This window comes from Aestuariirhabdus sp. LZHN29 (genome assembly GCF_049985285.1).
Classification (GTDB): Bacteria; Pseudomonadota; Gammaproteobacteria; order Pseudomonadales; family Aestuariirhabdaceae; genus Aestuariirhabdus.
The window spans coordinates 167,642-626,034 of the sequence record NZ_JBNIEU010000001.1 but is presented as its reverse complement, the minus strand read 5'-3'; the positions used below and the strand labels follow the sequence as shown (position 1 = coordinate 626,034).

Here is a 458,393-nt window from a genome sequence, read left to right as displayed (position 1 = left end):
GGCATGGTTTCTCTCCTGATGATAGTTGGGTGTGTGGTTAAACAACCACCCGGGGTAGAGGGCAAGGGTCGTGCCACCGTAACTTATTGATTCTTGGTTGCTGGGAGGGGCAGGATTGTCGAGCAGTAAACAATCGAGGGGATTGTGTCGCACAGTTGACAGCCATCAGTGCCGCAGTTGGATAGCTTCTTGCAGTGCCTCCTGTACCTTACACAGGAGAATACCCGATGATCGACTACGAACGCTTACGCGAAGGGGTCGCTTCCGGCGCCCTGGTTCCCCTGCTCGGGCCGGGCGCCCTTGATGGCGCGGTTGACCCCGAAACGGGCGCTGCGATACCTGCCGATAACCGCAGCCTGATCCTGGCGATGAATCAGGGTAGGGAGATGATGCCGCGGCTGATGGTGGAGTTTTCACGGGCCGCCCAGCATATTGAACAGCGCCGTGGGCAGGCAGCGGTGGCCCGTTTCCTCACTCGCCTTTATGATCGCCCCTGGACTCGTTCGCAGTTGCACGATGCGGTGGCGGCATTGGCACCGCCCTGGGTCGTGGACCTGAATCGGGATTCACAGTTGTTGGATAGTTACTCGGCACAGGAGCATCTGCTGGTGAAGGGGGTCTGCCGCACCATGGGCAGTGGACTTCGCTACAAGCTATACCGGGGCTATCAGGGTGACTATCGGGAGATAACGGATGAGCAGATAAAGCCGGAGTGGCCGGTGCTATTCAAGCCCCTGGGTTGCCCTCATCCAGAGCCCTCCTATATCGCCTCTGATGCCGATTTCGTGGATTACCTGACCGAGCTGATGGGTGGATTCGCGATTCCTCCCGCGCTCAAACAGTATCGTGACAACAAACAGTATCTATTGTTGGGCCTACCCTTGAACCGCGATACAGAGCGGATGCTGGTTACTGAAATCAGTTACGGAGCGGCTACTCCAAGAGGCTGGGTGTTCCTCGAACAACCCACGGCCAAAGAGCGGCGTTACTGTGCCCGCATGTCGCTGGAGATCATTGAAGAGCCGCTGAACAGCTTTACCCGGTATCTGCAGCAGGCCACCGAGAAAACGACGGCCAGGTTGTAGGTAATACGACATTGCTCCCCCGTAGGCGTCGTGCTGTCTGTCGTAAAGCCGACAAGACGACGCCCTCACTTCATGCATATTGTTAAAAAAACCCATAAAAACAGCACTATGCAGTGACGTTGGACCTCTGGCATAGCCCTTGCTCTTCCACTGGTGAAGCCTATAAAACCAGAGAGGGCCTTATGTTGAATTTCACTGATCAAGCCCTGAGCACGATACGCAGCGCGCTCGCTGCCCGGGATAGTCGCACCGCCGGGCTGCGGATTGGAGTCGTCGGGAGCCCATGCTCTGGTCTGCGTTATCTGATTCGGGTGGAGGATAACCCAACCAGCGACGATCAGGTGTTTGAGAGTCAGGGTTTGGTGCTTTTTATAGATAACGAAAGTACGTCACATTTGCAGGGAGTGCAGGTGGACTTTGTTGAGCAGGATGGACGCAAAGGTTTCACCTTCGATAATCCAAATCAAAATTCTGGCTGTTCCGGATGCAGTAAATCAACGGCGGCCTGAGAGATTAGCCAAGAAAAACGACACCACACAACTATTACCAGAGAGCCTCGCTGCGGCGAGCTAACAGAAAAATGGGAGAACCGGTATGTGGGAATACTCCGATAAAGTAAAAGAGCTTTTTTTTGAACCCAAAAATGCCAAAGCAGTACCCGATGCCAATGCTATTGGTGACGTGGGCTCCATCAGTTGCGGCGACGCCCTGAGTTTGACGCTGCGGGTCAATCCCGACTCTGAAATTATCGAGGATGCGGGATTCCAGACCTTTGGGTGCGGCTCCGCTATCGCTTCCTCTTCCGCGCTGACCGAATTGATTAAGGGTAAAACACTGGATCAGGCACTTAAGGTGAGTAATCAGGATATTGCTGACTATCTGGATGGCCTCCCGCCGGAAAAGATGCACTGTTCGGTGATGGGCCAGGAGGCCCTGCAGGCCGCAGTTGCCAATTATCGTGGAGAGGTGTGGAAGGATGATCACGAGGAGGGGGCGCTGGTGTGTAAGTGCTTCGCCGTCGATGCGGTATTGATCGAAAATGTAGTGCGTCAACACGACCTGAAAACCGTGGAGCAGGTCACCCACTACACCAAGGCGGGGGGAAGCTGCTCCTCATGCCATGAAGGGATTGAAGAGATTATAAGCAGTGTACTTGCCGAGGCTGGAACTCCTGTGGCAGTTGAGGTCGCCGCACCAGAACAGCAAGCAGGTTCAGTATCCCTGGTGCAGCGAGTGCAGGCGATTCTAAAAGTATTCGAAGAGGTGCGCCCCCAGTTGAAATCCGACGGTGGTGACATCGAACTGGTTGAGGTGCAGGACGAAAAAATATTTGTGCGCATGCAGGGAGCCTGTGGCGGGTGCCAGATGGCGGGCGCAACCCTAGGCTGGGTGCAGCAAAGACTGGTAGAGAGTCTGGGCGAGTTTGTACGCCTGATACCGGTTAACAATCCTGGCCAAACCGTTAATAGGGAGGTGTGATTATGACTTCCAAGCCAACCTCCGTTTACCTGGACAACAACGCCACCACGCGCGTTGATCCGCGAGTACTGGAAACCATGTTGCCGTTTTTTAGCGAGCAGTTTGGTAACCCATCGTCAATGCACAGCTTCGCTGATGGGGTAGGTAAAGCGGTCCAGCAGGCTCGCGAACAGATTCAGTCCCTGTTGGGCGCGGCCTATGACACTGAAATTATTTTTACCTCTTGCGGTACCGAGTCCGATAGCACCGCGATCATGTCCGCCCTGCGAGCGCAGCCCGATCGTAATGAGATCATCACAACCCTGGTTGAACATCCGGCCATTTTGGCGTTGTGTGACCAATTGGAGAAGGAGGGCTATATCGTTCACCGCCTGTCCGTAGACAGGTTAGGACGCCTTGATCTTTCCGAGTATGAGGCGCTTCTATCCTCGCGGGTCGCTATCGTCTCTGTGATGTGGGCCAACAATGAAACCGGGAACCTGTTTCCAGTAGAGCAGATGGCACGCATGGCGCGAGAGGCGGGGGTGATGTTTCACACCGATGCAGTGCAGGCGGTGGGAAAAATACCGATTGATCTTAAGCATACGGCGATCGATATGCTGTCGCTGTCGGGGCATAAGTTACACGGCCCCAAAGGCATTGGTGTGCTATACCTGCGCCGGGGCACCCGCTACCGACCTTTGTTGCGTGGGGGACATCAGGAGCGCGGCCGTCGTGCCGGTACCGAAAACAGTGCGGCGATCGTCGCGCTGGGCACAGCGTGCGAGTTGGCTGAGCAGTATATGGCGGAAGAGAATACGCGGGTGCGGGCCCTGCGCGATCGGCTGGAGAGATCGGTATTGGCAACAGTACCCCATGCTTTTGTTACCGGGAATGGGGATGAGCGCCTTCCGAATACCGCCAACATCGCCTTTGAGTACGTTGAGGGAGAAGCGATTCTGATGTTGCTTAACCGCGAAGGGATCGCGGCGTCGAGTGGCTCGGCCTGTACCTCCGGTTCGCTCGAGCCCTCTCATGTAATGCGGGCGATGGATATTCCCTACACCGCGGCCCACGGCAGCATCCGTTTTTCGCTGTCGAGGGAGACCTCCGACGCCGAGATTGATCATGTGATCGCGGTGATGCCGGGCATTATCGAGCGTTTACGGGAGCTATCCCCTTATTGGAACAAAGGCGCGCCGATCACCGATCCGGAGATGGCATTCGCACCGGTATACGCATGAAACTAACCACCCGGGCATCGGTAGGTGCAGGGTGAAGGAGCCGCATATGTCTGCTTTCGATAGCATAGTGATTGACGACACAACGCTCAGGGATGGGGAGCAATCGGCCGGAGTGGCCTTTACTGTCGAGGAAAAGCTGGAGATCGCCTGTCGCCTTGATTCCCTGGGCGTGCATGAACTAGAAGTGGGTATTCCCGCTATGGGGGATGCGGAGCGGGCTGCCATTCGCGCCCTTAGCGCGCTGCGCCTCGATGCACGGCTGTTGGTGTGGAGCCGAATGCGCGAGGATGATCTGGCGCTGTGTGCCAATCTTGGTGTTGCTATGGTTGATTTGTCGATCCCCGTGTCGGAACAGCAAATTGCCAATAAGCTACGGGTCGAACCCGAGCGGGTATTGGAAAAAATAGCTCATCATGTCGCCTGCGCTCGGGATATGGGGCTCGAGGTGTGTATCGGTGCGGAAGATGCTTCCCGTGCTGACCCCGACTTTTTGATGCGGGTGGCCGATGCCGCTCAACGTGCCGGTGCATTGAGATTACGTTTTGCCGATACCCTGGGGGTGATGGAGCCGTTTGGGGTACGCAAAATATTTCGTCGCTTGCGCAAAGGTTTCGACCTTGAATTGGAAATGCACGCCCATGATGATCTGGGGCTGGCAACAGCCAACTCCCTCGCGGCGGTTGTGGGCGGCGCTACTCACCTCAACACCACCGTAAACGGTCTCGGTGAACGTGCCGGCAATGCACCGCTGGAAGAGGTAGTGATGGGGTTGGAAAAACTCTATGGGCGCCACCTTGGAATTAATTTGAAAGGTTTTTCTGACTTGAGCGCCCTGGTCGAGGTCGCCTCGGGGCGTCCGGTGGGATGGCAGAAAAGTGTTGTGGGTGAAGGCGTGTTTACCCATGAGTCCGGTATTCATGTCGATGGTTTGTTGAAAGATCCTCATAATTATCAATCCATTGATCCCGCAGAGGTGGGTCGTGAACACCGTCTGGTACTTGGAAAGCATTCCGGTATGAGTGGCTTGATGCTCGCCTATCAGGAGCTTGGCTTGCCCCTGAAACGGGAGGATGCTGCGCGCATTTTGCCCTGGGTGCGCCGCTTTAGCGAACGCCGCAAGCGCGCGCCTGGCAGTCACCAGCTGCGTAGCTATTACCGCCAACTTAGCGCTTAGGAGCCTGCTATGAATTACTCGAATGGAGCGCCCCGAGAGGAGGAGCTGGCGTTGCAAGATGAGCTGTCGGAGCTGGGCAGCGCCGAGGAGTTTCTCGACTTCTTCGGTATCGACTACGATCGCCGTTGCGTTCAGGTCAATCGATTGCATATTCTGCAGCGCTATCATGATTATCTGAAGGCGAATCCACTGGATGCCAGCCACAGTGCCCGTGGCCACTATGGCTTGTGGTTGACGCGAGCCTATGAGGATTTTGTAGGTTCAAGTGCGAGTGAGCAGAAGGCATTGAAGGTGTATCGACGCGATGAGCCCGGGTTCGTGAGTCTGGATGAGTTCCAGTCAGCCGAGGAGGGATAATGGACGCTCAATACGATTACGGGGAAAAGGTACGGGTTATTCGCACCATCCGTGACGATGGCACCTATCCCGGAAAAAGCCGAGGGGATCTTCTGGTCACCCGTGGCAGTACAGGGCATATCGTCGACGTTGGCACCTTTTTACAGGATCAGGTGATCTATCGAGTCCACTTTCTGGATCACAATATTCAGGTAGGTTGTCGTCAAGAAGAGATCATTGCTGCGTCCGAGCCGTGGATCGACAGTCGCTTCGAATTCAGGCAGCAGGTACAGGCAACGGTCGATCTTTCGACCCATGGTGAGGTGGTTGTGCGCCGTGGTGATCAGGGACAGGTATTAAAGGTGATTCGTAATCGCGGGGAAGAGGGCCTGGACAGTGCATCTGTCTGTTATCAGGTGCGATTCCCTGGCAGGACCTTACAGGTGCCTGAACGGGTGTTGGGGGAGTGGGATGATGAGTGAAGCGGCTGACATGAACTACTACCGGTTGCGTGCCGCACAGCACCGCTTTGGCGTGGCGCCGGATCAGCTCGACAGCGAACAGCAGCAATGGTTGGAGGGCGCGGTGGCCCGCCAGCACCTACTGGAAACCAAGCTGTTAGCCTTGCCCGAAGCGGCGCAGGTGGTGGTCGGTGAAGAGGCTGTGCAGCGAGCGTTGGAGAGTCTGCGAGAGCAATACGAGGATGAAGAGGATCTGCTCGATGATCTCTGTGCCCTGGGTCTTAATGCCACCAGAGTAGAGGCCTTGCTGGAGCGTCAATTGCGAGTAGAGCTGGTGATTGAGCGCTGTACGCCGGCGAGTGAGCAAGCCTCCGAAGAGGAAGCTTACACTTTGTATGAAAACTTTCCGGAGAAGTTCCATCGTCCTGAACGCCGCCGCGTGCAGCACCTTTTGATTACGCTAAACGATGACTACGAAGAGAATCAACGTGGGTTGGTGGTCGCGCGGATGAGCAAAATCCGGCAGCGGGTGATGGCGCAACCTGCCGAGTTTGAAGAGCAGATTTCGCGTTATTCGGAGTGCCCTTCGGTGTTACAAGGAGGGGATCTGGGCTGGATACCCGCCGGACACCTTTACCCGCAAATTGATGCGGTTTTGTTTGGGACAGGCGGAGGCCTGGGAGAGGGTAACCTGAGCGACGTCATTGAAACCGAAGTGGGTATGCACCTGATTCGGTGCAATGGCATTGAACCGGCGGGAGTCGTTCCTTTTGCGAAAGTGGAGGCGCGAATCCGCCAGCGCCTCGACGAGCAGTCTAGTGAGCGTGCTCGGCGTCGGTGGTTGGCATCGCTGATGGCCTGAACTACTGACGGGTTGGCTGCGTCCCTGACGGAATTTGTTGTCCCGGCCCCATCTCTGAGGCCGGAAAAATCAAGCGTCCTTTTTATCGTCCTTGTTAGCGTCGCTGTTAGCGTCGCTCAGCACTTCTGCCAGATTGGATCGGGAGAGCTCACCCATAAGTTCTCCCTCTTCATCGACAACCGGTAAGGGGTATTCGTTATCGAGCGTATCGGGTATTACCTCTTCGATGAATGACTCTGGAGAGATTTGTGGAACCTCTTCGTAGTGTTCCTCATCGATCTTGTGGCCGCTACCATCAACGGCCGCCTGCTCAAGGGTATCCTGGGTTAAGACGCCTTGATAACCATCTTCGCTAATATAGTACCCGTAATCTTCGGGTAGCTTTTTCATCTGCACAAGCGCTTCACCGATGGTGCCGGCGGTGATGCGGTAGGCGGGGGGCTGCATGACGGTTTCTACGGTTAGGGCGCGGGCACGGTTGACGTCCTTGACGAAGGCTTCAACATAGTCGGTCGCGGGGTGTAGAAGAATATCGACGGGCGTCCCCTCCTGTACCAGCTCGCCATCTTTAAGAATGGCGATACGGTCACCAAGGCGCAGCGCTTCATCGAGATCGTGGGTGATAAAGATAATGGTTTTGTGCAGTTTCTCCTGTAGCTCGATCAGTTGGTCCTGCATCTCGCTACGAATAAGCGGGTCGAGGGCGGAAAAGGCCTCGTCCATCAACAAAATTTCGGCGTCAGTACAGAGTGCTCGAGCGAGGCCGACACGTTGTTGCTGGCCTCCGGATAGCTGTGACGGGTACTGCTCACCATAGCCTTCGAGACCGACGGCGTCGAGCCACTGGCTCGCCTTGGAAAGACGCTCCTCTTTGCCGATCCCTTGCACTTTAAGGCCGTATGCAATGTTTTCTATAACGCTGTAATGGGGCATCAATCCGAAGCGTTGGAATACCATCGACATTTTATGACGGCGAAACTGCTCCAGCTCGTTGATGGACAGCTGCATGACGTCGGTCCCTTCGACAAGGATCTGGCCTTCGGTGGGATCGATTAAGCGGTTAAAGTGGCGTATCAGAGTCGATTTTCCAGAGCCGGAAAGCCCCATTATGACAAAGATTTCGCCTCTTTTTATCGACAGGTTAATGTCGCGTAAACCAACGGTATGTCCAGTTTGAGAGAGTATCTCGTCTTTACCGAGCCCCTGTCGAACCTTACCCATGACATCCCCAGCGTGCTCTCCAAAAACTTTGTAGAGCCCTTTAATTTCGATCAGGGTTTGAGGTGTGTTATCAGGCATTGTGGGACCCTCCCAAATGTCTCTGGGCGCGTTTGGCGTAGGCTTGGGAGACGCGGTCAAAAATAATCGCCAGGGCGACGATGGCAAGACCGTTAAATAGGCCAAGGGTAAAGTATTGGTTGGTGATTGACTTGAGTACCGGTTGGCCGAGGCCTTTCACACCGATCATGGAGGCGATCACTACCATGGCCAGTGCCATCATGATGGTCTGGTTGATACCCGCCATGATAGTGGGCATCGCCAGTGGTAACTGGACCCCAAATAAGCGTTGCCGAGGACTGGCACCATAGGCGGTGGCGGCTTCCAGCACCTCCGGGTCGACCAGTCTAATGCCCAGGTTGGTGAGGCGTATCACGGGCGGGATCGCGTAGATCACCACCGCGATAACCCCCGGTATTTTGCCGATTCCCAGTAGCATTACCACCGGAATCAGGTAAACAAAAGCGGGCATGGTTTGCATGATATCTAGCGCCGGTGTCACGGTGGACTGAACGCGATCGGAGCGAGCCATGCCGATGCCTATGGGTATCCCCAGCGCGATCGCCAGCAGGGTGCAGACGGTGATGATGCTGAGGGTGCGCATGGTATCTTCCCACATGCCGAAATAACCGATCAGCAGCAGCGAGGCAATAACCCCCACGCAGAGCTTCCACGAGCGGCTGGCGGCGTAAGCGAGCAGCGCGATCGCGGCCAATACCACTAACCAGGGCGCGCCCAGTAGCAGTTTTTCGAACCAGACGAGGAAAGTCAGCAAGGGTTCGAAGAAGGCTTCGATCATGTCGCCATATTCACGAGAAAAATCGCGATAGGTGGCGTCGAGGGACTTGCGGATTGCAACCAGATCGCTGCGCTCCATTTGGGGGAACTCGGAGAGCCAGGATTTTTCAGCCATAGGATTCACTGCTTGATAGAGGGAAAGGGGGTAGCCCCCGCCGGAGATGCGGGGGCGAAATTACTACATATTGTTGAGCGCGGCCTTGACCTTGCTGGCAACATCAGCAGAAACCCAGCTGGCCCAGGTGGCTTCGTATTCTTTAAGGAAGTGAGCACCTGCTATTTCGCCGTCAGCCTGATTGTCTTCCATCCAGGCCAGTAGCTCGTTCATCTGGGCGTTGCGGAACGCGCGCTTGCCGAGGTACGCATACGCCTGCGGGGCTGTGGCGGCAAAGCTCTCGGTAGTCACCGTATGCACCGGAGAGGGTGGATACATGGTGGGTTTGGGGTTTGCGCAATCGGCTTGGGTGGTGCAACCAACGAACTGCTCTTCGTCTACACCGGAACCGAAGTCGACTTTTACCATTTTGTACTTGCCGAGCACTGCTGTCGGCGCCCAGTAGTAACCGAACCAGGCTTTTTCGCGCTCATAAGCACGGGCGATGGCACCGGACAGGCCGGCACCGGAGCCTGGATCGATCAGGTCAAATCCAGCGTCATCGAGCTTGAGAGCATTAAACAGGTTGCCGGAGCTGATCTGGCAGTTCCAGCCTGCAGGACAGCCATAGAACGCAGACTTGTCGGGGTCCTCAGGGTGCTTGAACAGTTTAGCGTTAGCGATCACCCCTTTAATGGTAGCCATGGATGGGTCCGCCTTGACCATATATTCGGGAACCCAGAACCCCTCTTCTCCGCCATCGGACAGGGACTTACCCGCGACGCGCAGGCGTTTTTCTGCCACGCCCCGGTCGATCGCGTCTTTCATGGAGTTGCTCCATAGCTCTGGAGCGATGTCGGGCTCTCCCTTTTCGATCATGGAGGTACCGGTAGGCATGGTATCCCCCGGGACTAGCTCGGCCTCACAGCCGTAGCCGTGTTGTAATATGAAGCGGTCGACATTGGCGATCAGGGTTGCTGAACTCCAGTTCATGTCTGCGATGGTTACCTTGCCGCAGTCGGCGGCGAGGGCGGGGCTACTGGCGAGGACTGCACTAAGCAGGCCGGTCGCGAAGACTGTTTTTCCCATGTTATTGGTCCTTCCTTTTTGGGCGGAGGTTGCGGATAAAACGCGAGTGGATGCGCTGTTAGTCTAACGATGGAATGATTAGAGATCAAATCATTATAGGGGCTGGAGTCAGGTAGGTGGTGAGGCTGGCGCAATATCGAGAAGTGGGGCTGCGTCGATCCTCTCGGCGTCCATCATGGTGGCCACGCGCTGTATGGAGGAGAGGATTTGGGTCTTTTCCCAGTTCTCCAGGGTCTCAAAGCGCTCGATAAATTTCTCATGCAGCAGGGGGGGTGCACCCGCCAGTACCTCGCGCCCAGATTCTGTGAGGCGAGCATTTACGATGCGCCGGTCCTTCTGTGCCCGCACCCGGTCTAACAGTTGTCGCTCCTCAAGCCGATTGAGGATGGTGGTCACGGTTGCCTGGCTCAGGGAAACGTCATCCGATATGCGTTTGACGGTAACGTCTCCGAGTTGGTCTATGGCACGTAGCACCATAACCTGGGGTATCGTGAGGCCGCACACTTTTGTCATGCGCTTGGATTGAAGGTCGGTGGCGCGGATGATGCGCCGTAGCGAAATGAGTACGTCGTGCCAATAGGGCGTTTGGGTCATAAGAGGGGTGCTCAAAAAAGTTAGAGATCAAACTAATAAATAGGGATTGCAATAGGCGACAGGGTAATGGAATGGAGAGCGTGGAAGCAAGCCCCGCTTCATTTCGGGTGCCGGGTGGAGATAGCGGTGGCTATGGATTGAGTAGGCAGCCTGATGTTGTAATGATTACGCTTTTAAAACTATTGAGCGAGAGGTCCAAGCCCGTGTGGTTACAACGAGAAATAAGTTTGCGCCCAAGAGCCCGGGGCTTTCACCTGATCACCTCCGAGTTCGTGGCGCAGATTCCTGAGCTGGAATCGATCGAAGTGGGTTTGATGCATCTGCTGCTGCAACATACCTCCGCCTCGATTACCTTGAATGAAAATGCGGACCCCAGCGTGCGTGCGGATTTTGAAAGCCACTTCAATCGGGCGATACCCGAGGACGAGCCCTGGTACCAGCACCGTGACGAAGGCCCGGATGATCTGCCGGCCCATATCAAGAGCAGTGTGCTCGGTGCGAGCCTGACCTTGCCTGTCGGCCAGGGTCGGCTGCGGCTTGGGACCTGGCAAGGAATCTACCTGTGTGAACATCGTGACTATGGTGGTGCGCGGCGCCTGGTGGTGACCCTCCATGGGGAGCGTGGCGACTCGTAGCTGTTCAGGAGAGGGGTGCGATTTTGTAATTACATTGCACCGATATTCATATGATTTTTAGAATAAAAAAATATTAAAAAACAGGTTCTCACTCTCTGGACTGCGGCAAAAAAACCGCTATAAATTGTCTTTGTAGGTTCTTCCGTCAACAGAGGTGCTGGGGTGCATTATGGCCCGCGATTTTAGTGAGAGCAGTCATATGGAATCGGACAACGTAGATGATCAGGGTTTGGGCGAAGAGTTTGACGACGATGCTGGCATCGAATCCCTGGGTCGAAATCAGCTCAGTGCAGAAAGCCGTACCCTTGAGTCCCAGCGCAAACTGCATGAGACCCTCGAGCAGCAAGTGGCTCAATTTCTAGCAAATGGCGGCACCATCACCGAAGTGGAATCGAGCATCGCTTCAGATCCTCCCAGGAAGCCGGTCAGCCGCTATGGCAGCCGGCCGATTTAATCTGCGGCTTTAGTGGGTATCCCTGCGTGCAAGCCACTGTTTAATGGTGGCAGGGATCTCCTCCAAGCGCTCAACCTGAAGCTCAATCGGCTCGCGTGATAGATTGCGGTCGACCTCCTGTTTGCGGGGGTTAAACCAGAGCGTGAACAGTCCCGCATCGCGGGCGCTGATTACATCATTTTGCAGGTCATCGCCGATATGCAGGGTGCGCTGCGGGGCCACACCTACCCGTTGCAGTGCCGCGCGGTAGAAATCGGGATCGGGCTTGGCCAGGCTGATCTGTTCGGCCCGTACGCTATGATCGAAATGGCGTCCCAGAGGCAGGCGGGCGACGTCGGCGTTGCCGTTGGTGAGTGCGATCAGGGTGAAGCGGGAACCGAGAGTTTGTAACAGCGCTTCGGCTTCAGGGTAGGGGGTCACTTGATGGCGGGCTTCCAGAAACAGATTGAATCCTTCGCTGGCCAGTGCCTGGCTCTCTTTTTCCGGATAGCCGCTGTGGACCAGTGCGCGGAACAGAACCTGTTCGCGCAGTTCGCTGATTCTGTGGCGTAAATGAGGGTTTGTCGCTATGAGTTCGCGTCGAAAAATCAGCAGTGTCTCCAGCTGGTAGTAAGGCACCAGCTTGGGGACCTGCTTTCGCACCCAGTTCTCAAGAGCTGCCTCGGCAGCGCGAATAACGGGTGGGTTGTCCCAGAGCGTGTCATCAAGGTCAAAACTGATAGCGTCAATCATTACCGCTTGCGCCTTTGCGCCCTCGGGTGTGCCTTGTCGTAGGTGTCGGCCAGGTGCTGAAAGTCCAGATGGGTGTAGATCTGGGTAGTGGAGATATCGCTGTGGCCCAGCAACTCCTGTACGGCCCGAAGATCGCCGCTGGATTCGAGTAGGTGGCTGGCGAAGGAGTGACGCAGCTTATGGGGGTGCAGGTTATCAGGTAGCTGCTGCTTTATGCCCCACTCCTTGAGCCGGGTCTGTACCTGGCGCTGGCTGATGCGGTTACCGCGGCTGGAAACGAAGAGCGCATGGCAGTTTTCGCTTGCGATCTGCGCTCGACAGCTTAACCAGCGCCCCAGAGCCTCCAGTGCGAGGCGACCGATCGGCAGTTGGCGGCTTTTGTTGCCCTTACCGATAGCGATCAATTGCGCCGCTTTAAGGTCGATGGAGTCGAGGTCAAGCCCCACCAGTTCGCTCAAGCGCAGCCCCGAGGAGTAGAACAGTTCCATGATGCACTGGTCGCGCACCGCCAGTGGATCATCGTCGCTAATGGACAGTAGTTGACCCATCTGGTCCGCATCCAGGGTGTGGGGCAGGCGGCGTTTGCTCTTGGGGGCGCGGATGCCGGTGGCGGGGTTGGTATCCAGGCGCTGTTCCCGATTCAGGAAACGATAAAAGCTGCGCACCGCAGAGAGTCGTCGTTGAAGGCTTTTGCCGCCTAGTCCCTGACGGTGACTGCTGGCGATGAACTGGCGCAGATGATGGCTGTCGAGCTGTTGCCAGTGCTCTATTTTCTGCTGCTCGCGAAATTGATCGAGCTTGCCGAGGTCGCGACGATAATTGCTCCAAGTGTGGGGGGAAAGCTGTCGCTCGGCACGCAGATAGTGCAGGAAATCTTCGATCCAGGGGTCGAGGGCTTGGCTCATCCCGGTGCGTCAATATGGTGGGGCAGGGTGCGGCTGAGTACATCCCCGACATAGCTCAGGAACAGGGTGCCTACACTGCTGCGGTACTGTTGCGCGTCCTGGCTGGCAATGGCCAGAACGCCGAATGAGCGACCGGAGAACTGCAGCGGGGTGACCGCAGCGGAGGCGATCTCCTGACGCTGTCCCGGAAACAGGAAGTTGAGTTCGTTGTCGCGCAGAATGCCGCTGACGGCGCGATTATTGCGCAATAGCTCCGCCAGTTGCTGGTTGGCATCGGCTATTGGGGCGACCCGGCCGTGGGTGCTGAGAGGTTTGTCACTGAACAGCACCAGTTCGCAGTAGGGAACCTGAAAATCGTTGCGTAGGCTCTCTTCGGTCGCGCTGACGACATCGTCAACAGTGCGCGCTTCCAGTAGGGCGAGCACCAGGCGTCGGGTTTTGTCGAACAGGCGATCGTTATCGCGGGCAACGTCCAGCAGGTGATTGAGCCGCTGGCGCATCTCCAGATTGCGCTCGCGCAGAACATTTACCTGTCGCTCTACCAGTGATATCGCCTCGCCCCGTTGATGGGGTATCTGCATCTTCAGCAGCAGGTCGTCACGCTGGTGGAAAAAGTCGGGGTGTTGGCGCAGGTATTCACCGACCTGATCTTCACTGATCTCGGTGGTGGTCTCGCTATCGTACTCGCTCATGGGTGTTGTCTCATATCCTGATCTGTCCTTCGTAGACCCGGGTCGCGGGGCCGGTCATGATGACCGGGTGGTTATCCCCCTTCCACTGTAGCTTTAGGGTGCCACCTCGCAGCTGCGCTGTCACCTCTTCGTCGAGTAGTCCGCGCAGGCGGCCGGCGACCAACGCTGCACAGGCACCGGTGCCGCAGGCGAGGGTTTCCCCAACGCCGCGCTCGAATACCCGCAGTCGAATCTCCTTGCGACTCACCACCTGCAGGAAGCCGACGTTACAGCGCTGAGGGAACTGGGGGTGATGCTCTACCCGTGGCCCCAGTTCCAGGACCTGCGCGCTATCGACATCCTCGACCAGCATCACCGCGTGGGGATTGCCCATGGAGACGGCGCCGATGGTCAGAGGCTGGCCATCTACATCGAGTGCATAGGTGGGGGCGGGAGATGGTGCCTCGAAGGGGATCCGGGCCGGTTCCAGTACCGGCACTCCCATATTGACGCTGACATCCTTGTTGCTGGTGATCTGGAGTTCGATGTCACCGCTGCTGGTTTCAACTCGAATCCGGTTTTTTGGGGTCAGTTTTTTGTCGTACACAAAGCGGGCAAAACAGCGCGCGCCGTTGCCGCACTGTTCTACCTCGCTGCCATCGGCATTGAAGATGCGGTAGCGGAAGTCAACGTCGGGATTCTGTGGGGGCTCGACGATCAGCATCTGGTCGAACCCAATGCCAAAATTGCGGTCCGCTAACCTGCGCACCTGATCTGCGCTGATGTGGGCGTGCTGGGTCACCAGGTCGATAACAGCGAAATCATTGCCCAGGCCGTGCATCTTGGTAAATCGCAGTAGCATGAGGCGTCAGTCCGGTAGCAGGGATTCGTTAGCGATCTGTTGGGCAAAGGTTTCCCGCTTGCGAACCAGATGCAGCTGATCGCCATCAACCATGATTTCGGCAGCGCGGTTGCGGCTGTTGTAGTTGGAACTCATGGTGAAACCATAGGCGCCGGCGCTGCGAACGGCCAGTAGATCGCCGGCCTCAACTACCAGCTCGCGATCCTTGCCGATAAAATCTCCGGTCTCACAGATGGGTCCGACGAGGTCGTAGTTGTGGGGTTCACCATGGGCGCGTGGCTTGACCGGAATAATCTCTTGCCAGGCCTGATAAAGAGCGGGGCGGATGAGGTCGTTCATGGCGGCATCGACAATGGCGAAGTGCTTGCCGCTGTTCTCCTTCAGGTACTCTACGCGAGTCAGCATGATGCCGGCATTGGCAGCGATTGAGCGTCCGGGCTCCAGCACCAGAGTCAGTTCGCGGTTGCCGAGGCGCGCCAATACGGCGCTGGCATAGTCGGCCGGTTGCGGAGGCTGTTCCCCTTGATAGCTAACGCCGAGGCCGCCACCAAGGTCGAGGTGCTTGATCTCGATGCCATCGCTCTTGAGTTCGTCAATCAGGGCCAGCAAGCGATCGAGGGCGTCGAGAAAAGGCGCCAGCTCCGTTAATTGGGAGCCGATATGGCAGTCGACGCCAACGACCTCAATGTTGGGCAGGGTGGCCGCGTGGCGATAAACCCGTGGCGCCACTTTGAAATCGATCCCGAACTTGTTCTCCTTGAGTCCGGTGGAGATGTAGGGGTGGGTGCCGGCATCCACATCCGGATTCACCCGCAGGGAGATGCGTGCGCTAACCCCCATCTCGGAGGCAACCTGTTGCAAGCGCTCTAGCTCGGCTTCCGATTCGATATTAAAGCAGTGGATGCCAACATCCAGAGCGCGGCGCATCTCGGCGGCCTGTTTGCCGACACCGGAGAAGATGATGCGTGAGGGGTCACCCCCGGCCGCCAGGACCCGCTCCAGCTCGCCGATGGAGACAATATCAAAACCTGCGCCCAGACGTGCGAGTACATTGAGCACCCCCAGGTTGCTATTGGCCTTGATCGCATAACAGATCAGGTGGGGGTGGGCGGCCAGGGCTTGGTCGTAAGCGTTGTAATGGCGTTCGAGGGTTGCCCGCGAGTAGACGTAGCAGGGGGTGCCGAACTGCGCAGCAATGTCGTTGGCGGAGACCTGTTCAGCAAACAGTTCGCCGTCTTGATAGATAAAGTGATCCATTGAGGGGGCTGGCCTTGGCGGTTACTGGTCGGGTGAGGATGCGGGCTGATACGAAACCTGTGCGTCGGGCAGGTATAACGGACCCTTCTGGCCGCAGCCAGCCAGTAACCCGATTGCCAGTAACAGGGGCAAAAGTATGCGTATCATCGTTGTTCTCGTCGCTAGTGAATAAAGGGTTTGGTGCCACAGTATACCTGCTGTCTGTTACCTTGCCTACGCTGCTACGGGGCGTGTTAAACTCGCCTTCAGTGAGGGTCAACGCGTAATCCGGAGTGCAGGGCGATGAGTGAAAATAACGTAAACCAGCTGCTTGATGAGTTGATGATGTCGATCGAGGATGCCATCGAGGAGGCGGGGGTTGATATCGATTATGAAACGGCCGCCGGTATTCTTACCCTGACCTGCGAGGATGGCAGCCAGGTGATCCTCAGTCGTCAGGCGGCAACGGGGCAGCTGTGGATGGCGGCTCGCAGTGGCGGCTTTCATTTTGCACTCGACGATGAGGGGGGGTGGCACTGTACTCGCAGTGGCGAGGCGTTCATGCCTATGCTCAACCGCTGTCTGAGCGAGCAGTCTGGCGAACCGGTAGCACTGTCGTTGTAGCCTGAGGACTAATTCAGGGTGCGGTCCAATAATGCCTCGATATCGCGCTTGCGCTGCAGGTACTGGATTGACTGCAGGGTATCGCCCCCCTGGGGCAGGGGCAGGTCAACGTCGGTGATGTAGCAGGGATAGCGTTCTCTGCCATGGCGTTGCTGGAGAATGTAGTCGGCAGCGGCCTCTAGCTGGCGACTGCCGTACTCGAAAGAGTTGAACTCGCGCTCGCCGCAGAAGATAGTGAGCCGCTCGGCATCGTCGGCGTCGAGTTCGATGATTACCTGAACCTCCATGTAGGGCGCATCACTCTGTTGCGGTGGAGTTACCGGGCGCAGCTGGCGCGGAGCGTAGTCGCTACGTGCGTCGATCTCGTAAAGCTCTATCGAATCGCTGGTGAAGGGGCCCTGGGGTTGTTCCGGGTGCGCGTTGAGGCGGAATACCACCCGCTGCAAGAAGCGATATATCTGTGCCAGCACCTGTTGCAGGTCGCCGTGGGGCAAGGTCTGGCGCAGTAGTGAACCGCGCTCATCCAGCAGGTAGAGGTGAATTTTTTGCCCGTGAAACTGTTGGTAAAACAGTTGAATGCGGCCCGCCTCGTTGTGGGGTAATAGTAGCGATAATATGCTGTCGGTGAGCGCGTGCCGATCCACTACGATCGGACTAAACCCATGCTGCGCCTGGCCCAGAAAGCCGATCAGTGAGCGTTCATCCTCAAAGCTGCGGACCCGGGCCTGGGGGTATTGCTGCAACACATGGAAGTGGTGCTCTACCTGCAAAATATAGCGGCAATGGTCGTGCCTTCCGTGCTGCAGGTGGTGGCGAATATCGGTAAACAGCTCGCTCACCCGGTCCTGTATCTGCTGCGACCGGTTGCGGCAGTAACAGCGGATGGTCGGCTGCGGGGGGTGGGCATTAGCGCTTAGGCTCAGGTGTTCACGCAGGCAGTGCACCAGTGCATCGGGGCCCTCGAAGCGAGTCACACTCCACTCGTTCCAGCTATTGACCGTTAACTGGTCGATCGTGATGACATGGTTGGCGCGCAGTGCGCTGAAACCAAGAGAGTCGGTGCGACTGCTGAGCAGGTGAACATTGCGCCGGCTGCTGGTGGCCATTGGGTCCACCCCGGCGTTGATCAGGAGAAGGACGTTTTGGGGGCGGCTTGGTTGCAGGTAGGTGTCATCGTCCACCGGGGCGGACGCCAATGGCAGGTGGTGCTTCAGCGCCTGCAGCAGGAGTTGCAGCTCGTGCTCGGTGAGCGCGCTGTTGCCGGGAAACAGCGACAGGTAAGTGCTGTTGTCGATTACCCGATTGAAGTGGCACCAGCCAAGCAAGCTGATCATTGATGGTGCCTGTTTGAGCGGGGAGTGGTGAGACAGCTCATCGTGCTTGAGCGCCCCGCGAAACAGCTGCCACTCAGGGCTAGGGCTATCATGGTAAACGAGAGACAGGTTGGCTTCGGCCATATCCTGGGAGATGCCGGGATTAAGGCGCGGAATCTTGTTGGCGCGGCGCTCGAAGGCAGCGTACAGGCGTCGCCCGAGTAGTTGCATGTCCCGTTGGGAGATCAGGGTATCGCTATCTGCGCCGCGACTGAATTCGCTGAGAAAGCGGTAGCTGTGCATCAACTGGGATACCAGTACCGAGCGCTCCTCGGTTACCCGGTCCACCTTCCACTGGTTGTGGTTGTCGAGGTCTGCCAGAGTGTCGCTGTCCCACTCCCACGCCGTGGCCAACTGTTCCAGTACGCCGCGTTGCCAGGAGCGTGCACGGCGCGGGCGTATACTCAGTCGCTTGCCCACCTTGAAGTAGAGGGCCTTGCGCACCAGTTCCAGGCGCTGCCATTGCTCCTTAACCCGCAGGTAGTGTTCCAGCTTGTGGTAGAGCAGGATGTAGGGGTCGAGAGCGTCGAGAGAGTCTTCACCCTGATAAACGCGACGCTTAAAGGTCATGCTGATCAGTTCATCGCTGCGGCTGGCGTAGAGTTCGGTGAGCATCAGTTTGAGTACCGATTTATAGGGCGACTCCAGGCCCTTAAACATCTGCCATAGGCCGGCACCGACAAACTCGCCGGCGGGAATCTCGGTGAGACCTCCGAAATCGACGGTTTCGTCGTCATGAATGTAGCGTTTGTCTCGCAGCCGCTGGGCGTAATGGTCGTAGTGAGTTTCATCGCCGGGAGGGATCAACCACCAGATTGGGTAGCGTCCCGCCAGCAGTAAGGCTGTGCGATAAAACTCGTCCAATAGCAGGCTGTGTTGAGAGCTTCCGCAATCTTCACCGGATAGTTCGGCCTGGTGTTGGCGGTGGCGAAACTTTTCGTCGTCCATGAGGAAAAAGTGCACTTCGAGGTTAAAGGGTTGGGCCCACTTCTCGATCAGGGTGCACTTGTGTTGCAGCTCTTTGCGTTCCTGCTCACTAAGGTCGGGCGCATGGCAGACCCAGATGTCGAGGTCGCTGCGGCCCGAGTGGGCGAGGCTGCCGCAACTGCCCATTAGGAAGAGACTGTAGATACGGCATTGGCGGTTGGGCTTGCGTCGATAACGAAAGCTGCGGGTCAGGCGGCTGGCTTCGTTCAGAATCCTTTTGTCGGGCTCATAGCGGGAGATACCGGCGGGGGTCTGGTAGGAGACGAACCCCGGCAGTAGCGGGTGATTCTCCATAAACAATAGGGGCAGCAGATCGAGGAACAGTTGTTGGCGTGTGGCGAGTCCATCCCTCGCCCGCTGCAGGCGCCCTTGGTTGATCTCCATAAATCGCTGCTGGATGCGTTTGAGCGTCTTGCGATCGACGCCGCCCTCCAGGCTATGGATCAGGGCATGATGGTGTTGGCTCATTTTCACAGTATAGGTGGTGCCCGTCGACACCCCTGTCCAGGGTGTCGACGCAACGGGCTAGCGCCGTGCGGCGAGCGTTGCGCGGGCCGCGGTGACCGCCAATTTTACCTGGGCCGGAGCCGTGCCACCGGTGTGGTTGCGGGCGTTGACGGAACCCTCCAGGGTCAGTACGTCGAATACGTCGTCGCAGATGGTATCGGAAAACTGGCTCAGTTGGTCGAGGCTCATTTCGGAAAGGTCCAGACCGTTCTCGATGCCAAAGGCAACGGCTTTACCCACCACTTCGTGAGCGTCACGAAAGGGCATCCCCTTGCGCACCAGGTAATCGGCCAGATCGGTCGCGGTGGAGAAGCCTCGGCGTGCGGCATCGCGCATGCTATCGGCTTTGGCGCGGATCGCGGGCACCATATCGGCGTAGGCTCGCAGGCAACCCTTGAGGGTGTCGACCGTATCGAACAGGGGTTCCTTGTCCTCCTGGTTGTCTTTGTTATAGGCCAGTGGCTGGGACTTCATCAGGGTCAGCAGGGAGATCAGGTGGCCATTGACGCGGCCACTCTTGCCCCGCACCAGCTCCGGCACGTCGGGATTTTTTTTCTGCGGCATGATGCTGGAACCGGTGCAGAAACGGTCGGGCAGCTCGATAAAGTTGAACTGGGCCGAGGTCCATAGCACCAGCTCTTCTGACATGCGCGACAGGTGGGTCATTACCAGGCTGGCGGCGGCGCAGAACTCAATGGCGAAGTCGCGGTCGCTAACCGAGTCCAGTGAGTTGGCGGTAGGGCCGTCGAAATCGAGCAACTCGGCGCTGTAGAAACGGTCGATGGGGTAGGTGGTGCCAGCCAGGGCCGCAGCCCCCAGTGGGGACTGGTTCAGTCGGGCGCGGCAATCGTGCAGGCGCCCGTAGTCGCGCGATAACATCTCAAACCAGGCCATCAGGTGGTGGCCAAAGGTAACCGGTTGCGCGGTTTGCAGGTGGGTGAAACCGGGCATTATGGTGCCGGCTTCGCGTTCGGCAACCTCCAGCAGTCCCTCCTGCAAGCGGGTCACTTCGGTGAGCAGGAAGTCGATTTCATCTCGCAGGTAGAGGCGGATGTCGGTGGCGATCTGGTCGTTGCGGGAACGGCCGGTGTGCAGCTTCTTGCCGGTGATACCGATGCGGTCGGTAAGACGCGCCTCGATGTTCATGTGAATATCTTCCAGTTCGACCGACCATTCGATCTCTCCGCGTTCGATCTCGCTCTTGATCTGGTCGAGCCCCTCGGTGATAGCCGTTAGCTCTTCGTCGGTTAGTACGCCAATTTTGTTGAGCATGCGAGCGTGAGCTTGGGAGCCGCGGATGTCCTGGTCGTAGAGGCGCTTGTCGAAGTCGATCGAGGCGGTAAATCGGGCCACGAAGGCGTCGGTGGGCTCATTGAAACGGCCGCCCCATTGCTGATTGGTCTTCTGCTCGTCACTGCTCATGCTGCTTCCTTGATATCGAGGGTGCCAATGGCCCCGTACGGTGAAAAAAATTCGGACGATTATAACAGTTTTGAGCATCGGGTGATGCGTCTTGGGAGAGGATGCTTTGCATTGCTGGCGCTGGCCTGTACCCTGCCGTTTATGAACAGGGATTCCGTTACCAATAGAAGTGTCGATAGTCAGGACTTTTTCCTGCCCGACCTCTGCCGCACACCGGCGGTGCTGGCGCTGATTCTGATCACCCAACTGCTGGTGCTGGTGGAGGTGCTGGCGGCATCGGGTCCCCACGGCATTGACTGGGATTATCTGGCGATTTCATCGCTGTTCGTACAGTGGATTATGCTCAGCAGTACTGCGTTGCTGTGCCTGCTGCGGGACTGGCTCAGCAGTCGTCCCATGCCCCAGGTGGTGCTGGTTTGTATGTTGCTGGTGAGCGGTGTAACCCTCAGCTTCTCGCTCATTTCCCGCTGGATGATGTTTCCGTTGCCCCTCAACGCGTTCTGGTTCACGCTTGAGGTGTGGCCGCTGCTGCGCAACCTGCTGATCGGCATCATTATCACCGGCATGGTATTGCGTTACCTTTATGTGCAGCATGAGTTGCATCGCCAGCAAAAGGCAGAATTACAGGCGCGTTTGCAGTCGTTGCAGTCGCGTATTCGGCCCCATTTTTTGTTCAACAGCATGAACAGTATTGCCAGCCTGATTGCGGTCGAGCCGGAAAAAGCCGAGCAGGCGGTCATCGACTTGTCGGAGCTGTTTCGCGCCAGCTTGCAGCAGGGCAGCAGTGAGGTGACGCTGCATCGCGAACTGGAGCTGTGTCGGCAATATTTAAGAATCGAAAAGTTACGCTTGGGAGGGCGGTTGCAGGTTGACTGGCAGCTGTCGGAGTTACCTGGCGAACTGCCGATCCCGCTGTTGACGCTGCAGCCGTTATTGGAGAATGCGATTCACCACGGCGTGCAGCCACTCACCGAAGGTGGCACGGTTACCGTATCCGGTGAGTATCGAGATGGTCTCCTCAGCCTCCGGGTTAGCAACCCGATGCCGGCTGGCGGTGGCGGAGCGAGTGGGGGCAACCGTATAGCGCTGGCCAACATTGAAGACCGGCTGCGAGCACTTTATGGTGGAGCGGCCAAGATGATACGGGTGAAGGAGCATCAGCTATATATGGTGGTAATAAGTTATCCCTGCCATCCGCTCACGGAGGCGACGGCATGAAGGTATTGTTGGCCGACGACGAACCCCTGGCGCGGGACCGATTGCGCCGCATGGTAGAGTTGTGCGAGGGCTATGAGGTGCTGGATGAGGAAGCCAGTAACGGCGAGCAGGCGATCGCCCTGAGCCAGCGCTTCAATCCGGATGTCGTGCTGATGGATATCCGCATGCCGGGCATGGACGGCATGGCCGCTGCCCGTCACCTCTGCACGTTACGGACGCCACCGGCGGTGATCTTCTGCACGGCCTATGGAGAGTACGCGATCGAGGCGTTTGAGGTGCAAGCCGTCGGTTACCTGCTTAAACCCGTGCGCCAGGAGGCGTTGCAGAAAGCGCTCGATAGCGGCAGTCGTGCCAATCGTATTCAGTTAGCCGCCCTTTCCCAGCAGCAGGAGGGGACGGGGCAGCGTTGCCATATTAGCGCCCGTACCCACAAAGGGATCGAGTTGATACCCTTGGCCGATGTAATCTGCTTTGTGGCGGACAACAAGTATGTGACGGTGCGGCATAAGGGGGGCGAACTGCTGATCGACGACACCCTTAAAGAGCTGGAGGCGGAATTTGGCGAGCGCTTTGTGCGCATCCACCGCAACGCGCTGGTCTCCTGTGCCGCCATCGACCGCCTTGAGCGAACAGGCGAGGGTCATTACCAATTATTTTTGGCGGGACAGGAGGAGGCGTTGCAGGTAAGTCGCCGTCATGTCGCTGCGACTCGACGCTTGATGCAGCGCCTATAGCCTGCAGGCGGCTGTGAAACGGAACCTGAGTCAACGATTTGTCCTTTGAGCCTCGGCCAAGGGTGCGAAATCGCGGGCCCTGCCGTATTATAGAGCCCTTCTTTAAGAGTGATTAACTGTTGGAATTAAACGTGAAAAAAATCCGTATTGCGACCCGTAAGAGTGCCCTGGCGTTGTGGCAGGCAGAACATGTCAAAAGCCGTTTGATGGCCGCTCATCCGGGACTGGAAGTGGAACTGGTGGCGATGACCAGCCGCGGAGATCGAATCCTGGATGCGCCACTGGCCAAAATCGGCGGTAAGGGATTGTTTGTTAAAGAGCTGGAAACGGCGATGCTGGAAGGGCGCGCGGATATCGCAGTGCATTCGATGAAGGATGTGCCGATGGATTTCCCTGAAGGCCTGGGGCTCGCGGTTATCTGCGAGCGTGAAGATCCCCGTGATGCTTTTGTATCCAACACCTATGCTTCTCTCGATGAGTTGCCCCAGGGCGCTATCGTGGGAACCTCCAGCCTGCGCCGTCAGTGCCAGCTATTGAAGTTGCGCCCCGACCTGACCATCAATTTTCTGCGCGGCAACGTTAACACTCGTTTGGCCAAGCTCGATGCCGGAGAGTATGACGCCATTATTCTTGCAGCGGCGGGTTTGATCCGCCTGGAGTTTGAGGATCGTATTACGGCCTTTATCGACATTGAGCGGAGTCTGCCCGCTGGAGGCCAGGGTGCCGTTGGCATCGAGTGCCGCATGGACGACGTTGCGACCCGCGAGCTGATCAAGACCCTGCACCATGAGGTGACCGCCAACTGCGTGCTGGCGGAGCGAGCGATGAATAAGCAGTTGCAAGGCGGCTGTCAGGTGCCGATCGCCAGCTTTGCCGTTCAGCAAGGCGATGAGATCTACCTGCGTGGATTGGTCGCCCGTCCTGATGCAACCACCGTGTTGACCAGCGAACTACGGGGTGTGGTGGCCGACTGCGAGCGCATCGGTGTCGATGTCGCCGAGGATTTGCTGAGCCAGGGAGCGGGAGAGATTCTTGCCGAGCTCTATCACGACTGATTGTTCCGGCCTGCAGGTACTGGTGACCCGGCCCACCGAGCAGGCTGAGCGGTTGGCCCAAAAGCTGCGCGCGGCCGGCGCCGGCGCCCTGGTTATGCCGCTCATTGAGGCCAGGGCCCTGGTGGAGAGCGAACAGGTCAAGGCGCAGGTGCTGGATCTGGATCGCTTTCAGAAGCTGATCTTTATCAGCCGCTCCGCGGCTCGCTTTGGCGGCGACCTGATTGACCGATATTGGCCACAGATGCCGGTTGCGGTGGAATGGTTTGCGATTGGCGGGGGAACCGCCGAAGAGGTGGAGCGCCTGGGTGTGGAGGTGGAGTTTGCCAAAGAGGGTACCGACAGCGAGGCGTTGTTGCAGTTGCCGGCGTTTGCCAATATAGCGGGCCAGCGGATCCTGCTGGTCAAGGGCGTCGGAGGGCGTGAGCACCTGGCGACTGAGCTGAGTGCGCGGGGCGCTGAGGTGATAGAATTACCGGTCTATGAGCGTCATTCGCTAGCCTATGAGCCGGCTGAGTTTCTGTCACGGGTGGCGCAACACCGGATTAACCTTGCGGTGGTCACCAGTGGTGGCATCGCCGAACGATTAACGCAGTTGCTGGCCGATGACCAGCGTGCGTCGATTCATTTGCTGGTTCCCAGTGAGCGGGTCGCGCAATTGATGGCGAATAAGGGCTTTGCATCCGTTTGGATAAGTGACGGAGCGGGAGATTCAGCCATAATGGAATCATTGCAGCATCTGGCCGCTCAGGTGGAGGCCAGCCACAGCTAACAGGGGATGCCATGAGCAAGAAGCGTGGAAAGCACGATAGCGAGAAACCGTCGGAGCAGGAGAGCCCCGAGCTATCGACCGATGAATCGACGGAACTCTCTCCTCCCAACAACCCAGCAGACGTTGAACGCGATGGTGCCGAGCCTCCGTCAACGCCCGTTGAGCCCAAGGTGGCCGATGCGTTGGCTGAGGAGTCGGAGCAGAGCGCAGCGACCACCGAGGCGGTCTCCCGGGTGAGTGATGAACAGATACAGGCTGCCGCCCTGGCTGCAGCTACCCGCCCCTCCCCCCACGCTAAAAAGGGCGAAGACAGTGTTTCTCGCGCGGATGCGTTGAAATCTACTGGCGAGGCCGTACCCCCTAAGGTCGCGACGGGAGGGCGCTCGTGGCTGGCCCTGCTGGCGCTGGTGTTGGCGTTTGTCGCCTGTGCAGGCGTGGCGGCTCTGGTTTATATGGATCGGGATATCCAGTATTACCTTGAGCATCGCAGTTATCCTGACGCCGAGCAGCAGCTGGCTTCAGATCTGCAAAGCCTTGCCGGTCGCCTGGAGAGTAGCAATAGCGCCCTGCGCGAGGAGTTGTCCGCGCTTTCCCCCTTGGCCGAGAGTCAGGTGCAGTTTGAAGAGCGGTTACGGGCAACGGGGGAGAAACTCGACCAAAACAGCCAGAGTTTGCAGAGTCAACTCAACGAACTGCAGCGCACCAGCCGCGATGACTGGCAACTAGCCGAGGTCGAGTACCTGTTGCGGCTTGCTAACCAGCGACTGTTGACCGAGGGCAGTATCTCCGGGGTGGAGGCGTTGCTCACCAGTGCCGACCGCATCGTGCGCGACCTCGATAATGTATCACTGTTCCCGGTGCGCGAAGCCTTGGCGGCTGATCTGGTTGCGATCCGCGCGGTCCCAAGAGTTGACAGTGAAGGGGTCTATCTGCAGCTGGCGGCGCTGGCTGAGCAGGCGATGGCGCTGCCCCTGTTACCGGTTGATGGGTATCAGATAGCGGGCACGGCACCGGCCGAGGTGGTGGTTGCCGAGGAGCAGCCCCTGCTGCAACGCTTGTGGGTGCGGGGGCAAGCCAGCCTGGAGCGGTTTACGCAGTATTTTCGTCTTAATACCCACCGTAGCGAGCCTCTGCAGGAGTTGTTGACCCCCGATGAGGAGGTTTACCTGCGACAAAACCTGCGACTGATGATGGAGCAGGCTCAGTTGGCGCTGCTCAAGGGGCAGCAGCGGGTGTATGACGCCAGCCTGAGAGCTAGCCTTGATTGGCTGGAACGTTATTTTTCCTATAACAGTCAGGCATCGGTCTCAATGGTGAAGCAGCTGCAACAGTTGCAGTCGTTGCAGTTGAGCCCCGACCTCCCTGATATCAGCGGATCACTCAAGGCGATCAAAGCCTTCAATGAGCAGCTTCATCGCCGCGAGGAGGCTGCCCAATGAAATGGTTTCTGATGCTATTGCTGGCGTTGCTCGCGATGGCGCTGGTGGCCAACGGAATGGTGCTGGATAACGGCTACATCCTGATCGCTTACGGTGATACCACATTTGAAACCACCCTGTGGATGGGATTGTTGCTGATTCTGGTACTGCTCTGCATCGTCTGGTGCGCCAAGGCTCTGCTCTGGTTGTTGCTGGCATCCCTTAATCTGGTGGTTCCCGTCACCGCGGGCAGCCGTCTCCGGCGAGCCCGGGTCAACGCCTCCCGTGGATTGCTTAACCTGATAAAGGGAAACTGGAAATCTGCCCACCGCCAGTTAGGCAGGGCGGCGGCTGAAGGTGAGTCACCGTTGGTGAACTACCTGGCCGCTGCGCGGGCAGCGCACCTGATGGGCGACGAGCAGCTGACCGGAGAGTACCTGCGCCGAGCCGATGCTGACGTGCCGGGGGCCACGGTGGCCGTGGGTATCACCCAGGCCCAGCTGTATCTCTCCAGCGGGCAGTTGGAGCAGGCGTTGGCGGTGCTTAAGGAGTTGCGCCGGAAAGTGCCCAGACACCCCTATATGTTGAAGTTGCTGGTGCGGGTTTATTACCGCTTGCACGACTGGGAGGGGCTGCAGGGTCTGTTACCTGTTCTGGAGCGCTATCAGGTTTTGCCCGCTGATGAGATCCTCAAATTGCAGGGCGAAGCTTACGCGAAACTGTTTGCGCTGGCCTGTGAAAAGGGAGCCCGTGCCGCTGAGGCGGAATCGCTGCAACAGGCCGATCTCATCTGGGACGGGTTGAGTCGTAAGCAGAAGCAGGATGAGGTGTTGGTAGCGCATTATGCGAACTGCCTGATCCGTTTGCAGGCGTGGGAAAGAGCTGAGCAGCTACTTTCAAAGTCCCTGCGCCGCCATTACAGCGATCGCTTGATGGAGCTCTATGGTCGTGTACGTAGTGCGGATATTTCCAGCCAGCTGATCAAAGCCGAAGCCTTGCTGAAGGAGCATCCGGATAACCCGGTGTTGCTGATTGCCCTTGGGCGGATCTGCTTGGCCAATGAGCTGTGGGGCAAAGCACGGGAAAGCTTTGAAAAGAGTCTTAAGCTCACCCGTAGCACCGTAGCCTGCAACGAGTTAGGCCAGCTACTGGCCCAGCTCGGCGAGCACGAGGAGAGCACGCGTTATTTCCGTGAGGGCCTGGAGCTGGCAACTCGCTCAGCTTGATGCCCGGTGGAGGCGTGCGTTCGCTGACTAGCCTGCGCTCCCTAGCCTTCGCGGGGAGCGTAATCGAACACGTCGGAATGGATGCGCGACCGCTCGACGCCGGCGGCGATGAGGTCGTCGAGGCTGGCGTAGACCATCTGCGGTGACCCGCAGATGTAAAAATGGGCATCCCCCAGATCTGCAATATCTTCGACCACCGCGTGGTGCAGCGCCCCGCAGCGCCCATCCCAGTCGGCATCCTGCTCGTCGCTGATGACGGGGTGAAAGGTGACTCGATGCTGCTGTGACCAGCTATGGGGCAGTGTCGGCAGGTAGAAGTGCTCCACCTTGCGCACACCCCAATAGAGGTGCAGTGGCATCAGGTGCTGCTGCTCCAGGCAGTGCTCGATCATTCCCTTCATCTGTGCGAACCCGGTACCGGCGGCCAGAAACACCAGCGGGGTCTGGGGAATGCTTTGCAGGTGGCAATTACCCTGGGGAAGTATCACCTTGACCACCTTGCTGTGCTGTACGCTATGCAGAATTCGGTCGGAGATCTCGCTGGCTGCTGCGTGTTGAATGTGCAGTTCGATCTCTCGGTGCCGGGACAGGCGCCCGGGTGCACTGGCGATAGAAAAGGGACACTGTTGCCCATCTTCCAGCTCCAGCATCAGGTACTGACCGGCATAAAATTCTGGCAGTTGGCCTGCGGGGGCCAATAGCTGCACACGATAGACATCGTGATTCAGTCGCTCGATGGATTGGACCTGACAGGCCAGTGGGGTCATTCTTAACTCTCCTGATCGTCGCAGGGTTGCGGCGGTTATCTCCAGATCGCTACGGGGGTAGCTGATACAGCTGTAGATGGTGTGTGGTTGTTGGCTGGCGAGGGTTCGCTGACCCCGGCGGGATTCGACCTCACCCTTAACCAGTGTTGTTTCACAAATATAGCAGTTGCCGTTACGACAGCTCGACGGGAGTTGGTAGCCCTGCTTGCGCAAGTTTTCGAGCAGGCTGAGGGAGGTGTCGAGGGGGATGCTCTCCTGTAACGGGGCGATGCTCAGGCGAAAGTTCACGAATCGATGCCGAGCTGGTCCCAAATTTCGTCAACGCGCTGCTTGACCTCGCCGCTCATGGTGATCGGTTCGCCCCACTCGCGATCGGTTTCTCCTGGCCATTTGTTGGTGGCGTCGAAGCCTACTTTGGAACCCAGCCCCGATACGGGAGAGGCGAAGTCGAGGTAGTCGATGGGCGTGTTGTCGACGAAGACGCTATCCCGTCGGGGGTCCATTCGGGTGGTCATCGCCCAGATAACATCGTTCCAGTCGCGGGCGTTAACGTCCTCGTCGCAGACAATAATAAATTTGGTGTACATAAACTGGCGCAGGAAGGACCAAACCCCCAGCATGACCCGTTTGGCATGTCCCGGGTACTGCTTGCGCAGGGTGACCACCGCCATGCGGTAGGAGCAGCCCTCGGGTGGCAGGTAAAAATCGATAATCTCTGGAAACTGCTTCTGCAGAATGGGTACGAACACTTCGTTAAGCGCGACACCCAGTACCGCGGGTTCATCGGGGGGGCGACCGGTATAGGTACTGTGGTAGATCGGCTCGTGGCGGTGGGTAATGCGCTCCACGGTAAAGACCGGGAAACGATCTACTTCGTTGTAATAGCCGGTGTGGTCGCCAAAGGGGCCCTCGTCCGCCATCTCGTCGGGGTAGATATATCCCTCCAGCACATATTCGGCGCTGGCGGGCACCTGCAGGTTGTTGCCGATGCTCTTTACCAGCTCGGTCTTGCTGCCGCGCAGCAGGCCGGCGAAGGCGTATTCCGACAGGCTGTCCGGCACGGGCGTTACGGCCCCCAGTATGGTGGCGGGGTCGGCCCCCAGCGCTACGCTAACCGGAAAGGGTTCGCCTGGGTGCTGCTGTTGCCAGTCGCGGAAATCGAGGGCTCCGCCGCGGTGGGAGAGCCAGCGCATGATCAGCTTGTTGCGCCCGATCAGTTGCTGACGATAGATCCCCAGATTCTGTCGCTCCTTGAGCGGTCCGCGGGTGATGACCAGTGGCCAGGTAACCAGCGGTCCTGCGTCACCGGGCCAACAGGTCTGGATGGGCAACGAGTGTAAATCCACCGCCTCACCCTCGATCACAACCTCCTGGCAAGGAGCCTTGCGTACCACCTTGGGGCTCATAGAGAGCACCTTTTTAAGCAGTGGCATCTTTTCCAGCGCGTCGCGCATCCCTTTGGGGGGCTCGGGCTCCTTGAGGTAAGCGAGCAGCTTACCAATCTCGCGCAGGGCGTCGATCGAATCGGCACCCATGCCCAGCGCTACCCGCTCGGGGGTACCAAACAGGTTGGCCAACACCGGTGTGTCGAACCCTTTAGGGTTTTCAAACAGCAGTGCCGGACCCTTTTGGCGCAGGGTACGGTCAGCGATCTCTGTCATCTCAAGGTACGGATCGACCTCGGTGTCGATCCGTTTGAGTTCGCCTCGCTCTTCGAGCTGGCGCAGGAAATCACGCAGGTCGCGATATTTCATCGGTCAGGGCCGTGCTGGGAGGTTTCCGGTCCGCACTACTTGCGCTTCATGGACAGGAAGAACTCCTCGTTGGTTTTGCTGTCTTTCATGCGGTCGAGTAGGAACTCAATCGCGGCGATCTCATCCATTGGATGGAGAATCTTGCGCAGGATCCAGAAGCGTTGCAGCTCCTCCTCGGGAACCAGCAAGTCTTCGCGGCGGGTGCCGGATTTGTTGATGTTGATCGCCGGGAAAACCCGCTTTTCAGCGATACGGCGGTCGAGGTTGAGCTCCATGTTACCGGTACCCTTGAACTCCTCGAAGATGACGTCATCCATCTTGGAGCCGGTTTCGACCAGGGCGGTGGCTATGATGGTGAGGCTGCCACCCTCTTCGATGTTACGCGCCGCCCCGAAGAAGCGCTTGGGACGCTCCAGGGCATGGGCGTCGACACCACCGGTGAGAACCTTGCCGGAGGAGGGGATGACGGTGTTGTAGGCGCGCGCCAGGCGGGTAATGGAGTCGAGCAGGATAACCACATCCTTTTTGTGCTCGACCAGGCGCTTGGCCTTTTCGATCACCATGTCAGCGACCTGTACGTGACGGGCTGGCGGCTCGTCGAAGGTACTGGCGACCACCTCTCCGCGCACCGAGCGGGACATTTCGGTCACCTCCTCGGGGCGCTCATCGATCAGCAGTACGATCAGGTGTACATCGGGGTGGTTGCGTGCGAGATTGGCAGCGATGTTTTGCAGCATCAGGGTCTTACCCGCTTTAGGCGGGGAGACGATAAGTCCGCGCTGACCCTTTCCGAACGGTGCCACCATGTCGATGGTTCGTGCGGTCAGGTCTTCGGTAGAGCCGTTGCCGGCTTCCATCACAAAGCGTTCGTTGGGGAACAGCGGCGTGAGGTTCTCGAACAGAATTTTGCTCTTGGCGTTTTCCGGTTTGTCGAAGTTGATCTCGCTGACCTTAAGCAGGGCGAAATAGCGTTCGCCATCCTTGGGTGGGCGGATCTTGCCGGAAATGGTGTCCCCGGTGCGCAGGTTAAAGCGGCGAATCTGACTGGGTGAAACGTAGATGTCATCCGGGCCCGCCAGATAGGAGCTGTCGGCGGAGCGAAGGAAGCCGAAGCCGTCCTGCAGGATCTCCAGCACGCCATCGCCGTAAATATCTTCACCACCGCGCGCATGACGCTTGAGGATGGTAAAAATAACGTCTTGTTTGCGAGAGCGAGCGAGGTTGTCGAGGCCCATCTCAATGGCGATATCGAGTAGCGCCTGGACAGGTTTTTTCTTAAGTTCAGTTAGATTCATAGTGGGCACAAAGGGGGTTATGAGGCTGTGCTGAGGATTCGGCAGCAGCGGAACGATCCTGAGGTCAGGTGGTGTCTGCAGGAGTTATTTTGGTGTTTTTATGGGTTTCTTATTCAAGTGTCGCAGGAGCGACGAAAGGTGTAGCAGAAATCTAACACCGAATAGGGATGGAGTCCAGTAATGGCCCTAATTACGTGATCTGTAGTGAGTACTGAGCCCCGGTCTGGAAGATCCGGGGCTCAGAGTATCAGATGTTGCTGTCAATAAAGGCGGTCAGCTGGGACTTGGACAGTGCGCCAACCTTGGTGGCTTCCACGTTACCGGCCTTGAACAGCATCAGGGTAGGGATACCACGCACGCCGTACTTGGGGGCGGTGGCTTCGTTCTCATCGATGTTAATCTTGCAAACCTTGAGCTTGCCCTCGTATTCCTTCGCGATCTCGTCGAGCACCGGCGCGATCATCTTGCAGGGGCCGCACCACTCCGCCCAATAATCAACCAGTACGGGCCCGTCGGCCTTTAGTACGTCATCATCAAAAGACGTGTCGCTCACGTTGACGATATGTTCACTCATCTATACATCTCCGGTTTGCAGGTTCAAATTTTGCTCATAATAGCACCCGTCCTGCGGCTGGCATAGGGCAGGCAGGTTTCTGATGCAATGGCGTACCACTCTGTTAAGCTAATATGGCTCCATTGGAGACGATTTCAAGTGTTGGCGGGAGTCCGTTGTCGATGATCGGTGAAGTGTTGAGGGGAAAGGAGTATTGATGGGAGATCAACAGTCGATGGATGCGAAAGCGGTATCCACGAATGAACGCGCCCATGAGCTGATCGCTGCCATTGATCTGGGTTCTAATAGTTTTCACCTGATCGTAGCCCGCTACGAGCATGGTGAGATTCGACCCATCGAGCGCATCGGTGAAAAAGTACAGCTGGCGGCGGGTATCGACGCCGAAGGCAATCTTGACCAGCGTTCGATGCGTCGTGGTTGGGCCTGCCTGCGTCGCTTTGCTCAGTACATAGAGGGTATGAAGCCTGACCTGGTAAGGGTGGTGGGTACCAAGGCGCTGCGTATGGCCCGCAATCGCCGGGAGTTTACCCGTACCGCCGAATCGATTCTTAAATGCCCTGTCGAGGTGATCAGCGGTCGGGAAGAGGCTCGCCTTATCTACCTGGGTGCCTCCCATACCCAGGCCGATGACCATGGCCAGCGACTGGTGGTGGACATCGGTGGCGGCAGCACCGAGTTGATTATCGGCAAGCGCTTCGAGCCCAAGCTGCTGGAGAGCCTGCACATGGGGTGCGTGGTGTTTAGCACCCGTTTTTTCCCCGATGGAGAGGTGACCGCTGATCGCTTTGATCAGGCCTACTATGCCGCGCGGCTGGAAGTGCTCAACGTGCTCAAGAGTTATCGGCGCCTGGGTTGGGATGAGGTGCTGGGGTCCTCCGGCACCATCAAGTCGGTGGAGCAGGTGCTGGTTGCCTCGGGCGTTACCGAGCAGGGAATTACCCGCGCAGGAATGGAAAGCCTGCGCCAGCAGGTTATTGAGATGGGGCATGTAGATCGTATTCAGCTTGATGGCCTCAGGCCTGACAGGAGTACCATTTTTCCTGCCGGGCTCGCGATTCTTTCCGCCGTGTTCGATGCCCTTCGTCTCAAGCGGATGCGATATTCCGATGGAGCCCTGCGCGAAGGGTTGCTCTATGACATGGTGGGGAGCCAGCAGCATGAGTATGTGCGAGAGCGCACCCTGAACGCACTCATAGACCGGTATCGCATCGACAGGAAGCATGCTCGCCGGGTGCGCAAGCAGGCGCTCGGCTGCTTTCGACAGGTTGCCGAAAGTTGGCGCCTGGGCAGCTACGAGCGGGAGATTCTCAGCACCGCAGCCTGGTTGCACGAGCTGGGCATGGCCGTCTCCCATACCCGCTACCACAAGCATGGCGACTATCTGGTGCGTCACTCCGATATGCTCGGCTTCACCAGTTACGAGCAGCGGGCCGTTGCGCTGTTGATTCGCAGTCATCGTCGTTCGTTGCCGGTGCACCTGTACGAGAATATGTCGAGCTACTATCGCGACCGTATCCTGCGTTTGTCGATTCTGCTGCGGCTTTCCATTGTGCTCAACCATATCCGTAGCGAAGACAGCCTGCCCGAGTATCGGCTCGGCGTAGAGGGCACAACCCTGACCCTCAATCTCGGCAGTGGTTGGTTGCATCAGCACCCGCTGATTCGCGCCGACTTTGAGCGTGAGGTCACCTTGCTGGAAAAGGTGGGGTATACGCTGGAGGTGCAGTAGTCGGGCTGGTCGTTGTTTGTGGGGGGGCGGGCTTTAGTCCGACCTACGGGTGGGGCATAAAAAAGGCGCACCGGGGTGCGCCTTGAGAGGTTGGGTTTGGCCGCGAGCGCGACCTTAACCGCTACTGATAGCTATACCGGTAAGAAGCCCCGATAAAGTGGACGATTTCGTTGTCGTCCTGGTCTACCGTATTGCCTTTATCGTAAGTCCAGCCGTCATAGGTCCAGTCATCGGTTTTGAGCTTGTTGTAGCTATAGCTCAGGCCAACACTGGATTGCTGATCGATGGTGTAGTCACCAAATAACTTGACCCGCTGCTGCTTGTACTCGATAGAGTCCAGATCGGTCGCTGTCGTATTGGCAACATTTTTCTGATCGTAGTCGTTTTTATCCTTCTGGTAGTTGTATTCAGCACCGACCTTTAAGTCTTCGGTGATGGCGCCCTTGACACCAATGCCGTAGGCAACGCCGCGCTGTTCCAGTTCGGCTTTAAAGTCTTCACGGATAGGAGGCCCAGAGCGAGGCAGCCCTCCATTGTACTGGTCCTGTTTCTGTCGGTCGGTAGAGACCCAGCCGTTCAGTTCCCAGTCGTCATTGAGGGCATAGTTGGCGTCCAGTGAAACCAGGTAGCCCTTGATCTCATCAACGCCCAACTGGTTACGCAGGTCGTAGTCATCCTCGTAGGCCTTCAGCAAAAACTGAGTAGACAGCTGCCCCGTGGGTGACCAGTCGACCAGCAGCTTACCTTCATTACGGGTGCGCTCGGCGGTATAGATAGGATCAAAGTCGTCAAGCTGTGCTGCAGATTTTTCAAGGCCAGAATTATCCCGGTCCTTGTATTCGTACTGCAAGCTCGCGCTCAGGTTATCCATGAATCGCTTTTTGACCCGCAGGCCGTAGGTGTTTTCCTCGGTTTCCTTATATTTATCGATATTGCCGGTGACATCATCGGGACGTTTGATCTTTTCGTAGCCTGCCGTACCGGTGAGCTTCCAGTTCATCGGCAGTCGATAACTGGCTTCGGTGTCTACGGTATGGGTAGTCAGATCACGCTGCACGTAGAAATCATCTGGCTCAGCAGGACCCGCTGCGTTCTTGTACTGGCGCTCAGGGGTCTCGTCATCTTTATCCCGATAACGATAAGTGGCGCGCAGAGTCAGCTTGTTGATGGGGCGGGAGACAATACCGAGCCTGACGTTGGTTTCGGCGACCTCCCCGTCCAGGTCCTTATAACCACCGACCTGTGTTGGCTCGTAGAAAGAGTCATCCTGGGTGGTTTTTGCGTAGGCGAAACGGAAATCACCCCGAGTCGAGTCGGTGAAACTGTAGCCGCCGTTCACATAACCCTGCCAGGAGGTGCTATCCAGTGGCAGTGCTGATACATAGTTATCGACGTTGGGGGAGCCAAATCCTGGGAGGTCGTAGGGAACTCCGCCGTCCATCAGATAAACAGCTTCCTTTTTGTTATCGTAGTGAAGCACATAGGTGCCAGCCTGAATTTGCAGTGCCTCCCCAGTAAACATCACTGAGGCGTCAAACTCCTGGGTATTGGCGTCTACCGGTTCCGTGAAAAAGACGGGATCAGCCGCAAAGTAGCCAGCTCCCATTGGGCGAGCGCCCTCTTTCTTTTCGCTGCGGAAGTTAGCGTCAACTGACCACTCTTTGTTGATCCACTTGGTGCCGCCGAGGCGGATGTTATCGCGGGTGACCTTATAGTCCTTGTCGCGCAGTGCGCTCCCGGATACGTCCTGGATCTCCTTGGTGGATCCTTTCAATGTTGTATTGTAGTTGTAGGGATAGTTACGTCGCATTGTGTCGACGCCGATGGAGTATTTCCAGTCCCCTTGGCGATTATGCTCGAAACTGAGGCTTCCGCCGTCGGCCCTCAGCCTCATCCAGGTGCCGGTTTCATCATCTCGATGATTAATGTCGGCGCCAAACAGAGGGTAGAACCCCTTGTCGTCGGCTCTGCTGTATTGGCTGAAGTAGTAGTTATCATCGCTAACCCAGCCGGCTCCCAGCGAGAAGCTGCTATCGGGTTCGGTATAGGGTTTGAGTTCTTCCTCTTCCGCCCAAGCGGCACCGCTCAAGGCTACACTAATGGCAACGCAGAGAGGCAGTGGTTGGAATTGCTTGTAAATCTTCATGGTCACTTCTCCCTGTTATTGCCTGAAGGTTCGAGATTTGCTGCTGTCGATAGGACTGTTGCCACCGTGGATATTGGTGTGACAGTTCACGCAACCCCGCGCCGCGGTGTAGACATCATCCTGCTCTGGGGCATGGCCGCGGTGAGTGCTTTCACCACCGTGACATTCCTGGCAGAGGTAGGGTGTACGTACCGTTAGCATGTTAGGTATGTTAGATCCGTGAGGGTTGTGGCACAGCGCACAATCTTCCTGCACCGGCTCGTGGTTCCAGATGAAGGGTCCTCGCTTCTCGGCGTGGCACTGGTAGCAGGTATCGGTCACGGTATCTTTAACCAGCTGTTTAGGTCCGGTACCGCCGTGGGCGTTGTGGCAGCTGGAGCAGGTTACCAGTCCCTCCTCGATGGGGTGACGTGAAAACTTGGTGTACTGCATGCGCTGTTCTTTGTGGCAGCTGAAGCAGACCTGGGCCTGGGTTTTCTTCTCGCGCACCTTGTCCTGCTGGGCGTGCACCTGGTGGCAGGAACTACAGGCTACGTCTTCTGCCTTGTGGGTGCTGCTGGCCCAGTAGATGCGATCCCCACCGGAGTGGCAGCCTTCGCAGGATGCGCTCTGTTCAGCCGCGGTGTTTTTCGAGTTTTTGCCGAACAGAATGTCCGGTAGTGGGCGGTTGGGCTGATCGTCAGCGCCACCCAGGTGCTCCTTGCTCTCGCCGTGGCAGCTGGCACAGCTGGGTGTGCGGCCATCGGCCATGGTGCCGTGCTTGGTCTTGCCGATCGACAGCACCGGGTAGAGCTCGTATTCGTCGTGACAGCGGGTACACTCGGCGTCGCCTTTGAGTACCAGGTCACCCCTTTCATCTTCCGCGGCGACTGCGGGCTGAACCGCTGCCATTGCTGACACCAGAATTGCCCCCAAGCCAAGCCCCTTCAGAACGCGAAGTGGTATGTACCTATCCATAGTTTTCTCCCTCTATTTATCAAGCAAAACATCTGAAGCCTCTATGGTGAGCTTCTAAATGTTCGAATCACGGTCCGTCAGGTTCCGTTCCTTTTGCGAACCCGCGGCTCCCGACCGCAGGGTTCAAGTCCTGTGTTTTAGTCTTGCTTTAGTGGGTCGGGCTAAAGCCCCGGCCCACTATAAATCCTGTATGTTGTCGTTCTGCTTTTGGGTATACCCGACTATAAGTGTCGGTTTTTAGGTTCCCAATAACGCAAAAGGCGCGGGGTGAGCCGCGCCGTTGTTGTTAAAGATCCTCCGGGCTGAGTTCGCCGTCGGGTTCGAAGTGGGCTATGGCAAAGTGGCAGTCGATGCAGCTTTTGCCCTCCGCGAAACCGCGCTTGTGTCGATCCTGTGCCTCTTCCGTTTGTCTGCTGGGGTCCATCGCGTCCACGTTGTGGCAGGCGCGGCACTCGGCTGAATCGTTGGCTTTCATGCGGCGCCACTCATTCAGCGCCATTTCGTAGCGGTGCTCTTCAAACTTTTCCGGGGTATCGATCTTGCCGGTAAGCATGTACCAGAGCTCTTTGGATGCCTTGATCTTGCGGATCATCTTGGGGAAGAACTCACGAGGTACGTGGCAGTCGGCGCAGGTGGTACGGTTGCCCGTGCGATTCATGTCGTGAATCGTCTCCTGGTATTCCATGTAGACGTTGTCGCGCATCTCATGGCAGGAGATGCAGAACGCTTCACTGTTGCTGTAGCTGATAAAGGCGTTTGTGCTGATCGTCAGGCCGATACCGATGACGAACGCTGCAATAATCGGCAGGGTGCACCATTTTTTAATGAATGCAAACAGTGATTGCCACATAGCCAGTTACCCTCTCTTCCATGATGAATCCCGCCTGATACGGGATTCGGTATTGCTGAATTTTTAGCGAGTCAGGATCCAGTTCAAGACGGTATCCATATCTTCGCCTTCGAGCTTGAGCTCCTTGTGGGTCTCCTCCTTACCGTTCACCTCGATGGTGGGGGTGGAGGTGGCATGCTCCTTAAGCTTGGCTACGGCTTCCGGGTCACCGTCGTACTTGGCGGCGATCTCTTTCAGTGAGGGGCCATCCTTCTTGCGGGACACGGCATGGCACTTGAGGCACCCCTGTTTTTGCAGTTCGCGCTGGGCGTTAATTGCATGGGCCTCAATCGAGGTGACGGCCAGCAGCGCGGCGATTGAGGTGGCAGCTAGGGTAGAAAGTTTCATCTTGACTCCTTGAATGTTTCGGTAAAAGTGTTACCGCAAACAGTATCAGGCTAATGTCCATGTCGAAAATAGGTAATTGCCGTCTATTTTAGGCCGCAATCCGTATCCAAGGTAGACGTCTGGGTACGGTTTTTCAAGGTGTTTTAAATAATGTGACGGCGTCGCGTATTTCAATACGAGAGGGTATCGCGTTGCTGGTTTTAAGACGTTTTTTCCCGCTGTAGTGGTGCCAGACATAGCGAATGGTTAGCAAAAGCAGGAGTTTTTTAGCCGTAAGGAAATAAAAGTGCTGTGCAGCGATCACCGCTCGTGACCCTAAAGGCTACGGGCGGTGATATATGTCAAATGCGCGGGGTAGGCAGGAGGCGGGTGACACCATCGATTTCTTCCGCGGTCAGCTCTTCTGGCCGGCATCCTCCCACCAGGGTTTGCGTAGTGCCGTTTTAAGAATTTTTCCGGCACCGGACAGGGGAAGGGTGTCTATCCACTCCACGGAGCGGGGGATCTTGTAGCCGGCGATCTGCTCCCGGCAGTGCTGCCGCACCTCCTGTACGTCGAGCTCGTTACCGTCGGCGCTGACCAGTACGGCGTGAACGGCCTCGCCCCACTCGCTACTGGGAATGCCTATGACGGCGCAGGCGGCGATCGAGGGATGCTGCATCAGCACATTTTCGACTTCAACGGAGTAGATGTTTTCGCCGCCGGAAATAATCATATCCTTGAGGCGATCGGAGATGTAGATATAACCGCCATCATCCATCCAGGCGGCATCACCGGTGTGCATCCAGCCGTTTTGAATCGCTTCTGCGGTCGCCTCCGGTTTGTTCCAGTACCCCAGCATGACGTTGGGGCCCTTCACGATCACCTCTCCGATCTCACCCCGTGGTAACTCCTGTCCGGCGGGGTCGACAATCTTGACCTGCTGCAGCGCGCCGGCGCGTCCGGCCGAGCGAATGCGGCCACTCTCCAGACCGGCTGTGGTGTGATTATCCTTACCGGAAACCGTGGCCAGCGGGGCCAGCTCGGTCATCCCGTAGGCCTGGATAAAGCCAACGTGGGGGATCTTCTCCATAGCGGCGTTTACGGTATCCAGAGGCATCGGCGAGGCGCCGTAGATAATGGTATCGAGGCTGGACAGATCGAAACGATCGAATTCCGGATGGGCCAGGGTCATCTGTACCATCGTCGGCACCAGCAGTACGTGGGAGACCTGCTCACTGGAAATGGTGTCGAGTACCCGGGAGGGGTCGAAGGCCGGGTTGACTATGTGAACGCCGCCGCGCATATAAACGGCCATCATCATGGCAAAATCTGCCATATGGAACATCGGCGCTGCGTGCAGGTAGCGCGCGCCGTCGGTAATGATGTTGTCCGCGACCACTGAAATACTGGAGCCTACCAGATTGGTATGGCTGAGCATCACTCCCTTGGGAAAGCCAGTGGTGCCGCCGGTGTAGAAAACCCCGCCCAGTTGGTCGCCGCTGCGCTCACAGTCATCCATGGGGGGGCTATCGCGTACGAGGGCCTGATAATCGAGCATGCCCTCAGGCGCGGTTTTATTGCCGCAGTAAATCAGGGTTTGCAGCGAACTGGATAGCGCCTGAACCTTTTCCATCAGCGGCACGAAAGTGTCATCGACGAGCAGGATGCGGGTGTCCGAATCGTCCAGCGAGTAGGCGATCTCGTTGGCGGTCCAGCGGATATTGACCGGGTTGATGGCTCCCCCAGCCCAGGGAACCGCCATCACGTACTCGAGGTAGGTGGTGGAGTTTAGCGACAAGATGGCTACTCGTTCACCGTCATTGATCCCGAGTTGGCGAAAGGCCGAGGCGGCGCTGGCGACGCGCAGACCCAACTCGTGGTAGGTATAACGGGTGCCGCCATCAATCACTGCGATCTGGTCGGGGCGTTGGGATATATTGCGGTGCAGGCTTTGGGTCAGTTGCATGGGGTCTCCGATCGTTATTGTTGTTTGAGTGTCCGGGTTCGGTGTTCGTCGGCTCCTTAGTCAATAAAGGTAGTGCACTGCGCCAGGGGTGCTCGTCCTACACGGGTTTTGTTGGCTGGATTGTGAGTGTTTTCGTAGCCGAAGGAGATGCCCAGCAGGATGCCGGTCTGCTGGTCGATGCCCAGCTCCTGACGCACTCGATCCGGGTAATAGGCGAGGGCACCCTGGGGGCAGCTGGCGATGCCCTGCTCGGTCATTAGCAGCATCAGGGTCTGGGCGTAGATGCCAATATCGACGGCATTGACGGTACTGTAGCTGCGGGGCATACCAATAAAGGCGACATGGGGAGCGTCGAAGAAGTGGTAGTTTTCAAGTAGCGCCTGCATGCGCCCGGCTTTGTCGGTTCGTTCTATCCCCATGTTTTTATAGAGCTCCTGCGCACAAGCGACCTGGCGCTCTCGAAAGATCCCTTCGTAGGAGGCCATAAAACCAAAGTCGGGTTGGGGAGGGTTTCCCGCGCTTACGTGCTGGTACAGGTTGTCGGCGAGCGCTCGACACCGCTCTCCGCTAACCACAAAGGTATGCCAGGGCTGGGTGTTGCAGTTGGAGGGCGCATATTGGGCGTTACTGAAGATCTGCTTCAGCAGTGAGGGGGTAACCTGCTGTTCGGTAAAGCCGCGCACGGTGCGCCGGGATTGGATAGCATCATTGAGTTGCATGGGAGTAGGCTGATCTTGTTGTTATATTGACCCCATTACAACGAGTTTTTGGGGTATATGGATATCGTTCGAAGGGGCTATTTTTATTCGAGGCTCTGATCGCGGCGGTTAGATGATTGCGGCATTCGCTGGAATAGCGAGACGATCGATCAGAATAATTGACCCTGTGTAATTGGCCTATTGCTGTTTAATAATAGGCATCAACGTATTGAGATAGGAGTAGATTGGAAAATGAGCGTGGCACTTTACTGTTTGGTGGCAGCGGCGCTGCTGATTATGGTGAGCAAGATGCCGGTTGCGGTTGCGATGATGCGGCAGCACGGGTACGACAATCGGGAGCCTAGGCGGCAGCAAGCACAGCTGGAGGGGTGGGGCTTTCGAGCCCTGTCGGCGCACCAGAATAGTATCGAGGCATTCCCTGTGTTTGCTGCCGGTGTGCTGGTGGCGGTGCAGGCGGGTGCGAGCCCCGAGGTGGTGGATGCTCTTGCGGTGACCTTTGTTGTGGCGAGGCTGGGTTATATCGCCCTCTATTTGTTGGATAAAGGGACCTTGCGCTCGTTGAGCTGGGGAGTCGGGTTTGGCTGCAGTCTGGCGCTGATGCTCAGCCCGGTGTGGGGCGCTTAGCGCGGGCCCCAACGGGGGCGATGCCTCCCCCGTTTTTGCGTGCTGGCTTTAGAGGCTGGAGAAATAGGCCGCCAGGTTGGCGATATCCTCATCCGATAGTGTTGCGGCCTGCCCCTGCATGATGGCAGCCTGCCCGCCAGCCCGCGCCCCACTTTTGTACGCGTTGAGGGCGTAGACAATGTAGTTGAAGTTCTGTCCGGCCAGATTCGGATAGGTGGGGATGGTGGCTTTACCGTTCGCGCCATGGCAGGCAGCGCACATCGCTGATTTCGCCTTGCCCGTCTCGGCATCACCTGCTGCCACCGCCAAGCCGGGAGTGAGTAGTGCGAGAGTGGCGATTAATAAGCGCTTTTTCATTTATAGCTCCTTTAGAACACTGAGAGGGCGTGCCGTTATATGCCCCCTAAAAGGCCGGATGGGGGCTACATTTATCGCGTGTAATTGTAGGGCATCAAGCGTCAGCTACAAAGGGGGTTGATGTAGCGCATTGAAGCGCCCGGTTAATGGGTTATGATGCCTGAATACCGTATTGAACAATTCACCGTTAGGGAGTGATGTCGTGTCTTTTTCCGATTCTCAGCGCCAGTATCCATTAACCCGTCCGCGCCGTATGCGCTTTAATGATTTCTCCCGCCGCCTGATGCGCGAAAATCGTCTTACCTGCGACGACCTGATCTACCCGGTCTTTGTGCTAGAAGGTAACAATCAGCGAGAGACGGTGCCCTCCATGCCCGGGGTGGAGCGATTGAGTATCGACCTGCTGCTCAAACAGTCCGATGAGATGGTAGCGCTGGGTATCCCTGCGGTAGCGTTGTTTCCAGTGACGCCACTGGAGGCCAAAAGCCTGGATGCGAAAGAGGCCTTTAACCCAGATGGTCTCGCCCAAAGGGCGGTCAAGGCGTTAAAGGATCGTCATCCTGACCTGGGGGTGATGACCGATGTTGCTCTCGATCCGTTTACCACCCATGGGCAGGATGGCATCATTGATGCCAGCGGCTATGTGCTCAATCAGGAAACCATTGATGTCTTGATCTATCAGGCACTCTCCCATGCCGAGGCCGGTGCCGATATAGTCGCACCGTCGGATATGATGGATGGTCGTGTTGGCGCCATTCGCCAGCTTTTGGAGAGCGAGGGACACAGCAACACCCGCATCATGGCCTATTCCGCCAAGTACGCCTCGGCCTACTACGGACCTTTCCGGGACGCGGTCGGCTCTGCCGGCAATCTGGGTAAGGGCAACAAGTACAGCTATCAGATGGATCCGGCCAATAGCGATGAAGCCTTGCATGAGGTCGCGCTGGATCTTGCCGAAGGGGCCGATATGGTGATGGTCAAGCCCGGTATGCCCTATCTTGATATTGTACGGCGGGTAAAGGATGAGCTTAAAGTGCCCACCTTTGTGTATCAGGTCAGCGGTGAGTACGCCATGCACAAAGCCGCGTTCGCCAACGGCTGGCTCGACGAAAATAGCGTAATGCTAGAATCGTTGCTGGCGTTCAAGCGAGCGGGAGCCGATGGCATTTTGACCTATTTCGCGATGGATGCTGCGCGCTTGTTGCAGGACGGTTAGATAAGGTTTCAGCGTGAAGGCAGGGTGTCTTTTGCGTAAAGCTATAGTGTCACGAAGACGGAATTAAACGAGGAGGGAACCATGAGCCAGGATGAGACCATTAGCGGCGCCAGTGTTGAAAGTGAGGCGGCTGAGCAGCCAAAGAGTGCGCCGGAGGTTGAGACTACCCCGGTGGTGGAAAAACTGACCGATTACGGCAATACCGATTACTACATCAATCGGGAGCTGAGTAACCTGCAGTTTAATCTGCGGGTACTGGAGCAGGCGGCCAATGAAGACCATCCGCTGCTGGAGCGATTGCGCTACCTGCTGATTTTTAGTAGTAATATGGATGAGTTTTTCGAGATACGGGTCGCGGGCTTGAGACAGCAGATCGATTTCTCCCGGGAGCAGGTGGGCCTCGACGGCATGCAGCCGCAACAGGTACTGAAGGAGATCAGCCGCATCACCCACGAAAGCGTGGCGCGCCAATATGTCATGTTACAAGAGCAGTTGTTGCCGGCGCTGCAAGAGCACAACGTCCATATTCTGCGCCGCAGCGAATGGAGCGAAGCGCAGATCCAATGGGTAAGCGACTATTTCTATTCGGAAGTGATGCCCGTGATCAGCCCGATCGGATTGGATCCTGCACACCCTTTCCCTCGTTTGGCCAACAAGAACCTTAACTTTATTGTGTCACTGGAGGGGCAGGATGCCTTCGGGCGGGAAACCGGTATGGCGATTATTCCTGCGCCGCGCTCGCTGCCCAGGGTAATTCCGGTTCCAGCAGAGCTCTGTGACGGGGGCACTCATTTCACCCTGTTATCGGCCATGATTCACCAGCACGCCGGGGACCTGTTTCCGGGTATGACCATCAAGGGGTGTTATCAATTCCGCCTGACCCGAAATAGTGACCTGATTCTCGATGATGAAGTTGAGGATCTCGCAACGGCCCTGCAGGGTGAGTTGCAAACTCGTCGCTGGGGTAGTGCGGTGCGATTGGAAGTGGCTGACAACTGTACGCCGGAGCTGGCCCACTTTCTGCTCAAGGAGTTTAACCTCACCGAAGATGAACTCTACGAGGTCAATGGCCCTGTCAATCTGTCGCGTCTGATGGATCTGTGCAATCTGCCCAACCATCCCGAGCTGCAGTACCAGCCGTTTACTCCCAGTTTCCCCAAGGGGCTTATGCCCAAGGAGAATTTGTTCGACGCCATCACCGTTAGTGATATTTTGTTGCTGCACCCCTTCCAGTCCTTTACACCGGTGGTTGACCTGTTGCGCCAGGCGGCCAAGGATCCTCATGTGTTGGCGATCAAGCAAACACTGTATCGCACCGGTGCCAAATCGGAGATCGTTGATGCGCTGGTGGATGCGGCCCGTAACGGTAAAGAGGTCATTGTCGTGATCGAGCTCAGGGCTCGTTTCGATGAGGAGGAAAATCTCACCCTCGCACGGCGCTTGCAGGAGGCTGGTGCGATCGTGGTGTATGGCGTGGTCGGGTACAAGACCCACGCCAAGTTGATGATGATCGTGCGCCGCGAGGAGGGCAAAATCGTACGTTACGCCCATCTGGGCACCGGTAACTACCACGCCGGCAATGCACGCCTCTACACCGACTACAGTCTTCTGACCCGGGAAAAGGATTTGACCAATGATGTGGCCAAGATCTTCCAGCAGCTGACCGGAATGGGCAAAGCGGTACGGGTGAAGAAGCTGCTGCACGCCCCCTTCACCCTGAAAAAGGGTTTGTTGGACCATATTCAACAGGAGATCAACCATGTCGAAGCGGGGGCCAAGGGGCAGATTATCGTCAAGTGCAACTCCCTGACGGAGGCGAAGGTGATCAAGGCGCTGTACAAAGCGTCCCAGGCCGGGGTTAAGGTGGATCTCATTGTTCGCGGCATCTGTTGCCTGCGCCCCGGTGTGCCGGGATTGTCGGAAAATATCCGGGTGCGCTCGATTGTAGGACGTTTTCTTGAGCATACGCGCACCTTCTATTTTGCCAACAACGGAGCGCCCCGTGTATATGGTTCCAGTGCTGACTGGATGGTGCGTAATCTGGATCACCGCATTGAAACCTGCTTTCCTATTGAAAGCCCGAAGCTGTCAGCCCGGGTAAAGAAGGAGCTGGATACCTATTTGCAGGACAATTGCATGAGTTGGCAGTTGCAGGCCGATGGCAGCTATCGCCAGAATCACCCACGGTCTAACCAGACGCGTCGCGACTCTCAGATCCAGTTACTGGAAAAACTGGTTTAAGGCTCTCGGGCCGCCGGCAACGGCGGCCACCTTCTTGCAATGCGCACCACTTGGGTGCACATTGAAGCTCTTTTTCCCCTGCCCGGCATTCATCAGCACTGTCCATAGTGTCCCGTTGGCACAACGTGGTGAGCACTATGGGCTCACGAGTGGATGGGCCCGTTACTCGAGGAGCCTGTTGTGGATTTTTCCCTGACCGAAGAGCAAACCCTTATTCGTGATACCGCCCGTCAGTTTGCCGACAGCGAGCTGGCGCCAATGGCGGCGCAGCTGGACCGAACCAGCGATACTGATCTCCTTAAGCAGCAGCTAAAAAAGCTCGCCGAACTGGGGTTTATGGGCATCAATATTGATGCAGAGTTCGGCGGCACCGAAGCGGGTAGCGTAGCCTTTAGTCTGGCGATTACTGAAATTGCGCGCGGCTGTGCATCCACCGCAGTGACGACCTCGGTGACCAATATGGTGGCGGAGGTGATTCAGGCGGTAGGCACGGAGGGGCAGAAGCAGCGTTACTTGCCGCGACTGTGCAGTGGAGAATATGCGGCGGGAGCGTTCTGTCTCACCGAGCCCGCCGCAGGATCTGACCCTGCAGCGATGAAAACCCGTGCTCGGCGCGATGGCAGTGACTATGTGCTCGACGGTGGCAAGATTTTTATCACCAGCGCCGAGTACGCCGGGGTTTTTGTGGTGTGGGCGGTTACTGACCCCGAGGCCCCCAAAGGTAAGGGTATCTCCTGTTTTTTGGTGGAGGCAGGCACCCCCGGACTGGTGATCGGCAAGCGTGAAGAGAAGATGGGGCAGAAGGCCTCGGCCACCAACGAGGTACGCTTTGAAAGCTGTCGTGTGCCGGCGGAGGCGATGATGGGGGCTGAAAACCAGGGCTTTCGTATTGCCGCAGGAGAACTCGCCGGGGGGCGTATCGGTATAGGTTCACTGGCGCTGGGGGTGGGTCTGGCGGCGATCGATTATGCTCGTACTTATGTCGCGGAGCGCCAGCAGTTTGGCCAGCCATTGATCAACTTTCAGGGGCTGCAGTGGATGCTGGCCGATACCTATACCGAGTTGGAAGCGGCGCGATTATTGTTGATGAGCGCCGCCTGCGCAAAGCAGCGAGGCGAGTCCTTTGGTCCGCAGGCTTCAATGGCGAAGCTGTTCGCCTCGGAAGCCGCGAACAAAGCCTGTTATACCGCTCTGCAGCTGCTGGGTGGGTACGGCTACATCAAAGAGTATCCGCTGGAGCGCCATGCCCGCGATGTGCGCATCACCAGCATTTATGAAGGTACGAGCGAGGTTCAACGTATCATCATTGCGCGCGAGGTGATGCGGGGTTTTTAATGCATCCAGACCTATAGCCAGCCACCCAGTTGGTCGGCCGCAAGCGCTGCCAGCATCTCAATGTGAGCCTCTGTAGCGTTGAGTGCAGGGATATAGTGGTAGTCACTGCCCCCGGCCTCTTCAAATATCTCCCGATTGGTGATGGCGACCTCCTCCAGGGTTTCGAGGCAGTCGGCACTAAATCCCGGGCAGATAACATCGACACCACTGCGCCCCTGCTTTGCCCACTCAATCAGGGTCTCTTCGGTATAGGGTTGCAGCCATGGGGCGACCCCCACGCGGGACTGGTAACTCAGGGTCCAGTCGCTGTCGTTGAGTTGCAGCCGCTCGACGACGGCGTGCACGGTGGCCTCGCACTGAATAGCGTAAGGGTCCCCATTTTTCACATAGCTTAGCGGCAGGCCATGGAAGGAGAACATCAGGTGACCCTGTCGACCGCGCTGCTGCCAATGGTCGCGTACCGATGCGGCCAGTGCCTCGATGTAGGCGGGTTGCTGGTAGTACTGGCGAATAAATCGTAGCTCCGGAATGTCACGGCGGGTACTTAAGGCTCGCGCGATCCCGTCGAAGCATGCGGCGGTCGTGGTTGCACTGTATTGCGGAAAGAGGGGTAGTGCCAGCACGCGCTCGATCCCCTCCTGCTGCAAGCGTTCGAATGCATCGGTGATCGAAGGGTTGCCGTAGGTCATCGCCAGCTCAACTTTCACCTGATGCTCCCCCAGGCGAAGATCGAGTGCTTTCTGCACGGCTGTCTGTTGTTGCAGGCTGATGGCCCGAATCGGTGAGCCCTCCTCGCTCCAGATATTGCCGTAGACGTGCATTAGCTTGCGGGGCCGAAAGGGCAGAATGACACCGTTGAGGACGAACCACCAGATCAGTCGTGGCGCTTCGATAACCCTGCGATCCGAAAGGAACTCGCGTAGGTAGCGCCGCAGTGCGGCAGGCGATAACTCGTCCGGTGAGCCGAGGTTTAGCAGTAGCAGGGCGATTTTAGGCGCAGAATTGCTCATCGGAGTCCTTTTATAATCTGGTCGGGCTGCCCTCGGCTGGCTGCGACTGGGCTACAGTTACCGGGCGGCGTTCACTAGAGCGTATAGTGTATCGCGCTGCTGGCTGCTGCGCATCTACCCGGGCAGGGAATTGCCGGGGCGGAATGAAACAATTGTAGTGATCAGCGTTTCTCATCTTTGTAGTGACACACTATGATGGTGGCAAGCCGGATTTTAGGAATAAGTGAGCGTTCAATGAATCGATCGAAGTGGGTGTTGCTGGGGCTGGTTGTCCTGGCGGTAGTGTTGTTCTTTGCATTGGATCTGCGTCAGTACCTGACTCTGGACCTGTTTGCGGAGCTCTATCGGGATAATCCGGCAGAAACGCGTATTATCTATTTTGTTGTATACGTTGCGGTCACCGCATTTTCCCTGCCCGGCGCGGCGCTGATGACCATTGTCGGCGGTGCGGTTTTTGGCCTGTGGATGGGGGTGTTGCTGGTCTCCTTCGCTAGCACTATCGGTGCCACCCTGGCCTTTTTAATATCCCGTACGCTATTGCGTGACTGGGTGCAAAAGCGCTTCGGTTCCCAGCTGGAAAGTATCAATCAGGGTATCGAGCGCGAGGGCGCCTTCTATCTCTTTACCTTGCGGCTCATACCAGCGATCCCTTTTTTTGTTATCAACCTGGTTATGGGGCTGACGCCTATGGGGTGGTGGCGTTTTTTCTGGGTCAGCCAGCTGGGCATGCTTGCCGGTACCCTGGTTTACGTCAATGCGGGCGCCCAACTGGGGTTGGTGCAGGAGCTGAGTGTTCAGGGCATTATGACCCCGGGCCTGGTGATCTCCTTCGTTTTGTTGGCGCTGTTTCCCTGGTGCGCCCGCTTTGCCCTCGGTAAGGCTCGCCAGCGTACACTTTACCGAAATCACCCCGTTCCCAAGTGTTTTGACACCAATATGGTTGTGATCGGTGCGGGATCAGCGGGACTGGTTTCTTCCTATATTGCTGCCGCCGTAAAGGCACGGGTTTCGCTGGTAGAGAAGCACCAGATGGGCGGAGACTGCCTGAATACGGGCTGTGTGCCCAGTAAGGCGTTGATTCGTAGTGCACGGATGAAGCACTATGCGGATCAAGCGCAACATTATGGGCTCAAGATTCCCTCTGCCGAGGTGGACTTTCCTGCGGTCATGGAGAGGGTGCAACGGGTTATCGGCACGATTGAACCCCATGACTCAATCGAGCGCTTTACCGGGCTCGGGGTCGATTGCATTACCGGTAGCGCGACGATAAAAAATCCGTGGCAGGTAGAGGTTAATGGCGAAACGATCACGACCCGCAGTATCGTCATCGCCACCGGGGCGCGCCCTTTTGTGCCGCCGATTCCGGGTCTGGACGAAGTGGGCTACCTGACGTCAGATACGGTTTGGGAGTTACGTGAGCAACCATCACGCCTGCTGGTCGTTGGTGGTGGCCCCATTGGTTGCGAGCTGGCACAGGCGTTTTCCCGTCTTGGTAGCAAAGTGATTCAGCTCGATATGGCTGCGCGTATCATGCCTCGGGAAGATGAGGATGTTTCGCAGGTGGTGGCGGAGCGCTTCGCAGCGGAGGGTATCGAAGTCCGGGTAGATCATAAACCTCTGCAGTTTGAAACCGATGGACACAGCAAGTGGCTGCTGGCCGAGCACAAAGGCGAAACGGTACGTATCGAGTTTGACCAGCTACTGATGGCGGTAGGTCGTAAAGCGAATACAGAGGGTTTTGGGCTCGAAAACCTGGATGTCACCATCAGGCCGCAGGGCACCCTCGAGGTGAACGATTACCTGCAAACCAGTTACCCCAATATCTTTGCCTGTGGTGATGTCGCGGGTCCCTATCAGTTTACCCATACGGCCAGTCATCAGGCATGGTATGCGACGGTGAATGCGCTCTTTGGGCGTTGGTGGAAATTCAAGGTCGACTATAGCGTGATTCCCTGGGCGACCTTCACCGACCCCGAGGTGGCGCGGGTAGGGCTAAATGAGATGGAGGCGCGTGAAAAGGGGCTCGACTACGAGGTCACCCGCTACGATATTTCGGACCTTGATCGAGCCATCGCTGACGAGGAGGCCCACGGTTTTATTAAAGTCCTGACCGTGCCGGGGAGAGATCGCATTTTGGGGGTGACGATTGTTGGCTATCACGCCGCTGAGCTAATCACCGAATATGTGAGCGCGATGAAGCATAAGCTGGGTCTGAACAAAATTTTGGGTACGATTCACATCTACCCCACCCTGTCGGAGAGTAATAAATTTGTGGCCGGGGAGTGGAAACGAGCCCATGCACCCCAGCGGTTACTGGGGTGGGTGGAGCGCTATCATCGCAGTCTGCGCGGTGATTGAGGAGGGGCTATTGAGCCTCGATAAGGGTAGTCAGCTGCTCAATCAGGCGCTGCATCTCACTATCGGTGCCGATGGTAATGCGCAGGTGGTCGCTGATGCGGGGCTTGTTAAAGTAGCGCACTAAAATTCCCGCCTGTTTGAGCGCCTGATACAGTCGCCCGGCATCGTGTTGCGGGTGGCAGGCAAAAACAAAGTTCGCTTTTGAGGGGATCACCTTAAAGCCGAGTCGGGTCAGGGCCTCGGTGCACCATTCCCGGGTGGCGATCACTTTTCGACGGTTTGTTTCGAAGTGCTCGCGATCCTCGATCGACGCCGTCGCGCCCGCCAGGGCCGGACGGTCGAGGGGGTAAGAGTTAAAGGAGTTCTTGATCCGCTCCAGCCCCTCGATCAGCGCCTTGTCACCCAGGGCGAAGCCGACCCGAATTCCTGCCAGTGCGCGGGATTTTGAAAGGGTTTGGATGACCAATAGATTATCGTATTTGGGTATCAATACTGCAGCGCTGTCACCGCCAAAATCGATATAGGCTTCATCCACCACCACTACCGAGCCGGGGTTGCGCTGCACCAGCCGCTCAATGGCTTCCAGCTCAACTCCCTGGCCGGTAGGGGCGTTGGGGTTGGGGAAGATAATGCCACCATTATCGTTTGGATACTGATCCAGATCGATCTCTAGCCGCTCATTGAGGGGCTGGGTGCGGGTTTCGATGTCATAAAGTTCGCAGTAAACGGGATAAAAGCTATAGCTGATATCCGGGTACAGCAGTGGTTTGTCCTGCTTGAAGAAGCCTTGAAAGGTAAAGGCCAGCACCTCATCGGAACCGTTACCGACGAAGACCTGATCGCTCGACAGATTATGAAAATGGGCGATACTTTGCTTGAGTTTCAAGCACTGGGGGTCGGGGTAGAGGCGCAGGTTGTCATCGCAGGCTGCCCGCATCGCCGCAATGGCCCGAGGGGAAGGTCCGTAGGGGCTTTCGTTGGTGTTGAGCTTTATATACACCTGATCCTGGGGCTGTTCGCCCGGCACATAAGGGGTAAGGTCGTGGACCTTGGTGCTCCAGAATCGGCTCATGGTGGTGGCTCTTGTGGTAAGGGTAAAATGAAGGCCGTCATTATAGCCGCCCGCTCGCTATGGAAACAGTGTGATTAAGGGGAAAGGCGAGCCGTCCTGTATTGCGAAGGCGCTTGAGGGTGCACAAGAGAGCGGTTTGATCGAGCGTCTGGTGTCGCAATGCTGGGGGGAGAGTTTGCAAGCGCTGGATTATGGTCAGCGCCTACGACTGGAGCTGGAAACCCCGCCTTAGGGCGCCAGCCGCTCGATGGCCCACTGATTATCCTCCTTCCGGGTGTACAGGAAGCGATCGTGGAGCCGGTGAGCTCCACCCTGCCAGAACTCGATGCTGCGTGGGTCGACTCGAAACCCGCCCCAGAAGGAGGGCAGGGGGACCTCTCCGTGGGAAAATTTGTGTTTGATTTCGGCGAACTTCTGCTCCAGCAGCATCCGCGATGAGATCGGATGGCTTTGGCGTGATGCCCATGCGGCGAGCTGACTCTCCTTGGGTCGGCTGAGGAAGTAGCCCAGGACCTCCCGGTTGCTGAGGCGAGTGGCGTGGCCGCTGACAATAACCTGCCGGTCCAGCTCCAGCCAGGGGAAATGCAGGCTCACCCTGGGGTTGCCTTCGATCTGGGCGGCTTTGGTGCTGCCCAGATTGGTAAAAAAGACAAAGCCGCGATGATCCACCTGCTTGAGTAGCACAATGCGCTGGGAGGGGTAGCCATCAGCGGACACGGTAGCGACGCTCATCGCTGTCGGGTCGGGCAGGTGGGCGTCGATCGCCTGTTGCAACCACTGCTCGAACTGGGGGATGGGCTCCGGGAGGAGGTCTTTTCGGTGCAACCCGCCGTGCAAGTACTCTCGTCTGAGCTGTTCGATATCCACAGCATGATCTCCGGTCACTGTATGTGTGGCGCCATTATCCTGCGCCGGTGGCGAGTTGGCCAGTGTCTATTTTGCGTGGCTAATTGTGATCTGGTTCATCCGTTATGGCAGGGCTGATCTATACTCTTTGGAGGTTTGGGCAAAGGTGCATCAAATGGCTAACAAGGAGAGGCAGTCGGTACTGATCATCGAAGATGAGGAGATGAATATCCGCATCCTGGGTCAGATACTGAGCCGCGAATTCAGCATTGATGTCGCAACCTGCGGCAAGGATGCATTGGTGCGGGCCGAGCAGGATGTGCTGCCGGACCTTATCCTGCTCGACGTCACCATGCCGGATATCGATGGCTATGAGCTATGTCGGCAGTTATCGGATAATGAAAAAACCCGCCATATACCCATTATTTTGATTACTACAGAGGATCAGGAGCGGCAGGAAGCATACGGATTGTCGCTGGGGGCGGTGGACTATATCGTCAAACCCTTTTCTATCCCGGTGCTGGTGGCGCGGGTTCGTACCCACCTGCAGCTCAAACACCAACGGGATGTGTTAACCGACCTTACGGTGCATGATGCCCTTACTGGGGTCTACAATCGGCGCAAATTTGATGACTGCATCGCCAGCGAGTGTCGCCGGGCCTGCCGCAACCAGACATCGCTGGCCTTGATAATGATCGATGTGGACCACTTCAAGGCGTACAACGATCACTACGGCCATTTGGCGGGGGATCGTTGTCTACAGCGAGTTGCCGATTGCCTGCTGGAGCATATCCAGCGGTCCGGGGATCTGCTGGCCCGCTATGGGGGGGAGGAGTTTGTGGCGGTGTTGCCGGAAACCGACCATCACGACGCGACGGTGCTGGCGCAGAAGCTTTGCGATGCGGTGGCGGCGTTAAATATTCCCCACGCCGGCTCTTCACTGGGCCGAATCACCATCAGTGAAGGGGTCGCGGCCATGGTTCCGGATATTGATATGCCCGTCAGCGAACTGGTGGGGGCTGCGGATTCGGCCCTCTATAGTGCGAAAGAGGCGGGACGCAACTGTGTGCAGGTTTATGTGGGTTAGGGGCTCCGTGGGTAAGCCTGTTACGGCACGGGGTGGAGGGAAGGCCGGAGGGTTTACATTCGCCAGCCAATAACCCAGAATCGCCGGGTATAAGCTTCAGGGGTGCCAATCGGTAACCCCTTTTTCATGCCTGTTGCTTGTACGCAAAAGCAGAAGACAACCTACCCAATTTGTGGAGTGATTATGCGCATAGAAACCGATATAAAGCTGGGTTTCAAAGACGTCCTGATCAGGCCCAAGCGATCGACCCTCAAGAGTCGATCCCAAGTTGCACTGGATAGAACCTATACTTTTTTGCACAGCGGCAGTAGCTGGACCGGCGTCCCTGTTGTGGCCGCCAATATGGACACCGTCGGCACCTTCGCCATGGCCGCCGAGCTGGCTTCCCATGGCATGCTTACGGCTATTCACAAACACTACAGCCTGGCGCGGTGGCAGGAGTTTGTTGATACCCAGGAGGAGTCGATTTTTCAGCATATTATGGTCAGTACCGGCACCTCGGGTGATGACTTTACGCGCCTGCAGGCGATTCTCAAGCAGCATCCCCAGCTGCGCTTTATCTGTATCGATGTGGCTAACGGTTATTCGGAAGCGTTTGTCGACTATCTGCGCAGGGTGCGCAAAGCCTGTCCCGACAAGGTGATTGTTGCCGGCAACGTGGTAACCGGAGAGATGGTCGAGGAGTTGATTCTGTCGGGTGCAGACGTCGTTAAGGTGGGAATTGGGCCGGGTTCGGTCTGTACCACCCGGGTTAAAACCGGAGTGGGTTACCCGCAGCTGTCAGCGGTAATGGAGTGTGCGGATGCGGCGCATGGCCTTGGGGGTATGATCATCTCCGACGGTGGTTGTGCCTGCGCAGGAGATGTTGCCAAGGCGTTTGGCGGTGGTGCCGATATGGTGATGATTGGCGGCATGTTTGCCGGTCACGATGAGAGCGGCGGCGAGCTGGTTGAGCGCGATGGCAAGCACTACAAGCTGTTCTACGGTATGAGTTCAGAAACCGCTATGGATAAGCATTCAGGAGGGGTGGCAGAGTATCGCGCGTCTGAGGGTAAAACCGTTGAGGTCCCCTATCGGGGGCCGGTGGTCGAGATGGTGCGGGATATCCAGGGCGGGGTGCGTTCGGCTTGCACCTACGTAGGGGCGGCCTCTCTTAAGGAACTCTCCAAGCGGACCACTTTCATTCGCGTTATGGAGCAGGAGAACCAGACCTTTTCGCGCTAGCGGGCGGGGTGCGAATGTGGTGCCATTGACCCGGCCTGTGGCCCGGGTGAATGGCACCAACTTAACTGGTAGCTCAGGGCAGGTAGAGCTTGAATACGCCGCCCCCAAGAGAACCTCCGTTGGAAAGCTCTATATACCCGAAGTGCTCTCCTTGTTGGTGCAAGCGTGCGATTTCACGAGAAAAGTAGAGCCCCAGTTGGGTGCTGCCACTGCTGAAATCTACGGGGCCCGGCTCTTTGCCTCCCTGGCGGCACATCTCCTCGGGGTATCCGGCCCCATTGTCCTCCACCTCGATGACCAGGAAATTGTCCTGGGGGTAAGCGCTGATCTGTAGCTTGTCCTCGGTGTAGCGAATGCTGTTGAGAATGACGTTGTTGAGGGTGCCAGCAATTAGCTGTTGATCAAAATAGCCCACCAACTCCTGCTCGCACTCCAGTTTTGGGGTGATGCGTCGGGCTTGCAATAGGGGCTCGTTGAGCGCGAGCTGCTCCTCCAGCAGATCGCTAACGTAGATCTCTTCGATGGAGAGCGGCAGCTGATCCTGTTGCAGGCGATAGATGCTCAGTAGCTGGATCAGGTTGTTATTCACCCGCGAGGCTTCGTAGTTGAGCTGTGAGTAACGTGCGTACTCCTCGGGAGTGGTTGGCGGGTGCGTGGCGCAGAGACTGTCGACCGAATTCAGCAGGAGTCCCAGTGAATTTTTCATGTCGTGTACAGAGGATGCCAGTACGGTCGAGAAATTGATGTGGGGGTGTTTTTTTTGAGTCATGTGGGCGCCTGGCTAGGTTTCGGAAGCGGGGGCCAGACGGCTGGCGACTTGCTGCTTGAGGTGTTGGTAGCGTTCCCATTGGTGGTGGGTTGGTTTGAGGTGAGCGATTTGCTCTAGCGCTGCCTGGCATCTCTGGTAGTGCTCGGCGCGTTTGCCGTCGATGGGGCTCTGCTTAAGAGACGCCTGAATCAGGTTAAGGTTGACCCCCGGGTGGCGGCTGGATAAGCCTTGCGCCTCGATAAAGAGCGCCATGGCCTGCTCAAAGTTTTCATTCTTAAAGGCGTCTATCCCCTGCTGGTTAAACTCGGCCGCCTGCTTTCGGCGAGCGCTGCTGACCGGCTCGTCCAGCACCGATGCGATACGTGCGTGTATGTCGCTTTGTTCGGGGCTGGCGGATGCTAGCTCATTAAGGATCTGTTCGCCCTGCTCCTGTTGGCCGGCCTGCAGCAGGGTTTTACCCAGCTCCAACTGCAGCTGTTGCCTCTGATCGGTATCCAGTTCGGAAAAATAGTTTTTGGCTTGCAGCAGGGATTTTTCTGCGGCATCACTATGGTTCTGGCTGATATGGATTTGGGCCTCGACGACGGAGCTTTCCAGCCGTAGCGCGGGGCTATCAGCGAAACGATCGCGGGCACGATCCAGCATCTGCAAGGCTTCGCGCGCCAGCTTGCTCCCCTGATCGTCGTTGTCGCTGGCGTTCTCTCCCAGGCAGCGCGCCAGGTTGAGGTACTGTTCGGGGGCTTCCATGCAAGAGTGCTGGCTGAGCTCCACAGTGGAGCGCCAGGCTCGCGTGGCGGAATCCATATCTTCGTTTTGCTGGCACTGAGCGGCGAGCGCCTGCTGGCGATTGAGGTAGTGGGGGGAGATGGCGGTGGCGCGCTCCAGCGCCTGTTGGGCCTGTTGAGGTTGTCCCATGTGACGATGGCACTGGGCGATCAGGTCACAGGCGCGGGCGAAGTTTGGGTTGTGTTCCAGTACCTCCTCCAGCAGTGAGATCGCGCGCTCAAACTGCTTCTCCTCTATTGCGATACGAGCCAACAGCAAGCGTGGAAGATCTTGCTGCCGACCTGCGAGTAGTTGTTCGCAGGTCTCCTTCGCACCGCTGAAGTCGGTCGTGCGAATTTGCAACTCGGCCAATTGTTGCAAGCACCAGCTGCGGTAGCGTCCGGGTTGCGCGGCCTTTTGCTGGCATAGCCTGAGAGCTTCCTCGTCGTTGTTTTGGTCGAGCGCACTGAGGATGGGGGCGAGCTCTTCCTGGCGCGCGAAGAAGCTATCCAGCCTCTTGTGCAACGATGCCTGGGTGAAGGGTTTGGATATGTAGCCGTCCGGGCTGTATTCGAGGGCACCGAGCACCATTTCGCGCCCCGTCTCGGCGCTAATCATGATGAACAGGGTGCTGTGCTTAAGGATTTTACGGTGTTGCAGCTCCTCTAGCACCTGCTGGCCGTTCTTGCCCTGCCCGAGGTTGTAATCGCACAGAATCCCGTCGTAGCGATTTTCCCGGCATTGGCGCACCGCATCGCGGCCGTTACCGACAATGTCGACGTCGTCGATGCCGATGCTGTTGAGCATGCGCTTGAGTGACAGGCGAAAGCTCTCGAAGTCATCGACGATCAGCAGGCGCTTGGTAGCGTAGTTGACCATGCTCTCGGGCGGTACTCCTAGTTTCGGTATTCCTTGACGCCCTGTTGGGTTCCCAGCAGCAGCAGGTTGGCTGGCCGCACGGCAAACAGTCCGTTGGTGACCACGCCGGTAATATTGTTGATCTGCTCTTCCAGGGTGGTTGCTACGCTGATCTGTAGGTTATGCAGATCCAGAATGACATTGCCGTTGTCGGTCACGAACCCGCTTCGATAGACCGGGTCGCCCCCCAGTTTTACCAGTTCACGGGCAACGTAGCTACGGGCCATGGGGATGACCTCGACGGGCAGCGGAAAACCTCCGAGCACGGGTACCAATTTGCTTTCGTCGGCGATGCAGATGAACTGATCGGAAACCGCCGCCACAATTTTCTCCCGTGTGAGGGCGCCGCCGCCACCCTTGATTAACTCCAGGCGATCATTACTCTCGTCGGCGCCATCGATATAAAACTGAATCGAGTTCACTGCATTCAGGTCGTAGACAGGAATGCCGTGGGACTTGAGCCGCTCTGCACTGGCTTCGGAGCTCGCGACGGCACCATCAAACAACTGCTTTACATTCGCCAGTGCATCGATAAAGCAGTTGGCGGTGGAGCCGGTGCCGATACCGATAATTGATTCCCGCTCCAGCTTCGGGCGAATTGCCTCGAGGGCGGCATTGGCAACGGCTTGTTTGAGTTCATCCTGATTCATGGGTATACCTGTGGTGGGGGCGCTTTGAAGCATAGAGTATACCCTTGCCCGAGGTAGGGAAAAACCGTGGGGTCGCATTCTTGGCGCCATGAAGAGCCCCGGTCGACGTGAAACAGCGTGGCTCCGTCTCGGCCAATAGTCTAGAATGGGGCGTTTTTTCGCCACGTGAAGCCGACGCAATGCCGCAAAAATATATCAAGAAAATCCTCGAAGCCCGTGTCTACGATGTGGCGGTGGAAACCCCCATCCATGAGGCTCCCTTCCTTTCCGAGCGTTTGCAGAATCGGGTTCTGCTCAAGCGTGAAGACCTGCAGCCGGTGTTCTCGTTCAAAATTCGCGGGGCGTACAACAAGGTTTCCCAGCTCTCTGCGGCCGAGCGCGAGTGCGGAGTGATCGCCGCCTCGGCCGGTAATCATGCCCAGGGCCTTGCCCTGGCTGCCAAGCGCCTTGGCATCAAAGCGGTAATTGTGATGCCCAAGACCACACCCGAGATCAAGGTGAAGGCGGTGCGGGCACGGGGCGCGCGGGTGGTACTGCACGGTGACGCTTTTGATGAAGCCCTGGCTTATTCGCAGAAACTGGTGGAGGAGAAGGGGTACGTTTATATCCACCCTTACGACGATGTCGACACCATTGCCGGGCAAGGCACCATCGCGATGGAGATTTTGCGCCAGTACAGTGATCCGATCGACGCAATTTTCATCCCTGTTGGCGGTGGTGGCTTGATCGCGGGCATTGGTGCTTATATTAAATATCTGCGTCCGGAGATCCGTATTATCGGGGTCGAGTACGAGGAGTCGGCGTGCTTGAAAGCCGCGCTGGAAAAAAATCGGCGGGTGGTCCTGTCGCAGGTAGGGATCTTTGCCGATGGCGTCGCCGTCGCTCAGATTGGTAAGGAGACATTCCGGGTGTGTAAGCAGGTCGTCGACGAGGTGATCACCGTGACTGCCGATGAGATCTGTGCCGCGGTCAAGGATATCTACGATGATACTCGCTCCATCGCCGAACCTGCGGGCGCACTTGCCGTCGCGGGTATTAAGCGCTATGTCGAGCGCGGCGGGATTGAGAATCAAACCCTGGTGGCGATAGACAGCGGAGCCAATGTCAATTTTGATCGCTTGCGTTATATATCGGAGCGGGCCGAGCTGGGTGAAAAGCGCGAGGCGATCATCGCGGTGACCCTCTCGGAGCAGCCAGGCAGCTTTCGCAAGTTTTGCCATACACTCGGCAAGCGCGCCATCACCGAGTTTAACTACCGTTTTCACGATCCCGAGCAGGCGCGAATTTTTGTGGGCGTACAGACCAAGCCCGATACCGACACTCGTGAAGATCTGGTAGCCCTGTTGGAGCAGAAGGGTTATCCGGTAGAGGATCTTACCGACAACGAAATTGCCAAGTTGCATATTCGGCATATGGGGGGAGGTCACGCACCGAGCGGTGAGAACGAGTTTGTTTATCGGTTCGAATTTCCCGAGCGTCCGGGAGCGCTGCTCAATTTCCTGAATAAGCTGGGGCAGCGTTGGAACATATCCATGTTTCACTACCGTAATCATGGGGCGGCTTATGGGCGGGTGTTGATTGGTATGCAGGTGCCTGCGACAGAGAAAGTAGAGCTGGAGCGCTTTCTCGATGAGATCGGCTACCATTACTGGGAGGAAACCGATAATACCGCCTACCGACTGTTTCTTGGTTGATCTCGGAACGGGAGGCTGATTGCCGAGGTGGCGGTGCCTTCGAGGTACCGTCAGTCACCCCTGTTGGTTAGGGGCTGCTGGCTGGCAGGCCCTGTTCTAGAGGCGTTCAAGCGGGTCCAGGGCTAGTTTTCTGCGCTCTTAGACCTTGGTCTATGGTTGATTCGCGAGGGGTTGTGAGATAGATTTTTAACGGATAATCAATAATAAAAACAACGAGAATAGATCACCGATCATGAATCGAGTCCCTTCAAGCTATTTGTCTGCACTGGTCGAACTCGCCCAGCAGCAGGGTATCGATCAAAAAGAGCTGTTCCATCCCGATGACCTTGAGCGAGGCCAGTTGGCGGTTGAGGGCGCGGCTATCGATGAGATTAGCTTTAATCAGGCCCTGAATACCCTCAAGAGTTCCTGTGGTCGATTTCCGCTGATGCTGGAATACGGCAAGTTGTTGGCGCATCAACTCAGCGAGCCCTATCTACGGGGCGAGGTCGAAGGTGCTTACAGTCTGCGTGACGCGGTGGTGCATGAATTTTGCGGCGATAACCCGTTGTTGGATTTTACCCTGCAGGAGCGGGGGGATCGATGCCGTTTGGTGCTATTAGCGCCGCGCATGGTGGATGCGGAAGTTGTCGAATTCAAGCTTCGAACGCTTTACCGTTTTATCCTCTGTCTTTGCGAGTTGGAGAGAGGCGAAATATCGGTCGAGTTCAGCCATACGGTCCCCGTTTATGGTGCGGACACCCAGGCGGCCTTTGCCTCCGAGTTGCGTTTTTCGAGAACTTACAACGAGCTGGTGGTGGCCAGTGATCAGCTTTCGCGCCCGCTCCCCGGGCAGGTGGCGCGGCATAATCATAACGGTGACCCGGTCATCGACCGTCTGCGCTTCGACCACCCGTTGATACGGGAGACGCTGGATTTTATTGAGCTTAATATCGCCAAGGTTCCCCTCAAGATTGAGGATGCTGCCGGGGAGCTGAATATGAGTGCTCGCACTCTGCAGAGACACTTGAAAAGCTATCAGGTCACCTTTGTTCAGTTACGCGACTGCGTTAAGAAGCACCACTCCTTGCGTATGCTTAAAGACCACCGCCTGAATCTGGCCTCGATCTCTGATCAGCTTGGTTTCGCCGACGTCAGTGGATTTCACCATGCGTTCAAGCGTTGGACCGGCCACTCCCCCAAAGAGTATCGGCAGCGCTACTGCAGTTAGGTTTCAAGTTGTTTTCCTGCATTATGCGTACCTGTTCGCAGAACTTGTCGCGATATTAATTGAACTCCTGAGATTCTTTCGCTTTACTGTGGGGCGCTTGAGTGTGGAGTGCGTGCAGTGTCACAGCCTGCCTGAGGGGATCCGGGTAGAATCGAACCTCTATTTTTAAAGGGTTTGTGCTGTGATTGCCATTCGACTCAATACGTTGTGCCTCGGGAGGGGGCGCAATCCGATGCCAGTGACGGCTCAATCCCAGGGTATCGAATAATGAAAAATAAAAAACCCGATTTTTTGATGGTAGTGTTGCTGATATTTGGTTTGGGTGTATTGAGTACGGGCTTTGCCAGTGTAGCGCGCTCTTTTTCTGATACCGCAGCATCCAGCCAGGTGGCTCCGGTAGTTGCTGGTGATCAAACGCCGCAGTAACGGTTTTCGTCGGTAATGATTTCGCTAAGTGGAATGTCCCAGCTGTCGCAAGGCAGTTGGTCGACCCGCTGGCATTCGTGTGCCAGGCCGATCAGGGTCGGGCGCCGCAGAGGCGGCTGCTGCTGTAAGAAAGCGAAGCTGCGGTCGTAGTAGCCGCCCCCCATCCCCAATCGATTTCCCGTGGGATCAAACCCCACCAGAGGCATTAGCACAAGGTCCAGGCTCCATGCTGGCCGATGTTGGCCGTGGTGAAGGCTGGGCTCGTTAATGCCGTAGCGGTTTGGGGTCAGGCGGGTGTCGGAGTGAAAGGCAGTGAACCAAAGCTCGTTGCTGGAGCCAGGTTTGAGGACGGGTAAGTAGCACTGCTTTCCCATTGACCAGGCGCGCTGAATGAGGGCGTCGGGGTCGATCTCGCCATCATTGGCCAGGTAAAACGCTATATGCTGACTGCGAATGAACGCCGGATGGCACGCCAGGTTGGCGGTTAATCGAGCGCTGGCGTTACGTTGATCCTGTGCCGACAGGCGGTTTCTGCAAAAGCGCAGATGCTGGCGTAGTTGTGAGCGGGATAGATGGTTCATAAATTGATAAAAAACTCCCCGGCTTGCCGCGGCCAAGAAAGCCCTTGAACCCTTGGCTCAAGGTGGAGGCTGCTGCAATACATCGGGCTTTCCACTACAAGGTGGACCTGCACGCCAGTATTAACGAGGAGCCGCCGGTGCATCGATTATCGGCTCAGGGACGTAATGGCTCGCAAACAGACCAGGGAGCATGGGGTCATTATAACGGTTGCCGCCCGGGCTAAGCCACCGTTTTCAAACTAAATCGCAATTGATTGGGCGGTTATCCATAGCGGTTTGCTTTGTTGCCAGGGGTCGTGGGGTGTAGTTAGAGTTCGAGCTGGCGGCTGGTGTCCAGCGCGGAGTCGAGTTTGTTGATCAGCTGCTCGATACGCTCCTGATTCTGGTGGCTATCACCCGACGGGTCGTCGCTATCGTGGAGTAACTCATAGGTAATGTTGAGGGCGGCCATAACGGCAATACGTTCGAGGCCTACGGTCTTGCCGTTGCGGCGAATCTCGCGCATCTTGCTGTCGAGGTAGCGTGCGGCGCTGAGCAGCGCGTTGCGCTCTTCATCCTGACAGGCGACCTTATACTCTTTATCGAGAATCTGTACGCTTGCCGTATTGGGTGGGTCCTGGGTCATGTCTCTGTATCCAGTGCTTTGAGGCGGGTGATCATCGCCTCGACTTTGCTGCGCGCGAGTTCATTTTTCTCTATCAGTACCGCGCGCTCTTCGCGCAGGCCGTGCTCGCTGGAGCGCAGCAGGCGGTTCTCCTGCTTGAGTTCGTCGCAGAGTGCGATCAGCTCTTCCACCTTAGTGGAAAGGTTGTCGATTTGGCTGTAGTCCATTAGGGGTCATTCACCACTTTATTTGAAGGAATACTATAGGGCGCGGCCCGCTGGGGGTCAATCATCGGTACAGTGTCGGACGCTGAAATGGTAGCATTGAGAGCTTGTGCACATTAGTAATGGAAAGCCTTGAAGCGATGACCACCCGTACCCTGAGCGGCCAAAATAGCGCCGATGATTTTGACGACCTCTGTAACCTCTTTGTCGAGCTGGAAAGTTGCAATGCGCCAGCCGAGTTACACGGCATCATTTGCGGTCAGTTAGCGGCCGGCAAGCGCCTGAGTGCCAACGACTGGATCGCCCTCGCGGTGGAGCAGATGCAGCTCAGTGAACTGCCCGATGAGGCCCGTGGGATGCTGCAGGAGCTCTACGACCAGACGCTCAAGCAGTTGTTGGGAGGGGAGTTCGGTTTACGTCTGTTGTTACCCGATGAGGAGGATGAGATGCCCATCCGTGCCGAGGCTTTGGGGCAATGGTGTAGTGGTTTTCTGGGTGGCTTTGGGCTCGCCAACCCCAAAGCGGGAGTTCTCGGCGAAGAGGTGGTGAGTGTGCTGGAGGACCTGGCCGAGATCGCCCAGATTCAGTTGGACCTGGAAGAGTCCGAGGAGAACGAAGTTAGCTTGATGGAGGTGTCAGAGTATGTGCGGATGGGGGTAATGGTGGTGTACACCGAATGCAACCCCGATGCGCCGATTATCAAGCCGTCGACGCCGTCCCTGCACTAAGCGTTTTTTCGTCCAACACTACCAACGTTAGGCCCCATGAAAATCAGCAAAAAAGAGTTTGCTCGTCGCCGCCAGCACTTAATGGCACAGATGGAAGAGAACAGTATCGCCATCCTGCCCTCGGCTCCGGTATACATCAGGAATCGCGATGTGGAGCACCGCTTTCGCCAGGACAGTGATTTCTATTATTTGAGCGGGTTTCCTGAGCCGGAGTCGGTGCTGGCGCTGATCCCCGGGCGTGAGCATGGCGAGACCGTGCTGTTCTGCCGGGAGCGCGATCCGGCGATGGAGCTGTGGCACGGCTATCGCTATGGGCAGGACGGCGCCGTGGAAGAGTTTGGGATCGATGATGCGTTCCCGATCAGCGATATTGATGAGATTCTGCCGGGCCTGATCGAGGGGCGTGATCGGGTTTACTACGCCATGGGGTGCAATCGCGATTTCGATAACCAGATAATGAGCTGGGTAAATACCATCAAGTCAAAGGCCAATCAGGGGGCGCACCCGCCGGGAGAGTTCCTGGCCCTCGACCATCTGTTGCATGATCTTCGGCTTTACAAAAGTGCCGGTGAGACCAAGCTGATGCGTGAGGCTGGTGCCATATCATCCCGGGCACATATCCGCGCCATGGAGATTTGCGAGCCCGGGCTTTATGAATATCAACTGGAGGCGGAACTGAACCACGAGTTCCAGCGCAGTGGCTCGCGCCGAGCGGCCTACCCCTCTATCGTGGGAGGCGGGAAGAACGGCTGTATTTTGCACTACACCGAAAATGACGCCGTGGTGCGCAACAAGGATCTGGTACTGATCGATGCGGGCTGCGAACTTGACTACTACGCCTCCGATATCACCCGCACGTTTCCCGCAAACGGTGTTTTCACTCGCGAGCAGCGGGCGCTGTATGAGTTGGTGCTGAAATCCCAGATAGCGGCAATCGAGCAGGTGCAACCGGGTAATCACTGGAATGATCCCCATGAGGTTGTGGTGCAGATTTTGACCGAGGGCTTGCTCGAGCTTGGCCTGCTCAAGGGGGAGCTGCAGGCCCTGATCGACGACGGCGCCTATAAACCCTTTTTTATGCACCGTACCGGCCACTGGCTAGGTATGGATGTGCACGACGTTGGCGATTACAAAGTGGGTGGGCAGTGGCGAGTGTTGGAGCCGGGTATGGTGCTGACCATCGAGCCGGGGCTCTACATCGCGCCAGATGACACCTCGGTAGCAAAGCGGTGGCGTGGCATCGGTATTCGTATTGAAGACGACGTGCTGGTGACCCGCAGCGGACACGAAGTGTTGTCCTCCGGTGCGCCCAAAACGGTCGCCGAGATTGAGGCCCTGATGGCCGCCGCGCGGGAACGCCGCGAGGCGCGTGCATGAGCCACTTCGATGTGCTGATTATCGGTGGTGGCATGGTGGGGGCGAGCCTCGCCTGCGCGCTGCGGCCGCTGATGGCCCAGCGCGGATTGCGTTTGGGTATCATTGAGTCGCAACCCCTGTCCGCTGACCCGCTGGCTCCTCAGCAGCCCAGTTACGACGCCCGCTCGACCGCCCTGGCCTGGGGCGCGCGCGATATCTATCAACAGCTTGGCCTGTGGCAGACCCTGCGCGAGAAGGTGACACCGATTTTGTCGGTGCAGGTTTCTGATCGCGGCCATTTTGGCGCCAGTCGCCTGCACCACTCCGAAATGGGCACCGAGGCGCTGGGGTATGTGGTGGAGAACCGGTGGTTGGGCGCCGTTCTGCACGAGCAGTTGCAGCGGGATGAAACCATTGAGTGGATCTGCCCGGCACGGGTAGAGAGCATTCGCGCGAGCGACGGTGGGATGGCATTGGAGGTGCAGGAAAACGGTGCCTCCCGCTCCCTAAGTGCCGGTTTGACGGTTTTGGCCGATGGAGGCCGCTCTGGCCTGGCTCGCCAACTGGGCATTAGCGGACACAGTAATGACTACCAGCAGCGGGCGCTGATCGCCAATGTCTCTACCAGTAAACCGCATCAGGGCGTCGCCTATGAGCGTTTTACGGAGGAGGGGCCAATGGCGTTACTGCCGCTGTCCGGTGGTCGTAGTGCGCTGGTCTGGACCCTGCCCGAGGGTGAGGCTGATGGTGTAATGGCGCTGGATGAGGGGGCGTTTTTGCAGCGTTTACAATCCCGTTTCGGCTATCGGCTCGGACGCCTGCAGCGGGTCGGCGAGCGTTTCTGCTATCCCTTGAGCCTGAAGTGGGCGTCGGAGCAAGTGCGCCCCGGACTGGTGGTATTGGGCAATGCCGCCCACAGTCTGCATCCCGTCGCGGGGCAGGGGTACAATCTCGCGTTACGAGACCTGATGACCCTGTCCCGGGTGCTGGAGCAGGGGCTGGCCGAGGGGCGATCGGTGGGGGAGCTGGGTTTGCTGCAACGCTATCTGGATCTACAGCAGCAAGACCAGCAGCGCACGGTTGGTTTCAGTGATCGGGTAGTGCGGTTGTTCTCGAATCGACACCTTGGGCTGAGTCAGGCGCGGGGGCTGGGCCTGTTAGCCCTGGAGCTGTCGCCGCCGCTCAAGCATTGGTTTACCCGTCAGGCGATGGGGCTGGTTGGTGAACCCGGCCACCCTTGCCGCGACTAATCGAAACAGAATGGATTACGACGGCTATGCAAACGACATTTGATGTGATCATCGTAGGCGGCGGTATGGTGGGCAGCGCGCTCGCCTGCGCTTTGCGCGAGTCGTCGCTGGATATCGCCCTGATCGATGGCGGCGACCTGCGGCCCGATAGTACGAAGATCGATCCCCAATATTTTGACCCCCGGGTCAGCGCATTAACGGTCTCTTCGGAGCGGTTTCTGAGGCATCTTGGGGTGTGGTCGACGATGGAGGCCAGCCGGGTCAGTCCCTACCGTCATATGCAGGTATGGGACGCCGAGGGGACGGGGAAAATCGAGTTTCATGCCGATGATATCCAGCACCCCGTGCTGGGTCATATCGTAGAAAATCGCATCACCCAGAGTGCACTACTCGAACCCCTGCAAAAGAGTCAGCGGGTGAGGCTGTTTCCCGGGGAGCGGTTGCAAACGCTGCTGGATGATGGCGAGGTGGGCCCAAGGGTTCGTCTCGAATCGGGCCTTGAGTTACAGGCCCGGTTACTCGTCGCCGCCGACGGGGCGAACTCCCAGCTGCGGGCCTGCGCAGGGTTCGCATTGCGCGAGTGGGATTATCTTCATCATGGCATCGTGACCACCGTCGAGACCTCGGAGTCACACCATAAAACCGCGTGGCAGAGTTTTCGCGAAAATGGCCCTCTGGCGTTTTTGCCACTGCCTGATCGTGGGGATGGGCGCCACCACTGCTCTATTGTCTGGTCCAATGTGCCGGACGAAGCAGAGCGCCTGATGGCGTTGGGCGATAGCGGGTTTTGCAGTGAGCTTGAACGCGCAATCGAAGCGCGTCTAGGGCGGGTGTTGAGTTGCGATCGCCGCTACTGCATTCCGTTTCGCCAGCGCCATGCCGTCGACTATGTGATGCCGGGCATTGCCCTGGTCGGCGATGCAGCCCATACGATTCACCCCCTGGCAGGGCAGGGGGTCAACCTGGGGTTGATGGACGCTGCCGCACTGGCGGAGGTAATCTTAACGGCCTGCGAGCGCGACGATGACTTTGCTCGCCTGGCGCTGCTGCAGCGCTACCAGCGCCAGCGCAAGGGAGCCAATCTGGCGATGATGGGGGTCATGGAGTTTTTTGAGCGCCTGTTTCACGCCCGCTCCATGCCGCTGCGAATATTGCGCAATAGCGGTATGCGCTGGGTCGATGACGCTCCCGGATTGAAACAGCAGCTGGTTCGGCGCGCCATGGGGCTGGAGGGCGATCTGCCCCGCTTTGCCCGTTAATTGTCCTTTTTTATCTCTCTTTTCCGACCTGGCAGGTTGCCCCCGGTATGAATCAGACCCTGTTTTTCGATGACCAGCATCGGCATTTTTTTAAACCCCTGAGCGGGAAGTATCGGGAGGGAGTAGCGCAGTGTTTGCGGGCGCTCTATAGCCATGTTTACGGCAGTATGGCCGACTACGGGCACCATTTGGTGCGATCCCAGATCATCGATCTTTTTACTGAGGCGCTGGCGTTGGCACCTGCGCTGGGCGATGAGGAGGCCGACGACAAGCTCGAGGACGAAGCTGATTTCGAAGCCGCGGGATTGCGCGGCGAGCGCGAACGAGCCGGTTGGGTGCTCAACCGCCTGCTTGAGCAGGGCTGGATAGAGCAGCTGTTTGATGAAGTTAATCTGCAGGGAAGCTACCGCTTTACCCGCAATGGTCGCCTGTTTGCCCAGCCCCTGGTGGACAGTGAGCAGCAGCGCTTTCGAACCCGGCACCGTAACACGCGCAACACCCGTAATGGGTTGCGAGCGTTTTCTGATCGTGGTGAGATTCACGACCTGCTGGATGCCTGGGAGTTTTCGGAGCGAATTATTAGTGATTTTTCGGATCTGGTGACCGAGCTGGAAGATCGTAAGCGCCAACTGGTGATGGCCGTAGAGCAGCAGTTGTTGGTGCAGCAGGCGAGTGAAGATTTCTTCGAATACATGGACACCCGGTTTGAGCCTGATATTGCGGTGCGCCTCTCCGCCGACAGCGTTGAAAAGTACCGCGACGAGATCAACCGCCTGATTCGGGGTATCAAGCGTAAAGATAACCGCTTCAAGGCCGAGGCCGAAAAACAGCTGCGGCAATCCCTGCCCAACCATGTTGGGGATCGTCGTCAGTCACTGCTGATAACGGTGCTCGAAGGGATTGAGGTGCGGGTGAAGGGAGCTTGTGAAGTGATGCTTCCTCAGGTTCGTCAGGCGCTGCAAAGCTATACCCAGCGAGCAGACATTATTATTCGCCAGATAACCTATCTGGCAAGTCAGCAGCGCGCCGATATCCAACAGGTATGCGAACAGTTGCAGCAGCTACCGCATCCTGTGCAGGAGCATCGGCTGCAACGCGCCGCTCAGCAACTGGCGGGAGTCTCCCTTGGTTTTCTTGATCCGGCCTCGGTACGCCTGCGGGAGCGGCGCAGTCTGCGCAGGGTAGAGACGCACTTAAAGAACGAAGGGCAGCTGGATCCCGGGGCGCGCAAGCAAGCGTTTATCAAAGAGGCGCTGGATAAGGCGTTTGTTGTTACCTCTCAGGATTCGCGCCGTTACCTGGCCGGCGCGCTCGCGGCTGGCGAACGTATTCGCAGCGACCAGCTCCCGGTTACTGATGCGCGACAACTGCTTTCACGAGCTCATCTGATCGAACTGGTGTCGATCAATGACCGCTCCAGTGAACAGCGCATCCGCGTACGTTTTCTCGAGGACGAGGCGGGCGAAGATCAACTTCCGGGCCGGGTTGATGACAATGATTTTTTTACACGTGCCGATCGCTTTGAGATCTGGTGCGAGGAGATTAGTAGTTCGTGATTACCTCTTTATTGCAGCAACAGCTGGCCAAGCAGCAACTTGAACTTGGTGCTTTTCAGCAGGTGGTTCAACGCCTGTTGGACTATGGCGTGATCTGCCGGGACGAAAGCCAGACCGAGCAGGAACTGTACGATCGTTACCTGCGAATCAAGTCGCTGGTAGATGACTATCTAGGTGTGATCGGGGTTCGCATTGAGCACGATGAGCTTTTCAATTATCTGAGGCTCTATCCGCCCGGAGCGCAGGTGCCTGGCATGGATGACCAGTCCAGCAGTTTTTCCGGATTCCGCACCCGGCCTGCCCAAGCCGAAGTGGCACTACTGCTGGTGCTACGCAGTCAGTATGAGCAGCGGCTTCGTGAGGGCCAGATCGATGATGGTGGTTGCGCTATGGTCTCCCTGGAAGCGGTCAGTATTGCGATGAAGAGCCTGCTTAATCGCTCCTTGCCCGCTCAAAGCACCGACCGCCGGGCGCTGTTTCGGGCCCTCAAGCGGATGCGGGTGATTCAGTTTGGACAAGAGGAAACCCTTGATAGCGGTGAGGCCTGGTTGCGAATTCGCCCCATGATTACCTCGTTGGTGAGCCATGAAGTGCTGCAGGGTTTGATGGAGCCCCATGGTGAGGATGACGCGACCGTCGAGCCCGGGTTGGTGGCGGAGTCTGAAACCCCGCCAAGCCCGCCATCGGCGGATGCGGCTGAGGAGACCCCGAGCGGTCATGCAACGGATGAGGCTGCGGCGGCTATTGATGTCGTTGTTGCTGAAGAAAAAATAATTCACTCATCTTTATTTGGTGAGGAGATCTAGTCGATGTATCTCAAACGCTTTGTTTTTATTAACTGGGGTAATGTGCCGGCGACCGAGTTTGATATGGGGCCGGTCAATCTGCTGTCCGGCGCGTCGGGCAGCGGAAAGACCACTGCAGCCGATGCCATTCAGACCATCATGACCGCCGCCAAGAATAATCTGTTTAACTATAATCCCGGGCAGGATGAAACAACCCAGAAGGGGCGTGGGGGCAAGCAGGTCAGAACCCTTGCCTCCTACGTGCTCGGTTGTGATGACGGTAGCTTTGCACGCCCCTGGCGTTGTGACGGTTTTCTTGCGGCTGTGTTTTATCCCACCCAGGGGGAGGATGCAGCGCCCTTTACCGCGATGATCGGTGTTCGCGCCGATTACGATACGGCGGGTAAACAGGCCGTTGCCCGCGAGCTGGACTCGCGCTTTTTTATTATTCCCAACGAGCAGCTCTGTAAGCAGGACTTTTTTAAGAGTCCCGAGCAACTGTATACCCTCGACGAACTACCGGCACAGTTGCAGCAACGCTTTGGCAAGCGCGGGGTTGAGGAGTACAGCACCAAAAAATCCTATCTCGGGCGCCTGTACGGGGCGTTGCGAGGGCGTGAGGGTTCGGTGAGTGAACGTGAATCCCATACCGCAGCGCGGGCATTTTCGCGGTTTATGGCTTACAAACCGGTGGGTTCTATTACCGATTTTGTCGCTCAGGAAATTCTCGAACCCCGGGATCTTGGCGAAGCGATTCGATCCGTCTCCACGATGATGAAAACCATCAATGGTATGGAAGCTGACGCGCGTCGCATCCAGCAGGAGATCGATCGTCTGGAGGGGGCTGCACTGCTGAGTTCTACCTATTTGCAAGAGTGGGTGCGCAGCAACACCCTGCGCTACACCGAAGCGCGGGTGGAGTACCTGCAGGTGCAGACGCAATACCTCAAGGAGAAGCAGCGCCAGCAATCCCTGCGAGATGCCCTGGGTGACAACGAGCAGCAGGCGCGCACCGTCGAGCAGCAACAACAGCGGTTGCAGCAGCAGTTGATTCAGCTTGAAGCGCGCCGCATGGGTACCGCGGTGCTGCAACAGAAGGATGATCTTCAGCAGGCGTTGGATCAGCAGCAAAAGCAGCTGGTTGAACAGGCACTGCTGCTGATGGGCGAAGACTCCCTCCTCAACGACAACCTGGATGCGGCGGTGATGCAGCAGCAAGTGCTGTCCGACAAAGTGTTGCGCGATCAGCTTGAACTGGGCGGCTTGTATGAGCAGGCGCAGCAGGTATTGGAACTCGGTGGTAACGGTCTTGATTACACTCGCCTGCAACATCAGGACTGGGTCGATATGGCGCCACTGGAGGCGCAGCTGCAACAGGCGCGCAGGTTGCAAAAAGTACACGGTCAGTTGGCCGCGATGCTGGTCGGCGAAGATTCGCCGTTGCCGCGTTTGCAGCGTTACAGTGGCCAGCGTGAAGAGCAGTGGCAGCGGTTGAACAACCAGCGCAAGCAGCTCGAACGGGATATTGGAAACCTTCAAAATACACAGCAGGTGCGCTATCCCCGTGCGGTCGCCGATGCCCTGCAGGCGATCCGCGAGCAATGCCCCGAGGCCGATCCCAAGGTACTGTGCGAGTTTGTTGAGGTGGTGGATGGCGACTGGCAAGCGGTGATAGAGGGGTATCTGGGGGGCAGCCGTTTTGGTCTGATTGTAGAGCCGGAATATGAGGCGCGGGCGATCGAGATCGTGCGCAGCATGAAAGGCCGTAGCAGTGCCAAGGTGGTTCAGGGCAGCAAGGCCCGGCAGGACGCGGCGCGCCAGCAGCTGGCGCCCGACTCCATCATCCAGCTGATGGAGTTTGGAAATGCCGTGGTGAAGGATTACCTGATCGCCAGCTACGGTAGCGTGCAGCAGGTACGCAGTGCCGAACAGCTGCGCCATACCCGCCGTGGGGTTACTGCCGCCGGCATGGGGTCGGGCAGTTACAGTATGTGGCGTTGTGACCTGGAAGATAGCGAGCTGGTGTTTGGTAAAGCGGCACGCCAGCGAGCCCTGACCGCCAAACAGCAGGCATTGATAGAGCTGCAGCAACAGGTGGAGGTGGCACGCCAGGCCAATGAACGCATGGACCAGTTACTGGCGTCGTTGGCCCGTATCCGTCCATTGCAGGTGGCGGACCGCATCGGTGCGATGATCGAGTACCAGCGAGGAATTTCGGAGTTGGAACACCAGCTCGCCGGACTCGATCTTGATGATCACTCCGAACTCGAGCAGGAGCTCACCGAGCTACGGGAGCGAGTACGCGAGTGCGAACAGCAGCTCCTTGCCCAGCGTGAACTGAGGGGGCGAGACCAGCAGCAGTTGGAACAGGTGGAGCAATCACTGAAACGCTTCGCCGACCGTCAGGAGCGCTATCTGGAGGCGGTGGACCAGCGCGAGTCGGACCTGATGGAGGTGGCTCGCCACCTGCCCGAGTGCAACCCGGAGGCGCTGTTGGCCGCTGCCGATCGTGAGGCAGAGGGGGCAAGTGTTGAGCGTTTGCGGCTTGAGAGTGAGGGTGCTTTGCGTGAGCTGCGCCATGGGTGCAACCAGTTGGTGCAGCAGGTGCGTGAGCACAATCAGCATTGCCTGGCCGGTGATGCGATCTATCTAATGATCGATGCAGCGGATGAGCCGGACGCGCAGCTTTTTGCCAGTATCAGCAAGATTCACCGAGACCTGGAACGGGTCAGCGATAAGCTCAAAGGCAACGTGCTGGTTGAAAAGCGCGATCGCATTAGCTCTCTTAAACGTAAGTTTGATGATACCTTTATCGATCACCTGTGTGGCGCTATTCACCAGTCCATTAGCGATGGCAAGCAGGTACTTGAAGATCTCAACGACGAGTTGCGGCACCACAGCTTCGGGCACGAGCAAGAGGTGTATGAGTTCCGCTGGCAGTGGATTCCCGAATATAGAGAGTACTGGCGCTTCTTCGAAGAGATTCGCCAGATTCCGGTAGGTGACGGCGGCAGTTTATTTGCCAGCGAGCTGCCCGCTCCATTGCAGCGAGTGCGGGACAGCCTGGTCGGTATGTTGCTCGACGACGATGACCAGAAAGCGTTGCGAGAGCTGGAGCGAATTGCGGACTATCGAAACTACCGCAGCTACGAAATTGTTAAAAAGATCGAGGGCAAGGCGGATATCGCCCTGAGTCAATACGGTACCGGCAGCGGAGGTCAGCTGGAAACGCCGGCCTATGTTATCCGCGCGGCGGCGATCACCTCGGCCCTGCAGTTTAATCAGGGCAATAGCCATCTGCGGATGGTGTTGGTAGACGAAGCATTTTCCAAGATGGATGAGGCGCGCTCGCGGGCAGTGTTGGAATACCTGACGAAAAGCCTGGGCTTGCAGGTGATCTTTATTATGCCCTCCAAGGCCTCGGGTCCCTTTATGGATATGGTAAGTAACCAGTTTGTCTTTGCCAAGGCGCCGACCGACCAGCCGGCGAGCGGCAGCCAGCTCAACACCCGGGTATTCGTCGATCGCAAGGAGTTGAATCGGGAGAAGATCAAGGTGCTATGGGAAAACCACCGCCGCACCATTCGTCATCAGGCCGCGCTCGATTTTATGCAGACGGTGTTGGCGGACGAATCCGCTGGGGATGAGGAGCGCGCGGCGGGTGATCGCCCCCTCCCGGTACTTGCCTCTGGCGATGAGGTAGCGGTCGGGTATAATAGTTGACTAAATTGGTGGGTAAGACCCACCCCGCAGGGCATCAGCCCGTTCAACGATGGAGTCGTAGTATGAAGTTTTCCCCCTGTATCAGCGAGTGCGTCAAGGGTGAAGCCGTGTGTAGCGGTTGTGGGCGGTCGCGAGAGGAGATTAACGGGAGTAAGGATCTGGTACAGGGTCTGGTCGACTTTATGGCGCAGATGGAGTACGACAATCCGGAAGCGTTTCTTGATGTGATCAAGGCCAAGGCACTGAAGAAGTACAGTGCCCTGCAGGCGATCAAGCAAGCCCAGCGAGCCTGAATTTCCCATGCCACTGCAGATATCCAATGCGGTAGTGCTGGCCGACAGTGAGTGGGAGATTAGTGCCGTGCGTGCCCAGGGGGCGGGCGGCCAAAATGTTAATAAGGTGTCGAGCGCGGTGCACCTGCGCTTCGACATCAACGCGTCGTCGCTGCCGGAGTTCTATAAGCAGCGCCTACTGGCCTTGAGCGACAGCCGCATCTCCAAGGAGGGGGTGGTGGTGATCAAGGCGCAACAGCATCGCACCCAGGAGCGCAACCGTGAAGATGCCCTGTTGCGGCTGCAGCAGCTAATACAGGGAGCTGCCGTGGTTCAGCGTCGGCGCATCGCTACCAAGCCGACGCGGGGTTCCCAAAAGCGTCGACTCGATCAGAAATCCCAACGCAGCGCCATCAAATCAGGGCGTAGTAAGAAAGACTGGCAACAGTAGCCGAATACGTCCGCAGAGCACGCCATGGATCGACGGGCGCGCGACCCTCGTAACGATCTTTGGTCTCGTAATGATCTTTGGTATTGGCATGGAGGCCTAAAGCGGTCTCACCTTGAATTTGCGTCCCTTGATTTTGCCGTTAATCAGGCGACCCAGGGCGTTTTTCGCGCTCTTGTGGCGAATGGCTACAAAGGCGACGCGGTCGAGGATATTGATCTTGCCAACATCACCGCCGTCGATGCCCGCCTCCCCCGTGAGGGCGCCGAGAATGTCGCCAGGTCGCATCTTGTCCTTGCGTCCACCGGAGATGCACAGGGTCACCATCTCGGGTGTCAGGGGGGCGTAGGACTGTTCCAGCTGGTGTAGCTCGCCGACCGGCAGGTGCTGCTTAAAGTAATCTTCTATCGCTTTTACCTTATGCCCCTCGCGTTCGCCATAGAGGCTCAGGGCCAATCCCTCTTTCCCCGCGCGACCGGTGCGGCCGATACGGTGCACGTAGGTTTCGGCGCTGTGGGGCAGGTCATAGTTGATGACGGCGGCCAGGTCGCTGATGTCGAGTCCGCGGGCAGCAACATCGGTGGCGATCAGGGTGGCGCAGCTGCCGTTTGAAAACTGAATAAGGGCCTGATCGCGATCCTTCTGGTCCATGTCGCCGTGCAGGGGGGCGGCACTGAAACCATGTTGTGTCAGGTATTCGCTGACATCCTTGCACTGCTGTTTTGTGTTGCAGAACACTACGCAGGAAGCGGGGCGGTGATGGCCCAGCAGCTTCATCAATAATGGACTCTTCTCTTTGTTCTCTGCCGGGTAACGCAGCTGCTGGATCTGGCTGTTGCTGTGCACCGACTCCACGCTAATCTCCACCGGGTCCTGCTGGAAGCGTGCGCTGAGCTCGCGAATCTGTTCGGGATAGGTGGCTGAAAACAGCAGGGTCTGGCGTTGGCCCGGTATCTGTTCGACGATGCTTTCGATGGCATCGATAAAGCCCATATCGAGCATGCGGTCGGCTTCGTCCAGCACCAGCGTTTTAACCGCGTCGAGGCGAAGTGTGCCCTTGCGCAGGTGATCCTCGATGCGCCCCGGGGTTCCTACAACTACGTGGGCACCGTGCTCCAACGAGCCGATCTGGGGGCCGATGGGCTGGCCGCCGCAGAGGGTGACGATCTTCAGGTTTTGCTGGAAACGCGCCAGTCGGCGCAGTTCGGTTGCGACCTGGGTGCTGAGTTCCCGGGTCGGGCACAGCACCAGAGCCTGCACGCGAAACATGGCGGGTTTCAGGCGCAGCAGCAGGCCAATACCGAAGGCCGCTGTTTTACCGCTACCGGTCTTGGCCTGGGCGATCAGGTCTTCACCCTTGATGGCACGGGGGATGGCCTGAGCCTGGATGGGGGTCATCTGCTCGTAACCGAGTTGTTGCAGGGTATCGAGCAGGGTTGCCGGTAAAGGCTGGGAGGAGAAGGCGGTATCGGACACGGCGGGCTCACAGCAGAAATGGGGGAGGGCGCATTGTAGCAGAGTCGGACACAAAGCCTTATTGCGGATTACCGAAGCTGCTAGACTGGGGGGAGGAGGACTTTTCCGATGCTAGTAACGATCGCCAGCTACTCCTTCCCCTACGAAGCGCAGATCGCCCGGTCGCGCTTGCAGGCGCAGGGAGTCGATGCCTACGTGGCCGATGAGCACACCATCAATATGCAGTGGTTCTATTCTGACGCACTCGGTGGGGTGAAGGTGCAGGTGACTCCCGCCGATGTGGAGCGTGCGCGCTCGATTCTGGCCGAGGATCTCTCTCAGGAAGCGGATCTTGTGGCCTGGGCGAGTTCGCCGTCGGCGGTAACCTGTCGCCACTGCGGTGGTACCCACCTCGAACCCTATACTTCGGGCAAACGGATGGCATTCATGATGTTTCTCGCGCTGCAGTTTCCTCTCTGGCCCGGCCATCATGCGCTGCGCTGCCGGGATTGCGGTGAGGTGGATCGCTATCCTCCCCAGATCTGACCGTTAAAGCGACTCCGTGCTCAGGGGTCGGTAAATCAGAACCTTAACATCGAGAGTGTACGTCGAGTCGATGGCGGATTTATTCTCAGCCTCTCAAATAGTGTTAGAGTGATGTTTTCCCGCGCGACGACGAGTGATTCCCCCATGAGCTTTCTCTTTGAAGAGCTGGATTTCCAGCAGACCCCGTTGGGGGAGATCAGCCTGCGCAAGCGCGCCGAACCCCGCCTGGATGGTGAACTCCTCTATGAGGTGATGTTGAACAACGAGTGGCTGATGTCGAGCCTGTTTACCGAAGCGGAGATTCAGCTGTCGCGGCTTGGGCTGGCGGCGCTTAAGGGCGATGCGCTGGATGTGGTGGTCGGCGGGCTGGGGTTGGGATACACCGCCGCGGCCGCGCTAGAGGATTCGCGGCTGCGCTCGCTCTGCGTGGTGGATGTGATGGCGCCGGTGATCGACTGGCACCAGCGCCATCTGGTACCGTTGGGCGAGACCCTGACCGGCGATGATCGCTGCCAGCTGGTACTGGCCGATTTCTTCGATGTAGCCACCAACCCAAAGCGGGGCTTCGACGGCAGCGACCGCTGCACGCCGGTGGACGCAATTTTGCTGGATATCGACCACTCCCCCAGCCACTGGCTCAACCCCGGCAACAGCACTTTCTACTCCGTCGCTGGGCTCAAGGCGATGGCCGACAAGCTGCACGATGGTGGCGTCTTCGGGCTCTGGTCCAACGACCCGCCCGAAGCAGAATTCGTAGCACTGTTGGAGTCGGTGTTCGGCAACAGCCAATCCCATGTCGTGCGTTTCCCCAACCCCTACCGGGTCGAGGAGTCCACCAATACGGTGTATGTGGCCGTCAAGGGCTGAGGCTCGGGCGGCAGTCGTCCTGCAGGGCTGTGGCGTTTAAATGGTGTTTCCCGTGAATCTGGATGCCCGCCTGCGCGAGCATGACAGAGAGGTTGGGTTTGCGCAGATCGGGAGTTAGCCGGGGTCGAGCTACAATAAAGGCGCCGCCATCTCCCCCCTAAACCCTCTCAGCCGGCAAGCAATGGGGTAATGGTCCGAAAGCGGCCCGAAGGGGCGAGACAGGGAGGTCGAGCTGGCTCGTGAGGGCAGGATGCCCTCTCGAGACGCCCGGATCGTTAGCCTGTGACCTTTCCCCCAAATTTACCGCCAATCAAAACAATTGTATTAGCAGGTCAGCCCAAGGGCTGACCAACTTCTTTTATCGAATAACAATAAATAATGAATCACCACCTCTATTGACCTGTAAAAGCACAGAGAATTTATTTCTAGACAAAGCATTCTCCAAAGACTCTAGGTCATATACTCGCCGCTTATTGGCAGCGACAATAACATCACCCGGCCTTAACCCACTGTAAGCCGCACTGCTATTTGGTGCGATACTGGCAACTCTCACACCTTCCTGATTTGGCTCACTTTCAAACTGAACCCCTTCTAGCAACTCATGAAGCTTTCCAGTTAAACGTGCGAGAGAGCTAGCCTTACCCACTTTAACCTTGATTCGCTCTTCATCACCATCTCGCAATATCGCTAGTGTTACTTTATCACCTATTGCTCTCATACCGATTTGGCTTCTAAGCTGTCCTGTCGATGCTGTTTTTTTGCCATCCACGGCAATAATTACATCACCTGATTTCAACCCAGCATCTTCTGCTGGAGAGTCTTCCATTACATTCGTTACAAGAACACCTCCCTGTCCATTCTTGATATCGAAAGCTTTACGCAAGTCGGGCGTAATATCTTGAATGCCAATTCCGATTTGCCCACGTTTCACTTCACCATGCTCGATAATTTGCTCCATACTGGCTTTGGCCATATTGGATGGAATAGCAAAGCCAATACCTACATTTCCTCCAGATGGTGCAATGATGGCCGTATTAATGCCGACCAACTCTCCCGCAAGATTGACTAACGCACCACCGGAATTACCGGGATTTATAGAAGCGTCGGTTTGAATAAAATTTTCATACCCTTCAATACCTAAGCCAGTTCGCCCCAATGCACTGACCACACCGGTCGTAACAGTTTGTCCTAGACCAAAGGGGTTGCCGATTGCAACAACAAAGTCTCCCACTTCCAGAACATCAGAGTTAGCGATCTGCACCTCAACCAAGTCATCGGCCTTTATTTTAAGAATGGCAATGTCTAGCTCTGCATCCTCACCTAATACCTTTGCTTCAAAGCTCCGCCCATCGGCCAATGAAACCTGAACTTCATCAGCCCCTTTAATCACATGATAATTGGTCATGACAACACCATCATTGGCATTAACAACCACTCCCGAGCCAGCACTTTGCTGCCTCTTTTTTGGTGTTTGCTGAAACTGTCGTTGCTCCGGAATATTAAAAAAATGTCTAAAAAAGGGATCGTTCAACAATGGGTTGTAGCTATACTGCTGTGTAGAAAATGTAGATATATTTACTACAGCAGGATGAACTTCTTTAATCATTGGCGATAATGATGGAAAAGGTTTCCCGTCACTGTTCACATTTGGCAACGCAGCTTGCGCTTGCCCAAACACAAGCATAAGAATAAAAATGAAAGGAATAGCTAGTTTTTGCTTCATTATGTCTTTCCTCCGTAATCGTTTTAACCTGAAATTGGGAGGAGGGTTTTCCCTCCTCCCTTAAATTTAGCCCTTATAGCTACGATGAAATTGAAATACGTTTTACATCGTCTTTGGGCAATCCTTTACGTGGAATTTGAATAGCCAACAAACCATTTTTCATATTGGCTGAAATCTCATTCCTATCAGCATCTTCAGGTAATGACAAAGTACGTTGAAAAGACCCAACACTGCGTTCTACGCGATAGTACTGTTTATCTTTACTTTCGTTTTTTTCCTCCTTCTGTCCTTTAATAACCAATGTGTTGCCATTCAGTTCAATCTGAATATCGTCTTCTGACAGTCCAGGCAGATCGATCGATACCTCATACTCTTTTTCACTGCCTGATACATCCAGATTCGCTCTATAATCACCCAAGATGGAATGATCAAACAGGCTGTTATTAAATATCGATGTTGGTCGCGCAAGTCTTGAGCCCGAGGACATGCCAAATGAGCGCCACACGTCATCAAACAGGCGGTCCATTTCATTATGCAATTGCATTAAAGAACCCACTGCCTGATTCTGCGGGGTGGCAAGTTGCTTGCCCTGTGATGAACTTTCACCAAGAGCATCTTTTTTCGATACTGGAATTTGGTGAGCAGAATCATCTTCATGCTTAAACCAATTCCAAGGTTTTAATTTTTCAATGTCCATGGGGCACCTCCAACAAGTCAGGTTGAAAAACGCTTATAAGGTTAAGAGGAGGGCGCACATACGTGCACCCTCAACATCGCTAAGCAGCCTTATCGCCTTTAGTGCTTTTCTCTTCACCTTTATGCTCTAATACATTGCCATCTTGATTAATAGCAATGGATTTTGGCTTCATCGCTTCGGGAATTTCTTTCTTCAAGCTTATGGTCAACAAGCCATTAGAAAGATCAGCACCGGTTACTTCAACATAATCAGCAAGGTTGAACTTTCGCTCAAACGTGCGATTAGCAATGCCTTGATAAAGGTATTGACGCCCATCTTTAGTAGCTTTATTACCTGCTACAGACAACACGCCTTTTTCAACCTGAATATCCAGTTCCTCTTGAGAAAACCCTGCAACGGCCAACGTAATGGCATAGCGATTCTCATCAAGTACTTCGATATTATAGGGAGGGTATCCACTGGTAGTGGATTCGGCAGTCAATGCATGATTGATCAATGATCCTAAGCGATCAAAGCCGACACTGCTGCGATAGAGTGGAGTTAGGTCAATTGCGTTCATGGTATATCCTCCGTTAGAAGCAATATAAGATAAAAACAATCAAAGGTGATTCGGTTTCCAAATGGACAACCTCTCACACGACTCTATCTAGGGTCTACCAAACAATTTTCAATAGTCTTTCTTATAAAATTTATTTATTTTTTAACTCGCGATTAAAACTAGTTTTAATATTAAAAAGGGAGGGGGAGTAATACTCCCCCTCATTACGGTCATAAAGTCAGCTTTAGATCAGGCCCAGCCACCCGCATCTGGCATGGCAGGAACCTCACTCTCCTCCTTAGGCGCATCCGTCACCATGACTTCAGTAGTCAACATTAATCCTGCAATAGAACAGGCATTTTGCAAGTCTGAGCGCGTCACTTTTGCTGGGTCAATGATGCCCATTTCTATCATGTCACCATATGTTCCAGTTTGGGCGTTATAGCCATAGGTACCATTTTCATTTCGAACCTTTTCGAGAACAACACTGGCTTCAACGCCCGCATTATTGACGATTTGTCGAAACGGCTCTTCCATGGCGCGTAGCGCAATTCGCGCTCCAACCTGTTGATCTTCATTCGCGAGCTTCAGATCTTTGGCTTTAACGGCTTCTGCAACACGGATAAGGCTCACGCCACCACCCGCTACGATACCTTCTTCAACAGCAGCACGCGTTGCATGGAAGGCATCATCTACGAGGTCTTTTTTCTCCTTCATTTCAACTTCGGTGGCCGCACCGACTTTAATAACCGCAACACCGCCAGCCAGCTTAGCGACTCGCTCCTGGAGTTTTTCCCGATCATAGTCTGAACTGGTGTTTTCTATTTCAGATTTGATCTGCAACATCGAAATGCCTGTTTTTTCCTTATCTCGATCTTTTTTTGTCGCGGGGCACCGAGATTTAAGATGCTTTTTATGGAGCTCTTCATTACTAATTGGTGCTTTACATTCAGGGAAAGGTCAGCAGGAGGAGCAAATTTCGTGAATCTGGATGCCCGCCTGCGCGAGCATGACAGAGAGGTCGGGTCTGCGTGAGCATGACAGAACGTTGGGTTTGCGCATATCGGGAATCAACCGGGGTCGAGCTACAATAAAGGCGCCGCCATCTCCCCCCTAAACCCTCTCAGCCGGCAAGCAATGGGGTAATGGTCCGAAAGCGGCCCGAAGGGGCGAGACAGGGAGGTCGAGCTGGCTCGTGAGGGCAGGATGCCCTCTCGAGACGCCCGGATCGTTAGCCTGTTGCGCAGCGAAGCCGAAGGCCGGCTGGGTGGAGCGCGCTTTCCTTTGCTTACTTTCGTTTTCGCGTAAAACGAAAGTAAGTCGTCCGGCGGGGCGAAACCCGCCAATCTCTTTGAAATGCAAAAATATCGCGGCGAAGTCGCTCATGCAGGAGGAGCCAATTCCGTGAATCTGGATGCCCGCCTGCGCGAGCATGACGAGGAGGTCGGGTCTGCGCGAGCATGGCAGAGAGGTTGGGTCTGCGCAGATCGGGAATCAGCCGGGGTCGGGTTAAAGCCCGACCGGCAGCTCACCTGCACTCGACCTACAGTGCGTAGTCGCGCCTATAGGTGATGCGCCTAGCTCGCAGTAACCCAGAGCACCTCGGCGTCCTCGTCGCTGATGGAGATCAGCGCGTGGCCCATGCTGGCGTCGTAGTAGCTGCTGTCACCGACACCCAGCTCCACCGGTTCGTAGAACTCGCTGTAAAACCGTACCCGCCCGCTCAGCACCAGCAGAAACTCCTCCCCCTCGTGGCGCACCCAGCTGGGGTAGTCGTCGAAGGTGCGTGAGCGCACGGTGGATTTGTAGGGCAGCATGCGTTTGTTGGTCAGCGCGCTGGCCAGCATTTCGTGCTCGTAGGTGGGGGTCGGGTGCGTGCGGCCCTCGCCGGCGCGGGTTATGTCGCGGCGACCGGCGCTGCGCGACTCGGTGGCGGTGGCGAACAGCTGGGGGATGTCGATATCCAATCCCTTGGCTAGTTTCTGTACCGCCTGGAAGGTGGGGGAGAGCTGTTCGTTTTCGATCTTGGAGAGGGTTGAGCGCGCCAGCCCGGTGCGCTGGCTGGCCTCCTCCAGGGTCAGGTTGTGGCTCAGGCGAATCTCTCGCACCCGCTTACCCAGCTGCAGGTCGGTCACCTGATTCTCGGTGTCGCGAGCGTTTTCGCGCTGAAGTTCGCGCTCCCTGTCCAGCATGGATGAGGGGTTGTCGCTGTCCGGCATGCCCTGTGCTCCCAAGTTTCCTAAAGTAAACAGTGTTAACGGCGGTTCCCTGGCCGGATGATTTTGGCGGCGCGGGCCCAGCGCAAAGGATACACCAATCCATGAAAGGCACCAATCAGGGGGTGTATTTGGCACTCTAGTCCGAGAAATATTCGTTATAAAGAGAGAAGTTTCGTATACGAAATTAAAGTTGACTGAGTTTATTTGTGGGTATAGCCTACGAGCCCTGGATAAGAACACCGCGCTTCAGTTGCTGGCTATCTCTCATCAAGCGACTCTGGCGCATCACAACAATAATGATTGCGAGCTTCTGCTTTATCCCTATGGGGGCTCAATGCCTGGTGCACGGAGCATTGCGATGTCTCTCAGTCTTTTCGATCTGTTCAAGGTGGGCATCGGCCCCTCCAGCTCCCACACCGTAGGTCCTATGTGGGCGGCGCAGCGTTTTCTCACCCTGATAGAGGCGCAAGGGTTGTTGGCGCAAGCTGCAAGGGTGCGTGTGTCCTTATACGGCTCGTTGGCGATGACGGGTAAGGGGCACGCAACGGATACAGCGGTGTTGTTGGGCCTCAGTGGTGAGCGTCCGGACCAGGTCGATCCCGATGGGATTGCCTCTGCCCTGGAGGCGATTCGCAGTCGCAAAATATTGCGCCTCGGCGGACAGCTTGAGATCGCCTTTGACGAAACACGTGACCTCTGTTTCCTGTTCGGTGAGAGTCTTCCCCAGCATCCTAATGGAATGCGTTTCGAGCTGTTCGACCAGGCCGGAATCAGATTGTTTGTCCGTATGTATTTTTCCGTCGGTGGCGGTTTTGTGCTTTGTGAGGATGAGATCGCGCAGCCCGTTTCAACAGCAGGCAACCATCCCATTCCCTACCCCTTTGAAACCGGACTGGAACTTCTTGATCGCTGCGATGAGAGCGGCCTGAGTATTGCCGGTGTGGTACTGGCGAACGAGCGTGCCATGCGCAGTGATAGAGAGGTCGAGAGTAACCTGCGCAAGATTTGGCAGGTGATGGAGGCGAGTATCGAGCGTGGTTGCCGCGAGCAGGGTGTACTGCCCGGAGGGCTCGGCTTGCAGCGACGTGCGTACTTATTGCGTAGGGAGTTGACCAGTCACCCCGAAGCGACCATGCGCGACCCGCTCAATGTGATGGACTGGATAAACCTCTACGCCATGGCGGTTAATGAAGAGAATGCCGCCGGTGGCCGTGTCGTAACCGCGCCCACCAACGGGGCAGCCGGTGTGATACCCGCGGTGCTCGCTTACTACAAACGCTTCGTACCGGGCGCCGATGAGCAGGGAGTGTTTACGTTTCTCGCTACCTCGGCGGCGATCGGCATGCTGTACAAGAAAAACGCCTCCATCTCGGCGGCCGAGGTTGGCTGTCAGGGTGAAGTGGGGGTGGCTTGCTCCATGGCCGCGGCAGGGCTTGCGGCGGTGATGGGCGGCAGTAACGAGCAGATCGAAAACGCCGCCGAGATCGGCATGGAACACAACCTGGGGCTCACCTGCGACCCGATCGGTGGGCTGGTGCAGGTGCCCTGCATCGAGCGCAACACCATGGGTGCGGTGAAGGCCATTAACGCTGCGCGACTTGCGCTACGCGGCGACGGAACTCATCAGGTCCCGCTCGATAGCGTGATTGAAACCATGCGCCAGACCGGGGCCGATATGCAGCAGAAGTATAAGGAGACCGCCGAGGGCGGGCTGGCCGTGAATGTGGTGGCCTGCTGACGGCGTCTGGCAATTAAAGCGAGGCCTACTCATAAGTCGGCTAGCAACTTAAAAACCGGAATAACAACGAGACAAACCGAAGAGGAAGAGCAATGAGCATCAGTGACCTGTACGACAACAATCCCCAACGCGAGAGCTTCTTCGCCGCCGGCCTGTCCGATATTGATCCGGCCATCAAGGCGTCGGTCAATCGCGAATTTGACCGCCAGGAGCGCCAGATCGAGCTGATTGCGTCCGAGAACATCACCTCCAAGGCCGTGATGGAGGCCCAGGGCACCGTGCTGACCAACAAGTACGCCGAAGGCTACGCGGGCCGTCGTTACTATGGCGGTTGTGAATATGTCGACGAGGTGGAGTCACTGGCTATCGAGCGTGCGAAGGCGCTGTTCGGATGCGAGTTTGTTAACGTGCAGCCCCACTCCGGCGCCCAGGCCAATGGAGCGGTGATGCTGGCCCTGTTGCAGCCGGGGGATACCATCCTCGGCATGTCCCTCGATGCCGGTGGTCACCTTACCCACGGTGCACGCCCCGCGTTGTCGGGCAAGTGGTTCAACGCGGTGCAGTATGGGGTCAGCGAGAGTGACTGCCGTATCGATTACGACGCGGTGGAAGCGTTGGCGCTGGAGCACCAGCCGAAAATGATCATTGCCGGTGGCTCAGCCATCCCCCGCGAGTTGGATTTTGCCCGTTTTCGCAAGATCGCCGACAAGGTGGGCGCCTACCTGATGGTTGATATGGCCCACATCGCCGGACTCATCGCCGCGGGCAAGCACCCGAGCCCGATTCCCCACGCCGATGTGGTCACTACCACTACCCACAAGACCCTGCGCGGTCCACGGGGCGGCATGATTCTGTCTAACAATCTGGAGCTGGGCAAGAAGATCAATTCTGCAGTATTTCCGGGTCTGCAGGGCGGACCATTGATGCACGTCATCGCTGCTAAGGCCGTTGCTTTCGGTGAAGCGCTGCGGCCTGAGTTCAGCGATTACATCCAGCAGGTGATGGACAATGCCCGCGCCCTGGCCGAGGTGATGGTTGAGCGCGGTTGCGACATCGTCACGGGGGGCACCGACACCCACCTGATGCTGGTAGACCTGCGCCCCAAAGGGTTGAAGGGCAACGCTGTCGAGGAGGGTCTCGAGCGCGCGGGCATCACCTGCAATAAAAATGGCATCCCCTTTGACCCGGAAAAACCGATGGTTACCTCGGGTATTCGCCTCGGCACGCCTGCCGGCACCAGCCGTGGCTTCGGTGTTGAGGAGTTTCGTCAGGTCGGCCACCTGATCAGCGATGTGCTCGACGGGCTGGCTGCCAATGCCGAGGATAACGCGGCGGTGGAGCAAGCGGTGCTGGCCAAGGTGGAAGCACTCTGCAAGCGTTTTCCATTGTATCGCTGAACTAAATACCGGTATCGACAAATTAAACATCGGTGCCGATCGATAACAATTCTGTCGGGCTTCAGTCCGACAAAAAATTAATCACATATTCAGGAACACAAACATGAGCAATATTCCCGAAAATCTGCGTTTTGCCAAGAGTCACGAATGGGTGCTGGATAATGGTGATGGTACCGTCACCGTCGGTATCTCTGATCATGCCCAGGATTTGTTGGGAGACGTAGTGTTTGTTGAACTGCCTGATCTCGAGCGTGTCGTTGAGGCTGGTGAGGAGTTCTCATTAGTCGAGTCTGTAAAAGCGGCGTCGGATATTTATAGTCCGGTATCTGGCGAAGTGATTGCCGTGAACGACCGTCTCGAAGATGCCCCGGAAACGGTCAACGAGGATCCATTCGGCGAAGGTTGGATCGCCAGGATTCGTCTCGCCGATGACGTGGCGGTTGATGATCTGCTGGACCCTTCGGCGTACGCAAACCTGGTCGCCGAAAGCGAATAGTACCTTCAGGGATAGTGACCACCAACTGCAGTCTCTAGCCGTCTATTGTTGTTTGTTTATCTGTTTAGTTCGGCCGTTAGGCCCACCCGTTTACAGGATCGCTTATGAACGCCCCTACGCTTCCACGCCTTGCTTCGCTGATTAACTCCCAGGAGTTTACCGAGCGTCATCTTGGGCCCGATGCCCATCAAATCCAGCAGATGCTGGCCACGCTCGGCTTCGACTCGGTTGAGGCTCTGATCGACGGCACGGTGCCTGAGTCGATTCGCTTACCTGCGCCACTGGCGATAGAGGCAGGACGCAGCGAACGCGATGTGCTGGCGTACCTGAAGGCGGTGGCTGCGAAAAATCGGGTCAACAAATCCTACATTGGTATGGGTTACTACAACACCCTGGTGCCCAACGTGATTCTGCGCAACGTGCTGGAAAATCCCGCTTGGTATACGGCGTACACCCCGTACCAGCCTGAGATCGCCCAGGGTCGACTGGAAGCGCTGCTTAATTTTCAGCAGATGACCATGGATCTGACCGGCATGGATCTGGCCAATGCGTCATTGCTCGATGAAGCGACCGCTGCCGCCGAGGCGATGACCCTGTGCAAGCGTGCTAATCGCAAGAAAAGCAACCTGTTTCTGGTCGCAGACGACCTTCATCCCCAGACCATCGATGTGGTGCAGACTCGCGCCGAATTCTTCGGTTATGAGGTGATGGTGGGAAAGACTGAGCAGTTGTTGTTAGAGCAGGATGCCTTTGGGGTGCTGCTGCAGTATCCGGCCAGCACCGGTGAGGTGACCAACATTGAGCCGCTGATTGCGTTGGCTCGGGAAAGCAAAACACTGGTCGCCGTGGCTGCGGACCTGCTCAGTCTGGTGCTGCTTAAATCTCCCGGTGAGATGGGAGCCGACGTGGTGTTTGGATCGGCCCAGCGCTTCGGGGTACCGATGGGTTTTGGTGGCCCCCACGCCGCATTCTTTGCTACCCGCGACAGCTACAAGCGCTCCACTCCCGGGCGCATCATCGGTCAGTCGGTAGATGCCAATGGCGCGCCGGCGCTGCGCATGGCGATGCAAACCCGGGAGCAGCACATTCGCCGCGAGAAGGCGACATCCAACATCTGTACTGCGCAGGCGTTGCTGGCCAACATGGCCTCATTCTACGCGGTGTATCACGGCCCGGACGGACTCAAGCGAATCGCCGAGCGGGTGTTGCGCCTGACGACGATTTTCGCCGCCGGTATCAAGTCCAGCGACCAGTACTCTCTGGTTGGAGATAGCTGGTTCGACACGCTATGCGTGCAGGTTGGCGAAGAGCAAGCTGCGATCGTCGCACGGGGTTACGAGCAAGGAATCAACCTTCGCCTTGTGGGCGAGAGCCAGGTAGGGATCAGTATCGACGAAACGACCACGCTGGCGGATATTGAACAGCTCTGGAAGCTGTTGCTCAGTGCCGATCATGGGTTGGATGCAGAAGGTATCGATGCTGCGATTAGCGCGGGGTTGGATGACGGGATTCCTGCAGGGTTGCGTCGCACCGATGGAATTCTGAGCCACCCGGTCTTCAATAGCTATCACTCTGAAACTGAGATGCTGCGTTATCTCAAGCGCCTCGAAAACAGAGACTTTAGCCTCGTTCACGGCATGATCCCGCTGGGATCGTGCACCATGAAGCTAAACGCCAGTGCGCAGATGATACCGCTCAGCTGGCCCGAGTTTGCCAATATCCACCCCTTTGCTCCTCGTGATCAGGTACCCGGTTATTTGCAGATGATCGACGAACTGGAGGCGATGCTGGTAGAGATTACCGGTTACGAAAAAGTGTCGATGCAGCCGAACTCGGGTGCCCAGGGAGAATACGCGGGACTGTTGGCTATTCGCAATTTCCAGCAAAGTATCGGTGAGGGGCATCGCGATATCTGCCTGATCCCAAGCTCCGCCCACGGCACCAATCCCGCATCGGCTGCTATGGCAGCAATGAAGGTGATTGTGGTGGAGTGCGATGAGCAGGGTAATGTCGATGTTGACGACCTGCGCACCAAGGCCGAAACTCATAGTGATGATTTGTCGTGTTTGATGATCACCTACCCGTCCACTCATGGTGTGTTCGAACAGGAGATTATCGCGATCTGTGACATCATCCACGCCAACGGCGGTCAGGTGTATATGGACGGTGCCAATATGAACGCCCAGGTGGGGATCTCCAAGCCCGGATTGATCGGATCCGATGTGTCGCATCTGAACCTGCACAAAACCTTCGCCATCCCCCACGGCGGTGGCGGTCCGGGCATGGGGCCGATTGGTGTCAAGAGCCACCTCGCCCCCTTCCTGCCCAATCACAGGGTGAGTCCCATCGAGGGTCCGAAGGCGGGCATGGGCGCGATCTCCGCCAGCCCCTTCGGCAGTGCGTCGATCCTCACCATCTCCTGGGCCTACTGTGCCCTGTTGGGAGCCGATGGCTTAAAGCTGTCCACCGAGCTAGCGATCCTCAACGCCAACTACCTGACCGAAAAGCTGGCAACTCATTATCCGATTCTGTTCCGGGGCAGAAACAACCGCGTTGCACACGAGTGCATCATCGACATCCGTCCGCTCAAGGAGCGCTCCGGTATTAGCGAAGAGGATATCGCCAAGCGCCTGATGGATTACGGTTTCCATGCACCCACCATGTCGTTTCCGGTGCCGGGCACATTGATGATCGAGCCCACCGAGTCGGAATCCAAGGCCGAACTGGATCGCTTTATCGAGGCGATGGTAGCGATTCGCAAAGAGATTGCACGGGTAGAAAGTGGCGAGTGGACTCTTGAGGACAATCCGTTGGTGCGGGCACCCCACACCCAGGCGGACCTGGTTAGCGAATGGGGACGAGCCTACTCACGGGAGTTGGCAGTTTTCCCGGTGACGGGGTTACGCGATGGCAAATTCTGGCCCGCCAGTAACCGTATCGACAATGTCTACGGGGACCGCCACTTTATCTGTAGTTGCCCGTCGATAAACAGCTATCGCGACGAGTAACGCGAATGCGAGGAGGCGGCACTAGGCGCCTTCTCGCGCCGTGCAGAGAGGCAGAAATCTATAAATAGTTAATGAGTAAATTTCATAAACTGTAATCTGGTGCTGTTTGCACTCATTCGCTATGGGCTGCATGCGATAGGTACCGGGGCGAGTTAGCTTCCGGTTTCCATCGAGATCATGATAAAAAACAGGTTGATACGGCGGAAGTGATCACGAAGTTTTGTGGTGTCGTAAACGGCGTGGCCAAGGGATGCTGACGCTGGCGCTTAAAAAGTGACCAGTAGTTACTGTAAACGGGGGGTGCAACAACCGCTGGGGTAGGAGTGCTTTTACGGTGTGGGTACGGGACCGTTTTATTCCACAAAGTAGTGTTTGATCCACTGGTAGAACTGCTCGGCGGTGAGCGCCGACAGCGGTAAGTGGCGGTACTCATTACCCGGGTCCTGGTCGCGACGGCAAAACTGATAGGAGACCTCGTTGGGTTTGTCATCGTGCAGAATAACTAGAATGCGCTTGTCACTTTTGAAGCAATCAATGGTCATGGCATCGGCAGGGAAACCGGCTTCGCGCAGGCTGCGCAGAACCCCGATCACCGGGTCGATCTGTTTGAACTCCTGTTGAATTTGCGCCTGCGCTACGGCTGCGATATCCCCCAGTTCCAAAATCTTGTCATTGCTCATAAGGTGCCTGCGTTTGTGCGTAAGGATCGATAGGGTGGAGAAGATCTGGATATTAAAGGAACGGGTGTGGAATGTCTCTAACCCAAAAAAACGCAGCCACGACGGGCTGCGTTTTTTTGGGGGCTCTCATCGTTCCGCTATCAGCCGATCCAGTCGCTCCAGGTCGTTCATCACTTGCCAGTAACCGCCCCCTTCGACCACTCTCCGCTCCCAGTTCTGCAGGCGATGAACGTAATCCCGGGGATCGACGTTATCGGTGCGTAGTTTGGTGACGTTGAGGGCCACCACCCGGATGCCGGTCAGCTCTATGGGGAAGTCGCGCACATGGCCCTTGGCGAGATCCTCTTCAAGGTCGGAAAAGATCAGTACATAGCGCTCCCCGGCGTGGGTTTCATTGAGAAACTCGGTGGCCTGCATTAAGCCTCCGGTGATGTCGGTATGGCGGCTGCCTTTGGTGACACCATTAACGTAGCTATCGAGCTGTTGTTTGAACATCCGTTTCTGCTGGTTCGCGGTGCTGGGGCGCTCATCCAGGGTCGTTTTGGCGATGATATCTTTTTCGCTAAAGCTGCCGCTATCGATGCGCGCCACGGCGATGGAATCGCCGCTGTCTAACGTGGCGAGGAGATAGTTCATGATGCTCTGGGCTTTTTCCAGCTCCTCGGTGTAGGTGCCAGAGGTATCCATCAACAGGTAGACGGCCCGGTTTTGGGGGGCGGGTTCTCCGCAACCGCTTAACAGCGCCATAACAAGACTAATGCTCATAAGTTGGATTTTCATGATTCTGCTCCCTTGTGGTCGGTGGCGGTAAGTGCCATAGGGGGGTGGGATGTGTCGTCAGCGGATTTGGTGGTCTGGCGAAGGATGACGCGCTCGATACTGAGGGGCACCATAATCACCAGGTCGTAAAGGTGGATCAGTACCTTGCACAGGTAGCTGGCGCCGTTACCCAGCAAGCGTGCAATAACCGCAAGGGTGCGTAGAAAACCTTGTCCCACCAGACCCAGCACGGTGCGCAGTGAGTGGATGAACGACTCCAGCGGAATGGCGACGAAGGCCAGCGCGAAGGGCAGGATAAAACCCATCACCATCTGCCCTATGGAGGGAATCCAGCGGAAGTTGGCCTCTACCACGCCCGCTCCTGCGAGGGATTGCTTGAGGGTTTCCCGGTCGAGGGCCAGCAGATCGCGCATATAGGCCAGTGATGCTTCTACCGAGGCGAGAATAGTGAGGATCACCAGGGTGATGATGATCATGCGGCGTCGGAGGGTATCATCCAGCGAGCCGATGATCGGGAACAGGTGGGTGATACGCAGGGATTCGAGCAGGAACAGCCCCATGGCGATCTCCACCATGATGATCACTAATGCGGCGATATCGGAGGTTTTCATCGAGCCTATATAGCTGGTTCCCCCCACCATTTCGGACATCGGCATCGCGATCAACTGGAAGTTGATCAGGCCGCCCATAACGGCGATCACCAGCACCAGCGCAGAGATAAAGAGCTGGGTCAGGGAGGAGGTGGTCAAGCGTTGTACCGCGACCTCATCCCCGCCGCGGATGCTTTCGTATTGCTGCATCTGCTGGTCGATCACCTCGGCGCGCTCTTCAAGTCCATCGATGTTGCGTTTTACGCTATCGAGATCGGTGATCGCGCGGCGCCACAAGGGTTGCATCTTGCTAAGCACTTTGTGGGACTGTTGGCTGTTATTTTTGTAGGCGTCCATGGTCTCGCGGTGGGCGTCGCTAACGGTGTCGTGGATCTTGTCGAGGATTTTTGCGACAGCCGGGTCTCCATTACGGGGTATCGCCGCCACGGTCGCGACAACTTCCAGCCAGGCGGGAGGCGAGGGTGGTGCTTCAATGGTGCTGTTGTAGTCTTGCTCAATTTTGCTGACTGTATCGCTGATTTGACGATGCAGGGTGGGATAATGACTCAGGTCGCGGGCCACAATTCCGTTAACGCGAACGAACTCGCGCTCAATGGATCGACGGCAGTGCGCCTCCCCATCGGCGAGGATTATTGCGCGGTTGCGCGCGGCAAGGTTGGATTGCCACAGGTTCAGAGCTCGGGCGCACAGGCGCATGGTACGGTGAATGCTGCGACCGCTGGTGTGAAGTAGCTGATGGGACTGATGGCGGCCCAGGTACATTACCAGAATCACTATGGCCATCCACAGCGCCAGCGAAAGCGCGGGCTGTTGGGGCCAGATCATGAGGGCGTCGGTTAACATGGTGTCTCTCCACAATGGTTGATGCTTTAGGCTCGCGGTAGGGTGGGTTGTTGTCGTAGCGAGCCGCCTGATGTCAGGTATACGAGGCGCCGGTGAAAAATCGGTGAGAAAAACGAAAATAAAAACCGAATAGCGAGCGAGTTCACACTATGGCAACGATTTTCTGGGTCGAAGACCAGAGCCACTGGATCGACAAGTTCACCCCCCTATTGCAGGCAACCGATTTTGACGGCGCCGAGAACCGGCTGCTGGTGTTTCGCTTTGCCGATGCCGCCAAGCAGCGAATAGCCGAGCTCGCGGTCGACCAAAAGCCCGATATTGCTATTCTGGATGCGCGCATGAAGGGCAATGACCAGGCGGGCTTCTCGGTGTCCAAAGCGCTGCACCGTAAGTGGCCTGAACTACCGATCATCTACCTGTCCGAACACAGCGGAACCGGTATTGAGGGGGAAGCTTTTGAACTGGCTAATACCCAGGATTTTATTGCCAAGCATCAGCGTAATGTTGAAGCGGTACTGTGCTGGCGCATTAAGGCGATCTTGCGCCAACAGTCCATGGCGGGACAGCGTCCAGCGGACACGATCATTAGCGGTGAGCTGACTATCGACTTAATCACCTGGGAGGTCTACTGGCACGGCTCCAAGCTGATGAACCCTGCCAATCCCAAGCGACCCCTGCCGCCGATGCCGAGGAAAATTCTGCGTCACCTGGTGAGTGCCGCTCCGCGAGGCATCAGTACCGAACAGATGGCGCAATTTCTGGATGCCGATCCGGAGCGTTTCTCCTATGCTAATTACCGGCAGCACATTAAGACCCTGCGCCATGCGTTTGATAGGGCCGAAGAGGTACCGGGACGATTTATAGAACGCTGTAAACAGGGGCGTGGCATTGTGACTTTTGGCGATCTCGGAGCCTACAGTTGGATACCCTGATAGTGTCGATCATGCCGCGACACATCCACTCATTTGCGCCCAGTCTTGAGGAGTTTTACCCGTGAAACCCCAGCGCCTCTCTTTTCCCTGGATCAGTGCCCTGCTGCTGGTCGCCCTGTCACTGTATCTCTACCTGCATGGAAATCGGGATATTGCACGCTTTTACCAGTTGCCGGATCTTATTTTTGCATGGCACTTTCAGATCGGGGCAATGGCCCTGGCCTTCTGCGCTCTCTGGCTGGATGTGCGTCGATTCTATCGTCGCCAGCAGTGGTTCCTGCGCGAGGCGAGGGTGATGCGCGAACAGGTTGAGGCGCTAAAAAGTAGCAAGAAACAGTTGCAGAACAAGGCGCATAGTTATTCAACCCAGACCGATAAGCTAAAACTATTTATCAGTGATCGGTTGCTGGAGTACATTGAGTACGATGAAAAATTTTTGCATTTCAAGGGGATTGCTGCGGAGGTCAGGCACAACGGCATTATTTGCTACGACAAGCTCCTTACCGCGCTGACCGAAGCCCGAGAAGAGGCACCCGAAAACCCTCTTTACGAGGAGGCCCTTACCAGCCTTAATTACCTATGGGATCTACTCGACCTATCCACGGCAGATAACATCGCCCTGCATATTAATAATCAACTCTGTGATTGCGAGGAGTACTTTTACCAATCGCAGTTGCAACGAGAGCAGGGCAGGAGTGCTAACGACGAGCCGCTCCCTACGGCAGAGGTGATGCCCTATACGCCGACGTTCATGGCTCATGAGGCGGTATTGCGAGCGCTTCGCCCACTGATGACAGATTTCGAGTTACACTCATTTGTTGAGCAGGAAGACCGTTTTTGCCATGGGCAAGATAACACCTCATTTCGTTACGATTTGGCCACGGGGTGTGAGCTGCTGGGTAACGAGAACCACCTGGTGCTGGTAACCGAAAATCTGGTGAAAAACGCTCATTTCTATAGTGCCAAGGCTACCGCGAGTTGTGCGCAAGCCAGGCGTTATCAGCGGGTTTCCCTGGTGCTGGCGAGTAACGGGCAGCGCGCGGAGTTGTCGGTTTACAATCCCGGGCCGCCTATTCCCGCGGAGATCGCTGAGCAGATCTATCAGCTTGGCTATACCACCCGCAAGGCGAAGGAGCAACACGGCCGCGGGCTGGGTCTGTATTTCGTCAAGGAGATTGTCAGTGGGTACGAAGGCAAGATAGAACACTGCAATATCGACAACCAGCCGGACAGTTATTCGATTCGTATCGAATTCGATGGGAGCGGCTTTAGCGGTTCCGAAGTGGTCACCGAAATAGTAGACGTGAGGCTGGGAGAGGATGGGCATCTGGGCTGCCAGCTTCAGTCTGGCAGCGGGCAGGATGAGCCGGCCCAGCGAGTCGTGGAGTGGAAACGAAGCCGGGCCATTACGAGCGTAGAGATAACGGCACGCTCAAATGGACTGACTCACGCCTTTGGTGAACTCCCGGTTAACGAAACGGTCCGCCTGCTGGACCCGGATCATCAGCAGATTCCTCGCTGGGCGATAGAGGTTCAGGCGCGAAAAAGATCAAGTAAAATCAGCTTTATTCCCCTCGATATAACCGGAGTGCGCTTTAGCGTATCCCTGCCGCTGGCGGAAAGTCAGTTTGATTACGACGAAGAGGCAGTGAACGTCAGCGATACCTATATCAGCAGTATTGAAGAGAAGTACCGCTCGATAGAAAAATAGGTAACAGGCCCTGGAAAAACGTAGCGGGGCGGCCTGTTTTTTTTACCGGCTACGGCGGTATTGGGAGATCGTGCCCGAAAACTCGTCGTTTAAATTGTGGGAATCCTGAACCGGGTTTCGCTCGCAGGAGAATCCACTCAGCGCCATCTGCTTTTTGAATTTATTGTGATTACCCCTGCCGGGATCGACCAGTATCACGGCACACTCCTGGTTGGCATGTAGCTCGATAAAGTTTGCCAGTAGCTTGGCGTGGCCGTCCTCATAAAGCAGGTCGCTGCCGATAATGAGGTCGAATTTGCCCAGGGTTGTGCGGGTATCTTTCCAGTCCATGCGCACAAAGGGAATGCGCTGGTCTCGGTTCAGGTCGGTATTTCGATTGAGGAAAGCTTCTGCTTCGGGATGGTAGTCGGTTGCCGTAATGTCGGCGCGCAAGTGATTCAGCAGTATGCTCGAAAGGCCAATTCCACAGCCTACTTCCAGGATCCGCTTGTTACGGGTGTCGTAGTCGAGTATGAAGTGAGACATCACCCGGCCAGCGGGCCAGACAACCCCGAACAGGGACCACTGGGCGGAGGAGATCCCCAGGCGCTCGGCAACCCCATCCGGGTCGGAATATTCCTGATTATCCCTAAGGGTGCGAAGGTGGATATCGATCTTACCAAACTCGACGGTTTGGTAGCTTACTCGGGGGTTGGGCATGAGGTACCTGCGGCGTTCAAAAGAAGCAGCAGCCATCTTGCGGTCGCAAGGCAAATGCCATGAGCGGCCATGGTAAACCTTTGAGGGTGATGCTGGCTACGTTTTAATCAATTGCCGCCGCAGCGATCAGGGGGTTGGAGCGGTGGGGGCGGGTGGAATCCCATAGGTTCCAACCACGTGGGCCACCGCGTCGGGTTCCCCTTCGCTAAACACCGATACCTCGCCAACGGCCAGGCTTCGGCCTACTTTCATCAGCCGGCATTCGGCGATCAAATCCCTGTCAGCGCGGGGTTTGCGCATAAAATTGATGCTGAGGTTGGTGGTCACCGCCAGCGGTACGATGCCGATCTCAGCGAGGATCGCCACGTAGAGTGCGACATCCGCCAGTGCCATCAGGGTTGGGCCGGAGACGGTGCCACCGGGGCGCAGTTCCGCCTCGGTGACCCGATGCTTCAGGGTTGCGCATTTCGGTCCTATGGCTACCAGCGTGCTTTTGCACTGGGGGAATTCGGCTTCCATAAACTCGATCAGTTGCTGCTTGCTGGGCATGATCTCTCTCGGTCAGTGACGGGAGGTCTATGTGTATCACAAATGGGTGATGCACCGAAATTTGGATATACTGAATGTCGTTTGCAACCAAGAACCGAGCGAGGCTTTTCATGACCGACCTGACCCTGGTGATCGGCAACAAAAATTACTCCTCCTGGTCGTTGCGCCCCTGGCTGCTGCTGCGCCAGTATGGAATCCCCTTTAACGAGGTTCGTATCCCCCTGTTCACTTCGGAGTTTTCGGCCGAGATCCGACAGTGGTCAGCGGCGGGGAAGGTGCCCGTGTTGGCGATAGGGGAGTTGCGGATTTGGGACTCGCTGGCGATCTGCGAGTACATCAATGAGCATTACCTTGCCGGCGCTGGCTGGCCGCAGGATTCGGCGGTACGGGCATTGGCGCGTTCGGTCAGCGCCGAGATGCACTCGGGCTTTATGAGTCTACGTAACGCCGTCCCCATGAACTGCCGTCGCCAGGTGAAGGGTTTTGTGGTCGAGCCCTCTGTGCAGCAAGATATCGATCGCATTACCGAGATTTGGAACCAGTGCCGCGAGCGGTTCGCCGACGGTGGCCCCTGGTTGTTCGGGGAGTTCTCTATCGCCGATGCCATGTTTGCGCCGGTTGCGGTGCGCTGTGAGGGCTATGGCATAACGCTCACTGAGGCAGCGCAAACCTACCAGCAGCAGCTGTACAGTCATCCTGGGCTGCAGGACTGGGTGGCGGCAGCGAAGCAGGAAAATGAAGTGATCGACGAGGAGGAGGTGCCCGACAGCTAGTGTCGGAACCCTGCTCGAATGACGCTCCCCTGGCGCTCCCCTGGCGCTCCCGTGTCGGGGTGGTTCCCTGTTTTAATCCCTGATCGGGCCCTTTTATGACGATTCCCCTGATTCCAGTTACCGATCCCGGCATCACCTGCGACAGATGTCAGGCGTGCTGCTGCCAGCTGGAGGTGATGCTGATTACTGATACGGGTGTGCCCGAGCGGTTTATCGTCACCGACCGTTGGGGCGGGCAGACCATGGCGCGGCTCGACGATGGCTGGTGTGCTGCCCTCGACCGCGACACCATGTCCTGCAGCATCTATACAGTGCGCCCGCAGATCTGTCGCGACTTCGAGATGGGCTCCGTCGACTGCCAGCAGGAGCGGAGCGCCTACTATCGCCCCTAACCGTAAAACAGGAGCGGTTCCATCCCTTGCAAAACCGGCACGGGACGGCGCGGCGCGGCGCGGTGAGTTGACCCCGTGCGCGCCCGCCGACTGCTCATCTATTTATTGGCTATACTGTCCTATGCTCATGAATTGAATGCGCGACCCTCGATCTCCTGCAGTGATCCCCAACCTGGCGAAGGGGTAGCTTCCCATGGCTGACCATATTCACGACCTGCCGGTGTGCGGCTTTGGTGCCCACAACCCCCACGACCCCAGTTGTGCCGGGCTTGGCGATGAGATCGCCTGCGGCGAAATCGTCGATCCGGCCCATCCTGACTTTGGCAAGGCGTTGTGCCGCCATCGTGCCGGGCCCGCGACTCCGCCGGGTCAACACGACCATGTTCATGACCTTCCGGTGTGTGGGTTCGGTGCCCATAGCCCCCATGCGCAGAGTTGTAGCGGCCGTGGCAATGAGATCGCCTGCGGAGAGATCGTCGATCCGACCCACCCTGAATACGGTCGCGCGCTGTGTCGTCATGCCGGCCCTCCCCCTGCTGCTTCCAGTTCGTCGTCGAGTTCCAGTAGCTCATCGAGTTCCAGCAGCTCGTCGGGTTCCAGCAGTTCATCGGGTTCCAGCAGCTCGTCGGGTTCCAGCAGCTCATCGGGGTCCAGCAGCTCGTCGGGTTCCAGCAGCTCATCGGGTTCCAGCAGTTCATCGGGTTCCAGCAGCTCGTCGGGTTCCAGTAGCTCGTCGGGTTCCAGTAGCTCGTCGGGAGGAGGAACCAGCGTTGATTGGTGGGGGTGGTTGCAAACGATCGCGCGCTGGATACTCAGTTTCGGAGCGATCGCCGCTTTTTGGATACTGGTCTGGATGACCTGGTTTGGCCTGCAGTTTCCATGGCTTTTTGAGCTGCCCTGGTTCCTTGGTTTGTGGCAATGGTTGTGGCGCTGGGTACACGGTACAACCCCTCCGATACCGCCAATATGGCCTCCGGTTCCACCCCAACCTCCAGGCGTGCCGGTCCCTCCGGTTCCGTCGTCAGGCCCCTCCAGCTCCTCCCTGCCTGGATCCTCTTCGTCGAGCCTGCCAGGCTCCAGTTCCAGCTCCCCGGGTTCATCGAGCAGTAGCTCGCCGACTCCCTTGCCGAGCTCCTCTTCCAGTAGCTCGTCGGAGGTGATCATTATTCCACCGCCCATGGTGGGTGGTCATTGTGAGGTGGAGTACCACTGGTGGTTTGGATGGTGGGTACGGTGCAAGGGCAGTGAGCACTGCCCTCCGGGTAAGCGCTGTATTTTGTTGTGGCGTCGAAAAGGCACGTCGGAGCATTGGGCCGACGCCGGCATCATCCATGGTGGTAGCTTGAAATACAGCGAAGAGATGGAGTATCGCTGCAGCTGTCGAGCGCGCTGATGCAGGCGACTAACGAGGGCTTGTCAGCGCTTGAACCCGTGCCGCTTGCGCCGCACAGAGCAGACCGCAAGCGGTGCCAGACAGGTAGCGTTCGATGCTCAGGATGACATCCTCCGCCCTGATCATATCCATGCAGTGGGGCAGCTCATTGACTACATCCAGGCACAGGTGCTGCGGTAGGTCTTTTTCATCGCCATCCCCCAAAGGGCGGGTGCGCGAGCGCCAGCAACCACCATCATCGCAACAGGGTAGGGCGCCGAGGGTGTGCAGGTATTGGTGGTGGGGGTATGCCTCCCAGTGAGGCGGCTCGCGCCCGCCGGCGACCACGACACAGGGACGATTCTTCAGGCGCCCGGCTGGCACCTCTACCGCCGCCGCCAGATGCATCGCCAACGTGACGGGGCAGAGCACCCCCGCGGCGTGATACATAAGGCGAACGAGCTGGCGTAACTGGGTCTGCCCGCATAGATTGAGGGTGCCGGTGAGGCGGGGGTGATGGTGGCTTTGCTCCCCTATTTGTACGAACAGCAGTCGTCCCCGAAAGTGATCGACCACCTGTTGGAACCGCGTCGCGTCCCACCATTTGATCGTGTAATCGTATTTTCCGCCTGCGACCAGGATCCAGAACGGGATCGGTTCGACCGTGATCTCCTGTACCTGAGAGATCCATCGCGTTTCGTTTTCGCTGAGGTGGATATCCCCTTTAAACAGGGTGGGTTTGATCGACAGGTGCAGGTGCTGGTTAAGAAAGTCGATGAAGCCATGGATAAAATGGTAGGGGCGCTGGTTGCTATGGCTGATCAAGGGGTAGTGGCAGTCGATAACGTCGACCTCCGGATCGTCTTCGGACAGCGGTGTGAGATAGGGGTTGTGCTGCCACAGCTCGGGGCAGGGGGTGCGAACATCCGTCAGGAACTGGTCCGGATAGTGGGCGTGCAGATCGCGCAGGGCGGCGGTCAGCATGACAATGTCTCCCGGCGACTGGAAGTTCCTCAGAATCAGTTGCCGCATAGCGTGCCTCCGCCATTGAGGAGCGCCGCCGGCAGGGGGGCGCTGTCTGTTGCTTATTTTAGAAGAAAGCGGGGATTCTGCTCCCAGTGGATCCCCCCGCACCCGCTAGCGCTGGAGGAGATTGATGATTTTGCTACATAAACTGGTGCTTTACGGGCTGCTCGGATCCCTCGCGCTTAGCCTGGTGTTGCCTGGATTGGTCGAGCTGTTAAGGGTGCCGCCCGGGACGCCAGGGTTGGCGCTGGAAACAGCGGATGGAAAGAACCAGTTTCGGGCGCTTCACGGGATGATGGTGGGAGTCGGGCTGCTGGCGCTGTGGGCCTGCGTGGATCTCGACAATGCACGGCTTCTGGTGATGGCGATCGGGGCAGTGCTGGCGGTGTCAGCGCTGGGGCGAGGATATTCGCTATGGGCAGATGGAGTGCCGGGCGCGATGAGCCAGCTGTATCTGGTTGTGGAGTTGGTTATCGCGGCGGTATTTTTGTTGTGGCCGCCACCCGTTTGAGAGCCGGTGGATGACTCAGGCGTTCCCCGTTCCATGGTGGTCATCGTGAGGCGGCGTGGTTTTTTGGTGGTCATGGTCTGCCGCCACGCCGCTGGCGTGGATATGCAGGTGCGAATGGGTATGCACATGGGGGTGGTCGTGCATCACGGCCTCGCACAGGGTGCGATCCTGCAGCATCACCGCACGAGTGGCCAGGCGTTCTACCACCCGCCGGTCGTGGGAGACGAACAGCATCGCCAGCGGCAGCTGTTCGAGGTGCTCCAGCAGTCGCTGTTCCGCTTTGGCATCGAGTCCGTTGGTGGGTTCATCCATAAGTAATAGCTGGGGCTCCATTGCCAGCACGCCGGCCAGCGCCACCATGCGCTTTTCACCACCGGAAAGTTTGTGGGTGATGCGGTCGGACAGCTTTTCCAATCCCAGCTGTGCCAGCGTGCGTTCGGCCATCATGGCGGCCTCTGCCTCGCTGCGTCCCAGATTCAGCGGGCCAAAGGCGACATCTTCCAATACAGTAGGACAAAATAGCTGGTCGTCGCTGTCCTGAAATAGCAGCCCGGCGTTGGCTCGCACCTCGCGAAAATCGGACTCGCTGCGGCGGCTGCGGCCGAAAGCGGTGATCTCGCCACCGCTGGGTTGGTGCAGCCCCACTATGAGTTGCAGCAGGCTGGTCTTGCCAGCGCCATTATCGCCGACCAGTGCGACTCGCTCTGTGGCCCGAACCTCAAGGTTGACGCGCTCCAATACGGCGCGATTGCCGTAGCCGAAGCTAACGTCGTGTAATCGAACCAAGGCATCGCTCATAGCGACCACTCCAGTAGTAACAGCCCCGCCATGGGCAGGATTGAGAGTATCAAAAAGCCGGTGTCGGCAGGGTGCCAGCGGCTGGGATCGACAAGAAACAGGCGGTTGTTAAAACCGCGACATTTCATGGCTGCGAGTATTCGCTGTGAGCGTTCAAGGCTTCTTACCAGCAGCATGCCGATGAGGGAACCGTAACTGCGCCAGGTATGGCGGTTGCTGCCGGGAACAAAGGCGCGGGCGCGCATGGCCAGGCGCAGGCGTCGATATTCGTCGAACAGCAGGTCGATGTAGCGCACCGTAAAAAGCAACAGATGCACCAGCTTATCGGGAACCCTCAGGCGCGCCAAGGCGTGACCCAACACCACCGGCTCCAGGGTTCCGGCCAGGGTTAATAGTCCAATTACGACCGCGTTGGCTTTGAGCAAAATGACGAGTGCGCGTTCGGCTCCGGCTTCGCTGGCGGTGAGGGGACCGAGGTGCAGAACGGGGTCTCCCGGTACGCTAAAGGGAAGCATGATGACCAGCACCAGCATAAACCCCTCCAGTGCCAGCAATCGCCGTAACAGGAGCGGGGTTGGCAGGCCACTGGCCAGTGCCAGCGAGAGCGCGAACAGCAAGCTGGCCAGCAGGGGGAGCGGGTGGCTGAGGGAAACGACAGTTGAAGCCAGTAACAGGGCCGCCAACAATCGTGCCCGGGGATCGCGGAGTGCTAGCCACGGGCGGAGGTCGGCATCGGCGCGCAGCTGCAGTCTGTTCATTACCGAGGCTGCCGGCTACGCCACCAGAGCAGGGCTCCGGCGATACCGAGCAGGGTGCCAAGGCCGCCGAGGAGGTCGCTGAGGCGTGCCCGGGATGCTTGCTGCTGCAGCTCCAGTCGCAGGGGGCCGATCTGCCTGGCGACCGCCCGTTCTACCCGTCTTTCCAGTTCATTTGGCGCGCTCTCTCCGGCTCTCCCTGCGGGCTGGGACACCGTCCTGTCCGGGGCGGGGGAGGCGCTGGCCAGTTGCCATTGGGCGACGTGGCCATCACCGGTGCTCGCTTGCACGCGATGAGCGCTGGTGCTGGGTCGGATGAGGCTGAAGTTGCCCTCGGTGTCACTGAGGGTGTCGGCGGCCAGCGAGGTTCCCGCTGCATCAAACAGCGAGATAGCTGCGCCGGATACCGGCTCTCCGCCGGCAAAGTAAACGCTGCCTTCGATCCGCTCGCCAGCGCCGTAGGCGAACACCTTCAGCAGGTGGGCGTGGGTCGGAAAACTCAGCAGCGACAGGCTGAATAATGCAAGTAAATGCTTACTCATGGTGAGGTCTCGGGGTTAAGATGAGCTCCGGGGAAACCCTCAGGATAAAGGCGACGGCGAAGCCGGTGATAGCAGCTTCAACCGCCATCAAGGGGAGGTAGGTGATCAGGATTACTCGGGCGGCGGGCACGAAATCGGGCCCGCTGAGGGCGAGTGAGGTACACAAAAACGCGCCGGTCATCACTACGCCGCCGGCGCCCGCCAACGCGCCAATCAGAAACCCCTGCTTGCCTTTGGCGTGACGTAGCCAGGGTCCTAGAAGCAAAGCGCAGGCCAGTGCGGGCAGGCCGACATTGAGGATGTTGTTGCCCAATACCAACAGGCCGCCATAGCCAAAGAAGATCGCCTGCATCAATAGCGCGACGGCGATGGTGGGGAGGGCGCTCCAGCCCAGCACCAGTCCCATCAGCCCATTGAGTAGCAGATGGACGCTACTGGGGCCGATGGGTACGCTCAGTAGAGAGCTGACAAAAAACGCCGCCGCCAGCACTGCTGCCTGGGGGATTCGGTCGTAGTCGAGCTTGCGCACGCCCCAGGCCACGGCAGCGGTACTCAGCAGGGCGCCGGTGATAAGCACCGGTGCGCTCAGGACTCCGTCGGGGATATGGGCGATGGGGTTCTCCTTGCTGCGAAGCGAGCGCTCAGGGCTGCTCGATGGTGGGCAGTGGGCGGGCATGAACCCAGATCAGGCCACCCTCTTCGACGGGTACTGGCTGGGCGTTTGGGCCGGGTAGTTGCTCGTCGGCTTCGATCAGTGCAGCGAACCCCCACCAGCCAGCGAAAGGCATACTGTAGCTGAAGGTACCGTTGGCATCCGCCTTGAGTTGTTGGGTCACGAAGGCATCGGTAGAGGCCTGCACACTGCCATTGTTAAGCCACTCTACCTCGACGGTGGCGAAAGGCACGGGTTGCCCGTTCTTGCGGACCACGCCAGTAAACAGGTTGCCTTGCCACAGGCCGTAGGGGCGAGTCAGGGGCTCGATCTCCACCGGAAAGCCGACCTGTTGCTCCCACCCGGATTCGCCTGCATAGGCGTCAACAACCACCTTGGTGTAGTGAATGATCATCACCCCTTCGGACGCTTCCCAGTAGGGCGCAGGTTGGAGATAAAACAGGTGATCGCCTGGGCGGCGAATTGGCAATGTGCTGTTGTAAGCGGTGTGACCGTCGACGCGGTAGGTGTTGAGGTTGGAAAGCAGGTCCTGCTGCTCGCCGTTCGCCAGCTGGACGCCAAAACGCGTGGGTGGGGCCATCTCCATGGCGGGGCCCTGACTCATGGGGTGGGTGAAGCGCAGATCGAGGGTCAGTTGCTGTTGGTCGGGCCGTTCCACGATATCCGTTGAGGGGATCAGGGTCTGGAAGTGGGCCAGGGCCGAACCGTTACCAAGCAGGGCGCAAGCAATCAGGAGGGTGGTGATCCGGAGCGGCATGAGGGTTCCATTGGCAGCGTCGAAAGGACAGGATATTACTAAATATTAATTCGTAATAACATCCTGGGGCCAGTGAATCGGTCTATCTCTTGCTCTCGGTCAGGTCTGGGGTCGGCTGTGGGTGTGCTGGTGTGCGCCGCTGCCGTGTTGATGGCGTTGGGTTTCAACGTCCACCGGGATCAGGTTGAGCTTGCCGTGGCGCACCCCGGGTTCGGAGATGATGCTGTTGGCAAAGGCTTCCACCTGATCGGTGGGGCCGTTGAGGACTACCGTTTCCATGCAGTTATCGTGGTCGAGATGGACATGAAGTGTCGATACCGCCACGTCGTGGTGATGGTGCTGCACATGAGTAAGGCGGCGTGCCAGCTCCCGTTCCTCATGATTGAAGACGTAGGTGAGCGTGCCTACGCAGTGGGTGGATCTCTTCTGAGTTACCCTTTCCGTCTCCAGGCGGTCGCGAATCAGGTCTCGAATGGCTTCGGAGCGATTACGATAGCCCCGTTGGCGTAAATAATGTTCGAACTGGTCGACCAGTCCCTCTTCCAGCGATATTGATATTCTTTCCACGGCTCGACCCTTATGTGGTTCCGGCGCAGCAGAGCCTAGCATACTCTGTTGTGTTGATCGTAGGTCCTGAGGTCGGCAACGTGCAGAGGGTATCGGTAGGCCATCTGTTTGAAAGGGTGGGGTATCTGCTATAGGCTGAGTTATTGTTGTGTTTTGCGCGATAGAGGATGGTCCCATGGGAAGTAACCCGGCGGCATACAGTTTGGGAGAGGAGGTCGCCAATGCGATTTCCCATGGGATGGGCGCTGCCGCGGCGATTGTCGGCCTGACTCTTCTTATGGTCGAGGCGGCGGGAGTGCTTGATGCGCTCTCCATTACGGGGCTCGCGCTCTATGGTGGTAGTTTGGTGCTGCTGTTTCTTTGTTCAACCCTTTACCATGCGTTTACCCACCATAAAGCCAAAGCGATATTCAAGGTCCTCGACCATTGCGCTATCTATCTGCTGATCGCCGGAACCTACACCCCTTTTATGCTGATCACCCTCGACGGTCCGCTGGCTACCGGGCTATTGATTGCTATCTGGAGCCTGGCGTTTGTGGGAATTGTCTTCAAGACCTTCTTTATCCACCGGTTTGAGGTGGTGTCGGTGCTGACCTATCTGGCTATGGGCTGGCTGTCGTTGCTGGTGGTTTACCAGTTGTCGGAGCAGCTGGAGTGGGTGGGCTTTGTGTTGCTGGTGGTGGGCGGTGTGGTGTATAGCCTCGGCGTAATTTTCTATGTTTGGCATCGTATCCCCTATAACCATGCGATCTGGCATCTGTTTGTACTGGGTGGCGCGCTATGTCATTTTTTGGCGATCTTTATCTATGTGATCCCCGCCGCCCCCATGGCATGATTGACCCGGTTAGATCAGCTGGCGTGATGAGAACAGTGTGACCGAGTCGGGGTGCTAGTGGACGAAGGTGCTGGAAAGGCACTTTTCTTTGCCGGATAAATGTGCGAATCTAGCTGAAATTTGTGTTTTAAGGTGTGGGTTCTGCAAAAAGAGAGCCTGTGCTTCATGATCGGACCTTTCTGGAAGGCGATCATTGTTAGTCGATAGGCGTACGGTTGGCTGACGGTGTAGATTCATAATAACGACGCCCGTTGTGAGACAAGACTGAATGAAAATATATGTCGGCAATCTGTCCTACTCAGTGACAGATGAAGACCTTATTGATGCCTTTTCCGATTTCGGAGATGTGACAAGCGCCAAGATAACCATGGATCCCGAAACCGGCGAATCCAAAGGCTTCGGCTTTGTCGAAATGCCCGTTGTGTCCGAAGGGCGCGATGCTGTCCAGGTACTCAATGAATCCCCGTTGTGCGGACGCCTTATCAGGGTTAACGAGGCGCGCGGCAGTGGTAGCGGTGCTGGTGCCGGTAAGGGGGCCCGAGGGCTGACTGGCATGAGTGGTGAAAACACCAATGGTGGCGGCAAAGGTCGCGGAGCCGGAGCCCGCAATAGTCGCGGACCGGGTGGTGGCAATAATGGCCGTAGCCGTCGGCCTCGTCGTGGTAACAAGCAGGGTGGTCAGCGAGCCAATAAGCCTGCGGGAAGCGGCAGTGCTGCAAGCGCGCAGGCACCGGCGGGAGCTGCGGGAAAGGAATAAGTGATTCGGTTGGCTTGCGGTGGTTGCGCCATCGCGGTCCGAAAAAGGCTAAGCGCTGCCTTTCTCAGTTTCCGCACATATTTTGCTGCAGTGCCTCAGGTGGAGTGACATCAGCTCCATACGTATACCCGATAGCGTTTTAAGGGTGTAGTTGGCGAGCTCGTTGCGACCATCCCGGAAGCCCCGGTTGTAGGTGTCGACGGTGTCGATCTGCTGTCGTTGCAAGCGCTCGACAGAGCCGACCAGCTGGTCAATTTCCAATATGGCGCTCATTACTGATTGGGTCATGGCGATACCTCTTGCATGAACCGCTAGCTTGCGCGCTTGAAGCGAGCGTTTGAATTAGTAATACTCCCTCTGTTGTTGCGGCTTGTGCGTATAAGCATCGCCGCTATTTCTGCACCCTAATTAATAATAAGAACCGCGCGGAGTTTGCCAGTGATTCCCCCTTACCGTTCTGCTACCTGGATAGCGTTCGCTATCCTTGCGCTGTCGTATCTTGTGACTCTGGGGTGGCAGCCGTTCCCGTTCGATTTCCTGCTCAAAGCCCTGCCCATCTGGATCTTGGCCTGGTTAGTGCTGGGCGCTCGGAGCGATGCGCGACAGCTCTGGGTCGGGATCGGACTGTTGTTCTCGTCGGTGGGCGACCTGTTGTTGGCCTGGAACCAGTTTGTGCCCGGTTTGGGTAGCTTCCTGGTGGCACACCTCTTCTATATTGCGGCGCTTGCTCGTCGGCCCCGGCTGTCCGCGCCCCGAATCGTGCTAGCGCTTGCGATGGTGGTGGCCACAGGAACCCTGGTGGCGCAGTTGCTGCCGCTCCTCGGTGAGATGAGGGTGCCGGTGGTGGTTTATATAGGTGTGATCGTTACGATGGCGCTTTGCGCCCTGCTCGGTGAAGGCAATCATCCCCTGGTGGCGATGGGAGCGCTGTTGTTCCTGTTGTCGGATTCGATGATCGCGATCGACCGGTTTATGTCACCCCTGCCCCTGGCCAGTTTGTGGATTATGTTGACCTACTACAGCGCGCAATATTTTATCGCCAGAGGAGCCCTCTCGCAGCAAAAAACTGCCAGCTAGTGCGGCAGTAGCGCTGCGTGATTGAATTCCCTTGCCGGTGTGTCCCCGCGATTGGGCTGCTGGTAGGGCGCCTGGTGTGATCTCTCTCCTTTTTTGCTTCCCCCTATGGATACGATTCTTGCCGTTTTCAGCTGCGTGCCGGCGTCTTTGATTTGCCTTGATGACCCTGTTTGTTGATCTGGAGCAAGGTGGGGCCCAAAAAGTTATGGATAATCATTCTCAGTTAGCTTGCATATTAAATGGGAATCATTATCATTGCGGCAGGTTAAACACTATTCATAGGGGACTTCAATAATGTTATTCAATGCACGTAAGGCGCTGCTAACGATCACCACCGCCGCGGTAATGTCGGTCAATAGCGGCCTGGTTCAGGCGGCCGATGATGAGCTGGTTGTGTACTCAGCTCGTAATGAACACCTGATCAAGCCTCTGTTCGATGCCTACACCGCCAAGACTGGCGTCGAAATCAAGTACGTGACCGATAAAGCAGGCCCCCTGCTGGCGCGTCTGCAGGCCGAGGGTGCGAATACGCCGGCCGACCTGCTGATTACTGTGGATGCCGGTAACCTCTGGCAGGCGGCCGAGAAGGGTGTGTTGCAGTCCGTTGAGTCCGACGTGCTTGAGAAGAACATCCCGGCGCATTTGCGAGCCAGTGACAACCAGTGGGTTGGCCTGTCTGTGCGAGCCCGTACCCTGGTGTACTCGACAGAGCGCGTGAAACCTTCAGATCTCTCCACTTACGAAGCCCTGGCGGAGCCTGAGTGGAAGGGCCGCCTCTGTTTGCGAACTTCCAAGAAGGTCTACAACCAGTCTCTGGTAGCTACGTTGATCGAGCGTCACGGTGAAGAAAAAGCCGAGCAGATTGTCAAGGGTTGGGTGGCCAACCTGGCAACTCCGGTCTTCTCCAACGATACCAAGGCGATGCAAGCCGTGGCCGCAGGTCAGTGCGATGTAACCATCGTTAACACCTATTACTTCGGTCGCCTTGAGAAGAAGGACCCGTCTATTAAGTTGAAGCTTTTCTTTGCCAACCAGCAGACCAGTGGCGTGCACGTCAATGTGTCCGGTGCCGGCGTTACCAAACATGCCCAAAATGTGAAAGGTGCGGTTAAGTTCCTCGAGTGGATGAGCAGCTCCGAAGCGCAGAATCTCATTGCTGATGGCAACATGGAGTACCCTGCTAACCCGAATGTTAAGCCCGCGGCGCTGGTTGCTGCCTGGGGAGCCTTCAAGCAGGACCAGTTGAATGTTGAGTCCGCAGGCAGCCGTCAGGCCGATGCGATCAAACTGATGGATCGTGCCGATTATCGCTAGGCCAGCCATCTGTTAGTGTATGCAGGCGCCCTGTGCAAGCAGGGCGTCTTTTGTTGTTGTAAGGAGCCCGTTTGATTCAGCGACTGTTGTCCTACCAGAAACACTGGCGTTTAGTGGCGCTGGGCATTGCCGCCATAGTGCTGATGCCATTGCTGGTACTTTTTATAAGCTGGGGTACGGTGCAAACCGAGGTTTGGTTGCACCTGATTGAAACTCAGTTGGGTCGCTTGCTGGGCAATACGTTGGTGTTGTTGCTAGGGGTCGGGGTTGGCGTTACTGTGCTGGGTGTTAGCCTGGCCTGGCTCACTTCCATGTGCGAATTTCCCGGTCGGAAATGGTTTGACTGGGCGCTGATGTTGCCCTTCGCTGTGCCAGCCTATGTGCTGGCATTTGTGTTTATTGGTTTGTTCGATTTCAGTGGACCGGTGCAAAGCCTGTTGCGTGAATGGTTTGGCGCTGCTGCCTGGTTCCCCCAGGTGCGTTCAACCGGCGGTGTTGTGCTGGTGCTGGTGCTGGTGTTTTACCCCTATGTATATATGCTGGCTCGTAGCGCGTTTGTGGCCCAGGGGCGGGGTTTGATGGATTCGGCGCGGATTCTTGGTATGGGGCCCTGGAGCTCTTTCTGGAAAGTCGCACTTCCCATGGCTCGACCGGCGATCGCCGCGGGCCTCGCGCTGGCCCTGATGGAAACCCTGGCCGATTTTGGCGCGGTCGCTACTTTTAATTACGACACCTTCACCACGGCGATCTATAAATCCTGGTATGGCTTTTTTAATCTGCAGGCGGCCGCTCAGTTGGCCTCGTTACTGCTGCTATTTGTCGCGGTTGCGCTGATTGTCGAACGACGGGCGCGGGGCAAGGCGCGCTTTGCCGAAGGGGAGCGGAGACACGTTCGTCAGGTCTATCGGCTGCATGGGGTGCTGGCCTGGCTGGCCAGTGGCTACGCGGGTCTGATCGTGCTCGTCGCCTTTGTGATTCCGATTGTCCAGCTGCTGGTGTGGATTTTCACCGACGCGCTGGAAGATCTCGATAGCCGATACCTGGGGCTGGTGACCAAGACCCTGACCCTGGGGGCCATAGCCGCAGTGATGACGGTGACTACGGCCGTACTGCTGGCCTATGCCCAGCGCCTGCATCGGGATCGGTGGGTCGCCAGCTCGGTCACGATTGCTAACCTTGGCTATGCGTTGCCGGGATCGGTATTGGCTGTGGGTATCATGGTGGCGTTCACCTGGTTGGATGCCACCGTCACCATCCCGTTGCAACAGTGGCTGGGCTTTGAAGGGCGGCAACTGTTGATGGGAAGCCTGCTGGCGCTGATCATGGCTTATGGTATTCGTTTTTTGGCGGTCGCCTTTGGCCCGGTGGAGTCCGGGTTGCAGCGTATTCGGCCCTCCATTCTCGAATCTGCCCAGAGTCTGGGTGAACCGCCGATGGGTATTGTGCGACGTATATACTTACCGATGCTCAGTCCTTCGTTGATAACCGCGACCCTGCTGGTGTTTGTTGATGTGCTCAAGGAGATGCCCGCTACCTTGCTGATGCGGCCTTTCGGCTGGGATACGCTGGCGGTACGCATCTTTGAGATGACGTCGGAGGGCGAGTGGGAGAGAGCGGCGCTACCGGCTTTTACCCTTGTGCTTGTGGGCCTGATTCCGGTGGTGTTACTGATGCGTCGCTCTGCGAGTCACTAGTGGGTGGTTACCGATAGCAGGTTACGTAAAATTCCTTAGGGGCAGAGCCCCTATGTGGCTTGCCCCGTCCCCGGCTTAGCCGCTAAAATTGCCTCTTTGTATGCTCGTCCGGGTGCCCGATGCGAACCGAATTGCAGTGTTCGCGCCGGGGTCGCATTCACCCCGGGAAGATCTTTTGCTGCGGGTGGACTATAACTGTTAGTTCTTCGCCCATTTATTGACGTCGAAACCGAGAGGAAACCAGAGAATGAGCAACATACCGAGTGAGTTGCGTTACGTGTCATCCCACGAGTGGATCCGGATCGAGGCCGATGGCACCGCCGTGATCGGTATAACGGAGCATGCCCAAGAGTTGCTGGGAGATGTCGTGTTCGTCGAGTTGCCCGAGGTGGGTGCTGAGCTCAGCCGGGAGGAAGACGCGGGGGTGGTAGAGTCTGTTAAAGCCGCATCCGACCTCTATGCTCCCATCTCTGGCACTGTGATCGAAGTTAACGATGCCCTGGAAGATGCACCGGAGACAGTCAACAGCGATCCCTATGGTGATGGATGGTTCTTCAAGGTAAAGCTGAGCGATGAGTCCGAACTAAAGGAGTTGCTCGACGCCGAGGCGTACGCCGAGGTCTGCGAAGCCGAAGAGTAAGGCGCAAGCCTCTCGGATCACCAACGGACAGAGCCCTGAAACCCGGTTTTAGGGCTTTGTCGTATCTGGCAAATCGATCGGTTTGCCAATTATCTCCATGCAGGATTCCGTAATGAGTCAACTTAGCCCCCTCTCCCTCGCGCAACTGGAAAACAGCGGCGAGTTTATTGAACGTCATGTTGGACCCGGTGCGAACGAGCGTCAGCAGATGCTCGAAACGCTTGGTGTGCAGTCGCTGGAGCAGCTGATTGATGAGACGGTTCCCAAGAGCATCCGCTTGCAACAGCCATTGGCGATGGGCGGGCCGCGTACCGAAGCCGAGACCCTGAGCTACCTGAAGCAGGTGGCCAGCAAGAATCAGGTCAAGCGTTCCCTGATCGGTTTGGGCTATCACGAAACGATCGTGCCCACGGTGATTTTGCGGAATGTGATGGAAAATCCGGGTTGGTATACCGCCTACACACCTTACCAGCCGGAGGTCGCCCAGGGGCGGCTGGAAGCCTTGATTACCTTCCAGCAAATGACGATGGATCTGACCGGAATGGATCTGGCCAGTGCTTCCCTATTGGATGAGGCAACGGCGGCCGCCGAGGCGATGGCTCTGGCCAAGCGCGTTTCCAAGAACAAGAAGAGCAATCTTTTCTTTGTGGATGAGCAGTGCTTTCCGCAGACCATCGATGTAGTGAAAACCCGAGCCGAGGCCTTTGGTTTTGATGTGCTCGTGGGCACCGCTGAGCAAGCGCTGGAAAATGACCTGTTTGGTATTTTATTGCAGTACCCCTGCCGCGATGGTTCGCTTCGCGACGAGCGGGAGTTGATTGCGAAACTGCATGAGCGCAAGAGTATTGTCTGCGTTGCGACTGACATTCTCGCGCTGGTGGTACTGACGTCACCGGGCGAGCTCGGTGCTGATGTGGTGCTGGGAAGCTCGCAGCGTTTCGGTGTCCCGATGGGTTTCGGTGGTCCCCACGCGGCCTTTTTTGGTACCCGTGACCAGTACAAACGCTCTATGCCGGGCCGTATTATCGGGGTGTCCGTAGACAGTCGAGGCAACTCGGCGCTGCGCATGGCGATGCAGACTCGCGAGCAGCATATTCGCCGTGAAAAGGCCAACAGTAACATCTGTACCGCGCAGGTTTTGCTGGCTAATATGGCCGCCTTTTACGCGGTGTATCACGGGCCGGAAGGGCTCAAACGAATCGCTAATCGCGTTCACCGTTTAACCGATATCCTGGCCCGTGGATTGAAAAAAACGGGGCTGCCAATACTTAATGAAAGCTATTTCGATACTTTGAGTATCGATCTTGGGGCGCGTCAGGCTGAGATAGTCAGCGCTGCTGAAAAGGCCGGATATAATCTTTTTGCTGGTGTAGATGGCGTCGTTTCGATTTCATTAAATGAGTGTTGTTCGCGTAATGATGTAGAGAACTTGTGGGCTGTTCTTATCGGGCCCGATCATGGTCTTACCATAGATGGTCTGGATGGAGTCAGCAGTGCGATACCGGCCAGCTTGCAGCGCGAGGGTTCTATTCTTACCCATGAGGTGTTTAACCGTTATCATTCCGAAACCGAAATGCTGCGCTATCTCAAGCGCCTGGAAAATAAAGATCTGTCGCTGACCCATTCGATGATCGCATTAGGTTCGTGCACCATGAAGCTGAACGCGACTAGCGAGATGATTCCGGTAACCTGGACCGAGTTCGGTAATATTCACCCCTTCGCACCCGCCGCACAAACCGGTGGCTATCGTCAGATGATTACTGAATTGGAGACGATGCTGCGGGAAATTACCGGCTTTGATGCTGTTTGTATGCAACCCAACTCGGGCGCTCAAGGCGAGTATGCCGGCTTGTTGGCGATTCGTAAGTATCATGAAAGTCGTGGTGAGGGCCATCGTAATGTCTGCCTGATTCCCAGCTCTGCCCACGGCACAAACCCTGCCAGTGCCATGATGACATCCATGCGAGTAGTGGTGGTGGAATGCGATAGCAAGGGCAACGTGGATGTTGACGATCTACGTGCCAAGGCTCAGGATTTATCCGACAGTCTCTCATGTTTGATGATTACCTATCCCTCGACTCATGGTGTGTACGAAGAGGAGATCATCGAAATTTGCAACATCATTCACCAGCATGGCGGTCAGGTGTATATGGATGGCGCTAACCTCAATGCCCAGGTGGGACTCTCCAAGCCGGGTGTTATCGGTGCCGATGTGTCCCATATGAACCTGCACAAAACATTTGCTATTCCCCATGGTGGTGGTGGTCCGGGTATGGGCCCAATCGGTATTAAGGCGCATCTGGCCCCCTTCGTATCTAATCACTCGGTGGTCAAACTGGATGGGCCTAATGCCGACAGTGGAGCCGTGTCAGCGGCTCCCTGGGGCAGCGCATCCATTCTGCCGATCAGCTGGGCCTATATTCGCATGCTGGGAGAGCAGGGGCTTCGCGCTTCGACGGAAACGGCGATCCTTAATGCGAACTACATGGCCAAGCGCCTGGGTGAGCACTTTCCGGTGCTTTACAGTGGTCGTAACGGCCGGGTCGCTCACGAGTGCATCATAGACCTGCGTCCGCTAAAAGCAGCTTCCGGCATCAGTGAGGAGGATGTTGCCAAGCGCCTGATTGATTTCGGCTTTCATGCGCCCACCATGAGCTTTCCGGTTGCGGGTACGCTTATGATCGAACCCACCGAGAGTGAATCCAAGGCGGAGCTGGACCGGTTTATCGGTGCAATGATCGCGATTCGCGGTGAGATAGCCCAGGTCGAGGCCGGTACCCTGGATGCGGAAAACAACATGCTCAAAAATGCACCCCATACTCTCGCTGATATTACGAGTGAGAGCTGGGACCGACCCTACAGCAAGCAGCAGGCGGCCTATCCCCTGAGCTGGGTTGCCGAAGGCAAGTTCTGGCCCAGCGTTAATCGCATCGACAACGTGTACGGTGACCGTAATCTTCACTGCAGCTGCCCTACCACGGACAGCTATCGCTAGGGTTCGGTGGCAGAGGGAAGTTCAACCCTCATCGGAGCAGGATATGCGGGCGGGCCATAGGGCCCGCTTTCTTGCGGGTATTCACAATCCTTATAGAATTCACAGTTCCCGCTAAATCGCTCACAATCCACTGCAGGCAATCATCGGGCTGTTGGCAAGCCGGCAATCCCCAGTCGAGGGGCGCTGGACCGCTCGTTGAACTCAATGGATAGGAGCGACGCAATGAACACACCCGCAACAACCGTCCCATCGAAGGTTTCCTTCGTGGTCAATCGTACCCGTTTTGCTCAGTCCCGGCTGCTCACCGAGCCCCGGTTGCAGGGGGGGGAGCTCCAACCCGGTCAGGTGTTGCTGGCGGTAGACCGTTTCGCCTTTACCGCCAATAACATCACCTATGCCGCCATGGGCAAGGCGCTGCGTTATTGGGAGTTCTTCCCGGTGGAGGGCGAGGAGGGCGTGATTCCGGTGTGGGGGTTTGCCGATGTCGTCGCCTCGCGCTGTGAGGAGATCAAGGTGGGGGAGCGCCTCTATGGTTACTACCCCATGGCGTCTCACCTGCTGGTGGAGCCGGTCAAGATCAATGCCGGCAGCTTTGTGGATGGCTGCGCCCACCGACAATCGTTGCCGGCAATCTACAATCAATATATTCGCAGCGCCGCAGACCCGATCTACAGTGTCGACACCGAGGCGTTACAGATGCTGCTACGCCCCCTGTTTACCACCTCGTTTTTGCTCGATGATCTCTTTAGCGATAACCAGTTCTTTGGCGCGGATTCTCTGGTACTGACCAGTGCGTCGAGTAAAACAGCGATTGGCATGGCGTTCCTGTTGCAGCAACGTCAAGGGGAGCCGGGTCGAAACACCGAAATCCTGGGGCTAACCTCACCCGGCAATCGCGACTTTGTGGCCGGCCTGGGTTGCTACGATCGTGTCCTTACCTATGATCAGGTGGAGGCGCTGGATGCGGCGGTGCCTACCGCGACGGTGGATTTTGCCGGCAACGGGGAGCTGCTGGGCAGGCTGCACCAGCATTTTGACCAGCAGCTGAAATACAGTTGTCTGGTGGGGGCGTCCCACTGGGATGCGCGCGGCGGTGCTCCGGCGAAGCTGGCGGGGCCGAGTCCGCAGATGTTCTTTGCCCCCACCCAGGCGCAGAAGCGCCTCCAGCAGTGGGGCGGTGCTCGTTTTCAGCAGGCTGTGGCGAGTGCCTGGCTCCAGTTCCTGGGGTTTGTGGGCGACTGGATGCGGATCGAAGAAGTGCAGGGCAGTGAGGCCGCAGAGCGTATCTACCAGCAGACCCTGGGCGGTGCTATCGATCCGCAAACGGGGTATATCCTGTCGTTACGGCAGGACTAGGAGTGCCACCGGGAGAGCGGGTGTCAACAGGGTTTTCCATGGGAGGAGACAGCAATGCATCAACATGAAACCATCAACTACGTTGAGTTTCCCGCGCGGGATATCGCCGCGGCGAAACAGTTTTTCGGGGCGGTGTTTGGCTGGTCGTTTACCGATTATGGCGAGGAGTATTGTGCGTTCGACGGGGCCGGAATCAATGGCGGCTTCTACCGTGCCGACCTTGCCGCCAGTACCGCTAATGGCAGCGTATTGATCGTGTTCTACAGCAACGATCTGCAGCAGACACAAAGCAAGATCGAGCAAGCCGGGGGTGCCATTGTGAAGCCGGTGTTTGCCTTCCCCGGAGGGCGTCGTTTTCATTTCAGCGATTCCTGCGGCAATGAGTTTGCGGTCTGGTCGGACCGGTAGTGACAGCCGGGTCCTTCTGGCAATCCAAAATAGTGCCGCTGGCTGGCGGCCTGATTTTTTGTGGGTTATCGCTGGTCATAGCCATTATTGCCGGAGCCCCGCTGCCTTTGGCCGTGGCCGGTGTCGCCTACTGGGGTGCGGTTGTACTGTTATGGCCGCGGTTGGCGCGGCGCAACCGAGTACAGTCCATGACACTGCTGGTGGCGGGGTTTGCGGCACTGGGTTGGGGCCTGCAACGGGGTGCAACATTGGATGTGCAAGCACTGCTGGCGGGCAACAGTGCCCTTATCTCCATGCTGGTGGCGGTCAGTTTCCTGGCGCTGATCAGCCGGCCAGAGCAGGAGGCGGGTGAGAAGCTGCCCCAGGGAAAGCATGCGGTTGCCTCCTCCTTGCTGGCGGTACATCTGTTTGGCGCGGTGATTAACCTGTCGTCGGTGTTTATTATTGGTGACCGCATCTCCCGGAGGTTGAAGCTTGAGCGTGCCCAGGTGGTGGTGTTGGTGCGAGGATTTTCTGCAGCGGCTTTCTGGTCGCCTTTTTTCGCCGCTATGGCGGTGGCGCTGAGCTACGCCCCCGAGGCGAGCTTGCCGCGTTTATGGTTGGTCGGGATGCCCCTGGCGGCAGCGGCTTTGTTGTTGACCGGGTGGCAGGTGGGGAGGGGCCAGCAGGGGCCGGTGCATGAGTTTACCGGGTATCCGATGCACTTTGGCGGCTTGTGGTTGCCCATGTTGCTGGCGGCGGCTGTATTCGTCGCCCACGCGCTATACCCGTCCCTTTCGGTGCTGGCATTGATCACCCTGTTGGCACCTCTGCTGGCCGCAGTGGTGCTATCGGTGCGTCGTAATCCGCTGGTTCGATTGGTAGCCGGTCACTGTGGGCAGCGCCTTCCCCAGATGGGTAACGAATTGACGCTGTTTCAGGCGGCCGGCATTTTGGGGTATGGATTGGAGCGCTTGTCGGTCACCTTTGCCAGTGAATTTCCCCTGCAGCAGTTTGGTGCGCCCGAAGCCACCGTAGCCTACGTGGGGATCGTGATCATGGCGGTGGTTGGGGTGCACCCGATTATCAGCATCGCGTTGGTAGGGTCGTTGTTGGCCCCGCTGGAGCCAGACCATACGCTGCTGGCGCTGGTGTTTCTCTCCTCCTGGGCGCTGGGGTCGGCGGTGGGTCCGCTATCGGGGATGAACCTGGGTATGCAGGGGCGCTATGGTGTCGATTCATTCCACATTATGCGATGGAACCTGGGGTACACGGCGCTGATGTCGGTACTGGTGGTGGGGGGGGTCTGGTTCATCGCCCCCTAGGTGGTTTCAGTTATTCCACTTGGTGGAAGTTTTATCCCATTGTGCGGAGATGACCGGGCAGAAGCGGGGTATACTGGTGGGGGAGCGCTCCTGCGGATACGCCTGTTTTGAGCGCTTCCCCCTATTGCGGTTGTTCAACCGCCAGAGAGGTGACCTATCGCGTTTCTTAATGGCATTACCCTGTTATTACTGTGCCAGTTGTTGGGAGAGGTCTCGGTGCGGTTGTTGTCTGTACCGATTCCGGGGCCAGTGGTCGGTCTGTGTTTGCTGCTGCTAGGGTTGCTTGTGCGTCGCCGTGTTGACCCGCCCCTGCAAACGGCTTCCGCTGCGTTGTTGGCCCATCTGTCGCTACTGTTTGTTCCCGCCGGCGTCGGTTTGATGGTGCATATCGATCGCATGGGTGCCGAGTGGCTGCCTATTGCGGTGGCGCTGGTTGTCAGCACGCTGATCGGTATGGTGGTTACCGCTCTGGTGATGCAGGGGCTGCTGCGGTGGGCTGCCCGGGGAGAGAGTAACGATGGTTAACACCGATCTGGCGGCGATTTGGGTTTACCTGAGCGCGACGCCCCTGCTAGGGCTGACCCTGACTCTGGTGGCATACAGCCTCGGCCACCGCATCTATCATGCCACTGGTACCCACCCCCTGTTGAATCCGGTGGTGACCAGTGTGGTGTTGGTGATCGCCGTACTGTTACTGTCCGGCACCCACTATGAAACCTATTTTGAGGGCGGCCAGTTTGTCCATTTCCTGTTGGGGCCGGCGACGGTGGCGCTGGCGGTTCCGCTCTACCAGCAGCGGGAGCGGTTGCGAAAGGTCTGGTTTCCCCTGCTTGGCGGGCTGTTGGCGGGGAGCATCTCGGGGGCGATCAGTGCCCTGCTGATCGCACGGGGGCTGGGGGCCAGCCTGGAAACGCAACTCTCCCTTGCGCCCAAGTCGGTTACGGCGCCGGTTGCGATGGGTATCTCCGAGCAGATCGGCGGTCTGCCCTCCCTGACCGCGGTGTTGGTAGTGAGTACGGGGATACTCGGTGCAGTAGTGGGAACCCGCTTGATGGCGTTGCTGGGGGTTCAGGATGACAGCGTCAAGGGGGTTGCTATGGGAGTTTCAGCCCATGGCATAGGCACCGCGCGGGCGTTTCAGGTGAGCCAACAGATGGGGGCGTTTTCCGGTCTGGCGATGGCGTTGTCGGCCTGTATTACCGCGCTGATATTGCCATCACTGTTGAGTTTTTTTTAGCGTCGGAATCATATGAGTGTTTGTCGTATTGGTGGAAGGTCTGCGCTGTGGCGTAGTGGCGGGCCATGGTTAAAGACCATAGTTACAGGCCATGATTGCAAGCTATGGCTGCTACCTTGACGGGAAGTTGCAGCGGGGCTGGGTGTGGCTGGAAGCGTGATCTTCGCTTGACTCCCCTTGGCATCCACATAGACTGGGTAATCGGTATTTTATTTATAAGGTGTGGCGTATGAGCGTACAGGTAGGCGATAGAATCCCCTCTCTAACCCTGCAGGTTATGGGAGTCAGCGGCCCCGAAGCGGTCACCACCGAGTCGTTGTTTGGCGGTAAACGCGTGGTGATGTTTGCGGTTCCGGGTGCCTTTACTCCCGGATGCTCCAAAACTCACCTGCCGGGCTTTGTGGTGCAGGCCGATGCCATTAAGGCCAAAGGTGTCGATAGTATTATCTGTACCTCTGTGAATGATGCCTTTGTGATGGCCGCCTGGGGGCGGGACCAAAATGCACAAGGGATTATTATGCTGGCAGATGGCAATGGCGAGTTGGCGACCTCATTGGGATTGAGTAAGGACGCCTCGGCGTTTTTTATGGGAACGCGCAGCAAGCGTTACGCCATGATCGTGAATGATGGCGTGATTGAGCGGTTGAATGTGGACGAAAAAGGCATCGATCTGAGCAGCGCGGAAACCACCTTGAGTGCGCTCTAGTCAGGTCTTTGCACACCATCAAAAAATCAAAGGAGTGAGCATGACTACGATTGGACGATCCCTGGCAATGGCCGCCAGCCTGTTACTGTTGAGCGGCTGCCAAAGCACCTATTACAGTGCGATGGAGCAGGTAGGCGTTCACAAGCGCGACATCATGACCGATCGCGTGGAGGAGGCCCGTGATGTGCAGGCTGAGGCGAAAGATCAGTTCAAGTCGGCGTTGGAACGTTATCGTTCGGTGGTCACGGTGGAGGATCAGGCGCTGGCGGATAAATATGATCTGCTTAACGATGAGTATGAAGCCAGCCGCGATGCGGCGGAGGCGGTAAGCGATCGCATTGCCGCCGTAGAAGATGTATCGGAAGCCCTGTTTGATGAGTGGCGCGACGAACTCAAACTCTACTCCAACGCCAGCTTGCGCAAGCAGAGTGAGAGTAAATTGGTGAGCACCGAGCGCAAGTACAAGAGCCTGCTCAAGGCGATGCGCCGCTCGGAGGCCAGCATGAAACCGGTACTGTCGGCGTTGCAGGATCAGGTGCTGTTTCTCAAGCACAACCTCAATGCTCGCGCGATCGATTCCCTCAAGGGAGAGCTGAAATCCATCCAGGGCAATGTGGGACGTCTGGTCGCCGAGATGGAGCGCTCCATCGCCGAGTCGGAAGCTTTTCTTAAAACCTTGCAGGAGGGGTGATCATGGAACTGTCCGTCGAGCTGAGTTTTTATCCGCTGCAGGATGACTACAAGGGGCCGATTTTGGCGCTGATCGATGAGCTGGGCCAAGAGGGCGAGCTGGCGGTGGTACCCAACCGCATGAGTACTCAATTATTCGGGGAGTACGATCGGGTGATGGCAGCCCTGTCCCGTTTGATGAAACGCTCTTTTGAAGCCTATGGCACGGCGGTGTTCGTTGCCAAATTTATCAATAGCGATCGGCGTCCCAGAGATTGATCCGGATAATTGGGTGCCCGGGCTCTGTTGGTTGATTACCCATGAAACGCTGGAGGCAAAATGGCCTGGATCTATCTGTTCGTGGCAGGGTTACTCGAGTGCGGCTGGGCTATTGGGCTCAAATATACGGAGGGCTTTTCCCGGCCGCTACCTTCACTGCTGACGATTGTGGCGATGGGGGCCAGTTTCTGGCTGTTGTCGCTGGCCATGAAATCGATCCCCGTGGGCACCGCGTATGCGGTATGGACCGGCATCGGCGCGGTGGGTGTTGCGGTGCTGGGAATGCTCCTGTTTGACGAGTCTCGCGAATGGTTGCGAATCTTTTGCTTGCTGTTGATCGTCTGCGGTATTGCCGGGTTGAAGCTGGCATCAATGCAGTCGTCAGTATAACTGCAGGGGGCGAGGGCGGTAGATGTCGGAGCAGGATAAGGGGGTCGAGGAGGTTCGTGTATTCAAGGAGTTCGTGCGCGTCGCGGGCTTGCCGATAGAGATCGATACTGTCCGTAAATGCTATCCCCCCAAACCGGATATACGCTGTCGTTACCATGGCGGGGAGTGGGTGTATTTCGAACTGACCGAGTTGTGCGATGAGAACCTGGCCCAGCTGGATGGGAGGACGCTGTTGCAGCGCAGCGATCGCCTTTGGGTAGCAGATCCCGCCGAGCGTATTGTGCGCAAGAAACTCAGGAAGCACTATCCTGTCTCCAGGCCTGTGGAGTTGCTGTGTTACAAACGGGGCCGCCTGGCTGCACCCGATAGCGAGATGTTGGCCCTGATTCGCCCTTTGGTAGTGCAGTATCCCGGCCCCTTCACGCGAGTCTGGTTCTTTGGTGAACGCCTGGCACAGATGGTGTGGTCGGTTTGATGAACCCTGGATAAGCCGTCTTCAGTCGCCGGTGTGCATCGAGCGCCTCCAGCCCCTGATTATGGGACTAACAGGGATCTATCGAGTGGTTGGCCGTGAACACAGCGCAACGCGCAAGATTGGGGTAAACTGGTTTTTTTGCGGAGCGCTCATGGCGGCCCGCCCAACCACTGATGGATCTCTTCATGCTACGGATGCCGGTGCGCTTTTTCTCTCTCTGGATTGCTCTTCTTCTAAGTACCTCAGCGGCTGCCGCAACGGTGTTGGTGGATGAGGGACACGGCCAGCGGTTCTCGGTGAACCGCCAGGGTGAGCTGCAGTTGAGCGGTCTTGCTGCACTTATTGAAGGCGCAGGACACAGGGTGCAGACCCACTATCGACAACTCAATGATGCTGACCTGGCCGGTGTCGATGGTCTGATTATCTCCGGTGCCTTCTCCTCCTATACCCAGCAGGAGATCAAGGCGATCCGCCAGTTTGCCCACGGCGGTGGTCGAGTCGCGATCCTAATTCACGTGGGTCCCCTGAACGGCCCGTTACTGGCGGGGTTGGGGGTAATGGTTTCCAATAGTGTGCTATTTGACATGGAAAACAGCGTGGGCCAGAACGGACTCGATTTTTCGGCACGCAAGCTCGACCCCCACCCTCTGTTCGAGGGGCTCGACAGTTTTAATCTCTACGGTGCCTGGGCGCTGAATGCCTCGGCGGTAACCGCCACCAATATCGCCTTCACCGGCGAACAGGCGTGGATCGACCTGGAGGGGCGCCGGTTGCCTGAAAACAATCCAGTCGGAAGCTGGGCGGTGGCCGTATCGGTGGGGATGGGGTTGGGTGAGGTGGTGGTGTTTGGTGACGATGCGATTTTTCAGAACCGTTTCCTGAAGGAGAACAATCGTCGTCTCGCCAGCAATCTGGTCACCTGGCTGGTGGGCGGGAAGCTGCCGCCGGCACAGACCGCCGCGCTTTAGTTATCCTCCCTCAGTCGGTGTAATCGGCGCCGGCTAGCGGCGTTAAGGAACCATGGTGTTATGTACGTTCCCAAACATTTTGCAGTAACTGATCGCGACGAACTGCACCGATTTATCGATGCCAACGGGTTTGGCCAGCTTATTTCCAATGCGGGCGGTAGGCTGTTTTCCACCCATATTCCCTTTCTGTTATCGGCTGACAACAGCAAGCTGCTCGGTCATCTGGCGAAACAGAATCCACAGCTTGAGGAGGTTGACGGGCAGGAGGTGTTGGTCACCTTGCAAGGAGCGCACGATTACATTTCGCCTGCCTGGTACGCCAGCCCGGGGGTGCCGACCTGGAACTATCAGGCGGTACATGTCTATGGTACCTGCAAGATAATCGATGACGCGGATGCGGTGCAGACTATCGTCAATGCGCTTACCCATAGGTACGAATCGGAGTACGAGAACCCGTGGCAGCCGCAGTATAAGGCCTCTATGCTCGGAGCCATTGCGGGTATTGAAATTACCATTGGCGAGCTTCAGGGCAAGTATAAGTTGAGCCAAAACCGCTCCGCGAAAGACAGGCAACAGGTGGTGGAGCAGTTAACGCTGAACGGCTCGACTCAGCTGGCAGCGGCGATGGGGCGTAGCGAAAAATAGGCATCCGCCGAATCACTGCCAGGTGTTGTTACCTATCCCGTGATGGTCTCCTCTTTGCGCTCGACTCAAAGCTTCCTGATGGCCGCAGCGATCGCCTCGCCCACCTCGGTGGTTGAGGCCTTGCCCCCGAGATCCGGCGTGTGCGGGCCTTTCAGTAGCACCTTTTCCATAGCGCTAATAATTGCGTCATGGGCCTGCTGGTAGCGCCGGTCTCCGTTGCCAAGGAAGTCGATCATCATGGCTCCAGACCAGATGGTGGCGATGGGGTTGGCAATGTTCTGTCCATAGATATCGGGTGCGGAGCCGTGTACCGGTTCAAATAAAGACGGCGTGGAGCGCTCCGGATTGAGGTTGGCCGAAGGCGCAATCCCGATGGTGCCGGCGCAGGCGGGGCCGAGATCCGAGAGTATGTCACCAAACAGGTTAGATGCGACCACCACGTCGAAGCGTTCGGGGCTAAGCACAAAACGCGCGGCCAGGATGTCGATGTGGTATTGGTCGACGCTAATGTCGGGGTAGTCTTTGGCGTTATGTGCCATGCGTTGATCCCAGTACGGCATGCTGATCGCCATGCCGTTGGATTTGGTGGCCGATGTCAGGTGCTTTTTTTCTCGCTGCTGGGCCAGCTCAAGGGCGTAGCGCTGAACCCTGTCGACGCCTTTCCTGGAGAAGGTTGACTGTTGAATAGCCACCTCGCGCTCTGTGCCGGGGTAGAGGATGCCGCCGATATCGGAGTATTCCCCTTCGGTGTTTTCCCGTACCACCAAAAAATCGATATCTTCCGGCTTTTTCCCCGCCAGCGGGCAGGGAACGCCGGGCATCAGTTTGACCGGACGCAGGTTAATGTACTGATCGAACTCGCGCCGAAACCGCAACAGTGATCCCCATAAGGAGATATGGTCGGGTACCACCTGCGGCCAACCCACGGAGCCAAAAAAGATCGCTTCAAATTCGCTCAGGGTAGAAAACCAATCCGGGGGCAGCATCTCGCCGTGGCGTTGATAGTAGTCTGCACAGGCCCAATCGAAATAGCTCCATTCGATATCGATGTTGAAGGCGGCCGCGGCGGCCTCAAGCGCTCGAATTCCCTCGGGCATCACCTCCTGGCCTATTCCATCACCGGCGATTACTGCGATCTTGTGAGAGGGCATACGCTATCTCCTGTGTGTAAGGGAGCTCACATCATAGCGAATCCTTACCGGATTGCTATTCGCCTTCGGATAGGGACAATGTTACTGCTCTATCGGTGATATGGGGGAGGGGAGATGCGCGGATGGTTACTGGTTTTTGCCGTGTTGGGGCTCGCGGGCTGCTCGGCGCTGGCGTATACGCCTGTTGTTGGAACGACTGTTGTGGGTGCGGATCGCGAGTCGCTTAATGATCAGCCGGAGTACCGGGAGTTTATCGAGGCCCCTCTCGCGTTGGTCCCTACCCCCGATCGGGAGTGGTCGCTTAGGCGTTTTAATGGTGGCCGCTATTTTGTCGAGCTTTCCGGGTACTCTAACCAAAGCACGGAACGGATTTGTATGCTGGGCGATGGCGATTTGGTCATTGAGGAGATATTTCAGGATCGCATTAATGGGGGAGTTCATTACCAGGGGCGGGCGCGCTGCGGCGCAACTGGTGGGTGGATTAAGGTGCCGAGAAATCACTGGTATCCCGAGGGGTTTGCGCCCGTAGTGGAGTGAGTTGGGTGGCGGGGGTACAATGTTTGCCGTCGATTTCTCACTATCACCTTTCTCTCCATCGATCTGGCCGCCAAGGAGCTCCGGGATGCCAACTCTGAAGGACTACTTTCATGTCGAAATTATTGGTGGCAAGGAGAAGAAATTCTCCTGGTGGAAGGTGTTTCGCCGTGCTCGGCGCAGCAAACGATGCAATTACCTTTTTTGGTTTCGCATAGCCAACCAGTTACATGGCAGTAATAATCGTACCCTGAAGTCGCTTTCCAATAGCCTTGGCAACTGGCTGGTACGGCGTTACAGCATTGAGATCATGTTGGGAGCTGATATCGGTGAAGGGTTGGTCATCGGCCATAATGTGGGCATCGTGATTACCAATGCAGTAAAAATAGGGAAAAACTTCAGCGTGCTGCAAAACACAACGATCGGTAGCGATGGAAAATCGGAAGCGCCGGTAGTGATCGGTGACAACGTGAGCGTGGGAGCCAATAGCTGCATTATTGGTTCAGGTATGCGAATTGGTGATAATGTGACGGTAGGAGCGATGAGCTTCGTAAATAGAGATATTCCCGATAACCATACCTACATTACCGAAAAGATTTCCAGGTGTTGGGTTAAACCCAACCAATAGTTTCAGTTCAATCATGGGTCTTCGGGAGAACCCGGTATCTGTACAGAGAGCCTCCTCGCCTCCAGGTGAAGGCCATTCAACACAACAGGACAATATGCAGGTGAAACGCGTGGTTAATATTTTGATTGGTGTCGCCATTGTGGCGGCGGCATTTTTTTTGATTCAGTCGGTGACCTCCAAGGGCCAGAAGGCCGCAGAGGAGAATGTTCGCCTCGGGCAGGAGTTTCTGACTGAAAACGCCAAGGCCGAAGGCGTGCAAACGACCCCTTCCGGTTTGCAGTACAAGGTCCTGGAGGCCGGGTCTGGCAGCGAGCACCCTGACGCCAGCGACACGGTCAGGGTCCACTATCATGGCACCCTGATCGACGGTAGCGTATTCGATAGTTCGGTGGAGCGTGGAGAGCCCATTAGCTTCGGACTGGGGCAGGTCATTCGAGGCTGGACCGAGGGTTTGCAATTGATGGTGGTAGGGGAAAAGACGCGGCTCTATATTCCCAGCGAGCTGGGTTATGGCAACCGCTCGGCGGGTTCAATTCCTGCTGGATCGGTGTTGATCTTCGATGTTGAGCTGTTGGGCATCAACGAGTAGCGTCCCAGGCCACTGCAGGCAGCCGGTCGGCCGCCTGCCTGGGTGCGGCGAGTCGCGCTGAGTATGGCGCGCGCAGCAGGGTAACGCTGGGCTGAGGATTGCCAATTTGCTCAAACTGATAAAGAATGCTTATCAGTGGTGCCAGCAACTATCCATTGGACAGCAACCGTTGGCCGGAGAGACACTGAGCCCTGTTTTTGACCCTCGGCGCTGACGCCGACCCGTAGGAGTTCTTTATGACCCAGCACGTGACCGCGCAAGAGCTGCGCCAACGTATTCGACGTGGTGAACATACCGGCAATACCTCCGGTTTTGCCCCCGGCTTTGTGCAGGGAAATCTGTGCATCTTGCCAAAGGATTGGGCCAACGACTTTCTCCAGTTTTGCCAACTCAATCCCAAGCCTTGCCCGCTGGTTGGGATGGCGGCCAATCCCGGTGAGTACCGTATACCGGCCCTGGGCGAGGATCTGGATATTCGCAGCGATATACCGAGCTACCGTATCTTTCGCGATGGTGAGCTGGTCGAGGAGGTTGCTGATATTAGCGACCATTGGCGTGACGATCTGGTGACCTTTGTGCTGGGCTGCTCCTTCTCGTTCGAGGAGGCCTTGCTGGCGGATGGGCTTGAGGTGCGCAATGTCACCGAAGGGGTCAACGTGCCGATGTATCGTACCAATATTGCGTGCAATAGCGCTGGGCGGTTTAGCGGTACGATGGTGGTCAGCATGCGCCCCATGAAGGCGGCAGATGCGATACGTGCGGTGCAGATCTGCACCCGATTTCCTTCGGTACATGGTGCTCCGGTGCACCTCGGAGACCCAGCGTTGATTGGGGTGAAGGATATCGCTGCGCCAGACTTTGGTGACGCGGTGACCATTAAGCCCGGTGAGCTGCCAGTATTCTGGGCCTGCGGTGTGACGCCTCAGGTAGCGCTGGAACAGGCGCGGCCGCCCTTTTGTATTACCCATAGCCCAGGTGCCATGCTGGTGACCGATCTGCCCAATAGTCGCCTTGCGGTGATGTAAAAAAATATTTATAAGAGCGGCGCGGTCGGCGCTAGCGGGAGTTGGCGATGTTACGTTTGAATTGTGATCTGGGTGAGAGCTTCGGTGCCTGGACCATGGGCATGGACGCGATGGTCATGCCCCATATTGACCAGGCCAATATCGCCTGCGGGTTTCATGCCGGCGATCCGGTGATCATGCAGCAAACCCTGGCCCTGGCCAAGCAACATGGTGTGATGGTGGGTGCCCACCCCGGCTATCACGACCTGGTTGGTTTCGGACGTCGTTCAATGAACTGCCAGCCCCACGAAATTGAAGCGCTGCTGATGTATCAGGTGGCAGCTCTGGATGGTATGGCGCGGGTGCAGGGCATGGAGCTGGAATATGTAAAACCCCACGGCGCGCTCTACAACGATATGATGGCAAACGAAACTGTGCGCGGTGCCATTATGAATGCCATCGCCAGTTATCACCGGCCGGTCGTGTTGATGCTGCAAGCAACACCGCAAGCCGAACAGCACCAAAAAGAGGCCCGCCAGCATGGGATCGAGCTCTGGTTCGAAGCCTTTGCTGACCGCTGTTATGACGATGATGGACGCCTGTTGGCGCGTACTCGAACGGGGGCGGTGCACTCCCGCCAGCGGATGCTGGAACAGGTGCAACAGTTGGCTACCGAGCAGGCGGTCACCACCGTCAGCGGTCATCGCTTGCAGTTGGTGGTGGACACCCTGTGTGTGCACGGCGATAACGCCGAGGGTATCGCTGCGATTCAAGAGATTCGCGAGGCGATCTCCTGATGCGTATCGAGGTGGCAGGCGAGAGTGCCTTGATCGTCTATTTTGGCTCCCTGGCAACACCCGAAGTGTCAGCGCAGGTGCAGCAGGCGGCCCAGGCTTTGCGTTTAAGCCTGGGCCGCCTGTTGGTGGACCTGGTGCCCTCCTATGCTTCCCTGTTGGTGATCTACGATCCGTTACAAACCGATCATTTTGCGGTTAAGGCGGCGATCCATGCCTTGCCCGTTCTAAGTGGGTCTGGGGCCGAGGGGGAGGGGCGGCTGGTGTCCCTGCCGGTTTACTATGCCGAGGAGTCGGGCCCTGACCTGGCTTCCCTTGCCCGGCGCGCTGACCTCAGCATAGAAGAGGTGGTGCAGCTGCATCAGCAGGCGGAATACAGGGTCTATGCCATCGGCTTCGCTCCAGGTTTCGCGTACCTCGGCGAGGTCGACCCGCGCATTGCCGCCCCAAGGCTGGCAACACCCCGCCAGCGAGTGCCCCGTGGCGCCGTTGCCATTGCCGACCGCCAAACGGCGGTCTATCCGGCTGTATCCCCCGGGGGGTGGAATCTTATCGGACTCTGCCCTCAACGTATGTTTGACCCGTCAGCCGAGCCCAGTATGCCGGTTGCCGTGGGTGACCGGGTGCGTTTCGAGGCGATCGATCGTGAGCAGTTTTTTGCCCTGGGTGGCCAGTTGGGAGAGGTGGCATGAGCGGAGCCATGGGTGCACTGTTGGTTAAACAGCCGGGATTGCTGAGTTTGCTACAAGATGGTGGCCGTTTGGGGTGTCATGGTATTGGCCTGACCTGCGGCGGCCCCCTGGATCCCTGGGCGTTTCGAGTCGCCAATCGCTTGTGTGGTAATGCAGATACTGTAACCGCGCTGGAGGTCAGCTTTGGCGGGCTGGTGCTGGAGGCCGAAGGCGATTCGGTAGTGGCCGTTACGGGCGCCGAGCTGGACCTTAAGGTCAATGGTGAGATGCGGTCCCTATGGTGCAGTCATCGTATTCGCCAGGGGGATCGCATTGAGCTGGGTTATGGGCGCAAGGGGACCCGCGCCTATCTTGCGATTGCTGGTGGGTTTATCGTTGCGCCCCAGTTTGGCAGTACTGCAACCGTAGTGCGCGAAGGGGTGGGGGGGCTTGATGGCGGCGCGGTCAAGCCGGGTGACAGGCTCGCCTTCGTCCCCTGTTCCGCTCCTCAGGGTTGGCGGCTGCCAGCAGAGCTGCGCCCCGGCTACGGTGATTCGGTGACGCTGCGGATGGTGTTGGGCTATCAGCAGGAGGCGTTTAGCCGTGAACAGCAGCTGCGTTTCTTTCAGGGTGAATACCGGGTGACCGATCGCTCTGATCGTATGGGGTTTCGTCTCGACGGCCCGCCGATCACCTCCACACTGGATGGCATTCTCTCCGAGGGGATCTGTCACGGCGCCATTCAGGTACCCGCAGACGGGCAGCCTATTGTGCTGCTGAACGATCGGCAGACGATCGGAGGTTATCCGAAATTGGGGTCGGTGATCGCCGAGGATACGGCGCGCCTGGCCCAGCTCGCTCCGGGTGCTTGCATCCGTTTTGAATCCATCAGTCAGGAGCAGGCCCATAACTTGTCCGCGTTAGCGGCTGCTCGTTGGCAGCGTCTTACGCTCGAACCCGTTCCCCTGGAGCCATAAAATGACTAATGCTCGTACTGAAGAGATGAAGCTGACGGCGGAAGCTGAGCTGGCGTTGAGCTACCGGGTTGAGGATCTGTTGGTAGCTCGCAATTTGCGCGGAATGAAAACGGTTCAGCCTGCGCTGGAGCCTGGGTACTGTCTGCGAGCGGCCCACCTATTGCGCAATTGTCGGGGGGTAGTGTTGATCGGCACCGGCTTTCCGGTTGTCGATACTTTTGAGACCGACGGCCCTGTCGGTGCGTTGGCGCTCTACCACAGTTTGGAGGCTCTAGGGGCCGAGCCCATTATCGTGTGCGGAGCGCCCATATCCCGAGCTTTGGCGACCAAGTATCGAGTGCACGAGATTCGCGTAGGAGATCACAGCGAACGCGAGCAGGAGGCTAAAAAGGCCCTGTCGTACTTCCAGCCCGAGGCGATTATCTCTATTGAGCGCCCTGGCATGGCGAGTGACGGTGAGTATTACAATATGCGCGGCGAGAGTATCAGCGCGCGAACCGCCTGCTTCGATACGTTTATGATCCATAGTGACTGCCCGACCATCGCCATCGGTGATGGAGGTAACGAGATCGGCATGGGGAATGTGAGCCAGGCGTTAAAGATGCTCGATATCACGCCAGCAGCGACCGGCTGCGATGAGCTTATCGTGGCCGACGTTTCCAACTGGGGGGCCTATGGCATTATTACTTTTCTGTCCCGCTGGAGTGGAGTGGACCTGCTCGCCATGATAAAGCCGCTGCAAATATTGCAGTACCTCTCCGCGCTTGGCAGCGTCGACGGCGTTACCCGGGTCAACGAGCTGACCGAAGATGGGCTGGTGGTGGAGGAGGGGGAATCGCTGCTGTTGCAGTTGCGCCGGGTGAGTGGTTTCGAGCCAGCTGACGATGCGGATTCGTAATCTAAACAGCTTTATCAAGGTGGCCAGTCTCGGCAGTTTTCATGCCGCGGCGCAGCAGCTTCACGCTTCACAACCCGCCATATCGGCGCGAATTGCGACCCTCGAAGAGGAGTTGGGTGTGCAGCTTTTTCAGCGCGACAAGAGTGGCACCCGACTGACAGCGCGAGGTAAGCAGTTGCTGCCTTATGCCCGCAAGCTGGTGGCGGTCCAAGAGGAGATGAAAGCCCAGTTGGGCGATGCAGCACCCCAGCGGGGTGTGGTTCGAGTCGGGGTGGCCGACACCCTTGCCCAGCTATGGATAGCGCCACTATTGGAGCGTTGGCGGCAGCAGTTTCCTTTGCTGCAGTTCGAGATCACTACCGATCTGTCCCACGAGTTGTGGCGTGCGCTGCACGAGCACGAGCTGGATCTGGCGCTGATGGTTACCGAGCAATACAGTAGTGAATTGGTGGTTGAGCCCCTGAGTGCTTGCCTGCAATGCTGGGTCGCGTCACCTGCGCTGGGGTTGGATGGCAGCGACGGGCTGGAGTTGTTACTACGCCAGCCGATTCTCAGCTTTCCACGCAATACGCGCCCCTGGAGGTACCTGCAAGGGTTGATCTCGTCCTTGGGTCATGGTGACGCAGCCGCCGGCTCGCTGGAAGAGCCGGTCCTCTATACTTGCAGCTCGGTGGCGAATTTACAGGCTTTGGCAGAGCAGGGTTGTGGCGTGGCCCTGTTGCCGCAACCCTTGGTAGAATCCGCTTTGGCGCGGGGAGCCCTGGAGCGAATAGCGTTAAAACCCGAGCCGCCCGAACTGGAGTTTTGTTGCGCCTGGCGCCTGGATGATGAGCGCTTGTTGCCTGGGCTGCTGGCCGAAGAGGGGCGCCAGCTGATGAGTCTCCCGGGAGCCGATCTGTAGGCGTACCGGTCACCCACCGGGGTAATCATGCCCCGTAAATATTGGAGGTTAAGGGGTAAAGGTAGTGAATAATTCAGGCTATTCTTGTTTTTCCAGGGTATCTGTCGGTAGGGTGGCTAATAATAGGTAATAACTCTTTTGAAATCGAAGTATCCTGTTCGGCCCTGTTGGCGCCGGACGGATAAGCGCCGCTGGCGTGCATCGTTGTGAAATAATAGGGGTGACAGGAGTTGCCCGCGTAAGAACGTTCCCGGGACGGAATTGTATCGGCGTCGGTGATGCTGAAATGACTAACCATCGAATGTGAGTGTTTTCCTATGAGTATCGTTTACCTGAATGGATCCTATCTGCCCATCGAAGAGGCGCGTATTTCTCCGCTGGATCGGGGTTTTTTGTTTGGTGATGGCATCTATGAGGTGATCCCTTCCTATGAGGGGCGGATGGTTGGTTTTGGCCCTCACATCGATCGCATGCAAAACGGCTTGTCGGCCCTGGGGATTCAATTGGGGTGGGATCATGGGCGGTGGAGAGAGGTCTGTGAGTCCCTGTCTAAGCGCAATGGTGGCGGTAATCTGGGGATCTATCTACACGTGAGTCGAGGTGCAGACACCAAGCGGTTCCATGCATTTCCTGAAGGCGTCGAGCCCACCGTATTTTGCATGGCGTTCGAGATACCATTGCCGCAGAAGGCGGACCGTGCGAGCGCCCATGGTTATAAGGTGTCGGTCGGCGAAGACCTGCGTTGGAAGCGTTGCAATATCAAATCTACGGCGCTGCTGGGGAACGTGCTCCATTTTCAGGAGGGGCACGCTGCGGGTAACAATGAGATCATCCTGTTTAATTCGGCTGGCATGCTGACGGAAGCGGGGGCTTGCAACGTCTTTATTGTTAAGAATGGGGTTGTCATTACCCCCAAACTGGATAATCAGATTTTGCCGGGAATCACCCGTTTGATGATTCTTGATATTCTGCGTAAGGAGGGGTCCATTGCGGTTGAAGAGCGGGACGTCAGCCGCGACGAGGTGATGGCCGCAGATGAGGTGTGGATCACCAGTTCCTCCAAGGAGATGGCTCCGGTTATCGAAGTGGATGGCAAGCCCGTTGGTGATGGACGGGTCGGTCTTGTCTGGGAGCAGGCCTCCAAGCTCTATGGCGCGGCCAAGTTCGATTATTGAGTGTGCGAGTTAGGCACCCGAAAGCCGCTGGGCTTTCGTTTTACCGGCGCAGCAAACTGGGTCGGTTTTTTACTCGTTGTTTTCCCGTAGCCTGATCAGGAGGTTGCCGATGGGACGCCCCGCCAAAGCCTCAATTGACCTCAACGCCCTGCGGGCCAACTACCGCCTGGCGCAGCAGGTCGCTCCGCAATCGAAGAGCATTGCCATTGTTAAAGCCAACGCCTATGGACATGGCTGTGAGGCCTGTGCGCGAGCGCTGGAGCCACTGGTGCCCGCGTTTGGTGTCGCCTGTATTGAGGAGGCGCTGAAACTAAGGGCGGCGGGAATTACTAAGCCGATCCTCCTGCTTGAGGGCAGCTTTACCGCCGATGAGGTGGCGATTGCGGCGCGGGAAGATTTTTGGGTGATGGTGGAAAACGATCAGCATGTTGAGCAGGTCCGCGCCAGTCACCCGGCGCACCCGGTGCAGGTGTGGATAAAGGTCGACACGGGTATGCACCGCCTGGGTATGGCGCCGGCGTCGCTGCCAGCGATCTATGCTCAACTCAAGGCGCTGCCACAGGTGGCGGGAGAGATCGTTGTAGCGACCCATTTTTCCAGTGCTGATATGTTGGACGATCACTCGACCATCAGCCAGATGGAGGTTTTTTCCCGAGCCTGCGAGGGGATCAATGCTCCCCGCAGCATGGCGAACTCCGCTGCGCTGATGGGCTGGCCCGATGCCCGCGCCGACTGGAACCGGCCGGGATTTATGCTCTATGGTGCGACACCCTTCGGTCGCCCCCATGAGGTGGCCGACCAACTCCGCCCGGTGATGACCCTCAGTAGTGGCGTTATCGGCCTGCGCAAGGTAGCGGCCGGATCTGCAGTTGGCTATGCCCGCAGCTGGGTGGCGAGTCGCCCCTCCATAATTGCCACGGTAGCGATCGGTTATGGTGATGGCTACCCGCGACACGCCCCCAGTGGCACCCCGGTTCTGGTCAATGGGCAGCGAGCGCCGCTGGTGGGCCGGGTATCGATGGATATGATTACCGTCGATGTCACCGATCTGCCGCCGGTATCGCTGAATGATCCGGTGGTGTTGTGGGGAGGAGAGCTCCCGGTCAACGAGGTCGCGAGTTACGCCGGAACCATCGGTTATGAACTGCTGACACGAATGACCGGCCGGGTGCCGCTCAGCTACCGGGGTGGTGACGAGTAAGGCGGGTTTAAGCGTTGCGGAAACTGATGTCGCTCGGCTAGCATGGACAGGAGTACTTTTCTGTTCCAAAAGGAGTTACCCATGACGACTTACTATGGCAGCTGCCATTGTGGTGCAGTACGCTTTAGTTTTGAGCACCCCCCCATCGAACGAGGTTTACGCTGTAACTGTTCGTACTGCTCTCGAAAAGGGGCGCTAATGACTCCGGAGGCGTTTCCCGAAGAGTTGCTCAGGATCGAAGCGGGCGAGCAGGATCTGGGGCTTTATCAGTTTGGACGTTTGGTCGCCAAGCACTATTTTTGTAAGCAGTGCGGTATATATACCTTTAACGAGACAGTACGCAAACCGGGGTTTTATCGCGCAAACCTGGGCTGCGTAGCGGAGCTTGATAGCGGACTCCTGGACGTGGACCTGTTTGATGGCCAAAACCTGCTCTGATAGCGCAATCAGGATTCAACCCTATCAGTTGGAGGATGCCCCGGCGTTGATGGAGGTGTTCCATCGGGCGGTGCACGCAATTGACGGTAGCCTGTACTCCGCTGCCGAACGAGAGGCCTGGGCGCCGACACCGCCAGACGGGATTTGGTGGAGGGAGCGACTGCGGACGATGGAGCCCGAGGTCGCCTGGTCGGGTGCGCAGATCGCAGGGTTTGCGTCGCTGCTGGTAACGGTCGCCGGCGCGTCTGGCCAGTTAGTTCGCCAGGGGCATATTGACTGTCTCTATACGAGGCCGGATTTTCAGCGACAGGGTGTGGCTGCAGCGCTCTATTCGCGCTGCACGGAGCGGGCTATCGAGCGTGCATGCACTGTGCTGACGGTGGATGCCAGCCGAGCGGCGCAGCCGTTTTTTCACGCCAGGGGGTTTCGCGTAGTGAATCATAATCGGATCGCGCTGCGTGGGCAGCGGCTTGCCAATTGCACGATGAGTCGAGCCGTACCGACCGAGGTGGTGAGCAGGTGATCCAGTGTGGTGTGGAGAGAGACAGAGGGCGAGAATATGTTGAAAGGAAGTTGTTTATGCAAAGGGGTTGGCTACGAGGTGGACCAGCTCGATTCCGCCATACAGCACTGCTCCTGTTTGAGTTGTCAAAAGGCCCACAGCGCGGCGTACAATACTGCGGCGGCGGTTGCGCCAGAGCACTTCCGCTGGGTACGGGGTGAAGCCCTGCTGCGGCAGTACGAGTCGTCGCCAGGCAAGCTGCGATATTTCTGTGGCCAGTGTGGCTCCCAGTTGGTTGCCCGGCGCGATGACAAACCCTGGGTGCTGCGAGTTGCGTCTTTGGATGATGATCCGGGTGCGCGCCCGTTGCGGCGCATTTGGGACAGTCATCGGCGACCCTGGTTGGCCGATCAGGACTCATTAACTGCCTATGCGGAGTGGGAGCCGGGCCACTAATTTATCCAGCGGTGTGGTGGTTAACCCATTTTATAGAATCCGGTGGTGGCGCTTGGAAACCAGCGTCAGCGCACTTGATGGTATGAGGAAGTCGTTGTGGTTGAGTTGTCTGTCTTGCTGATTTTTATCCCTACCTTTCTGCTGGTGTCGGTGACCCCGGGTATGTGCATGACCCTGGCGATGACCATGGGCATGACCATCGGGGTGCGGCGGACGTTGTGGATGATGTGGGGTGAGCTGGTCGGGGTAGGGGTGGTGTCGGTAGCCGCGGTACTCGGGGTGGCGGCGATCATGCTCAACTATCCAAGTCTGTTTTTGCTGTTGAAATATATCGGAGGAGGCTACCTGGTTTGGCTCGGCATACAGATGTGGCGCTCGAGGGGAAAGATGGCGATCAGTGATAGCATTGACGACCAGCCCCATGTCGCAGGGCGCGTGTTGTTTACGCAGGGGCTGGTAACGGCTATTGCCAACCCCAAGGGCTGGGCGTTTATGATCTCCTTATTGCCGCCGTTTATTAATACCCAGCTGCCGTTGTTGCCGCAGTTGAGTGTGTTGGTTGGAATTATCCTGTGCAGCGAATTTATCTGCATGCTTGCCTATGCAAGTGGTGGTCGTTCGCTGCGTCATTTTTTGCAAAAAAGCGGAAACGTTCGTATGTTGAATCGAATCGCTGGCAGTTTGATGGTTGGGGTTGGTATTTGGCTGGCCACGGGTTAAAACCACTGCTCGGGATTGGGGAGGTATGTTGATGTTGGATCGTGAAAATACCGCGCTGCTGTTTATTGATCTGCAGGGAAAGCTGGCGACTCAGATGCCCCACAGCGAACAGTTGTTTCATCGCTTGCAGCAGCTTCTGCGAGGGGCGCTGATACTGCGCCTGCCCATCATCTGGATGGAGCAAAATCCCCAGGGGTTGGGTGGCACCTTGCCTTGTTTCGTCGGTTTGCTGGAGGGCCGAACTCCGTTGGTAAAGCAGAGTTTTAGTGGTTGGGCGGAAGCGGATATTCGCGCGGCAATTGAAGCCTGCGGCGCGCGCCAATTGCTGCTGTGCGGGGTTGAGGCTCATGTTTGCGTGTATCAGTCGGCGCGGGATCTGCTGTCTGCCGGGTATGGCGTTCATCTGGTGGCAGATGGGGTTGCCTCAAGAGATCCCCTTAACCGTCAAGTGGCGCTGGACCGACTGGTGGAGGAGGGGGCTCGACTCACCTGCGTGGAGATGGCCCTGTTTGAATTGATCGGGCGTGCCGATGATCCCCTGTTTCGACAGCTTTTGTCGGTCATCAAATAACGGCCTGCGGGCCAAAGGAGTGGGTGTGGAAGAGGTTATTGACGAATTGAGGGCGCGGGCGGAAACGGTTCCGGTGCCGATGGAGCTGCCGACTGAGGAGGAACTGGTGGATGTTGAGGAGCAGATCCTGATACCGATTCCTTATGAGTTGCGCCGTTTTCTGCTGACAGCGAGTGATATTGTCTACGGTACGTTAGAGCCGGTGACCGCCAGTGACCCGCAAATGCACACCTATCTGCCTGAAGTCGCCGCGCTTGCCTGGTCGCTTGGCTTGCCGCGGGAGTACGTGCCCCTGTGCGAGGATCGGGGGTGTTATTATGCGGTTGATGCCCTGGGCGAGGTTGTCGTCTGGGAGGATCAGGAGATCGGCGAGCAGCGGTGGGATAGCGTATGGCATTGGGTGCATCAGGTTTGGATGGAAAGTTAAGCCTGGGATCGTGGTTGGGGCGACGGGGGGTGGCGCTGTTAGGTGGAGTGCTGCTGGCAGGGTGCGCCCTGGTCAAGCCGGTCGATCCGGGTTGGGCCGAATCGGCGAGTCCCGCCAATACCTGGGTCTATCGCTGTGATAAGGGATTTGATTTCGTCGCTCGTGGAGACGGCGAGCGCGTATGGCTGTTTTTACCCCAAAGTACGGTAGCGCTGAACCGGATGCTTGGCGGGTCCGGCGAGCGTTATTTGGGAGACGGTCTCAGCTTCTGGCGTAAGGGCGAGGAGGCAACGCTGGCGTCGGCCGGGCAGACCTACCTTTGCCAGAATGACCGTCGCGCGGCAATCTGGGAGGCGTCCAAGCTGAATGGGTTTGATTACCGGGCGGCAGGTAACGAACCGGGTTGGTATTTGGAGATTGGGCAGGGAGTGATGTCGCATCTGGTGACAGGGTACGGCGAGACGCGAATCGAGTTCAGGCTGCCGGCGCCACAAACCGATCAGGCGGCCAGGGTTACGGTTTATCGTCTGCCGAAAGAGCGTTTACAGATCCGCATTGAGGCCAAGCCCTGCAGTGACACCATGAGTGGTGAGTCGTTTGCGTCTTCGGTTAGGGTGATGTGGGATGGGCAAAGTTTTAGCGGGTGCGGGCGCGCACTTCACTAAGGGTAAAAGGTGGGTAGCTATCGCCGGCCTAGCGGGCAATATAGTAGCGGTGGAGCAGAAATTAAAGCAGCGGGGCGAACGCCCCGCTGCAACAGAACCGAGCGTTAACCTTAGATAGGTGTAACGTCCTCAGCCTGCAGGCCCTTCTGGCCTTGAGTAACGGTGAACTGTACTTTCTGGCCTTCAGCCAGAGTACGGAAGCCGTCAGACTGGATAGCGCTGAAGTGAACAAACACGTCAGGACCAGACTCTTGCTCGATGAAGCCGAAGCCTTTAGTTTCGTTGAAAAACTTTACTGTACCAGTGGTAGTAGACATTTCTTAAAATCCTGTAAACCAAACACGATATACCCAGAAGGGCGTTGTTGCTGAAAAGATGGGGTATTTCTTATGTCTACAGGACGAACTTCTTGGAATGCGTCTTACGGTAACCATACAATACAGCCATACCTTCAGGCTGTTATCGAGTTTACACGCTATGTGATTGACGTCAATCATTGTAGCGCGATAGTTGTATGAATTTTTTACGCTTATCTCTTATGCGTGGATTCAAGGGCTTCGGGGTTGGGGGAGGGGCTAAGAGGTCGCGCTGTTAGCCGTGGACTCGAAAAGTCAGTGTTACTAGGGCTAGCCCGCTGGATTCCCGGCGTCAGCTTATGTCGTGGGCGAGCCCTATCTTTTTGTTATTCATAATAAAATGCCACCTGATTGAATGTTATGACGCTATTGGTGGCGGGCAGTGTACAACCCACAGGGAGAGAGCAATGATCACAATTCGTCCGGCCGCGGAAAAAGATGTGGCCACTATTGAGCGTTTTATTCGTGAGCTGGCGCGTTATGAAAAAGCGGAACAGGAGGTTAAAACGGACGCAGAGGGGATTCGGGATTCGTTATTTGGAGATGACTCGCCGGCCCGTGCGCTGCTGTGTGAACGTGACGGTAAGGCGATAGGCTACGCGGTTTTTTTCTACAACTACTCCACCTGGCTGGGGCGAAAAGGGCTCTACCTTGAGGATCTCTATATTACCCCGGAGGAGAGGGGAGGGGGTGCGGGAAAGGGGTTGTTGCGGCATTTGGCGCAGCTGGCTGTTGCCCAGGGTTGTGGACGTTTTGAATGGAGCGTGCTGGACTGGAATGAGCCTGCCATCGGCTTCTATAAAAGCCTTGGAGCGACACCCCAGGATGAGTGGATCATCTATCGTTTGAGCGGCGACGCGCTGCATCGGTTTGCAGCCGGCTAGGGATATAGGCCCTCCGGTGCCAAGGAGAGCGTTGCTAGCGCTCGACGAACGCTCTCTCGATAACGTAATGGGCAGCCTCTCCGTGCCGGGATTCCTGAAAACCCATGCCATCGAGGATGGCGCTAAACTCTTTCAGCATACTGGGACTGCCACACAGCATGAAGCGGTCATTCTCCAGGCTGAGGGGCGGTAGTCCCAAATCGGACGAGAGCTTTCCCGTGACCAGAAGATCGGTAAGGCGGCCATTGTTGCGGTATTTTTCCCGGGTCACCGTGGGGTAGTAGAGCAACTTTTCCTGTACCTCGACACCGAAGTATTCGTTATTGGGTAACTCCTCAGTGATCATCTGCTGGTAGGCGAGCTCCGAGGTGTATCGTACGCCGTGGGTGAGTATCACCCGATCGAAATTCTCGTAAATCTCCGGATCCTTGATAATGCTGAGAAAGGGGGCGAGACCGGTTCCGGTGCTCAGCAGGTACAGGTTGCGTCCCGGCAGCAGGTGATCCTGCACCAATGTGCCGGTTGGCTTGCGGCTCATTACGATCTCATCGCCGATGCTAAGGTTTTGCAGGCGAGAGGTCAGCGGACCATCGGGGACCTTGATGCTAAAGAACTCCAGCTCCTCTTCATGGTTTGCACTGGCGATGCTATAAGCGCGTAGCAGCGGTTTGCCTTCCAGTTCAAGACCGATCATGATGAAGTGACCGTTCTTGAAGCGGAGGCCTGGGCTGCGGGTCGTCTTAAAACTGAACAGTGTGTCGTTCCAGTGCTGGACGTCGGTCACCTGCTCGCGAAGCAATGCGCTCATCGAAAATCTCTCGGGGTAGTGATTATTGGGTCACTATAGCTTTAGGTCTTTATATCGGTAAAATGGGTATTATCGATACTGCTTATCGGAAAACCAGATAATGAAGTACAGCTTTCGACAGCTAGAGGTGTTTTTGGCCGCGGCTCACACTGAAAATATCACCCGTGCGGCGCAGCGGTTATCGATGTCCCAGTCGGCAGCGAGTGGAGCGCTCAGGGATCTGGAGCGACAGTTCGATATTCAGCTGTTTGATCGGGTGGGCAGGCGCCTGCAACTTAATGAGTTGGGACGCTTACTGCGCCCGGCTGCGGAATCATTGTTGGAGCAAGCGGCAGAGTTTGAACAGGCGCTGGAGCAGCATCGTACACCGGGAGCCTTGCATGTGGGAGCAACACTGACCATTGGCAACTACCTTGCTGTTGGGATCATGTCGCGTTACATGGGCGAGCAAGACGGGGCGCGGGTATCCCTGGAGGTGGCAAATACGTCGCAGGTGGTTCAGCGGGTGTTGAACTATGATCTCGATATCGGCCTGATCGAGGGGGAGTTGCACCACCCGGATCTGGAGATTATTCCCTGGCGGGAAGACCGTCTGGTGGCTTTTTGTGCCCCTGAACACCGGTTGGCCCAGGCGGGGGTTCTGGACGATCGCGCGCTGCGTCAAACCCCGTGGATTTTACGCGAATCGGGCTCCGGTACCCGGCAGACGTTCGAACGAGCTTTGCACGGGCTGGTGCCGGAGCTCACTATTCGTCTGGAGTTGCAGCACACTGAGGCGATCAAGCGCGCGGTGGAGGCCGGCTTGGGTATCGGTTGTCTGTCGATGGTGGCGCTGAGGGATGCCTTCAAGCGCGGCACCCTGGTGCCGCTGGCCGTTCCAGGGCGCGATTTTTCCCGTCATTTTTACTTTATCCTGCATCGAAGCAAGTATCGCAGCGCGGGCATACGGCGTTGGATTGAGTTGTGCCAGCAGTACCCCCGGATGGCCTGAGCGGGGTTGCACTTTGCCGGCGCTGCACTGGCGCTGCTAAAACGACCCTAGTGGTAATGTACCCAGCGCTCCTTGAGGGAGGTGTCGATACTCTGTTTGAGCGCTAGCAGTGAGGCGAGTTCAGGGAGTGCCTGCCCTTGCTGTTGCAGCAGCTCTATACACCAACCCAGGCGTTTGAAGAGCCATAGCAGCTCGTATTGCATAGCGTCGGCCTCTTCAAGTTCCTGCAATAGCTCCGGGTCTGGGTCCGGGGAACTGGAGCTTTCTTGCAGCCAAAGGGCGAGTACCTCCTCCCCCAGACCTGAGCGCCTGAGGGCGTCTAGAATGGCCCGCGATACTTTTTTGATTCCGGTGCCGCCGGGTTGGTCGATAAAGTCAGCTTCCTGGGCGAGCAGTTCCGGTAACGCCGCTGCCAGCGATTGCAGCACCTGCTGGGTGCCCTGAATACGCTGTAATAGCTGAGCGCTGGTTTCGCCTCCCGCTTGCGGGTGGCGCTTGGTGCGGCTGAGAATATGAAACACCGCACTGCAGACTTCCGGTTTGAACGCTTCGTAGTGAATTTTAAAGTGAGGCAGGCAGCTTTTTAGGGCAGCTTCCTTACCCTCCAGCGCCGTGGTGCTGAGATGGTGGATCAAATCTGCTCCCGCCACGATCTGCCCCATAATGCCCATTTTATCGGCGGGTTTTCGCGTCGGGTAACCACTCTGGTCCAGGCGTTCGTGGTGTTCAAGAATACCCTGGGCGATCTCGGGCTCCCATAAACCAAGCTCTTCGACGATCAGTTTGCCAATCACCACATGACTTTGCATGGTGCGTAGTTTTTCAGGAGTAACGCCGGTGCTGAAATCGAGCAATTCGGGTTGCAGGTGGAGTATGCCAAGGTCATGACAAAGGCCGCACAAGAAGGCGTTGTATTGTTTTGCCTGAGAGAGTTTCATCTCTTTTGCGATGAGTCCGCAGCCCCAGGCGCTAAACAGCAAGTGAATAAATTCCGACGGTAAGCGCTCCCGCATTACGGTGAGTTTTTGTCGAATGACGGGAGGCAGGGGCGTGTGTAGAAAAAACTGGGCAAAGGCGCTGCCGTAGTCATTTTCATTATGGATTTCAAGATAGTCCGTGCGCTCTTCCAGGTACGCGATGGCCAGGTCGTAGAGTTCACGGTCGCTGAGTGTGCGACTGATCTCTACCTGCTGTTCTATAGTTTTTTCAAGCCGGTGTTGGTTCAGGACCTTCACTTTTCCGGGGCTAAGGGGAGTACCTTTGGTAATGAGCAAGACGCCAAACTGGTTGTAGATATCCTCGCTCGCCAACACGGGGTTCGATTCATTGAGAGCCGCCAGATGGTCGGTATAGGCATCTGCCTGATGGCGGTCAAAGGCGATGGTCGGTTCAGGGCTCAATGGTGTTCACTCCTGTGGCGTATAGGTTAAAACTGCAAGGGAGGGTGTTAGTAGGCATTGCCCTGTAGCTGCTGTTGTAGCATTTCCCGCAGCGGAAAGGGTTGCCCGTTCAGGGTCATTTGACCGCCGCGTAGTTGACCCTTGAGCTGCAGCTGGTCGCCTTCACGGGTTAATAGCCCCTGGTCCAGGTAGAGGTCAACCATCCCCGCCAGCGGGCTCGCGTTAACCGCCTGCTCATCGGCGCTCATCAGCAGGTCCGCTTCCAGTGCGTCGAGTAGCAACAATGGGTCCTGCACATCCATCGGGTGTTGGCTGCCGGCGAGGCCAATGTATCGAATATCCAGATTAGTGGCGACCGTGCCGCCGAATGCATCCAGACGCAGCCCCTGGTTGAGTGTTAGCCCGGGTTGGAATATGCGGCTGGTCAGGGTACGAACCTCCTGCTCAATAAGCTCAGGGTTCTCTGATAACTGTTGATCAAACTGGTTGGCCAGCTGGGTCCACATATCAACTGCAGCGGGATCCAGTTGGGATAGTTCAAGGTCGTAACTCGCGGCCGTTAACGGCACCGGGGCTTGAATTGAACCGATGGAGATACTCTCCTCAATGCTCAGCTTTTCGTCGATCAGGCGTTGAGAGGTGCGCATGGAAAGCGCGTTCAGGGTAGCGTTCAGTTGGGGGGTGTTGATCTGCAGGGTATCGAACAGGATCGAAAAATCACCGACCGCGAGGGAGGGGTTGACCATCTCAACATTGAATTCACCCACCCCCTGGCTCAGCTCTACCGAACCCTCATCATCTTTTATGCTGAGGGGAAGGAGGGTGAGCGTGCCACTGGATGTATCTGTTTGCAGATTTGATGCGAGATTAAGTTCTGCACCGCCAAAATCAAACTGTACCCCTTGGTTGCGGTAGCTGAAGGCGGCAATCTGGGCCAGTGACCTCAGCTGCTGGTCGAATGTCACCAGGGTCGATGCGGTGGCAATCTGGTCGCCGAGTGTCTCTTGCAGAAAATCAGCCAGCTCCTGCGGTACATCCTCCAAAAACAGGCTGTCGCGAGAAGCGTAGAGGCCTGTGGCCAGTCCGCTGTCGGTACTGAGTAAGGGGCCGTGTGAGATATCGGACTCAATCACAACGACGATGCGATCCAGCTCACTCTGCTCGCTGCGCACCTCAAACTGCAATCGGGAGTGGCTGCTATAGAGGCCGCGCTGGTATTCGTGTTGGACGTTCTCGAGGCCAGATTGAGCAGCTTGCTGGTTGAGGCGAGCGACTTCCCGTTTGTATATTTGCTCGGCCTCGGTGCCTACAAAATAGGGCATGGCCGCTGCGCCCGTTACCAAAATCAGCGCCAGCAGCAGTGAAAACTTTTTCATGTAGAGTCCTTTCTTGTATAGGGTAGTAAAGCAATTGGTGATAAAAACAGGTGTATCATAACTGGCTGGGGTATGGGCACCAAATTCTGTGGCGCTTGGGTGTTGGAAGTGTGACCGACTTAGGGAGCCAGAAGCCCCGCCCGCTTCGCTTTGGGTAGCCCTCTTACGACCAGTTCGAAAGAGAGATCGAATAAGCGCAACAGTTCCCCCTCCGGGACAGTCCCATCGAGGGTGATGGTGTTCCAGTGCTTTTTGTTCATGTGGTATCCCGGCTCGATCGCGCAAAACATATCACGGAGCGCCAGCGCCTGCATGGGTTCGCATTTAAGGTTAATGCGCACGGGCTGTCGTGACGGATCGAACAGGGCGAACACCTTACCGGCCACTTTGAACACCCGTACATCGGGTCCGAACGGGTAATCGGCGTAGGCGCCCGGTTTGGCCAGCAGGTAGCGAGTCACGTCAGATTCCTGTTGCATGGTGCTCCCTGGTAACGGGTCGTTGCAATTATTACCCCATTGCAGGGAGTTTAGCCTCCGTGCTGCCGGTGGCGCTATACTGGGAGCCTTTAATCAAGGCCGGATTCCCCGTGATAATTGATCGGCGTACAAAAACAACCTCGATTCAATCCGTAAAGGGCTTGGCCGTAGCGCTTGCCCTTACCTGCACTGTATTGCTGGGTGGCTGCGGAGGAGGCGAGGTGGCGGTGGATTGGGAGCGGTTCGACATAGTCGAGTGGCCAGCCCTGATCCCTGAGGGTTTCACCGCGAGAGAGATAACCCGGCGCTACGATGTCAGTGGTTTGAAAGATGCCCGGCGTGAGCATCAGGTTGAAAGGATGCGGTCGGAGTGGGTCAGCGCACCGGTAGTGGAAGCGTTTGATGGAAAAAATGTGTCCGTAACGGGCTTCGTTGTTCCTCTCGATGACGGAGCGCTAAAGTTCGCAGAGTTTTTGCTGGTGCCCTTTGCCGGGGCCTGCGTCCATGTACCACCACCGCCCTCAAATCAGGTTATTTACGTAAAATCGGCGCGCCGTATCTATATCGAAGATCTGGATCAACCCTATCGGGTTGCAGGGGTGCTGCGTACGCAGTCCCTAACGCGTGATCTTGCCAGTTCGGGCTACACTATAGAGGCGGAGATTGTGGCGCTCGACACGCGCTACTGAAACACCCCTATCAGGGGCCTCGATCTCAATTCTTCCTTTTATCCTGAAAAACCTGTCATGAGTCACCGTTTTAGTCCCGCAATGGGCGCATGATTCAGCTTTCTCGGGCATGGAGGGCTGGAGCGATATGAATCACGTAGATGCGGATGTATTGGTTATCGGCGCCGGTGGCGGCGGCCTGAGAGCGGCTATAGCGATTGCCGAGAGCGACCCGGGGTTGAGTGTTGCGCTGATCTCCAAAGTGTATCCAATGCGCAGCCATACCGTGGCTGCGGAGGGGGGCGCCGCGGGTGTGGTGCAGGACCACGACAGTTTTGAATACCATTTTAACGATACCGTTTCCGGAGCCGACTGGTTGGCCGACCAGGACGTGGTGGAGTTTTTCGTTGAGCAGTGTCCCCAGGAGATGCTGCGGCTGGAACACTGGGGGTGCCCCTGGAGTCGGCGTGACGATGGCCGTGTCAATGTGCGCGCCTTTGGCGGCATGAAGATCGAGCGAACCTGGTTTGCGGCCGACAAAACGGGTTTCCATATCCTCCATACACTGTTCCAGACGTCGATGAAGTACCCCTCTATACGGCGTTTTGATGAGTTCTTCTGTACCGACTTGCTGGTGGACAGTGGCCGCGTGCAGGGGGTGCTGGCCGTCGATATCGCTGCTGGTACCTTCACTCGATTTACCGGGCGTGCGGTGATCATGGCAACCGGAGGGGCGGGAAGGGTCTATCGTTTCAATACCAACGGGGGCATCGTGACCGGAGACGGCATGGCGTTGGCCTATCGCGCCGGGGCGCCCTTACGGGATATGGAGTTTGTCCAGTATCACCCCACCGGATTACCGGGTACCGGTATCCTGATGACCGAGGGCTGTCGCGGCGAAGGGGGCATTCTTACCAACCGCGACGGTTATCGCTATCTGCAAGATTATGAGCTGGGGCCGGAAACGCCTATCGGGCAGCCACGTAACAAGACGATGGAGTTGGGCCCGAGAGATCGCCTCAGCCAGGCATTCTGGCATGAGGAGCAAAAGGGGCGTGTGATTGAAACCTCGCGGGGCACTGCGGTGAACCTCGATCTACGTCATCTCGGTGCACAAAAGATCAACGAACGATTGCCTTTTATACGGGAGTTGGCCGGTGCGTATATGGGCATCGACCCCGTACGAGATCCGATTCCGGTGCGGCCTACGGTACATTACACCATGGGGGGGATCGGCACCGATATTCACGCGCAAACCGAGCTGCCGGGCCTCTACGCCGTGGGGGAGTGTGCCAGTTCGGGGTTGCACGGGGCAAACCGGCTTGGCTCCAATTCGCTGGCTGAACTGTGCGTTATGGGCCGGGTCGCAGGGGAGCAGGCCGCGAAGTATGCGCGCGGCTGCGAGGCTGTTGATACAACGGGGATCAACGCCATGGCCGAAACGTATGCTCAAAAGTGGATCGCCCTGAGAACCCAAAGAGGTGATGAGAATCCGGCCCATATTCGTCGTGATCTGGCAGAAGCGATGGAGGAGGGGGTTGGCATCTATCGAAGCCATACCGGGATGCAAAAAACCTGTGCCACCATCGCCGGGCTCAGGCAACGCTACGGGTCGATTGGTCTCAGTGACGGTAGTTCGGTATTCAATACCGAGTGGTTGTATGCGATAGAGCTCGGATTCTTGTTGGATGTTGCTGAGGCTATGTCACATTCCGCGCTGGCTCGCAAGGAGTCGAGGGGCTCCCATCAGCGCCTGGATGAGTTTGGTGAGCGCGACGACGAGCGTTACCTCAAACATTCTCTCGCTTACCGGCGCGAGGGCGACGATCCGGTTGTAAAATACCAGGACGTGGTCATTACAAAATCAGCACCGGCGGCCCGTTTATATGGCGCTGCCGCCGAGCACAGTGAATCAGCACCGGAGAGCAGCCATGACAAATAATAGGTCGATGGTCGTGAGTGTGCAGCGTTATCGGCCCGAACAGGATAAGGACCCATGGTGGCAAGATTTTAGTGTTCCCTATAATGATGATACATCTGTGCTTGAGGCGCTGCAGTTTATAAAAGATGAGATCGATTCCAGCCTGAGCTTTCGCTGGTCGTGCCGCATGGCGATCTGCGGAAGCTGTGGGTTTATGATTAATGGTGTGCCCAGACTGGGTTGCAAAACCTTTCTGCGAGAGCATCGCTCGTTGCGGATAGCGGCGCTTGATAATTTTCCAATCGAGCGCGATCTGGTGGCAGATATCAGCAGTTTTGTGGGTAAGCTTGAAGAGGTAAAACCCTATCTGTTACGGCACAATCCTGCGGAGATGGACACCTCGGTGGCCATCGAGCAGGAGTACTTGCAAACACCGCAACAGGTCTCGCTCTTCCAGCAGTTTTCCCAGTGCATCAATTGCGGTCTCTGCTACGCGGCCTGCCCACAGTTCGGGCGTAATCCCGAATTTATAGGTCCCGCTGCTTTGACGTTGGCGTATCGCTACCTGCGCGATTCACGGGATCAGGGGCGGGAGGAGAGAATGCCCTTGCTCAATTCTGAACAGGGGGTCTGGAGCTGCACATTCGTGGGGTATTGTTCGGAGGTTTGCCCCAAGCATGTGGATCCTGCTGCTGCAATCAATCAGGGAAAGGCGGCTAGCGCACTGGACTATGCCAAGCAGGTTCTACCCAAAGGAGGTAGTGATGATCTCTAAGCAGGATACGACACCTACCAACAGGCGCCCGTATCGGCGCAAACAGTTGTCAGGGTGGTGGCTCGACAATCCCTACTATTTTTACTACATGCTGCGCGAAGGTACTGCGCTGGTGGTCGCAGGGTACGCCATTATGCTTGCAGTCGGTGTGCTTCGGTTAAGTCAGGGGCCCCTCGCCTGGCACGACTGGGTGGCATCTGTTACGAGTCCGCTAACGATGCCGTTGCATCTGCTGATGTTGGCAGCCCTGTTCTATCACGCCCTCACCTGGTTTCGTCTCGCTCCACGCATTGTTGTGATACGACTTGGAGGAAAACCGTTGCCACCGGCGTGGGTAGAGGTTATGCATTGGGGAGGCTGCGTTGCGATCACGGCAGTGTTGTTTGGTTTGTGGGGGGGTGGGCTATGAAATCTAAATATTCGCGTTCCCACGAGCCGATTGTGTGGAGCTTGTTTGGCGCTGGTGGAATGGCCGCCGCGTTTTTGCTGCCGGTTGTTGTGTTGATGCTTGGCGTTGCCATTCCAGCTGGCTGGGTAGGGCAAGAGGCCCTCAGTTATTCGGGTGCGACCATCTTCGCCTCCTCCTGGATGGGGAAAATCATATTGATGGCGGGGATCTGTTTGCCGCTCTATCACGCTGCACATCGAATACATCATGGGCTGGCCGATTTACACATTCGGTTGCCAGCTGTCCTGTCGCTATTGTTATTCTATGGGGGTGCCACGGCGCTGACGTTGGCGGTGGGGGTGTGGTTATTGCGCTTGTAGGTCATCGGCAGGGGTTGGCTCCCATCGTTTCAGGAGTGGGGATGTGACGCTTGATATTGACGAGCTGGTTCGATTGAGTCAAAGCGGTGAGGCTCTTATTGCCAGTGAACAAGAGGGGTGTACGCTGTTTGAAGTGCATCAGGATCGGGGGTTGCGGTGGCTGTACGTCGGGGACAATTCACTGCTGTCGTTGATGCGTCTGGATGCTCCCGATCAGCTGTTGCTCGATTACCAGCTTGCAATGGTCAGTGTTTTGATTTTTCGCCTCGCGCCTGCTCGCGTTCTCGACCTGGGATTGGGAGGGGGGGCGTTAGCCCGCTTTTTTCATCGCAGGCTACCCGATACCGAACTGTTATCTGTTGAGCGTAGTGCCGCAATGGTTGCATTGGCGAGCCGTTATTTTTCGCTGCCGGAGGAGTGTGCCGTCGAAACCTGCAGCGTCGAAAACTATTTGAGCGGTAGCCCCCAACCCTGCGAGCTGGTTTTATGCGATCTGTTCGAAGGGGAGAATCATAGCCAGCTGGTGGAGCAGGAGGGGTTTTATCGTGCCCTTGGAGACCGCCTGACAGAGGGGGGTACCCTGGCGATAAATTTGTTGCCGCTCGATGTAGCGCACCTGCTTAGGGTGCTAATGCCGTTACGGGCCAGTTTCCCCTATGTTGCGTTGATTGACGTTCCCCGGTGTGGAAATATCGTGCTTCTGGCGGCCCGTGAACCCCTGCTCGTTGATGTAGATGCAGAGCAACGAATTGCCCGACTCAGCACAGAGCTAGCGATGGATATCGCCAGGCCGCTCGAATGGTTGCAGCACTTGCCCGTCCCGGGCGCCGTTTAGCGCGAGCCTAAAAATATGATTAGTGCTCGCAATACTCGTAGGCTTCGAAGCGCTTGGCCACGCGATTTTCCTGTGCCAGCGTAATGTTGCTTTGGTGAACCAGCACTTTGTTGTGTGCATTAACGGCGGGGCTGACCAGGTCGTTGTCGAAGCTACCGACATAGCGAGGGATGCCGCTGTTGGGCTCATAGATGATGCCGGTAACTCCGGGGACATCGGGTATCGCAATCAGGCAGTAGCACCCGTGTTCGGCCTCAAATACGCCGGTAAAGGATTCGTTATCAAACGCCGACATATACGCAGTTTGGTAAAGGGACAGGTAGCGGCCATCTTCCATACACATGAGCGGAAGGGTCGCTACCACACTGTTCTCCGGGTCGCGTCGAAAGCGGCGTATGTGGCGTTCGGCCTGTTTGATATCCCGAAAGTGGCCGAGGTGGTAGTAGGTGCGTTCCTGGGCTGCATCGTAATCCTGGGCGACCACCGCGATATAGCGCCATTTCGGGTTGAACCCTACTTCAGCTAACACGGTATGGAACTGATCGTCCTTATCGTCCCGCAAGAACCGGTGTTCGACATAAAGCGGCTGGCTGTTGCCATCCTTGTCGATCTGCTCAACATTAATCTGGTCAATTCCCCAGACTTCGACAGGTGATAGTGACATATCATGACTCCCCTGTTGCGGTTGGCCCTTCTACCAGCATACATAAAAAATCGGGGAGGGAAAGCGTAGAGGGCAAAAAAATCAGGAAAAATATTTTATAACCCGTTGTTTTGTAAGGGGAATGGGCGTTTCTTTGAGAGGGGTGATCTCCCAGTATATGCCTCTGGGATTACAGGTCAAGCGGCGTGGCCGGGTGCGAGCTCGGAGCTGTCGGAAGCGGGCTGCACACCCGGAGGTATGGTCAGGGTTGGGAGACTTCGACCATCAGGTCGTCGGCGAGGGATTCCAGAGTGCTGATCAGGGTATCGATGTCTACCTGTTGAGGTACCTGCAGGCGCGCCTGAGCTCGGAACAGCATCTCGCCAGTATGGGGGGCGGGCTCGCATTCGGTGGAGAGGTCTTCGACGTTAACCTGTTGTGCGCTCAGCACCTGCGACACTTCGCGCACAATACCGGGGCGGTCATTACCCACAAGGTTCAGTAGCAGTGCGTGGCTGGTCACCCCCTGCTCTGCAGAGGCGTTCTCGATGATGACTTTAATACCATCGGTTTGTAGCGCCTCCAGCGCGTCTTTCAGTGTGGTTGCATGAGCGTCGCTGACATTCACGCGCAGAATGCCTGCGAACTTTCCGGCCATCTGAGCCATACGGCTTTCGAGCCAGTTGCCTTGGTGGTCAACGACGGTTTGGGCGAGGGAGTCAACCAGGCCGGGCTTATCGTCGGCGATGATGGAAACTACGAAATCAGTGGACAATGTTTTTCCTCCTCGGGGGAATCAGGATGATTGAGATGACTGCTGCTCCCAAGTAAAGCAGGGATTAATGGTAAGCGCGATGGTGGAGCGTATAATGGCCGCTCTTTATTATCTATGCCCTGCCCGGGACCGATCTCATGGGGCAGACGGAGCCTCGTACTATGAGTTTTAATCTGTTGCGTCTTAAGCCCAAGGCGGACCGCCGCTTGGGTGCCGGTCACCTATGGATTTACAGTAACGAGGTCGATACCAAGGCGACCCCGCTGACCCGTTTCGAGGCCGGCGAGCAGGTGGTGGTTGAAACCGCGTCGGGAAAACCCTTGGGAGTTGCCTATGTCAATCCCAATACCCTGATTTGCGCACGGATGGTGAGTCGCGACTTGAAGCATGGGCTGGGCCAGCCTTTGCTGGTGCACCGCATACAGCGGGCTTTATCGCTTCGTGAGCTGGCGTTTCCCGATCCCTGTTATCGCCTTATCTATGGTGATAGTGATGGCTTGCCCGGGTTGGTAGTCGACCGCTTTAATGATGTGTTAGTGGTGCAGATCGCCACCGCGGGGATGGAAAGGTTGCGCGACGCGGTGGTCGAGGCCCTGCAGGAGGTATTAAATCCTGCGGCGATTGTATTGAAAAACAGCGGCCAGTTGCGTCGTCCGGAAGCGTTGACAGAGTACACCGAGGTGGTGGTTGGTGAGGTCAGCGGCCCTGTTCCCTTGCGGGAGAACGGGGTCGATTTTGTGGCCCCGGTTCTGGATGGTCAGAAAACGGGGTGGTTTTATGATCACCGGATGGGGCGGGCGCGCCTGCAGCACTATGCAAAGGGCAAGCGGGTGCTTGACCTGTTCAGCTATATCGGCGGCTGGGGGGTGCAGGCTGCTGCGGCCGGAGCCTCCGGTGTGGTTTGTATCGATGCGTCGGCACCGGCGCTGGAGTCTGTGCATGAGAACGCACGCCTGAACGGAGTAGGTGATCGGGTAGAAACCCTGCAAGGGGATGCTTTTGCAGCGCTCAGGCAGCTACGGGAAGCGCAGGAGCGTTTTGACCTGATCGTGGTTGATCCGCCGGCGTTTATAAAGCGACGCAAGGATATTACGGCTGGTGAGCAGGCCTATCGGCGAGTTAACGAACAGGCGATGCGGTTATTAACGGACAACGGAGTAGTAGTGTCTGCCTCCTGCTCCATGCACTTGCAGCGCGACAACCTGGTTAATATTTTACGTCTATCAAGCCGCAATCTGGATCGACAGCTTCAAATTATCGAGCAGGGGCATCAGGGAGCGGATCACCCGATACATCCTGCGATCCCGGAGACCGAATATTTGAAAGCGATCTTTTGTCGGGTGTCCATGCCGTAGAGGCTGAGCACTGCGTTAGGAGCACCTGTTTGGATCCGGTGACGGTGCGGGCATGCCCTGAGATGTAAATGATCGTCGCCAGCTGGTGCGAGGTATTGGGATTTGTGCGCCAAAAGGGTGCGTTGCGACGATTTGTTTGAAGAGCTGGAGCGCCCTGCCGGTGGGATGGTTGCATTATCACGCTGGATCTTGTTTGATAATCGCAACAGCCCTGCGGGCTTTTTTTCGTTCTGCAGGCTCAGTAACACTAATGTGCGGGCTCATCCGCGGCAAAGGATTCAATGTCAGACGCAAGCGATAGGTACGTCAGCTTCCAGAACGTACAGAAGACCTATGATGGCGAAAATCTGGTCGTTAAGGGATTTAACCTTGATATCAAAAAAGGCGAGTTTGTCACCATGCTCGGTCCCTCCGGCTCTGGTAAAACAACCTGTTTGATGATGTTGGCGGGCTTTGAAACCCCCACTCACGGCGAAATTTTTATCAACGGAGCCGCCGTGAATCGTATCGCCCCCCATAAGCGCAATATCGGCATGATGTTTCAGAACTACGCGCTTTTCCCCCATATGACCATTGCAGAAAACCTCGCATATCCCCTGCAGGTTCGCAAAATGGGTCGTGCCGATATTGAAGCGAAAGTTAAGCGCGCGCTGGATATGGTGGAGCTGGGAGGTTTCGAGAATCGACGCCCCAAGCAACTTTCCGGTGGTCAGCAGCAGCGGGTCGCGCTGGCGCGGGCGCTGGTGTTTGAGCCGACCCTGGTGTTAATGGATGAGCCCCTGGGCGCGCTGGACAAGCAGCTGCGTGAGCAGATGCAATACGAAATCAAGCATATTCACGAGCGTCTTGGAGTTACAGTGGTATACGTTACTCACGACCAGGGTGAGGCGCTCACTATGTCGGACCGTATTGCGGTCTTTAATAGTGGTGTCGTGCAGCAGCTCGATACTCCACAGGGGCTCTATGAGCGCCCCAATAACAGTTTTGTAGCCGATTTTATCGGCGAGAATAATGTCCTTTATGGCGAGGTGGAGCGCTATGAAAACGGACGTTGCTTGCTACGGGTAAATGGCGAGCAGGTGAGCGCTACCGCCGTTACCGAGCAGGCTCCCGGCACCAGGGTTATCGTTTCGATTCGTCCGGAACGGGTGGTGCTCGATAACGCCAGTAACGGTAGCGACAACCATTTTGTTGGCCAAGTAAGCGAACGCATTTACCACGGTGATCATATTCGGGTGCGAATTAATTTACTTGGGCAGGAGCAGTTTATCCTCAAGCTGCCCAATAGTGCGGCCAGTAGTGGCCTCAAAGAGGGAGATTCTGTGCAGGTGGCCTGGTCATCCAGCGATGCCCGTGCACTGGATATTGTGCAGTAAAAGAAAGGTAAAAAATGGATTGGCCGAGGTGGCCGTATATGCCATTTGCTAACGATAAAACGACAACAATGGAGTGGGTTATGACAATAAAAGCATTGATTACCAAGCTACCTCTGGCTGTAGCCGTAGCTGCCGCATCGAGTGTGGTATCCGCAGCAGATCTTACCGTAGTCTCCTGGGGGGGCGCGTACACCGAGAGTCAGGTCGAGGCGTACCATAAACCCTTTACCGCAGAGACCGGCACTAAGATCATCTCCGAGAACTACAGCGGGGGCATCGCCGAGATCAAGGCGCAGGTGGAAGCTGGTAACGTTACCTGGGACGTGATTGATCTTGAGAAAGCCGATGTCATCCGTGCCTGCGATGAGGGCTTGCTGGTAGAGATCGATCCCGCCGACCTGCCCAAGGGTGACAATGGCGCAATGGCGACCGATGACTTCGTCGATGGCGGCCTTGAAGACTGTGGCGTGGCCAATATCGTGTGGGGCAAGATCGTAGCCTATGATGAGAGCCAGTTTGCGGGCAAGAAGCCTGGCAAACTTGTCGATTTCTTTAATCTCAAGGAGTTTCCGGGCAAGCGCGGCTTGAAGAAAACCCCTAAAGTGAACCTTGAGCGTGCCTTGCTGGCTGACGGGGTTGCCGGTGCTGATGTTTATAAGGTACTGGGCACTCCTGCCGGCGTCGACCGTGCATTTGCCAAGCTTGATGAGATCAAAACCTCCGTCGTGTGGTGGGAAGCGGGTTCGCAGCCCGTACAGCTGCTTGCCGATGGTGAAGTCAGCATGACCACTGCCTACAACGGTCGTATCTACAACGCGGCTGAAGTTGAGGGCAAACCTTTTAAGATTATCTGGGATGCCCAGTTCGCAGAGCTGGATTTCTTCGGCATTGTTAAGGGCACTAAAAACCTCGACAAGGCGATGGAGTTCCTCAAGTTCTCTACCGATACCAAGCGTCTGGCGGACCAGACCAACTACATCTCCTACGCTCCTGCGCGAAAATCATCCATCGCGTTGGTTAGCGACAAGATGATGCCGCACATGGCGACGGCTCCGGCGAACTACGGTACGGCTGTGCCGGTTGACCACGCATGGTGGGCGGACAACCAGGACGAGTTGAACGAGCGCTTCAATGCCTGGTTGAACAAGTAAACATCGTTGTCTACGGGGGCGGCCTGTCCGCCCCCGTTTTTTGTTGTATCGATTTATCGCACTACCGAGATCTCTATGAGCACAAGTGCCCCCCCGGCCGATAACATGCAGGTCAATGACCCTGCGCTAAAACGAAAGCTAAAAAAAGCGGAGCGATTCCTGAAAATTCGGGCGCTGCTACTGGTCGCGCCGTTAGTTCTGTTTGTGCTCTTTACGTTTGTCTTCCCGTTGGCCGAGATGCTCTATCGCAGCATCCATAACCCCGTTCTGGTTGACAATATGCCAGAGGTTGCCGAGTTGATGCAGCGCTGGGACCAGCAGCAAATACCTGGTGAGGAGGTCTTCGCCTCGGTGGGTAAAGCGCTGGTGTTGGCCCGGGAACAAAAAACCATTGGCCGTATCGCCAATCGGCTCAATTCAGAGCAGAGCGGTATGCGTAGCCTGATGACCAAAACGGCGCGCAAGCTCAAGAGGTATGAAGGCAGCGACTACAAAGTATTTATGCTGCAGCAGGATAAACGCTGGGGTGAAATGGAAACCTGGGGCGCGTTTAAGGTGTTGAGCAGTGAATTTACGGCCACCCATTACCTGGCGGCACTGGATCTGCAGTATAACGTGAACGGGGAGATCGTCCCCCAGCCTGAATCTCGACAGATCTATGTCGATATGCTGCTCAAGACCCTGAAGCTCTCCCTGATGGTAACTCTGTTTTGTATTATTTTGGGTTATCCATTGGCTTACCTATTGTCGGTATTGCCGCCCAGCAAGAGTAACTTGCTGATGATACTGGTGCTACTGCCGTTCTGGACATCGTTATTGGTGCGTACCAGCGCATGGATCGTTATGTTGCAAGGCAAGGGAGTGGTAAACAGCTTCTTGCTCTGGACGGGAATTATCAGCGAACCGCTGGATATGATGTACAACCAGATTGGTACTGTGGTGGCGATGACTCATATTTTGCTGCCTTTTCTGGTTCTGCCCACCTACAGCGTGATGAAAAGTATCTCTCCGGTGTATATGCGTGCGGCGCGTTCGCTTGGAGCGACACCCGGGCATGCCTTTTTCAAAGTTTACTTTCCCCAGAGTTTGCCGGGTCTCAGTGCCGGTGCAATTTTGGTATTTATTCTATCGATTGGTTACTACATTACGCCGGCACTGGTCGGTGGCCGTACCGGACAGATGATCAGTAATCTGATTGCCTATCATATGCAGACCTCGTTGAACTGGGGGTTGGGTGCTGCGCTGGCAGGCAGTCTGCTGGCCGTGGTGCTGGTGCTGTATGGAGTCTATAACCGCCTGGTAGGCGCCAGTCAGATGAAGTTGGGGTAATAAAAATGAGTTTGCCGGTACACGCCACCGCGTTGGAAACAGTAACCTATTATGGCTTGCGGTTCTTCAGCGCGCTGGTATTGCTGTTTCTGATCGTTCCGATCCTGATTATTATTCCACTCTCGTTTAACGCGGAGCCGTTCTTTACGTTCACCGAAGGGATGCTGAGGCTGGATGCAGAGGCCTATTCGCTGCGTTGGTACCAAAATATATGGGACAGTGCAGAGTGGCGATTATCGATAAAGAACAGCGTGATTGTTGGTGTCTGTGCCACGATTTTGGCAATGACACTGGGGACGGTGGCGGCTTTGGGGTTAAGCCAGCGTCACATGCCCTTCAAAGGTGCGATCATGGGGTTGTTGATCTCGCCAATGATCGTGCCGCTGATCATCTCTGCAGCCAGCATGTACTTCTTTTTTACCAAGGTGAATCTGGCCCAGACCTACCTCGGCGTTATTATGGCCCACGCCGTACTGGGCATACCGTTTGTGATTATCACCGTGACCGCCACTCTGGTGGGTTTTGATGACAACCTGACGAAAGCGTCGGCGAGTTTGGGGGCCAATCCGCGTCACACCTTTTTTAAAGTAACCTTTCCGCTGATTCGCCCGGGTGTCATCTCCGGGGCTCTTTTCGCCTTCGCCACCTCTTTTGATGAAGTGGTCGTGGTGCTTTTTATCGCCGGTACCGAACAGCGCACCATACCGCGAGAGATGTGGGCAGGGATGCGCGAGCAGCTCAGCCCTACGATTTTGGCCGTTGCAACCCTGTTGATTATTATGTCGACGCTACTGCTGCTGACCGTCGAGTTGCTGCGCCGACGCAGTGACCGTATTCGAGGGGTTACCGAGTAGCTCGTTTAGCTCTCGCGCCAGTGACTCAATCTGCTCCGCCAGTGTGGAGCCGGTGGATGGGGCTGCCTCAGGCTGTGTGTCTTTGTCGCTTTGGGCCGGACTAGCGCTCTCTTCCAGTAGCGCTTTAACGCGTTGCGTCAGTGCCGCGCTGGTGTCGCTGTTTTCGGCCAGCACGAGCAGGGCTTGCAGTGGCACACTCAGACGCTGCTCGTGATGCGAGGAGCGCTCCTCTCCCTCCTCTTCAAGTGCGTTCAGCTCCTCCGCTATATCCAGCAAGCGGAGCCTTAGCCCATTGATCAGCAGACGCTGTTGTTGTGGAGGGCTGAGTTCGGCCAGCTGCTTAGGGTAGCTCGCCAGTTCCGGGTCCCAGCGCGCAACCAGCGTTTTGAGATCGCTGGCGTAGAGTTGCCCGAGCAGGGCCAGGTAATCCCGGCGTCGTTGTGGGGTATCCAGTTGTTCGGGCTGGACCGGCTGCGGAGTCAGCTCCTCAAGAGTGCGTGACGCGTTAGCGCCGAACAGCAGTACTTCCAATGCATAGAGTCCTACGCTGGTCTCGTTAGGGGCGGTCAACAGGTGCTGTTGCAGGAGGCTGCTTCGGGTCAGGCTAACGTCAGGGCTGTTAACCAGGCCGCTATGGGGGTATTCGGGTGTCGAATCAACGTAGCCAGCGCTGGCGGGCCAGTTGCCGATGCGGGTGGCGAAGGCGAAAGGGTCTCCCGCCTCGGGAGTGTCCAGAGGCCCGTCGCTGTGGCTAAACAGGGAGCACTGTAGCCAGCGCGCCTGTGCTTTTTCCCATTGTTGTTGGGTGGATTTCAGGTTGTCGCCAGTCGTTGCTGCCAACAAGCTATGGATCGCCAGCTCCAACTGTTGGGCTTCGAACAGGGCACTGGCGCAGTGGCGGCGAGCTTGCTGCAGGTAGCGCTGGCTAAAAGGTGTCAACGGGAAACTCGAAGGGGGGCTGGCCTCGACGGTAGTGCTGTCGTGGGTGCTGGCAGTGGGCTCCGAAGTGGCGGTTTGATCGCAGCCCGCTGCCAGGGCTAGCCCGGCGATCACCAAAAAACGCTTCATGCCGTGTCCCGCAAGCTGATAAGTGGCCAGTTTCGCTCGATGGCAATGGCGCTGAGGCGCGCATCGGCATCCACGGCAACCGGGTTATCGACCAGCTCGAGCAGGGGCAGGTCGTTGCAGGAGTCGCTGTAGAAGTAGCTACCCTCAAGGTCGTGGTTGTTATCGGCCAGCCACTGTTGCAACCGTTCCACTTTGCCCTCTTGAAAGCAGGGAGTACCGCTGACCTCGCCGGTGTAGCGGCCATTAATAACCTCGGGATCGGTGGCGAGGAGCTCATCAACCCCCAGTCGTTCACCAATCGGTGCGGTGACAAAGCGGTTGGTTGCGGTAATGATCAACAGGAAATCGCCTGCCTCCCGGTGTTGCTGCAGCAGTAGCATCGCCTTTGGTAGCATCATGGGCTCGATTCGGCTGCGCATAAACTCATCATGAAGCTGGTTAAGCCGCTCCATGCTGTGCTGGCTGAGCGGGCGTAGTGCAAAGCCAAGAAACTCGTGGATATCCAGGGTTCCCTCTAAGTAGTGCTGGTAGAAACGGTCGTTGGCCTGTTTATACTCCTTCGCGTCGACGATCTGTTGCTCAACAAGGAATTCGCCCCAGGAGTGATCGCTATCGCCCCCTAGCAGGGTATTATCCAGATCAAAAATTGCCAGTGCCACAGTTTACCTCTTTCCTATGGGTGCTTGATGGCGAGCTATGATAGTGGCTTTTGAGCCAATATGCAGGAGGGGAGCGGCTGAGATTGCCGATAATGCGCCAGTTGTGGAACAATGGGTGGGTTAAGAGTTCGTTTCTCTCCCATTTTTAAGGAATTATCGCTTTGATCGATGCAGATGGCTTTAGGCCCAACGTCGGCATAATTCTCGCTAACCCCGAGGGCCAGGTGTTGTGGGCTAAGCGTATTGGGCAGGAAGCCTGGCAGTTCCCCCAGGGGGGGATCAATGATAGTGAGAGTTCCGAGCAGGCGCTTTACCGGGAGTTGACCGAAGAGGTCGGGTTGGGCGAAAAGGATGTTAATATCATCGCATGTACTCGCGGGTGGTTGCGCTATCGGCTGCCCAAGCGCCTTATTCGGCGCCATTCACATCCAATCTGTGTGGGTCAAAAGCAGAAATGGTTTCTGTTGCAGCTAACCGGCGATGAGGGTTCGGTGGACGTTGCCAGTGGTCAATCTCCCGAATTCGATCATTGGCGCTGGGTGAGTTACTGGTACCCGCTGGGGCAGGTGGTTTCCTTTAAACGGGATGTTTACCGGCGGGCACTAAAAGAGCTGGCCCCCAAACTGGGTCGCTTGCAGTCCGGTTCGCGTTGACCCTACCGCTTTACTAAACCAAGGAGGTTTGCCCCCGTAGATGCTCAATATACTGCGTGTGATAGTCCAGAAAGTGAACGCTGCCAAGACCTTACAGGCGGCGCTGGAAATTATTGTGCACGAGGTACGGGTGGCAATGAAAACCGAGGTCTGCTCGGTGTTTCTTTTCGATAGTGATGAAAATTGCTATACCTTGATGGCCTCTGAAGGGCTGAATCAGTCCGCTATCGGTACGAAATTACTACGGTCTGAGGGCCTGGTCGGTCAGGTCGGCTTGCGTGAAGAGCCGATCAATTTGCAAGATGCCGGGTCTCACCCTAAATATCGCTACTTGAAAGAATCGGGCGAAGAGCGCTTCCATGCTTTTCTCGGGGTCCCGATTATCCACCACCGGGCGATCCTCGGAGTGCTGGTGGTGCAGCAGCAAGAGGTCCGTTTCTTCGATGAAACCGAAGAGTCGTTCCTTGTCACTATGTCTGCGCAGTTGGCTGCGGTTATCGCACACGCAGAGGCGTCCGGTTCGTTGGCGCGACAGGAGGCCGGGCGTGCCACCAAGGATACCCGGTTTGTCGGTGTGGCCGGGGCCCCGGGTGTTGCTATTGGGGAAGCCGTGGTGCTCTCCCCCCCCGCCTACCTGAGTGCGGTGCCTGACCGTCCAGCGGACGATATCAAACGAGAGCTCAAACAGTTGGGCCGCGCCCTCAAAGCGGTAAGAAAGGAGATGAAGGCGACGGCGAAAAAACTCGCCCCTAGCTTGCCGCCGGAGGAGATTGCACTCTTTGATGTCTACCGCGGCATGTTGGATGACAATGCCATTGGTGCCGAGGTTCGAGCCATTATTGAGCAGGGGCAGTGGGCCCAGGGCGCGCTACGGCAAGTTATTGAGGAGCACGTCAAAAACTTTGAGGTGATGGAAGACTCCTACCTGCGTGAGCGTGCCAGCGACATTCGGGACCTGGGGCGGCGAGTACTTTCTCACCTGCAGCAACAGAACCAAACGAAAGAGGTTGTCTATCCCGATAGCTGTGTACTGATCAGTGAGGAGCTGACGCCTGCGATGCTGGGTGAGGTTCCGCGGGACAAGTTGGTAGGCCTGGTGTCGGTCAAAGGTTCGGGTAACTCCCATGTGGCGATCCTTGCTCGCGCCATGGGCGTACCAACGGTGATGGGAGCGGTTGATCTGCCCTTTACCCGCATCAACGGGATGGAGCTCATCATCGATGGCAACCTGGGGCGAGTTTACCCTTCGCCTTCGGTTGAACTACGCAAGTACTATCAGGAGGTCGTGGATCAGGAGCGTGAGTTTGTTGCCGGGCTGGACGTGTTACGGGACAAACCCTGCATTACCACGGATGAAACCCGGGTTGCACTGTGGGTAAACACCGGGCTGATGACCGATGTTGCGCGCTCCCTGGATCGTGGGGCGGAAGGGGTAGGTCTATACCGGACCGAAGTACCCTTTATGATTCGTGAGCGGTTTCCGAGTGAAAAAGAGCAGCAGGAGATCTATCGCGAGCAGCTGAAGGCGTTTGCCCCCTTTCCGGTGACCATGCGTACACTGGATATCGGCGGCGACAAGGAGCTCAGCTATTTTCCGATAAAAGAGGATAATCCCTTCCTTGGCTGGAGGGGCATCAGGGTGACGCTCGATCACCCCGAGATTTTTCTGGTGCAGGTGCGAGCGATGATCAAGGCTAGTGTGGGACTCAACAACCTGCGCATTATGTTGCCAATGGTCTGTAGCGTGGCCGAGGTCGAAGAGGCCCTGCACCTGATTCACCGGGCGCACGGTGAAGTCGTTAGCGAAGGCATGGATGTAAAGTTGCCCCCGGTCGGGGTGATGATCGAGGTTCCCGCAGCGGTTTATCTGGTGCGGGAGTTTTCTCGCCGGGTGGACTTTCTCTCGGTGGGAACCAACGACCTGACCCAGTATTTGCTGGCGGTTGATCGCAACAATCCGAGAGTTGCGGAGCTTTACCACTCGATGCATCCTGCGGTGCTGGCAGCACTGCGATCCATTGTGCGCGATGCGCGTGCAGAGGGCGCTGCGGTCAGTGTCTGTGGCGAGATGGCGGGAGATCCTGCTGCTGCGGTATTGTTGGTAGCGATGGGGTATGAGGTGCTGTCTATGAACGCAACCAATCTTCCTCGCATCAAGTGGGTGCTACGCAATATTAGTGCGCAGTGGGCGAAGGGGTTGTTGGAGGCGGTGGTTACGATGGATAACGCCTCCGTGATTCAGAGCACGATGGAGTTGGCGATGCGCAAGGCGGGGTTGGGTAAGGTGATGGCGAATCCTCGCACGAGCGAGGATTAACAGGCTTCTAAACGCGTTGCGGCTGGGCCGCAAGCCAGGTAGACAGGCATGGAACCACTGTGGGTGGATGAAGGGAACTCGCACACTAGGCGCAGTCTTTGGCTGGTGTGGGGAGCAGGCTGCCTGATGTTGGGGCTGGTCTTGTCTCTGGGCTGGAGTCGCTATCAGGTGCAGGGTGAGAAGTTGCTGGATGATCAGCTTCGCTCAATGGAGCCCATTGCTGACTTTTTGGCGGCAGATACCGAACGAGTTTTGTACGGTACGCGCCAACTGTTTCACGCCACCCGGATTATTCTTGAGCAACACGGCGATCTATCTCCCCAGTCACCGGAGCTGCAACACAATCTGCAGCAGTTGCTGCAGGGACAAAACTATCTGGATGAGTTGTTGGTGTTGGACCCCCTGGGTAGGGTAAAGCACTGGAATCGGCCAGACCCCCCACCCTCTCTTCACCAGCAACCCTGGGCCCAACCCCATCTGCAGTCATTGCCCCCAAATGCCGCCATTAGTGTTGGGCTCCCCCAGCGCTCTCCCTTCGGTGGCGAAGGTTGGGGTTTCGTCATCTGCCAACAAATGCTGGACGAGAAAGGGGAGTCTCTTGGAACCCTGGTCGCGTGGGTGAGTCTTCCCCGTTTTGCTGCACGCTATGATCGTGTCGTTCTGCCTGTCGGATCCAGACTTGCGTTGGCGGGAGATGACGGTGAGATCTATTTTCAGCTACCCGGTGCCGATCGCCGCTACGGGCAACGTGAAGTATTGCCCAATGCCGCCCGTGAGCAGTCTACCTTCCCGCGCAGCTTCCACCTCGATGGGGCAAGCGTTGGTGAGCCGCTTTTGGTCGCTACCAGTCAGGTCGCGGAGCAACCCCTTTGGGCGGCGATGGCTCTATCGAAGGACATGGCCATCCGCAGCTGGCGAGAAGAGCTCCCCTGGGTGCTAATGATGCTGGCACTGCTGTGCGCGCTGTTTATTGGTGGCATGATCCAGATCAGTTTACAGTTGTTGGCCGGCGACCGTCGCCGTGCGTTGCTGGCAGTGCAGGCGTCGACGGATGCGCTTACTGGGGCTTTTAACCGCCGTTACCTAAGTGTGATTGCCCGTCAGTTGCGGCGTGGGCGGGAGCAGGACCAGCACTGCTGCGTGTGTGTAATCGACATCGATCGTTTTAAGGAGCTTAATGATCGTTATGGTCACGCACTGGGGGATGAAGCCCTCAAACGGGTGGCGTTGACGCTGCAGGATGTTTGTCGTGACTCCGACCAGTTGGTGCGTTTTGGGGGGGATGAGTTTGTGTTGATCCTACCCCAAACCTCGCTCGAGGGAGCGCACACGATTGCGCAGAAATGCTGTTTGGCCGTTCAGCGAATTGCGCTGATGGGCGGGGGCGCTCGTATCGATCTGACCGGTAGCTTCGGGGTCACTCAGTGGCTACCCCATGAGCCCCTCGATGGAGCCTTGGCCCGTGCCGATGGGGCTCTGTACGAAGCCAAGGACAAGGGTCGCAACCGGGTTGAGTTGGCGGATGGCTATCTCACCGGTAGCGGGCAGGTTCCCTATCGAGATGAATAAGACGCAATCGGGGTAAGCCCCCGGACCGGTATCCCGGACCTTTTGGGTGCCGGTGATGTTCTCACCAGCGGCGGACCCGTCCCGTATCAAGATGAATAAAACCCTGCCGGGGGTAAAACCCCACGCCTCCGCTGGCAAGTTCGATCGCCACCCGACGCACATCGCGCAAGCTGCTGCCAGGGAGCACAATATCCACGGCGCGAGCCTTGCTGTGCAGGCTGTGGTCGGACACCTTGAATCCCTGCTCCCGCAATAAACGGTTGGTGTCTTTGGTGCGATAAGCCGAGATTACCTGTATCTCATTGAAGTTTTCGAGTCGGCTTTGGACTCGATAGAGTAGGTTCAGCAGATGCGGATCGACGGCCATGGTGGCGTCACTGTGAAAATCACGTAGCAGGTGGCTGAACTGCATCAGGCTGTCATCGAGGTACGCTCCCTGATCCCAAAACGGCTGGCTGAGCCGCTCTCCGGTATAGGGGTTGTGCAGTTTCAGGTGGCGCGGGAGTTCGCTGGATGTGGTGGCCAGGGCGGGTTTGGCTAAAGCCGGGGCGGCAAGCCAGGCGGCGCCGGCGCTGGCGGCTTGGAGAAAATTACGGCGATTCACTTCGAAACTCATTTACTACAGATAGCGGAAGGGGACAGAAAAGTGGCGCATTATGCCTAGCTCGGAAGGTGGGGTACAGGAATTATGCGCCGTGTTGCCAGGGGCGCTGGAAGCGCAGATTGTGGTGAGTCTGGTCGAGCTCGATGCCGTGTGAGCCGAAGTGTTGCTCGTGTAGGCTGGCCTGTCCGTCGGCCTCGATGATCAGACTGCTACAGGTGCGGGTGCCGTAGTGTTCGCTGTGAATAAAGCAGCTACTGAGCAGGCGCTCCCAGCCCTGCCCAATGCCTGTATCCGGCAGGGAAGTATCGTCCGCGGTGGTGTCGTCGAGTAGCAGCTGCTGTAACAGGGTATGGTTAAAGGCATTGTCGAGCCTCGCCTTGGCGGCGACCAACTTCGGCCAGGGGGTATCCAGCAGATGATTGCTGAGACCGTAGCGACCGGGGTGCAGGCAGCGGATGCGATTTTCCCGGTTGGAAAAGAAGTAGAGCCCTTGTCGATCACCCAGCAACAGGTTGAAGCCGGGATACTGGTCCGCATCCCTCGCCAGCTGATGCAGGTAATCCTCGGCACTGAGAGCACTCTTGAGGTAGTCGGCAGTGAGCTGTCCCCGGGATCGTGAGGCGTCGCTGGCGGGAACTTCGCGAAAGTTGGTGACGGCCGCAAAGTCGCCGCTTTCGCTAAGCCCTAGCCAGGTACCGCCTTTTTCCATGTCGCGGCCAGCCAGCAGATAGGGGGCTTCCTCCCAGCGGTGAGCCATCTGGCTGGGGCGCCGGTAAAACTCGTCCCGATTAGCCGCCAGCCGCAGGGGCTGCGCGCTATCAGGATGGTAGTCAAATACAATCAGGCACAAAGTGAGTGATCCGGTTTCAATTGTCGCGGTGATCTGCGCCGCGCCTCTGGGCAGCGGGCAGGTATTACGGGATAATGGCCGCTTTGTGCGCACTGGACAAGTTTATCGTCACTGCGCTGGGCTATCCCGACACCTCGTTAAGGAACTCTGTGTGATTGCATATCCCAATATTGACCCGGTCGCTCTGGCCGTCGGGCCGCTTAAGATTCATTGGTATGGTCTGATGTATCTGGTGGGGTTTGTGGGCGGTTGGTGGCTGGGTCAATATCGGGCTCGGCGCTCAGGCGGGTTGTGGCATCCGGAGCAGGTGGGTGATCTGGTGTTTTATATCGCCATGGGGGTGATCCTCGGGGGGCGTTGTGGCTATGTGCTGTTTTATAACCTGGATTACTTTCTGCAAAATCCATTGTGGCTGTTTTACATTTGGGAGGGCGGGATGTCCTTCCATGGAGGGTTGCTGGGCGTGTTGGCGGCTATGGCACTGTACGGACGCAAAACCGGCAAAACCTTTTTCCAGTTGACCGATTTTATCGCACCGCTTATTCCGCTCGGGCTCGGAGCCGGCCGTATCGGTAACTTTATTGGTGGGGAGCTTTGGGGGCGCGCGGGTGATGTGCCTTGGGCGATGGTGTTTCCCCGGGATCCGTTGCAGCTTGCTCGGCACCCTTCGCAGCTGTACCAGTTTGCCCTCGAGGGTGTGGTTCTGTTTGCGGTACTGTGGTGGTTCTCGTCCAAGCCTCGTCCGCGGATGGCGGTTTCAGGCCTGTTTTTACTCTGTTATGGCAGCGTCCGCATTCTGGTGGAGTTTTTCCGCGAACCCGACGCCCAGCTCGGTTTTGTTGCTTTCGACTGGCTCACCATGGGGCAGCTACTTTCGTTGCCCATGGTGATGCTCGGAGGCGGGTTGATGCTGTGGGGGTATCGTCGTTATCCGCTGCAGGATGGATTCAATCGGGATGACCTCGCCTGGCTCGAGCAGCAGGGAACGAAGCGCTCCTCCAACGCCTCAGCCTCCTCTAACAAACGAAAGAAAAAAGGTAAACGATGAAACAGTATCTCGACCTGATGCGTACCGTGAAAGAGGGGGGGGTCTTTAAGGGCGACCGCACCGGCACTGGTACCTACAGTATTTTTGGCCACCAGATGCGCTTCGACCTGGCCAAGGGTTTTCCTATGGTGACCACCAAGAGGTGCCACCTGAAATCGATTGTGCACGAACTGCTCTGGTTCCTCGCGGGCGACACCAATATCGATTATCTGCAGCGCAACGGCGTTAGTATATGGAATGAGTGGGCGACCGAGGAGGGAGAGCTGGGGCCAGTGTACGGCAAGCAGTGGCGCTCATGGGAGGGGCCAAATGGAGAGGTGGTCGACCAGATCAGCGAGCTGGTGAAGGAGATCCAACAAAATCCGACCTCGCGCAGGTTGGTTATCAGTGCCTGGAATCCGGTGGTGTTGCCGGACGTCAGCCTCTCTCCCAGGGAAAACGCAGCGCAGGGTAAACAGGCGCTCCCCCCCTGTCATTGCCTGTTCCAGTTCTATGTCAGCGAGGGCAAGCTCTCCTGCCAGCTGTACCAGCGCAGCGCCGATATTTTCCTCGGCGTGCCGTTCAATATTGCCTCCTATTCGTTACTGACCCTGATGCTGGCGCAGGTATGCGGGCTGGAGCCGGGGGAGTTTATCCACACCTTCGGCGACGCGCACCTCTACTCCAACCACATGGAGCAGGTGGATCTGCAGCTGTCTCGCGAGCCCTTACCGCTGCCGACCTTGCGCATCAACCCCGAGGTGAAGGACCTGTTTGCCTTCGGCTTCGACGATTTCGAACTGCTTAACTATGAGTGCTACCCCCATATCAAGGCACCGGTGGCGATATAGTTTCGGTTCTTGATGCGGTCGGGAGCCTGAACAGGCGGGTATGACCGACCGCAATCCCTTTTCGTGACTTGCAGTTTAGGATAGCATTTGCGGTTTCGTCGCGAACGCGGCGGGATTGAGCATGGAAACACTAATAAACCGATGACAATTTCTTCTTCTACTCCCCCTCGAGTATCGCTGCGCGGTATCAGCAAGCGCTTTCCCGGGGTGCTGGCCAATGACCGAGTCGATCTCGATATCATGCCGGGTGAAATTCATGCCCTGCTGGGTGAGAACGGGGCAGGTAAAAGCACCCTGATGAAGATGATCTACGGTGTCATGCACCCCGATGAGGGTCGTATCCTCTGGGATGGCCAGCCGGTAGAGATCAGTGAGCCCGCGGCTGCGCGCCACTTGGGGATTGGTATGGTGTTTCAGCATTTTTCCCTGTTTGAAACGCTGACGGTGACCGAGAATATCGCGCTCTGTCTTGATGCGGGTGAGGCGAAGGATATGACCGCACTCGGCGCACGGGTTCGTGATGTTTCCGTTCGTTATGGGATGGCTCTGGAACCGGACCGGTTGGTACACACGTTGTCGATAGGGGAGCGCCAACGGGTCGAAATTATCCGTTGCCTGATTCAGGATATTCGCCTGCTGATTCTCGATGAGCCGACCTCGGTGCTCACTCCACAGGAGGTCGAAGGGCTGTTTACGACCCTGCGCCAGCTATCGCAGGAGGGTTGCAGCATTCTTTTTATCAGCCACAAGCTGAACGAAGTGCAGACGCTGTGCCATAACGCGACCGTGCTCCGGGGAGGGCGTGTAACCGGCGAGTGTGTGCCGGCGCAAGAGACTGCCGAAAGCATTGCTCGCCTTATGGTCGGCGATGACACACCGGTCAGCGCGATTCATGATCGCGCCATTGGCGGCGAGGAATACCTCAGCATTCGTAATCTTAATCTAACCTCGAAAGACCCTTTCGGGGTTTCCCTGAAGGCGGTCAATCTGAACGTGCGGGCGGGGGAGATTGTCGGTATTGCCGGGGTCGCCGGTAATGGACAGGAGGAGCTACTGGCCGCGCTTAGTGGGGAGTCGCTGGAGACTCACCGCGAAGCGATCCGCCTTCCCCATGGCTACATTGCCCACATGTATCCCGGCCAACGCCGAGAAGAGGGGCTGGGATTTGTGCCCGAAGAGCGCCTGGGGCGAGGGGCGGTACCGGATATGAGTCTGACGGAGAACGGACTGCTGACGGCTGCGCGCTCGGGGCTGGTCAGTAATGGCCTGGTCAATTGGCGTAAAGCCCGCGAGTTTGCCCAGCAGATTATCGACCAGTTTAACGTCAAGTGCGCGGGCATCGACGCTCCCGCCAAGAGTCTATCGGGTGGAAACCTGCAAAAATTTATTATGGGTCGCGAGATTTTGCAGCACCCCACCCTGCTGATCGCTTCCCACCCGACCTGGGGCGTCGATATTGGCGCTGCGGTTGCCATCCATAAGGAGCTGATCAAGCTGCGCAATAAGGGGGCGGCTATCCTGATCGTTTCGGAAGATCTCGATGAGCTGTTTGAACTCAGCGATCGAATCTGTGCCATTTGTCATGGGCACCTTTCGCCGATGGCGGAGACGGGTGCGGTCTCCATTGCCCAGGTGGGTAGTTGGATGGCGGGTCATTTTGGTGATGAGCAGAGCGCCGGGGAGAGTTCCGATGTCGCTTAGTATCCAGCGTCGCGCCCAGGAATCACAGGTGATGGCGTACTGCTCGCCACTCCTGGCGCTGTTGTTGACCCTGATGACCGGAGCGGTGTTGTTCTGGATGCAAGGCAAAGCACCTCTTGAGGCGCTGTATACCTTTTTCGTCCTGCCGGTGGCCGATCTGTATGGCCTCTCGGAGTTGGGTGTCAAGGCCGCTCCCATATTGTTATGCGCGACAGGATTGGCCGTCTGCTATCGTGCAAACGTATGGAATATCGGCGCCGAGGGGCAGCTGCTGATGGGGGCGCTGATCGGTGGCTGGATGGCGCTGCAGTTTTTGGAATCAAGCTCGAGCTGGGCGTTGCCGCTGGTGCTGGTGGTCGGGGCCCTGGCCGGAATGGCGTGGGCGGCGATACCCGCGGTGTTGAAAAACCATTTCAACACCAACGAAATACTCACCACCATCATGCTCAATTACATCGCGTTGAATCTGTTGCTGTTTGGCGTGCACGGGCCGTTAAAAGATCCGCAGGGTTTTAATTTTCCGGAATCGGCGCTGTTTTCTGATGCCACCACGCTGCCTGTTTTAATGGAGGGCTACCGCCTGCATCTGGGGGCGCTGATGGCCTTGCTAGCCGTGGTTGTGATCTGGGTGGTGCTCAGTCGTACCTTTGTGGGCTTCCAGATTCGAGTGTTGGGGCTCGACAACAGCGCCGCCCATTACGCCGGCTTCAGGGAAAAGAGACTTGTGCTGTTGGTGCTGCTTTTCAGCGGTGCCATGGCGGGGCTGGCCGGAGTGAGTGAGGTGGCAGGCCCCATCGGTCAGTTGGTACCTACCGTGTCGCCCGGTTACGGCTACTCGGCCATCATTGTGGCTTTTCTCGGGCGCTTGCATCCGGTGGGCATCTTGCTCGCCAGTTTGTTGATGGCGCTGGTGTATATGGGCAGTGAGATGGGGCAGATAGAGATGGGACTGCCTCTGGCGCTCGGCGGGTTGTTTCAGGGGATATTACTGTTCTACCTGCTGGCCTGTGATTTTCTGATACTGTATCGCATTCGTTGGCAGCGTGCCGACTCTGGCGCACTGGCGAGCGAGGCCTGATCGATGGATATCGACCTGATCACCAATATTTTATTCGCCATGGTGCGGACAGGAACACCGCTACTGCTCGTGGCCCTGGGCGAGCTGGTGTGCGAAAAATCAGGCGTGCTGAACCTCGGTCAGGAGGGGATGATGCTGATGGGCGCAATGGCTGGCTTCGGTGTCGCGTTTACTACGGGGAACCTATGGTTTGGCGTCGCTGCGGGTATTGCCGTGGGTATGCTGATGTCGCTGCTGTTTGGGTTCCTGGCGCTTAACCTCAATGCGAACCAGGTCGCAAGCGGGCTCGCATTAACTATTTTTGGCGCTGGCTTGAGCGCATTTCTGGGCAGCGGTTTTGTCGGCAAACCGCTCACGGGAATGGAAGCCTGGGTGATTCCGGTGTTAAGTGATATTCCCCTGGTGGGTAAGGCGTTGTTTGCCCAAGACCCGTTGGTGTATCTCTCCTTTGTTCTGTTTGGCGCGGTATTCATATTTATCTATCGCAGTCGACCGGGACTGATCCTAAAAGCGGTCGGAGAGTCCCCCGAATCGGCGGTCGCGGTTGGTTTGTCGGTGATGCGGGTGCGCTATCTGGCGGTTATGTTTGGCGGTGCAATGGCGGGTTTTGGCGGTGCCTATCTATCGCTGGCGTACACGCCGCTGTGGTCCGACAATATGACCGCAGGCCGCGGCTGGATTGCCTTGGCGCTGGTGGTGTTCGCCAGCTGGCGCGTGGGTCGGGTATTGCTCGGTGCCTACCTGTTCGGCGTCGCCAGTATTATGCATCTGGTGATGCAAGGGTTGGGTGTCTCGGTCTCCTCCAACCTGTTGGCAACACTACCCTATTTGGCGACGATACTGGTTCTGGTACTGTTATCCAGCAACCAGGCACGAATCAAACTGTTTGCCCCAATGTCGTTAGGCAAACCGTTTCATAAAACACAATAAGCCGATAGCAGACCTGCTAGCGAGCGCAGCGAGAACCCTAGAAATAATCAATCTCAAGGAGATAGCAATGAAAACTCGATTTACCCCGGCGGGACTGCTTCGCAGCGCGGCCTCGCTGCTGCTGGTGGCAGCGGTATCTGGCTCGGCCCTCGCGGCCGATAAACTCAAAGTGGGTTTTGTTTACGTAGGCCCGGTAGGCGATGCCGGCTGGACGTTCGAACACGATGAGGGTCGCAAAGAGATGGAAGCGGCGCTGGGTGAGCAGGTGGAAACCAGCTACGTTGAAAGCGTTAGTGAGGGTGCTGATTCCCAGCGCGTTATTCGCCAACTGGCCCAAAGTCATGATCTGGTGTTTACGACCAGCTTCGGCTACATGAACCCGACCTTGAAGGTGGGTAAGAGCTTCCCCAAAGTGGCTTTTATGCACGCCACCGGTTACAAGCGCTCAAAGAACGTCGGCACCTACTCGGCGCGTTTTTATGAGGGGCGTTACCTGACCGGCCTTATCGCCGGCCACATGACCCAATCCAATATTATCGGCTACGTTGCCGCGTTCCCGATTCCTGAGGTGGTGCAGGGCATCAACGCCTTTACCCTGGGTCTGCGCAGCGTCAACCCCAAGGCTGAAGTTAAAGTGGTGTGGGTGAACAGCTGGTACGATCCCGCCAAAGAGCGCGAGGCGGCAGAAGCCCTGATCGCCCAGGGTGCTGACATTATCAACCAGCATACCGACTCTCCGGCACCGGTACAGGCTGCAGAAGAGAAGGGTGTGTACGCCTTTGGTTACGATTCTGACATGACGGCGTTTGGTCCCAGGGCGCACCTGACCGGTAGCGTTGTGCATTGGGGCGGCTTCTACACGAAAACGGCCAAGGCTGTACTCGATGGCACTTGGAAAGCCGAGGACACCTGGGGTGGTATAGCGGCGGATATGGTAAAGATGGCTCCTTATAATGCGGCCATTCCCAAGGATGTAATCGCTCAGGTAGAGGCTACCAAGGCGAAAATAGTGGATGGTAGCTTCCATCCTTTCCAGGGCCCGATCAAGGACCAGCAAGGCAAGGTCGTGGTTGCTGAAGGCGTTACCATGAGCGATGCTGAGATGCTCTCTTTGAACTGGTACGTTGAGGGCGTTCAGGGCGAGCTGCCCAAGTAGCTCTTTTCGTGTTATTGACCCGCGCCTGGCGCGGGTTTTTTGTTTATGGGGTCATATAAATATTGCCGGTACAGTGGAAACCGTCAGGAGGATGGCGTAGCTTTAGGGGCAGGTTGTCGTGGCTCGAAGGAGCGAGAGATGTCCCTGTATGACAAGATTGGTGGAGCCCCAGCGGTTGAGCGTGCGGTTGAGCTGTTTTACCGCAAGGTAATGGCCGATGAGCGTATTGCGTCCTTTTTTAGCAACGTCAATATGCAGTCCCAGGCGCGCCGCCAGAAAGCGTTTCTTACCATGGTGTTTGGTGGTCCGGTAGAGTACACCGGCAAGCAGATGCGCGAGGCCCATGCTCACCTGAAGCTGGACGAGACTCACTTTAACGCGGTCGTCACCCACCTGAGGGCTACCCTGAGTGAGCTGGGCGTGAGTGAAGCCGATATCGCCGAGGTGATGGTGATTGCTAATAGCGTAAAGGATGACGTGCTTGATCGTTAGGGTGGGTGTCGCCAATGGGGTATGCAAATGAGCCCTGACAGAGGTCGGTCGCCATGAAGATTGCGGTTTTTTGTGGATCTGCCCTTGGCACTGTGCCGCTCTACGCAGAATCAGCACAGGCGTTCGGGCGAGCGCTGGTCGCTGCCGGCCATGAGTTGGTCTACGGGGGCGGCAAAGTGGGTTTGATGGGGGTTATTGCCGATGCGGTGATTGGCGCCGGAGGGCGTGCTGTGGGGGTGATGCCCCAATCCCTGTGCGATCGCGAAATTCAACACCTGGGGCTGGCCCAATTGCATATCGTGAAGGATATGCACGAACGTAAGGCCACCATGGCGCAGCTGGCGGATGCCTTTGTCGCGATGCCGGGAGGCATAGGCACGCTGGAGGAGCTGTTTGAGGTGTGGACCTGGGCGCAACTGGGCGACCACTGCAAACCCTGTGCGCTGTTTAATGTTGGCGCCTATTACGATGCGCTGCTGGCGTTTTTATCGCACACGGTCGAGCAGGGCTTCGTAGCAGCGACGCATAAGGATATGTTGATTGTCGAGGGAGATCCCGGCGCGCTCCTGCTTGCCCTTACCCATTACTCCGCGCCTTTGAGTAAATGGGAATAAGTGTCCCGTTCCAGTGGACCGCTACAAGCCGCCTTTCCCCATCACTGCCATTTATTGAGCGCCATTCAGCGCCGAGCGAGGGGGCGACTCCGCTAGCCCGATACCCCCGGGCTTGCGTACTATGACGGCACTGTTCCTTTCCCAGACAATATGGAGTTCCCATGCTGAAAGCCCAATACACCGAACGCGGTCCTGTCCCCGAGTCCTCGATTGAAGCGCTGTCGTGGGATAAGCCCGCCCTGTCAAGCGGGCAGGTTTTGATCGAAGTGCTGGCGGCGCCGATCAACCCTTCCGATGTCCTGACTCTGACGGGAGAATACGGAATGTTGCCGCCGCTGCCCGCCGTGGGCGGTAATGAAGGGGTCGGGCGCGTGGTTGAGCTGGCTGAAGGGCTTAAAGGGCCAGCGATCGGGCAGACGGTATTGTTGCCTGTTGGATGTGGGACCTGGTCGTCCCATGTCGTCGCCGCGGCCAAAGAGCTGATTCCGCTGCCCAACGATGCAGATCCGCAGCAGCTGGCGATGATGACCGTGAATCCCCCGACCGCGTCATTAATGCTCAGTGAATTTGTCGACCTCAAGGCGGGCGACTGGGTGATTCAAAACGCAGCTAACTCGGGAGTCGGTGGGTATTTAATCCAGTTGGCCAAACTGCGAGGGTTTAAAACCGTCAACGTTGTGCGGCGCGACTCGGCAGTGGCGGCCGTTGAAGCGGAAGGTGCTGATGTGGTGCTGGTTGATGGTGATGACCTGCGCCAGCGCATGTTGGAGGCAACAGGTGGCGAGGCGCCGAGGCTGGGTATTGATGCAGTGGGAGGTGCCGCCACCGATCGCCTGGCATCTTGCCTGGGCGAAGGTGCCGTACTGGTCAACTATGGCGCCATGAGCCGGGAACCGTGCCAGGTTGCCCCACTTAACCTGGTGTTCAAAGATATACAGCTCAAGGGGTTCTGGCTGGCGCGCTGGTTCCAGCAGGCCTCACCGGAACAAAAAATGAAAGTGTTTGGTGAGGTGGCAGCGTTGATTGCCGCCGGGAAGCTGCATGCCAGGGTCGCAGCGACGTACGGGTTGAGCGAGATCAAGCAGGCGGTGGCGGCCGCCGCAGCGGGCGAGCGCGAGGGTAAAGTGCTGGTGGTTCCCGCTGCCGGGACCTGATTGATCCAGCGGCGCGGCGGCCCTGCCTGTGCCGCGTCAATTGCATGAAACGCCACCCCGGTCATGGTGTGGCGTTGGCGCCCGCGCTAGAATTGTGGTCAGGGTTTACGCAGGGAGGATGGGCCGATGTTGGTTAGCCGTTTGATCGAGGCAATGGGGCATGAGGATATCAAGGCCCTGGCGCGAGATCTTCAGGGGTTGGTGGGGCACCACATCAGTTGGCTGAACCGGATTCACAAGATCTTTATCTGCCAACAGGAACTCGATTACCCCTTGGCGCGGGATTATCGAAAGTGCGCCTTTGGCCAGTGGTACTATGGCGTTACCCAGCCAGAGTTGAAGCAATCAGCGGAGTTTACCCATATTGGCCAGCTGCACCGACAGGTGCATGAGATGGCGACCGAAATGCTGTTGCAGTACGAGCGCAATGGCGTGGTTGCTGAAACCCTCTACGGGGAGTTTTCCGTCGTCGAGCAGACCTTTGTGGCCGAGGTGGAAGCCCTCGCCTACGCGATCGATGATACTACCCGGCAGTTTGACAGCTTGACCCGGCTGCCGGCCCGCAGCCTGATGGGCATTGTGATCGAGAAGGAGCAGTCCAAGGTGACCCGGGGCATGGGGCGCTGTGCGCTGGTGATGAGCGACATTGATCATTTCAAAGCGATCAATGACCGCTACGGCCACCCGGCGGGAGATCGGGTGTTGGTGGAGATTGCACGCTATTTCGAGGACTCCCTGCGTCGCTACGATGTGGTTTCTCGCTATGGTGGTGAAGAGTTTCTGTTTTCAATGCCGGAATCGACCCTGGAGGAGGCATGGGAGGTCTCAGAGCGTTTGAGGCTGGGGTTGGAGCAGTTGTCGATAACCGTGGCACCCGGCACCGAAGTGCAGCTGACGGCCTCTTTTGGCGTGTCAGAAATGGACCCTCGAGAGCCATTGTCGAGCGCGATCGGTCACGCCGATAAGGCGCTTTACCAGGCCAAGAGCGAGGGCCGTAACCGGGTCTGCACCTGGTCCCCAATGCAATCTTCTGCGCGGGGAGTGAGCGCATGAGCGGGCTCGAAATGAGAATTCCTCCACCGGTTTACCTGCTGCTGTTCGGCGCTGTCATGTGGCTGCTGGCAACGGCTACTCCTACGTGGAGCTGGCAGCATCCACTATCCCTGACGCTGGGGTGGGGACTGGTGGCGATCGGCGTAGGGTTCGATCTCGGTGGGCTGTGGCGCTTCATCAAGGCGCGAACCACCATTAACCCCCACCGCCCGCATACGACCTCCGCCCTGGTCGTGGAGGGTCTCTATCGTTTTACCCGCAATCCTATGTACCTGGGGATGCTGTTGCTGCTTATTGGTTGGGGATTGGTGTTGGGGTCGGCCGTGGCATTGCTGCTGCCCCCCCTGTTTGCACTGTGGTTGACCCGTGTACAGATAGTGCCCGAGGAGAGAGTGCTAGGGGAGAAGTTCGGAGCCCCCTATCGTGAGTACCTTAAACGGGTACGACGCTGGATCTAGCCCTGCGCTCAGGGACTCTTGTGGGCAATGCTTTGCTGGCCGAGGAGCTGGCCGGCGCTCACCAGGACGATACCTTCGGCCTCAAGCAGGGGCAGGCGCCGCTCCAGAAGGTCGAGTGTTTCGGGGTAGGGGTGGCCGATCAATATCGCGATACCGGTTTGGCGGGCGATGCGAATACCCTTGTTGAAGGCCGCAGCGATCGCCTCCGGGTCGCGGTCGTGATCGAGAAATACCTGCCGACTCAGGTGCGGCACTCCCCGTGCCTGCGCCGTTGAGGCGCCGACCGTGTCGGCACTGGTCCGACTGTCGACAAAAAACAGTCCCCTCGTTTGCAGTACAGCCATGGTCCACTCCATCTGCTGCGTTTGCTCGGTCATAAGGCTGCCCATGTGGTTATTTACACCACGGACATGGGGGACGCTATTGATGGACGCGAGCAGTTGCTCGGTGAACCCTGCCCGATCCATCGACAGGGTTAGGGCCCCGGGCCCCAGAGGCAGGTGTTGATGGTTTTCCATCGGTACGTGCAGCATGATCTCTTTGCCCGTCTTGTGCCCCAGGGTTGCCAAGTGCGTGGAGTGAGGAGTAAACGGCAGTACGGCAAGGCTCAGGGGGCCTGGCAAGTGGGCGCTGCGTTCACCCTGGGCGCGGTTGTTGCCGATATCGTCGATGATAATGACCAGCTGGGGGGCGAGCGTCTGTATCAGGGCGGGCCGATTGAGAAGCTCGGGTTCCTCGGCCGCGACCGACTCAGGCGCTGGTGCGGGGTTCAATTCGAGCCAGCGCAGCAGTTGTTCGTGGCGATCGCGGGCAGGCAGCGGGAGGGGTTTACGGGGGTCGTTGGCAGCATGTGCCAACGACAGCAGGCCGGCGCTGGCTGGCAGCAGTGCACTTAGCAGGCACACCGTTACCAGCCAGGATCTCATTGTGCCGCAGCCTTGGTGGCGGGTGCTTCGGCCAGTGGAGAGAGGGATTGCTGATGCTTGCTAATATGCAGTCCTTTGAGAAGATTCAATGCCTGATAGAGCTGGTAATCCTCCTGGGCAAGGGTGTCGCGCTTGCCGGTGTCCTCGTTGCTGGTTTTGTCGGCGCCGCCATTGCCGTTGCCGAGGTGGCCCTGCAGATCGGCTTCCTTAACGCCCTTGGGACGCTCTATGGTGGTCAGGGTTGCGCGCTCAACCTCAATGTCAGGCTCGATTCCCTGCGCCTGGATAGAGCGACCATTGGGGGTGTAGTAGAGTGCGGTGGTGAGTTTGAGTGCGCGCTGGTTGGCCAGTGGCAATACGGTCTGGACTGAACCCTTGCCGAAACTATCGGTGCCCATAATGATTCCGCGGTGATGATCCTGCAGGGCGCCGGCGACGATCTCCGAGGCGGAGGCTGAACCGCCATTAATCAGCACCACCAAAGGGATCTCCGGTGCGGCGCTGGTGTTGCTGGCGTTGAATCGCAACTCTGAATTGGCGATCCTGCCTTCGGTGTAGACGATCAACCCCTCGTTAAGGAATAGGTCAGAAATGTCCACCGCGGCTTGTAATACGCCGCCCGGGTTGTTGCGGAGGTCGAGTACCAGCCCCTTGAGGGGTTGTTCCTTGCGCAGTTTTTCTATGCCTTTGGCGGCCTCCTCGCCACTGTTGACCTGAAACTGGGTGATACGCAGGTACCCGTAGCCGGGCTCGAGCTCACGGCATTTGACGCTGGTCACCTTGATCACAGCGCGATGCAGGGTGAGGTCGAAAGGGGCATCGTTGCCGCTGCGCATAATCGTCAGCTCAATAGGGGTGCCTGGCTTGCCGCGCATCTGCTCCACCGCCTCTTCGAGGCTCATCCCCTTGACCGGTTTCTGGTCCAGCTTAATGATCAGGTCGCCCGCTTCGACACCGGCTTGTGCCGCCGGGGTGTCATCGATCGGCGCCACGACTTTAATAAAGCCATTTTCCATGCCGACCTCAATCCCCAGGCCGCCGAACTCGCCGGATGTATGAACCTGCAGATCCTTGAAGGCCTCGGGGTCCATGTACGCGGAATGGGGGTCGAGTCCGGATAGCATGCCCTTGATCGCACTTTCGAGCAGCTCCTGGTCGCTGACCTCTTCTACGTAGGCGGTACGAATACGTTCGAAAATTTCAGTAAACGTGCGCAGTTCGTCCAGGGGAAGGCGGGGCGGCGACTCTTCGGCGTACAGTAACGTACTTAGGCTTAGGCTGGCGGCCAGTGCGGCGCCAGTGGTCAGGTTGCCGAGAAGGCGAATGAGGGGGCCCATGAGGTGCTCCTTGGGATGATGGGTCGAATGCATTGGTTCTTTATAACCTATTGCCGCGCGAGGCAGCAACGCAATGGGTTCTGGGGTTTGCCTCGATAGCGCACTTCAAAGTAGAGGCCGTTGTTTTGCTGGCCTCCGCTGTTGCCGACCGAGGCGATGGTATCTCCGGCGTTTACCCACTCCCCCAGCTCCTTCAGGAGGCTGCGGTTGTGGGCGTAGAGGCTGAGGTAATCGTCACCATGATCGACGATCAGTAGCAGCCCAAAGCCGCGTAGCCAGTCGGAGAATACCACGCGTCCATGGTGGATAGCCTTAACGGGGGCACCCTCCCGGGCACTGATGTAGAGGCCGTTCCAACGCTGCTTGTCCCCTTTGCTGGTGCCGAAGCGATGGCTGACTTTGCCTTTCACAGGCCATCTCATCTTGCCGCGCTGTTGTTTGAATGGCTTGCCTGGAACACTGAGATTGGTGATTGCGGTTTGCAGTGAATCGAGAATTTGTTTCAACTCAGCCTGCTGTGCCTGCTTGTTGGCCAGATCCTTGTCTTTTTTCTGCAGGGTTCGCTTTAGGCGTTCCATCAGCCGCTGGCGCTCGGTCTGTTGGGATAGCAGGTGGGAGCGTTTCTGGTGTAGCTGGTTGCGCTGATTGGTATGGCTCAGCTGGGTTTGTTCGATCTGTTGGTTGAGCTGTTGCACGCGTTCGAGCTGCTGGCGATAGTTGCTGATCTGCAGGTTATGGGCCCGATTGAGATAATCGTAGTAGTGCAGCATGCGCGCGCTATGCTGCGGGTCCTGCTGGCTAAGAACCAGCTTCAGGTAGGGTTGTTGGCCGCTGCGGTAAAGCGCGCGCAGGGTGTCGCCGATCTGCTGCTGCTGTTTGGTAATGCTACTGACCAGCTTGCGCTGATCAGTTTGAAGCTTTTTTAGGCGCTTCTGACCCTCCTTTAAGCGTTGTTCGATCTGTTCGATCTGCCGATGCAGGGTTCCGATCTCCTGTTCCGAGCGACCCAGTTGTTGCTCCACACTATTACGCTGACCGCGAATGCTGTTCAGCAGTGTTTGCATCTGCTGAATATCTTTTTGCAGTTGTTCAAGCTGCTGGCGGGTCTGGGTTTCGCTATTCTCTGCGCTGACTGATAACGGCAGTACCATCAACAGCAGGGCTAGTATGTGATTTCTCATCGGGGTTACGGTACCTCGGATCTCAGGCCTGTTGCGGCTGTAACAGGCTGCTACCGCTCATCTCTGGGGGCTGTTCCAGTCCCATCAGATCGAGCAGGGTTGGGGCGATGTCAGATAGGATACCACCATCTTTCAGGGTTAGCTTGCGCTCACCTACGTAGAGGCAGGGGACGGCTTCACAGGTATGTGCCGTGTGCGCCTGACCGGTGTGCTCGTCTCGCATCTGTTCGACGTTGCCGTGGTCCGCGGTGACCAGGCACTGGCCACCGTTGCGCAGCAGAGCGTCGGTAATCTGTTGCAGGCAGTGGTCGAGGCACTCGACGGCCTTTACGGCGGCATCAAAGTTTCCGGTGTGGCCGACCATGTCACCGTTGGCGTAATTGCAGACTACAAGGTCGTATCTCCTGCTGTCGATGGCTGCGACCAGCTTCTCGGTCACCTCGGGCGCGCTCATCTCGGGTTGCAGGTCGTAGGTGGCCACCTGGGGAGAATTTACTAAAATACGGGTTTCGCCGTCGTACGCTTGTTCGCGGCCACCGCTAAAGAAAAAGGTAACGTGGGCGTATTTTTCGGTTTCAGCGATGCGTAACTGGGTCTTACCCTGTTGTTCCATGACCTCTCCCAGGGTGTTGTTCAGGCTGGTTGAGGGGAAAGCGCACAGCGTATCGATGTTGTCGGCGTACTGGGTCAGCATCACCATGCCGGCCAGTTGGGGGTGTCGGTTGCGCACGAAGCCATCGAAATCGCTATCGACGAAGGCGCGCGTGATCTGGCGCGCGCGGTCGGCACGGAAGTTCATAAAGATCAGTGCGTCGCCATCGTTCAGGGTTGCCGCCCCCTGGCCGGGCTGCTGTATCGTGGTGGCATCGACGAACTCGTCGCTTTCGTCCCGCTCATAAGCCTGTTGCAGTGCTTGCACCGCGGACTCAGCTTGGTATTCGGCTTCGCCTTCGGTCAGTAGGCGGTAGGCCTTGCTGACCCGCTCCCAGCGCTGGTCGCGATCCATGGCATAGTAGCGACCGATGATGCTGGCGATGCGGCCAAGGTTATGCTCTTGCAGCTGTTGGTCGAGGCGAGCCAGTGAGCTCTCTGCGCTGCGCGGAGGGGTGTCACGGCCATCGAGAAAGGCGTGCAGGTAGACCTCGCGGGCGCCCTCTCGGCGCGCCAGTTCGATCATCGCGCTGATGTGATCTTCATGGCTGTGGACGCCGCCGGGTGATACCAGCCCCATAATATGAACCGCGTTGCCGCGGCTTGCGGCGCTGCGGACGGCCTCCTGCAATGCGGGGTTCTGGTAAAAAGAGCCATCAGCGATCGCCTTGCTGATGCGGGTCAGTTCCTGGTAAACCACTCGTCCCGCGCCCAGGTTCATGTGCCCCACCTCGGAATTGCCCATCTGTCCGTCGGGCAGCCCGACATCCTCGCCGGAGCCGGAAACCAGAACGTTGGGGTATTGCTGGCAGAGGCGGTCCCAGGTCGGGGTGTCGGCGGCGGCAATGGCGTTGGAATCAGACGTCTCGCTGTGTCCGAAACCGTCGAGAATAATCAGTGCGGTGGTGGTTTTTGCTGTGCTCATAAGCTCGTACGAGTGGCCTGGGAAGAGGATCGCGAATTTTACCCCGTTGTGTTGTCGATGGCTATTGTGCCTCCTCTGCGCCTTAGAGATGGCATTTGTCTCTATTTCGTATTCAGCCTATGCCCCGAACCCTGTATACTCCACCGCTTTGTGACGATACGAGCGTGTGAAAGCAAGATGGAAAAGCTGTTAGATTTTATTGCGAATAACCCAATCCTGGTATCGACCTTCCTTGGGTTGCTGACACTATTGCTATGGACCGAAAGCCGAAAGGGTGGCAAAACGGTGACGACCCAACAGGCTACCCGTTTGATTAATAACGAAAACGCCCTGGTGCTGGACGTGCGTGAGAAGAAGGATTTTTCTGCGGGCCATATCGTGGAATCGGTCAATATCCCCTACGCCAAAGTGGCGGAAAGAAGCAGCGAGCTAGGTGATGACAAGGATCGCTCGATCATTGTGGTCGATGCGGCCGGGCAGCACGCCGGGGTGGCGGGTAAGGCGCTGGTTGCCGCCGGATTTACCCGGGTCGTGCGCATGAGCGGTGGTGTAAACGCCTGGAAAGGGGAGAACCTGCCCCTGGTGAAGAAGGGCTAGCCTGTTCATGAGCCGTGTTGTTATCTATAGCTCCAGCTATTGCCCCTTCTGTATTCGCGCGCTGCAGTTACTGCAGCGAAAACAGGTGGCAAACGGTATTGAGCTGGAGTTGATCTCGGTGGACGGTCAGGCGCACCTGCGCCAGGAGATGATCCGTAAGGCGGGTCGGACCTCGGTGCCACAGATCTGGATTGGCGAGCAGCACATCGGAGGCTGCGATGAGCTCTATGCGCTTGAGCGCCGCGGAGCGCTGGATCCTCTGCTGGCTGCATGAGCGCTGGCGTTTAAAAATATACAGGTGGTTGCCCCGGTGGAGGCCGCCTTTAATCACGTAAGATAAACAGAAACATACTCAAAGGAGCCTTTCGATGGCCGAAGAACAACAAAATCAGGCAGCTGAGTCTTCAAATCAGCCCCAGTTCTCACTGCAGCGGATCTACGTAAAAGATATCTCTTTCGAGTCCCCGAAATCTCCCGAGATGTTTCGTAAAGAGTGGAAGCCCAAGGTAAACCTGGACCTCAATACCCGTAACAGCAAGCTCGACGAGGGCGTTTTCGAGGTGGTGCTGTCATTGACGGTAAGCGTAGAGAACAGTGAGGATACGGCTTTCGTTGCCGAGGTGCAGCAAGCAGGTATCTTTGCCGTGATGAATATGGAAGAGACAGCCCTGCACCACACCCTGGGTAGTTTCTGCCCTAATATTCTGTTCCCCTATGCCCGCGAGGCGATCGACAACCTGGTCACTCGTGGAAGCTTTCCGCCTGTGATGCTGGCACCGGTTAACTTTGACGCACTCTATGCGCAGGCCGTTGCCCAGAAGCAGGCAGAGCAGGAAACTGCCGGCGAGTAAGTTTCGCTACATCCTGTACATAAAAAATGGGGCTTGCGCCCCTCAGACCACTGACAAACCCCGGTATTTTTACCGGGGTTTGCTTTTTCTAGGACTTGGTAGCTGATTGATGGAAGTTTTCCTGCTGTTGAAGCTGAAGCTATTTTCTTCCGTCTGCCGGCTCAAGCGGTCTTACAATGGGCCGTGTCGCGATAAAACTTGGAGCTGAAAGGGTAAAAACACCTGTTCAGGCGCATAGCAGGGCTATTTTCTTCATGTTCTGCGCGGCGGCAGTCATCAGGCACTGCGCGGCCACCTTTTCTTGACCGCGAAAGCGTGCATATCGGTATCCGTGAAGCTGCTTGGCATCAGCAAAACTTCGTTCGACCGTTTCCTTGCGCCGGGCGTATATCAGCCGCCCACCTTCGGTCAGTCGATGACTGTTGGCTCGTTCCTTACTGCCTTCCCACACATGCCGAGTGACGGTTTTTTTGGCGTTTACATTACGCGTGCAGCATTCTCTCTGTGGGCAGTGGCGGCACTGCTTTGAATCGGAGTGGTAGTGACGATAGCCGTTACGGTCAGTGGTCGCGTAGATGAGTGTCTGGCCCTGGGGGCAGCGATAGCTGTCTGTGTTAGCGTCGTAGCGGTATTCGCGCTTGTAGAAGTAGCCCTTGCGGTGCGTGGGCCTGCGATAACTGATCACTCCATAGATGTCGCGATCCTCAAGACCCTTCGTGATGCCGGCGGTAAAATACCCGGCATCCAGTCCCACTGCGCTTACTTCAAAGCCGAAGCGTTGGCGCTGCCGGTCCAGGCGGTTTAGGTAGGGGATGCTGTCATGAACATTCCCGGAGGTGACGTGAACATCGGTGATGATATTGCACCGGTCATCGACCGTCCGGTGGTCAAGGTAAAAGAACCCTTTGGGCTTGCCATCGCGCACCATGTAGCCGCTGTCTGGATCAGTCGTACTTTGCTTGATTTCCCGCGTCTCGGGCTTCTTCGAGCGCGGTGGCAAGGGCTTTTTTCCATGCTTGAGCCGATCCTCCTCAACCGCTTTGTCCAGTTCGCCCAGATAGTCTCGGCAGGATGCCTCGGCGCGTGCCTTGACCCACTTGCCCTTGTTGGCATTGGCTTTTAGGTGAGTGGAATCGGTGTACAACACCTTGCCAGAAACCAGCTTCTTGCGCATCGCCTGGCACACGATCTCATCGAAGATCTGCTGATAAACATCCGACTCATTAAACCGGCGGCGCCGGTTCTGACTGAGCGTAGACGCATCAGGCACCTTGTCGGTCAAGCCCAGCCGCAGAAACCAGCGGTAGGCCACGTTAACTTGTACTTCGCGTATCAGCTGACGCTCGCTACGGATACCGTAGAGGTAGCCGATGAACAACAGCTTGAACAGCATCGTTGGGTCGAGTGCTGGCCGACCGTTGTCTGCGCAGTAAAGGTCCTTAACCAACTCATGGATAAAACTGAAGTCGATGGTCTTGTCGATCTTGCGCAGCAGGTGATCTTGAGGAACGAGTTCGTCGATGGTGACGAACTCCATGGTGGCTTGAGATGGGGGCGTGTCGTTTAGCATACCCTATTATAAAAAGTCCCCGCACAAGGGCGAGGACTTTGTCAGCAATCTGTGGGGCTTGCGCCCCTTTTTTATGTACAGGATGTAGGGGCCGATAGTTGCTCTTGCACGATCTGCCCCTCTGGCTTCCCTGTCAGTCGTATGACACGAGAGCCACGGGCGGGTCGCTTAATGCTCCTTGTCAGGCCAACATTTCTGGTTGAGGGCTAGGGGGCTGCGCCCTCGAAATCGAGCTGGCGCCAGCTTTCGTAGATGGCTGCGGCAACGCTATTGGAGAGGTTTAGGCTACGGCTATTGGCCAGCATGGGGAGTCGAATGCGATCGCTGATCGCGGGATGCTGCAGGATCTCATCGGGCAGGCCTCGGGTCTCGGGACCAAAGAGCAGGCAGTCGCCTTTGCGATACCGGGTCTGGTAGTAGTTGTGGGACCCCTTGGTAGTCATGGCGAAGATACGCTGGGGCGCCATCGCCCGGGCAAAGTCGTCGAAGCTCTCCCAGTGCTGTACCGATGCAAATTCGTGGTAATCCAGTCCGGCCCTTCGCAGGCGCTTGTCGTCGAACTCGAAGGCGGCGGGACCCACGATATGCAGCCGGTAACCGGTGTTGGCGCAGAGGCGAATTATGTTGCCGGTATTGGGTGGGATTTCAGGTTCGAACAGGGCAATATGAAGCATTGAATGGAGTTCGTTGTGCGGTGGGGTGGGGCATTATAACCAACGGCGGTAGCCGGGGGTAAATAAGGTCAATATAAAGCACTAAAAAGATATGTGACACTTTTCACAAACGTTGTTATATTAATCTTGTAATTTGCTGTTTTTAATAAAGATTGATGTCTTATTTCGATTGCTAGGGGGAGGGGTCCGTTCTTGTTGTGGCGCAAGAAAAAAGGTGCTGCTGGCGGCTTGTTGGGGATGGTGCTTGGAAGTCGCTCGTTCGGCCTGGTGTCGATGGCGTCATCCGGGCAGGTAGACTTCTGCACCGGAGTTGACTTTAGTGAAGGTAATCTGGCGAGCTTGCTCAAGGCGCAGGTAGAGCGCAACCAGCTGAGGGGTAGTGTGAACCTGGTGCTGTTGCCGAGTCAGTATCAGATGTTGCTAGCCGAAGCTCCCGACGTACCGCCAGAGGAGCTGGCCGACGCTATGCGTTGGCGGATCAAGGATCTAATCAGTACGCCACTCGATGAGGTTGAGGTCGATGCGTTTCTGCTGCCAGAGGATGCCTATCGTGGCCGGGTACGGATGTGTTACGTCGCGGCGGTGCGCAGGGATTTAATAGCCCAGCTGACGGAAACGGTGAAAGGGGCGGGCCTGCAACTGAATTACATCGATCTGGCAGACCTGGCCATGCGAAACCTCGCGTTACAGCAATCCTCGGGGGAGAAATCGGTAGCGATTATTAATCTGCGTGATCGGGGTGGCCTGGTTACGGTCACCCAAAATAACCAGCTCTATATGAGTCGCTCCCTGCAAGTGGGCTTTGATCATATTCGTGAGCAGGGGCTTGGTGTGCTGGACGAGCTGGTGCTCGATATGCAACGTTCACTCGATTATTACGAAAGCCAGCAGGGTAAGGGGGCGGTAGCTACCGTCCTGATCAGTGGCAAACACGAAGTGGACGACCAGCTGGTCGCCGCGCTGGATCAGCGTCTTGCCGCCTACGTAATGAAGCTCGATACCTCTCAAGGCATTACTTTGGGCCAGGGAGTCGATCCCGAACAGTTGTCCCGTGTGGCACTCTCTCTTGGGGGTGCGTTACGCGAATGGGGGGAGTATGCAACTGCAGCAGGTTAACTTCCATCACAGTGCCAAGCTGCGCGAACATGCCCGGTTCGGGGGGCTGCGGTTGGCCCAGTCCTGCGTGTTATTGGCGCTTGTGCTTGCTGCTTATGCGGGAATGGAGTATCGCTCGGTACACAAGCTGCAGGATGCAGTTACCCGTCAACAGGAGGGGGTGGAGCAACTCACCCAAAGCCGAAACCAGGCGGTTGCCGAGTTACTGAAATTGAAAAATGATCGCACATCTGCCGCTGAAGTGGCGCGGCTCGAAGCCGATCTGGGAGCCAAGCAGCGATTGGCGTTTCACCTGTCGCAAGCGCTCGAAGTGAAGGGGGAAGGGTTCACTGCCTTGATGGGGGGGTTGTCAAACAACCATCAAGGAGGTGTGTGGTTGACGGGGTTCGATTTTTTATCGGGTGGTCAACGTCTCTCTCTACAAGGGGAAACCCGCAAGCCGGAATTGATTCCTCATTACCTTCAAGCGCTGCAAAAAGCTCCAGTGTTTTATGGCAAAGGATTTGAGTTGTTTTCCATGACTCGGGACGAGGAGCGCACGAAATTATTGGTGTTTGAATTGAAGGCCAAGCGCGAGGTGACACCATGAGTCAGTGGTGGGGGCGTTATTGCGATGCGATTGACCAGCGTAATGAGCGTGAGCGTGTATTGATTACGCTAAGTGCTTTGCTGGTGTTGGTTATGCTTTTTATTACCTTGGTTTCTGATCCCTTGAGCGCAAGTAAGAGGAGCGTCCTGGCGTCGCAGCAACAGTTACAGCAGGAGATGGCCTCCTTGCAGGCAGAGATCGATTCAACTCATGCTGAAGCACAGGCTCTTCGCCAGGCGGTGGGAGGGGGTAGGATCGAGGAGTTGCACAAGAGTATCGCTCATTTCGATCGAGTGTTGCGCGACGCGACCGTGAACCTGATAACCCCGCAACAGATGTCGGAATTGTTGCAGGTGATGTTGCAGCGCCAAAAGGGCCTAAGCCTGATCGGTGTGGAGAGTTACAGCGAGCCGCTGACGTTGTCGGATACAGATCAGGGATCCGCCGAGGTAGTGAAGGGCGATAGCGAGTCCAAGTCAAGGGCGCCGGATTTTTATCGCCATGGTATGCGCCTGGAAATGGAGGGCGATTTTTTTGCCGTACAGGCGTACCTGAAAAGTGTAGAAGAGAGCCGGTGGAGTCTGTTTTGGGAGGGGCTCGAGTATGAGGTTGTGAAACCTCCCAAGGCTCGGGTGCGGCTTAATATATTCACCCTGAGCCGGGACCCGGAGTGGCTGGGGATGGGGGGGAGCCAGGGATGAGGATGCCTCTTTTTGTAGTGGCGCTGTGTGTATCAGTGTTGTGTAACGCTGCGGTGGATCCGACACGGCCGGAAGGGTACGAGCCGAAAACAGTTAGTCGGCCCCAGGCAAAGCTTGAGTTGCAATCTATTATGATTCGGGGTCAGGAGCGCAGTGCGGTTATAGATGGAAAGCTCTACCGGGAAGGGGAGCGGGTATCGGGTGTAAAAATTGTCAAAATAGAAAACTGGCGAGTTGTGCTTATGGGGAGTACGGGACGCCGGGTATTGGAAATTGCTAGCCAGCCAGTAATAGACAAGGGTTATTCGAAATGAAAGGCACAATAAGACTCGTTGCTGTATCGGCGCTTGTTATGTTGATGATGGGGTGCGAAACCATGCGCAATCATCAGTATACAAAGGACAAAGCTGAAAGCATGTTATCTGAAAGCACAGGCGATTCTGATGCCTATGTCGAGAGTAAGCTTGAGCCTTCGGTGCCGCCAGAGGATGTCCGTAATGCGTTACTTCCGGAGCTCGATATTCCCGTCGGAGCAGCTGGAGATCGTTTCGATATTGCCGTAAAGAAGATGCCTGCCCGAGATTTTTTTATGGGCCTAATGGAAGGTAGTGACCAAAATATTATTGTGGGTCCCAAGGTAGAGGGGGAGATAAGCCTGATTCTCAGCGATGTCTCCCTCGATGAGGTACTGTCGGCGGTACGTGATAATTACGGCTACGATTTCAAAAAAAACAACTACGGTTACCAGATTTTGCCATCCCAGGTGCAAACCCGAATCTATCGTCTGGACTACCTGAATATAAAGCGTGCCGGAACCTCAACGACCTCGGTCAGTAGTGGCCAGGTTTCCAACGCGGCCAATCGTGATAGCAACAACTCGAGTAACAACAACTCCAGCAATACTATCTCGAATAATAATCGGGGTGACACTATCAACAGCTCCGAAATAAAGACTACTTCGAATACAGACCTGTGGAGTGAAATGGCGAACATGGTGCAGATGATTATTGGGGACAACCCCGAGCATCGAGTGGTAGCGAACCCCCAGGCCGGTGTGCTGGTCGTCCGCGCTGGCACACCAGAGTTGCGTGGTGTAGAAGCTTTTCTTGATGTTGCTGAAGATAGCTTGCAGCGGCAGGTGTTGCTAGAAGCAAAGATTATTGAAGTGGAGCTAAACGATGGCTTCCGTTCGGGTATTCAGTGGAACGCGGTGTTTACGCCGGGTAGCAAAAACATTTCGATTGGGCAGGGCTCCGTGCCTTTCAGTAATACTGATATTTCCAACGGAGGAAACGGCCTGGGGGGTGTATTCTCAGGTGTCCTGGCGCTGGGTGACTTCTCCGCAGCGATCGATCTTCTGGAAACCCAGGGGAACGCTGATGTACTTTCGAGTCCGCGTATCTCTACGGTTAATAATCAGAAAGCGGTTATCAAAGTCGGTAATGATGAGTTTTTCGTGACCGATTTTTCGACCACTACCTCGACCACTAGTGCGGGTAGTACCACCGTGCCTGACGTCACCTTGACACCTTTCTTTTCAGGGATAGCGTTGGATGTCACTCCGCAAATTGCTGAAGATAATGAGGTTATCCTACATATCCATCCTTCGGTCTCTGATGTGGTTGACCAAGATAAAACCATAACCGTTGGCGATGCATCGGTTACGCTTCCGTTGGCGTATAGCACTATTCGGGAATCCGATAGTATTGTTCGGGCCGAAAGTGGCCAGGTGGTGGTGATCGGAGGTTTGATGAAAACGTTTGAGAAAACCGATGTCGCCAAGACACCGTTTTTGGGCGACCTGCCTGGAATAGGGCCTTTCTTCCAGCAGCGGCAATCGTCTTTTGTAAAAAGCGAATTAGTGATTTTGTTGAAACCGGTGGTAGTGGATATCGGTACCTTTAATCGAGACGTGAAACGCAGCAGCGATCGCGTCAATAAATTGCTTCAGTTTTAGCTATGTATCAGGATTTTTTCGGCCTGCGTGAGCTACCCTTTGCGCTCACTCCCAATACCGACTTTCTCGTGAATCTTAGTAGTCATCAGGAGTGTCTTAATCTGCTGCATGTTGCTCTTTCGCAGGGAGAGGGGTTCGTTAAAATCGTTGGTGAAGTGGGCACCGGAAAAACGCTGTTGTGTCGCCAACTTATGAATGACCTTGAGACCGAAGGAGTCAAGGTCGCCTACCTGCCAAGCCCGGAGTTGGATGGGCGTGAATTGTTGCTCGCACTGGCGCGAGAACTCGCTGTTGATCTTGTCGAAAAAGATAATCCCCACGATATCAGGGATCAGATTTTCCATCGTTTGATTGAATTTGCCCGAAGTGAAAAGCGGGTTGTTTTGTTGGTGGATGAGGCGCAGACGATGAGCCGCGGGGCGCTGGAATCCTTGCGCTTGATTACTAACCTGGAAACAGAAAAGCGTAAGCTGTTGCAAGTGGTCCTGTTTGGCCAGCCTGAGCTTGACGAACAGCTGCAGGGGCGGGATATGCGACAGTTACGGCAGCGCATTACATTTAGTTATCGCTTGCAGCCCATCGTTTCGCAGAATATCGGACGCTATATCAATCATCGGTTGGCGGTTGCCGGTTACAACGGCGAGGGCTTGTTCGATAGCGCAGCGATAAAGCGCATTTATCGGGCTTCTTCGGGTATTCCCCGACTGGTTAATGTTCTTTGTAATAAGGCGATGATGGCGGCTTACGGGAAGGGTGATCGGGTTATTTGTTCGCGTCATGTGCAGCGGGCGGTTGCCGACACCGATGAAGCGCTGTGCCAGCGCTCCTATACGTCATGGCTGCTGGGCGGGGTCGCGCTGATGGTCGCTGTTGCCGGTGGAGTCCTCTATCGAGTGATGCTATGAGTCTGATCAACGACATGCTGCGTGATCTTGATGAGCGCAATGGAAAAGAGGATCTCTCACAGCGCGAGCGCGTTGCTAGCGTGCTTGGCGTTATGGATGAACCCAGGGTTTGGTATCGGCGTCCAGTGCCGCTTTCTGTGGTTGCTCTGGCTCTCTGTGGAGGGGTGGCTGCGGTGATTCTGTGGCCGTCGATGAACCCGTTAGCGCAAGACCCGTCCTCGCCAATAGCGTCATCGATTGTCGAGCCACCAGCTCCGGTGGAGGCCGCTCCGGATCCTGAGTTGGACGCTGTAGCACTGGTCGATGTTTCTGCAATCAGGGTGTCAGAATCCCCCGATCAACAGCCGTTAGCGTTTGAAGCCGGGGTGGAAGAGGCGCGGAACCTATCGCCTGCTTCGGGCGAGGAGCGAGTCGACCTCGTCGAGGAGACAAGCGCGCTCGCCAGCCCAGATGCTCAAGGTGACATGTCGCAAAAAACGGCTTCCCGCTTACCACCAACAGAGCCATCGCCGGAGACAGCGCCCGCGCAAGAGGAGGCACCGCTGGAGGTATCCTCCAGCATGCCATCCAGCCCCCAATTCGTAGCGAAACCTTCGCCTGAGACGGGAGTGGCTGGCGTCAGCCCGGAGGTTCGAACAGAGTCCCGCCCAGCCCCGGTCAAAGCCATCCCGTCGCTTACTCAACCTGCCGTTAAACCGGTCGCAAGGAATGAGCGAGCTCCTGCGCCGGAAACCAGGATTGCCAATGCTCGCCAGTCCGAGCAGAAGCTGTTAGACCGGGCCGACAAGCGCCTCAGGGCAGGGCGTCAAGCCGAGGCTGAACGGGGCATGCGCCGGGAGCTTGTATCTGATCCCGGCATGCATCGGTTGCGGTTGCTGTTGGTTAAAAGCTTGTTGTCCCATGATGCGGTTGCCGCGCGCCGGGTAGCGATGGAGGGACTGACGTTGCTGCCCAATCATCATCCCTATCGCTTGGCGCTTGCTAACGGGTATATGCGTTCCCGGGATTACGAGGCGGCAGTTTCCGTGTTGTCAGAGCAGCGTCCTCCGATGAGCGATGCGCTGGATTACTATACGACCCTGGCCGCGGTTTTACAGTATACCGGCGACTATGCCGCCAGCGAGCAGATCTATCTACAGTTATTGCAATTACAGGATGCCAATAGTCGTTGGGTGTTGGGGTTGGCCATCGCTCAGGACCAACTGGGACAGTACCCTGATGCTCGGGTCAACTATCAAAAAGTGCTGGTGATGGCGGGTGTCGATAGTGCCAGTCGGAGCTATGCTCAGCAACAGGTGTTGCGATTGCAGCGGATGGAGGTTCAGTGATGGCGGAGCAGGGAGCAGGTGTTGTCAAACGGCTACGGTTAGGCGATCTGCTGGTTCAGCATAACCTGATCAGCGAAGCGCAACTGGATCTTGCCCTACAGCAGCAAAAACGCACCGGTATTAAGTTGGGCCGTACCATTGTCGATATGGGGTTTATCGAAGAGGAGAAACTGTTACAGGTTTTCTCTGAGCAATTGAAAATCCCTTTCGTTGATCTGCGTTTTTTCAAATTTGACAATGAACTTATCCAGCGCCTTCCTGAGGTTCATGCGAGGCGTTACCGCGCCCTGATATTGTCGGATAATCCCGATGGTTTGCTGGTTGGTATGGCCGACCCGCTGGATCTTTTTGCCCAGGATGAGTTGCGCAGGCTTCTTGGGAGCAGCATTAAGTTGGCGGTGGTTCGTGAATCGGAAGTGTTGCAGGCACTCGACGCGGCGTACCGAAAAAGTAGCGAAATTGCATCGCTGGCCGGGGAGATTGAGGATGATCTCCAGGAAGGCGATTTTGACCTTAACCAGATGGGGATCACCGATAATGCCGGTGATGCGCCGGTAGTAAGGTTGCTTCAAACCCTGTTTGAAGATGCGATTCAGGTCCACGCATCGGATATTCATATCGAACCCGACGAAAATGTTGTGCGGATACGTCAGCGTATCGATGGTGTGCTCGATGAACAGGTGATGAAGGAGACGCGTGTAGCGTCGGCCCTTGTGTTGCGCCTGAAGGTGATGTCTGGTCTCGATATATCCGAAAAACGTTTGCCCCAGGATGGTCGTTTTAATATTCGTGTTAAGGGCAGGAATGTTGATGTGCGTCTATCGACCATGCCGGTTCAGCATGGAGAGTCGGTGGTAATGCGTCTGCTCGACCAGAGCGAGGGCGTGTTCTCGATGGATAAGCTGGGAATGCCCCCCGCGATGCTGCGTCGATTTCGGATGTTGCTTACCCGGCCCTATGGCATGGTCTTGGTTACCGGTCCGACGGGTAGTGGTAAGACGACATCGCTGTATGCAGGGCTTAGTGAACTGAATACCCCCGATAAAAAAATCATTACCGTAGAGGACCCTGTCGAGTATCGCCTGCCGCGGATTAATCAGGTGCAGGTGAACGAACAGATTGGGCTGAGCTTTTCTCGTGTTCTGCGCAGCGCTTTGCGTCAGGATCCGGATATCGTACTGGTTGGTGAGATACGGGATCATGATACGGCAGAGATCGCGTTGCGGGCCGCGATGACAGGTCACCTGGTGCTGTCGACGCTGCACACCAACGATGCCATGACCAGCGCCTTGCGTTTAATCGATATGGGAGTGGAGTCATTTTTGGTGGCCTCTGCGCTTAACGCGGTGCTGGCCCAGCGTCTGGTGCGTCGTTTGTGTTCAAACTGCAAGGAGCCGGCAGAGCTGCCTTCGCGAGAGTTGACGCAGCTGCAATCCATCGCGGGTAGTGTTGATATTACCCATACTACGTTTTATCGAGGCCGGGGCTGCCACCACTGCAATAACAGTGGCTACCGGGGTCGAGTCGGCATCTATGAGCTACTGGAACTGGACTATTTGATGGTTGATGCCCTGCGCACGGGCAACCAAAGCGCCTTTATGGCGGCCGCCGCCAACGCGCCGGAGTACCGGCCCCTGGTGCTGGGAGCACTCGATTACGCCATGGAGGCGGTGACCAGCGCCGAGGAGGTGTTCAGGGTATCCGCCACCTTAATCGATGACGCTGGCATGGGTGATCTCACTGTGGCAGCAGAGGAGTAAGTCGTGGCTCGTTTTAGCTATCGTGGGCGTGATGCGGCGGGACAGGAGGTTAGCGGCGATATGGAGGCGCCGTCTGTCGATGTCGTTGCCCAACAGCTGGGCTCGCGGCAAGTCGTTCCCCTGGCGATTGAAGAGATGGCGACAGCCAGCGGAGCGGCGATCCGTTTCGAGCAGTTGTTCGCCAAAAAAACTGTCGCATTGGATGAGTTGGTAATCTTTAGTCGTCAGATGTTCAGCCTCAGCAAAGCGGGGGTGCCGATCATCCGTGCCATGCGCAGCTTGCAAAGCTCCGCGCGCACCCCATTAATGGCGCAGATATTGGGGCAGGTGGCGGACGATCTTGAATCGGGTATGTCGCTGGCGAGCTCGTTGCAACAGCACCCCAAGGTGTTCGGCGCGATGTTTATCAATATGATTCACGTGGGTGAGAATACCGGCCGTCTCGATACAGCCTTTCGGCAACTCTCGGACTATCTGGAGATGGAGCGCGAAACCCGCAAACGAATCAAGCAAGCGACGCGTTATCCTATGCTGGTGGTTGTGGCGATGGTGGTGGCGCTGTCGGTGGTTAATTTTTTGGTTATCCCGTCGTTCTCTGCAGTGTTCGCTAAATTGGGTGCCGATCTGCCATGGCCTACCCAAATCCTGATTGCGACCTCCAATTTTTTTGTTAACTACTGGTGGCTGATGTTGATGGTGATTGCCGCTTCCGCCGTCGCCGCGTGGCGTTACGTTAATACCGAGCAGGGTGGGTTGCAGTGGGATCGCTACCGGTTGCGCTTACCCCTGGTGGGTGCGATCTTCGAGCGCATTGCGTTGGGCCGATTTGCCCGTACCTTCTCGATGATGGTGAGCGCCGGGGTGCCGATGATGCAGGTGTTGGGGATCGTTTCTCGGACGGTGGGTAACAAGCATATCGGGGCGGGAATCGAACAGATGCGAAACGGTGTAGAGCGCGGCGACTCGCTGCTGAGAACCGCCGCCAACACGCAGATGTTTAGCCCATTGGTGCTGCAGATGCTGGCGGTAGGTGAGGAGACGGGTAACATCGACGAGTTGTTTGAAGAGGTAGCGGACTTTTACGACCAAGAGGTGGATTACGATCTGCGACGTCTGGCCGACGCTATTGAGCCCATTTTGATCGTTGCGCTGGGGGTCATGGTGTTGATACTGGCGCTGGGCGTGTTCCTGCCGGTGTGGGATTTGGGGTCGGTGGTACGCAATTAGCGAAATCTGGACTTTTTTTGTCAATTATTTTGTGAGATAGTCCATAAAATACAGTTGGTTGCGTACTATACTTAAATAGCTATGTGAGATAGAAGGCGGCGGGATGTTGCCGCAACCAGGCAAAGGGATGGAATTGAACATGGGAGTGCAGCGCTCAACAGGAATAGCCCGATCTCAACGGGGGTTTACCCTTATTGAGTTGATCGTCGTGGTTACCATATTGGGTATTCTCGCCGCAGTCGCATTGCCTCGCTTCATCGAGGTGGCCGATACGGCTCACGAGAACGCTGTTCGAGGCACTGGTGGTGCACTGGCGTCGGCTGTGCTGTTGGTACGGGCCCAGTGGATGACCAATCAGATTGGCGGTGTCGTGTGTAACCTCGCCGGTTTTGGGGCTGGAAATGTTTGCACCAATGCCAGCGGCTGGCCGGTTTCGACCGATGGCAACAACGGCGACCCGGACGCCAATCGCTGCATTCAGGTTTGGTTATCGGTTCTGCAAGGCTCTGCACCGACGGTTTCTACCGGAGTTGCCACCGACTATCTGGCTACAGCGGCGGGTGGTCAGTGTACCTTCATCTATCAACCGGATAACCGTAATCATAGGATTATCTACAACTCACTCAACGGCTCCGTGGTTACGATCATTAACTGATTAGCGGCGGATCTATTTGGCTTAATATAACTGTAAACGAAAAGGCGGAAGACGTAATGGAAATCACTAACACTAAACAAAAGGGTTTCACCCTGATCGAGCTGATCATCGTGATCGTTATTCTGGGTATTCTGTCGGCGTTCGCCCTTCCGCGCTTTGCGGACCTGGGTGGTGATGCGCGGGCCGCTTCGGTAAACGGTGCCCTCGGATCTGTGCGCTCGGCGGCGGCGATTGCCCATTCTGCCTATCTGGCCGATGGCTCCAACCCGGCAGCGGTAAGTCTGGAAGGTACCACCATCGCCCTGACTAACGGCTATCCAACGACTGTGTCGATTCTCGATGCAGCCCAGATTAGTGCCGCAGATTACACCATTGTAGCTGGCCCACCCGTTGCTATTCAGGGTACCGGGGCAACCACCCTGGCCGATTGCCAGTTCACCTATGCTGACGCGCCTGTAGGTGGTTCTCCTGTGGTAACCCCTAACATTGTTAACTGTGATTAATATGGGGTAATCGGGGTTGCTCCTATGAACTGCCAGGCGGAGCGCTTGCTGGGCTCCCGGCATTCTGCGGGCTATACCCTGATCGAACTCACGATGGTGATCGTGATTCTGGGCGTGGTGGCGGCAATTGCCCTACCGCGCTTTTTTACGCCCGGCGTTTACGAACAGCGATTTTTTGCCGATGACCTCCTGTCCGGTCTACGCTATGGCCAGAAGCTGGCGTTGGCCTCTGGGTGCCGGGTGCAGGTAAGCGTCAGTGGGGCCGGGTTCTCCCTGCGCAAGGACACCAACTGCCTGGCCGGGGGCGCACCGAGCTATCCGGTGGCCAGCAACGTGACCCACCCCTCAACCTACGACGCGTTTACCAATACCAACCCTGACGGGGTGGCGGTGACGGCGGCGACCTTAGAGTTCACCAGTACGGGCGGACTCACCAGTTGTGTGACCGGGGATGAATCCATCAGTGTGGGCAGTGGCGCAGATCAGCGTACCCTGCGGGTCGATTGCGCCACAGGTTTTTCGCGATGAACCGTCTTGGGCGCCAGCGAGGGCTGACTCTTATCGAGCTGGTGATGAGTATTGTCATCGGAGGCATTGCTGCGGCCGCTATCCTTGGCGCGATGGCCGCTATCGGCGGGCGTAACGCAGATCCTATGCTGCGCCAGCAAGCTCAGGCGATCGCCGCGGCTTATATGGACGAGATCTACCTGCAACCCTTTGTTGACCCCTCGTTGGCTCCTGCGGCCAATCCCTGCGCGGGTCCTCCTGCCGGCAGCCGAGCGCTGTTTAATAATGTGTGCGACTACGACGGGCTGGTCGATAACGGAGCCGTCGATGCCAACGGCAACCCGATTCCTGCTCTGGGGTTCTACAGGGTAGCGGTGACGATAGCCCGTAATACCCCCTGGCAGGGAGTCGCGGGCAACGATGTGTTGCGCATCGATGTTCAGGTGACCACCCCGGACGGGCTGGCGGTACTGCTCTCCGGCTACAGGACGCGTTACTAATGGGTATTGGGAGGTGTCAATCGGCGCGGGGATTCACCCTGATTGAGATGGTGATGGTGATCGCCCTCAGCGGTGCGGTACTGGCGCTGGTCTCTTCTATAATGAGCCGCCCCATGGAGCACTATGTTGATACGGCGCGCCGAGCAGAGCTGGTGGACGTAGCAGAGTCGGCGCTGCGCATCATGGCCCGGGATATCCGTAACGCGCTACCCAACAGTTTGCGGGTCAGCGGCGCAACCGCATTGGAGATGGTAAATGTGGTCGGTGGCGCACGTTATCGTGCCGATCTCGATGGGGTCGGAGGGGGCGATATTCTGGATTTTTCCACCGCGGATGGCAGTTTCGATATTCTGGGCACGCTGTCGGTGCCGGCTGGAGGTCGTCTGGTAGTTTATAACGTAGGCGCTGAAGATGGAGGAGGCTCACCTTTAGCGGGTGCTAACGTGTACGCCAACCCTAGCCTGGGCCCGCTGCCTGTGGCGGGAAGTCATGTCATCTCCCCTTTGGGTGCAGCGGTTAGCGGCGGAGCCACGGTTACCATCAATCCACCCTTTCAGTTCGCTTTTCCCTCCCCCCAGCGGCGTATCTATGTAGTCGACCAGCCCATCAGTTACCTTTGTGAGGGGGGTCAGATCACCCGTTACTGGGGCTATGGTCTGCAGTCGCTTCAGCCTGTTGCGGGAGCCGCGCCGCCACTATCGACAGCCAATAACGCGTTGTTGACCCAGCATGTAACCGCCTGCAGTTTTACCTACGACGCGGGATTAAGTAATCAGGGGCGAGGCTTACTGACACTTTCACTGAGTCTCTCCCTGGGCGGAGAGACGATTTCGTTGTTACACCAGGTGCACGTGGATAATTCGCCATGATGACTATACGCCGACAGAGTGGTTTCTCACTGGTAGCGATGATGTTTTTGATCGTGATTGTGGCGTTGGCAATCTCTTTTATGGCGCGCTTGATGGGAGTTCAGTCGGCGACGGCGGATCTTGGGCTGCTCAGTTCCCGGGCCTTTCAGGCGGCGCGAGCGGGTATTGAGTACCAGGCCCATCAGGTACTGGATGGAAATAGTTGTGCCAATAGCAACCTGATTCTGAATGCCGACGGACTGAGCGGATTCAGTGTGCAGAGCCAATGTATTTTGCAGGGAACCTATCAGGAAGGTGTTCAGCAGGTGAGGGTATTCCGTATTGTGTCGGAAGCGAGCTACGCTAATTACAACAACTCTCCGGACTATGTTTATCGACAAATTGAAGCAATTATTACCCGGGATTAATAATGAGAAACGCAAGGCCGCCCTACATAGTATTGCCAAATAGCCGCTGGTTTTTGCTGTGCCTATGGCTGTTGTCCGCGATGGTTTGGGGTGCGGATCTGCGTCAGGTATTGTCTGGTACAGCCACCAGTAACGGCAATGGTACGATAACTATTACGCTGCCTTCAGCGATCAATCCTTCGAAGTCATTTTTGATTTTTCAAACGGCGCACAACTCTAATAGGCCGCCGGGATCGATGCTGCGCGGGAGAATCCAAAGTGGCACAACGCTGGAGTTTGTCCGCAATACTGTTGAAACCAGTACGATGGAAATTCAGTGGTATGTTGCCGAGTTCAATAGCGGTGTTAGCGTTCAGCGGGGTGAATTATCCCAGTCGGGAACTACCAATAACGTAGCCATTCCGGTGACGGTAAATCCCGCGCAATCATTTCTGACCTGGTCGAAAACGCCAGGCAATAGTCACAGTCAATGGGGCGGGGACGACCCGGTGTCAGGGCGGGTTATCGACGGCAGTACCCTGCGCTTCTCTGCCGATCAGGGCAATGGGGTGCATACCATCTGGTGGCAGTTGGTTGAATTTACCACCCCGGGAGATGCCAGCGTGCAGCACCTGACGACGTCGATGGCTTCCAATATTCGAACGCAGAATGTTTCGATCGCAACGGTGGATCAATCTCGTAGTTTTGTTTTGCTTGGCTACAGTGCGCAGAGTGGCACTGAGCAAGAGGTGGGTGCCCGCATGCTGAGCAGTGAGTTCCAAAACAACAACTCCGTGCGCATAGAGCGTGAACTAAATGGCTCGGCGCTGGGAGAGATATCTGTACAGGTTATAGAGCTGCTGGACGGTTCCAGCGTACAGGGCGGTTTACAACAACTTGCAACGGGCGCGGCTAGCGCGCAGCCGTCGATTAGCCCGGTGGATCCTTCCCGGTCGCTGGTTTTTGCGTCGGCGCAGCCGGCCGGCGGCCAGAATATGGGGCGAACCGATTATGCTGGCGACGACATCATAGGGGTCGGTTCCGTCACTATGGCGCTGTCGGCTAATAATTTGACTATGACGCGAAGTAACACCGCTGCCGATGCCTGGATTGGATGGCATCTGGTGGAGTTTGTGGGTTCGGGCCTGCTTCCCGACCCTATAGGCCTATGGCATCTTGATGAGAGCAGCTGGAGTGGCGCCGCCGGAGAGGTGACCGATAGCAGTGGTAACGGCAATAACGGGGTGGCGCAGGGTGGTGCCAGTACCGGCGCAGCCTCCCCCAAGCCGATAGAAGGTGATCCCGGAACCTGTAGTTACGGTGATTTCGATGGCGCGAATGGCTATGTTGAGATTGCCGATGACCCACTACTCGACGCAGGCGACAGTTTTACCGTAGCGGTCTGGGTGCGCAGTGACGGATGGCCGGCATCAGAGCTGAAGACCATCGTATCCAAGGACACTAACTATGAGTTTCATGTCAATACCAGCGGTAACGTGAACTGGTGGTGGCAAACTACCGGGCCAAACGCTACCCAGCAGCTGAATTCAACCACAAGCCTCACCCCGGGTCAGTGGCATCATGTGGTGATCCGTCATGCGCCAGGGGCGCAGACAATCTTTATCGATGGCGTGCCCAGCGGTAGTGCCAACTTCGGCGGAACCCCTCTGGCCAATACCCTGCCGTTGCTGATTGGTGATGACCGCATTGCGACACGTCGCTTTAATGGCGATATCGATGAACTTCGCATCTACGATCAGGTGTTGACCAACGCCCAGGTGGTCGATGTAATGAACCTGACACACCCCTGTGGAATTCCGCTGACCCAGTGTGAGGCAAGCTTTCCCAATGCGATGCAGACTCATACCATCGGCGGTGGCAACGTCGGCCGCATCACCTTCGGCAACAACGCACAGATTACCAACCCCACCGACCGCTTTCTATTTGCCGACCAGGTTGATACTCAGGCCGATTCCTGTTTCCCGTTATCTTGTCAGCCCAACAATAGCGCGGTGGATCAGTTGGATCCGGGTGCCTTTCAACTGGGCACCCAAGTAGAAGGTAATCTGCAGGTCCCCAACAATGGTAACGATACAATTGGCTCCAGTGGTGATACCGATTACAACAATATCGATGTGAGAAACGGGGCAACGCTGAATATCAGCCCCAACCAAAATGTCTATTTTATCGATGATCTGCGCCTCAGGAACGATGCGGTATTAAACCTGGTCGAAGGAGACTACTGGGTCCGCCGCCTGAGAGTTGGTCAGCGTGCCCAAATCAATGTTGTCGGCGCAGGGAGTGCGCGCCTGTTTATAAGAGATAATGTCACTTTTGGTGATGATAGTTTGCTTAACTCCCCGGCAGCTGGGGTGGCAGGGGATCCCAGTAAGTTGCTGCTCTATGGCTATGGAAACCTGACGACCAATAGCGATGTAACATCATCGGCTATCGTCTATTCTCAGGGGCGAACGGTATTTGGCAATAACGGATTCAACTACGGAGCCGCCACGGCTAATCGACTTAATCTGAACACAGGCGGGGCTTTTACCTACGATGCTAGCGCACTGTCCAATATGGATTGGGGAGCTCTGTGCCCAGGAGTGGGGTCCGCCGTCGACCACTTTACGCTGACCCACGTTAACAGTGCCATATTTTGTGACAGTGGCGGCGTTGTTGTGACGGTCAGCGCCCGGGATCTGCTAAACGACGTAGTGGATGATTATGCCGGTGCCATCACCCTCGACACCCAAACCGGCCGCGGTGAGTGGAGCCTTGTAAGCGGGGGTGGCAGCTTTGCTAACGGTGCCCCCGACGATGGAGTGGCCACCTATCAGTTTGTGGCTGGCGACCTTGGGGTCGCGCAGTTTAATCTGCTGTACAACGATGGAACCCCACTTCTACCCCTGCCTGCGAGCGTTACCTTACAGGTATACCAGAGCGACGATGTGGGCATTCGAGATGATGCCAGCTCCGGTTCTATCGACTTTTCCCCCGATGGCTTTACCCTGACCGCCAGCCCATTGCTGAATCCACCTGCCGCCCCCATTAACAAACTGATCCCTGTTCAGGTTTCAGCGATCGATTTTGATCTTCATATCGCCGCCTACGGTCAGACCGAAGATGACCCGCAGTGTGGTGTTATTGAATCCTATGAGGGCAGCAAAAATCTAAATTTGTGGATGACCCGGGTTAATCCCGCAGTCGGCCCTATAGTTGTTACCCGAGGGGGGGCGCCCTTAGGCGACGGTGAGGGGGCGGCCACTGTCCATGGCATCAACTTCAATCAGGGACAGGCGACCCTGGCAGGGTTGAACTACAAGGATGTGGGAGAGCTTAGGGTTGGAGCCAGTGAGGGAATCCTGCCAATACGAGGGGAGAGCGAAAGCTTTGTGGTGCGGCCGTACGAGCTGAGGCTGACTCAGGTTGCCGAAACTGCCAGCCTGACTAATACCAACCCTTCGCCACAGCCACCCACCCCGGTGTCGGCGACTGATACCCGCTTTATCGCCGCAGGTGACCCCCTGACCCTTGAGGTCGAATCCCTTGATGCAGAGGGTGATGTGACCCCGAGCTTTGGTGCTGAAGGAGAAACTGTAGGCTTTGATACGGCGCTGCTGCAGCCGTCTGGCGGTATCGATCCGGGCTTGGTAGACCTTAGTGGATCTATCGCTGGCGGTGTCTACACAGGTCAGCAGCGCTGGGACGAAGTCGGTTCGCTGTCATTGCGGCCTCGCGTGCTCGATGGGGATTACCTTGGCATCGGTACCATCGATACTGCGGCGATTCTTCGCACGGCGGTTGCCGTGGGACGTTTTATCCCCGCGTACTTTGATGTCAGCGCTAATGTCCCCCTGTTGAGGAACGGGGAGCCGGGGTGGTCCTGTGCGTTTACTTATCAGGGGCAGCCGTTCGGCTTCGCCACCGATCCCGAGTTGACGGTGACGGGGTACAGTCGTGTGAATACGGTGACGCAAAATTATGGCAATGACCTGTGGAAACTTTCCGGCTCGCTGGCAGCACGAAGCTATTCCGATGAGGCGGGACAGGGAGGAGACCTGCAGGTAGATAGTAGCGGGGCGACGGTTACACTGGCAGGGGACAATAATCTGGATGGATTGGCAATCCTGACGATAAGCGATGAATTGCTAAGCTACGATAAACTGTCTATAAGACCCACCGCCAACGACATCCCCTTTTCGGCGCAATTGTCACTGGATCTGGCGGCGACTGATTTAACCGATAGTGATGCCGTCTGTTATCGCGGAGTGGGGGGCGCCAGCGCCAGCTGTGAAGCCTACAGTCTAAGTGGTATCACCGGCACCCAGATTCGGTTCGGTCGCCTGCTGATTGAACCCGGGTTTGGTCCTGAGGTGTTGCCGTTGAATCTTCCCGTGACCGTACAGCAGTGGGATCAGGTGGTGGGCCAGTTTGGGTTTGTCACCAATGCCAGTGACAGTTGCACGGTGCTCTCGGTGCCACCGGTGGTGGATGCATTTGATATTGAGTTGACCGATTACAGCGGTAACCTGGACGCCGGGGAAACCACGCCCCTATGGGCCGGGTTCGTTGCGGGGACGGGTGCACTTAATCTGAGTGCGCCAGGGGTTGGTAATGAAGGCTCTGTCCGAGTGACGCTGCAGGCCCCCGTGGCGAACGACTGGCTACTGTACGACTGGTTTACGCTGGGAGCGCCTGCCAGTCCTGGCGCCACGGCAACCTTTGGTGTATTTCGTGGAGAGCAGCCCATGATCTATCGTCGCGAGGTATACCGTTAGAGGTCGTTGTCGCTGAGTTCCATATCGGCGCCATTCATTCCCAGCTCCTTGATTTTACGCGTCAGGGTGTTACGTCCCCAGCCCAGCAATAGTGCCGCATCTCGGCGTCGGCCGGCGGTATGGCTGAGTGCGACATCGATCATGATGCGTTCGAAGCTGGGAACGGCGCTGTCGAGTAGAGCGCTGTGACCTTTGGTAAGCTCCTGGTCTGCCCAGTTACGCAGCGCCTGCTCCCAGTTGCTGGTTGTAGTCGGCAGTTCTCCCTGTTCGGTCAATTCGGGGGGGAGGTCGGAAACCAGTACTTCGCGACCGGATGCCATGACGGTGATCCAGCGACAGGTATTTTCCAGCTGGCGTACATTGCCAGGCCATGCAAGATTGCGCAGGTACTCCTCGGTTTCGGGTTTCAGAAGCTTGGGCTCTACGGCCAACTCCTTTGCGGCCCGATTAAGAAAGTGGCGCATGAGTGGCGGTATGTCCTCGCGTCGATCGCTCAGTTTGGGTATGTGAACACGTATCACATTGAGCCGATGGAACAGATCCTCCCGAAAACTCCCCTCCTTAACCAGTGTCTCAAGAACCTGATGGGTTGCGGCGATAATTCGAACATCCACCTTAACCGGGGTGTGCCCTCCTACCCGATAGAACTCTCCGTCGGCCAACACGCGTAGCAAGCGGGTCTGGGTTTCAGCGGGCATATCACCGATCTCATCCAAAAAAAGCGTGCCCCCGTCCGCTTGCTCGAAACGCCCCTGGCGCTGCCCGGCGGCCCCTGTGAATGATCCCTTTTCATGCCCGAAAAGTTCGGATTCCATCAAGTCTTTGGGAATGGCAGCCATGTTGAGTGCGATGAAGGGGTTGTCTCTTCGCGGGCTGTGGCGATGTAGAGCGTGGGCGACCAGCTCCTTGCCGGTGCCGGATTCGCCATTAATCAGCACCGTGATATTGGATTGCGATAACCGGCCGATTGCACGAAACACCTCCTGCATGGCGGGTGCTTCACCGATAATTTCGGGGGTCTCCATGGCGTTGGGTTCGGCGAGCTGCGCCTGGTTTTCGCGGGCATGACTGAGGGCGCGCTTGACAAGGCTGGTGGCTTCGTCGACATCGAAAGGCTTGGGCAGGTATTCAAATGCCCCCCCCTGGTAGGAGGCAACGGCGCTATCGAGATCCGAGTGGGCGGTCATGATAATGACCGGTAGTTCCGGAAACTGTTCCTTGATCTGAGAGAGGAGTGTCAGGCCGTCGATACCCGGCATGCTGATGTCGCTAATGATCACCTCTGGCTGAACTTGGGAGATCTTTTGCAGTACCTGGTCCCCGCTTTCAAAGCTGGAGGTGGTAATCGCTTCCTGCTGCAGTGCTTTTTCGAGCACCCAGCGTATGGAGCGGTCGTCGTCAATAATCCATACGTTGCTTTGGTTCATGTTCCGCTCCGGGAATCTAACAGGAAAGGGGAAGGTAAATGGTAAAACAGGTGTTGCCAGGCACGGATTCGCACTCCAGTACGCCTTGATGGCGGGCAATAATGGAGTGGGCAATACTAAGCCCCAGGCCCGTACCCTCGGCTCGACCGCTGATCATGGGATAGAATATTTGATCCTTGATGGCTGCGGGGACTCCCGGGCCGTTGTCGATCAGATCGATGCGTACCACCAGCCGGTGGCGATGATTGCCGATAGTCAGCTGTCGCTGGGTGCGTGTTCGTATCGTCAGGATGCCGGAGGTCAAGCCCTCGGCTCCGGACTCCATCGCTTGCATCCCATTGCGTGCGATATTGAGCAGGACTTGCATCAACTGCTCGCGATCTGCGCTGACATCGGGGATGCTGGGGTCATAATCCCGCTCTATGGCCAGAGCGCCTTGCGCTTCGGCATTGACTAGTTGGCACACCCGCTCCAATAGCTCATGGATGTTGAGATCCAGCAGGTTGGGTGGCTTAACGGGTCCGAGCATCTTGTCCACCAGGTTGCTGAGACGATCAGCCTCCTCGATGATGACGTTGGTATAATCTTGCTGCTCGGGGCCATCGAGTTCGCGGGCCAGCAATTGGGCCGCGCCGCGAATACCTCCGAGGGGGTTTTTGATTTCGTGGGCTAGACCTCTCACCAGGATGCGGGTGGTCTCCTGCTTGGAGTGCATCTCCTCTTCACGACTAAGGCGTTTGAGGCGATCCCTTGGTAGTAACTCAAGAATAAGATGGGTACTCGAGTCGGTGAGGGGGGTGACCACGTAGTCCACTTCGAGTTGTGCGCCGGTATGGAGATACAAAGTAGCTTCCCACTTTGTGAAGGGGTTGCCGTCACGGAGCGCTTGAAGCAGGGCGTCGGTGGCAGAGGGGTTTTCTACAAAGAGGTCAGACAGGGGTTGGCCGTGCAGGCGGTTGTCACTGGCTTCCATCAGGGCTTCGGCGGCGGGATTCATGTAGATGATGCAGAGGCGGTCATCAAGCACTACGACAGAGGTCGACAGGTTTTCTAAAAGTTGTTGATGAAGGCCGGACATGAATCCTCGGGTAAAACAGCAGAGAGTCGCAGCTTAACTGCAAAAGGTGAGCCAAAATGTACCACGCGCCCCTTTTTGATCCTCTGTCCCAGAGACTCCCTATGGGGTGGGGCTCCAGAATGAGGCAAAGGCGGTTACCGATAAATGAGTATAGGGGGCAAAAACAAAAGGCGCACCAGTTTGGTGCGCCTTCTTTTTGGGTTGCCTTCTAGTGGGTCAGTTGGCGGGGGTAGCGCGGGGGGTACCCAGGTTTGCGCGATGGACAAATACCTCAACACGACTGCTGATGAGCGTCTTGCCTTTGCGATCTACAACCTGAACCTCAAGCGTGTGCGCTCCTCGATCGATGTTTGTCAGGGCAAATGACAGGCTCTTTTGGCGCTTGTCGAACGGGTTTCCGTCGATCAGCAGGCGTGCGCTATCACTTTCGCGCATCTCAGGGTCGGTGGCGGCGACCACCTGAAAGTCTCCGGCTCCACGGATGGTTTCTCCGGGTTCAGGAGATAGAATTTGTAGCGAGGTGTAGCTGAACTCCTGGGAGGGTGTCTCGCTGTCATCCGGCTCGGAATCGTCCGGTAAAGGTTTGACTGCCGGTGGGGATACGGTCGTCATCGGTTTCAGCTTAACCGCTTCGGAAGCCTGCCCTTCTGGCGGGTTGTCGGTAAATGTGACATTGCCTGCTGGGTCCACCGTGCGGTAGATCTGGGCACCCATGGTCGGGGTGCTGGTCAGTGCCCCAACCGTTATCAGGACGAAAAGTCGCTTAATCATCTACAAGCCTCCATTGCTCTATCATTTGAGTATAAGCTATTCCTGCCGGAAACAAAAAAGCCCCGCAGGGCGGGGCTTTGGTGGGGGCGGGAAGACCCGCTCCGATGGCAAGTATTAGACGCTGTAGTACAGATCAAACTCAACCGGGTGAGTGGTCTGGCTAACGCGCACGCACTCGTCATTTTTCAGGGCGATGTAACCGTCGATCATATCGTCGGTGAATACTCCGCCAGCGGTCAGGAATTCACGATCTGCGTCCAGCGCGGCCAGGGCTTCTTCGAAGCTGGTGGCTACGGTTGGGATCTCGGCAGCCTCTTCGGCTGGCAGGTCGTAGAGGTCCTTATCGGCAGCATCGCCGGGGTGAAGTTTGTTCTTGATGCCGTCAAGGCCCGCCATCAGCAGGGCCGCGAACGTCAGGTAAGGGTTACCTGTCGGGTCAGGGAAGCGAACTTCGATGCGACGCGCCTTGGGGCTGTTCACGTAGGGGATACGGATAGAAGCGGAGCGGTTACGGGCGGAGTAAGCCAGCATAACAGGAGCTTCGAAGCCAGGAACCAGACGCTTGTAGGAGTTGGTAGACGCGTTCGCGAAGGCGTTGATCGCCTTGGCGTGCTTGATTACGCCGCCGATGTAGTAAAGGGCGGTATCGGACAGGCCAGCATAGCCGTCGCCAGAGAAGGTGTTGTCACCGTTCTTGGAGATGGACATGTGAACGTGCATGCCGCTGCCGTTATCGCCGACCAATGGCTTGGGCATAAAGGTAGCCGTTTTGCCGTAGGCGTGGGCAACGTTGTGTACGCAGTACTTAAGGACCTGAACCTCGTCAGCCTTCTTCACCAGGGTGTTGAACTTGACGCCGATCTCATTCTGGCCAGCAGTACCGACCTCGTGGTGGTGTACTTCAACCTCAAGACCCATGGCCGTCATGGCGTTGCACATAGCGCCGCGCAGGTCGTGCATGGAGTCGACAGGAGGTACGGGGAAGTAGCCGCCCTTAACGCCCGGACGGTGACCGGTGTTGCCGCCTTCAAACTGGGCGTTGGAGGCCCAGGCAGCTTCTTCGGAATTGATCTCGTAAGAGCAGCCGGAGATGTCGAATTTCCACTTTACGTCGTCGAATACGAAAAACTCGGGCTCGGGACCGAAGAATGCGGTATCGCCGATGCCGGTAGATTTCAAATACTCTTCTGCGCGGTTAGCAACAGAGCGTGGATCGCGTTCGTAGCCCTGCATAGTCGAAGGTTCAACGATGTTGCAGCGAACAATCAGGGTGCTCTCGTCGGTAAAGGGATCCATAACAGAGGCGCTGTCTTCAGGCATCAGGATCATGTCAGACTCGTTAATGCCTTTCCAGCCCGCGATGGATGAACCATCGAACATCTTGCCCTCTTCGAAGAAGTCGTCGTTAACTTCGCCGACGGGGATAGTGACGTGCTGCTCTTTACCGCTGCTGTCGGTGAATCGTAGGTCGATCCACTTAACATCGTTATCTTTAATCAGTTTCAGAGTGTTCTCTGACATCTCGTTTCCTCCAAAAGGGCATTAAGTGTGGTGGTGTAGCCCACCATTTACGCTGATCTGTCCGTTGCCAGGTTGGTGACGATGCAGAACCAAAATCGTGACCCAAGATAAAGCAAGGTGTGTGCCACTGTATAAAACCACCTCCAGAGAGCTGAAATAGGGGGCTCCGTAGAGATAGCTTTGGCGCACCTCGGCCATAAAGGCACCAAATCAGTGCTGTAATCTTGGTTGCCGCACCAATTTGGTGCTTTTGGGTTGAGGCATGCCTCGGGATGGGGAGAAATCTTTACAGATGAATCCTTCCAGAAGCAGTGCCGAGTCTACCCGCTTTTTGTATAATGTACCGCCTTATTTTTTCCCCCTCAGATGACCCGTCGAATGAAATTTATCGTTAAGCTGTTTCCCGAGATCACTATCAAGAGTAAGCCGGTGCGTACTCAGTTTGTGAAGAAGTTGCGCCGCAATATACGTACGTTGCTCAAAGTGATCGACCCCGGTGTCGAGGTGCAGGGTGTTTGGGATCGGGTTGAGGTTGTGCCGTCAAGCGAGGATGAAGCCCTTTGCGCGCAGCTCATCGAGCGTCTAATGAGTACGCCGGGCATTGCCCATGTACTGGAGGTCAGTCAGCATCCGTTTGAAACCCTACACGATCTGTTCGAGGTGACCCTGGCCGAAGTCGGTGACTCTCTCGCGGGCAAGACTTTCTGTGTGCGGGCCAGTCGAACGGGTAATCATGAGTTCACATCCCATGAGGCGGAGAAATATGTCGGCGGTGGGTTAAATCAGCACGCCGACTCCCTGGGGGTTCGTTTAAAAGATCCCGATGTTACGGTGCGGCTAGAGATCCGCAACAAGACTCTGTCGGTGGTGCGTCGTCGACACGAGGGTTTGGGCGGTTTTCCCCTGGGTACCCAGGACCCGGTGTTGTCGTTGATCTCCGGGGGCTTCGATTCCACGGTCTCAAGCTTTCTTATGACCAAGCGGGGAATCAATACCCACTTCTGCTTCTTTAACTTGGGCGGCAAGGCTCATGAGGTAGGGGTGAAGGAGGTCGCGTACTATCTGTGGAATAAATTTGGCTCTTCCCACCGGGTAATGTTTGTGTCGGTTCCGTTTGAAGAGGTGGTGGCCGAAATCCTTACCAAGGTGGATAACTCGCAGATGGGGGTGATTCTCAAGCGCATGATGCTGCGAGCCGCCAGTGAGATTGCCCGCGAGATGAAGATAGAGGCGCTGGTCACCGGAGAGGCGGTCGCCCAGGTATCCAGCCAGACGTTACCCAATCTGGCGGTTATTGATGCGGTAACGGATACCTTGGTGTTGCGTCCGCTTATTGCGATGGATAAGCAGGATATTATCAATATCTCCCGGCGTATCGGCACCGAAGAGTTTTCCAGCCATATACCCGAATACTGCGGAGTGATATCGGTTAACCCAACCACCAGGGCGCGTAAGCACCGGGTTGAGCGGGAGGAGGAGCGCTTCGATATGGCGGTTCTGGAGCGCGCCATCAAAAGTCGTGAAGCCGTGCCGATTAACCATATCGTCGGTCAGCAGGAGCAGCAGCGCGCAGTGGAAACCCAGCAGGTCAGTAGTGGTGACGTGGTTATCGATATTCGCCACCCTGACGAGCAGGAGCTGAAGCCGCTGCAGCTCGATGGGGTAGAGGTGATTCATCTGCCCTTTTATACCCTACACAGTCGCTTTGGCGAGCTGGAGAGTGGTCGTCAGTACCTGCTGTACTGCGAAAAAGGGGTGATGAGTCAGCTGCACGCCATGCATCTGCGGGGCGAAGGTTTTGCCGATGTCAGGGTTTATCGTCCCTGAGGTTGGCTAGAAGTTAATGCAATCCGTGCATTTGTGCGGCGCTGCTGTATAATTCGCGCTCTTTTTTCGTTGAGGTCTCGATCGTGATCGAAAAGTTACGCAACATTGCCATCATTGCCCATGTCGACCATGGTAAAACCACTTTGGTGGACAAGCTGCTACAGCAATCCGGCACGCTGGAGCGCCGCGATCAGGGCGTCGAGCGCGTCATGGACTCCAATGATCAGGAGAAGGAGCGCGGTATTACCATTCTCGCCAAAAACACGGCGATAGAGTGGGAGGATTACCACATCAACATCGTAGACACTCCCGGGCACGCCGACTTTGGTGGTGAGGTGGAGCGTGTGATGTCGATGGTTGACTCCGTTTTGCTGTTGGTTGATGCGGTTGACGGGCCAATGCCCCAGACCCGTTTTGTGACCCAAAAAGCGTTTGAGCGTGGCCTTAAGCCGATCGTTGTCATCAATAAGGTTGACCGTCCAGGCGCCCGTCCTGACTGGGTTATGGATGAAGTTTTCGAGCTATTCGATAGGTTGGGCGCGAGTGATGAACAGCTCGATTTTCCGGTTATTTATGCTTCTGCGCTGAACGGCGTTGCCGGTGATGATCCCGACAACCTGGCGGAAGATATGACGCCTTTGCTGCAGATGATTTGTGACAAGGTTCCTGCACCGGATGTCAGTGTCGAGGGCGCCCTGCAGATGCAGATCTCGGCGTTGGATTACAACAGTTACGTCGGAGTTATCGGGGTCGGCCGTTTGACCCGTGGTACCGTCAAGCCCGGTACCCAGGTGGTTGTGGTCGACGCCGAAGGCAAGACTCGTAAGTCAAAAATTTTGAATGTTATGGGTTATATGGGGTTGGAACGAGTCGACACACTGGAAGCTCGTGCGGGCGATATCATCTGCATCACAGGAATCGATAAGCTCAATATATCGGACACTATTTGCCATCCGGACCACCCCGAGGCACTGCCGCCACTTACCGTTGATGAGCCGACAGTGAGCATGACCTTCCAGGTCAACGACTCTCCGTTTGCGGGCCAGGATGGCAAGTTTGTCACCTCGCGTAATATCAGCGAGCGTCTTGAGCGCGAGTTGATTCATAACGTTGCGCTGCGCGTCCAGCCTGGTGATACACCGGATAAGTTCAAAGTGTCCGGTCGTGGTGAATTGCATCTGTCGGTATTGATTGAAACCATGCGTCGTGAAGGCTTCGAGATGGGGGTTTCCCGTCCGGAAGTGGTTCAGAAAGAGGTGGATGGTGTTATTCAGGAGCCCTTTGAGCATGTCGTAATCGATGTTGAAGAGGCGCACCAGGGTTCTATCATGGAAGAGATGGGGTTACGCAAAGCCGAGATGACCAACATGGAGCCCGATGGAAAGGGGCGCGTTAAGCTCGAGTTTATCGTTCCTGCACGGGGTTTGATCGGCTTCCGCGGATTATTCCTGACCTTGACCTCCGGTTCCGGAATTATGACCAGCATCTTCGATCACTATGGTGAGGTGAAAGACGGAGAGCTCGCATCCCGTCAGAACGGTGTGCTGGTCAGTATGCTCAAAGGTAAAACGGCGGCCTATGCGCTGTTTAACCTGCAGAGCCGTGGCCGCTTGTTCCTTGGTCATGCGGTGGATGTTTATGAGGGACAAATCATTGGGCTGCACTCGCGTAGTAATGACCTCGCGGTTAACCCGATCAAGGGTAAGCAGCTGACCAACGTGCGTGCTTCGGGCACGGATGAAGCTCTGACCCTGAGCCCTCCTGTAACCCACACACTTGAGCAGGCGCTGGAGTTTATCGAAGATGATGAGCTGGTCGAAGTGACGCCCAATCATATTCGTCTGCGCAAGAAATTGCTGACCGAAAATGAGCGTAAGCGCGCTTCCCGCGGCTAGGTTCTAATAAGCGCTTTGTAATAGGCTCGGATCAACGCCTCGCAGCTTTCACTGCGGGGCGTTTCAGGGTAGTGTTAGGGCAGCCCGGTAGCTTGCTAAGGATGCGCTATGTTTACCCTCTATCCCGCGATAAAACCCCGTGAACGATACACCCTTAAGGTGGACTCGCCCCATGAACTTTATGTGGAGGAGAGCGGGAGCCCGGATGGCATTCCTGTGTTGTATGTACACGGCGGGCCTGGCATGGCCTGCGATAAGCACAGCCGCCGTTTCTTTGATCCGGAGATCTATCGGATAATCCTGTTTGACCAGCGTGGAACCGGTCGTTCAACACCTCACGCGGAGCTGGATGGTAACGATACCTTGGCCATGGTTGAGGATATCGAGCGAGTGCGCGAGTTCATGGGCGTCGAGAAATGGGTGCTGTTTGGTGGTGCCTGGGGCGCGACACTGAGTTTGCTGTATGCCCAGCGCTACGCAGAGCGAGTTCTGGGTATGGTGTTGCGGGGCGCTCTGTTATGCCGTGATAAGGATATACGTTGGATCTTTCAGGAGGGGGCCAGCCGTATATTCCCGGACTATTGGCAGGACTTTTGTGATCACGTCCCTGCGGAGGAGCGTGATGACCTGTTGAAGGCTTATTATCGCCGCTTGACGGGTCCCGACGATCTGGCGCGTATGAGTGCAGCCAAGGCGTGGGCTCAGTGGGAGGGACGCTGCGCCTCCCTGCGGCCCAATCAGAATTTGCTCGATACCTATGCAGACCCCCATCGTGCGAAATCGATGGCGCGGATGCAGTGTCACTATTTTATTAATCGCGGCTTCATCGAAGAAAATCAAATTCTCGACAACATGGATGTGATCAGCGAGATACCCTCGATCCTGGTGCATGGTCGTTACGACATGATCAGTCCGCTGGACAACGCTTTCGAACTGCAAAGCCGCTGGACCCGGGCGGACCTGCACATCGTTCGCGATGCGGGGCACTCCTCGATGGAGCCCAGTATCTCCGATGCATTGATCCGGGCGACAGACGAGATGGCCAGACGCTTACGCCCTGAACTGCGTCCCAGCGAAGGATAAGCTGGCCGCCATGAAGGCTTTGATTCAGCGAGTGTCTAGCGCGAGTGTGTCGGTGGCCGGCGAGTCCGTCGGGGCTATCAATGGGGGTCTGTTGGTTTTGCTCGGGGTGGAGCGGAATGACACGGCGGAGATCGCCGAGCGCCTGCTTGACCGCCTGCTGCGCTATCGGGTCTTTTCCGATGCAGAGGGCCGAATGAACCTGAGTCTTGCCGATACGGGTGGCGGGTTGCTGCTGGTGTCCCAGTTTACCCTGGTGGCCGATACCCGTAAGGGGCTGCGCCCCGGTTTTAGTGGTGCGGCCACACCCGAGCTGGGCAAGGCGCTTTACGAACATATGTTGCAAAAGGCTCATAGCTCCCATCCGCAGGTGGCGTCAGGACGGTTTGGTGCCGATATGCAGGTGAGTCTGCTTAACGACGGGCCGGTGACCTTTCTGCTGGAGATGAATTGATCCCTGCTTTAAAAATCGTCCAATAGCTTCCCGACGATCAGGGGGATCGCATTTTCGACTCGCTGGATTCTTGGGCCGATGTGAAATCCGCCAAAGCCTGCCTGCTGTAATTTTTCTACCTCATAGGGAATAAATCCACCTTCGGGCCCAATGGCGAGCAGACTCTCCTGTTCGAGCCGGTGGGGTGCTGGCTGGTTGCTTCCAGGGTGCGCGACCAGACAGCGCTTGCCTGCGGCCAGTAAGGGTAGCCGATCTTCGACAAAGGGCTTGAAGCGTTTTTCCAGGGTAATGGTGGGTAGCCGGGTGTCCCTTGCCTGCTCCAGCCCCAGTATCAATTGCTGGTGGATCGCTTCGGCTGACAGCCAGGGAGATTGCCAGTAGCTTTTTTCGACGCGGTAGCTGTTTAGCAAAACCACGTGCTTGATGCCCAGCGTGGTAACGCATTGCAGCACTCGTTTGAGCATTTTGGGGCGAGGTAGTGCCAGTAACAGGCTGAGGGGTAAGGGTTTGGGAGGGGGGTGGTCGAGGTCAAGTTGGAGCTCGGCGACCTCGTCGCTGAGCGCAGTGATAACTCCGGTCCCCATCAATCCGTTGATTTCCCCAACCCGCAGCTGGTCGCCCTCTGTCGCACGGTGTACCTGACGAATATGTTGTAAGCGGCGCCCGCTAACCTGTACGCGGTTACCCTGCCGTTCGTCGGCAGATACCAAAATCAGGTTCATGGCGCTTAGGGGGTGGCTTCTTTGGCCTCCTCCTCCTCTTCATCGTCGTCTTTTTTGGGGAGCAAGCGTCCGAACAGGATGCCGATTTCAAACAGGAACCACATGGGTAGCGCCAGCAGTGCCTGAGAGATAACGTCGGGAGGGGTCAGGAGCATACCCAGAATGAAGCAGCCGACTACCACGTAGGGGCGTTTCTGACCAAGGCTTTGTACTGTAGAGGCGCCGGACCAGATCAGCAGAACCGTTGCGATGGGGATCTCGAATGCAATCCCGAATGCGAAGAATAGTTTGAGTACGAAGTCCAGGTAGCGGTTGATATCGGTCATGATGGTGACATCGGACGGGCCAATACTGGTAAAAAAGCCGAACACCAGTGGGAACACAATGTAATAGGCGAACGCTATTCCGGCGTAAAATAGCATGACGCTGGAGAACAGCATGGGGATAGCGATCCGCTTCTCGTGCTGGTAGAGGCCGGGAGCAATAAAGCTCCAGACCTGATGCAGGATGAAGGGGATTGCAAGAAAGATCGACAACACGATGGTGAGCTTAAACGGGGTCAGGAAGGGGGACGCGACTTCGGTCGCGATCATGGTGGACCCTTCCGGTAGAAAAGCGCGCAGCGGCTCGGAGACGAACGTGTAGATCTCGTTGGCGAAGTAGAACAGGCCAAGAAATACCACCAGCACGGCCATCACGCATCGTAGTATGCGATCCCGCAGTTCGACCAGGTGAGAGATCAAAGGTTGTTCGGCGGTGCTTTTTGCGCCGCTATTGGTATCACTCATGGTTGTTAGGCTATCCGGCTATGCGCATGCAGGCTTCCATTAAGCCTCAAGCGTTACTCTGGTTGGCGTCGGGCTTGGCTGGAGGCTCGCTCGTCGCGTCGTTGGCAACGGTTGAGTCACTGTCGGCCTTCGCCTTGGCCTGATAGGGATTGATATCGGTATCAAGGCGTTCGTGATGCAGGGTGCGGTTGATATCCTGCTGGGCCTTTTTAATGTCCCCTTGCAGTTCGCGCCCGGTTTCGCCCAGGTCCTTGAGTACCGACTCGTTGTGCAGTTGGCGCCGAATTTCATCGGCGCCAACCTCGCGTTCGATTTCGCTCTTAACCGAGGCAAATCCACGCTTGAGTCGGCCTATCCACAATGCGATGGTGCGCACTGCGGTGGGCAGTCGTTCGGGACCAAGCACCAGCAGGGCTACGATCCCGATAATCAACAGTTCTGCAAAGCCGATATCAAACACGTCGCGTTATCCCGCTTAGGCTTTCTTGTCTTCCGCTTTTTCTGCGGTCTCACTCTGGGCTGCCTGGGCAGTAGTCTCTGGCGTCTTGGGCTCTTCCAGCTGCTTGGCTTCCTCTTCGGGGCTCATCGCCTTTTTGAAACCTTTAATGGCTCCGCCCAGGTCGCCGCCGATATTGCGCAACTTCTTGGTACCGAAAAGCATGACCACAATCACCAAAATGATAAGCAGCTGCCAGATACTGATTCCACCAAATCCCATAATTTCTCTCCCGAATGGTTTTTACTGTGTCGTTATTGTTGGTATTTAAAGGGAGTGCAGCGAACCGCCCCCCAGAAGATGGAAATGGAGGTGAAACACCTCCTGTCCGCCGTCGTGCCCGGTGTTGGTTACGGTGCGGAAGCCGCTTCCCAAGCCTTGTTGGCGGGCTATTTTGGGTAGCGTGAGCAGGATGCGCGCCATCAGGTCAGCGTCCTCCTTGCGTAGATCGTACAGGTTCTCGATATGCTTGTGCGGAATAACCAGCAGGTGCACCGGTGCCTTTGGTGAGATATCGCGAAACGCAATACAGTCGTCATCCTTATAGACAACATCGGCGGGAATCTCACCGCGGCTTATTTTGCAAAATAGACAGTCACTCATTATTCTTTTCCTGTGCGCGCAGCTTTCTCGTCCAGTCCGGAGAGGTCAAAGCGCCGTTCCAGCTCCTGCAGTATTGCGTCGGGCCCAAGGCCTAGATGCGATAACATAACCAATGAATGAAACCATAGATCGGCGGTTTCGTACACTAGGTCTTTGGTCTGACCGCTTATCTCGGCGTCTTTAGCTGCAAGCAGGGTTTCAGTTGCTTCTTCGCCGACTTTCTCAAGAATCTTATTGAGGCCTTTTGCGTGCAGGCTGGCAACGTAGGAGCTATCCGCGGCGGCGTGCTTGCGTTGTTCCAGCACCTCGGCGAGGGCGGAGAGTATGTCGTTGCTCATCGGATCAAACTGCTCGTATGGTTGGCTACCGGATGGAACCCGGCCCCGTTAATAGATATCTTGCGGGTCTTTTAATATCGGGGCAACTACTTTCCATATTGGTTGCTCCCCGCTACTGTCCAGCTGTCGGTAAAAGCAGCTGCGTCGCCCCGTATGGCAGGCAATATCCCCGAGTTGCTCCACCTCGAGCAGTACTACATCGGCATCACAATCCAGGCGTATCTGCTTTAGTTGCTGGATATGCCCGGAACTTTCACCCTTGCGCCAGATCGCTTGGCGTGAGCGCGACCAGTAGATAGCTCGCTGCTCTAGTCGCGTGAGCTGGAGAGCTTCCCGATTCATCCAGGCGACCATCAGCACCTCGCCAGTGGCGTGATCCTGGGCAATGGCGGGCACCAATCCATTGTTGTCCCATTTAATCTGTTCTATCCAGTCGTTCATTCTATCCTCGTCGGAGCTGCGGCTACTTGACCGCTATCAAATAGATGCCGATTGCTGCTAGCGCGATGCTTTGCCAGCCAGCGCCCTCTCCGAGCAGGTGGGGCAGCTCTGGGGTGGCGCTTATAAAAGCGCTTGCAAGGGCGGCCGTTCCCAGCACAACCGTGGGCCAACGGCGTTTTTTGGCGGCAACCTGCTGAGGCTTGCGGATCTCTCGGTTGCGCTCCTGTAGCAGGTTAAACACCAGCTGCGGTATGTGCGGGGCTTGCTCGATCCACTCCGGTGCCTGCTCGCGCAATGCTCGCAGCACGCCACGGGGGCCGATGCGCTGTTTCATCCAGCGTTCAAGGTAGGGATGGGCGGTTTGCCAAAGATCAAGCTGGGGATAAAGTTGGCGTCCCAGACCCTCGATATTAAGTAATGTTTTTTCGAGCAGTACCAGCTGCGGTTGGACCTCCATATCAAAGCGGCGGGCGGTCTGGAACAGCTTTAGCAGCAGTTGTCCGAAGGAGATCTGATCCAGGGGTTTGGCAAAAATGGGTTCGCAAACGCTGCGGATAGCGGCCTCAAGCTCATTAACCCGGGTGTCGGCGGGGACCCAGCCTGAATCGATATGCAGTTGCGCCACGCGACGGTAATCTTGCTGGAAAAATGCCAGCAAGTTGCGAGCCAGATAGCTTTGGTCGTCCGGATTAAGGGAGCCGACGATGCCAAAGTCCAGAGCGATATAGCGGGGTTTTTTGGGGTCGGCAATATCAACAAAAATATTACCCGGGTGCATATCGGCATGGAAAAATGCGTCTCGGAACACCTGGGTAAAGAAGATCTCAACGCCATACTCGGCGAGGGTTTTCATGTCGATGCCCAGCTCGCGTAAGCGATCAACCTCGCCAATAGGGACGCCGTAGATGCGCTCCAGGGTTAGTACGCGCTGGCCGCAGTAGGACCAGTGTACTTCCGGCACATAGAGCTGCTCAGAGCCTTCGAAGTTGCGGCGTAAGACGGAGGCGTTGGCCGCTTCGCGCTGCATGTCGAGCTCGTCCATGATGGTGTGTTCATAGTCAGACACCACTTCGACGGGGCGTAAGCGGCGGCCATCGGCGGAGAGGCGGCTGATGACCTGTGCGATCAGGTAGAGTAACTTCAGGTCCTGGCGAATAACGCCCTCAATATCGGGCCGTACTACTTTGATCACGACCTCTTCGCCGCTATGGAGTTGTGCGCTATGGACCTGAGCAACCGATGCGGACGCCAGCTCTTCGACATCGAAGCGGGCAAAGAGGCTGTCGATGGGTTGTCCCAGGTCCTGCTCGATGATGCGCTGGGCTTCGCTGGTGCAAAACGGGGGTACCTGATCCTGCAGTTTTACCAGCTCATCGGCGATGTCGTCGGGAAGCAGGTCGCGACGAGTGGAGAGCAGTTGGCCAAATTTAACGAATATGGGACCCAGCTCTTCCAGCGCAAGACGCAGGCGTTCGCCTCGACTAAGTTCACTGCTGCTAAAACGCCAGGGTGAGATCGCGCGCAACAGCCGCAGGTACCAGGGAAGTTGGATTCCCTGCAGGAGGTCGTCAAGACGATAACGGCCAATAACCCAGAGAATACGAATCAGACGACGCAGTTGTTGCACGGTTAGTCCTGTAAAGTGTTGGTGGGGTTGAGGCGTTTTTGCAGTTGTTCGATACGAGCTTCCAGTCGGTCCAGATCGAGTTGCGTCTGCTGCAGGTCTTGGGTAAAGCATTCGACCTCGTTGGCCGAGGGTAGCAATTCCAACTCCTCTTGCAGATACTCCGAGATACTCCGTTGTAGGCTTTGGTTGCTGTTGGCAAGCCAGTTTGCTGCCCCACCCAGCCCACGTGTGATACTGTGGGCGGCTACATCACCGACGGCGGTGGCGATCAGGCCTTCGAGATCGAGCTCATAGTTCAGCGCAATCTGCTGGAGTTCGATGATTAGGGCGGCATCGCCCTCGATGCGAAACTCGCTTTCATGCAGGGTGCGGGCGGGATTATCGCTGGCTAACAGCCGCAGTAGTGAGCTGCTGCTGGAGAACAGGCTGGTGCGGGGAGGTTGTTCGTCATAGCCTAGCAGGCGCACGCCATCGCTATCGGGGTGGACGAAGCAGTCGAAGTCGAGGTCGGTTACCTGGATGTGCAGAACCCGACCCTCGAGTCGCGTCACTTTTGCGAGAGTAGGTGGGTCGCGGCGCAGTAACGCGTTAAGCGTGCTTTCCGCACTGGCCAATACAGCCATGGTGATCGTAGGATCGATCATCTAAGTCGTCCGAGGTCAGGGTTTGATGCCGCGATGCAGGGCAACAATTCCCCCGGTCATATTGTGAAAGCTGGTGCGCTCAAAGCCGGCGCTACGCATCATCTCTTCCAGGGTTTTCTGGTCGGGGTGCATGCGGATCGACTCTGCCAGGTAGCGGTAGCTTTCCGCGTCATCGGCCACGACCTTGCCGATGACCGGCAACAGGTTGAATGAGTAGGTGTCGTAGATTTTGCTCAGTACTGGGTGACTGGTCTTGGAAAACTCCAGCACCAACAGTCGGCCGCCGGGCTTTAGTACACGAAGCATGGAGCGCAGGGCTGCGTCCTTATCGGTTACATTGCGCAGGCCAAAGGCGATGGTCACGACATCAAAGCTGTTATCGGGGAAGGGTAAGCATTCAGCGTTTGCCTGAACGTACTCAACATTGCCGGCAATACCTCGATCCATAAGGCGGTCCCGGCCGACCCTGAGCATGGATTCGTTGATATCAGCCAGCACCACTTTGCCGTGCTCCCCCACCAGGCGGGAAAATTTGATGGTGAGGTCGCCGGTTCCGCCTGCAATATCAAGAACGCTGTTGCCGGCACGAACGCCACTGACCTCGATCGTGAAACGCTTCCACAGACGATGTACTCCGCCCGAGAGGAAATCGTTCATGATGTCGTACTTTTGGGCTACCGAGTGAAACACCTCGGCGACGCGATGCTCTTTTTCGGTAGTGGCAACGGTTTCGTAGCCAAAATGGGTGGTGGCGGTACTGCTCTCAGACATGACGTGGTTCCATACCGGTACGGATAAACGAACCGGTTATTCTAGCGGTGTCGGCGGGTGTTGTCTCCTGCGGGGGGGCGGGTTAGCCCATTATTTTGACTACGCTCAAGTCTGGGTCGCGGCTTGCTCCCGCTTGATCGAGTCGGTCAAGGTAGTGTTGCCAGTGCAGGTCATGGTTTTCACCCAAGTCTCGCAGGTAGTTCCAGTCGTAGAGCCCTGAATCGTGGCCGTCGTCGAATACGAGTTTGAGCGCATAGTTGCCAACCGGTACCAGCTCCTTGAGATTGACATTGATTTTGCCTGTCTGCAGCGTCTCCTGTCCCTCGCCATGGCCACGGACCTCCGCAGAGGGTGAATGAACCCGCAGGTATTCACAGCTCAATTCGAAGCGACTGCCGTCGCCATAGGTCAGTTCCAGAATGCGGGATTTTCGGTGCAGTTTGATATCGACGGGAATATTGGCGGGATGGGTCATGGAGGCTCTCGTGGGGATCGATGGCAAAGGCAGCCCGTAGGCTGCCTCTCATACTAGCGCGCTAAGGCTAGAGAATGTAGCGACTGAGGTCTTCGTCCTGCGCCAGTTCACCCAGGTATTTGTCCACATAGGCCGCATCGACACTGATCGCCTCGCCGGTACTGCCGACATCGGCCGCGCTAAAGGATAGCTCCTCCAGCAGGCGCTCCATTACAGTATGCAAACGGCGTGCACCAATGTTTTCGGTGCTTTCGTTAACCTGCCAGGCGACCTCGGCGATGCGGTTAATGCCGCTTTCGGTGAAGCTCAGGGGCACTCCTTCAGTGTTCATCAGCGCCTGGTACTGTTCGGTAAGAGAAAAATCGGGCTCGGTCAGGATGCGCTCGAAGTCGCCGGTGGAGAGCGCGTTTAGCTCAACCCGGATCGGCAGGCGCCCCTGCAGTTCCGGAATCAGGTCCGAGGGTTTGGCCAGGTGAAACGCACCGGAGGCCACAAACAGAATGTGGTCGGTCTTTATCATGCCGAATTTTGTGTTGACCGTGCAGCCCTCGATAAGGGGCAATAGATCGCGCTGTACTCCCTCCCGGGAGACATCGGCGCTAGCACCCGTTGAGCGTTTGGCGACCTTGTCGATCTCATCGATAAAGACGATACCGTTTTGCTCGACGGCGTCCAGTGCGCGTCCCTTGAGCTCCTCTTCGTTGACCAGCTTGGCGGCCTCCTCATCCCGCACCTGCTTGAGGGCATCCTTGATCTTGAGCTTACGGGTTTTACTGCGGCCCTGATTGAGGTTGGAGAACATGTTTTGCAGCTGGCTGGTCATCTCCTCCATGCCGGGGGGCGCCATGATCTCTACCCCTGGCTTGCTTTCGTGCAACTCGAGCTCGATCTCTTTCTCATCCAGTTCGCCCTCCCGTAGCTTTTTACGAAATAGCTGGCGGGTTGATGAGTCGGCTGGTTTGGCGCTCTCGTCGAAATCCCGTGCTGGGGGCAGCAGTGCATCGAGAATACGCTCCTCGGCGGCATCCTCGGCGTGATGCTGGACTTTATGGATCTCCTCCTCGCGCATCATTTTGATGGAAGCATCCATCAAATCGCGAATGATTGAATCCACGTCGCGGCCTACGTAGCCCACCTCGGTAAATTTGGTGGCTTCGACTTTGATAAAGGGCGCTTTGGCCAGGCGCGCGAGGCGGCGGGCGATCTCGGTTTTACCTACCCCGGTGGGGCCGATCATGAGGATGTTCTTGGGTGTGATCTCAATGCGCTGGTCCGCGTTGAGCTGCATGCGGCGCCAGCGGTTACGCAGGGCTATTGCTACCGCGCGCTTGGCATCGGCCTGGCCAATGATGTGCTTGTCCAGTTCGTGGACGATTTCACGGGGGGTCATATTGGACATGGTGGGGTTTCCGCTAGGCGTTATTCGCAATCGAGGACTTCGATGGTGCGATTGTGATTGGTATAGATGCAGATGTCGGCGGCGATCTCCAGCCCCTTCTCGACGATCTCTCGTGCTTCCAGGTCGGTATTGTGCAGCAGGGCAAGGGCAGCAGACTGGGCAAAGGGTCCACCGGACCCAATGGCGATCAGGCTCTCTTCGGGTTCGATGACATCACCGTTGCCGGTAATGATCAATGAGGCCTTTGAGTCGGCAACCGCAAGCAGCGCTTCGAGGCGGCGCAGTGCGCGATCGGTTCGCCACTCCTTGGCCAGTTCCACCGCAGCGCGAACCAGTTGTCCATGATGCTTTTCTAGCTGCGCCTCGAAACGCTCAAATAGCGTAAACGCATCGGCAGTGCCGCCGGCAAAGCCGGCGATCACCTGGTTGTTGTAAAGCCGACGAACCTTGCGGGCGTTGCCTTTCATAACGGTGTTGCCCATGGATACTTGCCCATCGCCGCCGATAACGACCTTTCCATTGCGGCGAACCGAAAGGATCGTAGTGCCTCGAAATTGTTCCAAAATCAGTTCCTCGTGCTGTCAGCGGCCGCCGGGCTCTGTCGGAGTACGGGGCTGCTTTTAAATCGCGGGTATTGAGTGAATATGGGGTGTTGCCGGCAAACTTCAAGTCTTCCAGGGTTACTTAAGTTGCAGTGGCAGGGGGTTGATGTCGAGTGCAGTGAGGGTTTTGCGGGCCTGGTTGAGGCGGCTTGTGTCGCTGAAAGGGCCGACCTGTACCCGGTACCAGGTTTCATTACCACGGATGGTGACCTTTTGGGTTTTAACATCGAGCCCTTCGAGTGTGAGCTGGGCTCGAAGTCGGTCTGCATCACCGAGGTTACGGAATGATCCCGCCTGCAGCAGGTATATGCTCGGTTTTTTCGGGGCGGTCGTTGCTGTGGCAGATTTTGTCGCTGTTGTCGGTAGGGGGGGAGCATCAGGCACCAGCACCTCGCTTTCCGGAAGCAGGGTGTAAAAATCGAACACGGCGCGGGGCCGCTCTTCGCTACCGGTTTGTTCCTCTGCTGTATCGGCCAGGTCTCTTACGTCGACGGCGTTAGGGGCCAGCTTCATCAAAAAAGCGATAAACAGTCCGGTGACGATGCCGGTGAACATCCAAACCCAGCCGGGCACGCTGGAGCGTGGGCCGGAGCGCTGTGGTGTTGGCTTTCGGCTGGCGCCGCCTTGTGTTTTGCTGTGTCGACTCATGGAGGGGGAAGCAGTTCCGCGTAGCAGGCAATCCGGTGCGCCATTATCGCCATTGTTGGCAAGTGAGTACAAGGGGCTTATTAGCCGGTATTGGGGCCGTAGTAGGGGTTTGTACTATTGTTATACAACGCCCTTTTGGTTAGTATCCGCCCCTATGAAAACTGCACCTGTCCAGCCTATGGTTATCGATACATTCGACCTGTACCTCGAACACCGTGGTGTGGATGCCGCTGCCGTAAATATGGTGCGACGACGCCCCCGCTTGCACTAACCCTGCTAGGCCGGTCGGCGAAGATTTATAGAAACCCGATCAGTCCGTCTGGTCGGGTTTTTTTGTATTCCGATTATTTGCTTACTCTTATATTTGCCAACCTTAAGGAAGTCTCATGAATATTCGCCAGTTTCTTGATGCCAAGGTCGCCGATGCGCTGCATTCTGTAGGTGCCCCCGAGGGTAGCGCCGGTATGGTGCGTCCCAGTGCGCGAGTTAATTTTGGTGATTATCAAGCCAATGGAGTGATGGCGGTTGCCAAGCGCCAAGGCGTTAATCCTCGAGACATGGCGCTTAAAGTTCAGGCCGCGCTGGAAACCGAGCTAGGCGATGTAGTAGAAAAACTTGAAGTGGCGGGCCCTGGCTTTATCAATATATTCCTTAAGCCAGGGTGGGTGGCCGCACAGCTTGAGCAATCCTATGGCAGTGACCGCGCGGGCGTCAGCCTGGCAGGCAGTCCGCAGACCGTAGTGGTTGATCTCTCCGCGCCCAATGTGGCCAAGGAGATGCATGTCGGCCACTTGCGCTCCACGGTTATTGGTGACGCGGTGTCACGTACGCTGGAGTTTTTGGGGCACAGGGTTATTCGGGCCAACCATATCGGTGACTGGGGCACTCAGTTCGGAATGTTGATTGCTCACCTAGAAGAGCTGCAAAAAGAAAATCCGGACATCATGAAGGCGGAGCTCGGGGATCTGGAGCAGTTTTATCGCGAATCCAAGACCCACTATGACAGCGACCCTGACTTTGCTGCCCGAGCCCGCAACTATGTTGTCAAGCTCCAGAGGGGAGATGCCTGGTGCTTGCAAATGTGGCGCAAGCTGGTGGATGTGACCATGGTGCAGAATCAGATCACCTATGATCGCTTGAATGTAAATATCGGTCCCAAGGACACCATGGGCGAAAGTATGTACAACGACATGCTGCCCGCCATCGTCACCGACCTCAAGGCCAAGGGGATCGCCGTCGAAGATGATGGCGCGCTGGTGGTGTTTCTTGATGAGTTCAAGGGCAAGGATGGCGACGCCATGGGCGTCATTATTCAAAAGCGTGATGGAGGGTTTCTCTACACCACGACCGATATCGCCTGTGCCAAATATCGCTATGAAACATTGGGCGCTGATCGCGTGCTCTACTACATCGATGCGCGTCAGGCCCAGCACCTGCAGCACGCCTGGACCATCGTGCGCAAGGCCGGTTATGTACCAGAATCCGTGCCGTTGGAGCATCATGCGTTTGGTGTCATGTTAGGTAAAGATGGAAAACCCTTTAAAACCCGCAGTGGTGGCACGGTCAAGCTGTCCGAGCTGCTGGACGAGTCGGTTGTCCGGGCCACGGCCCTGATCGCACAAAAGAGCCCTGATATGGATCCACGGCAGCAAGCGGAGGTGGCTAATGCGGTCGCGATCGGGGCGGTAAAGTACTCGGACCTGTCAAAAAACCGGACCACAGACTACATCTTCGACTGGGATAATATGCTCTCCTTTGAGGGGAATACAGCACCCTATCTGCAGTATGCCGTTACCCGTATCCGCTCGATTTTCCGTAAGGGAAATATGGAGCTGTCGGGGCTGGAGGGTAAGCTGCTTATCGTCGAATCGGAAGAGCAGGCGCTCGCCACCAAGTTGCTGCAGTTTAACGAGGTGGTTGATAACGTTGCCCGCGAAGGCTGCCCGCACCTGATGTGTACTTATCTGTACGAGTTGGCGGGTGCCTTTATGTCGTTTTACGAGGCCTGCCCTGTAAATAAAGATGGAGTTGATCCCGCAGTACGCGCGAGCCGCCTTAAACTCTGCGCACTGGTGGCGAGTGAGCTTGAGTTGGGGCTGGACCTACTCGGTATCGAAACCGTCGAGCAGATGTAATTGGGTGTAAGCTGCGCCGCTCATGGGGGCGGCGCGCCATTGATTCTTTGGCGATAGGCTTTCAGTAGCGGGCGGTAGCGCAGAGAGCGCCAGCCTAGGCGATCAATCTTTTGCTGCGCTTGTTCCAGCGCTATCGCAGCCCCTTCGCGGTCGCCCGTGGATAGGGCAATATCGATTAACATCCATTCCACGTCGGGTCGCCCGTTCTGGTTTGCGGCGCGGGCCTGGGTTTTCGCTTCTTCGAGGTCACCCACCAGCAGGGCAAGTTTGGCCTGCATGAAATGCACGGCGTGGCGGCCGCTGTAGGCGGGGTTCTCCTGCAGGGTTACGAGCAGCTGGCTAGCATTCTCAATGGGCCAGCGGGGGCAGTTGTTTGTTCCTAGGGCACCCAGCAGTTGCTGCAGGCTGTCGATAATTTCTCGGGAGTAGGTGATCCCTTGCCAATAGCCTGGGTTGGGCAGGGGAACCTCTTCGCTACAGCTCAGTAGTAACAGTCGCCCCTGACGAGAGGCGGGTAGCTGTGACCAGGATTTGTCGTGCAGCAGTAGCCTGACGGCGGCATCCCCTTCCCCCCGTTTTAAAAGCTGCTGGGCACCACTCAGGCGCGCGCGCTCGGAGTTCGGGTGCTGCTCCATTTTTTCTGCCGCCATCAGCAATGGCTGGCTCCAGAGGTGGGCCTGCTGCCAGGTGACGCTGGCGATCGCCAGCAGGTAGAGCGCAAAACCGGTGAGTACAAGTCGCTTCATGGAGGGGCGCTGTTGTAGCAGGCGTTCGCCCCAAAAAATGATCCCCCAACAGACCCCTACCATCGGCAGATAGGTGCGGTGTTCGAAATAGATCTCCAGCGAAATTACGCTGGATTCGAGCAGTTGGGCAAGCAGGTACCAGCCGGTGACAAAGCTGAGGACTGGCCAGTGACGGCTACCCCCAAGGGCGGCGCTTATCAGCAGTAACCATCCCGAGGCAGCGATCAGGGTGCTGACAGGGTACAGCCAGCCGCGAGATAGCGGAAAATCGTCGTGGTAGAGGCCAAGCTCTGGCCCGACCGGCCATAGGAACTGCGCCAGGTAGTGAAACATCACCCGGCCCTCGGTGAGCAGGCGCTGGCCCATGTCGAAGGGGCGGGAACTGTAGTTTAGGGCCTGGGAGAAGAACACTAGGTAGAGCGCAAGCATCACCAGGGGTAGCCACAGGAAGGCGAGCTGATAGCGTTTCCACGCGGGGGGACGAAGACGTTGACGGCACAGGGTGCCGTCGAGCAGTAGCAGCAAGGTTGGCAGTAGGATCGCATTCTCCTTGGCCAGCACCCCAAACAGCAGGCAGGCCCCGTAGCCCAGGGTGAGTCGCAGGTAACCGGCTCGCCAGCGCCCCTGTGCAAACAGCTGGTCGGCCCGCAGATAGAGAGCGACGCCCAGCAGGGAGAAGGTAGCGGCCAGCAGGCTCATACGCTGGATGACGTAGAGTACGCTGCTCAAGTGAAGGGGGGCGATTGCCCACAGCAGGGCAACCGCCAGCGCGAGCCACTGGCTATTGGGAAGCTTACGCAGCGCAAACAGCTGCTGGCTCACCATAGCAACCAGTAGCGTATTAAAAAGGTGGATCAGAAGGTTGATGCGCTTGAACGCTGCGGGGTCCGATGGCCAGCTTTCCGCTTGCAGGGCAAAGCTGAACATGGTCAATGGTCGGCCAAGGGCGCTGGAGGCGTTTTGCAGGGTCGCAAACCAGAATCCGCCAGGCATGGAGACGCTGGACAATACCGACAGGTTGGGAAAATCATCCAGATAGAAATCACTCTTCAGGCCGCCGCCAAATAGCGCGGTTATTGCACACAGCGCCACTATCAGGCCAAGAGCAAAGAGGATGTCGCGCCGGACTGCCACTACAGCATCTCCTGCGGGTCCACATCTACCGACCAGCGAACCTTGCGGCTGAGGGGGTGGGATTCCATGTCGGGTAGCAGGCGTTGCAGCAGTTGGTGCAGTGCTTTGCGGGAGCTGCTTTGCAGCAGTAGCTGGCAGCGGTAGCGTCCCTGGCGGCGTTCCATGGGGGCGGCGATTGGTCCCAGCATGCTGAGCTTATGGTTTGTGTTGTCTTGCGAATATCTGTTTCCGAGTTCACGGATGTCGGCGAGGAACTGCTGGCTGAGCTCCATGTGAGGGGATTCGCTGCGCAGCAGTACCAGATGGCTATAGGGCGGGAGTCCAAGCAGGCTGCGCTCTTGCAGCAGGGTTCGAGCAAAGGACTCATACCCCTGCTGGATCAATTGCAGCAGGGCGGGGTGTTCCGGGTTGTGGGTCTGGATAGCGACCGTGCCTTGCCGGTCGGCCCTTCCTGCCCTGCCGGCAACTTGCAGCAGTAGCTGACCCATGCGCTCGATTCCGCGAAAGTCGGTGCTGAACAGGCCGCTATCGACATCGAGGATAGCGACCAGCGTAACCGCGGGGAAGTGATGCCCTTTGGCCAGCATCTGTGTGCCCAGCAGGATACCCGGTGCCCCTCGATGAATCTGTTGCAGTAACTGGTTCATCGCATCTTTTTTGCGCGTGCTGTCCCGGTCGATACGCAGAATCGACGCCCGCGGGAAGCGTTGCTGGAGTTCCTCCTCGCTGCGCTCGGTGCCTCGTCCTACGGGATAGAGTTCGTGACTGCCGCACTGGGGGCAGCGGTGAGGCACCTCGCCCTGGCTGTCGCAATGGTGGCAATGCAGGTGGGGCGGGGTCCGGTGCAGGGTCATGCGTGAATCACAGAGCCGGCAATCGGCAACCCAGCCGCATTGGTGGCAGAGCAGGGTAGGGGCGTACCCCCGTCGATTGAGAAATAACAGTACCTGATTGCCCTGTTTCAGGTGTTGCTCCACCTGAAGTTGCAGTGCGCTGGTCATGCCCGCTACCAGCGTCTGGTTACGCAGGTCGAGGAGCTCGTAATGGGGTTGGGTTGCGGCGGCGCGATAGGGCAGCAACAGTTGACTGTAACGCTGTTGCAAGGCGTTGTGCAGAGACTCCAGACAGGGGGTGGCTGAACCCAGAATAATCGGGATCTGCTCCAGTTTAGCGCGGTAGATCGCCAGGTCGCGCGCGTTGTAGCGCAGCCCATCCTGCTGCTTGTAAGAGCCGTCATGCTCTTCGTCGACAATGATAATTCCTGGGCGGAGTAGGGGCGTAAACAGGCTACTGCGGGTCCCTATCAGGATTCCGGCCCTGCCGCTGCGGGCGTCCAACCATGCCTTGAGTCGTTCACGGTCGTTGAGACCGGAGTGCATGGCGGCGACGGCAACGTTAAAGCGTTGGCGAAAGCGTTGCAGGGTTTGTGGGGTGAGGCCAATCTCGGGTACCAGCACCAATGCCTGCTTGCCCTGCTGCAGCACCTGTTCGATGCAGTGCAGGTAGACCTCTGTTTTGCCGCTGCCTGTCACGCCTTGCAGCAGGTGACAATGGAACTTATCAAGGCCGCAATTGATGCGCTCCACAGCGCTCTGTTGATCGCTATTGAGGGGCAGGGGGGCTTCGTGAAGCAGTGTTCCCCGATGCTGTATTGGCTCGTCGAGGTACTCGCACTCAACAAGCTGCTTCTCGTTGAGGGCTTTAAGTGTGGCGCTATTGATCCCCAGGCTGGCAAGCAGGGGACGGCTAATGCCCTTCGGGTGCAGGTTCAGTTGCTCCATGGCTTGAAGCTGCTTCGGTGCACGCTGAAGGGTTTGCCGCAACGCCGCATCCAGTGGTTGCGCACAACGCCAGTGGGCTTCGGCGAGGCTGGCGGGGTGGCCTTGGCGCAGTAGTGCGGGAAGTGCGATGCTCAGGGTGTCGCCAAGGCTGTGGTGGTAGTAGTCAGCGCACCAGCGACACAGTGCCAGAACCGAAGGTGGCAGCAGGGGGGTGGTATCAATCAGCTCTATGGCGGTTTTCAACTGCTCCAGTGGCAGCTCACTGCTATCGGGTTGTTCGACCAGAACACCTACCAGAGTGCGCTTGCCGAAAGGCACGCTGATGCGTACTCCTGCCGTTAGCGATTGCTGCGGCCATTGCTCGGGAGCGCGGTAATCGAACAGGCGCCGCAGGGGGGAGGGCAGTGCGATCCGCAGGATCCGTCCTGATCGATCGGTGGAGATCATCGAGTTGTGGCTGCCTTGTATCGAAGTTGGTTTTGATTGCGCTATGGTATCACCGTCGGCGCAAGGAGAAAGGTTTTGCTATCGTCTTTGCAGGACTTGCTTCTTGGTGGAATTCTGGTAGCATGCGCCGTCTTATTTTTGCCCCGAATAAATGTGGGCAAGGCTAGAGTGCGGTGCCAGGCAGTGGGCTTGGTGGCGGTGCTCACTACTTTTAGAGGAATAGATCATGAAGGCCGATATTCATCCAGCTTACGAAGAGATCGAAGCAACTTGTAGCTGCGGTAACGTAGTCAAGACTCGTTCTACCCTGTGCAAGCCAATTCACCTCGACGTTTGCTCAGCTTGCCACCCCTTCTACACCGGTAAGCAGAAGGTACTTGACGCTGGCGGCCGTATCGAGCGCTTCAAGCAGCGTTTCGGTGGTCTCTCCACTCGCAAGTAAGAGTGAGTCCCTGAAAATGGGATGTTGGAAAAAGGCGCTTATTGCAAGCGCCTTTTTTATTGCCTGTCATTCGGCGTTCGCGCTGACCTGCGCCCCGGTGGGCGGCTTGCAAGAGGTGGGTTGGCAGCGAATTTACGATGGCGACACACTGTTGTTAGAAGATGGCAGGCGGTTGCGGCTGTTGGGTATTAATACTCCAGAGATGGGGCGAGAGGGTCGGGCGGATGAGGTCGGGGCGTTAGCCGCGAAAAGCTTTGTTGAGCGCCTGCTTGCGGGCTCCCGGCGGCTGTACATTGATCCTGCCGTGGAAGACAGGGATCGTTATGGTCGCTTGCTGGCGCGAGTTTATCTGGGGCCGGGACGGCGTAACCTGTCCGAGCTTTTGCTTGAGCAGGGGTTGGGTGCCTTGGTTGTGGTGCCGCCCAATGGTGACGGTTGGCAGTGCCTTGCGGCGGCCGAGCAGCGTGCTCGCCTGGCAGGCCTGGGCATATGGAGTCATCAACCCGCGCCGGCGGCCACGGTATCGCGCAGTGGATTCTACGTCTTGCGAGGGCGTATCTCCGGGGGGAGTCGGGGAGGGGATTTCATCTGGTTGGAGTTGGATGAGCATCTGGTATTAAGAGTCTCCCAGCGGGATCGTCAGCGGTTTTCAGCGCTACCGGGATTACTGGGTGAAGGTCGGCGGGTGGAGGTGCGGGGCTGGGTTATTGACCGGCAAGCACGAGGAGGTACACTGAAATCAGGTTATCGCCGCTGGATGCTGCCTGTGCGTCATCCAGCAATGATCAGGATTATCCAGTAACCGGTTGGCAGGAGTGAGTGTGGTCAGGTGGGTGTTGAAGGTCGTGTCAGGTTGGCGGGGAGTAGTGCGTGTCTTCGCGGCCCTGTGGGTACTGGTTTGGCTGCAAGGCTGCGCAGTGAATCCGGCCACGGGGGACCGGGATTTTGTACTGATGTCAGAAGCCGATGAGATCAGCATGGGGCGTAAGTACAGCCAGGAGATTCGGAAACAGTATCCCTTCTATGCTGATCAGCGGCTGCAGCGGTACGTGCAGACCATCGGTCGTAAGGTGGCTGCCAATAGTCACCGTAGTGCCCTTGAATACCAGTTTACGGTGATCGATACGCCGGATATTAATGCCTTTGCGTTACCCGGTGGCTTTATTTACATCCATCGGGGATTAATGGCGTACCTGAACTCTGAGGCAGAGCTGGCTGCCGTGTTGGCCCATGAGGTGGGCCATGTAACCGCGCGGCATAGTGTTCAGCAGCAGAGTATGGCCATGGCCGGTAATATCCTGAGTCAGGTCGTTGCGGTCTACGCGGGTGGGGCTGCCGGGGATCTGAGCAATATCGCCAGTACGGCGCTGGTGAGCGGCTATGGCCGCGATCATGAGCTGGAGGCCGACGGTTTCGGAGCGCAGTATCTGGCGAATTCTGGTTATGATCCCCAAGCCATGATCGAGGTGATTGAAGTGCTCAAGAATCAAGAAACCTTTGCGCAGTTGCGAGCCCAAGAGAGCGGTCAGCAGGTGGCAAGTTACCATGGACTGTTTTCAACCCATCCGGCAAACGATGAACGGTTGCAGGGAGTCGTTGGTCAAGTCCCGGCGCTGGGTAATGGTCGCGTGGGTCGGGATGATTATCTCAAGGCGGTAGATGGCATGGCGTTTGGCAATAGTGCCGCCCAGGGCATTGTTGATGGTCGCCATTTTTTGCATAAGCCGATGAATCTTAAGGTCACTTTTCCTGAGGGGTGGAAATTGCAGAACCAGCCCGAGCAGCTGGTCGCTATCGCTCCGGAGGAGAAAGCCTTTCTGTTACTACAAATGGGCGAGATCAAAAATGGCTACACACCGGCCGAGTATCTGCACGAGCGAGTTGGGAAGAGTCGGGTGAGGCAGGGATTTGATATCGAAGGGAAATCCTATCGAGGGTACAGTGCTGTGGTGGATCCTCGCGGTAAACCGCTGCATCGGGTGGCGGTTATTTATTACGACGGGAAGGTGTTTGAGTTGATCGGCTCGGTGAAAAATGAGCGTGAGTTTGACGCCTTTGATCGCTCAATGCAGGTGGCCATCGCAAGTTTTGGCCCCCTCCCCAAGGTCGACTCTGCCAAGGCGGATGGGTTGCACCTTAAGCGTGTTCGTGCCAAAAGCGGGGATCGCTACGCCTCCCTGGCGTCGCGTAGCCCTCTGTCCCGTTATGCAGAAGCGCAACTGCGCTTGATCAATGACCAGTATCCGGATGGGGAGCCGGCACCAGGGCAGTGGCTAAAGGTGATCTATTGATCGGGCTAATACCCACTATAAGCGTGGGCTGCTTGTGAGGTGAATCGGTTTTCTATATCCTTTGGCTCCCCATAATTCACTAGATCGGGACATACGCCATGTCTGAGGATATGAAACAAGCTGCACTGGACTACCATGCCAACCCCAAGCCGGGCAAAATCAGCATAGAACTGAGTACCCCAGCAGAAACTTCCCGCGACCTGTCGCTGGCCTATAGCCCTGGTGTGGCTGAGCCGGTGCGCGAGATCGCTAAAGACCCTGAAAACGCTTACAAATATACGGCCAAGGGCAACCTTGTCGCGGTTATCAGTAATGGTAGCGCGATTCTGGGTCTCGGTAATCTGGGCTCTTTGGCCAGCAAGCCTGTAATGGAAGGTAAGTCGCTTCTGTTCAAGAAGTTTGCCGGTGTAGATTCCATTGATATCGAAGTGGATACTCAGGATCCTCAGGAAATTATCGATACCGTGAAATTGATTGCCAACACCTTTGGTGGCATCAACCTGGAAGATATCAAGGCACCCGAGTGCTTTGAAATTGAGCGGGTACTGATCGAACAGTGCGATATCCCTGTATTTCATGACGACCAGCACGGAACCGCCATCGTGACCGCTGCCGGCATGCTCAACGCCCTGGAGATCGCAGGCAAAACCATCGACCAGGCGAAGATGGTTGTGTTGGGTGCGGGCGCAGCTGCAATTGCCTGTACCAAGCTGCTAATCAGCTGCGGCATGAAAGCTGAAAATATCTATATGCTTGATCGTAACGGTGTGATCCATCATGGCCGTGATAACCTGAATCAGTACAAGGCTGAATTTGCCATCGAGACCGACAAGCGCACGCTGGATGATGCCATCGATGGTGCCGATGTCTTCCTGGGGCTGTCCGGCCCTAATCTATTGTCGGCGGATCAGTTGGCGAAGATGGCGAGTGACCCCATCGTGTTTGCGTGCTCGAACCCTGATCCCGAGATCAGTCCTGAGCTTGCGAATGCGACCCGTAGCGATGTGATCATGGCGACCGGTCGTTCCGACTATCCGAATCAGGTTAACAACGTGCTGGGCTTCCCCTTCATCTTCCGTGGTGCGTTGGATGTGCGTGCAACCGCGATTAACGAAGAGATGAAAGTGGCAGCGGCTTACGCCATCAAGGACCTGGCCAAGCAGCCTGTGCCTGCTGAGGTGTTGAAGGCATACGGTGTTGACGCTATGGATTTTGGGCGGGATTACATTATCCCCAAGCCAATGGATGCTCGTTTGCTGGGCGCGGTGTCTGGTGCGGTTGCGAAGGCTGCTGTTGATAGTGGTGTTGCTCGCCAGGCCTATCCAAGCAATTATCCGCTGAACTCAATGGATGATATCTAGATCTATTTGAGTCGAAATAGACAAAAAAACGCCCCGTTGACCGGGGCGTCAGACCACTGACAAACCCCGGTATTTTTACCGGGGTTTGCTTTTTCTAGGACTTGGTAGCTGATTGATGGAAGTTTTCCTGCTGTTGAAGCTGAAGCTATTTTCTTCCGTCTGCCGGCTCAAGCGGTCTTACAATGGGCCGTGTCGCGATAAAACTTGGAGCTGAAAGGGTAAAAACACCTGTTCAGGCGCATAGCAGGGCTATTTTCTTCATGTTCTGCGCGGCGGCAGTCATCAGGCACTGCGCGGCCACCTTTTCTTGACCGCGAAAGCGTGCATATCGGTATCCGTGAAGCTGCTTGGCATCAGCAAAACTTCGTTCGACCGTTTCCTTGCGCCGGGCGTATATCAGCCGCCCACCTTCGGTCAGTCGATGACTGTTGGCTCGTTCCTTACTGCCTTCCCACACATGCCGAGTGACGGTTTTTTTGGCGTTTACATTACGCGTGCAGCATTCTCTCTGTGGGCAGTGGCGGCACTGCTTTGAATCGGAGTGGTAGTGACGATAGCCGTTACGGTCAGTGGTCGCGTAGATGAGTGTCTGGCCCTGGGGGCAGCGATAGCTGTCTGTGTTAGCGTCGTAGCGGTATTCGCGCTTGTAGAAGTAGCCCTTGCGGTGCGTGGGCCTGCGATAACTGATCACTCCATAGATGTCGCGATCCTCAAGACCCTTCGTGATGCCGGCGGTAAAATACCCGGCATCCAGTCCCACTGCGCTTACTTCAAAGCCGAAGCGTTGGCGCTGCCGGTCCAGGCGGTTTAGGTAGGGGATGCTGTCATGAACATTCCCGGAGGTGACGTGAACATCGGTGATGATATTGCACCGGTCATCGACCGTCCGGTGGTCAAGGTAAAAGAACCCTTTGGGCTTGCCATCGCGCACCATGTAGCCGCTGTCTGGATCAGTCGTACTTTGCTTGATTTCCCGCGTCTCGGGCTTCTTCGAGCGCGGTGGCAAGGGCTTTTTTCCATGCTTGAGCCGATCCTCCTCAACCGCTTTGTCCAGTTCGCCCAGATAGTCTCGGCAGGATGCCTCGGCGCGTGCCTTGACCCACTTGCCCTTGTTGGCATTGGCTTTTAGGTGAGTGGAATCGGTGTACAACACCTTGCCAGAAACCAGCTTCTTGCGCATCGCCTGGCACACGATCTCATCGAAGATCTGCTGATAAACATCCGACTCATTAAACCGGCGGCGCCGGTTCTGACTGAGCGTAGACGCATCAGGCACCTTGTCGGTCAAGCCCAGCCGCAGAAACCAGCGGTAGGCCACGTTAACTTGTACTTCGCGTATCAGCTGACGCTCGCTACGGATACCGTAGAGGTAGCCGATGAACAACAGCTTGAACAGCATCGTTGGGTCGAGTGCTGGCCGACCGTTGTCTGCGCAGTAAAGGTCCTTAACCAACTCATGGATAAAACTGAAGTCGATGGTCTTGTCGATCTTGCGCAGCAGGTGATCTTGAGGAACGAGTTCGTCGATGGTGACGAACTCCATGGTGGCTTGAGATGGGGGCGTGTCGTTTAGCATACCCTATTATAAAAAGTCCCCGCACAAGGGCGAGGACTTTGTCAGCAATCTGACGCCCCGTTGACCGGGGCGTTTTTTTGTCTGGCGTTTAGCCGCTGGTGAGATCCGAAGCTTTAAAACAGTTCAGGGGGAAGGGGGGGGGGGCTGTCCTCCTGCTCAAGAGACGGCAAGGTGGGATTTTGGATTGCGGCTGGAGCAAACTCCTTTCGAAATACTTCAAAAATGGCGCTGGGGGATCCGCTGGTGGCGGGCGTTCCGTTTTCAGGGTCGATACGCATAGTGATTATCCCTTCTGGCTGGGCCAGAGGCTGCTCGGGAGTATCGTGCAGCGCCTTCGCCATATAGTTAATCCAGATTGGAAGTGCTGCGGTACCGCCGTATTCCCGGGCACCTAATGTGATTGGCTCGTCGAAGCCTACCCAGACAGTGGTGTGAACATCAGGGTTGAATCCTGAGAACCAGGCGTCTTTTTGTTCGTTGGTAGTTCCGGTTTTGCCGCCGATATCCTTGCGTCCCAACACCCGTGCCCTGCGCCCTGTACCGGACTGGATGACATCTCGAAGCATGGTTGTCATGATGTAATTGACGCGTTCATCCATGATGCGCTCGGCGTCAATGGCTGCTGGGGCAATGGTGGCTTGTTCCCCTGCCTGTGCGGATTCCAGTTCGCGCTCCAATTCCAGCTCTAGTTCCAGGGTATCCAGGTCAGTCAGGGCGCTGAGCTCGGAGGTTTCGGCCGTTAATTCATCTGCGCAATTGAGGCGACAGACACGGTGAGGTTGCATCTCAAACAGGGTCTCATCAAGAAGCTCAATGCGTTGGATAAAGTGCGGAATAACTCGGTAACCACCATTGGCGATTGCGATATAGCCTGCGGCGAGATCGTAGGGTGGCATGGTTGCGCTGCCCAGCGCCAATGATAGATCTCTGGGTAGCAGGTCGGGGTTGAAGCCGAAACGTTGCACATACTCCAGGGCTTTTACGATTCCAATATGCCTTAGCAGGCGGATAGATACCAAATTACGGGATTTATAAAGCGCGGTTCGTAGTCGAGTTGGGCCATAAAACCGACCGCTGTCGTTTTGCGGTCGCCAGGTATCTTCCAGCCCCTGGTCTTCAAATACAACCGGAGCATCATTGATGATGGAGGCGGCGGTGAAGCCGTTCTCCAGTGCGGCGCTGTAGATGAAGGGTTTAAAGTTTGAGCCGGTCTGGCGATGGGCTTGGGTGGCCCGATTGAATTTGCTGGAGTGAAAGTTAAACCCACCGACCAGAGAGAGCAGTGCACCATCATCGGGGCGGAAGGAGACAAGGGCACCCTGTACCGAGGGTAGTTGTGCCAACCAGTAGCTCCCGTCGGGCTGGCGCTCAACGCGAATCAGGTCTCCAGGTTTGAGTATGTCTGAAGCCAGCAAAGGCTTCTCCCCCAAGGTGTTAACGTCGATGTGGCGACGGGCCCATGCCATTCCATCCCAGGACATGATGGCAGCGCCGTCGCGCAGCATGATCTCGGCTTGCTGCTGCTCGGTGCTTAACACCACGGCCGGTATGAGTGGCCCGACTACCTGAGTGCTCTTGAGGGCCTCCGCTGCTTGCTCCAGCGCCCCATCGTTGTCCAATAATAACTGGCGTTCGGGGCCGCGGTAGCCATGGCGGCGGTCGTAATCGAGCAAGCCTTGCTGGGTGGCGTCAGTCGCGGCCTGCTGCAGGCTGCTGTCGATAGTGGTGATGACGCGATACCCGTCGGTATAGATTGCGCTGCCAAAGCGATCCAGTAGGTCGGCGCGCACCATTTCGGCGAAATAGGGTGCATCTACGTCGTTTTGGAGTCCGTGGTAACGGGCGGTGACCGGCTCGTTGTGCGCTATATCGTGAGTGGCTTGGTCGATATAGCCCAGGGCCAGCATCCGCCCGAGAATCCAGTTGCGGCGTACCACCGCGCGCTGGGGGTTTATTATCGGGTTATAGCGAGAGGGAGCCTTGGGGAGCCCGGCGATCATTGCAATCTGGGCCAGGGTTAGCTGATCAATCGATTCTCCATAGTACACCTGTGCGGCGGCTTCGATTCCGTAGGCGCGGTTGCCCAAGTAGATTTTATTGAGATATAGCTCCAGGATTTGCTCTTTGGTGAGCTCCTTTTCGATATTAAGCGCGAGCAGTATCTCATTGAATTTACGGGAAAAAACTTTCCTGTTGGAGAGGAAAAAGTTCTTTGCAACCTGCATGGTGATGGTGCTGCCACCGCTTTGGATCTGTCCGCTTTGGATGAGCTGAGAGACGGCCCGCAATAGCCCTTTTATATCGACGCCGTGGTGTTCGTAAAACCGGTCATCCTCTGCCGACAAAACAGCTTCAATCATTTCGGGAGGGATTTGCTCAAAATGCAACGGAGTACGCCGTTTTTCACCGAACTCTGCTATAAGTTTAGCGTCGCTGGTGTAGATTCTTAGCGGGGTTTGCAGGCGAACGTCCTTAAGGCTCTCTACCGTTGGTAGCGCGGGGCTCAAATACAGGTAGGCACTGGCGAAAATGAGCGCCGAGCCACAAATTAAGAGAAAAGTCGCCCAGCACAAAAAACGGGCAAGACGCAGAGTGCTTTTCATGAAATTCCAAACAAATTAAGGGGTTAGAGGATGGCTGGTGCCAGTTATTACGCTAAGTGTCCATTATAAGGAGTTTTTTTTCATTTGATAGATTTGCGCTGTGACAGAGTCTGTTATTTAATGTAGAAATACACAAACCGTCCGTAAGTATCGGATGCTGATAGGAAATTGGCCGTGGCAAGTCTCTTTAAAAAGAAAACCAATACGGTGTTGGGAGTCGATATAAGTTCGACATCCGTCAAGGTGCTCGAGCTGAGCCGTAGTGGGGATCGGTATCGTGTCGAATCCTATGGCGTTGAACCTTTGCCAGAAAACGCCGTAGTTGAGAAGAACATCAATGAGCTCGAAGTGGTGGGTGACGTTGTATCGCGTGTGGTCGGCAAGTCCCGCACCTCTTGCAAAAATGCAGCAGTTGCAGTGGCTGGTTCGGCCGTCATCACAAAAACTATTGAGATGGATGGTGCCCTGAGCGATCAGGAGCTGGAGAGCCAAATCTCGGTTGAGGCGGATCAGTATATTCCCTACCCCCTCGACGAGGTGGCGATCGATTTTGAAGTTCAGGGAGAAGTGGAGCGTAATCCAGGCATGGTCGAGGTGCTGCTTGCGGCTTGCCGAAAAGAAAATGTCGATATGCGAGAGGCGGCGCTGTCTTTGGGTAGCCTGAGCGCCAAGGTGGTGGATGTCGAAGCGTACGCGATTGAACGGACTTTCGATCTCATTAAGCCGCAGCTAGGGGAGACCGAGGACGAGCAGATTGTTGCCATTGTCGATATTGGTGCAACGATGACGACGCTGAGTGTGCTCTCTGACGGAAAAACCATCTATACTCGCGAACAGTTGTTCGGGGGGAAGCAGCTTACAGAGGAGATTCAGCGTCGTTACGCCATCTCTTTTGAAGAGGCGGGCATGAGTAAGAAGCAAGGCGGTGCAGGCCTTCCCGATGAGTATGAAGCCGAAGTGCTGACTCCCTTTAAGGATGCGGTTGTGCAGCAGGTATCCCGTTCGTTGCAGTTTTTCTTCGCGGCCAGCCAATATAACGACGTTGATTATGTGATTCTTGCGGGCGGCACGGCATCTTTGTCCGGCCTGGATCAGATGGTGCAGGAAAAGATCGGCATCCATACGTTGGTCGCCAACCCGTTTGCGAGTATGACCATAGCGAACAAGGTGAACGCGGCCGCACTGAGTAGTGATGCCCCTTCTTTGATGATCGCCTGTGGACTGGCGATGAGGAGTTTTGACTGATGGCTCGTATTAACCTGCTACCGTGGCGGGAAGAGCTACGGGAAGAGAAAAAGAAGCAGTTCCTGACCGTGTTGGTCGGGGTTGCCATTATCGCCGGTGGCTTGGTGTTTCTCGCCGGGCGTCAGGTGGAGGGCATTATCGGGCACCAGATCGCGCGTAATGACTACATCAAGAAAGAGATTAAGACCCTGGACCAGAAAATCAAAGAGATCAGCGCTTTGCGTAAAAAACGTGAGGAGTTGTTGGCTCGGATGAAGGTGATTCAGGAGCTGCAGGGAACGCGGCCGGTCATCGTGCGGGTGTTCGATGAGGTGGCGCGCTCGGTTCCTGATGGGGTGTTTTTTACGTCATTGTCGATCAAAGGTAATAATCTTGCGGTGCAGGGGGTGGCGGAATCCAATAATCGGGTATCGAGCCTGATGCGGGATTTCGACCAGTCAGACTGGTTTTCCAGCCCCAATTTGCAGTCCGTAAACAAGGCGGGAACTCGTGCAGGTAGCGATTTTTCGCTGACGGTTACCCAGGTTAACCCCAATCAGTCTGAAGTCGTGAAGAAAGGGGGCAAAAAATGAGCCTGGCCGATTCCCTGAAGGGTTTAAATGAGTTCGATATTAATGATCTGGATCTGGACAATATCGGCAGTTGGCCGGCCGCGGTAAAGGCCATCATCTGTATCCTGCTGTTGTCCGGTTTGTTGTATGCGGGATACGCCTTCTATGTGCAGGATATGCTGGTTCAGCTGGAGCGTGTCGAGGCAGAAGAGGTTACGTTAAAAGAGCAGTTTGGGAAAAAGGCCTTTCAGGCTGCCAACCTGAATGCGTATCGAGAGCAGATGGTCGAGATGGAAAAATCCTTCGGCGCCCTGGTAAAGCAGTTGCCGAGTGAAACCGAAGTGGCCGGGTTGCTGGAAGATATTACCCATGCCGGCATGGGGAGTGGCCTGGTATTTAGTTCCATCAAGCTGCAGAAAGAGAAGGTGAACGGTTTTTATATCGAGCTTCCCATCCAGATCCAGGTGCAGGGAAATTATCACGACCTGGGCAGTTTTGTTAGTGCGGTGGCTGCGTTGCCACGTATCGTGACACTGCACGACTTTTCAATTAAACCCTCGGGCAAAGATAATAATGAGCTGTTGCAGATGGGGATCACGGCCAAGACCTATCGCTACAACGAACAAAGTAGTAGGGCGAGCGGCAAGAAAAGCAAAAAGAAGCGTAAAAAGTGAGTAGGAGCCAGAGATGATACAGGGTATGCGAAATACGGGTCTGGTTCTGCTGGTGTTGCTGTTGGCTGGCTGCCAGTCGGGGAACGAGTTTGCGGACTTGCAGGCCTATATGGATGAGCAGCGAGCAAGGCCCAAGGGCCAGATCCAGCCCCTGCCAAAATTCACCACCTACGAAGCGTTTACCTACAGTGCAGCGGGAATGCGTAGCCCCTTCCAGCCACCGGTAGCGGTGGCGGTGGATGACACGGTTGCGCCTCCAGCGTCAACCGTGCGGCCAGATCCGAATCGGGTCAAGCAGTTTCTTGAGTCCTTTGATGTGGCGAGTTTCTCTATGGTCGGCAGCATGAGTAATGAGGCTGGCGTATGGGGACTGCTAAGAGGCGCTGATGGGGTCCATCGGGTTAAAGTTGGCGATTTTCTTGGGCGCAATCATGGTCGCATCATGTCGATTGATGAGAACGAAATAAAGCTGATCGAGATCGTTCCCAGCGGGAAAGATGTGTGGGTGGAACGCCCGCGGACTATTGATCTCCGGGAAGGATAGCGCTCTAGGGGGTGTTGCATGAATAAATCACAATACAATGACAGCTGGTGGCTGAAAATGAAGTCGAAACTATTTTCAAAAATTGCACTCTCGGTAGTGACACTAACTTTTGCGTTTGCATCTCATCTTGTACAGGCTGCTTCTATCAAGAGTCTCGATGCCGCATCCCTGCCCGGTGAGAAGGTGGAGTTGTCGTTGGAGTTCGATGGCGAAGTCCCGACACCGAAAGGCTACACCATTGAGCAGCCCGCGCGTATATCAATTGATCTGCCAGGTGCCACCAGTGAGTTGCCCAGCAAATACAACGAGATTGGCTTTGGGAATGCCCGCAGCGTAACGGTCATAGAGGCCAAGGACCGTACGCGTCTGGTCGTAAATCTGGACGCGCCGGCGAATTACACGACACGAACCGTAGGTAATCGCCTTTATATCCTGATTGGGGCCGATCTCGCCGAGTCCAAAACGTTGGCGACGGTAGCGCCAGCCGCCGATAACTCAGCTGCCGAGACCCCTAAGCGGGTCGCTGCCAAGATGGATAGCATTACGGATATTGATTTCCAACGTGGCGAAGGGGGTGAGGGTAATGTGATCGTCACTCTATCAAATGCCAATGTAGCTTTGGATATGAACGAGCGCGCTGGTCGCATTGAGCTTCGGTTCCCAGGGACGGAGTTACCCAAAGATCTGCAGAACAGGTTAGATGTTATCGACTTCGCTACCCCGGTACATTTTGTCGATGCAAGTTCCGAGAAGGATGGTGCGGTCATTATCGTCGAGCCCAAAGGCAGTTACGATTACCTTGCGTATCAAACAGATACCAGCTTAACCATCAGTGTGAAGCCGCTGAGCGTCGAGGAGCTCGAAAAGTTACAAAAGGATCGTTTCTCGTTCACAGGTGAAAAGCTGTCGCTGAATTTTCAGGATATTGATGTGCGCTCGGTGTTGCAGCTGATCGCGGATTTCACCGACCTTAACCTCGTTGCCAGCGATACTGTGGGAGGCAACATTACCTTGCGCCTGCAGAATGTACCTTGGGATCAGGCGTTGGATCTGGTGCTGAAGGCCAAGGGTCTCGACAAGCGTAAGGTTGGTAATGTGTTGATGGTGGCACCGGCAGAAGAGATTGCTGCACGGGAAAAGCAGGAGCTGGAAAATGATCAGCAGATTGCTGAGTTGGCACCGACCTTTTCCGAACTGATGGAGGTTAACTACGCCGATGCTGCCGAAGTCGCAGCCATTCTTGGCAGCGGCGTATTGTCCGAGCGCGGGACTGTTCAAGTAGTTCAGCGCACCAACAGTTTGTTGCTGAATGATACCCAGAGCAAGCTGGATGAGCTGCGGGATCTGGTCAAGCGAATCGATATCCCTGTCAGGCAGGTGATGATCGAGGCGCGTATCGTAAATGCCGAAACCCAGTTTGGTTTGAATCTAGGGGTTAAATGGTCCGGCGGCAAGGTGGGCTCTAAAGGCTCTACTGGTAAGAACACGGTGATTGGTGGTTCTGGTACAACTGCAGTCTCTCCTCCAAGTGCCGCATCTCCGAACCCCTCAGACAACAGTTTCCTTGATTTGGGCGCCGCAGGTTTCGCGGACGGCCAGTCAGCTGCCGCGTTGGCAATAGGTTTCGCTACGAATAGCACGTTGATCAACCTTGAGTTATCGGCACTTGAAAGCTCTGGTAAAGGTGAGGTCATCTCCCAGCCTAAGGTGTTCACAGCGGACAAAACTACTGCTCGTATCGAGTCGGGTACTGAAATTCCGTATCAGGAAGCGAGCTCAAGTGGTGCAACGTCAACCTCGTTTAAAAAGGCAGTTCTCTCGCTGGAGGTAACGCCGCAGATCACACCGGATGGCAATATCATTATGGATATCGCTGTGAATAACGATTCGCCGGATGTTTCAAACTCTCCTGCCAATGGTGAAATTGCCATTCGTACCCAGAAGATTGAGACACAGGTGTTGGTTGCTGATGGAACCACTATTGTATTGGGCGGAATTTTCCAAAATAACAATACAACTCAGGTGACCAAGGTGCCTTTCCTTGGCGATATTCCCTACCTGGGGCAGCTGTTCCGTAGCACCAGCGATTCTGTAACCAAGAGTGAGCTGTTGGTATTCATTACGCCCAAAATCATCGATAATGGGCTGTCCTTGCGGTAACCGATAGCCATGGCTCGATGACACAGTCTGTGATTTTTCTTGTAGGCCCGATGGGTGCTGGTAAAAGCACCATCGGGCGTTTGCTTTCCAAAGAGATTGGCATCCCATTCAAAGACTCGGATCACGAAATCGAGGCGCGCAGTGGCGCCGATATTCCGTGGATATTCGACGTTGAAGGCGAAGAGGGTTTTCGCAAGCGAGAGTCCACCGTATTGCGGCAGTTGGTAGATGCAGGGTCGATGGTGATATCCACCGGTGGTGGAGCCGTTTTGCTGGAAGAGAATAGGCGTTTAATGGTCAATGCAGGCACCGTTGTCTACCTGGAAACGTCCGTTGAGCAGCAGTTGGCACGAACGGCCCGTGATCGAAAACGTCCGCTGTTGCAGACCGCTGACCCCCGTAAGACACTCACAGATCTAATGACGATTCGAGAACCCCTTTACCAGCAGGTAGCGGATATTACTGTGAGCACTGAACATAGCAATCCCCGCATGGTCGTTCAGGCGATCGCTGATCAGTTACGTGAGACCGCCCTTAAGTCGGGAGGCTAAGGTAGTTCTATGCAAACACTAACGGTTGAGCTGGGTGACCGGAGTTACCCCATTCATATTGGGCAGCGACTGCTGGAACGGCCGGCGTTATTGACAGACCATATTTGCGGCCAGCAGGTGTTGGTTGTTAGTAATGAAACAGTGGCACCGCTCTATCTGGATTCGGTTTTGGCCTGCCTCCACGGTTATCAGGTGTCCACCGCCATTCTGCCCGATGGTGAGCAGTACAAAACCCTGGATAGTGTTTCCACATTATTTGACCGGCTACTGGAGGATCGACATAACCGGACGACAACGCTGATAGCGTTGGGTGGTGGTGTCATCGGGGATATGACCGGTTACGCGGCGGCAAGTTATCAGCGCGGGGTTAATTTTATCCAATTGCCCACCACTCTTCTCTCTCAGGTCGACTCCTCCGTCGGTGGTAAAACCGGGGTGAATCACCCTCTGGGGAAAAACATGATAGGGGCGTTTCACCAGCCCCAGGTGGTGCTGATCGATATTGATACCCTGTCGACGCTGCCTGATCGTGAGCTATCGGCAGGTATAGCCGAGGTTATTAAGTACGGCTTGCTCTACGATACCGAGTTCTATCGGTGGCTCCATGGGTCGATGGATGCCTTGGTGGCGCGGGATGTTGATGCGCTCGGATATGCGATCTACCGCTCTTGTGAGATTAAATCGGAAATTGTTGCCAGCGATGAGCGCGAGTCGGGCAAGCGTGCGCTGCTCAATCTGGGGCATACTTTTGGTCATGCGATAGAGACTCATCAGGGATATGGTCATTGGCTACACGGCGAGGCGGTTGCGGTGGGGATGTTGATGGCTGCGGATCTATCGGCCCGAATGGGGTGGGTAGGCAAGGACGATGTGATCGTACTCAAAGATCTATTGAAAAGGGCGGGACTACCTGTCGTCCCACCAAATGATATGAAAGCAGAGGACTTTCTCTCACTCATGGCCGTAGATAAAAAGGTGATCGATGGAGCGCTGCGGCTGGTGCTATTGAGTCCTGTTGGCAGCGCTGTGGTATCGTCTGAATTTTCGGCGGATCGGTTGATGCAAACGCTGGGTGCGGGCCAGGCTCTGGGAGAGCATTGAGGGGGTAGGGTGTCGGAGGGAGCGAATCTCAAGGTGGATGGCAAGGCGTTCAGGCAACGCCTTGAAGAAGCGTTGTCGGATACTAAATCCTTTCGAACGGTTTTTTTTTCCGGTGCCGGGCGGGGAGACGTGCTGGCAAAACTCGATCACCTTACGCAGTTCAGCGATCTGATGCTACTGGTCTGTGCGCCATTGGGTGCAGGAAAAAGCGTCCTCTACCGTGAGTTTATATCGCGCCACGAAGGGAAGGGCGCTATCGTAACCTTAGAGCAGGCATCGACCACCGCACCAACCCAATTAGCAGCATTACTGCAAAAGCAGATCGGTTTTCAGGAGCTGCCCCCTACGGTTGACGAATGGAGGCTGCTCGAAATATTGCAGCAGCACCTGCGAACCCCCCTATTGCTGGTGATCGATGATGCACAGGAGTTGCCCGGTGAGAGTTGGCAGTTCCTGTTCAATGTCGTCAAAGGAGCCCGGGACGTAGGGCTGCATATACGGGTGGTCCTGTTTGCTGACCCCTCGGTGCGGGCCATGTTGGACCTTTATGGCGCAGACCAACCCCTGCACCAGCTCGACCTTCAGCCGCTGGACCGGCAGTCGCTCAAAGAGTACATGGATACTCAACAAGCCAGCGGGCGCTGGGCTGAGCTTGGGAAGTTTTCAGCTGCCTCCCTGGGGGGCTTATTAAAGCGCTCTCAGGGTGTGATAGGTGCTGCGGAGCAGCTGTTGCAGGATCACTGCGATGAAAAGACGACCAGGTCTCGGGGTGGGGGCGGGCTGCCCAGGGCTCACCTCTTGGCGGTTGTGGGCATCATTGCCCTGCTGCTGGCTTCCTATCTATTGCAGGGGGCGTTTGATAATGATCCGTCGGTGCAGGTTCCAGAGCCCGAAGTGTTGATGGAAGTTGATGCTGTCACCGCAGCGATTCCATCAACGTCCGCTCAGATAGCAACAGACGGGGAGTCTATAGATGAATCGCGACAGCGTCTTTTGGACGCTGTCGAAAAACTTGAAGAAAAAAAGGAAACCCCGCTAATAGCGCCAGTCGATGAGGTGGGGAGTCCAGCGACACCTCGTGAAACCCTGTTGCCATCCAATGTGGGCGACAACGCTTCGGTAGATGAGCAGCAAGTTGATGAGCCGGTAGCGGCGGCTACAATACCGCCGGTACCCGTTAGTGCAGCGGCAGTTGCCAGCGCCAAGGCTTCGAAAAGTAGCCCGGTGCTTTCAAAAGGTGCCGAAATAGTGCCTCAGCCCCCTGAAACGGTCTCTCCACCGCCTGTGGACTTGCCGTCCCAACGGTGGCTGGTGTCCCAGTCATCCACGGCGTACAGCTTGCAAATGCTGGGTAGCCACCAGCGAGAAGCGGTAGAAACATTTATTGCGCGTATGGGAAGTGGGTCAAACTGGCACCTGATCGAAACGCGTCATCGGGGTAAGGCATGGTTTATAGCGCTTTACGGCAGCTATACCGACCGCGAGACAGCATTGTCTGCGATTAAGTCGATGTCATCGGTGTTACAAGCGCAAAAGCCCTGGGCACGAGCTATAGCGCCCTTGCAGGCGGAGTACAAAAACCTTTCTGCCGGTAAAAATTGATAGTTAGTATGTTTCGTTATATTAAGCATTCAATATCAAAACTGTGAAGGGGTTTGTGGCAAAGGCATTCGGCGTGTAGAATGGCTGACCCATTTTTTCCCGTGGTCCCACAAATAAAATCAAACAAAGGGGCTAACCAACTGAATATCCAATAGATTATACGGTGGGAGTGTGCCTATGCGTTCAGGTTTGTACCATCCTGGGCAGTTTAAAGACAACTGTGGTTTCGGACTGATAGCCCATACAGAGGGTGAAAAAAGTCATCATTTGCTGCAGACAGCAATTGAAGCCCTGACCTGTATGACACACCGTGGCGGCATCGCTGCGGATGGCAAAACTGGCGACGGCTGCGGCCTGTTGATTCAGAAACCTGACTCTTTCTTTCGCGAAGTGACTCGGGACCAGTATGAGCAGGAGCTGAAGCGACACTATGCCGTTGGTATGGTGTTTCTTAGCGCTGATGCTGAAAAAGCCGAGATCGGGCGACAAGCGATAAATCGTGAAATCGAAGCCGAGGGCATGGAGTTGGTGGGTTGGCGCAATGTGCCGACCAACAACGATTGCCTGGGTCCTATAGCGCTGGATCAGGAACCTACCATTGATCAGGTATTCATCAACTGCCCTGACGATGTTGATGAGGCCCATTTTGCCGTAAAGCTGTTTATGGCTCGTCGTAAGGCCGGGTTGGCCATGGCCGATGACCCCGCTTTCTATATCTGCTCCATGTCCGATCGTGTCATCTCCTATAAAGGTCTGATGATGCCGGTCGACCTGCCCGGGTATTACACTGACCTGGGTGATCCTCGCTTTCAAACGGCGATCTGTGTTTTTCACCAGCGCTTCTCCACTAATACCATGCCGCGCTGGAAGTTGGCACAGCCTTTTCGGATGCTGGCCCACAACGGCGAGATCAACACGATTACCGCCAACCGCAACTGGGCGAAAGCACGGTCTAGCAAATTTCACTCCGAACTGCTGCCTAATCTGGACGCGGTAAAACCCCTGGTCAATACGACCGGATCGGACTCTTCCAGTATGGATAACATGCTGGAGGTTTTGGTCACTGGAGGGGTGCAGCTTCATCGGGCCATCCGTATGATGGTGCCACCGGCGTGGCAGAACGTGGACACCATGGATCCCGACCTGCGGGCATTTTATGAGTACAACTCCATGCATATGGAGCCTTGGGATGGCCCAGCCGGACTGGTGATCACCGATGGGCGCTATGCGCTCTGCGCATTGGACCGAAACGGTTTGCGCCCTTCACGTTGGGTTCGCACCAACAATGGGTACCTGACGGTCGCCTCTGAAATTGGTGTGTTTGACTACAAGCCCGAGGATGTTATTGCCAAGGGACGCGTCGGCCCCGGCGAAATCCTGGCGATCGATACTGAAACCGGTGAGCTGCTGCAAGCCCATGATATCGATAATAAGCTCAAGACCCAGCAGCCCTACAAGCAGTGGCTTAAAGCCGAAGCCCGGCGCATTCCCTCGAAGTATATTGAGGAACTGCACTGCATTGAGCATTTTGATAAAGACACCCTTAACAGCCACATGAAAATGTTCCAGGTTACGTTCGAAGAGCGAGATCAGGTACTGAGGCCATTGGCAGAGAGTGGTGCGGAGGCTGTCGGTTCCATGGGGGATGACACCCCGATGGCTGTGTTATCCGGCCGTGTGCGCTCGGTCTATGACTACTTTCGGCAGATGTTCGCCCAGGTGACTAATCCTCCTATCGACCCGCTTCGAGAAGCGATAGTGATGTCGCTGGAAACCTGCATCGGGGCGGAACAGAATGTGTTCGAGGAGACCCCGGGGCACGCGGCGCGAACTATCCTCGGGTCGCCGGTGCTGTCGACCACCAAGTTCCTGAATATTACTAATGAGAGTGATATTGGCGTTGGTGTGGCGCGTATTAGCCTTAACTATGACGAGGGTGAGTCCCTCAAGCAGGCGGTATTGCGCGTGTGTGATGAGGCCGAAGCGGCCGTATTGGCTGGTAAGGTGTTCCTTAACCTGACAGATCGTGATCTGACCCAAGGCAAATTGCCGATGCACGCCGCATTGGCGACGGGTGCGGTTCACCATCGTTTAATTCAGAAAGGCTTGCGTTGTGAAGCCAATATTGTGGTGGAAACCGGAACGGCTCGTGATTCACATCACTTCGCGGTGCTGATTGGATTCGGCGCGACGGCGGTCTATCCCTACCTCAGCTATGAGGTGCTTGATGACCTGATTCGTACCGGCGAATTAATGAGCGACCCTATTTCGGCACACAAAGCCTATCGCAAAGGTATCAACAAAGGGCTGCTCAAGATCCTCTCCAAAATGGGTATCTCGACCATCGCCTCCTATCGTGGATCGCAGCTGTTTGAAGCCATTGGTTTAAGTGATGAGGTTGTTGATCTTTGTTTCTGTGGGGTCAACAGCCGGATTCAGGGAGCTCGTTTTGAGCATCTGGAGAAGGAGCAGGCGCTACTGGCGAAAGAGGCCTGGTCGCTGCGCAAGAAAATCCAGCAAGGCGGGCTTTTCAAGTACGTCCACGATAGTGAGTACCATGCGTTCAATCCCGACGTGGTCAACACGATCCAGCAAGCTGTACGCACGGGTGATTACGCCATCTACCGGGACTATGCCACGTTGGTCAATGAGCGCCCCGTGGCGACCCTGCGCGACCTGTTGGGTGTTCGCAAAGATCTCACCGCGGTAGCGCTTGATGAGGTGGAGCCGGTGGAGTCGATTTTTCGTCGCTTCGATAGCGCGGCAATGTCCCTGGGAGCGCTCTCCCCGGAAGCCCATGAAGCACTCGCCCAGGCGATGAACCGACTGGGGGGACGCTCTAACTCGGGCGAGGGGGGGGAAGACCCTGCGCGCTTTGGAACCGATAAGGTTTCGAAGATAAAGCAGATTGCATCAGGCCGGTTCGGGGTGACACCCCACTATCTGGTGAACGCCGAAGTGCTGCAGATTAAAGTGGCACAGGGGGCGAAACCTGGTGAGGGAGGGCAGCTTCCCGGTGGTAAAGTGAATGCACTGATTGCTCGCCTACGCCATTCGGTACCCGGCGTGACGCTCATTTCACCGCCACCGCACCATGATATTTACTCTATAGAAGATCTGGCGCAGCTGATCTTTGATTTGAAACAGGTTAATCCTCAGGCTCAGGTGTCGGTCAAACTGGTTTCTGAACCCGGGGTCGGCACTATTGCGGCGGGTGTTGCCAAGGCCTATGCGGACTTGATCACCATCTCCGGATACGATGGCGGTACCGCTGCGAGCCCGTTAACCTCCATCCGCTATGCGGGTTCGCCCTGGGAGCTGGGGTTGAGCGAAGCACAGCAGGCGCTGCGGGCAAATGATCTGCGTGGGAAGGTGCGGTTGCAAACAGATGGTGGCTTGAAAACCGGTTTGGATGTGGTGAAAGCAGCTATCTTGGGCGCCGAGAGCTTCGGTTTTGGTACTACGCCGATGGTCGCCATGGGCTGCAAATACCTGCGTATTTGCCACCTCAATAACTGCGCCACGGGTGTTGCAACCCAGAACGAAGAGCTACGGGAAAAGTATTTCATCGGCGACGTTGAGATGGTGATGAACTTCTTCCGCTTTGTGGCGCAAGAGACTCGTGAATGGTTGGCTCGGCTGGGAGTGTGCTCGTTGGAGGCGTTGGTGGGTCGAACGGACCTGCTGGAGCTGTTGCCGGGCGACACGAACAAGCAGGCAAATGTTGACCTGTCGCCGCTACTCTTCAACGACCACATCCCGGCGGACAAACCTCAGGTATGCCAATCTGACCGTAACGATCCTTTCGATCGGGCGGGGATGGCCGAGGCTATGGTCAAGGATATGCTGCCGGCGATCGAGAGCAAGAGCGGAGGAGAGTTTAATTACTCTATCTGTAACTGCGACCGTTCTATCGGTGCTCGCCTGTCGGGAGAGATAGCTCGTCGCCATGGCAATCTGGCCCTGGAGAGCAATCCGGTCAGTGTGCGATTGAAAGGAACTGCGGGCCAGAGTTTTGGTGTGTGGAACGCCGGTGGCTTGCATATGTACCTGGAAGGCGATGCCAATGACTATGTGGGTAAGGGTATGGCGGGAGGAAAGCTGGTCATAACACCACCTGTGGGTAGCCGGTTTGAGTCCAGGGATACATCCATTATTGGTAACACCTGCCTTTATGGAGCAACTGGCGGTAAGCTGTTTGCGGCCGGACGAGCCGGGGAGCGGTTGGCTGTCCGTAACTCCGGTGCCCACGTGGTCACCGAGGGAGCTGGCGATCATTGCTGTGAATACATGACCGGAGGCTTGGTGACTGTACTGGGCGAGGTTGGCCATAACTTTGGAGCGGGCATGACCGGTGGTTTCGCCTATGTGCTGGACCTGAATCGCCAGTTTGTTGATCGTTACAACCATGAACTGGTTGATATTCATCGCATAGATACGGAGTCGATGGAGCAGTACAGCAGCCACCTGACCCATATTATCGAAGAGTATGTCGCCGAGACGGGAAGTGCGTGGGGTAAGGAGCTGCTGGAGGATATGTACGATTACATTGGCAAGTTCTGGCTGGTGAAGCCGAAGGCCGCCAATATGAGCAATCTGCTCAGCAGTATTCGTACTCGTCCCGAGTAACTGTACAGCGCCCTGCTACAGGAGACATTCTGTAGCAGGTATAACAGAATGTATTGATGAGGTAGGCACTATGACTGAGCGTTTGAATAACAGCTTTCAGTTTCTCGATGTGGCCAGAGTAGAGCCGAACAAGAAAGAGCTTGATGTCCGAAAGAATCAGTTTGTAGAGATATACAAACCCTTTACCCATAAAGAGTCCAAGGCCCAGAGCCATCGTTGCCTGGAATGCGGTAATCCCTACTGTGAATGGCGTTGCCCGGTTCATAACTATATCCCTAATTGGCTGAAGCTGGTCGCCGAGGGCAATATCATTGAAGCGGCCGAACTCTGTCACGAGACCAATACCCTGCCAGAGGTCTGCGGTCGGGTTTGCCCGCAGGACCGTCTCTGTGAAGGTGCCTGTACCCTGGGAGACGGTGGTTTCGGCGCTGTCACCATTGGTGCTACAGAGAAGTTTATCACCGATACGGCGTTTGCTATGGGGTGGAGGCCGGACCTTTCCCGGGTCGAGGACACCGGCAAAAAGGTTGCGATCATCGGGGCCGGTCCCGCAGGGTTGGGTTGTGCCGATATTCTGGCCCGTAACGGAGTAAAGGCGGTCGTATTTGATCGCCATCCTGAAATTGGTGGTTTGCTGACCTTCGGTATTCCCGAGTTCAAACTCGAGAAAGATGTGATGAAACGTCGCCGTAAGATCTTTGAAGGTATGGGTATCGAATTTCGCCTTAGCACGGAGATAGGGAAGGAGGTCTCCATGCAACAGCTGGTGGATGAGTATGACGCGGTCTTTATGGGGATGGGAACCTATACCTCCATGAAGGGTGGTTTTCCCGGAGAGGATCTCCCCGGAGTGCATGACGCGTTGCCCTTTTTGATCTCTAATGTGAATCGCTGCCTTGGCTACGAAGATAGCGATGAGTTTATCGATATGAAGGGCAAGCGCGTAGTGGTACTCGGCGGTGGTGACACTGCGATGGACTGCAACCGCACCTCCATACGGCAGGACGCTGCAGCGGTGAGCTGTGTGTATCGGCGCGATGAGGCCAATATGCCGGGTTCGCGCAAAGAGGTGGAGAACTCCCGGGAAGAGGGTGTTCAGTTCCTGTTTAACCGTCAGCCGGTGGAGATTGTGGGTGACGGGAAAGTCGAAGGCATCAAGGTGGTTTCAACGCAGCTCGGCGCGCCCGATGAAAAAGGTCGTCAGCGGCCCGAAGTCGTGCCAGGTAGCGAGCAGGTAATTCCTGCCGATGTGGTACTTGTTGCTTTTGGTTTTCAGCCCAGCCCAGCGCCCTGGTTTGAGGATCACCAGATTAAAGTGAACAGTTGGGGAGGGGTCATTGCTGAAGAGAAGCAGGAGTTTAAATTCCAGACCAGCAATCCCAAGGTGTTTGCGGGTGGCGATATGGTTCGTGGCTCCGATCTGGTGGTGACAGCGATTTGGGAAGGCCGGCAGGCGGCAGAGGGTATCCTCGACTATCTGGAGGTTTGATCCAGATCACCCCCTGCGACATAGGTAGTGCGTGGTGCTGCCTATGGGGGGGATGAGTTTGTTATAGTACGCCACCTTTGATGTATTCTATCGGGATAGAGATTTACCATGACTGAATTGAAAAACGATCGTTTTCTGCGTGCATTGCTGCGCGAGCCTGTTGATGTAACCCCTGTGTGGATGATGCGCCAGGCTGGTCGTTACTTGCCTGAATACAAGGCAACCCGCGCCCAGGCCGGTGACTTCATGTCTCTGTGCATGAACCCGGATCTTGCTTGCGAGGTGACCATTCAACCTCTCGAGCGTTTTGAACTGGATGCAGCGATTTTGTTCTCTGATATCCTCACGATTCCTGACGCGATGGATCTCGGGCTCTATTTCGAAGCCGGTGAAGGGCCTCGCTTTAAGAAGCCCGTGCGTACAGCCGCTGACGTAGAGGCGTTGCCTATCCCTGATCCTGCTGATCGCCTGAATTACGTCATCAAGGCGGTGAGCACCATTCGCCGCGAGTTGAACGGGCGTGTACCACTTATCGGTTTCTCTGGCAGCCCATGGACCTTGGCGACCTACATGATTGAGGGCGGGTCCACCAAAGACTTCCGTCATATCAAGCAGATGATGTACAGCCAGCCACAGGTCATGCATCAGCTCCTCGATAAATTGGCCCAGTCGGTAATTACCTACCTGAACGCCCAGATCGCTGCAGGCGCTCAAGCGGTACAGATTTTTGATACCTGGGGTGGCGTCCTCAGTCCTGCTTGCTACCGTGAGTTTTCGCTTAAGTACATGGCACAGATAGTGGCGGGCCTGACCCGCGAAAACGAAGGCCGCAAGGTACCTGTTATTCTCTTTACCAAAAATGGTGGTCAGTGGATCGAGCAAATTGCCGATGCTGGTGCCGACTGCGTGGGTCTCGACTGGACTATCGATGTTAGCGACGCGCGTCAGCGTATCGGTGACAGGGTCGCGTTGCAGGGCAATATGGACCCCTCCGTGCTTTATGCGTCACCCGAGCGCATTCGTGAAGAGGTTGCCCGTATTCTGGAAGGCTTTGGTGAGGGCAACGGGCACGTCTTTAACCTGGGCCACGGTATTCACCAGTTCGTCAATCCGGAGAGTGCCAAAGTCTTTGTCGATGCCGTGCATGAACTCTCTGCGAAGTATCACCAGTAGGTGATACCCTGGGGTTCAGGTAGTATTTTAAAGGGCTCGTATTCGAGCCCTTTTTTATTGCCAGTAAAACGCCTAGTTACCTATTCGCCTGAGCTGGTAGGTGGCACAGGATTGAGCGACCAACACTCCATCGGAGTCGATCAGCTGCGCCTGCAGGGTATAGTCTACTTTGCCTCGCTCGTTGGCCTGCGCCTGCAACTCTTCAATCTCCTCCATCGCCATAGACAGCTCGCAGGTAATGTCAGTTTTGGCGGGGCGCAAAAACTCGATCTTCATCTCTTTGACGATGGGATAGAAGCGGGAGACGTCGAAGCTGGTCATAAACAGAGCCCCGCCGGGGATCTCGGCGAGCGTAAACAGCGCGCCCGCGTACATTGTCCCAATGTGGTTTTGGTTGCCCTGCAGCGGTGCTCTTAGTTTGACGCAACCCTTGTCGAGGCGCTCAGCCCGGAGCCCCATGCGCTGCACAAAGGCGATTTTGTCCTCTACGAATTCACGGGTCTGCTCGGGGCTAAAGGTCATGGCAATGCTCCTTTTTCGTTGAGTGTCTCAACTTTGCGGAGCAGGGCCAATGACCAAAAGCACCAAACGAGGTGTCGTGATCTATTCGGCAGCCTTCAGTGCTTGTTCAATATCCTCGATCAGGTCATCGATATGCTCAATCCCGATGGACAGGCGCACCATATCTTCGGATACCCCGGCAGCTACCAGCTCCTCGCTATTGAGCTGGCGGTGGGTGGTACTGGCTGGGTGGCAGGCAAGGGATTTGGCGTCACCGATGTTGACGAGACGAGTAACCAGTTGCAGCGCGTCGATAAAGCGTGCTCCGGCCTCGGCCCCGCCTTTGATGCCAAAGCTAAGTATGCCTGAGGCACGGCCTCCCATCTCCTTGTAGCAGAGTTCGTGATCAACGCTGCTGTCCAGACCCGCGTAGTTAACCCATTCCACCATCGGGTGTTGTTGCAGTCGGGTGGCGACGGCACGAGCATTATCGCAATGACGGTCCATCCGCAGGGGTAAGGTTTCAATACCTTGCAGGATCAGGAATGCGTTCATAGGAGAGATCGCCGCGCCAGTATTGCGCAACGGCACCACTCGGCAACGGCCAATATAAGCGGCGGCGCCCAGTGCCTCAACGTAGTTGACTCCGTGGTAAGAGGGGTCTGGTTGGTTAAGGATCGGGAAGCGTTCGGCGTGTTCCCCCCAGGGGAATTTGCCTGAATCAACGACGATCCCCCCGATCGAATTGCCGTGGCCACCCATGTACTTGGTCAGTGAGTGGACGACAATATCGGCACCGAGCTCGAAAGGGCGCAGCAGGTAAGGGGTGGCCACGGTGTTGTCTACGATTACTGGCACTCCTTTTGCGTGCGCGGCGTCGGCCAGGGCGCGAATGTCGACGATGTTACCCAGGGGGTTACCGATGGATTCGCAAAATACTGCCTTGGTGCGATCGTCGATTAGCGAGGCCAGAGCCTCAATATCATCGTGGGGGGCCATGCGCACTTCGATTCCCTGCTTGGGCAGGGTATGGGCGAACAGATTATAAGTACCCCCGTAGAGTTTATTGATGCTGACGATATTGTCGCCGGCTTCTGCAATGGTCTGAATGGCATAAGTAATGGCGGCCATACCGGATGCGGTGGCCAGCCCCCCGATGCCGCCCTCCATTTCCGCAACGCGCTGTTCGAGCACGGCGGTGGTGGGGTTCATGATGCGCGTATAGATATTGCCTTGCACCTTGAGGTCGAATAGGTCCGCACCGTGTTGGGTGTCATCAAATGCGTAGGAGGTGGTCTGGTAGATGGGTACGGCGACGGCTTTGGTGGTTGGGTCGGGCTGGTAGCCGCCGTGAACGGCGATGGTTTCGATTTTCATGGATTATCCCCCGGGACGCGAATGGTAAAAGCCCAAGCATACCAGTGTGCGGGCGCTTTGCCAGAGGTGTACCACTAAAGAGAGGAGGGGCTACTCATACCTTGATTACCAGAGTTCAAGTGGGGGTTCCTGTAGTGCAGAGAGTTGCTCGCGCAGTTCAAGAATATGCTCCGACCAATAACGCTCGGTGTTAAACCAGGGGAAGCTGTGGGGGAAGGCGGGGTCGGGCCAGCGCCGCCCCAGCCACGCATTGTAATGCAGTAAGCGCAGCGTGCGCATGGGTTCGATCAGGCGCAGTTGGCTGGTTGGGAAATCGTTGAACTCATTGTAGCCCTCGACCAGTTCGCTCACCTGTAGCCGCTGTTGATTGCGATCCCCGGATAGAAACATCCAGAGGTCCTGAATCGCCGCGCCGTTGCGACTGTCGTCAAAATCGACGAAGTGGGGCACCTCATCACGCCACAGAATATTGCCGATATGGCAATCGCCATGGAGTCGAAGCTGGGGCTGTTCGCCGACCTGCTGCCAGATTCGCCGAACTTCGCTGAGCAGGTCTTTGCAAAGAGACTGGTAGGCGATACGCAAGCCCTCAGGGATCATTCCTGATGCCAATAAAAATGCCACCGATGCATCACCGTAGCTGTCGATATCGACCGATGGACGGTAGCGAAAGGGGGTGCGGGCCCCGCACAGGTGAATGCGTCCCATCATGCGTCCAAGCATTAGCAGATGGTCGAGGTTGTCGAGCTCGGGTGCATGGCCGCCATGGCGAGGAAATAGGGAGAAGCGAAAACCATTGAACCGGTGCACACTGGTGCCGTCTTCCAGTGCCAGCGGCGGCACAACGGGTAGCCCCAATTCTTGTAGCTCGAACAAAAAATCGTGTTCTTCAGCGATCTGCTCATCAGTCCACCGGTTGGGGCGGTAGAACTTCACAATTAACGGTTTTTGCTCTTCGATACCCACTTGGTAGACGCGGTTCTCGTAACTATTGAGCGCCAATATGCGGGCATCACTCAGGTAGCCGATGCTCTCAACCGCGTCGATAACCGTATCGGGTGTTAGGGTGTAATAGGGTGGGTTGGCGGGTGATTCAGTCGCTGGTGGAGCAGAGTTATTGTGCATTGGGGCCGCCAAAGGTTGGAGGTGGCTATTGTACCTCGCCACCTCCCGGTGTTGCACTGAATCCTTGCCTTCACGGCGCTTTGCCTAGGGTGCCTCTACCCTAAAGGAGCTGATCATCGCTTGCAGCTCCCCGGCCTTGCGGCTGAGTTGATCCGTAGCCTCGGCGTTCTCGGAGGTGTTTTCCGACGCCTGCTGAATAATCGAAGAAACCTCCTCTATGGTGCTGGCGACTTCATGGGACACCGCCGATTGCTCTTCGGTTGCGGAAGCGATAGAGGCCACCATATCCGATACACGGTTGACGTTGTCGATTACGCTGGTCAACGCATCCCCCGCTCCGCGGGCCGAGTCACGCCCCTCCTCGACCAGCTTCATGCCATTGGCCATCTTCTGCGCGGCGTTTTGGGTCTCGTGCTGGATGGATTGGATCGACTGGGAAATTTCAGCGGTGGACTCACTGGTGCGCTGGGCTAGTTGGCGTACTTCGTCGGCAACCACGGCAAATCCCCGTCCCTGATCTCCGGCCCGGGCCGCCTCGATCGCAGCGTTTAACGCCAGTAGATTGGTCTGCTCAGCGATGCCCCGAATCACTTCGGTGATACGGCCGATCTCCTCACCCTGAGCACTCAGGGTGAGTACCGCCTGATTGCTTTCGCTCACGGCGCTGTGGATAGCGTTGATGGTGGTAATGGTGTGCTCAACGACATTGCCTCCGTCATGGGCGATATCGACACAATCGTTGGCTCCGGAGGCCGCCTCGGCGGTATTTTGCGCAACATCCCCCGCGGTGGCTGACATCTCCTCAATCGCGGTGGCGATGGAGGTGATCTTGGCGGTTTGTTCGAGCATGCCAGCGGCGATCTTCTGATTCGCGTAACTGAGTTGCTCTGAGCCGGCGTTGACCTGGTCGGCCGAGCGGGATACATCGACGACTAACTCTCTTAGTTGCGCTGACATCTGATTGATCGCAAGGGTCAGTTCGCCCAATTCGTCGTGGCTGCGAACCGGCAGGTCGTCACCCGATAGATCCCCTTGGGCAATCTGTTGCGCGCGCAGGTTAATGGGTGTCAGTGAAGCAAGCAGTTGGCGGGCGAGCAATACCGCAATCAGTGTGCTGATCACAACCGCCAGCCCGGTAGCCACTTTCATCACCAGGCCCATGCGTGCATTGGCATTACGCAGGGCTGTTTGGTCCTGGGTCATCAGCTCCTGTTGGGTAGAGATGATCGCCTCGACCTCTGCGGTGATCTGCTGTGCTCGTGGCACCAGGTCTGTTCCCATCTTGTGGTTAGCGATGTTCCAGTCATGAGCCCCCCGTAGCTCGAAGATCTCATCGGCGAGGGGAGCAAAAGACTCGCGCATCTCCAGGTAAAAACTCCATAGAGCCTTCTCTGTATCGTTAAAGAGAAATGCCTGGCGATCGATCTCTCTGGTGCGTTGATCATTGATGGCCATGCTGTTGTTGTACTTTTGTCTGTCCTCTTCGGCACCCGAGATGAGGAAGGAACGGATAAAGGAGAAAGCGTTGGAAAAGCTGCTTTGGCTATCCGCGAACAGTTTGAGCAGATTTTTACGCTCCTGGGTTGGCTCGAGACCGACCTCCTCTTTGAGCAATACATCGAGCTGGTCGAGCAGGGTTTCTGCAAAGGGACCCGCATCGTAGATCATCAGTGCATAGGAGGGGATGTTATCGTCGGTGTTACTGATCTCCTCGATCGCTTGCTGGGATTGCTTGAAACCTTCGAGTTGGGCGACTACTTTTTCCATGCCTTCCAATGTCGCCTGATCTTGCCATTGGCTGGAGAGGGTTTGCAGGCGAGTCAGTGCGTCGTCGATGCCCGCCAAAGACTCCTGCCGCAGACGTTTGTGCTCCTCTCCCTTTTCAATTTCGCTGCCCAGCAGCATATAGCCCCGCAAAGCGGCAATGGAGCCGTTGATATTGTTGAGAAGGTCCTTGCTCGCTAGCACAGTGGGGAAGCGAACCGAGGTCAACTGTTGCTCGCTGCGGTTTATGCTGGAGATCGACTGCAGCACAATGATTGCCGTTAAAACCATCAATAGAATAATGGAAGAGAAGCCAAGGCCCAGCTTACGTGACAGGGTAAGGGTGATCATTGGTGAGAATCCGGGTTATTAGTCAGCGAATAGCTAGCACCCCCTCATGGCGGTGCATATTGTAAAGAGTATCGGTAAGTATAGGGGAAGCTTTAGTTTAAAGCGGGTGAAGGTGTTCGTGCCAGACAGCAGATGTCAATTCTGCGGGCGCCCTCTCGAAGTAACAAGCAGGCTATTTCATTCGCCGTTGCGCCGCTGGTGAGCACGTCGTCGACCAACATCAAATGGGTACCGGGCAGATCGGCGCCGAGGGCAAAAGCACCTTTGAGGTTGCGCTGGCGCTGCTTGAGGGGAAGCCCCTGCTGATGAGGGGTGTTGCGCTGGCGGATCACCAGCGGGTGGCACAGGGGGATGCTACTGCGGCGAGAGAGATAGCGGGCTAACTCCAGCGCCTGATTGAAGCCCCGTTCGCGCAATCGCTGAGGATGCAAGGGCACGGCAATCAGCGCATCCGGCGCGGTTTCCAGGGTGATCTGTTCGCTTAGGCGATGCCATAGCAGCTGTTGCAGCAGTTTCCCATACAGCCATTGACGTTGGTATTTATAGCGCCCAATCAACTGCCGAACAGGGAATTCGTAGCGCAGCGCGGCGATGCAACGATGGTAGGCCGGAGGCCTGGTCAAGCAGAGGCCGCAGAGGCTACCCAAGGGGCCGCTGTGGTCCAGGGCGCAGCATGGGCAGGGGCTGTAAAGCCTGGGCAGAGCATTCAAACAGGGCGAGCACAACGGCATGCGAGCGGTAGCCGAGTCTCCGCAAAGCAGGCATGGAACCCTAACTAGATCAAAAAACATACATTAGTAAACTTGTTAGCCTTGGTCTGGGTTGACAGTGGGCGATCACGAGATATCATGCAGCGCTATGAAAACCTTCTGCGTAACAGATAACTAGCGAGAAGAGCCCCCGTTGTCGTAGCAGTTGGCCTGCAGCGCCTGTAGGCAGCTGCAACATAGATGCAATCATCAGGAATCAAACCATGCCGACTATAGATGCCAAGGTGCGCCATGACTGGACGCCGAACGAGGTTAAGGCGCTTTTCGCGCTCCCTTTTATGGACCTTGTATTTCATGCGCAGAGCGTTCACCGCCAGCATTTTGATCCCAATCAGGTACAAACCAGTACCCTGTTATCGATCAAGACCGGCGCCTGCCCGGAGGACTGTAAATACTGTCCCCAGAGCGGTCACTACAACACCGGCCTAAAGAAAGAGAAATTGATGGCGGTGGAACTCGTGCTCGAGAAAGCTCGTCAAGCCCGCGAAGGGGGAGCTAGTCGGTTCTGTATGGGGGCCGCATGGAAACACCCAAGCGAAAAAGATATGCCCTACGTATTGGAGATGGTAAAGGGGGTGAAGGAGCTGGGGTTGGAAACCTGTATGACTCTTGGGATGCTTGATCCGTCGCAGTCCCGGCAACTGGCAGATGCGGGGCTGGACTATTACAACCATAACCTCGATACCTCTCCTGAGTATTACGACAAGATCATCACCACCCGCAGTTACCAGGATCGCCTCGATACCCTGGAGCATGTCCGCGATGCGGGTATGAAGGTGTGTAGCGGCGGCATTTTAGGGATGGGTGAAAGCGCTAATGATCGCATCGGCCTGCTGGTCCAGCTCGCTAACCTCCCCCAGCAGCCCGAGAGTGTGCCCATCAATATGTTGGTGCGGGTTGAAGGCACGCCCCTGGAGGCCGAGGAAGAGGTTGATTCATTCGATTTCATCCGCGCGCTGGCAGTAGCTCGCATTATGATGCCGGAATCCTACGTGCGGCTCTCGGCTGGCAGGGAGAGTATGAGCGATGAGATGCAGGCCCTGGCCTTTCTGGCGGGAGCCAATTCAATCTTTTACGGAGAGTGCCTGCTGACGACGCCGAATCCGGAAAAAAATCGCGATCTGCAGCTCTTTGCTCGATTGGGAATGCGCCCCGAGCAGGCGATCGCCAAGGCGGACGATACCGCCGAAGCGGAAATTCGCCAAACCCTGATAAAACAAAAGCAGGACGCGCTGTTCTATGACGCCTCAGCCTGACAGTCGGGGCTTTGAAAACCTGGCATTGGAGCTGGAACAGAGGCGAGAACAACACCTTTATCGCCGGCGCAGGTTGCTGCAATCGCCCCAGCAGCCTCGGCTGCGTTGCGATGGCCGCGACCTGTTGGCCTTCTGCTCCAACGACTATTTGGGGTTGGCGAACCACCCTAAAGTGATCGAAAGCATGCAGCGGGCGGCCTCCCGCTATGGCGTGGGCGGCGGCGCATCACATCTGGTGATTGGTCATAGCGAGCCTCACCATGCGCTGGAAGAGGCCCTGGCGGACTTCACCGGCCGCGAGCGAGTGTTGCTGTTTAGTTCCGGTTATATGGCCAATATGGGTGTGATCACGGCTTTGCTGGATAAACGTGATGGGGTGTTTCAGGACCGACTGAATCACGCCTCCCTCATCGATGGAGGCCTGCTCTGTGGGGCTCGTTTCCAGCGCTATCTGCACAATGATGTCGATAGCCTGTGCAGCAAACTTGATGCCTCTACGGCTCAGCGTAAGTTGGTAGTCACTGACGGCATATTCAGCATGGACGGAGACCTCGCGCCACTTCCAGCGTTGGCATTGGCCTGCTCTCAACGGAATGCCTGGCTGATGGTGGACGATGCCCATGGCTTCGGTTTTTTGGGGGCGTCGGGGGGCGGTTGCGCGGAGCATTTTTGTATGGAACAAAGCCAGTTGCCGGTGCTGGTCGGTACTCTGGGCAAGGGGTTTGGTACGGCTGGCGCTTTTGTCGCCGGCAGCGAAGCCTTGATAGAAACGCTAATCCAGCACGCGCGCAGTTATATCTACACTACGTCGATGCCCCCAGCGGTAGCTGCCGCCACCCTCGACAGCTTGCAGCTGTTGAAAGAGGAGGGGTGGCGTCGTGCTCAGCTGGCACAATTAATTGCCCGCTTTCGTGAAGGGGCTGAGGCGCTCGGGCTTGAGCTGATGGATTCCTCTACGCCGATACAGCCCATAGTGATCGGTGATGCCCGGCAAGCAATGGCTATAAGCGAACAGCTGGAGGCGACGGGGATACTGGTGACGGCGATTCGCCCGCCCACCGTTCCCCGGGGGACGGCACGCTTGCGGGTAACCCTTAGCGCAAGTCATAGTGATGAGGATGTCGACCGGCTGCTGGAGGCGCTGTCTTCTTCCTGCAAAGGCAGGGGTTTGACGGATGAGTGAGCGCTTACCTTCGTTGGTTCTGTTGTCAGGTTGGTCGATGCCATCGACGCTGTTTGAACCGCTTTGCTCAGCCCTCGATGGAGTCGACACCCGGGTGCTACCCCTGCCGGGTTACGAGGGGCCGCTCGAGGATCTGGCGCTGTGGCAGGATCCGGATGCGTTGGAGTCTGACCTGTTGAGGCGGTTGCCAGCGGGGCCTGTGGTTCTGCTGGGGTGGTCACTGGGCGGAACCATCGCACTGATGCTGGCCAAACGAGCGCCCGAACGCGTGGTGGGTGTGGTGCTGCTGGCGAGCAACCCCTGTTTTGTTGCGCGCGATCAGTGGCCCGGCATGGACGCAGTAGTGTTCGAGCAGTTTGTTAAAGGCGCGGAGTCGGACATGGCGTTGACCTTGCGCCGATTTCAGCAGTTGTGCTGTCAGGGCAGCCCCGAGGTGCGCAGCCGAGCCCGCTGGTTGCGCGAGCAGGGCAGGTTCAATGGTGATGAGCGCGCATTGTTACCCAGCCTGTCTCTGCTGGCGCGGGATCATCGTCCTCTGCTGGCTTCGTTAAGCCAGCCTCACCTATCGCTGTTGGCGCGAGATGATGCCCTGGTGCCGGTATCGCTGAGTGATAGCTTGCCGGGTGAGCGGGTTTGTATTGATGGGAGCAGCCACCTGTTATTGGTGGACCAGCCGGAGGCCGTTGCACAGCAGGTGAAAGGTTTTTTACAGCGTATAAATGCGGCGTACCCGGGAGCTCCTCATGTCTCCGGTTGATAAGCGTGCAATCGCAGAGAGTTTTGGGCGTGCAGCCGATAGCTATGATGATGCTGCCCATCTCCAGCAGCAGGTAGCGGGAGAGGTTTTGGCATCGATTCCCCACGGGCTTTCACCTGCGGCCGTGCTGGATATAGGCTGCGGCACGGGTATGCATACCGGGCAGTTGCAGCAACGCTATCCTCGGGCGCTGGTGGTTGGCTGCGATCTGGCTCAGGGCATGCTGCGGCATGCCCGTTGCAATTTTCCCTCACCAGCCTGGTGTGGGGGGGATGCGGAGAACTTGCCGTTTCAAAGCGGGTCGGTGGACCTGGTTTTTTCCAGCTTGGCTATCCAGTGGTGCGATCGTTTTTCCAGCGTATTGGATGAGGCCTATAGAGTGCTGCGCCCTGGAGGGTTCTTCGTATTTTCAACGCTGTGCGAGGGTACCCTGTATGAGCTGCGCCGCGCCTGGCAGACGGTGGATGGGTTTAGCCACGTCAATGAGTACCCGTCGTTTGATGATTTAGGGGGCGACACCTCCCGTAGTGATTTTAGTATTCGGCAGTTGCAGTCCATTCCCCATCGCTTGCATTACGATCGGGTTGCACAGTTGAGTCGGGAGCTGATCGAGCTGGGAGCCAATACGCTTACCGGGGCCCGCCGCCGGGGGTTGATGACGCCGTCGAGGCTGAAAGCGTTGCAGTTCGGCTACGAGCAGTTTCGTGATGAGCAGCAACGGTTGCCTGCTACCTATCAGGTGGTGTTTGGTGTATTGAGTAAGGAGATCTAAACGTGGCTCAAAAGCAGTATTTCATCGCTGGAACCGATACCGACGCAGGTAAAACGCTCGTAGCGGGTGCTATTCTGGTCGCGGCGCAGGATGCAGGGTTGAGTACCATTGCCCTGAAGCCGGTAGCGGCGGGCTGTGAAATAACCGACGAGGGGTTGCGCAATAGCGATGCGTTGCTATTGCAGAAGTATATGACGCAGCCGTTGGCTTATGAGCAAGTTAATCCAGTGGCACTAACGGCGGCCATCGCGCCCCATATCGCTGCCGAGCAGGAGGGCCGCCGCTTGACGGTTGATCGTCTGGTGGGGCTCTGTCGCGGCGCAATGATGCAGCGTAGTGAGCTGTTGGTCGTGGAGGGTGCCGGTGGCTGGCGCGTTCCCCTTAATGCACGGGAAGCACTGAGCGGCGTTCCGGTGGCCTTGAATCTTCCCGTCATTTTAGTGGTGGGGATGAAATTGGGCTGCATAAACCATGCGTTGTTAACGGTTGAAGCTATTTTACGGGACGGACTTCCGCTGGCGGGTTGGGTAGCGAACCAAATTGATCCTGATATGCACTGCTATCAGGAAAACCTTGAGAGTCTGCGCCAGCGTATAGGCGCGCCATGTCTCGGTGCGATCCCCCACCTTCCTCTTCCGTGCGCAGAGCAAGCGGCCCAGTACCTGGATCTGACTCCGATCCTTTAAAGCAAAATATGCAGTAAGCCGCTATTTTTAGACGATGTTGCTACTTCTTGCTCGGGCGTTGTTTGGTTAAAATGTGAGCATGGTTGGCTCCTCTTCGTCCGAAGAGAAGCTATACTGGGTCGTTAGGTAGGACGTATAGAGGGTGCCTTGGTGAAAGTTGATTCGGCGTTTAACAGTGGGCTGGCGGGTATTCAGGCGGGTCAGCAAAATATGAACAGGGCTGCGCAGGAGATCGCCGAAGCAGGGACAACTCGTCCTCAGGGGGATATAGCGTCTCCGCTGGTCGAGCTTAAAACCAGCCAGCGCCAGATCGAGGCCTCCACCAAGAGCATAAAGGCCGCCGACGAGGCGCTCGGTTCGCTGATCGATACGCTGGCTTGATGCCTATCGTCTATTGGTAAATGGCAAACGAGAAATGTCATGCAAATACCTCCCATTAATTTGATTCCGATCGCTACCCCGCCGGTGCCAATCGGTAAGCAGCAGGACGCGCAGACCGCTCCTGAGGAGGAGAGTCGGGTCTTCAGCCCGGTCGACGAGACCGATGAACTCGCGGCCAAAACGGCAGTGCGCGACTCCCCCGACAAAGCCAAGGAGCAGGCGTTGGACGCGCAGCAGCGGGTTCAGGGACGTTCTGGCGACTCGTCCTCCGAAGAGGAATCCGAAGCACGTCCTTCCCGGCCCGCAGCCGCCCCTGAAGAGGCTGCAGGTTCCAGTGAGCGTCAGCGACTGGAGTTGTCTGAGCTTGTCGCGCGGGACCGCGAGGTACGAAATCACGAACAGGCTCATGCCTCTGTTGGCGGGGCACTGGCGGGCGCTGCGAGTTTTCAGTACACCGTTGGTCCTGATGGGCGCCGCTACGCTACCTCTGGTGAGGTTAGTATTGCAGTCGGACGGGTCCCGGGCGACCCCCAGGCAACCATAACCCAAGCCGAGCAGGTGCAGCGAGCTGCCCTGGCGCCAGCAAACCCTTCTGTTCAAGACCGTCAGGTTGCTACCCAGGCGGCACAAATCAAACTGCAGGCGACCCGTGATCTTGCGGCCCAGGAGCAGCAGGATAGGCGGGAAAATGAGGCTCAACGCGCCGAAAGTCGCGAAGAGCGGGTGAACTCCTTAGAGGCGGAGGAGGCTCGCGCGCAAGAGCGTACCTCTCGTGATGAGCAGTTTGAGGAGCAACGTGAGCGCCAGCGTGAGCAGGAGCGCTTGCAGCGTGATCGCTTGCTAAGGGCGAATCAGGGGCTAGCGGATACCTACGACGCCCTGCGCCAGGTCAATCTTCTATCGGATGATGGCAAGTCGATCGACCTCTCTGCCTGAGATCTAAACTAACGGTTATATTTCCTCGGTGCATCTATCGCGTCTGGTTTTGACGTGGGCTTCTGTTACCGCCTGTAATCAGAAAGGGTTGACTTTAACGTTCCGTAAACGTATGTTTCAAACAGCTGTTTGAAAGCTAACAATTACACTAGGCGTCCACCGTAATCCGGAAGATTGTCCTTCAGGCGAGTGAGGCTACTGAGCCACTCGGTGATCACAACAAAAGTTCGAGGTTTTTCCATGCCAGAATATAAGGCCCCCCTGCGCGATATTCGTTTTGTCCGTGATGAATTGCTTGGTTTTGAAGAGCATTACGCGACCCTTCCCGGGTGCGAAGAGGCTACCCCCGATATGGTGAACGCCATTCTGGAGGAGGGTGCCAAGTTCTGCGAACAGGTGATCGCGCCGCTAAATAGTGTTGGCGATAGTCAAGGCTGCGCCTGGAGTGAAGAGGGGGTAACGACCCCGGAAGGATTTAAGCAAGCTTACAGCCAGTTTGTAGAGAGCGGCTGGCCTTCGCTGGCCCACGACCCCGAGGTCGGTGGCCAGGGTTTGCCCGAGTCACTGGGTCTGGTAATGAGCGAAATGGTGGGTGAGGCAAATTGGTCCTGGGGTATGTATCCGGGCCTCAGTCACGGTGCCATGAACACGATTCAGGCCCACGGCACGCCTGAGCAAAAACAAACTTACTTGACTAAGCTCGTCTCCGGTGAGTGGACGGGTACTATGTGCCTGACCGAGTCCCACTGCGGAACTGATCTGGGCTTGCTGCGCACCAAAGCAGAGCCTCAAGCGGATGGTAGTTACAAGGTTAGCGGCACCAAGATATTCATCTCCGCTGGTGATCACGATATGGCCGACAACATCGTTCATATCGTATTGGCTCGCCTCCCTGATGCGCCTGAAGGCACCAAGGGCATTTCTCTGTTCATCGTACCCAAGCACCTGACCGATGCGGATGGCAATGTAGCAGGCCGCAACGGCGTCAGCTGCGGCTCGCTGGAACACAAGATGGGTATCCATGGTAATGCGACCTGTGTCATGAACTTTGATGACGCCACCGGTTACCTGATCGGACCAGCAAATAAGGGCCTGAACTGTATGTTCACCTTTATGAATACGGCTCGTTTGGGTACCGCGCTACAGGGTCTGGCGCACGCCGAAATAGCAATGCAGGGCGGGCTTGCTTATGCTCGTGAACGCTTGCAGATGCGCTCTCTGACGGGCCCTAAAGCACCCGAAAAGGCTGCAGACCCCATTATCGTGCACCCTGATGTACGCCGTATGTTGTTGACCATCAAGGCGTTTACCGAGGGTGGCCGGGCGTTGGCCTATTTTGCGGCGAAACAGGTTGATGTGACCCATCACGGCAGCGACGAAGAGAAGAGGGCGGCGGATCAAATGCTCGCGTTCCTGACGCCTATTGCCAAGGCGTTCTTAACCGAGACCGGTTTTGAGGCGGCGAACCACGGTGTTCAAATTTATGGCGGGCATGGATTTATCAGCGAGTGGGGCATGGAGCAGAATGTGCGCGACTGCCGCATATCCATGCTGTACGAAGGAACCACTGGCGTGCAGGCGCTTGATCTGCTTGGCCGTAAAGTACTGATGACCCAGGGTGAAGCGCTGAAAGGGTTTACCAAGGTCGTTCACGGTTTCTGCAAGCAAAATGCTGAAGAAGCTTCACTGAAAGAGTTCGTTGAGCCTTTGGCGGCGCTGAATAAGGAGTGGGGCGAGATGACGATGAAAATCGGCATGACCGCCATGAGTAACCGAGAGGAGGTGGGTGCAGCTTCCGTTGATTATCTGATGTACTCCGGATATGCCGTATTGGCTTACTTCTGGGCAGAGATGGCAAAGGTTGCGCAAGCCAAGTTGGATGCCGGAACCACCGAAACCGATTTCTACCAGGCCAAGCTGCAAACTGCGCGCTTTTATTTTCAGCGTATCCTGCCCCGTACCCTGACCCATAAGGCGGCCATTGAGTCTGGTGCAGACAACTTGATGGAGATGAGTGTGGCCCAGTTTGGTCCCGAGCAGTAACAGGGGGTCGAGCAACAAAAAAGCCTGCCTCTAACTGGCGGGCTTTTTTGTCAGGCGGTTTCGTCAAGAATTGCAAAGCCTAGCAGGGTAGTTGGTAGCCCGATCAGAATGATAAATGGCAGCGCAGGATTACAGAGCATTAGGACGCCGGCGACAATCCACAGGGCTCGGACAATACGGCGTTTGGCTCGGTAACGGCGGGTAAATGTGCGGCGATAGAAGTGATTTGCATCTGGCTCCCGGTGCAGCATCCAGTGGGGCAACAGGGCCATTCGTAGCATCAGTAGCAGTATCGGCATCGTGTCTCTCCTCTGCCAGTAAATCTAGAACAGGTTGCCTGGTATGTCAGGGTTCTTTATAGAAGGGTTTGCCATATCGTTGGTTTAAAGCGACCCTCGGTAATTAATGCTCGCCTGAGATTACAAAAATGGGTGCCAGTAAAAAAGTGACTGGCTGGTCAAAAATAGACTAATTGAGTCTGCTGGGTTCGTTGATTATCATCGAATACCCTTGATAGAGGCCATCCGGAGGGTTGCGGAGACCAGGCCTCCATAACGAGATAATGTATAAAGAGGTTTAAATCATGGCTGAGTACAAAGCACCGTTGCGAGACATTCGCTTCGTAATGAACGAGGTGTTTGAGGCAGATAAGTTGTGGGCGTCGTTGCCAGCACTGCAGGAAACGGTTGACCCGGAAACTGCCGATGCAATTCTGGAAGAAGCAGCCAAGATGGTGGGGGGCATGATTGCTCCGATTAACCGTAGTGGCGACGAAGAGGGTTGCCATTGGAATGACGGAGAGGTAACCACCCCTGCTGGCTTCAAGGAAGCCTACCAGACATACGCCGAAGGCGGATGGGTAGGTCTGACCGGAAATTCAGCGCTGGGGGCGATGGGCATGCCCAAGATGCTGAGCTCTCAGGTCGAAGAGATGACCATGGCCGCTAACTTCTCGTTTGGTCTTTACCCTATGCTGACGGTCGGGGCCTGCCTGTCGATCAATGCCCACGGCAGTGACGAGTTGAAAGAGACCTATCTGCCCAATATGTACGCGGGGACCTGGGCGGGGTCCATGTGCCTGACCGAGGCCCACTCAGGAACGGATCTCGGTATGATTCGCACCCGTGCCGAGGATAATGGCGATGGTAGTTATCGCATCAGTGGTAGCAAAATATTCATCACCGGTGGCGATCATGATCTTACCGAAAACATCATTCACCTGGTGTTGGCGAAATTACCCGATGCGCCGGCAGGTCCGCGGGGGATCTCCCTCTTTCTGGTACCCAAGGTCAAGGTGAAGGCAGACGGCAGTCTGGGTGAGCGCAACAACGTCAGTTGTGGCTCTATTGAACACAAGATGGGAATCAAAGCATCCGCGACCTGTGTTATGAACTTCGATGGGTCCGTCGGTTATCTGGTGGGTGAGATCAACAAAGGTCTTGCATGTATGTTCACCATGATGAACTACGAGCGTCTGGGAGTTGGTATTCAGGGGCTAGGTGCAGGCGAAGCGTCTTACCAAAGCGCTATCGAGTATGCCCGCGAGCGTATTCAGGGGCGTGCTGCTACGGGTGCCATCCAGCCGCAAAAAGCTGCCGACCCCATATTGGCCCATGCAGATGTTCGGCGGATGCTACTCAACATGAAAGCCACCACCGAAGCGGGGCGGGCGTTCTCCTCCTATGTCGCAAAGCAGCTGGATCTTGTTAAGTTCAGTGACGTGGAAGAGGACAGGTTACAGGCCGAAGCGATGGTTGCATTGCTGACACCCGTGGCCAAAGCATTTATGACGGATATGGGCCTGAACAACACGATCGACGGTCAGCAGGTTTTCGGTGGCCACGGTTATATTCGTGAGTGGGGGCAGGAGCAGTTGGTTCGTGATGCCCGCATTGCCCAAATTTATGAAGGCACGAATGGCGTGCAGGCGCTGGACCTGATGGGCCGCAAGACGGTGGCCAATGGGGGCAAGTGGACGGCCCTTTTCGTCGCTGAAATTCGTGAAGTGGCGGCAGGGATTGCGGAGGAGTTTCGTACGCCGTTGCTGGACGCTTGCGATCGCTTGCAAGCGACCACTGATTGGGTGTTGGAGCGTGCGGCTAACGATCCGAATGAAATTGGCGCCGCCTCCGTTGAATATCTGCACCTGTTTGGCTACACCGCCTACGCGTATATGTGGGTGCTTATGGCGCAAAAGGCACAGCAGCAGCTGGACCAGGGTACCGAAGAGCGAGGCTTTTACGAAGCCAAACTGGCGACGGCTCGCTACTTCTACAAGCGACTGTTGCCCCGCGTCCTGAGCCTGGAGGCGAGCATCAAGTCGGGTGCCGAGCCTCTGTACGCGCTGGCGGATGAACTGTTCTAGCAAAATCGGATTCGGTGGTGAGTACCGCCGAATAAAAAAAGGGGATGCAGGTTCCAGCCTGCATCCCCTTTTTTGTTTGGGCCGTCAACTGACGCCCGATGGTGTTGGCTAGAACCTGTAGCCGAGGCCGACCATATAAACCCAGGGGTTGATGTCTACGTCTTTGGCTTTAATGCGATTACCTGAGTTCTTGCCCTTGAACTCTGCTTCGGTTTGGATGTTGAGCTTCCATACGGTGGCATTAACGGCTAGGTTGTCGGTAATAAAGTAGTCGGCCCCAGCCTGAAAAGCCATACCCCAGGAGTCGTCCAGATCCAGGTCATACTTTTCCCCCAGAGCGGTTTCCAGCTCCCCGCTGGCGTCTTCATCGAAGAAGGTGGTGTAGTTCAAGCCCAGCCCCAGGAAAGGCTGAAACTTGGAGTCACTGCCCCCCATAGGGTGATATTGCACTGAGAGGGTGGGGGGCAGATGTTTGGTGCTGCCGACCTTGTTGATGCCTAATCCCTCTAGCCCTTGAGCCTTGATATCGTGCTCGAAGGGGGTGGCAGCGAGTAAATCGAGACCAATCTGGTCGGTAACCATATAGGTGAAAGTTAACCCCAGCTGGGTGCTGCTATCTATATTATTCACTTCGGCACCAAGGCCTGTGCCGTTAAGCGTTATCTCGTCGCTTTCGACTCCGGAGGGGTCCACGGTTGCCGCACCGGCGCGGACAATGATGTCACCCGCCTCGCGAGCCATTGCCTGTCCGGAAAGGGTCGCGGTCGCTGCAATGATAGCGGTAAGAAGCGTTAATCTTTTCATAGTCATTTCCCTGTGTAGTTGTTGTCTGTCCAATAGTTATTATGGGATGAATTCTATACCCGCCCTAAAAGTGCGTGTATTGATATAGCTCAACAGTTGATATAAATCAACAAAGAGTGGTTGCTTTCCCGTAATCGTCTGGCGCATGGAATTGAGGTTGTGATGTTTGTCAATGCTGGTGCCTTAAGGGGAGTGTCGTAGCTAAACGCTATGTATCATAGGCCCGATTTAGATCGCCACCCAATACTTTGCAAGGGAATATATTGATAAACTCATTTCCCTCTCCACTCTCCCTACACGGGTCCCATCGTGCTGCCTGAAGCAATCCGCCAACTACCGATCGCAGAGCTTTTGCCTGAACTCACGCGGGAGTTGGCGTTGCGCCACAACCTGGTGTTGCAGGCCCCCCCTGGAGCGGGGAAAACAACAGCGGTTCCTCTGGCGTTGCTGCTGCAAGCGTCCTGGTTGCAGGGGCGTAAAATTCTGCTGCTTGAACCGCGGCGCCTCGCCGCCCGAGCAGCGGCTCACCGAATGGCGTCCCTGTTGGGTGAGCCGGTGGGTGATCGTGTCGGTTACAGAATATCCCTGGAGCGCTGTGTCGGCCCCAATACCCGTATCGAGGTCGTGACCGAAGGGGTGTTGATCCGCCAGCTTCAAAGCGATCCCGAATTGGGCGATTACGCGGTGGTGCTATTTGATGAGTTTCATGAACGCTCACTCCAGGCCGATCTTGGACTCGCCCTGTGCCAGCAAACCCAGCAGCTTTATCGTGACGAGGATCCGCTTAAATTGGTGATTATGTCGGCAACATTGGATGGTGGCCGTATCAATGAGCGTTTATCCGACTCAATACTGTTAACTAGCAGTGGACGAACTTTTTCGGTTGAGGTTTTTTACCGGGATATCGGTTCCTTACAACGCTCTGCTTCGCAATGGTACGCGGCGTTGGTGAGTTTGATTGGCCAGATCGTGAGCGCGCAGTCGGGGGATATTTTGCTGTTTCTACCGGGCAGCGGAGAGATTCAGCGGTTGCAGAAGATGTTGGAGGAGGTTCAGGAGTTTTCTGCAATTCAGCTGTGCCCTTTATACGGTGAGCTTCCCTTTGAAGTGCAGCAGCGCGCCATCAGTCCCTCTGTAAAGGGTGCCCGCAAGCTGGTGTTGACCACGCCTATCGCCGAGACCAGTCTTACCATCGAAGGGGTGCGTATCGTCGTCGATAGCGGACTGGTGCGCCGGCCCTGCTTCGACCCGGTCTCGGGCATGACGCGCCTCGACACACAGCGTATCTCGCTGGCCTCGGCCCAGCAGAGGGCGGGGCGTGCCGGTCGCCTGGAATCGGGGGTTTGCTATCGTTTGTGGAGTGAAAACCTGCAGCTGGAGAGCTATACCGCGGCAGAAATACAGGAAGCCGATCTCAGCTCCATGGCGCTGGAACTTGCCGCATGGGGGGAGCTGGATCCTGCGGCTTACCTGTGGCTAGATCCACCCCCGCAGGCGCATTTCAATACAGCCTGTGATCTGCTCCAGCGCTTACAGGCATTGCAAGCCGACAACCAGGGGCCATTGCAGATCAGCAAACATGGGCTTGATATGTCCGCCTTGGCCATGCATCCGCGGTTGGCGCACATGGTGATCAGGGCCCAGCAAGAATCCCTGGGTTACGCCGCCTGCCAGCTAGCGGGGTTACTGAGCGAACGCGACCTGCTCATGACGGCACGTAACCAGCCCGATGCCGATATCATGTTGAGACTGGCGGTCATGGAGGGGGAGCGCCCACCACGGTGGATGAGCATTCGTCACGGAGCCTTGCAGCGTGCCCGCCAACTATCGAAGCAGTGGCAGCGACAGTTCAGTGTGCGTCAAAGGGTTTATGATCGTGACCAGATTGCGCGTTTGCTGGCCTGGGCCTATCCCGATCGAATTGCCCAGCGGCGCGGCGCCGAACCGGGGAGCTATCGGCTGGCTAACGGAAAAGGCGCTTCGATGTCCGCTAATGATGGGATGGCATCGATGCCCTGGTTGGTAGTCGCTGAGCTTGGGGGCATGAAAAACAAAAGTGATGCTCGTATATTTCTTGCGTGTGAAATTGACCTGGAGGCCTTGCAGGATCAGTTTGCCGAACAGTTGGTGACTGTGCGTGATGTGTCCTGGGCTAAACGTCAGCAGCAGGTCGTTGCTGAAACGCGTAAGCAGTTGGGGGCGTTGGTCGTGCATCAAAGTCGGCTGCTGGAGCCGGCTCCGAGTGAGCTGCAACAGGCTCTTCTGCAAGGAGTTCGTGAGCGGGGAATCCATTCGCTGCCCTGGGATGAGGGTAGCAAGGCATTGCGCGAACGTTTTTGTTTCGCCGCCCGATTTAACACCGAAATACCCTCCCTCGATGACCGATGGTTGGATGAAAATCTGGAACAGTGGCTGCAGCCGTATCTTGACCGGCAAACCCGGCTGGAGCAATTGCGTACCCTTGATCTTAGCCAGGTGCTACTGGCTCTGCTCGACTGGGAAACCAGCAAGTGTTTACAATCGCTGGCGCCGGAGCGTTGGGAAGTGGCCTCGGGCTCCAGGCTCCGCATCGACTACAGTGACCCTCAGGCACCGGTTCTGGCCGTGCGCTTGCAGGAGATGTTCGGCTGTACCTCTCATCCCTGTTTGGCGGCAGGAAAACAGCCCCTGACCTTGAGTTTGCTATCGCCGGCTCAACGGCCCGTGCAGATCACCCAGGATATAGAAGGTTTCTGGCAAGGCAGTTATGCAGAGGTCAAAAAGGAGATGAAAGGGCGTTATCCGAAGCACTATTGGCCCGACGACCCTACCAAAGCTGCGCCGACGACACGCACCAAACGTCACATAAAGGGATCCTGATCCCGGCATGCTAGGGGCTGATGGAGAGAGCGCTTCGCTAGTGCTGGCAAGCGATCCCATGCTGGGTAATACTTGGTGACAGGCTTTGCGGGAAATATTGCCGCTAACGGAACCTCAATGAAGACACGATTCAGAAACCGAGTAGTAGTAGTGACCGGGGCGGCGGCGGGTATCGGGCGTCAGCTGTGCCTGCGTTTTGCCCAAGCGGGAGCCTGGATAGCGATGCTTGACCTCCAGCATGAACCTCTCGATGCGTTGGCTAATCAACTGGTGAGCAAGCACAATACCAAAGCGCTGGGGTTGGTGTGCGATGTGAGCGATCCGGAGTCTGTTCGGGGCGCTTTTGACCGCATTCTCGATCAATTTGGTGGCATCGATGTGCTGGTTAACAACGCCGGTATCGTGCATCGTAGCGCCTTTGTGGACACCGAGCTGGAGGTGTTTCGTCGGGTGATGGAGGTTAACTACTTCGGTTCCCTCTACTGCACCAAGGCCGCGCTTCCCTCTCTGGTGGAGCGCAAGGGGATGATTATCGCCATGAGCAGTATGTCCGGTTTTGCACCCTTATGGCACCGCAGCGGATACAGTGCCAGTAAGCACGCCCTGCATGGATTATTCGACTGCTTACGTGTAGAGCTGGCAGAGTCTGGTGTGCAAGTGATGATGGTGTGTCCCGGTTTTACCGCGACCGATATTCGCAAGAATGCACTTCGCGCTGATGGCTCCATTCGGGAAGAGCCCTTTTCCTGGATTGGCGATGTGGCCTCAGCGGTGGATGTTGCCGACGATGTGTTTAATGGGGCGCTTAAGGGAGAGCGCTTGCTGGTGCTCTCCAACGTAGGACGCGGCACCCGTTTGCTTTATCGGTTTTTCCCCCGCCTGTTTGAGCGCTTGATCTCTGCACGCCTGAGCGATGTGGGCGATCAAAAATCCTGAACGCCATGCTCAAAAGCATTCGCTAACAATTTTCCGAAGCCTCCCTATAGTGAAGTCTGGATACTTACGCGAGGCATCTACAATGGGATTGTTGGTTAAAGGGCAGTGGCAGGACCAGTGGTATGACACCAGGGAAAGCGGCGGTGCTTTTGTGCGCGAGGGTGCCCAGTTCCGTAACTGGATTACCTCCGACGGCCAACCGGGCCCTAGCGGGGAGGGGGGCTTTCGAGCTGAAGCAGGAAGGTATCATCTGTATGTTTCCCTGGCGTGTCCCTGGGCGCACCGAACCCTGATTTTTCGCCAACTCAAAGGACTTGAGGCACTCATTAGCCTCAGTGTTGTTGACCCCGACATGTTGGAGAACGGCTGGGAGTTTGGGGCAGGTACAGCGGGTGCTAGTGGCGATGACCTCTATGCCTGCTCTTTTTTGCACCAGATCTACACACGCGACAACCCGCAATACAGCGGGCGTGTAACCGTGCCGGTGTTGTGGGACAAGCAGCGGCAGTGCATTGTCAGCAATGAATCCTCAGAGATCATTCGCATGTTCAACGGAGCCTTCGATGCTCTTACGGGAAACAGACTTGATTTCTATCCGGAGGCGTTAAAGGCAGAGGTCGATGCTATCAACAGTCGTGTCTACGAGCAGGTCAATAATGGTGTCTACCGGACTGGTTTTGCTACCACCCAACAGGCCTATGATTCTGCGCTGACCGCGCTATTCGGCGCTCTCGACTGGCTCGAGGTTTTGCTCGGTCAGCAGCGTTATCTGGCAGGCGGTCAGATCACCGAAGCGGATTGGCGACTATTCACCACCCTGGTGCGTTTTGACGCGGTCTACGTCGGGCACTTCAAGTGTAATCTGCGCAGGATTGTTGACTACCCTCAGTTGAGTAATTACCTGCGCGAGCTCTACCAGTGGCCGGGTATCGCCGAGACCGTGAATATGGAGCATATAAAGCGACACTATTACTACAGTCACTCTCAAATCAACCCGACCCGTATTGTGCCCGGCGGCCCGGTGATCGATCTAAATGTCTCCCATGATCGTGGGCGGTTACCTGGCAGCAGCTAGTGAAAAGAGCGCGTATGCTGATCGTATCCGGTATTGGCAGTGCCCACTGTGACGCACAGGTTGTTGCGTTTTCCTAGTTTGAAAAGCTGGGACGATCTCACCAATGATATGAATTTACAGATCGCCAGTGGTGCCGAACAGCAGAGCGCGGTAGCGGGGGAGATCAATCGTAATATGGCATCGATCCGCTCGGCTTCCCAGGGTGTCAGTGATCAGGCCAGCTAATCGCCGTTGATATAGCTGCGAATTGTACTGTCCTTGCGCAGTTCACGGATAAACCATTTGAGCGCCCGGCCGTCGCTGCCGCTGCGCCAGGCAGCAACGGTATCTATCTGGCTGGGACGCTGTGCATCGAGGGTTTTGAGCTCGATCAGGGTGCCGTTGGCGAGCTCTGTGCGTATGGCGGCTCGTGGCAGGTAACCGACCCCAAGACCCGCCTTTTGGGCGAGAATTTTGCTGCGGATGTCGGGGACGGTCAGGCGCAGCTGCTTGTCCAGTATGCCGTGAGTACGTGGAGGCAGCTGCCGGGAGCTGTCGCGCACTGCAACGGAGGTGTATTCTCCAATCGAATCGGGTGACAGGGGTTGCTGCGTCCGCGCCAGTGGGTGTTCAGGATGGGTAACGAATATAAACTCATGGGTCCCCAGGGGGAGAGTATTAAAGTTTTTCCCCGGCCGGGCGCCGGTGCCGGCACCTATAGCAAGATCGGCGCGCTTGCAGGTCAGCGCATCCCAGCACCCCATAAGCACCTCATGATGAATTTGAATCTCGACCCCGCTTTGGTGGGCGTTGAACTGCTCTATCAGCGGGAATACCAGCTCGATGGGGATGATGGAATCGACGGCGATCGATAACCGGGTCTCCCAGCCGTTGGCCGTCAGGCGCGTCGCGTCGGCCAGCTCCTGGGTGGCCTGGAGGATCTGTCGTCCTCGCTCCAGCAGAAGCTCTCCGGCAGGGGTCAAAATAGCGCGATGGCCTGCCCGGTTGAAGAGGGTGACATCCAGGTCTTGTTCCAGCTTTTGCACCGTATAGGAGATCGCCGATGGCACCTTGAACAGCTCATCTGCTGCAGCGGCGAAGGAGCCTCGTCGACTGATCGCGTCGATCACCTGCAGAGCCTCTATAGTAATCGGGTTAGCCATAGACGAATCCTAGTGGCGAGGAGCCTGGTTGGTGTAAATGGACAGGGGTAACCAGCGGCGCAGTAAGCGGTCCAGCTCTCCGTTACGCCGTGCCTCGGTCAGGAAGGCGTTAATCTGCAGGAGTAGCTCCCTGGATTTTGGCGAAACTGCCCACGCGATACTCTCTTCGCTCAGAGGCTGGTTGAGACTGATAAGTTCTTCAAATTCGCGGTTCTGGCTGATCATCCAGCTGGTCTGGGCGTCATGAATTACGTAATCGAGCTCTCCGGCGGTCAGTACGGCCAGCGCCTTATCGATGGTATCAAAGGACATCACTATTGCCGATGGGAACTCATTCAGGACCAGTTCCTCTCCCGTGGTACCCCGCTTGACGCCGATACGGCGTCCGTCGCGGGTTAGCTGCCAGGGTTCCCCCAGCATACCGATATTGCGCTGGTGGATAATGGCCACCTGGCCGGTCTGGGTTATCGGGCTCGTGAACAGTACCTGTCGTGAACGTGCAGGAGTAATGCTCATTCCAGACATGATCAGATCAATGCTGTCGTTTCGTAGAGCAGGAATCAGATCGGAGAACGGCAGCACTCGGAATTCGATCTCCTGTCCCAGGAACGTTGCCAGCTGCTGCGCCAGCTCTATATCCAGCCCCTCCAGCTCGCCCTGATGATCCTGGCTGAACGGCGGGTACTGCCCGCTCGTACCGATACGCAAACTGGCAGCGTGCAACGCCATGGGAGCAATCAGCAATAGCGCTAGCAAGCAGCGGATAGATATGGGAATTAACAAAGGCTTCTCCTGAGGCTACGTATTGTCTAGATCATACCTTTCCCTTAGCCAGTTACCAACGGCGATACATGGAAATGGGGCGATGCGAATCGTACAATAGGGATTCATCTGTCCTGCGGGCAAAAACTACAGTCTGTCTATAGCGCTGCTTGGCCAGTCACTATGGCGGGAGGCTGGTACGAAGAGGGTTACAGGTTCTACTTCGACGCGTATTTTTGGATGGGTTGATAACAGAAAAAAGGTGCTGGTAGTTAAAACAACAGAGGGATAAGAGCCGTGGTTAAGGCCTTGAGATTCCCCGAACGATGCAATATAGCGGAGAGATCCATGAGTCAGCAGTTGAATGAGTTGCTTGAGTTGCTCAAGCTTGAAAAGATCGAAGAGAATCTATTTCGTGGACAGAGTCAGGATCTGGGCTTCCCCAATGTATTTGGCGGACAGGTCATGGGGCAGGCGCTGTCTGCTGCCAAGCAAACGGTCGATGAAACTCGCTCGGTTCACTCCTTTCACAGTTATTTTTTACGTCCAGGGAATGCCCACAAACCGATTGTCTATGAAGTTGATTGTATCCGTGACGGAAAAAGCTTTACCACACGAAGAGTGGTTGCGATCCAGAACGGAAATCCTATCTTTTTTATGTCGGCGTCGTTTCAGGTTGACGAGCCGGGCTTCGATCATCAGGCAGAGATGCCAGAGGTAGGTGGCCCTGAAAACGTGCCCAGCAAAACAGATATCTATCGTCAGCACCAAAAGATGATTCCCGAAGCGCTACGCGAGAAAATGGTTTGTGAAAAGCCGATCGAAGTGCGTCCGATTAATCCTCAGAATCTGGTTGATCCAAAAGTGATGGATCCTCAAAGTAATGTCTGGTGCCGAACGGTAGGTAAAATGCCAGATGATCTTCGTATTCATAAATACTTGCTTGCCTATGCATCCGATTTTGACTTTTTACCAGTATCCCTTAACCCTCACGGGGAAAATTTTTGGATGCCGCATATGCAGGTTGCTACCATCGACCACGCGATGTGGTTTCACCGGCCCTTCCGTTTTGACGAATGGCTGCTTTATGTGATCGATAGTCCTAGTGCGTCCGGGGCCAGGGGATTGGTTCGTGGGCAGTACTTTAACCAGCAAGGGGAGTTGGTAGCGTCAACGATTCAGGAAGGCTTGATTCGTAACCGTAAGAGCTAATCGAAATGCCGCTTATAAACCGTTCGGATTACTCCCAGGCGATGTCGTCAAACCGATTGAAGCATAAGCGCCTGTGGGTTTTTGACCTGGACGGTACCCTGACCCGGCCGGTACATGATTTTGTTGCCATTCGTCACGCCTTGGGTGTTCCCCTGGAGGAGGATATCCTTACCTTTCTCGACCAGCTGCCGGCAGAGGAGTCTCGTCGTCGTCACCGTAAACTCGAACGGATTGAGCGCGACCTTGCTCATCAAAGTCAGGCGGCCAAGGGCGTGTTTGAGTGCTTGCGCTGGCTGGCGGACAGTGCTGATTTTGGATTGCTAACCCGAAACACCCGCGATAATGCTCTGCTGTCTTTGCGCGCGATAGACGTGGGTGAGCTGTTTTTTCCCGAAGCGGTGCTGGGGCGCGAATGCGCTGCACCGAAGCCTGCTCCCGATGGTATTCAGCAGTTGATGAGACACTTTCGGGTGTCGCCAGAGCAGTCGGTGATGGTGGGTGATTTTTCACACGATCTTGCGGCCGGGCGCGCGGCTGGAGTGACGACTGTGCATGTGAATTTTCGAGGTCGCTTTGAATGGGAAGCGCTGGCTGACCACTGTTTCGATGATTTTACTCAGCTCCATGAATACCTTCGTAGAGCGTCTAAACTCGGTGTTGGTAACTAAGGCTTCAAATAATTTGAATAAGTTGCTCGCTTCTTTCCGCTATCCCCCGCAGGCGATCGCCCTAAAATAGCTCTCATGGTTTATCCCCTAACCGACGAGAGAGGGCAATATGTCAAATGTACTGGTGATCAATAGCAGCTTACGCCGCGAGGGTGCAAACTCTACCAACCTGACCGAAACATTTCTGCGTCAGTGGCGTGAACAAAATCCACAGGACCACATTGTGCAGCGGGATATGGCAACAGACCCGATACCTCACCTGGATGAGGCCGTGGTGGGTGCCTTTTTTACTCCTGCTGAGCAGCGTGACGACCAACAGCAGGCGCTGGTCAAACGCTCAGATGAGCTGGTGCGTGAGCTGCAGGAGAGCGATGTGCTGGTGTTGGGAGTCCCTATGTATAACTTCGGTATTCCCTCGACCCTGAAATCCTGGATTGATCATATCGCCAGGGCGGGGCTCACGTTCACCTACACCGAGCAGGGTCCCAAGGGTCTGTTGGAGGGCAAGAGGGCCTACGTATTGGCGGCGCGCGGCGGGCACTATCAGGGTACGTCCAAAGACACCCAAACCAGCTATTTGAAGGATGTGCTGGCGTTTATTGGTATCACCGATGTGCATTTCGTTTACGCCGAAGGGTTGAATATGGGGGGGGAGAGCTTTTCCGAAGCGATCTCCGGAGCGGAGTTGCAGATAGACGCCCTGTTTTCTTGAGCGCTGAAGATAAAAAAAGGGTCACCTTCGGGTGACCCTTTTTTTATTGGGTGGATTCTTTTCCGTGCTTGATCCTGGGCCAGTAGGTGGAAAAATCGAAGCCGGGGCTGTGGGATGGGTTATGGCACTGACGACAGGTGGTGTCGTCGGGTTTGGGTCGATCCAGCGGGGTTTGCCCGGCAGATTTCGCGTGTTCGCGGCCTGCTCCATGGCAGTTTTCACACTGGACATTGGCCAGATGGGGGGTGGCGAACTGATCCAGGTAGCCGCCGTCGACTCCTAGCCCGACCGTATGGCAGGCGAGGCATTCAGGATCGTAGGACTTGCCTACCGCTTGCAGGTCTGCGATCGCTTTGGCGTGCTCACTGCCCTGCCAGATTTTTGCGCTTTCAGCGTGGCACAAGGCGCATTGCTGGTTGCCGACGTAGGGACTGGTTCCGGCGGTGAGTGCTTTACGCTGTTCGACGCGCCGCTGGTAAAAAAGCTTAATCTCTTCGTTGTAATCACTGTACCACTGGGCCAGTGCCGGTGAATCGGCGACGCTTGGCGGTAGTGTGATCACCTCGTGTTGCCACTGGCTAATACGCCCGCTGGCTTCAATCTCCAGTGCAAGCTTGCCCAGCCGCATTCCTCGCGAACCGGGTTGCAGAACTAAGGTTTGTCCCAGCTGCCGGGGTTCACCTATCTCCTCATACAGGGGCTCGATGAGGAGCAGATCAATCAGCTCCAGTGGTAGTTCTGACTGCGCTCGCTGCAGGCTCAGGGTGGTGCCGACCACGGTGGTTTCGCCGCGATCAAGGGCATCCTCTAGCTGCGCGCTCAACGAACCCATACGGGTATCTACCTTGCGGTTGGCTTCGCCCATTTGGCGGTAGGGGGAGGTCTCGGGGTCGAGCCATTGAAAGTAGTGAAGTTGGGCAGCGGGGCGGCTGATCAAAATAGAGGAACTAAACTCATCTCCCTTCCAGTTACTGGCAACCCAGGGAAGCTCTGCGCTACGGAGAGAATCGAACCCATAGGCAAGATCGCTCCATTGTAACCCCACTCCATCGTAGTTGAGTTGCTCGATGGCGGTCAGGATATAACTGTTTTTGATCTTGTTACTGGTCATCTGGGCGGAGAGCAATCCGCCGGCAGTAATGGTCACCAGTCCAGGGTCGGTATCGCGCAGCGACTGCAGTACGGTTGCACGTCGTTTGAGACCGCCCATATCCCCCGCCTCGGAGCAGCCGCAGGGTTCGAGTTCGCCGTCGAGGTTGCCGGAATAGACTAGAGTGATGGGCGCTGCCTGGCTGGTGGCCATAAATAGAAGGGGTAGCAGGGCGGCAGTAAGGTAATGCAACAATCTCATGGGGGGATGACCGATAGGTTGCGGGAATGGGCGCAGTGTATCTCCGCCTTGAGGAGATGTCATTAGTGTTGGCGCTAGAGCATCAAGCTGCGGGCTGTGGTAAGTTTGATCCCATAAATAGAGTGGATACGGGTGTTACAAATGGATTGGATCGCACGCTGGGCGGTAGCCTTGGGAGGAATGTTAGTCACAGTCTCGGTTGTTGCCAACGAGCCTTACCATGGAGTGGTACTGCAATATCATCACGTCGACGATGGCACGCCCCATGTGACATCGACGCGGCCGAAGGATTTCCAGGACCACCTCGATTATATCGACAGCAATGGTTTTACTTTGTGGTCATTGCCACGTCTGATCACCGCGTTGCAACAGGGGGAGGCGGTTCCTGATCGGGTGGTTGCGATCACTTTCGACGATGCCTATGTATCGATCTATGAGAGGGCGTTTCCAGAGCTGAAAAAGAGAAACTGGCCCTTCACGGTGTTCGTGAGCACCGATTTTGTGGACTCGGGTGCCCGTCGCGCGCTCTCCTGGCAGCAGCTCAGGGAGATGGTGGCAGCCGGAGCGGTTGTGGGTAATCATACCCGAAGCCATCTGCATATTCCCCAGCTATTGGAAGCCGAAGACGACTCCCAGCGCTTGCAGCGAGTGCGCGATGAGGTCACGGGAGCCCAGCATCGAATTGACGCGGAGGTGGGGGTACAGCCCAAAATTTTTGCCTACCCCTATGGCGAGGTCGATCCCGCAGCGCAGGCGCTGATTGAGGAGTTGGGTTACGTCGCCTTCGGTCAGCAGTCCGGTGCCATTGGAAATCGGTCAGATTTTGGGTTTTTACCGCGTTTTCCAGCATCGGGGGCCTACGCTGAAATCAAGGACCTTTCGGTCAAACTCTGGTCGCTGCCGCTACCTGTTATTCAGGAAACACCCTCCTCAATGGTCTTACCAGAGGGGGAAACCCGCCCCGAACTTGAGCTGTTGCTCGCTCCCGGGCCTTATCGTGCCCGCCAGATCGCTTGTTTTGCCAGTGGTCAGGGCCGAATGCCCATAACAATAGACAGCGTCACTATCGACGGTGAGGAGCGTGTTCGCGTCCAGTCCCGTGCAGAGCAGGGGGTTGCGCCAGGCCGGAGTCGTTATAACTGCACCGCACCTGATGCGCGAGGCAAACGCTATTACTGGTATTCCAAACCCTGGTTGCGCGCGGGTTATTGGGACTAGCTGGTGACCCACTCTCCTGCTTTGGGCCAAGGCAGTATTGCTCGGATGTAGTGGGTGTGTAAGCCTGCATTCTCCCTGAACCATTCTATTGTTACCGACAGGATTCGACTTTATGGTATTTGAGCGCGTTTTGCTGACGGTCGCGCCGCTGGTGATCATCGTCACAGCGGGTTATCTCTATGGGCGCTTCCAGAAGCCCGATATCAGCGCCGCCAACAAAATGAATATGGACCTGTTCTGTCCTGCGCTGATCTTTTCGGTGATGTCTGCGAAAAGCTTTGATCTTGCCGCTTATGGCAATCTGGTGGTGGGTTGCGTGATAGTGGTGTTGGGGTCGGGGCTGTTGCTTTGGCCTGTGGCTCGGCTGGCAGGGTTTAATCCCCGCGCATTTCTTCCTCCCATGATGTTTAACAATTCGGGAAATCTGGGGATTCCCCTGATCGTACTCGCTTTTGGTGAAGAGGCGATGGCGATCGGGGTGGTGCTCTTTATTATCGAGATGGTGCTGCATTTTACGGTCGGGCTTTACGTGATAGATCATCGCACCCGGCTGATCAATATTTTGCGGATTCCGATGATTATCGCCACGCTGTTGGGGTTGGGCTGGAGTTTACTGTCACTGCCCCTGCCGCAGTGGGTAGCGATCCCAATCGACATGCTGGGGCAGATCTGTATTCCCCTGATGATGTTTGCTCTCGGGGTGCGCCTCTGTTCGGTAGACCTGACGGATTGGCGAATTGGCCTGGCCGGTGCGATCGCCTGTCCGCTAAGTGGCGTTATCTGTGCCGCCGTTGCGCTCATCTGGCTACCGTTGAGCCCGGTCGAGAGTGCTGCGTTGCTGGTGTTTGGTGCATTGCCCCCTGCAGTGCTGAACTATATGGTGGCCGAGCAATACAACCTTGAGCCAGCGCGAGTCGCGTCCATTGTAATGCTGGGCAACCTTGCTAGCTTGATAACCATTCCGCTGGTTCTAACCTATGTTCTGAGTTAACCCCTGCCAGGTTGGGCCTTACGAATATTGATCTGTATCGATCTTTTGTGGTCTATTGGCTGCTATGCTCAGCGACTGATGAACCATCCCGCGTTTTTCAATTGAGTTTGGTTAAGGATGTCACCGGAACAGCCCTCGTCAGACAGGGGTTGCAACCGTAACAGGAGAATGGAATATGTTGCCCGAAGTAAAAACTATCATCTACGCTACCTCACTGGGTAAGCACACCCGTCCGGTGTTTCGCCAGGCGATTAAAATGGCTAAGGCATATGATGCTCGCATCATCATGGTTCATGCACTTGAGCCGGTTAGTGACTTCGTTCATGCCATGGTGAGCTCCTACTTGCCCCAGGGGAAAGCGGAAGACCTGCGCCGCGAAGGTGAAGAGCGCATCCTGCAGGAGATGAAGCAGCGGGTTGAGAAGTTTTATGAGGAGGAGATGAGTGATCTGCCGGAGGTAGGTAATCTTGTTTCTCATCGAGTGGTGGCCGAAAGCAATTTGGTCGATCTGGTGATGCGGTCGATCGAAAAGTTTGAGGGTGATTTGGTTGTGTTGGGGTGCCAGAATAGCTTTGGTCATCACAGTCAGACGGCGGCGCATCTGGTGCGCCACAGCCCGGTGCCCGTATTGGTGGTGCCCAATAATCCAGAGTAACCCTGCGTCGGATGAATAACACGCCAGCCCCCGTCAGGGGGCTGGCGTTCTACTTTGGGTGATCGGGTCCGCATTCCCGCTTTCTACGCCCTATATGGGGCGTTACCGCGAGGGAGCGCCTTGAATCGGGCTGGTAAATCAGGCTATATAGGCTCAGGTTATAGATGCGCTGCCAATCCTTTTTAAAATCTCTTAAAAAGATGAGGTGTTGGACTGCTATTGGGTTTCAAATCCCTTAATATACAGTCCGCTATGCATTGACCTCGAATAAAACCAATTAGAACGATAACGAGATAAATACGATGATCAAAACACTAAGCAAGACATTGATGGGCGTGGCTGTTAGTGCCGCTGTTATGGGGGCATCCATTGCTCAGGCAGAGATCAAGGTCGCACTGGCCGGTCCAGTTACCGGTCCTGTGGCCCAGTACGGTGACATGCAGTTCACCGGTGCCAAGATGGCGATCGAGATGATCAACAAAGCCGGTGGCGTCAACGGCGAGATGTTGGAAGCGGTCGTCTATGACGATGCCTGTGATCCCAAGCAAGCGGTTGCGGTAGCCAACAAAATCGTCAACGATGGCGTTAAGTTTGTCGTTGGGCACCTGTGCTCCAGCTCTACCCAGCCAGCGTCCGACATCTATGAAGATGAAGGCATACTGATGATCACTGCAGCGTCCACCAACCCTGATATCACCACCCGTGGTTATCAGCTGGTGTTCCGCACCATTGGCCTCGACAGTGATCAGGGCCCGACTGCGGCCAAGTACATCGCCAACCAGGTCAAGCCATCCCGCGTTGCTGTTATTCATGACAAGCAGCAGTACGGTGAAGGCATCGCCACCAGCGTTAAGAGCGGTCTGGAAAGTGCTGGAGTTGCCGTTGTCGCTTTTGAAGGTGTAACTCCCGGCGACAAGGACTTCTCGGCGTTGATTGGTAAGCTGAAGAAAGAGAACGTCGATTTCGTATACTACGGCGGCTACCACCCTGAGCTGGGCCTGATCCTGCGTCAGTCTGCTGAAAAAGGCCTGGACGCCAAGTTCATGGGTCCTGAAGGTGTGGGTAACAAGGATATCAGTGCCATTGCCGGTGCTGCGTCCGAAGGCCTGCTGGTAACCCTGCCCAAGAAGTACGACCAGGATCCAGCCAACAAGCCGATCGCTGACGCGATCAGCGCCAAAGGCGAAGATCCTACTGGGCCATTCGTTTGGACTGCCTACGCGGCGGTACAGGCTATGGTACAGGGTATGGGTGATGCGTCCGACGGTGATGGCGTAGCCAATTACCTGCGTAGCAACAAAGTAGACACCGTAATGGGTCCCCTGGAATGGGACACTAAAGGTGACCTGAAAGGATTCGACTTTGGTGTCTTCGAGTGGCACGCCGATGGTACATCTAGCGCGAAATAAGCGTTAGTTGGTAAGGAAAGCGCCCTTCACCAACCGGTGGGGCGCTTTTTTGATATTCGAGAGTGTATATGTCTGAGTCTCTTCTTTATTTCGTGCAACAGCTGCTCAATGGTCTCACCGTCGGCAGTACCTATGCACTGATCGCCATCGGCTACACCATGGTTTATGGCATCATCGGTATGATCAACTTCGCCCACGGCGAGGTCTATATGATCGGCAGTTACATAGCTTTCATTGTGTTGGCCGCATTGGCCATGTTAGGTATCGAGAGCTTACCCATCTTACTGTGCGCCGCGTTTTTGATCAGTATGATTGTAACCAGCAGTTATGGTTACACAATTGAACGTGTCGCCTACCGTCCCCTGCGGGGCGGTAACCGACTGATTCCGTTGATTTCGGCAATCGGTATGTCTATTTTTCTGCAAAACCTGGTGCGTATGGCGCAAGGCTCCCGTGATGTTGCGATGCCTAGCCTGATCACTGGCGGCTGGAGCTTCGGGCCAGCCGACGGCTTTCAGGCCACGGTGTCTTACATGCAGGTCGTTATCTTCGCAGTCACCTTCATCAGCATGACCGCACTCACCCTGTTTATCTCCAGATCCCGGACGGGAAGGGCTTGTCGAGCCTGTGCCGAGGATCTTGGCATGGCGAATCTGCTGGGAATCGACACCAATCGTATCATCGCCCTGACCTTTATTATTGGTGCTGCGCTGGCTGCCGTAGCAGGGGTATTGCTGGGAACCTATTACGGGGTTATCAACCCTTACCTGGGCTTTATGGCGGGACTCAAAGCCTTTACAGCGGCGGTACTAGGGGGCATCGGAAGTATTCCCGGTGCAGTGCTGGGCGGCCTGCTGCTGGGATTGTCGGAAGCCTTTACGGCCGGTTACTTCAGTACCGAATACAAGGATGTTGTCGCCTTCCTGTTACTGGTGTTTGTATTGCTGTTCCTGCCTTCGGGTATTCTCGGTAAGCCGGAGGTTGAAAAAGTATGATCCAGAAACACAACCTTTTTAATGCCGTGATCGCAACCATCGTGTTGCTGATTCTGTCCGGTATGCTGATGGGATTGAACCTGGTAAACGAAGGCACGGGCCTGGTCATCAAGGTAGAGAATCCTGAAAACCTAAGTTATGTAGCGACAGCCGCCGTGATCGTGTTCCTGTTTCAGCTGTTTCGCCAGCCGATTATGTCGGGCGTTGGCGCGGCTAAAGAGGCCGTACCCGGATTGCCAAAATTACCGGATCTGAGCGCTAACCCCAAGCTTAAAAATCTTTTGATCGCCTTTGGCTTGGCGGCACTGATGATCTGGCCGTTTTATGCTTCCCGTGGTGCCATCGATCTGGCGACACTGACCCTGATCTACGTGATGCTGGGGCTGGGCCTCAATATTGTGGTTGGCCTGGCGGGGTTACTGGACCTGGGCTACGTCGGTTTCTACGCAGTGGGGGCCTATACCTACGCTTTGCTCTCCACCTACTTTGGGCTCTCGTTCTGGGTGTGTCTGCCGATTGCCGGTCTGATGGCGGCGTTTTTTGGCTTTATCCTGGGTTTTCCCGTGTTGCGATTGCGGGGAGATTACCTGGCGATCGTGACTCTGGGCTTTGGTGAGATCATCCGTATTTTGCTCAATAACTGGACGGAGCTCACGGGGGGGCCCAACGGTATCAGCCAGATCGCCAAGCCGACCCTGTTTGGCCTTGAGTTTAACCGTAAGCTGAAAGACGGTGGCAGTGGCCTGTTTCACGATTTCTTCGGTCTCTCCTACAGCGGCACCTATAAGGTGATCTTCCTTTATATCCTGGCGGTATTGCTGGTGATTCTGACCCTGTTTGTAATCAATCGCCTGTTGCGGATGCCGATTGGGCGGGCCTGGGAAGCGCTGCGTGAGGATGAGATCGCTTGCCGTTCGTTGGGGCTTAACCCGACCGTGATCAAGCTGACTGCCTTTACCATTGGTGCGGCCTTTGCCGGTTTTGCTGGTTCCTTCTTCGCCGCGCGTCAGGGTTTTATCAGCCCCGAATCCTTTATCTTTATCGAGTCGGCGATCATTTTGGCGATTGTCGTGCTTGGCGGAATGGGGTCCCAGATGGGGGTAATACTGGCAGCAATAGTTATGACCGTGTTGCCCGAGTTGGCGCGGGAGTTCCAGGAGTACCGGATGCTGATGTTCGGTCTTATGATGGTGTTTATGATGGTGTGGCGTCCGCAAGGCCTGCTGCCGATGAAACGTCCCCATATGGAGCTGCGTAGCCAATGAGTAATGCATTGTTAAAAGCCACCGGGCTGAGCATGCGCTTTGGTGGGCTGTTGGCGGTTGATGGTGTGGCGCTAACGGTAAATGAACGTGAGATTGTTTCGGTTATTGGCCCCAATGGCGCGGGCAAGACAACGGTGTTTAACTGTCTGACCGGGTTTTATAAGCCCACATCAGGCGAGATTTTATACAGGGGCCAGCCTATTCACGGGCTGCCAGGGCACAAGATCTCGAGCCTGGGTATTATTCGTACCTTTCAGCATGTGCGCCTGTTTAAGGAGATGACCGTTATTGAAAACCTGCTGGTTGCCCAGCACCGCCATCTTAAAACCGGTTTGCTCGCCGGGCTGTTTAAGACCCCGGGCTATCGGCGTGCCGAGTCTGAAGCGATGGACCGTGCGGCCCATTGGCTGGACAGGGTCAATCTCACCGAGTTTGCCAATCGTGAAGCGGGTAACCTTGCCTATGGTCAGCAGCGGCGCCTCGAAATTGCCCGGTGCATGGTAGCAGCTCCTGATCTGTTGATGCTGGACGAGCCTGCCGCCGGATTGAACCCTAACGAGACCAAAGAGCTGGACGAACTGATCGTGAGTCTACGGGACAGGGACGGTATATCCATTCTCTTGATCGAGCACGATATGAAACTGGTGATGGGTATCTCCGACAATATTGTTGTGGTCAACCAGGGGCGCCCGCTGGCGACCGGTACACCGCAGGAGATTCTCAATAATCCTGATGTGGTCAAAGCGTACCTGGGAGAGGAGTAAGCAGATGCTGACGTTAAAAAATGTATCGACTTACTACGGTAAGATTCAGGCGCTCCACGATGTGTCGGTTCAGGTTAACGAGGGCGAAATTGTCTCCTTGATTGGCGCCAACGGAGCGGGAAAGAGTACGCTTTTGATGACCGCTTGCGGCGATCCTCGCCTCGGAAGTGGTAGTATCGAATTTATGGGTGAGGATATCTCACAAAAAAAGACATCCGATATTATGCGCACAGGAATTGCGGTAGTGCCTGAGGGGCGCAGGGTGTTTTCTCGATTAACGGTAGAGGAGAACCTGCACATGGGTGGGTTCTTTACCGAGCAGTCGGAGTTCGACAAAACGCTGGAGCACGTTTACCAGTTGTTTCCGCGCCTTAAGGAGCGTGAAAACCAGCGTAGTGGAACAATGTCCGGTGGCGAGCAGCAGATGCTGGCCATCGGTCGTGCGATGATGAGTCGACCCAAACTATTGTTCCTTGATGAGCCCTCACTGGGATTGGCGCCGCTGATCATTCAGCAGATCTTTGACATCATCGAACAGCTGCGTAGCGAGGGGATGACCATATTTCTGGTGGAGCAAAATGCTAATCAGGCGCTGCGACTCGCGGATCGCGGATACGTACTGGAGAACGGTCGTATCGTTTTGGAAGATACCGGCGATGCGCTGCTTACTAACGAAGCGGTGCGTAAGGCCTATCTAGGCGGATAAAATCGGTAGGCGGTGTCACAAACCTGGTCGATCGGCGGCGCGCAAGCGCCGTCGGTTATCAGAGTTATCGGTAACCACTGCGCCATCCGTATTTGCTCGGGTTTGACTCAGTCCCGTAGACTTTTCTCCTCCTGTACCGGGATGACCTTCTGCTGCCGGGATGGGTATCGATAACCGACTATCTTTATGTCGGACACGCTGGTAGCCGCTTCCGTTGTGCACTAGGATAAAGCTATGACTCAGGGCGGCTTATTCTTATCTCTCTCCTTGCGTAGTCGCCTACTTTTGGTGATGGCGCTTGCGCTTGCGCTGCTGTTACCACTGTCGCACCATTTCGCCCATGAGCTGATCTTTCCAAGTTTTGTGAGCCTGGAAAAACAGCGCCTGAAATCAGACCGGGATGCCCTGGACAGCTCGCTTGCGCTGCGGGTTAATAGCGTGCGCTCGACGGCGCTGGACTGGGCGCAATGGGATGATACCTACGAGTTTATCGCCGGTAAAAATGACGCTTATATTGAAGATAACCTTGAAATTAACTCCCTCGCTAACCTCGACGTAAACGGACTTATCTATTTGGACCTAAGTGGCCGGGTAGTCCACAGTATTAACATCGACCTGGAAAAGATGTCTCTACGTCCCCTCCCGGTCTCTCTCTTGCGCTACTTAAAGAGTGGGGCTTTGTTTTTTGAGGAGGGTAAGCCTCGCGCTATAAGTGGATTGCTAGCGGTAGACGGTTTACTGGTTGCCCTGGCTGCAGAGCCGGTCACCGACTCTAACCAGAACTCTGCCAGCAACGGTGTGTTACTGGTCTTGCGCTTTCTGGACCGGTCGGTACTGCAGGAGACTGAGCGCCTCGTAGGCACTCCGTTTGAGTTGGTATGGGACTCCCATCCGCTAATGAGTGCAGCAAATATAGAACAGCTAGCCGCACTAGACGCAGAAGAGGCGCAGTACCGTGTAGTAGAGGGGGAAGGTCAGGGGTCGCTGAGCTATAGGTTGGAGGATATTACGGCCAAACCCCTGCTGGTTCGAATCAGTCGTGAGCTTTCTATTATGGCGGAAGGGGCATACGCCCTGGAGCGCTTTCAGTGGGTGATACTGACGGTGGTTTCGAGCGTCATGGTGCTGTTGACCCTGATTATCAATCAGGGTCCGCTTGCCCGTTTACGCAAGCTACAGGCAAGCGTACACCATATTGGCGTCGACGCGTCGGCTGAAATTGTAGAGCTCCCCGGGCAGGATGAGCTGGCCCAATTGGCTCGCGATTTCTCCTGGACGGTAGAGCGTTTGCGCACCGGTTTTGAGCGTCAACAGGTGTTAATGGACCAGCTTATCGATGGTTTTGTCGAGCTGGATCTGGAAGGCCATGTTCGAGTCGCCAATCTGTCCATGGCGCGCATGTTGGGTGTTGAACGCGAAAATCTGATAGGTGCTCACTATAATGCGCTGATGCCAGCTGCTGTAAGTAAGTTGATTTCAGGGTATTTACAATGGGTTGCCAGGGATCCGGCGGTGACCAGCCGCGAAGTTTTAGAGATTTCACGCTCTAATGGGGAGGTGCTTTTTATTGAGGTGAGTGCATCGGCCATATTATCCGGCAAGGGAAAAGTTAAAGGAGTTCGCAGTGTTGTGCGGGACGTAACCCACCGTCAACAGGAACATATGGAGCTGTCCCATATGGCGTATCACGATCCCTTGACCGGCTTGTTTAATCGCAAGGCACTGGGGAATGAGATCGAAGATCTTTTGCGACAGCGGCATTATCGGCCGGTTACCCTAGGGGTGCTGTACCTCGATCTGGATCATTTCAAACGGGTGAATGACACCCTTGGGCATCAGGCAGGTGATCAGTTGTTACAACAGATTGCTCATCGCTTGCTGGCGAGCATGCGGGAAAACGATTTTATAGCCCGAGTTGGCGGTGATGAGTTTGTGGTGTTGCTGCAGCGTGGGGACACCAAGCATTTTGAAGTGGTTGCCGAGAAACTGGTCGATTCTATTCGCCAGCCCTATATGGTAGACGGTAACCATATCGATTATCTAGGGGTCAGTGTGGGTATCAGTCTTTGCCCCGAACACAGCGAGCTGCCCGAAGAGCTCATCCATCTGGCCGATCGGGCGATGTATATGGCCAAGCAGCGCCGCGCTACTTATGAGGTCTACCAGCACAGTCCGTTATAGCGTCCGTTTTACATAACCGGCCGGTCTATCGGCGGGGTAGACTCCAGCGTGAGGCGAATTTTTTCCAGCCCCCGCCGCAGGGTTTCGCGGTCTGCAACGGGGCTGATGCAGAACCGAATCGCCTGGGGCGCGTGAAAACTACCGACGGCGAAGGTTTCGGCCGTTTTCACCAGCACTCCATTGCGTTCAGCCTGCTCCACGAAAGCCTGTGCACGCCACTGGGGAGGGAGTTCCAGCCACACATTGTACCCCTGCGGCGGATGAGCGATGGCGTAGTCCCCTAACATCTCATCGACCAGGGCCTGGCGCGCAATGGCCTCCTGGCATTGCCAGCGGTGTAGTTGCTTGTCGCTGCCTTCACCTATCCATCGGCATACCAGCTCAGCCATTAGCGGTGGAGCCATCCAGCAGTTGGCGCGCAGAGTATGGGCCGTTTCCGCTACCCAGTTTTGGGGTACCTGCAGCAAGCCGACGCGCAAGCCCCCCGCCATCACTTTTGCTACCCCGCCAATATAAAACACCTGCTCCGGTGCCATTGTTGCTAATGGTGTGTGGCGCTCGGGTGTCGCGTTGAACTGGATGTCATCCTCCAGAAGCAGCACATCGTAACGTCGGGCGATCTCGACAATTTGCTGCCTTCGTTCCTGGGAGGTTTCAATGGTTGTGGGGTTGTGCAGTGCGGGCATGCAGTAGAGTGCGCGGGGTTTCTGCTGGCGACAAAGGCCCTCAAAGGCTCCCGCATCGATCCCCTCGGAATCCATGGGTAGGCCGACATGACGCAGCTGCGCCAGCCGCGCTGCCGCGCTAAAACCGGGATAGGTGAGCCCTTCTGATAGAACCAGGTCTCCGGGTCGACAGATGGTTTGCAGGGCGATGCTGATCGCATGTTGACCGCCACAACACAGCAGCAATCTCTCGGGGTCACTGTCCACGCCGGCTTCACCCAGCCATGTGGCAAAACGATTACGCTGGTGCGCCATACCCTGTTCGTTCTGGTAGCTCAGCAGGGCTTGCAGGGTTGAGGGTTCCGCGGATAGCTGTTGCAGGCTATCGGCCATTAGCTGGGTTTGGGGGCCGTTGAGGCTGAGGCTGAGCCCGAGATCGATAGCACCGCCGGATTGCGGGTCGATAATCCCGAAGCCATGCATCGCGTGCTCGACGTTACGGTCTCGGATAAAGGTGCCACTGCCTACCCGGGCGCTCACCAGCTGGCGTCGCTCCGCTTCCTGGTAGCCGCGAGTGACGGTGCCTATAGTGACGCCGAGCGCGTCTGCCAGTGCGCGATGGGTCGGCAGTCGATCTCCCGGTTGCAGGTCTCCTCTGTCGATGGCGTTGGCAATGCTGTCGGCAAGCGCCACGTAGCGTGGCCCGGTTCGTTCTGCTATCTCATTAAGCCATATTGTCATGGTGACAATAAATTCCTTGACCGATTATAGAAACAAAATATGATGACAAATATCGAATTGTAATTACGAAGCGACAAAACAATTATAAGTGTATGCATACAATTAGCAAGGAGCAGACAGATTATGAGTACAGCATTGCAGGCAGCTTTTTACGCCACCCCTACCGCGCAGACCCTGGGCGCAGAGGTCATCCGGGTCGATGGGGATCGGGTGATGCTAGACCAGACCCTGTTTTACCCTGCGGGGGGCGGGCAGCCTGGCGATCAGGGGCATTGGATTACCAGCAATGGCTCGTCCCTAAGGGTGGTGGACACGGTTAAGGCGGAAGCGCCGGGTGAAATATGGCATCAACTGGAAGCCCATGACCACGGCCTCAGGGTGGGTGACTCGATAACACAGCATCTGGACTGGGCGCGCCGCCACCGTCTGATGCGTATGCATACGGCGCTGCACCTGCTCTGCTCGCTGGTGCCGCGGGGCGTGACGGGAGGCTCGGTGGGGGTGGACAAAAGCCGGCTCGATTTCGACCTCGGTGATGCGACGGTGGACAAGGTTCAGCTCACGGAGGCGATCAACCGCCTGGTGGAGCAGGGCATCGAAGTCACCAGCGAGTGGATCACCGATGCAGAGCTCGATGCCAACCCCGATCTGGTGCGAACCATGTCGGTTCAGCCTCCGCGAGGAGCGGGCCGTATTCGCATGCTGAGAATTGCCGGGGTGGATTACCAGCCCTGTGGTGGCACCCACGTTGGCAATACCTCCGAGATCGGCGAGGTCACTATCAGCAAAATCGAGAACAAGGGCAGGCGCAACCGACGCATCCACCTTCAACTTAATGATTAACCGCTTCGTAGCCCGAGAAGGGCTCAGGACCAGACACATGACTCATAGCTTCTATCTTATCGCTGTCGGTAATGCTCGCGTGCAGCAGCTCGTTAGCCAGCCGAGGAGGGGAATATGCCCCGCACGGGAGGGCCATCATGGTGCCCTTTGAAACGCTGCTGGCGCTGGTGGTGTTTGCCTTTGTCTCTTCGGCAACCCCTGGCCCCAATAACCTGATGTTGACCGCGTCGGGGATCAACTACGGTTTCGTACGTACCATCCCTCACATGCTGGGCATCCCCGGTGGTTTTGCGCTGCTGTGCCTGTTGGTGGCGTTCGGTTTAGGAACGCTGTTCCAGAGCTACCCGGTATTGCAGGAGGCCCTAAAATGGATCGGCTGCGCCTACCTGCTCTATCTTGCCTGGTGCATCGCGCGGGCTACGCCACCAACCGCAGACGCTGAGGTGCAGGCTGGCAAGCCTTTCACCTTCGTACAGGCGGCGGGGTTCCAGTTCGTCAACCCCAAGGCCTGGGTGATGGCGATCACCGCGATGTCCAGCTTCACCCTGGCGGGAGACGGCTATACGACCTCCGCGCTGATGGTGGCGGCGGTATTTGTGGTGGTCAATCTGCCCTCGGTCAGTCTGTGGGCGGGTTTTGGCAGCCTGTTGCGGCGTATGATGAGTGATCCTCGTAAACTGCGCGCGATCAATTTGATGCTCGCGGGCCTCACCGCCGGTTCGGTGGTGTTGATTCTTAACTAGGGCTGCATTCAATTTTTGCGGCCACTCGCTCCAGGGTCATGCGCAACCACTGCTGGGCCGGGTGGTTGTGTAGGCGGGTGGCCCATACCAGGTAAATCGGTACCGGGTCGGCGCTAAAGGGTAGGGGCAGTATTTGCAGTTCAAAGGCCTGCTGATACTGTTGCGCCAGCGACGTCGATGAAACGCCGATGGCATCGCTACGGCCCACGGTTGCCAGCATGCTGACAAGGGAGTTGTGTTCGCAGTAGATCGAGCGTGGTCTCAATACCTCGCGGGTGAGGATATCCGCAACCGTCAGGCTGTGCCGGCGCAGGGTGAGAAGCACGTGCATCTCCTGATAGTACTGATCGGCATTGATCTGACCACGGATGCGGGGGTGACCTTGTCGCACCACGCAGCAGATATGCTGGTGGAGCAGGAGCGAGCAGGAGAGTTCGGCCTGTTGTGGAGGGATGAAATCCAATACCAGATCGACCTGATTGTTGAGCAGGTGCTCTTGGATCTGGTCCTCCTGTGGGGGGAGGTCCCGAAACACAATCCGAGAGCGCAGACCGCGGAGCTCTCTGTCGAGCAGAGGTTGCAACAGATGGATCAAAGGCTCCATGGCGTACACCTGAAATGCTCGTTCACTCTGTTTGGGGTCAAAGTGCTCAAACCCCTGAATGACCCGATCAATATCGAGCAATGAGTTTTCTAACATGGCATGCAGTTGATGCGCGGCGACCGTGGGTTGAATACCCCTACCCGCGCGGACGAACAGATCCTCTCCAATCTGTCGCTTGAGGCGGTGGATCGCATTGCTGACCGAAGATTGGGTCAGGTCCAGCTGCTCGGCGGCTCGAGTAAAAGACGCAGTGCGATACACAGCAGAAAATGCGCGCAGCAGGTTTAGGTCAAAATGGCGGTTTTGCGGCATTGGGTGTGCTCAATTCATTCATAATATAAATAGTTAAACCCAATATAGACTTAGTTATCTTGCTAAGACAGCACTCTATGCTCTTCTCATAACAACAATCGATGGGAATGCAGCCTTCCCTGCGCAGAGGACAATGGAGACCCCATGAACAAAACGCTATTTTTCACTACCATCACTATGGCTTTTGCCGCCGCCCACGCCGATACCGAAATCGTTCTGGACTATGCTGGCAAACCGGCGACAGCTCATACCCGGGAGGCGAACCAGAATCAGGCCGGGCGTCTCAATTGGGACGACACCCGGGCTTTTACCGATGCTCGGCGCGGCCTGATCGCCAGATTTGACGCCGAGACGGCAGCGTTGCTACGCGAACAGTTTGAGTTTATAGGCAATGAGGCGCCTGATACGGTGAATCCCTCACTGTACCGGCAGGCTCAGCTCAATCAGGCGGCTGATGGGCTCTACCGGGTAAGTGATGGCATCTATCAGGTTCGCGGTACCGACCTGGCCAATATGACCCTTATTCGTGGAGACAGTGGCTGGATTCTCTATGATGTGCTGCTGACCCGGGAAGCGGCTGTACAGTCGCTCAAGTTTGCTTTGCAGAATCTTCCCGAGGGCGGAGACCTGCCCGTCGTGGCAATGATTTACTCCCATTCTCATGCAGACCATTTTGGGGGTTCCCGGGGTATTATTGATCGCTATCCCGACATACCCGTCTATGGCCCCAACGGCCTGACTAAGGAGATAGTCGACGAGAATGTACTAGCGGGGAATGCGATGTCGCGCCGGGCCGCTTACCAGTATGGAGTGACGCTGGACACTGGTGACCAGGGTATTGTCGATGCAGCGCTGGGTAAGGGGTTGTCCCAGGGCGAGATCACTTATGTGGCCCCCACCTACGACCTTAATCAACAGGAGCGTATTGAACGGTTAACCATCGACGGTGTGGAGATGGTTTTTATGGACGTTTCCGGTGCAGAGGCGCCCGCCGAAGTGGTGACGTACCTGCCGCAGCAAAAAGCGTTATGGAGTGCCGAACTAACCTATCACGGCATGCACAATATCTATACTCTGCGCGGTGCCAAGGTGCGCGACTCCCTGGCCTGGTCCAAATACATCAATGAAATGATCACTCTATGGGGCGGGGAGGCAGAGGTACTTTTTGCCGCTCATTCCGCTCCGGTGTGGGGTAACGCTGAGATCAACGAGTATTTGCGTTTGCAGCGGGATAACTACGGTCTTGTGCATAACCAGACTCTGCGACTGGCGAATAGCGGGGTAACCATTCAGGATATCGGTGATGCGATCGAGGCGACCATACCCGACGCAATCTACCAAACCTGGCACACTAATGGTTACCACGGTACATACAGCCATAATGCCAAGGCGGTGTACAACATGTACCTGGGATACTTTGATATGAATCCGGCCAATCTCGACCCGCTGCCGGTACAGGCGGAAGCTGTTAAGTATGTGCAGTATCTGGGTGGAGCAGATCGTGTGATGGAGTTGGCCCAGGCCGATTTTGATAAGGGTGAGTACCGTTTCGTGGCGACGGTGATGAGTAAAGTTGTGGCCGCCCACCCCGAACATGCAGCAGCACGGAATCTGTTGGCTGATACCTATGAGCAGCTGGGCTACCAGTCTGAGGGAGCCGGGTGGCGTAACATCTATCTAACCGGCGCTCAGGAACTGCGCATTGGTATTTTGCCTGGAACTCCCAAAAGTGCCTCTTCCGATGTGATTGGGCAGATGGATATCTCTACTCTGTTCGACTATCTGGCGGTAAAGGTTGACAGTCTGAAGGCTGCTGAGCAGGGGCGGGTAACACTGAACGTAGTGGCACTTAACAGCGATGAGGTGCTCTTTGTTGAACTGAGTAACGGGAACCTCAACAACATACTGGTAGATGCGCCGCGTCAAGCGGATGCGACCCTGAGTATTAATGGTGCCGATATAACCCGTGTACTACTTGGGCAGGTGAGGCTATCCCGGTTGCTGGAAACCGGAGCGGCGACCCTGGAGGGGGACGACCAAACCCTCGGCAAGATTTTCGGGACCTTGGTGGAGTTTGATCCCGAGTTTGAGATCGTGCCGCTGCCACCGGTTCTGTAACCGACGCCGATGGTCAGCGCGACTCCTGTTACGAAGTGGTTCCGGGCAACCCGGGGTAGCTTGCTATACTATCAATCGCTCCGGTTAGGGGGGCGATTGGGTAGCGGAGTCATTGGATATGAAACGATTAGGCATCATCGGCGGCATGAGCTGGGAGTCTACCCAGAGCTATTACCGGCTGATCAATGAAGGGGTGAAGGCGCAACTGGGCGGCCTGCACTCGGCGGATCTGCTACTGCACAGCCTGGATTTTGCCCCGGTTGCCGCGCTGCAGGCACAGGGGGAGTGGGAGCAGCTGGGTGATCAGCTGGCCGGCAGTGCGCGGATGTTGCAGAACGCCGGGGCCGACGGGGTGTTGATCGCCACCAACACCATGCACCGGGTCGCCGAACAGGTGGAGTCATCACTGGATATACCACTATTGCATATTGCCGATGCCACCGGTGAGGCGCTTCGGGCTGCCGGTATCGAGCGGGTCGGCCTGCTGGGCACCGCCTTCACCATGGAGCAGCGCTTCTATAGGGGGCGCTTGCAGGAGCGCTTTGGACTGGAGGTGCTGACACCCAATGCGGAGGATCGCGCGCTGGTGCACCGGGTGATCTACGACGAGCTGTGCAAGGGTGAGGTAAATGACACCTCGCGACAACAGTATGTTCAGGTCACGCGGCGGTTGCAGGCGATGGGAGCCGAGGCTGTGATTCTAGGGTGTACAGAGATCGGCTTGTTGTTGCCGCCGCACGCGGTCGAGGTGCCGCTGTTTGATACCGCTGCGATTCATTGCGCCAGTGCGGTTGAATTTATGCTGGATTAGGCAGGCTGCTAATTTAACGTCCACGAGGTCGGGTAAGAGATTTTATTGATCTGTATAGTGTTTGTACGGCATCCTCTGTGGTTCAATCACTCGCCTTATGGATCGAGAGCGACCCACCCCATGTTGAATGACCTGGTAGAACGCCTGAAGAGTATCGATAACCCGCAGGAGGCGATCGAGATTGCGCCGCGAATCTGGTGGGTGGGGCATTATCTGCCCGGCGACAAATTCCAATGCCACTGCTACCTGATTGAGCAGGGGGACCAGTCGGTATTGGTGGATCCGGGTTCCAAGCTCACCTTCGACCATACCCTGCGCAAGATTGAGCAGGTAATCCCTTTCGATTCCATCCGTTATTTCCTTTGCCAGCACCAGGACCCGGATATCACCGGGGCGATGCCGGTGATCGACGAGATGATCTCCCGCGACGATGCCGTACTGGTGACCCACTGGCGCACGCAAATGCTACTCAAGCATTACGGGCTCAAGTTGCCCTTCTGGCTGGTGGATGAAAACGGCTGGGAACTGGCGCTGGAAGATCGAACCCTGGGTTTCACCCTGACCCCCTATGCCCATTTCCCGGGTGCCTTCGTGACCCTCGATGAAAGTAGTCGAGTACTGTTCTCCAGCGATCTTTTTGGTGGCTTCACCGAAGAGTTCAGCCTGCTGGCCAGGGATGAGAGTTACTTTGAAGCGATGCGCCCCTTCCACGAGCATTACATGCCCAGTAAGGAGGTGCTCGGGTACGCGATGTCGGAGATTGAGGCCCTCAACCCCTGTTTGATAGCGCCCCAGCATGGCTCGCTGATTCCCAAGAGCTTGATCCAGTCGATGATATCCGGGCTGATGAATCTCGATTGTGGGCTTTACCTGCTGGCCCGGGGCGACACCAATATCCGCAAACTATCGCGGCTCAATCAGGCGCTGCGCGACATCACTCAAACCATGTTGTTGTCGCGGGAGTTTCGTGAGATCGCCGATCGCCTGGCGGTCATTATTCGGCGCGATCTGCCGGTGCAAAGCCTGGAATATTTTGCCCTTTTTGGCGACGATCATATTCTCGACTTTTCCGCCGAAACCCGATATCGGGGGGTGGAGGTACCGCGTACCGCAGAAACCACCCAGTTGCTGGGTCTTGATCGGCCCGAGTGGGTGCAGTGGGTAAGCCTTTTTAACGGGGTTTGCGGTCAGGTGATTGATGACAGTGAGTTTTGCCTGATACAGCGCAACGGTCACCACCGTATCGTGGTGCCGTTGTTTGATCCCGATATCCCCCGCATCACCGCCATTGCGGTTATTCACCTGAGCGAAGAGATCGCGGTGACGGCCCATCTTGAGCAGGTGATTCACCGCCTCACCATGCCGTTGCAGGTTGCGATCGAGCGGGAGGTGATCTATCGGGAGCTGGACCGGGAGCGACAGAAACTCTACGAGCGCTCCATCCATGACCCGCTAACAGGACTCTTTACCCGTATCTATATGCAGGATGCGGTGCAGCGGCTGTGTGAAATTCAGGATCGGGAAGGGTCTGATCCGGTAGCGGCGCTATTGCTCGATATTGACCACTTTAAGCAGGTCAATGACACTCTGGGGCATAATCAGGGGGACGAAGTGCTCAAGCAGGTGGCCGCGCTGGTGCTGCAACAGATTCGCGGCGGTGATATTGCGGTCCGCTTGGGGGGGGAGGAGTTTGTTATCTTTATGACCGCCGAAGAGGAGGCCGAGGCGCGCGGGTTTGCAGAGCGGTTAAGGGCCAGCATCGAAGCTACAACCTTCTATGCCTCGATCAAACGATTGTCGGTGACGGTGAGTATCGGCACCGCGATTCGCCATGAGGGTGAGCCCCTTGAGGGCGTCATAGAACGCGCCGATCGCGCGCTCTATTGTGCCAAGCATCGGGGCCGGAATCGGGTCGAGCACTCCGTTTAAGGTACAGCAGGCCAGTATCAGACTGGCCGCTGCAGAGCGGGGAAGCGTTCAAGAGCCTAATGAGTCAGGCCGTTTTCTAGAGATCGGCAACGATATCCTTGCTGAAGCTCTTCTCGCAATATTTGCACTTAAGCTGAATGCCGCTGGTTTTTTGCTTCACGGTAAAGTGGCTGTGGACCGGTTCACTGTGGGAGATGCAGTTGGAGTTGGGACAGTCGAAAGCCGCTTCCACCACGTCCGGAATCGACATGGGAAATTTTTCCTTCACCACGTAGTTTTCAATGACATTGATCGTGGCCGTTGGCGCGAACAGCGATAGCTGGTTGGCTTCCGCCTCGGTGAACAGGCGGTTCTCCACCTTGATCAGATCCTTCAGTTCAAGGTCCTTGCTGGGCAGGTTAAAACCGACGGTGATCTTCTCCTTCAGATCCACCAGATGCAGTTGCTTGAGGATTTTGATGCCCTGGCCGGCGGGAATGTGATCGATCACGGTGCCGGTTTTAATCGCTTCTACTTGTAATTTGTTTGCCATGATGCGCTTCCCCTAGATCTCTTCGTTCAGTACCAGTGCCAGCAATGCTTCGCGGGCGTAGACCCCGTTTTGCGCCTGCTCGAAATAGTAGGCGTAGGGGGTGCGATCCACCTCCACGGCGATCTCATCGACGCGGGGCAGGGGATGCAGGATTTTCAGGTTATCCTTCGCGCCCTCCAGGGTATCGAGGGTGAGGATGTATTTGGCCGCCATGTGTTTGAATTCGGTTTCGTCGAATCGCTCTTTTTGCACTCGGGTCATATAGATGATATCGGCGTCACCGACCACCTCTTCGATGCTGTCCAGTTGGGTGTAACTGATCCCTTTTTCATCGAGCTCATCGGTGAGGTACTCGGGCATCCCCAGGGGTTCGGGTGAGATAAAGGAGAAACGGCAACCGAAAGCGGACAGTGCCTGGGTCAACGAGTGCACAGTACGGCCGTATTTTAAGTCACCCACGAAGGCAATATGCAATCCGTCCAGAGTCCCCTGGCACTCGTAGATGCTGAACAGGTCGAGCAGGGTCTGGGTGGGGTGTTGGTTGGAGCCGTCCCCGCCGTTGATTACCGGTACCGAGGAGAACTCGGAGGCGAGGCGCGCCGCGCCCTCCTGGGGGTGGCGCATAACCAGGGCGTCGGCATAAGAGGTGATCACCTTGACCGAGTCGGCCAGGGTTTCGCCTTTTTTCGCCAGCGAGGTGTTGCCGCCGCTGTCGAAACCGATGAAGGTGCCGCCGAGGCGTTGAATGGCGGTTTCGAAGGAGAGCCGGGTGCGGGTGGATGCTTCGAAGAAGCAGCTGGCGATCACCTTGCCCCTGAGTAGTTCCGGGTTCGGGGTGCCTTTAAGCTGGGTGGCGGTTTTAACGATCAGCTCCATCTCCTCCCGGCTGAGGTCGGGAATCGAAATAATGTTTTTCTGGTAGAGGGGGTTGGCCATGTTTCTAACTCACTCTCGCGGGTCGTGTTTAAAAAGCAAAAAAAAGCCCCTGGACAAGGGGCTTTTACAGAATAGGATAATGACGGAGAACAACGACATTACGCGCGCGGTTATCGCGCTGGCGGCATCGGATGGTGTGATGTCGTGTCATTGAGTCCCTGATTACTGTTTGTGTTGCGTTGGGGTACATGCGCAAAAACTGGCGAAATTGTACTCCCCCGCAGGCAAACTTCAAGTCAATTTAAGAGCCAGTATAGAGCATCTCCAAGTTATCAGCCTGTCAGGGCCGAGACCTTATAGGTTATGCAATGAGTACGTAGAGCCCCATCACCGCGAACAGACTGGCGGCCACGGCGCGGATAATCCCCAGGGGCAGGCGGTCGGCGGCGAAATGCCCGAGTATCACTACCGGCACGTTGGCCAGCAGCATGCCAATGGTGGTGCCGGCAATGACCATCAGGGTATCGCTGTATTGTGCGGCGAGGGCAACGGTAGCGACCTGGGTCTTGTCGCCAATCTCGGCGAGGAAGAACAGAACCAGCGTCGCTCCGAACGCACCGTAGCGGTAAAACCCGGAATCCTCGTCATCCATCTTGTCGGGAACCAGGGTCCAGGCGGCGATAGCCAGAAATGAGAGGCCGAGAACCCAGCGCATGATATCTGCGGGGACCTGGGCACTGACCCAGGCGCCGACCGCAGCTGCCAGCGCGTGGTTAGCAACGGTCGCAACCAGGATGCCGAAGACGATCGGCCAGGGTTGGCGAAAACGTGCGGCCAGCAACAGTGCGAGCAGTTGTGTTTTATCACCGATCTCGGCCAGGGCCACGATCAGGGTGGAGATAGATAGGGCTTCCATAGGGTTTCCTGTAGGCGGGAGTGAGAACCATGTGACACCACAACTCTCCCGCCGGTGAGTTGCCGTATCACAAGTCTCGTCAAATACACTGTATTGCAACGACCATGGCGCAATGTGGCACCAACTATGTTGACCGTTGCCTCGGCAGGACCGAGCGACTACTCCCCTGAGATGGCAGCGATTCTAGCAACTGATTCTATGGATGTCTTGGGGCTGCATCAATAATTTGAGCGCACCCAAGATACGCAGAGAAGGCGTCAGGCTTTTTCATCGGGCAGGGTGTATACCCGCACCATATCGCGTTTGCCACGAATGGCGATCTCCCCGAGTTCTCGAAACTGCTGCCCTGAAATCTGCTGGACGCAGGACTCGGACAGCAGGATGCGGGTGCCGTACTCTTTGTTGAGGGCCTCCAGGCGGGATGCCAGGTTTACCGCATCGCCGTGTACGGTGTAGTTCTGGCGTTGGGGGGCACCGACGTTACCGGCAACGACATCACCACTGTTGAGGCCGATCCGGCAGCGCAGTGATTGCCGGTTGAACTGCTCCTGCCGGGTGCGCGCGAGAATGTTGCGTGCGGCATTGAGAGCCCGGGCAGCATGGTCGGGCTGTGGGTTGGGAATATTAAAGATCGCCAGCACCGCATCCCCCTGGAACTGGGTGATGATTCCCCCCTGACGCTCCAGCTCTTCGGCGACCATGGAAAAAAAAGCGTTAAGGGTCGTAATGAGCTCTTCCGGTGTGAGTCGTTCAGAGAGGCTGGTAAAGCCTTCGAGGTCGATAAAGAAGATGGTCGCCAGTTCGTGCTGGGGGGCGAGCTCGCCGCCGTCGCGCAATAGCTGGCGGGCGATATCCTTTGGAACATACTGGCCAAACAAACTGCGCATCTGCTGGTTTTGCTTCAGTCCATCGGTCATGCGGTTATAAGCGTCGGCAACCTGATCAAACTCGACGATGGAGCTGGCAGGCATCGGCCCCAACTGATCCAGTTCGGACTCACGAATCGCCTCAAAGCCCTGGGCGATACTGGAAAAGCGACTGCCCAGGCGGCGACTGAAGAGCCAGCACAGGCCGACGAACAGCAGCAGCATTAACATGCTGAACAGCACCTGCAAAAACAGCGCGTTGCGCTCCTCCTTGAGCTGCTCCCCGGAGACGACCATACCGAGGGTGATGGGCACTTCAGAATACGCCTGTGTCTCGGAATAGATATAGATCCAGGTTTCGTCGCCGAAGTGCAGCGTATGGCTGTTCATCCCCCTGGGCAATTTCATGTCGTTGGGTTTTCTCTGGGGAGACCAGATCAACTTAAGGGGGTTGTTTTCCAGCGCCGACAGATTCATCAGTGGCTCGCGCTGGGTATAAACGACATCGGGCACAGGGAAGGTGGAGGCGAGAATTCTATTGCGTCCAAGCAACATGAAGATATCGGAGTGTTCGCCGGAGAGTTGCGAAAGATGCTCGTTGAGGCGCGTGATGTCGATCGCAGTGAGTAGCATCCCTTTGCGACCATCGGGCAGGTACACCATGCGACTCACCGGAATAACCCGCACGTTGTTCGAGGTCAGTTGGGGATCGCCCCATATTGCCTGTTGGATGCGGTCGGGGGTGGAAAAATAGGGCTCGAGGGTTTGGGGTTTGCTCCAGTGAGAGGTGAAACTCTCGGCATCATTCCGGTGGAACACCTGCATTTCGTATCGGTCGTTGATATACACCATGCCATACACTTGCGCCAGTGCCGATAGTGACCCCGACAGGGTGGCCTGCATCGCCGCCGGCTCTTCTGGAGAGATCTGCCCCTTTTCGATCAGTTGGGCAATATAGTCGAGTTGGCTATTGACCGGCTGCAGGTAGTTTCTAAGCTGCTCCTGAAGACTGGTCAGCGCTACGTAGCCGAGCTGGCTCATTAAACTGGTTGTGTTATTACGCGTGGCGTTGACGCCGATAATCGAGACGGTAGTCACCGCTATGATCATCAGCAGTCCGAAGCCAAAGCTCAGCAGGGTGGTGATGGACAGTTTGCGGGACATAGTCACCCGAAAAGTAGGAGGTTCTGCGCCCATTATAGGCACAGAACCCTGACGAATCACCGTTACTTAAGTGGAGGTCAATGGTTTGCTCACCCGGTCAAGCAGGTACACCACCGAGTGGTATGGAATTTCACTGTGGTGGGACAGGCCTATTTCGCAGGTGCGGCTGGTGGAGACGCCTTCACGGCAATCGGCGGGGAGCTGGCCCTTTAGCGACGCCAGCGCCGCGGCGTTTAACTCAGGAAGTGAGAAACCCTTGTCACCTGCAAATCCGCAGCAGGTGATGTTTTCCGGAATAAATATGGATTTGGCGCAGCGCTGTACCAGGGCCGTTAACTGATTGGCGTGCCCCAGTCGCTGGGTGCTGCAGGTTATGTGTACCGCAATGGTTTCATCGACCGGCTCGATCTGCAGTCGCTGCAACAGGTAGCGGTCAATAAACTGCAAGGGTTCGAACAGTTGCAAACGCTCGTCCATAAACCCGTTTTTAGCACGCAGCACGCAAGGGCTGGTATCGCAATAGATGGGGTATTCCCCGTTATTGCTGGCGCTTAGCATCGCCTGTTGCCACTGCTCCAGCTTCTCGTTCGCTTGTTGATGCATCCCCTTACTGGCGAAGGGCTGGCCGCAGCACAGCGATGCCAATTGAGCGGGAATGATCACAAAGAAGCCGGCTTTGTTCAGCAGTGCGATGGTTTTTTGGGTCAGGGGTGTGCTCTCGGTTTCGCCCCGTGCCGGCCCCATGACCTGACTTGCGCAGCTGGGCAGGTAGACAACACGCGGCGCGTCGTCGGCAATGCCCTGATTGAAGGCGGGCTGTTTTGAGATCGCCGGTGCAGCCGTTGGCATAGCCGGTGTCCATTGCTGCACGACACCACCGCTTATTTTACGCGCGGTTGTGGTCGCCCGAGTCATCAGTTTGGTTCCCAGCGCCCCATGTACGGCATTAGCCACGCCGAGGGTTGTACGGGTAGCGCCACTGACCGTGGCAAAGTGATCTGCCAGCCACTGCGCCTTGCTCTCATGATGATGGTTGCGTTGCTGGCGCAACTTGAGCGTGAGCTCACCGGTATTGATGCCGACAGGGCAGCGCAGCGAGCAGAGTCCGTCCACGGCGCAACTGTCGATCCCCTGATGCTGGTAGTCGTTGAGCAACCGCTTAAGGCGCTCGGGGTTGGTGCCGCTGCGAGTCAGACTCTGAATCTCCCGCCATACCACGATGCGTTGGCGCGGAGTAATACTAAAACTGGCCGCAGGACAGACCGCCTCGCAAAAGCCACATTCGATACATTTGTCGATAATCTCATCGGCGGCGGGAAGCTGCTTCAGGTCTTCGAGGTGGGCGTGGGGGTTATCGTTAATGATGACCCCGGGGTTGAGTAAACCGGCAGGGTCGAATAGTTTCTTGATCTGCTGCATTAGCGCGTAGGCATCGTTTCCCCACTCGAGTTCCACATAGGGTGCCATGTTGCGCCCTGTGCCGTGCTCCGCTTTCAGGGAACCGCCATACTCCACCGCTACCAGTTGTGCGACCTCATCCATAAACCCGCTATAACGTGAAACTTCCTCGTCGCTGGAAAAATCCTGGGTAAAGACAAAGTGCAGGTTGCCCTCCAGCGCATGGCCAAAAATAATCGCTTCGTTGTAGTGATATTTTTGAAACAGGGCTTCCAGTTTACGGACACCTTCGGCCAGATTTTCGATGGGAAAGGCGACATCCTCGATGATCACCGTGGTGCCGGTTTCGCGTACGGCGCCCACCGCAGGGAAGAGCCCTTTACGGATCGCCCAGAGTTTGCCGAACTGAAGCGGATCATCGGTAAAATCGATCGATTGCAGCTGCTCGAAGGCCGCAAGGGTGCCGGTGATGGTCTCAATCTGTTGTTGGAGTTTATGCGGGCTGTCGGCGCCGGCTTCGATCAGCAGCGCGGCGGCATCGGGGCCAAGGCTTTCAATAAAGTCAGGCATCCCCGGTTTGCCCTGCACGCTGGAGAGTGCGCGGCGATCCATCAGCTCAACCGCAGATACCGGAGCCGTCTTTACTGCGGCAACCGCCTGGCAGGCGATCTCTACGTTGGGAAAGAGAACCAGGCTGGAGGCTTTGTGGCTGGGTTCAGGGACGGTGTGGTAGCTGATCTCGGTCATGCAGCCCAGGGTACCTTCGGAGCCGATCATCAGGTGTTGCAGGATGTCGATGGGGTCGTCGAAGTCGAGCAGTGCGTTAATGCTGTAGCCGGTGGTGTTTTTGAGCCGGTATTTGTGGCGGATTCGGGCGGCCAGCTCATCGTTGTTCCGGGTTTGTTGCGCCAGTGCCCTTAGGCCGTCGAGCAGTTCTCCGTGGCTGTGGCGAAAACCATCTCGACTAAGTTCGTTACGGGTGTCGAGCAGCGTTCCATCGGCGAGTATGATTCGCATCCCCGCCAGAGTGTGGTAGCTATTGTGCGCGGTGCCGCAGCACATGCCGCTGGCGTTGTTGGCGGCGATGCCACCGATTTTGCAGCTGTTGATCGAGGCCGGGTCGGGGCCGATTTTTCTTCCCAACGGTGCCAGCCAGGCGTTGGCCTGAGCGCCGATAACGCCCGGTTGCAGGTGGATTAACTGGCCGTCCTGTTCGATGCGGTGATTCTGCCACTGCTTGCCGAGGCGAATCAGGATCGAGTCGCTGATCGCCTGCCCGGAGAGACTGGTGCCCGCCGCACGGAACGTAACGGGCAGTTGGAGCTGTCTGGCCTGCTCCAGCAACAACTGGATCTCCTCCTCGCTATCGGCCTCCACCACAATTTTTGGCGTCAGCCGGTAAAAGCTGGCATCGGTGCCGAATGCCAGTGTGCGCAGGGGATCGGTAATCAGGCGGGCTTCGGGAATGGTGTGGTTAACACGATGGTAAAAATCGTGGTACGCAGCCGGTAGGGATTCATGCATGGCTTAAAACTTTTCCAGATCGTTGATTAGCAACACCACCAGCTCTTTGGGTCCGTGGGCACCATAGGCGAGAGTTTGTTGTATATCCGCGGTTTTTGAGGGGCCGGATATGAGGAGCGCATTGGTGGGCAGTTGGCCCTTCCAGTTCTCCTGTTCCATCACTTCGGCAAAGCTATTATGGATAGTCGATGCACGTAGCAGAATAAAGTGAACGGGGGGGACCAGCGAAGTCAGGCGCGGTTCCTGCGGGGTTGGCCACACAATAATCGAGCCGGTTGCGGCGATGCCTCCACGGGACCCGGTCAGCCCTGCAGCGGTATGGTGAAACAGAGCTTCTTTGTGTTGCTCGATCGGGCGTTGGGCATCGTCGATCTGTGGCGCCCCTTCAATCGATTGCCAGGTGTCGAGCAGTTTCTGGCCATGGGGAGTGCTGGTACCGACCAGTAGATTGCCCAGCTGTTTCTGCTGCATGAGCGCTAATAGCTGTTGTGGCCATTGCTGCTCGTCGGTGGCGTGCACCTCGGTGTATACCGCCTGCATCATCTCGGTGAGACGGCGCACGCGTTCGGCAGGGCTGTACTGATAACGCTCGGTCACTACGCGGCGGTCTTCGTGCTCGCGGTGCAGTTCGTCGGCGCCGCTTTGTCTCAGTGCAGAGGAGAGACGCCCTAGAATTCGGTCACGATGGCTCATGATGCCTGGCGCTCCTTTACGAGTTGGTGCAGGGATTTGGTAGCCGGTTGTGGCAGCGTGCGCGCCTGCCCCCAGGGGGTGATGCGACGAGGCATCAAACGGCCGAAGGTGGTAGCCAATCGGGTGAACACAGAGTAAAGCATGGGACGGCCGTAGATCGTTGCCCATGTGCTCCAGAGGGCGTTTTCCCAGCGGCTGTACTTGGCACCCTGTCCTTTCAGCCCGGGGTGCGTAGCGGTCGGTCGATGGACCGACTCCTGTCGTAACCGTAGCAGAATGTCTGGAATCGGAATTTTCACCGGACACACCTCTCCACAGGCGCCGCACAGGGAAGACGCGCCAGGCAAGTCGCGTGTTTCTTCCAGTCCGAGCAGGTGGGGCGAGATAATTTTGCCGATCGGCCCAGGGTACACTGTACCGTAGGCATGGCCGCCAACGCGGGTGTAGACCGGACAATGATTGATGCAGGCACCACAGCGGATGCAGTTGAGAGTATCGCGTAGATCGGTGTCGGCGTAAGCCTGGGAACGCCCGTTATCGAGCAGCACCAGATGGACCTCGCGGGGACCATCCTGCTCACCCTCTTTGCGCGGCGAACTGATCATATTGAAATAGGTGGTGATCGCCTGGCCGGTTGCCGAACGGGTCAGCAGGCTCAGTAGTGGGGGCACATCTTCCAGCAGTTCCACCACCTTTTCGATGCCGGTAATTGCGATATGCACATCGGGAACGGTGGTGCTCATGCGCCCGTTGCCCTCATTCTCCACCAGACAGAGAGTACCTGTTTCCGCGACAGCGAAGTTCACCCCCGATACACCAACATCCGCTTCGTAGAAAACTTTGCGCAGCGCCTTGCGGCCGGTCTGTATCAGGAAATCGACATCTTCGTTGTACTCGGTACCCGGGATGTGTTGTTCGAAGAGCTGCGCAACGTCCTTTGCACTTTTGTGGATGGCGGGCATTATAATATGCGATGGTTTCTCATTATCGAGCTGAATAATGTATTCGCCCATATCGGATTCGATACAGTCGATATCGCGCGCCTCGAGATAGTGATTCATCTCGACCTCTTCGCTGACCATCGACTTTCCCTTAACGACCTTGCGCGCATTGTGGGTCGCCATCAGGCTATGAATTACCCGATTGGCCTCTTCGGCGGTGTCGGCCCAGTGTACCTGAATGCCATTGGCGATAAGGTTACGTTCAAGTTGTTCAAGCAAAGTTGGAAGCTTGGACAGTGCACGGCTGCGGATACGATTACCGAGTCGCCTCAAGTGCTGCAACTCGTCTTCGTCGTCGAATACACCTTTGCGTTTATCGATTAAAAAATCCATTGCGCCGCGGAAGTTTTTGCGGAGTTCGGGGTCGTTTACGGCCGCAGTTGTGCGTTCGCTGAATGTGCTGGTTGCGATAATTTCGCTCATGATGCACCCCCGCAGCGCTGGTTGAGGTAGCTGGCCAGGTGAATGCCTCGCAGCGGGCTCTGTTTGGCTTCGAGTTTGCCATTGATATTCATCAGGCAACCATAGTCGGCGCTAACCAGCAGTGCAGCATCGGTTTTTTCCAGCGACTCCGCCTTATCCTCCACCATGGCGCCGGAGATCTGTGGGTGGCGCACCGAGAAGGCGCCACCAAAACCACAGCACTCCGACTCGTGATCCTGCTGCGCAACCTCCACTGCGCTTAACTGCTCCAGCAGTGCGCGACCGCTGAGGTGGGTGTTCATCTCGCGGCGAGCCGTGCAGGAGGTGTGGAGCACCACGCGCTCCGGGGCTCCGCTGTCGGTGAGACGGATACGGAGTACGTGCAGGAGGAATTCGCTGAACTCGAAAATTCGCTCACCCAGCTCAATCGCTGCCGAGGCTTCGGGCTCGCCGGTAAACAGCGTTGGATAGTGGTGGCGCATCATGCCGCCACAGGAGCCCGAAAGGACCACCACCGGCCAGGGTTCATCGAACAGCGCCAACTGGCTGCGGGCCACATCTCGTGCCTGCTCGGTGTAGCCCGAGGTGTAGGCGGGTTGGCCGCAGCAGCTTTGCTGTTCACGGAAAATGACCTCAACACCCTGGGACTCGATCAGTTCGATCGCGTCGATGCCCGCTTGCGGTGCCAACAGGTCCACCACGCAGGTTCCGTACAGGTAGACCTTTTGAGGCTTGGTGGGGTATTCCCTGTCCACTACAGGCGCCGGTGAGGGTGACGCATCCATGGCGTTATGGAACTGGTTATCAGGACTCATGGGGAGGTGGCCTCGAATTATTGTTGTATCGGCAAAGGTTGTAATTAATGGTAATACCACTTTACCTTGTGCGAATACCCACTCTACGCCCGGGCAGAAAAAGCTGTCAATAAGACCTCGGTCGCTGTGTGTCGTTAGGGCGCATAAGGACCCATTTTTGAATCGCATATAACAGATTAATTATCAGTTTAAACAAGGGGTTATCGGCTCTTTAGGGGGTGGGGTCTCGACGCTTGTCGCCGCCGTTGCGGGGGGCTGTAGGGTCGCGGCGGTGAAGAAATTGGCTTCTGGTAAGACCAAAATAGCACTGTGGGAGCGGGGCGTGGCGGAATAATCAGTAGGGTGGACAGATAACGGGTGAAAGTGGCGGGTCTTGATTGCTCTTTGCTCAGCCAGAATCGCCGCGCACTATTTCGGTATGACCAATGCAGTGGCCAGAATTTCGCAGAATTCGCTATAAGGGGCTGTGTTTAAAGGCATAAATCATTAATCGGTGAAAAGTTGATCTAAGGTGGTTCTTTGCATTAAGGTATGACCAATTACCATTTTGTTCGTCGCCGGAGCCCTGTCATGGAGTCTGCCATCAAACGCCCCAAGCTATCCGACAAGATTGTCGAGAAGCTTGAAACCCTGATTTTGCAGGGATCGATCAAGGCCGGGGAGCGGTTGCCTCCCGAGCGCGAACTGGCCAAGGAGTTTGGTGTGTCACGTCCGTCCCTGCGCGAAGCGATCCAGAAGCTAGGGGCGCGGGGGCTGGTGCGCAGTCGCCAGGGCGGGGGAACCTATGTGGTCGATAACATCGGCACCTCCTTCAGCGACCCCCTGCTGGCCCTGCTCGACTCCCACCCCGAGGTGCACTTCGACCTGCTGGAGTACCGCCATACTATCGAGGGTGATTGCGCTTACTACGCCGCGATGCGGGCCACCGACGAGGACAAGCTGCGTATCCGTGATGCCTACGAGGAGCTGCAACGCTCCTATGAGGAGGAGGAGTTGGAGCGCGAGGCGGCGGCAGACGCCCGCTTTCATCTCAGTATCGCCGAGGCCAGCCATAATATGGTGTTGTTCCATACCGTGAAGGGTTTGTTCGACCTGCTCAAGCACAACGTGATCACCAATATTGGGGGTATGTATGGTCGGCGAGAAACTCGCTACAACCTGAAAAAACAGCACGATGCGCTCTTCGACGCGGTGATTGCCAGTGACCCGGACCGTGCACGCGAAGCGATCCAGGTTCATCTGAGCTACGTCGAGCGCACCCTGGCGGACCTGAAGCGGGAGGAGGAGCGCCTGAATAGGGGAAATGCAGCGCTCGCTCTTTAGTGCCGGATGGACCCGATGGTGCTGCGAGCACCACCATAAACCCCTGTGGTTGGACACGACGATAGATGTTGCTGGCTCTGTTGGCGACGATTGATTAAAATTCGCAGCCTTCCCACTCCTCTATGAACCTCCCCATGCTCGATAAAAGCGCTCTGCAGCAGTTGAAGCAGTTAAAGTCTGATCTCAAAGAAAGCAAACCCACCTTCGATGGCACCGTTGTTGGCAGTCATGGCCGTTTCGGCTTTGTCGCACTCGACAGTGGCGATCGCCTGTTCCTCGTCCCGGACGAGATGGCGCGAGTTTTTCCCGGTGACCGAGTGCGGGTGACCACGGAGCCCTCCGCAAAGAAGCAGGATAACGCCGTACTGGAGGAGTTATTGTCGTCGGATCTGAAGACGTTCTGTGGCATCTATGTGGTTAAGGGTGACACCCATTTCGTGCAGCCCGACCTGGCACGCTTCAGTAACCGATTGCTGTTTGTGCCCCCAAAAGAGCGCGGTGAGTTGAGCGCCGGCGATCTGGTGCGCTGCAGTGTGTTGCGCCACCCGTTCAAGAACGGCAAGGCCCAGGCGGGAATTATCAAGCGCATCGGCTGCCCGGGTGATGCGGGAGTGGAGGAGCGCTTTATGCTGGAGAAATACAATTACCAGCCGCAGTGGTCATCCGCTGTGCAGCAGCAACTGGAGGGCATTACCCCGGACCGGGTTCGCGCCCTTGGTGCGTCGCGCAGCGACGTCACCGCTACTCCTTTTGTTACGATCGATTCCGCCTTTACCCAGGATATGGACGACGCCCTATGGGCCGAGGCATCCGAAGACGGCTGGAATCTATGGGTTGCTATTGCAGACCCCGACGCCTTGATTGAGCCAGGCTCTGCCCTCGATACCGAAGCCGCCCAGCGGGCGACCTCGGTCTACCTGCCCGGCTTTGGTATTCCGATGCTACCGCCGGCTCTGTCGCGGGAGCTTTGCTCCCTGCGCGAGGGGGTCGACCGCCTCGCGCTATTGTGTCGTCTTCGACTCGGTAGTGATGGTGCAATCCTTGATCATAGCTTTGAAAGCGTCAACATGCGCTCCCACGCCAAGCTTAGCTACGACCGGGTCAGTGAGTTGTTTATCGACGGCAACGAAACGGGGTTGGAGGCGTCGGTTGTCGCCTCACTTAATGCGCTTCGGGATGCAACGCGCGCGCTCAATCAGCACCGCCAGCGGAACGCCCTGCTGTTTGAGGATCGTCCTGACTACCACCTCCAGCTCGATGAGAATAAACGCTGTATCGGTATTCGGCGGGTGGATCGAACGCCTGCTCACCTGGTGGTGGAGGAGGCCATGGTGGCCGCCAACCGCTGTGCGGCTGAGTGCATCGCCCGTGCCGGTGTTGATGGCGTGTTTGTCGTCCACCCGGGGTTTCGGCCTGACCGCCATGAAGGGTTACGGCAGTTGTTGAAGCAGGAGTTACCGCACCTCGAAACACTTGATTTAGCCGCCCCTACGGCGTTCAAAACCCTGGTCGACGCAGTGTCCGCCAGCGGTGTACCGCTGCGCCCGTTGATAAGTAAAATGCTGGCGCGCAGCACCTTCGAGCGCCGCGCCGCACCCCATAGCGGCATGGGGCTGGAGCAGTATACGACCTTCACCTCGCCAATTCGCAAGTACAACGATCTGGTGGTTCATCGCCAGATCAAGGCGTTATTGGCGGGCCAGACCCCGGCAGAGCTTAGCGATGACGCGTTGCAGGCGTGGCAGCAACAGCATCAGCGGGCACGCAGCGCCAGCAATGAGTTGGAGCACTGGTACATGTGCCTCTATATAAGCCAGCAAGAGCCCGCAGCCGAATACACTGCCACGGTTGTGCAAGTGCACTCCGGTGGCCTCAACCTGCGATTGGATGCGCTCGGTGTAGAGGGGCAGGTGGATCTACGCAAGGCCAGGAAGAAATACAGCTTTGATCCGCTGTTGCAGGTCCTCAGCGCCGGAGCGGAGCGCTACCAGTTAGGCGATGCCCTGAAGGTGCGGGTGAATCGTTGCGCGCTGGAAGAGTGTAAGCTCTATTTCGAGCCGGTGGTGGAGACGCAGGCCGAGGCCTAGTCGGTCCCCCTGACCCCGTGGCATACCGCACATCCTTGTGCATTCGCCGCTCCTGGTCATCCCTGACCCCGCGGCATACCGCACATCCTTGTGCATTCGCCGCTCCTGGTCATCCCTGACCCCGCGGTATACCGCACACCCTTGTGCATTCGCCGCTCCTGGTCATCCCTGACCCCGCGGTATACCGCACATCCTTGTGCATTCGCCGCTCCTGGTCATCCCTGACCCCGCGGTATACCGCACATCCTTGTGCATAAAAAAGGCGCCGACCTTTCGGTGGGCGCCCTCGCTTGTGCGTGGAATCCGATCAGAAGTTATATAGCATCCCCAGGGTAAAACTCTGCACTTTACTGTCGTAGAAATCGATATTGGAGTCACTTTCATAACTGGTGGCGGCTGCCATCACACGCCAGTCTTTCCAACCCATCGGCTCGTTGTAAAACGCCGTGACGTTGGCGCCGACGATATCGTCGTCACGTTTTTTGAAACCAAATGCGGAGATGGGGTTATGTTTGTCAAACTCCTCTGATCCTGCATAGAGGTGGGCTTTCAGGTTCCATTGGCTGGAGCCGCTATACAGATAGCCGAGCTGCACACCGGTGTCCTCGCTTCTCATGGCACCACCATCGCGATCGCGATCGGTGTAGCGCAGTGCGGGTATGAGGGTATGGCCATCGGCGATCTTCCAGCGATAGAGCAGTTCGCTGGAGGTATCGTCACCATCGCGTTTGAGCAGGTTTCGATTAGCGGCGCTCAGGCCCAGGGCGGTGCCACTGAACTCGTCATCCACATCAACGTCCCTGAAAGAGATTTGGCCATCAAAGTTACTGCCCAAAATACCGTCCCAGCTGAGCAGGACGCCATCGCTGGTCTGGTCGGTATCAGAGCGCTTCACGCCCGTTTGGTAAGGGTCTTTCCACACCTGGATCGGGAACGACGACAGCATGTAGGCGGCGCCTATGGTGCCGCTATTGCCCACCTCCTGGCGCACACCGATCAAGGTCGCCGCGTCATAGCGCAAGGCATCGATCATGGTGTTACCGACAAAAACCTGGGTACGGGTATCGGCCCAGGTATAGCGTATCTCGCCGGTGAAAAAACCGGAGCTGTCGCTTTCTGATGAGGGCGAGCTGGTAAGGTTTTTGGCGCGTTTATTATCAAAATCCGTGAGGCTGGTGCCGTGTATCATGTTGCTTTCAAGCTTGCTGGATGCAGCCCCGAAGCCAACATAGCCACTGATTCCCGACTCTTGGGGAATAGGGGTGGCGAGGGCAGTGCCGGATGCCAGCAGGGTCAAACAGCTTAAGGTGGTCATCGAACGCAAAATCATAGAAATAACCTCTGTTTTTCTAGGGATTAGCGCGGCTGTAACGCTGAGCTACAGAATATGCCAATGTTCTGACATTACAAGTTTTGTCGGTATATGTCATGGCAAAGTGCCCCTGCGTTGCCGGTGCTCGGACCAAGCTGAATCCTACGCCGTGCTTTTTTCGGTTGCTGCGTCAGGGTCCGCAGACCGGCTGACGAAAGATGCTGGAAACGGCTCGGCACAAATCCTACTATGGTAGTCGGATAAGCTGGGGGTGACGAGATCCCCGATGGCAGGCAGGTGGCACCGCCAATACAATAATAACAATGCCACCCCAAGGAGAGAGCGGATGCGAGTGATTGCTATGGCCGGTGTCGCCGGTTATCGATGCTGCCACGACTGCGCTAAACGAGCAGGATGGATTGGGCGGGTAGCCCGTTCATGAAGGCGTCAGTCGACCTGTTGGCGTTTTTTGGTCGTGCGCTACTGAGTATGCTGGTGACGCCGCAACGGCTGCCGGGACGCAGCTGGCGAGCAGAGCTGGTCTGTAGGATATCGCGTCGGTTACTGCATGCGTCGATGGAGAGGGACGTCGGTTGGTTGCGAGAGCGGCAGAATCTTCTGCGGCACTACCACCCCGCGCAGCGAAAAGTCCGCTTCGAGTCCGAGACCATTGCCGGCGTTCCCTGCCAGTGGTGTGCGTCACCCGGGGCTAATCGGGATTCACCGCTGGTGCTCTATTTCCATGGCGGCGGTTTCGTGATTGGCAATGTTGCCGTTTATCGCCCCATGCTGGCGGCGCTGGCGGTAGCGGGAGATTGCACCCTGCTGGGGGTCGATTACCGCCTGGCCCCCGAACACCCGCTACCGGCGGCGCAGGAGGATTGCCTCGCGGTGTGCCGCGCGATGCTGGACCGCTATCCCGCTCGGCCGTTAATTCTCGCGGGAGACTCGGCCGGCGGCTCACTCTGTCTGTCCACGCTGGTTGCCCTGCGCGATGAGGGGCGCACCGTGGCCGGGTCACTGTTGATCTCCCCTCTGTGTGAGCCGGGAGCGACCGATCCATCGATGACCCGGAATGAGAAAACTGACCTGCTGAGCCAGCCGCTAACCGAGCACTGGGCGAGCCACGCAACGGCGGGCAAGCCGACACCGGAGCAGCTGTCGCGGCTTGATTTCATGAGCGCAGACCTGGGCAGTTTGCCCCCCCTGTGCATACAGTCGGCCGAGGGAGAAATTCTTTTCGACCAGATCGAGCGGTTCGCTATGCGGGCAAAAGAGCAGGGCGTCGATGTTGATTACCAGCCTACGCCAGGACAGTTCCATGTTTTTCAGATATTTGCCCCCCTGGTGCCGGAAGCCAATATTGCGATCGGGAAGTTGGGCAGCGCCATAAAAGCAATGACACAACGGAGTATATGAGCATGTTTCAGTTGTTTATCAATTTTAGCCGGGTCGGGGTGTTGGGACTCTGGGCGATCTACCTGCTTGGTTTTGTGATCGCCTACCCGGCCCCCTGGAATGCCATCGTATTCTGGGGCGGTATCGTTTTGTTTGCGGCGCACTTGATGGAGTACCTCGCACTGCGCTCGAAGATCACCTCGGCAGGTGGGGATGGCTCTGGCGGCCTGATCGGCACCCTGGTGTTTGGCTACGGTTACTGGTTGCCCCTATTGCGCAAGTAGACCCGCCCCCGATTATATGACCCCGGAGAACGACGATGAGTCAAAGTAAAAAAAGAGATCCCCGGGTGGTGATCATCGGCGCCGGCATGACCGGCATCCTCATGGTTATCAAGCTACGCGAAGCAGGCATCCATGAGATCACCGTGCTGGAGAAAGGGGCAAGCGTCGGGGGAACCTGGCGCGACAACCGCTACCCCGGATTGGCCTGCGATATCCCGGCGCATATGTACACCTACGCCTTTGAACCCAATCCGGAGTGGGAGTATCGATTCGCACGGGGGCCGGAGATTCGTCGCTATTTTGAGCGGGTGGCGGACAAGTACGATGTGCTGCGCGATGTTCGCTTCAACGAGGCGGTGGAATCCTGCGTCTACACCAATGGGGTCTGGCAGCTGAAGACCAGCAAAGGTGCTGAGCTCGAAGCCGATATCGTGATCGGCGCGACTGGAATATTGCACCATCCCTCGTATCCGGATATTGCCGGACTGGAGCAGTTTGCCGGCGATCAGTTTCACACCGCGCGCTGGCCGGACAAGCTTGACCTGAAGGGCAAGCGGGTGGGGATCATCGGCACCGGGTCGACCGCCGCCCAGGTGATACCCGAACTGGTGGAGGAGGCGGAGCAGGTGGTGGTGTTTCAGCGCACACCCCAGTGGATCTATCCGGCACCGGACCGCGAATACGATGAGGAGCTGCGCGCCAAAGTACGCAAGAATCCGCGCCTCGCCCGCCGCGCTTATCGCTGGTACACCCGGGCGATCGAGCTGTTCTTCTCCCGCGCGGTGATCGGCCAGAAGATCCCCCATCTGCTGATGAGCTGGGCCTGCAAACAGCACCTTAAACGATCGGTAAAAAACCTCGAACTGCGCGAAAAATTAACCCCGGACTACACCGTGGGCTGCAAGCGGGTGATCGTATCCACCAAATTCTATGACGCGATCCAGCAGCCCAACTGCACGTTGGTGACCGAGGGCATCGAGCGGGTGGAGTCCAAGGGGGTCGTCAGCGGCGATGGCCAGTGCCACGAGCTGGATGTGTTGGTGTTGGCAACCGGCTTTCACCCCTTCAACTTTATGCGCCCCATGGAGCTGATCGGGCGCGAGGGGTTGCACATCAACCAGGCCTGGGAGAAGCGGGTGCAGGCGTACCGCTCACTGCTGATTCCCGGCTTTCCCAACTACTTCCTCATGCTCGGCCCCAATACGCCCATCGGCAACTTCTCGGTGATCGCCATGAGCGAGGTGCAGAGTCAGTATGTGTTGCAGCTGATCGATCGCTGGCGCAGGGGTGAAATGCAGGAGATCGAGGCAACGCCGGCGGCGACCAAGCGCTTCAACGACTACCTGCGTGGCGGCATGGCGAAGACCGTCTGGGTTGGCGGCTGCAACAGCTGGTACCTCGACAACGAAGGCGTGCCGGCGATGTGGCCCTATACCTGGGGGCAGTGGGTCGAGGAGATGTCGGCTGTGCAGCTGGCCGATTTCACCGAGGGCTCCCGGACCTGAGCCCATGGGCAAGATCTTGCTGAGCGGGTTTTGGCCCATCAGCAAGATCTTGCCGATGGGCGTCATAGGGCGATTATAGAGTTCACCTTTTTCTTATTATTATCAACTGGTTATGTCGATTTGGTGTTTCTGGCACCGGGATTGCTTTGTCTTTCACGATTGCAAAATCACTGCTACGGCAGCGTGGAATAGAATGGAAATCCAAAACAATAATTGAAAGTAACCAACGATAACAAAAAAGGGAAAAACAACGATGAAATTCAGTAAACGTACGCTTATCAAGGGTATCGGGATTGCACTGGCCGTGACCGGCGCCGCAGGCCTTGGCCTGACCGCGCAAGCCGCAGAGAAACGCTCCTATATTCTCGCCACCGCCTCCACCGGAGGTACCTACTATCCGGTGGGCGTCGCCATCGCGACCCTGACCAAGGTGAAGCTTGAGCCCAAACAGAAGATCTCTATGTCGGCGATCAACTCTGCCGGTTCCGGTGAAAATGTTAAATTGCTACGGGAGAACGAAGCCCAGTTTGCGATTTTGCAGGGTCTCTATGGAGCCTGGGCCTGGTCGGGCGAAGGCAAGTTGAAGAACGATGGCCCGCAGAAACAGCTGCGTTCGGTCTCCATGTTGTGGCAGAACGTCGAGCAGTTTGTGGTGGATAAGTCGTTGGCTAAATCTGGCTCCATCGATGATCTCAAGGGCTTTTCGGGCAAGAAGTTCTCCATCGGCAAGAAGAACTCCGGCACCGAAGGCTCCGGCCGCCAGATCCTGGGCGGGTTAGGCATTGAGGCGGATAGCATGGATCTGGCTTACATGGGCTACGGTCCTAGCGCCGATGCCCTGCAGAACGGCACCGTAGTGGGCATGAACACCCCCTCCGGCGTTCCCACCAGCGCGGTAACCCGTGCCTACGCGGCCATGGGCGACAAGATCACCCACCTTGATTTCAGCGACGAGCAGATGAAGCAGGCCAACGGCAACTACCAGCTGTGGACCCGCTACGTGATTCCGGCCAACACCTACCCGGGACAGACCAAGGCAGTTAACACCATCGCCCAGCCCAACTTCCTCGCCGTGCGTGATGATGTTTCCGAGGAGGATGTGTACCTGATCACCAAGACCGTCTACGAGAACCTGGCGTTCCTCAACGGCATCCACAAGGCCACCAAGGCCATGGCCATTGAAAAAGCGATCGCAGGTTTGCCTGTACCCCTGCACCCCGGTGCGGCGCGTTACTACAAGGAAGTGGGCATTGAGATTCCATCCCACTTGATGGCGAACTAAAGCTTGGTTTGTCTGCGGCTCTTGCGAACCCTCTTTTCGCGGGAGCCGCTACCTCTTCTATATTGTTTTTTTGGGGTTGGCACCCATTAGCCATCCTCTTCGTTTCGTTGCACGGCAGTCCGTTCCTGTCGAATAAAAAAGGGCTCACGGCGACCTGGTGCCGATCTGTCCCGGAGAATAATAATGAGTAAAGACGCCATTGAACCCGATCAGGAAGTCGCGGACAAACTCCGTAGCCTGGAGTTGACCAAACGCTCCGACAGCTCCCTGGCAGGTCAGCTTGTCTACTGGATCGGCATCGGCTTCGCCGTGGCGCATATCTATTTTAATACCCTCGGCACCCTGTCGGAGCTGTGGGTATCGGCGATTCACTTCGGTGGGTTTGCCTTGATCTGTGCGCTGATGGTGCCTGCGTTTTCCTCCCGCACTCGCACAGCTGGAAATTTAGTATTAGCGCTGGATATTTTTCTAGGTCTGGCTGCGGTGGTGTGTGCCGCGTACCTGATCGGTTTTGAAGATGCACTCTACGATCGTGGTGTGAAATTCGTGACCCTGGATTGGGTCGCCTCAATAGCGGCGGTATTTATCGCGCTGGAGATGGTACGCCGCACCACGGGTATGTTTATTCCCGTGATGACAGTGATCGCGCTGACCTATGTGTTCTGGTGGGGTCCTTACATCGACGGCATATTTGGTTTTGCCGGCCTGAGCCTGGAAACGGTGATGTTCCGTAGCTACTTCTCGCCCGAGGGAATGTTTGGCTCGATCGCACGCATCTCCTGGACCTACGTCTTTATGTTTATTTTGTTCGGCGCGTTTTTGGTGAAATCGGGTGCGGGTGATTTTATTATCGAGCTATCTCGTTGCGCCGCAGGGCGGTTCGTCGGAGGTCCCGGTTTCGTTGCGGTGCTGGGTTCCGGCCTGATGGGGTCTGTGTCTGGCTCTGCTGTGGCCAACACCGTTTCCACCGGGGTGATTACCATTCCCCTGATGCGCCGCGCGGGCTTCCCTGCCCGCTTTGCTGCCGGTGTTGAAGCTGCGGCATCAACCGGTGGTCAGCTCATGCCTCCGGTGATGGGGGCGGGTGCCTTTATCATGGCCTCCTATACCCAGATCTCCTATTTGCAGATTATCGCCATCGCGGCGCTACCGGCGTTGCTCTATTTTATGTCGGTGGGCTTCTTCGTGAGGGTGGAGGCCCAGCGTAGCCACGCCAGTGCCGTTGAGATCGAAACCCGTCCACTGCGTGAGGTGATGAAAGAGGGTTGGCACTATGCGTTGCCGCTGGTAGTGCTGGTGGGAATGCTGATCAAGGGATTTACCCCCACCTATGCCGCCGGTGTTGCGATCCTCTCGGTGGTCGCCAGTTCCTGGCTGTCGAAAAATCCGATGGGGGTGCGTGATGTGCTCGACTCCCTCGCTCAGGGGTCGAAGAATATGGCCACCACGGCGATGCTGTTGATCACGGTTGGATTGGTGGTGAATGTTGTGGCCATGACCGGCATTGGCAACACCTTCTCCCTCATGGTGACCGAGTGGGCAGGAGGAAGTTTGCTGATCACCATTGTACTGGTGGCGCTTGCGTCCCTTATCCTGGGGATGGGGTTGCCGGTAACCGCCTCCTACATTGTATTGGCGACCCTCTCGGCGCCGGCGCTCTATAACCTGATTTCCGAGCAGCAGCTGCTGGAGTTGATAGCCAGTGGCCAGTTACCCGAAATGGCTCGCAGTATCTTTATGCTGGTGGATATGGATAAGGCGGCACTGCTGACCCAGCCGATGTCGATGGCCGATGCCCAGTCGTTACTGGCGTTAGTGCCGCCTGACTTTAAAGCGCAGTTACTGGAGATGGCGATCGATCCGGCAACCCTGTCGATGTCACTGTTGGCAGCTCATATGATTATCTTTTGGCTCTCCCAGGACAGTAACGTCACCCCGCCGGTCTGCCTGACGGCCTTTGCCGCCGCAGCCATCGCGCGCACCCCTGCCATGGCTACCGGTCTTACCGCGTGGAAGGTTGCCAAGGGGTTGTACGTGATACCGCTGCTCTTTGCCTACACGCCCATTATCGGCGGTAGCTGGGAAGAGGTGGTCAGGGTGTTCCTGTTCTCCCTGGTCGGTCTCTATGCTTTTGTCGGCCTGATGGAGGGGTTCCTGGAAGGGCCCTTGAAGCTCTGGACTCGCGGTCTTTGCGGGGTGGCTGCGTTGGCCCTGATGTGGCCCCATGACCTGTTGATACTCAATGTTGCGGGTCTGGTTCTGTTTGCGGCGCTGTTCTGGGGCAGCCGCCGCAGCGGGGGCGGGGTACCCCAGCCACTCGCCGCCCACTCCTGATCAGCGGCGGCGAACCAGCAACTCCCAGGAGCCGATAATTGCGCTGGCGATGATCATTACCATAGCGATCATCGTCGACAGACGGACTTCGCTGTCGGTAAAGAGAATCAATAGCGCGGTTGAGGCCAGGGGGGCGGTATAGGCCAGGGCGCCCACGATTCGGGTGTCGCCGTTTTTGAGGGCGATGTCCCAGGTAAAAAAGGCCATTCCCAGGGGGCCTGCGCCCAGGGCGATCATCAGCAACCAATCGTTACCGGAGAGTTCGACCTCGACCGGGGCCAGCAGCTGCTCACCCCCAAAGAGGGCAAGCGCCAGCAAACCGGACCAGAAGCAAAACCCTCCTACGGCAGCGCTGGGAAAACTCCTCAATTTACCGCAGGCCAGGGAGTAGTTGCTCCAGGCGAACGCTGCCGCCAGCGCCAGTAGGTACCCTGTCATGTGCTGGCTATCGAGTTCGAGTTTGCCGCCGCTGCCGATCAGAATAGCGCCGCTGATCCCCAGGGTGGCACCCACCAGATGATAAATTCGCAGAGGTTTGTCGCGAAAATAAAGCGGAGTCAGCACCACGATCAGCAACGGCCACAGGTAGTTGATCAGGTTCGCCTCAATCATCGGCGCGTTGCGGTAGGACATGAACAGCAGGTAGTGATATCCGAATATGCCGCCGACCCCAATCGCCAGGGTACCCATGGGTACACGCCAGTGACGCCATTTAACCAGGCTGATCAGGCCACAACTGGTTAGGGCTACCCCGAGTTGCAAAAAAGCGGGGACATGTACCAGGTAGCTCGCCAACACCGCCAGTGAGCTCCATAGCAAGACGGTGATCAGGGCGAAAGTGACAGATAGTTTCTGCGGGGACATCGGTACGATTTCCGTGGAGGAATTAAAGCGCCCTAGTATAGAGGATCACCGGATCGGCGGAAAGTGATGGAATATCGGAAGCAAAGCGTACCCCCTTTTGTATGCAAGGGAGGATCTGGGCGTTATAACATTGAAGGTATAGCGGGGTTTTTAAGCGACTCATGACGAAAACTGGGCGTATCGATGGCGTGTTGCTGAAGACGATCGCTGGAACTGCACTGCTGTCGACGTTAGGACTGCTCGATAAGGGATCGAGCGTTACCCGATGCCGGCCATAGTCACCGGCGACCTCTGTTTCATGTTGAGTCGAAAGACGGTACCTTTTTCGGTTGTCGAGTGCTTTGATACCGTGATTAAGGATTTTCCAGAAGACCCCGAATACCTGAGCATTCGCCAATATTATCATCTCTAGCCAGAGTGACTATCTCCGTGGGTAGTGACCACGGTAAACTGAGTTACTATTCTTTTACAATTACAGGACCCCCTGCCCATGACCACGGCGTTACTGCCCGTATTTGGCCTGATTCTGCTGGGCATGTTTCTGTCCTGGAAAAGTTTCCCTGGCGACAGCTTTTGGCCCCAGGCCGAAAAAGTGACCTATTATCTGCTGTTTCCCGCGCTGCTGGTGGGTAAGTTGGCGAGCGCCGAAACGGGGGCGGTGGACGTGGCTCGGGTCGCGGTGTTGGTGGTGAGTTTTCTGCTGGCTGGCTCGGTGCTGTTGCTGTTACTGCAGCGGCTCATGGGGTGGCCCGGAGCGCGTTTTACCTCCATCTATCAGGGTGGAATTCGATTCAATACCTATGTTGGCCTGGCCACGGTCAGCCAGCTGTTGGGCGACGATGCCGTTGCGGTGGCGGCTGTTACGATCGCGTTGATGATTCCACTCATCAACCTGTTGTGCATCGGCGTCTTTGCGATCTACGCGGGTGCTGATCGACCGACTCCTTTGAAGGTGCTACGGCAAATTTTCACCAACCCGTTGATCATGGCCTGTGTGATCGGTATCGGCTGGAACCTGCTGGAGCTGCCCTGGCCCGATGCCCTGGGGCTGTTTATGCAGCTGCTTGGCCAAACCGCGTTGCCAATGGGGCTGCTGGCGGTCGGGGCGGGCATCCAGCTCTCGGCCCTGCGCGGAGGCTCGGTCGCGCTAATCTGGTCGAGTCTGGTCAAACTGGTCGTGTTGCCGGTGATTGTCATGGTGCTCTGCCTGCTCACCGGAACCGATGGCACGACCCGCGACGTACTGCTCATTATGGCCGTACTGCCCACCGCGTCGTCGGCCTATATTTTGGCCCGTCAACTGGGTGGGGATGCCCCCTTGATGGCCGCTCTGATCAGCGCGCAAACCCTGTTGGCGATGTTAACCATGCCGTTGTTACTGGGCGTGCTGTTATAGCTGCGCTCAAAAACGGCGGTCGCTCAGGGGTGTTACAAGGGATCTTACAGGGGTTGTTATACTCAGGTTAGGGTTGCTGTCGCAGTGCAATAGGGAGGGATTCCAACAATGAATGAAGAGAGCTTTGACCCGCTGTGGCTGCGCAAGGCGCGCAGTCAGTTTGACACCCTCGATACCGCGATCCGGGACATGATCTACTACCGGGAGCTTGTGGCGGTAGTCAGCGACGATGAGGTGACTCGGCTGTTGGTGGAGCACCTGCGTATTTCGTTGCTTGGCACTATCGTTATCAATTGGAACAAACTGTTTGCGCTGGAAAACAGTGAGGAAGCCTGGAAGCGCCTAACCGCCGAGAGTGCCGGCTTTCGTCAACAGGTCTACAGCGCTACGGGGTTTAACTATCAACAGTGGAGCGATTACCGCAAATCCGTGCGTGAGTTCAGTGGCCGCCTGCACGCCCATTTTGATCCCTCCCATCATCTTGAAAGCCAGTTGGTGCTGGAGCCGATGTTTCTTGTGCTTGAGGTGGCCCACCAGTGGATGCACCAACTCTATGAGGGGCACCAGGAGTTAGCGAGCGATGAGCTGTTACAGGCCGACTATATCGAGCAGCTGGGTCAGCAGGTTCGTGAGCGCCTGCAGGCATGGCCATTGCTGCATAGCGCCTGAACGGAAGGCCTACACGGGTTCGGAAAAGTGCTGTACCTGATAACAGTAGGCCGTCATATCGTCCGCCCAGCGCTGGGTGTCGAGTCCGGCCTTGCGCAGCAGGTGATCCAGAAAATCATCCCCGTCAGGGAGTTGTTCCCAGACTTGAGGCAGGAAGGTGGCATGTTGGTTTCCGCTCTCTATGAGTACGCCGTCGACTCCGGGTCGCAGGGCCTTGAGTAGCTGCTCCCGGTTAGCGGCGGCGATCGGCTGCATAGGGGAGAGGATTGAGATTTCGATGCGGATGGTATCGAGCTCGGCCTCCGTCAGGGGAGGAAAACGGAGGTCGCGAAAGGCCGCCGAACGGGCGTCTTCGATCACCTCCTGGGCCAGTGCCCTTTGCGCATCCATGGTCCCCATGCAGCCGCGCAGACGGCCGTTTTGGGTGAGCGTCACAAAGGCGGCTGCGGGTCGCTGTAATAACGCAGGCTCCGTGCTCGGCTTATCTTTGCAGTCGCCACCGTCAAGCCAGCGTTCCGCTATGGCCTGGCGGGCGAGCAGCAGCAGACGGTGTTGTTCGTCGGCTGGGAGTTCTATATCAGTGCACGGCATAGGCGGCATACCCCACTACCTGGTCTCGGGAACCGGCGGTGTCGCCGGAGTTACGCAGGTCGAGCAACTCGATGCTGAGTCCCTGCCTGGCTGCCAGCGTCAGTAACCCGTTAACGCCACGGCAGCCGCAGGCATCGCGCCCGCCTAATTCCGGGCGTAAGGCCAGAATACGATCGTTTGTTCGCGCATCGGCCAGCTGGGCCTCGGCGTAGGGGTGGAAATGGGAGAGGTCGGTACTGATCAACAGCAGGCTGTGTGGCGCCCCCGAAACGGTGCTAAGCACCGCTGCAACCTCATCGGGGGGGGCGTTGCCCACCAGCAGGGGCAGGATACGAAAACGGGGCAGTACACGCTGCAAAAAAGGCAGCTGTACCTCCAGGCTGTGTTCGTCGCGGTGCGCGAGGGCGTTAGGGTGCACCGAAGCGGGCAGCCGTGTGGCGAGCTCGTGGTCCAGTTCAACCACCCCCAGTGGCGTGGAAAAGGCATCGCAGTCCGGCAGGGCGATGCCCTTAAAGGCAACGTGGTGTGAGGGCCCCACCATCACTACAGTATGAATCTGATCGCGCCAGCGTTTAAGGCGCCGGTACGCCGTGGCGGCCACTGGCCCCGAATAGGGGGTGCCGGCGTGGGGAACAATCAGCGCTCGGGGCTGGATTTGTTGCTCATCAGGTTCGGTGGCCGCTGCGAGATACTGGTCGATTTCGGTGGCTAACTCTCCAGGATCGCTAGGATAAAAAAGACCGGCAACCGCCGCGGGGCGTATAGGGGACATAGGCTTCTCTCGATGGGGCCCTGAGGCCGTGGCTGGGCACATCGGCACCCAATGCAGTAAATGGGCTATTGTTAGTAGGGTTCCTTAGCTGATTATAGACGTCCCCGCTGCGGGGAGGCATCGATGACCCAAGCCGATCAACACTGCATTCCCGTTGCCTATTGGCACTCCCTTGATGACGGTCGCTTGCAATGCGACCTTTGTCCTCGTCTGTGTAAACTCCACGAAGGACAGCGCGGCCTCTGTTTTGTCCGTTTGCGTCAACAGAATCAGCTCTGGTTAACCAGCTACGGTCGTAGCAGTGGCTTTTGTATCGATCCGATAGAGAAGAAACCCCTGAACCATTTTTTGCCGGGCACCCCGGTACTCTCCTTCGGTACCGCGGGCTGCAACTTGGCGTGTAAATTCTGTCAAAATTGGGATATGAGTAAATCTCGTGAAATGAGCGCGTTATCCGAGCGCGCCATGCCCGCAGAGCTAGCCGCCACCGCAGCGCGACATGGCTGTCGCTCGGTGGCTTTTACCTACAACGATCCAGTGAGTTTTCTGGAGTATGCGGTGGATACTGCTGAAGCCTGCCGAGCACACAATGTGTGTTCGGTTGCCGTCACCGCAGGGTATATCTGCGAGCAGCCTCGTGAGCGTTTTTTTTCCGTGCTGGATGCGGCCAATGTTGATCTCAAGGCGTTCGATGAGCGTTTCTACTATAAACTCTGCGGCGGACACCTGCAGCCAGTACTGGAGACGCTGCAGTATATCGTGCGCGAAACTTCGGTTTGGCTGGAGATCACCACGTTGTTGATACCGGGCGAGAATGACAGTGACCGTGAGCTGACCGAGCTGAGCGAATGGGTGGTCGGTGAATTAGGGGGCGATGTGCCGTTGCACTTTAGCGCTTACCACCCCGACTGGAAATTCCGGTCGGCCCCGGCGACACCTCCCGCAACATTAACGCGAGCTCGTACCATTGCACGTAAAGCGGGAGTTAATCATGTTTATACCGGTAATGTGCATGATCCTGAAGGAGGAAGCAGCTGGTGCAGTCACTGCGGTGCCCTGTTGATTGAGCGCGACTGGTATCGGTTGGGGGCCTGGGGGCTGGATAGCCAGGGCTGTTGCACTCACTGCGGTAAACGCTTGCCCGGTGTCTTCGAACCCTCCCCCGGGCATTGGGGGGCGCGGCGTCAGCCGCTGCATATAGAGCCGCTAAACTGAGGTCAGATACCGTTTCGGCTCCCGGTATTGTGGATCTCCTGTTACCTGTAATGTGATTGCCGGAGCATGGATCAGCCCAGGCTCACGGTTTGCCGATACTCTGCCACCGATGCGTTCCAGCCCAGCTCATCCTGAATGTGCAGGCGCATGGCATCGGCGGCGGAAGGCTCGCCGTGGGTGACCCAGGTGTGGTTCGGAGCTGATTTGAAGTGGCGCAACCACTCTATGATTTCGCAATAGTCGCCGTGGGCGCTGAGGTTTTCCAGACTGTGGATCTGCGCTTTAACGGGATAATATTCTCCGTGGATCTTGATTTTTTCGGCGCCGTTGACCATCGCATCACCGCGGGTGCCGGGGGCCTGAAATCCGGCGAAGACGACGCTGTTGCGATGGTTTGAAACCAGTCCCTTGAGATGGTGCAGAACCCGTCCTCCACTGGCCATGCCGCTGGCTGAGATAATGATGCATGGCATTTTCTTTCCGTTGAGGGCGATTGACTCCTCAACCGAGCGCACGTAGTGGGTGCAGTCATCGATCTGTTGGCATTGTTCAGCATCGAGCCTGAACAGGTGGTGGAACTGCTTATGAATTTCGGTGGCGGTAATCGCCATGGGGCTATTGAGGTACAGCGGAATATCGACGATTCGCTGCTGGCGCTTTAGCTCGCAGATAAAGTGCAGTAGCAGCTCGGCGCGGCCGACGGCGAAACTGGGGATCAGAACGGTACCACCGCGCTCTGCGGTGTCGTTGATGATCGTCTCCAGCATGGCGATGGGGTCCTGGGAGCCATGGCGTCGGTCGCCGTAGGTGGATTCAACCACCAGATAATCGGCACCGATAACGGGTTGTGGTGGGTACATCATCGGGTCGTGCTGGCGGCCAACATCGCCGCTGAACAGAACCGAGGTCTGTTTATCGCTGATTTTGATGCAGCTGGCACCAATAATGTGCCCCACGGGGGAGAACTCCGCGCTCAGGCCGGCGTGCAGTGGCAGGGTTTCGCCAAAGCGCAGCGGATGAAACTGCTTTAGCGCCCTGTGGGCATCCTCCACCGTGAACAGTGGCTCGGCGGGGGCGTGGCGGGAGAATTTTCGTTTGTTAGCGTAGCGAGCATCCTCCTCTTGCAGATAGCCGGCATCGGGAAGCAGCACCTTGCATAGTTCGAAGGTCGCGCTGCTGCAATATATTTTTCCCTTGTAGCCGCCCTTGACCAGCGCCGGGAGATACCCGCTGTGGTCGATATGGGCATGGGTGAGCAGCACCGAACGGATGTTGCCGGGAGGCAGCGTCAAGGCTTGCCAGTTGCGCTGGCGCAGGTTTTTAACTCCCTGATAGAGGCCGCAGTCGATCAGGTATTGGCAGTCGCTATGGTGCAGTAGGTATTTGGAGCCGGTGACGGTTCCGGCAGCGCCGAGAAATGTGAGATCCATGGTTAACCCCTCCCTTGCCGAGCTGGTTTTGCCAGCCATTCAGGTATAGCACAGAGCGCACAAAGGCGTATTGATGTGGGGAGGTGCGGGTGACGATGGTGGTGTAGTGTGGCACGGGATACTGATACACTCCTGTGCTACGGGCGCCGGCGGCGCAGGGGGACCGGTAGAAGGCGGAGCGGTGTGTGAGTAGCGATAGAAACCGATTAATTTTGATTCTTTCATTCCTGCTGCTGGGCGGCTTTTTGCTGACCAGTTGGCTAAGCTACCGGGTCGCCCACGATTCGGTGCACGAACAGATTGCCGAATCGACCCTGCCGTTGACCAGCGATAACATCTATTCCGAGATTCAGCGCGACCTGCTGCAACCGATCTTTATCTCCTCCCTGATGGCCCAGGACACCTTCGTGCGTGACTGGGCTCTGTCCGGGGAGCAGGATCCGACGTCGCTGGTGCGCTATCTCAACGAGATTCAAACCCAGTACGACACCGTCACCAGCTTCTTCGTGTCGGATCAAACCCGTCGCTACTACCACTCCACCGGTGTGCTCAAGACCCTCTCCGAGAGCGACCCTCGCGATGCCTGGTATTTCCGCGTACGCGAGCTGCCCCCCGCGGAGGCGTTCGAGATCAATGTCGACAGCGATACCGCTGACAGCGGCAGTACGGTGGTGTTTGTGAACTATCGGGTGTACGACTTCGCAGGCCAGCCGATCGGGGTGACCGGGGTCGGCCTGGCGGTGGATTCCGTCAAGACCCTGATCGAGCGCTATCAGCAGCGCTACCAGCGGCGGGTCTATTTCGTCGATCGCGAGGGCCAGGTCACCCTCCATGGCAGCGGCTTCGAGGGCAGCGAATCGCTGCACCAGCGCCCTGGTATCGCCAGCTTGGCTCCGCGCATCCTCGCCTCGCCGAGCAGTTCGCTGAGCTATTCACAGGCGGAGGGGACGGTGCTGGTCAACAGCCGCCTGGTGCCCGAGTTTGACTGGATTCTGGTGGTCGAGCAGCACGATGCCGCCGCCGAGGAGCGCCTGCTCAGTACCTTGCTGGGCAATCTGCTACTGAGCCTGGCGGTAACGGCGCTGGTGCTGGTGTTGGCCTACCTGACCTTCGGTCGCTATCAGAAGCGGCTGGAGGAGATGGCGAGTACCGATAAACTGACCGGTGCCGCCAATCGGCAGGTGTTCGACCTGCTGTTCCAGAGGAGCCTGCAGGAGGCACAACGCCGAGGCAGTACCTGTTCGCTGCTGCTGTTCGATATCGATTATTTCAAGCAGGTCAACGACCAATACGGACACCTGGCCGGCGACGCGGTGCTGAAAATGGTGGCTGACGAAACCGCTAACCGCATCCGCCAGAGCGATACCCTGTGCCGCTGGGGCGGAGAGGAGTTTATGGTGCTGCTGCCTGATTGCGATCTGGAACAGGCCGAACGCATCGCTGAAAATTTGCGGAGTTCGATCGACGAGCGCCAGTTCAGCGTCAAGGGCAACAGTATTACCACCTCCATCAGTGTCGGTGCGGCCCAGTACAATCTGGTCGAGACCCCGTTGGAGCTGATCCATCGGCTAGACGGAGCCATGTTCGAGGCCAAGCGCCAGGGGCGCAACCAGGTGGTAAGTAGCGCCTCCACGGTGGTTCCGGTTAGCGCTGGCAGCGGTAGCTCCGCCGTTAGCTAGAGGTGGTTTCCTGACGCCTCGCGGGTTAGCATTCGCCTCCTCCGTCCCGCGTTGCCAGATCCAACGACGGCCCTTTTCCCGGAGCAGACACCTGCAGGAGTCCAGCGAATGCCCAACATGCCGCAAACCATGCACGCCGTCCATCTCACCGGACACGGCGGTTACGACAAACTCTGCTACCGGGAAGATGTTGCGGTACCGGTTCCCGGGCCCGGCGAGGTACTGATCCGCGTCGGCGCGGCCGGAGTCAACAATACCGATATCAACACGCGGATCGGCTGGTACTCGAAAACCGTTACCGAGGGCACGGTCGGTAACGCCAGCGAAGCGGGAACCGATAGCAGTGATCTCTCCGACGGAGCCTGGTCCGGCGCGTTGCAATTTCCCCGCATCCAGGGCGCCGATATCTGCGGGCGGATTGTTGCGGTGGGGGGTGGCGTCGACGCCCGCCGGATCGGTGAGCGAGTGCTGGTCGAACCCTGTCTGCCTCAGGGAGATGCGGAGTTTTGCTACATCGGCTCCGAATGCGATGGCGGATTTGCCCAGTACGCCACGGCACCGGCGGTCAACAGCTACCCTATCGATTGCACCTGGAGCGACGCCGAGTTAGCCGGAATCCCCTGCTCCTATTCCACCGCGGAAAATCTGCTGACCCGTGCCGACCTCAAGGCGGGGGAAACCCTGTTGGTCACCGGCGCGTCCGGCGGTGTGGGCTCGGCGGCGGTGCAGCTGGCCAAGCGGCGCGGTGCCCGCGTGATTGCGCTGGCGGCAGCGTCGAAAGCCGATGACGTATTGGCGCTGGGCGCCGAACGGGTAATTCCTCGGGATGCAGACCTACTGGCCGCGCTGGGTTCGGGATGCGTCGACGTGGTGGTGGATCTGGTCGGCGGCGAGCAGTGGCCCCTGCTGCTCGAGACGCTGAAGCCAAAGGGGCGATACGCGGTCTCCGGCGCCATCGGCGGACCCATAGTGAGCCTGGATCTGCGCACCCTCTACCTGAAGGACCTGAGCTTCTTCGGCTGCACCATGCTCGACCCCCAGGTGTTCCCCAATCTGGTCGGCTATATTGAACGCGGCGAGATTCTTCCGGCTCTGGCCAAAAGCTATCCGCTGCGGGAGATAGCGCAGGCGCAGGAAGATTTTCTGCGCAAGGCGCACACGGGAAAGTTGGTATTGATTCCTGAGGAGTGAGGGGTACCGGTGGTGCAGCGGGTCTGGTAAAGGGCGGAGCGGTATGCGATCTGGTTGCCGTTACGCCCCCGCTAGTACAAATACTACGAACAGTAACAATAGCAGCCCTACCACAGGATGCGATATTTTTGAAAAATACTTTAGAGCCTGCGGACTTCCCAAGGATTTCACCGCGCTATAGGCTTCTTCGGCCAGCCTAAAGGTGTCCTGTTCTACTTTGATCGGCGAGCCACTAATTATAGATTTCCTGATGACTTCAATCTCATCGATACTTAAAAAATTCAAGTACGGTTCTGCTTCGCTATGCGACACAATAATTGAATGAATAACATCAGTATGTGAGTTGGGAATTCTTGAGCATTCCCCACATTCAGTTAGAGCTTTTGGTTTATCTTTTCCACAATAGATGCATACGCTTGTCATTATCTATGTAATTCACCTGGTAAATACAATGCTGAAACAAGGGACGCATATTTCTTTATGCGTCCCAGCCATGAAGTAGCATTCCTAATTGATTGATTATATTGCATTAGGCCACGCGGCATATGTTGTTGTAGATGGCCATGCAACCCAACGCGGCAAAGAACACAGAAACCAACAGCGTTGATACGGCCTGGGTGCAACTCTACATGCCTACCCTTTGGACTCCTTTGCGACCATACCCCTGCCGTCAGGTAAAAAATTATCGCGCCATAGTCTCTGCCACCGCGGGAGTAGAGGGGGGCTAGTGGTCCAAGCACTCGACTCTGTTACGGCCCGCCTGTTTGGCCTGATACAGTGCCTTGTCGGCATTAATCAATAGCTGGGCAAAGCAGTGGCGGGATTCGCTGATACAGGTTAGGCCGATGCTGAGGGTACAGCTAATCTGGTTGTCGTCAGCGATATCGATCGGGTGGGATTCGATAAGGCAACGTATCTTTTCCGCGACCCGTAGCGCCTGCTGCTGGTCCGAACCCGGGAGCAGGATGGCGAACTCCTCACCACCGTAGCGGGCGACCAGGTCGCTACTGCGGCAGGCCTGAACCATCAGGTCGGACAGACTCACTAGCACGGCATCTCCGGCGCTGTGGCCATAGCGATCGTTGACCTGTTTAAAGTGATCGACGTCCATCAATAGCAAAGCCAGCGGCTGGCCGTAGCGCAGCGCGCCTTCACACAGGATATCGCCCTGCTGCAGCAGTGTGCGCCGGTTGGCGAGGCCAGTTAACGGGTCGGTGCTGGCCTGATGGTGTAGCCGGTTTTCCCGTTGTTCGATCTCCCGCGTGAACACCGACATGACGACATACACCTCAAGCAGACAGACGATTACCGTGGACCGAAACAGCCATCGCGTTTGCTCCTCGCTCAGTGGGATCATCGGGGTGTGGTCACCGAACCGCTCGCAGATTATAAACAGGACCACTGCCGCCAGGCTAAAGCCCAGGCATAGAATGCGCTCGTTTCGCTCAAAAAACAGAAATACCCCCGCAGGCACGAGGAAGTAATAGAGGTGAATGCCGGTGTCGCGGTTCATGATCACCGTGGTCAACACCAGCAGGTGCAACATAAGTACGGCAAAAAACCAGGCTTTGGCGCTGCGTATCAACCCTCGCTGCATTAACCATAACGGGGCCAGATAGGCGATAACAAACCCCAGGTTTACCAAACCCAGTGCGATTGAGTTCAGTTCAAACCAGTAGTACAGGAGATACCCTGACGCGATTACGCTGGTGATGAGCGACACCAGATTGGTGACCCGAACCTTGTAAGGCGACTGCCCAGGTTGCAGGCATTCAACTCCCAAATTCAGAATAGTGTCGCGGGTCATCGGTTGTGTGATCCTGCCATTGGTTAACTCCTGTTTTCGCCGGTTTCGGGTCGATCCTGATGCCGGTGGCTGCAGGCGCTGATCTCCCGTAATCGTGTCGTTGCGAGGGCGTTAATACTGCCTTCAGGGTAGGCTTCGCTTTCATCGACGATGCCGGCGTTGACGCCCGTGAGTAACTCCATGGCCTCGTCAACCTCGCCAACCGCATAGATATGAAAGCGCTCGGCCGCTACCGCGTCGATCACTTCCTGGCGCAGCATCAGGTTAACGCGATTGGCGCGAGGAATGATCACTCCCTGCTTGCCCGTGAACCCGCGCACCTTGCACAGATCGAAGAAGCCCTCGACCTTTTCGTTGACGCCGCCAATGGCCTGCACTTCGCCATACTGGTTGACCGATCCGGTGATGGCCAGCGATTGACGAATAGGCGCCTCGGTTATGGCCGACAGCAGGCAGCAGAGTTCGGCCAGCGAGGCGCTGTCGCCGTCAATGAGGCCGTAGGATTGCTCCATGGCCAGGTTGGCGGAGATCGCCAGCGGGAAGTGGCGCGCGTAACGCTGGCCCAGGTAACCGCTCAGAATCATCACACCCTTGGAGTGCAGTGCCTGGCCGAGGCTGACCTCGCGTTCGATGTCGACAACGCCGCGGGAGCCAGGGTAGACGGTCGCGGTGATGCGTGCCGGTGTACCAAACTGGTTTTCACCAAGATGGTACACCGTCAGTGCGTTGATCTTGCCGATGCTGCTGCCGTCGGTGTTGATCAGTACGGTGCCGTCGTTGATCTGTTCCAGTTGCAGTCCACTGACGCGATTGGAACGCTCCTCCTGAGCCTTGATTGCACGCTCTATGTGGGTCGCGTGCAGTATCTCATCGTCGGCCAGGCGGCGCACAAAGTCCGCTTCACCCAGCAGGTTGAAAATGCGATTGAACTGGGCGCTCAGGTATTGCTGGTGCTCCGCCAGGCGGCAGCTGTACTCGACTAATCGAGCGACGGCATCGGCACTGAGTCGGGCAAACTGCTCGCGCTCGGCAAATGTTTGCATCAGCCGGGCAAAGGCGAGTAGTGACTCTTCCTCACGATGTATGCGGTCATCAAAATCAGCCAGTACCCGAAACAGGGCGCTGAAATCACTGTCAAGCTGTTGCAGTAGGTAGTAGGTAGAACGATTTCCAATCAGCACCACCTTGGTGTGCAGGGGTATCGGTTCGGGGTCGAGGGTGATGCTGGTGACGATGCCGAGCTCGCTATAGGGGGACTCCATCTGCAGGCGGCGTTCCTTGACCGCTCGTTTGAGTGCGTCCCAGACGAAGGGCTCCTGTAATAGTTTTTCGGCTTCGATAATGAGAAAACCACCATTAGCGCGGTGCAGGCTACCGCTACATACCTGCCGGTAGCTGGTGTTAATGGCGCTCATGTCGCCGGAGTATTCGACGCGGCCAAACAGGTTTTTGTAGCTGGGGTGGGGTTCATGGATGACGGGCGCTCCCGATGAGGGGGCTCTCGATACCATGATGTTGGGGTTCAGTTCCTCCTCCAACAGTACTCGGCTCTCAAGAGCTTCGCGCATCTCCTGACTTTTTTCATCGAACAGTTTTTCCGGAATCAGGCGCTGTAGTTGCTTGCGCATCCGCTTGAGGTAGGTAAGCAGGCTAGGTATGTCGCGGTAACGTTTCTCCAGTGGCTCAATCAAGGGCGCGATGGCACGGGAGATGGTCTGTTGGGTCAGCTTGCGAAACTGTTCGGAGGATTCACGCTTCCATTGGGGCAGGGGTAGCAACGCGGTGTTGAGCATCTCTTCCAGCTCATTGATGTGTTGGTGAAAGGCTTCACGCTCCTCCTCGGGGAGCTGGGAAAACTCTGCTTCCTCCATGGCGCGCCCTTCGAACATCGGGGTGAAGCTGACGGTATTGGCGTCCCGGTAGAGGGCGATATTACGTTGGACCGCCTCTTTTTCGATGGCATCGATCACCTGATCGTATTGGCGGTTGAAGGTACGCTCTATCACCCCTTTCTGTTGCTGGTAACTGGGGTGTTCGAATGCCACGGGGAAGGTGTCGAGCAGGCTGCTGATTAGCTGTTGTATGTCGTTTTGCAATCGAGTGGCAGTGCCTGCGGGTAGTTCCAGCATTAACGGCTTGCGCGGATTGTCGAAGTTATTGACGTAAAGAAAGTCCGACGGGGTGTGTTGGCGCTTACCCTCGCTCTGGAGAAATTCGTTCACGAAGGAGGCGCGTCCGCTGCCCTCGTCTCCCATCACAAAAATGTTATAGCCGGTTTGTTGCATGGCTACACCGAACTGAATAGCAGTAACGGCACGTTCTTGTCCCAGGATACCCAGATAGGGTTTGAGTTTTTCGGTGGTTGCGAAGGGAAACTGGCTTGCGGTAACCGGTGCGCTCAGTTGCTGGGGGCCAAGGCGGGTAGGGTGCGACATCATGCGGGCAGATTTCACCTCAACGGAGACGGAGTGGGAGGGCTAAAATTTTTGTCTTGGTATAGCTGATGCTACCAGAAAACGGCGCCTTTGGATTGTGCTCCGGGGGCGCTGTTATGGGCTGGCCAATGTAAGGGTAGCCTGGGTAGGGCGGAGAGTTCGCCCTACTGTTGGTGTCGGCACGGGGGAGCTTGCGACCGATCGCGTTATTTAGCGGCGCTGCAGCACCACTCCGGCTTCCCGATGATGGGAGTAGGGGAACTGGTCAAACAGGGCGAAGCGTTGAATCCGGTGGGTTTTGCAAAGGGTTTCCAGGTTTTGGCGCAGGGTGTCTGGGTTGCACGAAATATAGACAACACGCTCGAAGCGTTGCACCAGTTTTTCGGTTTCAGGATCGAGCCCGGAACGCGGGGGATCCACGAAAATGGTGCCGAAGTTATAGCTGTCCAGATCGATCTGGCGCAGGCGACGGAAGGGGCGTTCCTTGTTTATCGCCTGGGTAATCTCTTCGCTGGACATGCGAACAATTTCAACGTTCTCAATGTTGTTACGCGCAAGGTTCAGCTGTGCGGAATTGACCGAACTTTTGGCGATCTCCGTGGCCAGTACGCGGGCAAAGTTTTGCGCCAGAACCACGGTGAAATTGGCGTTTCCACAGTACAGCTCCAGCAGGTCGCCCTGTGCCCCCCGGGTGGATTCCAGCGCCCATTCCAGCATTTTTTCGCAGACGCCGGCATTGGGCTGGGTAAAACTGTTTTCGACCTGTTGGTAATGATAGGGCTGGCCGGCAACCGACAGGGTCTCATCGACGAAGTCGCGATGCAGGCAGATTTTTTGTTTGCGCGCACGGCCAATCAGGTCGACCCCGAGCTGTGCGCGCAGTTCGGTGGCGGCCTCGATCCAGGCGTCATCGAGACGCTTGTGGTAGAGCAATGTGATCAGGAGTTCACCGGACTGGGTGCTGAGGAACTCGACCTGAAACAGTCGGTGGCGCAGTATCTGCTGGCCGCAGACCGCGTCGAGAAGCGGTTGCATGTGCCCATTGATAAGTTTGCTGGCGATTGGGAAATCGTCAATCTGCACGGGCTTTCCCGGTTGTTCGGGGTCGTGCATGGAGTAGAAGCTCTGTTCGCCTTCGTGCCAGATACGGAACTCGGCGCGCATGCGAAAGTGTTCAGGCTTTGAGGCATACACTTCCAGCGCTGGCGGTTGCAGGTCGGCAAACTGGGTTTTAAGCTGGTCTGCTTTTTGGTCCAGTTGTTGGGAATACTGCTCGGGGTAGGTACGGCCCAGTGTCATAGCGTTAGTCCAGGAAAGCCATTTTGAGGATAAACAGAACGGAGATGATCACCATCGCCGGATTGAGGTCGCGCCAACGACCCGCCAGCAACTTGATGCCGGTATAGGAGATAAATCCCAGGGCTATGCCGGTACTGACTGAAAAAGTAAGCGGCATGGTGATGGTCGCGATCACAACCGGTGCAGATTCAGTTAGATCTTCCCAGTCGATGGTGGCCAGCCCGCTACTCATCAGTACGGCGACAAAAAACAGCGCCGGTGCGGTCGCGTAGGGCGGGATCATGCCGGCCAGAGGGGAGAGAAAAAGGCAGCCCAGAAACAGGCAGCCGACGGTAACGGCGGTCAGTCCGGTACGTCCCCCTGCGGCGATACCCGCCCCGCTCTCTATGTAGCTGGTGGTGGTCGAGGTGCCCAGCACTGCGCCGCCCATGGTGGCCATGCTGTCGGCCATCAGCGCTCTGCCGAGGCGGGGCAGCTTGCCCTCTTTGGTGACCAGGCCGCCCTTCTGGGCAACCGCGATCAGGGTGCCGGAGGTGTCGAACAGATCCACAAACAGGAACGCGAAAATGATGCTGATGAGTCCGATCTGCATTGCACCCTCGATATCGAGTGCGGCGAAGGTCGGGGCGAGGCTCGGGGGCGCGGCAAAGAATCCGTTGGGTTCAACTTCACCCAGTGCCAGGCTGGTGAGGGTAACGGCAAGGATGCCGATCATCACCGCGCCGGTAATACCGCGTTGGGCCAGGGCGACGATAAGAAAAAATCCCAACGTGGCCATGATCGGTGGAAACAGGCTCAGGTCACCGAGGGAGACGTAGGTGGCGGGACTGTCCACCACAAAGCCGGCATTTTTGAGGGCGATAAAGCCCAGGAATAGGCCGATTCCGGCGGCGATACCCATCCGCAGGGACATGGGGATGCTGTTGATGATCCACTCGCGAATACGAAAAATACTGAGCAGGAAAAAACAGCAGCCCGACAGGAATACTGCACCCAGCGCGACCTCCCAGCTATACCCCATTTCACCAACGACGGTGTAGGTAAAGAAAGCGTTGAGGCCCATGCCCGGTGCTAGGGCGATCGGGTAGTTGGCGTAAAAACCCATGATAAAGCAGCCGATGGCGGCGGCAACACAGGTGGCGACAAATACGGCCCCCGCGTCCATCCCCGCGCTGGCGAGCATGCTGGGATTAACGAAGATGATGTAACCCATCGTCAGGAAGGTGGTGAAGCCTGCCACCAACTCGGTTTTGATGGTGGTGTGGTGCTCCCTGAGTTTGAACAGAGCCTCAAGCATGGCAGGTTCCCGCTAGTGCGATATTGAAAAGGCGCGCAGTGTACACCAATTGTACTGTTTTAAAAGGGCAATGCGCGCCACAGAGTGCTGCCGCCCTAGGTGCGTCGCGCCGCCAGGACCACGAACTTGCTGTTGCTGCCGAGTTGTTCGACGTTGCCGAACAGTCGCCGTAGGGATTGATGATAGCCGAGATGACGGTTACCAACGATGCGCAGCTCGCCCCCGACCCGCAGGCAGCGGTGGGCCTGACGGAACATCTGCTGGGCAATCTGGTCCCCCACCGCGTGCTGTTGGTGGAAGGGAGGGTTGCAGAGAATCAGGTCGGCGCTGGCAGGCTCAATGCCCTGCAGGCAGTCCCCCTGCTCGAAGCGGGCATTTCCGTTGTCGCCCAGGTTTTGATGCCAGTTGTGCTCGGCGCAGGCGACCGCCAGTGCGGATTCGTCGCGAAACAGTACCTCGGCCAAGGGGTTGCGTCGTGCGGCGATCAGCCCCAGCAAACCGTTACCGCAGCCGAGATCGACGATGCGGTGCGCAAACTCACTCGCGGGAATATAGGGCAGGAAAAAGCGGCTGCCGATATCCAGTTGGTCGAGGGAAAACAGGTTGGCGAAGTTGGTGATCTCCAGCGACTCCTCCGCCAGCGAGTACCCCGGTGTCGGACCCGCTGCGGGCGAGGGGCTGTCTCCCAGAGTTGCGAACGCCAGGCGCGCTTTTTTTCGTGCCAGCGAGGTGCGGGTAGGACCGATCAGCTGCTCGAACAGTTGCAGGGTCGAGCGGTGGATGTTGCGCACCATGCCCGCGGCTATAATGCGGGTGTTAGCGTCGATATGGGGGCGCAACTGGCGCAGCTGGTATTCCAACAGCGAGAGGGTCTTGGGGACCTTGATCAGTACCGTGGCAAAGGTGCCCTGGAGGGGTTGCAGGGGCGTTTGCACCACCAGTGCGCTTGCGTCGATGCCGTTATGGGCCGCGTTGCGCAGGGCACCTTTGGCGCTGAGCCAGGAGTCCGTTTGCAGTAGCACAGTGATACCCTGGGAGGCCAGCGACAACGTCAAGGCGCCAAAGCTGTCGTTGAGCACCAACGCTGGCGCGGCAGGTAAAGGCCCCTCGTCGGCCAGTTGCTGCAGCAAAAAATCATCGGCCGCATCCCAGGCCCGCAGCGAGCCCTGACGGGAGTGGGGTAGGCGCTGCAGTTCAAGGCGGGCAAAGGGGTTTGTGTGACGGGTTTCCATGGCGGCGCATCGGGGAGGTGATCGAAGGGCGCTATCGTACTAAAGTACGGTACTGAAGTCGCCAGCTGACTGCTAGCGTTGCCCGAACTAATAATAGGTTCCCGGGTGTGATTCGCCCCGGACAAGGAGAGATCGATTGATGAAAGGCCGCATGATGCAGGTGCCCCTGCTGACCAGCGATATCCTCAAGAACGCCATGCAGCGTTACCCGCAACAGCAGGTGGTCAGCCGTACCAATGAGGGGACGATCCACCGCTACAGCTATGCCGATGCTTACCGTCGTAGCTGCCAGCTGGCGAATGTCCTGGCAAGGCTTGGGGTGCAGCGGGGAGATCGCGTCGCGACCCTGGCTTGGAATAACTACCGTCACCTGGAACTCTACTACGGCATCTCGGGCTATGGCGCGGTGGTGCATACGCTGAACGCGCGTTTGTTTGCCGAGCAGTTGCACTACATCATCAACCACGCCGAAGATGGTTATATCTTCGTTGATGCGCCATTTGTCCCCCTGCTGGAGGAGGTTCGCGAACAGATTCCCTGTGTGCGAGGCTTTATCGTCAACTGTGATGCTGCGGATATGCCAGAGACCTCTCTGGCTCCCCTCTATTGCTACGAAACCTTGCTGGCGGCCGAAAACGACCAGTTTGAGTGGCCCCGCCTCGAGGCAACCGATGCCTCAGGCCTCTGTTACACCTCGGGTACCACGGGTAACCCCAAGGGGGTGCTCTACGACCACCACTCCAGCGTGTTGCACGCGATGATGAGCGGTGGCTCCCAGTACCTCGATTTCAGCGAGCGCACCTGTGTGATGCCGGTGGTACCGATGTACCACGTGTGCGCCTGGGGCGTACCCTTTTCGGCTCCGCTCTACGGAGCCAAGCTGGTGCTACCCGGTCCCAGTACGGATGGAGCCTCGCTGCAAGAGTTGATCGAAGGGGAATCGGTGGACAAAGCCTACGCGGTGCCTACCGTCTGGCTCGGATTGCACAATTACCTTGAGGCGTCGGGCAAGAAGATCGATTCGCTTAAGCTGGTTGGTGTGGGGGGAGCGGCTTCTCCACGGGCGTTGGTCAAGCTTTACGCTGAACGCTATAACGTCTACTGGATGGGAATCTGGGGGATGACCGAGACCAGTCCGTTGGCGACGGCGGCCATCCCTACCCCGCAGCTGGAACAACTCGATCCCGAGGCGCGCTACGACCTGCAGGCAACCGCCGGACGGGCGATGTTTGGGGTGGAGATCGGGATATTCGATGCTAACGATGACCGGGTTCCCCACGACGGCGAGAGCCGGGGTAGCCTGCGAGTAAGGGGCCCCTGGGTGTTGTCCAGTTACTTCAAGGACGAGGGTAATGACAACTTTGCGGACGGTTGGTTTGATACCGGTGATGTGGCGGTGATCAACCCCGAGGGGTATCTCAAGATCGTCGATCGCAGCAAGGATGTGATCAAATCCGGTGGCGAGTGGATCAGCTCGGTAGACCTCGAAAATGCGGCACTTAATTACGAGGCTGTGAACGAGGCCTGCGTGATCGGTGCACGCCACCTGAAGTGGGATGAGCGCCCGATTATGTTGGTCACGCTCAAACAGGACAGGGAGTACGATGAAAGCGAACTACGCGCAGCGCTCGAAGGTCGGGTCGCCAAATGGTGGATGCCCGATGCGATTATTGTGGTGGATGAACTTCCCCACACCGGCACCGGCAAGCTGCGCAAAGTGGAATTGCGCCAGCAGTATGCCGAATTCCTTATCAACTCCGGATCCTGACCCGTGGCGTTCCGGCGGCAACCGCGAGTGGAATCTCCCTAACGTTCATGGTGTGCCCCTTAGGGGGTAGTAATCTGGGGTAGGGGTGGGGTCTCCGACGGTTTTTGTTGCTACTATGCATCCCATACGGGGCTGAAGAACTTCCAGCTAAGAGCGGAAGGCAGGAGGAAAACAAAATGTCGGGTTTCGATTTTGATCTGTTTGTTATCGGTGCAGGCTCCGGCGGTGTGCGCGCAGGGCGCATCGCCGCAGGGCTGGGAGCACGGGTGGCCGTGGCCGAAGATCGTTACATGGGGGGGACCTGCGTCAATGTGGGCTGTGTACCCAAAAAACTCTTTGTGTACGGTTCCCATTTCGCCGAGGATTTTGAGGACGCTCGAGGGTATGGCTGGACGGTCGGGGAGAGTCAGTTTGATTGGCCTACCTTGCGCGATAACAAAACCCGCGAGATCGAACGCCTCAACGGTATCTATCGCAGCATGCTAAACAATGCCGGCGTCTCTTTGCTGGAGGGGCGGGCACGCATTGTTGATGCCCACACGGTTGAGGTTGATGGGCAGCGCTATCGTACTGAGCGCATCCTTATTGCTACCGGTGGCTGGCCCTTTGTGCCAGAGATCCCCGGTAAAGATCATGTGATCAGCTCCAACGAAATTTTTTATCTGGAGACCTTTCCCAAAGATGTATTGGTGGTCGGGGGAGGGTACATTGCCGTTGAATTTGCCGGCATTCTTTCCGGTCTGGGGGCAAAGACACGCCTGCTCTATCGCGGAGAGCTATTCTTGCGAGGTTTTGATCAGGAGGTGCGCGAAGTATTAAAAGAGGAGATGAACAATAGTCATAACCTGGAGCTCTGTTTCAATACCGATGTGGTGTCGATAGAGCGGCGGGACGATGGTCGTTTGCAGGTTGCGCTTAATAGTGGCGAAAGCCTGGTGGTAGATCAGGTGCTCTACGCGACCGGTCGCGTGCCCCATACCCATGATCTGGGATTGGAAAATGTGAAGGTAGAGTTGACGGCCAAGGGGGCGATTAAGGTCGACGATCATTTCCAGACCAGCGAACCATCGATTTATGCCGTAGGCGATGTGATCGATCGTATGCAGCTAACGCCAGTGGCGCTGGCAGAAGGCATGGCGCTGGCACGATACCTCTACGACAGCCAACCCATTGCCATGGACTATGACAATATCGCCACCGCTGTATTCAGCCAGCCCAATATCGGCACGGTGGGGCTCAGCGAAGAGCAGGCACTGGAGCGCTTTGGCAAGTTGCGGATCTACACCTCCCGTTTCCGCCATATGAAGAACACGCTCAGCGGGCGCCAGGGGCGCACCTTTATGAAGTTGGTGGTGGACGATGCCACTGATCGCGTGGTGGGCTGTCATATGATCGGTAGCGATGCCGGGGAGATCATTCAGGGGATTGCGATCGCAATCAAGGCGGGGGCGACCAAAGCGATCTTCGACAGCACTATCGGTATCCATCCTACGGCCGCAGAGGAGTTTGTGACGTTACGCGATATTACCCGCACCGTCGAAGCTTGATAACGCTGGTAGGGTGTCCAGTACAGCGCCGGACTATCGAGCGGCGCTGTCAGCTGGTATCCTGCGCACTTTTTGTCCCACGGAGAATATATCAGCATGTCAGATACTACCCAGTCCGCCATCACCACCGACGAGGGTCGGGTGAGCTATGGAATTGGCCGCCAGATGGGCGATCAGCTGCGCGATAACAGTTTTGAAGGCCTTGATATTGAATTAGTGAAACGTGGCCTGGGCGACGCTTTCACGGGAGTTGAGAGCGCGGTCGCAGGTCAGGAATTGCAAGCTGCGTTCCAGGTCATTAGCGAGCGGGTACGCGCAGCCCAAGCCGAGCAGCATAAAGAGCTGGCCGCTGAAGGCGAGCAATTTCTGGCAGAAAACGCCAAGCGCGAAGGCGTTGTGGTGCTGGAGTCTGGCCTGCAGTACGAGGTTCTGGACGAGGGAGACGGTGAAAAACCGACCCTTAACTCCAGCGTTCGTACCCACTACCACGGTTCACTGGTCAACGGTTCTGTATTCGACAGCTCCGTAGAGCGTGGACAGCCGGCAGAGTTTCCGGTCAGCGGTGTTATCAAGGGTTGGACCGAAGCCCTGCAACTAATGCCTACGGGCTCGAAGTGGCGTCTCTATGTTCCCTATCAGCTGGCCTACGGTGAGCAGGGATCTCAGGGTGCTATCCCTCCCTTTGCCGCATTGATCTTTGAAGTGCAGCTGCTCGATATTCTGTAAGACAGAAGTGGGTAGGGAATAAAAAAACGGGATGACCGACCGGTCCTCCCGTTTTTTTATGGGCGTGCATAGAGCCTTTAGTGGCCGCTGCTCGCAGGTATGGATAGCGCTCTATTGGTGGAAGGAGCCTCGATCGAACATATCGAACAGGTCTTCTCCGCTCATATCCTGAATGTCCGCGGGGTCGGGCTTGGGTTTTCTGGGCTTCTCCGGCGTCGTTTTGGATTTGAGTTGAGAGCTCTTTTTAGCGGCGACTGGCTTGTTGTTCGGCGCAGCGCTTTTTTGAATCCCTGTTTTGGCTGCGCTTGCCGCCGGCTTGCTGACCTTGGGTTTCTTTTTGCTGTTATCGGTCGTCTTGTTCGCGGTTTTGGATTGCGCTTCCAAATGCCGTTCATAGACGGATTTTTGCCGTGGTTTTTCACGGCGTAGCTGCTTTTTATCGCTGCTTTTCTCGGCGGCCTTGCGCGTGATTTTACTAATCTTGCGCATCTCCTCGGAGATCGATTTGGTTTTTTTGCGACGCGTCATGCCCGTGGGCTCCAGAGTGTTATAGCGATAGCTTAGTCAGGCTGCGCTTCCCAGTCGAGCCATCTTTTGCTGTGCGAGCAGCTCCAGAGCCTCGATACGCTCGACCTGCTGGAGGTTGAAGCGCTTGGTTTGTTGCTGGCAGCGCTCGGAACAGTGTTGGCGCTGGCGGCTAATCGCCTCCCGCAGCTGTTGGGCGTGTGCGTCATCTACGGTTTCTGTGACGATCTCTTCCTGGGGACCGTTGGCAGCGCTTGAAGATGCCTCCGGGTCAGTCGGTGTGTCGGTGCTGCTGCGTAACTGTTGGAGCGTGGCCAGCGCCTCTGCCAAAACCTGGTCGCTGCCGGGGCTGGAACAGGTTTTTGGTGGGGTCGCAGCGGGTGCGTCTTCCTCTGCGGCGGTGGCCCCGTTTGCGTTTTTCTCGCTCCGTGACGCTATCCTCTCCATAACCTTGCTGGCGCCTTCGCCACGGCTGCGTGATAAGGGATCGATCACGGTGTATTCAGGTACCCGGTTGCCGATGCCTGCGATCGCATCCTTGACGCTGGTGCGTTTTCCGTCAAAGCGCACCACGGATTCCCCGGCGCCATTGACGTGCGTAACGGGCCCGCTCTCTTTCTGTTCGACAGGTTCGGTGGCGGCGGAGGTCGGCTCGGCCGTGGGTTTTGATCGCCTTACGGTCGCCCTTGGACGCGGCTTTTTAACCGGGGCCTCGCGAGGCGCGATCGCCGTTTTGTAGCCGCGGAGTGATTCTGCACCAAAGGTCTCCAGGGCTTCACGTTCCAATTTTTGCAGTTCGGCGCGGTCATCGGCATAGTCCCACTCCTCAAGCTGAAAACTGTCAGCCCCCTGAGCCCGAATCTCCTGATAGAGAGGGTAATCCAGCCCCGATTCGGCGGCTTCTACGATCTTTTCCCATTGCAGTAACAACGGGTTGCGAGTGGAACCAACATAGACTTTGCCAGTAGAGCGATTGGATACGGTAAATACGATCAAATTAACCCCTGTCACGGATTATCCGGCTGGAACCGGCTGCGAAAAAGGGCGCAATTATACCGATCGATTTTTGCCTTACCAGACTTGACAGAGCCCTTGCTGCTAAATAATTCACTCGCAGGCCAGCATCACTAATCTTTCACGTGCTCTCCTTTGAACTAAACTCTGAGCAAGTGGTGCGGGCCGGTTTATGGGTGGGTCGCATCTGCGGGTGGGCTGCGGCCCTGATCGGGTATCGGTTTGAGTGGGAGGTTGGATGGATAGGTCAGTGCACACGATGTACACGTTGTTTGAGCAGCTGGGGTTGGCGGGTAGTGATCAGGAGATTGATGATTTCGTTGCCCAGTTTGGCCCCCTTGCAGAGGGCGTGGCTCTTGCCGACGCGCCGTTTTGGAGTGCAGCCCAGGCGCAGTTTCTGCGTGAAGAGCTGGAAAATGACGGCGATTGGGCTGAGCTGGTGGATGAACTCAGTATGCTGTTAAGAAAATAACCCTTTCCCCGTGCGCCGTTATTGATGGGTGCCTTTGGTTTTAAAAACTGCGCGATACCGAGAAGTTTGCTAACAACTCCATGGCGTCACGGGCATCACTGGGAGGGAGGGCGCCCAGAGCCTCAATCGCTTCCGTTGCATAACGCTGTGCCAGCTTGGCGGTGTACTCCAGCGCACCGCTGCTACGTACCGCCGCGGAGATCGCCTCGATCTGCTCCAGTCCGCCCTGTTGAATCGCTTGCCGGACCAGCTGCGCCTGGGCATCACTCCCTTCACGCATGGTATAGATCAGGGGTAGGGTAGGTTTTCCTTCGGCCAGATCATCGCCCACGTTTTTTCCCATCGCCTCGGCGTCGCCCTGATAATCGAGCAGGTCATCGACCAGCTGAAAAGCGATCCCCAGCTTGTCGCCATAGCGTTTTAGAGCGTCCCGCTGTTGGGGGGCGACATCGCTCAAAACGGCTGCTGCGTGTGTCGATGCCTCAAACAGCATGGCGGTCTTGGCGCGAATGACCTCCATGTAGATCGCTTCGGTGGTGCTGGCGTCACGAACTTTCATCAGTTGCAAAACCTCGCCCTGGGCGATCACGGTGGTGGCGTTGGATAGAATACGCATCACCTCCAGATCGCTGATATCGACCATCATTTCAAAGGCGCGGGAGTAGAGGAAGTCTCCCACCAGTACACTGGGGGCGTTGCCCCATTTTGCGTTGGCGGTATCGCGGCCACGGCGCAGGTCGGACATGTCTACCACATCGTCGTGCAGTAGAGTGGCGGTATGCAGGAATTCAATGACGGCCGCCAAGGCAATACGCGCTTCCCCGTTGAAGCCGCAGGCTCGGGCACTGAGCAGAACCAATAGGGGGCGGAGACGCTTGCCGCCGGCGCTAACGATGTACTGGCCGATGGTTTGTACCAGCGGGACATCGGAGCTGAGCTGCTGCTGAATATGCTGGTCAACGGCGATAAAATCTTCGCTGACAACGGCTTGAATCTGATCGATAGGGCTGCTGTTGGCCATTTGGGCGGGGCTACTTAATGAGTGCAAGATGGGGTCGCATCCTATGGGGTGCACCTGAAAGAGTCAAGAAGTCACAAGTTTCGGGTGTTTCAGGGGTTGTTTGCCGTTTCTGTATGCCGTAGAATCTGCGCCCCTGATTTTGAAAATCCTGGGGCGCTGTTCCACTTGTTACCCGACCTTTGGGTCGTGGATGAAGAGCAGTAGCCCGCATGCACGGGTCCGAGAGGCGTACGCCCACCTAAGTGCAGGAGTTTCATAGAAAACTCTGACCGGTTTGCCGGTTGGATGCCTTTAACAACAAGGCTCGCCTGTATCAGGCTAATCTTGGATTTTCGGAGAAAAATATGTACGCAGTAATTGTAAGCGGTGGCAAGCAGTACCGTGTCACTGAAGGCGAAACACTAAAGCTGGAAAAGCTGGAAGTTGCTACCGGCGACAGCATTGAGTTTGATCGAGTGCTGATGGTAGCAGCCGGTGATGGCTTGAAAATCGGTGCTCCTGTCGTTGAGGGTGCCAAGGTGACCGCTGAGGTGGTGAACCACGGACGTGCCAAGAAGGTCATGATCGTTAAGTTCAACCGTCGTAAGCATCACCGTAAGCAGATGGGCCACCGTCAGTGGTTCACTGAAGTCAAAATCACTGGTATCAACGCCGGTTAATCGAACGAAGGAGTAAACTCATGGCTCACAAAAAAGCTGGTGGTAGTACACGTAACGGCCGCGACTCGGAAAGTAAACGCCTTGGTGTCAAGCGTTACGGTGGTCAGCAGGTCATTGCAGGTAACATCCTGGTTCGTCAGCGCGGTACTCGTTTCCATGCTGGTGAAAACGTAGGTCTTGGTAAAGATCACACCCTGTTCGCCAAGGCGGATGGTAAGGTGGTATTTGAGGTCAAGGGGCCTGCCAAGCGCAAGTACGTTCGTATCGACGCTGCCTGATAGGTTGCTCAATACGGAAAAAGCCCCGTCCGGTACGGGGCTTTTTTGTGTCTGTTGCTCGTGGGGCAACTGATATACTCTGAGGATCGCAGTGGTGCGCTTCTCTGTTACGGAGTCTCTACATGAAATTTGTTGATGAAGCCCTGGTGCACGTAGCGGCTGGTGACGGGGGCAATGGCTGTCTCAGTTTTCGACGTGAAAAGTATGTCGCCAAGGGTGGCCCCGATGGGGGTGACGGCGGTGATGGTGGAAGTGTGTATTTGGTGGCGGATAACGCCATCAATACCCTGGTGGATTATCGCTTTCAGCGCAGTCATCGTGCTGAGCGTGGCCAGAACGGGATGAGTCGCGGCTGCACCGGTAAAAAAGGTGAAGATATCTACCTTAAGGTGGCGGTGGGTACGACGGTTATTGACGAGGAAACCTCTGAGGTGATCGGAGACTTGACCGAAGATGGGCAGGTGCTACTGGTGGCTCAGGGCGGATTTCATGGCTTGGGGAACACTCGTTTCAAAAGCAGTGTGAATCGGGCTCCACGGCAAACGACCCACGGTACTCCGGGGGAGCTGCGCGACCTGAAGCTGGAGTTAAAGGTGATCGCGGACGTCGGGTTGCTGGGGCTGCCCAATGCAGGTAAGTCGACCTTTATTCGTGCGGTCTCCGCCGCCAAACCCAAAGTGGCCGATTATCCCTTTACCACGCTGGTGCCAAATCTCGGGGTGGTGAGTGTGCAGAGCCATCGCAGCTTTGTCATCGCCGATATACCCGGGTTGATCGAAGGCGCGTCCCAGGGGGCGGGTTTGGGGGTGCGCTTCCTCAAGCACCTGGCTCGCTGTCGTATTCTGTTGCATCTGGTGGATGTTGCACCGGTTGATGGGGGGGACCCGGTTCAGGCGGCGCAGTCGATTATCCATGAGCTTGAAGGGTTCAGTCCGGCACTGGCCTCCCGTGAGCGTTGGTTGGTCCTGAATAAGGTCGATCTGTTACCCGAGGATGAGCGTGAGTCGGTGTGTCGCGATATTATCGAGCGCCTGGGGTGGACAGGCGAGGTGTGTCAGGTTTCTGCTATTGGTGGTTTGGGTACCAATGAGTTGTGTCAGCGGCTGCTGGTTCGTATCGAGCAGCGCAATGAGGAAGAGGCAGAGGATGAAGCCGCTGCGCAGGAGGAACGAGAGTTTAAGGCAAGGATGGAAGCTGAGGCTCGCGAGCAGATGCGCCTACTCCACGAGCAGCGCAAGCAGGAGCGGCTCGCGCGCAAGCGAGGCATGGTTGCTGACGACGAAGACGACGATGATGATGACGATCACGATGTAGAGATCATCTATCAACCTTGATGGTGGAGAGTAGCAATCCGATGGAGCGGCGTAGCAAGATACCGGGTTTTCAGCGCTGGGTAGTAAAAATTGGAAGTGCCCTGCTAACCGATGATGGCAGGGGGCTCGATGTTGCCGCGATCGGCGGTTGGGTTGACCAGATGGCTCGGTTGCGACAGCAGGGGGTCGAGTTGATTTTGGTCTCCTCCGGTTCTGTCGCTGCGGGCATGACCCGGCTGGGCTGGCAGCAGCGCCCGGGCTCCATGCGTGAGCTGCAGGCGGCGGCTGCGGTGGGGCAGATGGGGTTGGTTCAAACCTATGAAAGTCACTTCAAGCGTCATCATACGCTGACCGCCCAGGTGTTGCTGACCCACGCGGATCTATCCAATCGTCAGCGCTACCTCAATGCCCGCAGTACACTGAATACGTTGGTGCAGCTGGGTGTGGTGCCGGTCATCAACGAAAACGATACGGTCGTGACCGATGAGATCCGTTTTGGAGATAACGATACCCTGGGCGCCCTGGTTGCGAACCTGGTCGAAGCGGATCTGCTGGTAATTCTGACCGACCAGAAAGGGCTCTATACGGCCAACCCTTCGACGAACCCTGAGGCGGTGTTGATCAGCGAATCCGCTGCCAATAACCCTGAGCTGCCCGCTATGGCGGCCGGCGGGACGGGGCGTCTGGGGCGAGGTGGCATGATGACCAAGGTCAAGGCGGCGGCGTTAGCGGCGCGATCCGGGGCTCATACCCTGATTGTGGGTGGGCGTGAAGAGGATGTGTTGTCGCGGGTGTTTGCAGCCGAAGCGCTGGGTACCCTGCTATGGCCCGAACAGGAGCGGTTGGTGGCGCGCAAGCAGTGGCTGGCGGGGCATCTTCAGACCCGTGGCGTGCTGCATCTGGATGCCGGTGCAGTGCGGGTGTTGCGCGAATCTGGAAAAAGCTTGTTGTCGGTGGGGGTGACCCGGGTCGAGGGGCGCTTCGTGCGTGGAGAGATGGTCAACTGCGTTGACGAGCAGGGTAATGATGTGGCGCGAGGATTGGTTAACTACAGTGCCGATGAGGCGTCAAAAATCATGGGTAAACCGTCGCGGGATATCGAGTCCATTCTCGGCTACGTCGATGAGCCTGAATTGGTAAATCGGGATAATCTGGTACTGGTATAGTGTCGCCTGTCTTTTTTCAGGGCTGCCGCTTTTTTGGGTCTGTTTGGCTTTTTATAGTGGGTGTTAAAGCGGACTGATCGTTACCGTTGTCCTGGAAGGTTGCGATCAAACGCCTGACTTTGGGCATAAAAAAACCGGCTTGCGCCGGTTTTTTTGTCACTTCATCAGGGCTTACGCCTGAGCCAGTGCCTTTACTTTGGTGTTCAGGCGGCTCTTGTGACGAGCGGCTTTATTCTTGTGAATAATGCCTTTGTCAGCCATGCGGTCGATAACCGGTACGGCAGCAGCGTATGCAGTCTTGGCTAGCTCTTGGTCTTTAGCGTCTACAGCAGCCAGGACCTTCTTAATAGTGGTGCGAACGTAAGAGCGCAAGCTAGCATTGTGCTGACGACGGTTCTCAGCTTGGCGCGCACGTTTTTTAGCAGAGGGGGAGTTTGCCACCGTCTTGCTCCTTGAAATTAGGGTCGATGAATTTAAGACGCGCAACTATGCCGACTTGATCGGCCGTTGTCAACAGCCATCAGGGGAAAGATTCGCATTGTTGGCCGCTGACAGGGTTGTCAGTGGTGCGTCCAAATGTGGCGCTATAATAGCGCGAACTGTAATATCCGCAAGTAATGTAATTCGGCACGGTGCCGTTTCTATCCAAGGGATTGTTGAGTAGTGACCCAGAGCGAGACAAAACCTGAAAGCGGGTTGTTGCGATCCAGCGCGGTGGTGGGCGTGATGACCATGCTCTCTCGAGTGCTGGGGTTGGTGCGCGATGTGGTCATAGCGAGCTATTTCGGCTCCAAGGCGGAGGCGGATGCCTTCTTCGTAGCGTTCAAAATTCCCAATTTTTTGCGCCGCTTATTCGCTGAAGGTGCTTTTTCCCAAGCTTTCGTGCCGGTGCTGAGTGAGTATAAGAGCCAGCGCGGGCGCGATCAGGTCAAAGAGTTGGTGGATTCGGTGGCGGGTTCCCTGGCGGGGGTGCTGGTAACCGTGACGGCTCTTGGGGTGCTGGCCGCTCCGGTGTTGGTCATGGTGTTTGCCCCCGGGTTTCACGACCTGCCGGAAAAACTCGGGCTTGCCGGTGAGATGCTGCGCATCACCTTCCCTTACCTGTTGTTGATCTCGCTAACCGCCTTTTGTGGTGCGATCCTCAATAGCTATGGCCGTTTTGCGGTCCCTGCCTTTACTCCGGTGTTGCTGAACCTGAGCTTGATTGGTGCCACTCTCCTCTTTACGTCGATGTTTGAGCGCCCCGTTATGGCGCTGGCGTGGGGGGTCTTTGTCGCCGGCGTGATCCAGTTGCTGTTCCAGCTACCGTTTCTGTGGCGTTTGGGGCTGCTGCCGCGACCGCGCTGGCAGCCACGCCACGAGGGGGTCAAGCGCATCATGACTCTGATGTTGCCGGCGCTGTTCGGGGTGTCGGTGAGCCAGATCAATCTGTTGCTCGATACTGTACTGGCCTCTTTCCTGCAAACGGGGTCGATATCATGGCTCTATTATTCGGATCGATTATCGGAGCTGCCGCTGGGGATTTTTGGTATCGCGATCGGTACCGTGATCTTGCCCAGCCTGTCGCGTCGGCAGGCGGAAAATCGTCCCGAGGCCTTTTCCCGCACCCTTGATTGGGCAGTGCGCCTGGTATTGCTGATTGGGCTGCCCTCGGCCTTGGCGCTGTTTGTTTTGGCAGAGCCTCTTATAGCCACTATTTTCCATTACGGGGCGATGCAGGATCGCGATGTGGTCATGGCAGCGATGAGTCTGCGTGCTTACGCCAGTGGCTTGTTGGCTTTTATGGTGATCAAGGTGCTGGCCCCCGGGTATTTTGCCCGTCAGGACATCAAGACGCCGGTGAAGATCGCCATCAAGGCGATGGTGGCCAATATGGTGCTCAACCTGATTCTGGTATGGCCGCTGCAACACGCGGGATTGGCGCTGGCCACTTCGCTGTCGGCGTTTCTCAACGCCGGATTGCTGTTTTGGGGACTGAAACGTGCGGGAGTCTTTGAGCTCCAGCCCGGCTGGCGTGGCTATGGGTTACGGTTAGGGTTGAGCAATCTGGTGATGGCGGCTGTGTTGGTTGTTATGGTGGCCGATGTTGACGCCTGGCTGGCGTGGGATTGGTGGCGTCGTTGTTACGAGATGGCCCTGTTGGTAGGAGCCGGTTTGGCCACTTATGCAGGTGCCTTGCTGCTGAGCGGTATTCGCCCCCGCCAGTTTCGCCACTAATCGCATACCATTGCGCGCCCATGGTGTTCTCGATAGCGTCACTACTATATAATTTGCGCCTTTGTCACCGTCTGGTCGGACCTGGAAGTCAGGGTGCCGCCCTGGTTGTCGACGCCTTTTTTGGGAGACCCCTGGTTTACGTCTATGCAGTTGATCCGCGGATTACATAATCTGGGCAAATTTGCGCCTGGCTGCGTGGCGACCATCGGTAACTTTGACGGGGTTCATCGCGGGCATCAGGATATCCTGAAGCAGCTTCATGAAAAGTCAGACCAGCTGCAACTGCCCTCTGCTGTGGTGCTGTTCGAGCCGCAACCCCGAGAGTTTTTTTCTCCGGATCAGGCGCCAGCGCGCCTTAGTAGTCTGAGGGAAAAACTCGCGCTGTTAACCCATCATGGGGTAGATCGAGTGATCTGCCTGTGTTTTAACCAGCGCCTGCGCGCACTGTCCGCCGATCAATTCATCGATCAGGTATTGGTGCAGGGGATGGGAGTGCGCTATCTGGTTGTCGGTGACGATTTCCGTTTTGGCTGCGACCGCAGTGGTGACTTTCATCGTTTGCAGCGAGCCGGTTTGGAACAAGGATTTGCGGTGACCCATACCCGTACCATTCTTGATGGGCAGGACCGGATCAGTAGCACTCGCATCCGCGCTGCGCTGGCGGACAGCAAGCTGGCCCTTGCGGCTCGACTGCTAGGCGCGCCCTACTCGATTCGTGGGCGCATCGCTCATGGCCAGAAACTGGGCCGGGAGCTGGGTGTGCCGACCGCAAATGTCCAGTTAAAGCGGCTGCAGGCACCATTGCGAGGCGTGTACACCGTTCACGCGACGGTCGCCGGCAATCGATATAATGGGGTCGCCAATATTGGTATGCGCCCCACGGTAGATGGCCGCAAGGCGGTACTTGAGGTCCATTTGCTGGACTTCAGTGGCGACCTCTATGGCCAGGAGCTGGTGGTGGAGTTTTTACACCAGCTGCGTGATGAGAAAAAATTTGAGTCCCTCGAGGCGTTGCAAGCGGCAATCCATCAGGACCTTGATAGCGCCCGTGCGCTCTTTGCACCCACAGATCCACAAGCGAATAGATACCCAGACCATGACTGATTACAAGTCCACATTGAATCTCCCCAAAACCAGTTTTCCAATGAAGGCCAACCTGGCCCAGCGCGAGCCGACGATGCTCAAGCAGTGGTATGACATGGGGTTGTACCAGAAGATTCGTGAAGTAAGCCGTGGCCGCGACAAGCAGTTTATCCTGCACGATGGCCCCCCTTACGCAAACGGCGATATCCATATCGGTCATGCGGTGAATAAGATCCTCAAGGATATTATCGTCAAGTCACGTACCGTGGCCGGTTATGATGCGCCCTATGTACCGGGCTGGGACTGCCATGGCTTGCCCATAGAGCATCAGGTTGAGAAGAAGATCGGTAAGGCCGGAAAAAAGGTCTCCTACTCCGATTTCCGCACCCGCTGTCGCGAGTACGCGGCCAAGCAGGTCGATGGCCAGCGAGAAAGTTTCAAGCGTCTGGGGGTACTGGGTGACTGGGATAATCCCTACCTCACCATGAATTTCGAAACCGAAGCCAATATCATCCGTGCACTGGGCAAGATTGCCGAGAACGGTCACCTCACCAAAGGCTATAAGCCGGTCTACTGGAGCGTGGTAGGCGCCTCCGCGCTGGCAGAGGCCGAGGTAGAGTACCAGGATAAAACCTCCACCCAGGTTGACGTTCGTTACGCTCCCCTGGATGAAGAGGACTTTTTGTCGGCATTCGAACTACTTAACGGCGGTGGCCAGGGGCCCGTGTCGGTGGTGATCTGGACCACGACGCCCTGGACGCTGCCCGCTAGCCAGGCGGTGTCGCTGAGCCCGGATCTTGACTATGTACTGGTGCAGCTCGACGCAGGCCTGGGCGTTGAGCGTATCCTGCTGGCCGAGGCGATGGTCGAGCAGGTGATGCAGCGCTACGGCATCGAGTCCTGGTCGGTGGTTGCTCGCGCCGGTGGCCAAGCGCTGGAGCGCAAACTCCTGAATCACCCTTTTTATGAGCGCACGGTGCAGGTCATTCTGGGTGATCACGTTACCACCGATGCCGGTACCGGAGCGGTGCATACAGCCCCCGATCATGGTGTTGATGACTTCGTGGTCGGGCGCGCTTACCAGATAGGTACGCTCAACCTGGTGGATGACCATGGCGTGTTTATCGAGGCCGCCGGCGAATTTGCCGGCCAGCACGTCTATAAAGTCGATCCTAATATTGTGGATGTGCTGCAGCTCAAAGGGCGTTTGGTGCGTCAGGATAAACTGCTCCACAGCTATCCCCACTGCTGGCGTACCAAGACGCCTTTGATTTATCGTGCGACGCCGCAGTGGTTTGTGAGCATGACCGAGAAGAATTTGAAGCGGGATGCGTTGGCGGCGGTTCAAGACGTGCAGTGGTTCCCCGGTTGGGGCCAGGCGCGTATCGAGTCGATGCTTGAATCCAGCCCCGACTGGTGTGTTTCGCGCCAGCGTACCTGGGGCGTTCCCATCGCGCTGTTTGTCAACAAACAGACCCAGCAGCTGCACCCGCGCACCGCCGAATTAATAGAACAGGTAGCGCTGCGGGTAGAACAGAAGGGGATCGATGCCTGGTTTGAACTCGACAGCAGCGAATTGCTCGGTGACGAGGCGAGTCAGTACGAAAAAGTAACTGACACCCTCGACGTCTGGTTTGACTCCGGCGTGACTCACTATTCGGTACTCGATCGCCGCGAAGGTTTGCGTGCCCCTGCCGATATCTATCTGGAGGGCTCCGATCAGCATCGGGGTTGGTTCCAGTCGTCACTAAAGACCTCAATCGCTATTCGTGGTACCGCACCCTACAAACAGGTGCTGACCCATGGCTTCACCGTTGATCAGGATGGCCGCAAGATGTCCAAGTCGGTGGGCAACGTTGTCGCACCGCAGGATGTGATGAACAAATACGGCGCAGATGTTTTGCGTCTCTGGGTAGCCTCCACCGATTTCAGTTCCGAAATGGCGGTCTCCGACGAGATCCTTACACGAACCTCGGATGCCTATCGTCGTATCCGTAACACGGCGCGTTTTCTGTTGGGAAGTTTGCACGACTTTGATCCCGCGCAGCATCAGTTGCAGCCAGAGCAAATGGTGGCACTGGATCGCTGGGTGATCGATCGTGCCCTGCAGCTACAGGGCGAGGTGGAGCAACATTACGAGCAGTATAATTTTGTCGGCCTGTGTCAGAAAATCAGTGGTTTCTGTTCCCAGGACCTGGGTGGATTCTACCTCGATATTATCAAGGATCGTCTCTATACCACGCCCTCCTCGGGGCTTGCCTACCGCAGCGCCCAGACGGCGATCTACCATGTGGTCGAGGCACTGGTTCGCTGGATCGCTCCCATCCTGAGCTTTACCGCCGAAGAGATCTGGCAGGCTATGCCCGGTGAGCGCAATGAATCGGTGTTGCTCAACCAGTGGCACGATGGTTTGGCGGCGCTGCCCGATGGGGAAAAACTGGACCGGGACTATTGGGCTCGAGTGATGGCACTGAAGAGTGCGGTCAATAAGGAGCTGGAAAATGCCCGCAGCCTGAAGCAGATCGGCGGCTCGTTGGAAGCTGAGCTAACTCTCTACTGCGATGACTCGTTGCAGGCGCTATTGGCAGAGTTAGGCGAGGAGCTACGCTTTGTTTTGATTACATCCAGTGCGCAGGTGGCACCCCTTTCCGAGGCCGGTGGCAATGCGGTGGAAACCGAGCTTGCCGGGCTTAAGCTGTTGGTAAAGGCTTCCGAGCACACCAAGTGTGTGCGCTGCTGGCACCGTCTGGAGGAGGTTGGCCAGGTGCAGGAGCATCCGGAGCTGTGTCCTCGCTGTGTTACCAACGTTGATGGTGATGGTGAACATCGCCGTTTCGCTTGAGCCAGGTGCGGATGGGAATGTTGCGATGGTTATGGCTCACGGTGTTGGTCATTGTGCTCGACCAGCTCAGTAAGCATTACGTGGTGAGTGTATTCGAGCTGTATGAGCGAGTTGCAGTATTACCAATGTTCGATATTACTCTGGCCTACAACACCGGGGCGGCGTTTAGTTTCCTCAGTGATGCCGCCGGCTGGCAGCGCTGGTTTTTCGCCGCGGTCGCCAGCGGTGTTAGCCTGATGCTGATTTTCTGGCTACGTTCACTCAAGCCTACGGAGCGCTGGCTGGCGGTTGCGCTGGCGTTGGTGCTGGGCGGAGCGCTGGGGAATCTTTATGATCGGATCGTGCTTGGGCACGTGGTTGATTTCCTCTTGGTGTATTATAAACAGCACTATTTTCCCGCGTTTAATATCGCCGATAGTGCCATTACGGTGGGCGCTTTCATGCTCATCGTTGACGCAATACGCAACCGGGAATCGAAAACGCAATCGGAAACCTGACAGGTGCCAAGGCACCGGGATAGCAAGATGAGTCATTTTTGTGTGGGCCCAGATATGGCCGTTACCCTCAATTTTTCCCTCAAGCTCGACGATGGTGTGGAGGTGGACTCCACCTTCGATAAAGCACCCGCTACCCTGACGGTAGGTGACGGCAGTCTTCCAGAAGGTTTTGAATCCCTGATTCAGGGGTTGGCTACGGGCGCTCGCGAGCAATTTACGGTGGCACCTTCGGCAGCGTTTGGCGAGCGTAACCCAGCCAATCTTCAGCGCATGCCCCGTACCCGTTTTGACAGCGATATCGAGCTGGCAGAGGGGGTGGTGATCTCCTTCGCGGACCAGGGCGGCTCAGAGCTTCCTGGCGTAGTGACCTGGCTCAGTGAAACCGTGGTGGAGGTGGATTTCAACCATCCACTGGCTGGTCGCACTCTACTGTTTGATGTTGAGATAATTGACGTTCAACCTGCGAGCTAGAGGTGGCAGCATGAAGATCAAACTCGCCAATCCTCGTGGCTTCTGCGCCGGTGTCGATCGTGCAATCGAAATTGTAAATCGTGCCCTGGATCAGTTTGAGCCGCCGATCTATGTCCGGCATGAGGTGGTGCATAACAAATTTGTGGTGGAAAACCTGAAGCAGCGAGGCGCGGTGTTTGTCGATGAGCTCGATGAAGTGCCCGATGACTCCATCGTCATCTTCAGTGCCCATGGAGTTTCCCGTGCGGTGCAGGACGAAGCGGGAGTGCGCGGCCTGAAAGTGTTCGACGCAACCTGCCCACTGGTGACCAAAGTGCATCTGCAGGTGGCGCGGCACAGCAACGAGGAGCTGGAGTGCGTGCTGATTGGCCATCAGGGGCACCCTGAGGTAGAGGGCACCATGGGGCGCTATGAGCAGCGTCAGGGGCGCGGTATCTATCTGGTCGAAGATGTGGCAGATGTCGAGCGCTTGCAGGTGCTGAATCCCCGCCATCTTACCTATGTTACCCAGACAACCTTGTCGATGGACGATACCGCGCGCGTAATCGCCGCACTCAAAAAGAAGTTTCCTGATATTCAGGGGCCCCGCAAGGATGATATCTGTTACGCCACCCAGAATCGCCAGGACGCGGTCAAACAGCTTGCCCGGGAGTGTGCACTGTTGTTGGTGGTGGGTTCGCCCAATAGCTCCAACTCTAATCGCCTGCGAGAGCTCGCCGAGCGTATGGGTACCAAAGCCTACCTGATCGATAACGCCGCAGAGATCAAGCTGGAGTGGCTGCAGGCGTGCGATGTGGTGGGGGTAACCGCCGGGGCGTCGGCCCCCGATGTGCTGGTCAATCAAGTGATCCAGCGCCTGCAGGAGCTGGGTGGTGGTGAAGTCGAGGAGCTTCAGGGGCGTGAGGAGAATATTGTGTTCTCTATGCCCAAAGAGTTAAGGGATGTCGAGTAGTCCTGCGCTCAGCCCAAGGGTTCAGTTCAAGTTTACCCGTTAGGGGGTGCAGGTGGCGGGGTTGCCTGCTGCAATCTGTGCCCGTCCCACCGTGTTAATCGTAACCGTACGCCCACTCGTGGCGCCTCGGTTATCGCAGATCACAAACTGCGCGGTTGCCCCCCCTTCGTTGAGTCTTCCGTCCGGGCTAAAGCTCAGCCAGCCGTTTGCAGTATTTCCGCTGCGCAGGGTGATGTTGTTGGGTTGGGCGCCCACGGTACGCAGCAGAACGTCTCCGGCGGCGATCGCTGTATTACCGGCGCGATCCGCATCGGTGTAAACCGTCCAGCCCGATTCCCATTGTTTGGCGGTACCGCTAGTACGCGCCAGATTGACTACCGTGTTGCGCCCAACCGCCTCGCTGCGGGCATATTGGACGTTGCGCAGGATCTCTCGTGTGGCTCCGTTGACCCGTTGGTCGGCGATAAAAGTGGCAAACGAGGGGCCGGCCAGGGCGACCAGAATGCCCAGTACGGTCACGGCAACCATCACCTCAACCAAATTGAAGCCTCGCTGCCGGGTGCGTTGTGGGGTGTGACTTCTGTTCATTATTTTATCGCCTATGCTCGCCGTAACATCTACCGCAGTATATCTGGATGAGGCCCGAAGGGTAGGGTGGATGCCGATGTGTGGACAGGATTGCTCGATAATCAGTATATCCTCTTGTTCCCAAAATAGGCGACTCCGCCGTGGCGCAAGGGCCGCTCGCTGGGGTGAAGGTGATGCTGGTCACAACTTGGGCGGGATGGGCGTCACGCTAATATCAGGTTGTGACCGCTTATTCGGAGCGGATGGCCATTTATCGTAGCTGTTATCATCGCCACCGTTCTGCCTCTATACTGCAACTATTCAATCTGGGCCAGGAAGACGGATTCAACATGAAGCAGGGGTCAAATCATAACGGGTCAAGAGGGGGCAGTCCGGTGGGGCGCTTGCGGACCCAGCGGGGCGTGGGCCTCCTCGAGGTGTTGATTGCGCTGGTGATCATCAGTATTGGGCTGTTGGGTATGGCGGGCTTGCAAGCAAAAGCCGTGAAAGCCGAACGTGACTCCTTTAACCAGACTATGGCGATGGTGTACGCCTACTACTTGAGTGAGAGAGTTCGGGCTAATGGTGAGGACCCTCTGGCTCCCACCTTTCCCTATAATAATTTTACCGCGCCGATCGCGAATCCAGGCACTAATTGTGACCTGCTGGCCGCCAACTGTACGGTTGCCCAACGGGCCAGGCAGGATGTTTTCGAGTGGCAGCAGCAGGTGGCTCTTAACCTGCCCAACGCTAACGCGGTGATCTGTCTCGATAGCACCCCCTTTGATGGTACTGCACGGGTAAACGCCGCGGGCGTAACAACCTTGGTGCACGGGTGTGATGGTGCGGCGGGGGCAAATTATGCGATCAAACTGTTTTGGTTGAATAATCGTTACGATGATAACGCAGGCGTTGTCGACAAGACCCGGTTTGCTATGGAGTTCATACCATGAGGCCTACAAAGTTTATGAGAAACAAGGCGCCGGGTTTTTCGCTGGTTGAACTGATGGTGGCGATGGCGTTGGGTGTCTTTTTGATTCTTGGTGTCGCGCAGATCTTTATCAATACCAGCAGCACCAGTCGGGGCCAGAATGCATTAGCTGAAATTCATGAATCGGCTCGATACGCAATCTCGTTTTTGAGTGATGAGATTCAGCGCAGTGGTGATAAAGGTTGCGTACTGGGTAATGTCGGGCTGGTTAATAAGTTGGCCCCTGCGGGAAATACATTTTGGTGGGATTTCAGCGACGAAGACGATAACTGGGTAATGGGCCGCAGCATCGAAGGGTTTGAGGCCCAGGGCGGAGCCTGGGATCGTGCGGTCGACGCAGGAATCACCAACCCAGTCGTCGGCAGCGATATTCTGGTGGTGAGAGGCACCGTTGGTGCAGGGATACCGGTTGCAGATTCGACCGGGGTCAATGCCGACCTGACACTGCACGATACCACTCACTCTCTTGTAAAAGGCGATCTGATCGTGGCTTCGTATGACTGTCGAAATGCCGCATTCTGGGAGGTGAGCAATAATCCGGCCGGAGGGACCACCGTTCAATACGCCACCAACTGTGGCGCGACCAACGGCCCCTGCAACAGCGCGGTCAATACCGACATGTGGATGCGCCCCGACCCTGCGAGTGATATTTATCCTGAGATTCGCAAACTCTCTACCCGAGCCTACTGGGTGCGGAATAACCCCAACGGCGTTCCTTCTCTCTATTGGAAAAACGGCACCAACGCCCCTGAAGAGTTAGTTGAAGGCGTAGAGCAGCTGCAATTGACCTACGGCATCAATAGCAATAACAACCAATGGGAAACCGTGCAGGAGTACCTGACCGCGGATGCTATTACGGACTGGGGGCAGGTGACCAGTGTGCGAGTCGCGATGGTTGTAGTTAGCCCCACCCTAAACGCGGCAAGTGGGCGCCAGGACCTGATCATCGAAGGTAGCACGATCCCTACTGCGTATACGGATGGCTTTTTGCGTCGCACCTTTGCCTTTACCATCAATCGGAGGGGACGCTAATGAACGCTAGGGAAAAGCGCATTGTTGCGGTTCAGCCAGCACGGGTGAGCAGCGCCTCCAGAGAGCGTGGCAGCGTGCTGATTGTGAGCCTGATGTTACTGCTGGCGATCACCATTCTTGCGGTCAGTGGTATTCAGGACTCGGTGTTGCAGGAAAAGATGGTGCGCAATCAAAGGCTCGCGCTGGAGAGTGCCCATGCGGCTGAATGGGGAGTGCGCCAAGGAGAACTCTTTATCTGGAACATTAATCCGGATCAACCACCCCAGGCTTTTGATACCGCGCAGCCAGGGGTGACCATCTGGCGCCTCAACGATGATGATATCGCCACCAAAGATGCGGGTAATGATCTTACCCAGACTGCGGCCTGGTGGTTCGATCCAGCACGAGGTGGGTTGGATGCGTGGTGGCCCGGTACAGCAGAGGTTCCCGCCGCCGCTTATCAGTCCCCCTTTTATGCTCCTCAATATGTGATCGAACAGCAGGTATGCAATCAGATCAGTGGGGGGGGCGGTCTCGGTTCCGGGCAGACCCAGCAATGGCGCTGTCTTTATCGAGTAACCGCCAACAGTATGTCGGTAGACGCCAATGCTTACGGCCCTTCGGCCAAGGTTCAATCCACCTTTGTTAAGAATTATGCAACCAAATAGTAATCGGGGAGGAACCAGCCTCCCCGATAAGTCCGTTGAGGCGGAGGGTAAAACAATGAAATATGTCACTCTGATCAAGAATACTCTGGTTATGGCCGCCACAAGCGCCATTGTTGCGATGGCGGGAAGTGCGGGTGCGGCGCCGCTGGGTATCTCCCAACAGCCACTGTTTCTCGGTGTCACCCCCGACCCCAACGTACTCTTTGTGGTGGATGATTCAGGCTCCATGGACTGGAGTGTGACTACCACCGCACACTACCCTGTGTGCGCCTACGTTTGGCCGGGTAACAGCGGCAACAGCTGGCTAAATGAAGGGGGGCCTGTAGTCGGCCAGTTTTTCCGTGATCGTAACAACGATGGGAATGAAGACGAGGATTGTGACGATATCGATGACTATTACTACAGCTTCGATAACTCGATGAATAAGTACAACCGTCGTGCCTGCAATTCGACCTCAAATGACAGCACCAATGTCAGCCAGCGGTTGTGTACCGGAGAATCGGTACCGAATCACGCCCCCGGCTATCCCCCGACCGATTATCGTCATGATTGGCGAGCATTGAGCTCAGACCTTAATACCACCTATTTTGATCCCCGGCGCCAGTACCTGCCTTGGCCAGGGCGCGCCGATATGGTGATCACCTCTGCGCGGGTAGATGCCAACGCGAACGAAAACAACAACGGTAACCGTAACCTGACGGGGCTCAATTGGGCTGTCTGGATCGATGATAAGGGCTGGAATGAGACCGTATACAATAATGGAGGGGTCTCCTACCCTGCCCGAGATGTTGCAACAACGGGCCCAAACGGCTGGGTTGATGTGTGGGACAACTACGTGCGCTACGCCATTATTAATGATGCGGGCACCTGGAAAATAACGCGTACCCCCTACACCTATGATATCAGTGGTGCGGGTCCATACAGCGCGGTGGCCGGTACAACAGTAGAGCTGGTAGAGGGCACTGATATTTCGGGTGATGATAATCTGGCCGGCGCCCGCCGGGCTGATGGCACCCTGGATATGGAGCGGGCCAAAACCAACGTCGCTAACTGGTTTACCTATCACCGCAAGCGCCAGCATGTCACCAAGTACGCGGTGGCGGATGTAATCAGCAAGCAGCCCGATCTGCGCTATGGCTTCCATACCATCAATAATAACCGCACTGTGGATCTGCCCACCGCGGGCTACAAAGATGCCAATAACGGCAGCTATGCTGGCCATAACACGAGTATCATCAATAGCTATTATAATTTTGTGCAACCCGCTTCGGGTACGCCGTTGAAGCAGGCGCTGGATCGCGCAGGTCGATACTATCAGCTGGATAACAGCCCAATGGGGTCAACGTCCAAGCAGAACAGAATCACCAGCTCCTGTCAGGCTAACTATACGTTGCTGTTCACCGATGGTTTCTACAGCAACAGCAATATGGGGTATCCCGATGCAGGTCCGGTTGACTTCGATAGCATGGGAACCAGTACCGGCGGTGGTGATAATGACGGCACCGCTGACACATTGGCCGATATCGCGCGCTACTTCTATGTAAAGGATCTGCGCACCGATATGGATAACAACGTCAAACCGGTATCGGTCGACCCGGCCACCTGGCAGCATATGAACACCTTTACCATCGCATTCGGTGTGACCGGTTTGCTGGAAGATACCGACGCTCCCCAGGATGGTGTTCCTAACGATCCGGCAACGGGCGATAACCTGGAAGTGGATTCAGCGCTTTGGGGCGTGCCAAATAGTGATCCGCGTAAAATCGATGACCTCTGGCATGCTGCGGTTAACAGCCACGGCCAGTATATATCGGCCAAGAATCCGCAAGAGGTGGTGGACGGCATCAACAAAGCTTTGTCCGAAATCGTGGATCGCACCGGCTCTGCGGCGGCCGTAGCGGCCAGTACCGGTTCATTGAACACCGATACTCATGTGTATCAGGCAAAATTTGACTCCCGTCGCTGGAGCGGTTCCTTGCAGTCGTTGCCCTTCTCCGATGGTAGCAACGTCGATACCGTGGGTCACCTGTGTTTCGGGCGCGATGCCAACAACCAACCCCTCTATCCGCGAGGTACGCTCTGCCCAACGGAGTGGGATGCGTCGACGGTTCTGGCGGGGCAAAACTTCTCTAGTGGCCGGGCGATACTGACGAATGTCTCCGGTGCAGGTAGGGCTTATCGCTGGGCGAACCTTAACAGCACCCAGCAGGGGTTGTTGCAGACCGATATGCCCAACGGGCTCACGACCGCGCAGCAAACGGCCTACGGTACGGCTATTACCAACTATCTGCGTGGTGATAGCAGTAATGAATTCGGAGAGGGTGGCGCTTACAGTTTCCGCTTGCGTAATGGGCCGTTGGGTGATGTTGTCCACTCCTCACCACAGTATGTGAAGGTACCTAACATCCCTTACCCCAATGCAATAGGCAGCGCCAGCAAGCCCTATAGCAGTTTCCGCACAGCCAACCTGAATCGCCAGGCGGTGGTTTATGCCGGAGCGAACGATGGCATGATGCACGCATTCAACGCCGATACCGGAGCAGAGATGCTGGCATTTGTCCCCAATGAGGCCTTTAGCAAGTTGAGTAAACTAGCTCGTCAGGATTACACGCACGAATATATCGTCGATGGCACGCCGACGATCGTGGATATGTACTTCGCTTCTGCCAGTAACTGGAAATCCGTATTGGCTGCGGGTATGGGCGGAGGGGGGCGTTCCATTTTCGCGTTGGATGTCACCGATCCAACCGCCTTCAGTGAAGCCAACGCCGCCAGCCTATTTCTATGGGAATACACCGACAATGATCTTGGTTATACCTACAGCCAGCCCCAGCTAGTAAAACTGAACAATGGGAAGTGGGCGGCGATCTTCGGAAACGGCTACAGTGCGACAGGAACCAATAATGCCAAGCTGTTTATTGTCGATGTAGAAACAGGCACCCTTATCAAGAAGATCGATACGACGGTGGGTAGCAGCGCCGAGCCCAATGGTCTCTCCACGCCCAATGTGGTGGATGATAATGGTGACTTCATTGCCGATTACGTCTATGCCGGTGATCTGCAGGGCAACCTGTGGAAGTTCGACCTGACCGGTAGCAATGTTGCCAACTGGGACGTTGCCATCAAGGTTGGCGGCGCGCCCAAGCCGTTGTACCGGGCGGTTAATATCAATAACCAGAAGCGTCCGATCATGGCGCAGCCGGTGGTTAACTCTCATCCGTTGGGTCGGCAGTTTGGTTATATGGTCTACTTTGGTACCGGTAAGTTTATCGAGAAGAGTGACGCTACCAACGCTACCCAGCCGATCGAGGGCTTCTACGCCATCACTGACCGTAAGGCTGCGGGCTCTTTCGTTCACGAGGAGATCGGGCGTAATGAGCTGTTGCAGCAGTATATTACCGAGGAGGATGAAACCGACTTCTATAACGTGATTGCTCTGCGGGATAGCAACAACGACGTGATTGAAACTCCCGGAACCGATGTCGACGGTAACGCAGTAACCTACGTTTCTGTATTCAATAAGGCGACCGGCCAGTACGAGAGTAAAACTAAAACAGAGCTCGCCCTGAATGGTGAAATGTATACTGAAGAGTTTCGGATTAGCACCAAAAATCCAATCGTGTACTACAACTCCGATGGTACGGCTAATCGAAAAGGGTGGTTCATCGACCTTTGCGTAGATTGTTACGATATGGTCAATGGTACCTTGAAGGGCACTTACGATAACCAGGCTGAGAAGCAAACAGTAACCGCTTCCTACTTTGATGGAGTCATTACCTTCAACACCACGGTGCCTTCTACGGTAGAGTGTGCCGGTGGAGGTTCTGGCTGGATCATGAAACTCAACGCCACCAGTGGTGCGCGCCTGAATACATCGCCCTTTGATTTCAACAAAGATGGCTTGTTCGACAGTAAGGATCTGGTGGGGTTAATTGCTGCCTCTGGTGCCAAAATTGACGGTGTACCGACCTCCTCTACTCGGGTGGGCGACTATGAATTAACCGTGAGTTCCGATGGCGGCATCGAAGCCAACCAAACCCAGGATACCTCTACCCCGCTGGGCCGCTACAAGTGGCGCCAGCTGAAGGAAGAGTAAGGGCGGACGAGGAGTATAATGATGAAAATCAAGATGATAGTTGCAACCGTTGGCCTGCTACTGCCCCTGCTGGGGCAGGCGCAGGGGGATTTCAACGGTACCCTGTACCTGGATAACGAAGTCCCTGAGGTGATGGTTAAAGACCAGCGCCATAATATGGACCTGATCCGGGTTAACACCGCCACCGTCAAGGCTTATGATCAGGACGGGTTACTGATCCCCCTGGACCGCTTGCGCGATGGCGACCCGATTAGTTACAAGTACAACGCCTATACCCAACGGCTCGAACTCTGGGTAGACTTGGTGGCATTGGAAAGGACTGAGGACTAGTCAGTGAATTACAACAAACAGCAGGGCTTTACCCTGATTGAACTGATGATCGTGGTCATCATTATCGCCCTTTTGGCGGCTATAGCGCTTCCTGCTTACCAGAACAGCGTTAACAAGGGGCAGCGGGCCGAAGGCAAAGCGGCACTGACCGAGATCGCGTCGATCCAGGAGCGGATCTTTACCGAGACCCGCTCCTACGTAAACAATGCCGGACGAGGGCGCTTTAACCTCGATGGTAATTTCGATACGGAAAACGGCTATTATCGGATCACTGTTGCCAACCCCGGATGCACGGTTACCGTGGCGGGGGCCTTTGTTGACTATGACGGCAATGGTACCGACGACTCCGATAATCTCTTCACCTGCTTCACTGCGACGGCGACCGCAAGGGGAGCCCAGGCAGACGACCTCGCTTGTACCAGCTTCTCCATCGACCAGAACGGTACCAAAACCGCTACTGGCACGGATGCAGCAAATTGCTGGTAGTGAGTTAAGGCTATTGTTTGTATATGCCCTGCTCGTCAGGGCATTTTTTTAGCAGCCAAACTCCTGCTTCAGCTTCTGCGGTGTGATGCCGCTCTTAGGGTGGGAAATTCTTACCCTGCCAAGGCGCGAAATGACCAGTTTGCGGTACCTGTTTACCTTGGTGCTATCCTGTGGGCAATATCGCAAGCTGCCGCTGGTTGCCATGGTAAAACCCTCGCGGGAAAACTGCAGGTAGGATTTCAGTGAGCGCCATTTTATATCGGCATCTCCCGGCTCCAGTGTTGTCCTCCGCTCTATCTGCTCACCTGCATCAACACGCTCGTTATGGTTGGGGTCGGCAAAGAGGATAAGCGGGTTGCGCCACTGCCCGCTGCAGGTAATCTGATCCGCACTGGGACACAGGGTAACCGTTGTTGTGTTATGGACAGCCAGTTGGCGCGCGCTCTTGATCATCAGGCGCAGTTCGCTGACGGTGGTTTTCATTCGCTGGCTGGCGATGATCTCTCCAAGTGCCGGCAGTGACAGGGTACTTATGACACCCACCACCGTGCAGGCGCATACCAGCTCGACCAGGGTTGCTCCCCGTACATTGTATTTAGCTTTCATGATAATCTCCCTGTGAGTTCCATTACCCACCTCCTTGTGAGTAATTTTTTCTTTTCTATAGCAGGAGCCCTATGGTGAGCGACACACTGATCGCAGGTGCCGGTGTCATCGGGCTGATGCTTGCACGTTCGCTGGCCAATAGTGGTCAGCGAGTGACGTTACTGGATTGTCAGCAATTGGGTCGTGGCGCGAGTTGGGCGGGGGGGGGGATTGTGTCCCCGCTCTATCCCTGGCGTTATTCGCAAGCGGTCACCCAGCTAGCCACTTGGTCCCAGCGCTGTTATCCAGCGCTCAGCGACGAGCTTGCTGCCCAGACCCATATTGATCCCCAATACTCTCGCCAGGGCCTGTTATTGTTGGGCATCAATGATGAATCCGAGGCGCTGGCCTGGTCTGCACGCCATCAGCGTCCGTTGCAGCGGGTGGATCGCCAACAGTTGCGTGAGTTAGAGCCTGCATTGGGTGGAGATCATCCCGCCGCTTTATGGATGCCGACGGTGGGCAGTATTCGAAATCCCCGTTTGCTGCAGGCGTTGATTCGCTGGGTCAGGCAATCGCCACGGGTTCGGGTGCTGGAGCGGGCAGGGGGGGTGGTATTGCAGAGCCATAAAGGGAGCGTTACCGGAGTAACCAGTGAGCGATTCGGAGCGCTGTCGGCCGGCAAGGTAGTTGTGACAGCGGGCGCCTGGAGTGAACGGCTTTTGAAGCCCCTGGGCGTTGAGTTACCGGTCGTTCCTGTACGAGGACAGATGTTGCTGTATAGAGCTTCGCCTGAGCTGCTGCGGCGAATTAGCTTGATTGGAAATCGCTATGTGATTCCGCGCAGGGATGGGCGTGTGCTGGTGGGAAGCTCCCTTGAGCACGATGGTTATAATGCCTATCCTACGATTCAGCAACGCTATAGCCTGGAGCGGTCTTCAGTGGAGATTGTTCCGGCGCTGGCAAGCGCTGTAGTGGAGCGCCACTGGGCAGGACTGCGGCCGGGCTCACCCAGCGGAGTGCCCTTTATTGGCGGCGTACCAGGGATCGATAACCTTTATGTGAGTACGGGTCACTTTAGGAATGGTCTGGTGCTGGCACCAGCATCGACCCGGCTGATGACTTCGATGCTAACGGGAGAATCCTGTGATATCGACCCCACAGCTTACGCCTTGCCCGATTAACAGGTTGCGGCAGCAGACCCATAGGGCGTACCTTTAAGCTGGGCTAACGCTAATCCATTTCCAATTTTTTCAGACGATAGCGCAGTGCGCGAAAACTGATACCCAGCTGCTTGGCCGCTGCGGTTTTGTTGCCACGGGTTTTTTCCAGTGCCTGGGTGATCGCGCTGCGCTCGATCGTTTCCAGATACTCCTCCAGTGAGCTGACGCCGCCAGAGGGAAGTGTGGTATCGCTGCTATCGGGGTCTGGAGCTGAGTTGAGTTGTAGGTCGTCCTCTCCGATGCGGTCATCCTCGCACAGTGTAAATGCGCGTTCCAAAATATTTTCCAGCTCGCGAACATTGCCCGGGAAAGGGTAGCGCATTAATACCTGCAAAGCGCCGTCTTCGAGCAGGGGGCATTGTGCATCACACTCATCGGCCAGCTTTTGTAAAATGGTGTGTGCCAGCAAGGGTATATCATCGGCGCGCTCTCTCAAGCTCGGAACCCTGAGTTCAATCACGTTGATTCGATAGAATAGGTCCTGCCTGAACTGTTGATCCTTGACCAATTGGGCGAGGTCCTTATGGGTCGCACTGAGTATACGCACGTCGACTGGAATCTCTTGCTCACTACCAACCGGGCGAACCGATTTTTCCTGGATTGCGCGCAGCAATTTGACCTGCATCTGCAGCGGTAGGTCGGCTACCTCATCAAGAAAAAGTGTGCCACCGATGGCAGCTTGAAACAGTCCGGGCTTGGAAGAAACTGCGCCGGTAAAACTGCCTTTGGTGTGGCCAAAAAACTCACTCTCCATGAGCTCGGAGGGAATTGCACCGCAGTTAACCGGAACAAAAGGGGCGTCCGCACGGGGTCCCTGTTCATGAATTTTTCGTGCTACCAACTCTTTGCCGCTACCGGATTCACCGCTAATATAAACTGGCGCCTGACTGCGTGCGAGCTTGCGAATCTGGCCCTGGAGTTTGGAGATGCTGCTGGACTCCCCCTGCAGGCGCGACCCGGGTTCGGGTTCGGATGTCGGGGATTGGTTAAGTTTGAGTGCGGTTCCAACCAGATCTCGTAGCCGGTTAAGCTCCACCGGCTTTGATACGAAATCGAAGGCGCCGGCTTTAAGGGCATCGATGGCGGTGTCCATGCTACCGAATGCGGTGATCATCGCGACCGGGGTATCGCTGCAATATTTCTGGATATGCCTGACCAGATCGATGCCATTGCCATCGGGCAGTTGCATGTCGGTAAGGCAGAGGTCGAAGCGGTGTTTTTGCAGCAGCAGCTTGGCATCATGAACATTGGCGGCGGAGTGAGTTTTTAAATCCATTCGCCCAAGTGTGATCTCCAGCAATTCGCGGATATCGGGCTCATCATCAACGATCAGGGCAGTGGTGTGAGTCATGGTCTTTCGATTCAATGAATACGTTTTTCCGGGTGGGCGAAGGTTATACGGAAGCGGCATCCATCGTCGCTTTCCAGTAGTTCGAGACTAGCATGATTGGCCTCGCATAGCTCTCTGGAAAGGTAAAGCCCCAGTCCTGTTCCGTTGACCTCGGTCGTATAGAAGGGTTCAAACAGATGCTCACGTATGGTCGCCGGTATTCCAGGCCCCTGATCGACCACATCCAGATAGGGGTGTCCGCTGTCCTCTTTGACGCCCGTGTGTAAACGAAGGGTAGCTTGACCGTTTTTCATCTCACTGTAGCGCAAACCGTTTTGGCACAGGTTGTTCATGACCTGGGCAAATTGATCCCGGTCCATTCGCACCTCTACCTCCTGTTGAGTGTCCAGCTCTATATCAGCGTCGGGATAGATGGTGAGCTTGTGCTCTTCTATATAGCGTTGGAGCCATTGATTGAGGGGGAACTGCTCTGTCAGGCTGGCTCTTCGGCGTGATAGCTGAAGCACATTTTCGATGATGCGGTTCATTCGACGCGAATGGTTCTGGATGATCTCCAGCAGGCGCAGGTCTGCGCTGGGAAGGTCCGGGGATTCCTGCATCAACTGCGCGGCGTGGCTTATTGCGCCGAGGGGGTTACGAATTTCATGGGCAATGCTGGCGGTAAGGCGCCCGAGGGATGCCAGTTTGAGTTGCTGGGCCTGCTGCGCGAGCATCACCGTATCATCCAGAAATATTAATAGGTGACGCTTGTCCGCCATCGGCTCCAGCTCGGTGAAGTTGGCCTGAATAGTGGCGGTGTTGGGGCGCACCTGAAAGGGTTCACCGCGCAGGGTGGGGTTTTCGATCCACCCCTGTAGGCGCAAGTTTAGCTCGGGCGAGACCAGGTTAAGGGGTGCGGTTTTTTGTGGGCAGTCGAGCAGGTGGGCCGCGGCCTCATTCATCATTATGATCTGGCTGTTATCGTCGATGACCAGAATACCGGTACGCATACGTTGAATGATGCTGTGGTTTAGCTGTTGCAACTGCTGGTATTGGAGCATCTGCTCCAGTTGTTGCTGCTCGCTTCGCCGCAGGCGCCCGGCGAGGGTTTGCATCGTGAATGCGGTGGCGAAAAAGAGTATCCCCAGCACCCCGGCATTGATATGTCCCTGCACAAGGGTGTCGCGAATCAGGGTGAAATAGAGTGAGGTCCCCAGCATGCCGAGCGTGGCGATAGCGGCCAGTAACGTTCCTGCTCGCCCGGTCACCAGTACGTTGCCGGCGGCGACGGCGATGATGATCAGGTTACCGAGCACCGCGCTCTTGTTTCCGCTAAGGAAAATTAACAGGGTTAGTAGCAGGATATCCAGGCAACAAATGGCGAAATAGTGGGTGCGCGTACTGGCCTTGCCGCTAAGCATTGCGATCAGGATATTGACCAGCGCATAGCTGACCGAAAAGGCCTGGAAGCGACCCAGATGGCTGAAGGTGATCAGTTGCTGGCCGATATCGGAGAAGGTGGCCGCCAAAAACAGCATGGCCAGCAGGATGCGGTAGCCATTGTAAATGCTAAGGAGTTTCCTGTTGCGCTGCTGGTTGATGCTCAAATGGGGTAGTTCCTTGGGGGGCCGGTTGGCGCTGTTATGGGTCAGGGGTTTCATCCTGCCAGCTCTATTTTACACAGCTGGCGCTTTAGCGGAAAATAGCCCGCTTTACAGCCCTCGCAGTAGTCATGCTCGCAGCATCCACTGCCTACATTCGAGTACAAAACGCCCATGAATCGTCCAATTCGCATCGCTATGGCCCAGCTTAACACCCTGGTAGGGGATATTCCCGGTAACACCCAGCGCCTGATCGATGCGGCGGAGGATGCGCGTGATCGATTACAGGCGGACCTGATTCTGTTTCCGGAGCTCGCCCTGTGTGGTTACCCTCCCGAAGATCTGCTGCTTCGGATGAGTATGCTGGGCCGGGTAAATCAGGGGTTGGAGAGGCTGCGTGCGGTAAAGGGCATCCATCTGGTGGTTGGGTTGCCGGGTGAAAAAGATGGGCAACTGTACAACCAGGCAGTGGTGCTGCGCGACGGAGAGTTGCTGGGTCGCTATAGCAAGCAGCATCTGCCCAACTACCAGGTGTTTGACGAAAAGCGCTACTTTGTCGAGGGCACAGACCCCTTGGTGATCGACTGCCTCGGGACGCGAATGGCGATCACGGTCTGTGAAGATATTTGGCACCCGGAGCCTGCGGCCCAAGCCCAGGCCCTGGGGGCAAAGCTGATACTCAACATTAATGCGTCACCGTTCCACCTCAATAAATTACAGCAGCGACTGGATGTAGTGGCTCGGCGCTGCGCCGATTCCGCACTGCCGGTGATCTACATCAATCAGGTGGGTGGGCAGGATGAGCTGGTGTTCGACGGTAGCTCTTTTGCCATGAACGCCGATGGAGATGTCGCCGTGAGCGCCCCCAGCTACGAAGAGGGGTTGTTTTTGGTGGAATACGATCCGGTCTCGTCCCGTTTGCTGGAGGGCGACTGTGCGCAGAAACCATCGTCGGTGGCATCTGCCTACCAGGCCCTGGTGTGTGGGGTGAGGGATTACGTGACCAAGAATGGCTTTAAGGGAGTTGTTTTGGGGTTGTCCGGAGGGGTGGACTCTGCCCTGACCCTGGCGGTGGCAGTTGATGCCCTGGGTGCCGAGCGGGTTGAAGCGGTGATGATGCCGTTCCGCTATACCTCACAGATGAGTCTGGAGGATGCCGAGGAGGAAGCCAATACCCTGGGCGTTCGTTATAAGGTGCTGCCTATCGAGCCGATGTTTGATGCCTTCATGGCCACGTTGGCGCCGGAGTTCGAAGGGACTGCCCGTGACACCACAGAGGAAAATTTGCAGGCTCGTTGCCGTGGCGTACTGTTGATGGCGATATCCAACAAAAAAGGGTGCCTGGTGCTCACCACGGGCAACAAGAGTGAAATGGCCGTAGGCTATGCCACGCTCTATGGAGACATGGCCGGTGGCTTTGATGTTCTCAAGGATGTGCCTAAATCGATGGTGTTTGAGTTGTGTGATTATCGCAATAGCCTTTCACCGGCGATTCCCCAGCGTGTTATCGACCGCCCTCCGTCGGCGGAGCTGGCGCCCGATCAAGTGGATGAAGACAGCCTGCCTCCCTATGAGGTGCTGGATCACATGCTGGAGCTTTACGTCGAGCAGGATCTGAGCGCCGAGGCGATCATTGCCCAGGGATTTGATAAGGAGGCGGTGTACCGTGTATTGCGCATGGTCGACATCAATGAGTACAAACGACGTCAGGCGGCCATCGGCGTGCGCATCACCTCGCGAGGTTTTGGCCGGGATCGCCGCTACCCCGTCACCTCTGGCTGGAAACTGGGAGATTGACTCGGCGCGGGCAGCAGCATCAGCGCGGCGGAGTCATCAGGCAGGTAGCGATGCGCAGGAATGTAGCGGCATGATCGCAACGCCATGATCAGGCACTTTATGCCCATTGGTTTATTGCTGGCGTTCGTCGGTGCGTTACTGGTGCCCGGTCCCGGTCAGTGGCTGGAGCAGCAGGGGGCGGTGCGGTGGATGGTTGTTATCATCTTCTTGCTCAACGGCTATCAGACCCGTCTGCAAGGAGTGCCAACGGTTGCCGGGTATGGACGCCTGATTGTTCTCGCGGTGGTTATCAATCTTCTGCTTGCCCCCTGGTTGGGTTGGCTGGTGGTGAACCTGTTACCACTGAGTCTGGCGGTTTCTATCGGCGTGCTGGTTATGGCGGTAGTGCCACCCACACTCTCGTCGGGCATCGTGATGACCCGCATGGCCGGGGGTGATGGAGCGGCGGCGCTGGTGATAACGGTCTTGCTAAATCTATTGGGCGTGTTCAGCATTCCCCTGCTGCTAAGCTGGACAATGGGACGGGCGGGATTGGTTGAGGTGTCGCCATGGCCGTTACTGCAAAGCCTGGCGCTGCTGGTACTTGTGCCCTTTGTGCTGGGAATGGCCCTGCGGCGGTGGCGAGAGTTGCCTGTGCCGACGGCACTATTGGCCTACGTGCCTTCCCTCTGCGTGATCGGCACCGCCTGGATGCTGATGTCCCGTTCTCAGCAAACATTGCTGGCGGTGGCTCCCCTTGAGATGCTATGGGCGGCCATGGCCTCGCTGCTGGTACATGCCGCGTTACTGGGGTTGTGTTACGGGGTTGGGAATCGATGGATTTCCGACAAGGGAAGGCAGGTGGCGTTGCTGTTCACCGCTTCCCAGAAAACCCTGCCGGTGGCGATCAGCGTAATGGCGGCTATGGCCATTGGCGCCGAAGCCGGCATTGCACTGCTGTGCTGCATTCTGTTTCATTTCTTGCAGCTGCTGGTGGACTCAATGTTGGCGTCCCGCTTGAGCCGGCGCTAACCCTGGGCGAATCGCTGCTGCAGGTAGTGAATGATTTCAGAGGACTCGTACATCCAGCGGATATCTCCCTGCTCGGTTTCGATACGCAGGCAGGGAACCTTGATACGCCCCCCCTCGGATTCAAGCTCGGAGCGGTATTCAGGGTTGCCCTTGGCATCGCGTGTCTCTATCGACAGGCCCTGGCGTTTGATTGCCCGACGGACTTTTACGCAAAAAGGGCAGGCTTGAAACTGGTAAAGCGCCAGTTTGGCGGTTTGGGAATCCAGCAGGTTCTGCTGCTCTGGGGCTCGGCTGGGTGGGCGAGGCGAGAAGATAAAATCGAGGGTCAGGATAATTCGACCCAGAATATAACGAATAAAGGACATGTTAAGGCTCGTGGTCAGGTTGTAAAAAGATCAATTCTCAGGTGCGGGCGGCTCGGGGTCGCCGCTGCCTATCAGATCGAAGCTTACGACGGTCCAGATTGATGGATCGACATCGTTGAAGCTCTTGTAACCGATAAAGTTGCCCGCTTCGTCCAGGGATGGGTGCTTGGGGAAGTTAAGGCGCATGATCTCGAGGGTGCGCTCGGCCTCCTCGTGCATCTCCAGTTTTCGATAGCCTTCAATCATCACCGCCATGGCCGCTGGAACCGCAGGGGTGCGCTGCATGTTTTCCAGCACATACTGGCCGCGGTTGACCGCTGCGACGTAAGCCCTGCGTTTCAGGTAGTAATCCGCCACGTGAATCTCATAGAAAGAAAGCTGGTTACGCAGGAAGATCATGCGCTGGCGTGCGTCGGTGGCGTAAGCACTGTTTGGGAAACGGTTCAGTAGCTCGGCAAACTCGGCAAAGGAGCTGCGAGCCTGGCCCGGGTCGCGGCGGCTCATGTCGATCTCTACATAACGCTCCATCAGTCCAACATCGGCCGTATAGGAGGAGAGGCCCTTCATGTAGTAGGCATAATCGACGTTAGGGTGTTGCGGGTGCAGGCGGATAAAGCGGTCAGCAGTCGCCTTGGCAGCCTCTGGCTCCAGGCGCTTGTAGTAAGCGTAGATCAGCTCCAGCTGGGCATGATCGGCGTAGGAGCCGAAGGGGTATCGTGACTCCAGGGCGCGCAGACTATCGACGGCTTCACCGTAATTGGTGTTTTCCAACGCAAACTGAGCCTTCCGGTACAGTTCGGTTTCGGAAAGGTCCTCGTCGATTTTGTTTTTATCGTCCGATGCGCAGGCCACTAATAGCAGTGCCAGTAGCGGAGTCGTCAGGTTGCGAAGTAATCGCATGATCTATGCTGTTCCTTGGTAAACCATCTTTGTGACAACCGCTGCAGACGGCCATCAGGAATTGGATGGGCTTGTGTTATTATGCGCCCGGTTGTGCACGCGGAGTGCCTCGGTATTAGGGCGCAGAACCGGAGCCGGCGGATATTTAAACACAGCTGTCAATGTAAACCAAAGCACCTGCAAACAAAAGTGCAGGGCATATAGAAGGGCTTTATGGCTGAACAGATCGAAATCAGAGCGGCGGTACCCATGGATATGGGTGGGCAGCGTCTCGACCGCATAGCGGCTCACTGCTTCCCCGATTATTCACGCTCCCGGTTACAGGCATGGATTCGGGAGGGTCAGCTTACCGTTGACGATCAGCTGCGTAAAACCCGTGACAAATTGGTCGGCGGGGAAACCCTGAGGGTGCAGGTGGAGGTCGAGGATGAGGTGCGCTGGGAAGCCCAGGCGATGGATCTCGATATAATTTACGAAGACGACAGCATTTTGGTACTCAATAAGCCGGCCGGCCTGGTTGTCCATCCCGGCGCGGGTAACGCCGACGGGACCCTGCTCAACGGCTTACTCCATCACTGTCCCGATAACGCCAGTGTGCCCCGGGCAGGGATAGTACACCGACTCGACAAGGACACCACCGGACTAATGGTGGTGGCCAAAACGCTGGCAGCCCATACCGATCTGGTAGAGCAGTTGCAGGCCCGTAGCGTGAGCCGCGAGTATGAGGCCGTGGCTATCGGGGTGATGACCGCCGGCGGGACCGTCGATAAGCCTATCGGGCGGCATCCGACACAGCGCACCCGTATGGCGGTGACCTCGTCGGGTAAGCCGGCGGTTACCCATTATCGAGTGTTGGAAAAATTCCGCCATCATACCCATGTTCGCGTTGGGCTGGAGACGGGCCGTACCCATCAAATTCGAGTGCACTTGAGCCATATCCATTTTCCTCTGGTAGGCGACGCACTCTATGCAGGCCGCTTGCGCTTGCCACCGGGTGCTACAGAAGAGTTAAAGCTCACTCTGCAGGGGTTTCATCGTCAGGCGCTGCATGCTTGCCAGTTAGGGCTTTATCATCCGGCGAAGGATGAATATATGGAGTGGACGGTCCCCCTGCCTGCTGATTTTTTGAATCTGCTGTCTGTGCTTGAGCAGGATCTCGCCGCCTATGATGAAGACGACCACTGAGCTGTTTCTGGGGCGCTATCTGCAAGCGTCCTGGCAAGCCCCCGCCAACGTGCGGGCTTTTGTGTCAACACGGGTGCAGGGGGACAGCAGTGCTCCCTTTGATCACTTTAATATTGCCGACCACGTCGGTGATGACCCGCGACAAGTAGCGCTGCATCGGCAGGAGTTGTGTCAGCAGTTGGGTCTCTCTCTACCTCCCCAGTGGTTGCGTCAGGTGCACGGAATCCAAATAGTGGATGCTCAGCCCGATGGGGTGATTCGCGAAGCTGACGGGGTGATGAGCTGTACCCCCGGGCAGGCTTGTGTCGTCATGACCGCCGATTGCTTGCCGATTTTTTTCTGCAGCGAGCAGGGCGATCGTGTCGCTGTGTCCCATGGGGGGTGGCGCGGTCTGCTCGATGGTGTGGTGGAAAGCACCGTGCAAAAACTGGGATGTGACCCGAGGGCGCTGCACTGCTGGCTGGGGCCTGCGATCGGCCCCCGGTGCTTCGAGGTTGGCCCTGAGGTGCGGTCCGCGTTCTGCAATCGAGATGCCTCCGCCGCGGCCGCGTTTACGGCCGCGCAAAACCGCCCCGATCACTATCTCGCGGATATCTACCAGTTGGCCCGGCAGCGATTAAACGCCTTGGGAATAAGCCGGATAAGTGGGGGTGAATACTGTACCCAGTCCCAACCCGAACTCTTTTATTCGTATCGTCGTGAGCCGGTCACCGGGCGCATGGCCAGTATCATCTGGTTCGAGTAACACCGAATTTCCCCCGGATTTATCCAGCCCTTGAGCGTACCCCCTGGAGGCTTGTATTGTCAGGGGCTATGGCTCAAATGGCCGCTATTCGAGCCGGTCATGATAGTGCTATAAATTCCGCTGACAATAAAAATAGGTGGGGTCGGTAATGGATAAGCAGCTTAAGTTTTGGGGGTGGGGCTACGAGGGAGAAGGACTCGAGAACGGCTACATCAAACAGGTCGAAGCCCTGGCTGGCGCACTGTTTGGAGTCAAACAGTTTACTTGCCGTACGCACCCCGCGCTGCAGGATATCGAGTTGCGGGCCTGTCGTTGTTCTCCACCAGCCGCATTAGCTGCGATCTGCTCTAGCACTGACTACGAGCGAGTGCTGCACAGCTACGGCCAATCCTTTTACGATAGTGTGCGTAAGCTGCGAGGAGAGTTTCCCAACCCGCCCGACGTGGTGGCTTATCCGGAATCCGAGGAGGATATTGCGGCGCTTTATGCCTGGGCCGAGAGGGATGGGCTGGTGCTGATTCCGTTCGGAGGTGGCTCCAGCGTGGTGGGAGGGGTTGAGCCGCCGCAGTCGGATCGCCCTGTGGTCACACTGAATCTGCGTAAACTGAACCGTGTGCTGGAGATCGATGAAGTATCTCAGGCGGCCCGGATTCAGGGGGGCGCCTATGGTCCCGAGCTGGAAGATCAGCTGAAAAGCAGGGGCTATACCCTGCGGTTCTTTCCCCAGTCGTTTGAGTTCTCGACGCTTGGGGGTTGGATTGCCACCCGTGCCGGTGGTCATTTCGCAATGCAGGAGACTCACATCGACGATCTGGTTGAGAGTGTGCGTATGCTGACTCCCCAAGGCGTTATCGAAAGTCGACGCCTGCCCGGGTCCGGTGCCGGCCCCAGTCCCGATCGCCAGCTGATCGGATCGGAAGGCATACTCGGTGTGATCACCGAGGCCTGGGTGCGAATTCGCAGGCGACCACAGCACAAATGGTCGGCCAGTATTCGTTTTGCAGACTTTGGTGCGGCCTTGGAAGCGGTGCGGCGCATCACCCAGTCTGGACTAACACCGTCGAACTGTCGCTTGCTTGATGCCCGCGAAGCGATGTTGAACGGGGTCGCTGCAGGTGATCAGTCGGTGCTCGTGCTGGCCTTTGAATCCTACCAACAATCGTGCGAGGAGCGTTTCCAGCAGGCGCTCGCGATAGCGCGAAGTAGTGGGGGTGTTGACTCGATTGCCGATGACAAAAAGCCCGTTGAGCGAAGCGCCGGTAAACAAACGGAGCCAGTGGGCACCGACAATTCCGGGCAGTGGAAGAAAAGCTTTCTGCAGATGCCCTATCTGCGTGAATACCTGACGGCGAGAGGGATTATCAGCGAGACTTTCGAAACCGCCATGACGTGGGAGCGTTTGCCCGAGTTTATTCGTTCGGTGCGGCGGGCGACCGTCGACGCCATTCAGGAGGTTACCGGCAGGCCCGGATTTGTCTCCTGCCGGCTGACCCACCTCTACCCCGATGGTGCGGCGCCCTACTTTACCTTTCTCGCCTATGGTGACCCCGAGCGGATGATCGAGCAGTGTGAGGCGATCAAGCGCGCCGCTGCCGACCGACTCATCGAACTCGGTGGCACTATTACCCACCATCATGGGGTGGGTCGCGATCACCGCCCCTGGTACGACCGTCAACGGCCGGATCTTTTTGCCCGTGGGTTACGCGCCGTAAAGGCCCAATTGGATCCGAAATCCATATTGAATCCGGGGGTGTTGATCGATCCTTGATGGGGACACCGGGATCCTATCGGTACGGGGTTTTCTCACCGGCTTGAAAAATGCGCCGAATACCACCATATACTCTGTAGAACAGAGCGGGTAGGGTGCCGCTCGTCAGGACTTGAGTAGTAACAAGATCGGTAAGGCACCCACGCCAATAGTGATAGACGGTGAGGAATATGAGAATCGATCGATTAACCAGTAAGTTACAAACCGCGTTATCTGATGCCCAATCGATGGCCGTGGGGCGGGATCATAACTACATCGAGCCCGTCCACCTGATGGTGGCGATGCTGGATCAGCAGGGGGGCGCCATTCGCCCGTTGCTGCGCCAGGTGGGATTCGACGTAGAAAAATTGCGAGCACAACTGGAGGAGCAGTTGGAGCGGCTACCCAAGGTGCAGAGCCCCGATGGTGATGTGCAGATGTCCGCAAATGTTGGCCGTTTGCTGAATATCGCCGACAAGATCGCACAAAAAAACCAGGATCAATTTATCTCCAGCGAAACTCTGTTAATGGCAGTGATGGAAGATAAGGGTCCACTGGGAGAGCTACTCAATGCGCAGGGCGTTAGCCGACAGGCGTTGGAAACCGCAATCAGTAATATGCGCGGCGGTGAAGCGGTTAATGATCCCAACGCCGAAGATAATCGCAAGGCGCTCGATAAGTACACTATCGATCTGACGGCGCGTGCCGAGCAGGGCAGGCTTGATCCGGTAATCGGGCGCGACGATGAAATACGTCGCACCATCCAGGTGTTGCAGCGCCGCACCAAAAATAACCCTGTTATTATTGGGGAGCCCGGTGTCGGCAAAACCGCCATCGTTGAGGGTATGGCGCAACGAATTATCAACGGTGAGGTGCCGGAAGGGCTGCGGGACAAACGTATTCTTGCGTTGGATATGGGGTCGCTGCTGGCGGGTGCGAAGTACCGTGGTGAGTTTGAGGAGCGGCTCAAGTCGGTGCTCAATGAGGTCGGTAAGCAGGAGGGGCGGATTATTCTCTTTATCGATGAGTTGCATACCATGGTTGGCGCTGGAAAAGCGGACGGCGCATTGGATGCGGGCAATATGCTCAAACCGGCGCTGGCCCGAGGCGAGTTGCATTGTGTGGGGGCCACCACCCTCAACGAGTACCGCCAGTACGTCGAAAAAGATGCCGCGTTGGAGCGTCGCTTCCAAAAGGTGATGGTCAATGAACCGTCTGAGGAAGATACCATCGCGATCCTGCGTGGGCTCAAAGAGCGTTATGAGGTCCATCACGGGGTCGATATTACCGATCCCGCCATCATTGCAGCTGCCAAGCTGTCCCACCGTTATATTCCCGATCGGCAGTTGCCAGACAAGGCGATCGATTTGGTCGATGAGGCCGCCAGCCGGATTCGCATGGAGATGGACTCGAAGCCGGAGACCATGGATAGGCTGGAACGCCGCCTGATTCAGTTCAAGATAGAGAGGGAGGCGTTGAAAAAAGATGAGGATGCGGCCTCGCGCAAGCGCCTGCAAAACCTCGACAGTGAAATAGGGCGCCTGGAGCGGGAGTTTGCCGACCTTGATGAGGTGTGGAAGTCCGAGAAAGCGGCCTTGCACGGTTCGCAAAAAGTTAAGGAGGAGTTAGAGAAGGCCCGTGGAGAGCTCGACGTTGCTCGTCGCAGTGGCGATCTGACAGTGATGTCAGAGCTCCAGTATGGGCGCATTCCCGAACTGGAGAAGCAGCTCGACCTTGCCAGCCAGGCTGAGATGAATGATATGCAGTTGTTACGCAATAAGGTCACAGAGGAGGAGATCGCAGAGGTCGTATCCAAGTGGACCGGGATTCCTGTTTCCAAAATGCTGGAGGGGGAACGTGACAAACTATTGCGTATGGAGGAGGCTTTGCATAGGCGCGTGATTGGCCAGAACGAGGCGGTGGTAGCGGTATCCAACGCGGTTCGCCGTTCCCGGGCGGGGCTGTCCGATCCCGATCGACCCAACGGCTCTTTCATGTTTCTTGGCCCGACCGGAGTTGGTAAAACAGAGTTGTGCAAATCCCTGGCGGAGTTTCTGTTTGACACCGAGGAGGCCATGGTTCGTATTGATATGTCGGAGTTTATGGAGAAGCACTCGGTGGCCCGTCTGGTCGGTGCCCCTCCCGGGTATGTGGGTTACGAAGAGGGCGGTTACCTGACCGAGGCGGTTCGCCGCAGACCCTACTCAGTGTTATTGCTTGACGAGGTGGAGAAGGCCCACCCCGATGTATTCAATATACTGTTGCAGGTGCTCGATGATGGACGTCTTACCGATGGGCAGGGACGAACCGTGGATTTTCGCAACACGGTGATCGTCATGACATCGAACCTGGGTTCCGACCTCATTCATACCCTCGAAGACAGTAGTTTCGAACAGATCAAGTCCACCCTGATGGAGGTCGTGGGTCAGCACTTCCGGCCCGAATTCGTCAACAGAATTGATGAGCTGGTGGTGTTTCACCCATTGGCCTCGGAGCAGATTGCCGGTATCGCCGAGATCCAACTTGACCTGCTGCGTAACCGTTTGAAGGAGAGGGAGTTGTCACTGGAGGTGGACGCCGAAGCCATCAAACGCCTGGTCGAGATCGGTTTTGATCCAGTCTACGGTGCTCGCCCCCTCAAGCGGGCGATTCAACAGTGGATCGAAAATCCCCTGGCCCAGGATATACTGGCGGGGAAGTTTGAGCCCGGAAAAACCATTCATGTTTCGGTGGAAAAAGATGGTATGAACTTCTACTGATCGGCATTACAGCTCCTGGATGAAAAAGAGGTCCGTACTATTGAACAGTACGGGCCTCTTTTTTTGGGCTTTGGGTCGCCTGACCTTGCTCTCTTTTAGTCCAACGGAGTGCCGGAGAAGGACATGATTTTGTTAATAATTTCTCGATTCTTATCGCTGATTTCGATCAGGTGAAAGCCTGTCCAATAATGGGAGGGGGTGCTGCTTTGCTTACACCACAGGCTGTCTACCCCCATGTGAATAATATCGGTGTCCTCCACCGTCTCTTGTAGATTAATGCGGCACTGGTAGATGGTGTTGGTCTTGATAGGCTCACTGCTCATGAGCATGAAGCCTTCGTTGGATATATCCACCAAACTGCCCATATACATCTCGGTGTTGCAGTCGTACACGTCCAGGCTGTTCTGTAGTTTGACGCGATCCGCTTTACGATTTTCCTGCATGCCTAGTTTCTCTTTTTGTTGTTGTGGGAAGGAACTGTCTGTGCAGCTACTTACCCATGAATAGTTTCAGGATGGTGTGAATTTTGTCCATTGCACGATCCATTAGCGGCGCCCGTTCGATCTGGGCGAATCGAGCGGTGCCGATGGTTAACTCGGTAGCCAGGGTAAAGATCGGTTTTACGGCAGCTTTGTTCCCCGCGCCGTCTACAAACATATAGTTAAGGGTGGTCGGGCTAAACCAGCTTAACTTGAGGCGCATCATCGATTGGTCGCCTTGGACAAAATCGAACCAGGTGCCGAATTCGACTTGCTTGAGGCGAGTGATAAGCTCCGGGTCAACATCGACATTTCCGCTGTCTTCGTCTTGGTCCAAATCCTCCTCTTCGATATGGATTCCACCCAGGGTCGCAACGGCGGCTTCTTCGATCTGTTGTTCGACCGCTTGCGGCTCTGGAGTTTCCAGTGGTTTGCCTTGCTCGGCGCGCAATGCGGCGCGCTGGCATAGCACCAAAGGCTTCACCAGACCCTTGATATCTTCCTCCTGGTGTCCCCCAAGGTTGATCAGGTGCTGTTTAATATTGGTGATCAGGTGGGGCTGTTTTTCCTTCAGGAGGTCCTTCTCGTCGATGCTGTATTTGGGGTCGACACTCCAGAAAATATCGTCGGTGATATTGATCGCACGTTGCCATGCCTCTCCATCCTCACCGTGGCGCAGCAATACAAACACCAATACGTCATTCCACGCCGAAAGCAGGAAATGCACTGTCGCTTTTGGGGGCTGTTGATCGCGAATACGGGACTCAAGGGTCGCCCGTGATTTTTTACGCGCAGCCAGTAACCGGTCGCGCCCCTTGGTGGCTTCGACCGCGCGCCGCTCGATGATCTCGGATTGGCGTTTGAGCAGGTTAATGAAGCCATTGAAATCTTTGATCAGCTCATTGAATAGCTCGATATCGCCACTGTAGTCCTTGATCACCCGTTGCACTACGTACTGAATTTTTGCCAGTACGCCGCGGTCATTTTGCTCATCGGGAGCCCAGAGCACTGCTGCCTGGGCCATGCTGTTGAGCAGACGCCGTGCGGGGTGCTGGTGGCGGACAAACATCTCTTTGTCGGTCAGCGCGATTTTCAGGTAGGGCGTATGCAGATGACTAAGGGCTGTCTTGCAAATATCCGGCAGGTTTTCATCGTCAAGGATAAAGTCGAATAGCATCCCGACCAGGTCGATGATGTCAGCGTCTTCGGGGGAAATATTGCGATTGGAGGCACCCTCGTCGTTGAGGTGCTTTACCAGGTTATCCTTGAACGCATTGACGGTTTGCGGAGTGGTGAAGGGGGTGCCATCGCTGTCGATGTTTTGTTTCTGCAGCGCGGTGAGAGCGCTGAGCAAGTCATCCGTGGAGTAGGGCGCCTGCCCCTCCTCCGGGGGAGAAAATGCGTGCACACTGCGGAAATTGGCCTCGGGTATCTCCAGCGGCATGTTGTTAACGCGGCGAGTGGTAATCAGGTCGCTGATGGCGCTAAACAGCTGGTCGCTAACGGCAGGGTCCATATAGACCGTGCCGTCCATCGCAGCGTCCTCGGGGATGCTGTTGTCGTAGTTCTGCGGGATGTTACTCGCCAGGGGGCCCGTGTTGGGGGGCGCCGGGTGCCTTTGGGGGGACGAGGTAGCCTCTGGTATTTGCTGCTGCCCGGAAGGTGGGTGTTGACCTGGCGGGGGAGTGGGGGCGGGTGATTGCTCAGCCGCTTCATTGTCCGCCTCCTCCTTGCCCGCTTCCGAGAGATCCAGGTGCTTTCTCGCGCCCTGGCTTTCGGCATACTGGCGTGCTGAAAACTTCAGGTTCGGGAGCACATCGGCTTGAATGAGGCGTTTGTTGAGGTCGTCGTAGATTTTGTCTAGCTCTGTCATGACGTATTCGTCAAACAGACGGAACAGAATCTCCTGGATGCGTTTGTGGGTTTCCAGCGCCTCCAGGGCTTTGCAAAAGCTGGTGGCGACCTTTTTCGCCGATACCGGGTTGGTGTCGTCGGTGACCTTGATGCCGTTGATCACAATCGCCAGGCGCTGGTTCAGGGCATAAAGCGCTTCGGTACAGCGACCGTTGACCTTGGTTGCCATGTTGGTGACCACGAGAGACTCTTCGTAGGCCTCGTTCTGCACCAGGGACATATCTTCTGCGTCGATCTCCTGGCTCTCTTCAGGCTCGCTCGTTGTGGACTTTAGCTCGATGAAGTCGGTAAAGAGCTGGGAGATCTCCTGATGGAAAATGCGCTCTGCCTGGGGTCTTTTCAGGCGAATTTCACGCATGCTGTCGAAGAACATCGTCTGGATCGAGTTGTTCTCGGCTTTTTCGGCGGCATCGAACAGGGCGTCATCGATGTTTTCAAACATCTGTGCGAGGGCGCTCGCGGTGCTGTTCATGGTGATCTTGCGGCAAGCCTGAATGAGTTGTTGAAAGCGCGGCTGGATATGATCCAGGTTTTCCTTGCGGCTTTGCAGACTGACTACCTTGGGGGGCTCAGTTTGGCTCATAGTTTTCCCTGTAATATTGCAGGACTCTTTTTATAAAAGTCTCTTTCTTATATTAGTCCATTATAAGTCCGTAAAATGAGAACCAATCTCACTACGATGCAGACCCCAGATTATGAGTATATGCCTTAATAACTCTGGGCTCTAGCCATCTTTCGCTATGACCGGGTGGAGGGGGTGGCGAGCTTTACATCAGGCGTCGTTAAACCGTTGTTGATGCTAAAAAGGGGGTTGACTATCGAACTGGCTCAGGTAATATGCGCGCTCCAAGGTTGAGGGGCCTGCAGGGCTGCCTATCAATTTTGGAAATAGTTCCCTGATAGCTCAGTTGGTAGAGCAAATGACTGTTAATCATTGGGTCGCTGGTTCGAGTCCAGCTCAGGGAGCCACTACGGGGTATAGCGCAGTCTGGTAGCGCGCCTGCTTTGGGAGCAGGATGTCGGGAGTTCGAATCTCTCTACCCCGACCAACTTAGGGTCGTTAGCTCAGTTGGTAGAGCAGTTGGCTTTTAACCAATTGGTCGGGCGTTCGAGCCGCCCACGACCCACCACATTGAAAAGGGGAACCGCATCGCGGTTCCCCTTTTTTTATGTACAGGATGTACGGTATGCCGCGGGGCCATGGATGGCCAGGAGCGGCGTCGTCGGGCAACGCTAATATTGCCATTAATGATGGCGGCAGCGATCAAAAGGGATGGGCGGTAGATCGCGAGAGCCAGGGATGGCGGCAGCGATCAAAAGGGATGTACGCGCCGATAGCTGCGCTCCTGCACGATCGACACTCTGGGCATCCCTGCCCGTCGTATGCCGCGGGGCCATGGATGGGCCGGCCATTACTCCTGCCGGGCCGGCACTCCCCACATCCCTGTGGGTCGGAGCGGCGTCGTCGGGCAACGCTAATATTGCCATTAATGATGGCGGCAGCGATCAAAAGGGATGTACGGGTCGATAGTTGTGCTCCTGCACGATCGACACTCGGGGCATCCCTGCCGGAGCCGTAGGTCGGGCTTTAACTCGACAGCCTTAGCCCGACAACCCTGCTCAATCGGTTTTAGATCAACTCGATCGCCATGGCAGTAGCTTCGCCGCCACCAATGCACAGAGAGGCAACACCGCGCTTTTTACCCTGCTGTTTAAGAGCGTAAATCAGACTGATGATGATCCGTGAACCGGTAGACCCTACCGGGTGGCCCTGGGCGCAGGCACCGCCGTGGACATTGACCTTGCTGTGATCGAGGCCGTGCTCGCGCATGGCCAGCATGGTAACCATGGCGAAGGCTTCGTTGATTTCGAACAGGTCAACGTCCTCCTTGCTCCAGCCAGTTTTTGCAAACAGCGTGGTCATAGCGCCTACTGGCGCGATAGTAAACTCGGACGGGTGTTGTGAGTGGGTACTATGGCCTACGATCCGGGCCAGTGGCTGCAAACCGCGTTTTTGCGCTTCGGATTCGCGCATCAGTACCAGCGCCGAAGCACCATCGGATATGGAACTGGAGTTGGCCGCAGTAATGCTACCCTCCTTCGCGAAGGCGGGGCGCAACTGGGGGATCTTGCCGATATTGGCGTTGTGGGGCTGCTCGTCATCGCTAACCAGGGTTTCACCGGCGCGGCTTTTTACGCTCACCGGTACCACCTCTGCTTTGAGCGCGCCACTGTCGATCGCATTTTGGGCCCGACGCAGGGATTCAATCGCGAACGCGTCCATCTCCTCACGGGTGATGTTGTACCGGTCGGCGACCTCCTGTGCGAAGGAGCCCATCAAGCGACCGGTTGCGGCGTCTTCGAGACCGTCGAGGAACATGTGGTCTTTGACTTCGCCGTGTCCCATGCGCAGCCCTTGGCGTGCTCTGGGTAGAACGTAGGGGGCATTACTCATGCTTTCCATGCCGCCGGCGACCATGATGTCGTTGCTGCCCGCCTTGATCAGGTCGTGGGCGAGCATGGTCGCCTTCATTCCGGAGCCGCAGAGTTTGTTGATGGTGGTACAGCCGGTAGCCTCGGGAAGCCCTGCCCCCAGGGATGCCTGACGCGCGGGTCCCTGTTTCAGTCCCGCTGGCAATACGCACCCCATGATCACCTCCTGTACCTCCTCAGCGCCGATGCCTGCACGCTTGACCGCCTCGCGGATGGCGATCGACCCCAGCTCCGGTGCGCTGACGTTGGCCAGACCTCCCTGGAAGCCGCCCATTGGTGTACGTGCACCGCTGACAATCACTATGTTATCTACTGGCATCTCGCTTACTCCTCTTCTTTAAATCGACGCTTGCTGCATCGCTAATCCGTAATGGCTGGCGGCCTAACGTCGCTGTTTATCGTTCTGTACTCGTTACCCTTTGGATTGGGCTGCGCCCCGAAGGCTAATCGTTGACTGGGGTGGGATAGTACCAAAGTCGTAACGCATCGGGGCCCGAATCATCCCTTGTCGATCGAAAATCATACTTTATGGCGATAGGGGGGTACTCGGAGGCTGGATATAGTAGACGTGCTAGATCGATTTTAGTCCGCTGCGCAGTTGGCTGCGGGCCGTATAACAACAATAAGAGCGATCCTATGTCTCAAACCCGTATTCTGGAGCCGACTCCATCGGCGCACCCCTATCCCCTGTTGATAAAGCAGCTACTCCTCTCCGGGCGTCGTTACGAGGCTAACCGGGAGATTGTCTACCGGGATCAGGTGCGTTACGACTACAACACGCTTAACGAACGCATAGCTCGCCTGGCCAACGCCCTGAAGGCCTCCGGCATCGGCCCTGGGGATGTGGTCGCGGTGATGGAGTGGGACAGTCATCGCTATCTGGAGGCGATGTTTGCGATCCCGATGATTGGTGCGATTATCCATACCATCAACGTGCGCCTGTCACCGGATCAAATTACCTACACGGTGAACCACGCCGAAGACAAGCTGATTCTGGTAAATGATGAGTTTTTGCCCCTGCTAAAAGGGATACACGATCAGTTTACCACGGTAGAAAACTACCTGCTGATAAGCGATAGCGACAATCCCCAAGTGCCCGCTGACCTGCCCTTTGTTGGTGAGTATGAGGCGCTGCTGGCGGCGCAGTCTCCCGACTGTGACTTCCCCGATTTTGATGAAAATAGCGTCGCTACGACGTTTTACACCACCGGTACCACCGGCAACCCGAAAGGGGTCTACTTCACCCATCGTCAACTGGTGCTGCATACCCTGGTTGAAACGGCGGTGATGGGGGCCCTCAGCAGCAATCCGCTGATGAACTCCGACGATGTCTATATGCCGGTAACGCCGATGTTTCATGTCCACGCCTGGGGGGTTCCCTATGTTGCGACCATGATGGGGGTCAAGCAGGTTTACCCGGGCCGTTACGAGCCCGACCTGCTGGTCGAGCTGCAGCAGCGTGAAGGCGTAACCTACTCCCATTGCGTGCCTGCGATTATCCAGATGATCCTGGGGTGTGCGCGGGCACAAGAAGTTGATTTTAAAGGTTGGAAGGTGCTGATCGGTGGATCAGCTCTCAATAAGGGCTTGGCACTGGCCGCTCAGGATAAAGGCGTACAGCTCTCTGCCGCCTACGGTATGTCGGAAACTTGCCCGCTGCTCTGTGGTGCTTATGTCACCGAGGTGATGCGTGAGGAGCTTTCTGATGAGGCTCAGGTTGATTATCGCATCGCTGCAGGAACGCCCGTTCCTCTGGTGCAGCTTCAAGTGGTGGACGCTGAGGGTAATGCCCAACCCCATGATGGCGTCAGTGTCGGTGAAATTGTAGTGCGCGCGCCCTGGCTCACCCAGGCCTACTTCAAAGAACCCGAGAAAAGCGAAGAGCTGTGGGCCAATGGCTGGTTGCATACCGGTGATGTGGCCACCATCGATGGGCTGGGGGTCGTTAAAATTCGTGACCGCATCAAGGATGTGATCAAAACCGGCGGCGAGTGGGTCTCCTCGCTGGAGTTGGAGGGGTTGATGAGTCTGCACCCGGCGATCTCCGAAGTAGCGGTGGTGGGTGTGCCCGACCCGCAGTGGGATGAGCGCCCCTTCGCGCTGGTGGTGGTGCAACCCGGCGAGGCGGTCGATGCGACAAGCGTCAAGGAGCACCTCAAGCGCTATGTGGACGAGGGGCGCATCAATAAATGGGCGATCCCGACCCAGATCGCGGTAGTGGAGTCGATCCCCAAAACCAGCGTCGGAAAGCTCAACAAGAAGCAGATTCGTGCCGAATACGCCGATTACCTCAATGGCGAGGGTGCTTTTCTCTCTTCCGTGTGATCGATATCAAGGGAGGCGGCCTTAACCCCGATTTCACTCTTTAGGATGATGAACAGGTTTAAATACGAGGGCTATAGTGGGTGTCACGATAGGGGTGGAGTTTTTGTAGTGTCTATCCGGGTGTCAGTTGGCGGTAAACGCCGGCGCACCCAAACAATAATAGGGGCGGTTAACGCCTCAATAACGTCATAAAAACGATAATAACAACGGAGTAGTGTCCAATGAGTATGCGTAATTCCTCACGCACCTGGCATCAGGTTGCCCGTCTGCCGCTGGCAGCGGCGGTAACGGCCGCGGTGCTATCGACCCAGGCCCAGGCCATCAGTTTTGAACTGATGGATGGCGAGGTTCAGGGTAGTTTCGATTCCGATATCTCCTACGGGGTGAGCTGGTCGGTATCCGGCCCGGATAAGAACCTGATCGGTAACAACAACGGTGGCAAGGGCTTGTCACAAACCACCGATGATAACCACCTGAACTACAAGAGTGGGGATAAGTTCTCCGAGGTGGTCAAGGGCGTTCACGACCTCGAGCTGAGCTACGGCGACAGCGGTGTCTTCGTGCGGGGTAAATACTGGTACGACTTCGAGCAGCGTCGCGATCAGGAGTTTAAGAACATCAGCGACAAGGGGCGCCACAAGGAGGCTCGCACCAAGGGTGCTACCATCCTCGATGCCTACGCATGGCATAACTACGAGTTCCTCGAGCAACCCGGTAGCGTGCGTATTGGTAAGCAGGTGGTGAGTTGGGGTGAGTCCACCTTTATCCAGAACGGTATCAACGCCATCAACCCGATCGATGTCTCCGCCTTCCGTAAGCCCGGCGCCGAGATCAAAGAGGGCCTGATGCCCGTTCCCATGCTGTTTGTTCAGCAAGGATTGACCGACAACCTGTCGTTTGAAGCCTTTTACCAGTTCTCATGGGAGCCGACTACCCTGGATAACTGCGGCACCTTCTTCTCCGGCCCTGATGTGGCGGCGTTGGGATGCAATGAGAATCTGGCGGTATTGTTACCGGAAGAGGATTTGAGCGCAGCACTCGGGGCTCTTGGTGCGCCGACTATCGGCGTAATGAAAAATGCAGGTGTTGATTGGTCTCCATACGGAGAAGGGGTTATTGTTTCCCGGGTCAAGAACGATGAGCCAAGAGACAGTGGCCAGTGGGGTACAGCACTGCGCTGGTATGTACCCGAGCTGAACGATACGGAGTTCGGCGCCTACTTTATTAACTACCATAGCCGCGCCCCGGTGTTGAGTGGTCAGGGCGCAGACCCCTCTGTCTTCGGTTATATCGCCGGTGGTGGGTATGCAGCTGATCTTATAGCAGCCGGTGTTCCAGCTGGAGCGCTAGGTGCCGTTATTCCAGCTACGGCATCCTCCATTGTCGCCGGTAATTCCAGCTATTACATGGAATATGCGGAAGATATTCGCTTATACGGACTCAGTTTTGCCACCACGGTGGGAACGACCGCCGTCAGTGGTGAGGTGAGCTATCGTCCGAATGCGCCTGTTGGGCTCAATACCACCGACGTACTGTTTTCCGGTATTACGCCATTGGACCCTGATGTTTCCCTTATTCAGGGTGCGCCAGGTGGAACCACGCAGGGATACAATCGCCTGGAAGTGACCCAGGCTCAAGTGACTGCAATTCACTTCTTTGATCAGGTGATGGGTGCCAGTCGAGTCGCGGTGGTCGGTGAAGTTGCCGGTAACTGGGTCGGCGCAATGGAGGATTCTAGTGAGCTTCGCTATGGCCGTGACCCTGTGTTTGGCCCAGGGCCCCTGCCAAACGGCCGCTGTGATTCCTTGGCGGTCACTTTGAGTGGCGGTCAAAACAACTACTGTGAAGACGAAGGTTTCGTCACCGATTTCTCCTGGGGTTACCAGGTGCGGGCGAGTGCGGATTATAACGATGTCTTTGCCGGTATTAACCTGAAGCCCTCCATCGCCTGGAAGCACGATGTGGACGGTTATTCGCCCAACACCAACTTCGTTGAGGATCGCAAGGCGGTCTCTGTTGGCTTGCGCGCGGACTATCTCAACCAATACAACGCCAGCATTTCCTACACCGATTTCTTTGACGGTGAATACAACACCAGTGGTGACCGCGACTTTGTAGCGGCCAGCGTCGGTATGACCTTCTAAGAGACGGATAACGGAGTATAAAAATAATGATGATGCATAAGAAACTGATTGGCGCAGGCGCGGTAGCGCTGACCCTGATGAGCGCCAGTATTATGGCCGCCGTCTCCCCCGAGGAGGCCGCGCGCTTGAATAAGGATCTCACCCCCATGGGGGCCGAGCGTGGGGCCAGTGCCGATGGCACCATCCCTGAGTGGACCGGTGGTTTGCGTAAGGAGTACGCGCCTTTTCTCGAAGATGGCTCGCTGGAAAATCCCTTCGCCGATGAGCAGCCGCTATTCACTATTACGGCACAGAACTACGAGCAGTATGCGGATAAGCTGAGCGAAGGCCAGATCGCCATGTTCAAGCGTTTCCCCGAAACCTACACCATGCCGATCTATCCGACCCATCGTACCTCTACGGTACCGGGCGAGGTATTGAAGCAGACCTTCGAAAATGCCACCACCGTAGAAACCGTGGATGGTGGCAACGGTCTCAAGAACTACAGCAATATTGGTTCCACCCCCTTCCCGCTGCCGCAAACCGGCGTTGAGGCGGTTTGGAACCATATCGTGCGTTACCGTGGCGGCAGTGTGAAGCGCACCATTGTGCAGATCACGCCTAACAACAACGGCTCCTTCACCCCGGTTAAGTTTGAGGATGAGTTTACCTTCAGTAATAAGGTCTCTGACTACAGTGGTGATGTCGGCAACCTGCTGTTCTATTTCAAGCAGCGGGTGGTAGAGCCGGCTCGTTTGGCGGGTAATGTATTGTTGGTGCACGAAACCATCGATCAGGTAAAGCAGCCACGTATGGCCTGGGTCTACAACGCGGGTCAACGTCGTGTACGTCGTGCGCCCCAGGTCGCTTATGACGGTCCGGGTACGGCGACCGATGGTCTGCGTACCGCCGATAACTACGATATGTACAACGGCTCTCCCGATCGTTACAACTGGGAACTTGTCGGCAAGAAGGATATGTATATCCCCTACAACAACTACGACCTCTATTCCAAGGAGCATAAGTACGCCGATATCGCCAAGGCGGGTCACATCGATCCTAAATTCACCCGTTACGAGTTGCATCGGGTGTGGGAAGTGGTCGGCACCCTTCGTGAAGATGCGCGTCATATCTACGCCAAGCGTGTGATGTTCCTCGACGAGGATACCTGGCAGGCGTCTGTTATCGATCACTTCGATGGCCGTGGCCAGCTGTGGCGCGTAGCCCAGTCTTACAATATGCAGTACTACCCGATCGATACCCCATGGTACGCTGCGGAAACCCTTAACGATCTGCTCTCCGGCCGCTATCTGCTGCTGGGTCTGCAGAACGAGGAGAGCAACGGTTACCAGTTTGGTTTTGACGTTTCCTCCAAGCAGTACACCCCGGCGGCGTTGCGCCGTGAGGGGCGTCGCTAAGCGACAATCGGCCCGCCCAAGCGGGCCAACCTACTCTCTTCAGCCGGGCCGCGCCCGGCTTTTTTATGCCCAGGGATGGGCGGTAGATCGCGAGAGCCAGGGATGGCGGTAGCGATCAAAAGGGATGGGCGGTAGATCGCGAGAGCCAGGGATGGTGTGAGTGGCGGATCACCCCTTCCCCCTCGTGTCATGCCGCCGCCTCAAGCCGTTGCTCCGCGTTACCTATTCGTCATGCTCGCGGGGCATCCCGTAGTTGCGTACTCGAAAATCCGTAGGTCGGGCTTCAGCCCGCCAGCGGAATGCTGCCCAGTCTCTGCCAACCGTCGGGCTAAAGGTCGGCCTATAGCCCGATCTACAGGTGGTGCGGGGCATTGGTTGACCGGCATTATCTCGAGCATACGCCGAATCTGTCCTCCGGGCCGAAACCCGATCAACTCGAAGGCGTGGATCTTTAACCGGCAACAATCTCCCCGCATTGATTTGCCCTCGCCCAACACTGCATAATGTTAAATATAATGACGGAATACGGCGATGTACTGTATTTCGAGCAGCAGGGTTACAAGGGCGAAAATGGTAGAGAATCGAGAGATAGAGTCATCCCCGGTGGCCGCTAGCGCGGGCGGAGGCGGTGCGCCGCTTCCGGGAGCCATTCTGGGGATGAAGCTGTATCGCCCTCCCTTGCCTGCGGGACATATTCCGCGGGCGCGCTTGCTCGAGCGTTTGAATCAATCCGGCTGTCGTCTGTTCGTGATCAGCGCTCCTGCGGGATTCGGAAAATCAACCCTGGCCATCGAATGGTTGCAGCAGTTACCGGTGGATCACCGGGTTGCCTGGTTGTCTCTTGACGAACGTGACAACAATCTGCAACGCTTTCTGACCTATCTGGTGCATGCGCTAAGTAGCTGTCTGGATGAAGGGGCAGGGGACTCTTCGTTGGAGCAGCTCCAGGCTCACCAGGCTCATCAGCCCCTCTCCTTCGAGCTAGTGTTGGCGCCTTTGCTCGAAGAACTATGGCAGCTAAAGCACCCATTGGTCTTGGCGCTCGACGACTATCACGTGATCAACCGCGAAGCGGTACATCAATGCCTGCAGTTTTTATTCGATCATCTACCGCCCCATATCCACCTGTTGTTGACCAGCCGTTACCAGATGGGCGTTGCACTCTCAAAGCAACGGCTCAACCGACAGCTCGAGGAGTTGGGGCAGGATGAGTTGCGTTTCACCCATGAGGAGATCGAGAGCTTCCTCGTCGGGGAGGGGTTTAGCGGTCTCAGTGCTGATGATATCGCACTGGTGGAGCAGCGCAGTGAGGGCTGGATTACCGGTTTACGCCTGTTTGCAATGGCGGTCAGTCGTGAGGAGGACCCGCGCTTGCATATCCGGGCATTAAAGGGTACGGAACAATTCATCGCCGATTATCTGTTGGAGGAGGTGTTTGCGCGCCTCGGCGAAGAGCTTCGAGAGTTTCTTCTCGACACCTCCCTGCTTGATAGCTTTAACGCCAAGCTGTGCGATGCGGTCGGGCAGCGTGAGAACAGCGCCGAAATGATGGAGTTATTGCGTGGCAAGGGGGTGTTTTTGATTCCCCTTAACCAGGAGGGTACCTGGTATCGCTATCATCACCTGTTTGCCGAGTTTTTGCGGGAGCAAAGTAGCAAGCGAGGAACGCTCCGCAGCACCCTGGTATGGGAGCGCGCCAGCCGCTGGTACCAAAACCGGGAGCAGATGCAGCAGGCGGTGGAATACGCGTTGCGCGCAAACGATCTTGATGGTGCCTCACGTTTAGTACAGGGTTTGTCGGAAGAGCAGCTGCTTGCCGAGCAGAATCTATCCCAGTTGTTGAACTGGCGCTCGGAGTTGCCGGAGCAGCTGATCCTCGGTCGCCCCCGTTTGGTGGTGGTCTACAGCTGGGCGCTGGCGTTGAGCTGCCAGCTAGCTGAGGCAGAGCGGCTTGTGGGCACTCTCGAACAGAGTGAGTCTGGCGAGAATGCGTTTTATCGTGGTCAGGAGCTGGCGATTCGCGCGGTTATTCATCGAGGGCAATCGAATCTGGACCAGGCGCAAGAGAGCGCACTGGGTGCGCTATCGCTGTTGCCCAATGAGTCGTTCGGTGCGCGCATTATCTGCTTGTCGATTCTCTGTAACTGCTTTCTTAGTCGTGGCGATCTGGAGCAGGCCCGGGAATACAACCGGCAATCGGTGGAGGAGGCTCAAAAGTCAGGGCATGACCTGTTCGAGCTGTTGATGTGCTTCGACCAGGCAACGTTGATGATGGCGCGCGGACACCTCAGCATCGCGCTGCGCCATATTGATGAGTACACCAAGCGCATGTATCGGGATGCCGACACCACCAGCCTTGGGCGGCTCTATATGCTGAAGGGGTTTGCTCTTTGGCAGCAGCAAAATCTGGATGAGGCAGAGAGCTGGGCGCGACGGGGGATTCCCATCGCCGAGAGAGCCCGGGATGTCTCGGTGGTGCTTGGGTACACGGTCCGTATTCTTATCTATCGTAATCGCAAGGATATTGGTGCGGCCTTCAATATGCTGGCCGAAGTGGAACGGCTGATGAACCTGTGGGATATCCCCCAGGTTTTTTATCTCGCCTGGTTGACCACGTTAAAGTGCGATCTGTGGATCTATCAGGGCAAGCTGGATCTGGCACGGAGCTGGCTCGAACGGCTGATCGATCTTTACGACAGTGAGAAGGTCTGGCCGCCGCCCTATTTCCATTTTCTGCCGGGATTGATCAAAGTGATCTATTGTCGGCTGCTGGTGGCCGACGGCGATCCTTTAGCGGCGGCTTCCCTGGCTGCTCGTAGCGCTGAAAAGTGCGCTCTGCAGCAGTTCTCCAGTTATCAGGGGGTCGCTTTGCTCTATGAGGCGGCGGCGCGAGAAGCCGCAGGTGATCGAACTACAGCCGATAAACGCCTCCCCGAAGCCATTGCGCTATTGGAAACCCAGCAGGTGATCTTCCCCTTCCGTGAGCTGGGCGATGCCATCGTTGAACCCCTGCGGCGCATGGGAAGCAATGAATTTGCGAAGCGGATGCTGGAGATGATCTGCCCCGCTTCTAGTCCCCCACAGGGAGACGCCGCAGAGCAACGCTTGCTGGATCTTAATCGCCAGCTCAATGAGCCAATCAGTAAGCGCGAGATGGCGGTATTGGCGCTGATTGCCAGCGGTCTCTCCAATCAGCAGATTGCCGACAAACTGTTTATTTCGTTGCATACGGTCAAGACCCATGCGAGGCGTATTAACAATAAGCTTGAGGTGCGCAGCCGCACCCAGGCGGCGGCCAGGGCTCGTGAGCTGGGGCTGGTTTAAATGGGTAAATATGCGACGCTGTGAAGTCCATTACCCTCCCTTTACACTTTTTCTGATAGATTGTTGTCAACCCCCTCGGCGGCGCAGGATTTGAGTTCTTTTTTTCCGGCGCTGGATGCCATTGAATACAGGACTATTTGTTATGATAAAACAGCTAACTGCGATCACCCTTAGCGCTTTTTTACTGGCCGGCTGCCAGACTACCAACCCCTATACCGGTGAGGAAGAGGTCAATAAAACAACCAAGTACGGAGGTATTGGGGCTCTGGCGGGGGCGGTAGTGGGTGGCCTTGCCAATGGTAAAAAAGGCGCGCTAGCCGGGGCAGCCCTTGGCGGTGCCGCCGGTGCCGGTTATGGTTACTATACCGACCAGCAAGAAGCCGCGTTGCGCTCACGCCTGCAGGGTACCGGAGTACAGGTGCAGCGCAATGGCGACGACATCAAGCTGATTATGCCGGGCAATATCACCTTCGATACCAACTCCTATAATATCCAGGCAAGCTTTTACAGCGTGTTGGGGTCGGTCGCGCTGGTATTGAAAGAGTTCGATGAAAATGCGGTGGAGGTTGTTGGTCATACCGACAGCACGGGGTCACACCAGACCAACATGACCCTGTCTGAAAAGCGCGGTCAAAGTGTTGCCAGTTATCTGGTGAACCAGGGTATTGCTGGTCCGCGCATCACCTACTTTGGTGCGGGTCCCGATCAGCCTATCGCCAGCAATAGTACCTCCAGCGGTCGGGCGTTGAACCGTCGCGTTGAAATTAACCTGCGCCCCCCTGTCGCTCAATAGTCGATTCCCTTCAGCCAGCGACCTAATGGGTGGCTGGCTGAAGCCCTCCTGACATATTCTCCCGCCGTTTAAACTGATAAACTGGCCGCCATTAGGTGGGCGGTAAATGCTGTACCGTTGGTGAGAAACAAGAGGGGAGTTTGGGTATGAGCAATGATCGGGTAGTGATCTTTGATACCACGCTGCGCGATGGTGAGCAGAGTCCTGGCGCATCGATGACGCGGGAGGAGAAGCTGCGCATTGCGCGCGCCCTTGAGATGATGAAGGTCGATGTCATCGAGGCTGGCTTTCCAATTGCTAGCCCCGGCGATTTTGAGTCGGTTAAGGCGGTCGCCGAGGCGATCCGGGACAGCAGTGTATGCGGCCTGGCGCGGGCCCTCGATGGAGATATTGACCGCGCGGGTGAGGCCCTCAAGGGCGCGGCTTCTGGACGTATACATACCTTTATTGCTACCTCGCCCATTCATATGCAGCACAAGCTGCGCATGCAGCCCGAGCAGGTGATTGAGCAAGCGGTGCACGCCGTCAAGCGTGCCCGCAACCTGATCGGCGATGTCGAGTTTTCCTGCGAGGACGCGGGGCGATCGGAGATCGATTTTCTGTGCCGTATCATCGAGGCTGCCATCGACGCGGGTGCGCGCACGATCAATATTCCCGATACCGTCGGTTATGCCATTCCTCATCAGTTCGGTGAAACCGTTGCCCAGTTAATCGCCCGCGTTCCCAATGCTGACAAGGCGATCTTCTCCGTTCATTGCCACAACGATCTTGGGTTGGCGGTCGCTAACTCATTGGCGTCAGTGGTAAAGGGGGCACGGCAGGTTGAGTGTACGATCAATGGGCTGGGTGAGCGCGCGGGTAACGCATCGCTGGAGGAGTTTGTGATGGCGCTGCGGACCCGTAAGGATCTGCTGGGGCTGGATACACATATCGACACTCGGCATATCGTTTCTACCTCGAAACTGGTTTCCGGAATCACCGGCTTTCCCGTTCAACCCAATAAAGCGATTGTCGGGGCCAATGCCTTTGCCCATGAGTCCGGTATTCATCAGGATGGTGTACTCAAACATCGGGAAACCTACGAGATTATGAGCGCAGAGAGCGTTGGCTGGACCACCAACAAAATGGTGCTGGGCAAGCACTCGGGGAGAGCTGCGTTCAAGAGCCGGTTGGAGGAGTTGGGTATCGGGTTTGCCACCGAGTCAGAGCTCAACACCGCCTTCGCCAACTTCAAGGAGTTGGCTGACAAAAAACACGAGATTTTTGATGAAGACCTGCAGGCCCTGGTCAGCGACACCCTGGCAGCAAAAATAGAGGAAACCTACAAGCTGGTGTGCTCAGAGGTCTGCTCGCGCACCGGGGAAACGCCAATGGCGAGAGTCACCCTTAACGTCAATGGCGAGGAGCAGAGTGTCGAGTGCGCCGGTGACGGGCCGGTAGACGCAGTGTTCAAAGCGATTGAGAAGATAGCGGGCTCTGGTGCGACGCTCTCGCTGTACTCGGTTAATGCCATTACCAAAGGTACCGATTCTCAGGGCGAGGTGACGGTGCGATTGGAGAAGGGGGGGCGTATTGTGAATGGTTCCGGAGCAGACACCGATATCATTGTGGCTTCCGAAAAAGCCTACATCAACGCGCTTAACCTGTTGTGCGTTAATGTTGAACGGGCCCATCCGCAGATTGCGGATGTTTAGCTAAGAGCTCTGCGTCGTGCTTGAACAGCAACGCCAACAATATCTGGACGCGATGGGGATTCAACCCTGGTTCGCGCGTAAGGTTCTGCCCTGCGCCAAGCCATCACAACGCTGTCGCTGGGTCTGGCCCGATGACCAGGTAGCGGCTTCGTTACCCACGCGAACAGCAGTCTTGGCCACCCCGGCGGGTATCGGCAGCCCGTCATCGGCGCCGTCACAGCAGAGTGAATCCCTTCAACCCCATCGACCCTCTGGCGCTTCCGTGGCGCCCCAGCCTGTAGTCACAACCGGGGGGACGGGTCGTGATGCACTGGATGCGCTTAAACGTTCGGCGCAGGAACCGGCACCGGCACCGGCACCAGGATTACCGGAACCTGGCCAGACGCTGCAGCGGAATCCTTTGGTTGCGGAGCGTTCGGTTGTAAAGGAGCCCCCCCATACGCAGGAGCCTGTGGTCGACGTAGAGGTTCCCCGCTGCCGGCTGGAGGTCATCGCCTTGAGCGACACCCAGTGGGTGATTGCAGACCTTCCTCACTTTGAGGTCGGCGGCTTTACCCGCTTTCACCAGCAGCTGCTGCAGGATATCGTGCGCAGTATTGGCTGGCCGCTGACCATGGAGCAGCGCCGGGGCTTCCACTGGCCGTTGATTGACAATGGCTCCATCGATCAGGGGAGTACCGTGGCTCACGACACCCTGCATTACTGGTTGCAGCGTGACGAGCGTTGGCAGCGGAGCAGTCAGCTGATGCTGTTGGGGCCACAGGCGATCTCGCTGGTGTTGAATGAGAGCCGTGAACCTGGCGCAGTGATCACCCATGAAGGGAAGACCCTGTTGCTGTGCCATAGTCTCAATGCGTTGATGAAGTTGCCGGAATTAAAGCGCGATACCTGGCGCTGTTTGCGCACTTACCTGCAGCAGGCGCAGGAGGGCCAGGATGTCCACCGATCGGGACTATAGCTTCCGCCCCATGGAGGAGAGCGACCTGGACGCCGTGATGGCGGTGGAGGTGCGCGCCTTCAGCCACCCCTGGACCCGAGGCATTTTTGCCGGTTGTCTCAAACCCGGTTACAGCTGCTGGGTGATCGAGAAGGGCTCTCGCCTGATAGGCCATGGGGTGCTTAGTGCCGCTGCCGGGGAAGCTCACCTGCTCAACATCACCGTGAGTCCTGAAACCCAGGGGCTGGGGATAGGGCGGGATTTTCTACAACATTTTCTCGATATTGCACTGGGGGTGAAGGCGGAAACCCTGTTTCTAGAGGTGCGTCCATCTAACCTGCCGGCGATCCACCTGTATGAATCGATGGGGTTCAACGAGCTGGGCAGGCGCAAAAATTACTATCCCTCTGTGGAGGGCCGGGAGGATTGCCTCATTATGGCCTACACCATAGAGGGAGAGGCGCTCTGGAACGATTAATCCTGCCGCCTCCAGCAATTCTGCCCATAGCAAGAGTTCGTAACGCTCCGGGTGTAGCGGATTGGTCCCTCGTTTGTCTCAATTCTTCGCTTTATGCCCGCCCGGGCCACGGCTACACTGCTACCGATACCCCTAATAGTAATCGACGGCACGTCGAACGGACGGATTCATCCATGTTAATGTTGTTGCGGGTTTTGACCTCCCTCGCCTGCCTGTTTGCGGTCGCCGCAGTTCAAGCCCAGCAGGTAACTATTCTTCATACCAACGACTGGCAATCACGCCTGCTGGGGTTTGGCCCCAACCTCGAATACAGCCCGCAAACGACCAATGACGATGATACGGTGGGGGGAATCGCCCGTCTCGCAACCCTGATTCGTGAACGTCGCGCCGCCGCCCAAATGACGGGTCCGGTGTTGTTGCTCGATGGGGGGGACTTTAGCATGGGGACGCTGTTTCATACCCTCACCCGGGAAACCGGTGCCGAGTTGCAGTTAATGACCCACCTCGGTTACGACGCCATCACTCTGGGTAATCATGAATTTGATTTTCGGCCGGATGGGTTGGCAAAGATGTTTCGGGCCGCCGAGCGACAGCGACCCAACCTGGTCCCGGTGGTGGCCTCCAATCTGGTGTTTGATGCCACCGACCCTGCCGACGACGCCCTGCAGCAGGTGGTGGCCGATGGATTGATCCGAGAGGGAATGTTGATTGAGCGCGGTGGCATCACCTTTGGACTGTTTGGTTTGATGGGGGTCGATGCGGGCGAGGTGGCGCCTAACAAGGAGCCGGTAACGCTCGCGGACCAAATAGCCACCGCCCGGCGTATGGAAGCGTCTTTAAGGGACGCGGGTGCGGACCTTGTCTTTCTGCTCTCCCATATGGGCGTGATTGCCGACAGTGACGGCCAGTGGGGAGGCGAGGAGGTGGAGATCGTCAAGCAGGTTCCCGGTATTGACCTGGTGATCGGCGGCCACTCACACACCCCCCTGTCGCATCCGCTTATGGTCAACGGAACCGCCATCGTTCAGGCGGGTTCCGACGGGCAGTTTTTGGGTGAGTTGGTGCTGGACTGGACGCCCGGCAATGTGCAGGTGACCCGTTATGTCCTGCATCCGATCGATGACAGGATTGCCGGTGACAGCGAAGTCACCGCGATGATTGAGCGCCTCAAGCAGCAGGTTACCGAGCAGGTACTCCAGCCGGCGGGCTACCGGTTTGATCAACCGTTGGTGACCACTCCCCGCACCCTGACACGCGCTTATGAGGACCCCGTGTTGGGTAACCTGGTGACCGATGCGTTGCGCCGGGCCAGCGGAGCCGATATTGCGTTGACGGGCAATGGCACCCTGCGCGATGACCTGTGGCTCGGGCGCACCGGTGTGCAGAGCGTCTCCGATCTCTACCGCGTGGAGCCGCTGGGGATTGGTGAACTGAACGATGATCCCGGGTATCCATTAATGAAGGTGTGGTTCGAGGCCGCAGACCTGAAGAGCATTTTTGAGGTGCTGCTGCTGGGCTATCAGCTGCGGGGCGACTCCTATTACCCGCGCCTGTCCGGTGTGCGGGTGACCTACAATAGCTATCGCCCGCCCTTCGACCGGGTAATGAAAGTAGAGCTGGGAGATCCTGTGCGCGGATATCGCGAGCTGGACCTGTCGGCGAGCAATACCGATCTCTACAGCATTGGCGGAACCACCTATGTGGGTGGTTTTACCTGGCTGATTGGCGACATCAGCTATGGCTTGCTGTCGGCAACTCCGCGGGATGCCGAGGGCGCACCGGTGAACGATATTCGCCTTGCTATCGTCGATGGGGATGGCAAACAGGCCGGGGTGCAGGAGATTAAGGCGTGGAAAGCGATACTTGATTACCTCGGTGGTTTGCCCGATACCTCTGGCGATCGTATTGCCGATATTCCACTTAACGACACGACTACTGAGCTGCGGATGATTGAACGTACGAGTCTCGCCCCGGCGGCGATGCTGGCCAATGCCGGCGGGATCGCACTGGGTGTCTATCTGCTGTTCGCGTTGCTGATGATACTCAGTGTATGGCTGCTGTTACGTTTCTATAAAAAACGGCGCTAGATCTCCTGTTATACTCCCATCAAATCCCAAGTAGATGATTGATCGCCATGACTGACCTCACCAACCTGCTGAAGAATAATCGCCAATGGGCTGAGAAAATACTGCAGGAAGATCCTGAGTTTTTTAACAAGCTTAGCCAGCAGCAGTCCCCCGAGTACCTGTGGATCGGCTGCTCCGATAGCCGGGTGCCGGCGAACGAGATCGTCGGTCTGCTACCCGGTGAGCTGTTTGTCCACCGCAATGTTGCCAACGTGGTGATTCATACGGATCTTAATTGCCTGGCGGTGCTGCAGTACGCCGTCGAGGTACTTAAGGTGAAGCATATTATCGTTACCGGTCACTATGGCTGCGGCGGTGTTAAGGCGGCTCTCGGGCAGGCCGAACTCGGGCTGATCGACAACTGGTTGCGGGTTATCCGGGATATTTATCACCAGCATCATGACCGGTTCGAAATGCTCTCCGACGACGAAGCGCGAGCAGATCTGCTGTGCGAGCTGAATGTTATTGAGCAGGTCGGTAACGTGTGCCATACCAATATTGTGCAAAATGCCTGGCGCCGTGGACAGGATCTGTCGGTGCATGGGTGGGTTTATTCGGTCAAGGACGGCATCGTCAAGGATCTGGGGGTTCGGGTCGATGGTGTGCAGCAGGTACCCTCGGCTTACCATGTTGGTAACCCCGAGGATTAAGGTCCAGCGGCCCAGTCGACGGTGAGCTTGCTACTGACATAGCGGAACTTGCCGGAGCGCTCCCGCGGCAGCTCCTGCAGGCGTTCGATCACCACCTTTACCTCTCCCAAACGTTGGCGAACTCCCTCGATAATGTGTTGCTCCAGCGTCGTAGTGTAATCATCGCTAACCACCAGTTGCAGGCGAACCACCTCCAGGCTCTCCTGCACGATCCGAAACTCCCGTACGGCGTCCAGGTCGCGCAAGATGTAGATCAGCGACAGGGCGTGCAAGACCGTACCGTCGCGCGCCATCAGGAAGTCGGTGGTGCGCCCTTCGATACTCTCCAGCAGCGGAAGCCCGCGACCACACGCGCAGCTGTGGGTGCCTAGAACGGCTAAGTCCCCCGTGCGGTAGCGTACAAAGGGGAACTCGTGGGTGGCGGTGTGGGTGATCACCACCTCGCCTCGTTCACCGGCGGGTAGCGACCGGCCCTGGGGGTCGACAATCTCTACAATCAGCTCTTCGGCGCTGAGGTGCATCCCCCCCTGTGGGCATTGGTGGGCGATAAACCCGGCATCCCGGCCGCCATAACCATTGGCCGTAGGGGCACCAAACACGCGTTCAATGGTGGCTTTTTGATTGTCGTAGAGCCGTTCGGATGTGACGAATACGACCTTGATACCCAGTTGGTTGAGGGCGATTGTGGAGCGTTCGGCGTAGGCGGCGATTAATGCCAGTGCCGATGGGTAGCCAAACAACATGCGGGGGCGGATGCGAATAATAGTGTCGATATAGCGTTGAACGTTGGTCTCGCTCATTTCGAATGCGGGGAGCAGGTGGCTACGCAGCAACCGATCACGCCACAGGCGCAGCCGATCCTGGCTGCCCAGCTCGACAGGGGAGCCCCACACGACCAGCTCCGGATCTCCAATATCTACTCCCCACCAGCGTGTTGCCCGCCATTTGGCCGCAATATCATGACTTTTACGCGCTTTTCCCACCAGGAACTGTAGCGGTTCGCCACTGGATCCTCCCGTGTTGAAAGCGGTTAATGGGCCCGCATCCCGGGCTATCAGACGCTCTCGTTGGCTACGAATGACGCTCTTGTCCATCAGCGGAAGGCGTTGCAGGTCTTCGATGGAGGTGATGCCTGAAGGGCTAAACTGCAGCCGCTTAAACAGTTCCTGGTACCAGGGAACCTGCACTTCGATGCGCTTCAGGAAACGGCGCAGGTTATCCAGTTGTAGCTGCTGAAGCTGCGCGGTGGTTAGCCATTGCGAGCGTTCAAGCTGCCGGTGCCGGGCAACGCTGGTGTGCCCCTTGAGGGATTCATGCAGGGGAAACAGTAGTTTGGCAACCAGGGCAGTGTACATGGCGATCCGTCGCGGTGAGGCCGGGGTGCCTTAGAGTATGGATCAAAAACCCCTGATCCACCGCTTTACCCGGATGGCCCGTTGCCACCAGGGTAAAGCCTGGGGTCACGGAGTCAGTTGCAGGCGGCTGTTGGCTCCCGCTTCGATCTGTTGGCGATTCATCAGTTGGGGGCGGTATCCCCCCTTATTGTAGTGTGCTGCCTGATCGTCAAAGTGGGGGTCGAAGGGGTTGCCCGATTGCCCCACCGGGTTGATCCCCTGCGCCTGTTCAACGTCGGCAAGAGGAACGATGCGGCGGGTGGAGGGATTGCTGCTCACCCTGTAGTGATCCTCGGCGTAGGTATACGCCATCTTGCTCAGGGAGCGCTTACTGCTGTCGATCGGGAAGGGGCCGACGTTAAACAGGGCGTCCAGCGGGCTCACTTTACCCAGTGGATGTGGATGCTCAATGCTATGGACCTTGTTCCACTGCCACTGCCGGGTATTGTCGCCAAACTGGCTGCGCAGGGAGTCGATGGCCTTTGTCCACGACGTCGCTAGTACCTCTTCACGGGTCTCGACCCGAGGGGTGTCAGTTCGGTCCCACCAGGGGGAATCGGCATTAGCCAATACCTGCTGGAAGCTGTTATCGGCCATAAAGGTTTTGATAAAGATCTCCTGTCGATCTCCCAGTTCGTCCCCAAAGGTTTGCAGCAGCGCGAAATAATAGGCCCGTTCGAAGATCGTAGCGCCCACGCTGTCCAGCGGGTACTGGCGGTTCCAGGCTTTGAGGGCTTGCAGTGCCTGCTGTGCGACCCCCTCCTGCTGATCCTGAATACTTTGCAGCAGGCGTTCGCGGAAATGGTCGTTGATAGCCCCTTCGGTATCGAGCTGAATAGCTTTCATCTGCTCGGGCGTCCAGCCCCGGCGGTCGCCATTGTTTTCGGGGCTAAGCAGCTGGTGCAAGCGCTCGGCCCGATCTGCCGAAGCGTAGTATCCGGGAATCATCGGTTTACCGGTCTGCGAGTAGGGGTGGTTAGCGGAGAAGATGACTCCGTTATCCGGGTTGACCCGACGCGGGTTATGGCTGAAATCGAGATAGCCATCCACGTCCTGTTCACCGCTGGCGCCATCGAGAATCATCATGCTGTTTACTCCCGGGGCGCGGTTGGGCAGTCTCCCGCTTGCCCACATGGCAATATTACCCTCCGTATCGGCGTAGTTGATGTTGAGTCCCGGTGCCCAAATGTCGGCCACAGCGGCCTCAAACTGGTGCAGGTTGCGGGCGCTGTTTACGCGGTAGAGTGCATCGACGGTGTTGTTTTGGGGGTCGGTAAAGGTCCAGAAAATGGAAACGGGTTGGCTGTTATCGTCGAGTCGTATGGCGGGCTTGGTGAGGTCGCTAATGATGGGGCCGTGGCGAGAATCGCGCACGGTGATGGTAACCGACTCGCCACCCTTGACCTGAATGATCTCCTGTCGACTTGCCAGCGTTTGCCAGCGATCAATGCTCCACACCTGTTGCGGATCATCCGGATTAGTGCGCTCCTGATAGAAGTCGATATCATCGTTCTCGAACATGGTCAGCCCCCAGGCGTGATGCCGGGTGTTACCCAGTACCGCAAAGGGGATGCCCGCAAGGTAGTGACCGTAGACTTCCATATCGGGGCTAACGATGTGGGCTTCATACCAGACCGCGGGCACCGCGATACCGATATGGGGATCGTTCGCGAGTATCGGTTTGCCACTGGCGGTACGCTCCGGCGCCAGTACCCAGGAGTTGCTGCCAATAAAGTGGCCTGCGGGGAACAGCTTGGCGTTAATTTTTAATATTTGCTCGCTCAATGCCAGCAGGTTGGGGTCCATCTGGACCGGGGTGACTGTCGTGGTTTGGGTCGCAGCAGTACCCGGAGTGCGATTATCTTCTGTAGTAAAGGCTCCTTCGAGATAGAAGGGTGCCAGATCCTTGAGGTAGCGCCCCCCCAGCTCCTGGCCAATCCAGTGATAGAGGGGGTCGGTTTTGAATGCACCGGCAAAGCTATAAGCCATGTAGCCCATGGTGTGGCCAATATCTTCGAGGCTGAACGGTTTTACCTCGGTTCGCAGGATTTCGTACTCCAGGGGTTTGGCTCGTGTCGCAATGTAGTGGTTGACCCCGGATTGGTAGGCATTGACCAGACGGTTTTGCGGTAGCTCGGGCTGTTGGCGCATACGCTCGGCGAGGGTTGATGCGTAGATGTTTACGCCGAGGGTACGGAAAAACTGGTCGGTATCGAGCATGCTGTCGCCGAACAGCTCCGACAGGGTGCCGGCTCCGATACGACGCAATAGATCCATTTGGAATAGACGATCCTGAGCGTGGAGGTAGCCCAGCGCCCGCAGCGCGTCTTCGCTGGAGTCAGCGTAGATATGGGGTATGCCCCAGTCGTCGTACAGGACTTCAACCTCAGTGCTTAAACCCTGGAGTTCGAGTGTACCGTCACGGATAGCCTGCTCCCCCCGATAAAGAGAAAACGCCCACAAGGCGAGGAGGGTGAGTAGAGCGAGCAATAGCAAAATCACTCTTTTTAGGGGGTGGCTCATAGGTAGTTCCGCGATTATTATTGTTGGATGATGGTGAAACAGTCGTTTGAATTAGTCAAGGGAGCGCGGCGCTCCCTCGGGTGAGTAAGGTTTTTCATAGGTTGGCCGATCTCCTTGTGTGTATGTAAAGGCCCCAAAGGCCGGCATCGGTGGGCACGGTGAGGATTACTTCAGTGAAAGAGTGCTGCCGCCACCACAGGCTATTATCAGAATAAGAGCCCCATAGAGGGCAACCCGCTTTCACGTTAGTGGTGCCGGGCAAACGTCAGGAGAGTGCAATGACCCTTAAAGTAACCCAGCGGATTGGCTTAGGTTTCGCCGTTCTGGTGCTGCTCTTGTTGGTGACCGGCGGTGCTGGGCTCCAGAGCATCCTTAAATTAAGCGACAGTCTCGATATCACCACTCGGGAAGCGACGCCCCTTTTGATTGACAGTAGCGAGCTGGCGGTAAGTCTATTGGCGGCCAATCGAGCAGCGATGGCTTTTCGTATCGAAGATTCAGTAGAAAAACTGCCCGCCCATCGTGAAAGCCTGAGCCAGCACACCGAGCACTATCGGCACCTGCGTATGCAGATTCAGGAGCTGGCTGAAAACGCGGGTCAGGGCGAACAGCTTGCACAGCTCGATGCCTCCACCTCAGGTTTTCTGACCCAGGTAGAGAGCCTGCTGGCGGAACATAGCAGTTACCTCGAGGTGCGCAAGGCTCGCGCCTTGGTGGAGGAGGAGTACCTCTACGAGATCGATTTTGTCGCCTCTGAACTCGCGTTGATGGTCGAAGAGCGTGAGGCCAATATCAGTGGTAGTAAGCAGTACGAGATGCTGAGCCTGATTGGGTTGCTACGCAACCGGGTTGATGATGTTGTCGCAGCCAACGATAGTGATACGGTAAAGCTGGCGGTGACCGAAGCGCTTAATATTTTGTCAGAGGTTGATAAGTATCGGGAGTGGTTTGAGGCCAACGACCTGGATACGTTTGACCCCCTTGCAGAGTCCTACATGAATGTTTACAACCAGCTATCCGCGGATACCGGGCTGCTGTTGATGCATCTTAAGCTAACGGTGTCTCGGGAGCAGATAGACCGCTTGATGGATGAGGTTTCGGCTGCGCTGGATAGTTCAATCGACAGCATCAATGTGCTGATGGAGCAGGTACGGGGTATTGCCGCCGGGGCGCAGGAGTCGGCCAACAGAACAGTAAGTCTGGGACAGACCTTGATACTGGCGATCTGCCTGGCGTCGGTAGTTTGCGCGGTGGCCGTGGCGGTTTGGGTTGGGCGTAGCATTCACATGCCTCTCGATCGGGTAAACCGGATTCTTAAGCAGATCGCCAGTGGTGATCTCACCCACAAACTCGACGCCAGCGGCCGCGACGAATTCGGCATACTCGCATCCCAGGTTAACCAGTTGGTATCCCGCCTTCATGATCTGATCTCCCAGATCAATACAAGCTCTGAGCAGGTGTCGGGTGCTGCTGGCAGGACCAAGCGAGTGAGCGAGGACTCACTTAAGGCGATCGAGTCCCAACGGGAACAGACGACACAGGTCGCGTCAGCAGTCACCCAGATGGGGGCTACAGCGCAGGAGGTGGCTGGTAGCGTCGAGCAGTCGCTACAGGAGGTCGAATCCCTCAATGGTGTTGCGGACCAGAGTCAGCAGGTAATTTTGCAGACGATTGGCGATATTCAGCAACTGCAAAAGAGTGTGGTCAGTTCAACCGATACCATCCACCGGCTCAACGATTACAGTATCGAGATCGGCTCTGTGCTTAATGTGATTCGAACCATTGCCGAGCAAACCAACCTATTGGCGCTCAATGCAGCGATTGAAGCGGCTCGAGCGGGGGAGCAGGGGCGCGGGTTTGCCGTGGTTGCCGATGAGGTACGGGCGTTGGCGAGTCGTACCCAGGAATCCACCCGGGATATTCAGGACACCGTGGAGAAGTTGCAATCCCAGGCATCCCAGGCCGCAACGATGATGTCGAGCAGTTCGGAGCAGGCGTTGAACTGTGTCGAGCGTACCCAGCACACCGAGGATGCCCTCGAGGCGATTGTGAGCGGGCTCAATCGTATTAAGGATATGAGTGCGCAGATCGCCACCGCGGCCGAAGAGCAGAGTGTGGTCAGTCAGCAGGTTACCCAGAGCGTGACCAGTATTGCGGATATGGCTGAGATGGCGTCTGAAAATGCCCAACAGACCGCCAGTCAGAGTGATTCGTTGCAAAGCATGGTGGAGCAACAAAATACCCTGATTCGCCAGTTCCGCATTTAAAGCTGGAGAGGCACAGGCTTAACTGATGTCAGGCTCCCCGCCTTCTTTGGCGGGGGTGGGCGGGGGCTTTTGCAGCTTGCGTTGCAGGGTGCGACGGTGCATTCCCAGTACCCGCGCGGTGGCCGAGATGTTGCCACCCTGTTCCTGCAAAATGCGCTGGATATGCTCCCACTCCAACTGGTCTACCGAAAGTGGCGCACTCGGCTCCAGCAGCTCTGGATCGGCCGGGTGGCAGAGCAGGGCGCTGGCTACTTCATCGGCATCCGCGGGTTTGCATAGGTAGTTACTGGCCCCCAGCTTGATCGCTTCGACGGCGGTGGCGATGCTGGCGTATCCGGTCAGTAGTACGATCTCCATCGCAGGGTTGAGTCGCTTCAGTTCGGGCAGCAACCTAAGGCCTGATGTATCGAGCAACTTGAGGTCGACGACGGCATAGTCCGGGGTGATTCTTTGCAGGAGTTTGTGGGTGGCGGCACCGCTGTCGGCGGTGTACACATCAAACCCACGCCGGCGCATGGCTCGGGCCATCACCTGCACGAAGGTAGTGTCGTCGTCGATCAGTAAAAGAGTGGGTAAGGGCTCGATCATGGTGATAGCGGGTTGCGGGGAATTAAGGGGAGCAAGATCTCGGTAACGGTTCCCTGTACAGGGTGACGGTAGAGCCGCACCTGACCTCCGAGCCGCTCTATAGTCGCTTGACTGAGGCTGAAACCAATCCCCATGCCCTCGTGTTTTTCCGAGTGAAAGAGTTCGCCCAACTCCTCGGCGTTACGGGCAGAAATCCCTTTGCCGTAGTCCCGCACCCGTAGCTGGAAACTGTCCTTATCGGTGCAGGCACTGAGTGAGATAGACTCACTTTGGTCTGCGGCGTTGTTGAGCAGGTTGATCAGTGCCTGGTCGAGGGTGGGGTCCCAAAGCGTTGAAAGCCCGCTCAGCGAGGTTGCTATATCGATGGAGACCCTCTCCTGAGGTCGCATCAATTGCCAGCGATCGATAAGGCGAGTCAGCATCTGTTGTATCTCCATACTTCGAGGCTGGTTGTCCCTGCTGTTGCACACCAGAGTGTTGAGGGAATCACGGCAGAGGTTCACCTGATCGAGCAAGCACTGGATCTCCTCGCTGAGGGACGGGTTGGACGCGTGATCGAGTTGCATCTCCCTGAGTAGGGTTTTCAGGGTAGAAAGCGGGGTTCCCAGTTCGTGTGCGGTGCCTGCTGCCAGGGTGGCAATCGCCATTAGTTGTTCGTTGCGTAGCTGTTGCTCGCGATGAGTGGCGAGCTCCCGCTGCTTGCGCCGCAGAGCGCTGGCCATACGCACCACGAAGGTGGTGATTAGCAGGGAGCTAATGACAAAGGTCAGCCACATGCCGATCACATGCAGCTGCGCCATGCGGGTAACATCGCCCTGTACCCGAATTTGGGGGTAGAGATCGGCCAGGGGAACATAGAAAAACAGCAGTACGCCGTAACTCAGCAGGCACAGCAACAGCATCGCCCACACGTAAGGCCAGGCTAGCGTCGCTGCGGCGATGCTCAGCGGCACCAGATAAAAGGAGACGAAGGGGTTGGTGGCTCCACCGCTGAAGAAAAACACCAGGCTCAGGGTGCAGACATCAAACAGGAGCTGACCAAACAGCTCCGTCTGGGTCACCGGGGCTGCGGCCTTCAGTCGCCATAGGGTCACCAGGGTAAGCAGAGTGCTGACCAGCAAAATGGAGCCCAGTGCCTGCAGGTTAAGTAACAAATTCAGTCGCAGTTGGGCCCATAACAGGGCCACCACCAACGAACCTACAAAAAGTGTCCGGATGATGCAGAGGCGCTGCAGGTTTTCGCGGGGGGCGAATGCGATCATGGTTGTTACGCTAAACGCTTCAGGAGTCCGTAGACTCGAGTTGGCGGCTGTGTTGCCACTTGACCCAGCTATAAACAGGGAGACCCAGCATCAGCAGTAAAAAACCCCAGTAGACGGTGTCCTGGCCGGAGCCTGCAATCGCCCAGAGCCCATAAAGAAACCCCAGTATGGCGATCAGGCAGTGTCCCCACAGTCGCTCTTTGCGAAACTCATCGGGTCGTTTGCTATAGATGAGCAGTTCGGCGATGGCGGAAAAGCTGTAGGGAATGAGTGAGGTCAGGGTTGCGAGCAGAATAATAAAGGTGAAGGTCTCCACCAGACCCCGGGTGTAATTCATCATCATCAGGACGGTGATCAGTGCGCTGGAGATCAGGATTCCCATATAGGGCACCCCGTTGCTGTTGACGCGATTGAAGATGTCGGGAAATAGTTTGTCGCGGGCGGCAGCATAAGGCACCTGTCCCTGCAAAATCATCCAGCCGTTAAGGGCGCCAAAGCAGGAGATCACCGCCCCCAGCCCTACCACATAGTAACCGACGTCCCCCCACATCAAGCGAGCGGCATCGGCAAAAGGAGCTTTGGAATTGGCTAGCTGGTCAGGGTCGATCAGTCCCATCAGGGAGACGGTGGAGAGGATATAGATCACCGCGCAGAACAGGGTGCCCAGAACCGTTGCGCGGGGGATGGTCACCCGCGGGTTGTCCACGTTATCGGCAGGAACCGTTGCCGACTCTAACCCCAGGTAAGCCCATAGAGTCAACGCCGCGCAGGCGGTGATCGCCGAAAAATTGGAGTCTCCGCTACGGTTGAGGGGAGTAAAGTGTTCCGGGTTGAGGTAAAAAAGCCCCACCACCGATACTGCGATTAACGGTAGAATTTTGAGCACAGTGGTGACCAGTTGCACCACGCCTGCGGTGTGTACGCCGCGGATATTGACCAGTGACAACCCCCAAAGGGCACCGAGTCCTGCCAGTATTGAAGCGGCCGGACTCGTGCCCAATACAGGGAAAAAGACCGTCAAGTAGCTAACAAAGGCGACGCAGATAGCGGCATTACCCGCCCAAACTGCGATCCAGTGCCCCCAGGCGATGAGGAAACCGGCAAAATCACCCAGCCCCTCGCGGGAATAAGCATAAGGCCCGCCGGCTCGGGGTACCAGCACCGCCAAACGCGCAAACACCAGGGCGAGCAGCAGTGCTCCTACGGAGGTAAATACCCAGCCCGCCAGGCTGATAGCGCCATAGGACGCCAGTGACGCCGGCAACAGAAAGATGCCAGAACCAATAACGTTGCCTACCACCAGAGAGGAGCAGATCCACAGCCCTAATCCTTTCTTTCTGCTCGCTTCCATGAGTGCCGGGTATCCGTTACCTGAGTCCTTTGCGATTATAGGCGAGCCATTCGTTCAGCGATACTTCCGCCTGTTTATGCCTTAGCGCTCTACCATCTCTGCTCGCAACTCGTCGATACTGTTCACCCCCATCAGCGCCAGAGTCGTGGCCACCTCCTGTTGGAAAACATCGAGCATATCACGCAGCCCCTGCTCGCCAGCCGCGGCAACTGTCCAGATCCAGGGGCGACCGATGAGGACCCCCTTGGCACCCAGTGCCACCGCCTTGACCAGATCGACCCCATCGCGAACACCGCCGTCGAGATAGACCTCCAGCTGATCCCCGACCGCCTCGTTGATGGCCGGTAGCTTTGAGATGGTAGACGCGGCGCTATCGAGCTGACGACCGCCGTGGTTGGACACCACGAGTCCGTCGGCGCCCAGTTCGGCACAGGCGCGAGCATCCTCTACCTCAAGGATTCCCTTGATCATGAGTTTGCCTTGCCATTGATTACGCAACCAGGTGATATCCTCCCAGGTGACGCTGGCATCAAACTGGGAGTCGATAAACCGCTTGTATGCATTGAGATCGTTGGACCCCTCGACCAGCTCGCTGAGGTTACCCAGGGTGTGGGGTTTGCCCTTAATGCCAACATCCACAAGCCACTGGGGGCGCATGGCCAGTTGGCAGGCTCGACTTAAGCCGCTGCCTGGGCGTCCTCCGACCACACCATTGCGGGTGTCGCGCAGCCGCATTCCTGCTACCGGTAGGTCCACCGTAAACACCAGCGTATCGCAGCCGGCCATGCGTGCCCTTTCCATTAGCGATAGCACCGCATCCCGGTCCTTGAGCATATAAAGCTGGAACCAGAAGGGGGTTTGGGTGGCGTGCTGAACCTCCTCTACCGAGCACACGCCGACGGTTGACAGGGTGAAGGGTACGCCCGCCGCCGCTGCCGCTTTGGCGCCTTGCACCTCTCCGCGACGACGCATCATACCGGCCATGCCGATGGGAGCCAGTGCCAGCGGCATGCTGGCCTCCTGCCCTAGCAATTGGGTGCGGGTATTCACCTGGGCAACATCCATCAGAACGCGTTGCTTGAGGGACAGTTGCTGGAAGTCAGCGACGTTGCGGCGCAGCGTTTGTTCGCTGTTACTGCCGCCATCGATGTAGTCAAACAGGAAGCGGGGCAGGCGCTGTCGAGCGCGTTGGCGGTAGTCGGCGGATGTGACCGGGATCAAAGGCCCAAGGCTCATGAAATCTTCTCCTGTTTGTATCTAACGATAGCAGTAGTTGCGATGACGGTGTCCTATAGCAGCGATGCTAGCGCGATCGTGCATAGGGTTGCAAAGACTGGAATTAGCACGGTGATGACGCCTACATCGCGGTACGCTTGCCGATGGGTCAAACCGGTAATAGTCAGCATAGCCACTACGGCACCGCAGTGGGGTAGAGAATCGAATCCTCCACTGGCCATGGTGGCGATCCGATGCAGGACGGCTGGCTCGATACCCATCTGCAAGTAGGCCGGTGCCATGGTTTGCATAAAGATCTGCAAACCGCCCGAGGCGGAGCCGGTGATGGCCGAGACCAGGCTAACCGAACCAAACATCGACAGCAGTGGAGGCAGGTCCGATTCCAGCATCAGACTAACGAAGCTGGCAAAACCACTGGTGTGGGTGACGACTCCCCCAAAACCGATCACCGCAGCGGTGTTGATAAGGGGCATGATCGCATCCTGGGTGCCGTGTCCGACCACCTCCAGAGCGTTGCGCCGAAGTCCTTGAAAGAGCACGATGGCCAGCAGGGTTCCACCGAACAGTGCGATGCTGGGCCAAACAATGGGCTGGCTATTGGCAAACCGTACCAGCTCCATAAGGCCTCCATCGCCGGCCAGGGCTTCGGCGGACGACAGCATCTTAACTAGCCGGGGGGCGATGATAGTAATCAGCACCGCGATCATAGGCAGGGCTGCGATCTGCCAGCGAGGGTAGTCGGATCCGTCTCCGCTGGAGATCTGGTCACGGGGGCCGGCGACAAAACCTTCGCCGTTTGCCTTGGCGAGTTTGCGTTGACGTTCGAGATACCAGATGCCGCAAGTAAACATAATGGCGCCGCCAAATAATCCCAACCAGCCGCCGGCAAAGAGATCGGTACCAAGAGATACCGCGGAGATGACGTTGTGGATAGAGGGGGTGCCGGGCAGGGCGGTCAGGGTAAAGGTTCCCGCACCCAGTGCTAATGCCGCACAGAACAATCGCTTTGGAATATCCGCTTCCTGCAACAGCCGCAGACCCAGGGGGTAGATCGCGAAGATTACTACGAACACCACCACGCCCCCATAGGTGAGCAGGGCGCAGGCGAGTACAGTAATGAGCAGTGCCCGATCGGTGCCCAGACGCCTAACCAGGGCAAGGGCGATACTGGAAGCAGCATGGCTGGCGCCCATCACCCGGCCGAATATGGCTCCAGCAGCAAATAGCAGGAAAAACTTTCCGGCAAAGGTAAAGGCTCCCAGGGGGCCAAAAGAGAAATAGTCGGTCAGCCCGGTCGCTAGCGGCAGATCGTTGGTGATGATTACCAAAAGTGCGCATAGCAAGGCAGCAAAAACGATATCCACGCCTCGCAATGCCAGCCAGATAAGCAGTGCAACACTGCCCAAAAGTCCTGCGTATTCCATGGGTTTACCTTACTTATTGTTGTTATTGCCTCAATACTATCTTTAAACCCTGTGCCTGGACTCACCCTAACGAATGGTTTTTGCCCAGTACTTCACCAGTGGCTGGGTTTGATGTGCGGCCCTTAGTAGCCGGGTTTCACCTGACATTGCGGTATGCCGCTGGAGGTTGGCCATTTTCGCGGGGTTGAACGGTCGGATAGGCAAGCAGATCCTTCACAAATTGAGTATAATGCCGCGCAATTTCGTATAGCCAGAACCTCCTGTCATGAGTTTAACGACCGATATTAACAAACGCCGCTCCTTTGCTATCATCTCGCACCCCGATGCGGGTAAAACGACGATTACTGAAAAGCTGTTGCTGTTAGGGCAGGCGATTCAGGTCGCCGGGTCGGTGAAGGGTAAAAAAGGAGATCGGGCGGCGACCTCAGACTGGATGACCATGGAGCAGCAGCGGGGTATCTCGATTACCTCATCGGTGATGCAGTTTCCCTACAAGGATCGAGTCGTTAATCTGCTCGATACTCCCGGGCACGAGGACTTTTCCGAGGATACCTATCGTACCCTGACCGCAGTCGATTCCTGCCTTATGGTGATCGATGCCGCCAAAGGGGTTGAGGCGCGCACTCGCAAGCTCATGGAGGTGACGCGACTGCGCGACACCCCGATCATCACCTTTATGAACAAGCTCGACCGTGAAGTTCGCGACCCCATGGAGCTGTTGGACGAGGTCGAAAATGAGTTGGGCATGATGTGCGCACCCATCAGCTGGCCTATTGGTTGTGGCAAGCGCTTTAAGGGTGTGTATCACATCGGTCGTGACGAGACACTGCTTTATCAGTCTGGTATGGGACACGCTATCCAGGATGTCCGCATTATAAAAGGGCTCGATAACCCACAGTTGGAGCAGGAGGTCGGCGAAGAGCTGGCGAACCAGCTGCGTGAGGAGATGGAGCTGGTGATGGGGGCGTCCAATGAGTTTGATCTGGAGCTGTTTCTATTGGGTCAGCTAACTCCGGTCTTCTTTGGTACCGCGCTGGGTAATTTCGGTGTCGATCATATTCTGGATGGCTTGGTGGAGTGGTCTCCGGCACCTATTTCCCGTGTTACGGATACTCGTGAGGTGGGGTCGACGGAGGAGAAGTTCTCCGGCTTTGTTTTCAAAATACAAGCGAATATGGACCCCAAACACCGCGACCGCGTTGCCTTTATGCGGATCTGCTCCGGTAAGTACAGTCGCGGCATGAAGATGAGGCATGTGCGTATCGGTAAGGACGTTAAAATTACCGATGCGGTGACGTTCCTGGCAGGCGATCGCGCCAATGTCGAGGAGGCAGTTTCCGGGGATATCATCGGTTTGCATAACCACGGCACTATTCAGATAGGCGACACCTTCACCGAGGGGGAGGTGTTGAAGTATACGGGTATACCTCACTTTGCGCCGGAGCTGTTCAAGCGTGTGCGTTTGAAAGATCCATTGAAGATGAAACAGTTGCAAAAAGGCTTGCAGCAGCTTTCTGAAGAGGGCTCAACCCAGCTCTTTATGCCTCGCAAAAACAATGATCTTATTGTGGGTGCCGTGGGTGTGTTGCAGTTTGAGGTGGTCGCGTACCGACTTAAGGACGAGTACAAGGTCGAGTGCATTTATGAGCCGATCAGCGTCAATACGGCGCGCTGGGTTGAGTGTGATGATCCTAGGATGCTGGAAGAGTTCCAGCGCAAAGCCTACGACAACCTGGCGATCGATGGGGGGGGGCACCTGACCTATCTGGCGCCAACGCGGGTCAATCTCAGCCTGACCGAAGAGCGCTGGCCCGATATTCGGTTTTGTTCGACGCGGGAGCACTAACAGGCGGATGGTCAGTTTCTGGTCATCTCCCCAAGGGGCATACCCTGCGTGGTTCAGGGCGCTCTATCCACTGTTCTCCCACCGTTCCACCCTATCGTGCTGTGGATAAGCGGGAATGCTTTGAGTGATGCTCACCGGGTGTTAATGTCTGTTGCAACTGATACAGGGAGTATCTAGCAGTGGGTGTCGATGTCATCCCCTTTTCACGGCTGTTAATAGCCTTCGCACCGGTGGTATTGCTGGTCTGCGTGTTGTTCTATTGGTCGCTGGCCTGGAAGACAGCGCTCTATGCGTTGCTGCGCATGGTTGTACAGCTATTGCTTATTGGTTACGCGCTGAGTTTTCTCTTCTCTACCGAATCCTCCCTGCTGGTGCTGGGTGTACTATTGGTGATGGTACTGGCGTCGGGGTGGATCTCCCTGCGCACGGTTGAGCAGCATCGCTGGCGGTTACTCCGCCATGCCATGTTGGCAATCGGCATAACGGGCGGTGCGACTCTTGTGTTGGTCAGTCAATCGGTACTGGTGCTGGACCCCTGGTATGAGCCTCGGTTTATGATTCCCATCGCGGGAATGATCTTTTCCAACGCGCTCAACGCCGTCAGCCTCGCCGCCGAGCGTATGGTGGCCGAACAGGAGCGAGGGCAGTCGATCGAAAGCGCCCGCAGCATCGCCCTGACCGCTTCGTTGATACCTATGACCAATGCCCTTTTCGCGGTTGGATTGGTGGCACTTCCCGGGATGATGACCGGACAAATACTTTCAGGAGTATCGCCGCTGGTTGCGGTGCGCTACCAGATTCTGGTGATGTGTATGACCTACGGTGCATCAGGTTTGGCTGCCGCCTGGTTCCTGTTTATCGCATGGCGCGAGCCGAATACTCACCGTTAGAAATAACAGTCTCTGTGAACGGTGAGTGATCAGATGTTTGCTCTCAGGGCTTCACCCAGAACCACCAGGCGATCATCAGGATTAATGCGATACCGATAAGGTTAATCAGCAGACTCATATGACCTCCTGGGTGGGTTCGTTGTTGGGTGTGTGTGCGGGATCTGAGCCCACTCGCAGGTGGCGTAGGCGACTGGCGTTACTGACCACGGTTACTGAGGAGAGGGACATCGCCGCGCCGGCAATTACCGGGCTGAGCAACACCCCAAAAAAGGGGAACAGCGCGCCGGCCGCAATGGGGATGCCAAGGCTATTGTAGGCAAATGCTCCCCATAAATTCTGTTTAATATTACGCAGGGTTGCTCGTGAGAGCTCAATCGCATCGGCGATGCCGTGCAGTGATCCCCGTACGAGGGTGATGTCGGAGCTTTCCATGGCGACGTCGGTGCCGGTGCCCATGGCGAACCCAACATTGGCCTGCGCCAGCGCTGGCGCATCATTGATACCATCGCCGCACATCGCCACTTTCAACCCCTGTTGTTGCAGTTTTCTAATCTCCTCCAGCTTGTCGGCAGGCATCAACTGTGCCTGATAGCGGTCGATGCCCAACTCTTTGGCGACACTTGCTGCGCTGAGCTCGTTGTCTCCTGTGAGCATGATCACCTCAATCCCATCCCGGTGCAGGCGCTCAATAGCCGCCCGGGAATCGGGTTTGATCGGGTCACGAACGGTAAATCGTGCCAGCAGGCTTCCACTTTTCGAGAAATAGATCTGGGTGCCGGTGGGGGCATTGGCCTCCATTAAATCTGTTGTGATAGCGTGCTGCTGCATTAGCCGTGAGTTGCCCAACAGCAGGGTTTCGCCCTGAAGGTCCCGCCCCTCGACCCCCAAACCGCTCATGGCTTCAAAGTGAGACAGGCTCTTGTTGCCAATATCCTGATTACCGAGCAGCATATTGCAATAGTCAATGAGGGCCGCTGCCAGTGGGTGTTCGGAGCCGCGCTCCAGTTGCCTGACCTGTGCCAATAATGGGTTAAGATCGACCGTCTCGTCATACAGGAAGTGTTCAACAACCCGAGGCTTGCCCAGCGTAAGGGTGCCTGTTTTGTCGACTACGATGGCATCGAGTTCGCTGGCATTTTGCAGGGCGTCGCCATTGCGAATCAGGATTCCCGCCTCCGCCGCTCGCCCAACCCCGATCATTACAGAGATCGGGGTTGCCAACCCCAGGGCGCAGGGGCAGGCGATGATGAGCACGGTCGTTGCGGTGACGAGCATATGGACGGCGCGCGGTTCGGGGCCGAAGTTAAACCACACCAGTGCGGTGATCACTGCGATGATCATCACTGCGGGTACGAAAATGGAGGATACCCGGTCGGCAAGCTGGCTTATTGGGGGTTTGCTGTTTTGGGCGCGCTGCACCATGGATATGATCTGTCCGAGCAAACTGTCGGAGCCGATGCGGGTCGCGCGATAGAGCAGGGTGCCTTTTTGGTTGAGGGTGCCCGCTGATAAGTTATCACCTTGTTGTTTATGAACGGCAACAGGCTCCCCGGTTAACATTGATTCATCGACGTAGCTTTGGCCTTCGATGATGACGCCATCAACGGGCACCTTGTCGCCGGGGCGAACCCGCAGCAGGTCGTCCAGCTGAACCTGCTGCAAGGGGAGGTCAATCTCCTGGCCATCACGCACCGCCCTGGCGGTGGTGGGTTGCAGGTCAAGCAAGCGTTTCAAGGCTGCGCTGGTTTTACCACGAGCGCGAACCTCCAGCGCTTGCCCCAGATTAATCAGGCCGATGATCATCGCGCTGGCTTCAAAATAGAGAGCGCGCGCGGCCACTGGAATCAGCTCGGGCGCCAGTACAACCACCATTGAGTAGAGCCAGGCGCTACCGGTACCGATGGCGATCAGCAGGTCCATGTTGGCGCTACGGTTACGAATGGAGCTCCAGCCACCGATGAAAAAGTGACGACCCGCTACCGCCAGAACCGCCAGGGTCAGGAGGCCGACACATCCCCACAGCCATTGCTCCGAGGGGGAGGTGACGCTCATCTCGACAAAGAAGCCGGAGATCATCAATGGGATACCAACCAGCAGACCGAGCGCAGCGTTGCGAACCCGGTATCGGTACTCCTGTTGTTCGCGTTGTTGTTGCTTTTGGTCCGCCTTGGCATCGTCTTCGATCACCTCTGCGCCGTAGCCGGATTCTACAACGGCGTCGACCAGCCGCTGGGGAGATGTATCGGTTTCCACCGACGCTGTACGGGTAGCAAAATTGACTTCGGCGAGTCGGACTCCGGGAACCGCCGCCAGCGCCTGTTCGATGGTTCTTACGCAGCCGGCGCAGGTGATTCCCTGCAACGCGAGGCGCACGGTTTTGTCGCTCGATGGTGACGCTGCCTCCGGGTCTAATTTATCGTCCAGAGTTTCAGTAACGCTGAGTGTTTCGCAGGCTTCTATCTCTTGCGGGTTTGCTGGCAGATAGCCCAGCTCATCGAGCAGGGCGTGGAGCTGGCTGTCGGTGAGGGACGAGTGCAGTGTCAGCCGTTGCTGTTCCAGGTCCACCTCTATTTTCGCGGCGGGGTCGAGCGCGCTTATCCGGGTACCTATTTTTCTCACGCAGCCACCGCAGCGCACACCCTGCAGGTCATAAACGCGCTCGCTGCTGGTCAGCGGCATGATGCCATACCCCATCGCGGACACTGTCTGTTGCAAGGTTTCGCTATCGAGAGAGGAGAAGATATCGGCCTGCAGGTTTCCGAGATCCACCTCCAGTGTCAGCGCCGGTTGCTCCTGTTGCAGGCGGGTTCGTATTTTGTTCACGCAACCGTTGCAGCTTACCCCTTCGAGTTGCCAGTAGCTGTGTTGGGCTGGGTGGCTAGCCATGGGAAGTTTCCTCCTTCATCGTGTCGTTGTTACCGGTGTCCCAGTGTTCTATCAGACGGCAGATAGTATCTCCGTCGGGGAGTCCGTCGGGCATCTGCTGCCAACTTTCGAGTGCCTGTTCCATGCGCGCAAGTAGGGTCTGCAGCTCGTTGATCTGCTGTCGCACCTTTGGCACTCGTTTACTAAGCAGCTCGCGCACCATGGGGCAGGGAGAGCTGGCACTGTGCTGGTGGTGAAGAATCTGCTGTATTTCATCGAGACTGAAGCCGAGGGTACGGGCCTGCTGAATAAAGCGCAGCTGGTGTAGGGCTTCGTTGTTAAACTGCTGGTAGCCATTGCTCGGATCACGCTCGGCATGGAGCAGCCCTTTACGTGCGTAGAAGCGAACCGTTTCCGGTGTTACCTGGGCTTTGCGTGCTATGTCGCTGACTCTCACGAGGTTCTCCTGCTCTGTGGACTCTCAGTGTAAACCTCGGTGTAACACATAGGTCAAGCCGATGTATTGCCCCCAATCTGCCTATCCGCGATTAGGGCGATTAATGAGGCAGGTGGTGTCGCTACCTCTATGGCTGGCGAGTGGCTAATCTGCAGCAGGCTGATCGACCCTGCAGTACAGGCGATAATAGAGCGCGCGCTAACGGCGATGGCCACTAGTGGTTAATTGGCCGACATTGGGCGTCCCTATACTGCGCCCTCTTTTTACATACTTACAAAACCCTTACCAAGCCCATAACCACGCTATAGGCGTCTGCTCCTAGACTGGATACTGAAAGCAGTAAACAGTTTCATACACAGGGAGAATGATCATGAAAATGCGTTGGTTATTAGCACCGGTTCTGTTGGGTGGCGCGGCGATCGCGCTGGCGCAGCCTGGAGGGTTTGGTGGCGGCATGATGGGCGGCTACGGTATGCATGGTGGTCAAATGGGGAACTTGTACCAGGCTCTTGATTTAACCGATGAGCAAAAGCTAAAGGCCGAGGAGTATATGCGTGAGCGTAGAGTCGAGGCGATGGCGCAGAGAATGGGTCTGGACGATGACCAGAAGCAACAAATGGCTACACTGATGGAGAGCCATCAGGAGCAACGTGCCGCGCTGTTCAAAAAATACGATCTGACCCAGGAGAAACAGGAGAGTTTCTACAAGGATATGCAGGCGATGCGTGAGGCCCACCATGCTGCTATGGGAGCGATCCTGACCGACGAGCAGAGGGCAGCGATGCCGGGCCGGAAAGGTGCGGGTTTTGGTATTCATCACCGTGGATTTAAAGGCGGCCCCGGGGCGGGTTATGGTATGGGCGATGGCCATGGCATGAAACAGGGTTATGGTATGGGCCGAGGGTTTGGCCCGGGTTGCAACCAAATACCGGAGAGCTGATCGGGGCGGTTCCCTATGCAGCACAACGGTGAGACACTGGCCAACTATATGGAAACAGAAGCCTTAAGGGCTTCTGTTTCTTTTCGTTGTATAAAAAGGTGAAACAATGAATCGGTTGTTGCTGATCGATGACGATCGCGAGCTCTGCGAACTCCTGGTGGAATACCTGGCAATAGAGGGCTTTGATGTCGATGCCGTCCACGATGGAGAGTCGGGCGTTGAGGCGGCTATAGAGGGGCGGCACTCTCTGGTGCTGCTAGACGTTACGCTGCCCAAACTCAATGGCTTTGAGGTGTTGAAACGGGTTCGCAAGCATTCGGATATACCGGTGTTGATGTTGACTGCGCGCGGTGACGATGTCGATCGTATTATCGGACTGGAGATCGGTGCCGATGACTATTTGCCAAAGCCCTACAATCACCGCGAGCTGGTGGCGCGCATAAAAGCGATACTCAGGCGGGTAGAGATCTCCGCTGAATCCACGCCAGGGGATTATAGTCATCGCTTGCAGCTGGAGGATCTCGACCTGAATCTTGCTAATCACGAGGTCACTTGCAGTGGCCGGATTATCGAATTTACCGCGACCGAATTTGTGGTGCTGAAGGTTCTGGTTGAGCGGGCGGGGGAGCTAATATCTCGGGCGGAGTTAACGGAGTTAGCGCTCGATCGCCGCCTGGTGCAGTACGACAGGGCCATTGATATGCACGTAAGCAACGTGCGGCGTAAATTGGGAGCCAAGCCCGATGGGGCTCCCCGCCTAAAGACCGTGCGCGGCTCCGGTTACTATTACATCGTGAATGGCGCGGGAGGCTAGGGTGTTCCAGCGATTGTCAGCGTTGTTTGTGCAGCGTCTTTTTTGGAAGATCTTCTTCTGGTTTTGGCTGGCGATGGTCGTCATTATATGTTCCGTGGCGGTTACTATTGTCGTAAGCCTTGACCCGGAAGCATTGCGTGAAGAGCGCCATAGCTTGTTTTCCAAGCTGGATCACGCAACCCAGCGCATAGAGCGATTTGCGGGTCATACCATGAGGCACGCGCCACCATTGCAGGGCGCACCATCTCCCTTAGGGCAGAAACCGCGAATGGTGCCCCGAGGCGAGTTCGCGGTGCCGGCGCAGGAGCGACTGCGGATGATCGCAGAGCGTATGAACCAGACCCGACTACTTGATCACTATCTGTTTAATGACTCGGGTGAAGCCTTGCTGCCGGAATCTCCGCCCGAGGTGAAGCGTTTCATGGATCATCATGGAGGCAGCTCGGAGCCGATAATCCGGCGTGTTGATGGACAGCTGCTGGTTGGTCCCAGAGTTGTTCGGTTAGGTGGTGAGCAGTTTAAGGTGGTGATGAGTATGGAGCCTCCGTGGCAGGGGGCTCGTATTCTATATGCAAGTAGTACTCATATAAGTGCGGTGCTCATCGCTATTGTGGTATCGGGCTTGTTTAGTGGTTTGATGTCGGCCTCGTTGATTCGGCCGCTTCGTCATTTACAGTTGGCCGCCCAGCGAATTGCCGGCGGAGACCTCGGTTCCAGGGCGGGGGAGCCATTAATCACCCGACGTGATGAAATTGGAGAGCTAGGGCGTGATTTTGATGCAATGGCTGACCAGTTGGAGCGACTGGTGAGTGGGCAGCAGCGCTTGCTACGAGACGTATCCCATGAACTTCGATCGCCCCTGACCAGACTGCAGATATCCTTAGCCCTGGCGCGCAATAAAAGTGAAGGCAAAATCGATGGACAGCTGGACCGCTCGGAGCGGGAGATACAACGGCTCAATCAGTTAATTGGTCAGGTGATTGAGTGGTCTCGAATCGACAGCAGCCCGCAACCCGATCAAACCATTGATCTTGACGAACTACTGCGTACGGTGGTCGATGATTGTAATTTCGAGGCCCAAGCCTGCAATTGTCGAGTGCTGTTACAGGGCACCGGGGCCGGCACGATTGAAGGTGATGGGGAGGCGCTGCGTAGTGCGCTGGAAAACATCATCCGCAATGGGATTCGGTTTTCACCTGCCGAAGAGGCTATAACCGTAGCTGCCAGCGTGGTCGATGGGTGGGTTGTTATCGATGTGGAAGACCGAGGGCCCGGTGTGCCTGAAGATTCACTCGAAGCGATGTTCCAGCCTTTTTATCGCGTAGACGATACCCGTGGAGAGGAAAATAGTGGTTCGGGGTTGGGGACCGCGATAGCGCGTCGGGCGATTGAGCGCCACGGTGGCGAGATTGTCGCCAGTAATATGTATCCCGGACTTCGGGTGCGGGTACGTTTGCCCCCTGAGCATCCAGGCTGACAGGGGGATGGGCGCGGGTAATCGAACAGCCGCCCCAATCGATCCTTTAAGCCAGGCTATGTCGGGCGGAGCTCTACTCTCGGGTAGGCACACCGCCGAATGTCGATTACACTCTACAGATTGAGGCGGTCAGGGAACGACGGCCTATCGCGAGTAAATAACTACAAATATGCTGGAGACACCCCCCCTATGTTTAAAAGAATTCGTTTACTTGTGGTGGTAAGCCTTGGATTGTTTGGCGGTGTTACTTATGCCGCCCGGACTCCCGTTATCGATCACGAGTTTATAGAGAACAAAAAAGTCGAGTTTGAGTCACTGGATACGAAAAATGCTGGTTATCTCGATTACGCTACGGCGGCTCAATTGCTCCCCGCTGTTGCTGACCAGGTCGATAAGATCGACGCCAATGGTGATGGTAAGGTGACCTGGAGCGAAGTGGAATTTACGTTGCGCTCCTTTAACAATGTACTCGATTCTCGCGCCGCGCAAGAGATACGCAGCCTGGACCCTGTGCAGCAATAAGCGGGTAATAGCGCGAGCTGCAAAAGAACAATACGTTAAGGAATAACGGGCCACTGATTGGGTAAGCCGACCAGAAGGTCGGATGGACTCTGGCTAGGTACCAATGATATCCACCAAGCCCAGCCTTCGCCCGTAGAGGAGCAACGATGATACTCAACCCTAAGTTGGCGCTTATAGCCGCGTTGGTAATGGCGCTGTCGCTGTTCACCGCTCCATCCTATGGGGCCACCGAAACCGACTCCTCTACCGTTTCCGTGCAGACCGCCGGTGAGGTCACCGTCTCTGTAACAACCCAGGGCGACGCAAAAGCCCCCGCGATGGGGGGGATGGTCGGGTCGGTTCATGACCGTATAGACCGTTTTAAGCATGAATTGAATGACTTACGATCCGGAATCCAGCAGCTTCCGGAGCAGCTCGACAGGGTTCAGGCAAGCTTTTTTGACGGGGGTGAAACCCTGGCCAGCCTGGGAGGGTTGCTGGTATTGATGATGGCGCTCGGCCTGGTTTGCGAGAAACTCGCGACCCTTAAACTGGGCCCGCTACGCAGTAAAATGGAGCAGCAGCAGGAGTCGCGCTGGTACGTTCGCCTCGGGTATCTGGTCCTCGGAACACTATTTAGCCTGACAGCACTGGTGGTGTTTACTCTACCCGCGCTACTGGTCCCGGTGATCGCTTTTGACTCTGGAGAACCACCCAGGCTACTGCTGGTCAGCGTGCTGGCGATTGTGGTGACTATTCGCGGTGTAGGCATAGTCGCTCGTGCCATTCTGGCGCCTTGGGCCAAAGGTATACGTCCACTGCCCCTTGAGTGTGTGCAAGCTAGGCGTATTTACGTGTGGGTGCTGGTGTTTGCCCTCATCTATGCGCTCACCGTGCATGGATCCTCATTGCTTTTAGCGATCGGTATACAGCGTGAGCTGGTATTGGCGGGGATGGTGTTTTTAGTCCTGCTGGGAACCCTGTTTATCGTTGCAGTAATGTGGGTGGAACGCGAAGCCATTAACCAGATGTTTGCCGAAGGGTTGAGCTCGACTGCCTCGCCGATGCGGCAGATGGTGGCCCAGTCCTGGCCTGTATTGGCGACGTTCTGGCTCCTCCTGTTATGGGTTATTTGGGGGTTTAATCGTTTTATCGACAACGAAGTTTTTGTGAGCAAGATTAGCCTGCTGTGGTGGACGACGGTGTTTTTTCCAGTCATGGACCGCTTGGTCTACGCGCTTCTCACCCGCATTGTTTCGCTACCGGTATTGCAGGCTGGTAGCTTCCCCCAGCGCGCGCCTCGGGTCGTCTCAGTGGTGCTTAACGGATTCCGCTTGTTGTTGGTGGCAGCTGGGCTGATTACCCTGAGTGAGATCTGGGGCATGGGCTCGTTCGATATGATGCAGAGCAGTGGCGGCCAGCTGATACTGGGGCGTGTCGGAGACGTGCTGGTTATTATGCTTCTTGCCTATATCGCCTGGGAGGTGGTGCGGACCCTGATCGAGAAGCATATGCCGGTTGAGGAGGAGGATGCCGATGCCGCTCCGGAAGGAGAGGGTGGCGCGGGCGGCGCGACCCGAACCGAAACCTTATTGCCGTTGTTACGCACCTTTATTTTGTCGGTGCTGGTGGTCGTGGTTGTGCTCACGCTACTGCACAGCCTTGGGATTGAGATCGGTCCGTTGGTTGCGGGTGCCGGGGTAGTGGGGATAGCGGTAGGCTTTGGTGCTCAAAAATTAGTACAGGATGTTATTTCCGGAATTTTCTTTTTGCTCGACGACGCCTTCAGGCGTGGTGAGTATATTGAAACCGGAGGCTTGCGAGGAACCGTTGAGAAGATATCGATGCGTTCCATGCGGCTGCGCCATCACCTGGGGGCGGTACAGACAATTCCCTATGGCGAGATCGCGACGGTTAAGAATCTTAGTCGTGACTGGATCACCATGAAACTTGAGTTGCGCCTGCCTTACGACACCGATATCGAAAAGGTACGAAAAATCATTAAGCGGGTCGGGCAAGCAATGCTCGAAGACGAAGAGATGGGCCCGAGCTTTATTCTTCCGCTCAAGTCCCAGGGCGTGATGCGGGTAGAGGAATCAGCCTTGATTGTGCGGATGAAATTCACCAGCAAACCCGGTGAGCAGTGGATTATCCGGCGCGAGGCCTTCAGGCGAGTGCGGGATGCTTTACAGGCGGAGGGGATCACCTTTGCACACCGTGAGGTCCGGGTGAGCTTACCCCATGAAGATGAAGCCGATGAGCACGCTGCCCAGCCCGCAAGTGGAGAGACCTCTTCGCCGCCAGCTGATACAGTTAATCCGCCTGGCGACACCTCAACGTCTCCAGGGGAGCCAACAAGCCCGGCAAGTAACACCCCATCGCAGCGGGATAAACTGGTAGAACAGGTGACCGCAGCAGCCACCACCGCGGTTATTGCTGCTGAGCTGGCTCGCCAGCAAAAACTCGATGGCGCAGAGGACGGTGGTGCAGATGATATGTAATCGGGTGAACAGGGATTAGAGCTAGAGATCTTGCAGGCGCATCGATAGATCGATCGCTCGGCAGTCCTTGGTGAGGGCGCCGATGGATATGTAGTCGACACCTGTTTGGGCGATCCGCAGCAGGGTGTCGCGGGTAATGCCCCCCGAGGCCTCCAGTTTGGCAGCGCCCTGGTTAAGCGCTACGGCCTCACGCAAACCATCAAGACTGAAATTATCCAACATCACGATATCGGCGTGTGCGGCCAGCGCCAGTGTCAGCTCCTGAATCGATTCTACCTCCACCTCTACCGGTTTTTCGGGGGCCTGATTGCGGGCAGCCGCGACGGCCTGGGGGATGCCGCCACAGGCGTTGATGTGGTTTTCTTTGATCAGAAAGGCATCAAACAGGCCTATACGATGGTTGTAGCACCCTCCCTGGGTGACCGCGTATTTCTGCGCGCTGCGCAGCCCCGGTAGGGTTTTGCGGGTATCCAGCAGGCGCACGCTGGTGCTGTGAACCAAGCGGGCATAGGCTTGGCACAGGGTTGAAGTGCCGGAGAGAGTCTGCAGGAAATTGAGGGCGCAGCGCTCACCTGTGAGCAGGCTGCGGGCTTTGCCCCGCAAGCGAAACAGCTCTGTGTTGGCCGGCACCTGCTCACCATCGTTAACCCGCCATTCGACCTCTACGGTCGGGTCGAGTTGGCGAAAGACCTCATTGACCCAGGCCACGCCACAGATCACAGCCTCCTCTCGTGTGATAATGCGCGCCAGGGCTTGCTGCTCCGCAGGTATCAGCGCCGCAGTGATATCACCGCTGCCGATATCCTCTTGCAACGCCCAGCGTACGGTCTGCTCGATATCCTGAGTCATTGCCTGGGTCGGGGTCATCGCATTGGCCTAATGGTAAGAGTGAGGCGCCGAATTATAGGGGGCTTTGCCGGTGCTGTTAAGTCATAGGCGCGTAGAAGCTGATTTAGGATACGGGTTCATTGTCGTGACAGGGGGCGCAGGGTCAAGGTATTGCCTCTTTGGGTAAACTCCAGCTGCCGCAGCGCGCTCATACCCAGTAGCACCTCGTCTCCCTGCATTGCCGGGTTAATGCTGGCGGGTACATCATATAGAGCAATGTCACCAATCTGCAGGCTCTGAATCCGGGTGTTATACACCTTTACCCGACCGTTAGCGGTGTTGGCGTACCCTGCCGCGCCACGTTTCAGGCCGATTTTGCGCGCGAGTTGGTCGGCAACCACTACGGCGGTGGCCCCGGTGTCCAGTAATAGGGTCGCGTTATGGTTGTTGATCGTGCCCCCCAGAATGTAGTGGCCAAACCGGTTTTGCTGCAGTACCAGCTCAGGAACTCCCTGTTCATCGATTCGGCTTTGGGGGGTAGCGTTCGGGTTATATTGTTGCTCTTCGACGTTTGAAAAATAACGAGTGAGCAGCGCCAGCCCGATGATCCAGGCGATAGCCATCATCCATTTTCCGAAGCCTTTATGGGGGTTGTTGTCGGTCATGGGGCATTATAGGCAGAGCTCCTGTGCAGGGTACAGCCGGCAAGAGGCTTTGTACTTATAAGTGAAGCGACTTAAAAAAGCTTGTTTACTTGGCTCTGAGATAAAAAAGATAAAACTTTGACGCAGTTCTCGGGTGGATGTGACAGAGCTCCCGAACCCGCTAAATTCTTGGGCCAGAGGGTTTATTATCGTTTTATACTGGCATTCAGAGACAGGACAATGTGTCCAGAGTAAAACAGCATATCAGGGAGTGACGCTGGAACGGGGGATAACGATCCCTGTGCGGGGAGGATGCAAGTACCCGCGGAATTTGGAGATAGGGCGATGAATAGAGATTCGAAGGTTGTGTCCCTGACACCGGTCAGCGGCAACAACACGCCCGGATTGCAACTGGCCAGGCCGCTACAAAAAATACGGCAACAGTCGATCAAGCAGCTGGCCGTATTGCTGCGGGGGTTGTTCGATAACGCGGACGACACCCTGTTTGAAATGGCCGATAAGGCAGGTTCGAACTCCGAGCAAAACATCTATTTTGAAGCGATGCGTGACCTGCGAATGAAACGGCGGGTTATGGAGTCGCGTTTCTACCGCGCCATCGATGAGGGTTTTCAGAGTCTGCCCCAGCCGGAACAGGGAGAGGTCTCTCTTGGTTCCGTATCGATGGAAGGCTTGAGCATCCTTCAAAATGACGAGCTGGAACAATCGGTCGCCATCGAAGGGATGGTCTCTCGCGTTGCCAATCGCGATCAGGGTATGGCCCTGACTCATCTGACGACCCGTATCGATTCGTTGGTTGCCCGTTGTATTACGGCAGTCAATAACCCGATGGGGCCCAAGCTTCTTTGCGAGGCGTTTTGTGTGGCCTGCAAGGAGTTGGATGTTGATATCAAGGTCAAGCTCATCGTCTTTAAGTTGTTTGAGAAATACGTACTTAACCAGATCGAAAAGCTCTACATTGAATTGAATCACACTCTGGTAGGCGATGGCGTATTGCCGGGCCTCTCCCATACCCCGTCGCCCAAACCCTCCCCTCAGCGAGTTCAGTCTCGGCAAAGGGAGGTCACCGCTGACGTGGAGTCCGATGATCCGACTCAGGTGGAGGTGCAACTGGCGCAGCAGATGTTCGGCACTTTGCGCGGTTTGTTGGCAAAATCGGGTGCGGCTCAACGCGTCGACGGAGTGGCAGCGCGTTCATCCAGCGGTGCCGGAATCGCCAGCCAGCAAGAACTTATGGGGATGCTGTCCGAGCTACAGCAGAGTAACGATTCCCACGACTCCGAGGCGGGTGATGTGCGTGGTGCCCTGCATGGGCTGATGGAGAGCCGGAAACGTAACGCTGCCCTAAGCCATGTCGATGATGACGCGATCAATCTGGTCTCCATGCTGTTCGAGTATATTCTCGACGATCGTAATTTGCCCACCGGGGTTAAGGCTTTGCTGGGACGCATGCAGATTCCCATTCTCAAGGTGGCGGTAATCGACAAGGCCTTCTTTAGCAAAGGATCTCATCCTGCGCGGAAACTGCTCAATGAGATGGCCACCGCAGCGCTGGGCTGGAACGACCAGGATACTCGGACCCAGGATCGTCTGTTCCAGAAAATGGAACAGCTCGTGTTTCGTATTCTGCAAGAGTTTGAAGATGACATCGCTATATTTGGTGAATGCCTGGATGACTTTCTGGGATTTGTGGCGCGCGAGAGGCGCCGTAGCGAGCTGACCGAGCAGCGGGTTCGGGATGCCGAAGAGGGGCGCGCAAAAACCGAGTCGGCTCGTGACGCTGTACAACAGGCGCTGTCTGAAAAAATGGTTGGGCAGGCGCTCCCCGAGGTTGTTGTGAACCTGCTGGAGGACGCGTGGAGTCGGGTGTTGCTCTTGATCCACTTAAAAGAGGGGGAGAACTCTCCTCGCTGGCAAGAAGCACTGGATACAGTCGATGACCTGATCTGGAGCGTGAGTCCGATTGTCGATGCAGCAGATAGGAAAAAATTGCTGAAGATGGTACCCGGTTTGCTAAAGCAGTTACGCGTAGGGTTAACGGAAATTGCCTTCGACGCTTTTGCGATGAACAAACTGTTTGCTGAGCTGGAATCTATCCACCTGAGTAGTTTTAAGCCCAAGCAGGCGCCGCAGGAACCGGTGCAAAAAAACCGTTCGGTAACGGATATTATTGCCCCGCCGCTGGATGAGGGCGAGACCGTCTCTCAGCCGTCCGAGGAGGCTGCGTTGGCGCAGACCGCCGCCAATAAGGCGGTCGAGACGGACCCTGTAAAAGCGGTTAACGTTCGTGTAAAAGGTCTGGAGCCAGCTGCCAGTAGCCCTGATACGACCGAGCTCGCGGAAGATGATCCGAGCTATAGGCTGATAGATAGCTTGAAGGTCGGAGCCTGGGTTGAGTTTAGCGAAAGTGAAGAGAAGTCTTTCCGCTGTAAATTGGCGGCGGTGATCAAGGTGACCGGAAAGTATGTATTCGTGAACCGTACCGGGGTGAAGGTTGCTGAAAGAACCCGCAGCGCCCTCGCATTAGAGTTACGAGATGGTGGAGTTCGCCTGCTCGACGATGCGCTATTGTTTGATAGAGCGCTGGAATCGGTGATTGGTAATCTTCGGGACATGAACCGGGCAAGCGGGTAACCCGCGTTGATGCAACGTTAAAATACGCCTGATGCTGAAAAGGATGCTGGCTGCTGGTAAGCTGCCTGCATCCAATTCGCTTCGGGTTGCTGTCTATGTTCCGGCTTACAGATCAGGGATTGATTGAAGGGATTCGTTTCCTGCCTTCGCCAAACTGCGAAGAGCGCCCTGTCGGCGCGCAAATTTCACTTCTGGTTATCCATAATATCAGCTTACCCCCGGGGCAATTTGGCACAGGGGATATAGAGGATCTATTTCTCAATCGGCTCGACAGTAGTCGTCATCCCTATTTTGAAACCATTGCCGATCTGCGGGTGTCCGCCCATCTTGTGATCGATAGAAACGGTGATATTACTCAATTTGTACCCCTGCATATGCGGGCTTGGCATGCGGGGCAGTCATGTTTTGACGGTTGTGATAACTGCAACGATTTCTCCATCGGGATTGAACTCGAAGGTAGTGATGATGTGGCCTATAGTGAAGAGCAATACCAAGCGTTGGGTTCCATCACTCATTCACTATTGGATCGCTACCCCCAGTTAAGCCGGGATCGTATCTGTGGTCATAGTGACATCGCCCCAGGTCGAAAAACGGACCCGGGGCCCGCTTTTCAGTGGACCCATTTTTATGAATTACTGGATCAGCTCTAAACGCCGCAACCTGGGTTATAAAGTTTTTCCGCCGCTGGTCGACACGCTTTCTGGTGCCTTCCGCCACGGCAAACCCGCAGCGAGTCGTGCTTCAAAAATTACTTGTAGACAACCATTTGGGAGATAGTTTGTATGTCATGGGTATTTATCCCCGCGATGAAACTGATGGGGCGTCTTTCTTTTGCGCTCAAGTTTAGCCTGATCAGCCTGCTGTTTCTTATACCCTTGCTTGTCGCCAGCTATAGGGTAGTCGATAACTCACTTCAGTTAATCGCCAATACCGAGAAGGAGCGAGAGGGGGTCATGGCGCTAGCCTTGGGCCTGGATTTACATCTGGCCGCAGACGAGCAGTTGCAGCTCACCGAAGTGGTTAATATCGTCGGCAAGACGAATGAAGACACTCCCTGGAAATCTCGCATGGAGAAACAGGCCAATGACCTGGATACGCAGCTATCAAGCGATGCGATATCTATCGCAATGGGGCCTTTCCCAACAGATTTCGAGATCCTGAAACAAAGCCTGAATGCGTTGCAAGGCGCTACGGGGGGGGATCGTTTGAGTGCGGCCATGCAACTACGGGTTGGCACTTTAAAACTGTTGGACTCGATCGAGGATGGCAGCGGGCTATCGCAAGATGGAAGTCGCAGGGTCCGCCAGCTACTCAAGTTTTCCAACGAGCAATTAAGGCCCGTACTCGAACTGTTGGGTCGCTCCCGTGCGGTGGGTAGCTACTCCCTCGAGCAGCGTTACCTCAGTGAATTTTTTAGCAACAGGCTTTACGATCAAGTTGAGAGTCTGAACCAAAGAGCGGTGCGGCTTGCTGAGTCGTCCAGGGAATCTCTGGCGAACCTTCAGGCCCCGGAGGTTGAAGAGGGAGCGCAGGCACTGGTAGCGGTGGTGAGGGCACTGAGTGATCAGCTTGAAAACGGAATTTTGTTAGCCGATAGCTATGCGTTCGATAGTGCAGCGTTCTTTGAACAGAGCGGTGCCCAGCTCAACGAGGTATACGCTGTTATGGGAACGCTACTCCACACGGTGGATGAGCAACTGAAGGAGCGTCTGGCCCATGAGCGCCAGACACTGTTCGCTTTGGTCGGGGTTTTGGCGGTAGTGTTGCTGGTGATTGTTTATCTCTATGCCGGTTTTTTCTTGTCGATGCGTGAAGGCATGCGAAAGTTTACTGGTGCAGTGCACAGGGTCGCGAGCGGCGATATGACCACAGAGGTATCAATCAGCAGCAAGGATGAGTTGGGAGCGCTGGGCATCGAGTTTAATGTGATGGTACGCCAGATACAGGAGTTACTTGCATCGGTAGACCTGACAGTGAGTCAGGTTCAGGGTCAGGCACAAATGGTGAGTGAAAGTGCCGAACGCAACCACCAGTTAATCAGTGAACAGCGCAATCAGGTCGAGCAGGTTGCCGCGGCGATGAATGAGATGACAGCGACCGTACAGGAGGTGGCGAGTAACTGCGTCAACAGTGCAGATTCGGCCAACCGGGCCAACAGTCGTACCGTCGAAGGGCAGGCATTGGTAGAGAAAACCTGTACCGGTATCCGATCGTTGGCCGAAGACGTAAATGGCGCGACCAGCACCATTAACCGTTTGGCAGACGATAGCAAAAACATCAGCCAAATGCTGGATGCGATCAAGAGTATCGCCGGGCAGACGAATTTGCTGGCGTTAAATGCAGCCATTGAGGCGGCTCGTGCGGGTGAACAGGGGCGTGGGTTTGCGGTGGTTGCCGATGAGGTGCGGACCCTGGCCCAGAGAACCCACCAGTCTACCGAGGAGATAGAAGCGATCATCGCGCAGTTGCTGCAAGGGGTGACCCTCTCCGTATCGGCCATGGAGGCAAGTCACCAACAGGCCAACGAGACGGTAAATCAGGCTGAGCAAATGGGCAGTTCTCTGCAGGAGATAGTAACAGCGGTTGACTATATTGTGAGTGAAAACCACCAGATTGCCCAAGCGGCAGAGGAGCAAACTTCGGTAGCCAGTGAAATCGACCAGAACCTGGTAATCATCAATACGATGGCAGAGCAGAGCGCCGAAACGTCCAGTGAAACAGATCGGGCCTGTCGAGAGATGTCGAATCTGGCCAACGAGCTGAAGGCGCGGGTGGCCACCTTTACAGTCTAAGGCGAATACTAAACTCGGTGCCGGTACCCGGGGTCGATTGCACCGACAACACACCCTTATGATTGTTGCTAATGATAAAGAAGGAGACGGACAGGCCGAGACCTGTCCCCTCCCCAACCTCTTTGGTGGTAAAAAAAGGTTCGAATATCCGTTTGCGAGTCGCGTTGTCCATGCCAATACCGTTATCCTCGATGCTAATAAGGGCCCATTTGCCATCGCGCCGAGTGCGGATCTGTATTTTTCCACGGAGGTTCGTATCCTGACGGCAGTAGATTGCCTGCGCCGCATTTTTGATCAGGTTTAACAGCACCTGCTCCAACTCATTTGGAATGCAGGGTACAGCCTCCAGCGACTCGTCCAGGTCGCTAATCACTTCAATTTCGTGACGGTCTATGCGGTGCTTGATGTCCAGATCGCTGTAGGCAATCTCCAGTGTACGCCGGATCAAGTCGCTGAGGTGGGTAGGAACCAGTGTGCGATTACTGCGCCGGCTGAACTGTAGTACGTTGTTGACAATGGATGAGGCGCGGGCACCAGCGTCCTGAATGCTGCTTAAAAAACGCATCACTTCACGTTCTTCCAGATACCGGTTCAGAAGATACAGGTCGATATTCAACTGGCTGGCGACTTCGCTATTTTTGGCCAGTGTCGGCGACACCCGCCGCCGAATATTCTGTGCACTTTGAATAATGGCACCCAGGGGGTTGTTGATTTCATGAGCCATGCCCGCCGCCAACTGCCCCACCGATATCATCTTTTCGGACTGAACCACTACCTCCTCCATTTGCAGGCGTTCGCTAATATCATCGATGCGGATTACCGCACCGGAATGACGCCCCCCTTGCAGCGGGTAGATAATGATTTCGAGGATTTTTTCCGTCCCCTCAATAAAGTGGGGGAGTCGACCAACGGACTGGGTGCTGTTTTGGCTGATACTGCGCCGAATGCTTGGCAGGTGAGGGGCTAATAGAGGAACAATTGTATTCACCTGTTGGTTGAGTGCAGCGACTCGTTTTACGTCGAATAGTTTCTCTGCCTCGTTGTTCCACTGCTGGATGAGTAGCTGCTCGTCAACTGCGATGAGTACTGATGGCATGGAGTCGATAATGCTGGAGAGGAAATTTTGTAGCCCCGTCAGTTTGTGTTCTACGCGGGTGCGTACCTGAACCTCATGCTCCAGGGTTTTGTTAGCGCGGCGGGTTTCATGGGCCAGTGCCTGCGCTTGCTGGCCAGCACGCTCTGCACGATCACGCTCGTCGGTTAGCATCTGGTCCCGTGCCTCGATACGGCTAAGCATCGTATTGAATGCAGAGGCGAGCACGCCGGTTTCATCGTCGTACTTTTTCTGTGCACGTACCTGATAATCCTCACCCAGGGACACTGTATTGGCGATGGTAATAAGGTGAAGGATCGGGGTCGTAATCAGGCGTTGGACCACTTTGTTAAGAATAAATAGTACTACCGATATCACCAGCACCATGATCGGTGCTGCGATGGTAATACCGAGCACGAAATGTTGCGGTAATCGTGAGCGGGCTTTGGCGGTAATCGTGAGCGTACCCTCCTGCGGGTGAGTGATGGTCATGCGGTGCAGTTCAGGGTTTTGCTCGGGGGGTGGCAGCATCAAGGTGAGTGGCTCGCGCCCGGCACCTTGGTTTGCCTGGGCAATCAGTCGCCCATCGGCCTGATAGAGGGCAACCTGCTCGATCTCATCTTCGGGCTCCAGTAACGACTGCAACAGGTTTTGGGTGCGCTGGGCCGACCGGGAGAGCGATTCATGTCCGGCTTCGGTTTGCACCACATGCTGGATGCGATGCAGGGCAGAAGGAAGCAGGTACTGGCTCGATATGTAATAGGCGGTGAGCGTTAGCACCACGATCGAAAAAGCACAGATCGCGACCACCACCGAGATCTGGATTACCAGCAGCTTGCGCCCCAATGGCAGGTTGGCAATGTATTGTCGTAATGCGCTTAACGGGTTCACGGCAAGGTCTCGAAATACGCGTTCCCTGAGCATAACAAAGTGTGGCTAAATCGCTACTTGATGCCCTTTGCGTTGAGCTCATCCAGCAGGCGCTGGTGTTCTGGCATGGGCAAATCGACAGCGGCGGCTTGGGCAAGAATAAAACCATTAATAAACGCGAGTTCGGTAGGACGACCCCGCCGGGCATCCTGGCAGGTGGAGGAAAAGTTTTCGGCGGTACTCTGTGCGATCAGGCGAACCTGTTGCTGAAGGTCGTGGGTGAGTGGGATTTCCAATCGTTGGTAAAGGGTTTGTGTTTCCAGACTCAGGGCATCCATTCGCTCAAGTCGAGGCGGGTACAGCAGCTCACCATTGCGGCACCCGTAGAGCGCGGTTAGGCCGTTGATGCTGGCATTGATGGCCAGTTTCAGCCACAGTCGTGCACTGATATTTCCGTCGTGGTGTACCGGTAGCTTGCTGCGCGCTAATGAGTGTGCAAGCTCGGGGCCGAGGTCGTCAGGGTGGGGGTGGAGCTTTCCCAGCCAGCTTTCCCCACGGCCCGCGTGGACGACCTCGTTGCTTGAAGCCAGATAAGCACCCTCCGTCGTGCTGAGACAGTAGATATCAAATTGAGGAAAGTTCGCGATAACCTGCTGCTGGCTACCCAGCCCATTTTGACACAGAACTACCCGCGCAGAGGGGGCAAGGTAGCCCTGAATCTGCTCGATGGCCGACAGCGCATCGGTCGCCTTGCAGCAAACCAATAGCTGGTGAACGGGGTCGCGCAGGTCGGTAAGGGTAAGGCGGGGGATCTCGCAGCTCAGTGGAGCTGTGTCCGGCGTCTCGCGCAGTTGTAGCGGCCCTGTGGCAACTTTGCGTGCCAGCAAGCGGACATCTACACCCTGTTGGTAAAGGCGCGTTGCCCACAGCGAGCCCATGGCACCGGCGCCGAGAATAATCCACTCCGGTGGGGGCCCATGGCCTGCACCTGTAACCCTCATTGAACTCGCCATGGCGTTGCTCAACTCTTTTGGATTGGCAGGTAGTCACACTCCATAATACGATTGCTGTCGATCAGGCAACCGGACTGCTCCTGCAGCCACAGCAACATCGTCTTTGCGTCAATGTTTCCCTTGCGGGCATCTACGCCGCACAACAACGTACTGGCTTGTACCGAAATAAAGCCGGTAGAGGTCTTGAATGCCTTGAGGTTGATCCCCTCATGGATGCGTTTAAAGCTGCCGCCACTGCATTGGTGCAGGTTTGGAACGGTGGTGATCACCGCGAACTGGGTTGATTGCAATCGACCAACGATATCCAGTGGCCTCACCAGTTGTGCGAGCCGGCGGCCGACGCCACGGGTGACTTCATCCAGCATCGCCTTGCTGTATTTGGTTTGAATACGGTCGGCTTGCTTGATGTCTACCATCAGAACGCAGACGGCCTGATCCCGCTCGTGCACTATTTGCAGGCTTTCTTTGAGTTTTTTTAGTATGTAGCGACCATTGCCGAGTCCGGTGAGGGCATCAACCAGGTTGCGGCTACGCAACTGCTGATTGTTCTCCAGTAGTAGCTGGTTTTGTCGCAGCAGCTTGTTCTGGATCGAGGACATACGCTGAGCCGCAAAAATACGAGGCGGTAGCTGCTCGTTCATGGCGGACTTATGGATAAAGTCGTCTACCTGACGGTCGAATGCCTCTTCCAAAGCGTCCGCGCCCTCTTTCGCGGTGAGAAGCAGTACGTAGGTGAAGTGATTGCTGGCCTCATCGAGCTGCCGAACCCGGCTGGTCAGTTCGAGCCCGTCCATTTCGGGCATCAGCCAATCTGCGATCAGCACGCTGGCGGGCTTCCGCTCCAGCTCATCGAGGGCCTGCAAAGCGCTGGTTGCGTAACGGATGTTCTTGAAGCCGGTGCGCTCAAGGGTGCGGCCAATCATTGCGCTGCTAAAGCGCGCATCGTCAACAACCATGATGGAGCAATTAGGGTCGATCATCGCTTTCCTTTCGCTGTGGCCAAAGTAGATGGTGACTCACAAGCCAACACTAAGTTACGTTATAATACCCGATTTGGTGCCCCGTCGCCCTATCCTGACGACTGGCCAATTTTTCCCCTTAAGGGGCCTATTCTGGATCAAGGAGCCACTATGCCTTCATTTGACGCTGTATCTGAAATCGATATGCAGGAACTGACCAATGCGGTCAACCAAGCCAACCGTGAGCTGGAAACCCGATTCGATTTTCGCGGGGTTGAAGCCTCGTTTGAGCGTACCGAAAATCGGATAACCATGATTGCCAGTGCCGACTTCCAGCTGCAGCAACTGCTGGAGATCCTCAAGGCGAAGCTGATCAAACGCAGTATTGACGTCAAATGCCTCGATATAGCGGAGCATTATGCCTCAGGCAAGCTGGTAAAGCAGGAAGTGACCGTGCGAGAAGGGCTGGACAAAGAGCTGACCAAGAAAATCGTGAAGCAGATCAAAGATTCCAAAATCAAGGTGCAGGCCGCTATTCAGGGTGAGAAGGTGCGAGTAACGGGAAAAAAACGCGATGACCTACAGCAGTGCATGGCGTTGCTTCGCGAAGCCGAGCTGGATATGCCGCTGCAGTTTGATAATTTCCGTGATTAATCCCCACTCCTGCGCGGTTCGAGTCGCCCTTTGAACGAGTCGCGTTTTTCGTGGCGCGATGCGCTGCTGGTCTATACCCGGCCGCAGGTGATCACCCTCTGGTTTCTCGGATTTGCCGCCGGATTACCCTTTCTGCTGGTGTTTTCGACGCTGAGTGCCTGGCTGCGCGATTATGATGTCAGCCGCAGTGCGATCGGCTTTTTTGCCTGGATCGGCATCACCTATTCGATCAAAGTGCTCTGGGCTCCGGTGGTGGACCGACTGCGCTTACCGTTGCTGTATCGTCTGGGGCAGCGCCGCAGCTGGATTCTGCTGGGGCAGTTAGGAATTACCCTGGGACTGGTAGGGATGGCGCTTTCGGACCCACAGCAGCAGCTGACCTCGATCGCCTTGCTGGGGTTGCTGGTCGCATTTTCCTCCTCTACTCAGGATGTAGCGATCGATGCTTATCGGATTGAAGCGGCGATAGTGGAGTATCAGGGGGCGATGTCCGCCGCCTATATTTTTGGGTATCGGGTGGCGTTATTGGTGGCCGGTGCCGGCGCACTGTATATCGCCGATAGTATCAACTGGCCGGTGGCTTACCTGTCGATGGCCGCGTTAATGGGGGTTGGCATCGCGACGGTACTGCTAACCCGCGAACCGGATGCCCAGCGCGATACGGTAGCGCGGACCACCGAGCAGCAGTTGATGGACCGGGTGCATCTCGACCCCGATAGTAGCCGTTGGCAGCGGCTGGAAGCCTGGCTGCTGGGGGCAGTGGTTGCACCCTTTGTTGAGTTTTTTCGCCGTAACGGCGTCATTGCGCTCTGGTTGCTACTGTTTATCAGCCTTTACCGGCTCAGCGATATCACCATGGGGATCATGGCGAATCCGTTTTACCTCGATCTGGGGTTCAGCAAGACCGATATCGCGGCGATCGGCAAGGTTTACGGGTTTGTGATGACCATCGTTGGCGCGATGGTGGGTGGCCTGTTCGTGGTGCGGTTCGGGGTGTATAAGCCCTTGTTGCTCGGGGCGGTGCTGGTGGCGCTGACCAATCTTCTGTTCGCCCAGTTGGCGCAGGTCGGCCCCGATAAAGCGTGGTTAGCACTGGTGATCAGTGCCGATAACTTCAGTGGTGGGCTCTCGAGTACGGCGTTTATCGCCTACCTTTCCAGTTTGACCAACCGAGCCTATACGGCGACCCAATACGCCCTGTTCAGCTCGTTAATGACACTGCCGGGCAAGTTTGTCAGTGGTTTTTCGGGGGTGATCGTCGATAGTAGCGGCTATTTCGATTTCTTTATCTATGCTGCGCTGCTGGGGCTGCCCGCCGTTGCTTTGGCGTTGTGGCTGTTGCTGCGGCAAGGGAGGTTGTCGAAGGGCTCGCCTCAGCCCGGCGTCAGGGATTGACTCGATCCCCAAGCGCCAGATACCTCGGTTAAGAGTCACCACACGCGATCAGGATTCGAAGCCCCCCTGCCACTGGAACTGCTGCAGGGAGATGCGCTCGGCCATAAATTCAATACCCTCTGCGAGTAGTCGCTCCTGCTGGCGCAGGTATTGTGGGGAGCCCTGTGGAAAGGAGATGCGGCCCTGACAGTTAATGACCCGATGCCAGGGGATACTGGAATCCGGCGGAAGTTGCTTCAGCACACTGCCCACCATGCGTGCATGGTGGGGTAATCCCGCCATGTGGGCAATCTGCCCGTAGGTCACGACGCTACCGGCTGGAACCAGGCTAACAACCTGCCAGATTCGAACCTTGGGGGAGCTGTAATCCATTGTCGGGGGGCGTTCTCTGCGGTGGCGTACACAGGCCTATGGTAGCCCATCTCCATGGACGAAACTATCGGGCCGGGACCGCCTTGCCCGGTATCGACCGTGTTACAGGTCAAAGACTATACAGAGGACAGGAATTTCAAGTATCCTCGGAGGAAGGATTCGACAGCCTGTAAAGCATGCGATTTTACGGCAGTGAGGGGTTAGGACAACGCCTCTGTTCGTTTTTACATAATAAAAGATGGAACCAAGGAGACTAGGTATGAAGAAGGCACTTGTCGTACTTGCGGCCGGGCTGTTTTCGACAGTCGGTTGGGCCGCCAGTCAGAAACCCTACGATTTTCCCACCTTAAGTCCTGAGTACAGCCCTTATGAAGCGACGGTGATTGGCACCCTGCCTGAGGTCAAGGCTGAGCTCCCTGAGGGTAATCCGCTCAAGATGGGGCGCATTCGAATCTTTGAAGATCGCGAAGTGCCAGAGCCTTTTTTCTTCGATGAAGAGCTCCGATACTCCTACGCCTGGCAGAAAGAGAAGTCTCCGCTGGTGTTCCTGATCGCGGGTACCGGGGCCTCCCACAACGGGGCCAAGAATACCGAAATGGCGCGCGCTTATCACAATGCCGGTTTTCATGTGGTATCTATCTCCTCGCCGACCTTTATGAACTTTATCGTATCCGCCTCAAAAACCAGCGTTCCCGGGCACGCCTACGAGGATGCGAAGGATATCTACCGGGTGATGGAGAAACTCTGGGGGAGATATCAGGGCGATATCGAAGTGTCGGATTTCTACGTGGCCGGATACAGCCTGGGAGGATTCAATGCCGCCTTCGTCACCAAGCTGGATGAAGAACGAAAAACCTTTAACTTCCGCAAGGCGCTGCTGATCAACCCCCCGGTTTCTTTATACAACTCCATCTCCTTGCTGGATCGCATGAGCCAAAATATCCCGGGCGGCGTGGATAACTTCGAGCAGTTTTTTAACGCCCTGGTGGAAGAGGTCGGTAACGCGTACAAAGAATCCGATGGTGTGGAGATGGACGGTGAGTTTCTGTACCAGGCGTACGATGCAGTTGATCCGAATAACGAAGAGTTGGCTGCGCTAATCGGGGTGTCATTCCGCATCTCTTCAGCCAGTCTGATCTACACCTCTGATGTTATTACCAAGCAGGGTTTTGTGGTGCCGAAGAACGTCACCATGGGCAGTAGTTCGAGTCCTGGAAAATATATGGACGCCACATTCCAGCTCGGTTTTACCGATTATTTTCATGGTTTTTTCTATCCCTACTACAAGGCACAGAATCCCGAGTTGGATCGCGAGGGGTTTGCCAGCACAATGAACCTGGAAGCGCTGGAATCCTATCTTAAAACCTCCGATAAAATTGAGGTTATGCATAATCAGGATGACATCATTCTGGCGCCGGGAGAGATCGATTTCTTTCCTCGCGTTTTTGGCGATCGAGCCAAAATCTATCCCAAGGGTGGCCACTGCGGCAACATGTCCCACAAAGATAATGTGGCGCATATGATCAACGTCTTTAAGCAGTGAGGAATGGGAACCATGAGCAGAATAATGACTTACATGAATAGCGCACTCACTCGCTTGATAGTGACCCTGTTGGTGATGTTTTCAGTCACCGCCTGCAGTACCACACCAAAAATAGAGGGTGATGTTGCGGACACGGCTTACTTTGAGTCGGCGAATTTAGTCGACCAGGAGAAGTTTGAGACCGAGCAGGTCTATGACCCGTGGGAAGGGTTTAACCGCAGCATGTACCGTTTCAACTACCGTTTCGATCGTTATGTGTTCCTTCCGGTCGTTGATGGCTACCAGTATATTACGCCCGATATCATGCAGGACGGTATCCATAACTTCTTTAACAATATCGGCGACATCAGGACCTTTATCAATAGTGTGCTGCAACTGGAGTTTACCAAGAGTTACCAGTCTGCGGGCCGCTTCGTCACCAATACGACCGTGGGTCTGCTAGGGTTTATCGACGCGGCAACCTATTTCGGTATACCCAGGCATAAGGAAGATTTTGGGCAAACTCTGGGGTATTGGGGGGTCGGCGCTGGACCCTACCTTGTACTGCCTGTGCTGGGGCCTTCGTCGGCACGGGATGGTGTGGGTACTGGCGTAGATATGGTAGTGATGTCAGCTTTGTATGATGAGTTGAATATGAAGTCTGAGGAGGAGTTGGCCTTGATGCTACTCAACGGCATCGACACTCGCGCGAATACGTCGTTCCGTTACTATGAAACCGGCGCACCGTTTGAGTATGAGTTGGTACGTAAACTCTGGTTGGCTAAACGTAAGCTAGATATTGAGAAATAAGGGATGAGCGCCATGAGACTTATTTTTAAAATACAGCAGACGTTGTGGGCCTGCGCCGCGCTGCTATTAATGGCCGTTGCGACCGGCTCTGTTGCCGCAACGAACGATGGAGTTATCAAGGTCGGTGTTACTGCGTCGCTGTCCGGAGTTTATCAGGAGCAGGGTGAAAGCTTGCTTCAGGGCTTACAGATGTGGGCCGATGACGTTAACTCACGGGGAGCATTGCTCGGTCAAAACGTCGAGATTGTGAAGTACGATGATGAATCGAATCCTGCCAAGAGTGCGCAGCTGTATGAGCGCCTGATTACTCGTGACAAGGTGGATCTGCTGGTCGGACCCTACGCCTCTAACCTCACAATGAACGCCAGTGACGTGGCGGAGAAGTATCAGTTCCCAATGGTGTCGGGCACTGCTGCTGCGGAAGCGATCTGGAACAGAGGTTATAAAAATATTTTTCAGGTCGACCTACCTGCCGGCGAATACATGGTGGATGGTTTACGTATCGCCAAGTCTCACGGTGTAAATAACGTCGGCATCGTTTACCAGGATAACCTGTTCACCCGCGCGGTTGCCATGGGGGCGAAGGCCAAAGCCGAAGAGCTGGGTATGGAGGTTCTGGTCTACAGTGGCTACTCTGCCAATACCAAGAATTTTTCGACAATAGTGGCAGATCTTGCCGAAGTGGGGGCCGAGCTGGTATTAGGTGCCACCTACTTTGACGACTCCGTAGCCATTGTCAAAGAGGCCAAGCGGCAGAACTATAGCCCCAGAAATTTTGGTTTCACCTCGGGCCCCTCGCTGGCGGCTTTTGGTGACACGCTGGGCGCGGATGCAAACAATATACTGGGTTTCACGCCCTGGATCAGTGGTGCGCGTAAACCCATGGCCTTCGATTTCGACTTCCGTTACCGCCGCTTGTACGAACGGCGGGCGGATAGCAATGCCGCGGGCGGCTACGCAGCGGGTGAGGTGTTGGAAGCTGCGGTGCGGCTGGCCAACTCCCTGGACAAGGACAAGGTTCGCGAGCAGCTGAAGACCATGAGCTTTATTTCCATCATGGGACGATATAAGGTAGCGGAAAGTGGCAAGCAAACCGGTAAGGCCATGTACGTGATCCAATGGCAGGATGGCCGTCGCCACCTGGTCCTTCCTGATCATTATGCCGAGACCGTGGGTCGGCTATTTGTGCCCTGGGATAAGCGCTGACGCCAACGCATTAAACCTTTTGCTTTGTGCATGAAAGGCGCTGTAGCGATGCAGCGCCTTTATTTTGTCCGCAGCGGTAATACAGCATTCTGGCTTGACTCTTCTCATGTCTCCGCCTGGTTTCCCAGCTATTCTAGGCGAAGCGGCGGCCTGTTACAGGCGCAGGCCACCGTCCATCTCGATGATGCGCCCGCTGTAGTAGTCGTTCTCGAAGATATACACCGCCGAATGAGCGATCTCTTCGCAGGTTCCCATGCGCTTGAGTGGGATGACGGCGGTCATGCGCTCCAGCGCCTCGGGTTTCATTCCTGCGGTCATATCGGTGGCGATAAAGCCGGGGGCGATAGCGGCGCAGCGAATTCCGAAACGCGCCAGCTCCTTGGCCCAGGTTACTGTCATCGCAGCCACCCCGGCCTTGGCCGCAGAGTAGTTGGTTTGTCCCATATTACCCGCCCTGGCAATACTGGAAATATTGATGATGACTCCGCCACTTTGTTGTTCCACCATCTGCGCGGTAACCTCTCGAGTGCAGAGAAAAACGCCGGTGAGGTTAACGTCGATGACCGATTGCCACTGGCTCAGGCTCATCTTGGTGATCTCGCCGTCTCGAGCCTTGACCAGCAAACCATCCCTGAGGATGCCCGCGTTGTTGATCAGGCCATCGATGCGACCAAAATCGCGGGCGACCTCTTTTACCATGGTCTCAACGGCGGCTTCGTCGGCGACGTTGGCCAGGTAGAAACGTGCTTCGCTACCCGCTGTTTCGCAGGCTTGCTGGCTTTCGGCCAGTTTCTCTTCGTTGAGATCAACCAGTGCGATGCGCGCCCCTTTGCCCGCCAGCTCCACCGCCATGGTGCGTCCCAGGCCCTGACCTGCGCCGGTAATGATGATGACCTTGTCCTTTAATTCCATGGGATACTCCTCGGTAGGGTGAATTGAAGATCTGGGGGACATAATACCCGAAGCAGATCCCCCTGAATTCATACCAAAGCAGGATATTCATCCGCAGGGATGGTGGCGGGGTTGAATTTCATGCAATCGCCTCCATCTATAGAGCACACTGATTCCGGGAATCGACTATGCGAATTCTGTTTTTGTTGTTCATCATCATCCCGATTGTGGAGATGGTGGTCTTGATCAAGGTGGGCGAGGTTATCGGAGCCTGGTATACCGTTGGTCTGGTGCTGCTCACCGCGATAATCGGCATTAATCTGCTACGCCAGCAGGGGCTGAGCACATTGATGCGGGCCAATCAGCGCATGAACAGTGGTGAGATGCCCGCCCAGGAGATACTGGAAGGCTTCCTGCTGGCGGTGGGTGGTGCGCTATTGCTCACCCCCGGCTTTGTAACCGACGCCATCGGTTTTACCCTTTTGATAGCCCCGTTGCGGCGCTTGCTGGTGGCTCGGCTTATCGGTTCCGGAAGCCTGTTTGTCGGCGCGCAACTGGGAGGACAGCCACGGGGTCACGCCGATCGTTTCGGTCCAGATCGCCCGACTGATGCCCGCGGTAACGTGATCGATGGCGAATATCGTCGCGAAGAGTAAATATTTTCGACCCGGGGTGTTGAAATCCTCCCGCTCACCCCCATCTACAGGATCACCAATACGCTTACGGCGAACTGTGTAAACAGGCGTTGGAGCATAGGAGCCAAACGTTGTGTGAGGCTTCACCTTTCCGGAATCTCCGGAAGCAGACATTAAACGGTTGCTGGTCTACCAGCATTTTGGAAAACACTGGAGAAACATCAATGAATATTCGTCCGTTATACGACCGTGTGGTTGTACGTCGTCAGGAAGAGGAAACCACCACGGCTGGTGGCATCGTGCTGCCAGGATCCGCTGCGGAAAAGCCTAACAAAGGTGAGATTGTTGCTGTCGGTACCGGCGCTGTCTTGCAAAGTGGCGAGCTGCGTCCCTTGAGCGTCAAGGTAGGCGACAAGGTCGTATTTGGTCAGTATGCCGGAAGCAACACCGTTAAGGTTGACGGCGAAGATTTGATCATCATGAACGAAAGCGAAATTTTCGGTGTGCTGGAGTCTTAAGAAGACCCTCCCGATAACGGTTTCGCAACGATAGCTAACTGAATTTCAAGGAATTAATACCATGGCTAAAGAAGTTTTATTTGGTGATAACGCCCGTCAGCGCATGCTGGTCGGTGTAAACGTACTGGCTGACGCGGTTAAAGCCACCCTGGGTCCAAAGGGCCGTAACGTCGTACTGGAGAAGTCTTTCGGCGCACCGACCATCACTAAAGATGGTGTTTCTGTTGCTAAAGAGATCGAGCTGGAAGACAAGTTCGAAAACATGGGCGCGCAGATGGTGAAGGAAGTTGCTTCCCAGGCCAACGACCAGGCGGGTGACGGTACCACCACTGCAACGGTACTGGCTCAGTCCATCGTCAACGAAGGCCTCAAGGCTGTTGCTGCTGGCATGAACCCAATGGACCTCAAGCGCGGCATCGACAAGGCGACCATCGCTGTTGTTTCTGCCCTGCAAGAGATGGCTATTCCCTGCACCGACGCCAAGTCGATCGCGCAGGTAGGTACTATCTCTGCTAACAGTGACGAAGAAGTAGGCGACATCATCGCTGAAGCGATGGCTAAAGTCGGCAAAGAGGGTGTCATCACCGTTGAGGAGGGCACTGGCCTGTCCAACGAACTGGATGTCGTTGAAGGTATGCAGTTTGACCGCGGTTACCTCTCTCCTTACTTCATCAACAATCAGGAGAGCATGAGCTGCGAGCTTGAAACTCCCCTGATCCTGTTGGTCGACAAGAAAATTTCCAACATTCGCGAGCTGCTGCCCGTTCTGGAAAATGTAGCCAAGGCCTCTCGTCCGCTGCTGATCATTGCCGAAGACGTTGAGGGCGAAGCCCTGGCGACTCTGGTGGTGAACAACATGCGCGGTATCGTCAAGGTTTCTGCTGTTAAAGCACCAGGCTTCGGCGATCGTCGTAAAGCGATGCTGCAGGATATCGCTGTTCTGACCGGCGGTACTGTGATCTCCGAAGAGATTGGTTTGAGCCTGGAAAACGCCACCCTTGACGACCTCGGTAGCGCCAAGCGTATCTCCATCACCAAAGAGGACACCACCGTCGTAGATGGAGCGGGTGTTGCTCAGGATATCTCTGCCCGTGTTGAGCAGATTCGCGCCGAAATCGAGCAGTCCAGCTCCGATTACGATCGTGAGAAGCTGCAAGAGCGTGTTGCCAAGCTTGCCGGCGGTGTTGCTGTGATCAAGGTGGGTGCCGGTAGCGAAGTTGAGATGAAAGAGAAGAAGGCCCGTGTTGAAGATGCCCTTCACGCAACCCGTGCTGCGGTTGAAGAGGGTGTTGTTGCAGGGGGTGGTGTTGCACTGATTCGTGCGCTGTCCACTATCGAAGTTGCAGGCGCCAACGATGAGCAGAAAGCCGGTATCGCCCTGGCCCTGCGCGCGTTGGAAGGTCCTATTCGCCAGATTGCTGCTAACTCCGGTGACGAAGGCTCCGTTGTGGTTGAGCGCGTTAAGAACGGTGAAGGTAACTTCGGTTACAACGCCGCGACTGGCGAGTACGGCGACATGATGGAGATGGGTATCCTCGATCCTGCCAAGGTAACTCGCGCAGCCCTGCAAGCCGCTGCGTCTGTTGCTGGTCTGATGATCACCACCGAAGCGATGGTAGCTGACAAGCCTGCAGAAGGCGGTGCCGGCGCTGGCATGCCAGATATGGGTGGCATGGGCGGTATGGGTGGTATGGGTGGTATGGGCGGCATGATGTAGCTCCCCCACTCGCCTGACCGAACTATCGGTCATCGCTTGAAAACCCCGCACCCGTGCGGGGTTTTTTTATGTACAGGATGTACGGTAGATCGCGGGAGTCATGGACGACGGGAGCGATCAAAGGGATGTACGGTAGATCGCGGGAGTCATGGACGACGGGAGCGATCAAAGGGACGGGCGGGCCGATAGCTGCTCCTGCGCAATCGGCACTCCTGACATCCCTGTCAGTCGTCGCGGGAGTCATGGACGGGCCGGTCAATGCTCCTGCCAGACCGGCACTCCCCACGTCCTTGTGGGTCGCGGGAGCGATCAAAGGGACGGGCGGGCCGATAGCTGCTCCTGCGCAATCGGCACTCCTGACATCCCTGTCAGTCGTCGCGGGAGTCATGGACGGGCCGGTCAATGCTCCTGCCAGACCGGCACTCCCCACGTCCTTGTGGGTCGCGGGAGCGATCAAAGGGACGGGCGGGCCGATAGCTGCTCCTGCGCAATCGGCACTCCTGACATCCCTGTCAGTCGTCGCGGGAGTCATGGCGGGGGATATCTAGGTGAAAGCGTGGAGGGGAACCGGTTGCTGCCCATTGACGCTTGGGTTTCGTAAAGCTTCGGGTGATCCATGGAGGCAGAGGCTGCGTATAGATCTCTGCGGACCACGACTCCATAGGAGGTTCCCGTGAAAGTTCTCGTATCATTGACGTTGGCGATGTTGCTGGTTTCCCCGGCCAACGCCCAATGCCCCCCGTGGCTGGACCATACCCTGAGAAAGCTCCACTCCCAGGATGTTATCAACCTGTGTGTGGTGGCGGCAGGCAAACCACTGTTGATTGTTAATACCGCCAGCCACTGTGGCTATACGCCTCAATTCAAGGGGTTGGAGGCGGTTCATCAGCAGTATGGGCAGAAGGGACTGGTGGTGATCGGGTTTGCCAGTAATGATTTTCGTCAGGAAGCCCGGGATGAGGAGAAAGCGGCGACCGTCTGCTACATAAACTACGGCGTTACCTTCACCATGGTTGCGCCGGGTCCCGTGACCGGCGAGGGTAATCCGGTATTTCGTGAACTCGCTCGACAGTCCAGTGAGCCAGACTGGAACTTTAACAAGTACCTGGTAAACCGCGATGGATTGGTAGTGGAACACTTCGGTAGCCGCGTGCGCCCGGACGAGCCCCGGTTTCGGGCGGCCGTCGAGCGCCTGCTGTTTTAAGGCCGTTGTGCTAACGCATAAACTGCAACATCTCTCGCGGATGGGCCTGTGGGATGGGCGCTGAAACGGCGGCGCTTAAGGGACGATTCAGGAAGGAGCGGAGCTCCTGATCGAGTTTACCTTCGGCAATACACTGGGTGAAGTCATGGCCGCAGTCGGCCAGCATGGTAAGAGTAACCGGGGTTGTTAAGCCCCGCTTTGATATCGCCTGGCGGGTTGCCGCTACCCAGCGCTCGGCGCGCTCGGTACGGTGGACGCCTTGTTGCGCATCGATAAGCGGTCCCTGGCGCAAGGATTCGTCCCGCTCATTATCCAGCGTACCCACAAACAGCGCCATCGGAATACACAGGCTGGCTTCTAGTTGCCAGCGCACCGGTTGGCGAACTCTTTTTTGCTGTAATCCCCGCGGGAACTCCTGCTGGTGGTCGGGGAAGGTATAGTAGCCAGCGGCTGCCAGGGCCAGGCGCCTGAGCCGGTGGGGGTGGAGCAGGGCGTAACGGTGGGCGAACTGGGCTCCACCGGAAAAACCGAATAGATCGAAACGTTGGCTACTGACACCGTAGCGTTGGGTTGCGTGCTCCAACATGGAATGCAGGGCCAGGTCGGGTCGAGCTGAGTGCCGTTTCCGTGCGATCCCCAGGCGCTGGTAGCCGGGAAAGTTTTCGGCAGAGAACAGTGGGCAAAGAATGGCGCAGTTGTCCGTATCGATGTTACGGGCAAAAGCTTCCAGGTGTTCGGACGCATTGCGGGATATTCCATGCACACTGACCAGTATCCGGGTTCTCTCATCGACCGTTTTCGGCAGTGCGATGTAGTACTTAAAGCCTCCGGGGGTCTCGTGCAGGAACTGTTGGCAGTGCGCAGCAGGGCTGGGGGTAAACTGCTTGACGGTAGAGTAACTCATGATTTTCTCCTGGGGATCTAGTCGATGGAGTTTGAGAGGGTTTTGGGTTCCGGCCGGGAATGCACAATCGATAGTGGTGGGGGCGTCGTCAGCTCTCCCGCCGCTTTCAATCTCCCATTCGCCAAACAGAGGTGCAAAGTGGCATAGCGCGCCATGGAGGGGTTGTGGGTGCTGAAAACAAGGGTTCCTGGGAAACCTCGCAGGGTGTCGAGTAGCACCTCACGGCTGACAGTATCGAGATTGGCATCGGGTTCGTCGAGCAGCAGCACGCGGGGCGCTGAGAGTAGCGCCCGCGCCAGCAATACGCGGGCGATCTCACCGCTTGATAACAGGGGGTTTTGGTCGGACACCTGTGAATCCAGCCCCTGGGGCAAGCGTTGGATAATGGCGTCCAGGCGGCACTGGGAGATTACGTTTGCGAGGGCCTCATCCGCATTTTTCGTGCGCTCGAGACCGTAGCACAAGTTATAGCGTAAGCTTCCCCGCAACAGTGGAAGGTCGCTCGACACTAACGCACAACCTGCCGCTCGGGCGCTGGGTGTGAGTTGCGAAAGATCTATTCCATCGAGCAACACCCGGCCCTTGTCAGGACTCAGTTGACCGGCAATCAAACGCAACAGGGTGGATTTTCCCGCGCCGTTGGCCCCCAGTATGCAGGTGGGTTCACCGGGCACCAGACGCAGGTTGATGGGGTGTAGTCGGTGGCCTAGTGCAGCATTTTCCAGTTTGATAATACCCGGCCCTGCTGGCAGTGGATGCAAGGCGTGGCGAGGGGGGCGCAGGCGCAGAATCTGTAGCTGTTTGTCTCGGGCGACCAGGTAACCGTTCCAGTATTCGTAGACCCGACCCATGTCCTGCAAGCCCGGTGCAAGCAAGCCGGTCACGACCATGGCAGCGACCAGACTCCCCGGAGTTGCCCATCCAGCTTGCAATAGCCAGGCACCGATCACCAGAGTGCACAGGCTGGCCAGGGTTGCGGTGGCTTCGGATAGTGAGCGTAACAGCCCTATCAGGTAGGCGCGGGTGACCAGAGCCTCCTGAACTTGCCGGCTATGGCGCGAAAAGCGATGTTGCTCTCGTTGCTGTTGAGCAAATCCGGTGATGACGTTCAGGTGTGTGACCCGATCGTTGAGGTTGGCAGCCATCCGGCCTCGCAGGCGTCGTGATACTCGGTTCTGGTGGCGAATTCCGGGTCCCATCAAGAGCGCCAGGCCGGTTGCTGTGGCGGCGGCTATCCCAACGGAAAGCGATATGACCGGCTGTATCCAGGCCAGGGCCGCGAGGGCGATGAGCACGGTCAGGCCACTTACTGTAAGGCGCGCCAATCCGAGGCTTATCCAGTTACGCATTGCACTCAGGTCGCCGACAAAGCGCAGCATAATGGCGCCGCGGCTCAGGTGTTGCACCCCGTTACTGCCCAGCCGGGTCAGTTGTCGAAACAGGCGCTGGCGAACATGGTGCACATAGTTTTGACCGAGTCGTTCTCCATCAAGGTGGGCGCGCCAGCGCAGAAGGGCGTTGGCCAGCATTACCAGGACCAGGGCAGTTAGAATGTAGGCACCATTAATGTCATTTGACGCGGGCGTGAGTATCCATGCATCGAAACCGCGCTGCACGAGCATGGCTGTCGCGATGGCGAGCAGCGCCTGCAGCATTCCATTAGCCACCAGGGCGGTAAACCACCAGCGTCGCTGTCCGCTAAGGAGGGAGGGCAATTTCATGGCTTATGCCCAATTCTGCAAAGGGTGTTGGCGTCCAGGCAGTGGGGGCAGCCACTGGCCACTGGAGAGTTCAGTGGCGGTTACCACGCTAACGCTCAAGGCGTCTGTGGCCTCCAGGGTCGCCAGCGGTGATGCGGTCATGGCTCCGCTCACTGCGAGTACGTCCAAGCCTCGTTGTTGGAGATTGTGCACTCCTGCAATGGCCCCCATGGCGTCGCCTGCGGCGAATAGAATCCCGTCAATGCGGTCACGGAAGGTAGCTGATTCAATCAGTTCAGAGGTTTCCTGTTGCAGCAACCCATCGGCGACCTCTATCACGACGGCATCCATACCCGCGGCCGTTAAATGGCCAACTGCTTGTTGAAAAAGCTCTTTGATTCGTTGGGGGGGGAGGCTGTAGGTAGAGGGTTCGCCGAGATCGGTGAAATCGATAACGCGATCAGCGCCTGCATCGGTAAGCACCCAGCGGTCGCAACCGGCACCGGTACCGGTCACCTTGGCAGCGCCTACCTTAAGGCCTCGGGATTTAAGACCACGGACAAGCATTGCGGCGGTCGTGGTCTTGCCGGCGTTCATCATCGTTCCCAGCACGCAGTAGGCGGGGGGGTGCCGGGAGCATTGGGGAGCCTCCCCCAAACCGTAGTGACGGATGTTAAGGCGCTGGCCCTCGCTGTCGGCGAGGAGGCCGATGGGGTCGATTCGAGTGGGTTGTTTCATCGACTGGTGGCGCGAGCGGCAGTGGGCTGCGACGCCGCCAGCGGCCACCATGTCGCAAGGTTCCATGGTGTTTGGAACGATGGCTTCAAACTGATCCGGCGCATAGCGGGCGCCGTAGCAAAGCAGAATCTCGTCGCCGACGTGCAGGTGGGCGCGGCGGCCGCAGCCTAACTCGATACGCTGGTGCTGACCAAGACGCTCGACCCGCGCAAGTACCAGGTCACCCCAGGCGGGCTTGAGATCGCCGATCAACAGATGCTGGGCATCCTCCAGCACCAGGTGTCGTGTGCTATAGGCCGCTTTGGCATGGGTCAAACGGTGCTGGGTCAGTGGAATGGCATGGGCGAAACCGTTGTCGGAACCTTTCGCTTGCAGTGGAATGATGGTCATGGTCGCTGTCCTCCTGGGGTTATGTGTCGGACTGAGACTACAGTGGATACTTGATCAGCCTGAGACACATGGTGCTCTCTGCGAAGGATTCTCACCATGGTCCTAGGGCCAGCGAAATACCCGGCATCAGGTCTTAACAGAGATCAGACCAAAGTCCGTTTCCATAGTGGGCTTTGGCGTCTACGATGAATTGATGAATAGGCGTATAACGGAAATTCCCATGGTGGCCTCCTCCGATCCCTTGCGAAGGCGTTGGCATCGCCTCAGCTTGCTATCGCAATTTGTGGTGATGGGAGCGATTGTGCTGTTCGCCGGCATGGTGTTGATCGGGGTCTGGGTGAGTGGGCAGATCAAAGACGGCGTGATGCGCAACTCAGCTGCCTCGACGGCGCTTTTTATGAGCAGTTTTATCGAGCCGGTCGTGCAGGAGTTGGGTCAACAGGACTCCTTGAATCGAGATTCTCGCGAGCTCTTGTCCGGGTTGTTGAGCGGTGAGGAACTTAGCCGTCGGGTATTATCTTTTAAAATATGGAAAGAGCGAGGCCTTGTTACTTTTAGTTCTCGTCAGGAGATAATTGGACAACGCTTCCCTGAAACAGAAAACTTGCGTCGAGCCTGGGCCGGTGAGGTAACGGCGGAGTTTGATTCCCTCGAAGATGAGGAGGATGCGTTGGAGCGAGCGGCCGGTATTACATTGTTGGAGATGTACAGTCCGATTCGTGAAAGCGGCACCGGTCGAATTATCGCCGTTGCGGAGTTTTACGAAAATGCTGAAACGCTGCGTAATCATCTTTTTTGGTCGACCTTAACCAGTTGGCTGGTGGTAGGCGCTGTCACATTGTTCATGTTTGGTGCCCTGTTCGGGATTGTATTGCGTGGAAATCAAACCATAGAGAGTCAGCGGCAGGCTCAGGCGAGCCAGGTAGCAGACCTGTCCCGTCTGTTGCAGATCAATCAGGATCTGCGGCAACGGGTACAACGTGCCTCGCAAAGAACAGCCGAGATCAATGAGCGATATTTGCGCCGGATCAGTGCTGACCTGCATGATGGGCCGGCGCAGCTAATGTCTTTTGCGCTGTTGCGTATCGACAGCCTGCGCCGTCAGCTCCCCCCGGATGTGGGGGGGAGCGGACAGGAGGATATCGATATGCTCAGCTCCTCCTTGGCCGAGGCGCTGGATGATGTGCGTGCGATCTGCTCGGGGCTTACGCTTCCGGAATTGGATACGCTGTCGGTGAAGGATTTGGTGTTGCGGGTGGCTAACGCCCATGAGCGTCGCACCGATACCAAGGTGAGGGTAACCTTTGACGGAGACAGTGAGGATATTGGCACCCCGTTTAAAATAGGTATCTATCGTTTTATACAGGAAACGCTGAGCAACGCTTTCCGCTACGCCGCCGGCAAGGGGCAACGAGTTGATGTGCGCTGGCAAGGGTCTGTATTGGAGGTCGAGGTGTCTGATCAGGGGCCGGGGTTTAGCCCGGAGTTGCGGCCTGAATCGAACCACGGCCTCGGCCTGCCGGGACTGCGCGAGCGTATAGAAAGCCTGGGGGGCGAAATGCATATCAACTCTCGCCCGGATACGGGCACTCGTGTACTTATGCGGTGTGATCTATCGGGTTATAAAGGAGACATGACGCTGTGAGCTTGATTCGCCTGGCACTGGCTGACGACCACCCTTTGTATCGTGAAGGGGTGGCGAAAACGATCTCTGATCAGGGAGATTTTGATGTGGTGGGGCAGGGCACAAGCGCTGAGGAAGCGGTGCAGTTAGCGCAGTCACTACTCCCCGATCTGATCCTGCTCGATATCAGTATGCCCGGTAGCGGCATCGAAGCTGCCCGGCAGATCGCGGCGTCCTGTCCGGTGGTGAAAATTGTGATGCTGACGGTTTCAGAAAATGATGATGATGTAATGGCAGCGTTGAAGGCCGGTGCACGGGGTTATGTTCTTAAAGGGATAGGTGGCGCGGAGCTGGCTGATGTATTGCGGAAAGTGCACCGCGGTGACTCCTATGTGTCTCCCTCGCTGGCGGCGCGCTTACTATCTGAAATGAACCTGCAGTCCAACTCTCGGCAGATCAACGACCCGCTGTCGGAGCTTACTGCGCGGGAAGAGCAGATTTTGCGGTTGGTAGCGCAGGGGCTCAGTAATAAGGAGGTGGGGGCACAACTGGAGTTGCAGGAGAAAACGGTCAAACACTACATGACCAATATTTTGCAAAAACTTCAGGTGCGCAATCGTGTAGAGGCAACATTGATCGCCCGTGAGCATTTCTCTGGCATGTAAAACCCTGGCCCTCAGTCGCGATTACGAACCGTTTGACGAGAGCTCCTCTTGCAGGGCATTAACGTCCTTTTTGAACTCATCAATCATTGAGGTTTCCACCAAAAACTCGGCTTGCACCATATCCTGGTTTACATCCTTTGCGGGGGTTGCCAGCTCGTTATCCCAGCCCAGCTCTCCCAGCACCTGAATCGCCGTACGGAGCTCCAGTGCTGAACCGTTCACCCGAATACGAGTTGTAGCACTGGCGGGGGCAGTTGGGTCGATATGTACTTCAAACATAGGTACAAACAGCTCTTGAGCGATGGCGAGGGGCCAATTACACGGGATTCGACAGGGTGCGTCAACCGGGGGCTGCTAAACTCCGACTAAGTGGTGGTGGCACTGATAGCGCTGCCGGGAGGGGAGATGGGTAGAAAGTATGGGCAAGTTTGGATTCAGTTACTGCTGCTGTGCTGGCTGCCATTGAGCTGGGCCGGCGATGATAGGGGCAGCGGTGGGTCGCCCCGTTTTGCGGCGATATATAACGCGGCCATCTCCCATGACCAGCAGGCGCTGGAGCAACTAAAGCAGGGGGGACGGCTCGATGAGGTTGATTCCCAGGGTCGCTCGGTGTTGTTGCGCGTAACCCACCGCAAAGCTTACGAGGCGATGAGGCTGTTGATCGGGCTCGGAGTGGATGTCGATCACTATGAGTCGGGGTTGGCAGCGGGTGTGATTGATCCCACGCCGTTGCTGTACGCGGGCGCACACGGGGATACCCATGCATTGGGGCTGCTGATTGCTGCCGGAGCCCGTACCGATATACTGAATTACTATGGTGGTACGGCGCTGATTCCCGCGGCGGAGAAGGGGCATGTCGAGGCGGTGCGCCTGCTGCTCGAACAATCTGATGTGGACGTGAACCACGTGAATCGACTGGGGTGGACAGCCCTGATGGAGGTGGTACTGCTGTCCGATGGCGGTCCTGGGCACCAGCAGATTCTAAGCCTGCTATTGGCTCATGGTGCTGATGCGGGCATCACCGATTTTCAGGGGGTGACGGCGATGGAGCACGCGCAAGACCGCGGCCTGGAGGCACTGGCACAGTTGCTTGCCGCCCAGGCTAATAGCAACTGAATACGCCCCGTTGTTTCTGCCCATCCTTGCGGGAAGCTGGCAGGGTTCCACTCAAGCTGCGGTCACGCTCAGGGCCGCAGCTCGGGGGCATCTAGATAGAGCCACATCATAAATAGCTGATACCCCAGCACCAGCACTACCGCGCCGACGAAAAGGCCCACGATGCCCGAAAGAATGAAGCCACCAATAGCCCCTAGAAAGATAACCGGCATAGGTGCATCGGTACCCCGTCCCAGCAGCATCGGCTTGAGAATATTATCCACCAGCGAAACACAGAGCGCGTACACGGTGTAGACCGCTGCGGCCACCGGGTCCGCGGTGCTGATGACATAGATAATGGTGGGAATGATCACCAGCGTGGGGAATTGTGCTGTCGACATGATCAGGGTCAACAGTGCCCATAGGCCGGCTCCGGGAATCCCGATAGCGAGGTACCCAATGCCCGCGAGAAAGGCCTGAATAAAGGCCACACCCAGCACGCCCTGTGCCACGCTGCGCACAGTAGCCGAGGCTTGCTGGGCAAACTCAGCCCCAGCCCCCCCTGCCAGGCGCCGGCCCAACCGGTCGGCAAAGTGTTCACCCCGGTCCGAATAGGCCAGAAAGACTCCCGCGATAATCATGGCAACAGCAAACTGGATGATACCGAAGCCTGCGCCTGCTGCGCTGGAGATCAGCCAGCGTCCCCCCTCCTTGATGGGCTCCTCAAATTTGGTCAGCACTTCACCGAGGTTCTCACTGGCCAGGGTCCAGGTGTCGTAAAGGCTCTCGCCGATCAGCGGCCACTCGCGCACGTTTTCGGACGGCGGGGGAAGCTGTAGCGAGCCGCTTTGAAGTTGGTTGGCGTACTCCCTGGCCGACCCAATTAAGGTGCCGGACAGCATCAGGGTGGGGGTCATCAGTGCCAGCAGGGTCAGGCTGGTAAAAATCACCGAGCTGAGCCCCGGGCCGGTGCCGAGTTTGCGTTTTAGCCATAGGTATACCGGAAACAGGGCCGATGAGATCACCAGCGCCCAGATGATAGTGGCTAAAAACGGCTGCAGGATCTGGAAACACCAAACCACCAGCCCAAAGGCCAGTGCCAGTCGAATGGTTACCTCCAGAGCCTGGAATGTTGCCTTGTTATCGCTGGGTGTGTGCTCGGGTTCCATCGTTCGTATCCTTACTGGGGTGGTAATAACCGCATTCTAGCACCGAGGCGGTCCAGCGTTGCTACTAATGCGCACCCCACGGCTCACCAAAGCGCTCGCCGGGCCAAGTAATAGCTGGACCCGCTAACAGGAAGTATCAATATGGGACCACGAGTGAGGGCCTCCATAATGCACCTTTTAAATGGGTGGCGATTATCAATATGAAAAGTCGTTCGAGAGTTGCTCAGTCGGTGCTGGCTAGTAATAGCCTTTGTTTGCTGCTTCAGAGCTTTTCAGGTCGGGGAATCAGCCTTCTATAAAGTAACTGACGATGTCCATTTCTTTTTGGGGGACGCCGAAGATATCGATGGTGTTGCTGCCAGTCAGATAGAAGATTACGTGCTGGCCTTCGGGAAAGCTGTAGTACCCCTCGCAGATATCCGTTCGGTGCTTGCCCAGCTGAGGATTTTCAGTAAGCCAGTGGAAGCGAGCATCAATACTTTTTAAGTACCGGTTTCGTTGGGCTTTGCTCCATGTTTGCTCTGTATAGCTGCCGATATTCTTTAAGTCGTCGCGTGCGCGCGGAAGTAGCTCTGACTTTTATTTTGGTTTTTTGGGCCATCAGGACTCAGCGTCCAGGTCGTTGATGAGTGAATCCATTGAGAAATTATCAACAAACTCGCCATTACCTGCCTGAGTAGCCCCTTCGGCCAAGTGTGAGCGCAGGGCCTCTAGTTTGCTTTTGCGTTCTTCCATGGCTCGAAGGGCATCGCGTACCACTTCACTGGCGGAGCCGTAACGACCACTAGAAATTTCATTCTTGATAAACACTTCCCAATGTTCGCCCAAACTTAAGCTGGTAGTCGCCATGATTTACCTCTTATATTCATATGTAACAAATATGAATATATTGCTCGTTGGCCAATATTTGATCAGCTTTTGACCTGTGGATTGAGTTTGTTAAACAGAGAATTCAAAGCGTCCTTCGAGTCAATCACTGTGCCTTCCCCGTTTTCTAGTTGTTCTACTCCTACCTGGATTTGCTTGCGCAGGAGAGCAATTTTTACCTCTTGAACCCACTCTTCATGAGCATCCATGAAGCGCAATGCCTCCCGGATTACTTCACTGGCATTGTTGTACAAGCCGCTTTCCACTTTGGCTTTAACTCGAGCTTCGAGTTCGGGTGTCAGTGACACGTGCATGGTGACCTCCAAGGGTAGACATTTATACAGGTCAGGCTGGGCTCAAATACAAAGATTGTCAATGTTTGTATTTGTATGTCTGAGTCGCTGCCCATTAAACGCAGTGCCATTTATTCTCGCTCGTCTGTGGAGAAGGATAATCGTGATCCTTTTGATTCAGTCAGCGCCCAGTTTTTGGCTTGCGACAGAATCGCGCCAGAAGGTTCTCTTGTAGTGGCGCGTTTGTTTAAATTGCGCCATAATTGCGCCATTCACAAATTTTAATTGCGCCAAGCCACTATGTCATTTACCTCTGAATTATTGAACAGCATCAAAGCATCCTCCAATGGAGTGTCGATGGCAGAGCTCATGGTCATGCATCCTGATATAGCTAGACGCTCGGCTCAGAGGCAAGTTGCTAATCTGGTTGAAAATGGACAAGTAATTGCTCGCGGAGATGGTAGGGGGAGGCGCTATTTTGGCGCGGAACTTCCGAAAAAATCGGCCATTCAAATAAACGATGGCGATACGTTTCCTGCTTTCATTCCGATATCTGCAGACAGTCAGGATATTTTAAGTTACATCAATCAGCCGTTAGAAGCCCGCAAGCCTGTAGGTTACCAATTGGATTTTCTGCAAGCCTATCAGCCCAATAAGACCTGGTATTTGTCAGCGTCATTGCGTCGGCAATTGCACAAAATGGGGAAAACTACGGATAGCCAGGAACCGGCTGGTACGTACTCTCGCGCCATCTTGAATCGGTTGTTGATTGACCTATCGTGGGCCTCAAGTCACTTAGAAGGCAATACCTATTCCCGTTTAGATACTAGCGAACTGATTGAACATGGAAGATCAGCTCAGGGTAAAGCGGCGATTGAAACGCAAATGATTTTGAACCATAAGTCGGCTATCGAGTTTTTGGTCGAGAATATCGATACAGTTGAATTCAATCGCTATACCTTGATGAATATACACAGCGCGTTGTCAGAAAACTTGCTGCCCAACCCGGCGGATGAAGGGCGTATTCGCCAGCACGCTGTTGATATTGGCAAGAGCGTCTACAGACCACTGTCGGTTTCGGCACAAATCGAAGATGCTTTGAAGCTTGCACTAAATAAAGCCAGCCAAATTAGTGATGCCTTTGAGCAGTCTTTTTTCATGATGGTTCATTTACCCTATTTGCAGCCATTTGCCGATATCAATAAGCGAACTTCTCGTTTAGCTGCAAATCTACCTTTGTTTCGCGCCAACCTTTGTCCGCTGACGTTTCTTGATGTGCCCGAGCAAGCCTATAGTCGAGCCACGCTAGGTGTGTACGAAATGGCTCGGGTCGAATTATTGCGTGATCTTTATGTGTGGGCTTATGAGCGTTCCACGCAAGAGTATTTAGCTATTAAGCAGGATTTGGCAGATCCGGATCCCTTGCGTCTGACATGGCGAGATTTTATTAAGCAAACGATTCACTTGGTTGTTACCAACCCCGAACAAGATCCCTATGCTGTTATACAGCAAGCTGTTAAAGCGCAAATTCCTGAATCTGAACAGAAAGATTTACAAGCGTTAGTCATCGAAGAGTTGAGGCGATTGCATGAGGGTGTATTGGCTCGCTATGGTTTGCGCCCTTCAGAACTTTCCGCATGGAAGGCTGAGCATCAGTCCAATAAAGGCTGAGTACATTTTAATGGCGCATAATAATAAGCAATCAACTATAAAGCGTTGCGCTATCTATTCCCGCTCATCAGTAGGAAAAGACGATCGCGATCCTTTCGACTCGGTCAGCGCCCAATTTATGGCTTGTGCGGAATTTATCGGTTCTCAGGTCGGGAAAGGCTGGCGGCTTGTCGATACGATTTATAAAAACAGAGGTTATTCCAGTAGTCATGTTGCCGCTCATCCCTACGGGGCCGCCGTCGCGGGCTCCGGCGTTGTCTCGCCGCAAGCGGCTCGGCTGAACCCGCTCCACGGGCTCAACTCCACAATCGGCCAATAAAAAACCCCAACCCTTGCGGGTTGAGGTTTTGTATTGGTGGTGGCTTAGGGCGCCGGTTCGGTTCCCGCAATAGCAACTGAATCAGTCCCTCAATAGCTTGAGTAAGCTCGCGAGGGTTTATGCTTACGCAGGAGCTTCGGAGTCTGATTTGTCAGAAGCTAGCAGAAGCTCGGTTGACAATTGTTGCCCTCCTTTTTCTGCTCATCAAAACTCACTTGGAGTCCTAAGACCTTGCTGCGTATTGTCCTTATCGTTTCGCTAAGTCATCGTTAATATCAACGATTCTACGATCATAGAAAAAATGCGCGTTAGACTTAAAACTGCTCGGTAATTGGTCGTTATTGCATTTTCTAAACATGTGTTGCGACACTAGTTTCCATCCCATAGCATTCGTGTTGTAAAGCACGTCTCCACAGTGTTTACAGAAAATACGTTTCATCCTTTTCGTAGGGTGCTGGAATTCAACAGCATTACTTTGCCCTTTGGTGAAGTCGAGTTGATGCTCTTCCCAAGCGAGTACTGAATGGAAAGGGACTTGTAAAATCTCTCGGCAATCTTCACAGTGGCAATAGGCGTGAACCTTGGGGGCTCCAATCATCTCAACTTCCAATGCTTTACAGTCGCAATGGACATTATAGGTGTCGGCCATAAATAACTCTCCCGTCTAAATACTATAAATAGTTTAGTTGATTAGTGATGCTCATCTAAAAATGCTTCTACGTTAACTGAGAGAATGCGTTTGAAGGTAAGATGAACGTATACGAGCATACCGACTGTCATCCCAATAAGTGAATATTCGATTTTGGGGAGGAAAGAGCTGGTAACTGTAATACTGACACACACAACTGTGTTCGTAACGATAGCCGAACGCCAAGGTGGAAAGGCATACCAGTAAGGAATTTGCTTCCCAAGATAGAACAAGCACAGGCCTGTAACCGCCAGTAGCCCGAAGGTTGGCCGATCTAGGTCACCCAAAATGGCATGTCGAATCATATTCGCCAAAACCAACAAGCCCATACAGATCAGTAGGTGAGTAAAGATCAATACGTTGCCAGTTGTTAAGCGTTTTGCACGTTCAAGGATTGGGAAACTGTCAAAGTAGATCCACCAGATAGCTCCAATCAATAAGAATCCGGTCGCTGCGGAAACGATGTCCATGGTATTCCATAGTTCTTGATCGAGCGATCCTACCATGGCGATAACCGACTCTCCTAAAATGATGATGGCAAGCAGGCCAATCCGTTCCACAAGGTGGGCTCTATCAATTGGATGTGAATTCAGTTTTTTACGCAAAGCTATTTGCCATCCTGCATCAATCACGATTCCAAGATAAAACACAATGAACTTGAAAGAACTGTCGATGAATGCGGAACTGATACTCATCAAAGCTCCGAAGCCAATTGCTATGCTAACATCTTTGGCAAATACAACGTCGCCTTCTGGACTTCGGTAAATATTCCAATAAAGGTAAGCCAATATCAAACGTACGACGCCGTAAAGCAATGCGAAGTAAACGAAACCCAGACCAAGGCTATCTTCAACAAACGTTGACCACACCACCATCAGACTCATAATCATTAAGCTGACAAGGCGATGTTCCCGGTTGTCTTTGTCAAAACGGTTGGCATAAAGTGTGTGGGACATCCATATCCACCAGACAGGGATGAACACCAAAGGAAACCGGAGCAATTGCTCAAGACCAATATGCCATTGTGTGTATGGGCTAGGTCATGTGTAACGACACCAATGACCGCTACAAAGACCAGATCAAAAAATAGCTCTAGCCACGTAGCATGTCTGCCTTCCGCCTTATATAGAGTGTTCATCGCTTATTACTTAACGTTGAGATGGGTGTGTCCACGCGTATTTTTGGAAAGCCGCATCCGGCTCGGTATGGGCCAGCGCATTAGTGAAGTTCGAAATAAGTTTCGAAGCGAGTCCAGTCAATACTTCCAATGCCTGGCGCTTCGTAAAACCTGCATCAATAAACGCTTGGAGTTTTTCATCGCCAATGTGCCCTCTCGTATCCAGTAGTGCTTTAGCATAGTCATGCAAAGCTTGAAGCTTGGCATCAGGTATCTCTGTCCCTTCACGTAATGCCTCGATAACGTCTTCCGGCATTTTTGCTGAGTGCATCATCCAGGTATGCCCAGGTACGCAGTAGTGGCAGTTGTTTTCAAAGTTGGCTGTCATAAATACCACTTGCTGCTCGATCGGCGACAAGCTGGTTTGCTTCATAAACAGGTTGAACACCGTGTTATAGGCTTCATAGGTGGCAGGTGCTTCCGCTAATATTTTATGTAGGTTAGGCACCATGCCGAAGCCTTTTAAGGAGGCTTCCATTAATGGTTTTGATTTTTCCGGTGCATTATCAACATCATAATAGGTAAACATAAATATTCCTCGGTTAGATGACTTAACTATTTTTGCTCAACAATAATGGCGATGACTTCTGTTTTACCCGTATTGCTTACTTGATGTGTCCAGGCTTCATGCCACATCACATGGCCATCGGGAACATCGGCAACAAAGGATTTTCCATTTGTCTCGGTAATGGTTAGCTGGCCTCCTTTTCGAAAGTAGACCGTTTCGTTATGGTGCCGGTGAGCGCTATCAGACTCACCCGGCTTAAGCACCATTTTAAGTACCAGTACGTGCTCATTCTCCATAACAATGCTGTAGTGTTTTGGCGAGGCAACATGCGCTAAGGCAAATTCCTGAGCACTTGAAACTGAAACGATCAAGGCTAATGCCAAGCCCGAAATCGCCTTATTGAATCGTAGATTCATAATTCTCGCTCCCGACTGGATTAAAAATTCTCTTGAATGTGAGCAGAGAAACGTTTGAAGTCATTTTCAGCTTCGGCGTTTTTCATGACATCGAAACTGGCGAAAGTTGGTAACGACTCCATACCAAAGAATCGGAAATTCATATGCATTGGTAAAAATAAGTCATCTACGCTTTTACCTTGAAACAGATATTCACTTTCATTATCAAATGCTTCTTTTGGGGCATTGAATGTCAAAGAAAGCATGTATGTTTTTCTAGTGAGCGTACCGCCTGCGCCGTAATTCTCCTTGGGCGCGTCTTCATGGCGACCATCACCATTGCACAATTGCCCCCCCATGCCAGCGGTATAGACTTCATCCATATATTTCTTAAACGTCCAAGGTACCCCCATCCAATTCACTGGCGTTTGAAGAATGATGGTGTCAGCCCACTGATGGTTTTTTAACTCAGTTTCTACATCCCATTCTTCATCGATATTAACGATACGCGTTTGGTGATCTTTGGCTTGCAGTAGTTCATCTGCCATTTGAACCAAAGCGCCGTTTAGACGACCTTCTGAAAATGGGTATTTGTGGTGCGCGTTAATAATCAAGATGTTGCTCATGTCTTGTTTCCTCGCTTTGAACGACCTTTTTAAAAAAGAAAAGTGGTTAATTAATTTCTATAGGTATAATATTGTTACCTATAACAGCTAATCAATTAGTATACTTTTAGTAACCTATTTAAAAAGAGCGTAAATGCATGAAAAGCCGTGTTGAAACAGATAGTTATGGTCGAAAAAAAGTTTATGATGCTTGTATGGAGCCCTGTGCAATTGAAAAAGGTATGCGCATCATCGGCGGGAAATGGACCGGCTCTATCATTTATCACCTTAAAGATGGGCCTGTACGGTTTAATGATCTGACCAGAATGCTAGGGGGGGCGAGTAAGAAAATGATTGACCAGCGCCTCAAAGAGCTTGAGGGGCGCGGCA

General features: G+C 56.3%; 422 protein-coding genes, 3 tRNA genes, 1 other RNA gene and 3 pseudogenes (2 of these 429 running past the window's edge). 262 read left to right on the top strand and 167 right to left on the bottom strand.

The window, feature by feature from the left end; translation table 11 throughout:
• A protein-coding gene (locus ACP3PW_RS02985) for a 2Fe-2S iron-sulfur cluster-binding protein (protein WP_426415176.1) crosses the window boundary here: on the bottom strand, window positions 1–5 show its 5' portion. It extends 343 nt beyond the left edge of the window; the window shows 5 of its 348 coding nt (coding positions 1–5); the start codon lies at window positions 3–5; its stop codon lies beyond the left edge, outside the window.
• A 222-nt stretch (window positions 6–227) separates the two neighbouring features.
• Here ACP3PW_RS02985 and ACP3PW_RS02980 point away from each other — a divergent pair, with 222 nt between their 5' ends.
• From ACP3PW_RS02980 to nifM, 8 genes are all read left to right on the top strand, one after another.
• The gene (locus ACP3PW_RS02980; protein WP_426415175.1) at window positions 228–1,085 is read left to right on the top strand and encodes an SIR2 family protein; all 858 of its coding nucleotides are present in this window, start codon (window positions 228–230) and stop codon (window positions 1,083–1,085) included.
• 182 nt (window positions 1,086–1,267) lie between these two features.
• A complete protein-coding gene (locus ACP3PW_RS02975) occupies window positions 1,268–1,594 on the top strand; it encodes a HesB/IscA family protein (protein ID WP_426415174.1) in 327 nt (108 codons plus the stop codon).
• Between the two features lie 85 nt (window positions 1,595–1,679).
• Window positions 1,680–2,564, top strand: a complete 885-nt coding sequence (gene nifU / locus ACP3PW_RS02970) for a Fe-S cluster assembly protein NifU (protein ID WP_426415173.1) — start codon at window positions 1,680–1,682, stop codon at window positions 2,562–2,564.
• A gap of 2 nt (window positions 2,565–2,566) precedes the next feature.
• Window positions 2,567–3,787, top strand: a complete 1,221-nt coding sequence (gene nifS, locus ACP3PW_RS02965; RefSeq protein WP_426415172.1) for a cysteine desulfurase NifS — start codon at window positions 2,567–2,569, stop codon at window positions 3,785–3,787.
• A gap of 46 nt (window positions 3,788–3,833) precedes the next feature.
• A complete protein-coding gene (gene nifV, locus ACP3PW_RS02960; RefSeq protein ID WP_426415171.1) occupies window positions 3,834–4,961 on the top strand; it encodes a homocitrate synthase in 1,128 nt (375 codons plus the stop codon).
• Between the two features lie 9 nt (window positions 4,962–4,970).
• Window positions 4,971–5,318: a nitrogenase-stabilizing/protective protein NifW gene (gene nifW, locus ACP3PW_RS02955; RefSeq protein ID WP_426415170.1), complete on the top strand. Its 348-nt coding sequence runs from the start codon at window positions 4,971–4,973 to the stop codon at window positions 5,316–5,318.
• Window positions 5,318–5,779 carry a nitrogen fixation protein NifZ gene (locus ACP3PW_RS02950; RefSeq protein ID WP_426415169.1) on the top strand — a complete coding sequence of 154 codons (462 nt, stop codon included), beginning with the start codon at window positions 5,318–5,320 and terminating at the stop codon, window positions 5,777–5,779. The genes nifW and ACP3PW_RS02950 overlap by 1 nt, the downstream gene beginning before the upstream one ends.
• Window positions 5,772–6,620 (top strand): nitrogen fixation protein NifM, encoded by an 849-nt coding sequence (gene nifM, locus ACP3PW_RS02945; RefSeq protein WP_426415168.1) that lies wholly within the window; start codon window positions 5,772–5,774, stop codon window positions 6,618–6,620. The genes ACP3PW_RS02950 and nifM overlap by 8 nt, the downstream gene beginning before the upstream one ends.
• Window positions 6,621–6,689: 69 nt before the next feature.
• Here the strand turns inward: nifM and ACP3PW_RS02940 are convergent, their stop codons facing one another.
• From ACP3PW_RS02940 to ACP3PW_RS02925, 4 genes are all read right to left on the bottom strand, one after another.
• Window positions 6,690–7,919, bottom strand: coding sequence for a quaternary amine ABC transporter ATP-binding protein (locus tag ACP3PW_RS02940; protein ID WP_426415167.1), 1,230 nt, complete (start codon window positions 7,917–7,919; stop codon window positions 6,690–6,692).
• Window positions 7,912–8,811 (bottom strand): ABC transporter permease, encoded by a 900-nt coding sequence (locus tag ACP3PW_RS02935; protein WP_426415166.1) that lies wholly within the window; start codon window positions 8,809–8,811, stop codon window positions 7,912–7,914. Before ACP3PW_RS02935 ends, ACP3PW_RS02940 begins: the two co-directional genes overlap by 8 nt.
• 63 nt (window positions 8,812–8,874) lie before the next feature.
• Complete coding sequence (locus tag ACP3PW_RS02930) at window positions 8,875–9,879, bottom strand: ABC transporter substrate-binding protein (RefSeq protein WP_426415165.1); 1,005 nt, start codon at window positions 9,877–9,879, stop codon at window positions 8,875–8,877.
• A 108-nt stretch (window positions 9,880–9,987) separates the two neighbouring features.
• Window positions 9,988–10,473: a MarR family winged helix-turn-helix transcriptional regulator gene (locus tag ACP3PW_RS02925; protein WP_426415164.1), complete on the bottom strand. Its 486-nt coding sequence runs from the start codon at window positions 10,471–10,473 to the stop codon at window positions 9,988–9,990.
• A 203-nt stretch (window positions 10,474–10,676) separates the two neighbouring features.
• On the opposite strand from ACP3PW_RS02925, the gene ACP3PW_RS02920 reads away from it, so the two are divergent.
• A complete protein-coding gene (locus ACP3PW_RS02920; protein ID WP_426415163.1) occupies window positions 10,677–11,108 on the top strand; it encodes a secondary thiamine-phosphate synthase enzyme YjbQ in 432 nt (143 codons plus the stop codon).
• 169 nt (window positions 11,109–11,277) lie between these two features.
• Complete coding sequence (locus tag ACP3PW_RS02915; protein WP_426415162.1) at window positions 11,278–11,562, top strand: hypothetical protein; 285 nt, start codon at window positions 11,278–11,280, stop codon at window positions 11,560–11,562.
• Between the two features lie 9 nt (window positions 11,563–11,571).
• Here the strand turns inward: ACP3PW_RS02915 and ACP3PW_RS02910 are convergent, their stop codons facing one another.
• The 6 genes from ACP3PW_RS02910 to lptM are packed head-to-tail and all read right to left on the bottom strand — an operon-like array spanning window position 11,572 to window position 16,136.
• Window positions 11,572–12,294, bottom strand: a complete 723-nt coding sequence (locus ACP3PW_RS02910) for an HAD family hydrolase (RefSeq protein ID WP_426415161.1) — start codon at window positions 12,292–12,294, stop codon at window positions 11,572–11,574.
• Entirely contained in the window at window positions 12,294–13,199 is a 906-nt protein-coding gene (gene xerC / locus ACP3PW_RS02905; protein WP_426415160.1) for a tyrosine recombinase XerC, read from the bottom strand. Before xerC ends, ACP3PW_RS02910 begins: the two co-directional genes overlap by 1 nt.
• Window positions 13,196–13,891: a DUF484 family protein gene (locus ACP3PW_RS02900; RefSeq protein ID WP_426415159.1), complete on the bottom strand. Its 696-nt coding sequence runs from the start codon at window positions 13,889–13,891 to the stop codon at window positions 13,196–13,198. Before ACP3PW_RS02900 ends, xerC begins: the two co-directional genes overlap by 4 nt.
• 10 nt (window positions 13,892–13,901) lie before the next feature.
• Window positions 13,902–14,732 (bottom strand): diaminopimelate epimerase, encoded by an 831-nt coding sequence (gene dapF, locus ACP3PW_RS02895; protein ID WP_426415158.1) that lies wholly within the window; start codon window positions 14,730–14,732, stop codon window positions 13,902–13,904.
• Between the two features lie 6 nt (window positions 14,733–14,738).
• Window positions 14,739–15,989: a diaminopimelate decarboxylase gene (gene lysA, locus ACP3PW_RS02890; RefSeq protein ID WP_426415157.1), complete on the bottom strand. Its 1,251-nt coding sequence runs from the start codon at window positions 15,987–15,989 to the stop codon at window positions 14,739–14,741.
• Window positions 15,990–16,010: 21 nt separating this feature from the next.
• Window positions 16,011–16,136, bottom strand: coding sequence for an LPS translocon maturation chaperone LptM (lptM, locus tag ACP3PW_RS02885; RefSeq protein WP_426415156.1), 126 nt, complete (start codon window positions 16,134–16,136; stop codon window positions 16,011–16,013).
• 135 nt (window positions 16,137–16,271) lie between these two features.
• On the opposite strand from lptM, the gene cyaY reads away from it, so the two are divergent.
• The gene (gene cyaY, locus ACP3PW_RS02880; RefSeq protein WP_426415155.1) at window positions 16,272–16,592 is read left to right on the top strand and encodes an iron donor protein CyaY; all 321 of its coding nucleotides are present in this window, start codon (window positions 16,272–16,274) and stop codon (window positions 16,590–16,592) included.
• 8 nt (window positions 16,593–16,600) lie between these two features.
• Here cyaY and ACP3PW_RS02875 read toward each other — a convergent pair whose 3' ends face one another.
• Both ACP3PW_RS02875 and argH read right to left on the bottom strand, forming a co-directional pair.
• Entirely contained in the window at window positions 16,601–19,420 is a 2,820-nt protein-coding gene (locus ACP3PW_RS02875) for a class I adenylate cyclase (protein WP_426415896.1), read from the bottom strand.
• Window positions 19,421–19,477: 57 nt separating this feature from the next.
• Window positions 19,478–20,881: an argininosuccinate lyase gene (gene argH / locus ACP3PW_RS02870; protein WP_426415154.1), complete on the bottom strand. Its 1,404-nt coding sequence runs from the start codon at window positions 20,879–20,881 to the stop codon at window positions 19,478–19,480.
• Between the two features lie 27 nt (window positions 20,882–20,908).
• Between argH and ACP3PW_RS02865 the strand changes: the two genes are divergently transcribed.
• The 6 genes from ACP3PW_RS02865 (at window position 20,909) to ACP3PW_RS02840 (ending at window position 27,301) form a co-directional block, all read left to right on the top strand.
• Window positions 20,909–22,099: a sensor histidine kinase gene (locus tag ACP3PW_RS02865; protein WP_426415153.1), complete on the top strand. Its 1,191-nt coding sequence runs from the start codon at window positions 20,909–20,911 to the stop codon at window positions 22,097–22,099.
• Window positions 22,096–22,833: a LytR/AlgR family response regulator transcription factor gene (locus tag ACP3PW_RS02860; protein WP_426415152.1), complete on the top strand. Its 738-nt coding sequence runs from the start codon at window positions 22,096–22,098 to the stop codon at window positions 22,831–22,833. Before ACP3PW_RS02865 ends, ACP3PW_RS02860 begins: the two co-directional genes overlap by 4 nt.
• A 131-nt stretch (window positions 22,834–22,964) precedes the next feature.
• Window positions 22,965–23,888 (top strand): hydroxymethylbilane synthase, encoded by a 924-nt coding sequence (gene hemC / locus ACP3PW_RS02855; RefSeq protein WP_426415151.1) that lies wholly within the window; start codon window positions 22,965–22,967, stop codon window positions 23,886–23,888.
• On the top strand, window positions 23,866–24,657 hold the full coding sequence (locus ACP3PW_RS02850; protein ID WP_426415150.1) for a uroporphyrinogen-III synthase: 792 nt from the start codon (window positions 23,866–23,868) through the stop codon (window positions 24,655–24,657). Before hemC ends, ACP3PW_RS02850 begins: the two co-directional genes overlap by 23 nt.
• Before the next feature lie 11 nt (window positions 24,658–24,668).
• Window positions 24,669–26,096, top strand: coding sequence for a uroporphyrinogen-III C-methyltransferase (locus ACP3PW_RS02845; RefSeq protein WP_426415149.1), 1,428 nt, complete (start codon window positions 24,669–24,671; stop codon window positions 26,094–26,096).
• On the top strand, window positions 26,093–27,301 hold the full coding sequence (locus ACP3PW_RS02840; protein ID WP_426415148.1) for a heme biosynthesis HemY N-terminal domain-containing protein: 1,209 nt from the start codon (window positions 26,093–26,095) through the stop codon (window positions 27,299–27,301). The genes ACP3PW_RS02845 and ACP3PW_RS02840 overlap by 4 nt, the downstream gene beginning before the upstream one ends.
• 41 nt (window positions 27,302–27,342) lie before the next feature.
• On the opposite strand, the gene ACP3PW_RS02835 is transcribed toward ACP3PW_RS02840, so the two are convergent.
• The 4 genes from ACP3PW_RS02835 to trxA form a co-directional block, all read right to left on the bottom strand.
• Window positions 27,343–28,356: a 2Fe-2S iron-sulfur cluster-binding protein gene (locus ACP3PW_RS02835; RefSeq protein WP_426415147.1), complete on the bottom strand. Its 1,014-nt coding sequence runs from the start codon at window positions 28,354–28,356 to the stop codon at window positions 27,343–27,345.
• Entirely contained in the window at window positions 28,353–29,822 is a 1,470-nt protein-coding gene (gene ubiD / locus ACP3PW_RS02830; RefSeq protein ID WP_426415146.1) for a 4-hydroxy-3-polyprenylbenzoate decarboxylase, read from the bottom strand. Before ubiD ends, ACP3PW_RS02835 begins: the two co-directional genes overlap by 4 nt.
• Window positions 29,823–29,857: 35 nt before the next feature.
• Complete coding sequence (gene rho, locus ACP3PW_RS02825; protein WP_426415145.1) at window positions 29,858–31,117, bottom strand: transcription termination factor Rho; 1,260 nt, start codon at window positions 31,115–31,117, stop codon at window positions 29,858–29,860.
• A 247-nt stretch (window positions 31,118–31,364) separates the two neighbouring features.
• Window positions 31,365–31,691, bottom strand: a complete 327-nt coding sequence (trxA, locus tag ACP3PW_RS02820; RefSeq protein ID WP_426415144.1) for a thioredoxin TrxA — start codon at window positions 31,689–31,691, stop codon at window positions 31,365–31,367.
• Window positions 31,692–31,887: 196 nt separating this feature from the next.
• On the opposite strand from trxA, the gene ppx reads away from it, so the two are divergent.
• Window positions 31,888–33,420 (top strand): exopolyphosphatase, encoded by a 1,533-nt coding sequence (gene ppx / locus ACP3PW_RS02815; protein WP_426415143.1) that lies wholly within the window; start codon window positions 31,888–31,890, stop codon window positions 33,418–33,420.
• Between the two features lie 121 nt (window positions 33,421–33,541).
• Here ppx and ACP3PW_RS02810 read toward each other — a convergent pair whose 3' ends face one another.
• The 6 genes from ACP3PW_RS02810 to ACP3PW_RS02785 form a co-directional block, all read right to left on the bottom strand.
• Window positions 33,542–35,566: an MtrB/PioB family decaheme-associated outer membrane protein gene (locus tag ACP3PW_RS02810; protein WP_426415142.1), complete on the bottom strand. Its 2,025-nt coding sequence runs from the start codon at window positions 35,564–35,566 to the stop codon at window positions 33,542–33,544.
• 15 nt (window positions 35,567–35,581) lie between these two features.
• Window positions 35,582–36,523 carry a DmsE family decaheme c-type cytochrome gene (locus ACP3PW_RS02805; RefSeq protein ID WP_426415141.1) on the bottom strand — a complete coding sequence of 314 codons (942 nt, stop codon included), beginning with the start codon at window positions 36,521–36,523 and terminating at the stop codon, window positions 35,582–35,584.
• A gap of 286 nt (window positions 36,524–36,809) precedes the next feature.
• Entirely contained in the window at window positions 36,810–37,373 is a 564-nt protein-coding gene (locus ACP3PW_RS02800; protein ID WP_426415140.1) for a NapC/NirT family cytochrome c, read from the bottom strand.
• A gap of 63 nt (window positions 37,374–37,436) precedes the next feature.
• Window positions 37,437–37,760: a c-type cytochrome gene (locus ACP3PW_RS02795; protein WP_426415139.1), complete on the bottom strand. Its 324-nt coding sequence runs from the start codon at window positions 37,758–37,760 to the stop codon at window positions 37,437–37,439.
• Window positions 37,761–38,154: 394 nt separating this feature from the next.
• Window positions 38,155–39,708 (bottom strand): acyl-CoA synthetase, encoded by a 1,554-nt coding sequence (locus ACP3PW_RS02790; RefSeq protein WP_426415138.1) that lies wholly within the window; start codon window positions 39,706–39,708, stop codon window positions 38,155–38,157.
• Window positions 39,709–39,764: 56 nt separating this feature from the next.
• A complete protein-coding gene (locus ACP3PW_RS02785) occupies window positions 39,765–40,427 on the bottom strand; it encodes a nitroreductase (RefSeq protein WP_426415137.1) in 663 nt (220 codons plus the stop codon).
• A 231-nt stretch (window positions 40,428–40,658) separates the two neighbouring features.
• On the opposite strand from ACP3PW_RS02785, the gene ACP3PW_RS02780 reads away from it, so the two are divergent.
• Entirely contained in the window at window positions 40,659–41,051 is a 393-nt protein-coding gene (locus ACP3PW_RS02780) for an MAPEG family protein (protein ID WP_426415136.1), read from the top strand.
• A 48-nt stretch (window positions 41,052–41,099) separates the two neighbouring features.
• Here ACP3PW_RS02780 and ACP3PW_RS02775 read toward each other — a convergent pair whose 3' ends face one another.
• Complete coding sequence (locus ACP3PW_RS02775) at window positions 41,100–41,408, bottom strand: c-type cytochrome (RefSeq protein WP_426415135.1); 309 nt, start codon at window positions 41,406–41,408, stop codon at window positions 41,100–41,102.
• A gap of 202 nt (window positions 41,409–41,610) precedes the next feature.
• Between ACP3PW_RS02775 and hemB the strand changes: the two genes are divergently transcribed.
• The 3 genes from hemB (at window position 41,611) to ACP3PW_RS02760 (ending at window position 46,200) form a co-directional block, all read left to right on the top strand.
• Window positions 41,611–42,624, top strand: coding sequence for a porphobilinogen synthase (hemB, locus tag ACP3PW_RS02770; protein ID WP_426415134.1), 1,014 nt, complete (start codon window positions 41,611–41,613; stop codon window positions 42,622–42,624).
• An 81-nt stretch (window positions 42,625–42,705) separates the two neighbouring features.
• Window positions 42,706–44,865 (top strand): polyphosphate kinase 1, encoded by a 2,160-nt coding sequence (gene ppk1, locus ACP3PW_RS02765; protein ID WP_426415133.1) that lies wholly within the window; start codon window positions 42,706–42,708, stop codon window positions 44,863–44,865.
• A 180-nt stretch (window positions 44,866–45,045) separates the two neighbouring features.
• Window positions 45,046–46,200, top strand: coding sequence for an acyl-CoA dehydrogenase family protein (locus ACP3PW_RS02760; protein ID WP_426415132.1), 1,155 nt, complete (start codon window positions 45,046–45,048; stop codon window positions 46,198–46,200).
• A gap of 11 nt (window positions 46,201–46,211) precedes the next feature.
• Here ACP3PW_RS02760 and hemH read toward each other — a convergent pair whose 3' ends face one another.
• Complete coding sequence (hemH, locus tag ACP3PW_RS02755; RefSeq protein ID WP_426415131.1) at window positions 46,212–47,210, bottom strand: ferrochelatase; 999 nt, start codon at window positions 47,208–47,210, stop codon at window positions 46,212–46,214.
• A gap of 234 nt (window positions 47,211–47,444) precedes the next feature.
• Between hemH and ACP3PW_RS02750 the strand changes: the two genes are divergently transcribed.
• Window positions 47,445–49,568, top strand: coding sequence for an FAD-dependent oxidoreductase (locus ACP3PW_RS02750; protein WP_426415130.1), 2,124 nt, complete (start codon window positions 47,445–47,447; stop codon window positions 49,566–49,568).
• A 7-nt stretch (window positions 49,569–49,575) separates the two neighbouring features.
• On the opposite strand, the gene hisC is transcribed toward ACP3PW_RS02750, so the two are convergent.
• Entirely contained in the window at window positions 49,576–50,640 is a 1,065-nt protein-coding gene (hisC, locus tag ACP3PW_RS02745) for a histidinol-phosphate transaminase (protein WP_426415129.1), read from the bottom strand.
• A 70-nt stretch (window positions 50,641–50,710) separates the two neighbouring features.
• Here hisC and ACP3PW_RS02740 point away from each other — a divergent pair, with 70 nt between their 5' ends.
• Window positions 50,711–50,872, top strand: coding sequence for a hypothetical protein (locus tag ACP3PW_RS02740; RefSeq protein ID WP_426415128.1), 162 nt, complete (start codon window positions 50,711–50,713; stop codon window positions 50,870–50,872).
• Here ACP3PW_RS02740 and pdxH read toward each other — a convergent pair.
• Window positions 50,869–51,507: a pyridoxamine 5'-phosphate oxidase gene (gene pdxH, locus ACP3PW_RS02735; protein ID WP_426415127.1), complete on the bottom strand. Its 639-nt coding sequence runs from the start codon at window positions 51,505–51,507 to the stop codon at window positions 50,869–50,871. The two genes, ACP3PW_RS02740 and pdxH, sit on opposite strands and share 4 nt — an antisense overlap.
• A gap of 154 nt (window positions 51,508–51,661) precedes the next feature.
• Here pdxH and ACP3PW_RS02730 point away from each other — a divergent pair, with 154 nt between their 5' ends.
• Window positions 51,662–52,573: a diguanylate cyclase gene (locus ACP3PW_RS02730; RefSeq protein ID WP_426415126.1), complete on the top strand. Its 912-nt coding sequence runs from the start codon at window positions 51,662–51,664 to the stop codon at window positions 52,571–52,573.
• Between the two features lie 183 nt (window positions 52,574–52,756).
• The gene (locus tag ACP3PW_RS02725; protein WP_426415125.1) at window positions 52,757–53,797 is read left to right on the top strand and encodes a GMP reductase; all 1,041 of its coding nucleotides are present in this window, start codon (window positions 52,757–52,759) and stop codon (window positions 53,795–53,797) included.
• Between the two features lie 73 nt (window positions 53,798–53,870).
• Here the strand turns inward: ACP3PW_RS02725 and ACP3PW_RS02720 are convergent, their stop codons facing one another.
• From ACP3PW_RS02720 to rpiA, 3 genes are read right to left on the bottom strand one after another with little or no spacing between them, the layout of a single operon-like run.
• Window positions 53,871–54,566, bottom strand: coding sequence for a sensor histidine kinase (locus ACP3PW_RS02720; RefSeq protein WP_426415124.1), 696 nt, complete (start codon window positions 54,564–54,566; stop codon window positions 53,871–53,873).
• A 12-nt stretch (window positions 54,567–54,578) separates the two neighbouring features.
• Window positions 54,579–56,210: a tetratricopeptide repeat protein gene (locus ACP3PW_RS02715; protein ID WP_426415123.1), complete on the bottom strand. Its 1,632-nt coding sequence runs from the start codon at window positions 56,208–56,210 to the stop codon at window positions 54,579–54,581.
• Between the two features lie 17 nt (window positions 56,211–56,227).
• Window positions 56,228–56,899, bottom strand: a complete 672-nt coding sequence (rpiA, locus tag ACP3PW_RS02710; protein WP_426415122.1) for a ribose-5-phosphate isomerase RpiA — start codon at window positions 56,897–56,899, stop codon at window positions 56,228–56,230.
• Window positions 56,900–57,078: 179 nt separating this feature from the next.
• On the opposite strand from rpiA, the gene ilvA reads away from it, so the two are divergent.
• The 3 genes from ilvA (at window position 57,079) to ACP3PW_RS02695 (ending at window position 60,229) form a co-directional block, all read left to right on the top strand.
• Window positions 57,079–58,593, top strand: a complete 1,515-nt coding sequence (ilvA, locus tag ACP3PW_RS02705) for a threonine ammonia-lyase, biosynthetic (RefSeq protein ID WP_426415121.1) — start codon at window positions 57,079–57,081, stop codon at window positions 58,591–58,593.
• Between the two features lie 232 nt (window positions 58,594–58,825).
• Window positions 58,826–59,803, top strand: coding sequence for a helix-turn-helix domain-containing protein (locus ACP3PW_RS02700; protein WP_426415120.1), 978 nt, complete (start codon window positions 58,826–58,828; stop codon window positions 59,801–59,803).
• A gap of 267 nt (window positions 59,804–60,070) precedes the next feature.
• Window positions 60,071–60,229, top strand: a complete 159-nt coding sequence (locus ACP3PW_RS02695) for a hypothetical protein (protein WP_426415119.1) — start codon at window positions 60,071–60,073, stop codon at window positions 60,227–60,229.
• Here the strand turns inward: ACP3PW_RS02695 and ACP3PW_RS02690 are convergent.
• The 4 genes from ACP3PW_RS02690 to ACP3PW_RS02675 form a co-directional block, all read right to left on the bottom strand.
• Window positions 60,214–60,810: a 5-formyltetrahydrofolate cyclo-ligase gene (locus ACP3PW_RS02690; RefSeq protein ID WP_426415118.1), complete on the bottom strand. Its 597-nt coding sequence runs from the start codon at window positions 60,808–60,810 to the stop codon at window positions 60,214–60,216. The two genes, ACP3PW_RS02695 and ACP3PW_RS02690, sit on opposite strands and share 16 nt — an antisense overlap.
• An 11-nt stretch (window positions 60,811–60,821) precedes the next feature.
• A non-coding RNA gene (ssrS, locus tag ACP3PW_RS02685) (6S RNA) lies at window positions 60,822–61,001 on the bottom strand.
• A gap of 116 nt (window positions 61,002–61,117) precedes the next feature.
• Entirely contained in the window at window positions 61,118–61,435 is a 318-nt protein-coding gene (locus ACP3PW_RS02680; protein WP_426415117.1) for a cell division protein ZapA, read from the bottom strand.
• Entirely contained in the window at window positions 61,432–61,641 is a 210-nt protein-coding gene (locus tag ACP3PW_RS02675) for a TIGR02449 family protein (protein WP_426415116.1), read from the bottom strand. The genes ACP3PW_RS02680 and ACP3PW_RS02675 overlap by 4 nt, the downstream gene beginning before the upstream one ends.
• Window positions 61,642–61,778: 137 nt before the next feature.
• On the opposite strand from ACP3PW_RS02675, the gene ACP3PW_RS02670 reads away from it, so the two are divergent.
• The 9 genes from ACP3PW_RS02670 to arfB all read left to right on the top strand — a co-directional run bounded on the left by ACP3PW_RS02670 (window position 61,779) and on the right by arfB (window position 73,018).
• The gene (locus tag ACP3PW_RS02670; RefSeq protein WP_426415115.1) at window positions 61,779–62,366 is read left to right on the top strand and encodes a UPF0149 family protein; all 588 of its coding nucleotides are present in this window, start codon (window positions 61,779–61,781) and stop codon (window positions 62,364–62,366) included.
• A gap of 36 nt (window positions 62,367–62,402) precedes the next feature.
• Window positions 62,403–63,743, top strand: coding sequence for a Xaa-Pro aminopeptidase (pepP, locus tag ACP3PW_RS02665; protein WP_426415114.1), 1,341 nt, complete (start codon window positions 62,403–62,405; stop codon window positions 63,741–63,743).
• A complete protein-coding gene (ubiH, locus tag ACP3PW_RS02660; protein ID WP_426415113.1) occupies window positions 63,740–64,972 on the top strand; it encodes a 2-octaprenyl-6-methoxyphenyl hydroxylase in 1,233 nt (410 codons plus the stop codon). Before pepP ends, ubiH begins: the two co-directional genes overlap by 4 nt.
• Before the next feature lie 26 nt (window positions 64,973–64,998).
• Window positions 64,999–66,231, top strand: coding sequence for an FAD-dependent monooxygenase (locus ACP3PW_RS02655; protein ID WP_426415112.1), 1,233 nt, complete (start codon window positions 64,999–65,001; stop codon window positions 66,229–66,231).
• A 47-nt stretch (window positions 66,232–66,278) separates the two neighbouring features.
• Window positions 66,279–67,787, top strand: coding sequence for a Wadjet anti-phage system protein JetA family protein (locus ACP3PW_RS02650; protein ID WP_426415111.1), 1,509 nt, complete (start codon window positions 66,279–66,281; stop codon window positions 67,785–67,787).
• Window positions 67,784–68,593 (top strand): DUF4194 domain-containing protein, encoded by an 810-nt coding sequence (locus ACP3PW_RS02645; protein WP_426415110.1) that lies wholly within the window; start codon window positions 67,784–67,786, stop codon window positions 68,591–68,593. The genes ACP3PW_RS02650 and ACP3PW_RS02645 overlap by 4 nt, the downstream gene beginning before the upstream one ends.
• A gap of 3 nt (window positions 68,594–68,596) precedes the next feature.
• Window positions 68,597–72,295: an ATP-binding protein gene (locus tag ACP3PW_RS02640; protein WP_426415109.1), complete on the top strand. Its 3,699-nt coding sequence runs from the start codon at window positions 68,597–68,599 to the stop codon at window positions 72,293–72,295.
• A gap of 62 nt (window positions 72,296–72,357) precedes the next feature.
• On the top strand, window positions 72,358–72,588 hold the full coding sequence (locus ACP3PW_RS02635; RefSeq protein ID WP_426415108.1) for a DUF1289 domain-containing protein: 231 nt from the start codon (window positions 72,358–72,360) through the stop codon (window positions 72,586–72,588).
• A gap of 7 nt (window positions 72,589–72,595) precedes the next feature.
• Window positions 72,596–73,018: an alternative ribosome rescue aminoacyl-tRNA hydrolase ArfB gene (arfB, locus tag ACP3PW_RS02630; RefSeq protein ID WP_426415107.1), complete on the top strand. Its 423-nt coding sequence runs from the start codon at window positions 72,596–72,598 to the stop codon at window positions 73,016–73,018.
• 96 nt (window positions 73,019–73,114) lie between these two features.
• On the opposite strand, the gene dbpA is transcribed toward arfB, so the two are convergent.
• Complete coding sequence (gene dbpA / locus ACP3PW_RS02625; protein ID WP_426415106.1) at window positions 73,115–74,491, bottom strand: ATP-dependent RNA helicase DbpA; 1,377 nt, start codon at window positions 74,489–74,491, stop codon at window positions 73,115–73,117.
• 108 nt (window positions 74,492–74,599) lie between these two features.
• Here dbpA and ACP3PW_RS02620 point away from each other — a divergent pair, with 108 nt between their 5' ends.
• Window positions 74,600–75,016: a DUF2007 domain-containing protein gene (locus tag ACP3PW_RS02620; RefSeq protein WP_426415105.1), complete on the top strand. Its 417-nt coding sequence runs from the start codon at window positions 74,600–74,602 to the stop codon at window positions 75,014–75,016.
• Window positions 75,017–75,160: 144 nt separating this feature from the next.
• Window positions 75,161–75,883, top strand: coding sequence for a spermidine synthase (locus tag ACP3PW_RS02615; RefSeq protein ID WP_426415104.1), 723 nt, complete (start codon window positions 75,161–75,163; stop codon window positions 75,881–75,883).
• Between the two features lie 358 nt (window positions 75,884–76,241).
• Here the strand turns inward: ACP3PW_RS02615 and ACP3PW_RS02610 are convergent, their stop codons facing one another.
• The 5 genes and pseudogenes from ACP3PW_RS02610 to ACP3PW_RS02590 form a co-directional block, all read right to left on the bottom strand.
• Window positions 76,242–77,606 (bottom strand): DegQ family serine endoprotease, encoded by a 1,365-nt coding sequence (locus tag ACP3PW_RS02610; protein ID WP_426415103.1) that lies wholly within the window; start codon window positions 77,604–77,606, stop codon window positions 76,242–76,244.
• A gap of 79 nt (window positions 77,607–77,685) precedes the next feature.
• Entirely contained in the window at window positions 77,686–78,303 is a 618-nt protein-coding gene (locus ACP3PW_RS02605) for an Hsp20/alpha crystallin family protein (RefSeq protein ID WP_426415102.1), read from the bottom strand.
• A 79-nt stretch (window positions 78,304–78,382) separates the two neighbouring features.
• Entirely contained in the window at window positions 78,383–78,862 is a 480-nt protein-coding gene (locus ACP3PW_RS02600; RefSeq protein ID WP_426415101.1) for an Hsp20 family protein, read from the bottom strand.
• Window positions 78,863–79,090: 228 nt separating this feature from the next.
• Window positions 79,091–79,762: pseudogene (locus tag ACP3PW_RS02595) on the bottom strand (TCP-1/cpn60 chaperonin family protein); the annotation flags it as partial.
• 656 nt (window positions 79,763–80,418) lie between these two features.
• Window positions 80,419–81,060 (bottom strand): helix-turn-helix domain-containing protein, encoded by a 642-nt coding sequence (locus tag ACP3PW_RS02590; RefSeq protein ID WP_426415100.1) that lies wholly within the window; start codon window positions 81,058–81,060, stop codon window positions 80,419–80,421.
• Between the two features lie 358 nt (window positions 81,061–81,418).
• Here ACP3PW_RS02590 and ACP3PW_RS02585 point away from each other — a divergent pair, with 358 nt between their 5' ends.
• The 4 genes from ACP3PW_RS02585 to gcvP (ACP3PW_RS02570) all read left to right on the top strand — a co-directional run bounded on the left by ACP3PW_RS02585 (window position 81,419) and on the right by gcvP (ACP3PW_RS02570) (window position 87,699).
• A complete protein-coding gene (locus tag ACP3PW_RS02585) occupies window positions 81,419–82,798 on the top strand; it encodes an L-serine ammonia-lyase (RefSeq protein ID WP_426415099.1) in 1,380 nt (459 codons plus the stop codon).
• A gap of 92 nt (window positions 82,799–82,890) precedes the next feature.
• Window positions 82,891–84,195 (top strand): serine hydroxymethyltransferase, encoded by a 1,305-nt coding sequence (glyA, locus tag ACP3PW_RS02580; protein ID WP_426415098.1) that lies wholly within the window; start codon window positions 82,891–82,893, stop codon window positions 84,193–84,195.
• A 103-nt stretch (window positions 84,196–84,298) separates the two neighbouring features.
• Window positions 84,299–84,691: a glycine cleavage system protein GcvH gene (gcvH, locus tag ACP3PW_RS02575; protein ID WP_426415097.1), complete on the top strand. Its 393-nt coding sequence runs from the start codon at window positions 84,299–84,301 to the stop codon at window positions 84,689–84,691.
• A gap of 104 nt (window positions 84,692–84,795) precedes the next feature.
• Window positions 84,796–87,699 (top strand): aminomethyl-transferring glycine dehydrogenase, encoded by a 2,904-nt coding sequence (gene gcvP / locus ACP3PW_RS02570; protein ID WP_426415096.1) that lies wholly within the window; start codon window positions 84,796–84,798, stop codon window positions 87,697–87,699.
• 353 nt (window positions 87,700–88,052) lie between these two features.
• Here gcvP (ACP3PW_RS02570) and ACP3PW_RS02565 read toward each other — a convergent pair whose 3' ends face one another.
• From ACP3PW_RS02565 to ACP3PW_RS02555, 3 genes are all read right to left on the bottom strand, one after another.
• On the bottom strand, window positions 88,053–88,379 hold the full coding sequence (locus ACP3PW_RS02565; RefSeq protein WP_426415095.1) for a hypothetical protein: 327 nt from the start codon (window positions 88,377–88,379) through the stop codon (window positions 88,053–88,055).
• 126 nt (window positions 88,380–88,505) lie between these two features.
• Window positions 88,506–89,159 (bottom strand): vWA domain-containing protein, encoded by a 654-nt coding sequence (locus tag ACP3PW_RS02560; protein WP_426415094.1) that lies wholly within the window; start codon window positions 89,157–89,159, stop codon window positions 88,506–88,508.
• Window positions 89,156–90,613, bottom strand: coding sequence for a hypothetical protein (locus ACP3PW_RS02555; protein ID WP_426415093.1), 1,458 nt, complete (start codon window positions 90,611–90,613; stop codon window positions 89,156–89,158). Before ACP3PW_RS02555 ends, ACP3PW_RS02560 begins: the two co-directional genes overlap by 4 nt.
• A 149-nt stretch (window positions 90,614–90,762) precedes the next feature.
• On the opposite strand from ACP3PW_RS02555, the gene ACP3PW_RS02550 reads away from it, so the two are divergent.
• The gene (locus ACP3PW_RS02550) at window positions 90,763–91,545 is read left to right on the top strand and encodes a response regulator transcription factor (RefSeq protein ID WP_426415092.1); all 783 of its coding nucleotides are present in this window, start codon (window positions 90,763–90,765) and stop codon (window positions 91,543–91,545) included.
• A gap of 61 nt (window positions 91,546–91,606) precedes the next feature.
• Window positions 91,607–93,256: an ATP-binding protein gene (locus tag ACP3PW_RS02545; RefSeq protein WP_426415091.1), complete on the top strand. Its 1,650-nt coding sequence runs from the start codon at window positions 91,607–91,609 to the stop codon at window positions 93,254–93,256.
• A 42-nt stretch (window positions 93,257–93,298) separates the two neighbouring features.
• On the opposite strand, the gene ACP3PW_RS02540 is transcribed toward ACP3PW_RS02545, so the two are convergent.
• On the bottom strand, window positions 93,299–93,955 hold the full coding sequence (locus ACP3PW_RS02540; RefSeq protein WP_426415090.1) for a class I SAM-dependent methyltransferase: 657 nt from the start codon (window positions 93,953–93,955) through the stop codon (window positions 93,299–93,301).
• Window positions 93,956–94,081: 126 nt separating this feature from the next.
• The gene (locus ACP3PW_RS02535) at window positions 94,082–94,504 is read right to left on the bottom strand and encodes a PaaI family thioesterase (RefSeq protein WP_426415089.1); all 423 of its coding nucleotides are present in this window, start codon (window positions 94,502–94,504) and stop codon (window positions 94,082–94,084) included.
• Between the two features lie 110 nt (window positions 94,505–94,614).
• Here ACP3PW_RS02535 and ACP3PW_RS02530 point away from each other — a divergent pair, with 110 nt between their 5' ends.
• Window positions 94,615–95,277 (top strand): glutathione S-transferase family protein, encoded by a 663-nt coding sequence (locus ACP3PW_RS02530; protein WP_426415088.1) that lies wholly within the window; start codon window positions 94,615–94,617, stop codon window positions 95,275–95,277.
• 95 nt (window positions 95,278–95,372) lie between these two features.
• Window positions 95,373–95,669 (top strand): YkgJ family cysteine cluster protein, encoded by a 297-nt coding sequence (locus tag ACP3PW_RS02525; RefSeq protein ID WP_426415087.1) that lies wholly within the window; start codon window positions 95,373–95,375, stop codon window positions 95,667–95,669.
• 516 nt (window positions 95,670–96,185) lie between these two features.
• Here ACP3PW_RS02525 and ACP3PW_RS02520 read toward each other — a convergent pair.
• Window positions 96,186–96,833 carry a hypothetical protein gene (locus ACP3PW_RS02520; protein WP_426415086.1) on the bottom strand — a complete coding sequence of 216 codons (648 nt, stop codon included), beginning with the start codon at window positions 96,831–96,833 and terminating at the stop codon, window positions 96,186–96,188.
• Between ACP3PW_RS02520 and ACP3PW_RS02515 the strand changes: the two genes are divergently transcribed.
• Window positions 96,826–97,062: a hypothetical protein gene (locus ACP3PW_RS02515; RefSeq protein WP_426415085.1), complete on the top strand. Its 237-nt coding sequence runs from the start codon at window positions 96,826–96,828 to the stop codon at window positions 97,060–97,062. The two genes, ACP3PW_RS02520 and ACP3PW_RS02515, sit on opposite strands and share 8 nt — an antisense overlap.
• A 9-nt stretch (window positions 97,063–97,071) precedes the next feature.
• Here the strand turns inward: ACP3PW_RS02515 and ACP3PW_RS02510 are convergent, their stop codons facing one another.
• Window positions 97,072–98,073 carry a glycosyltransferase family 9 protein gene (locus ACP3PW_RS02510; RefSeq protein ID WP_426415084.1) on the bottom strand — a complete coding sequence of 334 codons (1,002 nt, stop codon included), beginning with the start codon at window positions 98,071–98,073 and terminating at the stop codon, window positions 97,072–97,074.
• A 124-nt stretch (window positions 98,074–98,197) separates the two neighbouring features.
• Here ACP3PW_RS02510 and ACP3PW_RS02505 point away from each other — a divergent pair, with 124 nt between their 5' ends.
• Window positions 98,198–98,578, top strand: coding sequence for a DUF4345 domain-containing protein (locus ACP3PW_RS02505; protein WP_426415083.1), 381 nt, complete (start codon window positions 98,198–98,200; stop codon window positions 98,576–98,578).
• A 15-nt stretch (window positions 98,579–98,593) separates the two neighbouring features.
• On the opposite strand, the gene ACP3PW_RS02500 is transcribed toward ACP3PW_RS02505, so the two are convergent.
• From ACP3PW_RS02500 to nikR, 6 genes are all read right to left on the bottom strand, one after another.
• Window positions 98,594–99,376 carry an energy-coupling factor ABC transporter ATP-binding protein gene (locus tag ACP3PW_RS02500; RefSeq protein WP_426415082.1) on the bottom strand — a complete coding sequence of 261 codons (783 nt, stop codon included), beginning with the start codon at window positions 99,374–99,376 and terminating at the stop codon, window positions 98,594–98,596.
• Window positions 99,373–100,134: a cobalt ECF transporter T component CbiQ gene (gene cbiQ / locus ACP3PW_RS02495; protein WP_426415081.1), complete on the bottom strand. Its 762-nt coding sequence runs from the start codon at window positions 100,132–100,134 to the stop codon at window positions 99,373–99,375. The genes ACP3PW_RS02500 and cbiQ overlap by 4 nt, the downstream gene beginning before the upstream one ends.
• On the bottom strand, window positions 100,134–100,673 hold the full coding sequence (locus ACP3PW_RS02490; protein ID WP_426415080.1) for a carboxypeptidase-like regulatory domain-containing protein: 540 nt from the start codon (window positions 100,671–100,673) through the stop codon (window positions 100,134–100,136). The genes cbiQ and ACP3PW_RS02490 overlap by 1 nt, the downstream gene beginning before the upstream one ends.
• Window positions 100,666–101,349, bottom strand: coding sequence for a cobalt transporter CbiM (gene cbiM, locus ACP3PW_RS02485; protein ID WP_426415079.1), 684 nt, complete (start codon window positions 101,347–101,349; stop codon window positions 100,666–100,668). The genes ACP3PW_RS02490 and cbiM overlap by 8 nt, the downstream gene beginning before the upstream one ends.
• Window positions 101,315–102,103 carry a DUF4198 domain-containing protein gene (locus ACP3PW_RS02480; protein WP_426415078.1) on the bottom strand — a complete coding sequence of 263 codons (789 nt, stop codon included), beginning with the start codon at window positions 102,101–102,103 and terminating at the stop codon, window positions 101,315–101,317. The genes cbiM and ACP3PW_RS02480 overlap by 35 nt, the downstream gene beginning before the upstream one ends.
• 99 nt (window positions 102,104–102,202) lie before the next feature.
• A complete protein-coding gene (gene nikR / locus ACP3PW_RS02475) occupies window positions 102,203–102,670 on the bottom strand; it encodes a nickel-responsive transcriptional regulator NikR (RefSeq protein ID WP_426415077.1) in 468 nt (155 codons plus the stop codon).
• A gap of 175 nt (window positions 102,671–102,845) precedes the next feature.
• Between nikR and trhA the strand changes: the two genes are divergently transcribed.
• Both trhA and ACP3PW_RS02465 read left to right on the top strand, forming a co-directional pair.
• Window positions 102,846–103,505: a PAQR family membrane homeostasis protein TrhA gene (gene trhA, locus ACP3PW_RS02470; RefSeq protein WP_426415076.1), complete on the top strand. Its 660-nt coding sequence runs from the start codon at window positions 102,846–102,848 to the stop codon at window positions 103,503–103,505.
• Window positions 103,506–103,773: 268 nt separating this feature from the next.
• Window positions 103,774–104,262 (top strand): RNA recognition motif domain-containing protein, encoded by a 489-nt coding sequence (locus ACP3PW_RS02465; protein WP_426415075.1) that lies wholly within the window; start codon window positions 103,774–103,776, stop codon window positions 104,260–104,262.
• A gap of 48 nt (window positions 104,263–104,310) precedes the next feature.
• Here ACP3PW_RS02465 and ACP3PW_RS02460 read toward each other — a convergent pair whose 3' ends face one another.
• Window positions 104,311–104,550 carry a hypothetical protein gene (locus ACP3PW_RS02460; protein WP_426415074.1) on the bottom strand — a complete coding sequence of 80 codons (240 nt, stop codon included), beginning with the start codon at window positions 104,548–104,550 and terminating at the stop codon, window positions 104,311–104,313.
• Window positions 104,551–104,700: 150 nt separating this feature from the next.
• Here ACP3PW_RS02460 and ACP3PW_RS02455 point away from each other — a divergent pair, with 150 nt between their 5' ends.
• From ACP3PW_RS02455 to ACP3PW_RS02375, 17 genes are all read left to right on the top strand, one after another.
• Window positions 104,701–105,339 carry a lysoplasmalogenase gene (locus ACP3PW_RS02455; protein ID WP_426415073.1) on the top strand — a complete coding sequence of 213 codons (639 nt, stop codon included), beginning with the start codon at window positions 104,701–104,703 and terminating at the stop codon, window positions 105,337–105,339.
• A gap of 294 nt (window positions 105,340–105,633) precedes the next feature.
• Complete coding sequence (locus ACP3PW_RS02450; RefSeq protein WP_426415072.1) at window positions 105,634–106,653, top strand: extracellular solute-binding protein; 1,020 nt, start codon at window positions 105,634–105,636, stop codon at window positions 106,651–106,653.
• A 71-nt stretch (window positions 106,654–106,724) separates the two neighbouring features.
• On the top strand, window positions 106,725–108,347 hold the full coding sequence (locus tag ACP3PW_RS02445) for an ABC transporter permease (protein ID WP_426415071.1): 1,623 nt from the start codon (window positions 106,725–106,727) through the stop codon (window positions 108,345–108,347).
• Window positions 108,348–108,594: 247 nt separating this feature from the next.
• Entirely contained in the window at window positions 108,595–108,987 is a 393-nt protein-coding gene (gene gcvH, locus ACP3PW_RS02440; protein WP_426415070.1) for a glycine cleavage system protein GcvH, read from the top strand.
• A 112-nt stretch (window positions 108,988–109,099) separates the two neighbouring features.
• A complete protein-coding gene (gene gcvP / locus ACP3PW_RS02435) occupies window positions 109,100–111,982 on the top strand; it encodes an aminomethyl-transferring glycine dehydrogenase (RefSeq protein WP_426415069.1) in 2,883 nt (960 codons plus the stop codon).
• 222 nt (window positions 111,983–112,204) lie between these two features.
• Window positions 112,205–113,338: a DUF2855 family protein gene (locus tag ACP3PW_RS02430; protein WP_426415068.1), complete on the top strand. Its 1,134-nt coding sequence runs from the start codon at window positions 112,205–112,207 to the stop codon at window positions 113,336–113,338.
• A 54-nt stretch (window positions 113,339–113,392) separates the two neighbouring features.
• A complete protein-coding gene (locus tag ACP3PW_RS02425) occupies window positions 113,393–113,746 on the top strand; it encodes a VOC family protein (RefSeq protein WP_426415067.1) in 354 nt (117 codons plus the stop codon).
• Window positions 113,746–115,050 (top strand): hypothetical protein, encoded by a 1,305-nt coding sequence (locus ACP3PW_RS02420; protein WP_426415066.1) that lies wholly within the window; start codon window positions 113,746–113,748, stop codon window positions 115,048–115,050. Before ACP3PW_RS02425 ends, ACP3PW_RS02420 begins: the two co-directional genes overlap by 1 nt.
• A gap of 198 nt (window positions 115,051–115,248) precedes the next feature.
• Window positions 115,249–115,575 (top strand): CidA/LrgA family protein, encoded by a 327-nt coding sequence (locus tag ACP3PW_RS02415; RefSeq protein WP_426415065.1) that lies wholly within the window; start codon window positions 115,249–115,251, stop codon window positions 115,573–115,575.
• Window positions 115,568–116,287, top strand: coding sequence for an LrgB family protein (locus ACP3PW_RS02410; RefSeq protein WP_426415064.1), 720 nt, complete (start codon window positions 115,568–115,570; stop codon window positions 116,285–116,287). The genes ACP3PW_RS02415 and ACP3PW_RS02410 overlap by 8 nt, the downstream gene beginning before the upstream one ends.
• Before the next feature lie 229 nt (window positions 116,288–116,516).
• Window positions 116,517–116,993, top strand: a complete 477-nt coding sequence (locus tag ACP3PW_RS02405) for a peroxiredoxin (protein WP_426415063.1) — start codon at window positions 116,517–116,519, stop codon at window positions 116,991–116,993.
• A gap of 40 nt (window positions 116,994–117,033) precedes the next feature.
• The gene (locus ACP3PW_RS02400; protein WP_426415062.1) at window positions 117,034–117,684 is read left to right on the top strand and encodes a DUF2959 domain-containing protein; all 651 of its coding nucleotides are present in this window, start codon (window positions 117,034–117,036) and stop codon (window positions 117,682–117,684) included.
• A 2-nt stretch (window positions 117,685–117,686) separates the two neighbouring features.
• Window positions 117,687–117,941: a hypothetical protein gene (locus ACP3PW_RS02395; protein ID WP_426415061.1), complete on the top strand. Its 255-nt coding sequence runs from the start codon at window positions 117,687–117,689 to the stop codon at window positions 117,939–117,941.
• A gap of 60 nt (window positions 117,942–118,001) precedes the next feature.
• Complete coding sequence (gene sugE / locus ACP3PW_RS02390; RefSeq protein ID WP_426415060.1) at window positions 118,002–118,331, top strand: quaternary ammonium compound efflux SMR transporter SugE; 330 nt, start codon at window positions 118,002–118,004, stop codon at window positions 118,329–118,331.
• A 22-nt stretch (window positions 118,332–118,353) separates the two neighbouring features.
• Window positions 118,354–118,806 carry a hypothetical protein gene (locus ACP3PW_RS02385; protein WP_426415059.1) on the top strand — a complete coding sequence of 151 codons (453 nt, stop codon included), beginning with the start codon at window positions 118,354–118,356 and terminating at the stop codon, window positions 118,804–118,806.
• Window positions 118,807–118,991: 185 nt separating this feature from the next.
• Window positions 118,992–119,774 (top strand): DUF4350 domain-containing protein, encoded by a 783-nt coding sequence (locus tag ACP3PW_RS02380; protein ID WP_426415058.1) that lies wholly within the window; start codon window positions 118,992–118,994, stop codon window positions 119,772–119,774.
• A gap of 60 nt (window positions 119,775–119,834) precedes the next feature.
• Window positions 119,835–120,419, top strand: a complete 585-nt coding sequence (locus tag ACP3PW_RS02375) for an FMN-binding negative transcriptional regulator (RefSeq protein ID WP_426415057.1) — start codon at window positions 119,835–119,837, stop codon at window positions 120,417–120,419.
• A 65-nt stretch (window positions 120,420–120,484) separates the two neighbouring features.
• Here the strand turns inward: ACP3PW_RS02375 and ACP3PW_RS02370 are convergent, their stop codons facing one another.
• A complete protein-coding gene (locus ACP3PW_RS02370) occupies window positions 120,485–121,570 on the bottom strand; it encodes a tartrate dehydrogenase (RefSeq protein ID WP_426415056.1) in 1,086 nt (361 codons plus the stop codon).
• Between the two features lie 114 nt (window positions 121,571–121,684).
• On the opposite strand from ACP3PW_RS02370, the gene ACP3PW_RS02365 reads away from it, so the two are divergent.
• The 18 genes from ACP3PW_RS02365 to ACP3PW_RS02280 all read left to right on the top strand — a co-directional run bounded on the left by ACP3PW_RS02365 (window position 121,685) and on the right by ACP3PW_RS02280 (window position 134,721).
• Window positions 121,685–122,107, top strand: coding sequence for a hypothetical protein (locus tag ACP3PW_RS02365; RefSeq protein WP_426415055.1), 423 nt, complete (start codon window positions 121,685–121,687; stop codon window positions 122,105–122,107).
• A gap of 85 nt (window positions 122,108–122,192) precedes the next feature.
• A complete protein-coding gene (locus ACP3PW_RS02360; RefSeq protein ID WP_426415054.1) occupies window positions 122,193–122,732 on the top strand; it encodes a serine acetyltransferase in 540 nt (179 codons plus the stop codon).
• Between the two features lie 100 nt (window positions 122,733–122,832).
• Entirely contained in the window at window positions 122,833–123,321 is a 489-nt protein-coding gene (locus ACP3PW_RS02355) for an FKBP-type peptidyl-prolyl cis-trans isomerase (protein ID WP_426415053.1), read from the top strand.
• Window positions 123,322–123,557: 236 nt separating this feature from the next.
• Entirely contained in the window at window positions 123,558–124,346 is a 789-nt protein-coding gene (locus ACP3PW_RS02350) for a putative hydro-lyase (protein ID WP_426415052.1), read from the top strand.
• 47 nt (window positions 124,347–124,393) lie between these two features.
• Window positions 124,394–125,122: a 5-oxoprolinase subunit PxpA gene (locus ACP3PW_RS02345; RefSeq protein WP_426415051.1), complete on the top strand. Its 729-nt coding sequence runs from the start codon at window positions 124,394–124,396 to the stop codon at window positions 125,120–125,122.
• Window positions 125,122–125,811 carry a 5-oxoprolinase subunit PxpB gene (pxpB, locus tag ACP3PW_RS02340; RefSeq protein WP_426415050.1) on the top strand — a complete coding sequence of 230 codons (690 nt, stop codon included), beginning with the start codon at window positions 125,122–125,124 and terminating at the stop codon, window positions 125,809–125,811. Before ACP3PW_RS02345 ends, pxpB begins: the two co-directional genes overlap by 1 nt.
• Window positions 125,808–126,767, top strand: coding sequence for a biotin-dependent carboxyltransferase family protein (locus tag ACP3PW_RS02335; protein ID WP_426415049.1), 960 nt, complete (start codon window positions 125,808–125,810; stop codon window positions 126,765–126,767). Before pxpB ends, ACP3PW_RS02335 begins: the two co-directional genes overlap by 4 nt.
• Before the next feature lies 1 nt (window position 126,768).
• On the top strand, window positions 126,769–127,665 hold the full coding sequence (locus ACP3PW_RS02330; RefSeq protein ID WP_426415048.1) for a glutamate cyclase domain-containing protein: 897 nt from the start codon (window positions 126,769–126,771) through the stop codon (window positions 127,663–127,665).
• Window positions 127,652–128,566, top strand: coding sequence for a LysR family transcriptional regulator (locus tag ACP3PW_RS02325; protein ID WP_426415047.1), 915 nt, complete (start codon window positions 127,652–127,654; stop codon window positions 128,564–128,566). Before ACP3PW_RS02330 ends, ACP3PW_RS02325 begins: the two co-directional genes overlap by 14 nt.
• A gap of 317 nt (window positions 128,567–128,883) precedes the next feature.
• Window positions 128,884–129,741 carry a D-amino acid aminotransferase gene (locus ACP3PW_RS02320; protein WP_426415046.1) on the top strand — a complete coding sequence of 286 codons (858 nt, stop codon included), beginning with the start codon at window positions 128,884–128,886 and terminating at the stop codon, window positions 129,739–129,741.
• A 109-nt stretch (window positions 129,742–129,850) separates the two neighbouring features.
• Window positions 129,851–130,942, top strand: coding sequence for an alanine racemase (gene alr, locus ACP3PW_RS02315; protein ID WP_426415045.1), 1,092 nt, complete (start codon window positions 129,851–129,853; stop codon window positions 130,940–130,942).
• 81 nt (window positions 130,943–131,023) lie between these two features.
• Window positions 131,024–131,380: a GFA family protein gene (locus tag ACP3PW_RS02310; RefSeq protein ID WP_426415044.1), complete on the top strand. Its 357-nt coding sequence runs from the start codon at window positions 131,024–131,026 to the stop codon at window positions 131,378–131,380.
• On the top strand, window positions 131,361–131,903 hold the full coding sequence (locus tag ACP3PW_RS02305; RefSeq protein ID WP_426415043.1) for a GNAT family N-acetyltransferase: 543 nt from the start codon (window positions 131,361–131,363) through the stop codon (window positions 131,901–131,903). The genes ACP3PW_RS02310 and ACP3PW_RS02305 overlap by 20 nt, the downstream gene beginning before the upstream one ends.
• A gap of 36 nt (window positions 131,904–131,939) precedes the next feature.
• Window positions 131,940–132,338, top strand: a complete 399-nt coding sequence (locus ACP3PW_RS02300; RefSeq protein WP_426415042.1) for a GFA family protein — start codon at window positions 131,940–131,942, stop codon at window positions 132,336–132,338.
• Window positions 132,339–132,434: 96 nt separating this feature from the next.
• Entirely contained in the window at window positions 132,435–133,058 is a 624-nt protein-coding gene (locus ACP3PW_RS02295; protein WP_426415041.1) for a LysE family translocator, read from the top strand.
• A 31-nt stretch (window positions 133,059–133,089) separates the two neighbouring features.
• Entirely contained in the window at window positions 133,090–133,629 is a 540-nt protein-coding gene (locus tag ACP3PW_RS02290) for an isochorismatase family protein (RefSeq protein WP_426415040.1), read from the top strand.
• Between the two features lie 25 nt (window positions 133,630–133,654).
• The gene (locus ACP3PW_RS02285; RefSeq protein WP_426415039.1) at window positions 133,655–134,056 is read left to right on the top strand and encodes an SMI1/KNR4 family protein; all 402 of its coding nucleotides are present in this window, start codon (window positions 133,655–133,657) and stop codon (window positions 134,054–134,056) included.
• A complete protein-coding gene (locus ACP3PW_RS02280) occupies window positions 134,020–134,721 on the top strand; it encodes an MliC family protein (RefSeq protein ID WP_426415038.1) in 702 nt (233 codons plus the stop codon). The genes ACP3PW_RS02285 and ACP3PW_RS02280 overlap by 37 nt, the downstream gene beginning before the upstream one ends.
• A gap of 110 nt (window positions 134,722–134,831) precedes the next feature.
• On the opposite strand, the gene ACP3PW_RS02275 is transcribed toward ACP3PW_RS02280, so the two are convergent.
• Window positions 134,832–135,038, bottom strand: coding sequence for a cold-shock protein (locus ACP3PW_RS02275; protein ID WP_426415037.1), 207 nt, complete (start codon window positions 135,036–135,038; stop codon window positions 134,832–134,834).
• Between the two features lie 446 nt (window positions 135,039–135,484).
• On the opposite strand from ACP3PW_RS02275, the gene ACP3PW_RS02270 reads away from it, so the two are divergent.
• The gene (locus ACP3PW_RS02270) at window positions 135,485–135,961 is read left to right on the top strand and encodes an N-acetyltransferase family protein (RefSeq protein WP_426415036.1); all 477 of its coding nucleotides are present in this window, start codon (window positions 135,485–135,487) and stop codon (window positions 135,959–135,961) included.
• Window positions 135,962–135,995: 34 nt separating this feature from the next.
• On the opposite strand, the gene ACP3PW_RS02265 is transcribed toward ACP3PW_RS02270, so the two are convergent.
• On the bottom strand, window positions 135,996–136,769 hold the full coding sequence (locus ACP3PW_RS02265; RefSeq protein ID WP_426415035.1) for a ferredoxin--NADP reductase: 774 nt from the start codon (window positions 136,767–136,769) through the stop codon (window positions 135,996–135,998).
• A gap of 100 nt (window positions 136,770–136,869) precedes the next feature.
• On the opposite strand from ACP3PW_RS02265, the gene ACP3PW_RS02260 reads away from it, so the two are divergent.
• Window positions 136,870–137,760 carry a LysR family transcriptional regulator gene (locus tag ACP3PW_RS02260; protein WP_426415034.1) on the top strand — a complete coding sequence of 297 codons (891 nt, stop codon included), beginning with the start codon at window positions 136,870–136,872 and terminating at the stop codon, window positions 137,758–137,760.
• 47 nt (window positions 137,761–137,807) lie between these two features.
• Here ACP3PW_RS02260 and ACP3PW_RS02255 read toward each other — a convergent pair whose 3' ends face one another.
• The 3 genes from ACP3PW_RS02255 to ACP3PW_RS02245 all read right to left on the bottom strand — a co-directional run bounded on the left by ACP3PW_RS02255 (window position 137,808) and on the right by ACP3PW_RS02245 (window position 141,015).
• Window positions 137,808–139,160: an HD-GYP domain-containing protein gene (locus tag ACP3PW_RS02255; protein WP_426415033.1), complete on the bottom strand. Its 1,353-nt coding sequence runs from the start codon at window positions 139,158–139,160 to the stop codon at window positions 137,808–137,810.
• A 47-nt stretch (window positions 139,161–139,207) separates the two neighbouring features.
• On the bottom strand, window positions 139,208–140,536 hold the full coding sequence (locus tag ACP3PW_RS02250) for a DUF945 family protein (protein ID WP_426415032.1): 1,329 nt from the start codon (window positions 140,534–140,536) through the stop codon (window positions 139,208–139,210).
• A 119-nt stretch (window positions 140,537–140,655) separates the two neighbouring features.
• Window positions 140,656–141,015: an MmcQ/YjbR family DNA-binding protein gene (locus tag ACP3PW_RS02245; RefSeq protein WP_426415031.1), complete on the bottom strand. Its 360-nt coding sequence runs from the start codon at window positions 141,013–141,015 to the stop codon at window positions 140,656–140,658.
• Between the two features lie 110 nt (window positions 141,016–141,125).
• Between ACP3PW_RS02245 and ACP3PW_RS02240 the strand changes: the two genes are divergently transcribed.
• From ACP3PW_RS02240 to ACP3PW_RS02215, 6 genes are all read left to right on the top strand, one after another.
• Window positions 141,126–141,704, top strand: a complete 579-nt coding sequence (locus tag ACP3PW_RS02240) for a DUF3299 domain-containing protein (RefSeq protein WP_426415030.1) — start codon at window positions 141,126–141,128, stop codon at window positions 141,702–141,704.
• A 127-nt stretch (window positions 141,705–141,831) separates the two neighbouring features.
• Window positions 141,832–143,625, top strand: a complete 1,794-nt coding sequence (gene frdA / locus ACP3PW_RS02235; protein ID WP_426415029.1) for a fumarate reductase (quinol) flavoprotein subunit — start codon at window positions 141,832–141,834, stop codon at window positions 143,623–143,625.
• Window positions 143,615–144,379: a succinate dehydrogenase/fumarate reductase iron-sulfur subunit gene (locus ACP3PW_RS02230; RefSeq protein ID WP_426415028.1), complete on the top strand. Its 765-nt coding sequence runs from the start codon at window positions 143,615–143,617 to the stop codon at window positions 144,377–144,379. The genes frdA and ACP3PW_RS02230 overlap by 11 nt, the downstream gene beginning before the upstream one ends.
• Complete coding sequence (locus ACP3PW_RS02225; RefSeq protein WP_426415027.1) at window positions 144,369–144,788, top strand: fumarate reductase subunit C; 420 nt, start codon at window positions 144,369–144,371, stop codon at window positions 144,786–144,788. Before ACP3PW_RS02230 ends, ACP3PW_RS02225 begins: the two co-directional genes overlap by 11 nt.
• Window positions 144,785–145,147: a fumarate reductase subunit FrdD gene (gene frdD / locus ACP3PW_RS02220; RefSeq protein ID WP_426415026.1), complete on the top strand. Its 363-nt coding sequence runs from the start codon at window positions 144,785–144,787 to the stop codon at window positions 145,145–145,147. Before ACP3PW_RS02225 ends, frdD begins: the two co-directional genes overlap by 4 nt.
• 43 nt (window positions 145,148–145,190) lie before the next feature.
• Window positions 145,191–145,982, top strand: coding sequence for a methyltransferase domain-containing protein (locus tag ACP3PW_RS02215; protein WP_426415025.1), 792 nt, complete (start codon window positions 145,191–145,193; stop codon window positions 145,980–145,982).
• Window positions 145,983–146,001: 19 nt separating this feature from the next.
• Here the strand turns inward: ACP3PW_RS02215 and ACP3PW_RS02210 are convergent, their stop codons facing one another.
• Both ACP3PW_RS02210 and ACP3PW_RS02205 read right to left on the bottom strand, forming a co-directional pair.
• A complete protein-coding gene (locus ACP3PW_RS02210; protein WP_426415024.1) occupies window positions 146,002–146,646 on the bottom strand; it encodes a hypothetical protein in 645 nt (214 codons plus the stop codon).
• Between the two features lie 241 nt (window positions 146,647–146,887).
• On the bottom strand, window positions 146,888–147,400 hold the full coding sequence (locus ACP3PW_RS02205) for a glycine cleavage system protein R (protein ID WP_426415023.1): 513 nt from the start codon (window positions 147,398–147,400) through the stop codon (window positions 146,888–146,890).
• A 161-nt stretch (window positions 147,401–147,561) separates the two neighbouring features.
• Here ACP3PW_RS02205 and ACP3PW_RS02200 point away from each other — a divergent pair, with 161 nt between their 5' ends.
• From ACP3PW_RS02200 to ACP3PW_RS02180, 5 genes are all read left to right on the top strand, one after another.
• Entirely contained in the window at window positions 147,562–148,755 is a 1,194-nt protein-coding gene (locus ACP3PW_RS02200) for a class I SAM-dependent rRNA methyltransferase (RefSeq protein ID WP_426415022.1), read from the top strand.
• A gap of 281 nt (window positions 148,756–149,036) precedes the next feature.
• On the top strand, window positions 149,037–150,131 hold the full coding sequence (locus ACP3PW_RS02195; protein WP_426415021.1) for an ABC transporter ATP-binding protein: 1,095 nt from the start codon (window positions 149,037–149,039) through the stop codon (window positions 150,129–150,131).
• An 80-nt stretch (window positions 150,132–150,211) separates the two neighbouring features.
• A complete protein-coding gene (locus ACP3PW_RS02190) occupies window positions 150,212–151,282 on the top strand; it encodes an ABC transporter substrate-binding protein (RefSeq protein ID WP_426415020.1) in 1,071 nt (356 codons plus the stop codon).
• 75 nt (window positions 151,283–151,357) lie between these two features.
• On the top strand, window positions 151,358–152,611 hold the full coding sequence (locus ACP3PW_RS02185; RefSeq protein WP_426415019.1) for an ABC transporter permease: 1,254 nt from the start codon (window positions 151,358–151,360) through the stop codon (window positions 152,609–152,611).
• Window positions 152,612–152,616: 5 nt separating this feature from the next.
• Window positions 152,617–153,465 (top strand): ABC transporter permease, encoded by an 849-nt coding sequence (locus tag ACP3PW_RS02180; RefSeq protein WP_426415018.1) that lies wholly within the window; start codon window positions 152,617–152,619, stop codon window positions 153,463–153,465.
• Here ACP3PW_RS02180 and ACP3PW_RS02175 read toward each other — a convergent pair.
• On the bottom strand, window positions 153,400–154,533 hold the full coding sequence (locus ACP3PW_RS02175) for an imelysin family protein (RefSeq protein ID WP_426415017.1): 1,134 nt from the start codon (window positions 154,531–154,533) through the stop codon (window positions 153,400–153,402). The two genes, ACP3PW_RS02180 and ACP3PW_RS02175, sit on opposite strands and share 66 nt — an antisense overlap.
• Complete coding sequence (locus ACP3PW_RS02170) at window positions 154,530–155,192, bottom strand: HAD family hydrolase (protein WP_426415016.1); 663 nt, start codon at window positions 155,190–155,192, stop codon at window positions 154,530–154,532. The genes ACP3PW_RS02175 and ACP3PW_RS02170 overlap by 4 nt, the downstream gene beginning before the upstream one ends.
• Window positions 155,193–155,353: 161 nt before the next feature.
• Between ACP3PW_RS02170 and rppH the strand changes: the two genes are divergently transcribed.
• The 3 genes from rppH to ACP3PW_RS02155 are packed head-to-tail and all read left to right on the top strand — an operon-like array spanning window position 155,354 to window position 159,731.
• Window positions 155,354–155,845 carry an RNA pyrophosphohydrolase gene (gene rppH / locus ACP3PW_RS02165; RefSeq protein WP_426415015.1) on the top strand — a complete coding sequence of 164 codons (492 nt, stop codon included), beginning with the start codon at window positions 155,354–155,356 and terminating at the stop codon, window positions 155,843–155,845.
• A 40-nt stretch (window positions 155,846–155,885) separates the two neighbouring features.
• The gene (gene ptsP, locus ACP3PW_RS02160; protein ID WP_426415014.1) at window positions 155,886–158,162 is read left to right on the top strand and encodes a phosphoenolpyruvate--protein phosphotransferase; all 2,277 of its coding nucleotides are present in this window, start codon (window positions 155,886–155,888) and stop codon (window positions 158,160–158,162) included.
• A 48-nt stretch (window positions 158,163–158,210) separates the two neighbouring features.
• A complete protein-coding gene (locus ACP3PW_RS02155) occupies window positions 158,211–159,731 on the top strand; it encodes a sensor domain-containing diguanylate cyclase (protein ID WP_426415013.1) in 1,521 nt (506 codons plus the stop codon).
• Window positions 159,732–159,792: 61 nt separating this feature from the next.
• Here ACP3PW_RS02155 and ACP3PW_RS02150 read toward each other — a convergent pair whose 3' ends face one another.
• Together ACP3PW_RS02150 and ACP3PW_RS02145 are read right to left on the bottom strand one after the other, a co-directional pair.
• Entirely contained in the window at window positions 159,793–160,335 is a 543-nt protein-coding gene (locus ACP3PW_RS02150) for a YcbK family protein (protein ID WP_426415012.1), read from the bottom strand.
• 82 nt (window positions 160,336–160,417) lie between these two features.
• A complete protein-coding gene (locus ACP3PW_RS02145) occupies window positions 160,418–161,185 on the bottom strand; it encodes an NRDE family protein (RefSeq protein ID WP_426415011.1) in 768 nt (255 codons plus the stop codon).
• Window positions 161,186–161,336: 151 nt separating this feature from the next.
• On the opposite strand from ACP3PW_RS02145, the gene lgt reads away from it, so the two are divergent.
• The 11 genes from lgt (at window position 161,337) to ACP3PW_RS02090 (ending at window position 171,699) form a co-directional block, all read left to right on the top strand.
• Entirely contained in the window at window positions 161,337–162,233 is an 897-nt protein-coding gene (lgt, locus tag ACP3PW_RS02140) for a prolipoprotein diacylglyceryl transferase (protein ID WP_426415010.1), read from the top strand.
• Window positions 162,230–163,063: a thymidylate synthase gene (locus ACP3PW_RS02135; RefSeq protein WP_426415009.1), complete on the top strand. Its 834-nt coding sequence runs from the start codon at window positions 162,230–162,232 to the stop codon at window positions 163,061–163,063. The genes lgt and ACP3PW_RS02135 overlap by 4 nt, the downstream gene beginning before the upstream one ends.
• A gap of 141 nt (window positions 163,064–163,204) precedes the next feature.
• A complete protein-coding gene (locus ACP3PW_RS02130) occupies window positions 163,205–164,764 on the top strand; it encodes an ABC transporter ATP-binding protein (RefSeq protein WP_426415008.1) in 1,560 nt (519 codons plus the stop codon).
• Window positions 164,754–165,842, top strand: a complete 1,089-nt coding sequence (locus ACP3PW_RS02125; protein ID WP_426415007.1) for an ABC transporter permease — start codon at window positions 164,754–164,756, stop codon at window positions 165,840–165,842. Before ACP3PW_RS02130 ends, ACP3PW_RS02125 begins: the two co-directional genes overlap by 11 nt.
• A 3-nt stretch (window positions 165,843–165,845) precedes the next feature.
• The gene (locus ACP3PW_RS02120) at window positions 165,846–166,772 is read left to right on the top strand and encodes an ABC transporter permease (protein WP_426415006.1); all 927 of its coding nucleotides are present in this window, start codon (window positions 165,846–165,848) and stop codon (window positions 166,770–166,772) included.
• 67 nt (window positions 166,773–166,839) lie between these two features.
• Entirely contained in the window at window positions 166,840–167,928 is a 1,089-nt protein-coding gene (locus tag ACP3PW_RS02115) for a BMP family ABC transporter substrate-binding protein (protein ID WP_426415005.1), read from the top strand.
• A 138-nt stretch (window positions 167,929–168,066) separates the two neighbouring features.
• Window positions 168,067–168,420: a group I truncated hemoglobin gene (locus ACP3PW_RS02110; protein ID WP_426415004.1), complete on the top strand. Its 354-nt coding sequence runs from the start codon at window positions 168,067–168,069 to the stop codon at window positions 168,418–168,420.
• Window positions 168,421–168,473: 53 nt separating this feature from the next.
• Complete coding sequence (locus tag ACP3PW_RS02105; protein ID WP_426415003.1) at window positions 168,474–169,034, top strand: TIGR00730 family Rossman fold protein; 561 nt, start codon at window positions 168,474–168,476, stop codon at window positions 169,032–169,034.
• A gap of 161 nt (window positions 169,035–169,195) precedes the next feature.
• Window positions 169,196–170,188 carry a zinc-dependent alcohol dehydrogenase family protein gene (locus tag ACP3PW_RS02100; RefSeq protein WP_426415002.1) on the top strand — a complete coding sequence of 331 codons (993 nt, stop codon included), beginning with the start codon at window positions 169,196–169,198 and terminating at the stop codon, window positions 170,186–170,188.
• Between the two features lie 126 nt (window positions 170,189–170,314).
• Window positions 170,315–171,241, top strand: coding sequence for a diguanylate cyclase (locus ACP3PW_RS02095; protein ID WP_426415001.1), 927 nt, complete (start codon window positions 170,315–170,317; stop codon window positions 171,239–171,241).
• Window positions 171,238–171,699 carry a methyltransferase family protein gene (locus ACP3PW_RS02090; RefSeq protein ID WP_426415000.1) on the top strand — a complete coding sequence of 154 codons (462 nt, stop codon included), beginning with the start codon at window positions 171,238–171,240 and terminating at the stop codon, window positions 171,697–171,699. Before ACP3PW_RS02095 ends, ACP3PW_RS02090 begins: the two co-directional genes overlap by 4 nt.
• Window positions 171,700–171,707: 8 nt before the next feature.
• Here the strand turns inward: ACP3PW_RS02090 and ACP3PW_RS02085 are convergent, their stop codons facing one another.
• From ACP3PW_RS02085 to gpmI, 4 genes are read right to left on the bottom strand one after another with little or no spacing between them, the layout of a single operon-like run.
• Complete coding sequence (locus ACP3PW_RS02085; RefSeq protein ID WP_426414999.1) at window positions 171,708–172,625, bottom strand: divergent polysaccharide deacetylase family protein; 918 nt, start codon at window positions 172,623–172,625, stop codon at window positions 171,708–171,710.
• Window positions 172,622–173,962, bottom strand: coding sequence for a S41 family peptidase (locus ACP3PW_RS02080; RefSeq protein WP_426414998.1), 1,341 nt, complete (start codon window positions 173,960–173,962; stop codon window positions 172,622–172,624). Before ACP3PW_RS02080 ends, ACP3PW_RS02085 begins: the two co-directional genes overlap by 4 nt.
• Window positions 173,963–174,009: 47 nt before the next feature.
• Window positions 174,010–175,143 (bottom strand): murein hydrolase activator EnvC family protein, encoded by a 1,134-nt coding sequence (locus ACP3PW_RS02075; RefSeq protein WP_426414997.1) that lies wholly within the window; start codon window positions 175,141–175,143, stop codon window positions 174,010–174,012.
• A 22-nt stretch (window positions 175,144–175,165) separates the two neighbouring features.
• A complete protein-coding gene (gene gpmI / locus ACP3PW_RS02070) occupies window positions 175,166–176,719 on the bottom strand; it encodes a 2,3-bisphosphoglycerate-independent phosphoglycerate mutase (RefSeq protein ID WP_426414996.1) in 1,554 nt (517 codons plus the stop codon).
• Window positions 176,720–176,896: 177 nt separating this feature from the next.
• On the opposite strand from gpmI, the gene ACP3PW_RS02065 reads away from it, so the two are divergent.
• The 3 genes from ACP3PW_RS02065 to secB all read left to right on the top strand — a co-directional run bounded on the left by ACP3PW_RS02065 (window position 176,897) and on the right by secB (window position 178,167).
• Window positions 176,897–177,316, top strand: coding sequence for a rhodanese-like domain-containing protein (locus ACP3PW_RS02065; protein ID WP_426414995.1), 420 nt, complete (start codon window positions 176,897–176,899; stop codon window positions 177,314–177,316).
• A 7-nt stretch (window positions 177,317–177,323) separates the two neighbouring features.
• On the top strand, window positions 177,324–177,590 hold the full coding sequence (gene grxC / locus ACP3PW_RS02060; RefSeq protein WP_426414994.1) for a glutaredoxin 3: 267 nt from the start codon (window positions 177,324–177,326) through the stop codon (window positions 177,588–177,590).
• Window positions 177,591–177,684: 94 nt separating this feature from the next.
• Window positions 177,685–178,167: a protein-export chaperone SecB gene (secB, locus tag ACP3PW_RS02055; RefSeq protein ID WP_426414993.1), complete on the top strand. Its 483-nt coding sequence runs from the start codon at window positions 177,685–177,687 to the stop codon at window positions 178,165–178,167.
• 226 nt (window positions 178,168–178,393) lie between these two features.
• Here the strand turns inward: secB and ACP3PW_RS02050 are convergent, their stop codons facing one another.
• Together ACP3PW_RS02050 and trmL are read right to left on the bottom strand one after the other, a co-directional pair.
• Window positions 178,394–179,737, bottom strand: a complete 1,344-nt coding sequence (locus ACP3PW_RS02050) for an IS1182 family transposase (RefSeq protein WP_426414946.1) — start codon at window positions 179,735–179,737, stop codon at window positions 178,394–178,396.
• A 206-nt stretch (window positions 179,738–179,943) separates the two neighbouring features.
• Window positions 179,944–180,411 carry a tRNA (uridine(34)/cytosine(34)/5-carboxymethylaminomethyluridine(34)-2'-O)-methyltransferase TrmL gene (gene trmL / locus ACP3PW_RS02045; RefSeq protein ID WP_426414992.1) on the bottom strand — a complete coding sequence of 156 codons (468 nt, stop codon included), beginning with the start codon at window positions 180,409–180,411 and terminating at the stop codon, window positions 179,944–179,946.
• A gap of 192 nt (window positions 180,412–180,603) precedes the next feature.
• On the opposite strand from trmL, the gene pilM reads away from it, so the two are divergent.
• The 16 genes from pilM (at window position 180,604) to ACP3PW_RS01965 (ending at window position 198,192) form a co-directional block, all read left to right on the top strand.
• Window positions 180,604–181,527: a type IV pilus biogenesis protein PilM gene (gene pilM, locus ACP3PW_RS02040; RefSeq protein ID WP_426414991.1), complete on the top strand. Its 924-nt coding sequence runs from the start codon at window positions 180,604–180,606 to the stop codon at window positions 181,525–181,527.
• Window positions 181,508–182,116: a PilN domain-containing protein gene (locus ACP3PW_RS02035; RefSeq protein WP_426414990.1), complete on the top strand. Its 609-nt coding sequence runs from the start codon at window positions 181,508–181,510 to the stop codon at window positions 182,114–182,116. The genes pilM and ACP3PW_RS02035 overlap by 20 nt, the downstream gene beginning before the upstream one ends.
• Window positions 182,113–182,817 (top strand): hypothetical protein, encoded by a 705-nt coding sequence (locus ACP3PW_RS02030; protein WP_426414989.1) that lies wholly within the window; start codon window positions 182,113–182,115, stop codon window positions 182,815–182,817. Before ACP3PW_RS02035 ends, ACP3PW_RS02030 begins: the two co-directional genes overlap by 4 nt.
• Window positions 182,814–183,131, top strand: a complete 318-nt coding sequence (locus ACP3PW_RS02025; protein WP_426414988.1) for a hypothetical protein — start codon at window positions 182,814–182,816, stop codon at window positions 183,129–183,131. Before ACP3PW_RS02030 ends, ACP3PW_RS02025 begins: the two co-directional genes overlap by 4 nt.
• 101 nt (window positions 183,132–183,232) lie before the next feature.
• Complete coding sequence (gene mshL / locus ACP3PW_RS02020) at window positions 183,233–184,774, top strand: pilus (MSHA type) biogenesis protein MshL (RefSeq protein WP_426414987.1); 1,542 nt, start codon at window positions 183,233–183,235, stop codon at window positions 184,772–184,774.
• Between the two features lie 2 nt (window positions 184,775–184,776).
• A complete protein-coding gene (locus ACP3PW_RS02015) occupies window positions 184,777–185,679 on the top strand; it encodes an ExeA family protein (RefSeq protein WP_426414986.1) in 903 nt (300 codons plus the stop codon).
• Window positions 185,676–187,007 (top strand): hypothetical protein, encoded by a 1,332-nt coding sequence (locus tag ACP3PW_RS02010; protein WP_426414985.1) that lies wholly within the window; start codon window positions 185,676–185,678, stop codon window positions 187,005–187,007. The genes ACP3PW_RS02015 and ACP3PW_RS02010 overlap by 4 nt, the downstream gene beginning before the upstream one ends.
• A complete protein-coding gene (locus ACP3PW_RS02005) occupies window positions 187,007–188,767 on the top strand; it encodes a GspE/PulE family protein (RefSeq protein WP_426414984.1) in 1,761 nt (586 codons plus the stop codon). The genes ACP3PW_RS02010 and ACP3PW_RS02005 overlap by 1 nt, the downstream gene beginning before the upstream one ends.
• A 3-nt stretch (window positions 188,768–188,770) precedes the next feature.
• Complete coding sequence (locus ACP3PW_RS02000) at window positions 188,771–189,994, top strand: type II secretion system F family protein (RefSeq protein ID WP_426414983.1); 1,224 nt, start codon at window positions 188,771–188,773, stop codon at window positions 189,992–189,994.
• 127 nt (window positions 189,995–190,121) lie between these two features.
• Complete coding sequence (locus ACP3PW_RS01995) at window positions 190,122–190,649, top strand: type II secretion system protein (RefSeq protein ID WP_426414982.1); 528 nt, start codon at window positions 190,122–190,124, stop codon at window positions 190,647–190,649.
• A gap of 56 nt (window positions 190,650–190,705) precedes the next feature.
• Window positions 190,706–191,152 (top strand): prepilin-type N-terminal cleavage/methylation domain-containing protein, encoded by a 447-nt coding sequence (locus tag ACP3PW_RS01990; RefSeq protein WP_426414981.1) that lies wholly within the window; start codon window positions 190,706–190,708, stop codon window positions 191,150–191,152.
• A gap of 24 nt (window positions 191,153–191,176) precedes the next feature.
• Window positions 191,177–191,680, top strand: a complete 504-nt coding sequence (locus ACP3PW_RS01985; RefSeq protein WP_426414980.1) for a pilus assembly FimT family protein — start codon at window positions 191,177–191,179, stop codon at window positions 191,678–191,680.
• Window positions 191,677–192,159 carry a prepilin-type N-terminal cleavage/methylation domain-containing protein gene (locus ACP3PW_RS01980; RefSeq protein WP_426414979.1) on the top strand — a complete coding sequence of 161 codons (483 nt, stop codon included), beginning with the start codon at window positions 191,677–191,679 and terminating at the stop codon, window positions 192,157–192,159. Before ACP3PW_RS01985 ends, ACP3PW_RS01980 begins: the two co-directional genes overlap by 4 nt.
• Complete coding sequence (locus ACP3PW_RS01975; protein WP_426414978.1) at window positions 192,159–193,028, top strand: PulJ/GspJ family protein; 870 nt, start codon at window positions 192,159–192,161, stop codon at window positions 193,026–193,028. The genes ACP3PW_RS01980 and ACP3PW_RS01975 overlap by 1 nt, the downstream gene beginning before the upstream one ends.
• Window positions 193,025–193,435 carry a hypothetical protein gene (locus ACP3PW_RS01970; protein WP_426414977.1) on the top strand — a complete coding sequence of 137 codons (411 nt, stop codon included), beginning with the start codon at window positions 193,025–193,027 and terminating at the stop codon, window positions 193,433–193,435. Before ACP3PW_RS01975 ends, ACP3PW_RS01970 begins: the two co-directional genes overlap by 4 nt.
• Window positions 193,436–193,671: 236 nt before the next feature.
• Window positions 193,672–198,192 carry a DUF6701 domain-containing protein gene (locus tag ACP3PW_RS01965; protein WP_426414976.1) on the top strand — a complete coding sequence of 1,507 codons (4,521 nt, stop codon included), beginning with the start codon at window positions 193,672–193,674 and terminating at the stop codon, window positions 198,190–198,192.
• On the opposite strand, the gene ntrC is transcribed toward ACP3PW_RS01965, so the two are convergent.
• From ntrC to glnA, 4 genes are all read right to left on the bottom strand, one after another.
• The gene (gene ntrC, locus ACP3PW_RS01960) at window positions 198,189–199,619 is read right to left on the bottom strand and encodes a nitrogen regulation protein NR(I) (protein ID WP_426414975.1); all 1,431 of its coding nucleotides are present in this window, start codon (window positions 199,617–199,619) and stop codon (window positions 198,189–198,191) included. The two genes, ACP3PW_RS01965 and ntrC, sit on opposite strands and share 4 nt — an antisense overlap.
• Before the next feature lie 16 nt (window positions 199,620–199,635).
• Complete coding sequence (glnL, locus tag ACP3PW_RS01955) at window positions 199,636–200,697, bottom strand: nitrogen regulation protein NR(II) (protein WP_426414974.1); 1,062 nt, start codon at window positions 200,695–200,697, stop codon at window positions 199,636–199,638.
• Between the two features lie 216 nt (window positions 200,698–200,913).
• The gene (locus tag ACP3PW_RS01950; RefSeq protein ID WP_426414973.1) at window positions 200,914–201,468 is read right to left on the bottom strand and encodes a DUF4124 domain-containing protein; all 555 of its coding nucleotides are present in this window, start codon (window positions 201,466–201,468) and stop codon (window positions 200,914–200,916) included.
• A 114-nt stretch (window positions 201,469–201,582) separates the two neighbouring features.
• Window positions 201,583–202,989, bottom strand: a complete 1,407-nt coding sequence (gene glnA, locus ACP3PW_RS01945; protein ID WP_426414972.1) for a glutamate--ammonia ligase — start codon at window positions 202,987–202,989, stop codon at window positions 201,583–201,585.
• 378 nt (window positions 202,990–203,367) lie between these two features.
• On the opposite strand from glnA, the gene thiI reads away from it, so the two are divergent.
• The 4 genes from thiI (at window position 203,368) to dtd (ending at window position 208,245) form a co-directional block, all read left to right on the top strand.
• Window positions 203,368–204,816: a tRNA uracil 4-sulfurtransferase ThiI gene (gene thiI / locus ACP3PW_RS01940; RefSeq protein WP_426414971.1), complete on the top strand. Its 1,449-nt coding sequence runs from the start codon at window positions 203,368–203,370 to the stop codon at window positions 204,814–204,816.
• 83 nt (window positions 204,817–204,899) lie between these two features.
• The gene (gene typA / locus ACP3PW_RS01935) at window positions 204,900–206,711 is read left to right on the top strand and encodes a translational GTPase TypA (RefSeq protein ID WP_426414970.1); all 1,812 of its coding nucleotides are present in this window, start codon (window positions 204,900–204,902) and stop codon (window positions 206,709–206,711) included.
• Window positions 206,712–206,819: 108 nt separating this feature from the next.
• Complete coding sequence (pip, locus tag ACP3PW_RS01930) at window positions 206,820–207,794, top strand: prolyl aminopeptidase (RefSeq protein WP_426414969.1); 975 nt, start codon at window positions 206,820–206,822, stop codon at window positions 207,792–207,794.
• Window positions 207,795–207,804: 10 nt separating this feature from the next.
• Window positions 207,805–208,245 (top strand): D-aminoacyl-tRNA deacylase, encoded by a 441-nt coding sequence (gene dtd, locus ACP3PW_RS01925; RefSeq protein ID WP_426414968.1) that lies wholly within the window; start codon window positions 207,805–207,807, stop codon window positions 208,243–208,245.
• 8 nt (window positions 208,246–208,253) lie between these two features.
• On the opposite strand, the gene ACP3PW_RS01920 is transcribed toward dtd, so the two are convergent.
• The 14 genes from ACP3PW_RS01920 to ACP3PW_RS01855 all read right to left on the bottom strand — a co-directional run bounded on the left by ACP3PW_RS01920 (window position 208,254) and on the right by ACP3PW_RS01855 (window position 217,799).
• On the bottom strand, window positions 208,254–208,967 hold the full coding sequence (locus ACP3PW_RS01920; protein ID WP_426414967.1) for a 16S rRNA (uracil(1498)-N(3))-methyltransferase: 714 nt from the start codon (window positions 208,965–208,967) through the stop codon (window positions 208,254–208,256).
• A 5-nt stretch (window positions 208,968–208,972) separates the two neighbouring features.
• Window positions 208,973–209,755 carry a twin-arginine translocase subunit TatC gene (gene tatC / locus ACP3PW_RS01915; protein ID WP_426414966.1) on the bottom strand — a complete coding sequence of 261 codons (783 nt, stop codon included), beginning with the start codon at window positions 209,753–209,755 and terminating at the stop codon, window positions 208,973–208,975.
• 46 nt (window positions 209,756–209,801) lie between these two features.
• On the bottom strand, window positions 209,802–210,215 hold the full coding sequence (gene tatB, locus ACP3PW_RS01910; RefSeq protein WP_426414965.1) for a Sec-independent protein translocase protein TatB: 414 nt from the start codon (window positions 210,213–210,215) through the stop codon (window positions 209,802–209,804).
• A 15-nt stretch (window positions 210,216–210,230) separates the two neighbouring features.
• A complete protein-coding gene (gene tatA, locus ACP3PW_RS01905) occupies window positions 210,231–210,473 on the bottom strand; it encodes a Sec-independent protein translocase subunit TatA (RefSeq protein WP_426414964.1) in 243 nt (80 codons plus the stop codon).
• Between the two features lie 45 nt (window positions 210,474–210,518).
• Complete coding sequence (locus ACP3PW_RS01900; RefSeq protein WP_426414963.1) at window positions 210,519–210,854, bottom strand: histidine triad nucleotide-binding protein; 336 nt, start codon at window positions 210,852–210,854, stop codon at window positions 210,519–210,521.
• Window positions 210,854–211,192, bottom strand: coding sequence for a phosphoribosyl-ATP diphosphatase (locus ACP3PW_RS01895; RefSeq protein WP_426414962.1), 339 nt, complete (start codon window positions 211,190–211,192; stop codon window positions 210,854–210,856). Before ACP3PW_RS01895 ends, ACP3PW_RS01900 begins: the two co-directional genes overlap by 1 nt.
• A gap of 48 nt (window positions 211,193–211,240) precedes the next feature.
• Window positions 211,241–211,633 carry a phosphoribosyl-AMP cyclohydrolase gene (gene hisI / locus ACP3PW_RS01890; RefSeq protein ID WP_426414961.1) on the bottom strand — a complete coding sequence of 131 codons (393 nt, stop codon included), beginning with the start codon at window positions 211,631–211,633 and terminating at the stop codon, window positions 211,241–211,243.
• Between the two features lie 22 nt (window positions 211,634–211,655).
• Window positions 211,656–213,260, bottom strand: coding sequence for a ubiquinone biosynthesis regulatory protein kinase UbiB (gene ubiB, locus ACP3PW_RS01885; RefSeq protein WP_426414960.1), 1,605 nt, complete (start codon window positions 213,258–213,260; stop codon window positions 211,656–211,658).
• A gap of 2 nt (window positions 213,261–213,262) precedes the next feature.
• Complete coding sequence (locus ACP3PW_RS01880; RefSeq protein ID WP_426414959.1) at window positions 213,263–213,904, bottom strand: ubiquinone biosynthesis accessory factor UbiJ; 642 nt, start codon at window positions 213,902–213,904, stop codon at window positions 213,263–213,265.
• Window positions 213,905–213,919: 15 nt separating this feature from the next.
• Window positions 213,920–214,675 carry a bifunctional demethylmenaquinone methyltransferase/2-methoxy-6-polyprenyl-1,4-benzoquinol methylase UbiE gene (gene ubiE / locus ACP3PW_RS01875; RefSeq protein WP_426414958.1) on the bottom strand — a complete coding sequence of 252 codons (756 nt, stop codon included), beginning with the start codon at window positions 214,673–214,675 and terminating at the stop codon, window positions 213,920–213,922.
• Between the two features lie 82 nt (window positions 214,676–214,757).
• The gene (locus ACP3PW_RS01870) at window positions 214,758–215,150 is read right to left on the bottom strand and encodes a gamma-butyrobetaine hydroxylase-like domain-containing protein (protein ID WP_426414957.1); all 393 of its coding nucleotides are present in this window, start codon (window positions 215,148–215,150) and stop codon (window positions 214,758–214,760) included.
• A 67-nt stretch (window positions 215,151–215,217) separates the two neighbouring features.
• Window positions 215,218–216,549, bottom strand: coding sequence for an ATP-dependent protease ATPase subunit HslU (gene hslU, locus ACP3PW_RS01865; RefSeq protein WP_426414956.1), 1,332 nt, complete (start codon window positions 216,547–216,549; stop codon window positions 215,218–215,220).
• Between the two features lie 20 nt (window positions 216,550–216,569).
• Window positions 216,570–217,112, bottom strand: coding sequence for an ATP-dependent protease subunit HslV (gene hslV, locus ACP3PW_RS01860; RefSeq protein WP_426414955.1), 543 nt, complete (start codon window positions 217,110–217,112; stop codon window positions 216,570–216,572).
• Between the two features lie 117 nt (window positions 217,113–217,229).
• Window positions 217,230–217,799: an SPOR domain-containing protein gene (locus tag ACP3PW_RS01855; RefSeq protein WP_426414954.1), complete on the bottom strand. Its 570-nt coding sequence runs from the start codon at window positions 217,797–217,799 to the stop codon at window positions 217,230–217,232.
• A gap of 386 nt (window positions 217,800–218,185) precedes the next feature.
• Here ACP3PW_RS01855 and argS point away from each other — a divergent pair, with 386 nt between their 5' ends.
• Window positions 218,186–219,934, top strand: a complete 1,749-nt coding sequence (gene argS, locus ACP3PW_RS01850; protein ID WP_426414953.1) for an arginine--tRNA ligase — start codon at window positions 218,186–218,188, stop codon at window positions 219,932–219,934.
• 20 nt (window positions 219,935–219,954) lie between these two features.
• Here argS and ACP3PW_RS01845 read toward each other — a convergent pair whose 3' ends face one another.
• Together ACP3PW_RS01845 and ACP3PW_RS01840 are read right to left on the bottom strand one after the other, a co-directional pair.
• Window positions 219,955–221,814: a hypothetical protein gene (locus ACP3PW_RS01845; protein WP_426414952.1), complete on the bottom strand. Its 1,860-nt coding sequence runs from the start codon at window positions 221,812–221,814 to the stop codon at window positions 219,955–219,957.
• Window positions 221,814–224,042, bottom strand: coding sequence for a primosomal protein N' (locus ACP3PW_RS01840; RefSeq protein ID WP_426414951.1), 2,229 nt, complete (start codon window positions 224,040–224,042; stop codon window positions 221,814–221,816). Before ACP3PW_RS01840 ends, ACP3PW_RS01845 begins: the two co-directional genes overlap by 1 nt.
• A 226-nt stretch (window positions 224,043–224,268) precedes the next feature.
• On the opposite strand from ACP3PW_RS01840, the gene rpmE reads away from it, so the two are divergent.
• The 4 genes from rpmE (at window position 224,269) to ACP3PW_RS01820 (ending at window position 228,136) form a co-directional block, all read left to right on the top strand.
• A complete protein-coding gene (gene rpmE / locus ACP3PW_RS01835; protein WP_426414950.1) occupies window positions 224,269–224,484 on the top strand; it encodes a 50S ribosomal protein L31 in 216 nt (71 codons plus the stop codon).
• Between the two features lie 16 nt (window positions 224,485–224,500).
• Window positions 224,501–225,286, top strand: coding sequence for a thermonuclease family protein (locus tag ACP3PW_RS01830; protein ID WP_426414949.1), 786 nt, complete (start codon window positions 224,501–224,503; stop codon window positions 225,284–225,286).
• A 19-nt stretch (window positions 225,287–225,305) separates the two neighbouring features.
• Window positions 225,306–226,775 (top strand): M48 family metalloprotease, encoded by a 1,470-nt coding sequence (locus tag ACP3PW_RS01825; protein WP_426414948.1) that lies wholly within the window; start codon window positions 225,306–225,308, stop codon window positions 226,773–226,775.
• Window positions 226,776–226,873: 98 nt separating this feature from the next.
• A complete protein-coding gene (locus ACP3PW_RS01820) occupies window positions 226,874–228,136 on the top strand; it encodes a malic enzyme-like NAD(P)-binding protein (protein WP_426414947.1) in 1,263 nt (420 codons plus the stop codon).
• A 232-nt stretch (window positions 228,137–228,368) separates the two neighbouring features.
• Here the strand turns inward: ACP3PW_RS01820 and ACP3PW_RS01815 are convergent, their stop codons facing one another.
• Both ACP3PW_RS01815 and ACP3PW_RS01810 read right to left on the bottom strand, forming a co-directional pair.
• Window positions 228,369–229,712 carry an IS1182 family transposase gene (locus ACP3PW_RS01815; RefSeq protein ID WP_426414946.1) on the bottom strand — a complete coding sequence of 448 codons (1,344 nt, stop codon included), beginning with the start codon at window positions 229,710–229,712 and terminating at the stop codon, window positions 228,369–228,371.
• Between the two features lie 113 nt (window positions 229,713–229,825).
• Window positions 229,826–232,315: a penicillin-binding protein 1A gene (locus ACP3PW_RS01810; RefSeq protein WP_426414945.1), complete on the bottom strand. Its 2,490-nt coding sequence runs from the start codon at window positions 232,313–232,315 to the stop codon at window positions 229,826–229,828.
• Window positions 232,316–232,489: 174 nt separating this feature from the next.
• Between ACP3PW_RS01810 and ACP3PW_RS01805 the strand changes: the two genes are divergently transcribed.
• The 11 genes from ACP3PW_RS01805 to hemE all read left to right on the top strand — a co-directional run bounded on the left by ACP3PW_RS01805 (window position 232,490) and on the right by hemE (window position 248,034).
• Window positions 232,490–233,560, top strand: a complete 1,071-nt coding sequence (locus ACP3PW_RS01805; protein WP_426414944.1) for a pilus assembly protein PilM — start codon at window positions 232,490–232,492, stop codon at window positions 233,558–233,560.
• A complete protein-coding gene (locus ACP3PW_RS01800) occupies window positions 233,560–234,132 on the top strand; it encodes a PilN domain-containing protein (protein WP_426414943.1) in 573 nt (190 codons plus the stop codon). Before ACP3PW_RS01805 ends, ACP3PW_RS01800 begins: the two co-directional genes overlap by 1 nt.
• On the top strand, window positions 234,129–234,785 hold the full coding sequence (locus ACP3PW_RS01795; RefSeq protein WP_426414942.1) for a type 4a pilus biogenesis protein PilO: 657 nt from the start codon (window positions 234,129–234,131) through the stop codon (window positions 234,783–234,785). Before ACP3PW_RS01800 ends, ACP3PW_RS01795 begins: the two co-directional genes overlap by 4 nt.
• Before the next feature lie 13 nt (window positions 234,786–234,798).
• Complete coding sequence (locus ACP3PW_RS01790) at window positions 234,799–235,329, top strand: pilus assembly protein PilP (RefSeq protein WP_426414941.1); 531 nt, start codon at window positions 234,799–234,801, stop codon at window positions 235,327–235,329.
• 18 nt (window positions 235,330–235,347) lie between these two features.
• Entirely contained in the window at window positions 235,348–237,489 is a 2,142-nt protein-coding gene (gene pilQ, locus ACP3PW_RS01785; RefSeq protein WP_426414940.1) for a type IV pilus secretin PilQ, read from the top strand.
• A gap of 17 nt (window positions 237,490–237,506) precedes the next feature.
• Window positions 237,507–238,040, top strand: a complete 534-nt coding sequence (gene aroK / locus ACP3PW_RS01780; RefSeq protein ID WP_426414939.1) for a shikimate kinase AroK — start codon at window positions 237,507–237,509, stop codon at window positions 238,038–238,040.
• 9 nt (window positions 238,041–238,049) lie between these two features.
• Window positions 238,050–239,141 (top strand): 3-dehydroquinate synthase, encoded by a 1,092-nt coding sequence (gene aroB / locus ACP3PW_RS01775; RefSeq protein WP_426414938.1) that lies wholly within the window; start codon window positions 238,050–238,052, stop codon window positions 239,139–239,141.
• A gap of 9 nt (window positions 239,142–239,150) precedes the next feature.
• Window positions 239,151–240,743 (top strand): SPOR domain-containing protein, encoded by a 1,593-nt coding sequence (locus ACP3PW_RS01770; RefSeq protein WP_426414937.1) that lies wholly within the window; start codon window positions 239,151–239,153, stop codon window positions 240,741–240,743.
• 177 nt (window positions 240,744–240,920) lie between these two features.
• The gene (gene gltB, locus ACP3PW_RS01765) at window positions 240,921–245,372 is read left to right on the top strand and encodes a glutamate synthase large subunit (protein WP_426414936.1); all 4,452 of its coding nucleotides are present in this window, start codon (window positions 240,921–240,923) and stop codon (window positions 245,370–245,372) included.
• A gap of 70 nt (window positions 245,373–245,442) precedes the next feature.
• Window positions 245,443–246,861, top strand: a complete 1,419-nt coding sequence (locus ACP3PW_RS01760; RefSeq protein WP_426414935.1) for an FAD-dependent oxidoreductase — start codon at window positions 245,443–245,445, stop codon at window positions 246,859–246,861.
• 108 nt (window positions 246,862–246,969) lie between these two features.
• Window positions 246,970–248,034: a uroporphyrinogen decarboxylase gene (gene hemE, locus ACP3PW_RS01755; RefSeq protein ID WP_426414934.1), complete on the top strand. Its 1,065-nt coding sequence runs from the start codon at window positions 246,970–246,972 to the stop codon at window positions 248,032–248,034.
• Between the two features lie 72 nt (window positions 248,035–248,106).
• Here the strand turns inward: hemE and ACP3PW_RS01750 are convergent, their stop codons facing one another.
• From ACP3PW_RS01750 to ACP3PW_RS01730, 5 genes are all read right to left on the bottom strand, one after another.
• On the bottom strand, window positions 248,107–248,556 hold the full coding sequence (locus ACP3PW_RS01750) for a YiiD C-terminal domain-containing protein (RefSeq protein WP_426414933.1): 450 nt from the start codon (window positions 248,554–248,556) through the stop codon (window positions 248,107–248,109).
• 81 nt (window positions 248,557–248,637) lie between these two features.
• Entirely contained in the window at window positions 248,638–249,912 is a 1,275-nt protein-coding gene (locus ACP3PW_RS01745; RefSeq protein ID WP_426414932.1) for a bifunctional O-acetylhomoserine aminocarboxypropyltransferase/cysteine synthase, read from the bottom strand.
• Window positions 249,913–250,017: 105 nt separating this feature from the next.
• On the bottom strand, window positions 250,018–251,037 hold the full coding sequence (locus tag ACP3PW_RS01740) for a serine/threonine protein kinase (RefSeq protein WP_426414931.1): 1,020 nt from the start codon (window positions 251,035–251,037) through the stop codon (window positions 250,018–250,020).
• An 84-nt stretch (window positions 251,038–251,121) separates the two neighbouring features.
• Window positions 251,122–253,152, bottom strand: a complete 2,031-nt coding sequence (locus tag ACP3PW_RS01735; RefSeq protein ID WP_426414930.1) for a methyl-accepting chemotaxis protein — start codon at window positions 253,150–253,152, stop codon at window positions 251,122–251,124.
• Window positions 253,153–253,244: 92 nt separating this feature from the next.
• On the bottom strand, window positions 253,245–253,775 hold the full coding sequence (locus ACP3PW_RS01730) for a ComF family protein (protein WP_426414929.1): 531 nt from the start codon (window positions 253,773–253,775) through the stop codon (window positions 253,245–253,247).
• 350 nt (window positions 253,776–254,125) lie between these two features.
• Between ACP3PW_RS01730 and bioB the strand changes: the two genes are divergently transcribed.
• The 8 genes from bioB (at window position 254,126) to ACP3PW_RS01690 (ending at window position 261,936) form a co-directional block, all read left to right on the top strand.
• Window positions 254,126–255,178, top strand: a complete 1,053-nt coding sequence (gene bioB / locus ACP3PW_RS01725) for a biotin synthase BioB (RefSeq protein ID WP_426414928.1) — start codon at window positions 254,126–254,128, stop codon at window positions 255,176–255,178.
• Window positions 255,162–256,361, top strand: a complete 1,200-nt coding sequence (gene bioF, locus ACP3PW_RS01720) for an 8-amino-7-oxononanoate synthase (protein WP_426414927.1) — start codon at window positions 255,162–255,164, stop codon at window positions 256,359–256,361. The genes bioB and bioF overlap by 17 nt, the downstream gene beginning before the upstream one ends.
• Window positions 256,354–257,118, top strand: a complete 765-nt coding sequence (locus ACP3PW_RS01715) for an alpha/beta fold hydrolase (protein WP_426414926.1) — start codon at window positions 256,354–256,356, stop codon at window positions 257,116–257,118. Before bioF ends, ACP3PW_RS01715 begins: the two co-directional genes overlap by 8 nt.
• Window positions 257,105–257,890 carry a malonyl-ACP O-methyltransferase BioC gene (bioC, locus tag ACP3PW_RS01710; protein ID WP_426414925.1) on the top strand — a complete coding sequence of 262 codons (786 nt, stop codon included), beginning with the start codon at window positions 257,105–257,107 and terminating at the stop codon, window positions 257,888–257,890. The genes ACP3PW_RS01715 and bioC overlap by 14 nt, the downstream gene beginning before the upstream one ends.
• Window positions 257,891–257,892: 2 nt before the next feature.
• On the top strand, window positions 257,893–258,576 hold the full coding sequence (bioD, locus tag ACP3PW_RS01705) for a dethiobiotin synthase (RefSeq protein WP_426414924.1): 684 nt from the start codon (window positions 257,893–257,895) through the stop codon (window positions 258,574–258,576).
• Between the two features lie 150 nt (window positions 258,577–258,726).
• On the top strand, window positions 258,727–258,957 hold the full coding sequence (locus ACP3PW_RS01700; protein ID WP_426414923.1) for a hypothetical protein: 231 nt from the start codon (window positions 258,727–258,729) through the stop codon (window positions 258,955–258,957).
• A 39-nt stretch (window positions 258,958–258,996) separates the two neighbouring features.
• Entirely contained in the window at window positions 258,997–259,893 is an 897-nt protein-coding gene (locus tag ACP3PW_RS01695) for a putative metalloprotease CJM1_0395 family protein (protein ID WP_426414922.1), read from the top strand.
• A 240-nt stretch (window positions 259,894–260,133) separates the two neighbouring features.
• Complete coding sequence (locus ACP3PW_RS01690) at window positions 260,134–261,936, top strand: phenylacyl-CoA dehydrogenase (RefSeq protein WP_426414921.1); 1,803 nt, start codon at window positions 260,134–260,136, stop codon at window positions 261,934–261,936.
• Between the two features lie 50 nt (window positions 261,937–261,986).
• On the opposite strand, the gene ACP3PW_RS01685 is transcribed toward ACP3PW_RS01690, so the two are convergent.
• Window positions 261,987–262,235: a hypothetical protein gene (locus ACP3PW_RS01685; protein WP_426414920.1), complete on the bottom strand. Its 249-nt coding sequence runs from the start codon at window positions 262,233–262,235 to the stop codon at window positions 261,987–261,989.
• Between the two features lie 284 nt (window positions 262,236–262,519).
• On the opposite strand from ACP3PW_RS01685, the gene ACP3PW_RS01680 reads away from it, so the two are divergent.
• Complete coding sequence (locus ACP3PW_RS01680; RefSeq protein WP_426414919.1) at window positions 262,520–264,301, top strand: acyl-CoA dehydrogenase C-terminal domain-containing protein; 1,782 nt, start codon at window positions 262,520–262,522, stop codon at window positions 264,299–264,301.
• Window positions 264,302–264,409: 108 nt separating this feature from the next.
• Here the strand turns inward: ACP3PW_RS01680 and ACP3PW_RS01675 are convergent, their stop codons facing one another.
• A complete protein-coding gene (locus tag ACP3PW_RS01675) occupies window positions 264,410–265,105 on the bottom strand; it encodes an OmpW/AlkL family protein (RefSeq protein ID WP_426414918.1) in 696 nt (231 codons plus the stop codon).
• Window positions 265,106–265,414: 309 nt separating this feature from the next.
• On the opposite strand from ACP3PW_RS01675, the gene hrpB reads away from it, so the two are divergent.
• From hrpB to ACP3PW_RS01660, 3 genes are all read left to right on the top strand, one after another.
• Window positions 265,415–267,964, top strand: coding sequence for an ATP-dependent helicase HrpB (hrpB, locus tag ACP3PW_RS01670; RefSeq protein WP_426414917.1), 2,550 nt, complete (start codon window positions 265,415–265,417; stop codon window positions 267,962–267,964).
• Window positions 267,965–268,081: 117 nt separating this feature from the next.
• On the top strand, window positions 268,082–268,900 hold the full coding sequence (locus ACP3PW_RS01665) for an SDR family oxidoreductase (protein WP_426414916.1): 819 nt from the start codon (window positions 268,082–268,084) through the stop codon (window positions 268,898–268,900).
• An 82-nt stretch (window positions 268,901–268,982) separates the two neighbouring features.
• Window positions 268,983–269,975 (top strand): glutathione S-transferase family protein, encoded by a 993-nt coding sequence (locus ACP3PW_RS01660; RefSeq protein WP_426414915.1) that lies wholly within the window; start codon window positions 268,983–268,985, stop codon window positions 269,973–269,975.
• 221 nt (window positions 269,976–270,196) lie between these two features.
• On the opposite strand, the gene ACP3PW_RS01655 is transcribed toward ACP3PW_RS01660, so the two are convergent.
• Window positions 270,197–271,117 (bottom strand): LysR substrate-binding domain-containing protein, encoded by a 921-nt coding sequence (locus ACP3PW_RS01655; protein WP_426414914.1) that lies wholly within the window; start codon window positions 271,115–271,117, stop codon window positions 270,197–270,199.
• 9 nt (window positions 271,118–271,126) lie between these two features.
• A complete protein-coding gene (locus tag ACP3PW_RS01650) occupies window positions 271,127–271,900 on the bottom strand; it encodes a substrate-binding periplasmic protein (protein ID WP_426414913.1) in 774 nt (257 codons plus the stop codon).
• A 327-nt stretch (window positions 271,901–272,227) separates the two neighbouring features.
• Here ACP3PW_RS01650 and tesB point away from each other — a divergent pair, with 327 nt between their 5' ends.
• From tesB to ACP3PW_RS01635, 3 genes are all read left to right on the top strand, one after another.
• Window positions 272,228–273,091 (top strand): acyl-CoA thioesterase II, encoded by an 864-nt coding sequence (gene tesB, locus ACP3PW_RS01645; protein WP_426414912.1) that lies wholly within the window; start codon window positions 272,228–272,230, stop codon window positions 273,089–273,091.
• Window positions 273,092–273,096: 5 nt separating this feature from the next.
• The gene (locus ACP3PW_RS01640) at window positions 273,097–273,759 is read left to right on the top strand and encodes an HAD family hydrolase (RefSeq protein ID WP_426414911.1); all 663 of its coding nucleotides are present in this window, start codon (window positions 273,097–273,099) and stop codon (window positions 273,757–273,759) included.
• 109 nt (window positions 273,760–273,868) lie between these two features.
• Window positions 273,869–274,471 carry an FMN-dependent NADH-azoreductase gene (locus ACP3PW_RS01635; RefSeq protein ID WP_426414910.1) on the top strand — a complete coding sequence of 201 codons (603 nt, stop codon included), beginning with the start codon at window positions 273,869–273,871 and terminating at the stop codon, window positions 274,469–274,471.
• 43 nt (window positions 274,472–274,514) lie between these two features.
• Here ACP3PW_RS01635 and ACP3PW_RS01630 read toward each other — a convergent pair whose 3' ends face one another.
• Window positions 274,515–275,822, bottom strand: coding sequence for a multiheme c-type cytochrome (locus ACP3PW_RS01630; RefSeq protein WP_426414909.1), 1,308 nt, complete (start codon window positions 275,820–275,822; stop codon window positions 274,515–274,517).
• A 141-nt stretch (window positions 275,823–275,963) separates the two neighbouring features.
• Here ACP3PW_RS01630 and ACP3PW_RS01625 point away from each other — a divergent pair, with 141 nt between their 5' ends.
• The 9 genes from ACP3PW_RS01625 (at window position 275,964) to ACP3PW_RS01585 (ending at window position 286,006) form a co-directional block, all read left to right on the top strand.
• A complete protein-coding gene (locus ACP3PW_RS01625; protein WP_426414908.1) occupies window positions 275,964–277,040 on the top strand; it encodes a polysaccharide deacetylase family protein in 1,077 nt (358 codons plus the stop codon).
• 112 nt (window positions 277,041–277,152) lie between these two features.
• On the top strand, window positions 277,153–278,031 hold the full coding sequence (locus ACP3PW_RS01620) for an AEC family transporter (protein ID WP_426414907.1): 879 nt from the start codon (window positions 277,153–277,155) through the stop codon (window positions 278,029–278,031).
• A gap of 175 nt (window positions 278,032–278,206) precedes the next feature.
• The gene (locus tag ACP3PW_RS01615; RefSeq protein ID WP_426414906.1) at window positions 278,207–278,686 is read left to right on the top strand and encodes a universal stress protein; all 480 of its coding nucleotides are present in this window, start codon (window positions 278,207–278,209) and stop codon (window positions 278,684–278,686) included.
• 302 nt (window positions 278,687–278,988) lie between these two features.
• On the top strand, window positions 278,989–280,095 hold the full coding sequence (locus ACP3PW_RS01610; RefSeq protein ID WP_426414905.1) for a branched-chain amino acid ABC transporter substrate-binding protein: 1,107 nt from the start codon (window positions 278,989–278,991) through the stop codon (window positions 280,093–280,095).
• A gap of 68 nt (window positions 280,096–280,163) precedes the next feature.
• On the top strand, window positions 280,164–281,090 hold the full coding sequence (gene livH / locus ACP3PW_RS01605; RefSeq protein WP_426414904.1) for a high-affinity branched-chain amino acid ABC transporter permease LivH: 927 nt from the start codon (window positions 280,164–280,166) through the stop codon (window positions 281,088–281,090).
• Window positions 281,087–282,355 carry a high-affinity branched-chain amino acid ABC transporter permease LivM gene (locus ACP3PW_RS01600; RefSeq protein WP_426414903.1) on the top strand — a complete coding sequence of 423 codons (1,269 nt, stop codon included), beginning with the start codon at window positions 281,087–281,089 and terminating at the stop codon, window positions 282,353–282,355. Before livH ends, ACP3PW_RS01600 begins: the two co-directional genes overlap by 4 nt.
• Window positions 282,352–283,119 carry a high-affinity branched-chain amino acid ABC transporter ATP-binding protein LivG gene (gene livG, locus ACP3PW_RS01595; RefSeq protein WP_426414902.1) on the top strand — a complete coding sequence of 256 codons (768 nt, stop codon included), beginning with the start codon at window positions 282,352–282,354 and terminating at the stop codon, window positions 283,117–283,119. Before ACP3PW_RS01600 ends, livG begins: the two co-directional genes overlap by 4 nt.
• A gap of 4 nt (window positions 283,120–283,123) precedes the next feature.
• On the top strand, window positions 283,124–283,825 hold the full coding sequence (locus tag ACP3PW_RS01590; RefSeq protein ID WP_426414901.1) for an ABC transporter ATP-binding protein: 702 nt from the start codon (window positions 283,124–283,126) through the stop codon (window positions 283,823–283,825).
• 234 nt (window positions 283,826–284,059) lie between these two features.
• Window positions 284,060–286,006 carry a diguanylate cyclase domain-containing protein gene (locus tag ACP3PW_RS01585; RefSeq protein WP_426414900.1) on the top strand — a complete coding sequence of 649 codons (1,947 nt, stop codon included), beginning with the start codon at window positions 284,060–284,062 and terminating at the stop codon, window positions 286,004–286,006.
• A gap of 8 nt (window positions 286,007–286,014) precedes the next feature.
• Here the strand turns inward: ACP3PW_RS01585 and ACP3PW_RS01580 are convergent, their stop codons facing one another.
• Window positions 286,015–287,412, bottom strand: coding sequence for a PLP-dependent aminotransferase family protein (locus tag ACP3PW_RS01580; RefSeq protein ID WP_426414899.1), 1,398 nt, complete (start codon window positions 287,410–287,412; stop codon window positions 286,015–286,017).
• Between the two features lie 123 nt (window positions 287,413–287,535).
• Between ACP3PW_RS01580 and ACP3PW_RS01575 the strand changes: the two genes are divergently transcribed.
• Both ACP3PW_RS01575 and ACP3PW_RS01570 read left to right on the top strand, forming a co-directional pair.
• Window positions 287,536–288,255: an alanyl-tRNA editing protein gene (locus ACP3PW_RS01575; protein WP_426414898.1), complete on the top strand. Its 720-nt coding sequence runs from the start codon at window positions 287,536–287,538 to the stop codon at window positions 288,253–288,255.
• 137 nt (window positions 288,256–288,392) lie between these two features.
• On the top strand, window positions 288,393–288,998 hold the full coding sequence (locus ACP3PW_RS01570) for a LysE family translocator (RefSeq protein WP_426414897.1): 606 nt from the start codon (window positions 288,393–288,395) through the stop codon (window positions 288,996–288,998).
• Here ACP3PW_RS01570 and ACP3PW_RS01565 read toward each other — a convergent pair.
• Window positions 288,991–289,914 (bottom strand): LysR family transcriptional regulator, encoded by a 924-nt coding sequence (locus ACP3PW_RS01565; protein ID WP_426414896.1) that lies wholly within the window; start codon window positions 289,912–289,914, stop codon window positions 288,991–288,993. The two genes, ACP3PW_RS01570 and ACP3PW_RS01565, sit on opposite strands and share 8 nt — an antisense overlap.
• Before the next feature lie 144 nt (window positions 289,915–290,058).
• Between ACP3PW_RS01565 and ACP3PW_RS01560 the strand changes: the two genes are divergently transcribed.
• From ACP3PW_RS01560 to ACP3PW_RS01550, 3 genes are all read left to right on the top strand, one after another.
• Complete coding sequence (locus tag ACP3PW_RS01560) at window positions 290,059–292,032, top strand: alkyl/aryl-sulfatase (protein WP_426414895.1); 1,974 nt, start codon at window positions 290,059–290,061, stop codon at window positions 292,030–292,032.
• Between the two features lie 118 nt (window positions 292,033–292,150).
• On the top strand, window positions 292,151–292,843 hold the full coding sequence (locus ACP3PW_RS01555; RefSeq protein ID WP_426414894.1) for an aspartate/glutamate racemase family protein: 693 nt from the start codon (window positions 292,151–292,153) through the stop codon (window positions 292,841–292,843).
• 120 nt (window positions 292,844–292,963) lie between these two features.
• Window positions 292,964–294,772 carry a diguanylate cyclase gene (locus tag ACP3PW_RS01550; protein ID WP_426414893.1) on the top strand — a complete coding sequence of 603 codons (1,809 nt, stop codon included), beginning with the start codon at window positions 292,964–292,966 and terminating at the stop codon, window positions 294,770–294,772.
• 76 nt (window positions 294,773–294,848) lie between these two features.
• Here ACP3PW_RS01550 and pyrI read toward each other — a convergent pair whose 3' ends face one another.
• The 8 genes from pyrI to ACP3PW_RS01510 form a co-directional block, all read right to left on the bottom strand.
• A complete protein-coding gene (gene pyrI, locus ACP3PW_RS01545) occupies window positions 294,849–295,304 on the bottom strand; it encodes an aspartate carbamoyltransferase regulatory subunit (RefSeq protein ID WP_426414892.1) in 456 nt (151 codons plus the stop codon).
• A 12-nt stretch (window positions 295,305–295,316) separates the two neighbouring features.
• On the bottom strand, window positions 295,317–296,240 hold the full coding sequence (pyrB, locus tag ACP3PW_RS01540) for an aspartate carbamoyltransferase (RefSeq protein ID WP_426414891.1): 924 nt from the start codon (window positions 296,238–296,240) through the stop codon (window positions 295,317–295,319).
• A gap of 301 nt (window positions 296,241–296,541) precedes the next feature.
• Window positions 296,542–297,096 (bottom strand): TMEM165/GDT1 family protein, encoded by a 555-nt coding sequence (locus ACP3PW_RS01535; protein ID WP_426414890.1) that lies wholly within the window; start codon window positions 297,094–297,096, stop codon window positions 296,542–296,544.
• Between the two features lie 257 nt (window positions 297,097–297,353).
• Window positions 297,354–299,126, bottom strand: coding sequence for an adenylate/guanylate cyclase domain-containing protein (locus tag ACP3PW_RS01530; protein ID WP_426414889.1), 1,773 nt, complete (start codon window positions 299,124–299,126; stop codon window positions 297,354–297,356).
• Between the two features lie 66 nt (window positions 299,127–299,192).
• Window positions 299,193–302,048, bottom strand: coding sequence for an FAD-binding and (Fe-S)-binding domain-containing protein (locus ACP3PW_RS01525; RefSeq protein ID WP_426414888.1), 2,856 nt, complete (start codon window positions 302,046–302,048; stop codon window positions 299,193–299,195).
• Window positions 302,049–302,051: 3 nt separating this feature from the next.
• Window positions 302,052–302,741, bottom strand: a complete 690-nt coding sequence (locus tag ACP3PW_RS01520; RefSeq protein WP_426414887.1) for a LutC/YkgG family protein — start codon at window positions 302,739–302,741, stop codon at window positions 302,052–302,054.
• Window positions 302,738–304,165: a LutB/LldF family L-lactate oxidation iron-sulfur protein gene (locus tag ACP3PW_RS01515; protein ID WP_426414886.1), complete on the bottom strand. Its 1,428-nt coding sequence runs from the start codon at window positions 304,163–304,165 to the stop codon at window positions 302,738–302,740. Before ACP3PW_RS01515 ends, ACP3PW_RS01520 begins: the two co-directional genes overlap by 4 nt.
• Window positions 304,162–304,980 carry a (Fe-S)-binding protein gene (locus tag ACP3PW_RS01510; protein ID WP_426414885.1) on the bottom strand — a complete coding sequence of 273 codons (819 nt, stop codon included), beginning with the start codon at window positions 304,978–304,980 and terminating at the stop codon, window positions 304,162–304,164. The genes ACP3PW_RS01515 and ACP3PW_RS01510 overlap by 4 nt, the downstream gene beginning before the upstream one ends.
• 570 nt (window positions 304,981–305,550) lie before the next feature.
• Here ACP3PW_RS01510 and ACP3PW_RS01505 point away from each other — a divergent pair.
• Window positions 305,551–306,303: an FCD domain-containing protein gene (locus tag ACP3PW_RS01505; protein WP_426414884.1), complete on the top strand. Its 753-nt coding sequence runs from the start codon at window positions 305,551–305,553 to the stop codon at window positions 306,301–306,303.
• A 134-nt stretch (window positions 306,304–306,437) separates the two neighbouring features.
• Complete coding sequence (locus ACP3PW_RS01500; RefSeq protein WP_426414883.1) at window positions 306,438–308,390, top strand: VacB/RNase II family 3'-5' exoribonuclease; 1,953 nt, start codon at window positions 306,438–306,440, stop codon at window positions 308,388–308,390.
• 307 nt (window positions 308,391–308,697) lie between these two features.
• Here ACP3PW_RS01500 and ACP3PW_RS01495 read toward each other — a convergent pair whose 3' ends face one another.
• Entirely contained in the window at window positions 308,698–309,720 is a 1,023-nt protein-coding gene (locus tag ACP3PW_RS01495) for a DUF2860 family protein (RefSeq protein ID WP_426414882.1), read from the bottom strand.
• Window positions 309,721–310,140: 420 nt separating this feature from the next.
• Here ACP3PW_RS01495 and ACP3PW_RS01490 point away from each other — a divergent pair, with 420 nt between their 5' ends.
• From ACP3PW_RS01490 to ACP3PW_RS01470, 5 genes are all read left to right on the top strand, one after another.
• On the top strand, window positions 310,141–311,121 hold the full coding sequence (locus ACP3PW_RS01490) for an alpha/beta hydrolase (protein WP_426414881.1): 981 nt from the start codon (window positions 310,141–310,143) through the stop codon (window positions 311,119–311,121).
• A 2-nt stretch (window positions 311,122–311,123) separates the two neighbouring features.
• On the top strand, window positions 311,124–311,384 hold the full coding sequence (locus tag ACP3PW_RS01485) for a hypothetical protein (protein ID WP_426414880.1): 261 nt from the start codon (window positions 311,124–311,126) through the stop codon (window positions 311,382–311,384).
• Between the two features lie 35 nt (window positions 311,385–311,419).
• Complete coding sequence (locus tag ACP3PW_RS01480; RefSeq protein WP_426414879.1) at window positions 311,420–312,889, top strand: flavin-containing monooxygenase; 1,470 nt, start codon at window positions 311,420–311,422, stop codon at window positions 312,887–312,889.
• A 253-nt stretch (window positions 312,890–313,142) separates the two neighbouring features.
• Window positions 313,143–314,171 carry a TAXI family TRAP transporter solute-binding subunit gene (locus tag ACP3PW_RS01475; RefSeq protein WP_426414878.1) on the top strand — a complete coding sequence of 343 codons (1,029 nt, stop codon included), beginning with the start codon at window positions 313,143–313,145 and terminating at the stop codon, window positions 314,169–314,171.
• Between the two features lie 183 nt (window positions 314,172–314,354).
• A complete protein-coding gene (locus ACP3PW_RS01470; protein ID WP_426414877.1) occupies window positions 314,355–316,505 on the top strand; it encodes a TRAP transporter permease in 2,151 nt (716 codons plus the stop codon).
• Here the strand turns inward: ACP3PW_RS01470 and ACP3PW_RS01465 are convergent, their stop codons facing one another.
• Entirely contained in the window at window positions 316,506–317,369 is an 864-nt protein-coding gene (locus ACP3PW_RS01465; protein ID WP_426414876.1) for a DMT family transporter, read from the bottom strand.
• Window positions 317,370–317,634: 265 nt separating this feature from the next.
• On the opposite strand from ACP3PW_RS01465, the gene ACP3PW_RS01460 reads away from it, so the two are divergent.
• The 3 genes from ACP3PW_RS01460 to ACP3PW_RS01450 all read left to right on the top strand — a co-directional run bounded on the left by ACP3PW_RS01460 (window position 317,635) and on the right by ACP3PW_RS01450 (window position 319,434).
• Window positions 317,635–317,781: a hypothetical protein gene (locus ACP3PW_RS01460; RefSeq protein WP_426414875.1), complete on the top strand. Its 147-nt coding sequence runs from the start codon at window positions 317,635–317,637 to the stop codon at window positions 317,779–317,781.
• A gap of 78 nt (window positions 317,782–317,859) precedes the next feature.
• Window positions 317,860–318,765 (top strand): AEC family transporter, encoded by a 906-nt coding sequence (locus tag ACP3PW_RS01455; protein ID WP_426414874.1) that lies wholly within the window; start codon window positions 317,860–317,862, stop codon window positions 318,763–318,765.
• 108 nt (window positions 318,766–318,873) lie between these two features.
• On the top strand, window positions 318,874–319,434 hold the full coding sequence (locus ACP3PW_RS01450; protein ID WP_426414873.1) for a hypothetical protein: 561 nt from the start codon (window positions 318,874–318,876) through the stop codon (window positions 319,432–319,434).
• Between the two features lie 9 nt (window positions 319,435–319,443).
• Here the strand turns inward: ACP3PW_RS01450 and amrA are convergent, their stop codons facing one another.
• Together amrA and amrB are read right to left on the bottom strand one after the other, a co-directional pair.
• Complete coding sequence (gene amrA, locus ACP3PW_RS01445) at window positions 319,444–320,034, bottom strand: AmmeMemoRadiSam system protein A (protein WP_426414872.1); 591 nt, start codon at window positions 320,032–320,034, stop codon at window positions 319,444–319,446.
• A complete protein-coding gene (gene amrB / locus ACP3PW_RS01440; RefSeq protein ID WP_426414871.1) occupies window positions 320,012–320,797 on the bottom strand; it encodes an AmmeMemoRadiSam system protein B in 786 nt (261 codons plus the stop codon). The genes amrA and amrB overlap by 23 nt, the downstream gene beginning before the upstream one ends.
• A 123-nt stretch (window positions 320,798–320,920) precedes the next feature.
• On the opposite strand from amrB, the gene amrS reads away from it, so the two are divergent.
• Window positions 320,921–322,012, top strand: a complete 1,092-nt coding sequence (gene amrS / locus ACP3PW_RS01435; RefSeq protein WP_426414870.1) for an AmmeMemoRadiSam system radical SAM enzyme — start codon at window positions 320,921–320,923, stop codon at window positions 322,010–322,012.
• A gap of 71 nt (window positions 322,013–322,083) precedes the next feature.
• Here amrS and ACP3PW_RS01430 read toward each other — a convergent pair whose 3' ends face one another.
• Window positions 322,084–323,442, bottom strand: coding sequence for an MBL fold metallo-hydrolase RNA specificity domain-containing protein (locus ACP3PW_RS01430; protein ID WP_426414869.1), 1,359 nt, complete (start codon window positions 323,440–323,442; stop codon window positions 322,084–322,086).
• Window positions 323,443–323,627: 185 nt separating this feature from the next.
• Here ACP3PW_RS01430 and ACP3PW_RS01425 point away from each other — a divergent pair, with 185 nt between their 5' ends.
• Both ACP3PW_RS01425 and ACP3PW_RS01420 read left to right on the top strand, forming a co-directional pair.
• Window positions 323,628–325,121, top strand: a complete 1,494-nt coding sequence (locus ACP3PW_RS01425; protein ID WP_426414868.1) for a sensor domain-containing diguanylate cyclase — start codon at window positions 323,628–323,630, stop codon at window positions 325,119–325,121.
• A 108-nt stretch (window positions 325,122–325,229) separates the two neighbouring features.
• Window positions 325,230–326,312 (top strand): alcohol dehydrogenase family protein, encoded by a 1,083-nt coding sequence (locus tag ACP3PW_RS01420; protein ID WP_426414867.1) that lies wholly within the window; start codon window positions 325,230–325,232, stop codon window positions 326,310–326,312.
• Window positions 326,313–327,036: 724 nt separating this feature from the next.
• On the opposite strand, the gene ACP3PW_RS01415 is transcribed toward ACP3PW_RS01420, so the two are convergent.
• The 5 genes from ACP3PW_RS01415 to ACP3PW_RS01395 all read right to left on the bottom strand — a co-directional run bounded on the left by ACP3PW_RS01415 (window position 327,037) and on the right by ACP3PW_RS01395 (window position 334,382).
• Window positions 327,037–328,119: a GGDEF domain-containing protein gene (locus ACP3PW_RS01415; RefSeq protein ID WP_426414866.1), complete on the bottom strand. Its 1,083-nt coding sequence runs from the start codon at window positions 328,117–328,119 to the stop codon at window positions 327,037–327,039.
• Window positions 328,120–328,142: 23 nt separating this feature from the next.
• A complete protein-coding gene (locus ACP3PW_RS01410) occupies window positions 328,143–330,557 on the bottom strand; it encodes an AAA family ATPase (RefSeq protein WP_426414865.1) in 2,415 nt (804 codons plus the stop codon).
• Window positions 330,558–330,764: 207 nt separating this feature from the next.
• On the bottom strand, window positions 330,765–331,853 hold the full coding sequence (trmA, locus tag ACP3PW_RS01405) for a tRNA (uridine(54)-C5)-methyltransferase TrmA (protein WP_426414864.1): 1,089 nt from the start codon (window positions 331,851–331,853) through the stop codon (window positions 330,765–330,767).
• Between the two features lie 4 nt (window positions 331,854–331,857).
• Window positions 331,858–333,150, bottom strand: a complete 1,293-nt coding sequence (locus ACP3PW_RS01400; RefSeq protein WP_426414863.1) for an NCS2 family permease — start codon at window positions 333,148–333,150, stop codon at window positions 331,858–331,860.
• A gap of 95 nt (window positions 333,151–333,245) precedes the next feature.
• A complete protein-coding gene (locus ACP3PW_RS01395) occupies window positions 333,246–334,382 on the bottom strand; it encodes a methyltransferase (RefSeq protein ID WP_426414862.1) in 1,137 nt (378 codons plus the stop codon).
• 139 nt (window positions 334,383–334,521) lie between these two features.
• Between ACP3PW_RS01395 and ACP3PW_RS01390 the strand changes: the two genes are divergently transcribed.
• The 3 genes from ACP3PW_RS01390 (at window position 334,522) to ACP3PW_RS01380 (ending at window position 338,423) form a co-directional block, all read left to right on the top strand.
• Window positions 334,522–336,150, top strand: a complete 1,629-nt coding sequence (locus ACP3PW_RS01390) for a long-chain fatty acid--CoA ligase (protein WP_426414861.1) — start codon at window positions 334,522–334,524, stop codon at window positions 336,148–336,150.
• A gap of 176 nt (window positions 336,151–336,326) precedes the next feature.
• The gene (gorA, locus tag ACP3PW_RS01385; protein ID WP_426414860.1) at window positions 336,327–337,697 is read left to right on the top strand and encodes a glutathione-disulfide reductase; all 1,371 of its coding nucleotides are present in this window, start codon (window positions 336,327–336,329) and stop codon (window positions 337,695–337,697) included.
• 96 nt (window positions 337,698–337,793) lie between these two features.
• Window positions 337,794–338,423: an FKBP-type peptidyl-prolyl cis-trans isomerase gene (locus tag ACP3PW_RS01380; protein WP_426414859.1), complete on the top strand. Its 630-nt coding sequence runs from the start codon at window positions 337,794–337,796 to the stop codon at window positions 338,421–338,423.
• A 111-nt stretch (window positions 338,424–338,534) separates the two neighbouring features.
• Here the strand turns inward: ACP3PW_RS01380 and ACP3PW_RS01375 are convergent, their stop codons facing one another.
• Both ACP3PW_RS01375 and ACP3PW_RS01370 read right to left on the bottom strand, forming a co-directional pair.
• Window positions 338,535–338,912: a hypothetical protein gene (locus ACP3PW_RS01375; protein WP_426414858.1), complete on the bottom strand. Its 378-nt coding sequence runs from the start codon at window positions 338,910–338,912 to the stop codon at window positions 338,535–338,537.
• A gap of 75 nt (window positions 338,913–338,987) precedes the next feature.
• Window positions 338,988–339,959 (bottom strand): GIY-YIG nuclease family protein, encoded by a 972-nt coding sequence (locus tag ACP3PW_RS01370; RefSeq protein WP_426414857.1) that lies wholly within the window; start codon window positions 339,957–339,959, stop codon window positions 338,988–338,990.
• A gap of 241 nt (window positions 339,960–340,200) precedes the next feature.
• Here ACP3PW_RS01370 and ACP3PW_RS01365 point away from each other — a divergent pair, with 241 nt between their 5' ends.
• The gene (locus ACP3PW_RS01365) at window positions 340,201–340,434 is read left to right on the top strand and encodes a DUF2789 domain-containing protein (protein WP_426414856.1); all 234 of its coding nucleotides are present in this window, start codon (window positions 340,201–340,203) and stop codon (window positions 340,432–340,434) included.
• A gap of 40 nt (window positions 340,435–340,474) precedes the next feature.
• Here the strand turns inward: ACP3PW_RS01365 and ACP3PW_RS01360 are convergent, their stop codons facing one another.
• Window positions 340,475–341,455 (bottom strand): polyprenyl synthetase family protein, encoded by a 981-nt coding sequence (locus ACP3PW_RS01360; RefSeq protein ID WP_426414855.1) that lies wholly within the window; start codon window positions 341,453–341,455, stop codon window positions 340,475–340,477.
• Between the two features lie 344 nt (window positions 341,456–341,799).
• On the opposite strand from ACP3PW_RS01360, the gene rplU reads away from it, so the two are divergent.
• From rplU to proB, 4 genes are all read left to right on the top strand, one after another.
• Complete coding sequence (gene rplU, locus ACP3PW_RS01355; protein WP_426414854.1) at window positions 341,800–342,114, top strand: 50S ribosomal protein L21; 315 nt, start codon at window positions 341,800–341,802, stop codon at window positions 342,112–342,114.
• 20 nt (window positions 342,115–342,134) lie between these two features.
• Window positions 342,135–342,392 carry a 50S ribosomal protein L27 gene (gene rpmA / locus ACP3PW_RS01350; protein WP_426414853.1) on the top strand — a complete coding sequence of 86 codons (258 nt, stop codon included), beginning with the start codon at window positions 342,135–342,137 and terminating at the stop codon, window positions 342,390–342,392.
• Window positions 342,393–342,514: 122 nt separating this feature from the next.
• Window positions 342,515–343,726, top strand: coding sequence for an Obg family GTPase CgtA (gene cgtA, locus ACP3PW_RS01345; protein WP_426414852.1), 1,212 nt, complete (start codon window positions 342,515–342,517; stop codon window positions 343,724–343,726).
• A gap of 20 nt (window positions 343,727–343,746) precedes the next feature.
• Window positions 343,747–344,871 (top strand): glutamate 5-kinase, encoded by a 1,125-nt coding sequence (proB, locus tag ACP3PW_RS01340; protein ID WP_426414851.1) that lies wholly within the window; start codon window positions 343,747–343,749, stop codon window positions 344,869–344,871.
• A gap of 171 nt (window positions 344,872–345,042) precedes the next feature.
• Here proB and rpsT read toward each other — a convergent pair whose 3' ends face one another.
• Complete coding sequence (gene rpsT, locus ACP3PW_RS01335; protein WP_426414850.1) at window positions 345,043–345,312, bottom strand: 30S ribosomal protein S20; 270 nt, start codon at window positions 345,310–345,312, stop codon at window positions 345,043–345,045.
• A gap of 222 nt (window positions 345,313–345,534) precedes the next feature.
• On the opposite strand from rpsT, the gene murJ reads away from it, so the two are divergent.
• The 6 genes from murJ to ispH all read left to right on the top strand — a co-directional run bounded on the left by murJ (window position 345,535) and on the right by ispH (window position 352,933).
• Entirely contained in the window at window positions 345,535–347,088 is a 1,554-nt protein-coding gene (murJ, locus tag ACP3PW_RS01330; protein WP_426414849.1) for a murein biosynthesis integral membrane protein MurJ, read from the top strand.
• A 93-nt stretch (window positions 347,089–347,181) separates the two neighbouring features.
• Window positions 347,182–348,192 (top strand): bifunctional riboflavin kinase/FAD synthetase, encoded by a 1,011-nt coding sequence (gene ribF, locus ACP3PW_RS01325; protein WP_426414848.1) that lies wholly within the window; start codon window positions 347,182–347,184, stop codon window positions 348,190–348,192.
• Entirely contained in the window at window positions 348,185–351,013 is a 2,829-nt protein-coding gene (ileS, locus tag ACP3PW_RS01320) for an isoleucine--tRNA ligase (RefSeq protein ID WP_426414847.1), read from the top strand. Before ribF ends, ileS begins: the two co-directional genes overlap by 8 nt.
• 17 nt (window positions 351,014–351,030) lie before the next feature.
• Window positions 351,031–351,510, top strand: coding sequence for a signal peptidase II (gene lspA, locus ACP3PW_RS01315; protein ID WP_426414846.1), 480 nt, complete (start codon window positions 351,031–351,033; stop codon window positions 351,508–351,510).
• A gap of 27 nt (window positions 351,511–351,537) precedes the next feature.
• Window positions 351,538–351,981, top strand: a complete 444-nt coding sequence (locus ACP3PW_RS01310; RefSeq protein WP_426414845.1) for an FKBP-type peptidyl-prolyl cis-trans isomerase — start codon at window positions 351,538–351,540, stop codon at window positions 351,979–351,981.
• 10 nt (window positions 351,982–351,991) lie between these two features.
• Window positions 351,992–352,933: a 4-hydroxy-3-methylbut-2-enyl diphosphate reductase gene (gene ispH, locus ACP3PW_RS01305; protein WP_426414844.1), complete on the top strand. Its 942-nt coding sequence runs from the start codon at window positions 351,992–351,994 to the stop codon at window positions 352,931–352,933.
• A gap of 39 nt (window positions 352,934–352,972) precedes the next feature.
• Here the strand turns inward: ispH and ACP3PW_RS01300 are convergent, their stop codons facing one another.
• Window positions 352,973–353,521, bottom strand: coding sequence for a GspH/FimT family pseudopilin (locus tag ACP3PW_RS01300; protein ID WP_426414843.1), 549 nt, complete (start codon window positions 353,519–353,521; stop codon window positions 352,973–352,975).
• Window positions 353,522–353,850: 329 nt separating this feature from the next.
• Between ACP3PW_RS01300 and pilV the strand changes: the two genes are divergently transcribed.
• Genes pilV through ACP3PW_RS01270 form a run of 6 tightly spaced genes read left to right on the top strand, consistent with a single transcriptional unit; the run spans window position 353,851 to window position 361,082 of the window.
• Window positions 353,851–354,453, top strand: coding sequence for a type IV pilus modification protein PilV (gene pilV / locus ACP3PW_RS01295; protein WP_426414842.1), 603 nt, complete (start codon window positions 353,851–353,853; stop codon window positions 354,451–354,453).
• A complete protein-coding gene (locus tag ACP3PW_RS01290) occupies window positions 354,450–355,523 on the top strand; it encodes a PilW family protein (RefSeq protein WP_426414841.1) in 1,074 nt (357 codons plus the stop codon). The genes pilV and ACP3PW_RS01290 overlap by 4 nt, the downstream gene beginning before the upstream one ends.
• Window positions 355,523–356,170 (top strand): pilus assembly PilX family protein, encoded by a 648-nt coding sequence (locus ACP3PW_RS01285; protein WP_426414840.1) that lies wholly within the window; start codon window positions 355,523–355,525, stop codon window positions 356,168–356,170. Before ACP3PW_RS01290 ends, ACP3PW_RS01285 begins: the two co-directional genes overlap by 1 nt.
• A gap of 55 nt (window positions 356,171–356,225) precedes the next feature.
• Window positions 356,226–360,266 (top strand): pilus assembly protein, encoded by a 4,041-nt coding sequence (locus ACP3PW_RS01280; RefSeq protein WP_426414839.1) that lies wholly within the window; start codon window positions 356,226–356,228, stop codon window positions 360,264–360,266.
• 18 nt (window positions 360,267–360,284) lie between these two features.
• Window positions 360,285–360,596 carry a hypothetical protein gene (locus tag ACP3PW_RS01275; RefSeq protein ID WP_426414838.1) on the top strand — a complete coding sequence of 104 codons (312 nt, stop codon included), beginning with the start codon at window positions 360,285–360,287 and terminating at the stop codon, window positions 360,594–360,596.
• 3 nt (window positions 360,597–360,599) lie between these two features.
• On the top strand, window positions 360,600–361,082 hold the full coding sequence (locus ACP3PW_RS01270; RefSeq protein ID WP_426414837.1) for a type IV pilin protein: 483 nt from the start codon (window positions 360,600–360,602) through the stop codon (window positions 361,080–361,082).
• A gap of 48 nt (window positions 361,083–361,130) precedes the next feature.
• Here ACP3PW_RS01270 and ACP3PW_RS01265 read toward each other — a convergent pair whose 3' ends face one another.
• Window positions 361,131–361,688, bottom strand: a complete 558-nt coding sequence (locus ACP3PW_RS01265) for a GspH/FimT family pseudopilin (RefSeq protein ID WP_426414836.1) — start codon at window positions 361,686–361,688, stop codon at window positions 361,131–361,133.
• A gap of 71 nt (window positions 361,689–361,759) precedes the next feature.
• Here ACP3PW_RS01265 and thiO point away from each other — a divergent pair, with 71 nt between their 5' ends.
• On the top strand, window positions 361,760–362,851 hold the full coding sequence (gene thiO, locus ACP3PW_RS01260; protein WP_426414835.1) for a glycine oxidase ThiO: 1,092 nt from the start codon (window positions 361,760–361,762) through the stop codon (window positions 362,849–362,851).
• A gap of 49 nt (window positions 362,852–362,900) precedes the next feature.
• On the opposite strand, the gene ACP3PW_RS01255 is transcribed toward thiO, so the two are convergent.
• Together ACP3PW_RS01255 and ACP3PW_RS01250 are read right to left on the bottom strand one after the other, a co-directional pair.
• Window positions 362,901–364,241: a sigma-54-dependent transcriptional regulator gene (locus tag ACP3PW_RS01255; RefSeq protein WP_426414834.1), complete on the bottom strand. Its 1,341-nt coding sequence runs from the start codon at window positions 364,239–364,241 to the stop codon at window positions 362,901–362,903.
• Between the two features lie 11 nt (window positions 364,242–364,252).
• Window positions 364,253–365,881 (bottom strand): sensor histidine kinase, encoded by a 1,629-nt coding sequence (locus ACP3PW_RS01250; RefSeq protein WP_426414833.1) that lies wholly within the window; start codon window positions 365,879–365,881, stop codon window positions 364,253–364,255.
• Window positions 365,882–365,995: 114 nt separating this feature from the next.
• Here ACP3PW_RS01250 and ACP3PW_RS01245 point away from each other — a divergent pair, with 114 nt between their 5' ends.
• Together ACP3PW_RS01245 and ACP3PW_RS01240 are read left to right on the top strand one after the other, a co-directional pair.
• The gene (locus ACP3PW_RS01245) at window positions 365,996–367,618 is read left to right on the top strand and encodes an NAD+ synthase (RefSeq protein ID WP_426414832.1); all 1,623 of its coding nucleotides are present in this window, start codon (window positions 365,996–365,998) and stop codon (window positions 367,616–367,618) included.
• Window positions 367,619–367,717: 99 nt separating this feature from the next.
• On the top strand, window positions 367,718–368,629 hold the full coding sequence (locus ACP3PW_RS01240; protein WP_426414831.1) for a bile acid:sodium symporter: 912 nt from the start codon (window positions 367,718–367,720) through the stop codon (window positions 368,627–368,629).
• Here the strand turns inward: ACP3PW_RS01240 and ACP3PW_RS01235 are convergent.
• Window positions 368,626–368,994 carry a glutaredoxin family protein gene (locus ACP3PW_RS01235; RefSeq protein ID WP_426414830.1) on the bottom strand — a complete coding sequence of 123 codons (369 nt, stop codon included), beginning with the start codon at window positions 368,992–368,994 and terminating at the stop codon, window positions 368,626–368,628. The two genes, ACP3PW_RS01240 and ACP3PW_RS01235, sit on opposite strands and share 4 nt — an antisense overlap.
• Window positions 368,995–369,024: 30 nt before the next feature.
• Entirely contained in the window at window positions 369,025–369,894 is an 870-nt protein-coding gene (locus tag ACP3PW_RS01230) for an outer membrane protein assembly factor BamD (RefSeq protein WP_426414829.1), read from the bottom strand.
• Window positions 369,895–370,107: 213 nt separating this feature from the next.
• Here ACP3PW_RS01230 and rluD point away from each other — a divergent pair, with 213 nt between their 5' ends.
• The 4 genes from rluD to clpB all read left to right on the top strand — a co-directional run bounded on the left by rluD (window position 370,108) and on the right by clpB (window position 376,330).
• Window positions 370,108–371,079, top strand: coding sequence for a 23S rRNA pseudouridine(1911/1915/1917) synthase RluD (gene rluD / locus ACP3PW_RS01225; RefSeq protein WP_426414828.1), 972 nt, complete (start codon window positions 370,108–370,110; stop codon window positions 371,077–371,079).
• Complete coding sequence (gene pgeF / locus ACP3PW_RS01220; protein WP_426414827.1) at window positions 371,060–371,824, top strand: peptidoglycan editing factor PgeF; 765 nt, start codon at window positions 371,060–371,062, stop codon at window positions 371,822–371,824. The genes rluD and pgeF overlap by 20 nt, the downstream gene beginning before the upstream one ends.
• Window positions 371,825–371,972: 148 nt before the next feature.
• Window positions 371,973–373,592, top strand: coding sequence for an FAD-binding oxidoreductase (locus ACP3PW_RS01215; protein ID WP_426414826.1), 1,620 nt, complete (start codon window positions 371,973–371,975; stop codon window positions 373,590–373,592).
• A gap of 170 nt (window positions 373,593–373,762) precedes the next feature.
• Window positions 373,763–376,330, top strand: a complete 2,568-nt coding sequence (clpB, locus tag ACP3PW_RS01210) for an ATP-dependent chaperone ClpB (protein WP_426414825.1) — start codon at window positions 373,763–373,765, stop codon at window positions 376,328–376,330.
• A 95-nt stretch (window positions 376,331–376,425) separates the two neighbouring features.
• Here clpB and ACP3PW_RS01205 read toward each other — a convergent pair whose 3' ends face one another.
• Together ACP3PW_RS01205 and ACP3PW_RS01200 are read right to left on the bottom strand one after the other, a co-directional pair.
• Window positions 376,426–376,773, bottom strand: a complete 348-nt coding sequence (locus ACP3PW_RS01205) for a PilZ domain-containing protein (RefSeq protein WP_426414824.1) — start codon at window positions 376,771–376,773, stop codon at window positions 376,426–376,428.
• A gap of 46 nt (window positions 376,774–376,819) precedes the next feature.
• Window positions 376,820–379,306: a DUF1631 domain-containing protein gene (locus tag ACP3PW_RS01200; RefSeq protein ID WP_426414823.1), complete on the bottom strand. Its 2,487-nt coding sequence runs from the start codon at window positions 379,304–379,306 to the stop codon at window positions 376,820–376,822.
• 310 nt (window positions 379,307–379,616) lie between these two features.
• Between ACP3PW_RS01200 and ACP3PW_RS01195 the strand changes: the two genes are divergently transcribed.
• From ACP3PW_RS01195 to ACP3PW_RS01180, 4 genes are all read left to right on the top strand, one after another.
• A tRNA-Asn gene (locus ACP3PW_RS01195) sits at window positions 379,617–379,692 on the top strand.
• Window positions 379,693–379,695: 3 nt separating this feature from the next.
• A tRNA-Pro gene (locus ACP3PW_RS01190) sits at window positions 379,696–379,772 on the top strand.
• Window positions 379,773–379,777: 5 nt separating this feature from the next.
• Window positions 379,778–379,853, top strand: a tRNA-Lys gene (locus ACP3PW_RS01185).
• A 170-nt stretch (window positions 379,854–380,023) separates the two neighbouring features.
• Window positions 380,024–380,254 (top strand): hypothetical protein, encoded by a 231-nt coding sequence (locus ACP3PW_RS01180; protein WP_426414822.1) that lies wholly within the window; start codon window positions 380,024–380,026, stop codon window positions 380,252–380,254.
• 99 nt (window positions 380,255–380,353) lie between these two features.
• Here the strand turns inward: ACP3PW_RS01180 and ACP3PW_RS01175 are convergent, their stop codons facing one another.
• Window positions 380,354–381,535 carry an acetyl-CoA C-acyltransferase gene (locus tag ACP3PW_RS01175; protein ID WP_426414821.1) on the bottom strand — a complete coding sequence of 394 codons (1,182 nt, stop codon included), beginning with the start codon at window positions 381,533–381,535 and terminating at the stop codon, window positions 380,354–380,356.
• Between the two features lie 317 nt (window positions 381,536–381,852).
• Here ACP3PW_RS01175 and ACP3PW_RS01170 point away from each other — a divergent pair, with 317 nt between their 5' ends.
• The 10 genes from ACP3PW_RS01170 to can all read left to right on the top strand — a co-directional run bounded on the left by ACP3PW_RS01170 (window position 381,853) and on the right by can (window position 397,084).
• Window positions 381,853–383,541, top strand: a complete 1,689-nt coding sequence (locus tag ACP3PW_RS01170) for a fatty acid--CoA ligase (protein ID WP_426414820.1) — start codon at window positions 381,853–381,855, stop codon at window positions 383,539–383,541.
• A gap of 221 nt (window positions 383,542–383,762) precedes the next feature.
• Window positions 383,763–385,685, top strand: a complete 1,923-nt coding sequence (locus tag ACP3PW_RS01165) for a DUF1302 domain-containing protein (protein WP_426414819.1) — start codon at window positions 383,763–383,765, stop codon at window positions 385,683–385,685.
• Window positions 385,686–385,711: 26 nt separating this feature from the next.
• The gene (locus ACP3PW_RS01160; protein WP_426414818.1) at window positions 385,712–387,082 is read left to right on the top strand and encodes a DUF1329 domain-containing protein; all 1,371 of its coding nucleotides are present in this window, start codon (window positions 385,712–385,714) and stop codon (window positions 387,080–387,082) included.
• A 570-nt stretch (window positions 387,083–387,652) separates the two neighbouring features.
• Window positions 387,653–390,406: a LuxR C-terminal-related transcriptional regulator gene (locus ACP3PW_RS01155; RefSeq protein WP_426414817.1), complete on the top strand. Its 2,754-nt coding sequence runs from the start codon at window positions 387,653–387,655 to the stop codon at window positions 390,404–390,406.
• 142 nt (window positions 390,407–390,548) lie between these two features.
• Window positions 390,549–391,199, top strand: coding sequence for an OmpA family protein (locus ACP3PW_RS01150; protein ID WP_426414816.1), 651 nt, complete (start codon window positions 390,549–390,551; stop codon window positions 391,197–391,199).
• Between the two features lie 146 nt (window positions 391,200–391,345).
• Entirely contained in the window at window positions 391,346–392,893 is a 1,548-nt protein-coding gene (locus tag ACP3PW_RS01145; protein WP_426414815.1) for a 2-isopropylmalate synthase, read from the top strand.
• Window positions 392,894–392,909: 16 nt separating this feature from the next.
• Window positions 392,910–393,851, top strand: a complete 942-nt coding sequence (locus ACP3PW_RS01140) for a hypothetical protein (RefSeq protein ID WP_426414814.1) — start codon at window positions 392,910–392,912, stop codon at window positions 393,849–393,851.
• The gene (gene rimI / locus ACP3PW_RS01135; protein WP_426414813.1) at window positions 393,829–394,308 is read left to right on the top strand and encodes a ribosomal protein S18-alanine N-acetyltransferase; all 480 of its coding nucleotides are present in this window, start codon (window positions 393,829–393,831) and stop codon (window positions 394,306–394,308) included. Before ACP3PW_RS01140 ends, rimI begins: the two co-directional genes overlap by 23 nt.
• Before the next feature lie 173 nt (window positions 394,309–394,481).
• Entirely contained in the window at window positions 394,482–396,395 is a 1,914-nt protein-coding gene (locus ACP3PW_RS01130) for a bifunctional metallophosphatase/5'-nucleotidase (RefSeq protein ID WP_426414812.1), read from the top strand.
• Between the two features lie 47 nt (window positions 396,396–396,442).
• Complete coding sequence (can, locus tag ACP3PW_RS01125; RefSeq protein ID WP_426414811.1) at window positions 396,443–397,084, top strand: carbonate dehydratase; 642 nt, start codon at window positions 396,443–396,445, stop codon at window positions 397,082–397,084.
• Here the strand turns inward: can and ACP3PW_RS01120 are convergent.
• Together ACP3PW_RS01120 and ACP3PW_RS01115 are read right to left on the bottom strand one after the other, a co-directional pair.
• Window positions 397,081–398,439 carry a phenylacetate--CoA ligase family protein gene (locus tag ACP3PW_RS01120; RefSeq protein WP_426414810.1) on the bottom strand — a complete coding sequence of 453 codons (1,359 nt, stop codon included), beginning with the start codon at window positions 398,437–398,439 and terminating at the stop codon, window positions 397,081–397,083. The two genes, can and ACP3PW_RS01120, sit on opposite strands and share 4 nt — an antisense overlap.
• A 105-nt stretch (window positions 398,440–398,544) precedes the next feature.
• Window positions 398,545–401,001: a penicillin acylase family protein gene (locus tag ACP3PW_RS01115; RefSeq protein WP_426414809.1), complete on the bottom strand. Its 2,457-nt coding sequence runs from the start codon at window positions 400,999–401,001 to the stop codon at window positions 398,545–398,547.
• Between the two features lie 278 nt (window positions 401,002–401,279).
• On the opposite strand from ACP3PW_RS01115, the gene ACP3PW_RS01110 reads away from it, so the two are divergent.
• Window positions 401,280–403,268 (top strand): methyl-accepting chemotaxis protein, encoded by a 1,989-nt coding sequence (locus ACP3PW_RS01110; RefSeq protein WP_426414808.1) that lies wholly within the window; start codon window positions 401,280–401,282, stop codon window positions 403,266–403,268.
• Between the two features lie 18 nt (window positions 403,269–403,286).
• Here ACP3PW_RS01110 and ACP3PW_RS01105 read toward each other — a convergent pair whose 3' ends face one another.
• From ACP3PW_RS01105 to ACP3PW_RS01085, 5 genes are all read right to left on the bottom strand, one after another.
• Window positions 403,287–403,856 (bottom strand): response regulator transcription factor, encoded by a 570-nt coding sequence (locus ACP3PW_RS01105; protein WP_426414807.1) that lies wholly within the window; start codon window positions 403,854–403,856, stop codon window positions 403,287–403,289.
• Window positions 403,853–405,118: an ATP-binding protein gene (locus tag ACP3PW_RS01100; RefSeq protein WP_426414806.1), complete on the bottom strand. Its 1,266-nt coding sequence runs from the start codon at window positions 405,116–405,118 to the stop codon at window positions 403,853–403,855. The genes ACP3PW_RS01105 and ACP3PW_RS01100 overlap by 4 nt, the downstream gene beginning before the upstream one ends.
• 19 nt (window positions 405,119–405,137) lie before the next feature.
• Window positions 405,138–406,469, bottom strand: coding sequence for an amino acid permease (locus tag ACP3PW_RS01095; RefSeq protein WP_426414805.1), 1,332 nt, complete (start codon window positions 406,467–406,469; stop codon window positions 405,138–405,140).
• Between the two features lie 81 nt (window positions 406,470–406,550).
• On the bottom strand, window positions 406,551–407,705 hold the full coding sequence (locus ACP3PW_RS01090; protein WP_426414804.1) for an L-lactate dehydrogenase: 1,155 nt from the start codon (window positions 407,703–407,705) through the stop codon (window positions 406,551–406,553).
• A gap of 53 nt (window positions 407,706–407,758) precedes the next feature.
• Window positions 407,759–409,129, bottom strand: a complete 1,371-nt coding sequence (locus ACP3PW_RS01085; protein WP_426414803.1) for a GntP family permease — start codon at window positions 409,127–409,129, stop codon at window positions 407,759–407,761.
• Window positions 409,130–409,394: 265 nt separating this feature from the next.
• Here ACP3PW_RS01085 and prfC point away from each other — a divergent pair, with 265 nt between their 5' ends.
• Both prfC and ACP3PW_RS01075 read left to right on the top strand, forming a co-directional pair.
• Window positions 409,395–410,975, top strand: coding sequence for a peptide chain release factor 3 (gene prfC, locus ACP3PW_RS01080; protein ID WP_426414802.1), 1,581 nt, complete (start codon window positions 409,395–409,397; stop codon window positions 410,973–410,975).
• Window positions 410,976–411,154: 179 nt separating this feature from the next.
• Window positions 411,155–411,865 carry an ABC transporter permease gene (locus ACP3PW_RS01075; RefSeq protein WP_426414801.1) on the top strand — a complete coding sequence of 237 codons (711 nt, stop codon included), beginning with the start codon at window positions 411,155–411,157 and terminating at the stop codon, window positions 411,863–411,865.
• Window positions 411,866–411,979: 114 nt separating this feature from the next.
• Here the strand turns inward: ACP3PW_RS01075 and ACP3PW_RS01070 are convergent, their stop codons facing one another.
• Window positions 411,980–414,751, bottom strand: coding sequence for a heavy metal translocating P-type ATPase (locus tag ACP3PW_RS01070; protein WP_426414800.1), 2,772 nt, complete (start codon window positions 414,749–414,751; stop codon window positions 411,980–411,982).
• Window positions 414,744–415,187 (bottom strand): MerR family DNA-binding protein, encoded by a 444-nt coding sequence (locus ACP3PW_RS01065; protein ID WP_426414799.1) that lies wholly within the window; start codon window positions 415,185–415,187, stop codon window positions 414,744–414,746. Before ACP3PW_RS01065 ends, ACP3PW_RS01070 begins: the two co-directional genes overlap by 8 nt.
• A 370-nt stretch (window positions 415,188–415,557) precedes the next feature.
• Here ACP3PW_RS01065 and ACP3PW_RS01060 point away from each other — a divergent pair, with 370 nt between their 5' ends.
• The 5 genes from ACP3PW_RS01060 (at window position 415,558) to ACP3PW_RS01040 (ending at window position 421,420) form a co-directional block, all read left to right on the top strand.
• Entirely contained in the window at window positions 415,558–416,127 is a 570-nt protein-coding gene (locus ACP3PW_RS01060) for a hypothetical protein (protein ID WP_426414798.1), read from the top strand.
• Between the two features lie 106 nt (window positions 416,128–416,233).
• Window positions 416,234–416,941 (top strand): response regulator, encoded by a 708-nt coding sequence (locus ACP3PW_RS01055; RefSeq protein ID WP_426414797.1) that lies wholly within the window; start codon window positions 416,234–416,236, stop codon window positions 416,939–416,941.
• 1 nt (window position 416,942) lies between these two features.
• Window positions 416,943–418,418, top strand: coding sequence for an ATP-binding protein (locus tag ACP3PW_RS01050; protein WP_426414796.1), 1,476 nt, complete (start codon window positions 416,943–416,945; stop codon window positions 418,416–418,418).
• Between the two features lie 189 nt (window positions 418,419–418,607).
• On the top strand, window positions 418,608–418,940 hold the full coding sequence (locus tag ACP3PW_RS01045; RefSeq protein ID WP_426414795.1) for a hypothetical protein: 333 nt from the start codon (window positions 418,608–418,610) through the stop codon (window positions 418,938–418,940).
• Between the two features lie 146 nt (window positions 418,941–419,086).
• Window positions 419,087–421,420, top strand: coding sequence for a mechanosensitive ion channel family protein (locus ACP3PW_RS01040; RefSeq protein ID WP_426414794.1), 2,334 nt, complete (start codon window positions 419,087–419,089; stop codon window positions 421,418–421,420).
• Between the two features lie 21 nt (window positions 421,421–421,441).
• On the opposite strand, the gene nadC is transcribed toward ACP3PW_RS01040, so the two are convergent.
• A complete protein-coding gene (gene nadC, locus ACP3PW_RS01035) occupies window positions 421,442–422,287 on the bottom strand; it encodes a carboxylating nicotinate-nucleotide diphosphorylase (RefSeq protein ID WP_426414793.1) in 846 nt (281 codons plus the stop codon).
• 98 nt (window positions 422,288–422,385) lie between these two features.
• Complete coding sequence (locus tag ACP3PW_RS01030; protein ID WP_426414792.1) at window positions 422,386–422,913, bottom strand: retropepsin-like aspartic protease family protein; 528 nt, start codon at window positions 422,911–422,913, stop codon at window positions 422,386–422,388.
• A 324-nt stretch (window positions 422,914–423,237) separates the two neighbouring features.
• Between ACP3PW_RS01030 and ACP3PW_RS01025 the strand changes: the two genes are divergently transcribed.
• The 3 genes from ACP3PW_RS01025 (at window position 423,238) to ACP3PW_RS01015 (ending at window position 428,336) form a co-directional block, all read left to right on the top strand.
• Window positions 423,238–425,544: a DUF1631 domain-containing protein gene (locus ACP3PW_RS01025; protein ID WP_426414791.1), complete on the top strand. Its 2,307-nt coding sequence runs from the start codon at window positions 423,238–423,240 to the stop codon at window positions 425,542–425,544.
• A 95-nt stretch (window positions 425,545–425,639) separates the two neighbouring features.
• A complete protein-coding gene (gene ampD, locus ACP3PW_RS01020) occupies window positions 425,640–426,194 on the top strand; it encodes a 1,6-anhydro-N-acetylmuramyl-L-alanine amidase AmpD (protein ID WP_426414790.1) in 555 nt (184 codons plus the stop codon).
• Window positions 426,195–426,326: 132 nt separating this feature from the next.
• Entirely contained in the window at window positions 426,327–428,336 is a 2,010-nt protein-coding gene (locus ACP3PW_RS01015) for a methyl-accepting chemotaxis protein (protein ID WP_426414789.1), read from the top strand.
• Here the strand turns inward: ACP3PW_RS01015 and ACP3PW_RS01010 are convergent.
• Genes ACP3PW_RS01010 through ACP3PW_RS01000 form a run of 3 tightly spaced genes read right to left on the bottom strand, consistent with a single transcriptional unit; the run spans window position 428,326 to window position 432,292 of the window.
• Complete coding sequence (locus tag ACP3PW_RS01010; protein WP_426414788.1) at window positions 428,326–430,320, bottom strand: ATP-binding protein; 1,995 nt, start codon at window positions 430,318–430,320, stop codon at window positions 428,326–428,328. The genes ACP3PW_RS01015 and ACP3PW_RS01010 overlap by 11 nt on opposite strands.
• Before the next feature lie 53 nt (window positions 430,321–430,373).
• Window positions 430,374–431,300, bottom strand: coding sequence for a ketopantoate reductase family protein (locus tag ACP3PW_RS01005; RefSeq protein WP_426414787.1), 927 nt, complete (start codon window positions 431,298–431,300; stop codon window positions 430,374–430,376).
• A 20-nt stretch (window positions 431,301–431,320) separates the two neighbouring features.
• Window positions 431,321–432,292 carry a response regulator gene (locus ACP3PW_RS01000; RefSeq protein WP_426414786.1) on the bottom strand — a complete coding sequence of 324 codons (972 nt, stop codon included), beginning with the start codon at window positions 432,290–432,292 and terminating at the stop codon, window positions 431,321–431,323.
• A gap of 150 nt (window positions 432,293–432,442) precedes the next feature.
• On the opposite strand from ACP3PW_RS01000, the gene ACP3PW_RS00995 reads away from it, so the two are divergent.
• Both ACP3PW_RS00995 and ACP3PW_RS00990 read left to right on the top strand, forming a co-directional pair.
• Window positions 432,443–432,925: a YajQ family cyclic di-GMP-binding protein gene (locus ACP3PW_RS00995; RefSeq protein WP_426414785.1), complete on the top strand. Its 483-nt coding sequence runs from the start codon at window positions 432,443–432,445 to the stop codon at window positions 432,923–432,925.
• A gap of 30 nt (window positions 432,926–432,955) precedes the next feature.
• Window positions 432,956–434,320, top strand: a complete 1,365-nt coding sequence (locus ACP3PW_RS00990) for an AmpG family muropeptide MFS transporter (RefSeq protein WP_426414784.1) — start codon at window positions 432,956–432,958, stop codon at window positions 434,318–434,320.
• A 48-nt stretch (window positions 434,321–434,368) separates the two neighbouring features.
• On the opposite strand, the gene ACP3PW_RS00985 is transcribed toward ACP3PW_RS00990, so the two are convergent.
• Window positions 434,369–434,692 (bottom strand): MGMT family protein, encoded by a 324-nt coding sequence (locus ACP3PW_RS00985; RefSeq protein WP_426414783.1) that lies wholly within the window; start codon window positions 434,690–434,692, stop codon window positions 434,369–434,371.
• 259 nt (window positions 434,693–434,951) lie between these two features.
• Here ACP3PW_RS00985 and ACP3PW_RS00980 point away from each other — a divergent pair, with 259 nt between their 5' ends.
• The 3 genes from ACP3PW_RS00980 to ACP3PW_RS00970 are packed head-to-tail and all read left to right on the top strand — an operon-like array spanning window position 434,952 to window position 438,230.
• A complete protein-coding gene (locus ACP3PW_RS00980; RefSeq protein ID WP_426414782.1) occupies window positions 434,952–436,235 on the top strand; it encodes an alpha/beta hydrolase in 1,284 nt (427 codons plus the stop codon).
• Between the two features lie 12 nt (window positions 436,236–436,247).
• A complete protein-coding gene (locus ACP3PW_RS00975; RefSeq protein WP_426414781.1) occupies window positions 436,248–437,024 on the top strand; it encodes an MlaA family lipoprotein in 777 nt (258 codons plus the stop codon).
• 12 nt (window positions 437,025–437,036) lie between these two features.
• Window positions 437,037–438,230, top strand: coding sequence for an amino acid ABC transporter substrate-binding protein (locus ACP3PW_RS00970; RefSeq protein WP_426414780.1), 1,194 nt, complete (start codon window positions 437,037–437,039; stop codon window positions 438,228–438,230).
• A gap of 153 nt (window positions 438,231–438,383) precedes the next feature.
• Here the strand turns inward: ACP3PW_RS00970 and ACP3PW_RS00965 are convergent, their stop codons facing one another.
• The gene (locus ACP3PW_RS00965; protein ID WP_426414779.1) at window positions 438,384–439,142 is read right to left on the bottom strand and encodes an SDR family oxidoreductase; all 759 of its coding nucleotides are present in this window, start codon (window positions 439,140–439,142) and stop codon (window positions 438,384–438,386) included.
• Window positions 439,143–439,309: 167 nt separating this feature from the next.
• Here ACP3PW_RS00965 and ACP3PW_RS00960 point away from each other — a divergent pair, with 167 nt between their 5' ends.
• The 4 genes from ACP3PW_RS00960 to ACP3PW_RS00945 all read left to right on the top strand — a co-directional run bounded on the left by ACP3PW_RS00960 (window position 439,310) and on the right by ACP3PW_RS00945 (window position 443,195).
• A complete protein-coding gene (locus ACP3PW_RS00960; protein WP_426414778.1) occupies window positions 439,310–439,777 on the top strand; it encodes an FxsA family protein in 468 nt (155 codons plus the stop codon).
• A 203-nt stretch (window positions 439,778–439,980) separates the two neighbouring features.
• Entirely contained in the window at window positions 439,981–440,274 is a 294-nt protein-coding gene (locus ACP3PW_RS00955) for a co-chaperone GroES (protein ID WP_426414777.1), read from the top strand.
• 61 nt (window positions 440,275–440,335) lie between these two features.
• Entirely contained in the window at window positions 440,336–441,991 is a 1,656-nt protein-coding gene (gene groL / locus ACP3PW_RS00950) for a chaperonin GroEL (protein ID WP_426414776.1), read from the top strand.
• 673 nt (window positions 441,992–442,664) lie between these two features.
• Window positions 442,665–443,195 carry a glutathione peroxidase gene (locus tag ACP3PW_RS00945; protein ID WP_426414775.1) on the top strand — a complete coding sequence of 177 codons (531 nt, stop codon included), beginning with the start codon at window positions 442,665–442,667 and terminating at the stop codon, window positions 443,193–443,195.
• Window positions 443,196–443,205: 10 nt separating this feature from the next.
• Here ACP3PW_RS00945 and ACP3PW_RS00940 read toward each other — a convergent pair whose 3' ends face one another.
• The 3 genes from ACP3PW_RS00940 to ACP3PW_RS00930 are packed head-to-tail and all read right to left on the bottom strand — an operon-like array spanning window position 443,206 to window position 446,927.
• Window positions 443,206–444,099 (bottom strand): hypothetical protein, encoded by an 894-nt coding sequence (locus tag ACP3PW_RS00940; RefSeq protein ID WP_426414774.1) that lies wholly within the window; start codon window positions 444,097–444,099, stop codon window positions 443,206–443,208.
• 17 nt (window positions 444,100–444,116) lie between these two features.
• On the bottom strand, window positions 444,117–445,820 hold the full coding sequence (locus tag ACP3PW_RS00935; RefSeq protein WP_426414773.1) for an ATP-binding cassette domain-containing protein: 1,704 nt from the start codon (window positions 445,818–445,820) through the stop codon (window positions 444,117–444,119).
• Between the two features lie 3 nt (window positions 445,821–445,823).
• Window positions 445,824–446,927 (bottom strand): hypothetical protein, encoded by a 1,104-nt coding sequence (locus tag ACP3PW_RS00930; protein ID WP_426414772.1) that lies wholly within the window; start codon window positions 446,925–446,927, stop codon window positions 445,824–445,826.
• Window positions 446,928–447,147: 220 nt separating this feature from the next.
• On the opposite strand from ACP3PW_RS00930, the gene ACP3PW_RS00925 reads away from it, so the two are divergent.
• Both ACP3PW_RS00925 and ACP3PW_RS00920 read left to right on the top strand, forming a co-directional pair.
• Window positions 447,148–448,572, top strand: a complete 1,425-nt coding sequence (locus tag ACP3PW_RS00925) for a sensor histidine kinase (protein WP_426414771.1) — start codon at window positions 447,148–447,150, stop codon at window positions 448,570–448,572.
• Window positions 448,569–449,216, top strand: coding sequence for a response regulator (locus ACP3PW_RS00920; RefSeq protein WP_426414770.1), 648 nt, complete (start codon window positions 448,569–448,571; stop codon window positions 449,214–449,216). Before ACP3PW_RS00925 ends, ACP3PW_RS00920 begins: the two co-directional genes overlap by 4 nt.
• A 21-nt stretch (window positions 449,217–449,237) precedes the next feature.
• On the opposite strand, the gene ACP3PW_RS00915 is transcribed toward ACP3PW_RS00920, so the two are convergent.
• Window positions 449,238–449,495: a hypothetical protein gene (locus ACP3PW_RS00915; RefSeq protein ID WP_426414769.1), complete on the bottom strand. Its 258-nt coding sequence runs from the start codon at window positions 449,493–449,495 to the stop codon at window positions 449,238–449,240.
• A 126-nt stretch (window positions 449,496–449,621) separates the two neighbouring features.
• Between ACP3PW_RS00915 and ACP3PW_RS00910 the strand changes: the two genes are divergently transcribed.
• Window positions 449,622–450,332 (top strand): ankyrin repeat domain-containing protein, encoded by a 711-nt coding sequence (locus tag ACP3PW_RS00910; protein WP_426414768.1) that lies wholly within the window; start codon window positions 449,622–449,624, stop codon window positions 450,330–450,332.
• A 68-nt stretch (window positions 450,333–450,400) separates the two neighbouring features.
• Here the strand turns inward: ACP3PW_RS00910 and ACP3PW_RS00905 are convergent, their stop codons facing one another.
• From ACP3PW_RS00905 to ACP3PW_RS00890, 4 genes and pseudogenes are all read right to left on the bottom strand, one after another.
• Window positions 450,401–451,480, bottom strand: a complete 1,080-nt coding sequence (locus ACP3PW_RS00905) for an AI-2E family transporter (protein ID WP_426414767.1) — start codon at window positions 451,478–451,480, stop codon at window positions 450,401–450,403.
• 285 nt (window positions 451,481–451,765) lie between these two features.
• Window positions 451,766–452,038, bottom strand: a pseudogene (locus ACP3PW_RS00900) (type II toxin-antitoxin system RelE/ParE family toxin); the annotation flags it as partial.
• 42 nt (window positions 452,039–452,080) lie between these two features.
• Window positions 452,081–452,329 carry a type II toxin-antitoxin system ParD family antitoxin gene (locus ACP3PW_RS00895; RefSeq protein WP_426414766.1) on the bottom strand — a complete coding sequence of 83 codons (249 nt, stop codon included), beginning with the start codon at window positions 452,327–452,329 and terminating at the stop codon, window positions 452,081–452,083.
• A 62-nt stretch (window positions 452,330–452,391) separates the two neighbouring features.
• Complete coding sequence (locus tag ACP3PW_RS00890) at window positions 452,392–452,661, bottom strand: type II toxin-antitoxin system ParD family antitoxin (protein ID WP_426414765.1); 270 nt, start codon at window positions 452,659–452,661, stop codon at window positions 452,392–452,394.
• A 336-nt stretch (window positions 452,662–452,997) separates the two neighbouring features.
• On the opposite strand from ACP3PW_RS00890, the gene ACP3PW_RS00885 reads away from it, so the two are divergent.
• A complete protein-coding gene (locus ACP3PW_RS00885) occupies window positions 452,998–454,311 on the top strand; it encodes a Fic family protein (RefSeq protein ID WP_426414764.1) in 1,314 nt (437 codons plus the stop codon).
• A gap of 10 nt (window positions 454,312–454,321) precedes the next feature.
• Window positions 454,322–454,630, top strand: a complete 309-nt coding sequence (locus tag ACP3PW_RS00880) for a hypothetical protein (protein WP_426414763.1) — start codon at window positions 454,322–454,324, stop codon at window positions 454,628–454,630.
• Between the two features lie 247 nt (window positions 454,631–454,877).
• Here the strand turns inward: ACP3PW_RS00880 and ACP3PW_RS00875 are convergent, their stop codons facing one another.
• The 6 genes and pseudogenes from ACP3PW_RS00875 to ACP3PW_RS00850 all read right to left on the bottom strand — a co-directional run bounded on the left by ACP3PW_RS00875 (window position 454,878) and on the right by ACP3PW_RS00850 (window position 458,024).
• A complete protein-coding gene (locus ACP3PW_RS00875; protein WP_426414762.1) occupies window positions 454,878–455,279 on the bottom strand; it encodes a GFA family protein in 402 nt (133 codons plus the stop codon).
• 41 nt (window positions 455,280–455,320) lie between these two features.
• On the bottom strand, window positions 455,321–456,334 hold the full coding sequence (locus tag ACP3PW_RS00870; protein ID WP_426415895.1) for a low temperature requirement protein A: 1,014 nt from the start codon (window positions 456,332–456,334) through the stop codon (window positions 455,321–455,323).
• Window positions 456,335–456,360: 26 nt separating this feature from the next.
• Window positions 456,361–456,456, bottom strand: a pseudogene (locus ACP3PW_RS00865) (hypothetical protein); the annotation flags it as partial.
• Window positions 456,457–456,466: 10 nt separating this feature from the next.
• Window positions 456,467–457,024, bottom strand: a complete 558-nt coding sequence (locus ACP3PW_RS00860; RefSeq protein WP_426414761.1) for a carboxymuconolactone decarboxylase family protein — start codon at window positions 457,022–457,024, stop codon at window positions 456,467–456,469.
• Between the two features lie 26 nt (window positions 457,025–457,050).
• Window positions 457,051–457,419 carry a hypothetical protein gene (locus ACP3PW_RS00855; RefSeq protein ID WP_426414760.1) on the bottom strand — a complete coding sequence of 123 codons (369 nt, stop codon included), beginning with the start codon at window positions 457,417–457,419 and terminating at the stop codon, window positions 457,051–457,053.
• Window positions 457,420–457,439: 20 nt separating this feature from the next.
• Window positions 457,440–458,024, bottom strand: coding sequence for an NAD(P)H-dependent oxidoreductase (locus ACP3PW_RS00850; RefSeq protein ID WP_426414759.1), 585 nt, complete (start codon window positions 458,022–458,024; stop codon window positions 457,440–457,442).
• 137 nt (window positions 458,025–458,161) lie between these two features.
• On the opposite strand from ACP3PW_RS00850, the gene ACP3PW_RS00845 reads away from it, so the two are divergent.
• Window positions 458,162–458,393, top strand: the 5' portion of a protein-coding gene (locus ACP3PW_RS00845; protein ID WP_426414758.1) for a winged helix-turn-helix transcriptional regulator. 125 nt of this gene lie beyond the right edge of the window; only the first 232 of its 357 coding nucleotides appear in the window; its start codon is at window positions 458,162–458,164; its stop codon lies beyond the right edge, outside the window.

Coding starts and splice junctions, on each gene's coding strand:
- ACP3PW_RS02980 (WP_426415175.1), top strand. CDS start 228: ATGATCGACTACGAACGCTTACGCGAAGGGGTCGCTTCCGGCGCCCTG.
- ACP3PW_RS02975 (WP_426415174.1), top strand. CDS start 1,268: ATGTTGAATTTCACTGATCAAGCCCTGAGCACGATACGCAGCGCGCTC.
- nifU (WP_426415173.1), top strand. CDS start 1,680: ATGTGGGAATACTCCGATAAAGTAAAAGAGCTTTTTTTTGAACCCAAA.
- nifS (WP_426415172.1), top strand. CDS start 2,567: ATGACTTCCAAGCCAACCTCCGTTTACCTGGACAACAACGCCACCACG.
- nifV (WP_426415171.1), top strand. CDS start 3,834: ATGTCTGCTTTCGATAGCATAGTGATTGACGACACAACGCTCAGGGAT.
- nifW (WP_426415170.1), top strand. CDS start 4,971: ATGAATTACTCGAATGGAGCGCCCCGAGAGGAGGAGCTGGCGTTGCAA.
- ACP3PW_RS02950 (WP_426415169.1), top strand. CDS start 5,318: ATGGACGCTCAATACGATTACGGGGAAAAGGTACGGGTTATTCGCACC.
- nifM (WP_426415168.1), top strand. CDS start 5,772: ATGAGTGAAGCGGCTGACATGAACTACTACCGGTTGCGTGCCGCACAG.
- ACP3PW_RS02940 (WP_426415167.1), bottom strand. CDS start 7,919: ATGCCTGATAACACACCTCAAACCCTGATCGAAATTAAAGGGCTCTAC.
- ACP3PW_RS02935 (WP_426415166.1), bottom strand. CDS start 8,811: ATGGCTGAAAAATCCTGGCTCTCCGAGTTCCCCCAAATGGAGCGCAGC.
- ACP3PW_RS02930 (WP_426415165.1), bottom strand. CDS start 9,879: ATGGGAAAAACAGTCTTCGCGACCGGCCTGCTTAGTGCAGTCCTCGCC.
- ACP3PW_RS02925 (WP_426415164.1), bottom strand. CDS start 10,473: ATGACCCAAACGCCCTATTGGCACGACGTACTCATTTCGCTACGGCGC.
- ACP3PW_RS02915 (WP_426415162.1), top strand. CDS start 11,278: ATGGCCCGCGATTTTAGTGAGAGCAGTCATATGGAATCGGACAACGTA.
- ACP3PW_RS02910 (WP_426415161.1), bottom strand. CDS start 12,294: ATGATTGACGCTATCAGTTTTGACCTTGATGACACGCTCTGGGACAAC.
- xerC (WP_426415160.1), bottom strand. CDS start 13,199: ATGAGCCAAGCCCTCGACCCCTGGATCGAAGATTTCCTGCACTATCTG.
- ACP3PW_RS02900 (WP_426415159.1), bottom strand. CDS start 13,891: ATGAGCGAGTACGATAGCGAGACCACCACCGAGATCAGTGAAGATCAG.
- dapF (WP_426415158.1), bottom strand. CDS start 14,732: ATGCTACTGCGATTTACCAAGATGCACGGCCTGGGCAATGATTTCGCT.
- lysA (WP_426415157.1), bottom strand. CDS start 15,989: ATGGATCACTTTATCTATCAAGACGGCGAACTGTTTGCTGAACAGGTC.
- lptM (WP_426415156.1), bottom strand. CDS start 16,136: ATGATACGCATACTTTTGCCCCTGTTACTGGCAATCGGGTTACTGGCT.
- cyaY (WP_426415155.1), top strand. CDS start 16,272: ATGAGTGAAAATAACGTAAACCAGCTGCTTGATGAGTTGATGATGTCG.
- ACP3PW_RS02875 (WP_426415896.1), bottom strand. CDS start 19,420: ATGAGCCAACACCATCATGCCCTGATCCATAGCCTGGAGGGCGGCGTC.
- argH (WP_426415154.1), bottom strand. CDS start 20,881: ATGAGCAGTGACGAGCAGAAGACCAATCAGCAATGGGGCGGCCGTTTC.
- ACP3PW_RS02865 (WP_426415153.1), top strand. CDS start 20,909: ATGGCCCCGTACGGTGAAAAAAATTCGGACGATTATAACAGTTTTGAG.
- ACP3PW_RS02860 (WP_426415152.1), top strand. CDS start 22,096: ATGAAGGTATTGTTGGCCGACGACGAACCCCTGGCGCGGGACCGATTG.
- ACP3PW_RS02845 (WP_426415149.1), top strand. CDS start 24,669: ATGAGCAAGAAGCGTGGAAAGCACGATAGCGAGAAACCGTCGGAGCAG.
- ACP3PW_RS02840 (WP_426415148.1), top strand. CDS start 26,093: ATGAAATGGTTTCTGATGCTATTGCTGGCGTTGCTCGCGATGGCGCTG.
- ubiD (WP_426415146.1), bottom strand. CDS start 29,822: ATGAAATATCGCGACCTGCGTGATTTCCTGCGCCAGCTCGAAGAGCGA.
- rho (WP_426415145.1), bottom strand. CDS start 31,117: ATGAATCTAACTGAACTTAAGAAAAAACCTGTCCAGGCGCTACTCGAT.
- trxA (WP_426415144.1), bottom strand. CDS start 31,691: ATGAGTGAACATATCGTCAACGTGAGCGACACGTCTTTTGATGATGAC.
- ppx (WP_426415143.1), top strand. CDS start 31,888: ATGGGAGATCAACAGTCGATGGATGCGAAAGCGGTATCCACGAATGAA.
- ACP3PW_RS02810 (WP_426415142.1), bottom strand. CDS start 35,566: ATGAAGATTTACAAGCAATTCCAACCACTGCCTCTCTGCGTTGCCATT.
- ACP3PW_RS02805 (WP_426415141.1), bottom strand. CDS start 36,523: ATGGATAGGTACATACCACTTCGCGTTCTGAAGGGGCTTGGCTTGGGG.
- ACP3PW_RS02800 (WP_426415140.1), bottom strand. CDS start 37,373: ATGTGGCAATCACTGTTTGCATTCATTAAAAAATGGTGCACCCTGCCG.
- ACP3PW_RS02795 (WP_426415139.1), bottom strand. CDS start 37,760: ATGAAACTTTCTACCCTAGCTGCCACCTCAATCGCCGCGCTGCTGGCC.
- ACP3PW_RS02790 (WP_426415138.1), bottom strand. CDS start 39,708: ATGCAACTGACCCAAAGCCTGCACCGCAATATATCCCAACGCCCCGAC.
- ACP3PW_RS02785 (WP_426415137.1), bottom strand. CDS start 40,427: ATGCAACTCAATGATGCTATCCAATCCCGGCGCACCGTGCGCGGCTTT.
- ACP3PW_RS02780 (WP_426415136.1), top strand. CDS start 40,659: ATGAGCGTGGCACTTTACTGTTTGGTGGCAGCGGCGCTGCTGATTATG.
- ACP3PW_RS02775 (WP_426415135.1), bottom strand. CDS start 41,408: ATGAAAAAGCGCTTATTAATCGCCACTCTCGCACTACTCACTCCCGGC.
- ppk1 (WP_426415133.1), top strand. CDS start 42,706: ATGAGCCAGGATGAGACCATTAGCGGCGCCAGTGTTGAAAGTGAGGCG.
- hemH (WP_426415131.1), bottom strand. CDS start 47,210: ATGAGCAATTCTGCGCCTAAAATCGCCCTGCTACTGCTAAACCTCGGC.
- ACP3PW_RS02750 (WP_426415130.1), top strand. CDS start 47,445: ATGAATCGATCGAAGTGGGTGTTGCTGGGGCTGGTTGTCCTGGCGGTA.
- hisC (WP_426415129.1), bottom strand. CDS start 50,640: ATGAGCCGATTCTGGAGCACCAAGGTCCACGACCTTACCCCTTATGTG.
- ACP3PW_RS02730 (WP_426415126.1), top strand. CDS start 51,662: ATGGCTAACAAGGAGAGGCAGTCGGTACTGATCATCGAAGATGAGGAG.
- ACP3PW_RS02725 (WP_426415125.1), top strand. CDS start 52,757: ATGCGCATAGAAACCGATATAAAGCTGGGTTTCAAAGACGTCCTGATC.
- ACP3PW_RS02720 (WP_426415124.1), bottom strand. CDS start 54,566: ATGACTCAAAAAAAACACCCCCACATCAATTTCTCGACCGTACTGGCA.
- ACP3PW_RS02715 (WP_426415123.1), bottom strand. CDS start 56,210: ATGGTCAACTACGCTACCAAGCGCCTGCTGATCGTCGATGACTTCGAG.
- rpiA (WP_426415122.1), bottom strand. CDS start 56,899: ATGAATCAGGATGAACTCAAACAAGCCGTTGCCAATGCCGCCCTCGAG.
- ilvA (WP_426415121.1), top strand. CDS start 57,079: ATGCCGCAAAAATATATCAAGAAAATCCTCGAAGCCCGTGTCTACGAT.
- ACP3PW_RS02700 (WP_426415120.1), top strand. CDS start 58,826: ATGAATCGAGTCCCTTCAAGCTATTTGTCTGCACTGGTCGAACTCGCC.
- ACP3PW_RS02695 (WP_426415119.1), top strand. CDS start 60,071: ATGAAAAATAAAAAACCCGATTTTTTGATGGTAGTGTTGCTGATATTT.
- ACP3PW_RS02690 (WP_426415118.1), bottom strand. CDS start 60,810: ATGAACCATCTATCCCGCTCACAACTACGCCAGCATCTGCGCTTTTGC.
- ACP3PW_RS02680 (WP_426415117.1), bottom strand. CDS start 61,435: ATGACCCAGGACCCACCCAATACGGCAAGCGTACAGATTCTCGATAAA.
- ACP3PW_RS02675 (WP_426415116.1), bottom strand. CDS start 61,641: ATGGACTACAGCCAAATCGACAACCTTTCCACTAAGGTGGAAGAGCTG.
- ACP3PW_RS02670 (WP_426415115.1), top strand. CDS start 61,779: ATGACCACCCGTACCCTGAGCGGCCAAAATAGCGCCGATGATTTTGAC.
- pepP (WP_426415114.1), top strand. CDS start 62,403: ATGAAAATCAGCAAAAAAGAGTTTGCTCGTCGCCGCCAGCACTTAATG.
- ubiH (WP_426415113.1), top strand. CDS start 63,740: ATGAGCCACTTCGATGTGCTGATTATCGGTGGTGGCATGGTGGGGGCG.
- ACP3PW_RS02655 (WP_426415112.1), top strand. CDS start 64,999: ATGCAAACGACATTTGATGTGATCATCGTAGGCGGCGGTATGGTGGGC.
- ACP3PW_RS02650 (WP_426415111.1), top strand. CDS start 66,279: ATGAATCAGACCCTGTTTTTCGATGACCAGCATCGGCATTTTTTTAAA.
- ACP3PW_RS02640 (WP_426415109.1), top strand. CDS start 68,597: ATGTATCTCAAACGCTTTGTTTTTATTAACTGGGGTAATGTGCCGGCG.
- ACP3PW_RS02635 (WP_426415108.1), top strand. CDS start 72,358: ATGAAGTTTTCCCCCTGTATCAGCGAGTGCGTCAAGGGTGAAGCCGTG.
- arfB (WP_426415107.1), top strand. CDS start 72,596: ATGCCACTGCAGATATCCAATGCGGTAGTGCTGGCCGACAGTGAGTGG.
- ACP3PW_RS02620 (WP_426415105.1), top strand. CDS start 74,600: ATGCTAGTAACGATCGCCAGCTACTCCTTCCCCTACGAAGCGCAGATC.
- ACP3PW_RS02615 (WP_426415104.1), top strand. CDS start 75,161: ATGAGCTTTCTCTTTGAAGAGCTGGATTTCCAGCAGACCCCGTTGGGG.
- ACP3PW_RS02610 (WP_426415103.1), bottom strand. CDS start 77,606: ATGAAGCAAAAACTAGCTATTCCTTTCATTTTTATTCTTATGCTTGTG.
- ACP3PW_RS02605 (WP_426415102.1), bottom strand. CDS start 78,303: ATGGACATTGAAAAATTAAAACCTTGGAATTGGTTTAAGCATGAAGAT.
- ACP3PW_RS02600 (WP_426415101.1), bottom strand. CDS start 78,862: ATGAACGCAATTGACCTAACTCCACTCTATCGCAGCAGTGTCGGCTTT.
- ACP3PW_RS02590 (WP_426415100.1), bottom strand. CDS start 81,060: ATGCCGGACAGCGACAACCCCTCATCCATGCTGGACAGGGAGCGCGAA.
- ACP3PW_RS02585 (WP_426415099.1), top strand. CDS start 81,419: ATGTCTCTCAGTCTTTTCGATCTGTTCAAGGTGGGCATCGGCCCCTCC.
- glyA (WP_426415098.1), top strand. CDS start 82,891: ATGAGCATCAGTGACCTGTACGACAACAATCCCCAACGCGAGAGCTTC.
- gcvH (WP_426415097.1), top strand. CDS start 84,299: ATGAGCAATATTCCCGAAAATCTGCGTTTTGCCAAGAGTCACGAATGG.
- gcvP (WP_426415096.1), top strand. CDS start 84,796: ATGAACGCCCCTACGCTTCCACGCCTTGCTTCGCTGATTAACTCCCAG.
- ACP3PW_RS02565 (WP_426415095.1), bottom strand. CDS start 88,379: ATGAGCAATGACAAGATTTTGGAACTGGGGGATATCGCAGCCGTAGCG.
- ACP3PW_RS02560 (WP_426415094.1), bottom strand. CDS start 89,159: ATGAAAATCCAACTTATGAGCATTAGTCTTGTTATGGCGCTGTTAAGC.
- ACP3PW_RS02555 (WP_426415093.1), bottom strand. CDS start 90,613: ATGTTAACCGACGCCCTCATGATCTGGCCCCAACAGCCCGCGCTTTCG.
- ACP3PW_RS02550 (WP_426415092.1), top strand. CDS start 90,763: ATGGCAACGATTTTCTGGGTCGAAGACCAGAGCCACTGGATCGACAAG.
- ACP3PW_RS02540 (WP_426415090.1), bottom strand. CDS start 93,955: ATGCCCAACCCCCGAGTAAGCTACCAAACCGTCGAGTTTGGTAAGATC.
- ACP3PW_RS02535 (WP_426415089.1), bottom strand. CDS start 94,504: ATGCCCAGCAAGCAGCAACTGATCGAGTTTATGGAAGCCGAATTCCCC.
- ACP3PW_RS02530 (WP_426415088.1), top strand. CDS start 94,615: ATGACCGACCTGACCCTGGTGATCGGCAACAAAAATTACTCCTCCTGG.
- ACP3PW_RS02525 (WP_426415087.1), top strand. CDS start 95,373: ATGACGATTCCCCTGATTCCAGTTACCGATCCCGGCATCACCTGCGAC.
- ACP3PW_RS02520 (WP_426415086.1), bottom strand. CDS start 96,833: ATGATCACCTCCGACGAGCTACTGGAAGAGGAGCTCGGCAAGGGAGTC.
- ACP3PW_RS02510 (WP_426415084.1), bottom strand. CDS start 98,073: ATGCGGCAACTGATTCTGAGGAACTTCCAGTCGCCGGGAGACATTGTC.
- ACP3PW_RS02505 (WP_426415083.1), top strand. CDS start 98,198: ATGATTTTGCTACATAAACTGGTGCTTTACGGGCTGCTCGGATCCCTC.
- ACP3PW_RS02500 (WP_426415082.1), bottom strand. CDS start 99,376: ATGAGCGATGCCTTGGTTCGATTACACGACGTTAGCTTCGGCTACGGC.
- cbiQ (WP_426415081.1), bottom strand. CDS start 100,134: ATGAACAGACTGCAGCTGCGCGCCGATGCCGACCTCCGCCCGTGGCTA.
- ACP3PW_RS02490 (WP_426415080.1), bottom strand. CDS start 100,673: ATGAGTAAGCATTTACTTGCATTATTCAGCCTGTCGCTGCTGAGTTTT.
- cbiM (WP_426415079.1), bottom strand. CDS start 101,349: ATGCCCGCCCACTGCCCACCATCGAGCAGCCCTGAGCGCTCGCTTCGC.
- ACP3PW_RS02480 (WP_426415078.1), bottom strand. CDS start 102,103: ATGCCGCTCCGGATCACCACCCTCCTGATTGCTTGCGCCCTGCTTGGT.
- trhA (WP_426415076.1), top strand. CDS start 102,846: ATGGGAAGTAACCCGGCGGCATACAGTTTGGGAGAGGAGGTCGCCAAT.
- ACP3PW_RS02465 (WP_426415075.1), top strand. CDS start 103,774: ATGAAAATATATGTCGGCAATCTGTCCTACTCAGTGACAGATGAAGAC.
- ACP3PW_RS02460 (WP_426415074.1), bottom strand. CDS start 104,550: ATGACCCAATCAGTAATGAGCGCCATATTGGAAATTGACCAGCTGGTC.
- ACP3PW_RS02450 (WP_426415072.1), top strand. CDS start 105,634: ATGTTATTCAATGCACGTAAGGCGCTGCTAACGATCACCACCGCCGCG.
- gcvH (WP_426415070.1), top strand. CDS start 108,595: ATGAGCAACATACCGAGTGAGTTGCGTTACGTGTCATCCCACGAGTGG.
- gcvP (WP_426415069.1), top strand. CDS start 109,100: ATGAGTCAACTTAGCCCCCTCTCCCTCGCGCAACTGGAAAACAGCGGC.
- ACP3PW_RS02430 (WP_426415068.1), top strand. CDS start 112,205: ATGAACACACCCGCAACAACCGTCCCATCGAAGGTTTCCTTCGTGGTC.
- ACP3PW_RS02425 (WP_426415067.1), top strand. CDS start 113,393: ATGCATCAACATGAAACCATCAACTACGTTGAGTTTCCCGCGCGGGAT.
- ACP3PW_RS02410 (WP_426415064.1), top strand. CDS start 115,568: ATGGTTAACACCGATCTGGCGGCGATTTGGGTTTACCTGAGCGCGACG.
- ACP3PW_RS02405 (WP_426415063.1), top strand. CDS start 116,517: ATGAGCGTACAGGTAGGCGATAGAATCCCCTCTCTAACCCTGCAGGTT.
- ACP3PW_RS02400 (WP_426415062.1), top strand. CDS start 117,034: ATGACTACGATTGGACGATCCCTGGCAATGGCCGCCAGCCTGTTACTG.
- ACP3PW_RS02395 (WP_426415061.1), top strand. CDS start 117,687: ATGGAACTGTCCGTCGAGCTGAGTTTTTATCCGCTGCAGGATGACTAC.
- sugE (WP_426415060.1), top strand. CDS start 118,002: ATGGCCTGGATCTATCTGTTCGTGGCAGGGTTACTCGAGTGCGGCTGG.
- ACP3PW_RS02385 (WP_426415059.1), top strand. CDS start 118,354: ATGTCGGAGCAGGATAAGGGGGTCGAGGAGGTTCGTGTATTCAAGGAG.
- ACP3PW_RS02380 (WP_426415058.1), top strand. CDS start 118,992: ATGCTACGGATGCCGGTGCGCTTTTTCTCTCTCTGGATTGCTCTTCTT.
- ACP3PW_RS02375 (WP_426415057.1), top strand. CDS start 119,835: ATGTACGTTCCCAAACATTTTGCAGTAACTGATCGCGACGAACTGCAC.
- ACP3PW_RS02370 (WP_426415056.1), bottom strand. CDS start 121,570: ATGCCCTCTCACAAGATCGCAGTAATCGCCGGTGATGGAATAGGCCAG.
- ACP3PW_RS02365 (WP_426415055.1), top strand. CDS start 121,685: ATGCGCGGATGGTTACTGGTTTTTGCCGTGTTGGGGCTCGCGGGCTGC.
- ACP3PW_RS02360 (WP_426415054.1), top strand. CDS start 122,193: ATGCCAACTCTGAAGGACTACTTTCATGTCGAAATTATTGGTGGCAAG.
- ACP3PW_RS02350 (WP_426415052.1), top strand. CDS start 123,558: ATGACCCAGCACGTGACCGCGCAAGAGCTGCGCCAACGTATTCGACGT.
- ACP3PW_RS02345 (WP_426415051.1), top strand. CDS start 124,394: ATGTTACGTTTGAATTGTGATCTGGGTGAGAGCTTCGGTGCCTGGACC.
- pxpB (WP_426415050.1), top strand. CDS start 125,122: ATGCGTATCGAGGTGGCAGGCGAGAGTGCCTTGATCGTCTATTTTGGC.
- ACP3PW_RS02335 (WP_426415049.1), top strand. CDS start 125,808: ATGAGCGGAGCCATGGGTGCACTGTTGGTTAAACAGCCGGGATTGCTG.
- ACP3PW_RS02330 (WP_426415048.1), top strand. CDS start 126,769: ATGACTAATGCTCGTACTGAAGAGATGAAGCTGACGGCGGAAGCTGAG.
- ACP3PW_RS02325 (WP_426415047.1), top strand. CDS start 127,652: ATGCGGATTCGTAATCTAAACAGCTTTATCAAGGTGGCCAGTCTCGGC.
- ACP3PW_RS02320 (WP_426415046.1), top strand. CDS start 128,884: ATGAGTATCGTTTACCTGAATGGATCCTATCTGCCCATCGAAGAGGCG.
- alr (WP_426415045.1), top strand. CDS start 129,851: ATGGGACGCCCCGCCAAAGCCTCAATTGACCTCAACGCCCTGCGGGCC.
- ACP3PW_RS02310 (WP_426415044.1), top strand. CDS start 131,024: ATGACGACTTACTATGGCAGCTGCCATTGTGGTGCAGTACGCTTTAGT.
- ACP3PW_RS02305 (WP_426415043.1), top strand. CDS start 131,361: ATGGCCAAAACCTGCTCTGATAGCGCAATCAGGATTCAACCCTATCAG.
- ACP3PW_RS02300 (WP_426415042.1), top strand. CDS start 131,940: ATGTTGAAAGGAAGTTGTTTATGCAAAGGGGTTGGCTACGAGGTGGAC.
- ACP3PW_RS02290 (WP_426415040.1), top strand. CDS start 133,090: ATGTTGGATCGTGAAAATACCGCGCTGCTGTTTATTGATCTGCAGGGA.
- ACP3PW_RS02280 (WP_426415038.1), top strand. CDS start 134,020: ATGGCATTGGGTGCATCAGGTTTGGATGGAAAGTTAAGCCTGGGATCG.
- ACP3PW_RS02275 (WP_426415037.1), bottom strand. CDS start 135,038: ATGTCTACTACCACTGGTACAGTAAAGTTTTTCAACGAAACTAAAGGC.
- ACP3PW_RS02270 (WP_426415036.1), top strand. CDS start 135,485: ATGATCACAATTCGTCCGGCCGCGGAAAAAGATGTGGCCACTATTGAG.
- ACP3PW_RS02265 (WP_426415035.1), bottom strand. CDS start 136,769: ATGAGCGCATTGCTTCGCGAGCAGGTGACCGACGTCCAGCACTGGAAC.
- ACP3PW_RS02260 (WP_426415034.1), top strand. CDS start 136,870: ATGAAGTACAGCTTTCGACAGCTAGAGGTGTTTTTGGCCGCGGCTCAC.
- ACP3PW_RS02250 (WP_426415032.1), bottom strand. CDS start 140,536: ATGAAAAAGTTTTCACTGCTGCTGGCGCTGATTTTGGTAACGGGCGCA.
- ACP3PW_RS02245 (WP_426415031.1), bottom strand. CDS start 141,015: ATGCAACAGGAATCTGACGTGACTCGCTACCTGCTGGCCAAACCGGGC.
- frdA (WP_426415029.1), top strand. CDS start 141,832: ATGAATCACGTAGATGCGGATGTATTGGTTATCGGCGCCGGTGGCGGC.
- ACP3PW_RS02230 (WP_426415028.1), top strand. CDS start 143,615: ATGACAAATAATAGGTCGATGGTCGTGAGTGTGCAGCGTTATCGGCCC.
- ACP3PW_RS02225 (WP_426415027.1), top strand. CDS start 144,369: ATGATCTCTAAGCAGGATACGACACCTACCAACAGGCGCCCGTATCGG.
- frdD (WP_426415026.1), top strand. CDS start 144,785: ATGAAATCTAAATATTCGCGTTCCCACGAGCCGATTGTGTGGAGCTTG.
- ACP3PW_RS02210 (WP_426415024.1), bottom strand. CDS start 146,646: ATGTCACTATCACCTGTCGAAGTCTGGGGAATTGACCAGATTAATGTT.
- ACP3PW_RS02200 (WP_426415022.1), top strand. CDS start 147,562: ATGAGTTTTAATCTGTTGCGTCTTAAGCCCAAGGCGGACCGCCGCTTG.
- ACP3PW_RS02195 (WP_426415021.1), top strand. CDS start 149,037: ATGTCAGACGCAAGCGATAGGTACGTCAGCTTCCAGAACGTACAGAAG.
- ACP3PW_RS02190 (WP_426415020.1), top strand. CDS start 150,212: ATGACAATAAAAGCATTGATTACCAAGCTACCTCTGGCTGTAGCCGTA.
- ACP3PW_RS02185 (WP_426415019.1), top strand. CDS start 151,358: ATGAGCACAAGTGCCCCCCCGGCCGATAACATGCAGGTCAATGACCCT.
- ACP3PW_RS02180 (WP_426415018.1), top strand. CDS start 152,617: ATGAGTTTGCCGGTACACGCCACCGCGTTGGAAACAGTAACCTATTAT.
- ACP3PW_RS02175 (WP_426415017.1), bottom strand. CDS start 154,533: ATGAAGCGTTTTTTGGTGATCGCCGGGCTAGCCCTGGCAGCGGGCTGC.
- ptsP (WP_426415014.1), top strand. CDS start 155,886: ATGCTCAATATACTGCGTGTGATAGTCCAGAAAGTGAACGCTGCCAAG.
- ACP3PW_RS02155 (WP_426415013.1), top strand. CDS start 158,211: ATGGAACCACTGTGGGTGGATGAAGGGAACTCGCACACTAGGCGCAGT.
- ACP3PW_RS02135 (WP_426415009.1), top strand. CDS start 162,230: ATGAAACAGTATCTCGACCTGATGCGTACCGTGAAAGAGGGGGGGGTC.
- ACP3PW_RS02130 (WP_426415008.1), top strand. CDS start 163,205: ATGACAATTTCTTCTTCTACTCCCCCTCGAGTATCGCTGCGCGGTATC.
- ACP3PW_RS02125 (WP_426415007.1), top strand. CDS start 164,754: ATGTCGCTTAGTATCCAGCGTCGCGCCCAGGAATCACAGGTGATGGCG.
- ACP3PW_RS02120 (WP_426415006.1), top strand. CDS start 165,846: ATGGATATCGACCTGATCACCAATATTTTATTCGCCATGGTGCGGACA.
- ACP3PW_RS02115 (WP_426415005.1), top strand. CDS start 166,840: ATGAAAACTCGATTTACCCCGGCGGGACTGCTTCGCAGCGCGGCCTCG.
- ACP3PW_RS02110 (WP_426415004.1), top strand. CDS start 168,067: ATGTCCCTGTATGACAAGATTGGTGGAGCCCCAGCGGTTGAGCGTGCG.
- ACP3PW_RS02105 (WP_426415003.1), top strand. CDS start 168,474: ATGAAGATTGCGGTTTTTTGTGGATCTGCCCTTGGCACTGTGCCGCTC.
- ACP3PW_RS02100 (WP_426415002.1), top strand. CDS start 169,196: ATGCTGAAAGCCCAATACACCGAACGCGGTCCTGTCCCCGAGTCCTCG.
- ACP3PW_RS02095 (WP_426415001.1), top strand. CDS start 170,315: ATGTTGGTTAGCCGTTTGATCGAGGCAATGGGGCATGAGGATATCAAG.
- ACP3PW_RS02090 (WP_426415000.1), top strand. CDS start 171,238: ATGAGCGGGCTCGAAATGAGAATTCCTCCACCGGTTTACCTGCTGCTG.
- ACP3PW_RS02085 (WP_426414999.1), bottom strand. CDS start 172,625: ATGAGATCCTGGCTGGTAACGGTGTGCCTGCTAAGTGCACTGCTGCCA.
- ACP3PW_RS02080 (WP_426414998.1), bottom strand. CDS start 173,962: ATGGGCCCCCTCATTCGCCTTCTCGGCAACCTGACCACTGGCGCCGCA.
- ACP3PW_RS02075 (WP_426414997.1), bottom strand. CDS start 175,143: ATGAGAAATCACATACTAGCCCTGCTGTTGATGGTACTGCCGTTATCA.
- gpmI (WP_426414996.1), bottom strand. CDS start 176,719: ATGAGCACAGCAAAAACCACCACCGCACTGATTATTCTCGACGGTTTC.
- ACP3PW_RS02065 (WP_426414995.1), top strand. CDS start 176,897: ATGGAAAAGCTGTTAGATTTTATTGCGAATAACCCAATCCTGGTATCG.
- grxC (WP_426414994.1), top strand. CDS start 177,324: ATGAGCCGTGTTGTTATCTATAGCTCCAGCTATTGCCCCTTCTGTATT.
- secB (WP_426414993.1), top strand. CDS start 177,685: ATGGCCGAAGAACAACAAAATCAGGCAGCTGAGTCTTCAAATCAGCCC.
- ACP3PW_RS02050 (WP_426414946.1), bottom strand. CDS start 179,737: ATGCTAAACGACACGCCCCCATCTCAAGCCACCATGGAGTTCGTCACC.
- trmL (WP_426414992.1), bottom strand. CDS start 180,411: ATGCTTCATATTGCCCTGTTCGAACCTGAAATCCCACCCAATACCGGC.
- ACP3PW_RS02035 (WP_426414990.1), top strand. CDS start 181,508: ATGCAACTGCAGCAGGTTAACTTCCATCACAGTGCCAAGCTGCGCGAA.
- ACP3PW_RS02030 (WP_426414989.1), top strand. CDS start 182,113: ATGAGTCAGTGGTGGGGGCGTTATTGCGATGCGATTGACCAGCGTAAT.
- ACP3PW_RS02025 (WP_426414988.1), top strand. CDS start 182,814: ATGAGGATGCCTCTTTTTGTAGTGGCGCTGTGTGTATCAGTGTTGTGT.
- mshL (WP_426414987.1), top strand. CDS start 183,233: ATGTTATCTGAAAGCACAGGCGATTCTGATGCCTATGTCGAGAGTAAG.
- ACP3PW_RS02015 (WP_426414986.1), top strand. CDS start 184,777: ATGTATCAGGATTTTTTCGGCCTGCGTGAGCTACCCTTTGCGCTCACT.
- ACP3PW_RS02010 (WP_426414985.1), top strand. CDS start 185,676: ATGAGTCTGATCAACGACATGCTGCGTGATCTTGATGAGCGCAATGGA.
- ACP3PW_RS02005 (WP_426414984.1), top strand. CDS start 187,007: ATGGCGGAGCAGGGAGCAGGTGTTGTCAAACGGCTACGGTTAGGCGAT.
- ACP3PW_RS01995 (WP_426414982.1), top strand. CDS start 190,122: ATGGAATTGAACATGGGAGTGCAGCGCTCAACAGGAATAGCCCGATCT.
- ACP3PW_RS01990 (WP_426414981.1), top strand. CDS start 190,706: ATGGAAATCACTAACACTAAACAAAAGGGTTTCACCCTGATCGAGCTG.
- ACP3PW_RS01985 (WP_426414980.1), top strand. CDS start 191,177: ATGAACTGCCAGGCGGAGCGCTTGCTGGGCTCCCGGCATTCTGCGGGC.
- ACP3PW_RS01980 (WP_426414979.1), top strand. CDS start 191,677: ATGAACCGTCTTGGGCGCCAGCGAGGGCTGACTCTTATCGAGCTGGTG.
- ACP3PW_RS01975 (WP_426414978.1), top strand. CDS start 192,159: ATGGGTATTGGGAGGTGTCAATCGGCGCGGGGATTCACCCTGATTGAG.
- ACP3PW_RS01970 (WP_426414977.1), top strand. CDS start 193,025: ATGATGACTATACGCCGACAGAGTGGTTTCTCACTGGTAGCGATGATG.
- ACP3PW_RS01965 (WP_426414976.1), top strand. CDS start 193,672: ATGCTGCGCGGGAGAATCCAAAGTGGCACAACGCTGGAGTTTGTCCGC.
- ntrC (WP_426414975.1), bottom strand. CDS start 199,619: ATGAACCAAAGCAACGTATGGATTATTGACGACGACCGCTCCATACGC.
- glnL (WP_426414974.1), bottom strand. CDS start 200,697: ATGTCCGGCCTTCATCAACAACTTTTAGAAAACCTGTCGACCTCTGTC.
- ACP3PW_RS01950 (WP_426414973.1), bottom strand. CDS start 201,468: ATGATTAAGCGACTTTTCGTCCTGATAACGGTTGGGGCACTGACCAGC.
- glnA (WP_426414972.1), bottom strand. CDS start 202,989: ATGTCAGAGAACACTCTGAAACTGATTAAAGATAACGATGTTAAGTGG.
- thiI (WP_426414971.1), top strand. CDS start 203,368: ATGAAATTTATCGTTAAGCTGTTTCCCGAGATCACTATCAAGAGTAAG.
- pip (WP_426414969.1), top strand. CDS start 206,820: ATGTTTACCCTCTATCCCGCGATAAAACCCCGTGAACGATACACCCTT.
- dtd (WP_426414968.1), top strand. CDS start 207,805: ATGAAGGCTTTGATTCAGCGAGTGTCTAGCGCGAGTGTGTCGGTGGCC.
- ACP3PW_RS01920 (WP_426414967.1), bottom strand. CDS start 208,967: ATGAACCTGATTTTGGTATCTGCCGACGAACGGCAGGGTAACCGCGTA.
- tatC (WP_426414966.1), bottom strand. CDS start 209,755: ATGAGTGATACCAATAGCGGCGCAAAAAGCACCGCCGAACAACCTTTG.
- tatA (WP_426414964.1), bottom strand. CDS start 210,473: ATGGGATTTGGTGGAATCAGTATCTGGCAGCTGCTTATCATTTTGGTG.
- ACP3PW_RS01900 (WP_426414963.1), bottom strand. CDS start 210,854: ATGAGTGACTGTCTATTTTGCAAAATAAGCCGCGGTGAGATTCCCGCC.
- ACP3PW_RS01895 (WP_426414962.1), bottom strand. CDS start 211,192: ATGAGCAACGACATACTCTCCGCCCTCGCCGAGGTGCTGGAACAACGC.
- hisI (WP_426414961.1), bottom strand. CDS start 211,633: ATGAACGACTGGATAGAACAGATTAAATGGGACAACAATGGATTGGTG.
- ACP3PW_RS01880 (WP_426414959.1), bottom strand. CDS start 213,904: ATGATCGATCCTACGATCACCATGGCTGTATTGGCCAGTGCGGAAAGC.
- ubiE (WP_426414958.1), bottom strand. CDS start 214,675: ATGTCTGAGAGCAGTACCGCCACCACCCATTTTGGCTACGAAACCGTT.
- ACP3PW_RS01870 (WP_426414957.1), bottom strand. CDS start 215,150: ATGACCCATCCCGCCAATATTCCCGTCGATATCAAACTGCACCGAAAA.
- hslU (WP_426414956.1), bottom strand. CDS start 216,549: ATGTCCAATATGACCCCCCGTGAAATCGTCCACGAACTGGACAAGCAC.
- ACP3PW_RS01855 (WP_426414954.1), bottom strand. CDS start 217,799: ATGAGTCGACACAGCAAAACACAAGGCGGCGCCAGCCGAAAGCCAACA.
- argS (WP_426414953.1), top strand. CDS start 218,186: ATGAATATTCGCCAGTTTCTTGATGCCAAGGTCGCCGATGCGCTGCAT.
- ACP3PW_RS01840 (WP_426414951.1), bottom strand. CDS start 224,042: ATGATCTCCACCGATCGATCAGGACGGATCCTGCGGATCGCACTGCCC.
- rpmE (WP_426414950.1), top strand. CDS start 224,269: ATGAAGGCCGATATTCATCCAGCTTACGAAGAGATCGAAGCAACTTGT.
- ACP3PW_RS01830 (WP_426414949.1), top strand. CDS start 224,501: ATGGGATGTTGGAAAAAGGCGCTTATTGCAAGCGCCTTTTTTATTGCC.
- ACP3PW_RS01820 (WP_426414947.1), top strand. CDS start 226,874: ATGTCTGAGGATATGAAACAAGCTGCACTGGACTACCATGCCAACCCC.
- ACP3PW_RS01815 (WP_426414946.1), bottom strand. CDS start 229,712: ATGCTAAACGACACGCCCCCATCTCAAGCCACCATGGAGTTCGTCACC.
- ACP3PW_RS01810 (WP_426414945.1), bottom strand. CDS start 232,315: ATGAAAAGCACTCTGCGTCTTGCCCGTTTTTTGTGCTGGGCGACTTTT.
- ACP3PW_RS01800 (WP_426414943.1), top strand. CDS start 233,560: ATGGCTCGTATTAACCTGCTACCGTGGCGGGAAGAGCTACGGGAAGAG.
- ACP3PW_RS01795 (WP_426414942.1), top strand. CDS start 234,129: ATGAGCCTGGCCGATTCCCTGAAGGGTTTAAATGAGTTCGATATTAAT.
- ACP3PW_RS01790 (WP_426414941.1), top strand. CDS start 234,799: ATGATACAGGGTATGCGAAATACGGGTCTGGTTCTGCTGGTGTTGCTG.
- pilQ (WP_426414940.1), top strand. CDS start 235,348: ATGAATAAATCACAATACAATGACAGCTGGTGGCTGAAAATGAAGTCG.
- aroK (WP_426414939.1), top strand. CDS start 237,507: ATGACACAGTCTGTGATTTTTCTTGTAGGCCCGATGGGTGCTGGTAAA.
- aroB (WP_426414938.1), top strand. CDS start 238,050: ATGCAAACACTAACGGTTGAGCTGGGTGACCGGAGTTACCCCATTCAT.
- gltB (WP_426414936.1), top strand. CDS start 240,921: ATGCGTTCAGGTTTGTACCATCCTGGGCAGTTTAAAGACAACTGTGGT.
- ACP3PW_RS01760 (WP_426414935.1), top strand. CDS start 245,443: ATGACTGAGCGTTTGAATAACAGCTTTCAGTTTCTCGATGTGGCCAGA.
- hemE (WP_426414934.1), top strand. CDS start 246,970: ATGACTGAATTGAAAAACGATCGTTTTCTGCGTGCATTGCTGCGCGAG.
- ACP3PW_RS01750 (WP_426414933.1), bottom strand. CDS start 248,556: ATGACCTTTAGCCCCGAGCAGACCCGTGAATTCGTAGAGGACAAAATC.
- ACP3PW_RS01745 (WP_426414932.1), bottom strand. CDS start 249,912: ATGAAAATCGAAACCATCGCCGTTCACGGCGGCTACCAGCCCGACCCA.
- ACP3PW_RS01740 (WP_426414931.1), bottom strand. CDS start 251,037: ATGCACAATAACTCTGCTCCACCAGCGACTGAATCACCCGCCAACCCA.
- ACP3PW_RS01735 (WP_426414930.1), bottom strand. CDS start 253,152: ATGATCACCCTTACCCTGTCACGTAAGCTGGGCCTTGGCTTCTCTTCC.
- bioB (WP_426414928.1), top strand. CDS start 254,126: ATGCCGACTATAGATGCCAAGGTGCGCCATGACTGGACGCCGAACGAG.
- bioF (WP_426414927.1), top strand. CDS start 255,162: ATGACGCCTCAGCCTGACAGTCGGGGCTTTGAAAACCTGGCATTGGAG.
- ACP3PW_RS01715 (WP_426414926.1), top strand. CDS start 256,354: ATGAGTGAGCGCTTACCTTCGTTGGTTCTGTTGTCAGGTTGGTCGATG.
- bioC (WP_426414925.1), top strand. CDS start 257,105: ATGTCTCCGGTTGATAAGCGTGCAATCGCAGAGAGTTTTGGGCGTGCA.
- ACP3PW_RS01695 (WP_426414922.1), top strand. CDS start 258,997: ATGCAAATACCTCCCATTAATTTGATTCCGATCGCTACCCCGCCGGTG.
- ACP3PW_RS01690 (WP_426414921.1), top strand. CDS start 260,134: ATGCCAGAATATAAGGCCCCCCTGCGCGATATTCGTTTTGTCCGTGAT.
- ACP3PW_RS01685 (WP_426414920.1), bottom strand. CDS start 262,235: ATGCCGATACTGCTACTGATGCTACGAATGGCCCTGTTGCCCCACTGG.
- ACP3PW_RS01680 (WP_426414919.1), top strand. CDS start 262,520: ATGGCTGAGTACAAAGCACCGTTGCGAGACATTCGCTTCGTAATGAAC.
- ACP3PW_RS01675 (WP_426414918.1), bottom strand. CDS start 265,105: ATGAAAAGATTAACGCTTCTTACCGCTATCATTGCAGCGACCGCGACC.
- ACP3PW_RS01665 (WP_426414916.1), top strand. CDS start 268,082: ATGAAGACACGATTCAGAAACCGAGTAGTAGTAGTGACCGGGGCGGCG.
- ACP3PW_RS01660 (WP_426414915.1), top strand. CDS start 268,983: ATGGGATTGTTGGTTAAAGGGCAGTGGCAGGACCAGTGGTATGACACC.
- ACP3PW_RS01655 (WP_426414914.1), bottom strand. CDS start 271,117: ATGGCTAACCCGATTACTATAGAGGCTCTGCAGGTGATCGACGCGATC.
- tesB (WP_426414912.1), top strand. CDS start 272,228: ATGAGTCAGCAGTTGAATGAGTTGCTTGAGTTGCTCAAGCTTGAAAAG.
- ACP3PW_RS01640 (WP_426414911.1), top strand. CDS start 273,097: ATGCCGCTTATAAACCGTTCGGATTACTCCCAGGCGATGTCGTCAAAC.
- ACP3PW_RS01635 (WP_426414910.1), top strand. CDS start 273,869: ATGTCAAATGTACTGGTGATCAATAGCAGCTTACGCCGCGAGGGTGCA.
- ACP3PW_RS01630 (WP_426414909.1), bottom strand. CDS start 275,822: ATGAGATTGTTGCATTACCTTACTGCCGCCCTGCTACCCCTTCTATTT.
- ACP3PW_RS01625 (WP_426414908.1), top strand. CDS start 275,964: ATGGATTGGATCGCACGCTGGGCGGTAGCCTTGGGAGGAATGTTAGTC.
- ACP3PW_RS01620 (WP_426414907.1), top strand. CDS start 277,153: ATGGTATTTGAGCGCGTTTTGCTGACGGTCGCGCCGCTGGTGATCATC.
- ACP3PW_RS01615 (WP_426414906.1), top strand. CDS start 278,207: ATGTTGCCCGAAGTAAAAACTATCATCTACGCTACCTCACTGGGTAAG.
- ACP3PW_RS01610 (WP_426414905.1), top strand. CDS start 278,989: ATGATCAAAACACTAAGCAAGACATTGATGGGCGTGGCTGTTAGTGCC.
- livH (WP_426414904.1), top strand. CDS start 280,164: ATGTCTGAGTCTCTTCTTTATTTCGTGCAACAGCTGCTCAATGGTCTC.
- ACP3PW_RS01600 (WP_426414903.1), top strand. CDS start 281,087: ATGATCCAGAAACACAACCTTTTTAATGCCGTGATCGCAACCATCGTG.
- livG (WP_426414902.1), top strand. CDS start 282,352: ATGAGTAATGCATTGTTAAAAGCCACCGGGCTGAGCATGCGCTTTGGT.
- ACP3PW_RS01590 (WP_426414901.1), top strand. CDS start 283,124: ATGCTGACGTTAAAAAATGTATCGACTTACTACGGTAAGATTCAGGCG.
- ACP3PW_RS01585 (WP_426414900.1), top strand. CDS start 284,060: ATGACTCAGGGCGGCTTATTCTTATCTCTCTCCTTGCGTAGTCGCCTA.
- ACP3PW_RS01580 (WP_426414899.1), bottom strand. CDS start 287,412: ATGACAATATGGCTTAATGAGATAGCAGAACGAACCGGGCCACGCTAC.
- ACP3PW_RS01575 (WP_426414898.1), top strand. CDS start 287,536: ATGAGTACAGCATTGCAGGCAGCTTTTTACGCCACCCCTACCGCGCAG.
- ACP3PW_RS01570 (WP_426414897.1), top strand. CDS start 288,393: ATGGTGCCCTTTGAAACGCTGCTGGCGCTGGTGGTGTTTGCCTTTGTC.
- ACP3PW_RS01565 (WP_426414896.1), bottom strand. CDS start 289,914: ATGCCGCAAAACCGCCATTTTGACCTAAACCTGCTGCGCGCATTTTCT.
- ACP3PW_RS01560 (WP_426414895.1), top strand. CDS start 290,059: ATGAACAAAACGCTATTTTTCACTACCATCACTATGGCTTTTGCCGCC.
- ACP3PW_RS01555 (WP_426414894.1), top strand. CDS start 292,151: ATGAAACGATTAGGCATCATCGGCGGCATGAGCTGGGAGTCTACCCAG.
- ACP3PW_RS01550 (WP_426414893.1), top strand. CDS start 292,964: ATGTTGAATGACCTGGTAGAACGCCTGAAGAGTATCGATAACCCGCAG.
- pyrI (WP_426414892.1), bottom strand. CDS start 295,304: ATGGCAAACAAATTACAAGTAGAAGCGATTAAAACCGGCACCGTGATC.
- pyrB (WP_426414891.1), bottom strand. CDS start 296,240: ATGGCCAACCCCCTCTACCAGAAAAACATTATTTCGATTCCCGACCTC.
- ACP3PW_RS01535 (WP_426414890.1), bottom strand. CDS start 297,096: ATGGAAGCCCTATCTATCTCCACCCTGATCGTGGCCCTGGCCGAGATC.
- ACP3PW_RS01530 (WP_426414889.1), bottom strand. CDS start 299,126: ATGTCCCGCAAACTGTCCATCACCACCCTGCTGAGCTTTGGCTTCGGA.
- ACP3PW_RS01525 (WP_426414888.1), bottom strand. CDS start 302,048: ATGCATGAATCCCTACCGGCTGCGTACCACGATTTTTACCATCGTGTT.
- ACP3PW_RS01520 (WP_426414887.1), bottom strand. CDS start 302,741: ATGAGCCATCGTGACCGAATTCTAGGGCGTCTCTCCTCTGCACTGAGA.
- ACP3PW_RS01515 (WP_426414886.1), bottom strand. CDS start 304,165: ATGAGCGAAATTATCGCAACCAGCACATTCAGCGAACGCACAACTGCG.
- ACP3PW_RS01510 (WP_426414885.1), bottom strand. CDS start 304,980: ATGAGTCCTGATAACCAGTTCCATAACGCCATGGATGCGTCACCCTCA.
- ACP3PW_RS01505 (WP_426414884.1), top strand. CDS start 305,551: ATGGAGTCTGCCATCAAACGCCCCAAGCTATCCGACAAGATTGTCGAG.
- ACP3PW_RS01500 (WP_426414883.1), top strand. CDS start 306,438: ATGCTCGATAAAAGCGCTCTGCAGCAGTTGAAGCAGTTAAAGTCTGAT.
- ACP3PW_RS01495 (WP_426414882.1), bottom strand. CDS start 309,720: ATGATTTTGCGTTCGATGACCACCTTAAGCTGTTTGACCCTGCTGGCA.
- ACP3PW_RS01490 (WP_426414881.1), top strand. CDS start 310,141: ATGAAGGCGTCAGTCGACCTGTTGGCGTTTTTTGGTCGTGCGCTACTG.
- ACP3PW_RS01485 (WP_426414880.1), top strand. CDS start 311,124: ATGTTTCAGTTGTTTATCAATTTTAGCCGGGTCGGGGTGTTGGGACTC.
- ACP3PW_RS01480 (WP_426414879.1), top strand. CDS start 311,420: ATGAGTCAAAGTAAAAAAAGAGATCCCCGGGTGGTGATCATCGGCGCC.
- ACP3PW_RS01475 (WP_426414878.1), top strand. CDS start 313,143: ATGAAATTCAGTAAACGTACGCTTATCAAGGGTATCGGGATTGCACTG.
- ACP3PW_RS01470 (WP_426414877.1), top strand. CDS start 314,355: ATGAGTAAAGACGCCATTGAACCCGATCAGGAAGTCGCGGACAAACTC.
- ACP3PW_RS01465 (WP_426414876.1), bottom strand. CDS start 317,369: ATGTCCCCGCAGAAACTATCTGTCACTTTCGCCCTGATCACCGTCTTG.
- ACP3PW_RS01460 (WP_426414875.1), top strand. CDS start 317,635: ATGCCGGCCATAGTCACCGGCGACCTCTGTTTCATGTTGAGTCGAAAG.
- ACP3PW_RS01455 (WP_426414874.1), top strand. CDS start 317,860: ATGACCACGGCGTTACTGCCCGTATTTGGCCTGATTCTGCTGGGCATG.
- ACP3PW_RS01450 (WP_426414873.1), top strand. CDS start 318,874: ATGAATGAAGAGAGCTTTGACCCGCTGTGGCTGCGCAAGGCGCGCAGT.
- amrA (WP_426414872.1), bottom strand. CDS start 320,034: ATGCCGCCTATGCCGTGCACTGATATAGAACTCCCAGCCGACGAACAA.
- amrB (WP_426414871.1), bottom strand. CDS start 320,797: ATGTCCCCTATACGCCCCGCGGCGGTTGCCGGTCTTTTTTATCCTAGC.
- amrS (WP_426414870.1), top strand. CDS start 320,921: ATGACCCAAGCCGATCAACACTGCATTCCCGTTGCCTATTGGCACTCC.
- ACP3PW_RS01430 (WP_426414869.1), bottom strand. CDS start 323,442: ATGGATCTCACATTTCTCGGCGCTGCCGGAACCGTCACCGGCTCCAAA.
- ACP3PW_RS01420 (WP_426414867.1), top strand. CDS start 325,230: ATGCCCAACATGCCGCAAACCATGCACGCCGTCCATCTCACCGGACAC.
- ACP3PW_RS01415 (WP_426414866.1), bottom strand. CDS start 328,119: ATGACCCGCGACACTATTCTGAATTTGGGAGTTGAATGCCTGCAACCT.
- ACP3PW_RS01410 (WP_426414865.1), bottom strand. CDS start 330,557: ATGATGTCGCACCCTACCCGCCTTGGCCCCCAGCAACTGAGCGCACCG.
- trmA (WP_426414864.1), bottom strand. CDS start 331,853: ATGACACTGGGCCGTACCTACCCCGAGCAGTATTCCCAACAACTGGAC.
- ACP3PW_RS01400 (WP_426414863.1), bottom strand. CDS start 333,150: ATGCTTGAGGCTCTGTTCAAACTCAGGGAGCACCACACCACCATCAAA.
- ACP3PW_RS01395 (WP_426414862.1), bottom strand. CDS start 334,382: ATGGAAACCCGTCACACAAACCCCTTTGCCCGCCTTGAACTGCAGCGC.
- ACP3PW_RS01390 (WP_426414861.1), top strand. CDS start 334,522: ATGAAAGGCCGCATGATGCAGGTGCCCCTGCTGACCAGCGATATCCTC.
- gorA (WP_426414860.1), top strand. CDS start 336,327: ATGTCGGGTTTCGATTTTGATCTGTTTGTTATCGGTGCAGGCTCCGGC.
- ACP3PW_RS01380 (WP_426414859.1), top strand. CDS start 337,794: ATGTCAGATACTACCCAGTCCGCCATCACCACCGACGAGGGTCGGGTG.
- ACP3PW_RS01375 (WP_426414858.1), bottom strand. CDS start 338,912: ATGCGCAAGATTAGTAAAATCACGCGCAAGGCCGCCGAGAAAAGCAGC.
- ACP3PW_RS01365 (WP_426414856.1), top strand. CDS start 340,201: ATGGATAGGTCAGTGCACACGATGTACACGTTGTTTGAGCAGCTGGGG.
- ACP3PW_RS01360 (WP_426414855.1), bottom strand. CDS start 341,455: ATGGCCAACAGCAGCCCTATCGATCAGATTCAAGCCGTTGTCAGCGAA.
- rplU (WP_426414854.1), top strand. CDS start 341,800: ATGTACGCAGTAATTGTAAGCGGTGGCAAGCAGTACCGTGTCACTGAA.
- rpmA (WP_426414853.1), top strand. CDS start 342,135: ATGGCTCACAAAAAAGCTGGTGGTAGTACACGTAACGGCCGCGACTCG.
- cgtA (WP_426414852.1), top strand. CDS start 342,515: ATGAAATTTGTTGATGAAGCCCTGGTGCACGTAGCGGCTGGTGACGGG.
- proB (WP_426414851.1), top strand. CDS start 343,747: ATGGAGCGGCGTAGCAAGATACCGGGTTTTCAGCGCTGGGTAGTAAAA.
- ileS (WP_426414847.1), top strand. CDS start 348,185: ATGACTGATTACAAGTCCACATTGAATCTCCCCAAAACCAGTTTTCCA.
- lspA (WP_426414846.1), top strand. CDS start 351,031: ATGTTGCGATGGTTATGGCTCACGGTGTTGGTCATTGTGCTCGACCAG.
- ACP3PW_RS01310 (WP_426414845.1), top strand. CDS start 351,538: ATGAGTCATTTTTGTGTGGGCCCAGATATGGCCGTTACCCTCAATTTT.
- ispH (WP_426414844.1), top strand. CDS start 351,992: ATGAAGATCAAACTCGCCAATCCTCGTGGCTTCTGCGCCGGTGTCGAT.
- ACP3PW_RS01300 (WP_426414843.1), bottom strand. CDS start 353,521: ATGAACAGAAGTCACACCCCACAACGCACCCGGCAGCGAGGCTTCAAT.
- pilV (WP_426414842.1), top strand. CDS start 353,851: ATGAAGCAGGGGTCAAATCATAACGGGTCAAGAGGGGGCAGTCCGGTG.
- ACP3PW_RS01290 (WP_426414841.1), top strand. CDS start 354,450: ATGAGGCCTACAAAGTTTATGAGAAACAAGGCGCCGGGTTTTTCGCTG.
- ACP3PW_RS01285 (WP_426414840.1), top strand. CDS start 355,523: ATGAACGCTAGGGAAAAGCGCATTGTTGCGGTTCAGCCAGCACGGGTG.
- ACP3PW_RS01280 (WP_426414839.1), top strand. CDS start 356,226: ATGAAATATGTCACTCTGATCAAGAATACTCTGGTTATGGCCGCCACA.
- ACP3PW_RS01275 (WP_426414838.1), top strand. CDS start 360,285: ATGATGAAAATCAAGATGATAGTTGCAACCGTTGGCCTGCTACTGCCC.
- ACP3PW_RS01265 (WP_426414836.1), bottom strand. CDS start 361,688: ATGAAAGCTAAATACAATGTACGGGGAGCAACCCTGGTCGAGCTGGTA.
- thiO (WP_426414835.1), top strand. CDS start 361,760: ATGGTGAGCGACACACTGATCGCAGGTGCCGGTGTCATCGGGCTGATG.
- ACP3PW_RS01255 (WP_426414834.1), bottom strand. CDS start 364,241: ATGACTCACACCACTGCCCTGATCGTTGATGATGAGCCCGATATCCGC.
- ACP3PW_RS01250 (WP_426414833.1), bottom strand. CDS start 365,881: ATGAAACCCCTGACCCATAACAGCGCCAACCGGCCCCCCAAGGAACTA.
- ACP3PW_RS01245 (WP_426414832.1), top strand. CDS start 365,996: ATGAATCGTCCAATTCGCATCGCTATGGCCCAGCTTAACACCCTGGTA.
- ACP3PW_RS01240 (WP_426414831.1), top strand. CDS start 367,718: ATGCCCATTGGTTTATTGCTGGCGTTCGTCGGTGCGTTACTGGTGCCC.
- ACP3PW_RS01235 (WP_426414830.1), bottom strand. CDS start 368,994: ATGTCCTTTATTCGTTATATTCTGGGTCGAATTATCCTGACCCTCGAT.
- ACP3PW_RS01230 (WP_426414829.1), bottom strand. CDS start 369,894: ATGCGATTACTTCGCAACCTGACGACTCCGCTACTGGCACTGCTATTA.
- rluD (WP_426414828.1), top strand. CDS start 370,108: ATGGCTGAACAGATCGAAATCAGAGCGGCGGTACCCATGGATATGGGT.
- pgeF (WP_426414827.1), top strand. CDS start 371,060: ATGATGAAGACGACCACTGAGCTGTTTCTGGGGCGCTATCTGCAAGCG.
- ACP3PW_RS01215 (WP_426414826.1), top strand. CDS start 371,973: ATGGATAAGCAGCTTAAGTTTTGGGGGTGGGGCTACGAGGGAGAAGGA.
- clpB (WP_426414825.1), top strand. CDS start 373,763: ATGAGAATCGATCGATTAACCAGTAAGTTACAAACCGCGTTATCTGAT.
- ACP3PW_RS01205 (WP_426414824.1), bottom strand. CDS start 376,773: ATGCAGGAAAATCGTAAAGCGGATCGCGTCAAACTACAGAACAGCCTG.
- ACP3PW_RS01200 (WP_426414823.1), bottom strand. CDS start 379,306: ATGAGCCAAACTGAGCCCCCCAAGGTAGTCAGTCTGCAAAGCCGCAAG.
- ACP3PW_RS01180 (WP_426414822.1), top strand. CDS start 380,024: ATGGCGGCAGCGATCAAAAGGGATGTACGCGCCGATAGCTGCGCTCCT.
- ACP3PW_RS01175 (WP_426414821.1), bottom strand. CDS start 381,535: ATGCCAGTAGATAACATAGTGATTGTCAGCGGTGCACGTACACCAATG.
- ACP3PW_RS01170 (WP_426414820.1), top strand. CDS start 381,853: ATGTCTCAAACCCGTATTCTGGAGCCGACTCCATCGGCGCACCCCTAT.
- ACP3PW_RS01165 (WP_426414819.1), top strand. CDS start 383,763: ATGAGTATGCGTAATTCCTCACGCACCTGGCATCAGGTTGCCCGTCTG.
- ACP3PW_RS01160 (WP_426414818.1), top strand. CDS start 385,712: ATGATGATGCATAAGAAACTGATTGGCGCAGGCGCGGTAGCGCTGACC.
- ACP3PW_RS01155 (WP_426414817.1), top strand. CDS start 387,653: ATGGTAGAGAATCGAGAGATAGAGTCATCCCCGGTGGCCGCTAGCGCG.
- ACP3PW_RS01150 (WP_426414816.1), top strand. CDS start 390,549: ATGATAAAACAGCTAACTGCGATCACCCTTAGCGCTTTTTTACTGGCC.
- ACP3PW_RS01145 (WP_426414815.1), top strand. CDS start 391,346: ATGAGCAATGATCGGGTAGTGATCTTTGATACCACGCTGCGCGATGGT.
- rimI (WP_426414813.1), top strand. CDS start 393,829: ATGTCCACCGATCGGGACTATAGCTTCCGCCCCATGGAGGAGAGCGAC.
- ACP3PW_RS01130 (WP_426414812.1), top strand. CDS start 394,482: ATGTTAATGTTGTTGCGGGTTTTGACCTCCCTCGCCTGCCTGTTTGCG.
- can (WP_426414811.1), top strand. CDS start 396,443: ATGACTGACCTCACCAACCTGCTGAAGAATAATCGCCAATGGGCTGAG.
- ACP3PW_RS01120 (WP_426414810.1), bottom strand. CDS start 398,439: ATGTACACTGCCCTGGTTGCCAAACTACTGTTTCCCCTGCATGAATCC.
- ACP3PW_RS01115 (WP_426414809.1), bottom strand. CDS start 401,001: ATGAGCCACCCCCTAAAAAGAGTGATTTTGCTATTGCTCGCTCTACTC.
- ACP3PW_RS01110 (WP_426414808.1), top strand. CDS start 401,280: ATGACCCTTAAAGTAACCCAGCGGATTGGCTTAGGTTTCGCCGTTCTG.
- ACP3PW_RS01105 (WP_426414807.1), bottom strand. CDS start 403,856: ATGATCGAGCCCTTACCCACTCTTTTACTGATCGACGACGACACTACC.
- ACP3PW_RS01100 (WP_426414806.1), bottom strand. CDS start 405,118: ATGATCGCATTCGCCCCCCGCGAAAACCTGCAGCGCCTCTGCATCATC.
- ACP3PW_RS01095 (WP_426414805.1), bottom strand. CDS start 406,469: ATGGAAGCGAGCAGAAAGAAAGGATTAGGGCTGTGGATCTGCTCCTCT.
- ACP3PW_RS01090 (WP_426414804.1), bottom strand. CDS start 407,705: ATGAGCCTTGGGCCTTTGATCCCGGTCACATCCGCCGACTACCGCCAA.
- ACP3PW_RS01085 (WP_426414803.1), bottom strand. CDS start 409,129: ATGGAATACGCAGGACTTTTGGGCAGTGTTGCACTGCTTATCTGGCTG.
- prfC (WP_426414802.1), top strand. CDS start 409,395: ATGAGTTTAACGACCGATATTAACAAACGCCGCTCCTTTGCTATCATC.
- ACP3PW_RS01070 (WP_426414800.1), bottom strand. CDS start 414,751: ATGGCTAGCCACCCAGCCCAACACAGCTACTGGCAACTCGAAGGGGTA.
- ACP3PW_RS01060 (WP_426414798.1), top strand. CDS start 415,558: ATGAAAATGCGTTGGTTATTAGCACCGGTTCTGTTGGGTGGCGCGGCG.
- ACP3PW_RS01055 (WP_426414797.1), top strand. CDS start 416,234: ATGAATCGGTTGTTGCTGATCGATGACGATCGCGAGCTCTGCGAACTC.
- ACP3PW_RS01045 (WP_426414795.1), top strand. CDS start 418,608: ATGTTTAAAAGAATTCGTTTACTTGTGGTGGTAAGCCTTGGATTGTTT.
- ACP3PW_RS01040 (WP_426414794.1), top strand. CDS start 419,087: ATGATACTCAACCCTAAGTTGGCGCTTATAGCCGCGTTGGTAATGGCG.
- nadC (WP_426414793.1), bottom strand. CDS start 422,287: ATGACCCCGACCCAGGCAATGACTCAGGATATCGAGCAGACCGTACGC.
- ACP3PW_RS01030 (WP_426414792.1), bottom strand. CDS start 422,913: ATGACCGACAACAACCCCCATAAAGGCTTCGGAAAATGGATGATGGCT.
- ACP3PW_RS01025 (WP_426414791.1), top strand. CDS start 423,238: ATGAATAGAGATTCGAAGGTTGTGTCCCTGACACCGGTCAGCGGCAAC.
- ampD (WP_426414790.1), top strand. CDS start 425,640: ATGTTCCGGCTTACAGATCAGGGATTGATTGAAGGGATTCGTTTCCTG.
- ACP3PW_RS01015 (WP_426414789.1), top strand. CDS start 426,327: ATGTCATGGGTATTTATCCCCGCGATGAAACTGATGGGGCGTCTTTCT.
- ACP3PW_RS01005 (WP_426414787.1), bottom strand. CDS start 431,300: ATGAGGGTTACAGGTGCAGGCCATGGGCCCCCACCGGAGTGGATTATT.
- ACP3PW_RS01000 (WP_426414786.1), bottom strand. CDS start 432,292: ATGATCGACCCTAATTGCTCCATCATGGTTGTTGACGATGCGCGCTTT.
- ACP3PW_RS00995 (WP_426414785.1), top strand. CDS start 432,443: ATGCCTTCATTTGACGCTGTATCTGAAATCGATATGCAGGAACTGACC.
- ACP3PW_RS00985 (WP_426414783.1), bottom strand. CDS start 434,692: ATGGATTACAGCTCCCCCAAGGTTCGAATCTGGCAGGTTGTTAGCCTG.
- ACP3PW_RS00980 (WP_426414782.1), top strand. CDS start 434,952: ATGAAGAAGGCACTTGTCGTACTTGCGGCCGGGCTGTTTTCGACAGTC.
- ACP3PW_RS00975 (WP_426414781.1), top strand. CDS start 436,248: ATGAGCAGAATAATGACTTACATGAATAGCGCACTCACTCGCTTGATA.
- ACP3PW_RS00970 (WP_426414780.1), top strand. CDS start 437,037: ATGAGACTTATTTTTAAAATACAGCAGACGTTGTGGGCCTGCGCCGCG.
- ACP3PW_RS00965 (WP_426414779.1), bottom strand. CDS start 439,142: ATGGAATTAAAGGACAAGGTCATCATCATTACCGGCGCAGGTCAGGGC.
- ACP3PW_RS00960 (WP_426414778.1), top strand. CDS start 439,310: ATGCGAATTCTGTTTTTGTTGTTCATCATCATCCCGATTGTGGAGATG.
- ACP3PW_RS00955 (WP_426414777.1), top strand. CDS start 439,981: ATGAATATTCGTCCGTTATACGACCGTGTGGTTGTACGTCGTCAGGAA.
- groL (WP_426414776.1), top strand. CDS start 440,336: ATGGCTAAAGAAGTTTTATTTGGTGATAACGCCCGTCAGCGCATGCTG.
- ACP3PW_RS00940 (WP_426414774.1), bottom strand. CDS start 444,099: ATGAGTTACTCTACCGTCAAGCAGTTTACCCCCAGCCCTGCTGCGCAC.
- ACP3PW_RS00935 (WP_426414773.1), bottom strand. CDS start 445,820: ATGAAATTGCCCTCCCTCCTTAGCGGACAGCGACGCTGGTGGTTTACC.
- ACP3PW_RS00930 (WP_426414772.1), bottom strand. CDS start 446,927: ATGACCATCATTCCACTGCAAGCGAAAGGTTCCGACAACGGTTTCGCC.
- ACP3PW_RS00925 (WP_426414771.1), top strand. CDS start 447,148: ATGGTGGCCTCCTCCGATCCCTTGCGAAGGCGTTGGCATCGCCTCAGC.
- ACP3PW_RS00915 (WP_426414769.1), bottom strand. CDS start 449,495: ATGTTTGAAGTACATATCGACCCAACTGCCCCCGCCAGTGCTACAACT.
- ACP3PW_RS00910 (WP_426414768.1), top strand. CDS start 449,622: ATGGGTAGAAAGTATGGGCAAGTTTGGATTCAGTTACTGCTGCTGTGC.
- ACP3PW_RS00905 (WP_426414767.1), bottom strand. CDS start 451,480: ATGGAACCCGAGCACACACCCAGCGATAACAAGGCAACATTCCAGGCT.
- ACP3PW_RS00895 (WP_426414766.1), bottom strand. CDS start 452,329: ATGGCGACTACCAGCTTAAGTTTGGGCGAACATTGGGAAGTGTTTATC.
- ACP3PW_RS00890 (WP_426414765.1), bottom strand. CDS start 452,661: ATGCACGTGTCACTGACACCCGAACTCGAAGCTCGAGTTAAAGCCAAA.
- ACP3PW_RS00885 (WP_426414764.1), top strand. CDS start 452,998: ATGGCAGAGCTCATGGTCATGCATCCTGATATAGCTAGACGCTCGGCT.
- ACP3PW_RS00880 (WP_426414763.1), top strand. CDS start 454,322: ATGGCGCATAATAATAAGCAATCAACTATAAAGCGTTGCGCTATCTAT.
- ACP3PW_RS00875 (WP_426414762.1), bottom strand. CDS start 455,279: ATGGCCGACACCTATAATGTCCATTGCGACTGTAAAGCATTGGAAGTT.
- ACP3PW_RS00860 (WP_426414761.1), bottom strand. CDS start 457,024: ATGTTTACCTATTATGATGTTGATAATGCACCGGAAAAATCAAAACCA.
- ACP3PW_RS00855 (WP_426414760.1), bottom strand. CDS start 457,419: ATGAATCTACGATTCAATAAGGCGATTTCGGGCTTGGCATTAGCCTTG.
- ACP3PW_RS00850 (WP_426414759.1), bottom strand. CDS start 458,024: ATGAGCAACATCTTGATTATTAACGCGCACCACAAATACCCATTTTCA.